The 457,268-nt window shown below is 70.8% G+C and carries 402 protein-coding genes, 3 tRNA genes, 6 pseudogenes and 2 riboswitches (2 of these 413 only partly in view); of the genes and pseudogenes, 180 read left to right on the plus strand and 231 right to left on the minus strand.

The window, feature by feature from the left end; translation table 11 throughout:
• Positions 1-1,394: the 5' end (the start) of a nitrate- and nitrite sensing domain-containing protein gene (locus ACTWQF_RS00745; RefSeq protein ID WP_443276045.1), read on the minus strand. It extends 2,698 nt beyond the left edge of the window; the window shows 1,394 of its 4,092 coding nt (coding positions 1-1,394); its start codon is at positions 1,392-1,394; its stop codon lies beyond the left edge, outside the window.
• Between the two features lie 561 nt (positions 1,395-1,955).
• On the opposite strand from ACTWQF_RS00745, the gene ACTWQF_RS00750 reads away from it, so the two are divergent.
• Positions 1,956-2,144, plus strand: coding sequence for a hypothetical protein (locus ACTWQF_RS00750; protein WP_443276047.1), 189 nt, complete (start codon positions 1,956-1,958; stop codon positions 2,142-2,144).
• A 232-nt stretch (positions 2,145-2,376) separates the two neighbouring features.
• Here ACTWQF_RS00750 and ACTWQF_RS00755 read toward each other — a convergent pair whose 3' ends face one another.
• The 3 genes from ACTWQF_RS00755 to ACTWQF_RS00765 form a co-directional block, all read right to left on the minus strand.
• Positions 2,377-2,634, minus strand: coding sequence for an acyl-CoA carboxylase epsilon subunit (locus tag ACTWQF_RS00755; protein ID WP_443276049.1), 258 nt, complete (start codon positions 2,632-2,634; stop codon positions 2,377-2,379).
• Positions 2,635-2,645: 11 nt separating this feature from the next.
• Positions 2,646-4,286: an acyl-CoA carboxylase subunit beta gene (locus ACTWQF_RS00760; protein ID WP_443276051.1), complete on the minus strand. Its 1,641-nt coding sequence runs from the start codon at positions 4,284-4,286 to the stop codon at positions 2,646-2,648.
• Positions 4,287-4,526: 240 nt separating this feature from the next.
• Positions 4,527-5,990: a cytosine permease gene (locus tag ACTWQF_RS00765; protein WP_443276053.1), complete on the minus strand. Its 1,464-nt coding sequence runs from the start codon at positions 5,988-5,990 to the stop codon at positions 4,527-4,529.
• 182 nt (positions 5,991-6,172) lie between these two features.
• Here ACTWQF_RS00765 and ureA point away from each other — a divergent pair, with 182 nt between their 5' ends.
• The 4 genes from ureA to ACTWQF_RS00785 all read left to right on the plus strand — a co-directional run bounded on the left by ureA (position 6,173) and on the right by ACTWQF_RS00785 (position 10,403).
• Positions 6,173-6,904: an urease subunit gamma gene (ureA, locus tag ACTWQF_RS00770; protein WP_443276055.1), complete on the plus strand. Its 732-nt coding sequence runs from the start codon at positions 6,173-6,175 to the stop codon at positions 6,902-6,904.
• Complete coding sequence (locus ACTWQF_RS00775; RefSeq protein WP_443276057.1) at positions 6,901-8,604, plus strand: urease subunit alpha; 1,704 nt, start codon at positions 6,901-6,903, stop codon at positions 8,602-8,604. Before ureA ends, ACTWQF_RS00775 begins: the two co-directional genes overlap by 4 nt.
• 67 nt (positions 8,605-8,671) lie before the next feature.
• On the plus strand, positions 8,672-9,709 hold the full coding sequence (locus tag ACTWQF_RS00780) for an agmatine deiminase family protein (protein ID WP_443276058.1): 1,038 nt from the start codon (positions 8,672-8,674) through the stop codon (positions 9,707-9,709).
• Positions 9,710-9,773: 64 nt separating this feature from the next.
• Positions 9,774-10,403 carry a TetR/AcrR family transcriptional regulator gene (locus tag ACTWQF_RS00785; protein WP_443276060.1) on the plus strand — a complete coding sequence of 210 codons (630 nt, stop codon included), beginning with the start codon at positions 9,774-9,776 and terminating at the stop codon, positions 10,401-10,403.
• A 109-nt stretch (positions 10,404-10,512) separates the two neighbouring features.
• Here the strand turns inward: ACTWQF_RS00785 and cimA are convergent, their stop codons facing one another.
• The 4 genes from cimA to ACTWQF_RS00805 form a co-directional block, all read right to left on the minus strand.
• A complete protein-coding gene (cimA, locus tag ACTWQF_RS00790; protein ID WP_443276062.1) occupies positions 10,513-12,117 on the minus strand; it encodes a citramalate synthase in 1,605 nt (534 codons plus the stop codon).
• A 331-nt stretch (positions 12,118-12,448) separates the two neighbouring features.
• Positions 12,449-14,095 carry an alkaline phosphatase D family protein gene (locus ACTWQF_RS00795; protein WP_443276064.1) on the minus strand — a complete coding sequence of 549 codons (1,647 nt, stop codon included), beginning with the start codon at positions 14,093-14,095 and terminating at the stop codon, positions 12,449-12,451.
• A gap of 168 nt (positions 14,096-14,263) precedes the next feature.
• Entirely contained in the window at positions 14,264-15,370 is a 1,107-nt protein-coding gene (locus ACTWQF_RS00800; RefSeq protein ID WP_443276065.1) for a branched-chain amino acid aminotransferase, read from the minus strand.
• 179 nt (positions 15,371-15,549) lie between these two features.
• Positions 15,550-16,614, minus strand: a complete 1,065-nt coding sequence (locus ACTWQF_RS00805; protein ID WP_443276067.1) for a 3-isopropylmalate dehydrogenase — start codon at positions 16,612-16,614, stop codon at positions 15,550-15,552.
• 129 nt (positions 16,615-16,743) lie between these two features.
• Here ACTWQF_RS00805 and ACTWQF_RS00810 point away from each other — a divergent pair, with 129 nt between their 5' ends.
• A complete protein-coding gene (locus ACTWQF_RS00810; RefSeq protein ID WP_443276069.1) occupies positions 16,744-18,387 on the plus strand; it encodes a purple acid phosphatase family protein in 1,644 nt (547 codons plus the stop codon).
• Positions 18,388-18,404: 17 nt separating this feature from the next.
• Here the strand turns inward: ACTWQF_RS00810 and ACTWQF_RS00815 are convergent, their stop codons facing one another.
• From ACTWQF_RS00815 to ACTWQF_RS00825, 3 genes are all read right to left on the minus strand, one after another.
• Positions 18,405-18,533 (minus strand): hypothetical protein, encoded by a 129-nt coding sequence (locus ACTWQF_RS00815; protein ID WP_019355765.1) that lies wholly within the window; start codon positions 18,531-18,533, stop codon positions 18,405-18,407.
• A gap of 341 nt (positions 18,534-18,874) precedes the next feature.
• Positions 18,875-20,506, minus strand: coding sequence for an L-glutamate gamma-semialdehyde dehydrogenase (gene pruA / locus ACTWQF_RS00820; protein WP_443276071.1), 1,632 nt, complete (start codon positions 20,504-20,506; stop codon positions 18,875-18,877).
• Between the two features lie 139 nt (positions 20,507-20,645).
• Complete coding sequence (locus ACTWQF_RS00825; RefSeq protein WP_443276073.1) at positions 20,646-21,572, minus strand: proline dehydrogenase family protein; 927 nt, start codon at positions 21,570-21,572, stop codon at positions 20,646-20,648.
• Between the two features lie 232 nt (positions 21,573-21,804).
• On the opposite strand from ACTWQF_RS00825, the gene ACTWQF_RS00830 reads away from it, so the two are divergent.
• Positions 21,805-23,019 carry a PucR family transcriptional regulator gene (locus tag ACTWQF_RS00830; RefSeq protein WP_443276075.1) on the plus strand — a complete coding sequence of 405 codons (1,215 nt, stop codon included), beginning with the start codon at positions 21,805-21,807 and terminating at the stop codon, positions 23,017-23,019.
• A gap of 167 nt (positions 23,020-23,186) precedes the next feature.
• On the opposite strand, the gene serA is transcribed toward ACTWQF_RS00830, so the two are convergent.
• The 6 genes from serA to ACTWQF_RS00860 all read right to left on the minus strand — a co-directional run bounded on the left by serA (position 23,187) and on the right by ACTWQF_RS00860 (position 33,440).
• Positions 23,187-24,776 (minus strand): phosphoglycerate dehydrogenase, encoded by a 1,590-nt coding sequence (gene serA / locus ACTWQF_RS00835; RefSeq protein ID WP_443276077.1) that lies wholly within the window; start codon positions 24,774-24,776, stop codon positions 23,187-23,189.
• A gap of 213 nt (positions 24,777-24,989) precedes the next feature.
• On the minus strand, positions 24,990-25,988 hold the full coding sequence (gene ilvC / locus ACTWQF_RS00840) for a ketol-acid reductoisomerase (RefSeq protein WP_443276078.1): 999 nt from the start codon (positions 25,986-25,988) through the stop codon (positions 24,990-24,992).
• Positions 25,989-26,121: 133 nt separating this feature from the next.
• The gene (ilvN, locus tag ACTWQF_RS00845) at positions 26,122-26,646 is read right to left on the minus strand and encodes an acetolactate synthase small subunit (protein ID WP_443276080.1); all 525 of its coding nucleotides are present in this window, start codon (positions 26,644-26,646) and stop codon (positions 26,122-26,124) included.
• A 29-nt stretch (positions 26,647-26,675) separates the two neighbouring features.
• Positions 26,676-28,538 (minus strand): acetolactate synthase large subunit, encoded by a 1,863-nt coding sequence (locus ACTWQF_RS00850; protein ID WP_443276082.1) that lies wholly within the window; start codon positions 28,536-28,538, stop codon positions 26,676-26,678.
• A gap of 282 nt (positions 28,539-28,820) precedes the next feature.
• Positions 28,821-32,123 carry a putative bifunctional diguanylate cyclase/phosphodiesterase gene (locus ACTWQF_RS00855; protein WP_443276084.1) on the minus strand — a complete coding sequence of 1,101 codons (3,303 nt, stop codon included), beginning with the start codon at positions 32,121-32,123 and terminating at the stop codon, positions 28,821-28,823.
• A 339-nt stretch (positions 32,124-32,462) separates the two neighbouring features.
• Positions 32,463-33,440 (minus strand): 2-hydroxyacid dehydrogenase, encoded by a 978-nt coding sequence (locus ACTWQF_RS00860; protein WP_443276086.1) that lies wholly within the window; start codon positions 33,438-33,440, stop codon positions 32,463-32,465.
• Between the two features lie 116 nt (positions 33,441-33,556).
• On the opposite strand from ACTWQF_RS00860, the gene ACTWQF_RS00865 reads away from it, so the two are divergent.
• The 3 genes from ACTWQF_RS00865 to ACTWQF_RS00875 all read left to right on the plus strand — a co-directional run bounded on the left by ACTWQF_RS00865 (position 33,557) and on the right by ACTWQF_RS00875 (position 36,105).
• The gene (locus tag ACTWQF_RS00865; RefSeq protein WP_443276088.1) at positions 33,557-34,552 is read left to right on the plus strand and encodes an aldo/keto reductase; all 996 of its coding nucleotides are present in this window, start codon (positions 33,557-33,559) and stop codon (positions 34,550-34,552) included.
• A 118-nt stretch (positions 34,553-34,670) separates the two neighbouring features.
• Positions 34,671-35,834, plus strand: coding sequence for a PQQ-dependent sugar dehydrogenase (locus tag ACTWQF_RS00870; RefSeq protein WP_443276090.1), 1,164 nt, complete (start codon positions 34,671-34,673; stop codon positions 35,832-35,834).
• A gap of 10 nt (positions 35,835-35,844) precedes the next feature.
• A complete protein-coding gene (locus tag ACTWQF_RS00875; protein ID WP_443276092.1) occupies positions 35,845-36,105 on the plus strand; it encodes a DUF6191 domain-containing protein in 261 nt (86 codons plus the stop codon).
• Here the strand turns inward: ACTWQF_RS00875 and ACTWQF_RS00880 are convergent.
• The 4 genes from ACTWQF_RS00880 to ACTWQF_RS00895 form a co-directional block, all read right to left on the minus strand.
• Positions 35,987-39,211 (minus strand): helix-turn-helix transcriptional regulator, encoded by a 3,225-nt coding sequence (locus tag ACTWQF_RS00880; protein WP_443277512.1) that lies wholly within the window; start codon positions 39,209-39,211, stop codon positions 35,987-35,989. The two genes, ACTWQF_RS00875 and ACTWQF_RS00880, sit on opposite strands and share 119 nt — an antisense overlap.
• A 63-nt stretch (positions 39,212-39,274) precedes the next feature.
• Complete coding sequence (locus ACTWQF_RS00885) at positions 39,275-39,475, minus strand: hypothetical protein (RefSeq protein WP_443276094.1); 201 nt, start codon at positions 39,473-39,475, stop codon at positions 39,275-39,277.
• Between the two features lie 173 nt (positions 39,476-39,648).
• Positions 39,649-40,317 carry a hypothetical protein gene (locus ACTWQF_RS00890; protein WP_443276096.1) on the minus strand — a complete coding sequence of 223 codons (669 nt, stop codon included), beginning with the start codon at positions 40,315-40,317 and terminating at the stop codon, positions 39,649-39,651.
• On the minus strand, positions 40,277-42,568 hold the full coding sequence (locus ACTWQF_RS00895) for an MMPL family transporter (protein ID WP_443276098.1): 2,292 nt from the start codon (positions 42,566-42,568) through the stop codon (positions 40,277-40,279). The genes ACTWQF_RS00890 and ACTWQF_RS00895 overlap by 41 nt, the downstream gene beginning before the upstream one ends.
• A 440-nt stretch (positions 42,569-43,008) precedes the next feature.
• On the opposite strand from ACTWQF_RS00895, the gene ACTWQF_RS00900 reads away from it, so the two are divergent.
• The 3 genes from ACTWQF_RS00900 to ACTWQF_RS00910 are packed head-to-tail and all read left to right on the plus strand — an operon-like array spanning position 43,009 to position 46,159.
• Entirely contained in the window at positions 43,009-44,688 is a 1,680-nt protein-coding gene (locus ACTWQF_RS00900; RefSeq protein ID WP_443276100.1) for a TerD family protein, read from the plus strand.
• A gap of 12 nt (positions 44,689-44,700) precedes the next feature.
• Complete coding sequence (locus ACTWQF_RS00905; protein ID WP_443276102.1) at positions 44,701-45,387, plus strand: AIM24 family protein; 687 nt, start codon at positions 44,701-44,703, stop codon at positions 45,385-45,387.
• 19 nt (positions 45,388-45,406) lie between these two features.
• The gene (locus tag ACTWQF_RS00910) at positions 45,407-46,159 is read left to right on the plus strand and encodes an AIM24 family protein (protein ID WP_443276104.1); all 753 of its coding nucleotides are present in this window, start codon (positions 45,407-45,409) and stop codon (positions 46,157-46,159) included.
• A 196-nt stretch (positions 46,160-46,355) separates the two neighbouring features.
• Here ACTWQF_RS00910 and ACTWQF_RS00915 read toward each other — a convergent pair whose 3' ends face one another.
• The gene (locus ACTWQF_RS00915) at positions 46,356-47,285 is read right to left on the minus strand and encodes a zinc-binding dehydrogenase (protein WP_443276105.1); all 930 of its coding nucleotides are present in this window, start codon (positions 47,283-47,285) and stop codon (positions 46,356-46,358) included.
• Between the two features lie 121 nt (positions 47,286-47,406).
• Between ACTWQF_RS00915 and ACTWQF_RS00920 the strand changes: the two genes are divergently transcribed.
• Positions 47,407-48,096 (plus strand): TetR/AcrR family transcriptional regulator, encoded by a 690-nt coding sequence (locus tag ACTWQF_RS00920; protein WP_443276106.1) that lies wholly within the window; start codon positions 47,407-47,409, stop codon positions 48,094-48,096.
• Between the two features lie 77 nt (positions 48,097-48,173).
• Here the strand turns inward: ACTWQF_RS00920 and gatB are convergent, their stop codons facing one another.
• From gatB to gatC, 4 genes are read right to left on the minus strand one after another with little or no spacing between them, the layout of a single operon-like run.
• Entirely contained in the window at positions 48,174-49,682 is a 1,509-nt protein-coding gene (gene gatB, locus ACTWQF_RS00925) for an Asp-tRNA(Asn)/Glu-tRNA(Gln) amidotransferase subunit GatB (RefSeq protein WP_443276108.1), read from the minus strand.
• A gap of 33 nt (positions 49,683-49,715) precedes the next feature.
• The gene (locus ACTWQF_RS00930; RefSeq protein ID WP_443276110.1) at positions 49,716-49,961 is read right to left on the minus strand and encodes a hypothetical protein; all 246 of its coding nucleotides are present in this window, start codon (positions 49,959-49,961) and stop codon (positions 49,716-49,718) included.
• Positions 49,958-51,454, minus strand: a complete 1,497-nt coding sequence (gatA, locus tag ACTWQF_RS00935) for an Asp-tRNA(Asn)/Glu-tRNA(Gln) amidotransferase subunit GatA (protein ID WP_443276111.1) — start codon at positions 51,452-51,454, stop codon at positions 49,958-49,960. The genes ACTWQF_RS00930 and gatA overlap by 4 nt, the downstream gene beginning before the upstream one ends.
• 5 nt (positions 51,455-51,459) lie before the next feature.
• Positions 51,460-51,756, minus strand: coding sequence for an Asp-tRNA(Asn)/Glu-tRNA(Gln) amidotransferase subunit GatC (gene gatC, locus ACTWQF_RS00940; RefSeq protein ID WP_443276113.1), 297 nt, complete (start codon positions 51,754-51,756; stop codon positions 51,460-51,462).
• A 242-nt stretch (positions 51,757-51,998) separates the two neighbouring features.
• Between gatC and ACTWQF_RS00945 the strand changes: the two genes are divergently transcribed.
• The 5 genes from ACTWQF_RS00945 to ACTWQF_RS00965 are packed head-to-tail and all read left to right on the plus strand — an operon-like array spanning position 51,999 to position 55,884.
• Positions 51,999-52,184: a hypothetical protein gene (locus ACTWQF_RS00945; protein WP_443276114.1), complete on the plus strand. Its 186-nt coding sequence runs from the start codon at positions 51,999-52,001 to the stop codon at positions 52,182-52,184.
• Positions 52,185-52,233: 49 nt separating this feature from the next.
• Positions 52,234-52,899 carry a hypothetical protein gene (locus ACTWQF_RS00950; RefSeq protein ID WP_443277514.1) on the plus strand — a complete coding sequence of 222 codons (666 nt, stop codon included), beginning with the start codon at positions 52,234-52,236 and terminating at the stop codon, positions 52,897-52,899.
• Positions 52,896-53,885, plus strand: a complete 990-nt coding sequence (locus tag ACTWQF_RS00955; RefSeq protein ID WP_443276116.1) for a DUF6895 family protein — start codon at positions 52,896-52,898, stop codon at positions 53,883-53,885. Before ACTWQF_RS00950 ends, ACTWQF_RS00955 begins: the two co-directional genes overlap by 4 nt.
• Positions 53,882-54,811, plus strand: a complete 930-nt coding sequence (locus ACTWQF_RS00960; RefSeq protein WP_443276118.1) for a DUF6895 family protein — start codon at positions 53,882-53,884, stop codon at positions 54,809-54,811. Before ACTWQF_RS00955 ends, ACTWQF_RS00960 begins: the two co-directional genes overlap by 4 nt.
• 11 nt (positions 54,812-54,822) lie before the next feature.
• Positions 54,823-55,884 carry a serine hydrolase domain-containing protein gene (locus ACTWQF_RS00965; protein WP_443276119.1) on the plus strand — a complete coding sequence of 354 codons (1,062 nt, stop codon included), beginning with the start codon at positions 54,823-54,825 and terminating at the stop codon, positions 55,882-55,884.
• A gap of 31 nt (positions 55,885-55,915) precedes the next feature.
• Here the strand turns inward: ACTWQF_RS00965 and ACTWQF_RS00970 are convergent, their stop codons facing one another.
• From ACTWQF_RS00970 to ACTWQF_RS00990, 5 genes are all read right to left on the minus strand, one after another.
• Positions 55,916-58,072, minus strand: a complete 2,157-nt coding sequence (locus tag ACTWQF_RS00970) for a putative bifunctional diguanylate cyclase/phosphodiesterase (protein ID WP_443276121.1) — start codon at positions 58,070-58,072, stop codon at positions 55,916-55,918.
• A gap of 294 nt (positions 58,073-58,366) precedes the next feature.
• Positions 58,367-60,574 (minus strand): NAD-dependent DNA ligase LigA, encoded by a 2,208-nt coding sequence (gene ligA, locus ACTWQF_RS00975; RefSeq protein WP_443276123.1) that lies wholly within the window; start codon positions 60,572-60,574, stop codon positions 58,367-58,369.
• Between the two features lie 14 nt (positions 60,575-60,588).
• Positions 60,589-61,635: a methionine synthase gene (locus tag ACTWQF_RS00980; protein WP_443276125.1), complete on the minus strand. Its 1,047-nt coding sequence runs from the start codon at positions 61,633-61,635 to the stop codon at positions 60,589-60,591.
• A gap of 4 nt (positions 61,636-61,639) precedes the next feature.
• Positions 61,640-62,329, minus strand: a complete 690-nt coding sequence (locus ACTWQF_RS00985) for an SDR family oxidoreductase (protein ID WP_443276126.1) — start codon at positions 62,327-62,329, stop codon at positions 61,640-61,642.
• Between the two features lie 76 nt (positions 62,330-62,405).
• Positions 62,406-63,437 carry a rod shape-determining protein gene (locus ACTWQF_RS00990; protein ID WP_443245018.1) on the minus strand — a complete coding sequence of 344 codons (1,032 nt, stop codon included), beginning with the start codon at positions 63,435-63,437 and terminating at the stop codon, positions 62,406-62,408.
• Between the two features lie 358 nt (positions 63,438-63,795).
• Between ACTWQF_RS00990 and ACTWQF_RS00995 the strand changes: the two genes are divergently transcribed.
• Positions 63,796-65,469, plus strand: a complete 1,674-nt coding sequence (locus tag ACTWQF_RS00995; RefSeq protein ID WP_443277516.1) for a glycine/sarcosine N-methyltransferase — start codon at positions 63,796-63,798, stop codon at positions 65,467-65,469.
• Between the two features lie 127 nt (positions 65,470-65,596).
• On the plus strand, positions 65,597-66,121 hold the full coding sequence (locus tag ACTWQF_RS01000) for a TIGR00730 family Rossman fold protein (protein WP_443245253.1): 525 nt from the start codon (positions 65,597-65,599) through the stop codon (positions 66,119-66,121).
• 19 nt (positions 66,122-66,140) lie between these two features.
• Here the strand turns inward: ACTWQF_RS01000 and mnmA are convergent, their stop codons facing one another.
• Positions 66,141-67,283 carry a tRNA 2-thiouridine(34) synthase MnmA gene (gene mnmA / locus ACTWQF_RS01005; protein WP_443276128.1) on the minus strand — a complete coding sequence of 381 codons (1,143 nt, stop codon included), beginning with the start codon at positions 67,281-67,283 and terminating at the stop codon, positions 66,141-66,143.
• A 55-nt stretch (positions 67,284-67,338) separates the two neighbouring features.
• Between mnmA and ACTWQF_RS01010 the strand changes: the two genes are divergently transcribed.
• Positions 67,339-68,106, plus strand: a complete 768-nt coding sequence (locus ACTWQF_RS01010; protein ID WP_443276130.1) for an N-acetylmuramoyl-L-alanine amidase — start codon at positions 67,339-67,341, stop codon at positions 68,104-68,106.
• A 42-nt stretch (positions 68,107-68,148) separates the two neighbouring features.
• Here ACTWQF_RS01010 and ACTWQF_RS01015 read toward each other — a convergent pair whose 3' ends face one another.
• The 11 genes from ACTWQF_RS01015 to ACTWQF_RS01065 form a co-directional block, all read right to left on the minus strand.
• Complete coding sequence (locus tag ACTWQF_RS01015) at positions 68,149-69,336, minus strand: cysteine desulfurase family protein (protein ID WP_443276132.1); 1,188 nt, start codon at positions 69,334-69,336, stop codon at positions 68,149-68,151.
• A 149-nt stretch (positions 69,337-69,485) separates the two neighbouring features.
• Positions 69,486-69,962, minus strand: a complete 477-nt coding sequence (locus tag ACTWQF_RS01020; protein ID WP_443276133.1) for a Dps family protein — start codon at positions 69,960-69,962, stop codon at positions 69,486-69,488.
• Positions 69,963-70,049: 87 nt separating this feature from the next.
• Positions 70,050-70,901, minus strand: a complete 852-nt coding sequence (locus ACTWQF_RS01025; RefSeq protein WP_443276135.1) for a thioesterase family protein — start codon at positions 70,899-70,901, stop codon at positions 70,050-70,052.
• A 24-nt stretch (positions 70,902-70,925) separates the two neighbouring features.
• Entirely contained in the window at positions 70,926-71,618 is a 693-nt protein-coding gene (locus ACTWQF_RS01030; protein WP_443276137.1) for a trimeric intracellular cation channel family protein, read from the minus strand.
• A 175-nt stretch (positions 71,619-71,793) separates the two neighbouring features.
• Positions 71,794-72,882 (minus strand): ABC transporter ATP-binding protein, encoded by a 1,089-nt coding sequence (locus tag ACTWQF_RS01035; RefSeq protein ID WP_443277518.1) that lies wholly within the window; start codon positions 72,880-72,882, stop codon positions 71,794-71,796.
• Between the two features lie 26 nt (positions 72,883-72,908).
• Positions 72,909-74,132 (minus strand): ABC transporter ATP-binding protein, encoded by a 1,224-nt coding sequence (locus ACTWQF_RS01040; RefSeq protein ID WP_443276139.1) that lies wholly within the window; start codon positions 74,130-74,132, stop codon positions 72,909-72,911.
• Positions 74,129-75,127 carry an ABC transporter permease gene (locus tag ACTWQF_RS01045; protein ID WP_443276141.1) on the minus strand — a complete coding sequence of 333 codons (999 nt, stop codon included), beginning with the start codon at positions 75,125-75,127 and terminating at the stop codon, positions 74,129-74,131. Before ACTWQF_RS01045 ends, ACTWQF_RS01040 begins: the two co-directional genes overlap by 4 nt.
• A gap of 152 nt (positions 75,128-75,279) precedes the next feature.
• Positions 75,280-77,031: an ABC transporter substrate-binding protein gene (locus ACTWQF_RS01050; protein WP_443276142.1), complete on the minus strand. Its 1,752-nt coding sequence runs from the start codon at positions 77,029-77,031 to the stop codon at positions 75,280-75,282.
• A gap of 68 nt (positions 77,032-77,099) precedes the next feature.
• Positions 77,100-78,098 carry an ABC transporter permease gene (locus tag ACTWQF_RS01055; protein WP_443276144.1) on the minus strand — a complete coding sequence of 333 codons (999 nt, stop codon included), beginning with the start codon at positions 78,096-78,098 and terminating at the stop codon, positions 77,100-77,102.
• Between the two features lie 318 nt (positions 78,099-78,416).
• A complete protein-coding gene (locus ACTWQF_RS01060; protein ID WP_443276145.1) occupies positions 78,417-79,208 on the minus strand; it encodes an enhanced serine sensitivity protein SseB C-terminal domain-containing protein in 792 nt (263 codons plus the stop codon).
• 123 nt (positions 79,209-79,331) lie between these two features.
• The gene (locus tag ACTWQF_RS01065) at positions 79,332-80,135 is read right to left on the minus strand and encodes an enhanced serine sensitivity protein SseB (RefSeq protein ID WP_443276146.1); all 804 of its coding nucleotides are present in this window, start codon (positions 80,133-80,135) and stop codon (positions 79,332-79,334) included.
• A gap of 155 nt (positions 80,136-80,290) precedes the next feature.
• On the opposite strand from ACTWQF_RS01065, the gene ACTWQF_RS01070 reads away from it, so the two are divergent.
• Positions 80,291-81,037: a hypothetical protein gene (locus ACTWQF_RS01070; RefSeq protein ID WP_443276147.1), complete on the plus strand. Its 747-nt coding sequence runs from the start codon at positions 80,291-80,293 to the stop codon at positions 81,035-81,037.
• A 217-nt stretch (positions 81,038-81,254) separates the two neighbouring features.
• Here the strand turns inward: ACTWQF_RS01070 and ACTWQF_RS01075 are convergent.
• Positions 81,255-81,863: pseudogene (locus ACTWQF_RS01075) on the minus strand (AAA family ATPase); the annotation flags it as partial.
• A 182-nt stretch (positions 81,864-82,045) separates the two neighbouring features.
• Positions 82,046-82,176: riboswitch (glycine riboswitch) on the plus strand.
• A gap of 182 nt (positions 82,177-82,358) precedes the next feature.
• Here ACTWQF_RS01075 and gcvT point away from each other — a divergent pair.
• From gcvT to ACTWQF_RS01095, 4 genes are all read left to right on the plus strand, one after another.
• The gene (gene gcvT, locus ACTWQF_RS01080; RefSeq protein WP_443276149.1) at positions 82,359-83,495 is read left to right on the plus strand and encodes a glycine cleavage system aminomethyltransferase GcvT; all 1,137 of its coding nucleotides are present in this window, start codon (positions 82,359-82,361) and stop codon (positions 83,493-83,495) included.
• 130 nt (positions 83,496-83,625) lie between these two features.
• Entirely contained in the window at positions 83,626-84,006 is a 381-nt protein-coding gene (gene gcvH / locus ACTWQF_RS01085) for a glycine cleavage system protein GcvH (RefSeq protein WP_443276151.1), read from the plus strand.
• 88 nt (positions 84,007-84,094) lie between these two features.
• The gene (glyA, locus tag ACTWQF_RS01090; RefSeq protein ID WP_443276152.1) at positions 84,095-85,369 is read left to right on the plus strand and encodes a serine hydroxymethyltransferase; all 1,275 of its coding nucleotides are present in this window, start codon (positions 84,095-84,097) and stop codon (positions 85,367-85,369) included.
• Between the two features lie 121 nt (positions 85,370-85,490).
• Positions 85,491-86,873: an L-serine ammonia-lyase gene (locus ACTWQF_RS01095; protein ID WP_443276154.1), complete on the plus strand. Its 1,383-nt coding sequence runs from the start codon at positions 85,491-85,493 to the stop codon at positions 86,871-86,873.
• A 95-nt stretch (positions 86,874-86,968) separates the two neighbouring features.
• On the opposite strand, the gene ACTWQF_RS01100 is transcribed toward ACTWQF_RS01095, so the two are convergent.
• Complete coding sequence (locus ACTWQF_RS01100; RefSeq protein ID WP_443276156.1) at positions 86,969-87,604, minus strand: TetR/AcrR family transcriptional regulator; 636 nt, start codon at positions 87,602-87,604, stop codon at positions 86,969-86,971.
• A gap of 64 nt (positions 87,605-87,668) precedes the next feature.
• Here ACTWQF_RS01100 and ACTWQF_RS01105 point away from each other — a divergent pair, with 64 nt between their 5' ends.
• Positions 87,669-88,535, plus strand: a complete 867-nt coding sequence (locus ACTWQF_RS01105; RefSeq protein WP_443276158.1) for a class I SAM-dependent methyltransferase — start codon at positions 87,669-87,671, stop codon at positions 88,533-88,535.
• Between the two features lie 330 nt (positions 88,536-88,865).
• Positions 88,866-90,155, plus strand: coding sequence for a hypothetical protein (locus tag ACTWQF_RS01110; protein WP_443276160.1), 1,290 nt, complete (start codon positions 88,866-88,868; stop codon positions 90,153-90,155).
• A gap of 64 nt (positions 90,156-90,219) precedes the next feature.
• On the opposite strand, the gene ACTWQF_RS01115 is transcribed toward ACTWQF_RS01110, so the two are convergent.
• From ACTWQF_RS01115 to ACTWQF_RS01135, 5 genes are all read right to left on the minus strand, one after another.
• Positions 90,220-91,968: a glycosyltransferase family 2 protein gene (locus tag ACTWQF_RS01115; RefSeq protein ID WP_443276162.1), complete on the minus strand. Its 1,749-nt coding sequence runs from the start codon at positions 91,966-91,968 to the stop codon at positions 90,220-90,222.
• 109 nt (positions 91,969-92,077) lie between these two features.
• Positions 92,078-94,159: a SpoIIE family protein phosphatase gene (locus ACTWQF_RS01120; protein ID WP_443276164.1), complete on the minus strand. Its 2,082-nt coding sequence runs from the start codon at positions 94,157-94,159 to the stop codon at positions 92,078-92,080.
• 257 nt (positions 94,160-94,416) lie between these two features.
• Entirely contained in the window at positions 94,417-94,953 is a 537-nt protein-coding gene (locus ACTWQF_RS01125; RefSeq protein ID WP_443276165.1) for a Dps family protein, read from the minus strand.
• A gap of 285 nt (positions 94,954-95,238) precedes the next feature.
• Positions 95,239-95,568 (minus strand): plasmid stabilization protein, encoded by a 330-nt coding sequence (locus ACTWQF_RS01130; RefSeq protein ID WP_443276167.1) that lies wholly within the window; start codon positions 95,566-95,568, stop codon positions 95,239-95,241.
• Positions 95,569-95,907: 339 nt separating this feature from the next.
• Positions 95,908-96,507, minus strand: a complete 600-nt coding sequence (locus ACTWQF_RS01135; RefSeq protein WP_443276169.1) for a helix-turn-helix domain-containing protein — start codon at positions 96,505-96,507, stop codon at positions 95,908-95,910.
• A gap of 46 nt (positions 96,508-96,553) precedes the next feature.
• Between ACTWQF_RS01135 and ACTWQF_RS01140 the strand changes: the two genes are divergently transcribed.
• Both ACTWQF_RS01140 and ACTWQF_RS01145 read left to right on the plus strand, forming a co-directional pair.
• Positions 96,554-97,294: an AzlC family ABC transporter permease gene (locus ACTWQF_RS01140; RefSeq protein WP_443276171.1), complete on the plus strand. Its 741-nt coding sequence runs from the start codon at positions 96,554-96,556 to the stop codon at positions 97,292-97,294.
• Positions 97,291-97,599, plus strand: a complete 309-nt coding sequence (locus ACTWQF_RS01145; RefSeq protein ID WP_443276173.1) for an AzlD domain-containing protein — start codon at positions 97,291-97,293, stop codon at positions 97,597-97,599. The genes ACTWQF_RS01140 and ACTWQF_RS01145 overlap by 4 nt, the downstream gene beginning before the upstream one ends.
• Before the next feature lie 15 nt (positions 97,600-97,614).
• On the opposite strand, the gene ACTWQF_RS01150 is transcribed toward ACTWQF_RS01145, so the two are convergent.
• The 4 genes from ACTWQF_RS01150 to ACTWQF_RS01165 all read right to left on the minus strand — a co-directional run bounded on the left by ACTWQF_RS01150 (position 97,615) and on the right by ACTWQF_RS01165 (position 102,225).
• Entirely contained in the window at positions 97,615-98,106 is a 492-nt protein-coding gene (locus tag ACTWQF_RS01150) for an ATP-binding protein (protein ID WP_443276175.1), read from the minus strand.
• Between the two features lie 406 nt (positions 98,107-98,512).
• Positions 98,513-99,301: an enoyl-CoA hydratase/isomerase family protein gene (locus ACTWQF_RS01155; RefSeq protein ID WP_443276177.1), complete on the minus strand. Its 789-nt coding sequence runs from the start codon at positions 99,299-99,301 to the stop codon at positions 98,513-98,515.
• Between the two features lie 86 nt (positions 99,302-99,387).
• Positions 99,388-100,662, minus strand: coding sequence for a L,D-transpeptidase (locus tag ACTWQF_RS01160; RefSeq protein ID WP_443276179.1), 1,275 nt, complete (start codon positions 100,660-100,662; stop codon positions 99,388-99,390).
• 264 nt (positions 100,663-100,926) lie between these two features.
• A complete protein-coding gene (locus ACTWQF_RS01165) occupies positions 100,927-102,225 on the minus strand; it encodes an Ig-like domain-containing protein (RefSeq protein WP_443276181.1) in 1,299 nt (432 codons plus the stop codon).
• Positions 102,226-102,468: 243 nt separating this feature from the next.
• Between ACTWQF_RS01165 and ACTWQF_RS01170 the strand changes: the two genes are divergently transcribed.
• Complete coding sequence (locus ACTWQF_RS01170) at positions 102,469-103,761, plus strand: MFS transporter (protein ID WP_443276182.1); 1,293 nt, start codon at positions 102,469-102,471, stop codon at positions 103,759-103,761.
• A 28-nt stretch (positions 103,762-103,789) separates the two neighbouring features.
• Here ACTWQF_RS01170 and ACTWQF_RS01175 read toward each other — a convergent pair whose 3' ends face one another.
• On the minus strand, positions 103,790-104,866 hold the full coding sequence (locus ACTWQF_RS01175; RefSeq protein WP_443276184.1) for an FAD-dependent oxidoreductase: 1,077 nt from the start codon (positions 104,864-104,866) through the stop codon (positions 103,790-103,792).
• Positions 104,867-105,020: 154 nt separating this feature from the next.
• On the opposite strand from ACTWQF_RS01175, the gene ACTWQF_RS01180 reads away from it, so the two are divergent.
• The 7 genes from ACTWQF_RS01180 to ACTWQF_RS01210 all read left to right on the plus strand — a co-directional run bounded on the left by ACTWQF_RS01180 (position 105,021) and on the right by ACTWQF_RS01210 (position 116,927).
• Positions 105,021-105,611 carry a TetR/AcrR family transcriptional regulator gene (locus ACTWQF_RS01180; protein ID WP_443276186.1) on the plus strand — a complete coding sequence of 197 codons (591 nt, stop codon included), beginning with the start codon at positions 105,021-105,023 and terminating at the stop codon, positions 105,609-105,611.
• Between the two features lie 285 nt (positions 105,612-105,896).
• Positions 105,897-107,498, plus strand: coding sequence for a M4 family metallopeptidase (locus tag ACTWQF_RS01185; RefSeq protein WP_443276187.1), 1,602 nt, complete (start codon positions 105,897-105,899; stop codon positions 107,496-107,498).
• Positions 107,499-107,851: 353 nt separating this feature from the next.
• Positions 107,852-109,897, plus strand: a complete 2,046-nt coding sequence (locus ACTWQF_RS01190) for a maltotransferase domain-containing protein (RefSeq protein ID WP_443276189.1) — start codon at positions 107,852-107,854, stop codon at positions 109,895-109,897.
• Positions 109,884-111,593, plus strand: a complete 1,710-nt coding sequence (treS, locus tag ACTWQF_RS01195; RefSeq protein ID WP_443276191.1) for a maltose alpha-D-glucosyltransferase — start codon at positions 109,884-109,886, stop codon at positions 111,591-111,593. Before ACTWQF_RS01190 ends, treS begins: the two co-directional genes overlap by 14 nt.
• A gap of 176 nt (positions 111,594-111,769) precedes the next feature.
• Complete coding sequence (locus tag ACTWQF_RS01200; RefSeq protein ID WP_443276192.1) at positions 111,770-113,221, plus strand: maltokinase N-terminal cap-like domain-containing protein; 1,452 nt, start codon at positions 111,770-111,772, stop codon at positions 113,219-113,221.
• Between the two features lie 42 nt (positions 113,222-113,263).
• On the plus strand, positions 113,264-115,507 hold the full coding sequence (glgB, locus tag ACTWQF_RS01205; RefSeq protein ID WP_443276194.1) for a 1,4-alpha-glucan branching enzyme: 2,244 nt from the start codon (positions 113,264-113,266) through the stop codon (positions 115,505-115,507).
• Between the two features lie 64 nt (positions 115,508-115,571).
• Positions 115,572-116,927 carry a hypothetical protein gene (locus ACTWQF_RS01210; RefSeq protein ID WP_443276196.1) on the plus strand — a complete coding sequence of 452 codons (1,356 nt, stop codon included), beginning with the start codon at positions 115,572-115,574 and terminating at the stop codon, positions 116,925-116,927.
• Between the two features lie 204 nt (positions 116,928-117,131).
• On the opposite strand, the gene ACTWQF_RS01215 is transcribed toward ACTWQF_RS01210, so the two are convergent.
• Entirely contained in the window at positions 117,132-118,544 is a 1,413-nt protein-coding gene (locus ACTWQF_RS01215; protein WP_443276198.1) for a cation:dicarboxylate symporter family transporter, read from the minus strand.
• Between the two features lie 174 nt (positions 118,545-118,718).
• Between ACTWQF_RS01215 and ACTWQF_RS01220 the strand changes: the two genes are divergently transcribed.
• The 4 genes from ACTWQF_RS01220 to ACTWQF_RS01235 all read left to right on the plus strand — a co-directional run bounded on the left by ACTWQF_RS01220 (position 118,719) and on the right by ACTWQF_RS01235 (position 123,646).
• Entirely contained in the window at positions 118,719-120,380 is a 1,662-nt protein-coding gene (locus ACTWQF_RS01220) for an ATP-binding protein (protein ID WP_443276199.1), read from the plus strand.
• Positions 120,377-121,078 (plus strand): response regulator, encoded by a 702-nt coding sequence (locus tag ACTWQF_RS01225; protein WP_443276201.1) that lies wholly within the window; start codon positions 120,377-120,379, stop codon positions 121,076-121,078. The genes ACTWQF_RS01220 and ACTWQF_RS01225 overlap by 4 nt, the downstream gene beginning before the upstream one ends.
• A gap of 283 nt (positions 121,079-121,361) precedes the next feature.
• A complete protein-coding gene (locus ACTWQF_RS01230) occupies positions 121,362-122,720 on the plus strand; it encodes an ABC transporter substrate-binding protein (RefSeq protein WP_443276203.1) in 1,359 nt (452 codons plus the stop codon).
• On the plus strand, positions 122,717-123,646 hold the full coding sequence (locus tag ACTWQF_RS01235) for a carbohydrate ABC transporter permease (protein ID WP_443276205.1): 930 nt from the start codon (positions 122,717-122,719) through the stop codon (positions 123,644-123,646). Before ACTWQF_RS01230 ends, ACTWQF_RS01235 begins: the two co-directional genes overlap by 4 nt.
• 179 nt (positions 123,647-123,825) lie before the next feature.
• Here the strand turns inward: ACTWQF_RS01235 and ACTWQF_RS01240 are convergent, their stop codons facing one another.
• A complete protein-coding gene (locus tag ACTWQF_RS01240) occupies positions 123,826-124,461 on the minus strand; it encodes an LAETG motif-containing sortase-dependent surface protein (RefSeq protein ID WP_443276207.1) in 636 nt (211 codons plus the stop codon).
• Positions 124,462-124,673: 212 nt separating this feature from the next.
• On the opposite strand from ACTWQF_RS01240, the gene ACTWQF_RS01245 reads away from it, so the two are divergent.
• On the plus strand, positions 124,674-125,498 hold the full coding sequence (locus tag ACTWQF_RS01245; protein WP_443277520.1) for a carbohydrate ABC transporter permease: 825 nt from the start codon (positions 124,674-124,676) through the stop codon (positions 125,496-125,498).
• On the opposite strand, the gene ACTWQF_RS01250 is transcribed toward ACTWQF_RS01245, so the two are convergent.
• Positions 125,411-126,430, minus strand: coding sequence for a LysR family transcriptional regulator (locus ACTWQF_RS01250; RefSeq protein ID WP_443276209.1), 1,020 nt, complete (start codon positions 126,428-126,430; stop codon positions 125,411-125,413). The two genes, ACTWQF_RS01245 and ACTWQF_RS01250, sit on opposite strands and share 88 nt — an antisense overlap.
• Before the next feature lie 74 nt (positions 126,431-126,504).
• Here ACTWQF_RS01250 and ACTWQF_RS01255 point away from each other — a divergent pair, with 74 nt between their 5' ends.
• The gene (locus tag ACTWQF_RS01255; RefSeq protein ID WP_443276210.1) at positions 126,505-127,713 is read left to right on the plus strand and encodes an MFS transporter; all 1,209 of its coding nucleotides are present in this window, start codon (positions 126,505-126,507) and stop codon (positions 127,711-127,713) included.
• A 204-nt stretch (positions 127,714-127,917) separates the two neighbouring features.
• The gene (locus ACTWQF_RS01260) at positions 127,918-129,072 is read left to right on the plus strand and encodes a protein kinase domain-containing protein (protein ID WP_443276212.1); all 1,155 of its coding nucleotides are present in this window, start codon (positions 127,918-127,920) and stop codon (positions 129,070-129,072) included.
• Between the two features lie 121 nt (positions 129,073-129,193).
• Here ACTWQF_RS01260 and ACTWQF_RS01265 read toward each other — a convergent pair whose 3' ends face one another.
• On the minus strand, positions 129,194-130,219 hold the full coding sequence (locus ACTWQF_RS01265) for an ATP-dependent 6-phosphofructokinase (protein WP_443276214.1): 1,026 nt from the start codon (positions 130,217-130,219) through the stop codon (positions 129,194-129,196).
• 410 nt (positions 130,220-130,629) lie between these two features.
• On the opposite strand from ACTWQF_RS01265, the gene pta reads away from it, so the two are divergent.
• The 3 genes from pta to pyk all read left to right on the plus strand — a co-directional run bounded on the left by pta (position 130,630) and on the right by pyk (position 135,547).
• A complete protein-coding gene (gene pta, locus ACTWQF_RS01270; protein WP_443276216.1) occupies positions 130,630-132,777 on the plus strand; it encodes a phosphate acetyltransferase in 2,148 nt (715 codons plus the stop codon).
• A 69-nt stretch (positions 132,778-132,846) separates the two neighbouring features.
• Positions 132,847-134,055: an acetate kinase gene (locus tag ACTWQF_RS01275; protein WP_443276218.1), complete on the plus strand. Its 1,209-nt coding sequence runs from the start codon at positions 132,847-132,849 to the stop codon at positions 134,053-134,055.
• Positions 134,056-134,125: 70 nt separating this feature from the next.
• Positions 134,126-135,547: a pyruvate kinase gene (pyk, locus tag ACTWQF_RS01280; RefSeq protein ID WP_443276220.1), complete on the plus strand. Its 1,422-nt coding sequence runs from the start codon at positions 134,126-134,128 to the stop codon at positions 135,545-135,547.
• Between the two features lie 99 nt (positions 135,548-135,646).
• On the opposite strand, the gene ACTWQF_RS01285 is transcribed toward pyk, so the two are convergent.
• The 4 genes from ACTWQF_RS01285 to ACTWQF_RS01300 form a co-directional block, all read right to left on the minus strand.
• Complete coding sequence (locus ACTWQF_RS01285; RefSeq protein WP_443276222.1) at positions 135,647-137,068, minus strand: hypothetical protein; 1,422 nt, start codon at positions 137,066-137,068, stop codon at positions 135,647-135,649.
• Entirely contained in the window at positions 137,058-137,636 is a 579-nt protein-coding gene (locus ACTWQF_RS01290) for a DUF6114 domain-containing protein (RefSeq protein ID WP_443276223.1), read from the minus strand. Before ACTWQF_RS01290 ends, ACTWQF_RS01285 begins: the two co-directional genes overlap by 11 nt.
• Before the next feature lie 115 nt (positions 137,637-137,751).
• Complete coding sequence (locus ACTWQF_RS01295; protein ID WP_443276225.1) at positions 137,752-138,369, minus strand: DUF6230 family protein; 618 nt, start codon at positions 138,367-138,369, stop codon at positions 137,752-137,754.
• Between the two features lie 688 nt (positions 138,370-139,057).
• Positions 139,058-140,017, minus strand: a complete 960-nt coding sequence (locus ACTWQF_RS01300; RefSeq protein ID WP_443276227.1) for a tetratricopeptide repeat protein — start codon at positions 140,015-140,017, stop codon at positions 139,058-139,060.
• A gap of 204 nt (positions 140,018-140,221) precedes the next feature.
• On the opposite strand from ACTWQF_RS01300, the gene ACTWQF_RS01305 reads away from it, so the two are divergent.
• Complete coding sequence (locus ACTWQF_RS01305; protein ID WP_443276228.1) at positions 140,222-140,884, plus strand: TetR/AcrR family transcriptional regulator; 663 nt, start codon at positions 140,222-140,224, stop codon at positions 140,882-140,884.
• Positions 140,885-140,926: 42 nt separating this feature from the next.
• Positions 140,927-141,409 (plus strand): cupin domain-containing protein, encoded by a 483-nt coding sequence (locus ACTWQF_RS01310; protein WP_443276230.1) that lies wholly within the window; start codon positions 140,927-140,929, stop codon positions 141,407-141,409.
• A gap of 61 nt (positions 141,410-141,470) precedes the next feature.
• Here ACTWQF_RS01310 and ACTWQF_RS01315 read toward each other — a convergent pair whose 3' ends face one another.
• The 5 genes from ACTWQF_RS01315 to ACTWQF_RS01335 form a co-directional block, all read right to left on the minus strand.
• On the minus strand, positions 141,471-143,171 hold the full coding sequence (locus tag ACTWQF_RS01315; RefSeq protein ID WP_443276232.1) for an acyl-CoA mutase large subunit family protein: 1,701 nt from the start codon (positions 143,169-143,171) through the stop codon (positions 141,471-141,473).
• A 71-nt stretch (positions 143,172-143,242) separates the two neighbouring features.
• Entirely contained in the window at positions 143,243-143,581 is a 339-nt protein-coding gene (locus ACTWQF_RS01320) for a DUF3817 domain-containing protein (RefSeq protein ID WP_443276234.1), read from the minus strand.
• Between the two features lie 94 nt (positions 143,582-143,675).
• On the minus strand, positions 143,676-144,194 hold the full coding sequence (locus ACTWQF_RS01325) for a MarR family winged helix-turn-helix transcriptional regulator (RefSeq protein ID WP_443276235.1): 519 nt from the start codon (positions 144,192-144,194) through the stop codon (positions 143,676-143,678).
• 80 nt (positions 144,195-144,274) lie between these two features.
• Positions 144,275-144,571 carry an MTH1187 family thiamine-binding protein gene (locus ACTWQF_RS01330; protein ID WP_443276237.1) on the minus strand — a complete coding sequence of 99 codons (297 nt, stop codon included), beginning with the start codon at positions 144,569-144,571 and terminating at the stop codon, positions 144,275-144,277.
• Positions 144,568-144,981, minus strand: a complete 414-nt coding sequence (locus ACTWQF_RS01335; RefSeq protein WP_443276239.1) for a DUF3817 domain-containing protein — start codon at positions 144,979-144,981, stop codon at positions 144,568-144,570. Before ACTWQF_RS01335 ends, ACTWQF_RS01330 begins: the two co-directional genes overlap by 4 nt.
• Before the next feature lie 94 nt (positions 144,982-145,075).
• On the opposite strand from ACTWQF_RS01335, the gene ACTWQF_RS01340 reads away from it, so the two are divergent.
• From ACTWQF_RS01340 to ACTWQF_RS01355, 4 genes are all read left to right on the plus strand, one after another.
• Positions 145,076-145,720: an AIM24 family protein gene (locus ACTWQF_RS01340; RefSeq protein ID WP_443276240.1), complete on the plus strand. Its 645-nt coding sequence runs from the start codon at positions 145,076-145,078 to the stop codon at positions 145,718-145,720.
• Positions 145,720-146,370, plus strand: a complete 651-nt coding sequence (locus ACTWQF_RS01345; protein WP_443276242.1) for an AIM24 family protein — start codon at positions 145,720-145,722, stop codon at positions 146,368-146,370. The genes ACTWQF_RS01340 and ACTWQF_RS01345 overlap by 1 nt, the downstream gene beginning before the upstream one ends.
• Positions 146,370-147,155: an AIM24 family protein gene (locus ACTWQF_RS01350; protein WP_443276244.1), complete on the plus strand. Its 786-nt coding sequence runs from the start codon at positions 146,370-146,372 to the stop codon at positions 147,153-147,155. Before ACTWQF_RS01345 ends, ACTWQF_RS01350 begins: the two co-directional genes overlap by 1 nt.
• Before the next feature lie 124 nt (positions 147,156-147,279).
• On the plus strand, positions 147,280-147,756 hold the full coding sequence (locus tag ACTWQF_RS01355; RefSeq protein ID WP_443276246.1) for a MarR family winged helix-turn-helix transcriptional regulator: 477 nt from the start codon (positions 147,280-147,282) through the stop codon (positions 147,754-147,756).
• 6 nt (positions 147,757-147,762) lie between these two features.
• On the opposite strand, the gene ACTWQF_RS01360 is transcribed toward ACTWQF_RS01355, so the two are convergent.
• Together ACTWQF_RS01360 and ACTWQF_RS01365 are read right to left on the minus strand one after the other, a co-directional pair.
• On the minus strand, positions 147,763-149,244 hold the full coding sequence (locus ACTWQF_RS01360) for an ATP-binding protein (protein WP_443276248.1): 1,482 nt from the start codon (positions 149,242-149,244) through the stop codon (positions 147,763-147,765).
• Entirely contained in the window at positions 149,237-149,917 is a 681-nt protein-coding gene (locus ACTWQF_RS01365) for a response regulator transcription factor (RefSeq protein ID WP_443276250.1), read from the minus strand. Before ACTWQF_RS01365 ends, ACTWQF_RS01360 begins: the two co-directional genes overlap by 8 nt.
• A gap of 125 nt (positions 149,918-150,042) precedes the next feature.
• On the opposite strand from ACTWQF_RS01365, the gene ACTWQF_RS01370 reads away from it, so the two are divergent.
• Complete coding sequence (locus ACTWQF_RS01370) at positions 150,043-150,738, plus strand: PepSY domain-containing protein (protein ID WP_443276251.1); 696 nt, start codon at positions 150,043-150,045, stop codon at positions 150,736-150,738.
• Between the two features lie 35 nt (positions 150,739-150,773).
• Here the strand turns inward: ACTWQF_RS01370 and meaB are convergent, their stop codons facing one another.
• Both meaB and ACTWQF_RS01380 read right to left on the minus strand, forming a co-directional pair.
• Positions 150,774-151,730: a methylmalonyl Co-A mutase-associated GTPase MeaB gene (meaB, locus tag ACTWQF_RS01375; RefSeq protein WP_443276253.1), complete on the minus strand. Its 957-nt coding sequence runs from the start codon at positions 151,728-151,730 to the stop codon at positions 150,774-150,776.
• A gap of 45 nt (positions 151,731-151,775) precedes the next feature.
• Complete coding sequence (locus ACTWQF_RS01380) at positions 151,776-152,975, minus strand: acetyl-CoA C-acetyltransferase (RefSeq protein ID WP_443276255.1); 1,200 nt, start codon at positions 152,973-152,975, stop codon at positions 151,776-151,778.
• A gap of 136 nt (positions 152,976-153,111) precedes the next feature.
• On the opposite strand from ACTWQF_RS01380, the gene mce reads away from it, so the two are divergent.
• From mce to ACTWQF_RS01415, 7 genes are all read left to right on the plus strand, one after another.
• Positions 153,112-153,555 (plus strand): methylmalonyl-CoA epimerase, encoded by a 444-nt coding sequence (gene mce, locus ACTWQF_RS01385; RefSeq protein WP_443276257.1) that lies wholly within the window; start codon positions 153,112-153,114, stop codon positions 153,553-153,555.
• A gap of 436 nt (positions 153,556-153,991) precedes the next feature.
• Positions 153,992-157,768: a polarized growth protein Scy gene (scy, locus tag ACTWQF_RS01390; protein ID WP_443276259.1), complete on the plus strand. Its 3,777-nt coding sequence runs from the start codon at positions 153,992-153,994 to the stop codon at positions 157,766-157,768.
• Positions 157,769-157,893: 125 nt separating this feature from the next.
• Complete coding sequence (locus ACTWQF_RS01395; RefSeq protein WP_443276261.1) at positions 157,894-158,844, plus strand: cellulose-binding protein; 951 nt, start codon at positions 157,894-157,896, stop codon at positions 158,842-158,844.
• A 194-nt stretch (positions 158,845-159,038) separates the two neighbouring features.
• Positions 159,039-160,124, plus strand: a complete 1,086-nt coding sequence (locus ACTWQF_RS01400; protein WP_443276263.1) for an ATP-binding cassette domain-containing protein — start codon at positions 159,039-159,041, stop codon at positions 160,122-160,124.
• Positions 160,121-160,891 carry an ABC transporter permease subunit gene (locus tag ACTWQF_RS01405; protein WP_443276265.1) on the plus strand — a complete coding sequence of 257 codons (771 nt, stop codon included), beginning with the start codon at positions 160,121-160,123 and terminating at the stop codon, positions 160,889-160,891. Before ACTWQF_RS01400 ends, ACTWQF_RS01405 begins: the two co-directional genes overlap by 4 nt.
• Before the next feature lie 115 nt (positions 160,892-161,006).
• The gene (locus tag ACTWQF_RS01410; protein WP_443276267.1) at positions 161,007-162,344 is read left to right on the plus strand and encodes an ABC transporter ATP-binding protein; all 1,338 of its coding nucleotides are present in this window, start codon (positions 161,007-161,009) and stop codon (positions 162,342-162,344) included.
• Positions 162,344-163,252: an ABC transporter permease subunit gene (locus ACTWQF_RS01415; protein WP_443276269.1), complete on the plus strand. Its 909-nt coding sequence runs from the start codon at positions 162,344-162,346 to the stop codon at positions 163,250-163,252. Before ACTWQF_RS01410 ends, ACTWQF_RS01415 begins: the two co-directional genes overlap by 1 nt.
• A 39-nt stretch (positions 163,253-163,291) precedes the next feature.
• Here ACTWQF_RS01415 and ACTWQF_RS01420 read toward each other — a convergent pair whose 3' ends face one another.
• The gene (locus tag ACTWQF_RS01420; protein ID WP_443276271.1) at positions 163,292-163,654 is read right to left on the minus strand and encodes an ATP/GTP-binding protein; all 363 of its coding nucleotides are present in this window, start codon (positions 163,652-163,654) and stop codon (positions 163,292-163,294) included.
• Positions 163,655-163,958: 304 nt separating this feature from the next.
• Here ACTWQF_RS01420 and ACTWQF_RS01425 point away from each other — a divergent pair, with 304 nt between their 5' ends.
• Positions 163,959-165,002, plus strand: a complete 1,044-nt coding sequence (locus ACTWQF_RS01425; RefSeq protein ID WP_443276273.1) for an LLM class flavin-dependent oxidoreductase — start codon at positions 163,959-163,961, stop codon at positions 165,000-165,002.
• 180 nt (positions 165,003-165,182) lie between these two features.
• Here the strand turns inward: ACTWQF_RS01425 and ACTWQF_RS01430 are convergent, their stop codons facing one another.
• Complete coding sequence (locus ACTWQF_RS01430; RefSeq protein ID WP_443276275.1) at positions 165,183-165,575, minus strand: SCO5389 family protein; 393 nt, start codon at positions 165,573-165,575, stop codon at positions 165,183-165,185.
• Between the two features lie 245 nt (positions 165,576-165,820).
• Here ACTWQF_RS01430 and nucS point away from each other — a divergent pair, with 245 nt between their 5' ends.
• Entirely contained in the window at positions 165,821-166,483 is a 663-nt protein-coding gene (gene nucS, locus ACTWQF_RS01435) for an endonuclease NucS (protein WP_443276277.1), read from the plus strand.
• Between the two features lie 67 nt (positions 166,484-166,550).
• On the opposite strand, the gene ACTWQF_RS01440 is transcribed toward nucS, so the two are convergent.
• The 4 genes from ACTWQF_RS01440 to ACTWQF_RS01455 form a co-directional block, all read right to left on the minus strand.
• Positions 166,551-169,037 carry an ATP-binding protein gene (locus ACTWQF_RS01440; protein ID WP_443276278.1) on the minus strand — a complete coding sequence of 829 codons (2,487 nt, stop codon included), beginning with the start codon at positions 169,035-169,037 and terminating at the stop codon, positions 166,551-166,553.
• Positions 169,038-169,146: 109 nt separating this feature from the next.
• The gene (locus tag ACTWQF_RS01445) at positions 169,147-169,506 is read right to left on the minus strand and encodes an STAS domain-containing protein (protein WP_443276280.1); all 360 of its coding nucleotides are present in this window, start codon (positions 169,504-169,506) and stop codon (positions 169,147-169,149) included.
• 295 nt (positions 169,507-169,801) lie between these two features.
• On the minus strand, positions 169,802-170,650 hold the full coding sequence (locus tag ACTWQF_RS01450; protein ID WP_443276282.1) for a 3-hydroxyacyl-CoA dehydrogenase family protein: 849 nt from the start codon (positions 170,648-170,650) through the stop codon (positions 169,802-169,804).
• A gap of 190 nt (positions 170,651-170,840) precedes the next feature.
• Complete coding sequence (locus ACTWQF_RS01455; protein WP_443276285.1) at positions 170,841-171,494, minus strand: TetR/AcrR family transcriptional regulator; 654 nt, start codon at positions 171,492-171,494, stop codon at positions 170,841-170,843.
• 80 nt (positions 171,495-171,574) lie between these two features.
• Between ACTWQF_RS01455 and ACTWQF_RS01460 the strand changes: the two genes are divergently transcribed.
• From ACTWQF_RS01460 to ACTWQF_RS01480, 5 genes are all read left to right on the plus strand, one after another.
• Entirely contained in the window at positions 171,575-172,363 is a 789-nt protein-coding gene (locus tag ACTWQF_RS01460) for an ABC transporter ATP-binding protein (RefSeq protein WP_443276287.1), read from the plus strand.
• Between the two features lie 38 nt (positions 172,364-172,401).
• Positions 172,402-173,157, plus strand: a complete 756-nt coding sequence (locus ACTWQF_RS01465; RefSeq protein ID WP_443276289.1) for an ABC transporter permease — start codon at positions 172,402-172,404, stop codon at positions 173,155-173,157.
• Positions 173,158-173,308: 151 nt separating this feature from the next.
• The gene (locus ACTWQF_RS01470) at positions 173,309-173,881 is read left to right on the plus strand and encodes a cob(I)yrinic acid a,c-diamide adenosyltransferase (RefSeq protein WP_443276291.1); all 573 of its coding nucleotides are present in this window, start codon (positions 173,309-173,311) and stop codon (positions 173,879-173,881) included.
• Positions 173,878-174,516 (plus strand): HAD family hydrolase, encoded by a 639-nt coding sequence (locus ACTWQF_RS01475; protein WP_443276293.1) that lies wholly within the window; start codon positions 173,878-173,880, stop codon positions 174,514-174,516. Before ACTWQF_RS01470 ends, ACTWQF_RS01475 begins: the two co-directional genes overlap by 4 nt.
• Before the next feature lie 28 nt (positions 174,517-174,544).
• Positions 174,545-175,396 carry a hypothetical protein gene (locus tag ACTWQF_RS01480; RefSeq protein WP_443276295.1) on the plus strand — a complete coding sequence of 284 codons (852 nt, stop codon included), beginning with the start codon at positions 174,545-174,547 and terminating at the stop codon, positions 175,394-175,396.
• 18 nt (positions 175,397-175,414) lie between these two features.
• On the opposite strand, the gene aac(3) is transcribed toward ACTWQF_RS01480, so the two are convergent.
• Positions 175,415-176,263 (minus strand): aminoglycoside 3-N-acetyltransferase, encoded by an 849-nt coding sequence (gene aac(3), locus ACTWQF_RS01485; protein ID WP_443276297.1) that lies wholly within the window; start codon positions 176,261-176,263, stop codon positions 175,415-175,417.
• A gap of 89 nt (positions 176,264-176,352) precedes the next feature.
• Entirely contained in the window at positions 176,353-176,967 is a 615-nt protein-coding gene (locus tag ACTWQF_RS01490) for a hypothetical protein (protein ID WP_443276300.1), read from the minus strand.
• A gap of 252 nt (positions 176,968-177,219) precedes the next feature.
• Here ACTWQF_RS01490 and ACTWQF_RS01495 point away from each other — a divergent pair, with 252 nt between their 5' ends.
• Together ACTWQF_RS01495 and ACTWQF_RS01500 are read left to right on the plus strand one after the other, a co-directional pair.
• Positions 177,220-178,554, plus strand: a complete 1,335-nt coding sequence (locus ACTWQF_RS01495; RefSeq protein ID WP_443276302.1) for a sensor histidine kinase — start codon at positions 177,220-177,222, stop codon at positions 178,552-178,554.
• Complete coding sequence (locus ACTWQF_RS01500; protein WP_443276304.1) at positions 178,544-179,209, plus strand: response regulator; 666 nt, start codon at positions 178,544-178,546, stop codon at positions 179,207-179,209. The genes ACTWQF_RS01495 and ACTWQF_RS01500 overlap by 11 nt, the downstream gene beginning before the upstream one ends.
• A gap of 25 nt (positions 179,210-179,234) precedes the next feature.
• Here ACTWQF_RS01500 and ACTWQF_RS01505 read toward each other — a convergent pair whose 3' ends face one another.
• The 24 genes from ACTWQF_RS01505 to ACTWQF_RS01620 form a co-directional block, all read right to left on the minus strand.
• The gene (locus ACTWQF_RS01505; protein ID WP_443276305.1) at positions 179,235-179,693 is read right to left on the minus strand and encodes a DUF2550 domain-containing protein; all 459 of its coding nucleotides are present in this window, start codon (positions 179,691-179,693) and stop codon (positions 179,235-179,237) included.
• Positions 179,694-179,842: 149 nt separating this feature from the next.
• Positions 179,843-180,226, minus strand: a complete 384-nt coding sequence (locus ACTWQF_RS01510; protein WP_443276307.1) for a F0F1 ATP synthase subunit epsilon — start codon at positions 180,224-180,226, stop codon at positions 179,843-179,845.
• A gap of 89 nt (positions 180,227-180,315) precedes the next feature.
• Positions 180,316-181,758, minus strand: a complete 1,443-nt coding sequence (gene atpD, locus ACTWQF_RS01515) for a F0F1 ATP synthase subunit beta (protein ID WP_443276308.1) — start codon at positions 181,756-181,758, stop codon at positions 180,316-180,318.
• A gap of 2 nt (positions 181,759-181,760) precedes the next feature.
• Entirely contained in the window at positions 181,761-182,684 is a 924-nt protein-coding gene (locus tag ACTWQF_RS01520; protein ID WP_443276310.1) for a F0F1 ATP synthase subunit gamma, read from the minus strand.
• Between the two features lie 2 nt (positions 182,685-182,686).
• Complete coding sequence (gene atpA, locus ACTWQF_RS01525; protein ID WP_443276312.1) at positions 182,687-184,258, minus strand: F0F1 ATP synthase subunit alpha; 1,572 nt, start codon at positions 184,256-184,258, stop codon at positions 182,687-182,689.
• A gap of 143 nt (positions 184,259-184,401) precedes the next feature.
• Positions 184,402-185,217 (minus strand): F0F1 ATP synthase subunit delta, encoded by an 816-nt coding sequence (locus ACTWQF_RS01530; RefSeq protein WP_443276314.1) that lies wholly within the window; start codon positions 185,215-185,217, stop codon positions 184,402-184,404.
• Positions 185,214-185,759 carry a F0F1 ATP synthase subunit B gene (locus tag ACTWQF_RS01535; protein WP_443277522.1) on the minus strand — a complete coding sequence of 182 codons (546 nt, stop codon included), beginning with the start codon at positions 185,757-185,759 and terminating at the stop codon, positions 185,214-185,216. Before ACTWQF_RS01535 ends, ACTWQF_RS01530 begins: the two co-directional genes overlap by 4 nt.
• 60 nt (positions 185,760-185,819) lie before the next feature.
• The gene (gene atpE / locus ACTWQF_RS01540) at positions 185,820-186,077 is read right to left on the minus strand and encodes an ATP synthase F0 subunit C (RefSeq protein WP_016469811.1); all 258 of its coding nucleotides are present in this window, start codon (positions 186,075-186,077) and stop codon (positions 185,820-185,822) included.
• A gap of 77 nt (positions 186,078-186,154) precedes the next feature.
• Positions 186,155-186,985 carry a F0F1 ATP synthase subunit A gene (gene atpB, locus ACTWQF_RS01545; protein WP_443276316.1) on the minus strand — a complete coding sequence of 277 codons (831 nt, stop codon included), beginning with the start codon at positions 186,983-186,985 and terminating at the stop codon, positions 186,155-186,157.
• Positions 186,986-187,206: 221 nt separating this feature from the next.
• Positions 187,207-187,632, minus strand: a complete 426-nt coding sequence (locus tag ACTWQF_RS01550; protein WP_443245123.1) for a hypothetical protein — start codon at positions 187,630-187,632, stop codon at positions 187,207-187,209.
• Between the two features lie 265 nt (positions 187,633-187,897).
• On the minus strand, positions 187,898-189,250 hold the full coding sequence (locus tag ACTWQF_RS01555; RefSeq protein WP_443276318.1) for an MraY family glycosyltransferase: 1,353 nt from the start codon (positions 189,248-189,250) through the stop codon (positions 187,898-187,900).
• 257 nt (positions 189,251-189,507) lie between these two features.
• Positions 189,508-190,170, minus strand: a complete 663-nt coding sequence (locus ACTWQF_RS01560) for an arsenate reductase/protein-tyrosine-phosphatase family protein (RefSeq protein WP_443276319.1) — start codon at positions 190,168-190,170, stop codon at positions 189,508-189,510.
• Complete coding sequence (locus tag ACTWQF_RS01565) at positions 190,170-190,817, minus strand: L-threonylcarbamoyladenylate synthase (protein WP_433099491.1); 648 nt, start codon at positions 190,815-190,817, stop codon at positions 190,170-190,172. The genes ACTWQF_RS01560 and ACTWQF_RS01565 overlap by 1 nt, the downstream gene beginning before the upstream one ends.
• Positions 190,817-191,662 (minus strand): peptide chain release factor N(5)-glutamine methyltransferase, encoded by an 846-nt coding sequence (prmC, locus tag ACTWQF_RS01570; RefSeq protein ID WP_443276321.1) that lies wholly within the window; start codon positions 191,660-191,662, stop codon positions 190,817-190,819. The genes ACTWQF_RS01565 and prmC overlap by 1 nt, the downstream gene beginning before the upstream one ends.
• Positions 191,663-191,681: 19 nt before the next feature.
• Positions 191,682-192,752: a peptide chain release factor 1 gene (prfA, locus tag ACTWQF_RS01575; RefSeq protein ID WP_443277524.1), complete on the minus strand. Its 1,071-nt coding sequence runs from the start codon at positions 192,750-192,752 to the stop codon at positions 191,682-191,684.
• Between the two features lie 137 nt (positions 192,753-192,889).
• Positions 192,890-193,114, minus strand: a complete 225-nt coding sequence (rpmE, locus tag ACTWQF_RS01580; RefSeq protein ID WP_443245127.1) for a 50S ribosomal protein L31 — start codon at positions 193,112-193,114, stop codon at positions 192,890-192,892.
• A gap of 166 nt (positions 193,115-193,280) precedes the next feature.
• The gene (locus tag ACTWQF_RS01585) at positions 193,281-194,456 is read right to left on the minus strand and encodes an LCP family protein (protein ID WP_443276323.1); all 1,176 of its coding nucleotides are present in this window, start codon (positions 194,454-194,456) and stop codon (positions 193,281-193,283) included.
• Positions 194,457-194,810: 354 nt separating this feature from the next.
• Positions 194,811-196,895 carry a transcription termination factor Rho gene (gene rho, locus ACTWQF_RS01590; RefSeq protein WP_443276325.1) on the minus strand — a complete coding sequence of 695 codons (2,085 nt, stop codon included), beginning with the start codon at positions 196,893-196,895 and terminating at the stop codon, positions 194,811-194,813.
• A 403-nt stretch (positions 196,896-197,298) separates the two neighbouring features.
• Positions 197,299-198,315: a homoserine kinase gene (thrB, locus tag ACTWQF_RS01595; RefSeq protein ID WP_443276327.1), complete on the minus strand. Its 1,017-nt coding sequence runs from the start codon at positions 198,313-198,315 to the stop codon at positions 197,299-197,301.
• 476 nt (positions 198,316-198,791) lie between these two features.
• Positions 198,792-199,871 carry a threonine synthase gene (gene thrC / locus ACTWQF_RS01600; protein WP_443276329.1) on the minus strand — a complete coding sequence of 360 codons (1,080 nt, stop codon included), beginning with the start codon at positions 199,869-199,871 and terminating at the stop codon, positions 198,792-198,794.
• A 118-nt stretch (positions 199,872-199,989) separates the two neighbouring features.
• Positions 199,990-201,288 carry a homoserine dehydrogenase gene (locus tag ACTWQF_RS01605; protein ID WP_443277525.1) on the minus strand — a complete coding sequence of 433 codons (1,299 nt, stop codon included), beginning with the start codon at positions 201,286-201,288 and terminating at the stop codon, positions 199,990-199,992.
• Between the two features lie 137 nt (positions 201,289-201,425).
• Positions 201,426-202,817, minus strand: coding sequence for a diaminopimelate decarboxylase (gene lysA, locus ACTWQF_RS01610; protein ID WP_443276331.1), 1,392 nt, complete (start codon positions 202,815-202,817; stop codon positions 201,426-201,428).
• Between the two features lie 55 nt (positions 202,818-202,872).
• Positions 202,873-203,769: a DALR anticodon-binding domain-containing protein gene (locus ACTWQF_RS01615; protein ID WP_443276332.1), complete on the minus strand. Its 897-nt coding sequence runs from the start codon at positions 203,767-203,769 to the stop codon at positions 202,873-202,875.
• 206 nt (positions 203,770-203,975) lie between these two features.
• Positions 203,976-204,404: a response regulator gene (locus ACTWQF_RS01620; RefSeq protein WP_443245262.1), complete on the minus strand. Its 429-nt coding sequence runs from the start codon at positions 204,402-204,404 to the stop codon at positions 203,976-203,978.
• A gap of 151 nt (positions 204,405-204,555) precedes the next feature.
• Here ACTWQF_RS01620 and ACTWQF_RS01625 point away from each other — a divergent pair.
• A tRNA-Arg gene (locus ACTWQF_RS01625) sits at positions 204,556-204,627 on the plus strand.
• Between the two features lie 163 nt (positions 204,628-204,790).
• Here ACTWQF_RS01625 and ACTWQF_RS01630 read toward each other — a convergent pair.
• A pseudogene (locus tag ACTWQF_RS01630) lies at positions 204,791-205,133 on the minus strand (tyrosine-type recombinase/integrase); the annotation flags it as partial.
• Between the two features lie 800 nt (positions 205,134-205,933).
• Between ACTWQF_RS01630 and ACTWQF_RS01635 the strand changes: the two are divergent.
• The 3 genes and pseudogenes from ACTWQF_RS01635 (at position 205,934) to ACTWQF_RS01645 (ending at position 207,073) form a co-directional block, all read left to right on the plus strand.
• Positions 205,934-206,332: a DUF3592 domain-containing protein gene (locus ACTWQF_RS01635; RefSeq protein ID WP_443276334.1), complete on the plus strand. Its 399-nt coding sequence runs from the start codon at positions 205,934-205,936 to the stop codon at positions 206,330-206,332.
• 144 nt (positions 206,333-206,476) lie between these two features.
• Positions 206,477-206,581, plus strand: a pseudogene (locus ACTWQF_RS01640) (IS5/IS1182 family transposase); the annotation flags it as partial.
• 171 nt (positions 206,582-206,752) lie between these two features.
• Positions 206,753-207,073, plus strand: a complete 321-nt coding sequence (locus ACTWQF_RS01645; protein ID WP_443276336.1) for a GYD domain-containing protein — start codon at positions 206,753-206,755, stop codon at positions 207,071-207,073.
• Positions 207,074-207,446: 373 nt separating this feature from the next.
• Here the strand turns inward: ACTWQF_RS01645 and ACTWQF_RS01650 are convergent, their stop codons facing one another.
• Entirely contained in the window at positions 207,447-209,120 is a 1,674-nt protein-coding gene (locus ACTWQF_RS01650) for an SWIM zinc finger family protein (RefSeq protein WP_443276337.1), read from the minus strand.
• Between the two features lie 230 nt (positions 209,121-209,350).
• Here ACTWQF_RS01650 and ACTWQF_RS01655 point away from each other — a divergent pair, with 230 nt between their 5' ends.
• The 3 genes from ACTWQF_RS01655 to ACTWQF_RS01665 all read left to right on the plus strand — a co-directional run bounded on the left by ACTWQF_RS01655 (position 209,351) and on the right by ACTWQF_RS01665 (position 212,059).
• Positions 209,351-210,142: a hypothetical protein gene (locus ACTWQF_RS01655; RefSeq protein WP_443276338.1), complete on the plus strand. Its 792-nt coding sequence runs from the start codon at positions 209,351-209,353 to the stop codon at positions 210,140-210,142.
• Between the two features lie 266 nt (positions 210,143-210,408).
• On the plus strand, positions 210,409-210,720 hold the full coding sequence (locus ACTWQF_RS01660; protein ID WP_443276340.1) for a hypothetical protein: 312 nt from the start codon (positions 210,409-210,411) through the stop codon (positions 210,718-210,720).
• Positions 210,721-210,958: 238 nt separating this feature from the next.
• Positions 210,959-212,059 (plus strand): branched-chain amino acid aminotransferase, encoded by a 1,101-nt coding sequence (locus tag ACTWQF_RS01665; RefSeq protein WP_443276341.1) that lies wholly within the window; start codon positions 210,959-210,961, stop codon positions 212,057-212,059.
• Between the two features lie 112 nt (positions 212,060-212,171).
• Here ACTWQF_RS01665 and ACTWQF_RS01670 read toward each other — a convergent pair whose 3' ends face one another.
• Both ACTWQF_RS01670 and ACTWQF_RS01675 read right to left on the minus strand, forming a co-directional pair.
• Positions 212,172-213,197, minus strand: coding sequence for a hypothetical protein (locus ACTWQF_RS01670; protein WP_443276343.1), 1,026 nt, complete (start codon positions 213,195-213,197; stop codon positions 212,172-212,174).
• A 338-nt stretch (positions 213,198-213,535) separates the two neighbouring features.
• A complete protein-coding gene (locus ACTWQF_RS01675) occupies positions 213,536-214,501 on the minus strand; it encodes a universal stress protein (RefSeq protein WP_443276344.1) in 966 nt (321 codons plus the stop codon).
• 314 nt (positions 214,502-214,815) lie between these two features.
• Here ACTWQF_RS01675 and ACTWQF_RS01680 point away from each other — a divergent pair, with 314 nt between their 5' ends.
• From ACTWQF_RS01680 to ACTWQF_RS01700, 5 genes are all read left to right on the plus strand, one after another.
• Positions 214,816-215,217 carry a rodlin gene (locus ACTWQF_RS01680; RefSeq protein WP_443276346.1) on the plus strand — a complete coding sequence of 134 codons (402 nt, stop codon included), beginning with the start codon at positions 214,816-214,818 and terminating at the stop codon, positions 215,215-215,217.
• Between the two features lie 434 nt (positions 215,218-215,651).
• Positions 215,652-215,888 carry a chaplin gene (locus ACTWQF_RS01685; protein ID WP_443276348.1) on the plus strand — a complete coding sequence of 79 codons (237 nt, stop codon included), beginning with the start codon at positions 215,652-215,654 and terminating at the stop codon, positions 215,886-215,888.
• 154 nt (positions 215,889-216,042) lie between these two features.
• Positions 216,043-216,696, plus strand: coding sequence for a chaplin (locus tag ACTWQF_RS01690; protein WP_443276350.1), 654 nt, complete (start codon positions 216,043-216,045; stop codon positions 216,694-216,696).
• Positions 216,697-216,886: 190 nt separating this feature from the next.
• On the plus strand, positions 216,887-217,168 hold the full coding sequence (locus ACTWQF_RS01695; RefSeq protein ID WP_443276352.1) for a hypothetical protein: 282 nt from the start codon (positions 216,887-216,889) through the stop codon (positions 217,166-217,168).
• 139 nt (positions 217,169-217,307) lie between these two features.
• A complete protein-coding gene (locus ACTWQF_RS01700) occupies positions 217,308-217,715 on the plus strand; it encodes a rodlin (protein WP_443277527.1) in 408 nt (135 codons plus the stop codon).
• A gap of 168 nt (positions 217,716-217,883) precedes the next feature.
• On the opposite strand, the gene ACTWQF_RS01705 is transcribed toward ACTWQF_RS01700, so the two are convergent.
• The gene (locus ACTWQF_RS01705) at positions 217,884-218,330 is read right to left on the minus strand and encodes a hypothetical protein (protein ID WP_443276354.1); all 447 of its coding nucleotides are present in this window, start codon (positions 218,328-218,330) and stop codon (positions 217,884-217,886) included.
• 276 nt (positions 218,331-218,606) lie between these two features.
• Here ACTWQF_RS01705 and ACTWQF_RS01710 point away from each other — a divergent pair, with 276 nt between their 5' ends.
• Positions 218,607-219,104 carry a DUF5949 family protein gene (locus ACTWQF_RS01710; RefSeq protein ID WP_443276356.1) on the plus strand — a complete coding sequence of 166 codons (498 nt, stop codon included), beginning with the start codon at positions 218,607-218,609 and terminating at the stop codon, positions 219,102-219,104.
• Between the two features lie 19 nt (positions 219,105-219,123).
• Here ACTWQF_RS01710 and ACTWQF_RS01715 read toward each other — a convergent pair whose 3' ends face one another.
• Positions 219,124-219,669: a carboxymuconolactone decarboxylase family protein gene (locus ACTWQF_RS01715; protein ID WP_443276358.1), complete on the minus strand. Its 546-nt coding sequence runs from the start codon at positions 219,667-219,669 to the stop codon at positions 219,124-219,126.
• A 28-nt stretch (positions 219,670-219,697) separates the two neighbouring features.
• On the opposite strand from ACTWQF_RS01715, the pseudogene ACTWQF_RS01720 reads away from it, so the two are divergent.
• A pseudogene (locus ACTWQF_RS01720) lies at positions 219,698-220,220 on the plus strand (MarR family winged helix-turn-helix transcriptional regulator).
• A gap of 17 nt (positions 220,221-220,237) precedes the next feature.
• Here ACTWQF_RS01720 and dnaK read toward each other — a convergent pair.
• Together dnaK and ACTWQF_RS01730 are read right to left on the minus strand one after the other, a co-directional pair.
• Positions 220,238-222,214 (minus strand): molecular chaperone DnaK, encoded by a 1,977-nt coding sequence (dnaK, locus tag ACTWQF_RS01725; protein WP_443276360.1) that lies wholly within the window; start codon positions 222,212-222,214, stop codon positions 220,238-220,240.
• A gap of 53 nt (positions 222,215-222,267) precedes the next feature.
• Positions 222,268-223,377: a ferritin-like domain-containing protein gene (locus ACTWQF_RS01730; RefSeq protein WP_443276361.1), complete on the minus strand. Its 1,110-nt coding sequence runs from the start codon at positions 223,375-223,377 to the stop codon at positions 222,268-222,270.
• 234 nt (positions 223,378-223,611) lie between these two features.
• Between ACTWQF_RS01730 and ACTWQF_RS01735 the strand changes: the two genes are divergently transcribed.
• The 6 genes from ACTWQF_RS01735 (at position 223,612) to ACTWQF_RS01760 (ending at position 229,385) form a co-directional block, all read left to right on the plus strand.
• Positions 223,612-224,559 (plus strand): AurF N-oxygenase family protein, encoded by a 948-nt coding sequence (locus ACTWQF_RS01735; RefSeq protein ID WP_443276363.1) that lies wholly within the window; start codon positions 223,612-223,614, stop codon positions 224,557-224,559.
• Positions 224,560-224,661: 102 nt separating this feature from the next.
• Entirely contained in the window at positions 224,662-225,402 is a 741-nt protein-coding gene (locus ACTWQF_RS01740; protein WP_443276365.1) for a TetR/AcrR family transcriptional regulator, read from the plus strand.
• A 117-nt stretch (positions 225,403-225,519) separates the two neighbouring features.
• A complete protein-coding gene (soxR, locus tag ACTWQF_RS01745) occupies positions 225,520-226,146 on the plus strand; it encodes a redox-sensitive transcriptional activator SoxR (RefSeq protein WP_443276367.1) in 627 nt (208 codons plus the stop codon).
• Positions 226,147-226,150: 4 nt separating this feature from the next.
• A complete protein-coding gene (locus ACTWQF_RS01750) occupies positions 226,151-226,432 on the plus strand; it encodes a hypothetical protein (protein ID WP_443276369.1) in 282 nt (93 codons plus the stop codon).
• A gap of 347 nt (positions 226,433-226,779) precedes the next feature.
• Positions 226,780-227,664: a protein kinase domain-containing protein gene (locus ACTWQF_RS01755; RefSeq protein WP_443276371.1), complete on the plus strand. Its 885-nt coding sequence runs from the start codon at positions 226,780-226,782 to the stop codon at positions 227,662-227,664.
• A gap of 740 nt (positions 227,665-228,404) precedes the next feature.
• Positions 228,405-229,385, plus strand: coding sequence for a C40 family peptidase (locus ACTWQF_RS01760; protein WP_443276373.1), 981 nt, complete (start codon positions 228,405-228,407; stop codon positions 229,383-229,385).
• Positions 229,386-229,738: 353 nt separating this feature from the next.
• On the opposite strand, the gene ACTWQF_RS01765 is transcribed toward ACTWQF_RS01760, so the two are convergent.
• Positions 229,739-230,566, minus strand: a complete 828-nt coding sequence (locus tag ACTWQF_RS01765) for a protein phosphatase 2C domain-containing protein (RefSeq protein ID WP_443276374.1) — start codon at positions 230,564-230,566, stop codon at positions 229,739-229,741.
• Between the two features lie 633 nt (positions 230,567-231,199).
• On the opposite strand from ACTWQF_RS01765, the gene ACTWQF_RS01770 reads away from it, so the two are divergent.
• Positions 231,200-233,884 (plus strand): sensor histidine kinase, encoded by a 2,685-nt coding sequence (locus ACTWQF_RS01770; protein ID WP_443276375.1) that lies wholly within the window; start codon positions 231,200-231,202, stop codon positions 233,882-233,884.
• Positions 233,885-234,517, plus strand: coding sequence for a roadblock/LC7 domain-containing protein (locus tag ACTWQF_RS01775; RefSeq protein WP_443276377.1), 633 nt, complete (start codon positions 233,885-233,887; stop codon positions 234,515-234,517).
• Positions 234,518-234,538: 21 nt separating this feature from the next.
• Here the strand turns inward: ACTWQF_RS01775 and ACTWQF_RS01780 are convergent, their stop codons facing one another.
• Positions 234,539-235,108, minus strand: a complete 570-nt coding sequence (locus ACTWQF_RS01780; RefSeq protein ID WP_443276379.1) for a MarR family winged helix-turn-helix transcriptional regulator — start codon at positions 235,106-235,108, stop codon at positions 234,539-234,541.
• Positions 235,109-235,345: 237 nt separating this feature from the next.
• Between ACTWQF_RS01780 and ACTWQF_RS01785 the strand changes: the two genes are divergently transcribed.
• Positions 235,346-236,299, plus strand: a complete 954-nt coding sequence (locus ACTWQF_RS01785) for a lysozyme (RefSeq protein ID WP_443276381.1) — start codon at positions 235,346-235,348, stop codon at positions 236,297-236,299.
• Between the two features lie 195 nt (positions 236,300-236,494).
• Here ACTWQF_RS01785 and lon read toward each other — a convergent pair whose 3' ends face one another.
• Positions 236,495-238,954, minus strand: coding sequence for an endopeptidase La (gene lon, locus ACTWQF_RS01790; RefSeq protein ID WP_443276382.1), 2,460 nt, complete (start codon positions 238,952-238,954; stop codon positions 236,495-236,497).
• 133 nt (positions 238,955-239,087) lie between these two features.
• On the opposite strand from lon, the gene ACTWQF_RS01795 reads away from it, so the two are divergent.
• The 4 genes from ACTWQF_RS01795 to ACTWQF_RS01810 all read left to right on the plus strand — a co-directional run bounded on the left by ACTWQF_RS01795 (position 239,088) and on the right by ACTWQF_RS01810 (position 246,019).
• The gene (locus ACTWQF_RS01795; RefSeq protein WP_443276384.1) at positions 239,088-239,801 is read left to right on the plus strand and encodes a spermidine synthase; all 714 of its coding nucleotides are present in this window, start codon (positions 239,088-239,090) and stop codon (positions 239,799-239,801) included.
• A 69-nt stretch (positions 239,802-239,870) separates the two neighbouring features.
• Positions 239,871-240,668 carry a response regulator transcription factor gene (locus tag ACTWQF_RS01800; protein ID WP_443245169.1) on the plus strand — a complete coding sequence of 266 codons (798 nt, stop codon included), beginning with the start codon at positions 239,871-239,873 and terminating at the stop codon, positions 240,666-240,668.
• A 21-nt stretch (positions 240,669-240,689) separates the two neighbouring features.
• Positions 240,690-241,919 carry an ATP-binding protein gene (locus tag ACTWQF_RS01805; protein WP_443276386.1) on the plus strand — a complete coding sequence of 410 codons (1,230 nt, stop codon included), beginning with the start codon at positions 240,690-240,692 and terminating at the stop codon, positions 241,917-241,919.
• Positions 241,920-242,143: 224 nt separating this feature from the next.
• On the plus strand, positions 242,144-246,019 hold the full coding sequence (locus ACTWQF_RS01810; protein ID WP_443276388.1) for a multifunctional oxoglutarate decarboxylase/oxoglutarate dehydrogenase thiamine pyrophosphate-binding subunit/dihydrolipoyllysine-residue succinyltransferase subunit: 3,876 nt from the start codon (positions 242,144-242,146) through the stop codon (positions 246,017-246,019).
• Positions 246,020-246,111: 92 nt separating this feature from the next.
• On the opposite strand, the gene fxsT is transcribed toward ACTWQF_RS01810, so the two are convergent.
• From fxsT to ACTWQF_RS01865, 11 genes are all read right to left on the minus strand, one after another.
• Entirely contained in the window at positions 246,112-249,132 is a 3,021-nt protein-coding gene (gene fxsT, locus ACTWQF_RS01815; RefSeq protein ID WP_443276390.1) for an FxSxx-COOH system tetratricopeptide repeat protein, read from the minus strand.
• Between the two features lie 59 nt (positions 249,133-249,191).
• Positions 249,192-250,565 carry an aKG-HExxH-type peptide beta-hydroxylase gene (locus ACTWQF_RS01820; protein ID WP_443276391.1) on the minus strand — a complete coding sequence of 458 codons (1,374 nt, stop codon included), beginning with the start codon at positions 250,563-250,565 and terminating at the stop codon, positions 249,192-249,194.
• On the minus strand, positions 250,552-250,914 hold the full coding sequence (locus tag ACTWQF_RS01825; protein WP_443276392.1) for a hypothetical protein: 363 nt from the start codon (positions 250,912-250,914) through the stop codon (positions 250,552-250,554). The genes ACTWQF_RS01820 and ACTWQF_RS01825 overlap by 14 nt, the downstream gene beginning before the upstream one ends.
• A gap of 255 nt (positions 250,915-251,169) precedes the next feature.
• Positions 251,170-254,373, minus strand: coding sequence for an SAV_2336 N-terminal domain-related protein (locus tag ACTWQF_RS01830; RefSeq protein WP_443276394.1), 3,204 nt, complete (start codon positions 254,371-254,373; stop codon positions 251,170-251,172).
• A gap of 7 nt (positions 254,374-254,380) precedes the next feature.
• Entirely contained in the window at positions 254,381-255,445 is a 1,065-nt protein-coding gene (locus ACTWQF_RS01835) for an AAA family ATPase (protein ID WP_443276395.1), read from the minus strand.
• Positions 255,446-255,456: 11 nt separating this feature from the next.
• Positions 255,457-257,811 (minus strand): VMAP-C domain-containing protein, encoded by a 2,355-nt coding sequence (locus ACTWQF_RS01840; RefSeq protein ID WP_443276397.1) that lies wholly within the window; start codon positions 257,809-257,811, stop codon positions 255,457-255,459.
• A 335-nt stretch (positions 257,812-258,146) separates the two neighbouring features.
• A complete protein-coding gene (locus tag ACTWQF_RS01845) occupies positions 258,147-258,635 on the minus strand; it encodes a CU044_2847 family protein (RefSeq protein WP_443276399.1) in 489 nt (162 codons plus the stop codon).
• Positions 258,636-258,846: 211 nt separating this feature from the next.
• Positions 258,847-259,953 (minus strand): helix-turn-helix transcriptional regulator, encoded by a 1,107-nt coding sequence (locus tag ACTWQF_RS01850; RefSeq protein WP_443276400.1) that lies wholly within the window; start codon positions 259,951-259,953, stop codon positions 258,847-258,849.
• A 1-nt stretch (position 259,954) separates the two neighbouring features.
• A complete protein-coding gene (locus ACTWQF_RS01855; RefSeq protein ID WP_443276402.1) occupies positions 259,955-260,983 on the minus strand; it encodes a DUF4097 family beta strand repeat-containing protein in 1,029 nt (342 codons plus the stop codon).
• Between the two features lie 187 nt (positions 260,984-261,170).
• Positions 261,171-261,350: a DUF6104 family protein gene (locus ACTWQF_RS01860; RefSeq protein ID WP_433099658.1), complete on the minus strand. Its 180-nt coding sequence runs from the start codon at positions 261,348-261,350 to the stop codon at positions 261,171-261,173.
• Positions 261,351-261,505: 155 nt separating this feature from the next.
• Positions 261,506-261,718, minus strand: coding sequence for a hypothetical protein (locus ACTWQF_RS01865; protein ID WP_443276404.1), 213 nt, complete (start codon positions 261,716-261,718; stop codon positions 261,506-261,508).
• Positions 261,719-262,041: 323 nt separating this feature from the next.
• On the opposite strand from ACTWQF_RS01865, the gene ACTWQF_RS01870 reads away from it, so the two are divergent.
• Positions 262,042-263,187 carry a sensor histidine kinase gene (locus ACTWQF_RS01870; RefSeq protein ID WP_443276406.1) on the plus strand — a complete coding sequence of 382 codons (1,146 nt, stop codon included), beginning with the start codon at positions 262,042-262,044 and terminating at the stop codon, positions 263,185-263,187.
• Between the two features lie 377 nt (positions 263,188-263,564).
• A complete protein-coding gene (locus ACTWQF_RS01875; RefSeq protein ID WP_443276407.1) occupies positions 263,565-264,134 on the plus strand; it encodes a transglycosylase SLT domain-containing protein in 570 nt (189 codons plus the stop codon).
• A gap of 131 nt (positions 264,135-264,265) precedes the next feature.
• Here the strand turns inward: ACTWQF_RS01875 and ACTWQF_RS01880 are convergent, their stop codons facing one another.
• On the minus strand, positions 264,266-264,850 hold the full coding sequence (locus tag ACTWQF_RS01880) for a TetR/AcrR family transcriptional regulator (protein WP_443276409.1): 585 nt from the start codon (positions 264,848-264,850) through the stop codon (positions 264,266-264,268).
• 303 nt (positions 264,851-265,153) lie between these two features.
• Here ACTWQF_RS01880 and ACTWQF_RS01885 point away from each other — a divergent pair, with 303 nt between their 5' ends.
• Positions 265,154-265,732, plus strand: coding sequence for a dihydrofolate reductase family protein (locus tag ACTWQF_RS01885; protein WP_443276411.1), 579 nt, complete (start codon positions 265,154-265,156; stop codon positions 265,730-265,732).
• A gap of 13 nt (positions 265,733-265,745) precedes the next feature.
• On the opposite strand, the gene ACTWQF_RS01890 is transcribed toward ACTWQF_RS01885, so the two are convergent.
• Positions 265,746-266,246: a DUF2269 family protein gene (locus ACTWQF_RS01890; protein WP_443276412.1), complete on the minus strand. Its 501-nt coding sequence runs from the start codon at positions 266,244-266,246 to the stop codon at positions 265,746-265,748.
• A 102-nt stretch (positions 266,247-266,348) separates the two neighbouring features.
• On the opposite strand from ACTWQF_RS01890, the gene ACTWQF_RS01895 reads away from it, so the two are divergent.
• Positions 266,349-266,735, plus strand: a complete 387-nt coding sequence (locus ACTWQF_RS01895) for a PadR family transcriptional regulator (protein ID WP_443276413.1) — start codon at positions 266,349-266,351, stop codon at positions 266,733-266,735.
• A 41-nt stretch (positions 266,736-266,776) separates the two neighbouring features.
• Positions 266,777-267,430 carry a permease prefix domain 1-containing protein gene (locus ACTWQF_RS01900; RefSeq protein ID WP_443277529.1) on the plus strand — a complete coding sequence of 218 codons (654 nt, stop codon included), beginning with the start codon at positions 266,777-266,779 and terminating at the stop codon, positions 267,428-267,430.
• Positions 267,431-267,461: 31 nt separating this feature from the next.
• On the opposite strand, the gene ACTWQF_RS01905 is transcribed toward ACTWQF_RS01900, so the two are convergent.
• Genes ACTWQF_RS01905 through ACTWQF_RS01915 form a run of 3 tightly spaced genes read right to left on the minus strand, consistent with a single transcriptional unit; the run spans position 267,462 to position 270,607 of the window.
• Positions 267,462-268,424 (minus strand): acyl-CoA dehydrogenase family protein, encoded by a 963-nt coding sequence (locus tag ACTWQF_RS01905; RefSeq protein ID WP_443276414.1) that lies wholly within the window; start codon positions 268,422-268,424, stop codon positions 267,462-267,464.
• 6 nt (positions 268,425-268,430) lie between these two features.
• The gene (locus ACTWQF_RS01910) at positions 268,431-269,624 is read right to left on the minus strand and encodes an acyl-CoA dehydrogenase family protein (protein ID WP_443276416.1); all 1,194 of its coding nucleotides are present in this window, start codon (positions 269,622-269,624) and stop codon (positions 268,431-268,433) included.
• 2 nt (positions 269,625-269,626) lie between these two features.
• On the minus strand, positions 269,627-270,607 hold the full coding sequence (locus ACTWQF_RS01915; RefSeq protein WP_443276417.1) for an enoyl-CoA hydratase: 981 nt from the start codon (positions 270,605-270,607) through the stop codon (positions 269,627-269,629).
• Between the two features lie 115 nt (positions 270,608-270,722).
• On the opposite strand from ACTWQF_RS01915, the gene ACTWQF_RS01920 reads away from it, so the two are divergent.
• From ACTWQF_RS01920 to ACTWQF_RS01935, 4 genes are all read left to right on the plus strand, one after another.
• Positions 270,723-271,517, plus strand: coding sequence for an SDR family oxidoreductase (locus ACTWQF_RS01920; RefSeq protein WP_443276418.1), 795 nt, complete (start codon positions 270,723-270,725; stop codon positions 271,515-271,517).
• 49 nt (positions 271,518-271,566) lie between these two features.
• Entirely contained in the window at positions 271,567-272,181 is a 615-nt protein-coding gene (locus ACTWQF_RS01925) for a TetR family transcriptional regulator (RefSeq protein WP_443276420.1), read from the plus strand.
• Between the two features lie 18 nt (positions 272,182-272,199).
• Positions 272,200-273,363 (plus strand): acetyl-CoA C-acetyltransferase, encoded by a 1,164-nt coding sequence (locus ACTWQF_RS01930; RefSeq protein WP_443276421.1) that lies wholly within the window; start codon positions 272,200-272,202, stop codon positions 273,361-273,363.
• Between the two features lie 61 nt (positions 273,364-273,424).
• The gene (locus ACTWQF_RS01935; protein ID WP_443276423.1) at positions 273,425-274,249 is read left to right on the plus strand and encodes a hypothetical protein; all 825 of its coding nucleotides are present in this window, start codon (positions 273,425-273,427) and stop codon (positions 274,247-274,249) included.
• A 167-nt stretch (positions 274,250-274,416) separates the two neighbouring features.
• On the opposite strand, the gene ACTWQF_RS01940 is transcribed toward ACTWQF_RS01935, so the two are convergent.
• Complete coding sequence (locus ACTWQF_RS01940) at positions 274,417-275,367, minus strand: SDR family oxidoreductase (protein ID WP_443276424.1); 951 nt, start codon at positions 275,365-275,367, stop codon at positions 274,417-274,419.
• Between the two features lie 21 nt (positions 275,368-275,388).
• On the minus strand, positions 275,389-276,147 hold the full coding sequence (locus tag ACTWQF_RS01945; protein ID WP_443276426.1) for an SDR family oxidoreductase: 759 nt from the start codon (positions 276,145-276,147) through the stop codon (positions 275,389-275,391).
• A gap of 86 nt (positions 276,148-276,233) precedes the next feature.
• On the opposite strand from ACTWQF_RS01945, the gene ACTWQF_RS01950 reads away from it, so the two are divergent.
• Genes ACTWQF_RS01950 through ACTWQF_RS01965 form a run of 4 tightly spaced genes read left to right on the plus strand, consistent with a single transcriptional unit; the run spans position 276,234 to position 279,766 of the window.
• Positions 276,234-276,995: an enoyl-CoA hydratase family protein gene (locus tag ACTWQF_RS01950; RefSeq protein ID WP_443276428.1), complete on the plus strand. Its 762-nt coding sequence runs from the start codon at positions 276,234-276,236 to the stop codon at positions 276,993-276,995.
• Between the two features lie 4 nt (positions 276,996-276,999).
• Positions 277,000-277,866 carry a CoA transferase subunit A gene (locus ACTWQF_RS01955; protein WP_443276430.1) on the plus strand — a complete coding sequence of 289 codons (867 nt, stop codon included), beginning with the start codon at positions 277,000-277,002 and terminating at the stop codon, positions 277,864-277,866.
• Positions 277,863-278,642, plus strand: a complete 780-nt coding sequence (locus ACTWQF_RS01960; protein WP_443276431.1) for a CoA-transferase subunit beta — start codon at positions 277,863-277,865, stop codon at positions 278,640-278,642. Before ACTWQF_RS01955 ends, ACTWQF_RS01960 begins: the two co-directional genes overlap by 4 nt.
• Positions 278,639-279,766 carry an NAD(P)H-dependent flavin oxidoreductase gene (locus ACTWQF_RS01965; protein WP_443276433.1) on the plus strand — a complete coding sequence of 376 codons (1,128 nt, stop codon included), beginning with the start codon at positions 278,639-278,641 and terminating at the stop codon, positions 279,764-279,766. Before ACTWQF_RS01960 ends, ACTWQF_RS01965 begins: the two co-directional genes overlap by 4 nt.
• Here the strand turns inward: ACTWQF_RS01965 and ACTWQF_RS01970 are convergent.
• Positions 279,741-280,337 (minus strand): NADAR family protein, encoded by a 597-nt coding sequence (locus ACTWQF_RS01970; protein ID WP_443276435.1) that lies wholly within the window; start codon positions 280,335-280,337, stop codon positions 279,741-279,743. The two genes, ACTWQF_RS01965 and ACTWQF_RS01970, sit on opposite strands and share 26 nt — an antisense overlap.
• 239 nt (positions 280,338-280,576) lie before the next feature.
• On the opposite strand from ACTWQF_RS01970, the gene ACTWQF_RS01975 reads away from it, so the two are divergent.
• Both ACTWQF_RS01975 and ACTWQF_RS01980 read left to right on the plus strand, forming a co-directional pair.
• Positions 280,577-281,383: a class I SAM-dependent methyltransferase gene (locus tag ACTWQF_RS01975; protein WP_443276437.1), complete on the plus strand. Its 807-nt coding sequence runs from the start codon at positions 280,577-280,579 to the stop codon at positions 281,381-281,383.
• Between the two features lie 73 nt (positions 281,384-281,456).
• Positions 281,457-281,987 (plus strand): DUF6624 domain-containing protein, encoded by a 531-nt coding sequence (locus tag ACTWQF_RS01980; RefSeq protein WP_443276439.1) that lies wholly within the window; start codon positions 281,457-281,459, stop codon positions 281,985-281,987.
• Between the two features lie 22 nt (positions 281,988-282,009).
• On the opposite strand, the gene ACTWQF_RS01985 is transcribed toward ACTWQF_RS01980, so the two are convergent.
• The 5 genes from ACTWQF_RS01985 to ACTWQF_RS02005 all read right to left on the minus strand — a co-directional run bounded on the left by ACTWQF_RS01985 (position 282,010) and on the right by ACTWQF_RS02005 (position 286,827).
• Complete coding sequence (locus ACTWQF_RS01985) at positions 282,010-282,972, minus strand: zinc-binding dehydrogenase (RefSeq protein WP_443276440.1); 963 nt, start codon at positions 282,970-282,972, stop codon at positions 282,010-282,012.
• A gap of 111 nt (positions 282,973-283,083) precedes the next feature.
• Positions 283,084-283,989, minus strand: coding sequence for a TIGR03620 family F420-dependent LLM class oxidoreductase (locus tag ACTWQF_RS01990; protein ID WP_443276441.1), 906 nt, complete (start codon positions 283,987-283,989; stop codon positions 283,084-283,086).
• A gap of 85 nt (positions 283,990-284,074) precedes the next feature.
• Entirely contained in the window at positions 284,075-284,836 is a 762-nt protein-coding gene (locus ACTWQF_RS01995; protein WP_443276443.1) for an amino acid ABC transporter ATP-binding protein, read from the minus strand.
• Positions 284,833-285,792: an amino acid ABC transporter permease gene (locus ACTWQF_RS02000; RefSeq protein ID WP_443277531.1), complete on the minus strand. Its 960-nt coding sequence runs from the start codon at positions 285,790-285,792 to the stop codon at positions 284,833-284,835. The genes ACTWQF_RS01995 and ACTWQF_RS02000 overlap by 4 nt, the downstream gene beginning before the upstream one ends.
• A 78-nt stretch (positions 285,793-285,870) precedes the next feature.
• On the minus strand, positions 285,871-286,827 hold the full coding sequence (locus ACTWQF_RS02005) for an ABC transporter substrate-binding protein (RefSeq protein WP_443276445.1): 957 nt from the start codon (positions 286,825-286,827) through the stop codon (positions 285,871-285,873).
• Between the two features lie 542 nt (positions 286,828-287,369).
• Between ACTWQF_RS02005 and ACTWQF_RS02010 the strand changes: the two genes are divergently transcribed.
• The gene (locus ACTWQF_RS02010) at positions 287,370-288,566 is read left to right on the plus strand and encodes an NAD(P)-dependent malic enzyme (RefSeq protein ID WP_443276447.1); all 1,197 of its coding nucleotides are present in this window, start codon (positions 287,370-287,372) and stop codon (positions 288,564-288,566) included.
• Positions 288,567-288,721: 155 nt separating this feature from the next.
• Here the strand turns inward: ACTWQF_RS02010 and ACTWQF_RS02015 are convergent, their stop codons facing one another.
• A complete protein-coding gene (locus ACTWQF_RS02015; protein ID WP_443276449.1) occupies positions 288,722-289,507 on the minus strand; it encodes a class I SAM-dependent methyltransferase in 786 nt (261 codons plus the stop codon).
• Positions 289,508-289,584: 77 nt separating this feature from the next.
• Between ACTWQF_RS02015 and ACTWQF_RS02020 the strand changes: the two genes are divergently transcribed.
• A complete protein-coding gene (locus ACTWQF_RS02020) occupies positions 289,585-290,265 on the plus strand; it encodes a CGNR zinc finger domain-containing protein (protein WP_443276451.1) in 681 nt (226 codons plus the stop codon).
• Between the two features lie 92 nt (positions 290,266-290,357).
• On the opposite strand, the pseudogene ACTWQF_RS02025 reads toward ACTWQF_RS02020, so the two are convergent.
• Positions 290,358-290,639 (minus strand): annotated as a pseudogene (locus ACTWQF_RS02025) (S24 family peptidase); the annotation flags it as partial.
• A 162-nt stretch (positions 290,640-290,801) separates the two neighbouring features.
• Here ACTWQF_RS02025 and sodN point away from each other — a divergent pair.
• A complete protein-coding gene (sodN, locus tag ACTWQF_RS02030) occupies positions 290,802-291,197 on the plus strand; it encodes a superoxide dismutase, Ni (RefSeq protein WP_443276453.1) in 396 nt (131 codons plus the stop codon).
• 135 nt (positions 291,198-291,332) lie between these two features.
• On the opposite strand, the gene ACTWQF_RS02035 is transcribed toward sodN, so the two are convergent.
• Complete coding sequence (locus tag ACTWQF_RS02035) at positions 291,333-291,896, minus strand: cupin domain-containing protein (protein ID WP_443276455.1); 564 nt, start codon at positions 291,894-291,896, stop codon at positions 291,333-291,335.
• The gene (locus ACTWQF_RS02040; RefSeq protein ID WP_443276456.1) at positions 291,893-292,990 is read right to left on the minus strand and encodes a type III polyketide synthase; all 1,098 of its coding nucleotides are present in this window, start codon (positions 292,988-292,990) and stop codon (positions 291,893-291,895) included. The genes ACTWQF_RS02035 and ACTWQF_RS02040 overlap by 4 nt, the downstream gene beginning before the upstream one ends.
• 246 nt (positions 292,991-293,236) lie before the next feature.
• Here ACTWQF_RS02040 and ACTWQF_RS02045 point away from each other — a divergent pair, with 246 nt between their 5' ends.
• The 11 genes from ACTWQF_RS02045 to ACTWQF_RS02095 all read left to right on the plus strand — a co-directional run bounded on the left by ACTWQF_RS02045 (position 293,237) and on the right by ACTWQF_RS02095 (position 300,658).
• Positions 293,237-294,910, plus strand: a complete 1,674-nt coding sequence (locus tag ACTWQF_RS02045) for a serine/threonine-protein kinase (RefSeq protein ID WP_443276458.1) — start codon at positions 293,237-293,239, stop codon at positions 294,908-294,910.
• A gap of 75 nt (positions 294,911-294,985) precedes the next feature.
• The gene (locus ACTWQF_RS02050) at positions 294,986-295,315 is read left to right on the plus strand and encodes a gas vesicle protein GvpO (RefSeq protein ID WP_443245214.1); all 330 of its coding nucleotides are present in this window, start codon (positions 294,986-294,988) and stop codon (positions 295,313-295,315) included.
• Positions 295,316-295,366: 51 nt separating this feature from the next.
• Positions 295,367-295,900: a gas vesicle protein GvpJ gene (gene gvpJ, locus ACTWQF_RS02055; RefSeq protein ID WP_443276460.1), complete on the plus strand. Its 534-nt coding sequence runs from the start codon at positions 295,367-295,369 to the stop codon at positions 295,898-295,900.
• A 3-nt stretch (positions 295,901-295,903) separates the two neighbouring features.
• The gene (locus tag ACTWQF_RS02060; protein ID WP_443276462.1) at positions 295,904-296,683 is read left to right on the plus strand and encodes a GvpL/GvpF family gas vesicle protein; all 780 of its coding nucleotides are present in this window, start codon (positions 295,904-295,906) and stop codon (positions 296,681-296,683) included.
• Position 296,684: 1 nt separating this feature from the next.
• Positions 296,685-297,041, plus strand: coding sequence for a gas vesicle protein GvpG (locus ACTWQF_RS02065; protein ID WP_443276464.1), 357 nt, complete (start codon positions 296,685-296,687; stop codon positions 297,039-297,041).
• The gene (locus tag ACTWQF_RS02070) at positions 297,038-297,700 is read left to right on the plus strand and encodes a hypothetical protein (RefSeq protein ID WP_443276466.1); all 663 of its coding nucleotides are present in this window, start codon (positions 297,038-297,040) and stop codon (positions 297,698-297,700) included. The genes ACTWQF_RS02065 and ACTWQF_RS02070 overlap by 4 nt, the downstream gene beginning before the upstream one ends.
• Positions 297,693-298,736, plus strand: coding sequence for an SRPBCC family protein (locus ACTWQF_RS02075; RefSeq protein ID WP_443276467.1), 1,044 nt, complete (start codon positions 297,693-297,695; stop codon positions 298,734-298,736). The genes ACTWQF_RS02070 and ACTWQF_RS02075 overlap by 8 nt, the downstream gene beginning before the upstream one ends.
• A 12-nt stretch (positions 298,737-298,748) precedes the next feature.
• The gene (locus tag ACTWQF_RS02080) at positions 298,749-299,156 is read left to right on the plus strand and encodes a gas vesicle protein (RefSeq protein WP_443276469.1); all 408 of its coding nucleotides are present in this window, start codon (positions 298,749-298,751) and stop codon (positions 299,154-299,156) included.
• Positions 299,153-300,085, plus strand: a complete 933-nt coding sequence (locus ACTWQF_RS02085) for a GvpL/GvpF family gas vesicle protein (RefSeq protein WP_443276471.1) — start codon at positions 299,153-299,155, stop codon at positions 300,083-300,085. Before ACTWQF_RS02080 ends, ACTWQF_RS02085 begins: the two co-directional genes overlap by 4 nt.
• A complete protein-coding gene (locus ACTWQF_RS02090) occupies positions 300,072-300,311 on the plus strand; it encodes a gas vesicle protein (RefSeq protein WP_180289756.1) in 240 nt (79 codons plus the stop codon). The genes ACTWQF_RS02085 and ACTWQF_RS02090 overlap by 14 nt, the downstream gene beginning before the upstream one ends.
• Before the next feature lie 92 nt (positions 300,312-300,403).
• Positions 300,404-300,658, plus strand: coding sequence for a gas vesicle protein K (locus tag ACTWQF_RS02095; RefSeq protein WP_443277533.1), 255 nt, complete (start codon positions 300,404-300,406; stop codon positions 300,656-300,658).
• Positions 300,659-300,931: 273 nt separating this feature from the next.
• Here the strand turns inward: ACTWQF_RS02095 and ACTWQF_RS02100 are convergent, their stop codons facing one another.
• Complete coding sequence (locus ACTWQF_RS02100; RefSeq protein WP_443276473.1) at positions 300,932-301,765, minus strand: ANTAR domain-containing protein; 834 nt, start codon at positions 301,763-301,765, stop codon at positions 300,932-300,934.
• A 280-nt stretch (positions 301,766-302,045) separates the two neighbouring features.
• Between ACTWQF_RS02100 and ACTWQF_RS02105 the strand changes: the two genes are divergently transcribed.
• Entirely contained in the window at positions 302,046-303,008 is a 963-nt protein-coding gene (locus ACTWQF_RS02105; RefSeq protein WP_443276475.1) for an AraC family transcriptional regulator, read from the plus strand.
• A gap of 34 nt (positions 303,009-303,042) precedes the next feature.
• Here ACTWQF_RS02105 and ACTWQF_RS02110 read toward each other — a convergent pair whose 3' ends face one another.
• Complete coding sequence (locus ACTWQF_RS02110; protein ID WP_443276476.1) at positions 303,043-304,233, minus strand: methyltransferase; 1,191 nt, start codon at positions 304,231-304,233, stop codon at positions 303,043-303,045.
• 279 nt (positions 304,234-304,512) lie between these two features.
• The gene (locus ACTWQF_RS02115; protein WP_443276477.1) at positions 304,513-305,448 is read right to left on the minus strand and encodes an EamA family transporter; all 936 of its coding nucleotides are present in this window, start codon (positions 305,446-305,448) and stop codon (positions 304,513-304,515) included.
• Between the two features lie 159 nt (positions 305,449-305,607).
• Between ACTWQF_RS02115 and ACTWQF_RS02120 the strand changes: the two genes are divergently transcribed.
• Positions 305,608-305,841 carry a hypothetical protein gene (locus ACTWQF_RS02120; protein ID WP_443276479.1) on the plus strand — a complete coding sequence of 78 codons (234 nt, stop codon included), beginning with the start codon at positions 305,608-305,610 and terminating at the stop codon, positions 305,839-305,841.
• A gap of 38 nt (positions 305,842-305,879) precedes the next feature.
• On the opposite strand, the gene ACTWQF_RS02125 is transcribed toward ACTWQF_RS02120, so the two are convergent.
• A complete protein-coding gene (locus ACTWQF_RS02125; RefSeq protein ID WP_443276481.1) occupies positions 305,880-306,410 on the minus strand; it encodes an NUDIX hydrolase in 531 nt (176 codons plus the stop codon).
• An 85-nt stretch (positions 306,411-306,495) separates the two neighbouring features.
• Positions 306,496-307,851, minus strand: coding sequence for a transcriptional regulator (locus tag ACTWQF_RS02130; RefSeq protein WP_443276483.1), 1,356 nt, complete (start codon positions 307,849-307,851; stop codon positions 306,496-306,498).
• Between the two features lie 250 nt (positions 307,852-308,101).
• Here ACTWQF_RS02130 and ACTWQF_RS02135 point away from each other — a divergent pair, with 250 nt between their 5' ends.
• The 5 genes from ACTWQF_RS02135 (at position 308,102) to ACTWQF_RS02155 (ending at position 313,397) form a co-directional block, all read left to right on the plus strand.
• A complete protein-coding gene (locus tag ACTWQF_RS02135; RefSeq protein ID WP_443276485.1) occupies positions 308,102-309,880 on the plus strand; it encodes a hypothetical protein in 1,779 nt (592 codons plus the stop codon).
• A 79-nt stretch (positions 309,881-309,959) separates the two neighbouring features.
• Positions 309,960-310,550, plus strand: a complete 591-nt coding sequence (locus ACTWQF_RS02140) for an N-acetylmuramoyl-L-alanine amidase (RefSeq protein ID WP_443276487.1) — start codon at positions 309,960-309,962, stop codon at positions 310,548-310,550.
• Between the two features lie 42 nt (positions 310,551-310,592).
• Positions 310,593-311,513, plus strand: a complete 921-nt coding sequence (locus ACTWQF_RS02145; protein ID WP_443276489.1) for a 1-aminocyclopropane-1-carboxylate deaminase/D-cysteine desulfhydrase — start codon at positions 310,593-310,595, stop codon at positions 311,511-311,513.
• 520 nt (positions 311,514-312,033) lie between these two features.
• Entirely contained in the window at positions 312,034-312,447 is a 414-nt protein-coding gene (locus ACTWQF_RS02150; protein WP_019354516.1) for an anti-sigma regulatory factor, read from the plus strand.
• 20 nt (positions 312,448-312,467) lie between these two features.
• Positions 312,468-313,397: an RNA polymerase sigma factor SigF gene (locus ACTWQF_RS02155; protein WP_443277535.1), complete on the plus strand. Its 930-nt coding sequence runs from the start codon at positions 312,468-312,470 to the stop codon at positions 313,395-313,397.
• A gap of 97 nt (positions 313,398-313,494) precedes the next feature.
• Here ACTWQF_RS02155 and ACTWQF_RS02160 read toward each other — a convergent pair whose 3' ends face one another.
• Complete coding sequence (locus ACTWQF_RS02160) at positions 313,495-313,938, minus strand: hypothetical protein (protein ID WP_443276491.1); 444 nt, start codon at positions 313,936-313,938, stop codon at positions 313,495-313,497.
• Between the two features lie 56 nt (positions 313,939-313,994).
• On the opposite strand from ACTWQF_RS02160, the gene ACTWQF_RS02165 reads away from it, so the two are divergent.
• Positions 313,995-314,963: a diacylglycerol/lipid kinase family protein gene (locus tag ACTWQF_RS02165; RefSeq protein ID WP_443276493.1), complete on the plus strand. Its 969-nt coding sequence runs from the start codon at positions 313,995-313,997 to the stop codon at positions 314,961-314,963.
• A gap of 313 nt (positions 314,964-315,276) precedes the next feature.
• Entirely contained in the window at positions 315,277-315,540 is a 264-nt protein-coding gene (locus tag ACTWQF_RS02170) for a WhiB family transcriptional regulator (protein WP_016469673.1), read from the plus strand.
• 193 nt (positions 315,541-315,733) lie between these two features.
• Here the strand turns inward: ACTWQF_RS02170 and ACTWQF_RS02175 are convergent, their stop codons facing one another.
• From ACTWQF_RS02175 to ACTWQF_RS02205, 7 genes are all read right to left on the minus strand, one after another.
• Positions 315,734-317,209 carry a histidine kinase N-terminal domain-containing protein gene (locus ACTWQF_RS02175; protein ID WP_443277537.1) on the minus strand — a complete coding sequence of 492 codons (1,476 nt, stop codon included), beginning with the start codon at positions 317,207-317,209 and terminating at the stop codon, positions 315,734-315,736.
• 306 nt (positions 317,210-317,515) lie between these two features.
• On the minus strand, positions 317,516-318,166 hold the full coding sequence (locus ACTWQF_RS02180) for a class II aldolase/adducin family protein (RefSeq protein WP_443276495.1): 651 nt from the start codon (positions 318,164-318,166) through the stop codon (positions 317,516-317,518).
• A gap of 14 nt (positions 318,167-318,180) precedes the next feature.
• Positions 318,181-319,242 carry an SIS domain-containing protein gene (locus tag ACTWQF_RS02185; RefSeq protein WP_443276497.1) on the minus strand — a complete coding sequence of 354 codons (1,062 nt, stop codon included), beginning with the start codon at positions 319,240-319,242 and terminating at the stop codon, positions 318,181-318,183.
• A gap of 91 nt (positions 319,243-319,333) precedes the next feature.
• On the minus strand, positions 319,334-320,875 hold the full coding sequence (locus ACTWQF_RS02190) for a glycoside hydrolase family 3 protein (protein WP_443276498.1): 1,542 nt from the start codon (positions 320,873-320,875) through the stop codon (positions 319,334-319,336).
• 91 nt (positions 320,876-320,966) lie between these two features.
• Positions 320,967-321,797, minus strand: a complete 831-nt coding sequence (locus tag ACTWQF_RS02195; protein ID WP_443276499.1) for a carbohydrate ABC transporter permease — start codon at positions 321,795-321,797, stop codon at positions 320,967-320,969.
• Entirely contained in the window at positions 321,797-322,816 is a 1,020-nt protein-coding gene (locus tag ACTWQF_RS02200; protein ID WP_443276501.1) for a carbohydrate ABC transporter permease, read from the minus strand. The genes ACTWQF_RS02195 and ACTWQF_RS02200 overlap by 1 nt, the downstream gene beginning before the upstream one ends.
• A gap of 109 nt (positions 322,817-322,925) precedes the next feature.
• Positions 322,926-324,203, minus strand: coding sequence for an extracellular solute-binding protein (locus ACTWQF_RS02205; protein WP_443276503.1), 1,278 nt, complete (start codon positions 324,201-324,203; stop codon positions 322,926-322,928).
• Between the two features lie 289 nt (positions 324,204-324,492).
• Here ACTWQF_RS02205 and ACTWQF_RS02210 point away from each other — a divergent pair, with 289 nt between their 5' ends.
• The 6 genes from ACTWQF_RS02210 (at position 324,493) to ACTWQF_RS02235 (ending at position 332,245) form a co-directional block, all read left to right on the plus strand.
• Positions 324,493-325,287 carry a GntR family transcriptional regulator gene (locus ACTWQF_RS02210; RefSeq protein ID WP_443276505.1) on the plus strand — a complete coding sequence of 265 codons (795 nt, stop codon included), beginning with the start codon at positions 324,493-324,495 and terminating at the stop codon, positions 325,285-325,287.
• Positions 325,288-325,494: 207 nt separating this feature from the next.
• Complete coding sequence (locus tag ACTWQF_RS02215) at positions 325,495-327,693, plus strand: carbon starvation CstA family protein (RefSeq protein ID WP_443276506.1); 2,199 nt, start codon at positions 325,495-325,497, stop codon at positions 327,691-327,693.
• A gap of 5 nt (positions 327,694-327,698) precedes the next feature.
• Positions 327,699-327,917: a YbdD/YjiX family protein gene (locus tag ACTWQF_RS02220; protein WP_443276508.1), complete on the plus strand. Its 219-nt coding sequence runs from the start codon at positions 327,699-327,701 to the stop codon at positions 327,915-327,917.
• Between the two features lie 61 nt (positions 327,918-327,978).
• Positions 327,979-328,476 carry a GNAT family N-acetyltransferase gene (locus ACTWQF_RS02225; RefSeq protein WP_443276509.1) on the plus strand — a complete coding sequence of 166 codons (498 nt, stop codon included), beginning with the start codon at positions 327,979-327,981 and terminating at the stop codon, positions 328,474-328,476.
• A gap of 67 nt (positions 328,477-328,543) precedes the next feature.
• A riboswitch (cobalamin riboswitch) is annotated at positions 328,544-328,680 on the plus strand.
• 62 nt (positions 328,681-328,742) lie between these two features.
• Positions 328,743-331,214: a ribonucleoside-diphosphate reductase subunit alpha gene (locus tag ACTWQF_RS02230; protein WP_443276511.1), complete on the plus strand. Its 2,472-nt coding sequence runs from the start codon at positions 328,743-328,745 to the stop codon at positions 331,212-331,214.
• Positions 331,214-332,245 carry a ribonucleotide-diphosphate reductase subunit beta gene (locus ACTWQF_RS02235; protein WP_443276513.1) on the plus strand — a complete coding sequence of 344 codons (1,032 nt, stop codon included), beginning with the start codon at positions 331,214-331,216 and terminating at the stop codon, positions 332,243-332,245. Before ACTWQF_RS02230 ends, ACTWQF_RS02235 begins: the two co-directional genes overlap by 1 nt.
• A gap of 26 nt (positions 332,246-332,271) precedes the next feature.
• On the opposite strand, the gene def is transcribed toward ACTWQF_RS02235, so the two are convergent.
• From def to ACTWQF_RS02275, 8 genes and pseudogenes are all read right to left on the minus strand, one after another.
• Entirely contained in the window at positions 332,272-332,916 is a 645-nt protein-coding gene (gene def, locus ACTWQF_RS02240; protein WP_443276515.1) for a peptide deformylase, read from the minus strand.
• Between the two features lie 126 nt (positions 332,917-333,042).
• A complete protein-coding gene (locus ACTWQF_RS02245; protein WP_443243815.1) occupies positions 333,043-334,044 on the minus strand; it encodes a tetratricopeptide repeat protein in 1,002 nt (333 codons plus the stop codon).
• Positions 334,045-334,242: 198 nt separating this feature from the next.
• Positions 334,243-335,559, minus strand: coding sequence for an HD-GYP domain-containing protein (locus ACTWQF_RS02250; protein WP_443276516.1), 1,317 nt, complete (start codon positions 335,557-335,559; stop codon positions 334,243-334,245).
• Positions 335,556-336,353: pseudogene (locus ACTWQF_RS02255) on the minus strand (HD-GYP domain-containing protein); the annotation flags it as partial. The pseudogene ACTWQF_RS02255 and the gene ACTWQF_RS02250, both read right to left, overlap by 4 nt.
• A gap of 319 nt (positions 336,354-336,672) precedes the next feature.
• Positions 336,673-337,059: a mycothiol system anti-sigma-R factor gene (gene rsrA / locus ACTWQF_RS02260; RefSeq protein ID WP_443276518.1), complete on the minus strand. Its 387-nt coding sequence runs from the start codon at positions 337,057-337,059 to the stop codon at positions 336,673-336,675.
• A complete protein-coding gene (locus ACTWQF_RS02265; RefSeq protein WP_443243818.1) occupies positions 337,056-337,727 on the minus strand; it encodes a sigma-70 family RNA polymerase sigma factor in 672 nt (223 codons plus the stop codon). The genes rsrA and ACTWQF_RS02265 overlap by 4 nt, the downstream gene beginning before the upstream one ends.
• 326 nt (positions 337,728-338,053) lie before the next feature.
• On the minus strand, positions 338,054-338,710 hold the full coding sequence (locus tag ACTWQF_RS02270) for an alpha/beta hydrolase family protein (protein ID WP_443276520.1): 657 nt from the start codon (positions 338,708-338,710) through the stop codon (positions 338,054-338,056).
• A gap of 25 nt (positions 338,711-338,735) precedes the next feature.
• A complete protein-coding gene (locus ACTWQF_RS02275; RefSeq protein ID WP_443276522.1) occupies positions 338,736-339,581 on the minus strand; it encodes an SOS response-associated peptidase in 846 nt (281 codons plus the stop codon).
• Between the two features lie 141 nt (positions 339,582-339,722).
• On the opposite strand from ACTWQF_RS02275, the gene ACTWQF_RS02280 reads away from it, so the two are divergent.
• The 4 genes from ACTWQF_RS02280 to ACTWQF_RS02295 all read left to right on the plus strand — a co-directional run bounded on the left by ACTWQF_RS02280 (position 339,723) and on the right by ACTWQF_RS02295 (position 343,460).
• A complete protein-coding gene (locus ACTWQF_RS02280) occupies positions 339,723-340,481 on the plus strand; it encodes a M50 family metallopeptidase (protein ID WP_443243821.1) in 759 nt (252 codons plus the stop codon).
• Positions 340,482-340,581: 100 nt separating this feature from the next.
• Entirely contained in the window at positions 340,582-341,994 is a 1,413-nt protein-coding gene (gene aroA, locus ACTWQF_RS02285) for a 3-phosphoshikimate 1-carboxyvinyltransferase (RefSeq protein ID WP_443276524.1), read from the plus strand.
• A 13-nt stretch (positions 341,995-342,007) separates the two neighbouring features.
• Positions 342,008-343,027 (plus strand): ribosome small subunit-dependent GTPase A, encoded by a 1,020-nt coding sequence (gene rsgA / locus ACTWQF_RS02290; protein WP_443276526.1) that lies wholly within the window; start codon positions 342,008-342,010, stop codon positions 343,025-343,027.
• Positions 343,028-343,136: 109 nt separating this feature from the next.
• Positions 343,137-343,460, plus strand: a complete 324-nt coding sequence (locus ACTWQF_RS02295; RefSeq protein WP_099883994.1) for a DMT family transporter — start codon at positions 343,137-343,139, stop codon at positions 343,458-343,460.
• A 208-nt stretch (positions 343,461-343,668) separates the two neighbouring features.
• Here ACTWQF_RS02295 and ACTWQF_RS02300 read toward each other — a convergent pair whose 3' ends face one another.
• The gene (locus ACTWQF_RS02300; protein WP_443276528.1) at positions 343,669-344,298 is read right to left on the minus strand and encodes a TetR/AcrR family transcriptional regulator; all 630 of its coding nucleotides are present in this window, start codon (positions 344,296-344,298) and stop codon (positions 343,669-343,671) included.
• A gap of 125 nt (positions 344,299-344,423) precedes the next feature.
• On the opposite strand from ACTWQF_RS02300, the gene hisN reads away from it, so the two are divergent.
• Together hisN and ACTWQF_RS02310 are read left to right on the plus strand one after the other, a co-directional pair.
• Positions 344,424-345,218 (plus strand): histidinol-phosphatase, encoded by a 795-nt coding sequence (gene hisN, locus ACTWQF_RS02305; protein WP_443276530.1) that lies wholly within the window; start codon positions 344,424-344,426, stop codon positions 345,216-345,218.
• 167 nt (positions 345,219-345,385) lie between these two features.
• A complete protein-coding gene (locus ACTWQF_RS02310) occupies positions 345,386-345,808 on the plus strand; it encodes a CBS domain-containing protein (protein WP_443276531.1) in 423 nt (140 codons plus the stop codon).
• Between the two features lie 110 nt (positions 345,809-345,918).
• On the opposite strand, the gene ACTWQF_RS02315 is transcribed toward ACTWQF_RS02310, so the two are convergent.
• Complete coding sequence (locus ACTWQF_RS02315) at positions 345,919-347,355, minus strand: catalase (protein WP_443277539.1); 1,437 nt, start codon at positions 347,353-347,355, stop codon at positions 345,919-345,921.
• A gap of 164 nt (positions 347,356-347,519) precedes the next feature.
• On the opposite strand from ACTWQF_RS02315, the gene ACTWQF_RS02320 reads away from it, so the two are divergent.
• Entirely contained in the window at positions 347,520-347,936 is a 417-nt protein-coding gene (locus ACTWQF_RS02320) for a Fur family transcriptional regulator (protein WP_443276533.1), read from the plus strand.
• 108 nt (positions 347,937-348,044) lie between these two features.
• On the opposite strand, the gene ACTWQF_RS02325 is transcribed toward ACTWQF_RS02320, so the two are convergent.
• The 4 genes from ACTWQF_RS02325 to ACTWQF_RS02340 all read right to left on the minus strand — a co-directional run bounded on the left by ACTWQF_RS02325 (position 348,045) and on the right by ACTWQF_RS02340 (position 353,319).
• Positions 348,045-348,118 (minus strand) — tRNA-Met (locus ACTWQF_RS02325).
• Positions 348,119-348,199: 81 nt separating this feature from the next.
• Positions 348,200-350,086: a tetratricopeptide repeat protein gene (locus ACTWQF_RS02330; protein ID WP_443276535.1), complete on the minus strand. Its 1,887-nt coding sequence runs from the start codon at positions 350,084-350,086 to the stop codon at positions 348,200-348,202.
• 175 nt (positions 350,087-350,261) lie between these two features.
• Positions 350,262-350,338: transfer RNA gene (locus tag ACTWQF_RS02335), tRNA-Met, on the minus strand.
• A 47-nt stretch (positions 350,339-350,385) separates the two neighbouring features.
• Positions 350,386-353,319, minus strand: a complete 2,934-nt coding sequence (locus ACTWQF_RS02340) for a UPF0182 family membrane protein (RefSeq protein WP_443277541.1) — start codon at positions 353,317-353,319, stop codon at positions 350,386-350,388.
• 162 nt (positions 353,320-353,481) lie between these two features.
• Here ACTWQF_RS02340 and ACTWQF_RS02345 point away from each other — a divergent pair, with 162 nt between their 5' ends.
• Positions 353,482-354,048: a PPA1309 family protein gene (locus ACTWQF_RS02345; RefSeq protein WP_443276536.1), complete on the plus strand. Its 567-nt coding sequence runs from the start codon at positions 353,482-353,484 to the stop codon at positions 354,046-354,048.
• 58 nt (positions 354,049-354,106) lie between these two features.
• On the opposite strand, the gene ACTWQF_RS02350 is transcribed toward ACTWQF_RS02345, so the two are convergent.
• The 4 genes from ACTWQF_RS02350 to ACTWQF_RS02365 form a co-directional block, all read right to left on the minus strand.
• Positions 354,107-355,222: a YlbL family protein gene (locus tag ACTWQF_RS02350; RefSeq protein WP_443276537.1), complete on the minus strand. Its 1,116-nt coding sequence runs from the start codon at positions 355,220-355,222 to the stop codon at positions 354,107-354,109.
• 25 nt (positions 355,223-355,247) lie between these two features.
• On the minus strand, positions 355,248-355,661 hold the full coding sequence (locus ACTWQF_RS02355) for a hypothetical protein (RefSeq protein WP_443276539.1): 414 nt from the start codon (positions 355,659-355,661) through the stop codon (positions 355,248-355,250).
• A gap of 183 nt (positions 355,662-355,844) precedes the next feature.
• Positions 355,845-356,348 (minus strand): molybdenum cofactor biosynthesis protein MoaE, encoded by a 504-nt coding sequence (locus tag ACTWQF_RS02360; RefSeq protein WP_443276541.1) that lies wholly within the window; start codon positions 356,346-356,348, stop codon positions 355,845-355,847.
• A gap of 121 nt (positions 356,349-356,469) precedes the next feature.
• Positions 356,470-357,570, minus strand: coding sequence for an SDR family oxidoreductase (locus ACTWQF_RS02365; protein ID WP_443276543.1), 1,101 nt, complete (start codon positions 357,568-357,570; stop codon positions 356,470-356,472).
• Between the two features lie 189 nt (positions 357,571-357,759).
• On the opposite strand from ACTWQF_RS02365, the gene ACTWQF_RS02370 reads away from it, so the two are divergent.
• Together ACTWQF_RS02370 and ACTWQF_RS02375 are read left to right on the plus strand one after the other, a co-directional pair.
• Positions 357,760-359,286, plus strand: a complete 1,527-nt coding sequence (locus tag ACTWQF_RS02370) for a zinc-dependent metalloprotease (protein WP_443276545.1) — start codon at positions 357,760-357,762, stop codon at positions 359,284-359,286.
• Positions 359,283-359,861 carry an NUDIX hydrolase gene (locus ACTWQF_RS02375; RefSeq protein WP_443276547.1) on the plus strand — a complete coding sequence of 193 codons (579 nt, stop codon included), beginning with the start codon at positions 359,283-359,285 and terminating at the stop codon, positions 359,859-359,861. The genes ACTWQF_RS02370 and ACTWQF_RS02375 overlap by 4 nt, the downstream gene beginning before the upstream one ends.
• Here the strand turns inward: ACTWQF_RS02375 and ACTWQF_RS02380 are convergent.
• Positions 359,833-360,396: a M48 metallopeptidase family protein gene (locus ACTWQF_RS02380; protein ID WP_443276549.1), complete on the minus strand. Its 564-nt coding sequence runs from the start codon at positions 360,394-360,396 to the stop codon at positions 359,833-359,835. The two genes, ACTWQF_RS02375 and ACTWQF_RS02380, sit on opposite strands and share 29 nt — an antisense overlap.
• Before the next feature lie 231 nt (positions 360,397-360,627).
• Between ACTWQF_RS02380 and ACTWQF_RS02385 the strand changes: the two genes are divergently transcribed.
• From ACTWQF_RS02385 to ACTWQF_RS02395, 3 genes are all read left to right on the plus strand, one after another.
• The gene (locus tag ACTWQF_RS02385; RefSeq protein ID WP_443276551.1) at positions 360,628-361,710 is read left to right on the plus strand and encodes a ThiF family adenylyltransferase; all 1,083 of its coding nucleotides are present in this window, start codon (positions 360,628-360,630) and stop codon (positions 361,708-361,710) included.
• 60 nt (positions 361,711-361,770) lie between these two features.
• Entirely contained in the window at positions 361,771-363,192 is a 1,422-nt protein-coding gene (locus ACTWQF_RS02390) for an ABC1 kinase family protein (RefSeq protein WP_443276553.1), read from the plus strand.
• Between the two features lie 343 nt (positions 363,193-363,535).
• Positions 363,536-364,090 (plus strand): hypothetical protein, encoded by a 555-nt coding sequence (locus ACTWQF_RS02395; protein WP_443276555.1) that lies wholly within the window; start codon positions 363,536-363,538, stop codon positions 364,088-364,090.
• Between the two features lie 39 nt (positions 364,091-364,129).
• On the opposite strand, the gene ACTWQF_RS02400 is transcribed toward ACTWQF_RS02395, so the two are convergent.
• The 6 genes from ACTWQF_RS02400 to ACTWQF_RS02425 all read right to left on the minus strand — a co-directional run bounded on the left by ACTWQF_RS02400 (position 364,130) and on the right by ACTWQF_RS02425 (position 368,985).
• Complete coding sequence (locus tag ACTWQF_RS02400; RefSeq protein ID WP_443276556.1) at positions 364,130-364,492, minus strand: transposase; 363 nt, start codon at positions 364,490-364,492, stop codon at positions 364,130-364,132.
• A 73-nt stretch (positions 364,493-364,565) separates the two neighbouring features.
• Positions 364,566-365,324 (minus strand): IS110 family transposase, encoded by a 759-nt coding sequence (locus tag ACTWQF_RS02405; protein ID WP_443276557.1) that lies wholly within the window; start codon positions 365,322-365,324, stop codon positions 364,566-364,568.
• A gap of 45 nt (positions 365,325-365,369) precedes the next feature.
• Positions 365,370-365,729 (minus strand): hypothetical protein, encoded by a 360-nt coding sequence (locus tag ACTWQF_RS02410; RefSeq protein WP_443276558.1) that lies wholly within the window; start codon positions 365,727-365,729, stop codon positions 365,370-365,372.
• Complete coding sequence (locus ACTWQF_RS02415) at positions 365,726-366,094, minus strand: WhiB family transcriptional regulator (RefSeq protein WP_443276560.1); 369 nt, start codon at positions 366,092-366,094, stop codon at positions 365,726-365,728. Before ACTWQF_RS02415 ends, ACTWQF_RS02410 begins: the two co-directional genes overlap by 4 nt.
• A 132-nt stretch (positions 366,095-366,226) precedes the next feature.
• A complete protein-coding gene (locus ACTWQF_RS02420; RefSeq protein WP_443276561.1) occupies positions 366,227-366,499 on the minus strand; it encodes a hypothetical protein in 273 nt (90 codons plus the stop codon).
• Positions 366,500-366,711: 212 nt separating this feature from the next.
• A complete protein-coding gene (locus tag ACTWQF_RS02425; RefSeq protein ID WP_443276563.1) occupies positions 366,712-368,985 on the minus strand; it encodes an ATP-dependent DNA helicase UvrD2 in 2,274 nt (757 codons plus the stop codon).
• Positions 368,986-369,200: 215 nt separating this feature from the next.
• Between ACTWQF_RS02425 and ACTWQF_RS02430 the strand changes: the two genes are divergently transcribed.
• On the plus strand, positions 369,201-369,443 hold the full coding sequence (locus ACTWQF_RS02430; protein ID WP_443276565.1) for a mycoredoxin: 243 nt from the start codon (positions 369,201-369,203) through the stop codon (positions 369,441-369,443).
• Positions 369,444-369,491: 48 nt separating this feature from the next.
• On the opposite strand, the gene nudC is transcribed toward ACTWQF_RS02430, so the two are convergent.
• From nudC to ACTWQF_RS02455, 5 genes are all read right to left on the minus strand, one after another.
• Positions 369,492-370,454, minus strand: coding sequence for an NAD(+) diphosphatase (gene nudC, locus ACTWQF_RS02435; protein ID WP_443277543.1), 963 nt, complete (start codon positions 370,452-370,454; stop codon positions 369,492-369,494).
• A gap of 241 nt (positions 370,455-370,695) precedes the next feature.
• Complete coding sequence (locus ACTWQF_RS02440) at positions 370,696-372,120, minus strand: dipeptidase (protein WP_443276567.1); 1,425 nt, start codon at positions 372,118-372,120, stop codon at positions 370,696-370,698.
• 28 nt (positions 372,121-372,148) lie between these two features.
• Positions 372,149-375,535: an ATP-dependent helicase gene (locus ACTWQF_RS02445; RefSeq protein WP_443276569.1), complete on the minus strand. Its 3,387-nt coding sequence runs from the start codon at positions 375,533-375,535 to the stop codon at positions 372,149-372,151.
• Positions 375,536-375,663: 128 nt separating this feature from the next.
• Entirely contained in the window at positions 375,664-379,110 is a 3,447-nt protein-coding gene (locus ACTWQF_RS02450; RefSeq protein ID WP_443276571.1) for an ATP-dependent helicase, read from the minus strand.
• A gap of 179 nt (positions 379,111-379,289) precedes the next feature.
• Entirely contained in the window at positions 379,290-379,715 is a 426-nt protein-coding gene (locus ACTWQF_RS02455) for an MGMT family protein (RefSeq protein WP_443276573.1), read from the minus strand.
• Positions 379,716-379,891: 176 nt separating this feature from the next.
• Here ACTWQF_RS02455 and ACTWQF_RS02460 point away from each other — a divergent pair, with 176 nt between their 5' ends.
• Together ACTWQF_RS02460 and ACTWQF_RS02465 are read left to right on the plus strand one after the other, a co-directional pair.
• Entirely contained in the window at positions 379,892-382,861 is a 2,970-nt protein-coding gene (locus ACTWQF_RS02460; protein WP_443276575.1) for a flippase-like domain-containing protein, read from the plus strand.
• A 156-nt stretch (positions 382,862-383,017) separates the two neighbouring features.
• Entirely contained in the window at positions 383,018-384,706 is a 1,689-nt protein-coding gene (locus tag ACTWQF_RS02465) for an alpha/beta hydrolase (RefSeq protein WP_443276577.1), read from the plus strand.
• A 61-nt stretch (positions 384,707-384,767) separates the two neighbouring features.
• On the opposite strand, the gene moeZ is transcribed toward ACTWQF_RS02465, so the two are convergent.
• The 7 genes from moeZ to ACTWQF_RS02500 all read right to left on the minus strand — a co-directional run bounded on the left by moeZ (position 384,768) and on the right by ACTWQF_RS02500 (position 394,067).
• A complete protein-coding gene (gene moeZ / locus ACTWQF_RS02470; protein WP_443276578.1) occupies positions 384,768-385,946 on the minus strand; it encodes an adenylyltransferase/sulfurtransferase MoeZ in 1,179 nt (392 codons plus the stop codon).
• An 85-nt stretch (positions 385,947-386,031) separates the two neighbouring features.
• Positions 386,032-386,886 carry a spherulation-specific family 4 protein gene (locus tag ACTWQF_RS02475; RefSeq protein WP_443276580.1) on the minus strand — a complete coding sequence of 285 codons (855 nt, stop codon included), beginning with the start codon at positions 386,884-386,886 and terminating at the stop codon, positions 386,032-386,034.
• Positions 386,874-387,917, minus strand: coding sequence for an NAD-dependent epimerase/dehydratase family protein (locus ACTWQF_RS02480; RefSeq protein ID WP_443276582.1), 1,044 nt, complete (start codon positions 387,915-387,917; stop codon positions 386,874-386,876). Before ACTWQF_RS02480 ends, ACTWQF_RS02475 begins: the two co-directional genes overlap by 13 nt.
• A 181-nt stretch (positions 387,918-388,098) precedes the next feature.
• A complete protein-coding gene (locus ACTWQF_RS02485; protein WP_443276584.1) occupies positions 388,099-389,340 on the minus strand; it encodes a hypothetical protein in 1,242 nt (413 codons plus the stop codon).
• Positions 389,337-391,337 carry a DUF3492 domain-containing protein gene (locus ACTWQF_RS02490; RefSeq protein ID WP_443276585.1) on the minus strand — a complete coding sequence of 667 codons (2,001 nt, stop codon included), beginning with the start codon at positions 391,335-391,337 and terminating at the stop codon, positions 389,337-389,339. The genes ACTWQF_RS02485 and ACTWQF_RS02490 overlap by 4 nt, the downstream gene beginning before the upstream one ends.
• A gap of 223 nt (positions 391,338-391,560) precedes the next feature.
• Entirely contained in the window at positions 391,561-392,760 is a 1,200-nt protein-coding gene (locus tag ACTWQF_RS02495) for a DUF3152 domain-containing protein (RefSeq protein ID WP_443276587.1), read from the minus strand.
• 254 nt (positions 392,761-393,014) lie between these two features.
• Entirely contained in the window at positions 393,015-394,067 is a 1,053-nt protein-coding gene (locus ACTWQF_RS02500; protein WP_443276589.1) for an alpha/beta fold hydrolase, read from the minus strand.
• A 232-nt stretch (positions 394,068-394,299) separates the two neighbouring features.
• Here ACTWQF_RS02500 and ACTWQF_RS02505 point away from each other — a divergent pair, with 232 nt between their 5' ends.
• The 4 genes from ACTWQF_RS02505 (at position 394,300) to ACTWQF_RS02520 (ending at position 396,416) form a co-directional block, all read left to right on the plus strand.
• Entirely contained in the window at positions 394,300-394,551 is a 252-nt protein-coding gene (locus ACTWQF_RS02505; protein WP_443276590.1) for a hypothetical protein, read from the plus strand.
• A gap of 228 nt (positions 394,552-394,779) precedes the next feature.
• Positions 394,780-395,403: a TetR/AcrR family transcriptional regulator gene (locus tag ACTWQF_RS02510; RefSeq protein ID WP_443243858.1), complete on the plus strand. Its 624-nt coding sequence runs from the start codon at positions 394,780-394,782 to the stop codon at positions 395,401-395,403.
• Between the two features lie 166 nt (positions 395,404-395,569).
• A complete protein-coding gene (locus tag ACTWQF_RS02515; protein ID WP_443277544.1) occupies positions 395,570-395,797 on the plus strand; it encodes a DUF3107 domain-containing protein in 228 nt (75 codons plus the stop codon).
• 253 nt (positions 395,798-396,050) lie between these two features.
• Positions 396,051-396,416: a hypothetical protein gene (locus ACTWQF_RS02520; RefSeq protein ID WP_443276592.1), complete on the plus strand. Its 366-nt coding sequence runs from the start codon at positions 396,051-396,053 to the stop codon at positions 396,414-396,416.
• On the opposite strand, the gene ACTWQF_RS02525 is transcribed toward ACTWQF_RS02520, so the two are convergent.
• Positions 396,413-397,180 (minus strand): ferritin-like fold-containing protein, encoded by a 768-nt coding sequence (locus ACTWQF_RS02525; protein WP_443276594.1) that lies wholly within the window; start codon positions 397,178-397,180, stop codon positions 396,413-396,415. The two genes, ACTWQF_RS02520 and ACTWQF_RS02525, sit on opposite strands and share 4 nt — an antisense overlap.
• A gap of 531 nt (positions 397,181-397,711) precedes the next feature.
• On the opposite strand from ACTWQF_RS02525, the gene ACTWQF_RS02530 reads away from it, so the two are divergent.
• Both ACTWQF_RS02530 and ACTWQF_RS02535 read left to right on the plus strand, forming a co-directional pair.
• On the plus strand, positions 397,712-399,325 hold the full coding sequence (locus ACTWQF_RS02530; RefSeq protein ID WP_443276596.1) for a DEAD/DEAH box helicase: 1,614 nt from the start codon (positions 397,712-397,714) through the stop codon (positions 399,323-399,325).
• A gap of 165 nt (positions 399,326-399,490) precedes the next feature.
• Positions 399,491-400,393 carry an alpha/beta fold hydrolase gene (locus ACTWQF_RS02535; RefSeq protein WP_443276598.1) on the plus strand — a complete coding sequence of 301 codons (903 nt, stop codon included), beginning with the start codon at positions 399,491-399,493 and terminating at the stop codon, positions 400,391-400,393.
• Here the strand turns inward: ACTWQF_RS02535 and ACTWQF_RS02540 are convergent.
• From ACTWQF_RS02540 to ACTWQF_RS02550, 3 genes are all read right to left on the minus strand, one after another.
• Positions 400,374-400,982 carry a MarC family protein gene (locus ACTWQF_RS02540; protein WP_443276599.1) on the minus strand — a complete coding sequence of 203 codons (609 nt, stop codon included), beginning with the start codon at positions 400,980-400,982 and terminating at the stop codon, positions 400,374-400,376. The genes ACTWQF_RS02535 and ACTWQF_RS02540 overlap by 20 nt on opposite strands.
• Positions 400,983-401,178: 196 nt before the next feature.
• Positions 401,179-402,024 carry a PHP domain-containing protein gene (locus ACTWQF_RS02545; protein WP_443276601.1) on the minus strand — a complete coding sequence of 282 codons (846 nt, stop codon included), beginning with the start codon at positions 402,022-402,024 and terminating at the stop codon, positions 401,179-401,181.
• A 128-nt stretch (positions 402,025-402,152) separates the two neighbouring features.
• Entirely contained in the window at positions 402,153-402,791 is a 639-nt protein-coding gene (locus ACTWQF_RS02550) for a DUF6758 family protein (protein WP_443276602.1), read from the minus strand.
• Positions 402,792-402,999: 208 nt separating this feature from the next.
• Here ACTWQF_RS02550 and ACTWQF_RS02555 point away from each other — a divergent pair, with 208 nt between their 5' ends.
• A complete protein-coding gene (locus ACTWQF_RS02555) occupies positions 403,000-404,211 on the plus strand; it encodes an MFS transporter (protein WP_443276603.1) in 1,212 nt (403 codons plus the stop codon).
• A 28-nt stretch (positions 404,212-404,239) separates the two neighbouring features.
• Here ACTWQF_RS02555 and ACTWQF_RS02560 read toward each other — a convergent pair whose 3' ends face one another.
• A complete protein-coding gene (locus ACTWQF_RS02560) occupies positions 404,240-404,833 on the minus strand; it encodes a suppressor of fused domain protein (RefSeq protein WP_443276604.1) in 594 nt (197 codons plus the stop codon).
• Positions 404,834-405,372: 539 nt separating this feature from the next.
• On the opposite strand from ACTWQF_RS02560, the gene ACTWQF_RS02565 reads away from it, so the two are divergent.
• Both ACTWQF_RS02565 and ACTWQF_RS02570 read left to right on the plus strand, forming a co-directional pair.
• Entirely contained in the window at positions 405,373-406,503 is a 1,131-nt protein-coding gene (locus ACTWQF_RS02565) for a magnesium and cobalt transport protein CorA (RefSeq protein ID WP_443276605.1), read from the plus strand.
• 9 nt (positions 406,504-406,512) lie between these two features.
• On the plus strand, positions 406,513-407,070 hold the full coding sequence (locus ACTWQF_RS02570; RefSeq protein ID WP_443276607.1) for a hypothetical protein: 558 nt from the start codon (positions 406,513-406,515) through the stop codon (positions 407,068-407,070).
• An 11-nt stretch (positions 407,071-407,081) separates the two neighbouring features.
• Here ACTWQF_RS02570 and ACTWQF_RS02575 read toward each other — a convergent pair whose 3' ends face one another.
• Complete coding sequence (locus ACTWQF_RS02575; RefSeq protein WP_443276609.1) at positions 407,082-407,852, minus strand: hypothetical protein; 771 nt, start codon at positions 407,850-407,852, stop codon at positions 407,082-407,084.
• Positions 407,853-408,076: 224 nt separating this feature from the next.
• Between ACTWQF_RS02575 and ACTWQF_RS02580 the strand changes: the two genes are divergently transcribed.
• From ACTWQF_RS02580 to ACTWQF_RS02590, 3 genes are all read left to right on the plus strand, one after another.
• Positions 408,077-409,414, plus strand: coding sequence for a magnesium transporter MgtE N-terminal domain-containing protein (locus tag ACTWQF_RS02580; protein WP_443276611.1), 1,338 nt, complete (start codon positions 408,077-408,079; stop codon positions 409,412-409,414).
• Positions 409,407-409,922, plus strand: a complete 516-nt coding sequence (locus ACTWQF_RS02585) for a DUF1003 domain-containing protein (protein WP_443276613.1) — start codon at positions 409,407-409,409, stop codon at positions 409,920-409,922. The genes ACTWQF_RS02580 and ACTWQF_RS02585 overlap by 8 nt, the downstream gene beginning before the upstream one ends.
• Before the next feature lie 101 nt (positions 409,923-410,023).
• A complete protein-coding gene (locus ACTWQF_RS02590) occupies positions 410,024-411,181 on the plus strand; it encodes an Mrp/NBP35 family ATP-binding protein (protein ID WP_443276615.1) in 1,158 nt (385 codons plus the stop codon).
• A gap of 124 nt (positions 411,182-411,305) precedes the next feature.
• On the opposite strand, the gene ACTWQF_RS02595 is transcribed toward ACTWQF_RS02590, so the two are convergent.
• From ACTWQF_RS02595 to sigE, 5 genes are all read right to left on the minus strand, one after another.
• On the minus strand, positions 411,306-411,962 hold the full coding sequence (locus ACTWQF_RS02595; protein ID WP_443276617.1) for a hypothetical protein: 657 nt from the start codon (positions 411,960-411,962) through the stop codon (positions 411,306-411,308).
• A 223-nt stretch (positions 411,963-412,185) separates the two neighbouring features.
• Positions 412,186-412,704, minus strand: coding sequence for a sec-independent translocase (locus tag ACTWQF_RS02600; protein ID WP_443276619.1), 519 nt, complete (start codon positions 412,702-412,704; stop codon positions 412,186-412,188).
• A gap of 96 nt (positions 412,705-412,800) precedes the next feature.
• On the minus strand, positions 412,801-414,753 hold the full coding sequence (locus tag ACTWQF_RS02605) for a trypsin-like peptidase domain-containing protein (protein WP_443276620.1): 1,953 nt from the start codon (positions 414,751-414,753) through the stop codon (positions 412,801-412,803).
• A 189-nt stretch (positions 414,754-414,942) separates the two neighbouring features.
• Positions 414,943-416,058, minus strand: a complete 1,116-nt coding sequence (locus ACTWQF_RS02610; RefSeq protein WP_443276622.1) for an anti-sigma factor family protein — start codon at positions 416,056-416,058, stop codon at positions 414,943-414,945.
• A complete protein-coding gene (gene sigE / locus ACTWQF_RS02615; RefSeq protein WP_433099911.1) occupies positions 416,055-416,828 on the minus strand; it encodes an RNA polymerase sigma factor SigE in 774 nt (257 codons plus the stop codon). The genes ACTWQF_RS02610 and sigE overlap by 4 nt, the downstream gene beginning before the upstream one ends.
• A gap of 127 nt (positions 416,829-416,955) precedes the next feature.
• Here sigE and ACTWQF_RS02620 point away from each other — a divergent pair, with 127 nt between their 5' ends.
• Positions 416,956-417,651 carry an O-methyltransferase gene (locus tag ACTWQF_RS02620; RefSeq protein ID WP_443276624.1) on the plus strand — a complete coding sequence of 232 codons (696 nt, stop codon included), beginning with the start codon at positions 416,956-416,958 and terminating at the stop codon, positions 417,649-417,651.
• A 127-nt stretch (positions 417,652-417,778) separates the two neighbouring features.
• Here the strand turns inward: ACTWQF_RS02620 and ACTWQF_RS02625 are convergent, their stop codons facing one another.
• Positions 417,779-417,946, minus strand: a complete 168-nt coding sequence (locus ACTWQF_RS02625; protein WP_016469583.1) for a DUF3117 domain-containing protein — start codon at positions 417,944-417,946, stop codon at positions 417,779-417,781.
• Between the two features lie 308 nt (positions 417,947-418,254).
• Between ACTWQF_RS02625 and ACTWQF_RS02630 the strand changes: the two genes are divergently transcribed.
• The gene (locus ACTWQF_RS02630) at positions 418,255-419,043 is read left to right on the plus strand and encodes an enoyl-CoA hydratase-related protein (protein ID WP_443276626.1); all 789 of its coding nucleotides are present in this window, start codon (positions 418,255-418,257) and stop codon (positions 419,041-419,043) included.
• Positions 419,044-419,077: 34 nt separating this feature from the next.
• Here ACTWQF_RS02630 and ACTWQF_RS02635 read toward each other — a convergent pair whose 3' ends face one another.
• Both ACTWQF_RS02635 and ACTWQF_RS02640 read right to left on the minus strand, forming a co-directional pair.
• On the minus strand, positions 419,078-419,683 hold the full coding sequence (locus tag ACTWQF_RS02635) for a DNA-3-methyladenine glycosylase I (RefSeq protein WP_443276628.1): 606 nt from the start codon (positions 419,681-419,683) through the stop codon (positions 419,078-419,080).
• Entirely contained in the window at positions 419,680-420,144 is a 465-nt protein-coding gene (locus ACTWQF_RS02640) for a DivIVA domain-containing protein (protein WP_443276630.1), read from the minus strand. Before ACTWQF_RS02640 ends, ACTWQF_RS02635 begins: the two co-directional genes overlap by 4 nt.
• A gap of 147 nt (positions 420,145-420,291) precedes the next feature.
• Between ACTWQF_RS02640 and folP the strand changes: the two genes are divergently transcribed.
• On the plus strand, positions 420,292-421,188 hold the full coding sequence (gene folP / locus ACTWQF_RS02645; RefSeq protein ID WP_443276632.1) for a dihydropteroate synthase: 897 nt from the start codon (positions 420,292-420,294) through the stop codon (positions 421,186-421,188).
• A gap of 54 nt (positions 421,189-421,242) precedes the next feature.
• Here folP and ACTWQF_RS02650 read toward each other — a convergent pair whose 3' ends face one another.
• Together ACTWQF_RS02650 and dapE are read right to left on the minus strand one after the other, a co-directional pair.
• Positions 421,243-421,989, minus strand: a complete 747-nt coding sequence (locus ACTWQF_RS02650; protein ID WP_443276634.1) for a TIGR00730 family Rossman fold protein — start codon at positions 421,987-421,989, stop codon at positions 421,243-421,245.
• Between the two features lie 159 nt (positions 421,990-422,148).
• Positions 422,149-423,228 (minus strand): succinyl-diaminopimelate desuccinylase, encoded by a 1,080-nt coding sequence (gene dapE / locus ACTWQF_RS02655; RefSeq protein ID WP_443276636.1) that lies wholly within the window; start codon positions 423,226-423,228, stop codon positions 422,149-422,151.
• Between the two features lie 119 nt (positions 423,229-423,347).
• Here dapE and ACTWQF_RS02660 point away from each other — a divergent pair, with 119 nt between their 5' ends.
• On the plus strand, positions 423,348-424,454 hold the full coding sequence (locus tag ACTWQF_RS02660) for a heavy metal transporter (protein WP_443277546.1): 1,107 nt from the start codon (positions 423,348-423,350) through the stop codon (positions 424,452-424,454).
• Positions 424,455-424,761: 307 nt separating this feature from the next.
• Positions 424,762-425,169 carry an ATP-binding protein gene (locus tag ACTWQF_RS02665; protein ID WP_443276638.1) on the plus strand — a complete coding sequence of 136 codons (408 nt, stop codon included), beginning with the start codon at positions 424,762-424,764 and terminating at the stop codon, positions 425,167-425,169.
• A 144-nt stretch (positions 425,170-425,313) separates the two neighbouring features.
• On the opposite strand, the gene dapC is transcribed toward ACTWQF_RS02665, so the two are convergent.
• Together dapC and fdxA are read right to left on the minus strand one after the other, a co-directional pair.
• Complete coding sequence (gene dapC, locus ACTWQF_RS02670) at positions 425,314-426,411, minus strand: succinyldiaminopimelate transaminase (protein WP_443276640.1); 1,098 nt, start codon at positions 426,409-426,411, stop codon at positions 425,314-425,316.
• 181 nt (positions 426,412-426,592) lie between these two features.
• On the minus strand, positions 426,593-426,919 hold the full coding sequence (fdxA, locus tag ACTWQF_RS02675; RefSeq protein WP_016469573.1) for a ferredoxin: 327 nt from the start codon (positions 426,917-426,919) through the stop codon (positions 426,593-426,595).
• A 150-nt stretch (positions 426,920-427,069) separates the two neighbouring features.
• Here fdxA and ACTWQF_RS02680 point away from each other — a divergent pair, with 150 nt between their 5' ends.
• On the plus strand, positions 427,070-428,068 hold the full coding sequence (locus ACTWQF_RS02680) for a GNAT family N-acetyltransferase (protein WP_443276642.1): 999 nt from the start codon (positions 427,070-427,072) through the stop codon (positions 428,066-428,068).
• A 1-nt stretch (position 428,069) separates the two neighbouring features.
• On the plus strand, positions 428,070-428,999 hold the full coding sequence (locus tag ACTWQF_RS02685; protein ID WP_443276643.1) for a transglutaminase-like domain-containing protein: 930 nt from the start codon (positions 428,070-428,072) through the stop codon (positions 428,997-428,999).
• Between the two features lie 41 nt (positions 429,000-429,040).
• On the opposite strand, the gene ACTWQF_RS02690 is transcribed toward ACTWQF_RS02685, so the two are convergent.
• The 8 genes from ACTWQF_RS02690 to ACTWQF_RS02725 all read right to left on the minus strand — a co-directional run bounded on the left by ACTWQF_RS02690 (position 429,041) and on the right by ACTWQF_RS02725 (position 437,059).
• Positions 429,041-429,646, minus strand: coding sequence for a response regulator transcription factor (locus ACTWQF_RS02690; protein WP_443243888.1), 606 nt, complete (start codon positions 429,644-429,646; stop codon positions 429,041-429,043).
• A 4-nt stretch (positions 429,647-429,650) separates the two neighbouring features.
• The gene (locus tag ACTWQF_RS02695; protein WP_443276644.1) at positions 429,651-430,904 is read right to left on the minus strand and encodes a sensor histidine kinase; all 1,254 of its coding nucleotides are present in this window, start codon (positions 430,902-430,904) and stop codon (positions 429,651-429,653) included.
• Between the two features lie 72 nt (positions 430,905-430,976).
• Complete coding sequence (locus ACTWQF_RS02700; RefSeq protein ID WP_443276645.1) at positions 430,977-431,714, minus strand: ABC transporter permease; 738 nt, start codon at positions 431,712-431,714, stop codon at positions 430,977-430,979.
• Positions 431,711-432,694, minus strand: a complete 984-nt coding sequence (locus ACTWQF_RS02705) for an ABC transporter ATP-binding protein (protein WP_443276646.1) — start codon at positions 432,692-432,694, stop codon at positions 431,711-431,713. Before ACTWQF_RS02705 ends, ACTWQF_RS02700 begins: the two co-directional genes overlap by 4 nt.
• Before the next feature lie 172 nt (positions 432,695-432,866).
• The gene (locus ACTWQF_RS02710) at positions 432,867-435,284 is read right to left on the minus strand and encodes a hypothetical protein (RefSeq protein WP_443276648.1); all 2,418 of its coding nucleotides are present in this window, start codon (positions 435,282-435,284) and stop codon (positions 432,867-432,869) included.
• Between the two features lie 128 nt (positions 435,285-435,412).
• A complete protein-coding gene (locus ACTWQF_RS02715) occupies positions 435,413-435,844 on the minus strand; it encodes a DUF6113 family protein (RefSeq protein ID WP_443276650.1) in 432 nt (143 codons plus the stop codon).
• Positions 435,841-436,803 (minus strand): N-acetyl-1-D-myo-inositol-2-amino-2-deoxy-alpha-D-glucopyranoside deacetylase, encoded by a 963-nt coding sequence (mshB, locus tag ACTWQF_RS02720; protein ID WP_443276652.1) that lies wholly within the window; start codon positions 436,801-436,803, stop codon positions 435,841-435,843. The genes ACTWQF_RS02715 and mshB overlap by 4 nt, the downstream gene beginning before the upstream one ends.
• Before the next feature lie 61 nt (positions 436,804-436,864).
• Entirely contained in the window at positions 436,865-437,059 is a 195-nt protein-coding gene (locus ACTWQF_RS02725; protein WP_433099953.1) for a hypothetical protein, read from the minus strand.
• 275 nt (positions 437,060-437,334) lie between these two features.
• Here ACTWQF_RS02725 and ACTWQF_RS02730 point away from each other — a divergent pair, with 275 nt between their 5' ends.
• Positions 437,335-439,500, plus strand: coding sequence for a prolyl oligopeptidase family serine peptidase (locus tag ACTWQF_RS02730; RefSeq protein WP_443276654.1), 2,166 nt, complete (start codon positions 437,335-437,337; stop codon positions 439,498-439,500).
• A gap of 35 nt (positions 439,501-439,535) precedes the next feature.
• Here the strand turns inward: ACTWQF_RS02730 and ACTWQF_RS02735 are convergent, their stop codons facing one another.
• The 5 genes from ACTWQF_RS02735 to ACTWQF_RS02755 form a co-directional block, all read right to left on the minus strand.
• Positions 439,536-440,681 carry an ABC transporter ATP-binding protein gene (locus tag ACTWQF_RS02735; protein WP_443276656.1) on the minus strand — a complete coding sequence of 382 codons (1,146 nt, stop codon included), beginning with the start codon at positions 440,679-440,681 and terminating at the stop codon, positions 439,536-439,538.
• A gap of 24 nt (positions 440,682-440,705) precedes the next feature.
• Positions 440,706-441,776 carry an ABC transporter ATP-binding protein gene (locus ACTWQF_RS02740; protein ID WP_443276658.1) on the minus strand — a complete coding sequence of 357 codons (1,071 nt, stop codon included), beginning with the start codon at positions 441,774-441,776 and terminating at the stop codon, positions 440,706-440,708.
• Positions 441,777-441,788: 12 nt separating this feature from the next.
• Complete coding sequence (locus ACTWQF_RS02745) at positions 441,789-442,766, minus strand: ABC transporter permease (RefSeq protein ID WP_443276660.1); 978 nt, start codon at positions 442,764-442,766, stop codon at positions 441,789-441,791.
• A 117-nt stretch (positions 442,767-442,883) separates the two neighbouring features.
• Entirely contained in the window at positions 442,884-444,677 is a 1,794-nt protein-coding gene (locus ACTWQF_RS02750; protein ID WP_443276662.1) for an ABC transporter substrate-binding protein, read from the minus strand.
• Positions 444,678-444,772: 95 nt separating this feature from the next.
• Positions 444,773-445,807, minus strand: coding sequence for an ABC transporter permease (locus ACTWQF_RS02755; RefSeq protein ID WP_443276664.1), 1,035 nt, complete (start codon positions 445,805-445,807; stop codon positions 444,773-444,775).
• 488 nt (positions 445,808-446,295) lie between these two features.
• On the opposite strand from ACTWQF_RS02755, the gene ACTWQF_RS02760 reads away from it, so the two are divergent.
• A complete protein-coding gene (locus tag ACTWQF_RS02760) occupies positions 446,296-447,318 on the plus strand; it encodes a hypothetical protein (RefSeq protein WP_443276666.1) in 1,023 nt (340 codons plus the stop codon).
• Positions 447,319-447,336: 18 nt separating this feature from the next.
• On the opposite strand, the gene ACTWQF_RS02765 is transcribed toward ACTWQF_RS02760, so the two are convergent.
• The 7 genes from ACTWQF_RS02765 to ACTWQF_RS02795 form a co-directional block, all read right to left on the minus strand.
• The gene (locus tag ACTWQF_RS02765) at positions 447,337-448,476 is read right to left on the minus strand and encodes an ABC transporter ATP-binding protein (RefSeq protein ID WP_443276668.1); all 1,140 of its coding nucleotides are present in this window, start codon (positions 448,474-448,476) and stop codon (positions 447,337-447,339) included.
• Positions 448,466-449,446: an ABC transporter ATP-binding protein gene (locus ACTWQF_RS02770; protein WP_443276670.1), complete on the minus strand. Its 981-nt coding sequence runs from the start codon at positions 449,444-449,446 to the stop codon at positions 448,466-448,468. Before ACTWQF_RS02770 ends, ACTWQF_RS02765 begins: the two co-directional genes overlap by 11 nt.
• Before the next feature lie 5 nt (positions 449,447-449,451).
• Positions 449,452-450,390 carry an ABC transporter permease gene (locus ACTWQF_RS02775; protein WP_443276672.1) on the minus strand — a complete coding sequence of 313 codons (939 nt, stop codon included), beginning with the start codon at positions 450,388-450,390 and terminating at the stop codon, positions 449,452-449,454.
• Positions 450,391-450,462: 72 nt separating this feature from the next.
• Entirely contained in the window at positions 450,463-451,386 is a 924-nt protein-coding gene (locus tag ACTWQF_RS02780) for an ABC transporter permease (RefSeq protein WP_443276674.1), read from the minus strand.
• A gap of 6 nt (positions 451,387-451,392) precedes the next feature.
• Complete coding sequence (locus ACTWQF_RS02785) at positions 451,393-453,042, minus strand: peptide ABC transporter substrate-binding protein (RefSeq protein WP_443276676.1); 1,650 nt, start codon at positions 453,040-453,042, stop codon at positions 451,393-451,395.
• Between the two features lie 250 nt (positions 453,043-453,292).
• Positions 453,293-455,164, minus strand: a complete 1,872-nt coding sequence (gene typA, locus ACTWQF_RS02790; protein WP_443276678.1) for a translational GTPase TypA — start codon at positions 455,162-455,164, stop codon at positions 453,293-453,295.
• A gap of 184 nt (positions 455,165-455,348) precedes the next feature.
• Positions 455,349-457,268, minus strand: partial view of an ABC transporter family substrate-binding protein gene (locus tag ACTWQF_RS02795; protein WP_443276680.1) — the 3' portion only. The gene runs 453 nt beyond the window's last position; 1,920 of the gene's 2,373 nt are visible here — the last part of the coding sequence; its start codon lies beyond the right edge, outside the window; it ends in the stop codon at positions 455,349-455,351.

Genomic DNA, 457,268 nt, shown 5'->3' on the forward strand with positions numbered 1-457,268 from the left:
GAGGTGTCCACGTCCTGCGGCTCGGCCTCGGACATCTGCTTGACCAGCTCGGGCAGCCGCTTGCGGGCGACTTCCTGCGCCGTGTCCTGGAGGCGGCGCAGCGAGCGGACCATGGAGCGCGCCACGACGAACGCGCCGACCAGCGAGATACCGAGGACGAGCAGGATGAGCGCACCGCTGATCAGCGCCTCGCGCTGGGCTTCGGAGCGCAGCTCGCGCGCCTGCTGCTCCATCTTCTCCAGCAGCGTGCGCTCGATCTTCTCCATGCTGTCGATCTTGGACGCGTCCTGGTCCATCCAGTCGACGAAGGTGCGCTTCTGCTTCCTGATCGCGTCCGGGCTGTGCAGCATCCGCTCGCGGTAGTTGTCGGCCAGCTGGACGTTGACGTCGCCGCCGCTGATCGGCTTGAGGAGCGTATTAGCTGCCTTGTCCCCGTAGATCTGGCTGAAGCTGTCGAGCTCGGCGCCCTCACTGTCGGTGGCCGTCCGGGCGTAGAGCCGGTCGTTCTCGGAGAGCTTGGGGTTGGGCTCGTGGGCCAGGCCCGCGGAGATGATCGCGCGCTGCATGGAGGCGTACTCCTTGGCGCTGGAGAACGCGGCCAGCGCGCGGGTGCTGCGGATCATCTCCGAGTTGCTGGTCGCCTGCGCCATGTCCTGCGAGAGGGAGAGCAGCGACTCGATGAGCTGGTTGTAGGCGTTGACAGTCTGGGAGACGTTGTCGGGGTTCTCGTAGGCGCGCTCGCGGATCGTGTTGATCGCGCCGAGCTGACGGACGATGTCCAGGACGGTGGACTGGACGCCCGCCATCGTCTTGTCGCTGCCGTCGATGTCGCCGGTGGCCTTCTGGAAGGACTTGAAGGCCTGGTCGGTCCGCTCCCGGGGCGCGACGACGAGGTCGTCCTTCTCGTTGCCCGTGCTCACCAGCGGGCCGGCCGACTTGTCCCGCTCGTCCTGAAGTGCCGCTGCCAGGTTGGTGGCCTGCTCCGTCATCTCGGTCAGGCGCTTCATGTAGTCGAGCTGGTCGACGTTCTGCAGCGAGCCGGAGATCCGCATACCACCGAGCGTGGTAGCGGCGATCACCGGGAGAGCCAGGAGGGAGACGAGGCGCGTGCTGATGCGCCAGTTGCGCAGGGCTACGCGGGGCCCGAGGTCGGGGCCCTCGGACGAGCCCTTGCCCTTGGCCGCGGCGTCACCCTTGCCGGACTTGCCCTGCTTGCCGCCCTTGCCCTTTCCGGCGCCGTTCCCGGTGCTCACCTGCTTGCCCGAGGGCGTGCCCTGCTCACCACCCGCGGGCCCGTCGTCCTGGGCACGCTGGGGCTGGGAACCGCGGTCGGCCGAGCCTTGCGCCTCCGGGGCTCCCTCAGCGCTGCCATCCCTCTTGAAACGTCCCTGCACTAGCGTCGCAACCTCTGGACCAGGCGTCCCCCCGCTCGCGACGGCGGGACGGTATCGAGTCGTGGGGGTCCAAGGCCCCCATGGCGGTCGTGATGACCGGCGCGTCCCCTCATCACCGTCGCGCGGCGCCGCTCGCGTGCGCCGACGCGCTCCGGTCTGTTTCGTCCTGCGGCGGTCCGTGGAATTCCAGCACAGTGCCGGATCTCCAACAAGGGCTGTGGATAACCCTTGAGTGTCGATAACCGAGCGCACACGAATGCTTACTCAGAGTGGAAAGAGCAAAGCGGAATGCCGGATTTTTACTGATCGGACACCCCGGGGCGGACAGCTGCGCGCCACGCCCAAGTACCCGGCAGAGCGCACGTATTACCCCCTTGGCCCGCTGTGTCCGATTACGGTGCCGGATTCAACGATTACTTATGTCTGGTTTTGGTAACGGGCTCGTGAGCAAACTCACATGCCAGTCGTTGCCTAGATCACGTTGCTACGGGGAATAGCGCGCCTACTCTCGGCATTTACATAGCACATTGAAATGACAAGCCGAGCGAGGTAAGGGCACCAGTGAACTCCACGCTGACCATGCGGAACATAGCCAACCCGCAGCGCACCACCCTGGCACATCTGACGGACGCCGACGAGCTTACGACCGCAACGGTTGCCGCTCACGAAGCGACGGAGATGGAAGGCGCCCTGCCGGAGCGGACCGCAAACCCCCGCCGGACCGTACTGGTGGACGCCCCCGCGAGCTGAGTTCTCGCCCTTCGCGCCCTGCTCCCCCGAGGCTTCTCACCCTTCGGCCTGCTCTCCCGAAGGACAGCGGCTCTCCGGCCTGAAGGACAGCAACTCTCCGAAGCAAGCGACTCTCCGAAGCGCAGCGGCGCGAAACGTACAGAGGCGCGTGTGGGAACCCTCCCCCAGGGTTCCCACACGCGCCTCTGCCGTCTCTCCTGCCTCCAGCCGTCCCTGACCCGGCCGTTGGGCCTCAGCCCTGCCAGCTGTGCGGGGCGCGGAAGCCGTGCTGGCGCTCCAGCCGGCGCCATCCCGCCTTGGTCGGGCGCCCACGGCGCACGGACGTCCGGGAGTGCCCGGCGCGGGTGGAGGCGGCGGCGCGGGCGAGGAGCAGCGCGGTGACCGCGGCCAGCTCCTCCGCGTTCGCCCGGCCCTTCTCCACGCGCACCACGCTGTTCGCCTCGGCGCTCAGCGGGGCCGTACTGCCGGGCTCCTCAGGGGTCTTGTTCATCTGTGCTCCCATCACTGCGGGGGGTTGCCGTGCTTGCGCGACGGCAGGTCGGCGTGCTTGCTGCGCAGCATCGCGAGGGACCGGATGAGGACCTCGCGGGTCTCGACCGGGTCGATGACGTCGTCCACCAGGCCGCGCTCGGCGGCGTAGTAGGGGTGCATCAGCTCGGCCTTGTACTCCTTGACCATGCGGACACGCATGGCCTCGGGGTCGTCGGCCGCCGCGATCTGCTTGCGGAAGATGACGTTGGCGGCGCCCTCGGCGCCCATCACCGCGATCTCGTTGGTGGGCCAGGCGAAGGTCAGGTCGGCGCCGATGGACTGGCTGTCCATGACGATGTACGCGCCGCCGTACGCCTTGCGCAGGACGACGGAGATCCGCGGCACGGTGGCGTTGCAGTAGGCGTACAGCAGCTTGGCGCCGTGCCGGATGATGCCGCCGTGCTCCTGGTCGACGCCCGGGAGGAAGCCCGGCACGTCCAGCAGGGTGAGGATCGGGATGTTGAAGGCGTCACACATCTGCACGAAGCGCGCCGCCTTCTCGCTGGCCTCGATGTCCAGCACTCCGGCGAGCGACTGCGGCTGGTTGGCGACGATGCCGACGACCTCACCGTCCATCCGCGCCAGCGCGCAGATGATGTTGGTCGCCCAGCGCTCGTGCACCTCCAGGAAGTCGCCGTCGTCGACGAGTTCCTCGATGACCTTGCGCATGTCGTACGGGCGGTTGCCGTCGGCTGGCACCAGGTCGAGCAGGGCTTCCCCGCGTCGGTCGGCGGGGTCGGCGGTGGGCTCGGTGGGCGGGTTCTCGCGGTTGTTCTGCGGCAGCAGGGAGAGGAGGTAGCGGACCTCCTCCAGGCAGGTCTCCTCGTCGTCGTAGGCGAAGTGCGCCACGCCGGAGGTCGCCGCGTGCACATCGGCGCCGCCCAGGCCGTCCTGGCTCACCTCGGCACCGGTCACCGCCTGCACCACGTCGGGGCCGGTGATGAACATCTGCGAGGTGTCGCGGACCATGAAGACGAAGTCGGTCAGCGCCGGGCTGTAGGCAGCGCCGCCGGCGCAGGGGCCGAGCATCACGCTGATCTGCGGGATGACACCGGACGCCTTGGTGTTGCGCTGGAAGATGCCGCCGTAACCGGCCAGCGCCGCGACACCTTCCTGGATACGGGCGCCCGCGCCGTCGTTGAGGGAGACCAGCGGCGCACCCGCCGCGATCGCCTTGTCCATCAGCTTATGGATCTTGGTGGCGTGAGCCTCGCCCAGTGCTCCGCCGAAGATCCGGAAGTCGTGCGCGTAGACGAAGACCGTCCGGCCGTGCACGGTGCCCCAGCCGGTGATCACACCGTCGGTGTACGGCTTCTTCTCCTCCAGCCCGAAGCCGGTGGCGCGGTGCCGGCGCAGCGGCTCGATCTCGCGGAAGCTGCCCTCGTCCAGGAGCAGGTCGATCCGCTCCCGGGCTGTCAGCTTGCCCTTGGCGTGCTGTGCCTCGGTCGCCCGCTCGCTGGGGCCCTGGTACGCCTGTGCACGGATCGCGTGCAGCTCGGCGACGCGCCCACGGGTGTCCTGCGCCGGTACGGAGCCGGGTGAGCCGGGCGACTCGGGCTCGGCCTGGTCGGCCTGCTCGGTCTGGGACGACGGCTGGGGCAGATCGGTCATGTATAGACCCTACGAAACTGCGGCGCCGATCACCGTCGTCAGATTCGTACAGTCTCCGCGGCCGATTCATGGCAGCGCTGGACAGAACCATGGGGGGCCGTGACAGGACGAAGGGGAAACCCTCTCACGCACAGCGGAGGGGGCTGTGGGATTTCCACAGCCCCCTCCCGCCCAAGGCTTTGCGTTCGGCGGGCGCCGGTCTGCCCACCGTACGGGGTGCCCTCTCCTGTGGCGCGTCGTTCAAGGCTGTCGCACAGCAGCCGGACCCTCCACGTCGTGACCGTCCACGTGACGGCTCGGCACCCCCACGGCGGAGAAGAGCGCGCTCCGTTCGCCCGCCGTCACAAGGAGGAAGGCGACAGCCGTCACCGCGGACGAGAGCAGGAAGCTGAGGTCGAAGCCGCCCAGGCGGGGGACGAGGGGGCCGGTGTAGAGCGGGGTGTCGACGGCCAGCAGCCCCACGCAGGAGCCGATGGCCCAGGCCACCGTGGCGCGGATGTTCCAGCCTGCGGTGTACCAGTAACGGCCCCCGATCGAGCGGCGGTTGAGGACCTGGAGCGCCTCCGCGTCGTAGACGCCCCGGCAGCGCGCGTGCCCGATCAGCACGATCACGGCCCAGGGGGCGCCCACGGCGGTCAGCAGCAGCACGAAGGCCGTCATCGCGTCCTGCGCGTCCCACACGAAGTGGCCGAGGTAGACGAGCGCTGTCGCGAGGGCCCCCACGGTGTAGGTGGCCTTGGTCCGGGTGGTACGCGGAACGATGGCGTCCAGGTCGAGCCCCATCGAGTAGAGCATCAGCCCCGCGTTGCCGATCGAGCCGAACGAGGCGGCCAGCAGCAGCGGCACCAGGAACCAGAACGGCGCCTGCTCGACCAGCGGCCCCGCGTAGTCGGTGGCCGCGTCGACGGCGACCGCGGTGAAGGTGCCGAAGAGCTGGGGGATCAGCAGTCCGGCGACCAGCCCGACACAGGTGGTGAGGTAGACGCGGCGGGAGGAGTGCCGGGCGGGCGACATGTAGCGGGTGTAGTCGCCCAGCAAGGTGATGAAGGCGATCGGGCCACTGAGCCCGGCCGCCACCACGGACAGCAGCCAGGTCGTCCAGAAGTCGCCGAGCAGGTACTCGGTCCCGGCGGGCGCCTGGGTGGTGAAGTGCGGCGCGTACGCGAACAGGCCGACGACCAGCAGCGCGGTCATGCCGACGGCGAGGACCCGGCTCAGCCGGAGCAGCAGCTTGTAGCCGTACACGGCGCACACGGCGGTGCACACCGCGAGCACGGCGTAGACGATCGCGTACCCCGCGGCCGAGTCGGGCATCCCGCAGAGCCGGGAGAGTGAGCCGACCATCGCATCCCCGCCGACCCACAGCGTGAGCGCGGTGTAGCCGAGCGAGAGCAGCAGCCCGATCGACGAGCCCAGCAATCTGCCGCGTACGCCGAACTGGGCACCGCTGCTGGTCGAGAGGTTGGTCGCGGTACGCAGCGACACCAGCGCGAGCGGGGCGACCAGCACCGTGCCGATCAGGGTGCCTACCAGGAGTGAGGAGACGGCGGGCCAGAAGCCCAGCCCGAAGGAGACCGGCAGCCAGCCGAAGATGACGACGCCGAGTGCCAGGTTCGATCCGATGAGAAAGCTGACGATGTCGCGTGGGCGGCCAGTGCGCTCCGCTTCGGGTATCACATCGACGCCGTGCTGCTCGATCTGCATGGTGCTCCCTGTCGGGGTGGGGCCGGCATTTGGTTTGAGCAGCGCTCAATCTGAGGCATCAATAGCGGCAGGGTCAATGGTGCGATGCAAAGACTTGACTATTTGAGCGTTGCTCTAAATGCTGGCCGGACACACAGCAACACACAACGGGACACTTACATCGCTACCGGAAGGTGGAAGACGTGCGGCTGGGTCCGACCGAGCGGGACCGCCTGCTGATCTTCGGCACGGCCGAGCTGGCGCGAGCCAGACGGGCCAGAGGGCTGCGGCTCAACGTGCCGGAGGCCACGGCGCTGATCGCCGACACCGTCTGTGAGGCGGCCCGCGACGGGCTCCGGCTCGCCGAGGCGATCGAGGCGGGACGCGCGGTGCTGGGCCCCGACGACGTACTGCCCGGCGTGGCCGAGGTGCTGACCGAGATCCAGGTGGAGGCCGTCTTCGACGACGGCTCCCGGCTCGCGGTGATCCCCTCCCCCATCCCGGCGGCCAGTCCGCCCGAGCAGGCTCCCGGCGCCGTGCTGCCGGCCGCGCCCGGGGACGGCACGGAGCAGGCGCACGCGCCGCAGCCGCCCGCGCTGTCGCTGACCGTCCGCAACACCGCCGAGGTACCGGTCAGCGTCACCTCGCACTTCCATTTCTTCGAGGCCAATCCCCGGCTGGACTTCAACCGGGCCTCCGCCTACGGGATGCGGCTGGCCGTACCCGCGGGCTCCTCGGTGCGCTTCGACCCCGGCGGCACCGCCGAGGTGGGTCTCGTCCCGCTGGGCGGCGAGAGGGTGGCCATCGGCTTCGCCGGTCTGGTGGACGGTCCGCTGGACGCGCCCGGAGCCCGCGCGGAGGCGCTGCGACGTGCTGCGGCCTGCGGATATCTGGGCGCCGAGCCCGCCGTCACCGAGGAGGAGGGCCAGTCATGAGCGTGGACGCACACGAGTACGCGGCCGTGCACGGACCGCGTGCCGGTGACCGGGTGCGGCTGGGCGACACCGGGCTCGTCGTCCGCGTCGAGTCCGACTCCCAGCAGCCGGGGAACGAGTTCCTGGCCGGGTTCGGCAAGACGGCCCGCGACGGGCTGCATCTGAAGGCGGCGGCCGTCCGCGAGACCTGCGACGTGGTGATCAGCAATGTGCTGGTCATCGACGCCGTGCAGGGCATCCGCAAGGTGTCCATCGGTATCCGCGAGGGCCGGATCCATGCGATCGGCCGCGCCGGCAACCCCGACACCGTCGACGGCGTGGACGTCGTCGTGGGCACCGGCACCTCGATCGTCTCCGGCGAGGGGCTGATCGCCACCGCGGGCGCCGTGGACACCCATGTCCATCTGCTGTCCCCGCGCATCATGGAGGCGTCGCTCTCCTCCGGAGTCACCACCATCATCGGCCAGGAGTTCGGGCCGGTATGGGGTGTGGGCGTCAACTCGCCCTGGGCGCTGGGGCACGCGTTCTCCGCGTTCGACGCCTGGCCGGTCAACATCGGCTTCCTGGGCCGGGGTTCCTCCTCGCACGCAGCGCCGCTGGTGGAGGCACTCGCCGAGGGCGGCGCCTGCGGTTTCAAGGTGCACGAGGACATGGGGGCGCACCACCGGGCGCTGGACACCGCGCTGCGGGTGGCCGAGGAGTACGACGTACAGGTCGCGCTGCACAGCGACGGGCTGAACGAGGCGCTGGCCGTGGAGGACACCCTCGCGGTGCTGGAAGGCCGCACCATCCATGCCTTCCACATCGAGGGCTGCGGCGGCGGCCACGTACCCAATGTGCTGCGGATGGCGGGCGTGCCCAATGTCATCGGCTCCTCGACCAACCCCACGCTGCCGTTCGGCCGGGACGCCGTCGCCGAGCACTACGGGATGATCGTCTCGGTGCACGACCTCAAGACGGACCTGCCCGGGGACGCGGCCATGGCCCGCGACCGGATCCGCGCGGGCACCATGGGCGCCGAGGACGTACTGCACGACCTGGGTGCCATCGGCATCACCTCCTCCGACGCGCAGGGCATGGGCCGCGCGGGCGAGACCGTGCGGCGTACGTTCCAGATGGCGGCCAAGCTCAAGGCGGAGCGGGGCGAGCTGGAGGACGCGGCGCAGATCCCGAACGCCGGCGCGGACGACAACGCGCGCGTGCTGCGCTACATCGCCAAGCTCACCCTCAACCCGGCCCTCGCGCACGGGCTCTCGCACGAGATCGGCTCGCTGGAGCCGGGCAAGCTGGCCGACATCGTGCTGTGGCACCCCACCTACTTCGGCGCCAAGCCGCAGCTGGTCCTCAAGTCCGGTTTCCCCGCCTGGGGCGTCACCGGCGACCCGAACGCCGCGACCGACAGCAGCGAACCCCTGGTGCTGGGCCCCCTGTTCGGCGCCCACGGCGGGGCGCCCGCCGAGCTGTCCGTCGCCTTCGTGTCGCAGGCCGCCGTCGAGCGGGGCGGCGACACGCTGCCGACGCGGCGCCGCCGGGTCGCCGTCCGCGGCACCCGCGGAATCGGCCCGGCCGACCTGGTGCACAACGCGCGGCTGGGCGCCGTGGAGGTCGACCAGCGCACCGGTCTGGTGACGCTGGACGGCGAACCGTTGCGCTCCGACCCGGCCGAGAGCGTCTCGCTCAACCGCCTCTACTTCCTCTGAGAAGCCACGGCAGACCTCCGCCGAGAAGACCACCTCCGAGCCCCCGAACCACAAGGAATCGCCCCCCATGAGCAACCGCACGCCCGACGCCGCCCCGCACATGCCGCCCGAGTGGGCACCGCACCAGCGCACCTGGATGGCGTGGCCCGGCGCCAACCCGACGTTCGAGGACGCGGAGGTGCTGGCCGAGGCGCGTACCGCATGGGCGTCGGTCGCCCGCGCCGTACGCCGCTTCGAGCCGGTCACCGTGGTGGCCGACCCGGAAGACGTGCTGGAGGCGCGCAGGGCGCTCGGGTCCGAGATCGAGGTGGTCGGGCAGCCGCTGGACGACGCGTGGATGCGCGACATCGGCCCCACCTTCGTCACCGAGGGCGGCCGGCTGGCCGCGGTGGACTGGACGTTCAACGGCTGGGGTGCCCAGCCCTGGGCGCGCTGGGAGCGGGACAAGCTGATCGGCGCGTATGTCGCCGGACAGGCGGGGGCTCCCGTGCGCTCCTCGCGGCTGGTCAACGAGGGCGGCGGCATCCATGTCGACGGCGAGGGCACGGTGCTGCTCACCGAAACCGTGCAGCTGGGCCAGGAGCGCAACCCCGGCTGGACGCACGAGGAGGTCGAGGCCGAGATCCACGCGCGGCTCGGCACCCGCAAGGCGATCTGGCTGCCGTGCGGACTGACCGCCGACTACGGCACGTACGGCACCCGCGGCCATGTCGACCTGGTGGCCGCGTTCGCAGCGCCCGGCGTGGTCGTCGCGCACACCCAGCCCGATCCCGCACACCCCGACCACGATCTGTGCAAGGAGACGGTGAAGCTGCTGCGCGCGGCCACCGACGCGCGGGGCAGGGAGCTTGAGGTGGTCGAGCTGCCCGCGCCGACGGTGACGAACACCGCGGACGGCGAACCGGTCGACTACTCCTACGTCAACCACTATCTGTGCAACGGCGGTGTGGTGCTGTGCGGCTTCGGCGACCCGCGCGACGAGCACGCCGCGGGCATCTTCCGCCGCCTCTTCCCCCGCCGCACGGTCACGCTCGTGGACGCGCGTACGGTGTTCGCGGCCGGCGGCGGCATCCACTGCATCACGCAGCAGCAGCCCCGGGTTTGAGCGGCCCCGGTTAAGGTGAACGGTCGGCGGCCGGAGGGCGCACGGGTTTCGGAAGGACACGGCGGTGGTCACAGAGGCTGAAGACAAGCGCCGGCGGAATCGTCGGCGCGCGGCGCAGCCCAGGGAGCGGCTGCTGGCCACCGCCATGGAGATGATCGCCGACCGCGGTCTCGACCGGCTGACGATGGCCGCGCTCGGCCGCGAGGTCGGCATGAGCAGCGGCCATCTCGTCTACTACTTCAAGACCAAGGACGAGCTGCTGCTGCAGACCCTCCAGTGGAGCGAGGAGCAGCTGGGCGCCGAGCGGCGCGCTGCGCTGGCCCGCCGGATACCGGCCCGCGAGCGGCTGGACGCGCTGGTGGAGCTCTATCTGCCGGTCGGACACCGGGACCCGCACTGGGCGCTGTGGCTGGAGGTGTGGAACCGCTCGCAGTCCGGCGACGACGAGGTGCGGGCTCGCCAGCTCGAACTGGAGCTGAGCTGGCACCGGGATCTGGTGGCGCTGCTGGTGGAGGGCATGGCCCGGGGGGAGTTCGCGGCGGTCGACGCCGACCGGTTCGCCACCCGCACCCGCGCTCTGCTCGACGGCTTCGGCACCCACCTGGTGGTGGGCCTGCCGGGGGTGGACAGGGAGCTGGTCCTGGGCCACGTCCGCGACCATTTCGACGAGTCCCTCACGCGGGGCAGCGGCTAGCCCCGCCCCTCCCCCAGCCTCCGGCCGGGAGGTGCCCCCACAAGCCACAACGAAAGCCGCAGCCTGCGGACGGCAGACAGGGGCACCCCTCACCAGCAGCGACGAGCCCTCAATCGTGGGCCTCGACCCCGGCGCGCAGCAGTCCATAGGTGTAGCCGTCGTCCAGCGCCTGCCACGACGCGGCGATCACGTTGTCACCCACCCCGACCGTCGTCCACTCCCCACTGCCGTCACTCATCGACAGCAGCACCCGCGTCGTGGACGAGGTGCCGTGTGCGCCCTCCAGAATGCGGACCTTGTAGTCCACCAGGTTCAGCTTCGCCAGCTCGGGGTGGATGCGCTCCAGTCCGGCCCGCAGCGCCCGGTCCAGCGCATCGACGGGGCCGTTGCCCTCGCCGGTGACGACGATGCGTTCGCCCTTGGCCCACAGCTTGACCGTCGCCTCGTTGACCTGCATCCCGTCGGGCCGCTGCTCGACGATGGCGCGCCAGGACTCCGCGCGGAAGAACCGGGGTGCGGCCCCTGCCGCTCCGCCGTGCACCTCGTCGCGGAGCAGCAGCTCGAAGGAGGCGTCGGCGGCCTCGTACGTGTAGCCCTTGAGCTCCTGCTCCTTGACGCGCTCGACGACCCGGCCGACCAGTTCGCGGTCGCCGCTCAGGTCGTAGCCCAGCTCCTTGCCCTTGAGCTCGACGGAGGCACGCCCTGCCATGTCGGAGACGAGCATCCGCATGGTGTTGCCGACGAGTTCGGGGTCGATGTGCTGGTAGAGGTCCGGGTCGATCTTGATCGCGGAGGCATGCAGCCCGCCCTTGTGGGCGAACGCCGAGGTGCCGACGTAGGGCTGGTGGGTGGAGGGGGTCAGATTGACGACCTCGGCGACGGCGTGCGAGATCCGGGTCGTCTCTGCCAGCGCGCCCTCGGGCAGTACGTGCTTGCCGTACTTGAGCTCCAGCGCGGCGACGACGGGGAAGAGGTTGGCGTTGCCGACGCGCTCCCCGTAGCCGTTGGCGGTGCACTGCACATGGGTGGCCCCGCCGTCCACGGCGGCCAGCGTGTTGGCGACGGCGCAGCCGGTGTCGTCCTGCGCGTGGATACCGAGCCGGGCGCCGGTGTCGGCGGCGACGGTACGGACAACCGCCTGGATCTGCGCGGGGATCATGCCGCCGTTGGTGTCGCAGAGCACCACCACGTCGGCGCCCGCCTCGTGCGCGGTGCGGACGACCTGCTTGGCGTAGTCGGGATTGGCCTGGTAGCCGTCGAAGAAGTGCTCGCAGTCGACGAAGACGCGGCGGCCGTGCTCACGCAGATAGCCGACCGTCTCGGAGATCATCGACAGGTTTTCCTCCAGCGTGGTGCGCAGGGCCAGCTCCACATGACGGTCGTGTGCCTTGGCGACGAGCGTGACAACCGGTGCCTTGGAGTCGAGCAGCGCCTTGACCTGCGGGTCGATCTGCGCGGGGACGCCTGCCCTGCGGGTGGAGCCGAACGCGACGAGCTGGGCGTGCTGGAAGTCGATCTCTTTCGGGGCGCGGGCGAAGAACTCGGTGTCACGCGGGTTGGCGCCGGGCCAGCCGCCCTCGATGAAACCGACGCCGTACTCGTCCAGGTGCCGCGCGATGGTCAGCTTGTCGGCAACGGTCAGGTTGATGCCCTCGCGCTGTGCGCCGTCACGCAGGGTGGTGTCGAAGACATGAAAACTGTCGTCGGGGGTCATGGCTGATGGCTCCTGCTGGGTTCAGTGGTTGCGGAAGGAAGCGCTCCACTTGCCCCCATCATCCCTCGCGCCTCCGTTTTCGGGCCGGGTGGGCCGGAAAACGAAAAAACCCCTCGCGGGTGCGAGAGGTCTGCGCGCGGGTCTGGGGCACGGTGTCCGCTGCCGTACGGGATTTTCCACGGCAGTCGGTCACTGCGGACCGGCGCGCCTGCTGCCAATAATCATGACGAACGAGGGCACGGGGGGAGTCTTGCACACAACAACCCCCGTGCCCCCTCCTGTCTCACGATGCGAAAACGCCCCGTTCAGGCAGTCCTACGGGCGGGCCCGCTCACGCCTCGTGCAGCCCCTGGTTGCCCACCTCGGTGACGAAGGACGCGGCGGTGCCGATGGACGACCCGGGCTTGGTGACGACGGCGACCGTACGGAAGTCCGCGCGGCCCTGCTGCTTGTCGAGCCGCACGGTCACATAGCCGCGGTGGCCGTTGTAGAACTTCAGATGCGGGTTGGCGCCCATATAGCTGTTCCAGTTCGCGGCCCTGTCCGTACCGTCCTTGCCGCTGGTGATGGAGGTGGCCACGATCTCGGTGCCCATGGTGCGGGACTGCTGATCGCCGAAGTCGCGCTTGATGTCGTACGCGTACGCCCGGTGCACATCTCCGGTGAGCACCATCAGGTTTGCGATCCCGGCGGCCTCGGCGCCCGCCAGCAGCCGCTCGCGGGAGGCCGGTGCGCCGTCCCAGGCGTCCATGCTGACCTTGTAGGCGTCGGTGCTGTCGCTGCGCCGCTCGGAGAAGGTGACCTGCTGCGGAACGACGTTCCACACGGCGTCCGAGGCCCGCCAGCCGTCGAGCAGCCAGCGCTCCTGCGCCGCGCCGATCATGGTGCGGGAGGAGTCCGTGGACTCGGGGCCCGGCCGCTGCCAGCCGTCGCCGTACGCCTGGTCGGAGCGGTACTGGCGGGTGTCGAGGATGTCGAACTGGGCGAGCTTGCCGAACTTCACCCGGCGGTAGAGCTGCATATCGGGGCCCTTGGGCTGCTGGGGCTTGCGCAGCGGCAGGTTTTCCCAGTACGCGCGGTAGGCGGCGGCCCGGCGCACCAGGAAGTCCTGCGAGGAGCCGCCGTCCTCCGGGACGTCGTCCGCGTAGTTGTTCTCCGTCTCATGGTCGTCCCAGGTGACGAGGAACGGGTGCGCGGCGTGTGCGGCCATCAGGTCGGGGTCCGACTTGTAGAGCGCGTACCGCAGCCGGTAGTCCTCCAGCGAGAGGGTCTCCCGGTTGAAGGCGGCCGGCAGCGTGCGGTCGGTGTAGGCGCGGGCGCCGCCGTGCGCGTCGACGGCGTACTCGTACAGATAGTCGCCGAGGTGGAAGACCAGGTCCACATCCTCCTCGGCCAGGTGGCGGTGCGCCGTGTAGTAGCCGTCGTGGTACGCCTGGCAGGAGACGGCGGCCAGCCGCAGCTCGTTGAGGTCGGCACCGAACGCGGGCGCCGTACGGGTACGGCCCACCGGGCTGAGCCACTTGCCCACCCGGAAGCGGTAGTAGTACACGCGGTCGGCGCCCAGGCCCTGGGCCTCCACATGCACCGCGTGGTTCAGCTCGGGGTGCGCGGTGGTGGTGCCCTTGCGCGCGATGCGGCGGAAGCGCTGGTCGTGGGCCAGCTCCCACTGCACCTCGACCCGCGCCTTGGGCATGCCGCTGCCGGGCTCGTACGGCTTGGGTGCGAGCCGGGTCCACAGCACGACAGAGTCGGGCAGCGGGTCACCGGAGGCGACGCCCAGCGTGAACGGATCAGCGCTGACGGCTGTTCGCGCGTCCGCCTCCGCCGCCTGGGCGCTGCCCGGGAGATTGGTGGTGAAGGCGAGCACCGCTGCGGCGCCCGTGACGGTCAGCAGGCGGCGACGGCCCAATGCCGCCGCCGCCCGTCTGATCTCCTGCTGACTCTCCTGATCCTGCTGTGTCGTCTCATGACGAGGCATCGTGGATCTCGGCCCTCCCGCGAGGCAGTCGATGACATCGTCATGACAGCGCTGCCGAAAGGCCCTTCAGCTACGGAAGTTGGACCGCTACATGTCAGGTACATGTACGTCGAGTCGGTTCCGGCCTTACCGTGATACGCCCCACGATGTCCGTGAGGGCGTACCCGCTCAGGAGCCGAGCGTGTGCATCCAGCCGTGCTTGTCCTCCGCCTGGCCGGTCTGGATCGCCAGCAGCGCCTCCCGGAGCTTCATGGTGATCTCCCCCGCGCCGCCGTCGCCGACCTTCCACTCGCCGCGCGCCGACTTCACCTCGCCGACCGGCGTGATCACGGCAGCCGTCCCGCAGGCGAAGACCTCGCTGATCGAACCGTCGGCATTGCCGGCCCGCCACTCGTCGGTGGTGATCCGCGCCTCGCCCGTCTCGTACCCCATGTCGGCGGCTATCCGCAGCAGCGAGTCACGGGTGATGCCCGGCAGCAGCGTGCCGGTCAGCTCCGGGGTGAGGATCCGCGCGTCGGCGCCGCTGCCGTGGACGAAGTAGAGGTTCATACCGCCCATCTCCTCGATGTAGCGGCGCTCCACGGCGTCCAGCCAGACGACCTGGTCACAGCCCTGCTCGGCGGCCTGGGCCTGGGCGACGAGCGAGGCGGCGTAGTTCCCCGCGCACTTGGCCTCACCGGTCCCGCCCGGGGCCGCCCGCACATATTCCTCGGACAGCCACACCGAGACCGGCTTGACGCCGCCGGGGAAGTACGAGGCCGCCGGGGACGCGATCACCATGAACGTGTACTGGTTCGCCGGCCGGACCCCCAGCCCGACCTCGGTGGCGAACATGAACGGCCGCACATACAGCGACGCCTCGCCCTCGCTGGGCACCCACGCCTTGTCCTGTGTGACCAGCAGGTCGCACGCCTCGATGAACGTCTCCACCGGCAGCTCGGGCATCGCCAGCCGCTGGGCGCTGCGCTGGAAACGGCGGGCGTTGGCGTCGGGCCGGAAGACCTTCACCGAGCCGTCGGGCTGCCGGTACGCCTTCAGCCCCTCGAAGATCGACTGCGCGTAGTGCAGCGTCATGTTCGCCGGGTCCAGCTGGAGCGGTGCGTACGGCTGCAGCTGCGCGTCGTGCCAGCCGCGGCCCTCGGTCCACTGGATGGTGACCATGTGATCGGTGAAGTACCGCCCGAAACCGGGGTCCGCCAGTACCGCTTCGCGCTCGGCGGCACCGAGGGATTGAGCGGCGGGCTTCAGGTCGAATGCGATACGGGGCGTCGTCATGTCCGCGGTCCTTAGCTCTTTCGGGGCCACCACGCTCAGGGCGGCACACCCCGATTATCGCGCGGGGGTCAACCACTCCCGGCCGCGGGTACGAGGACCCCTCCTCGCCGCGCCACCTCTTCTCGCCGCAACGGCGGCGCGCAACGTACGCGCCGCCGTTGCGGCGGATAAGGAAAGGGTCAGCCGGAGACGCGGGCCGCCAAGGCGTCGCCGATCTCTTCCGTGGTGCGGGTCCTGCCCTCGCGGTCGGCGAGATCCGTGGTGACGGCCTCGTCGATGCGGGCGGCCTCTGCCTCGTAGCCGAGGTGCCGCAGCAGCAGGGCGACGGACAGCACGGTGGCCGTCGGGTCGGCCTTGCCGGTGCCCGCGATGTCGGGCGCCGAGCCGTGCACGGGCTCGAACATCGACGGGAACTCCCGCGTGGGGTTGATGTTCCCGGAGGCGGCGAGCCCGATCCCGCCACTGACCGCGGCGGCCAGGTCGGTGATGATGTCGCCGAAGAGGTTGTCGGTGACGATCACGTCGAACCGCGCGGGATCGGTCACGAGGAAGATGGTGGCCGCGTCCACGTGCAGATAGTCGGTGGTCACCTCGGGGTACTCGCGCCCGACCCGGTCAAAGGTGTCCTTCCACAGGTGCCCCGCGTGCACCAGCACATTGTTCTTGTGCACCAGCGTCAGCTTCTTGCGCGGCCGCGCCTGCGCCCGCGCGTACGCGTCGCGTACGACCCGCTCCACACCGAACGCGGTGTTGACGCTCACCTCGTTGGCGACTTCCTGCGGGGTGCCCTTGCGGATGGTGCCGCCGTTGCCGACGTACGGCCCCTCGGTGCCCTCGCGAACGACGACGAAGTCGATCTCCGGGCGGCCTGCCAGCGGCGACTCGACGTTCGGGAAGAGCGTGGAGGGGCGCAGATTGACGAAGTGGTCGAAGGCGAAGCGGAGCTTCAGCAGCAGGCCGCGCTCCAGCACGCCGGACGGGACGCCCGGGTCGCCGATGGCACCGAGCAGGATGGCGTCGTGCGCCTTGAGCCGCTCCAGCTCGTCGTCTGTGAGCGTCTCCCCCGTGGCGTGCCAGCGTTTGGCGCCGAGATCGTACTCGTGCGTCTCCAGCTTGACGTCCTGCGGGAGGACGGCGGTGAGGACCTTGAGGCCCTGGGAGACGACCTCCGGGCCGATTCCGTCACCGGGAATCACTGCCAGGTCGATGGTGCGATCCGTGCGGGATGCCGTTCCTGAAGACATACGGCAGACACTACTCCCCGTCCCAGGCTGTGACATAAAGCTGTCCGTATGACGGACGACGCATGTCGTTCACGGCGTGTATCCGCAGGTGTCTTCCGCCAGTTGACGCCCGTTGAGACCTTGGTGTCCATGGCCGCGAACGATCTGCCCGATCTCGGGATCCCCGCCCGGCTCGCCGCGCGCATGAGCATGGCCGAGCAACACGCCTATCTGCGCGAAAAGCTGACCCGCAGAGCCGGCACCGCCGCCCGGACCGGCGGCCCCACCCGGCGCGGCGTACTGCGCGGCGGCGGGCTGATGGCGGCGGGCGCAGCCGGTGCGGCGGGGCTGGTCGTCGGCTCGGACGCCGCGCTGGACCAAGGCCCCGGCAGTGCCGACGGTGACACCGGCCCCACGCCGGTGCTGTCCCGCGCCACGGTGGACGGCAAGCTCGTCGCGCCGTTCGGCCGCCATCTGGCGTTCGGTGCTGATCCGAAGACCGAGATGCGGGTCTCCTGGCAGGTCCCGTTCGCCGTCCGGCACCCGTATCTGCGGATCGGGCTCAAGCCGTGGGAGCTGGACCGGAAGCTGGCCGCGGAGGTCCGCCCGCTGCACACCCCCTCGCTCGGCCGCCATCTGCCCGCCGTCGAGCAGCTCTATCTGCACGTCGGCCTGGACGGGCTGCGGCCCGGTACGACGTACTACTACGGCGTCGGCCACGACGGCTTCGACCCGACCTCGGCCGAACGCCTGGGTTCCGTAGGGTCGTTCACCACCGCACCCGCCGGCGGCGGGCAGCCGTTCGTCTTCACCGCCTTCGGCGACCAGGGCGTCAGCCCGGACGCGCTCGCCAACGACCAGCTGCTGCTCGGCCAGAACCCGGCCTTCCATCTGCATGCGGGCGACATCTGCTACGCCGACGACACCGGGCACGGCAAGAAGTCCGACACCTACGACGCCCGCGTATGGGACCAGTTCCTCGCCCAGACCGAGCCAGTCGCCTCCCGCGTGCCGTGGATGGTGACCACCGGCAACCACGACATGGAAGCCTGGTACTCCCCCGACGGCTACGGCGGCCAGGCCGCCCGCTGGTCCCTCCCCGACAACGGCCCGGACCCGGGCAAAGCACCCGGCGTCTACGCGTTCGAGTACGGGAACGTCGGGGTGATCGCCCTCGACGCCAACGACGTCTCCTACGAGATCCCGGCCAACCGCGGCTACACCGACGGGGCGCAGACCCGATGGCTGGAGCGGACGTTGAAGCGGATGCGCGCCGCGCGGGGCATCGATTTCGTCGTCGTCTTCTTCCATCACTGCGCGTACTCGACCGCCACGCACGGCTCGGACGGCGGGGTACGGGACGAGTGGGTGGCGCTGTTCGAGCAGCATCACGTCGATCTCGTGATCAACGGGCACAACCATGTGTACGAGCGCACGGACCCGGTGCGGGGCGGTTCGCCCACGCGGGCGGTGCGGGTGGGGGACGCGACCGATCCCGTACGGGACGGCACGGTGTACGTCACCGCCGGGGGCGGCGGGAGGGAGCTGTACGACTTCTCGGCGCCGGACAGCTATGCGGGGCACATCGAGGAGAGGGACAGCGTGCCTGGCATTCGCTGGACCAAGGAGCGGACCTCGGAGCGGAGCCGGGTGGACTGGTCCCGGATCCGCTACACGGGCTTCTCGTTCCTGGCGGTGGAGTCCCGGCCCGGGCACCGGCCCTCGCTCTCGGTGACGGCTCTGGCCCGGTCCGGCCACCGCATCGACCACTTCGTGGTGCAGCCCCGCCGCTGAGGGCGGGGCCTCAGCGGTCAGCGGCGGTCGAAGGCGCGCTGCAGGGCTTCGGCAGCCTTGCGGCGGTCCTCCTCACGGAGGCGGGCCGCAGCGCGGGAGCGGCGGACGCGAGAGGCGGGGACATGGGTGGCTGTGGGCGTGGCCATAGGAATACAACTCCTTCTGCACGGCGCAGGGCGCAACGGACGCGAGTCGCAAGAAGAGAGGAGGAAGCTGCCGGACAGCCAACGGCGCGGGGACAACCGGTGCGGCAGGGATCACCTGCCTGAGACGCACGGGCGTCGCATCCACGAAACGCTCGGTCGAGCGAGACGATCGGCTTCCTACAAAGATAGAAGCCGACGGCCGTGATGTCGCGCCAAATAGTTGGGCTTCCTACTATCTGAGACGAGACCCACACCGGAGCCGTACACAAGGACGGGCCCGGCCCTCTCCGAACAGGCGGAGAAGGGGCCGGGCCCTCATCGCACAGGGGCCACGGGGGACATCAGCCCATGTGCGGGTACCTGTGGTCGGTCGGTGCGACCTGGGTCTCCTTGATCGCGCGCGGCGAGGACCAGCGGATCAGGTTGAATTTCGAGCCGGCCTTGTCGTTGGTACCCGAGGCCCGCGCACCGCCGAACGGCTGCTGGCCGACGATCGAACCGGTGGGCCGGTCGTTCAGGTAGAAGTTGCCGGCGGCGAACCGCAGCTTCTCCGAGGCCGAGGCCAGCACTGCACGGTCCTTGGCGAGGACGGCGCCGGTCAGCGCATACGCCGAGGCCGACTCCATCTGGTCCAGCATCGCGTCCCAGTTCTCGTCCTCGTAGACGTGGATCGCGATGATCGGGCCGAAGTACTCGGTCTTGAAGACCTCGTTCTCCGGGTCGGAGCAGACGATCACGGTCGGCGAGACGAAGTAGCCGACGCTGTCGTCGTACGTACCGCCCACCAGGATCTCGCAGGACGGGTCGGCCTTGGCGCGGTCGATGGCGGCCTTGTTCTTGGCGAAGGCACGGTCGTCGATCACGGCGCCGATGAAGTTGGACAGGTCGGTCACATCGCCCATGGCCAGCCCCTGGACATCGGTGGCCAGCGCCTCCTTGAAGCCGCCCGCCCAGATGGAGCGGGGCAGGTAGGCGCGGGAGGCGGCCGAGCACTTCTGGCCCTGGTACTCGAAGGCGCCGCGGGTGATGGCGGTCTTGAGCACGGCCTGGTCGGCCGTGGAGTGGGCGACGATGAAGTCCTTGCCGCCGGTCTCACCGACGATGCGCGGGTAGGACTTGTAGGTGGAGATGTTCTCGCCGACGCTCTTCCACAGGTGCTGGAAGGTGGCGGTCGAGCCGGTGAAGTGGATGCCGGCCAGGTCCGGGTGCGGGATGGCGACCTCGGAGACCTCCTTGCCATCACCGGTCACCAGGTTGATCACGCCCTTGGGCAGCCCGGCCTCCTCCAGCAGCTCCATGAGCAGCACGGCGGAGTGCGTCTGGGTGGGAGACGGCTTCCAGACGACCACGTTGCCCATCAGGGCCGGGGCTGTGGGCAGGTTGCCGGCGATGGCGGTGAAGTTGAACGGTGTGATCGCGTAGACGAAGCCCTCCAGCGGGCGGTGGTCCATGCGGTTCCAGACCCCGTTCGGCTGGATCAGCGGCTGCTCGGTCATCAGCTCACGGGCGAAGTGCACGTTGAAGCGCCAGAAGTCGATCAGCTCACAGGGCGCGTCGATCTCGGCCTGCTGGGCCGTCTTGGACTGGCCGAGCATGGTGGAGGCGGCAATCGTCTCCCGCCAGGGGCCGGACAGCAGCTCGGCGGCCTTGAGAATGATCGCGGCGCGGTCGTCGAAGGAGAGCGCACGCCAGGCCGGGGCCGCGGCGAGCGCCGCGTCGATGGCGTCCTGCGCGTCCTGCCGGGTGGCGTTCGCGTAGGTGCCCAGGACCTTCTGGTGGTTGTGCGGCTGTACGACGTCGACGCGCTCGCCGCCGCCCATGCGCTTGACGCCGTTGATGGTCATCGGCAGCTCACGAGGGTTGTCGGCCAGCTCCTTGAGCTTGGCCTCCAGGCGCGCACGCTCGGGGCTGCCGGGTGCGTAGGTGTGCACCGGCTCGTTGTACGGGGCGGGGACCTGGGTCACAGCGTCCACAGTTGCTCCTTGTGTCGTGGGTCGGGCGGTCTGTCTGGGCCGGCGTCTCAACTACGGGTGACGAGGGACCTCAGGCTGTGTCTCTCCGGGGGACAATCCCCGGACCCCCAGCCGGAGGCTCAGCCCGCAGGTGCCATATTCAGCTACGGGTGACGAGGGACCTCAGGAAAAAGGCCATGTTCGCCGGTCGCTCCGCGAGGCGTCGCATGAAGTAGCCGTACCAGTCGGTGCCGTACGGAACGTAGACCCGCATGCGGTGACCCTGCGCGACCAGTCGCTCCTGCTCGGCTCCGCGGATGCCGTAGAGCATCTGGAATTCGTACTCGTCCCGCTTTCGACCGTAACGCTCGGCCAGGTCCTGGGCGATGGCCACCATGCGGGGATCGTGGGAGCCCACCATCGGGTAGCCCTTGCCGGCCATCAGGATCTTCAGGCAGCGCACATACGCCCGGTCGACCTCGCGTTTGTCCTGGTGGGCGACCTCGGGCGGCTCGTTGTAGGCGCCCTTGACCAGCCGGACCCGGGAGCCTTCGCCGGCCAGCGCGTGACAGTCCTCCTCGGTACGGAAGAGGTACGACTGGAGCACGGCACCGGTGCCGGGGAAGCGCTCACGCAGCTGCCCGAGTATGGCGAGCGTGGAGTCGACCGTGGTGTGGTCCTCCATGTCGAGGGTCACCGTCGTACCGGCGGCGGTGGCGGCCTCGACGACCGGGAGCACGTTCTCGTAGGCCAGGTCGTGCCCGCCGGGGAGCGCCTGCCCGAAGGCGGAGAGCTTGACCGACATCTCGGCGTTCGCCGCGAGCCCGGCACCGGCCAGCGCGTCGGCCAGCGCAAGGTAGGCGTCACGGTTGCGGAGGGCTTCCGACCGGTCGGTGATGTCCTCGCCGAGATGGTCGACGGTGACCTGCATTCCGCGCTCGGAGAGCGTCGTCACAGAGGCCAGACACTGATCGAGCTGCTCGCCCGCCACGAACCGGTCCACCATGGGGCGGGTCACCGGAGCGGCCGAGACGAGGCGGCGAATGCTGTCGCTGCGCGCAGCGGCGAGGAGCACGGGTCCCAGCACGGGGCACCTCCACGGATTGTTCTTGTGGGCGGCTCGCGGAAGAGCGCGGGGAGGCGCAACACGGGAGCCACTCAGAACGTAAGGATCCCGCCGACGCCGGACCATCGACAGGTGTCACGCATCCGTGGCCCGGCTCTCAGACAGATGTATGAGAGATGTACGAGAATGGGCCGGCGGACGCACGAGACCCCTCGGCGTCGGAGCGGAAGACGGACCACAGGAGGCCCACGGCATGCGCGAGAGCTACCAGGCGCTGATCGACGAGGTCTCCCAGCTGCTGGGGACCCCGGCAACGCTGGAGGGCCGGGACTTCTCGCTGATCGCCTTCGGCGCGCACGAGGGCGGCGCCGCCGGTGACGACGGGGAGCAGGCCGCCGGTCCTGCGCTGGACTCGGTGCGTACCCGCACCATCCTCCAGCGCCGGTCAGCGCCCGACGTGCGGGCCTTCTTCGAGAGCTTCGGCATCGCGCGGGCGAGCGGCCCCGTACGCATCCCGCCCGACCCGGCCGCCGGCGTGGTGCACGGCAGGATCTGTCTGCCGGTGCGGGACCGCGGGGTGGTCTACGGCTACATCTGGCTGCTGGACGACGGCACGCTGGAGCTGACCGATGCCCGGCTGGCCGCCGCGATGGCGGTCGCCGACCGTACCGGCGCCCAGCTGGCGGCGGATTCCCGCGCCGAGGAGCGGACGGGGGAACTGCTGCACGCCGCCCTGGCCGAGCGCGGCGGGGACGCACGGGACGAGGCGGTCGCGGGATTGCGCGCGGCGCTGGGCGAGGCGGCGTCCGGACCGCTGGTGCTGGTGGCGGTGGCGCCGTGGCCGGAGGAGGAAGCGCCGGGCGCCGGACTCGGCCCGCTCCCCGCCGCCCTCCCCCGGCTGGTGGCGCAGTGCGTACGGGACGGAGCGCTGGCGGCGCTGGTACGGCTGCGTACGCCGCACGGCGTGGACGCCGCCCGCACGGCGGCCGACCGTCTGCTGCGCGCACCCGGCCGGGCCGCGACGGCGGAGTCCGCCGCCGGAACTGCGGGCCCCACGGCGGGACTGAGCAGCCCGCGCTCCGACCTGGCGGAACTGCCCGCCGCCTGGCGCGAGGCCCGCGCCGCTGCCCGGGCCGCGGCTGCCGAGTCCCTGCCGAGCGCCCTCGCCGAGTGGGACGCCATCGGCCCCTACCGGTTGCTCACCGCTATCCCCCGCACCCCCGGCTCCGCGCCGGACCCCGCCGTACGGGAGTTGCTACGCCCCGCCCATCGCGAACTGGCCCGCACAGCAGAGGTCTTCCTCGACTGCGCGGGCCAGGCAGGCCGTGCGGCCGCCGTCCTCGGCATCCACCGCCAGACCCTCTACTACCGCCTCTCCCGCGTCGAACGCCTCACCGGACTCGACCTGGACGAGGGCGAGGACCGCCTGTTGCTGCACATGGCGTTGAAGACGCAGCGCCTGGGCTGACGACGCGCCCCGAAGGGGCGCGGGGAACTGCTCCCCTGGGGGCACCTCCCGGCCGGAGGCTGGGGGACTCCGGCCGGGAGGTCCCCCCACAAGCCACAACTCACCCGCAGCCTGCGGACATCAGGCAGGGGCAGCCCCTACCCAGAACAGGCGATGGCCGCGCTCACTCACTCCGTGAGATTGACCGCCCGGGCGTGCGTAGCACCAATCTCCTCGGCGATCTCGGTCAGGACCGAGGCGCCGATCGTGTCGTCCACCGTCAGCGCGACCAGCGCCTCGCCGCCCGCCGCGGCGCGGGAGACCTGCATACCGGCGATGTTGATGCCCGCCTCGCCCAGAATGCGGCCGAGGGTGCCGACGACGCCGGGCCGGTCGCTGTAGCGCATGAACGCCATGTGGTCGGCGACGGCCAGATCCACCCCGTGCTCGTTGATGGCGACAATCTTCTGGAGGTGCTTGGGCCCGGACAGCGTGCCGGAAGCGGAGACTTCCTCACCGTTGGCGAGAGTGCCGCGCACGGTCACCACGTTGCGGTGCTCGGCAGACTCGCTGGAGGTGGTCAGCCGCACCTCGACCCCACGCTCCTGCGCGAACAGCGGCGCGTTGACGTAGCTGACCGTCTCGTCCACCACGTCCTCGAACACGCCCTTGAGCGCGGAGAGTTCGAGCACCTTGACGTCGTGCTGGGTGATCTCGCCGTACACCTCGACGTCCAGCCGGACGGCGACCTCACCGGCCAGCGCGGTGAAGATCCGGCCCAGCTTCTCGGCGAGCGGCAGCGCCGGGCGTACGTCCTCGGCGATGACCCCGCCCTGCACGTTGACCGCGTCGGGCACCAGCTCGCCCGCCAGCGCCAGCCGCACCGACCTGGCGACCGCGATGCCCGCCTTCTCCTGCGCCTCCCCGGTGGAGGCGCCCAGATGCGGGGTGCACACGACCTGGTCGAAGGCGAAGAGCGGGGAGTCGGTGCACGGCTCGGAGGCGTACACATCCAGCCCTGCGCCCGCGACGCGGCCCTCCTTGAGCGCCGCCGCCAGCGCCTCCTCGTCCACGATGCCGCCGCGCGCCGCGTTGACGAGGCGCACGTTCGGCTTGACCTTGTGCAGCGCCTCGTCGCCGATGAGACCGAGCGTCTCGGGGGTCTTGGGCAGGTGGACGGTGATGAAGTCCGCGACCTCCAGCAACTCGTCCAGCGAGAGCAGCTTGACGCCCATCTGCGCGGCCCGCGCGGGCTGTACGAACGGGTCGTAGGCGACGACCTTCATCCCGAACGCCGACATGCGCTGGGCCACCAGCACCCCGATCCGGCCGAGGCCCACGACACCGAGCGTCTTCTCGCTCAGCTCGACACCGGTGTACTTGCTGCGCTTCCACTCGCCGTTCTTGAGCGCGGCGTTGGCCTGCGGGATGTTGCGGGCCGTCGCGATGAGCAGCCCACAGGCCAGCTCGGCGGCGGTGACGATGTTGGAGGTCGGCGCATTGACCACCATCACGCCCGCCTTGGTGGCGGCGGGCACATCCACGTTGTCGAGCCCGACGCCGGCGCGGGCGACCACCTTGAGCTTGTGCGCCGCGGCCACGGCCTCGGCGTCGATCTTGGTGGCAGAACGGACGAGGACGGCGTCCACATCGGCGAGAGCGGGGAGGAGTTCGCCGCGGTCGGCGCCGTCACAGTGCCGGATCTCGAAATCCGGCCCCAGCGCATCGACGGTCGCGGGCGACAGCTCTTCGGCGATGAGTACTACGGGCTTGCTCACGTGGTCTCCAAATTCTTGGGACGGCGCGTTTTCCCTGCGGGTTCCCTGCGGGGGCGGGATCCCTCCCGGAGGGAGTCTGGGGGGAGGGGCGGGAGGGGCAGACGCACGACGCTGTGAGCCTGTGGCTCAGCAGTCTATCGGCGGGAGCTCACGGGTGTGGGCAATCGTTCCGCGCCTCGGGCGGACCGATTGCCCACAACCAGGGGTGAGGGATTACTTCTCCTCGTCGACCCAGCTCATCAGGGAGCGCAGCTTCTTGCCCGTGTTGGCCAGCAGGCTGTCCTCGTCGGCCTTCTTGTACTCGTTGTACTTGGGCAGACCCGCGTTGTACTCGGCCATCCAGTTGTTGGCGAACGAGCCGTCCTGGATCTCGCCGAGGATCTTCTTCATCTCGGCCCGCGTCTGCTCGTTGATCACCCGCGGGCCCGAGACGTAGTCGCCCCACTCGGCGGTCTCGGAGACGGACCAGCGCATCTTCTCCAGGCCGCCCTCGTACATGAGGTCCACGATCAGCTTGAGCTCGTGGAGGCACTCGAAGTAGGCGATCTCCGGCTGGTAACCGGCCTCGACCAGAGTGTCGAAGCCCGCCTTGACCAGCGCGGCCGTACCACCGCACAGCACGGCCTGCTCACCGAACAGGTCGGTCTCGGTCTCCTCGGTGAAGGTGGTCTTGATGACGCCGGCCCGGGTGCCGCCGATGGCCTTGGCGTACGACAGCGCCAGCGCGAACGCGTTGCCGCTGGCGTCCTGCTCGACGGCCGCGATACACGGCACGCCGCGCCCCTCCTCGTACTGGCGGCGGACCAGGTGGCCCGGGCCCTTGGGGGCGACCATGCAGACGTCGACGGAGGCCGGGGGCTTGATGAACTCGTAGCGGATGTTCAGGCCGTGGCCGAAGAAGAGCGCGTCGCCGTCCTCGAGGTGGGGGGCGATGGACTCCTCGTAGACCTTGGCCTGGAGCGGGTCCGGAACCAGAACCATGATCACGTCCGCTTCCTGGACCGCCTCGGCGGGCGTGGTCACGCGCAGGCCCTGCTCCTCGGCCTTGGCACGGGACTTCGAGCCCTCGTGCAGGCCGACCCGGACGTCGACGCCCGAGTCGCGCAGCGACAGCGCGTGGGCGTGGCCCTGGCTGCCGTATCCGAGAACCGCGACCTTGCGGCCCTGGATGATGGACAGATCGGCGTCGTCGTCGTAGAACAGCTCGGCCACTTGGGGTTTCTCCTTGTGCGATGAAAGGGGCGACGGGGACATGGTCCCCGTTCTTGTTCCGCCGTCACGGCGACCAGCCACGACGGCGAGGGTCCGGCAGGATGCAATTAGACAGGTACCAGTACGTTCGCCGTCACGCGGAGCGCTCCAGCGCGCGCAGGCTCCGGTCGGTGATGGAGCGGGCGCCGCGCCCTATGGCGATGGTGCCGGACTGCACCAGTTCCTTGATGCCGTACGGCTCCAGCATCCTCAGCATCGCCTCCAGCTTGTCGGCGCTGCCGGTGGCCTCGATGGTGACGGCCTCCGGGGAGACATCGACCGTCTTGGCGCGGAAGAGCTGGACGATCTCCACGATCTGGGAGCGGGTCTCGCCCTCGGCGCGGACCTTGACGAGGACGAGTTCGCGCTGAACCGCGGCGGAGGGCTCCAGCTCAACGATCTTGAGGACGTTGACCAGCTTGTTGAGCTGCTTGGTGACCTGCTCCAGCGGCAGGTCCTCGACGTTCACCACGATGGTGATACGCGAGATGTCGGGGTGCTCGGTCACGCCGACGGCGAGCGAGTCGATGTTGAAGCCGCGACGGGAGAAGAGCGAGGCGATCCTGGCCAGGATGCCGGGGGTGTTCTCCACCAGCACGGAGAGCGTGTGCTTGGACATCTGTCTGTCTTCCGTTCTGCGCAGTCGTCTCAGTCGTCGCTGTCGCCGAAGTCGGGGCGGACGCCGCGGGCCGCCATGACCTCGTCGTTGGAGGTGCCTGCCGCCACCATCGGCCAGACCATGGCGTCCTCGTGGACGATGAAGTCGACGACGACGGGCCGGTCGTTGATGGAGTTGGCCTTCTCGATGACCGCGTCGAGCTGCGCCGGGTCCTCGCAGCGGATGCCGACACAGCCCATGGCCTCGGCGAGCTTCACGAAGTCGGGGACGCGGGTGCCCCGGTTCGGCTCGCCCTCCTCACCGTTGTGCAGAACGGTGTTGGAGTAGCGCTGGTTGTAGAAGAGGGTCTGCCACTGGCGGACCATGCCCAGCGCGCCGTTGTTGATGATGGCCACCTTGATGGGTGCGCCGTTGAGGGCCGCGGTGACCAGCTCCTGGTTGGTCATCTGGAAGCAGCCGTCACCGTCGATGGCCCACACCGCGCGGTCGGGCATGCCGACCTTGGCGCCGAGGGCGGCCGGGACGGCGTAGCCCATGGTGCCCAGGCCGCCGGAGTTGAGCCAGGTGGCCGGCTGGTCGTACGTGACGTAGTGCGCGGCCCACATCTGGTGCTGGCCGACGCCCGCGGCGAAGATCGTGCCCTCCGGGGCCAGCTCGCCGATGCGCTGGATGACCTGCTGCGGGGCCAGCGAGCCGTCCTCGGGCAGGTCGTAGCCAAGCGGGTAGGTCTCCCGCCAGCGGTTCAGCATCGCCCACCACTCGGCGTAGCGGTCGCCCGGCTCACCGGGGTGCTCGACCGTCTCGCTCTGCAGGGCGACGACGAGGTCGGCCAGCACCTCGCGGGCGTCGCCGACGATCGGCACGTCGGCCGCGCGGTTCTTGCCGATCTCGGCGGGGTCGATGTCGGCGTGCACGATCTTGGCGTGCGGCGCGAAGGAGTCGAGCCTGCCGGTGACGCGGTCGTCGAAGCGGGCGCCGAGGGCGACGATCAGGTCGGCCTTCTGCAGCGCGGTGACCGCGGCGACGGTGCCGTGCATACCGGGCATGCCCAGATGCTGCGGATGGCTGTCGGGGAAGGCGCCGATGCCCATCAGCGTGGTGGTCACCGGGGCGCCGGTCAGCTCGGCGAGCACCTTCAGCTCGGCCGTGGCGCCTGCCTTCAGGACGCCGCCGCCGACGTAGAGCACCGGGCGGTGGGCCTCGGCGAGCAGCTTGGCGGCCTCACGGATCTGCTTGCCGTGCGGCTTGGTCACCGGACGGTAGCCGGGCAGCTCGGTGCTGGACGGCCACTCGAAGGTGGTCTCGCCCTGGAGCGCGTCCTTGGCGATGTCGACCAGCACCGGTCCCGGGCGCCCGGTGGCGGCGATGTGGAACGCCTCGGCGATGGTCCTGGGGATCTCGTCGGGATCTCTGACCAGGAAGTTGTGCTTGGTGACCGGCATCGAGATGCCGCAGATGTCGGCCTCCTGGAAGGCGTCCGTGCCGATCGAGCCGGAGGCGACCTGACCGGTGATGGCGACCAGCGGCACGGAGTCCATGTGAGCGTCGGCGAGCGGGGTGACCAGGTTGGTGGCGCCGGGGCCCGAGGTGGCCATGCAGACCCCCACCTTGCCGGTGGCCTGCGCGTAGCCGGTGGCCGCGTGCCCCGCGCCCTGCTCGTGACGGACCAGGACGTGCTTGACCCGGGAGGAGTCCATCATCGGGTCGTAGGCGGGCAGGATGGCGCCACCGGGAATGCCGAATACGGTGTCGGCGCCGACTTCCTCGAGAGCACGGATGAGGGACTGGGCGCCCGTGATGCGGAGGGCGGCCTGGGCCGGAACGGAGTTGGGCTGTCCGCTGTTGCGGGCCCGCGGCTGCGGTTTCGGGGCCCCGGTGGCCTGTTCGGTCATCGGCTTATCTCTTCTCGGAGAGTGAGGGTTGACGCTCGTGGTGGGGATGGACGCTCGTTTTGGGCGGGTTTTTCGGGCTACCGCTGGTTCGTGCCCAGGTGCTGGTGCAACAAAAAACCCCCCGTGCCATAAGGCAAGCGAGGGGAGCGCGCCGCTGGTGGTCGCGGGATGAGTGGGTCCCGCGGTCAGCCGACGCGCTGTCCAAGTACGAGAATTCGGGTGCGCATGGCACTGACCTTCTCCCCGTCAAGCCCCAAGTGTCAAGTGTGTGGGACAGCCGTCTCAGCATTTGGGCGACGCTGACGAGTGCGTCAGCGGATCCACACCCTCCTGCCGTACGGCCGGCGCACCCGCGCCCCGCGCGGCGGGTACCCCCGCCGCGACGGCCACGGCCGCGTCCCGACCCTCCGGGTGCTCCTCGCCGTACCCGGAGGCCCCGCCGCTGCGGGAGGATTCGGGCACCGCGTAGACCCCGCGGGCGAGCGCCGTACGCAGCCGGTGCTCGTCCAGCGGTCCGGAGAAGACCGCACCCTGACCGTGCGTACACCCCATCTCGCGCAGCAGCGTGGCCTGCTCCGGCAGGTCGACGCCCTCCGCGACGGTGGTCAGCCCCAGGTCCCCCGCGATCCGCAGCAGTCCGGCGGTGATCTTGCGCTGCCGGATGGATTCCAGGATCCCGTCCGTCAGCCCCCGGTCCAGCCGCAGGATGTCGACCGGCAGCCTGCGCAGCGCCGAGATCGCCGCGTAGCCACTGCCGAAGCCGTCCAGCGAGATCAGCACCCCGAGCCGACGCAGCGCCGTCAGCCGCCGCTCCAGCTCGTCCAGCGGGATCCGCGGGTCGCTGTCCGACAGCTCCAGGATCAGTGCGCCCGGAGCGCCCGGCACCCCGGCGTTGGCCGCGGGGGCACCCAGCGCGGTGCCGCCGGTGGGTCCCGGCGCCGCAGCCAGCCCGTGCCGGGCCAGCAGTGCGCCGATGGAGCGCGGCTCCATCCCCGGCTCGGTCAGCCGCCGCGCGGGCAGCCGTACGGTCACCGGTGCGCCGTATCCGGCACGCTGCCGCGCTGCCGCTTGCTGCACCGCTTCCTCCAGCAGCCAGCGGCTCACCTCGGCGGCCCGCTCACCGCCTGCCCCGCGAGCCTCCCGCGCCGAGGCGCCCTCGGTGCGCAGGAACTCCGCGGGGGTGAACAGGATGCCCTGGGCCGAGCGCCAGCGTGCCTCGGCCGCAATGGCGGTGATCTTGCCGCTGGCCAGCTCGACGATCGGCTGGTGCAGCAGCGCGAATTCGCCGTCGTGCAGCGCGCTGCGCAGCCGCGCCGCCAGCTCGGCGCGCTTGACCACCTCGGCCTGCATCTGTGGCGCGTACAGCTCGACGCGGGCCTTTCCGGCCTGCTTGGCGCGGTACATCGCCAGGTCGGCGTTGCGCATCAGTGCGCTGGGCGTGATGCCGGGCTCGGCGAAGGCGATACCGATGGAGGCGGCGACCCGCACCTCCGTGCCCTCGACCCGGTACGGATCGGAGAGGGTGATCCGCAGCCGGTCGGCGATGTCGTGTATGCGCAGCTCGCGCTCGGCGTCCGGCATCCGCCCCGGCTCGCCGTCGCCCCGGATGAGTACGGCGAACTCGTCGCCGCCCAGCCGCGCCGCGGTGTCGCCGGAGCGTACGGAGTCGTGCAGCCTCCGCGCGGCCTGCACCAGCAGTTCGTCGCCCGCCTGGTGGCCGACGGTGTCGTTGACCGCCTTGAAGCCGTCCAGGTCGATGAAGAGCACAGCCGTGCCGCAGTCGCCGCCGCGGCGGCCGCCGATGGCCTGCCGGACTCGCTCGGTGAACAGCGCGCGGTTGGGCAGGTCGGTGAGCGCGTCGTGCGAGGCGTTGTGCTGCAACTGCGCCTGCAGTCTCACTCGTTCGGTGACGTCCCGGCTGTTGAAGATCAGCCCGCCCTGGTAGCGGTTGACCGTGGACTCGACGTTGAGCCAGTGGCCGTCGCCGTGCCGGAAGCGGCACTCGATGCGGGTACTGGCCTCCTGGTCCGCCGAGCCGGCCAGGAAGCGGCGCAGCTCGTGGTTGACCTGGCCCAGGTCCTCCGGGTGCACGAGGGAGGAGAGTTCGCAGCCCACCATGTCCTCGGCGTTCCGCCCGTAGACCCCGGCCGCCGCCGGTGAGACGTAGCGGAGCATGCCGGTGGCGGCGGTGATCATGATCACGTCGCTGGAGCCTTGGACCAGGGAGCGGAAGTGGTTCTCCTTCTGCGCCAGCTCCCGGGTCAGTGTGATGTTGTCCAGCAGCATGATGCCCTGCCGCAGCACCAGTGCGAGCACGACCGTGCAGCCGGTGTAGAGGACGACGGGGTCGATGTCGTGACCGTCCACCGAGTTGTAGAGGATGCCCAGTGTGCACACGGCGGCCGCGAGGTAGGGCGTCAGCGCGCTCAGCGAGCCGGAGATGGGGCGGCTGGGGTGGGTGGCCCGCGCCTCGGCCTGCCGGTCCGTGGCGGCCAGCGGCTGCGGCGGAACCGGGTCGGCCTTGCCCCTCTTGTCGTCGCCGTCCTTGTTGTTCTTGCCGCTCCTGCCGACCCAGGGCGCGTACGCGAGGAGCAGCGAACCGGCGAACCATCCGGCGTCCAGCAGCTGCCCTGACGCGTAGTGCTCGCGCAGCATCGGCGAGGTGAACAGTGCGTCGCACAGCACCGTGAGGGCGAGCGCCCCGATCGCGGTGTTGATCGCGCTGCGGTGTGCCGAGGAGCGCCTGAAGTGCAGCGCCAGCACCATGCTGACGAGCACGATGTCCAGCAGCGGATACGCCAGGTTGAGCGCCGCCCTGGCCACCGAGTCACCCGCCCAGTAGGCCGTGTGCGCGAGCGCGAGCGACCAGGAGAGGGTCAGCAGCGAGCCGCCGATGAGCCAGGCGTCGAGGCCGAGGCAGACCCAGCCGGCCCGGGTCACCGGGCGCTTGGCCAGCACCAGCAGTCCCACGATGGCGGGCGGCGCGAACAGCAGGAAGCAGAAGTCGGCGAGGGAGGGCTGCGGCACCTGCTGGCCGAGCACCAGTTCGTACCAGCCCCAGACCGCGTTGCCGAACCCCGCCATCAGCGAGGAGACCCCGAAGAGCACCCAGGCCGGGCGGCTGGCCTCCAGCCGGGCGTGCCCCGATGCGGGCTCGTACGCGGCGGCCTGCGCCGCCTCCCGCCGCTGGGTGCGCGCGTACCACAGGCACGAGCTGCCTGCCAGCAGTGCCGCGGCACTGAGTCCGAAGTCGCCCATGAACACGGAGACGGTCTCCGAGCCCCAGCCGAAGGCGGCGCCCACGGCGTAGGCCGCGCAGACCACCATGAGCGTCATCTGCCGCAGCAGACCGACGCGTCCGCCGGCGCCGGAGCCTCCTCCGCACGGCTCCGACGGTGTCGACCGTGCCGGCCGGGTCGGCTGGATCGGCCGGGCCGACCGGGTTGACGCCGTCGGCCAGGTGTGCCGTGCTTGCCGCGGGTGCGGTGCGTGCGTCGCCTCGTCGCGGACCGCGCCGCTGCGGCGCGTGCCGGTTGCGTTGCTCCAGTACGGGCCCCGCCTGGGGGCCGCTTCGTGGGTAGTCATCGCGCCACCCGTGGAGACGGGGGCCATTTGACGGAGCCGGCCCGGCCGTTACGGGACGCGTGCGGCGATACGCCGCAACGCGGGGGTTGTGCTTGGCAGTTGGGATGTCCGCGGGCGCTGTCCTTGCGTCCCGCGCGGAAGTTCGTCCGTTGATCGTGCATTCGCCCGTCGCCCCCCTCGTGTCCGGGTTTCGCCCCCCGCTCGGGACGATACACCAGGTTCGTCACTCAGGGACATAGTCCCAATACAGACCGTAACCATAAGAGGGAAGCTCGGTACAGGGTGCAGTCGTACGGATCCGTAGCGTGGCCTCTCGCGGCCTCGGGGTGTTTACGGGGACTACGCCACGGCCACCGTGTTCTCCAGCTCCTCACCGGCCGCCCAGCGCCTCAGTTGCGCGCCGAGCAGTCTTCTGGCACGGGGATAGAACGCGGAAGTGGGCCCTCCGACGTGCGGAGTGATCAGAACGCCGGGCGTTCGCCACAACGGATGGGCCTTGGGCAGGGGTTCCGGATCGGTCACATCCAGTGCCGCCCGCAGCCGCCCCGGAACGCCGTCCTCCGCACCCGGGGCCGAGGCGGGGGTGCCCGTCTCGGCGATCAGCGCTTCGGTGTCGACCACGGCCCCCCGCGCGACGTTGACCAGCAGCGCCCCATCCTTCATCCGGGCGAGGAAGTCAGCGTCCACCAAGCCGCGGGTCCCCTCGGTCAGCGGGGTCGCCAATATCACGACATCCGCCTGCGGCAGGAGTTCCCCGATCTCGCTCATCGGCCGGACCTGTCCCAGCGGAGCGTTCCGCGCGGAGCGGGCGACGCGGTGCACGGCGGCCACCTCGAACGGCAGCAGCCGCTTCTCTATCGCCTCGCCCACCGCGCCGTATCCGACAATCAGCACCGTGCGGTCCGCGAGCGCCGGGCGGAAGTCCGGCAGCCACTCGCCGCGGTCCTGCGCACGGACGGATCCGGGCAGGTCACGCAGGGAGGCGAGGGTGAGCGCGACGGCGAGTTCGGCGGTGCTCGCGTCGTGCACGCCGCGGGCGTTGCACACCCGCGTACCGGTGGGGAGGCGGGGAATGGCGGAAGCGATGTGGTCGATCCCCGCGGTGAGGGTCTGGACGACCCGGACCCCCGTCATCCGCGTGAGCGGCCGTACGGCGACCTCGGCACCCACGTAATAGGGGACGACGTAGAAGGCGCAGTCGGCGGGGTCCGCGGGGAACTCCTCCTCCCCGGCCCAGTAGCGGTACGTCAGGGTGTCCGGCAGGCCCTCGACGCTCTCGGGCGGGAGCGCGAGCCAGATCTCCGTCGCATCAGCCATGGGGAGAGACTAGTCGGGGGCTGCGCCAGCCAGAGTGGCTGGTGGGTCGGAACAAACGTGTGTGGCACCGGGGGCAACCGTTACGTTGGGGGCCGTCCGGAGGGAGCGGGAGCCAGGTGGAGCGCAGGACTATTGGTGCGGCAGCTCTCGGCGTGGGCGCCGTGGGCCTCGGCTGTATGCCGATGAGCTGGGCCTATTCCACCTCCGAGCAGCACGGTGAGAGTTCCCTGCGCGCGGTGCACACCGCGCTGGACGCGGGGATGTCGCTGCTGGACACCGCCGACATGTACGGCCCCTTCACCAATGAGCTGCTGATCGGACGCGCGATGAAGGAGCGGCGCTCCGAGGCGTTCGTCTCCACCAAGTGCGGGCTGCTGGTGGGCGAGCAGCACATCGTCGCCAACGGCCGCCCCAGTTACGTCAGACGCGCCTGCGACGCCTCGTTGCGCAGGTTGCAGACCGATGTGATCGATCTCTACCAGCTGCACCGAGCCGACCCCGAAGTACCGATCGAAGAGACTTGGGGTGCGATGGCCGAGCTCGTGACGGCGGGCAAGGTGCGCGCCCTGGGCTTCTGCGCCGTCGGCGCCCGCGCGGACCGGCGAGCGGGCGCCGGTATCCACGACGGGACCATACGACAGCTCGAACGCGTCCAGCAGGTGTTTCCGGTCAGCGGTGTGCAGGCCGAGCTGTCGGTCTGGTCGCGGGAGGCGCTGGAGACCCTGCTGCCGTGGTGCGAGGAGCGCGGCATCGGGTTCCTCGCCGCGATGCCGCTGGGCAACGGCTATTTGACCGGCGCGCTCACCACCGGCGGCGGCTTCGAGCCCGACGACGTACGCGCCCGGCACCCCCGCTTCACCGCCGAGATGATGGCCGCCAACCAGCCGATCGTCGCCGGCCTGCGACGGGTGGCCCGCCGCCATGGCAACGCCACCCCCGCGCAGATCGCCCTCGCCTGGGTGCTCGCCCAAGGCCGCCATGTGGTCCCGGTCCCCGGCGCGAAGAAGGTCCACTGGGTCGCGGAGAACGCCCGCGCGGCCAGCCTGGTGCTCACCGCGGAAGACCTCGCGGAGATCGGCGCGCTCCCCGCGGCCCGGGGCTCGTGGGACTGAGCGGCCGGAGAGCCGGCGGAATCGCCGGGTCGGCGCAACCCGCGTCTCCTGCGCGGGAGGAGGGGACGATGTGGTCCCCTGTGAGGGAGCCGGTTGTCGAGGACGAGGGAGCCGCAGCGTGCGACGTAGGACGGGTGTGAGCGTCGGGGTGGTCTGCGCGCTGGCGCTGGGCGCGGGATGTTCCGGCGGGGGCGGGGACGGCCCGGGGGACGGGCCCTCGCGCAAGGGCGGCAGTTCACCTGCGACCTCGTCGGCGAGGGCGGCACCGGCCAAGGGTTCCGTGAAGGTGGTCAAGTCCCTCACGACCGGCCTCAAGAGCCCCTGGGGGCTGGCTCCGCTGCCCGGCGGCGATCTGCTGGTCTCCTCGCGGGACACGGGGAAGATCCTGCGTATCGACGCCGACAGCGGCAAGAAGACGGAGGTCGGCTCCGTGCCGGGGGTGGAACCCGGCGGCGAGGGCGGGCTGATGGGGCTGGCCGTCCCGCCGGACGGGGCACAGGCGGGGAAGATGGTGTACGCGTACTTCACCTCCGCCTCCGACAACCGCATCGTGCGGATGGTCTACGACGCCAAGAAGGAACCCGGCGACCAGCTGGGCGCGCCGGACACCATCCTCAAGGGCATCCCCAAGGGCCTGCTCCACAACGGCGGGCGGATCGCGTTCGGCCCGGACAAGATGCTCTACGCCGGGACCGGCGAGTCCGGCGACGGCGACCTCGCCCAGGACAGGAAGTCGCTGGGCGGCAAGATCCTGCGGATGACGCCCGAGGGCGAGCCGGCCGGGCACGGCAACCCCGAGCCGGACTCGGTCGTCTACAGCTGGGGGCACCGCAATGTGCAGGGCCTGGACTGGGACCGCGAGAACCGGCTGTGGGCCTCCGAGTTCGGGCAGGACACCTGGGACGAGCTCAATCTGATCGAACCGGGCAAGAACTACGGCTGGCCGGACGCCGAGGGCAAGAGCGACGACAAGCGCTTCCGCAACCCGGTCGAGCAGTGGCGCACCGCCGAGGCGTCCCCCAGCGGGCTGGCCGTCGTCAAGGGTTCGGTGTGGATGGCCGGGCTGCGCGGCGAGCGGCTGTGGCGTATCCCGCTCAAGGGCGCGGAACCCGCAGCCACCCCCCAAGCGTTCCTGAAGGGAAAATACGGACGGCTCCGAACGGTCGTCGCCGACCACGGCACCGGTGGCGGCGACGGGCTCTGGCTGGTCACGAGCGAGACGGACGGACGTGGCTCGCCGGAGAAGGGGGACGACCGCATCCTGCGACTCAAGGTGCGCTGAGGATGGTCAGATGTTCAACCTGATAGAGGAGCTGTTCTCGCCGAGCCGCAAACACACGGACGACGAGCAGCGGCGGCTGGAGCACACCCGGGTCCAGGAGGGCAGCAACGACCCCGGCAAGGGGCCGATCGACCTGGCTTCGGGTCAGGTGGTCATCCGTCCACCCGGGCAACGGAGCGTCCCGGAGGCGGAGCCGGGGAAGGAGCCGGAGCCGGCCGCGGAGCTGTCGTCGTCCCCGGTGCCGTCGCCGTCCCCGGCACCGCGGAGCTGAGCCCGTTCGGGCTGACCAGCCGCAGCCGGAACGCCATCGCCGCCGCCTCGCCGCGCGTCGCGACGCCCAGCTTGGCGAGGATGTTGGAGACGTGCACGCTCGCCGTCTTCGGGGCTATGTAGAGCCGCTCGGCTATCTGCCGGTTGCTGCGGCCTTCGGCGACGAGTTCCAGTACGTCGCGCTCGCGCCGGGTGAGCCCGAACGACTCGGCCGGGTCGGCGGGCGGTGCCGACGCCGCCTGTGCCGGGGCGGGCTCCGCCGCTCCCCGGCCGTCGCCGGGCCCGTCGTCCAGTGCGATCCGCGCCCGCAGCGCGAGCTGTTCGGCCTCGGCCCGCAGCGGCGCAGCGCCCAGGCGCACGGCCGTGGAGTGGGCCTGCCGCAGCAGTTCCTCCGGGGACCGCGAGCAGCCCCGTACGCCTGCGCCCTCCAGCAGCGCCTCGGCCCAGCGCAGCCGGGCGCGGGCCAGCGGACAGGGCCGTCCCACCGGTTCCAGGGCCAGCGCCGCCGCCTCCCACAGCTGCGGCTCGCTCTGCCCCGCCGCCCGCGCCAACTCGGCCTCCAGCAGCAGCCCGTATCCCTCCCACACCGGCGCGGGCCGGGGCAGCAGGCGGGCCGCGTGGCGCAGTTCGGACAGCACCTGGCCCCGGCCCTGCTCGGCGTCCGGCAGGCCGCGGAGCTCCGCCTCGTAGGACGCGGCGGCGTGCAGCAGCGCCCAGGCGTACGGGTGGGCGCCCGGCGGGAAGCCTTCCGAGAGAGCGGCGGCCAGCTCGGCGCGTGCCTTCGCCGTCTCGCCGCGCTCGGCGGCCAGCGCCATGGTGAAGTACCGCAGCGCCACCACCTTCTGCGGCTCGTTGGCCGGGGACGAGCCCATGGTGGCCGCCGCCTCCTCGACGGCGGCCTCCAGCCCGGTCAGGTCGCCTCGTTCGCGGGCCAGCCGGGCACGGAGCAGCGCGACCCAGACGCGTACGTCCGTGACGCGCGCCGCGCCTCTGGCCCGGTCCAGGAGCTCGGCCGCGCGCTCCCACTCCCCCGTCGACAGCAGCGCCTCGGCCTGCCCCGCGAGGGCGCCCGCATAGGAGTTGGGGCGGTTGCGCCTGTGGGCGACGCGGGCCGCGCGGGCGGCCTCCTCGGCGGCCTGCGCCGAGCGGCCCACCGCCTCCAGCTCGACGGCGATGTTGATGGCGGCGCAGGTCATCACGGACGTGACCCCCGCCTGGTCCGCCTCGTCCCGGGCCCGGGCCAGCTCGGCGAGCCCCTCCTCCAGATCGCCCGATTCGGCGAGCAGGGTGCCCAGGGTGACCCTGGCATCCAGCTCGATGGCGGTGGCGCCCACCACCCGGGCCAGCTCGACCGCGCGGACGGCCGTCGCCAGCGCCTCCCGCCCGGGACGGTGCACCATGCCCCAGCTCGCGGCGCTGGAGAGCACCTCCGCATGAACGGCGGAGGGCGGCAGCCCGCGGACCAGCTCCTGCGCCTTGGCGATCTGCGTCCAGCCGTCGCCCTTGCCGGTGTCCTCCAGCAGCATCCCCATGCGCAGCTGGAACCAGGCGCTGGTGAGCGGGTCCTCAGCTTCGTCCAGCCGGGCCAGCGCGCGGCGCGTGAGGACCTTGGCGCGTGCCACGTCACCGCTGATCCGGGCGGCGACGACGGCCTCGGCAAGTACCTCGATGAAGTGCGGCGGCTGGGACAGACAGTGCGCGCGGGCACCGCCCGGAGCGTCCACGGCGGGGAACGTACGCGGGATGCGCAGCGCGGGCAGCTCGGCCCGGGCTTCCTCGGGCACCTCGTCCCACAACTCGATGACGCGTTCGAGCAGTTGGTGCTCCTCCGCGTACGCGTGCCGGTATCGGGCCTCGACCGAGGCGGAGAGCGCCGCAGGCAGCGCCCTGGCGGCGTCCCGGCTGCGGTGCCAGTAGTGCGCCAGGCGGGCCAGCCGCTCCTCGGCCCGCACCAGCGACGGGTCCGCCTCCAGCGCCTCGGCGTAGCGGCGGCTGATCCGCGCCAGCTCGCCGGGGAGCAGATCCTCGCGGACCGCCTCGCGCAGCAGGGCGTGCCGGAAGTGATAGCCCGAGCCGTCCTCGGTGGGCCGCAGCACATTGGCGCCGACGGCCGAGCGCAGGGCTTCCAGCAGCGCGTCCTCGCCCAGCCCGGCGACGGCGGCCAGCAGTGCGTGTTCCACGGCGGAGCCTCCGCCCGCGGCGAGCCGCACCACATGCTGCGCCGACTCGGGCAGCGCTTCGACCCGGACGAGCAGCAGATCGCGGAGCGAGTCGCTGATGGCGCAGGCGGCCTCGGTGGCGGTCAGCTCCTCGACGAAGAAGGGGATGCCCTCCGAGCGGCGGAAGATCTCCTCGGCCAGCTCGCTCGCGGGCTCGGTGCCGTTGATACCGGTGATCTGGTCGCGTACCTCGGCGCGGGTCAGGCGCGGCAGCTCCAGATGGAGGACGGTACGCAGCCGGTCCTGCTCGGCGAGGAAGGGGCGCAGCGGGTGGCGGCGGTGGATGTCGTCGGTGCGGTAGGTGGCCAGCAGCACCAGCCGGCAGCCGCGTACGGACCGGAAGAGGTAGCCGAGCAGTTCGCGGGTGGAGCGGTCGGCCCACTGGAGGTCTTCGAGGGCGACGACGAGGGTACGGTCGGCGGCCAGCCGCTCCAGCAGTTGCGCCGTCGCCTCGAAGAGCCGGGCACGTCCGCCGTCGGCGCCGTCGTCGTACTCCTCGCGCTGCGGCGCCACCGGTCCTGGCACCGCCAGGTCCGGGAGCAGCCGAGCCAGTTCGGCTTCGCGGCCCTCGGCGGCGACTGCCAGGGCCGTGGGCGGCACGGCGCTGCGCAGGCCGCGCAGCGCCGTGGTGAAGGGCGCGAAGGGGAGGCCGTCGGCGCCCAGTTCGAGACAGCCGCCGAGGGTGGTTATGCCGCCCGCAGCGCGAGCCCGCTCCAGGAACTCCTCCAGGAGCCGGGTCTTGCCCACACCCGCCTCGCCGCCGAGGAGCAGCGCCTGGGGCGCACCCGTACCGGCGGATGCGAGGGCCTCGGTGAGGGCGGCCAGTTCGGCGGTGCGGCCGACGAACACGGGGCTGACAGTGGTTTGCAGGGGCACGTCGCTCAGCATCGCATCCGGCACCGGCCTAGGGCACCTGCCTTATAGCGGCTTTCCGGCCGACGGTACGGACAGTCATGCGGCCGGTACCCACACCGGCTCGTCGTCGTCCCGGTTCCGGCGTGCGCGGCCGAACCAGGAGCGTGCGCTGCGATCGGTGCCCGCCTGCTCGCGGCGGGCCGCCTTGGCGGCGCGTACCAGCCGTTGGTGCTCGGCCTCGCGGCGCAGATCGTCCATGCGGAGCTGGTGTTGGCCGTGGCTGAGGTCGTACAGCATGACGGTGGCCCCCTCGGGGAGTGGTGCGGAATGCGTGCTCCCACACTGCTTCCTGAGAGGGCCCCGCCACATCGGGCAACTGCCCAGTCCTGGGGGCCTGAGGGCCTTAGTGCGACGTGCAGCGGGCCCTAGGCCACCGGACCGAGTGCGTAGGTACCGTCACGGGGTACCGGTTACTGGCCGGGTGCCGAAGGCGTAGGCACCTCGGGCTGCGCTGCGAACAGGTCGAAGTACATACCGCCGGCGACGACGAGGCCGATCACACCGAGCAGCGCCCCGCCCAGCGAGACGGCCTTGACCCAGCCACGGACCTCGGGCCGGCCGCTGAGCGTCGCCAGGAGCAGACCGCCCACCGCGACGGCGAGCAGGGCGAAGATCCCGTTGACGACGGCAGCCGCGTGCCAGGGGGCGCCGTAGACGGAGTTGACCTGGTCGGCGGCCGAGCCGCCGGAGCCGCCCTGGGCGCCGCTCTCGATCTGGCCGATGAGGCTCTTGCGCTCGCGGAGCATCTCGCTGAAGGAGGTGCCGGTCAGCGAGGCGAGGCCGAGACCGGCGCTGACGACGGCGACGGCGCCGCCCGCCCAGTCGCTGCGCCGGTCCTTCGGGGACTCCAGGGTGTCGAGGTCGGCGTCGTCGTACTCGTCGTCGACGGCGTCCTCGGGCTCCTTGCCGACGTTCACCGCGGGCGCGTCGCGGGCCGTCTTCTCCTCGGCCTTCCCGTCGGGCTTCCCCTCGGCCTTCCCGTCGGGCTTCTCCTTCGTCGTGGCCGCCTCTTCGGCCGACTCGTCGGCGAGGGGCTTCTCAGTCGCGGTCTGCGTGGTCTTCGTGCTTTCGGTAGCCATGGGCGGCCACCGTAGGGGCGGTTTCTGAGAGACCGATGAGAGACCCGGTGCGCTGATTGACCAGTGGTACGTCGACGAGCTCCTCGGCGCCGTCCTCATCGCTCATGTCCGGCTCGATGCTCAGCCGCGGCAGCCGTCGGTCCAGCCACTTCGGGAGCCACCAGTTGGCGCCGCCGAGCATATGCATCAGCGCCGGCACCAGCAGCGTACGCAGGACGAACGCGTCCAGCGCGACCGCGGCCGCCAGCGCGATGCCGAACATGGCGATGAGCCGGTCGCCGCTGAGCACGAAACCGCCGAAGACGGAGATCATGATCACGGCAGCGGAGTTGATCACCTTGCTGGTCTCCGAGAGCCCCACCCGCACCGCGCGTCTGTTGTCGCCGGTCAGCCGCCATTCCTCGTACATCCGGCTGACGAGGAAGACCTGGTAGTCCATGGACAGCCCGAAGAGCACCGAGATCATGATCACGGGCAGGAACGGCTCGATGGGCCCCGCGCTGCCCAGGCCGAGCAGTTCGCTCCCCCAGCCCCACTGGAAGACGGCGACCACGATGCCGAAGGCGGCGGCGACGGCCGCGATGTTCATGACGGCGGCCTTGAGCGGGATGCCGATGCTGCGGAAAGCCAGCAGGAGCAGCAGACAGCCGAGCCCGATGACCACGCCGCCGAAGAGCGGCAGCTTGCCGACGATGATGTCGGCGAAGTCATCGTGTCCCGCGGTGGTGCCGCCGACCAGGACATCCATGGTCGAGCCGTCCTCGGCCTGCGGCAGCACGTCACCGCGCAGCCGGTCCACCAGTTCGGAGGTCGACTCGGACTGCGGGGAGCTGTCGGGCACCACTGTGATCACGCCGGTGTCGCCGCTGCCGTTGAACTGAGGGCCGCTGACCTCGGCGACGCCCGGGGTGTTGCGGATGTCGTCCCGCAGGTGGTCGAAGGCGAGCTTGTCGCCCGCGCCGTCCAGCTCGCCGACCAGCGTGAGCGGCCCGTTGGTGCCCGGGCCGAAACCGTCCGCGAGCATGTCGTACGCCTTGCGGGTGGTGCTGGCGGACGGATCGTTGCCCTGGTCCGAGGTGCCCAGGTGCAGCCCGAGCGCGGGCAGCGCGAGCACGGCCATCAGCACCGCGGCGACCACGCCCAGCAGCCTGGGGTGCCGCTCGACGAAGGCCGACCAGCGCATGGCGAAGCCCGTGGGACGGTCGGGGCGCGGCCCGTGCTCGGTGAGCTGCCGTCGCTCACGGCGGCTGAGGGCACGCATCCCGATGAAGCCGAGCAGGGCAGGCAGCAGCGTGACGGAGGCTGCCACGCTGAGCAGGACGGTCAGGCTGGCGGCTATCGCCACTCCGTTGAGGAAGCCGAGTCGCAGGATGAACATGCCCAGCAGCGCGATGCAGACCGTGGCCCCCGCGAAGACCACCGCGCGCCCGGAGACCGCCACCGCACGGCGGGCGGCCTCGGCCACCGGCAGCCCGGCACGCAGCCCCCTTCTGTGCCGGGTGACGATGAACAGCGCGTAGTCGATACCTACGCCCAGTCCGATGAGCATGCCCAGCATGGGCGCGAAGTCCGCGACGGTCATCACCTGGCTGAGCAGCCCGATACCGGCCGCGGCTGTGCCGACGGCGACGACGGCGTTGATCAGTGGCAGTGCCGTGGCGGCGAGTGAGCCGAAGGCGAGGAAGAGCACGACGGCGGCTGCCGCCAGCCCGATGGCCTCGGCGAGGTGCGCCTTCGGCGCCTCGGCGACCGCCACCCCCGAACCGCCCGCCTCGACCTGGAGGCCGAGACCTTGATCGGAAGCGCCCTGGACGGTGTCGACGACGCGCTTCACCTTCTGCTCGCCGAGCTCGTCGGCGGGCGCCTTGAAGGTGAGATCGGCGTAGGCGGTCCGGCCGTCCTCGCTGATCTGTCCTGCGCCCTGTGGCACATAGGGGGACTTCACGGAGGCGATGCCCGGCAGGTGCGCGACCTCCTCCAGCGTCTCGGTCATCCGCTCCTGGACGGCGGTCGCGCGCACACTCCCCGTGTCCGTACGCCACACGATCGTGTCGCTGTCGCCGCCCCGGTCGGGGAAGGCGCTCTCCAGGCGCTGCGCGGCCCGGCCGGATTCGGTGCTCTGGGCACCGTAATCGTCGGAGTAGGAGCTGCCGATGAGTGACGAGGCGGTCACGGCACCGACGAGCGTGACGAGCCACAGCAGCAGCACGAGGAGGCGGCGCTTCAGGCACCAGCGGGCAAGAGCGGTCACGGGCGTCGCCTGCTCCCGGGGGTCGTACGGGCATGGAGGGGGCGCGGCGTCCCCTGTCCGCCGCAGCTGGGGGCCTCCCGGCCGGAGGCGGGGAGGAGGGGGTCCGAGGCAATCGAGAACCTCGCCTCAAGGACCGCGCTCTTCGCAGAGTGCCATCCCGAAAAGATCGATTGCGGCCTTTGTGGCGATACCCACAATGCCCATGGCCTCGCGTATCACCCTGTAGTCGGGCCCTCACGGCGTAACCGGTCTCTTACCCCCGCAACCGGACGCGGAGGGCTGTCGCGGACGGATGTCGGGGAACGCGCCTGGTACCGGCGTCGTAGGTACCCATAGGCTGTGGGAGCGGTCCGACGGACGCACGGCGTCCGGTCGGGCAGCCGAACGCAGGCCGGATGGCTGGAAGACGCACCACACGGGATGGGGGACGGTCGTTACGTATGCCCAGGGAATTGCAACGCGGCCACAAGGCCAAGATCAGTGATCTGACGGCGGGCACGGATCTGTACGTGGGTGTGCAGATCGCCGGAGCGGGACTCTCTTTCGACATCAGCTGTTTCGGGCTGGACGGGCAGGAACAGCTCTCCGACGACCGCTACTTCATCTTCTTCAACCAGCCCAAGTCGCCGGAGGAATCCCTCCAGCTCCTCGGGGCGCAGGCCGGGGACACCGAATCCTTCCGGGTGACGCTGGACCGGATTCCCCCGCAGGTCCAGCGGCTGTCGTTCACGGCGACGCTGGACGGCGCCGGGCAGATGTCGCAGGTCGGCCCCGGTTACATCCGGATCGTGGCGGGCGGCGAGGAGGTCGCCCGCTACCCCTTCGACGGCTCGGAGTTCAGCACCGAGCGCGCCGTGATGCTGGGCGACATCTACCGGAAGAACGACATCTGGCGGTTCGCCGCGATCGGCCAGGGCTTCGACGGCGGCCTGGACGCGCTGCTGAAGAACTTCGGCGGCGAGGTCCTGGAGGACGAGGAGCCCGAGCCGCAGCAGGCCGCGCCTGCGGGTGGCGCAGTACCGGGCTTCGCACCGCCGGGAGGGGGCGCGGCGCCGCAGCAGCCCGCGCCCGGGTTCGCCCCTCCGACCGCGCCCGCGCCGCAGCAACAGGCGCCGCAGGCCCCGGCCCCGGCTCCCGCTCCGGCCCCCACCCCGCAGCCGCAGGTGCCGCAGCCGACGACGCCGGACGTCCACGGTGCGCCCACCATGGCCGCCCCCATCCAGCCGCAGCACGGCGGCCAAGTTCCCCCGCCGCAGCCGGCTCCGCAGGCCCCGCCGGCTCCGCAAGCACCCCAGGCTCCGCAGCCGCCCCAGCAATTCCAGCAGCAGCACCAGCCGCCGCAGCCCCAGCAGCCGGGCCCGCCCGGGCCTCCCGGCCAGCAGCTCTCCAACCCGTTCGCCCAGCAGCAGCCCGGCGGCTACGGCGCCCCGCAGGCACCGCAGATCCCGCAGGGCCCGGCGGCAGGCATCGGGGCGGTGCTCCAGAAGTTCCACGAGGTGCCGACCGGTCAGCGCTGGACCTTGCAGAACCCCTCCCTCGTCCGCGCGGACATCGGCATCGACGGCCAGCCTGTGCTCGCCAAGCAGGGCAGCATGGTGCTCTACCAGGGCAAGGTGGACTTCTCCTACAAGGGCGCCGGCTTCACCGGGCGCGTGGTCGGCAACGCGACCGGCCAGGAGATGCAGCTGATGCGGTGCAGCGGCCGCGGTCAGGTCTTCTTCGCCGAGAACGCCGCGCATGTCCACCCGGTGGAGCTGCAAGGAGACGCGATCTGCGTCTCGGCCGAGAACGTGCTCGCGTTCGACGAGTCCCTGCAGCACGAGGTACGCCGGATCGAGGGCCACGGCATCCCCGGTGGCGCGCTGTTCACCATGCAGTTCACCGGCACCGGCACGGTCATCGTCAAGACGCAGGGAACCCCTGTCGTCCTCCCGGTCACCCCCACGACGTTCGCCGACGCGCAAGCCGTGGTGGCCTGGTCGGCGGCGGCCCAGGTCGTCGTCTCCAGTCAGGTCCGGCTGCACCGCAACGCCTATCCGGGGCACAGCGGGGAGACCGTGAACCTCCAGTTCCGGGGCGCGCCCGGCAACTTCATCGTCGTCCAGCCGTACGAGGTCTAGGGGGAGCCCGTCATGAACCAGCCAGCAGCTTTCGCGGGCTTCGCGCCCGCTCCCGTGTCGGCACGTATGGAGAACCACGGGACCCACATGGTCAAGGTGGCCATGCAGTCGGGCCAGGACCTGTTCGCACGGCCCGGCTCGATGGTCGCCTACGAGGGCTTCGTGCAGTACGAGGCCAATCCGCCGGCCGTCCGCCAGATGGCTTCGCAGTGGCTGACCGGCGAGAAGAACCCGCTGATGCTCTGCCGCGGCGACGGCCTGCTCTATCTGGCCGACTACGGCGCCGACGTGGTGTGCGTCAACCTCGCCGAGGAGTCGCTGTCGGTCAACGGCACCAACCTGCTCGCCTTCGACGCGCACCTCCAGTGGGGCGTCGAGCGGGTCAAGGGGCTCGCCAAGTTCGCGGGCCAGGGGCTGTTCAACGTCGGTGTACGCGGCACCGGCTGGGTCGCGCTCACCTCGCGTGGTGCCCCCGTGGTCGTGGACTGCGGGCGCGGCGAGGACGAGACGTATGTGGACCCGGACGCACTGGTGGCCTGGTCCAGCGGCCTGAAGATGAAAAGCAAGCGGAGCATGAAGGCCGGTGCGCTGATCGGCCGGGGCAGCGGCGAGGCGTATCAGATCGCCTTCTCCGGGCAGGGCTTCGTGGTCGTCCAGCCGAGCGAGGACAGCACGGACCGCATCCGGGTCCGGGGCTGACGGGGGAAGGAGAACAGCCGTGCAGAGTTCGCTCTTCGGATACACCGAGGTCGCCACGGAGGACCGCTACGCGGTGCAGAACCCGCAGCTGCTGCGGGTGCAGTTGACCGGGCACGACGATGTACTGGCCCGCAAGGGCGCCATGGTCGCCTACCAGGGACTGCTGGAGTTCGACGCCGAGTACCAGGGGCAGAGCCGGCGCCGCGGCCCCGCCCGCGAGCAACTGCCGCTGATGCGCTGCTCGGGCCAGGGGACGGTGTTCCTCGCCAACCTGGCACAGTACGTGCATGTGGTGGACGTCGACCGTGACGGCCTGACGGTCGACGCCTCCTACGTCCTGGCCATGGACTCCACCCTGCACCACGAGATCATCTCCGTGGACAGCCAGTTCGGGATCTCCGGCACCGGTGCCTACAACCTCAACATCACAGGGCAGGGCAGGGTCGCGCTGATGACCTCGGGCCAGCCGCTGCTGATGAACGTCACCCCGGACACCTACGTCAACGCCGACTCCGACGCCGTCGTCGCCTGGTCCAGCGGACTGCGTGTGCAGATGCAGGCCCAGACCTCCTCCCAGGGTGTCTGGCGTCGCCGCGGCAACACCGGCGAGGGCTGGGAGCTCTCCTTCATGGGCCAGGGCTACGCCCTCGTCCAACCCAGCGAGCTGCTCCCGCCGCAGAACGCTCAGATCGGCGGCGGCGTACGCGCCCAGTACGGCATGGGCCCCCAGGGCTCCCGCGGCCAGAACCAGGGCAACGTCTTCAGCAACTGACGGCTGACGGCCTGGAAGGGCGCGAGTCGGCGCACAGGAGCGGGCGGGAGGGATCTTCCGCCCGCTCCTGGAGTTCCCCACGTCCCGAAGGGGCGCGGGGAACTGCGCGACAAGCCACAACCCGGGCCACAGCCCGCATGCTTCGGGCAGGGGCACCCCCTTACCGGAGCCCATTCCGGGGCTCCCCGGCAACGGATCAGCCGACGTCCAGCACCGCCTTGCCATGCAGTCGGCGTCCCAGGAGAAGTTCGACGGCTTCGGCGGCCTTGTCCAGCGGGCCGCGCCAGGTCGTCCCTGCGTCGAGGGTGCCGCTTGCGACCTGTTCCGCGAGCCAGGTCAGGTCCCTGGCGAGCTCGCGGCACTGCAGCAGATGGAAGGTGACGATGGAACGGTCGTGACGGCCGTTGTCCCCGTACAAGGCGCCGTGCGGGAAGTGCTCGTCGTCGCCGCCCGCGTGACCGACCACGACCAGGGCGCCGCCCGCGGCCAGCCGTTCGTACGCCGCGACCAGTTGCCGGCCGCCGACCATGTCCACGATGCCGTCCACCGGCTCACCGACGTCGGCGGGGGCGGCCACCACCTCGTCCGCGCCGAGTGCGCGCAGCGCCTCCGCGTGCTTCGCGGGGTTGCCGGTGACGGCCACGACGCGGGCTCCGCCCATGTGCGCCAACTGCACCGCATACCGTCCAACTCCGCCCGTCGCGCCGGTGATCATGATGCGCCTGCCGAGCAGCGGGCCGGTGCGGAGCAGGGCGTTCAGGGCGCTGGCGCCCGCGACGGGGACGGTGCTGATGGCGCCCAGGTCCGCGCCCTCGGGGACGGCGCCGATCAGGGCGGTGTCCACGGCACGGAGCTCCGCCCAGCCGCCGTCTCCCCCGAGGGTCACCACACGGGTACCGGCCGCCGGTCCTGAGCCGTCGTCGGCGGCGCGTTCGACGACACCTGCGGCATCCCAGCCCAGAACTGTGCCCTGCTCGGCGGCGCTCGGGCCGAACTTCACCTCTCCATGGTTGAGGGAGGTCGCCGTCACCCGGACCAGCGCCTGGTGCGGGCCCGGCGTGGGGTCGGGCGCCTCACCGAGGCGGAGACCAGCGGGTGCGGAAGGGTCGACAAGCAGGGCTCGCATGGCAGTGGTACCTCCGATCGGGCGCGGTCGCGCACAGCACGCGGCCGCTTCACCGGTTAATAGTGCCACTGAGAGGCACAAGCCATCAAGAGGCATTCGCGGCTGGGGCTACACTTCTGCCATGACGGCCACCGAGAAGGGACCCGAGGCGGACGAGAAGCCCCTGACCCTGCGCGAGCGCAAGAAGCTCCGTACACGGCAGGCGCTCATCGACACCGCGCTGGAACAGTTCACCGAGCACGGCTTCGACCGCATCACGCTCGACGCGCTCTGCGATGCCGTGGAGGTCTCCAAGCGCACCTTCTTCCGCACCTTCGACAGCAAGGAAGACGTGGCCCTGGCGCCGACCCATGACATGTGGACGGCCTTCCTGAGGGAGCTGGAGACCGCCGACCCGGCCGCATCCGCCGACCGCTCGGCCTTCGCGCTGCTCCGCGACACCCTGCTGGCCACCATCGAGCGGATGGCGGCGGCGGACGGCGACTGGGCGCAACGCGTGCGCCGCAGCCGTCGGCTGGCCGCTCAGGCGCCCTCCATCGACGCCCACGGGCTCGCGTTCTGCGACCGCACCAGCGCCGCCGCCGTGGATCTGATGAAGCGCAGATTCGAGCTGGACGACGGCGGCCGGGCCGCGCGGGAGGGGCTGTTGCTCCGGCTGGCCGTCGACATCCTCGTGGCCGCCTTCCACCAGGCCCTGGACCAGTGGGTCGCCGACCCCGCCGAGCCGGGCGCGGCAGGACTGGTCGATGCTGTCCAGGACGCCTGCGCCGCCGTACCGGAGAGCCTCACCCTCAGCATCGTCCCGCGCTGAGCCCCGTACAACACGGCGAGGGGCGGGGCACCAGCTACGGTGCCCCGCCCCTCGTCGGCTGCGTCAAAAAGGGAGCGTCAGCCCTCCACGCCCAGCTTCTCCAGGATCATCTGGCGGGCGCGGGCCGCGTCCGCCTGGCCCCGGGTGGCCTTCATGACGGCGCCGACCAGGGCGCCGGCGGCCTGGACCTTGCCGCCGCGTACCTTCTCGGCGATGTCCGGGTTGCCGGCGATGGCCTCGTCGACGGCCGTGCCGAGCGCGCCCTCATCGGAGACGATCTTGAGGCCGCGCTTCTCGACGACCTCGTCCGGGCCGCCCTCACCGGCCAGTACGCCCTCGATGGTCTGCCGGGCGAGCTTGTCGTTCAGCGAACCCTCGGCGACCAGCGCGCAGATCCGGGCGATCTGCTCGGGGGTGATGGGCAGCACCGTCAGCTCGACGCCGTCCTCGTTGGCGCGCCGGGCCAGCTCGCCCATCCACCACTTGCGGGCCTGGTCCGCGGGGGCGCCCGCGTCCACCGTGGCGACGATCGGATCGACGGCGCCCGCGTTCAGCGCCGACTGCATCTCGTGCTCGGAGATGCCCCACTCCTCCTGGAGCCGCTTGCGCCGCAGCCGGGGCAGCTCCGGCAGTGTGCCGCGCAGCTCCTCGACCCACTCGCGCGAGGGCGCGACGGGCACCAGGTCGGGCTCGGGGAAGTAGCGGTAGTCCTCCGCCTCCTCCTTGACCCGGCCCGAGGTGGTGGACCCGTCGTCCTCGTGGAAGTGCCGGGTCTCCTGGATAATCGTGCCGCCGGACGAGAGCACGGCAGCGTGCCGCTGGATCTCGAACCGCGCCGCACGCTCGACGCTGCGCAGCGAGTTGACGTTCTTCGTCTCACTGCGGGTGCCGAACTTCTCGGTGCCCTTGGGGCGCAGCGAGAGGTTGACGTCGCAGCGCATCTGGCCCATCTCCATCCGGGCCTCGGAGACGCCGAGCGCCTTGATGAGCTCGCGCAGTTCGGCGACGTACGCCTTGGCGACCTCGGGGGCCCGCTCGCCCGCGCCCACGATGGGCTTGGTGACGATCTCGATGAGCGGGATGCCCGCGCGGTTGTAGTCGAGCAGCGAGTGGGAGGCGCCGTGGATACGGCCGGTCGCCCCGCCCACGTGGGTGGACTTGCCGGTGTCCTCCTCCATGTGGGCGCGCTCGATCTCGACGCGGAAGACCTCGCCGTCCTCCAGCTGGACGTCCAGATAGCCGTCGAAGGCGATCGGCTCGTCGTACTGGGAGGTCTGGAAGTTCTTCGGCATGTCCGGATAGAAGTAGTTCTTCCGGGCGAAGCGGCACCAGTCGGCGATCTTGCAGTTCAGCGCGAGGCCGATACGGATGGCGGACTCCACGCCCACCTTGTTGACGACGGGCAGCGCGCCGGGCAGGCCCAGACAGGTCGGGCAGACCTGGCTGTTGGGCTCGGCGCCCAGCTCCGTCGAGCAGCCGCAGAACATCTTGGTCCTGGTGCCGAGCTCGACGTGGACCTCGAGGCCCATCACGGGGTCGTAGGAGGCCAGCGCCTCGTCGTACGACACCAGTTCGGTGACGGTCACGGAAAACTTACCTTTCTGCCCCTCAGGCCCGCGTCAGTCGTCGGCGAGGATGTCGTCGCTGTCCAGGCGGCGCAGCTCGCGCACGAGCAGTACCACGCCCGTGACGATGCCCGCCGCGGAGACCGCCACATCGATCAGCTGCAGCGTGTCCCCTTCCTTCCTGGCTTCCTTGGCGCGCTTGACGGTGCCGGGGACGCTGATGAGCGAGCCGACGATCGAGAAGTAGAGCCCGGTCCTGGACTTCTTGAATCCCTTGGCCTTTTGCAGCTTCGAACTCACAGCGACGGTGCCTCCTCTAGCAGCGGGTGACCCCAACGTGCCTGGAAGGCGGCTTCCAGAGCCGCACCGACACGGTAGAGCCTGTCATCGGCCATGGCGGGGGCGATGATCTGCAGCCCCACCGGGAGCCCGTCCTCCGGCGCGAGCCCGCACGGGATCGACATGGCGGAGTTGCCCGCCAGGTTGGACGGGATGGTGCACAGGTCGGCGAGGTACATCGCCATCGGGTCGTCGACGCGCTCCCCGATCGGGAAGGCGGTGGTGGGCGTGGTCGGCGAGATCACCACATCCACCTGCTCGAATGCCTTCTCGAATTCCCGGGTGATCAGCGTACGGACCTTCTGCGCCGAGCCGTAGTAGGCGTCGTAGTAGCCGGAGCTGAGCGCGTAGGTGCCCAGCATGACGCGGCGCTTGACCTCGGGGCCGAAGCCGGCCTCGCGGGTGAGCGCCGTGACCTCCTCGGCCGAGTGGGTGCCGTCGTCCCCGGTCCGCAGCCCGTAGCGCATGGCGTCGAAGCGGGCCAGGTTCGAGGAGCACTCCGAGGGGGCGATCAGGTAGTAGGCCGCCAGCCCCTTGCTGAACGAGGGGCAGGACAGCTCCACGATCTCGGCGCCCAGTTCGCGCAGCAGCTCGACCGACTCGTCGAAGCGCTGCATCACCCCGGCCTGGAAGCCCTCACCGCGGAACTGCTGGACGACGCCGACGCGCATTCCCTCGGCCGTGCCGTTGCGGGCGGCGGCCACGATGTCGGGGACCGGCTGCGCGACGGAGGTCGAGTCCTTCTCGTCGTGGCCCGCGATGACGCTGTGCAGCAGCGCCGTGTCCAGCACCGTACGGGCACACGGCCCGCCCTGGTCCAGCGAGGAGGAGAACGCGATCATGCCGTACCGGGACACCCCGCCGTAGGTGGGCTTCACCCCGACGGTGCCGGTCACGGCGGCGGGCTGGCGGATCGAGCCGCCGGTGTCCGTACCGATCGCCAGCGGCGCCATGTGCGCGGCGAGCGAGGCCGCGGAGCCACCGCCGGAACCGCCCGGAATCCGGGTGAGATCCCAGGGGTTGGCCGTCGGGCCGTACGCGCTGTTCTCGGTGGAGGACCCCATGGCGAACTCGTCCATGTTGGTCTTGCCGAGGATGACGACGTCCGCGTCCTTGAGGCGCTTGGTGACCGTCGCGTCGTACGGCGGGATCCAGCCCTCCAGGATCTTCGACCCCGCGGTGGTGGGCACGCCCTCGGTGGTGAACAGGTCCTTCAGCGCCAGCGGGACGCCCGCCAGCGGGCCCAGCTTCTCGCCGCGCTCCCGCTTGGCGTCGACCTCGCGGGCCTGTGCGAGGGCGCCCTCGCGGTCCACGTGGAGGAAGGCGTTGATTTTCTCGTCCACGGCCTCGATGCGGGCCAGATGCGCCTCGGTCGCCTCGACGGCGGTGACCTCACCACTCGCGATCTTCGCCGCCAGCTCGGCGGCGGTCAGCTTGATCAGTTCGCCGGCCATCCCGGTCACTCCTCCCCCAGGATCTGCGGAACCTTGAAACGCTGCTGCTCCTGCGACGGGGCGCCGGACAGCGCCTGCTGCGAGGTCAGCGACGGACGGACCTCGTCGGGTCGCATGACGTTGGTGAGCGGGAGCGGGTGGGAGGTCGGTGGTACGTCCTCGTCGGCGACATCGGAGACGGCGGCTACCGCGCCGATGATGTCGTCGAGCTGTCCGGCGAAGTGGTCGAGCTCTTCGTCCTTCAGCTCCAGGCGCGCCAGCTTCGCGAGGTGGGCGACCTCCTCGCGCGAGATGCCAGGCATGCAGCGGTCCTCTGGGGTGAGTGTCGAATGGTCCGCCCCAATCCTATGGGGCACCCCCGGCTACCCGGGACCGGCTTTCGCGCCCGGCTCCCCCGACTCGGTCGGACACCGCTGTTTGCGCCGGGGCAGGGGCGTCGCCCCTGGTCAGAGACTCGGAACCATGTCCGGATTTTCCCGAATTGCGCACTTATCGGTAGAGCCTCACGATGGAGGCTGTCCCCGACAGGAAAAGGAGTGATCTTATGCCTATGGATCGCACCACTCAGCCCGACACCGCAGCGCTGGCCACCGAGGTGGAAGACCTGATGAGCGCCCCCGAGCCCGACGGCGTCTTCCGCGACTCCCGCGAGTGCGCGGGTGCGCTTCTGCTTGCGGCTCTGCTGCTCATCTCGCCCCCGACCCCCCGTCCCAAGACGGACACCAAGTAAGGGGGCCGTCTTGACGGAACAGGCACAGGGAGCAGCCGCCTTGAGTGCGGTGATCGCTGATGCCGCATCCGAGATCGCCCTCGCCCTCCGCGGCGAGGGCGATCCCTATGCGCTCTCCCGGACCCTGCGGCAGGAGGACGCACTCTCCCCCGCCGCGGTCCGGGTACTCGGGGCCGACGCCCTGGCCCCGTACGCGCTGGACGGTCATCCCGGGGCCGACGGTGCGGGGAGTGCGGATGCGGCGATGGTGCGGGAGGCGCTGACCGCGTTCCCGCCCACCGACGGCGGCTCGGCCGTCTCGTCCTGGAGTTACCGCGGGCTGGTGGAAGCCTCACGTGCATTCCTGCCGACCCACGCGGCGTACCTGCCGTCGCCGCCCGAGCCGGGAGACGACTGGCTCGACGCCGAACCCTGGCCCCGGCTGTCCCATCGGGTGTCCCAGCTGGCGTCGCTGGCGCTGCCCGGGCTCGCCCCGGACCTCACCGACCGGCTGGCCGGCCGCGCCGAGGACCTGGCCCGCGGCTTCGTCCGCGCGGTGCGACGCCGCGACTGGCAGCAGTCGGCGGGACTGGGCCGCTGGCTGGCCCGGCTGCCGCAGACGCCGCCCACCCTCGGGCTGGACAACGGGCTGCGCTTCGTACAGCAGATGAGCGACGACTCCCGGGTCGCCGTCCACGTCATCGCCGCCCAGCGGTTCTTCGGGCGGGGCCGGTGACCGCCGCGCGCGCGGCGGCCCCGGGACGGCGCCAAGGACCCGAGGAGCTTCAGGGAGGGGCGGCGGAGCTCCTCGACATCCTGGTGGGCGAGAGCCTGGAGTGGGCCGAGCGCAACCGTGACCGCTTCCACCTGCCGCCCGACGTCACCACCACCGCCGACCCGAACACCACCCTCAAACCGCTCGGTGAACTCGCCGAGCTGACGGCAGTGATCGCGGCCTGCCACCCGCTGTCCGCCCTGCGCACCCAGGCGGGCAGGCTGCTCGCCCTCGCCTGGCAGGAGACCGGCGAGGGCGATCTGTTCGCCGAACTCGTCCGGCGGGAGCCGCAGGCCACGTACCCGGTGGAGCTGTACGGCTCCTTCGCCCGGGCCGGGCTACGCAACGCCGCTGTGGACGAACTGGTACGGACCACGACCGGGCTGCGCGGCTGGCGGGTGGCGCGCGACGACCACACCCGGACGCTTGCCGTGCTCAACGCCGAGGCACGGATCGGGCTGCCGCGCCACGCCGACTTCGACGTGGTGCTGGCCCACACCGGTCTGGGCCACCTGCCGGAGCCCTGGCTGCTGGAGTGCAGAACGGCCTACGGGCTCACCCACGACGTCTTCCACCTCACCGACTGGGGCCGCGACCGGGCCCGGCTCTCCCCCGCGTCGGCGGCGTATCTGCGGCTGTGGCTGCCCGCGTGGGTGGAGAGCTGGCTGGAGGAGCAGCTGTGGGACCTGGTGGGCGAGTTGCTGGCCGTGACGGCCTGCCTGCCCGCCGCGCCGTTCGACCCGGTGGCCTGGCAGCGGCTGGCGGACGCCAGGACAGCCGACGGCGCCCTCCCGGAACAGGGGCCCGCGCCGCTGCCTGGCACCGGCACCGGCACCGCCGATGTCTTCCTCGCCTGCTACCACTCCACGCTCGTGCTGGCGTTCGCCGGCACCCTGGCCCGGACCGCGACCGCAACCCCGATCCTGGACAGCGAGGCCACCGGATGACCATGACTGCTTCCGCTCCCCCCGCCGTGCTGCACACCGTCGGCGACCGCGCGCTGACCTGGCTCGACGCCCACCGTGACTACTTCCGGCTGACCGAGACGGACCTGGCGCGGGGGGATGCGCTGGTGGAACGTCTCAAGCCGATCGGTGAACTGGCGATCAACATGCGGATGCTCTTCCGCGAGGGGGTGGCAGGCAGTCGGCAGCGTGCGCGTGCCGGGTCGCTGCTGGACTTCGCCTGGCGGGAGTTGCTGGACGGCGGAAACGTGCTGGCCACGCACCAGCGCAACGAGCCGTTCTCCCCGGTGTCCCTGGAGATCTACGCGGTCTTCCACGAACTGGACTACCGGCACCCCGGCCTTGAGGCCGCACTGGAGGTCCCCCGGCGCAGCGCCACCTGGCGGGCGCTGGAAATGCCCCAGAGCCGCCGGCTGGGCGTCCTCAACGCGGAGCGGAGGATGGGGCTGTCACCCAGCAGCGACTTCTCCGAGGCGATTGCGGCCACATGGCTCGGTCAACGTCCGGAGCCATGGACGGTCGACCTGCACATCGCCTACGACATCACCCACACCGTCTTCCACATCACCAACTGGGGCGAGCAGCCCGAGCATCTCCCGGATCAGCTCGCCGCCTATCTGGAGCTGTATCTGCCGGCCTGGGCGCAGGACTGGGCCGAGCTCGAGCACTGGGACCTGCTGGGCGAACTCCTCATCGTCGACGCCTGCCTGCCGCGCCCCACGTTGGACGGGCAGCTGTGGGAGCGGTACGCGGCGGCGCAGTCCGGGACGGGAGCGATGCCGGTGTGCGGCCGGATGCCGGAGGGCGACCCGTCCGACGTCTTCGACATCGTGCACCACCCCACCCTTGTCTCCGCGTTCGCGTCGGCCATGGCCACCTCTCGCTCGCTGTCGGCGGGCGGCGTATGAAGGCGTGGCGGGTGAGGACGCACGGTTCCGAGGGGGCGCTGCGCGACCGGCTCACCCGGGAAGTCGCCGACCTCGACGCGCCCGATGTGGTGCTCGCCGTCACCCGGGGCGGGAGGCGAACCGTGGTGACCGGCGGCCGGGCACACGAATCCGAGACCCCCCGTGAGGCGTTGCGTTACGAACTCGGCTCGCTGTCCAAGACGTTCGCCGTACTGCTCCTGACCACGCTGGCCACCGAGGGACTACTGACCCAGGACGACCGGCTGGCCGCTCACCTGCCGCCCACCCTGCGGCTGCCGCACAGTGCCTCCCGCAGCATCACGCTGCGCCATCTGGCCACCCACACCTCCGGACTGCCCCGCATCCCCTACGACCTGATCCCGGGGGCGCTCCTGCACCCCCACGTGAGCGGCTACGCCCGCTACGACACCGGCCGGCTGCTGCACACCTTCGCCGCCACCCGGCCCCGGCACCCGGCGGGAAGCCGCTGGATCTACTCCAACTTCGGCGCCGCGCTGCTGGGCCCGGCACTGGCCGGGGCGGCCGGGGCCGCGTACCCGGCGCTGCTGGGCACCCGGGTGCTGCGCCCCCTCGGGCTGACCAGCACCACGCTGGCGCCCGGGCCCGCCGGTGCGGACGCCGTGGGATTCCGCACCGACGGCCGCACCCCCGTCCCCAGCACCGACATGGGCGCGTTCTGCGCCGCGGGAGCCGTGCGGGCCGCTCCGCACGACATGCTCAGCTATCTGGAAGCTCATCTGCACCCCGCCGGCACCCCGCTGAGCGGGCCGCTGAAGGAGGTGCAGGTGCCGCAGCTGCACCGGGGCGGCCGGCGCGGTGAGACACACACCCTCACCTGGTTCCAGCACCCCGCGCCGGGCGGGCCGATGCTCTTCCACGCCGGTGCGACCTTCGGCCAGCAGGCGTTCCTCGGCTACCACCCGGCGTCCGGCACCGGCCTCGCGGCCGCGGCCACCCGCAGCAGCCGCAGGATCCGCAGATCACGCGGCTGCCGGCTGGTACTTGCCGCCTACGAGCTGCTGTACGGGCTCGCCGAGCAGTCAGCGGGTTGAGCGGACCGGCCCCCGGCCGCGGGACCTCGCGTCACGGGGTCCGGGCAGGCGGCCCTGACGATACGGAGTGCGACGCCGGGACCTCCCGGGCCCGCAGCCACGCGGTGGTCTCGCCGGGTGGCATGGCGGCGGCCACCAACCACCCCTGGACCGCGTCGCATCCGAGATCCCGCAGCCGCTCCCACGTCTCGTCGTCCTCGACGCCCTCCGCGACGACCAGCAGCCCCAGCGAGTGCGCCAGATCGACGGTGCACCGCACGATCTCCGCGTCCTCGGTGTCCACCGCCAGCCGCGCCACGAACGACCGGTCGATCTTCAGCTCGCTCACCGGCAGCCGCCGCAGATGGACCAGCGAGGAGTAGCCCGTCCCGAAGTCGTCCAGCGACATCTTCACTCCGTGCCCCGTCAGCCCCGCCAGCGTGTCGGCGGCCTGTTGCGGGTCCTCCAGCAGCACATGCTCGGTGATCTCCAGCTGGAGCGCGCCCGGCGGCACCCCGTGCCGGGCCAGCCGTGCGGCAACCGCGCCCGCGAAACCCGGCGAATGGACGTCGCGCGGCGAGACGTTGACGGCGACCGGCACCGTCAGGCCGCCCGAGCGCCAGGTCGCCACCTGGGCGAGCGCGGTCTCCAGCACGTACTCCGTCAGCCGTGGCATCAGCCCGGAGGTCTCGGCGATGGCGATGAACTCGTCCGGGGGCACCCGGCCCCGCTCGGGGTGCGCCCACCGCACCAGCGCTTCGAGCCCCGAGACCGTGCCGTCGAAGCCGACCTTGGGCTGGTAGTGCAGTTCCACCTCGCCGGCGTCCAGCGCGCGCCGCAGGTCGGCGAGCAGGCCGAGCCGGTCGGGGGTGTTGCCGTCCCGGGTGGCCTCGTAGACCTCGACGGCGGTGCGGTCGCGCTTGGCCTCGTACATCGCCACATCGGCGCGGCGCAGCAGACCTTCGGCCTCGGTGGCGTGGTCGGGGAAGACGGCGACACCGGCACTGGCCTCCAGCACCAGCGTCAGCCCGTCCAGATCGAGAGGGGAGCTGAGCGCGGAGACCAGGCCGCGCGCGATGCGCTGCGCGCTGGTGGTCGAGTCGGCGACCGGCAGCAGCACGGCGAACTCGTCCCCGCCGAGCCGGGCCGCCTCGGCGCCGCGCGGCAGCGCTGCCCGCAGCCGTTCGGCAATCTGCAACAGCAGCCGGTCGCCCGCGAGATGGCCGAGGGTGTCGTTGACGGAGCGGAAGCGGTCGAGGTCGATGAGGACGAGCGCGGAGCGCGTCGAGTTGCGTTCGGCCTCGTCCAGCGCGGCCCAGGCACGCTCCAGCAGCCACAGCCGGTTGGGCAGTCCGGTCAGCGGGTCGCGCAGCTGCTCCTCGGCGCGGGCGCGGGCGATCCGCAGCGTGGAGTCGAGCGCGATCAGCGGAACGGCGAACAGCGGGAGCAGCGGCGGCTTGTGGACGGCGACCACCACGATAAGCGGCGCGATGCCCAGCAGCGCGACGGCGACCAGGCCCTGCCGTACCAGTGCGGTACGCAGTGCCGAGGGCAGTCCGCGAGTGCGCGGCGCGAAGCAGAACCACTGGAGCGCGCGGGTGACCAGCAGATACACGGCGGCCACCAGCGGGATCCCCACCACGGCCCACACCGGCCACGCGGCAGGCCGCCACGGGTGCTCCACCGAGGGGTGCACCCCGCACAGGGCGAGGGCGAGGCCGGCGGAGCCGATGCCGAGGATGTCGATGGCGCCGTGCACGAGCGCCTGCCGCCACTTGGTCCGGCGCGCCGCACCGACCAGGACGACGACGGCGAGGCTGACGAGCAGCGCCGGCACCCAGCCGTGCAGCACCAGGATCGCGAGGGTCAGCGCCGGGCCTGAACCCGTGCCGCCCCACCAGCGGTCCCGGCTCATGGTGACCAGATGCGCCACCACGCAGCCGGTGAGCACCGCGAACGGCCAGCCGGCCGCTCCGCCGGGGAAGAGCGCATGGCCCTGCCACACCGCCCGGCCGATCCCACAGGCCAGCGCCAACGCGGCAACGGCCACGACCAGTAGGGGCAGCAGCGGTGGTCGCACCGCGAGGAGCCGCTGGAGCCACGGCACTTCCTCGCCGCCGGCCCCGGTGTCTCGTCCCGCCCCGCCCCGGGTGCCGTCCGAGGGCAGGCGGGAGAACGGGGGCCTGGATCCCCCGGAGAAATCCAGCATCCTGGTCCCTCTCGCAGCCGTCCACGCCTGCCCCTCGCCACGACAGGCGTCTATGTCAACAGTAGGCCGCTGCCTGGGGAGAGGGGCAGCGATCGGCCGCTGTTGCCCTGAATGCGTCTATGCCGATCGTGCCCAACTCCGGTGTGTCGTAAGGCTGCTGGTCACCGACGGCCGTGGTCCGGGCGCGTGAGGGGCGGGGCGCGGGTGGCTGGATGTGGCCTGTGCGTGAACGTCAGTACGAGGCAGGTGCGTTGGGGATTGTCCCGGACTTACCCCTGGTGGCCCAGTCCGCCGTCAGGCGTCCGCTTCCTCCCCTTCCTCAGTGGCCAGCGCCACCCCCCGGGCGGCCTCGGGCCCCTCGGCCAACAGGACGGCGAGCCCGTCGTCGTCCAGAATCGGCACCTTCGCCTGCACCGCCTTGTCGTATTTCGAGCCAGGGTTCTCCCCCACGATGACGAAGTCGGTCTTCTTCGACACCGATCCGGTGACCTTGGCACCCTGCTCCTGGAGCGCGGCCTTGGCGCCGTCCCGGGTGTAGGAGGCGAGGGTGCCGGTGACGACCGTGGTCAGTCCCGCCAGCGGGCGCGGCCCCTGCTCGCCGGTGGACTCCTCCTCCATCCGGACTCCGGCGGCTCTCCACCGCTCCACGATGTCGCGGTGCCAGTCCTCGGCGAACCATGCCTTGAGGGAGGCGGCGATGGTCGGCCCCACGCCCTCGGTCGCGGCCAGCTCTTCCTCTTCGGCCTCGGCGATCCGCTGCAGCGAGCGGAACTCGCGGGCCAGCGCCTCGGCGGCGACCGGGCCGACGTGCCGGATGGACAGCCCGGTGATGATCCGGGCGAGCGGGCGGTTCTTGGCGGCTTCGATGTTCTCCAGCATCGCCAGCGTGTTCTTCCGCGGCTCGCCCTTCTGGTTGGCGAAGAGGGTGACGGTCTTCTCCTCGCCGGTCTTGGGGTCGCGCTTGGGCAGTCCGGAGTCCGGATCGACGACGTACGCCACGATCGGCAGCAGGTCCTCGACGGTCAGGTCGAACAGCCCGGCCTCGTCGCGCAGCGGCGGATTCTTGGGCTCCAGCGGCTGGGTCAGCGCGCTGGCCACGACGTAGCCGAAGTGCTCGATGTCCAGCGCCTTGCGGCCCGCCAGATAGAACAGCCGCTCGCGCAACTGGGCCGGGCAGGAGCGGGCGTTGGGGCAGCGCAGATCGATATCGCCCTCCTTCATGGGCTGGAGCGGCGATCCGCACTCGGGGCACTCGGCGGGCATCACGAACTCCCGCTCGCTGCCGTCCCGCAGATCGGCGACCGGGCCCAGGATCTCGGGGATGACATCGCCCGCCTTGCGCAGCACGACCGTGTCCCCGATGAGCACGCCCTTGGCCTTGACGACGTCCTGGTTGTGCAGGGTGGCGAACTCGACCTCGGAGCCGGCCACCGTGATCGGCTCCACCACCGCGTACGGCGTCACCCGGCCGGTGCGGCCCACACCGACGCGGATGTCGACCAGCTTGGTGTTGACCTCTTCCGGCGCGTACTTCCACGCGATGGCCCAGCGGGGCGCCCGCGAGGTGGCGCCGAGCCGGCCCTGGAGGCGGATCTCGTCCAGCTTGACGACGACGCCGTCGATCTCGTGCTCCACCGAGTGCCGGTGTTCGCCGTAGTGGGCGATGAATTCGCGTACGCCCTCCAGCCCGTCCACCACAGCGGCGTGCGCCGAGGTCGGCAGGCCCCATTCACGCAGCAGGTGGTAGACGTTCGAGAGGCGGGCGAAGTCCTCCTTGGCGAAGCCCTTCAGCGCGCCGATGCCGTGCACCACCATGTGCAGCGGGCGCGTGGCCGTCACCCGCGGGTCCTTCTGGCGCAGCGAGCCGGCCGCGGCGTTGCGCGGATTGGCGAACGGTTTCTCGCCCGCCTCGACCAGCCGGGCGTTCAGCTCCTGGAAGCGCTCCATGGGGAAGAACACCTCGCCACGCACCTCGACCAGCTCCGGCAGCCCGTCGCCGGTCAGCCGCTCGGGGACGTCGGCGATGGTACGGATGTTGGGCGTGATGTCCTCACCGGTACGGCCGTCGCCACGGGTCGCCGCGCGGGTCAGCCGCCCGTGCTCGTAGGTGAGGTTCACGGCGAGGCCGTCGACCTTGAGCTCGCACAGGAAGTGGTAGTCCACCCCTTCCAGCTCGCGTGCCACCCGGTCCGCCCACTCGCCCAGCTCCGCGTCGTCGAAGGCGTTGTCCAGCGAGAGCATCCGCTCCCGGTGGGCGACCTCCGTGAACTCCGTCTCGTACTGCCCGGCGACCTTCTGGGTCGGCGAGTCCGGGGTGCGCAGGGAGGGGTGTTCCTCTTCCAGGGCCTCCAGCTCGCGCAGCAGCCGGTCGAACTCGGCGTCGCTGACGACCGGGGCGTCCTTGACGTAGTACCGGAAGCGGTGTTCCTCGATCTGCTCCGCGAGGCGCTGGTGCTCATCGCGCGTCTCAGCGGAGACCGTCACGTCTTGTTCGCCGGCCACCGTAGGTCCTCCCGTCACTGAGGGTTGTCAGCGAGTGCTCGTGCCGCCCGGGCGCAGTGGACGAGCGCCCCTCGCGCGTACGCGGGCGAGGCTCCCGCGAGCCCGCAGGTGGGGGTGACCACGACGGACTCGGTCAGCAGACCCGGAGACAGCCCGAGCCTGCGCCACAACGACCTGACACCCCCGACGCTACCGGCAGGGTCTGACAATGCCCCGCTCGCCGGCTCGGTGGCCGGTACGACACCCGCGAAGAGCGTCACGCCGCCCTCCACGGCCTCACCGACCGCCTCGTCATCACGCTCGGTGAGCAGCGAGAGGTCCAGGGAGATACCGTCGGCCCCGGCCCGGCGCAGCAGCCCGAGGGGCACGTCCGGGGCGCACGAGTGCACGACGGTGGGCCCGTCGTGGACCGCCAGCAGTTCGCGGAGCGTCGATTCGACCACCGCCCGGTCCACGGCCGGATGGGTGCGGTAACCGCTGGCCGTACGCACACTGCCGCGCAGCACGGCGGTGAGGGACGGCTCGTCCAGTTGCAGCACGGGGACGGCGCCCGGCACTCTGCGGCGTACCTCCGCCAAGTGCCCGGCCAGCCCTTCGGCGAGCGAGGCGGCCAGATCGCGGACAGCACCGTGGTCGCCCAGCATGGCCTCGCCGTTGCGCCGCTCGAGGCCGGCGGCCAGCGTCCAGGGGCCGACGACCGACACCTTGATCCCCCGCGGGCGGTCCCCCTCGCCGTACCCCTGGGTGAACTCCTCCAGGGCGTCCAGGTCTTCGCCCAGCCAGGCACGCGCCCGGCGGGTGTCGCGGCCCGGCCGGTCGCTGATCCGCCATCCGCTGGGTTCCAGATGGACGTACAGCTCGGCCAGCAGCCCCGTGGTGCGACCCAGCATGTCCGCGCCGGGTCCCCTGGCGGGGAGCTCCGGGAGGTACGGCAGGTGCTCCGGCGCCTCGAATGCGCCGGTGACCGTCCTGGCCGCCTCTCGGGCGTCCGTGCCGGGCATCGACCCGATTCCGGTTGCCGCCGCGGGGCCCCAAGGGAGGGGCGCGTTGTTGTCACTCACCGGGTCAGCCTCCGGGCCGCACGCTCAGGTCCGTGACCTCCGCGCCCCTGGGCAGATCCAGGGCCGTCAGAACGGTGGTCGCCACCGCCTCGACGGGGATCCACTTGCCGGGGTCGTACTCCTTGCCCTCCTGGCGGTGCACCTTCTCCTGCATCGGGGTGGCGGTGCGGCCCGGGTAGACGGAGGTGACGCGGACGCCGTTGCCGCTCTCCTCGCCGCGCAGCGCGTCGGCCAGCGCCTTGAGGCCGTGCTTGCTGGCCGCGTACGCGCCCCACTCGGGGTTGGCGCGCAGCCCCGCGCCCGAGTTGACGAAGACGACATGGCCGCGGGAGCGGCGCAGCTGCGGCAGCAGCAGCCGGGTCAGTTCGGCGGGTGCCACCAGGTTGGCGGCGAGAGTGGCCTGCCACAGCTTGGGGGTGCTCTCGCCCACCGACCCCAGCTCGACGACGCCTGCGATGTGCAGCAGCGAGTCGACGTCCTGGGGGAGCTGCTGATGCCCGAACGCCCAGGAGAGCCGCCCCGGTTCGGCCAGGTCGCCGACCAGCGTGTGTGCGCCGTCGAACCGGTCGGCGAGCTCCTTGGCGCGGCCCGCGTCGCGGGCCAGCAGGTAGAGGGTGTCGCCGCGGTCCTGGAGGCGGCGCGCCACCTCGGCCCCGATTCCGGAGCCCGCGCCTGTGATCACGTGTGTTGCCATGCCCCCATGATCCCGCACCGGGCCGGTCCGCCCACCGAGCGGCCCGCGCCCCGAGCCCGCACCCGCGGCGCGCCGGCTATGCCGCGAAGATCGACTCCAGCTTGTCGTACTCCTCCAGGCAGCGGCCGGTGCCCAGGGCCACACAGCCCAGCGGCTCGTCGGCCACCGTCACCGGCATGCCCGTCTCCTTCATCAGCCGCTCGTCCAGACCGTGCAGCAGCGCGCCGCCGCCGGTCAGCACGATGCCGCGCTCCATGATGTCGCCGTACAGCTCCGGTGGGCACTCCTCGAAGGCCGCCTGCACGGCCGCCACGATGGAGCGCACCGGGCGTTCCACGGCCTCGACGATCTCCTCGGGCGCCAGCTGGACGACCTTGGGCATACCGGTGTGCTTGTCCCGGCCGCGTACGGGTACGAACTCGCCGCTGCCGAGGGACATCTTGATCTCCTCGGAGGTCCGCTCGCCCACGGCGATGGCGTACTCCCGCTCGATCCAGGAGGCGATGGCCGCGTCCAGCGCGTCGCCCGCCACCCGCGCCGACCGGGCGACGACCATGCCGCCCAGCGAGATGATGGCGATCTCCGTACTGCCGCCGCCGATGTCCACGACCATCGAGCCGCGTGCCTCGTGCACCGGCAGCCCGGCGCCGATCGCGGCCGCTATGGGCTCCTCGATCAGCCGCACCGAGCGGGCGCCGGCCCGGCTGGCGGTCTGCAGCACAGCGCGCCGTTCGACACCGGTGACGCCGCTGGGTACGCACACCACCACGCGGGGCGACCGGCCGCGGCCCTTGCCGTCGCGGGCCGCGCGGATGAAGTACCGCAGCATGCCCTCCGTCGCCTCGAAGTCCGTGATCACGCCGCCCTTGAGGGGGCGGGTGGCGGTGATGGAGCCCGGGGTGCGGCCCACGGCCTGACGGGCCTGGGCGCCGACGGCGAGCACCTTCCCGGTGTTCGTGTCGATCGCGACGACGGAGGGTTCGTTCAGGACGACGCCGCGTCCGCGCTCGTACACCAGCGTGTTGGCCGTGCCGAGGTCTATGCCGATGTCGCGGCCGCGGAACGGAGAGGAGGCGCCGGTGAGGGCGGAGTGGGTGCGCTTAGCCATGTGTACTCACCATGTTCGGTGCGGTGTTGTACGAAGTTGTACGTGGTTGTAACGAGGTTGTGAGGGCTGGCACGAGTCGTGCCGAATTGTGGTGCTGCCAGCCGCAGCATACCCAACTGTCCTGTTTGCTGCGGCAGGTGGCCCGCACCGGCCCGCCGGGAATCTGGAATCGGAAAGGCGCTGGTCGGAGCGCGTTTTCCGGACAATCGCACGCGTGCTCCCGAGAGTTGGTGGCATAGATCTGCGGGGGGTGGATAGCTATGCACCGGAGACCACGCGCGGTTCACCGAGCCCAAAGCCTGGTGCGTCCTCGGAGACCGCGCCATGGGCCACCGTCTCTACCACTGGAGGTTTCGTCATTTCCGCGCGACCGGCTCAGGAATTCGGAGACAACCCCGTCGAGGTTCGGGAAACCGGACACTACACAGAGGAATACGTCCCCAGCTTCGTGGAGAAGTGGGATTCTCTCATAGATTGGGAGAAGCGAGCGGAGAGCGAGGGAAATTTCTTCATCGACCTGCTGCGAAAGCGGGGCGTAAGGAGCGTCCTCGACGTCGCGACAGGGACCGGGTTCCATTCCGTACGGCTGTTGGAAGCCGGCTTCGAAACCGTGAGCGCGGACGGCAGCGCCGATATGCTCGCGATGGCGTTCGAGAACGGAATGAAGAACGGCGACCACATCCTGCGGGTCGTCCAGGCCGACTGGCGGTGGCTCAACCGGGACGTTCACGGTGAGTACGACGCCATCGTGTGCCTCGGCAACTCCTTCACGCATCTGTTCTCGGAACGCGACCGGCGCAAGGCGCTGGCCGAGTTCTACGCGATGCTGAAGCACGACGGAATCCTCATCCTGGATCAGCGCAACTACGACGCGATTCTCGATCGCGGCTACTCCAGCAAGCACACGTACTACTACTGCGGCGAAGACGTCGCGGTCGAGCCGGAATACATGGACGAGGGGCTGTGCCGCATGCGGTACCGCTTCCCGGACAGTTCGGTCTACCACCTCAACATGTTCCCGCTCCGCAAGGACTACACGCGGCGCCTCATGTCCGAGGTCGGGTTCCAGCGCATCGAGACGTACGGCGACTTCCAGCACACCTACCGGGACGAGCAGCCCGACTTCTTCGTGCATGTCGCGGAGAAGGAATACCGGATGGAGGATCAGGAAGAAGGCCCTTACGGCGGTGCTGTGAATACGGCGCGGAGTTATTACAACTCCCCGGACGCCGACGCCTTCTATGCATCCGTGTGGGGCGGCGAGGATATTCACGTCGGCATCTACTCCGATGCGAAGGAGCCCATCGCCGACGCCAGCCGCCGCACCGTCGAGCGGATGGCCTCCGGGCTCGGCCTCGCCAAGGAGTCCCGCGTCCTCGACCTCGGCTCCGGCTTCGGCGGCTCGGCCCGCTACCTCGCCGAAACGTTCGGCTGCGCGGTCCAGGCCCTCAACCTCAGCGAGGTGGAGAACCAGCGCCACAAGGAACTCAACGCGGCCCGCGGTCTCACCGACCGGATCGAGGTCGTGGACGGCTCCTTCGAGAGCGTGCCGTTCCCCGACTCCAGCGTGGATGTGGTCTGGTCGCAGGACGCGTTCCTGCACAGCGGGGACCGGCTCCGCGTACTGGAGGAGATCCGGCGGGTCCTCAAACCGGGCGGTCGGCTGGTCTTCACCGACCCGATGGCCGCCGACGGCACCGATCTCGGCGCCATCCAGCCCATCCTGGACCGCATCCACCTCGACGACATGGGCTCCCCCGGTTTCTACCGGCGTGAGCTCATCCGCCTCGGCTTCGTCCCGAGCGAGCACGAGGACTCCCACGAAGGGTTCGAGGATCTGCGGGAGCAACTCGTCACGCACTACGGGCGGGTGCTGGAGGAGACCGAGCGGCAGGAGGCCGAAGGGCTCGCCTCGAAGGTCAGCAGCGACTATCTGAGCCAGATGAAGAAGGGCCTCGCCCACTGGGTCGACGGCGGTCAGAAGCACCGTCTCACCTGGGGCATCTTCCGCTTCACCCTGACGAAGGGCTGACACCCCGCGCCGGACACCTGTCCGTCCTCCCCGGCCCGGGCCGGGGAGGACGGACAGCCCGGTGCAGGGCGGCTTCCACCGCGCGGAGCCCGGTCATAGGCTGTGCGTCATGGTCTCCTCCGCACCCATGAACATCTGCGTCTTCTGCTCGGCCGCCGAGCTCGACAGCGTCTACACCGACGCGGCCCGCGAGTTCGCCGAACTCATCGGCAAGCGGGGCCACAGCCTGGTGTGGGGCGGTTCGGACTCCGGACTGATGAAGGTCGTGGCCGACGGCGTGCAGGACGCAGGCGGGCGACTGATCGGTATCTCGGTGGAGTTCCTGCGCGACGTCGCCCGGCCGAACGCCGACGAGATGGTCGTCGCCGCCGACCTCGCCGAGCGCAAGGCACTCATGCTGGACCGCGCGGACGCCATCGTGGTCCTGGTGGGCGGCACCGGCACGCTGGACGAGGCGACCGAGATCCTGGAGCTGCGCAAGCACGGTATGCACGCCAAGCCGGTGGTGCTGCTCAACACCGCGGGCTTCTACGACGGCCTCAAGCAGCAGATGGCCCGGATGGAGGCCGAGGGCTTCCTGCCCATCCCCCTCTCGGACCTGGTCACCTTCGCGGACGACGCCCCGCAGGCGCTGGAGCTGCTGGGGGCCTGAACCCCTCCGGCCGTCCGGCTCAGGCCGCCGGGACCGCGCGCTCCGTCCGGTCGATCGTCGCGGAGCCGACCACCCGGGTGCCGTCGTACAGCACGATCGCCTGCCCCGGGGCCACCCCGCGCTCCGGCTCGGCGAACCGTACCCGCAGCTCGCCGCCGATCAGCTCCGCCTGCACCGGCGTCTCCGCGCCGTGCGCGCGCAGCTGTGCCGTGTACGGGCGGGGGCCGTCCGCGGGAGGCTCACCGCACCAGCGGGGGCGTACGGCGGTGAGCGCGGCGACGTCCAGCGAGGCCGCGGGCCCGACGGTGACTGTGTTGTCGACCGGGGAGATGTCCAGCACATAGCGCGGCTTGCCGTCCGGGGCCGGGCGGCCCAGCCGCAGCCCCTTGCGCTGGCCGATGGTGAAGCCGTACGCGCCGTCGTGGGTGCCCACCTTGGCGCCGGACTCGTCGACGACGTCGCCCTCGGCCCGGCCCAGCCGGGAGGAGAGGAAGCCCTGGGTGTCGCCGTCGGCGATGAAGCAGATGTCGTGGCTGTCGGGCTTCTTTGCGACGGCAAGGCCACGCCGCTCGGCCTCGGTGCGGATCTCCTCCTTGGTGGTGAGCGTGTCGCCCAGCGGGAACATCGCGTGGGCCAACTGCCGCTCGTCCAGCACGCCGAGGACATAGCTCTGGTCCTTGGCCGCGTCACTCGCCCGGTGCAATTCCCGGCGCCCGTTCTCACGGGTCACCACAGTGGCGTAGTGGCCGGTGCACACCGCGTCGAAGCCCAGCGCGAGGGCCTTGTCCAGCAGCGCGGCGAACTTGATCTTCTCGTTGCAGCGCAGGCAGGGATTGGGCGTACGACCTGCCTCGTATTCCGCGACGAAGTCCTCCACGACGTCCTCGCGGAAGCGCTCAGCCAGGTCCCACACGTAGAAGGGGATGCCGATGACGTCGGCGGCGCGGCGTGCGTCGTTCGAGTCCTCGATGGTGCAGCAGCCGCGCGCACCTGTACGGAACGACTTAGGGTTGGCGGACAGAGCCAGATGCACGCCCGTCACGTCGTGTCCGGCCTCGGCGGCGCGGGCCGCCGCGACGGCGGAGTCGACACCGCCGGACATGGCGGCCAGCACACGCAGCGGGCGCGCGGAGGCTGTCCCCCGCGAGGATGCAGTAGTCATAGCGCCCTCCAGGGTAGACGGAACGACCCGATGACCCGAACGCGTTAGGGAGCGTATGGGACAGGCGGCGGACGAAGAACGGACGAACGGCTCCGGCGAGCCCGGACCCGGCGAAGGCAGCCGGGGCTCCGGCGACGGCGAGGGCCGGAACGAGGGCGGTCGGCGCGAGCGCGGCGTCGCCCGGCGCAGGCTGCTGATCGCGGGCAGCACAGCCCTGGGCCTCGGCGTGCTCGGGGTGGCCACCCAGCAGGAGCTCAAGCGCTGGTGGTGGCGGATGCCGGGGAACGACAAACCCCGGATGGAGGGCGAGGTGGACGACGACCGCGCCCGGTGGGTGGCCGCCGCGGACGGCAACCTGCGCCGCGGGGACCGGCCCGCCGACTTCGGCATCGACCGGGTGATCATCCACGTCACCCAGGGCAGCGCCGCAGCCGCCGTGAAGGTCTTCCGCAACCCGGCTCACCAGGCCGCGGCGCACTACATCGTCTGCCACGACGGAGAGATCATCCAGATGATCCGTGAGCTGGATGTGGCCTTCCACGCGTCGAACAAGGAGTACAACGAGCGCAGCGTCGGCATCGAGCACGAGGGCTGGATAGACCGTCCGCAGGACTTCACGGACGCCATGTACCGCTCCTCCGCCAAGCTGACGGCCGGGATCTGCTCCCGCTACGGCTTCCCGGCCGACCGCCGGCACATCCTCGGCCACAACGAGGTCCCCGGCGCCGACCACACGGACCCGGGCCGGCATTGGGACTGGGACAAATATCTGCGGCTGGTGCGTACGGAGATGAAGGTCGAGAGCACGCTGCGGAACAAGTGATCCCCGCGGCCGGCCCCGGTCGGTGGCCCGCTCGGCCGGTGCCTAGCTGAGCCCCGCGGTACGGGCGCGCTCCACGACCGGGCCGATCGCCTTGGCCAGTGCGTCCACGTCCGCTTCGGTGCTGGTGTGGCCCAGCGAGAAGCGGAGCGTGCCCCGGGCCAGGTCGGGTTCCGTGCCGGTGGCCAGCAGTACGTGGCTGGGCTGGGCGACGCCTGCCGTGCACGCCGACCCGGTCGAACACTCGATCCCCTGCGCGTCCAGGAGCAGCAGCAGCGAGTCGCCCTCGCAGCCGGGGAAGGAGAAGTGCGCGTTGGCCGGGAGCCGTCCGGCCGGGTCGGGGTCGCCGTTGAGCACCGCGTCGGGCACGGCGTCGCGTACGGCCGCCACCAGGGCGTCCCGCAGCGCGCCCACCTCGCGGACGAAGTCGGCCCGCCGCTCGACGGACACCCGCCCGGCCGTGGCGAACGCGGCGACGGCGGGGGTGTCCAGGGTGCCGGAGCGTACGTGCCGCTCCTGGCCGCCGCCGTGCAGCAGCGGTACGGGCGCGTACTCGCGCCGCAGCAGCAGCGCACCGACGCCGTAGGGGCCGCCAATCTTGTGCCCGGTGACGGCCATCGAGGCCAGCCCCGACTCCTCGAAGGAGAGGTCGAGCTGGCCGAACGCCTGCACCGCGTCGGAGTGCAGCGGTACGTCGAACTCGGCGGCCACCTGGGCGAGTTCCGGCACCCGGTTGACGGTACCGATCTCGTTGTTCGCCCACATCACCGTGGCCAGCGCGATGTCGGAGGGGTCCCGCTCGATGGCCTCGCGCAGCGCCTCGGGATGCACCCGGCCGTACCCGTCCACCGGCAGCCACTCCAGGCGCGCGCCCTCGTGCTCGGCCAGCCACTCGACGGCGTCCAGGACTGCGTGGTGCTCCACCGGGCCGGCCAGCACCCGGGTCCGCCGCGGGTCCTGGTCCCGGCGCGCCCAGTACAGCCCCTTCACGGCGAGGTTGTCCGCCTCGGTGCCGCCCGCGGTGAACACCACCTCGCCGGGCCGCGCCCCGAGCGAGGCCGCGAGCGACTCCCGGGACTCCTCGACCGTACGCCGCGCACGCCGCCCCGCGCCGTGCAGCGAGGAGGGGTTGCCGACGACCGCGAGTTGTTCGGTCATCGTCCGCACCGCTTCGGGCCACATGGGCGTGGTGGCGGCGTGGTCGAGATAGGCGGGGTGGGCGGAGTCAGCCATGGTTCCCCAATCCTACGGTTCCCCACGGGGCGCACGACCGGCGCGTAGCAGCGCAGAGCCCGGTCCGGGCGGCAGAAGCCTGAGCGGGCTCGGCGGCGGCCCCGACGGAAATCGGCCGGGGCCGCCGCCGGGGAGAGGGCGACGGGGCCTCAGCCGCGGTTCTCCGCCTGGAACATCCAGTGCTCCTTCTCCAGGACGCCGGTGAGCTGGATGAAGACGTCCTCGGTGACCGGGTCGACGGGGCCGACGGCCTTCATACGTTCGCGGGCCTTGGTGATGACGGCGCCGAGGGCCTCCACCATGAGGCGGACGGCATCGTTGTCGGGGAGCCAGCCCTCCTTGACGGTGGCGATCGCGCTGCCCCCTGCGACGCTGGTCGAGCGGCCGTCGGGGCTGATGCCGAGCGCCGAGGCACGCTCGGCGACGGTGTCGGAGTACTGGCGGGCGGTGTCGACGACCTCGTCGAGCTGGAGGTGGATGGACCGGAAGCGCGGCCCGACCACGTTCCAGTGGATCTGCTTGGCGACGAGGGAGAGGTCGATCAGGTCCAACAGCGTGCCTTGCAGCGCCTCGGCGACGGTCTTGAGATCCGACTCGGGAAGCGTGCTCTTCACTGTGTAGGTCACGTGCGTCGCTTTCTCTCGGACAGTCTCTTTCTCCCCCAAAGTAAGCACATACGGAGAAAGCGGACCTCGGCCACGCCCGTGTCCGTGCTACGCCCGGGCCAGCTGCCGGGACTGCGCGACCAGGCGGTCGGCGGTGTCCCACACCTCGGCGTCCTCCTCCAGGAAGCCGCCGGCCAGGTTGCGGGTGGTGATGGCGACGCGGAGCGGGCCGGGCGCGGGGCGGGCCCGCACATGCACGGTGAGCTCGACGGTGGGCACCCAGCCCGTGAGGCCCAGGTCGAAACCGGTGGGCGGCAGCGCGTCCACCGCCATCAGCAGCGAGAGCGGATCGTGGTCACGGCCGTCCGCGAGATCGAGCCAGGCCCGGATCTCGCCCCGCATGCTGGGCGCCCCGAGGGCCCAGCCGCAGGTCTCCGGGTCGAGCCGCAGATCGAGCCGGCGCCCCATCTCCGGTACGGCCGCGTCACCGCCGGGGTGGTCGGTGGCGCGGAAGCACTGCTCACGCGGCGGCATGGCAGGGGGCTTGGCGCTGGTCCGCACGTCGTCGGTGAGCGCGTCCAGATCGCCGTAGGTGGCCAGGACGCGGATACGTTCGACCTCCGTACCGCGGCTGTCCGTCTGGAAGAGCCCGGCAGAGGCGGTGGAGACGGTGCGCCCGGCGCGGGCCACCGAGGTGCGGACGGTGGCGGGGCCGGCCACCGTGGCGGTCAGATAGTGGGCCGTGATGGTGAACGGGTCCGGGTGCGGGAGCGCTTGGCGCAGTGCGCGGCCCAGAACGGCCAGCAGGTAGCCGCCATTGAGGGCCTTGCCTATCGCCCAGCCCGGGGAGAGCAGCGCCTCGTGTACGCCGGGCTCGCGGGTGCGGACCATGGTGTCGCGGTCGAACTCGCTGCTGCCGGTGGGGGCGGGCGGAGTGACCTGGGATGGTGCCTCGGACATGGGAGGAACCGTACACCGGCTTTGTTACCCGTGGGTAGGCGCATCGGATGTGCCGTTCGCCGCTTCGGCGTCCACCATCGCGCTGCTGCGCTTCCACGCCCGGGGCGCACGCCAGTTGTAGCGCAGGGCCAGCAGCCGCAGGACGAACGCCAGCAGGGCCGCGCCCAGCGTGCTGCCGGGGCTCACCGCGTCGAGGTGGATCAGCAGCGCCACGGCGCTGGAGCCGACGATCGCCGGGACCGCGTAGATCTCCCGGTCCCAGCGCAGCAGGGAGGGCACCTCGTTGGCCAGTACGTCGCGCAGCACACCACCCCCGGCGGCCGTGGCCAGGCCCATCACGACCGACGACGTCAGACCCAGGCCGTACTCGTTGGCCTTGAGCGTGCCTGTCACACAGAACAGTCCCAGCCCCGCCGCGTCGAAGACGTTCACCGCCTTGTTGATCCGTTCGACCTCCGGGTGGAGGAAGAAGACCAGGACGGTGGAGACGAGCGGCGTCAGGAAATAGCCGAGATCGGTGAAGGCGGCCGGGGGCACGGCGCCGATGACGACATCGCGGAAGAGACCGCCGCCGAGGCCGGTGACCTCGGCGAGGACGGCGATGCCGAAGACATCGAAGTTACGGCGGACGGCCAGCAGGGCGCCGGAGATGGCGAAGACGAAGATGCCGGCGATGTCCAGCCAGTGCTGCAGCGGAGGGCTGAAAAGGGTTTCCACCGCACCTTTGTATCCGGACCGGCACGTGCCCCGAAGGGGCGCGGGGAACTGCGCGCTCGACCACCACGAACCCGCACCCCGCCGACGGCGGGCAGGGGCACCCCCTCACCGGAAAAACCGGAGAGGGCCGGAGGGCTGGGCCGGGCTCGCAAACTCGGCCCACCCCCCGGAGGGATCAGCTCTTGCTGACCCCGACCTCGCGCAGCAGCTTGGTGTCCCCCGGCTCCTGGTCCGGAGCGTTCTCCGGGTGGTGGCAGGCGACGTTGTGGTCCGCTGCCAACTGAACCAGCGGAGGCTCCTTCGTGCGGCAGACCTCGGTGGCCTTCCAGCAGCGGGTGTGGAAGCGGCATCCGGACGGCGGGTTCATGGGCGAGGGCACATCGCCCTGCAGCAGGATCCGCTCCCGGCTGTCCGCCGCCTTGCGGCGTGGGTCGGGCACCGGCACCGCCGACAGCAGCGCCCGGGTGTACGGGTGCATGGGCGTGTCGTACAGCGACTGCCGGTCGGTCAGTTCCACGATCTTGCCCAGGTACATCACCGCGATCCGGTCCGAGACGTGGCGGATGACCGACAGGTCGTGCGCGATGATCACGTAGGTCAGGCCGAGCTCTTCCTGGAGGTCGTCCAAGAGGTTGACGACCTGCGCCTGGATGGAGACGTCCAGCGCGGAGACCGGCTCGTCGGCCACCACCAGCTTCGGGCTGAGTGCCAGCGCGCGGGCGATGCCGATGCGCTGACGCTGACCGCCGGAGAACTCGTGCGGGTAGCGGTTGTAGTGCTCGGGGCTGAGCCCGACCACCTCCAGCAGCCGCTGGACCTCCTTCTTGACGCCGCCCTCCGGCTGCACCCCCTGCAGCTTGAACGGCGCGCTGACGATGGCGCCGACCGTGTGCCGGGGGTTCAGCGAGGAGTACGGGTCCTGGAAGATCATCTGGACGTCGCGTCGCATCGGGCGCATCCCCCTGACGCCCAGGTGGGTGATGTCCTTGCCCTCGAACTCGATGTGGCCGCCGGTCGGTTCGAGCAGCCGGGTGATCAGCCGGCCCATCGTGGACTTGCCGCAGCCGGACTCGCCCACGACGCCGAGGGTCTCGCCGGCGCGGACCTCGAAGTCGAGGCCGTCGACCGCCAGCACCGCACCCACCTGCCGCTTGAAGAGGCCCTTGGTGACGGGGAAGTGCTTCTTGAGGCCGCTGACCTTCAGCAGCGCCTCGCCCTCGCGCGGCTCGGCGAGGGTGGCCTGGCCGGCGGTCTGTTTCGTCATCGGCTCGTCGTCCTCACTCACGGCGCTCACAGCTTCGGGGCAATCTCTTCGTTCCAGATCCGCTCCCTGTCCTCCTGCGCCATGTGACAGGCGGCCAGGTGCCCGGGCTTCACCTCGCGCAGCTCGGGCCGCGTGGTGCGGGTAATGTCGCCCCCGGGGACGTCCGCGTACTGGCAGCGCGGGTTGAAGGCGCAGCCGGACGGGACGTTGATGAGGCTGGGCGGCGAGCCCTTGACCGGGATCAGGCGGTCGGACCGGTCCCGGTCGATCCGCGGCATGGAGCCCAGCAGCCCCCAGGTGTAGGGGTGCTGCGGCTCGTAGAAGACCTGCTCGGCGGTGCCGTACTCGACGCAGCGCCCGCCGTACATCACCAGGATGTCGTCGGAGAGTTCGGCGACGACGCCCAGGTCGTGGGTGATGATGATGACGGCCGAGCCGAACTCCTTCTGCAGATCCCGGATCAGGTCGAGGATCTGCGCCTGGACAGTCACGTCCAGCGCCGTGGTGGGCTCGTCGGCGATCAGCAGCTCGGGGTTGTTGACCAGCGCCATCGCGATCATCGCGCGCTGGCGCATACCGCCGGAGAACTCGTGCGGATAGCTGTCCACCCGCTTGCCCGGCTCGGGGATGCCGACCCGGTCGAGGAGTTCGACGGCGCGTTTGCGTGCCGTCTTCTTGTCGACGTTGTTGTGGACGCGGTACGCCTCCACTATCTGGTGGCCGACGGTGAAGAAGGGGTGCAGCGCGGAGAGCGGGTCCTGGAAGATCATGGAGATCTCGCGGCCCCGCAGCTTGCGCACCGACTCCGGATCGGCCCCGAGCAGCTCCTGGCCGTTCAGCCAGATCTCGCCCGAGAGCTGCGGGCGCTGCCGGCCGTACTGCCCGACGGTGTGCAGGCCCATGATGCCGAGCGAGGTGACGGACTTGCCGGAGCCGGACTCGCCGACGATGCCGAGGGTCTTGCCCTTCTCCAGGGTGAAGGAGAGGCCGTCGACGGACTTGACGAGGCCGTCCTGGGTGGGGAAGTGCACCCGCAGGTCACGTACTTCGAGGAAGGCCGTGGGCGGCTGCTTGTCCAGCTCGGGCTCGCCGGTCGCGGTACCGGAGCCGGTCAGGTCCGATCCCTTGCCCAGGTCGGCTGCCGCAGCCGCGGGCACGGCGCCCTGCGGGGTGTCCTCGACGGTCTTCGGCCCGGCGTCGGGGGCGGTCTCCGGCTTGTCCTTGTGGGACTTGTGCTCGTGGTCTGTCATCCCAGCCTCACTCGTGGGTCGATCACGCCGTACAGCAGGTCCACGATGAGATTCGCGATGACGACGGCGGTTGCGGTGATGAGGGTGACGCCCAGGATCAGCGGGAGGTCGCGGTCGGTGATCGCCTTGAGCACGGCCTGCCCGAGTCCGGGGATGCTGAAGGTGGTCTCGGTGAGGATCGCGCCGCCCATCAGGGCGCCGATGTCGATGCCGAGGAGCGTGAGGACGGGCGTCATGGTGGAGCGCATGGCGTGCTTGCCGATGACGACCGGTTCCTTGAGCCCCTTGGCGCGGGCGGTCCGGATGTAGTCCTCGCCCATCACCTCCAGCATGGTGGCCCGGGTCAGCCGGGCGTACATCGCGCCGAAGAGGAAGGCGAGGGTGATCCAGGGCAGGATCATGCCGCTGAACCACTTGCCCGCGTTCTCGCCGAACGGGGTGAAGGAGTTGCTCACCAGGTCGAGCTGGTAGGCGAAGACGGCCAGCGAGAGCAGGCCGGTGAAGTAGACGGGCAGCGAGACGCCGGCCAGCGCGCCGGTCATGGCCAGCCGGTCCCACAGGCTGCCCCGCTTGAGCGCGGAGAGCACACCGACGGTCAGCCCGATGAGCAGCCAGATCACGGCCGCACCCAGCGCGAGCGAGAGCGTGACCGGGAGCCGGTCGGTCAGCACCGGCCAGATCTCCTGCTCGGTACGGAAGGAGTAGCCGAAGCAGGGGGCCGAGCAGTGCGTGGTCTCGCCACCGGCGGAGTAGTCCCGGCCGACCAGGAGGCCCTTGAAGAACTCGAAGAGCTGTACCAGGACGGGATCGTCCAGCTGGAGCTTCTGGCGGACGGCTTCGAGGCTGTCCTTGTCGGCCTGCTTGCCGACGAACATGGTTGCCGGGTCGATCCCCGTCCACTTGGGGATCAGGAAGAAGATGCAGAAGACCGCCAGGATGATGACGACCAGCATCACTGCGACGGCGAACAGCCGCCTGATGAGGTATGTGAGCACTGCTCTCCGGCCGCCCGTCGGCGGCCCGGGCCCGCTCCCGGTCAGGGAGCGGGCGGCCGGGCCGCCGTAGCGGCCTTCACCTGCCCTTCGTGCCAGCGGCGGGTGGCGCCGTCAGATGGTGATGTCGGTGGCGGACACAGTGACCTTGGGGGTCACTTGACGCCGAGGGACGCGAAGTCGTACCAGCCGCTGTAGGAGTCGGCCGCGTAGACGTTGGTGAGCCGGTCGGAGCGCCACTGCACGATCTTCATGTAGGTCAGCGGCAGGTAGTAACCGCCTGCCATGACGTCCTTGTTGACCTTGGCGTACTTCTCGGCGGCCTTGTCCGGGTCCATCTCGGCGATCGCGTCGTCGAGACCCTTGTCGATCTTCTTGTCGTCGATCAGCGCGTAGTTGTTGTTGCCGTTGTCGCGGATCTTCGAGCTGTGCCACAGCTCGATGCCGTAGCCCTGGCCACTGGGGAAGTCCGGGCCCCAGCCGTAGAGAACCATGCCGTAGTTCTTCTTCTTGACCGTGGACTGGTTACCGACGATCGAGGAGCCCTGGGCGCCGTCGTACGGGTCGATCTCGACCTTGATGCCGACCTTCTTCAGCGACGCCTGGATGGAGTCGGCGGACTTCACATCGGACTTGTCGGTGTTGCGCACGGCGAGCGTGGTGCTGAAGCCGTTCGGCTTACCGCACTTCTTGAGCTCTTCCTTGGCCTTGGCGATGTTGGCCTTGCCACCGTTCTTGCGGATGCCGTACTGGTCGTCGCTGGCCTTGTGGCCGGGGACCACGGGCGGCAGCATGTTGACGGCCAGCTCACCGCCGGCGGTCGGGCCACCGCGCGCGGTCTGCACCGACTTGTGGTCGGTGCCGTAGATGGCGGCCTTGCGGCAGTGGATGTTGTCGAACGGCTTCACGCTCTGCGGGAAGGCCACGTACGAGATGAACCCGGTGTCCGGGTTGTCGACGTTGCCCTTGTGCTGCTTGAGCGCGGTCTGCCGGCCCTGGACCTCCATACCGCGCTGGTTGAGGTCGAGGTCGGCGTCACCGCTGATCAGGCGCTTGTCGCGCTCGTCCGGGTTGGTGAGCAGCGTGACCTGGACCTTGTCCGGCAGCGCCTTGCGCAGCGGGTCGCTGCTGCTGTTCCAGTGCTTGTTGCGCTCCAGGAGCAGCGACTTGTTCGGGGTGTACGACTTGAACTTGTACGGGCCCGAGGAGAAGGGGTGCAGCGTGTACTTGGACTTGGTGTCCTTGTCCTTGCGCACCGGCGAGTTGGTGGGCATCGCCAGCATCTGCTCGAAGTCACCGTTGGGCTTCGCCAGATGGAACTCGATGGTCTTCTTGTCCGGCGTCTTGATGCCGTCGAAGCCACCCTTGTCGTCGTAGGGGCCCTTCCACTTGCCGTCCGGGTCGAGGACGTCCTTGAGGTAGGTGGGACCGCCGGAGAGGGTCTTCTGCGCCCACTGGCGCTCGATGCCGTACTTGACGTCCTGGGCGGTGATCGGCTTGCCGTCCTCCCACTTCAGGCCGTCTTTGAGGGTGTACTTGTAGGTCTTGCCGTCGTCGGATATCTGGGCGTGGTCGGTGGCCAGGTCCGGCTTGAGTTCGACGCTCTTCTTGCCCGGCTTGGGGTTGTAACTGACCAGCTGGCGGCTGTAGTAGCGCGCGAAGTCGAAGGCGAAGGCGTAGTACATCCGGGTGGTGTCCCAGGAGTCCGCGTCCTGGACACCGACGAACTTCAGCGTCCCGCCCTTTTTGTTCGAGGCGTTGGCGACCTTGTTGACACCCGCGTTGTATTCGCCGCCGCCCCCGCCGTCGCCGTCGCCCCCGCCGCAGGCCGTGGTGGCCAGCAGCGTGGCGGCGGTGACGGCCGACAGCGCGGCCAATCGGCGCGTCGATGCGCGTAGAGATGTCACGTCTCGCAACCTCCGTGGTAGGTCACGGCCCGCACGGGCTGGGCGGGGCCGGGGTCTGGGTTGGGGGATCAACGGGTGCCCTTCGGGTCCAGTGCGTCGCGTACGCCGTCACCGAAGAGGTTGAAGGCGAGCACCGTGATGAAGATGGCGACGCCGGGGATGATCATGTACATCGGGTCGGACTCGTAGTACGTCACGGCGTCCGAGAGCATCGAGCCCCAGGAGGCGGTCGGCGGCTTGACGCCCACGCCGAGGAAGCTGAGCGCGGCCTCGGTGAGGATGTTGGTCGGAATCATCAGCGTCATGTAGACGGTGATCGGCGCGACCAGGTTGGGCAGCAGCTCCTTGCCGATGATGTAGCCGCGCCCCGCGCCCAGGCTGCGGGCCGCCTCGATGTACTCCCGCTCGCGCAGCGAGAGCACCTGGCCGCGCACGATACGGCCGATGTACGGCCAGCCGAAGAAGCCGATGACCAGGATCATCACCAGCAGCCGCACGCCCGTGCCGGTCAGGCCGAGCAGGTCGTTCGGCATGACGGAGATCAGCGAGATGATGAACAGCAGCTGCGGGAAGGCCAGCAGCATGTCCATCACGCGGCTGATGAGCGCGTCCAGCCAGCCGCCGAAGTACCCGGCGAGCGTGCCGAGGATGGTGCCGAAGATGACGGCGACGAAGGCCGAGAGGAAGCCGACGAGGATCGAGACGCGCGCCCCGTAGACGATGCGGGCGAGGATGTCGCGCCCACTGACCGGCTCCACACCCAGCAGGTGATCCCCGGACATACCGCCCAGTGCGCCCTTGGGCGTACTGAAGAGCGGGTCGATCAGGTCCTCGTGACGCTCGTTCGGTGACTGCCCGGTCAGCGCTGCGATCGCCGGCGCGAAGACCGCGACCAGGACCAGCAGCAGCACGATCGTGCCGCCGATCAGCGCCACCTTGTCACGCTTGAGCCGCTCCCAGGCGATCCGGCCGAGTGAGCGGCCCTCGATCGCCTTCTCGGCCTTGTTGAGGGCCGGCTCCACGACCGCGGTTCCCGCGGCCGTTTCCTCGTGCAGTGGTGCCGTCATCGTGTTGGGGACCCCTTCTCGACCGGCAGTTGACCAGTCCACGCACACCGCTGTAGCGGTCAAAATTCTGAAGACGTTCGCAAGCCGTTACGGCGGAAGGCCGGACATCGGCCCCCTGGCGGCTTATTACCGCGGAGTCTTCATCGGGCTCTCGATCAGTCGCCAGACCTCTTCGGGAAAGGATGCTCAACTGTGATGTGACGCACCATGTTCCGTTATGCGGACGCATGTTGACGTTGAGCGGTGTAAGACCTGGGAGTTTGTCCGGATCTGGGACAGCCGGCGACGCCGAAAACGTGCCCGAATTTCGACCCCGGCTCAGAAGGGGCGAGGGTAGCCGTAACCGAAGCCGGGAGCGGGCGGGCGGGACGCGTCGTAGCCTGCGGGAGCATGCGGGTCCCGGTCGAAGAAGGGCCGGCACTGACTGCGCATCCACATCGCCACAGGGTCGTAGTCGTCCGCCATGCCGACGCTGGAGACGGGCAGTCCGTCCGGCACCGCGGTGACCGACTGGGCCATCATCCGCCGCGCGGCCTCCACGGACGCCGGGCTGTTGTCGTAGAGGTCCAGCCCGACGGCCAGATACGGAACGCCCATCGCGGGACGCACCCAGGCGCGGCGCAGCGAGCGGACGACGGGCGTGTGGTGCGCGTTCTGCGTCAGCAGCGCGAAGAACTGCGGGATCTCCAGGGTCGGTTCGGTGATCCGCAGTGGCCCGGCCGGGAGCTGGTCGAGGCCCACCGCGATCCGTCGCAGATCGAGCCACGGGATGCCCACACCGCCGCCGGGAGCGTGCGGATTCAGCCAGATTCCCCAGCGGTCGGGAAAGAGGGCCGCGGCGATGTCCCGGCCGCCGACGACCTCGTGTGCGCGGTTCCAGCCGGAGGCCGCCAGTTCCTGGGCCGAGGTCACACAGGGCGCGTAACCGTACCCGGCCACCTCCATGTTGCCGTACTGCGCGTCGGGGGAACCGGCCTGGCCGTTCCACAGCAGCATCCACACCTGGCTGCCCGCGAGCGCCTGGAGCAGGGCCTCATAGGTCTCGTAGGTGTCCAGCGCGCCGGGCGAAACCCGTCGCAGGAGCTGTTCGACGCTTCCACCCGCGCTCACCTGGGCCGCCCTTCCACCACTGCCGCCGTTCCTGCCCGACTCGTCGCCCCTCACCGCTATCCAACCAGCTTAAGAGCGGGCCGGGACATCAGTACTCGTACTCAGCTCGGCTCCGTACGGCGCTCAGGCGTGCGTTTCGCGGTTGTAGAAGGGGCGTACGCACTGCCGCATCCACTCCACCACCGGGTCGTCGGCCGCATCCAGCAGCACCATCTGCACCGGCCAGGGCACCTGGGCCACGTGCAGCGCCCTGCCGAGCGCCTCGTGCGCCGCCTGCCGGTACTCCGGCTCCAGCAGGTCGAGTTCTATCCCGATGAACAGCGCGGGCGGATCACCCTCCATGCTGGCGAGCCCCCGGCGGGCTGTCCTTACGGCCGGCAGCGCGGCGAACTCGGCCGAGGCGGCGGTGAGGAAGGAGAGCGGGTCGTCCTGCCAGTCCGGCTCGAACAGCCGCACCCGGGCCCCTCGCACCACACCCCCGGCGGCCTGCTCGGCCGGGGTGTTCGCGCACAGCTCCGCAACGGCCTCGGCGGGCAGCGGCACCCCCACCGTCCCCTCCGGGTTCACCGCGATACCCACCCCCGGGGGAAGGCCGCGCGCGAACTGACGGGCCGGGGCAATGGTGAAGGACATATGCGAGCCGACGACGTTCAAGAACTGCTCCTCGGAGCTGAAGACCGGCACATAGACCGCGCCGTCCAACTCGACGGTCGGCAGGTCCAGTTCGCGGCTCTCCCGGCTTCCGCCCTCCGGGAGCGGGACCCATACGCTGCTGCGGCCCAGCACCTCCAGCAGCCGGGCGCCCGCGTGCGGCACCTGCACCGAGGCGGCCAGGGCTTCCTCCAGCTCGTTGCCGGGCCAGCCGCCCCCGTGCCCGGGCCCGAAGTGCTGCGGCTGCTGCGGCTGGGGCTGCGAGGGAACTGTCATACGGGCAAGCCTATCCATGATCTCCGCGCGCGGTCCCGGGAGGGATGGCGGAGGGACACGTCCGGCGACGCTCCGGTTGCGTCTCCCACTCATCGCCCGAAAAGTGGATTTCGTCCCACTACGTGCCATCCGGCACGCTTATTGGAGGAGTGCACATGCGCGTGAACAGACTCACCGCCACCGCCGTCACCGTTTCCCTGGCCGGCTCGCTCGCCATCGGCGCGGCGGGCGCGGCCTCCTCCGCGGCGTCCTCGCTGCCCGCGGACCACATCCCGGGACACCGGCCCGGCGTCCATCAACCCGCCGACAACGACACCGGCACGGAGCAGGGCAAGCCGGAGCCGTCGGGTGACCACGGCGCCAAGCAGCAGAAGCCCGCCCAGCAGCAGAAGCCCGCCCAGGGCCAGCCGGCGAAGCCTGCCGCCCCGCACGACACCCCGCTGGAGGAGCAGAAGCCCACGACTGAGCACAAGCCTGCTCAGCCGCAGGAGCCGAAGCAGCAGCATGCCAAGCCGAAGCCTGCCGAGCCCAAGCCCGGCGAACACGGCCAGCCCGCCAAGCCCGGCCAGCACAGCCAGCCCGCCAAGCCCGGCGAACACGGCCAGCCCGCCAAGCCCGGCCAGCACAGCCAGCCCGCCAAGCCCGGCGAACACGGCCAGCCCGCCAAGCCCGGTCAGCACGGTCAGCCCGCGGAGCCCGGTGAACACAGCCAGCCCGCCAAGCCCGGTCAGCACGGCAAGCCCGCGGAGCCCGGTGAACACAGCCACCCCGCGAAACCGGCGAAGCCCGCCGAGCCCGCGGAGGGGCAGGCGCCCGAGCAGCCGGCGCTCGGACTGGTGCCGCCGGCGGCGCCCTCCGAGCCGCAGATCGAGAAGCCGGTCATCCCGGACGCGGGCCGCTGACCCCGGTCACATCCGGGGCCCGGTCACAGGTGTCCCCGTCCGCGGTCCCGTCGTCCCTCCCGGGCGGCGGGACCGTCGGCGTCCGCGGCCCGGCCCGCGCGGGCGGCACGGGCGGCGCCGGATCACGCGGCACCCGCGCGTGCGGCACCGGAGCGGGTGCGGGCACCAGCCGCACATGCGTGGAGACCGCCATCGGCACCGGCTCGGGCAGCGGTTCGAAGAGCACGGAGCGCAGCGCCTGGGCCGCGCCCCGGTCCAGCAGCACCGAGGAGACGATGCCCGTCGGCAGCCGCCCCGCCTCGGCGGCCGACCGCAGTCGGCGTACGGCACGAAGGTGACGGTGGAAGGCGTACCCGGACACCCTCCTGCCCCGCGCGGTCTGCCCGGCAAGCGCGTCCTCGGGCGAGACGTCGAGCAGCAGCAGGTGCAGCGACCGGCCCCGCCGTACCGCGTCCCGGGCCAGCCAGCGGCGCACCCAGCTCTGCGTGCCGCAGTCGTGCACCACGACCGCGGCCCCCGAGCCGAGCGCCGCGCGCAGCCCCGCGTAGTGCGCGAGCCGCACCAGCGGCCGGTAGACGCCGTACGGCAGCCAGCGCGGCATGCGCCTCTCCCAGCGCTCCCGGGTGTCCTGGGAGTCGATACGGATGACGTCGCCGCGCGCGGGGACAGCGGATCTGATCAGGGTGGACTTGCCGCCGCCCGGCAGACCGGAGACGACCACCACATCCCCGGCGCGGTAGCGAAGCGTCCGCACCGCAGCGGTGCGGCGCAGATCGTGGCGGACCACGGAGCGGGCGGCGGGACCCGCCCGCGCGCCCCTCGGCATCGCGTCCGCACTGCACAGGCTGCCCAATGGATCTCCCTCCCTGGGCGACGGCTCGGCCGCCGTCTCCCCCAAGTATGTAAAGAAAAGGTAATGCGATTCAAGGTGAACGGCTTGCGCTCAGGGGCAGTCACGACCCGCTCACCCGTGCGATGATGTGCGCACTCAACTCCATACCGGCCGTTCGAACCCGCGCGGGAGAGTCTCCGGCAGGCACAGCAGTATTCGCACGTCAGCAACCGCAACAGCACGCCGGGGCGCCGAAGGAGCAAGATCCTCCCTTGAATCTCTCAGGCCCCGTTACCGCGCAGGCTAGGCAGATCTGAAAAGCGGACCGTCGCGCTCCCGCCCCGGCGCGGGCCGGTGGTCCCACCCAAGGTGCAAGCCGCGCTCCAGCCGTTCGGGAGCTGTCGGCGAACCTCTCAGGTTCCGATGACAGATGGGGAGGACATCCGCGTCATACCCCTTGTGGGGACTCATTGGGACTCTGGAGCCTGCATGACTGAGCCACCGGCCACCCGTAAGACCGCGCTGGACGCCACACACCGGGCGCTGGGCGCCACCATGACCGACTTCGCGGGCTGGGACATGCCGCTGCGCTACGGCAGCGAGCGCGAGGAGCATCTGGCCGTGCGCTCGGCCGCCGGACTCTTCGACCTCTCCCATATGGGTGAGATCACTCTCACCGGACCGCAGGCGGGCGAGCTGCTGGACTACGCGCTGGTGGGCAACCTGTCCAAGCTGGCCGTCGGCCGCGCCCGCTACACCATGATCTGCGACGAGAACGGCGGCATTCTCGACGACCTGATCGTCTACCGGCTGGGCGAGCAGGACGAGCTGGAGTATCTGGTCGTCGCCAACGCGGCCAACGCCCAGACCGTCCTCGACGCGCTGGTCGAGCGGCAGGACGGGTACGGCGCCGAGGTGCGGGACGACCGCGACAAATACGCGCTGATCGCCGTCCAGGGGCCGACCGCCGCGGGCATCCTCAAGAAGCTGACCGGCTTCGACGTGGAGGGGCTGCGTTACTACGCGGGCGAGCGCGACATCGTCGCCGGCAAGCCAGCACTCATCGCCCGTACGGGTTACACCGGCGAGGACGGCTTCGAGCTGTTCGTCGCCCCCGACGACGCCGTCGAGGTCTGGGAAGCGCTGACGGAGGCTGGCGGGGACGCCGGCCTGGTGCCCTGCGGGCTCAGCTGCCGCGACACGCTGCGCCTGGAGGCGGGCATGCCGCTGTACGGGCACGAACTGTCCACCTCGCTGACCCCGTTCGACGCGGGTCTGGGCAGGGTCGTCAAGTTCGAGAAGAAGACCAACGAGGGCCGCTTCGTGGGCCGCGACGCGCTGGCCGCCGCTGCCGAGAAGGCCAGGTCGGCGCCGCCGCGCAAGCTGGTCGGGCTGGTCGCCGAGGGGCGCCGGGTTCCGCGGGCCGGTTACCCCGTGGTCGCCGATGGCGCCGTTGTGGGCGAAATCACCTCCGGCGCGCCCTCCCCGACGCTGGGCAAGCCGATCGCCATGGCGTACGTGGACGCGGCGTACGCGGAACCCGGCACGAAGGGGGTCGCCGTGGACATCCGGGGCTCCCACGAGCCGTACGAGGTTGTGGCGTTGCCCTTCTACAAGAGGGACTGAGCCCTGGGAGGGTTGAGTCCTCGGAAGGGCCGAGCTCTTTCCGCCGGTGGCCCGTGCCGAGTTCGGGCCCCCGGTTCCACCTGCCAAGACCGTGTTCACTGCACCTTTCGTATCCGGGAGAATCAGACTCATGAGCAACCCCCAGCAGCTCCGCTACAGCAAGGAGCACGAGTGGCTGTCGGACGTCGAGGACGGCGTCGCGACGGTCGGCATCACCGAGCACGCCGCCAACGCGCTCGGTGACGTGGTTTTCGTCCAGCTTCCCGAGGTCGGCGACACCGTCACCGCGGGCGAGACCTGTGGCGAGCTGGAGTCCACCAAGTCCGTCAGCGACCTCTACTCCCCCGCCTCCGGTGAGATCACCGAGGTCAACCAGGACGTGGTGGACGACCCGGCGCTGGTGAACTCCGCCCCCTTCGAGGGCGGCTGGCTGTTCAAGGTGAGGATCTCCGAGGTGCCGGACGACCTGCTCTCGGCCGACGAGTACGCCGCTTTCGCCTCAGGCAGCTGAGGCGCCCGCCTCGGGTGACCGAGGTCCGCCTCGGATCACCCGAGGCCGCTTGCCCACCCCGCCGCCACTTCCCAGGGACGGTTCTTCCATGTCGCTTCTGAACGGTTCTCTCCACGAGGTCGACCCCGACGTCGCCGCCGCTGTCGACGCCGAACTCCACCGCCAGCAGTCCACCCTCGAGATGATCGCCTCGGAGAACTTCGCTCCGGTCGCCTCCATGGAGGCCCAGGGCTCGGTCCTCACCAACAAGTACGCCGAGGGCTACCCCGGCCGCCGGTACTACGGCGGCTGCGAGTACGTCGACGTGATCGAGAGCCTGGCCAGGGACCGCATCAAGGCGCTGTTCGGCGCCGAGGCCGCCAACGTACAGCCGCACTCCGGCGCGCAGGCGAACGCCGCCGCGATGTTCGCGCTGCTCAAGCCGGGCGACACCATCCTGGGGCTGGACCTGGCGCACGGTGGGCACCTCACCCACGGTATGAAGATCAACTTCTCCGGCAAGCTCTACAACGTCGTCGCCTACAAGGTCGACGACCAGACCAGCCGGATCGACATGGACGAGGTCGAGCGGCTGGCCAAGGAGCACCGCCCGCAGCTGATCATCGCGGGCTGGTCCGCCTACCCGCGCCAGCTCGACTTCGCCGCCTTCCGCCGGATCGCCGACGAGGTCGGCGCGTACCTGATGGTGGACATGGCACACTTCGCCGGCCTCGTGGCCGCGGGGCTGCACCCCAGCCCGGTGCCGTACGCGGACGTCGTCACGACCACCACGCACAAGACCCTGGGCGGCCCGCGCGGTGGGGTGATCCTGTCCAAGAAGGAGCTCGCCAAGAAGATCAACTCCGCGGTCTTCCCCGGCCAGCAGGGCGGTCCGCTGGAGCATGTGATCGCCGCGAAGGCCGTCGCCTTCAAGGTCGCCGCCAGCGACGACTTCAAGGACCGGCAGCGGCGTACGCTCTCCGGCGCGCACCTCCTCGCCGAGCGCCTGCTGCGCCCGGACACGGTGGAGGCCGGCGTCTCCGTACTGTCCGGCGGTACGGACGTCCACCTGGTCCTGGTCGACCTGCGCAACAGCGAGCTGGACGGGCAGCAGGCCGAGGACCGGCTGCACGACATCGGCATCACCGTCAACCGCAACGCCGTCCCCAACGACCCGCGGCCGCCGATGGTGACCTCCGGGCTGCGCATCGGGACGCCCGCGCTGGCAACCCGCGGTTTCCAGGACGAGGACTTCGCCGAGGTCGCCGACATCATCGCCGAGGCGCTGCTGCCGGGCTTCGACGACGCCAAGGGGAAGACCCTCGCCGCGCGCGTTGCCGCGCTTGCGGAGAAGCACCCGCTGTACCCCACCCTGGGTAAGTAGGACCCTCGCTGCCGGAGGGGCTGCTCCAGCCCCTCCGGCTTCCCGCACCACCGCCCGCACGACCCCTTCTGCGCCGCACCAAGAGACAACCCACTGGCCCCGCCAGGGCAGGAGCCGCACCATGGCAATCTCGGTCTTCGACCTGTTCTCGATCGGCATCGGCCCGTCGAGCTCCCACACCGTGGGCCCGATGCGCGCCGCCCGGATGTTCGCGCGGCGACTGAAGAACGAGGGCGCGCTGGCACACACGGCCTCCGTACGCGCCGAACTGTTCGGCTCCCTCGGCGCGACCGGCCACGGCCACGGCACCCCCAAGGCCGTACTGCTGGGCCTGGAGGGCGAGTCGCCGCGCACGGTCGACGTCGAGACGGCGGACGACCGCGTCGCACGTATCCGCGAGGAGGGCCGGCTCCGCCTCCTCGCCGTCGAAATAGGAGATGCCCACGAGATCCCGTTCGACGAGCGCACCCAGCTGATACTGCACCGGCGCCGCTCCCTGCCGTACCACGCCAACGGCATGACCCTCTTCGCCTACGACGGGGCCGGCACACCGCTGCTGGAGAAGACCTACTACTCGGTGGGCGGCGGCTTCGTCGTGGACGAGGACGCGGTCGGCGAGGACCGCATCAAACTGGACGACACCGTCCTGCGTCATCCTTTCCGCACCGGCGACGAACTGCTGCGCCTGACCCGGGAAACCGGGCTGTCGGTCTCCCGCTTGATGCTGGAGAACGAGAAGGCATGGCGCACCGAGGAAGAGATCCGTGCCGGGCTGCTGGAGATCTGGCAGGTCATGAGGGACTGCGTCGCCCGCGGCCTCTCCCAGGAGGGCATCCTGCCCGGCGGCCTGAAGGTCCGCCGCCGCGCCGCGACTTCGGCCCGCCAGCTGCGGGCCGAGGGCCAGGTCGAGGCGCACGCCATGGAGTGGACGACGCTGTACGCCATGGCCGTCAACGAGGAGAACGCGGCGGGCGGCCGCGTGGTGACCGCGCCGACCAACGGCGCGGCGGGCATCATCCCCGCCGTCCTGCACTACGCCCACCACTTCGTGCCCGGCGCCGACGACGACGCCGTCGTCCGCTTCCTGCTGGCCGCGGGCGCCATCGGCATGCTCTTCAAGCAGAACGCCTCCATCTCCGGTGCCGAGGTCGGCTGTCAGGGCGAGGTCGGCTCCGCCTGCTCGATGGCCGCGGGCGGCCTCGCCGAAATCCTCGGCGGCACCCCCGAACAGGTCGAGAACGCCGCCGAGATCGGCATCGAGCACAACCTCGGGCTGACCTGCGACCCGGTCGGCGGCCTGGTCCAGATCCCCTGCATCGAGCGCAACGGCATGGCCGCCGTCAAGGCGGTCACCGCGGCCCGCATGTCCCTGCGCGGCGACGGCCGCCACCATGTCTCCCTCGACAAGGCCATCAAGACCATGCGCGACACCGGTGCCGACATGAAGGTCAAGTACAAGGAGACCGCGCGGGGCGGGCTCGCGGTGAACGTCATCGAGTGCTGACGGGACCACCGCTGCGCAGGTGATGCGGAACGGGGCACCGAGCTGTGGCGCCGTAGGTCATGTGAGCGGCGTGCCATCGCCGCGGCTGGAGTTGGTCAATGCCTGTCCCCGGCCAGCAGTTGAGAGCAGAGGGTGTCGTACACCCATTGCTCCCACTTGGCCGGTGGCCATGCGCGGTCGCGGGTCAGGACCAGGAAGAGCTCGGGGCTGAGAACGGCGTAGATGATGTCCGCCGCCTCGTCGGTGGAGAGGGCGGGACGGGCGCCCGGCTTCGCTGTCAGGGACTTCGCCGCTGTTGAGATCACCGTGTACCGGGGGTCTGCCTTGTCCGGCCACAACTCCCGGATCTCCGGGTTGGTCGCTGCCGCGGCGCGGACCATCTCGGTGATGGCCGCGACGCGTTCGAGTGTCCTGCGGGTGCCGGCGACCAGGGCAGTCAGTGCGGACTCGGCGGTGGGCGCGGACGTGACCTCCGCGAACCACGGCCGGTCCATCGTCGGCACGGGTTCGTCGTCGCCTGCGATCGCGACATCGACGAGTTCCTTGAGCAGCGAGGGCTTGTTCCGGAAGACGAAGTAGATCGTTTGCACGGCCACGCCCGCCCGGCCTGCGATCTCCTGAAGCTTGGTCGCCCCGTAGCCCTGCTCGACGAAAAGCGCACCGGCCGCCTCGATGATCCGCCGACGTGTCTCCAGGGCCTTGCCGCCTCGTTTCCCCTTGCCCTCGCGCATGGTTGGAGTCTATATCTAGAGTTGAGCTCTAGAGGTGAGCTCTAATCCTTGGGGAGGCTGAGCCGTGCACGCCATCGCGAACCGTCAGCAGGCAGAGGCATGGAACGACTGGGAGGGCATCCACTGGGCCGAACATCCGGGGCGTTACAACGCGATGCTGGACGCGTTCAACGCACCCCTGTTCGCCGCCGCGGGCATCGCGGCCCGCGACCGGGTCCTCGACGTCGGCTGCGGCACCGGCCGAACGACGCGCATCGCCGCGCAGCAGGCGTATGACGGAAACGCCGTGGGCATCGACCTGTCCGTGCCGATGCTGGAACGGGCCCGCCGGGACGCCGTCCGTGAAGGTCTCGACAACGTCACCTTCGAGCGGGGTGACGCCCAGGTGCATCCGTTCCCTGACCGTGGGTTCGACGTCGTCCTCAGCCGCGGCGGTGTGATGTTCTTCGCCGACCCCGTCGCGGCCTTCACGCATCTCAGGAACGCGCTGGTGCCGGCCGGCCGACTTGCCTTCCTCGGCCCTCAGCCCGGGGGCCCGGACAGCGCCTATGCCCGTGCGACCGCCGCGCTTTCGCCGTACCTGCGGGAGCCGTCCCCCGCCGCCCGGGGTATGGGGTCGCTCGTCGACCCGGCGCGCATCCGCCAGGTGCTCGGCGCCGCCGGTTTCGCCGACATCGATGTGACCTCCGCCGAGGCTCCCATGAGCTTCGGTACCGACGCGGACGACGCCGCCGACTTCCTCTTCGCCATGGGCCCGACGCGCTACAACCTGCGCGATGTCGACCCGGCGACCATCGCCGGTATCCGTACCGAAGTACGCGAGGCGCTCAGGGAGTTCGAGACCACCGACGGTGTCCGCATCCCCGGGTCCGTCTGGATCGTCACTGCGTCGCCGGAGCGCATCTCTACGGTCGACCGCGCGGCATGGTGAGACGGCTCGGTCATCCGCGATGACGTGGTGACCTGGTCGATGGGCTCGCGCCGGGCGCTGTTCCTGGGGCACCCGGAGCGGCTCGCCAAAGGAGACGGCTGCCCAGAACAGGCCGAAAGAGCCGTGAACTTTCGGGTCGGGTGCCGCATCACACCTTGAGGGGGGCCGGCGCGGCTCGGGTACCGCAGAGACGGGCGTCGCCCCCGTGTTCAGGCAACCGATGCGCTGGCCGCCCTCGACCTCGTCGCCGGCGTCGTGCGATCGTCCCTACGCTCCCGGAAAGCTGCCGGTGGAGGGGCGGACGTGCACCGAGCGAGCACCAGGAGAGCTATGCAGTGCGATGCCTTCCCGGACATAGCGCCGACAGAGGCGAAGAAGAAGTCCTCGACGAAGAAGCCTGTTTCCCGGCGGGGCGTACTGGGCGTGTCCGGTGCTGCCCTGCTCGCTGCGGGGTGCTCAACCGGGCCGGACGACCATGGCGGTCGGCCCTCGGAGGGCGGAGACCTCGCCGAAGGGCCCGTCGGCGCGCTGGGGGCGAACTTCAACGAGGACGCCGCCAGCGTGACGTTCAGCGAGCTGCGGAACCTTGCCACCGGCTGGCTGCGCGGCTTCGTCCCTTTGCGGAAGCTCCCCGGCGACGCCGCTGAGCAGCCCGCCGTCAAAAAGCTGCTGACGGCTCATCACGACGGCTACGGCACGGTGCTCTCACTGAAGTTCCCGTTCAACCACCGGTCGTTACCAGAACCGGGCAGCGCCGCCATGGCGGTGCAGCTCTCCCGGGTCGACAAGGTGCTGGACACCGTCCTGGACACCGTCGACATCCTGGCCATAGGCAACGAGCCGTTCATCGAGAGCCTTCCCGAGGACCGCCGCTCGGGCGCGCTGAACAAGTTCTACGAGGAGGTCGCGGCGCATGTCATCGCGTACCGCAAGAAGCACTTCCCCAGGGGCTGCCGGACCCGGCTCTACATGGGGGCGCTCAACCACCTCGACAATCCGGAGAAGCGGACGGAGGCCACCGAGCGCTGGCTGTCCTTCACCCGCAGCACCCCGCAGATCGACGGCGTGGACATCCACCCGCATGTGTCCTCGCCGCAGGGGGTGCAGGCGTATCTCGACTACGTGCTTCCGCGGCTGCGCGAGGACCAGAAGTTCCTGGTGACCGAGTTCTCGCTGGTGCAGCTGTGGAAGCAGCACCTCGACGACCCCGTTCCCGCGCGGTTCGCGCGGAAGTACCGCCTGCCGCAGGACACCCCGGTGTGGAAGCTGATCAGGGATGCTCTCGAGGACCCCGTGCCGGAGGAGAAGTGGCGCGACTTCCTCTCCATGAGCCCCTGGTTCGAGAGTCACAAGCACTTCCTCCGCAACCAGGTGCGTAAGTTCCGGCACACAGGGCGCCTCGCCGTGGCCACCTACGGTGTCACCCAGGCCGCCGCCATGGCCCGGGACTTCGGGCCCCACAAGCAGCCGTGGCTGCTGAACAGCCTCTTCTCCAACCGCACCGTCGAACAGTCCCGCGACGGCCTGCCGGCCCGCACCTACGGGTTCTTCGACGACTTCCGCGCCCTCCAACGCGAGCAGGACCGCCGCCCGGTGCGGTTGCAGAAGGTCGCCACGTGAGGCGGGCGGTTGCGGCAGCGCCCGCAACCGCCCGCCGCAGCAACGGTGACCGGCCGCCCGCCCGTCAGGTGCGGGCGGCCGTGCTGGGCGCCCGGCGCTGCCGCGGGGGAGGCACCTGGTGGGATGCCGGCTCCGCGGTAAGCCCCGTCGCCTCCGGTACGTCGATCGAGTGGCCGCGCAGCCGCCGCGAGGTACGCCAGCCGCCGCAGCCCAGCTGGAAGTGCAGGTCCCAGATGCCGGGCGCCAGCGGACGGCCGTGGTCGGCCGTTGCGGGGTCGACGGTGAACTCCGCCTCGTACCGCAGCGTGCAGACGTCCTCCCCGTGACGACCCGCACCCGACAGCCGCCCTCCCGGCCGACCGGTCAGCCGTGCGGCCAGGCGCGCGGTCAGCCGCACGGCCAGGCGCGCCGACTTCCGGCAGGCCGCCCTGATTCGGGCGGTCCGCCCTCCCGGCCGGGAGTCCTCTCCCCCCGCGACCGGGACCTCCGCCACGCGCCAAGTGGTAGCCAGATTCAGCACGGTGCCGCCCTCGCGGTGCCGGAGCTGGCCGCGGATGTTGCTGCGCCGTACGGCCTTGGCGAAGTCGGCCCGTGCGGCGACCGCGTCCACGGCGGCCACTCGCGGGGGCAGCCGCAGCACACGGCGGTCGCCGTGGCGGGTGAAAGCGAGGGGAGCAGAGCCCCGCCCCCTCCCCCGGCCGCTGTCACGTCGTACCAGGTAGGTCGAACAGCGGACCGTGAGCTGCCCCTCCCGCCACCACGCCGACTCCACGCGCGGCCGGTGCCCGACTCCGGCTTCGAACCGCGCCTGCTCCTCCAGGAGCGTGCGGTCGCCGTGCCGGGCGAGGGCTGCGACGATCCGCAGCCGGGTGGGCAGTGCGGTGTCCGTTTCCGGGGGCAGTTCGGCGGCCAGCGCCCCGACGGCTTCGATCCACTCGGCCCTGCGCTCCTCGGGCTGGTCCAGCAGCCGCTGCCCGGCGATACGGTCGAGCGCCTTCTTGCCGTACCACTTGGCCACCAGCCGGTTCCGGTGCCGGCCCGGCGGCACGTAGGTGTCGGGCGCTTCGAGGACGGCGAGGACCCGGCGGATGCTCTCGACGTACGGGCGGGGCTCGATGGTCCGGTAGCTGACGTTGTGCTTGCCGTCGGAGTGCCGCACCCAGTGGTAGCAGGTGTAGTCGTGCACCGTGGCCACCCGGTCGGTGAGGAGGAAGGCGCGCAGGGTGAACATGTGGTCCTCCAGGCGCACCTTGCCCTCCGGGAAACGCAGCCGGTGTTCACGCAGGAAGGCGCGGCGGAAGAGCTTGTGCACGGTCATCGAGGCCAGCAGTGCGGTGTCGGTACGCAGGTCGCCGGAGGTCATCGGCTGCTCGAACAGGGTCCGCGGCGCGCGCCGGCCGTGCCCGGCCATCCGGCCGATGACGATGTCGGCGCCGGTCTCCCGCGCCCGCGCGTACATCCGCTCCAGGGCCTCGGGCGCGAGCCGGTCGTCGTCGTCCACGTAGTGCACGAACTCGCCCCGGGCCAGATCCGTCCCGATGTTGCGGGGGCGTCCGGGCCAGCCGGAGTGCTCGGTACGCACCACGCGCGCCGTCGCCTCGGCGCCCTGCTCGGCTATCTCGGCCTCCAGCAGTGCGACGGTGCCGTCGCTCGACTCGTCGTCCACGTAGATGATCTCGAACTGGGCACGGGGCATGGTCTGCGCGAGGAAGGAGCGCAACCCGGTCAGCACCGTCTCCCCGGTGTTGTACGTGGGGACGACGATGCTGACCTTGACGGACTCCTGACTGGCTGCGGGTGTTGCGGTATGCACTGCGGCGGTCTTCCTCCGGTCGTCTGCGGCGTCCCGCCCGGGTGTCCCGTCCCCCGCGGTCTCAATCCCCCAAGACGGGAAGCGCCCCGAAGAAGCGCGGGGACGGCAGTCAGTGCGGCTTCAACGGGATTTCGCACCACACCCGTTTACCGTTGCCGCGCGGTTCGACTCCCCAGTCGGTGGCGAGCTCCTCGATGAGCATCAGGCCGCGCCCCGAGGTGGACTGCTCCGTGGCGGCCCGGCGTTGCGGGGAGGTCGGTGAGGTGTCGGTGACGGTGATACGGAGGGCACGGCCGCCGTTGCGGACCGGCCGGGCGGTCAGGGTGGCGTCGCCTTCGGTGTGCAGCAGCGCGTTGGTTGCCATCTCGCTGGCGAGCAGCTCGGCGGTGTCGGCGAGGGAGCCGAGGGACCAGCGGTGCAGCGCCGTACGCAGGGCGTGCCGTGCCGCATGCAGGGATCCCGGGTCGCTGGGGGAGATGGTGACGGCCATCTGCGGTGCGGCGGCCCGTCTGCCGGAGGCGCGCCGCAGCAGCAGGAGGGCGACATCGTCCTCCTCTCCGGTGAAGTCCCCCATGGTGCGCAGCAGATGGTCGGCGAGGTTGTCGGGGCGTACCGGGCCGGCCCGTACCGCGTCCAGGAGCTTCGCCCGCCCCTCGTCGATGTCCTGGGTACGGGACTCGATGAGGCCGTCGGTGAACAGCAGCAGCGTGGAGCCGGGCTCCACCACCGTCTCGGACATCCTGTACGGGGGCTGGGCACCCGGCGCCGTCAGTCCGAGGGGCAGCCCGCCGGGGACGTCGACCCATACGCAGCTGCCGTCCGGGCGGCGCAGCACAGGCTCCAGGTGACCGGCGCGGACGCTGACGGCGACACCGGTGCGGGGGTCGAACAGGACGAGGAGGCAGGTGGCGAACCGGTCGGTGTCCAGTTCGGCGAGGAAGGACGAGGCGCGGGCCATGACCGTGAGCGGCGGGTGCCCCTCGGCGGCGTAGGCGCGCAGCGCGATCCGCAGCTGCCCCATCACGGCGGCGGCGGTCACGTCGTGCCCCTGAACGTCGCCGACGATCGCGGCGATCCGGCCGTCCGGCAGCGTGACGGCGTCGTACCAGTCGCCGCCGATGCCGCCGCGGGCCCGCGCGGGCCGGTAGCGGGTCGCCATGCCCAGCCCTGCCACATGCGGGATGTGCCCGGGGAGCATCGCCGTCTGAAGACCGGCGGCCAGCTCGTGCTCCTGGTCGAAGAGCAGGGCCCGCTGGAGGGACTGGGCGATGGTGCTGCTGAGCGCGGTCAGCAGGGTGCGCTCGTCGTGGGTGAAGCGGGTCTTGCCCTCGTAGGTGAGGCCCACGGCGCCGATGGCGGTGTCGTGCGCGATCAGCGGGAGGTAGACGGCGGCGGTGGCTTCGGGCACCAGCTTCAGATATCGGCGCAGTCCCGGGTAGCGCTGGGCGAACTGCTCGCGGTCCGTCACAAAGACCGGCTCCCGGGTGCGGACCGCCTCGGTGAGCGGCAGCGGGGCGCCGATGCGGGCCAGGTGGAAGTCGCGGATGACCTCGTCCGGGACGCCGTTGGAGCCCACCAGCCCTATCCGTCCGCTGTCGGCCAGGCCCAGGATGATGCTGGCCGCGCCGAGCCGCTGCACCAGCCGGGTGGCGGTGAGCGCCTCGGCGACGTCGTCCACCGTGACGGTGGGGGCGAGGGCGTCGTTGACGTGGCCCACGAGGTCGGCCTGCCGGCGCCGGTCGCTCTTGGCCTGCCGCAGCTCCCGCGTCTGATCGATGGCCTGGAGTTCCTGGCTGGCGTCCCGGATGATCCCGATGACCTGCGCAGGTGTGCCCTTCTCGTCGCTGATGACGGTGGCCTGGGAGTGCGTCCAGCGCAGCGATCCGTCAGGGTGGCGGACCCGGAAGTAGAGGCTGTAGCCGGTCCGCGTCTTCAGGGCGCGGCCGACGTGCGCCTGGATCTCGGGCAGTTCCTGGGGCAGCATGCGCTCGGCGATGGTGCCGGGGCGGTTGTCGTACTCCCCCGGCTTGAACCCGAGGACGGTCAGACCGGCATCGTCGTACCGCATCTCACCGGTGTTCAGGTCCCAGCAGAAGCTGCCCATCCCGTTGACGGCCAGCGCGACGTGGGCGGCAACCGGTGGATCGCCGCGCTGCGTGGGCCCCGTGCTCGGTTGGCGGAAGCGGTGCATCGCTGTCTCCCGATCGCGTGGCCCCGGTGCCTGGGTCCCCGCTCAGCGACAGCCGCGGCGGCGCGCTGGGCGGGACCACCTCCCCATGATGCGGGCAGCCGACCACCGTCGCCCGTCGAGTGGTGCGCCTGGGGCAAAGCGCTCCCACGTCTCGGCAGCCAGAGGCCCCCGCGCTGCTGGTGGCGGGGGTCCGGCTCGCCGTCCCCGGCGGCCGGGATCAGGGCTCGCGGACCGGTGTCGGGGCTCGCGGGCCGGGATCAGGGCTTGCCGCGGGCCTGGCTGGCGGCCTTCTCTGCGGCGGCCGACTCCGAGTCGTGCGGGCCCGTCGACAGCTTGCCGCCGGAGCTTTCGATATGGGCGCGGACGAACCACTGGAAGAGCTCCAGCTTCCGCAGGTGCTCGATGAGCAGGTCCTGGGTGACCAGGTCCGAGGTGTCGGTGGCCTCGACCGCCTTGCGATGGTCCTCGATCACACCGGTGTAGACGACGTCGAGGGCACCGAGGTGTTCGATGGCCTCGGCCCGGCCGAGCGAGTAGTCGCCCCAGGTCCGCTCGGCGACCAGCACCCCCGGGGTGCCCCAGGGCGAGCCGCCCAGCGTCGAGATGCGCTCGGCCGTGTTGTCGATCATCTCGCGGACCGCCTCGACCTGTGGATCGAGCATCTCGTGAACGGCGATGAAGTGTGGTCCGATCACGTTCCAGTGCACGTGCTTCAGCGTCAGCGCCAGGTCGTTGAGAGCGTGCAGCCGCATCCGCAGAAGCTGGATGACGCTGCCACCGTCGGCCGTGGACATTCCCGGGACGGTGTAGGACGGCTTCGAACCGTTGGTGGATGCGTGGTGGGGTGCCACGGTGCGCTCCAATCTCGGGGGGAATACGTAGGGAGAGCGGGGCCGGCCTGTCGGCTGGCGTTCGCGCGGCGGTCAGTCGCTCGGCGAGTGCCGCTCCTGCGCGGCCGCGTACGCGTACTGGAGGAAGTCCGAGCCCGCGACGGCCGCCAGACCGGTCATGCAGCATGCGGAGGCCGCCGCACGACGCGGGCAGGCCCGGCGTGCGGCGGGCGCTCCTCAGCGGGACGGTCAGCGGCCGAGGGCGCGCCGGAGCTCGTCCTTGTTCATGTTGGAGCGGCCCTCGACGCCGCGCTGCCTGGCCTCGTTGTAGAGCTGGTCACGGGTGGGACCGGCGGGGCCGGTGCGGTTGCCGGAGCGCTGGCCGCCGCGCTTGGGCGCCGGCTTGTCCTGCACGGAGGTGCGGCTGGCCCTCTTGGACTCGCCTTTCTGGGCACGCTCCTTGTTCACCGTGCGGGCCGCGATCTCCTTGGCCCGGCCCGTGGAGGTGCCCCGACGCTGGGCGCCCTCCTTGATGTGCTCGTACTGGCGCTCACGCTTGCGGCTGGACCCTGCAGGCATGGTTCCTCCGTAATCTCTGCGGTCTGGGGCTTTCGCGGTCGGTGCCATCGATCACTTGTCCACTATCGGCACTTTCGACCGTTTCCATCCTCCGCCTTCGCGGTCCGGACGGCGACCGCACCGACGCGGCTTCCACCCCCGGGTTCCACGCACGTAAGGCACCACACGTGCCACCCGGCATGGTGGGCAAGCTTCGCAGTCCAGCGGGGGACGCGCCCCGTAAGGGGCGTGGGGAACTGCGCGATCAGCCACAACGCGCCCGCAGTCCGCGTCCTTCGGGCAGGGGCAGCCCTTCACCGGACCAACGGAGGGGCCCGCAAGATCCGCCGGGCCAGCCCTCTAGCGGTGTTCCATCAGCAGCACCAGGCACGTCCCCGGCGCCAACGCCTCACACAGGTGCGGTACGTCGCCCGGATAGCTGACGCAGTCGCCGGGCCCGAGCTCCACCGGGTCGTCCGCGGCACCGATGCGCGCCCGGCCCGAGGCGACGACGGCGTGCTCGTACGTGCCGGGTGAGTGCGGTTCGGAGGTGCGGGGCGCACCCGGCTCGACGTACACGGTGTACAGATCCCTGCGCGCGCCCGGCGGGCAGGCGGACAACAGGGTTGCCACGTACTGCGCCTGCTCGGACGGGACGGCGATGCCCTCCCCCTTGCGCAGCACCCGGGAGCGCGGGCGGGGCGGATCGACGAGCCTGCTGAACGGCACGTCCAGCGCGACGCCGAGCGCCCACAGCGTCTCCACGCTGGGGTTCCCGGTGCCGGCCTCCAGCTGCGAGAGCGTCGACTTGGCGATTCCGGCCCGCTTGGCGAGCTCGGTGAGGGAGAGCCCGGCGCCGGTGCGCTCCGCGCGGATGGCGGCGGCGATACGGGCGAGGGGCGGCCGGGCTGCGTCCCCGGGCGCTGGGCGGGGCGAGGGCGGTTCGGCGTTTCGGTCCACCGGTTCTCCTTGACGAACATTCATCGGGCTGTTCACTATATCGCCCATGCGTTCGCCACAGAGAACACCCGGGACGAGCCCCGGCCGGCTCCCGCTGCGGGAGATCACCGTGCTCGCGATCGCCATCGGCCTGGTCGGGCTCTCCTTCGGCGCCGTCGCGGTCTCCCGGGGCGAGCCGCCATGGGTGCCGCTGTCGATGTCGCTGACCGTCTTCGCCGCCGGGGCCCAGTTCGCCTCCCTCGACCTGGCGCTCGGCGGCGCCGGGACAGCTGCTGCCGTCACCGCCGGACTGGTGCTCAACGCCCGGCTGGCGCTCTTCGGCTTCGCGCTGCCCGACGTGCACGGCGAGCGCAGGGGCGCGCGGTTGTGGGGCAGCCAGCTGCTGGTCGACCAGTCGGCCGCGCTCGCCCTGGCGGAACGCGATCCGGCGCGCCGCCGCGCCGTCTTCCTCGCCTGCGGCGGTGCGCTCTACCTCGCCTGGAACCTCGGCACCCTGCTCGGCGTACTGGCAGGCCGCACCCTGAGCGACCCGGGTGCGCTGGGACTGGACGCCGCCGAACCCATCGTGCTGCTCGCCCTGGTGCTGCCCGCACTCCGGCGCGGCCGGAGCGGGAGCGCGGAGGAGAACGGCGCCGCCACCCGGCGGGCCGCACTCGCCGGGGCGGTACTGGCACTCGTGGCGACTCCGTTCCTGCCGCCGGGCACGCCAGTGCTGCTGGCCTTGCTGGGCCTGCTGGCGCGAGGTGCGCGCAAGGCGTCACCCCGCCCGGAAGGAGGTTCGGTATGACGCTCGTCGCCATATCCCTGCTGGCGGCCGGCACCTACGGGCTGCGGCTGTGCGGCCCCGTGCTGCGCGCTCGTACGGAAATCCCGGCCCGGGCCCAGCAGTTGCTGACGGATGCGGCGACCGTGCTGCTCTGCGCCCTGATCGCCACCTCGGCGCTGATGGAGGGGCAGGGTTTCGCCGGCTGGTCGCGTCCGGCCGGCGTGCTGGCGGGCGCCACCCTGGCGTGGTTCCGGGCGCCGTTCCTGGGCACCGTGCTGGGTGCCGCGGCGGTCACCGCGGGGCTGCGCTGGGCGGGGGTGACATAGCGGCCTGACGGGGGCTCAGTCCGCGGACCGCATCTCGAACCAGGTGGTCTTGCCGCGGGGCAGCAGGTCCACGCCCCAGCGTTCGGCCAGGGTGTCCACCAGGAAGAGCCCGCGGCCGCTGGTGTCCAGCTCGCCGACCGGCAGCAGGCAGGGCAGCCCGCGCGAGGGGTCGCGGACCTCGACACGGAGCCGGCCCGAGCGGAGCAGCATCCGGATGCCGATGGTGTGTGCGCCGGTGTGCCGCACCGCATTGCCGACCAGCTCGGAGACCAGCAGCACGGTGTACTCGGTGCGCTGCGCCGAGAGGGCCCAGCGCTGCCGGAGGACCGCCTCGGCGAGCCGACGGGCCAGACGCGCGGATTCCGGGAGGTTCGGCAGCGGCACCTCCCGTACGGTCGGATCGCCCACCCGGTCGAGAACGGTACTCACCGGCTCGGCGCACCACGTCCGTGCCGGGTCTTCCGGAACCCGCTCGGTCACACTCGCCACATCTCCCTGACCCGCCATGCCCCCATCATGGCGGCAGGTGAGAGCCCCTGGGGGCGGTTCGGCGGTTTCCGAAAAGGCGGACCTGCGCCGTCCACAGCGCACGCCCGCGGCCCCACGCCACCGCTGCCCCGCGCATATGCCCTCTGACCAGTAATGACACCCTGCATACAAGTGATCACCACCCGCCACAAGCCAGCCCCGACCCGCCCCGGCCAATTCCCTCACACGGTGGCGCCCGCCACCCCCGACCACCCCACCCGGAGCGCGCCCCGTAAGGGGCGCGGGGAACTGCTCCCCTGGGGGTACCTCCTGGCCGGAGGCTGGGGGACTCCGGCCAGGAGGTGCCCCCACAAGCCACGACAAACCCGCAGCCCGCCCGCCAGGGCAAGGGGCACCCCCTCCCCGGAACAACGGGGGCCCAGCGCTAGCGGAACCGCGCCTTGCCGGGCCCCTCCTCAACAAAGCTGCGCATACCGATCTCCCGATCCTCCGTCGCGAACAGCCCAGCAAACCAGTTCCGTTCGATCGCGAGGCCCGTTTCGATGTCCGTCTCAAGACCGAAGTCGACCGACTCCTTGGCCGCCCGCAGGGCCAGCGCCGGGCCGCGCGCGAGCCGCGCGGCCCAGGCGTGCGCCTGCTCGTAGACCTCGGCGTCCGGCACCACATGGTCGACCAGTCCGATCCGAGCGGCCTCGTCCGCCGCGACCGTCCGCCCGGTGAAAATCAGATCCTTCGCCTTGGCCGGGCCCACCAGCCGGGACAGCCGCTGGGTACCGCCGGCGCCGGGGATCAGCCCCAGCATGATCTCCGGCTGGCCCAACTTGGCGCTCTCCCCCGCGAACCGGACGTCCGCGCACAGCGCCAGCTCGCAGCCGCCGCCGAGCGCATAGCCGGTGACGGCCGCGGCGACGGGCTTGGGGATGCGCGCGACGGCGGTGAACGCCTCCTGGAGCCCGCGGGAGCGCACAACCATCGCGGCGTGGTCCATCTCGCGCATCTCTTTGATGTCCGCGCCGGCCGCGAAGACCTTCGCGCCGCCGTAGAGCACCACGGCACGTACGTCCTCGCGGCGTGCCGCCTCCTCGGCGAGTTCGCGCAGCAGGTCCTGGGTGGCGATGTCGAGGGCGTTCATCTTCGGCCGGTCGAGCCGGATGGTGCCGACGCCGTCGGCGACCTCGAGGCGCGCGGTGGCGCCGGGTTCGTTGTCCGTCATGCAGGGAAGGTTAACGGCCGTTACGCGCCGCGGCCCCGGTGCCGTTCCTCACAGCACCGGGGCCCGTACGGCAGGGGTTTCCCGGCCTACTGCGCCGCCGTCCACTTCGCCCAGGACATGTTCCAGCCGTTGAGGCCGTTGTCCGGCTTGATCGTCTCGTCCTGGGAGTTCTTGACCTCGACCACGTCACCGACCAACGAGTTCTGGAAGAACCAGGCCCCCGGTGAACCGTTGGCGCCGCCGCCGCGCATGTCGAACAGGCCCACACAGCCGTGGCTGCCGTTGACCTTGCCGAACTGGTACTTGGGCAGCCAGTAGTTGCCGTGGATGAAGGTGCCCGAGGTGCTCAGCCGCATCGCGTGCGGCACGTCCTTGATGTCGTACTCGCCGCCGAAGCCCACGGTTTCCCCGTTCATCCGGGTGACCTCGTGCTTCTCGCTGATGACCATCTTGCCGTTGTAGGTGGGGTTGGCCGGGCGGCCGGAGGTGATCGGGATGGTCTTGATCTTCTTGCCGTCCCGGGTCACGGTCATCGTCTTCTTCTTGGCGTCCACGACGCTGACCTGCTGCCTGTCGACGGTGAACTTGACCGTCTTGCGCTGCGTTCCGTACACGCCGTCGGAGCCCTCGACACCGCTCAGGTTCAGATCGACGGTGACCTTTGTACCGGACTTCCAGTACTGCTGGGGACGGAAGTCGAGGCGCTGGTTGCCGAACCAGTGGCCCTCCACCTCGACCTCGGGGTCGGCCTTCACGGATATCGCCTTCTCGACGGCTTCGCGGTTGGCGACCGGACGGTTGAAGTTGACCGAGAACGGCATGCCGGCGCCGACCTTGTCGCCGTTCTCCGGCGTGAAGTAGCCGACGAAGGTGTTCTGCGGCACGAACGTGGTGAACGCGGCGTGCTTGGCCGAGGCCCGGCCCTCGGAGTCCTTGGCAACGGCGTCCACCGTGTACTTCGTCCCGGCCGACAGATGGGTGGCGGGCCGCCACACCGTGCCGCCCTTGGCGAGGGCACCCTTGATCTTCTTGCCCTTGCTGTCCTGGACGGTCACCTTGGTGAGCTTGCCCTTGGCCGCCGCGACCTTGAGCGCGCCGGAGGTCCGTACGCCGTCGGCGCCGTCCTTGGGTGCGACGGTCACCACGGCCTCGGAGGGGCCCTTGGCCGGCTTGTCGTCGTCGTTCTTGCCGTTCGCGCGGGCGCCGGAACCGCCGCCCCCGCCGCAGGTGGTCAGTGTGAGCAGCAGTACGACCAGCAGCACGACGAGGCCGACGGCGGAGCCGCCAATGACCTGGGCGCGGCTGTCCCCCCGGATCGTCTCCCACTTGAGCTTGTCCCTGGCCACGGTCTTCAGATCCAAGACGGCCCCATCCTTCGTCCTCACACGGTTTCGCGCACCCGTGTGCGCCCCCGAAAACACAGCGCGGCGCCGCCCGGTCATGTGGCGTCTGCCGGCCGAAGGCCGGGGCACATGAACGGCGGCGCACATCCGCCTAGTTAGATAACCACACCACAACGACACCGAACGGCACCTGGTGGTCACCGTTCGGTCGCGGTTTTGGGGAGGACAGAAGGAGACCGCGGCCCTCGACGCGGAAGCCGGGTAGGTCGTCGCTGCCGGAGCTCACTGGAGGGCCGAGCCCGCCACCCACTTCTCCCAGGGCATGTTCCAACCGCCGAGCCCGTTGTCCGCAGCCACGGTCCGGTCGTGCGAGCCGCGGACGGTCACCAGGTCGCCGACCAGCGACCGGCGGAAGAACCGCCCGGCGGGTGACCTGTCGTCACCGCCGCGCTTGTCCTCCAGACCGATGCAGCCGTGACTGGTGTTCTTCTCGCCGAACGTGCGCCGGGGCGCCCAGTAGTTGCCGTGCAGGAAGGTGCCGCTGCGGGTCAGCCGCATCGCGTGGGGGACGTCTTTGATGTCGTACTCGCCGCCGAAGCCCACGGTGTCCCCGTTCATCCGGGTCTCCTCGAACTTCTCGCTGAGCACCATGAGGCCGTTGTACGTGGGGTTCTTCTTCGTCCCCGCCGTGATCCTGAGCCGGTCGACGGTGCGCCCGCCGCGCTGGACGGTCAGGGTGCGGTGGCCCACGTCGACGACGCTGCGCTGGTCACGGCCGATGGTGAAGTGCACCTTCTTCTGCTGGGTGCCGTAGACACCGGGCGCCCCGCGTACATCGCGCAGCCGCAGATCGAGGGTGACCTCGGTGCCGGGCCGCCAGAACGTACGCGGCCGGAAGTCGAGCCTGTTGCGGCCGAACCAGTGTGCGGCGACGGGGACGCGGGGGCGGGAGGTGACGCTGATGGCGCGTTCCACGGCCGCCCGGTCGGCGATGGGACGGCTGAACTCGAGGGAGACGATCATCGCGGTGCCCACCGTCTGCCGGTCCTCGGGCCGGAAGTAGCCCAGGAAACGGTGCGGGGGGACGCGGGTGGAGAAGGTGGCGTGCCGGATCACCCGGTCCCCGTCGCCGTCGACCGCCACCACGTCCACCGCATAAGTGCTCGCGAGCTCCAGCACGGTGCCCTCGCGCCGGCCGGCGCCGCTGCCCCCGGGGGCGTTGGCGCGGTCGGCGGGCAGCGGGCGCCAGTTGCGCCGGTCGGCGGAGAAGCGGCCCGCGATGGCCCGCCCGGCGTCCTTCCCCTTGCGCTGCATACGGACGCTGCGCAGCTTTCCCTCGGGTACGGAGACCTCCACCTGGGCGTTCGTGGAAACACTGCGGGAACCGTCGCGTGGTGTCACGCGGATGGCGTCGCCGGGTGGCTTGCTGTCGTCCATCACGCCGCAGCCGGCAGGCGTGGCACACAGCAACGCGAGCCCCACCGCGGCCACCAGGGCGCGCAGCGTCCGCCGCACACTCCGCGCGCAGTGGTGCGGTACCCCGCCTTCTCGTGCCGTCGTGGCCTGTGCGCCCCGTCCCATACCGTCCCCGCTCCTGTGCGTACGTACTGTCCGGTGCGTTTCCGCTGCCGTGCCCACCTGGACGAACGGACCAACGAAGCGCGTGCGACAGGGACACCGCGATCACACGAGTGAGCGAGGTTTCCCCGCCGGGAAGGATCGGAGGAGGGAGACGAGACGGCGCCGCCCGGACCCCCGGGGGCGCCACCGGTTCGGCGGAAAAGAGTTCGCCCCCGTGCTCCGCCGCGCCCAGACTGGTTGGACGTGACCCCTCCCGGTGCCCCAGCGGCCACCCTTCGTTCCCGTAACTTCGTCCTCTTCTTCACCGGCCGGGCCGTGGCCAAGCTGGGCGATGCCATGCTGCCCATCGCGCTGTCGGCCGGGCTGATCCAGCACGGGCACGGGCCGGGCGCCATCGGCGCCGCACTCGCCTCGCTGACGGTGTTCCTGGCGGGCTTCGTCATCTTCGGCGGTGTCTTCTGCGACCGGTTCAACACCCGGACGCTGATGATCGGTTCCGACCTGGTGCGGGTGGTCACCCAGGCGGGAATGTCCGCGCTGTTCCTGAGCGGACATGTGGTGCTGTGGCAGGTGTGCGCGATCGGCGCCGTGAACGGCATCTGTGCGGGCCTGTTCCAGCCGGGTGTGGCCAGCACCATCCCCCGGGTGGCCGCCGATGTGCAGGGTGCCAACGGGCTGATCCGTACGGCCGAGTCACTGGCGATGTTGCTGGGCCCCGCGCTGGCCGGTGCGCTGGTGGGTGCTTTCTCGCCCGGCGGGGTGTTCGCCGCGCACGCCGCCACGTACTTGCTCAGCGCGCTCTGTCTGGCGCTGCTCAGGCTGCCCCCGGCGGCCGAGCGCCGGCCGGCGGAGCGCCCGGGTTACCGGGCCGATCTGGTCGAGGGGTGGCGGGAGTTCCGGGCGCGCACCTGGATGTGGAGCGTCATCCTCATCTGGATGGTCTACATGGTCACCGTTTCGGGCCCGCTGGTGCCGCTGACCGCGTCCGAGATCATTCCGGCCGACGGTCCCGGCGTGTACGGCCTGGTCAACTCGGCGCTGGGCGGCGGCACCGCGCTGGGCGGGCTGCTGGCGCTGCGTTTCAGACCGGTGCTGCAACTGCGCGCCGGTTCGATCGCGCTGGTCAGCTGCTGCTTCTACCCCGCCGCTGTCGGGCTGGGCCTGCCGCCCGCCGCCATGATGGCGGCGGCAGCTGCGTGGGGCGTGGGCGGTGGCATCTGGAGCGTGATGTGGGCGACCAGCGTGCAGACCCAGGTGCCGGGCGAGATCCTGAACCGTATCCACGCCTACGAGGTGGCGGGCTCCCTCGCCATGATGCCGGCGGGCCAGGCGCTGGCGGGCCCGGCCGCCCAGCTGCTCGGCGGCCGTACGGTGCTGCTCGCCGGCGGCGTCATCATGGTCGGCATCAGCGCAGCACTGCTGTCGGTACCCGCCATCCGCAATCTGCGCGCGGTGACGCCCCGGGCGGGAACCTCCTCCTGCGCCGAAGCGCCCCCGGCGCACCGCAACGACCCCGCACCGGACGTCAGCGCCTGAGCCGCCCGGCCGGGCGGTCGGGTGCCGGTCACGGCAGGAGGCGCAGCAGGGTGTCGCGGGCGCGGGTGTGCCGGGTGGTCATGAGGCGGTGCAGGGTACGGGAGGCCAGTGCGGTGCGCTGAGCGCTGCGGCGGCGTTCCGTGTCGTAGGCGCGCAGTGCCGCGGGCAGCCCGCCCGCATCGCCGTGCCGGGCGAGGGCGCGGGTGAGAGCTTCGGCGTCCAGGAGCGCCGTGCAGGCGCCCTGACCGAGGTTGGGGGTCATGGCGTGTGCCGCGTCGCCGACGAGGGCGATGTGGCCGCCGTGCACGAAGGAGGGCAGCGCCGGGTAGAGGTGGCGCATCTCGTACCGGAGCCGGTCGGCCGGGTCGGTCTCGGCGAGGAGGCGGGGGATCGGGTCGTGCCAGCCGGTGAACAGTCCGCACAGTTCGTCGGCTGTGGTGGCCTCGGGCGCTACGGCGTACCAGTTGGTGCGGCCGGGCTCGACGGGGGTCATTCCGAAGAACCGGCCCTGGCCCCAGGTCTCGCCGTACACGGGGCTGGTGAACTCGGCGGTGCCGATCCAGGCGACGGTGCCGATGTGCCGGGGGCGGCTGCGGGTGCCGAAGAAGGCCGTGCGGACCGCGCTGTTGATGCCGTCGGCGCCGACCACCAAGTCGTACTCGCGGGCGAGCGCGGCGGGGTCGTCGACCCGCTCGCCCAGCTTGAGCGTCACGTCGCCGTAGCCGTCCAGCGCTTCGACCAGTGCATCGATCAGATACGGCCGGAAGATGAGCAGTTCAGGCCGACCGGCCTTCTTCTCGATGCGCTCCAGTGGAAGGCGGGCCAGCTCGCTGCCGTCCGGCCTGCGGGCGTGCGCGGTGCGGTAGGGCACGCCGCGACGGTTCAGCATGGCGGCCACGCTCTCTCCGAGCCGGCCGAGCGCTGCCTGCGCTGTGGGGTGGATACCGAGTGCGGTGCCGTAGCGCTCCAGTTCGTTACGCCGTTCCAGCACTGTCACCTGCCAGCCTGCACGCCGCAGCCCGAGCGCCGTCGCCAGTCCTCCGACACCCGCCCCTACGACCACGGCCCCGCGTGCCGATCCACTCGGTACGGACGTGCTGTGCATGACGTGTCCCCCCTTGGCATCAGGTCGACCGGATTGCCGACCACCACACCTGTGGTACCACGCCTGGGGTAATCTCGCAAAAGCCCGTACTCACAAGCCGCCAAGCCGCGAAGCCGCGAAGCCGCGAAGTCACCAAACCGCAAGGAGAGCAGCGATGAACCCCGACCGCCGCGACCGACTGCGGGACGCCGCCATCGAGGTGCTGGCCGAGGAGGGCGGGCGCGGGCTGACGCACCGTGCCGTCGACGCCGCGGCCGAGGTGCCCTCCGGTACGGCGAAGAACTACTTCCCGACCCGCGACGCGCTGCTGCGCGCCGTGGCGGAGCGGTGCGTCGAGCAGTACCGCGCCATCGCCGAAGAGCTCGCCGCGGCGGGACCACCGCCGTCCGAACGGGCGGGGCTGGAGGCGCTGTTGAGCGGGCTGCTGGAGAACGTGAAGGGACCCGGAAGATCCCGGCTGCTCGCCTGCCTGGAGCTCCAGGCGGAGGCGGCGCGCAAGCCGTGGCTGTCCGCCGTGATCGATCCGATGGCCGCCTCGGACTTCACCACCCTCAGGGCCGCACAGCGGGCCGCGGGACTCCCCGTCACCCCGGAGCGCGCGGCCGTCGTCACCCTCGTCATGCACGCCGCACTCCCGCATCTGCTGGCGAGGGGCGAGCACACGCTGGCGGCAGCCGGGCTGGATGATCCCGTCCGGTACGTCCGCACGCTGCTGGAGGTCGTCTACCCGGTCGACCAGGGCTGACGCGGAGTCAATTCCCAGGTGGGGCGGAGGCACCCTCTTCCACTTGTCCGCTATGCGGGCGCGGGTTTCGTATCAACGAACAGAATCTGGCCAACCTCTGGTCAGAGACCGACGCGCCAGTGACATGCCCATGCTCATGGTGGCAGGCTCGCCTGCACGCGATGCGGGACTCGTACAGCAGCACGACCGTCAGCCGTACTTCCGCGTGGCGTACCGCACTTCAGTTCTGCCCGGACGGTTGATCTCCCATGCCGCCCGGTCCCCATGGCAGAAGGAGCCACCGACGTGAGACCCCTCACCTCCAAGCAGCGGATATCAGCGCTGGCCGCCACCGCGGCCCTGGTAGCGGCAGGCATCACCGCGGGAACCGCAGGCGCGGCCCCCGGCGGGAAGACCTCCGCGAACGGCGCGCTGCCCGCGCAGTTGACCGCGGCCCAGCACACCAAGCTGGTCAAGGCGGCGGACACCGAGGCGGCGAAGTCCGCCGACGCCCGCGCACTGGGCCTCGGAGCCAAGGAGAAGCTCCACGTCAAGGACGTCATCAAGAACAAGGACGGGGCCACGCACGTCCGTTACGAGCGCACCTACGACGGGCTGCCCGTCCTCGGCGGCGACCTCGTCGTGCACAAGAACGCCAGCGGCAAGCGCACCGGCACCTCCAAGGCCACCAACGCGAAGATCGCGGTGAACACCTCGGTCTCCGGCGCGCACAAGCCCACCACCGCCAAGGCCAAGGGCAGCGAGGCACCCCGGAAAGTCGTCTGGGCCGCCGAGGGCAAGCCCGTACTCGCCTGGGAAACCGTCATCGGCGGCTTCCAGAAGTCCGGCGCACCCAACGAGCTCCACGTGATCACGGACGCGAAGACCGGCAAGAAGCTCTTCGAGTTCCAGGGGATCAAGGAGGGCACCGGCAACAGCCAGTACAGCGGCAAGGTCGAGATCGGCACCTCGGGCTCTGACGGCAAGTTCACGATGACCGACGAGAAGCGGGGCGGCAACAAGACCACCAACCTCAAGAACGGCGAAAGCGGCGACGGCGAGCCGTTCACCGACGAGGACGACACCTGGGGCGACGGCTCCGCCAAGGACCCGGCGACCGCGGGCGTGGACGCGCACTACGGCGCGGGAAAGACCTGGGACTACTTCAAGGACACGCACGGCCGTGAGGGCATCAAGGGCGACGGCAAGGGAGCGGCCAGCCGCGTCCACTACGGCGACAACTACGTCAACGCCTTCTGGGACGACTCCTGCTTCTGCATGACCTACGGCGACGGCGAGGGCAACAAGAAGCCGCTCACCTCGCTGGACGTCGCGGCGCACGAGATGTCGCACGGCGTCACCTCGGCCACGGCCAACCTGGAGTACGCCGGCGAGTCGGGCGGCCTCAACGAGGCCACCTCCGACATCTTCGCCGCCGCGGTCGAGTTCCACGCCAACAGCCCGGAGGACGTGCCCGACTACCTCGTCGGCGAGAAGATCGACATCAACGGCGACGGCAGCCCGCTGCGCTACATGGACAAGCCCAGCAAGGACGGCAACTCGCTGGACTACTGGGACACCAACGCCGGTGACGTGGACGTCCACTACTCCTCCGGCATCGCCAACCACTTCTTCTTCCTGCTGTCCGTGGGCAGCGGGAAGCAGGAGGTGAACGGCGTGAAGTACGACTCGCCCACCAAGGACGGCTCGAAGCTGAAGGGCATCGGCATCAAGAAGGCCGAGCAGATCTGGTTCAAGGCGCTGACCGAGCAGATGACCTCGACGACGGACTACGCGGGCGCGCGCAACGCGACCATCAAGTCCGCCACCGACCTGTACGGCAAGGACAGCGCGGAGGTGAAGGCCGTCAAGGCGGCCTGGACCGGGGTGAACGTCACCGGCAGCTGATCGGTGGCCTCCGGCTGCTGAGCGCCTTGAGCCCCGCTGCCGCTGGGCTCACGGCTCCGGCCGGGAACGCGACAGGTGGGCCCCGTCCCCTTCGGGGGGCGGGGCCCGTTCGCATGTTTGGGGGCCGGGGGATTGCCGGGGCAATATGCCTGGTCAACTCGGCGGATTTCAGGACGACTTGATCACGCGAGTGGCCTTGCGGTCACGGATGTATCACGTAGTGTCGGGAACGCGGCTCTTGGCGACGATACGTACTCGAAGCCCGCATCCGGCAAGGACCTCCACCCGAGTGACGCGGGCAGGAGCCGTCATGCCCGCGCCCGTTATATACCCCTATGCCCATAGGTGAGCCCATGATCGGTCGCATTCCCGTGCTCGATGTCCGCCCCCTCGTGGAGTGCGGAAACCGTCCCGCGAAAGCCGGGGTGGGTGAGAGCGTCCCGATCTCGGCAACGGTCTTCCGCGAGGGCCATGAGGCGGTCGGCGCCAACGTGGTGCTGCGCGGCCCGGCCGGGCGGACGGGGGCATGGACACCGATGCGCGAACTGGCGCCCGGCACCGACCGATGGGCAGCCCGTGTCACCCCGGATACGGAAGGCCGCTGGAGCTACGCGGTGGAGGCGTGGAGCGACCCGGTCACCACCTGGCGGCAGCATGCGCAGCTCAAGGTCCCGGCGGGGATCGACACCGAACTCGTCCTGGCCGAAGGCGCCGCGCTGCACGAGCGCGCCGCAGCGCAGGTGCCCCGGCGCGCGGGCCGCTCCGTGGTACTGGAGGCCGCCGAAGCGCTGCGCGACACCGACAGGCCCGCGGCGGCCCGGCTCGCCGCGGCACTCTCGCCGGAGGTCACCGCCGTTCTCGGCCGCCATCCGCTGCGCGAACTGGTCTCCTCCTCACCGCCCCTCCCCCTCCAGGTGGAGCGCCGGCGGGCGCTGTTCGGCTCCTGGTACGAGCTGTTCCCGCGCTCCGAGGGCGCGGTCGTACGGGAGGGCGAGCCGCCGGTCAGCGGCACGCTGCGGACGGCCGCCGAACGGCTCGACGCGGTGGCCGCGATGGGCTTCGACGTGGTCTATCTGCCGCCCGTCCATCCCATCGGCGACGCCTACCGCAAGGGTCCGGACAACACCCTTGCCGCCTCGGCGCACGATGTGGGCTCCCCCTGGGCGGTGGGCTCGGCGGCCGGCGGGCACGTCGCCGTCCACCCGGATCTGGGCACCATGGCGGACTTCGACCACTTCGTCTCACGCGCCCGCGGGCTGGGGATGGAGGTGGCCCTGGACTTCGCCCTCCAGTGCTCGCCCGACCATCCATGGGTCAAGGAGCACCCCGAGTGGTTCCGCAAGCGCCCGGACGGCACGATCGCCTACGCAGAGAACCCGCCGAAGAAGTACCAGGACATCTACCCGCTGTGCTTCGACGACGACCCGACGGCCGCCGAGGGCATCCTGCGCGAGACGCTGCGGGTGCTGCGGCTGTGGATGGACCACGGGGTGCGCATCTTCCGCGTCGACAATCCGCACACCAAGCCGGTGGTGTTCTGGGAGAAGGTCATCGCCGACATCAACCGCACCGACCCCGATGTCCTCTTCCTCGCCGAGGCGTTCACCCGCCCCGCGATGCTGCACACCCTGGCGCGGACCGGCTTCCAGCAGTCGTACACCTACTTCACCTGGCGCAACACCAAGCAGGAGCTGACGGAGTATCTGACGGAGCTGACGGGCGAGTCCGCGGCGTATCTGCGGCCCAACTTCTTTGTGAACACCCCGGACATCCTGCACGCCTACCTCCAGCACGGGGGCCGTCCCGCCTTTGAGATCCGCGCCGTGCTGGCGGCGACGCTCTCGCCGACATGGGGGATGTACGCCGGGTACGAGCTGTGCGAGAACACGCCGGTGCGGCCCGGCAGCGAGGAGTATCTGTCCTCGGAGAAGTACGAGCTGCGCCCGCGCGACTGGGCCGCCGCCGACCGCGAGGGCCGCTCGATCACCCCGCTGATCACCACCCTCAACCGGCTGCGCCGCCGCCACCCGGCGCTCCAGCAACTTCGTGACCTGCACTTCCACCGTGCGGACAACGAGAACATCCTCGTCTACTCCAAGCACGCCGACCGGCCCCGGATCGACACCGTGCTCGTCGTTGTCAACCTCGACCCGCACCACACCCACGAGGCGACGGTGTCGTTGGACATGGCGCAATTCGCATCCGGACTGAGTGCCGCTCAGTTGAGCGGTGCCGAGTCCTTCCCGGTGCGCGACGAGCTCACCGGAGAGACCTATCACTGGGGCAGGGACAACTATGTGCGGCTCACGCCGGGAGGTGAGTCTCCCGCCGCGGCCCACATCCTCACCCTGCGACCGTCCTCACCGACCGGAGGGTCACCCACTCATGACCGTCAATGAGCCCGTCCCCGACACCTTCGAGGACACACCCGTCAAGGACCGCGACCCTGACTGGTTCAAGCGCGCCGTCTTCTACGAAGTGCTCGTCCGGTCCTTCCAGGACAGCGACGGGGACGGCATCGGCGACCTCAAAGGGCTCACGGCGAAACTGGACTATCTCCAGTGGCTGGGCGTCGACTGCCTGTGGCTGCCGCCGTTCTTCAAGTCACCTCTGAAGGACGGTGGTTACGACGTCTCCGACTACACCTCCGTGCTCCCCGAGTTCGGTGACATCGCGGACTTCGTGGAGTTCGTGGACGCCGCCCACCAGCGCGGGATGCGCGTCATCATCGACTTCGTCATGAACCACACCAGCGATCAGCATCCGTGGTTCCAGGAGTCCAGGCGCGATCCCGAGGGGCCGTACGGCGACTACTACGTCTGGGCCGACAACGACAAGCAGTACCAGGACGCGCGCATCATCTTCATCGACACCGAGGTGTCCAACTGGACCTTCGACCCGGTGCGCAAGCAGTACTACTGGCACCGCTTCTTCGCGCACCAGCCGGACCTCAACTACGAGAACCCGCTCGTCCAGGACGAGATGATCTCCGCGCTGCGGTTCTGGCTGGACCTGGGCATCGACGGCTTCCGGCTGGATGCCGTCCCCTACCTCTACGCCCAGGAGGGCACCAACTGCGAGAACCTGCCGCAGTCCCACGCCTTCCTGAAGCGCGTGCGCAGGATGGTGGACGAGAACTATCCGGACACCGTGCTGCTCGCCGAGGCCAACCAGTGGCCTGAGGACGTCGTCGACTACTTCGGCGATTACGCCAAGGGCGGCGACGAGTGCCATATGGCGTTCCACTTCCCCGTGATGCCGCGCATCTTCATGGCCGTACGCCGCGAGTCCCGCTACCCGGTCTCGGAAATCCTCGCCAAGACGCCGCCCATCCCCTCCGGCTGTCAGTGGGGCGTCTTCCTGCGCAACCACGACGAGCTGACCCTGGAGATGGTCACCGACGAGGAACGCGACTACATGTACGCGGAGTACGCCAAGGATCCGCGAATGCGCGCCAACATCGGCATCCGGCGCCGGCTCGCACCGCTGCTGGACAACGACCGCAAGCAGATCGAGCTGTTCACCGCGCTGCTGCTGTCGCTGCCCGGCTCGCCGATCCTCTACTACGGCGACGAGATCGGCATGGGCGACAACATCTGGCTCGGCGACCGCGACGCCGTACGCACCCCCATGCAGTGGACGCCCGACCGCAACGCGGGGTTCTCCTCCTGCGACCCGGGGCGGCTGTTCCTGCCGACCATCATGGACCCGGTACACGGATACCAGGTCACCAACGTCGAGGCCGCCATGAGCTCGCCCAGCTCGTTGCTGCACTGGACCCGGCGGGTGATCGAGGTCCGCAAGCAGAACCCCGCCTTCGGGCTGGGCTCCTACGAGGAGCTGTCCTCGTCCAACCCCGCCGTCCTCGCCTTCCTGAGGGAACTCAGACTTCCCGACGGCGGTGACGACCTGGTGATGTGCGTCCACAACTTCTCGCGGTTCCCGCAGCCCACGGAGCTGGACCTGCGGACCTGGAAGGGGCGGGTTCCTGTGGAACTGATCGGCGGAGTGCGTTTCCCTGCCATCGGTGACCTGCCCTATCTGCTCACTCTCGCGGGGCACGGGTTTTATTGGTTCCGCCTGCGCAAGTCTTAGTCCCCGCTGTGCTGATGAGGGGGTGCCCCTGGCCGTCGTCCGCAGGCTGCGGGCTCTCCCCCAAGCTCTTCGAGCAGGGAGGTGCCCCCAGGCTTGTCGCGCAGTTCCCCGCCTCCCTTCGGGGCGCCCCCCTCTGTGCTTGGGATCCCACGCCCGAAAGAAACGGAAAGGACGCCATGTCGGACAGCTCCTTATCCCTCATACGGAACACAGGGGGCGAGGCCGTACTGCGATCGCTGGGCCCGCAACTGAGGGAGTGGCTGCCGCGGCAGCGGTGGTTCGCGGGGAAGGGTTGCCCCCTCGCGGGTCTCTCCCTCGTGGCGGCCACCGAGCTGCTGCCGTACGGCACCGGGTCGGGGAAGCCCGGCCTGCTCCACCTCCTCGTCCGCGCCGAGCCGCCAGAGGACGGAGACTGCTACCAACTGCTGCTCGGGGTCCGCGCCGCGCTTCCGCCCGAGCTGGCCCCCGCCCTCGTCGGGCGGCCGGCGTCCGGGCCACTGCGCGGCACCGCGGTCTACGAGGCGTTACGGGACCCGCGGCTGACCGCCCTGCTGCTGGAGCGGCTCCGCACCCCGGGCAACCTGGGGCGGCTCCGCTTCTCGGGGGAGCGGAACGCCACACTCCGGCGAGAAGCGCAGCCGACCCCGCGCCCCCTCGATGCCGAGCAGTCCAACTCCTCGGTGATATACGGCAGCACGGCGATACTGAAGCTGTTCCGCCGGGTGGAGCCCGGCCTCAACCCGGACCTGGAACTGACCCTCGCCCTCGCCCGGCACGGCTGCCCGCACGTGCCGCCGCCGCTGGCATGGTTCGAGGCGAGCAGCGACGAGGGCGCAACCGGTGGCTCCCGCACCCTGGGCATCCTCCAGCCCTATCTCCCCGGCACCCGCGACGGCTGGCAGCTGGCGCTGCGGGCGCTCGCGGCGGGCGCCGATTTCACTCCCGCGGCCCGCGCGCTGGGCCGTACGACGGCACACGTCCACACCGGGCTGGCCGAGGCACTGCCCACCTCCATGCTGACCGGCAGGGAGCTGGAGCGGACAGCGGACCGCATGGCACGGCGGCTGGAGACGGCAAGCGCGGCGGTGCCCGCACTGCGGCCGTACGAGTCGGCGCTGCTGGACACCTTCGGCGCGCTGGCCGCGCTCGGCAGCCACAGCAGCCGCAGGCGGTCGGTGCCCACCCAGCGCATACACGGCGATCTGCACCTCGGCCAGGCGCTGGGGAGGGAGGGCAGCAACGCGCCGGACGTCCCGGGCAGCTGGACCCTCATCGACTTCGAGGGGGAACCCGCCCGCCCGCTCGCCGAGCGCCGCGCGCCACAGCCGGTGGAGCGGGACATCGCGGGCATGCTGCGCTCTTTCGACTACGCGGCGTGCCAAAGTCCGGCGGCCAAGCCCGACACCGCGTTCTCCCGTAAGTGGGCGGCGGCCAACCGGGCGGCGTACTGCGCGGGTTACGCGGAGGCCTGCGGGCGCGACCCGCGCGACGACGCCGTACTGCTGCGCGCGTACGAGGCGGACAAGGCCGTCTACGAGGTGCTGTACGAGGCGCGCAACCGCCCCTCGTGGCTGGGTGTCCCGCTGTCCGCGATCCGGCGACTGGCGGCTCCGCCGTCCGCGCCCTGAGCAGGAACGGTCCTTCGCCGCCGCCCCGTCTGGAGGAAACACGTGCCCCGAAAGCCGCCGCCCGAGCCCCGCAGGGCAACGGCCCCCGCTCCGCTGACCGGCCATGAGCGGGCCCGGCTGCTGGCCGGTACGCACCACGACCCGCACGCACTGCTCGGCGCCCACCCGGGACCCGGCGGGGTCGCGATCCGTACGCTGCGGCCGTACGCGAAGGCCGTCACCGTGGTCGCCAAGGGGCTGCGGACCGAACTGCTCGACGAGGGGGACGGGCTGTTCGGCGGGGTGCTGCCGTCGGCGCAGGCCGCCGTATCCGCGTACGAGTTGGTGATCCGGTACGGCGCGGAGCCGGGCGAGGACGAGGTCACCACGGCCGACCCGTACCGGTTCCTGCCCACGCTCGGGGAGCTGGATCTGCACCTGATCGGGGAGGGGCGGCACGAGGAGCTGTGGCGGGCGCTGGGGGCGCGCCCGATGACCGTCGACGGGGTGGACGGCACCCGGTTCACCGTGTGGGCGCCCAACGCGCAGGGCGTACGGGTCGCCGGGGACTTCAACTACTGGGACCCGACCGCCGCGCCGATGCGCTCGCTGGGTTCGTCCGGTGTGTGGGAGCTGTTTCTGCCGGGCGTCGGCGAGGGGGCGCTCTACAAGTTCGACATCGCGCGGCCCGACGGCTCGCACACGCTGCGGGCCGACCCGATGGCACGGCGCACCGAGTGCCCGCCCGCCACGGCGTCGGTGGTGGAGGCTTCGGCGTACGAGTGGCAGGACGCCAGGTGGCTGGCCGCGCGGACCGAGTCGGCGCCGCACCGGGAGCCGCTGTCGGTGTACGAGGTGCATCTGCCCTCCTGGCGGCCGGGGCTGGGCTACCGGGAGCTGGCCGAGCAACTGCCGAAGTACGTACAGGACCTGGGCTTCACCCACGTCGAGCTGATGCCTCCGGCCGAGCACCCGTTCGGCGGCTCGTGGGGCTACCAGGTGACGGGGTTCTATGCGCCGACGGCCCGGCTGGGCACCCCGGACGACTTCCGGTATCTGATCGACGCACTGCACCGGGCCGGTATCGGTGTGCTGATGGACTGGGTGCCGGCGCACTTCCCCAAGGACGAGTGGGCCCTGGCCGCGTTCGACGGGACACCGCTGTACGAGCACCCCGATCCGGCGCGGGCCGAGCATCCGGACTGGGGGACGCTGGAGTTCGACCTCGGGCGGCGCGAGGTACGCAACTTCCTGGTGGCGAACGCCGTGTACTGGTGCGAGGAGTTCCACATCGACGGGCTGCGGGTGGACGCGGTCGCCTCGATGCTCTACCTGGACTACTCGCGCGGCGAGGGGCAGTGGACCCCCAACGTGTACGGCGGCCGGGAGAATCTTCAGGCGGTGGCCTTCCTCCAGGAGATGAACGCCACGGTCCACCGGCGCTGCCCCGGGGTGATCACGGTGGCCGAGGAGTCCACCGCATGGCCGGGGGTGACCCGCGCGACCCACCACGTCGGCGAGGACGGCTTCGGCGGGCTCGGCTTCGGCTTCAAATGGAACATGGGCTGGATGCACGATTCGCTGGAGTACATGTCCAAGGAGCCGGTGCACCGCAAGTACCACCACGGCGAGATGACGTTCTCGATGGTGTATGCCTACGCGGAGAACTACGTCTTGCCGATCTCGCACGACGAGGTGGTGCACGGCAAGCGGTCGCTGGTGGGGAAGATGCCCGGCGACTGGTGGCAGCAGCGCGCCAACCACCGCGCCTATCTGGCCTTCATGTGGGCCCACCCCGGCAAGCAGCTCCTCTTCATGGGACAGGAGTTCGCCCAGGGCGCCGAATGGTCCGAGGGGCACGGTCCCGACTGGTGGCTGCTGGACCCCTCCTACCCCGCCGAGCCGGACCACCGCGGGGTGCGGGACCTGGTGCGCGCGCTGAACACGGAGTACGCGGCGACGCCTGCCCTGTGGGAGCAGGACACCGAGCCCGCGGGGTTCTCATGGGTGCTGGCCGACGCCGCGGAGGACAACGTCCTCGCCTTTCTGCGGTTCGCCACCGACGGGAGCCCGCTGCTGTCGGTCAGCAACTTCTCCCCCGTCGTCCGCGAGGGCTACCGCCTGGGCGTCCCGGACCGGTGGGAGGGCTGGCGCGAGGTCCTCAACACCGATGCGGCGCGATACGGCGGAAGCGGCGTCGGCAATGCGGAGCCCCTGCCCGGGGAGGGCCACTCCGCGCATGGGCGGCCCGCCTCGGTCACGCCGGTGCTGCCTCCGTTGGCAACGGTGTGGCTGCGGCCCTGCTGAAGGGCGCTGCATCCTGCCGAACGTCTGGATGCGGGTTGCCTGGGCAGGCTGAAACACTGCGATCATGCACGGAGAAGAACCGCACGACCAGCACGCCGAACTGTCCGCCGCGGTCCAGCTGACGCGTGCGCTGCATGACGCCGACTGGGGTGACTGGTCGCTGGAGGCGATCCGGTCCCTCGTCGCCGACCGGCCCGGCTGGGAGCTGGCAGCTCGCGGTGAGACGTTCGTGGTGCTGCGGCCGGGAGACGGGCTGGAGCAGGTCGTGTTGTGGACGCAGAAGTACGGACCCGACGCGACGCGGTACCAGAAGGCGGAGGCCCAACTACCCGCAGTCCTCCGGGAGGACGAGGCGGCCTTCGATGCGCTCGTGGAAGCGCTCGGTGAGATCGGCACTCCCGTCATCCACCGGGGGACGGCAGGCCGCCCCACCCTGCGCTGGCGCAACGCCGACCGAGTGCTGATACTCCAGCGCAACAGCCGCCGCGTATGGCTGGCGGCCCACCCGAGAGCCACCGCCGGGCGGAGCGTGCCCTCCAGCGTGCTGGAATCCGCAGCGGATGCGGCGGCCGAACTGCATGACGCCGCGTCGGGACAGGGAAGCGGCAAGGACCTCGAACGCATCCGGCTGCTGTACAGCCACGCTCCCGACGCCTCCCTGGTGGAGCGCCGAGCGGCCTTCGGTGAACTCTTCGACGCGGTGGTCGGCGGCATCGGCCAGCCGACGGTCCACGGGGGTGCGGCCGACGGCCCGGACGTCCGCTGGCGCACCACCGAGCGTCTGCTGCTCCTGCGGGGGAACAGCCGTCATATATGGCTGGAGAGACACAACACCCAGGAACAGGAGGACATCGAGCACCGCACCTTCAAGTGGGGCGGCGCCTGGACGGCGGACGAAACGCCGGACTTCGCCCAGCTGCCGTACCTGTGGCAGCTGGACCGCCAGGGTCCCGGGGACAACCCGCAGACCTGGCCTGGATGGCGGCTGGCCATGAGCGTGGAGCGGCTGAGGGAATCTCTGGAATCGCTGCTCGCCGCCTGGATCGAGCAGCTCCCCGCCCAGGTGGGGCCGGACTGGGCCGGGTTCCAGATCGTCAACCGCCGCGCCAGCGGCAGAGAGCTGTCGGTGGGCTTCGAGGTGGACTGCGGCCTGTGGCTGTACACCGAGGCCGATCAGCCGGAGTCCGAGGAGTCGGCCACGGCCATGCGGGAACGTGGCTGGCAGGAGCGTGAGGGCTTCCGCTGGCGCGCCGATTTCCCGGAGCCCACCCGGCAGGCCGCCGCCGACGCCGCCCGGCTGATCGCCGCCGAACTCACCGCCCAGGGCGCCAAGATCCCCGAGAACGACCTTTCCGTACGGGACGTCAGCTGCTTCGACTCCGGCATGTTCGACCTCTTCGGCCTCGGAATAGGCCGCTGAGCGCGGAACTGTGGACGCCGGACGCGGTGGCTTAGGCCGTTTCCTCTTCCGCCGGCCCCTGTGAGTGGGGGTTGCGCTCCCCCAGCCTCCGGCCGGGCGGTACCCCCAGTCGCGGCGGCAAGGGGACCAACCACGAGCGACCAGGAACCAAAAGGGTCCGGCGGCTGGAGGCACAGCCTCAGCCACCGGACCCTCGGCGAGGGGTCAAGCCTTCGTGACCACCTTGGGCTGGACCTCCGTGGCGACGGGCTCGGCGACGGGGTCGTGGGCCGGGGCCGGGCCGTACTCGGTGGACAGCGTCTGCTCGTCGAACGGGAGATCGCCGCTGAGGACCTCGCGGACGCGTCCGCGGTCGATCTCCTTGGTCCAGGTACCGATCAGCACCGTGGCCACCGCGTTGCCGGCGAAGTTGGTCAGGGCGCGGGCCTCGCTCATGAAGCGGTCGATGCCGACGATCAGGCCGACGCCGTCCACCAGCTCGGGGCGGTGGGACTGGAGGCCGCCGGCGAGGGTGGCCAGTCCGGCGCCGGTGACTCCGGCAGCGCCCTTGGAGGCGACGAGCATGAAGAGGAGCAGCGAGATCTGCTGGCCGATGCTGAGCGGGTTGCCCATGGCCTCGGCGACGAAGATCGAGGCCATCGTCAGATAGATCATCGTGCCGTCGAGGTTGAAGGAGTAGCCCGTCGGCACAGTGATCCCGACGACGGGCCTGCTGACGCCCAGGTGCTCCATCTTCGCGATCAGCCGCGGCAGCGCCGACTCGGACGAGGAGGTGGAGAGGATCAGCAGGAACTCCCGGCCCAGGTACTTCAGCAACTTGAAGATGTTGATGCCGGTGAACACGCGCAGGACCAGTCCGAGCACCACGAAGACGAACAGGAAACAGGTGGTGTAGAAGCCGATCATGATGATGGCGAGCGACTTCAGCGCGTCCACGCCGGTCTCGCCGACCACGGCCGCCATCGCGCCGAACGCGCCGACCGGTGCTGCCCACATCACCATCGCGAGCACCCGGAAGACCAGCTTCTGGATGTGCCCGATACCGCGCAGCACCGGCTCCCCGGCCTTGCCCATGGCCTGGAGCGCGAAGCCGACCAGCAGGGCGACCAGCAGCGTCTGCAGCACCTGTTCCTGGGTGAAGGCGGAGACCATGGTGGTGGGGATGATGCCGAGCAGGAATTCGGTGGTGCTCTGGCTCTCCCCGGCCTGCGAGGCGCCCGCCTCCCGTGCGGCGTCGGTCAGGTGCAGTCCCTGGCCCGGGTCCAGGATGTTGCCGACGGCCAGCCCGATCGCCAGCGCGACCAGCGACATCGCCAGGAAGTAGCCGAGCGCCAGTCCACCGACGGCGCCGACCTTGGCGGCTTTGCGCACCGAGCCGATGCCCAGCACGATCGTGCAGAAGATGATCGGGGAGATCATCATCTTGATCAGGTTGACGAAGCCCTCACCGAGCGGCTTGAGCTCGGTGGCCACGCCCGGTGCCGTCAGTCCCAGGATCACGCCGAGCACCACCGCGCCGATCACCGCGATGTAGAGGTAGTGGGTACGGTCCCGCTTCGCCCGTGGTGCGTCCGGCGCAGCGCCTGCTGCGGCCTGCTGCGGTGTCTTCTTCGACACGTCGTCGGCTCCTCGTCCATGGGTCACTTCACGATGTCTCCGCGGGAACGCCCTGGTGGACGCTCGATTGCGAATCCGGATCGTGCTGAGTCCCGGCGACTATGCAACACGGTGCGACGTGCGTCACCCTTACGTGCATTACGTGCACGAAACAAGCCACGGCAGACTGAGAGAATGCGCGTTCCCCACCCCCGCTCACCTGTGCGGTCCCGCCCGCGCAGCCTGGCGGGCCAGCTTTTCGCCATGCAGGTGGTGCTGGTTGCGGTGGTGGTCGCCGGGTGCGCGCTGTTCGCTTACGTTTCCGGAAAGTCACAGGCCAGGGACGCGGCAACGCACCGTGCCCGGGCCACCACGCAGGCGGTGGCTGATTCTCCGTCCGTCCGGGAGGCCATCCGCTCCGGCGACCCCAGCAAGCGGCTCCAGCCGTACGCGGAGCGGGTGCGCCGCGACACCGGCGTCACCTTTGTGACGATCATGGACACGGACGGCAGGCGGTGGACACACCCCGATCCCGACAAGATCGGCAAGCGGTTCGTCGGCCACATCGGACCCGCCCTGAAGGGCCGCACCTTCGACGAGACCTACACCGGCACGCTGGGGCCCTCGGTGCGCGTGGTGACGCCCGTACGAGAGGCGGGCAGCGGCGGGCCGGACGGGCAGGGCCGGATCATCGGCCTGGTCAGTGCCGGTATCGCCGTCGACGCCATCGGCCGGCAGGTCAGCAGCCAGCTCACCGCGATACTGGCCGTCGCGGGCGGGGCGCTGGCCCTGGGCGCCGTCGGTACGTACGTGATCAACGCCCGGCTCCGCCGCCATACGCACGGTATGAACGCGGCCGAGCTCAGCAGCCTGTACGAGTACCACCAGGCGACGCTGCACGCGGTCCGCGAGGGACTGCTGCTGCTCGACGGGCAGGGCCGGGTCTCGCTGATCAACGACGGTGCGCGCCTGCTGCTCGGGCGGGACGGGAAGGAGCCGCTGGTGGGTCGCCGCGTCGCCAACCTCGGTCTGCCGCCGGCCCTGACCGAGGCGCTGCTGGGCACCGAGTCGCGGGTGGACGAGGTGCATCTGACCGGCGAGCGGGTTGTCGTCGTCAACACCGCGCCCGTGGACGACGGGGAGGAGCAGCACGGCATGGTGGTGACCCTGCGCGACCACACCGAACTGCGCGCCCTGGCGGGAGAACTCGACTCGGTACGCGGCTTCGCCGAGGCGTTGCGGTCCCAGGCCCACGAAGCCGCGAACCGGCTGCACACCGTCGTCTCCCTCATCGAACTGGGGCGGGTGGCGGAAGCCGTGCGGTTCGCGACGGAAGAGCTGGAGCTGGCCCAGGCACTCACCGACCGGGTGGTGAGCGCCGTACGCGAGCCGGTGCTCGCAGCGCTGCTGCTGGGGAAGGCAGCCCAGGCGAAGGAACGCGGCGTCGAGCTGACCCTCAGCCCCGACTCGGCCGTCGATGACATGGCCGGGCTGCCGGGCCGGGACCTGGTCACAGTGCTGGGCAACCTGATCGACAACGCGGTGGAAGCCGTCTCCCCCGCCGGGCAGGTCACCGTCACCGTTCGGCGCACCCACTCGCCCGCCCCCGGCCAACTCGTCCTCCGCGTGACGGACAACGGCCCCGGCCTCCCACGCGACGCCGGTGCCCGCCTCTTCGAGCGGAACTGGACCACGAAGCCGGGCCAGGGACACGGCATCGGCCTCGCCCTCGTACGGCAGACCGCCGGCCGGCACGGTGGCGAGGTCGAAGCCCGCGATCTCCCCGGCGGAGGCGCCGAGTTCGAGGTGCGGCTGCCGCTGCACCAGGAGGCACACTCCGGGGAGGTGCTGCGATGACGCTCCGCGTCCTCGTCGTCGAAGACGACCCCGTGGCGGCCGATGCGCACGCCCTCTACGTCAGCCGGGTACCGGGCTTCGAGGTGGCGGCGACGGCGCACTCCCGCGCGGAGGCGCTCCGCGCCCTGGAGGAGGAGGCGGCGGGGACGGCGGGCGGCGTCGATCTGATTCTGCTCGACCTCTACCTGCCCGACGGCACCGGCCTGGACCTTCTGCGCTCCCTGCGGGCCGCGGGCCATACGGAGGACGTGTTCGCCGTGACCTCGGCGCGCGATCTGACGATGATCCGCGAGGGCGTCTCGCTCGGCGTCGTCCAGCATGTGCTGAAGCCGTTCACGTTCCGTACGCTCAGCGACCGGCTGCTGCGGTACGCGGACTTCCGTGCCACGGCCGAGGCCCACGACGAGGCGGTCAGCCAGGACGAGGTGGACCGGACCCTGTCGGTGCTGCGTGCCGCGCCCTCCGCCTCGACGCTGCCGAAGGGGCTGAGCGCCCCGACGCTCGCCCGGGTGACGGCCCAGCTGCGGGACGCGGCGGGCGCCGGGCTGACGGCGAGCGAGGCGGCCTCGGCACTCGGCGTCAACCGGATCACCGCACGCCGCTATCTCGAACATCTCGTCACCGTCGGACGTGCGGACCGCCGGCAGCGCTACGGACAGGTGGGCCGTCCCGAGCACCACTATGTGTGGCGGTCGTAGCCCACGTACCCAGCGTGGTGGGCTGCGCTTGCCAGCCCTGCTCCCCCAAGCTCTTCGAGCAGGGGGTACCCCCAGGCGCAGACCTCCCAAGCACAGAGGGGACCGCGCCCCGTCAGGGGCGCGGGGAACTGCGCGAGCAACCACAACGCACCCGCAGCCTGCTGACGTCGTACAGGGGCACCCCCTCCGCAACAACAACTGCTCACCCTCGCACGGATATTGACCTCAAGCAGGCGGCGGAGCCACCGTACGGGGGACCCGCCTGGTCCGAGGAGGCATGCCCGTGCGTCCCACCGCTCCGCAGATCCTCGCTCTCGCCACGGTCCTGGCCGCCGGAACGCTCACCGCATGCGGCGGTGGCGGCGCCGGGGACAAGAACACCGTGCGTATCGCTTTTTACCAGGAAACCGACAACAAGATCACTTTCCGCAGCGACTACCTCAAGCTCGTCGCCAAGAAGTTCGAGAAGCGCTATCCCGGCAAGAAGGTCGACCTGGTCCCCATCCAGGCGACGCAGCAGGACTACTACACCAAGATCCAGCAGATGATGCGCTCGCCGAAGACGGCGCCGGATCTGGTGTACGAGGACACCTTCCTGATCAACTCCGACATCAAGAGCGGCTATCTGCGCCCGCTGGACAACTACCTGGCCGACTGGGACGACTGGAACCAGTTCGAGCCCGCCGCCAAGCGCGCTGCCGGTGCTGCCGACGGACAGACCTACGGCGTCCCGGACGGCACCGACACCCGCGGCCTGTGGTTCAACAAGAAGCTGTTCAAGAAGGCCGGACTGCCGCAGGACTGGCGCCCGAGGACGTGGAACGACGTGCTCAAGGCCGCCCGCACACTCAAGAAGAAGCTGCCCGGCGTCGTCCCGCTCAACGTCTTCGCGGGCAAGGGCGCCGGCGAGGCAACGGCCATGCAGGGCTTCGAGATGCTGCTGTACGGCACCGGCAAGGACCCGTTGTACGACCCGAAGGCCAAGAAGTGGGTCAAGGGCGGCCAAGGTTTCCGGGAGAGCCTGAAGTTCCTCGACACCGTCTACGGCGAAAAGCTCGGCCCCGACGAGGACCAGGTGGTCGATCCGAACGTCACCACCGATGTCGTCACCCAACTCCTCCCCGAGGGCAAGCTGGCCATCGCGCTGGACGGTTCGTGGCTGAGCCAGAACTGGATCAAGACGGGCGGCAAGCCGTGGCCGGAGTGGAAGGAGACGATGGGGCTCGCCCCGATGCCCACCCAGCACGGCGAGGCGCCCGGCGAGGTGAGCATGTCCGGCGGCTGGACCTGGTCGATCCCCCGGCACTCCGACAACCCGGACCTGGCCTGGAAGATGATCCGCACCATGCAGACGAAACAGAACGCCGTCGAGTGGTGCATCCGCGGGTCCCAGGTCGCGGTACGGCAGGACGTGGCCAACGACGCGCGCTACCAGAAGTCCATGCCGGGCATAAAGTTCTTCACCGAGCGGGTGCAGCACACCCACTACCGCCCCGCACTGCCGGTCTATCCGCAGGTTTCGGCTGCCATCGCGGAGGCCACAGAGTCCGTGGCGACCGGTGACTCCTCGCCGCAGGCCGCAGCGAAGGCGTACGACGAGCAGCTGGACGGCATCACCGACGGCGCGACCGTCGCCAAATGACCGCCGTCCAGGCCGGGTCGGCGCGGCGTCCCGCCGCAGGTGGCAAAGGGAGCCCCGGCACGCGCGGCAGGGGTGTCCTGCGCTGGCTGCCGCTGGCGCCCGCCACGACCGTGCTGCTGCTGTTCCTTGCCGGGCCCATCGGCTACTGCGTCGTGCTGGCCTTCACCGACATGCGGCTGACCGGGCAGGAGTCGGCGTCGTTCGTAGGACTGGAGAACTTCACCCGCGCCTTCGGGGACGCGCACTTCCGCAACGCGGTCGTCCTCACGCTCGTCTTCACCCTCATCTCCTCGCTCCTGGGCCAGAACACCCTGGGCCTGGCGCTCGCCTCCCTGATGCGGCGGGCCTCCCGGACCGTGCGGACGGTCACCGGTGCGGTGGTGATCAGCGCCTGGGTGCTGCCGGAGATCGTGGCGGGATTCCTGCTGTACACGTTCTTCCACCGGGAGGGCCAGCTCAACGCCGTTCTGCACTGGCTCCAACTGCCCGCCCAGAACTGGCTGGTGACACTGCCGATCCTGGCGGTCTCCTTCGCCAACGTATGGCGCGGCACCGCGTTCTCGATGCTCGTCTACTCGGCGGCGCTCGCCGAGATCCCGCGGGAGGTCACCGAGTCGGCCGAGGTGGACGGGGCGAGCGGCCGGCAGCGGCTGTGGTACATCACGCTGCCGATGATCCGCCGCTCCATCGGCACCAATCTGATGCTGAACACCCTCCAGACGCTGTCGGTCTTCGGGCTGATCTGGGCGATGACCAAGGGCGGTCCGGCACACCGGAGCGAGACGCTGCCGGTTTTCATGTACGACCAGGCGTTCACCAAGTCGCTCATCGGCTACGGGACGGCGGTGGCACTGCTGCTGCTCGTCGTCGGCGCACTGTTCTCCACCGTGTATCTGCGGCTGATGCGCGACGAGGTCGCGGCATGACGCGGATCGGCGGGCCCGGCATCGCGCCGCTCGTTGTGCCCGGCATGACGTCGGTGGCAGGGGTGCCCGGCGGCCGAGTGGGGCGGGCCGCCGGGCGGTGGTACGTGCTGTCCGTCAGTCGACCGACTGGACGGTACGGGGCTGCACGGGGGACAGCCCCGGCGCGGTCAGCGCCAACGTCAGCTCTGCGACGAGCGGCGCTTGCGCGCGAAGGCCACCAGACCCCCACCGGCGACGACCACGGCGGCCGCGATACCGGCGATCACCGGGGTGTTGCTGGAGGAACCGGTCTCGGCCAGGTCGTCGCCGCCGCCCTGCGGCTTGTCGGCCGGAGCGCTGGTGCTGGTCTCGGGCGCGCTCGGCTCAGGCTTCTCGCTGGCGCTCTGCGAAGGGCTGGCGCTGGGCGAGGGCGGGGTGGACTCCGACTCGCTGGGCGTAGGAGTCGGCGTGGGGGTGGGCTTCTCGCAGACCGGGGACTGCTTGGTCTCCGGGCCCCAGTTGAACTTGTCACCGTCCGAGGCCACGACCTGAGCCGTGACATCCAGCGGCTTGCTGTGCTCGGGGAGATCCACCTTCTTGTGGTAGCTCTTGCCGAAGGTGTCGCTGATCAGCGTCTTGTCACCCGCCTTGACGGTGACCTTGTTGCCGTTCTCCGCGTAGTTCGTCAGATCGATCGAGACCGAGTCGCAGGTCACCGACCACTGGGGGGTGTGTGCCTGGGCGGGGGCGGCCGCTATCGCAGTGCCGACGAACGCCGCGGCACCGGTCGCCGCGATGGCGACCGACCGCTGCCATCTGAGGCGCAGTGCTGTCATCGTTTTCCTTCCGGTAGGACCGCATCGCACGAGATGCACGTACGACGGGTGACAGCACGGTACTCGCATCCTCAACCCAGGACACACGGACCCCGCAATATCCAACTGTTCCCGGCCAAGGGGCAGTTCGCGCCCCCGGCGACGATCCCACAAGCCCGCAGGTCGCGGGCGCACCGCCGCGGTGACTCGAAGGAGGTTGCGATTCAGTGAAGTTGAGCACGCGCACGCGCAGGCGGCTCGCCGCGGATGTCGGGCTGCTGGTGGTCGCGGCTGCGTTCGTCACGCCGCTCGCCTGGCTCGTTCTCGCCTCCCTGGACGCGGAGGCCACCCTGCGGGTGCGGTCACCGGACTCCCCCACACTGGACAATTTCTCGGCGGTGCTGACCGACGAGATCACCTTCACCCCGATGCGCAACAGCCTCGTGCTGTGTGGTGGTGCGACGGCTCTCACAGTGGTGTGCGCGGCGCTCGCGGCCTATCCGCTCTCGCGCTTCCGGTCCCGGTTCAGCCGCCCGTATCTGCTGGCCATCCTGTTTTCCACCTGTCTGCCGGTCACGGCCGTCATGGTGCCGGTGTACGGGCTGTTCGTGCAGATCAACCTGATCGACACGGTGTACGGCACCGCGCTGTTCCTGGCCGCCTCCCAGCTTCCCTTCGCCGTCTGGCTGATGAAGAACTTCATGGACGGCGTACCGCTGGTGCTGGAGGAGGCGGCCTGGACGGACGGTGCCTCGTGGCGGCAGTCGCTGCTGCGGGTCGTACTGCCGCTGATGGGTCCCGGTCTCTCGGTGGTGGCGATCTACAGCTTCGTGATGATGTGGGGCAACTTCTTCGTGCCGTTCATGCTGCTGCTGAGCCCCGAGCAGATGCCCGCCTCGGTCAGTGTCTTCACGTTCTTCGGCAACTACGGAGCCGTCGTCTACGGCCAGTTGGCCGCCTTCTCCATCCTCTACTCGACGCCTGTGATCCTGCTGTACGTGCTCATCGCCCGCCGGGTGGGCGGCGGCTTCGCGCTGGGAGCGGCGGTCAAGGGGTGAGCCGAGTCGACCACGGTCTCGGCGAAGGCGCGCAGCAGAGCGCTGTGGCTGCCGCGTACCGTCACCAACGCCAGCTCGGACAGCGGCAACCCCTCGACCGGGACGAAAACGATGTCCGCGCGGGCGTGCGCCTCGGCGGTGGGGCGGCACAGCAGCATGCCCCCGCGTCCCGCTGCGGCGTTGGCAAGCCCCTCCTGGAGCGTGGCCACGGCCGGACCGCGCGCAATGGTGCGGCCTCCCGGCGTACGGGGCGGTGCCTGGTGGTCGCGCCAGTAGCCGGGGGCCGGCGGCGCGGCGGCGATGAGGGGGCAGTCGGCGAGGTCCTCGGCGTCCAGCGTGCCGCGCCGGGCGAGCGGATGGTGCGCGGAGACGGCCAGCGTCCAGGGCTGCTCCTCGAAGCCGGGGCCCACCACCAGGTCGGCCTCGGCGACGGGCAGCAGCACGACAGCCGCGTCCACCTCGCCGCGCCGCAGCGGCCCGAACGGGTCCGCCATGGTGATCTCCACGATGTCGGTCTCCACCTGGGGGTGGCGGGCGTGGAAGAGGCCGAGCGCCGCCGTCATCCGGTGGTTGGCGCTGCCCAGGAACCCGAGCCGCAGTCGCCCGGCGACGCACCGCGCTGCCGCGCGCGCCTCGTCGACGGCATCGCCCAGCAGCCCGTACGCGGGCCGCAGCTGTTCGAGGAAGCGGGAGCCGAGCGGGGTCAGCGCCACGCGGCGGCTTGTGCGCTCCACCAGCCGCGCCCCGATCCGGGTCTCCAGGGAGCGCAGCAGCTGGCTGACCCTGCTCTGCGACACATACAGCCGCTCACCGGTGCGCCCGAAGTGCAGCTCCTCGGCGAGGACGAGAAAGCACTCCAGCTCTCTCATCTCCAGCGAACGGATTCGGGTACCGCTGTCCAACTCGGTCTCCTTCTGTTCGGCCCACCGCATCGATAAGCCCTGCTCATTGAAGGATGAGAAGTCCGCCGTTGTTCCCGGACCGGCGCCCGCGAAGGCTGGAGGGCATGACAGACACCCTCACTTCCGCCCCCTCCCAGGGGCGGCAACGCACGCCGCTGCGGGCCTGGCTCGGCGTCGCCTCGCTCACCGCCGCCACGTTCGCGGTCACCGCGGCAGAGATGCTGCCCGTCGGGCTGCTCACCCCCGTCAGCGACAGCCTGCACGTCTCGGAGGGCTCCGCGGGGCTGACCGTCACCCTCACCGGGGTCGTCGCCGCCCTCGCCGCACCACTCGTCCCGCTGGTCGCGGGCAGGCTCGACCGCCGCGCCTCGCTTGCCGGGCTGGCGCTGCTGCTGGCCGCCGCGAACGCGCTGTCGGCCGTCGCGCCCTCCCTCACCGTGCTGCTGATCGCCCGCGTACTGGTGGGCGTCGCGCTGGGCGGCGTGTGGGCGCTGGCGGCCAGCCTCCCGGTGCGGCTGGTGCCGCAGCGCTCGCTGAGCACGGCGCTGGCGGCCGTCTTCGGCGGTATCGGCATCGCCAGTGTGCTGGCCGTGCCCGCGGGCACCATGCTGGGCGAAGTGGCCGGCTGGCGGGCCGCGTTCGGTGCCGCTGCGGGGCTCTCGGCATCGGTGGCGCTTGCCCTCGCGCTGCTGCTGCCCGCGCTGCCCGCCGAGCGACCGGTGCGCCCCGGCACCCTGCTGCGGCTGCTGCGCAACGCCCGGCTGCGCACCGGTTTCGTCTTCCTCGCCCTCCTGGTGACCGGTCACTTCGCCGCCTACACCTATGTGCGGCCGGTGCTGGAGCAGATCTCGGGCGTCGCGCCCGCGCTGATCGGGGTGCTGCTGCTGGCCTACGGCGCGGCGGGCATCGTCGGCAACTTCGCCGCGGGCGCCCGCGCAGCCCGCAGCCTGCGGGGCACGCTGCTGACGCTGGGAGGGGGCATCGCCGTGACGACGGTGCTGCTGGCGGCGGCCGGTTCGGCCACCGGGCCCGCCGTGGCGGTGCTGCTCCTGTGGGGCCTGGCCTACGGCGGGGTCTCGGTCAGCAGCCAGGCATGGGTACTGGCCGCGGCGCCCTCCGCCTCACGCGAACCGGCCGGTGCCCTGTTCGCCTCCGTCTTCAACGCCGCCATCGCACTCGGCGCCTTCGTCGGCGGCCGAGTGGTGGACGCCGCCCCGCTGCATACGGTGCTCCTGCTGGGCGGCGCACTCGCCACCTGCGCACTGGCGGTCCTCGCCTTCGCCAAGAGCCCGGCCCCCGGCGGAGCGGACTGAACCAATCTGGCGCAGACTGCCCAAGCTTCGCAGTAGGGGGACGCGCCCCGAAGGGGCGCGGGGCTGTGTTCATATGCGGCTCCGCCGCGTGGGCGCGACCATCCACAACGCACCCGCAGCCTGCGGAGATCGGGCAGGGGCACCCCCCGACCCAGCACACGTGCGGGAGGGGGCAAGATCAACGCGACGGCCTAACATGAGCGCATGCGAGGGCGTCGGCTGAACGACCGGTACGAACTGCTCGGACTCCTCGGCGCGGGTGGGATGGGAGAGGTTTGGCGGGCCCGCGACCTCCGGCTGCACCGCGAGGTCGCCGTCAAGGTCCTCGTGCCGCAGCCCGGCGCGGCCGAGGACACCGACCGCGAGGAACTGCTGGGCCGCTTCCAGCGGGAGGCCCGCGCGGCCGCGGCCCTGGAGAGCCCGCACATCGTGGCCGTACACGACCACGGCACCGATGACGGCACGCCCTTCCTCGTCATGGCCCTGGTGCACGGCAGCTCACTGCACGAGGTCCTCCGCGACACCGGCCGCGTCCCGCTCGGCGACGCGCTGCGCTGGACCGCCGATGTGTGCCGCGCGCTGGAGACGGCACACACGGCGGGCGTCGTCCACCGCGACATCAAGCCGGCCAACATCATGGTCGAGCGGGCCGGGAGCGAGGAGGGCGACAGCCGCGCGAAGGTCGTGGACTTCGGCATCGCCAAGTTCATCGAGGCCGGCTCCACCGACCCCCGGCTGACGACGACCGGCCGGATGCCCTTCGGCAGCGTCCCGTACATGGCCCCCGAACAGTTCCGGCAGGAGCCCGTGGACGGGCGCACCGACCTGTACGCACTCGGCTGTGTCCTGTACGAACTTCTCGTCGGCCGCCCGCCCTACACCGGCTCGGCGGCCGGCGTCATGTTCAACCACCTGCACGACACTCCGCTGCGACCGAGCCGCGCCCGCCCCCGACTGCCGCCGTCCGCCGACCGGTTGGTCCTCGCCCTGATGGCCCGGGACCCGGCGGACCGCCCGGCGAACGCGGCGGAGGCACTGTCACTTGTGAGGGAGCTGGCGGACGCGAGGGAGCGTGCCCCGATGCCGCAGCCCGCCGCGGATGAGCCGCCGCTCTCGGACTCCCGGCCCGCCCCGTCCGGCCCCGGCACCGCCTACCGCCGCCCCGCGCTTCCGGTGCCTCGCCCCAACTCCCGGCCGGAGCCCCCGGCTTCGACGGCACGGCGCGTCTGGCGCGACAGCGAGTGGACCGCGATCAGCTCCCGGCTCCGCGAACTCCCCACCGGTCGCCGACACACCGGCCTGATCGCCTTCACCCTCTTCTGCCTGCTGATCGCCGGGACCATCGCCCTCCGCGGCTGACGCTTGCCCGGCACAGGGAGACGCGCCCCGTCAGGGGCGCGGGGAACTGCGCGCCAAGCCACAACGGACCCGCACCCCGCAATCGACGGGCAGGGGCACCCCCTCACCGGAACAGGGCAGGTCAGAACACCGCTTCCGTCTCGTCCATCCGGTCCTGCGGCACACGCTTGAGCTCGGAAACCGCATCGGCCAGCGGCGCCATGACGATCTCCGTACCGCGCAACGCGGTCATATTGCCGAAGTCGCCCCGGTGGGCGGCTTCGACGGCATGCCAGCCGAACCGGGTGGCGAGCACCCGGTCGTACGCCGTGGGGGTACCCCCGCGCTGGATGTGGCCGAGAATCACCGGGCGGGCCTCCTTGCCGAGCCGGTGCTCCAGCTCGACCGCGAGCCGGTTGCCGATACCGGCGAAGCGCTCGTGGCCGTACTGGTCGATCATGCCCTTCTCGTACGGCATGGAGCCCTCGGCCGGGTGGGCACCCTCGGCGACGCAGACGATGGCGAACTTCTTGTCGCGGGCGAACCGCTCCTCGACCATCTTGACCAGGTCGTCGACCTCGAAGTTGCGCTCGGGGATGCAGATGGCGTGCGCACCGGCCGCCATGCCCGCCTCCAGGGCGATCCACCCCGCGTGCCGACCCATGACCTCCACGACCATGACGCGCTGGTGGGACTCGGCGGTGGTCTTGAGCCGGTCCATGGCTTCGGTGGCGACGCCCACGGCGGTGTCGAAGCCGAAGGTGCGGTCGGTGGCGGAGATGTCGTTGTCGATGGTCTTGGGGACGCCGACGACCGGCAGCCCGATCTCGGCGAGCATCCGCGCGGCGGTCAGCGTGCCCTCGCCGCCGATGGGGATGAGGGCGTCGAGGCCGAGGCTGTCGATCAGCTCCTCGGAGTTGTTGCACGCCTCACGCAGCCGGTCCCGCTCCAGCCGGGCCGAGCCGAGGATGGTGCCGCCGCGGGCGAGGATGCCGCTGACCGAATTTATGTCCAGGGGGCGGTAGCGGCCTTCGAGCAGCCCCTTGAATCCGTCTTCGAAGCCGATGACCTCGTCGCCGCGGTCGTGCACGGCGCGGTGCACGACGGATCGGATCACGGCGTTGAGACCGGGACAGTCTCCGCCTGCGGTGAGGACTCCGATGCGCATGGGGTTCGCTTCTCCTGCTCCGTAGATGCCCGCCGGGGGACGGGCCGCTTGGGGCACGGTCGGACCTCACTGTCCGGGGTGCCGCTGGTCCGTGTGAGCCGGTGCGATTGTTTCACGTCTTGAAAGCGAGGGCATGGGGCCCTGCCCAGCATCCGGACCCCTCGCTCCGGCCCTGCTCCGGTCCTCTGCCGGTCTCGCTCACGCCTCACTCACGCTTCATTTACGTGTCACCGCCTGGGGCCAACCGTTCACACGCCTGACGAGCGGCCTAGCCACAAGCGCAGGTATTGTCAAGGGTATAGCCGTATCTTTACGGGTGCTTTTTAGGTGAAACCGCTCAAGAAATCCCCCAAAGCGATCTCGACCGCCCAGAACGCACCTGGCAGCCCGCGACTCGGAGGAGACAGCGCGTGACGCGCAGCGTGTACGTGACCGGCATCGGACGCAGCGACGGCCGTCAGGTCGTCGAGCTGGGGGTCATGGAGCTTCTGACCCGTCAGGTGGACCGCGTGGGGGTGTTCCGGCCCTTGGTGCACGACCAGCCCGACGAGCTGTACGACCTGCTGCGCAGCCGCTACCGGCTCAGCCAGCCCGCGTCCTCCGTCTTCGGCATGAGCTACGAGGAGGCGGCGGCGCTCCAGGCCGAGCGGGGCACGGACGAGCTGATATCCCGCCTGGTGGACCGCTACCACCAGGTGTCCGACGCGTACGAGGCCGTCCTCGTCCTCGGCACCGACTTCGCCGACACCGGACTGCCCGCCGAGCTGGCCCTCAACGCGCGGCTCGCGAACGAGTTCGGCGCCGCCGTGCTGCCCGTCGTCGCGGCCCGCGACCAGTCCCCGGAGGCGGTGGTCGCCGAGGTGCGCAACGCCCACCACGCCTACGCCTCGCTGGGCGCCGACCTGATCGCGACGATCGCCAACCGGGTGGCCGACCCCGAGGCCGCGGAGGCGGTGCGGGGACTGGCCGAGCTGCTGCCGGAGCCGGTGTTCGTGCTGCCGGAGGAGCCCGCGCTGGCCGCGCCGACGGTGGCCCAGGTCAAGGAGACGACGGGCGCGAAGGTGCTGCTCGGCGACCATGCCGGGCTCTCCCGCGATGTCCGCAACCTGGTCTTCGGCGGCGCCCATCTGCCCGTCTTCCTGCCCGCACTGACCGAGGGCTGCCTGGTGGTCACGCCGGGCGACCGCTCGGACCTGATCATCGGCGCGCTGGCCGCCCACTCCGCGGGCTCCCCCGCCATCGCCGGTGTCCTGCTCACCCTGGACGAGCACCCCGGCGACCAGACCCTGGCGCTGGCCTCCCGGCTGGCGCCGGGCACACCGGTGCTCGTCGTACCGGAGGGTTCGATGCCGACCGCGGACGCGCTGCTGTCGCTGGAGGGCAAGCTGACGGCCGCCACCCCGCGCAAGGCGGAGATCGCGCTGGGGCTGTTCGAGACGCATGTGGACACCGCCCAGCTGTCCGAGCGGCTGTCGGTGCAGCGCAGCGAGCGGGTCACGCCGATGATGTTCGAGCACGAGCTGGTGGAGCGCTCGCGTGCGGCACGGCGCCGCATCGTGCTCCCGGAGGCGACCGAGGAGCGCGTACTGCGCGCCGCCGAAGTGCTACTGCGCCGCAACATCTGCGACTTGACGCTGCTGGGCGATCCGGTGGCGGTCCGTAAGCGCGCCGCCGAGCTGAGCATCGGCCTCGATCTGCCGGGCGAGGACGAGGTTCCCGCGGAGGCCCCCACGGGCGCCGGCGGTGCCACCGCGCGCATCGTCGACCCGCTGACCTCTCCGCTGCGGGAGCGCTTCGCCGAGTCGTACGCCAAGCTGCGTGCCCACAAGGGCGTCACCTACGAGCTGGCCCACGACGTGGTCTCCGACGTGTCCTACTTCGGCACGATGATGGTCCACGAGGGCCTGGCCGACGGCATGGTCTCCGGCGCGGTGCACTCGACCGCGGCCACGGTCCGCCCCGCCTTCGAGATCATCCGTACCAAGCCGGACGCCTCGATCGTCTCCTCCGTCTTCTTCATGTGCCTGGCCGACCGGGTGCTCGTCTACGGAGACTGCGCCGTGGTACCCGACCCGGACGCCGAACAGCTCGCCGACATCGCGATCCAGTCGGCCACCACCGCGGCACGGTTCGGCGTGGAGCCGCGGATCGCGATGCTGTCGTACTCGACGGGCACCTCGGGCTCCGGCGCCGACGTGGACAAGGTGCGGCAGGCCACCGAACTGGTCCGCGAGCGCCGCCCCGACCTGCTGACGGAGGGACCGATCCAGTACGACGCGGCCGTGGAGCCCTCGGTCGCCGCCACCAAGCTGCCCGGCTCCCGGGTGGCGGGGCAGGCGACCGTGCTGATCTTCCCCGACCTGAACACCGGCAACAACACCTACAAGGCCGTGCAGCGCTCGGCCGGCGCCGTCGCCGTCGGCCCCGTGCTCCAGGGCCTGCGCAAACCCGTCAACGACCTGAGCCGTGGCGCCTTGGTGCAGGACATCGTCAACACCGTCGCGATCACAGCCGTCCAGGCGCAGCGCGAGTCGGCGCCCGGCACCTCCGGCAGCTGAACCCTGTTCCCGAACCAGGTTTTTTGAACCCCTCCCCCAACCCCGTCCCCGTAGAAGAAAGCCCCCGCCGTGACTCCCACCCGGATCCTCGTCCTCAACTCCGGCTCGTCGTCGGTCAAGTACCAGCTGATCGACATGGCCGACCGCACCCGGCTGGCCGCGGGGCTCGCCGAGCGGATCGGCGAGGAGACCTCGGCCGTTTCCCACCAGCCGCTGGCCACCGGCGGCGAGCCGCGCACGCGCGAGGGCCGGCTTGCCGACCACGACGCGGCGCTGAAGGCCATCGCGGACGAGCTGGCCGCCGACGGGCTCGGCCTGGACTCCCCCGACCTCGCCGCGATCGGCCACCGGGTGGTGCACGGCGGGCTGAAGCTCACCGAGCCGACGGTCGTGGACGACGCCGTACTCAAGGAGATCGAGCGCCTGGTCCCGGTGGCACCGCTGCACAACCCGGCGAACATCACCGGTATCCGTACGGCACAGCGGCTGCGGCCAGACCTGCCGCAGGTCGCCGTCTTCGACACCGCGTTCCACTCCACGATGCCGGAGCACGCGGCCCGCTACGCCATCGACGTGGAGACCGCGGACGCGCACCGGGTACGCCGCTACGGCTTCCACGGCACCTCGCACGCCTACGTCTCGCGCAAGGCGGCCGAGCTGCTGGGCAAGGACCCCGCCGAGGTCAATCTGATCGTGCTGCATCTGGGCAACGGCGCCTCGGCCTCCGCAGTGCGCGGCGGGCGGTGCGAGGACACCTCCATGGGGCTGACCCCCTTGGAGGGCCTGGTGATGGGCACCCGCTCCGGTGACATCGACCCGGCGGTGGTCTTCCATCTGGGCCGGGTCGCCGGGATGGACGTGGACGAGGTGGACGGGCTGCTGAACAAGCGCAGCGGTCTGCTGGGACTGTGCGGCGCCAACGACATGCGGGAGATCCGCCGCCGGGTCGACGCGGGCGACGCCGCGGCCACACTGGCCTTCGACATCTACATCCACCGGTTGAAGAAGTACATCGGTGCCTACTACGCAGTACTGGGCAGGGTCGATGCCGTGGTCTTCACCGCCGGCGTCGGGGAGAACGCGGCGCCCGTGCGCGAGGCCGCCGTCGCGGGCCTGGAGGAACTGGGCCTGGCCGTGGACGGCGACCGCAACGCGGCGGGCGGGAAGGAGGCCCGGCTCATCTCGCCCGAGCACGCGAGGGTGAAGGTGGCCGTCGTACCGACCGACGAGGAACTGGAGATCGCTGAGCAGACATACGCGCTGGTCGCCCAGAGCTGAGCGGCCCTTACTCCTGGGGGAGCCGCCCCCGAATCGTTCAGTACCTAAACAAAACGATAGGATCGCCACCATGCGCCGTTCCAAAATCGTCTGCACCCTGGGCCCCGCCGTCGACTCCTACGAACAGCTCAAGACGCTGCTCGAGGCGGGCATGAACGTGGCCCGCTTCAACATGAGCCACGGCTCCCACGCCGAGCACGAGGAGCGGTACCACCGCGTCCGCAAGGCCGCCGACGAGACGTGCCGCCGCGTCGGCGTGCTCGCCGACCTCCAGGGCCCCAAGATCCGGCTGGAGACGTTCGCCGAGGGTCCCGTCGAGCTGGTCCGCGGTGAGGAGTTCACCATCACGACCGAGGACGTGGCGGGCGACAAGACCATCTGCGGCACCACCTACAAGGGGCTGCCGGGCGACGTCTCCAAGGGCGACCCGGTGCTGATCAACGACGGCAATGTCGCGCTGCAGGTCGTCGAGGTCGAGGGCCCCCGGGTGCGCACCATCGTCATCGAGGGCGGCGTCATCTCCGACCACAAGGGCATCAACCTGCCCGGCGCGGCGGTGAACGTCCCGGCGCTGTCCGAGAAGGACGTCGAGGACCTGAAGTTCGCGCTGAAGATGGGCGCCGACATGATCGCCCTCTCCTTCGTGCGCAACGCCTCCGACGTGCGCGACGTGCACCGGGTGATGGACGAGGTCGGCCGCCGGGTGCCGGTCATCGCCAAGGTCGAGAAGCCGCAGGCCGTCTCCAACATGGAGGAGGTCGTGCTCGCCTTCGACGGCGTGATGGTGGCCCGCGGTGACCTGGCGGTCGAGTATCCGCTGGAGCAGGTCCCGATGGTGCAGAAGCGGCTCATCGAGCTGTGCCGCCGCAACGCCAAGCCGGTGATCGTGGCGACCCAGATGATGGAGTCGATGATCACCAACTCACGGCCCACCCGCGCGGAGGCCAGCGACGTCGCCAACGCGGTGCTGGACGGCGCGGACGCGGTGATGCTCTCGGCGGAGTCCTCGGTGGGCCAGTACCCCGTCGAGACCGTGAAGACGATGTCGAAGATCGTGGAGGCCGCGGAGCAGGAGCTGCTCAGCCGTGGCCTCCAGCCGCTGGTGCCCGGCAAGAAGCCGCGCACACAGGGCGGTTCGGTCGCCCGCGCGGCCTGCGAGATGGCCGACTTCCTCGACGCCAAGGCCCTCGTCGCCTTCACCAAGTCCGGTGACACCGCCCGGCGGCTGTCCCGCTACCGGGTCGGCCAGCCCATCCTCGCCTTCACCACGGAGGCGTCCACCGCACACCAGCTGACCCTGAGCTGGGGCGTGGAGACGTTCGTGGTCAAGCACGTCGACCACACCGACGAGATGGTCGAACTCGTCGACGCCGAGTTGCTGCGACTCCAGCGGTTCGAGGTGGGCGACACCATGCTGATCACGGCGGGCTCCCCGCCCGGTGTCCCCGGCACCACCAACATGGTCCGCGTCCACCACCTGGGCACAGCCTGACCCGGCCCCGGGAGGCTGACCCGGTCTGAGCTCGGCAAGACGAAAAGGCCCGCACCCTCGAAGGGTGCGGGTCTTTTCGTGAGGGGGTTACTTGCGGGGTTACTTGCTGATGTGCTGGTGCAGCCCCGGCACCGTGAGGGTGCCTCCGAACTGCCCGGCCTGCTTCACCGACACATCGGTGAAGTAGGCGTACGGCACATTGAGCGGTGGCGGCGTCTCCGGGGTGAAGGTGATCGGGATCAGCCCGAAGAGATTGCCCTTCAGCTCCTCGGTGTACATCGTCACCTTGCCACCACGGATGGTGGACGTCGACCCCTTGGCCGCCTCCACGTGGTAGGTGAGACCGCGGTCCTTCACCAGCTGGTGCAGGTCGCCGATGTCCACCGCGTCGGCGGTGAACTTGAGGGCCTGCTTGGTCTTGCCGTTGGGGGTGCGGATGTTGACGACGCCCTCGTAGTCGAGGCCCTTGAGGGTGAGGGAGGAAGCCTCCAGGTACCAGGGGTCGTTGGGGACCTGAGCCGGGGTCTGCTCGTCCTTGCCCTCGACGTGCGTCTTCTCGGGGCAGGGGAACGGCTTGCCCGCGTCCTTGGCCGGGTCGTAGTCGCGTGTGGTGCCGTCCTTCTTGTCGACACCTGAGCTGTCGGAGTCCTTGTCGCCCTTGCTGTCCTTGTCCTTGCCGGCCTTCTTCTTCAGGTCCGGCTTCGCGTCCGAGGACGAGTCCGAGCCGGACTTGCCGGCCTTCGACCCGTCGCCGCTGCCGCTCTTACGGCTGTCGCTGTCCGAACCGCTGTCCGGCGCCGGGGACTTGTCGCTGTCCCCCGAGTCGGAACCCCCGGAGCCCGTCGAGGGGCTGGGTGTGGGGCTGGGCGAGGAGGGCTCGTCGGAAGGTTCGCCCTTGTCCTTGTCGGGGCTGAGGACACCGTCGAGCTTGTCGCCGACTCCCAGCGGGTCGTACCAGGGGTTCTCCGCGTCCTGCGAGCCGGACGAGGAGCCGTCACCGGAGCCGGTGGACGGCGTCGGCGAAGGGCTGGGAACCGTGGTGTCGGGGGTGTCGCCGGAGGGCTTCTCGGACGGCTTGGCGGGCTCGTCGCCACCCGAGCCGCCGTCGGCCTTCTCCTTGGCTCCGTCGGCGCCTTCCTTGGCCTTCTCGGCGGCCTCCTTGGCCGCCTTCTCACGCTTGGCCTGCGCGCGGGCGAGGTCCTCCTTGAGCTTCTCGGCCCGCTCCTTGCGCTCCTGCTTCTCCTTCTCGGTCTCCTTCTGTTCCGAGATGGAGACGCAGGAGTCACCCTTGAACGGGTTCTTCGGCAGCGGCTTGGCGTTGGCGAGCTGCGGGGTGAGCCCCACGCCCATCAGGACGGCCGACGGCATCGCCGCCAGGGCTATCGCCTTCCCCGCGGGCAGGTGGAACCGGGTCAGCAGCGGTTTCCTGGGGGCCGCGTGCCGGGGCCCGGTTCTTCCCCGGGCGCCGGGCGCGGCGTCGTCGCGCACGCCCTCCCCCTCGTGGACCTCGTCACCCGGCACGGTGCCTCCCGTTCCCGTCAAATGCGTCGACCCCGTCGGCGGGGGACGCTCCAGAGACTGCTGTGTTGTCCCGGGAGCCCTCCTCCGGGGCGGCCGGGCTCGTCGCGTCCTCTTCCGTGAACTCCGCCTGGGCGGCGCTCTCGCCGTGCCCGACCCGCTCGGCCTTGACCGGCTTGCCCGGCGCCCAGGAGACGCCCAGCGCGCCACCGATCAGTCCGAGCAGGAAGCCGATCAGGAAGGCTCCGATGTTGGACACGACGAGGGAGACCAGCGAGAGCAGGATTGCGGCTACGCCGGCGAACACCCGCGAATGGGGCTGGAACCACATCGTCAGCCCGAGGACGACCAGCAGCACACCGATGATCAGCGAGCCCGCGCCCGCCGTCGTCGACATCCGGATGGTCAAGGACCCCAGGGTGAGGTTCTGGTAAGGGACGTACATGATCGGGATGCCCGCAAGCAGCGTCAGCATCCCGCCCCAGAACGGGCGCTGGCCGCGCCAGTGCCGGAAGGACTGCCTCTTCTGGCCGAATCCGGTCGTCAGACTCTGTCGCGTGTCGGCGCTCATGGGTACGGGGCTCCTCGGAACTGGCACAGAACTTGCTGGTGTGCAGCGGACCCCACGGGTGCGGAGGGCGGACGGAGCGGTCGCCCTCGCCCTCCGCGCCCGTGGAAGGGTCACGTCAGTAGCACTCGGTCTTGCCCTTCTTGACGCTCATGTGCAGACCACTGAGCTTGAAGGTGCCGGCGGTGGTTGCCCACGCGCGCTGCTTGACGTCGGTGAAGTGGACGCTCTCCGCCTGCTGGGCGAAGGAACCCTTGGCATAGGCATCGCCCTTGCTCGGACCCGGACCCTTGGTGGTCTTGTCCACGCTGACGCCGATGTCGATGTTCTTGAACGTCGCGTTGGTGTACAGGTCGTCGGCGTCGATGTAGAGCTTCTTGGCCTCGACGCGGGGGCCGCCCCCGCCACCGGCGCTGAGCTTCATCGACACGTCGCCGAAGACCGGGACCGGCACGACGACGGACTGGCAAAGGTTACGTATCTTCGCCGAGTTCATGCCGACGACGGCGACGGCCTTCTTGCCCTTCTGGGTGCTGTCGAGCGCGCCGTACTGAACGAAGCCGGTGCCGTCCAGCTCATCCGCTGTGACCTTGAACTGCTGGCCGGAGACGCTGAACGACGCCGCCAGCGCACCCTGCGAGAGGGCGACGCCGATCGCTGCCGTAGCGGCCACGCTCGGCACCATGACGACGGCGAACCGCTTCCATCTGGTCCCGCCACGAGCCAGGGACTCCATGACTTTCCTCCTTCTCGGACGTACATCTCCGGCTCGGAGAGCCGTGCCGCCTGTGCTCAGCGGGCCGCTCCTGCCGTGGGGGTACCTCCCGGCCACCAGGCTGGGTAGGGAGACGAGCTACGTCCTCGGAACGGAGAGCGCCGACGTCGTACGTTCCGTCCTACACACGTCACGTCCGAGCCACCGGCGATCACCCCCGAGCGACAACCACGGGCCACGCTCTCGCGCAACCTTGCTTTGTGTAAGGACAGGCCCTGCCGTGGAGCAGGGACCCCCCTGTCCTGAGGACCGGCGGCTGAGGGGGAGTTGTGGTGCGGGTCTTGCGGTGCCGGTCCGCTCGGCGGGGACCCATCGTCCGTTGCGAGCGCCGAATGGATGCCGGGCTACGGGGCGATGGACCGAGCGTGGCCGATCGTGGTGCATCTGAGCCCGCCGCACAAGGGGGTTCGTTACTTACGAGTAACGGCTGGATAACCTCAGGGCCGCCGGGGGGTATCCGACAGCGACGGAGGGTGGCGGAGGGGGCGGGGCGCCAAGGAGCAGCAACCGGGCATGCCGGGAGTTTTCCGGGAGTTTTCGTAACCGTAAGTAACGGCGGCCGCGATTACCAAGTTTTGGTAAAGCGCGGCCGCCGTTGTCGCTAAATCAATGAGTGGTGACGCGGTGCGTGACCGTCGGTACGAGCAGGTCAGAACAGCGCGCGAGCAAGTGCTGCACGCGCGGTGACCACGCGCGGATCCTCCGGCCCGATCACCTCGAAAAGCTCCAGGAGCCGCACCCGCGCCGCGTCCCGGTCCTCACCCGCCGTGCGCCGCACCGTGTCCACCAGCCGGCCGAAGGCGTCCTCGACGTGGCCCCCCGCCATGTCCAGGTCCGCGACCTGCAGCTGCGCGGCCACGTCGGACGGCCGGTCGGCAGCGTCCTTGCGGACCTGCCGGGCATCCATGTCCTGCACCCGGGAGAGAAGTTCGGCCATCGCCAGACCGACCTTCGCCTCCACGTTCGCCGGATCGTCCGACAGCTTGTTGCGGTACGCCTGGATCGCGCCGGGCAGATCGCCCGAGTCGAGCGCCTGCTGGGCCGCGGCCAGCACCGGGTCCTCCGGCGCCTGCGGCTCGGCGGGCTGCTCACCGGCCTCCTCCTGCGGGACGCCCTGCAGACCCGTGATGCCGAAGCGCTGCTCGGCGACCTGGACGAGCTGGTCCAGCGTGGCGCGGATCTGCTGCTCGGGCGCCGCGCCCTGGAACAGCGGCAGTGCCTGTCCGGCCACCACGGCGAAGACCGCCGGGATGCCCTGGACGCCGAACTGCTGCATCAGCATCTGGTTCTGGTCGACGTCGATCTTGGCCAGCAGCAGCCGGCCCGCGTACTCCTGGGTGAGCCGCTCCAGCACCGGTGAGAGCTGCTTGCACGGCTCGCACCACTCCGCCCAGAAGTCGATGACGACCGGCACCTCTGCGGAGCGCTGGAGCACCTCCGCCTCGAAGTCGGCCTCACTGACGTCGATCACCAGACCGGCCGGTCCGGGGGCACCGTTCCCCTCGGCGGCCCGGGAGCGCTCCTGCTCCGCCTTCTGCTTGGCCTCACCGGCCGCCTTCACCGCGGCGAGGTCGACCACTCCGCTCATGGACATGTTGCGTGGCTGCATGAGACCAGTCTCCCCCCTTCCCGCGGCCGCGTGTGCAGTGGTCGCCAGGTCCCCACCTGGCGTGTGATTGTCGCGGGGGTCATTCCGCTACGGGTCGTAGCGTAACTTGAGCGGCCCACGCCCCCGCAAGGTGTTCTCGCCGAGGCACGCAGTGATCCACCTCACTCTTCCTGCGCGACCCATACCGGCCGGTAAGGTCTGCGCATGTCCGCCCCCGACCCTCAGTCGCCCCAACGCCGTGGCCGTCCGCGCAGTGCCGCGGCCGACCGGGCGATCCTCGCCGCGACCCGAGCCGCGCTGGTCGAGGTCGGCTGGAGCAGGCTGACGATGGGCGAGATCGCCCTCCGTGCCGGGGTCGCCAAGACGACCCTCTACCGGCGCTGGGCCGCCAAGAGCGAACTCGTCGTCGACGCGGTCGCCGTCCTCTTCGACGAACTGGAGCTGCCCGACCGGGGCTGTCTGCGGGCCGACGTGGAAGGCGTCGTGCTCTCCTTCGCCGCCCTGCTGCGCCGGCCCGAGACCAAGACCGCCCTGATGGCCGTCCTCGCCGAGTCCACCACCGACGAGGCGCTGCGGGCACGGATCCGCGAGGCGATCGTGGACCGCCAGAAGCGGCTGGTGCTCGACGGACGGGCCCGGGCGCAGCAGCGCGGAGAGCTCCCGCCCGACCCGCCCGACCCGGCGGAGACCGCCCGGGTGGTCGACCTCATCTTCGATGTGATCGCGGGCGCGGTGGTGCACCGGTCGCTGGTGAGCGACTGTCCCGTCGACGAAGCCTGGGCCCGGCAGTTCGCGACACTGCTGCTGGAAGGGCTGGGCGCCGCCTCGTCCGCTCCACCGGGCCGGAGTCCTCAGCCGGGGAGCTGACGGAAGCCGGGGAGCTGACGGACGCTCTGCCAGAATGTGGCGATGACAGCACAGGACCCACCAAAGCCGCTTGCGTCTCCGCTGTTCCGTGGCCCCGAAGAGGGGGAGCTGATCGATGTGGCGGGCGTCGAGCACTTCTTCCGGCTGACCGCCGAGCACACCGAAGGCCGCTTCGCCTTCGAGGAGTTCACCCTCGCTCCGGGCATCGTCGGTGCCCGTCCGCATGTCCACCACGGACATGACGAGTACTTCTACGTCGTGGAGGGCGAGCTGACCCTCCACAACGGCGAGGGAGAGGTGACCGCGGGCCCCGGCGCGCTGCTGGCGGCCGTACGCGGCACCCCGCACGGCTTCCGCAACGCGGGCAGCCGGACAGCACGCGCGCTGTGCCTCTACACACCCGCGGGGTACGAGGGCTACTTCCGCGAGGTGCACCAGGCAGTGGCCGCGGGCGCCGAGGTGACCGACGCGCTGCTGGCCGAGTTCCGCAGCCGCTACCGCACGACCTCGGCGGACGTCGACTGAGTCGTCGCGGCCCGCCGGAACCCCGCCACCCTCCCAGGCCCCGCCCGGGAGGGGTCGAGGGTCAGAACACCGGCGGCTCGGTGTAGGTGCCCCACTCGTCCCGCAGGGCTCCGCAGATCTCCCCCAGCGTGGCCTCGGCCCGCACCGCCTCCAGCATGGGCTCGATCATGTTGCCCTCGCCCCGCGCGGCCTCGACCAGCGCGGCGAGCTTCTGCCGTACGGCGGCGTCGTCCCGCGCGGTCCGCCGGTCGGCGAGGGCCCGCACCTGCTCGCGCTCCACCTCGTGGCTGACCCGCAGGATCTCCAGGTCGCCGGTGACCGATCCGGTGTGGCAGTTGACGCCGACGACCTTCTTGTCGTTCTTCTCCAGCGCCTGCTGATAGCGGAAGGCGGACTCGGCGATCTCGCCGGTGAACCAGCCGTCCTCGATGCCGCGCAGGATGCCGGAGGTGATCGGGCCGATGGGGTGTTGCCCGTCGGGCACGGCACGCCGGCCGCGTTCCTTTATCTGCTCGAAGATCTTCTCGGCGTCGGCCTCGATGCGGTCGGTCAGCGCCTCGACGTACCAGGAACCGCCCAGCGGGTCGGCGACATTGGTGACGCCGGTCTCCTCCATCAGCACCTGCTGGGTGCGCAGCGCGATCTCGGCGGCCTGTTCGCTGGGGAGCGCCAGCGTCTCGTCCAGTGCGTTGGTGTGCAGCGAGTTGGTGCCGCCCAGCACCGCGGAAAGCGCCTCTATGGCGGTGCGGACGACGTTGTTGTAAGGCTGCTGTGCGGTGAGCGAGACGCCCGCGGTCTGGGTGTGGAAGCGCAGCCACTGCGCCTTCTCGCTGGTGGCGCCGTACACGTCGCGCAGCCAGCGGGCCCAGATCCGGCGCGCCGCACGGAACTTGGCGATCTCCTCGAAGAAGTCCAGGTGTGCGTCGAAGAAGAAGGACAGGCCGGGTGCGAAGGTGTTGACGTCCAGGCCCCGGCTGAGCCCCAGTTCGACGTAGCCGAAGCCGTCGGCCAGCGTGTAGGCGAGCTCCTGCGCCGCGGTCGCCCCGGCCTCACGGATGTGGTAGCCGGAGACCGACAGCGGCTTGTAATCGGGGATGCCGTGCGCGCAGTGCTCCATCAGGTCGCCGATGAGCCGCAGGTGGGGCTCGGGCTGGAAGAGCCACTCCTTCTGCGCGATGTACTCCTTGAAGATGTCCGTCTGGAGCGTGCCGTTGAGGACGGCCGGGTCCACTCCCTGCCGCTCGGCGGCGACCAGGTACATGCAGAAGACGGGTACGGCCGGGCCGGAGATGGTCATGGAGGTGGTGACATCGCCGAGCGGGATGTCCTGGAAGAGCACCTCCATGTCGGCGGCGGAGTCGATGGCGACGCCGCAGTGGCCGACCTCGCCCAGCGAGCGCGGGTCGTCCGAGTCACGCCCCATGAGCGTCGGCATGTCGAAGGCGACGGACAGCCCGCCGCCGCCCGCCTCCAGGATCATCTTGTACCGCTCGTTCGTCTGCTCGGCGTTGCCGAACCCGGCGAACTGGCGGATGGTCCAGGTCCTGCCCCGGTAGCCGGTCGGGTAGAGGCCGCGGGTGAAGGGGAACTCACCCGGCCACCCGATGCGCTCGAACCCCGTTACGGTGTCGCCTTCCCGGGGCCCGTAAACCGGCTCCACGGGGTCGCCGCTGAGCGTGGTGAAGTCCGCGTCCCGCTTGCACGCGGAGTCGTAGCGCTCCTGCCAGCGGCGGCGGCCTTGTGCGATGGCGTCAGCATCCATGCCACCGAATTTACTAGGACGTCCAAGTAAAAGCGATGACCCACGGGCCAGTGTGACCCGTGAAGCATTGATCAGGCGCTGACCGGGGCGGCCGTCTCGTCCTTGACCAGTGGCGCGACCTCGCGGGTGACCTTGCGCTCGACGAAGAACGCCGCGGTCGGCACGGTCCCCGCCAGCAGCACCCAGATCTGCTTGCCGAGCGGCCACTTCGCCTTCTGGCCGAGATCGAAGGCGAAGATCAGGTAGAGGATGTAGAGCCAGCCGTGCGCGATACCGACCACGCTGGTGAAGCTCTCGGCGCCGTCCATGCTCAGCACATACTTGCCGATCATGCCGAGCGTCAGCAGGACGAGGAGCACGGCGGTGACATACGCCATGACGCGGTAGCGGGTCAGCACGCTTCGTTTCATGGAAACGAGCGTAACTGTCGCATTGGTGCGATCTTTCACCACCCTGGCACCGCTGCACCGCCGCACCGGCCGCCCTCCGCGGCCCACGCCGCGGTCAGTGCCCGGGCCCCTCGGCGAAGTCCCCGGCGGCCACCCGCAGCGGGCGCAGCAGGGCGAAGATCTCGCCGAGCTGTTCGGTGTCGTAGGCGCCGAGCCCGAAGTCCATGGCCATCAGGTCCTCGGTGGCCGCGTCGCACACCTCGCGGCCCTTGTCGGTGATCGCCGCCAGGGTGCCGCGGCCGTCGTTGGGGTTGGGCCGCTTCTCCACGAAGCCTGCCGCCTGGAGCCGGTCGACGGTGTTGGTCACCGACGTGGGGTGCACCATCAGCCGCTCGCCGATCTTCGACATCGGCAGCTCGCCCTTCTGCGAGAAGGTGAGCAGCACCAGCGCCTCGTACCGCGCGAACGTCAGCCCGTACGGCTTGACGACCGCGTCGACCTCGGACAGCAGAATCTGGTGGGCGCGCATGATCGAGGTGATCGCGGCCATGGACGGCACCGAGCCCCATCGCTGCTTCCAGTGCTCATCGGCACGGGCGATCGGGTCGAACGACAGACTGAGCGGCTTGGGCACCCTAAGACCCTACCGGCCGGTCAGGTACGGATTGAAGCCGTCTCACGCTCCGGGCGCTCCGCCCCCCGGGCGAGAGGCGCTCAGCCCTCGCCGAGGTACCGGTCGACCGTGCCGACCTTCGAGGTGAGGCCGTCGGTCACGCCGGGACGGATGTCGGCCTTGAGGACGAGCGAGACCCGGGGCGCCCGCGCCTCGACCGCGGCGACGGCCCGCCGTACGACGTCCATGCACGCGTCCCACTCGCCCTCCACCGAGGTGAACATGGCGTCGGTGCGGTGCGGCAGCCCCGACTCGCGGACCACGCGCACGGCGTCGGCGACGTACTCCCCCACGTCCTCGCCGACGCCGAGCGGGGTGACCGAGAAGGCGACGATCACGACTTGACCGCGCTTCCGCCGCTGCTGCTCACCGAGCCCGTCTGCTCCTTGCGGGCCCGCGCCGCGATCACGCCCGCCTCCTCTTCCTTGCGCAGCATCTTGTCCGCGAAGAAGCCGCCGGTCGGCACGATCGAGAGCGCGAAGTAGAGGGCGGCGCGGCCCTTCTCCCACTTGTTCCGGTTCCAGGCGTCGAGCCAGAAGATCACGTAGAGGATGAACAGGACGCCGTGGACGGGCCCCATCACCTTCACGGAACCCGGTCCCCAGCTCGCCTCGGTGAAGTTCTTCGCCAGCGAGCAGACGATCAGGATGAGCCAGGAGACCGCTTCGGGAACGGAGCTCAGACGCAGACGGCGCAGCGCGGAGACGGCCTTGGGCGGCAGGCCGCTAGGGGTTTCCAGTATGGCCACGGCAGGGTCCTCAGATCTTTGTGAAGGAACGCACAAACTTCTCCCATTGTGGCAGCCCTGCAAGCGCCCCCGGCCCGCAGGGTAGGTTCGACGCGTGGCTCAGTTCCGGCTCGAAGGCAGCAGAGTGCTGGCCGTCACGCTCGGCGGTGGCGGCGACGCGGTGAAAGCGAAGAACGGCTCGATGGTCGCCTACGACGGCGAGATGGCGTTCAAGAAGATGAGCGGCGGCGGCGAGGGCATGCGCGGCATGGTCACGCGCCGGCTCACCGGCGAGCAGCTGACGGTCATGGAGGTGAAGGGGCAGGGCACCTGCTACTTCGCCGACCGGGCCAGCGACATCAGCCTCGTCCAGCTGAACGGCGAGAAGCTGCACGTCGAGGCGAGCAATCTGCTGTGCACGGACGGTGGCCTGCGCACCGGCACCAGTTTCACCGGGCTGCGCGGCGCCTCCCAGGGCAACGGCCTGTTCACCACCTCCGTGGAGGGCACAGGCCAGGCGGCGCTGATGTCGGACGGCCCCGCGGTGCTGCTGCGGGTCACACCGCAGACGCCGCTCCAGGTCGACCCGGGCGCCTATGTCGCGCACCAGGGCGACCTGCGGCAGAGCTTCCAGTCCGGGGTGAACTTCCGCACGCTGCTGGGCGAGGGCTCCGGCGAGGCGTTCCAGATCCGCTTCGAGGGCCAGGGCGTGGTCTACGTACAGCCGAGCGAGCGCAACACGCTGGGAGGGGACGTCTGATGCCGTTCCGGGAACTGTCCGGCAAGCTCGTCGAGGCCCGGGTGGTGCCGGGACAGCGGATGTTCAGCCAGCGCGGCGCGATGGTCGGCTACAAGGGCGAGGTGACGTTCACGCCCAACATGCAGGGCGGCCAGGGCGGTGTGATGTCGATGATCGGCCGCCGCGTCGCAGGCGAGGCCACTCCGCTGATGACCGTGGAGGGCGACGGCACCGTGATGTTCGGCCACGGCGGCCACCACATCCAGGTGATCGACCTCGACGGGGACACCCTGTGCGTGGAGGCCGACCGGCTCCTCGCCTTCGACGGCACCCTCCAGCAGGGCACCCTCTTCCTCGGCAGGGACGGCGGGGTGATGGGCATGGTGCGCGGCCAGGTCTCCGGGCAGGGCCTGTTCACCACCACGCTGTCCGGCAAGGGCTCGGCGGCCGTGATGGCGCACGGCGGCATCATCCAGCTCCCCATCACCGCCGGCCGCCCCATCCACGTCGACCCCCAGGCGTACGTCGCGCACTTCGGCGACGTACGCAACAAACTGTCCTCGGCGCTGGGCTGGCGCGACATGGTGGGCCGGGGCTCGGGCGAGGCGTTCCAGCTGGAACTGTCCGGCAACGGGACCGTGTTCGTGCAGGCCAGTGAGGAGAAGCTGTGATGTCCCAGCCGCAGGGAGCCGTCCCGCAGGGCTATCAGGTGTACGAAGCGGCGACGCTGCCCGCGAACGACAACGTCAATCCGTACGCCTTCTCCGTCGACCTGGACGGCCAGTGGTTCCTCCAGAAAGGGAAGATGATCGCCTACTACGGGCAGATCGACTTCCACGGCATCGGACACGGCCCGCTGGACCGGCTCGTGGCGAGCAGTTTCCACTCGCCGCTGCACGCCTCCGACTGGGTCGTCGCCCAGGGGCGGGGCAAGCTGCTGCTGGCCGACCGGGCCTTCAACGTCAACTCCTACGACCTTCAGGACGGCAACCTGACCGTGCGGTCCGGCAATCTGCTCGCCTTCGAACCCTCCCTCTCGCTGAAGCAGTCGATCATCCCCGGCTTCCTCACCCTGATCGGTACGGGCTCCTTCGTCGCCGCCTCCAACGGGGAGGTCCACTTCGTTGAGCCGCCGGTGCGGGTCGACCCGCAGGCGCTGGTCGGCTGGGCGGACTGCCCCTCGCCCTGTCACCACTACGACCATCAGTACCTCAAGGGGTTCATGGGCGGCCTCCGCGCCATGACGGGGCTGGGCGGAGCCTCCGGCGAGGAGCACCAGTTCGAGTTCGTCGGCGCGGGGACGGTACTGATCCAGTCGTCCGAGGTGCTGATGGCGGAGCTCGAGACAGGCGCCGTTCCGCAGCAGGCGGGGGTGCCGGGCGGCGGCCAGGGCGGCCAGCGGGCTCCGCAGTTGCCGGGCCAGCTCGGCAGCCTGCAACGCCGGTTCGGTCTCTGAGGCTCCTGCCGCAGGGATGCGCGCCCTCTGCGGCCGGTGCCTCCCCCTCGGTTGACGACGCTGCGGCATCTTGACGCCACGCCGAGTAAGCACGCGTGTGCGAAGCTCGGTAGAGTCTCGCGGTATGGACACCGACGACGGCACCCGTTGGCTCACCGAGGACGAGCAGCGTGCATGGCGCACCCATCTGGACGTCGGCAGGCTGCTCAGCTACCAACTTGAGCGTGACCTGCAACCCTTCGGGCTGACCCTCAACGACTACGAGATACTCGTCAACCTCTCGGAGTCGCCGGAGCACCGCATGCGGATGACCGACCTGGCCTCGGCCACCCTCCAGTCCAAGAGCCGGCTGTCCCACCAGATCACCCGGATGGAGAAGGCCGGACTGGTACGGCGCGAGTCCTGCGAGTCGGACAAACGGGGACTGTTCGCCGTGCTGACGGAGCACGGCTGGGACACGATGCGTACGGTGGCACCGCACCATGTCGCCTCTGTGCGGCGTCATTTCATCGATGGCATCGCGCCGTCGGACCTCGCCCACCTGGAGCGCATCCTGCGCCCCCTCGCGGAGAAGCTGCGCGCCGAGAGGGGCCGCGCGTAAGGGCTCCTAGTCGCCGGCGAGCGGCAGCCGCAGTACGAAGGTGGCCCCTCCCCGGGAGGGGCCCGCCACCCGGAGCGTGCCGCCGTGCCGCTCCGCGACGTCGCGGGCGATGGCGAGGCCCAGCCCGGCTCCGCCCTCGTCCCGGGAGCGCGCCGCGTCCAGCCGGACGAACCGCTCGAAGATCCGCTCCCGCTCCTCCTCTGGCACCCCCTCCCCGTCGTCGGAGACGGAGAGAGCGAGCTCGTCGCCCTCCCGCCGCACAGCGACGGAAACCCCGGAACGCCCGTGCCGCTGGGCGTTGTCCAGCAGATTTGCCAGCACCCGCGACAACTGACCCGCCGAGCCCCGCACTTCTCCCCCGTCGAGCGCCTCCACCCGCACCGGATGCGGGTCAGCCACCCGCTGCGCCACGTGCTCACGTACCAGCGCGTCCAGGGCCACCCGCCCCTCGGCGGGCCGCTCCCCCGCATCCAGCCGGGCCAGTAGCAACAGATCGGCGGCCAGCGTCTGGAGCCGTACGGTGTCCTCCACCGCCTCGTCCAGATCGAGCAGTTCGGGGTGGGCCGCGGCCACCTCCAGCTGGGTGCGCAGCGAGGCGATGGGGCTGCGCAACTCGTGCGAGGCGTCGGCGACGAACCGCCGCTGCCGATCCACGGACATCTCCAGCGCGGCGAGCGTCTCGTTCGTCGTACGGGCCAGCCGTGCCACCTCGTCCCGCGCGTCCGGCTCGGGGACCCGGCGGGAGAGGTCGGTGCTGGCGGTGATCGCGCTCATCTCCTGCCGGATGCCTTCGACGGGCCGCAGGGCGCGCCGCGTGACCAGCCAGGTCACTCCCGCGACGACCAGCAGCAGCACAGGGAGCCCGAACAGCATGGAGCGGGTCACCGTGGAGACGGCTTCCTGCTGGGCGCCGAGGGAGGCACCGGAGTAGACGGTGACGGGTGTGCCGTCCCGGGTGCGGCCCTGGACGGCGGCGACGTCGAACTCCTGGGAGCGGACGATGTCTTCCTTGTCGTAGGTGACCTCGCCGTCGTCGTCCACCGGGAAGGTGAGGATCTTGTTCTCGCTGTCCGCGTCGACCTCAGCCCCGCCGCTGCCGCTGTCGCCGTCGTCGGCATCCTCGCTGTCGGAGTCCTCCGGGTCCTTCCCGGTCCCGGTGTCGTCGTCGGACCGTTCGGGGCGCGCGAAATCGGCCATCGGACCGCGCCCCTGCACCGGGTCGCTCGCGCCGAGCACCTTGCCGTTCGCGTCCACGACCTGTGCGGGGTCGTCGCCGTCGAGCCCGTCCAGCTGCCTGACCTCCGTGCGGGACACGTCGGCCAGCCGGGCCGCCGTGCCGCGCGCCGCGTTCTCCGCGTTGAGCCGTGCCGTGTCCGCCAGGCCGTCACGGAGCGTGGCCACCACGAAGAAGCCTGCGGCGACCAGCGCGAGCGCCACCACGAGGGTGGCGCCGAGTGCGGCACGTACCCGTACGGACGCCCTACGCACGGCGCGCTCCCCCGGCGCCGTCGCCGAGCCGGTACCCGGCCCCGCGCACGGTGCCGATCCAGCCGGATCCCAGCTTCCGCCGCAGGGCGCTCACATAGACCTCGACGATGTTCACGTCGCCCTCGTAGGCGAAGTCCCAGACATGTTCGAGGATCTCCGTCTTGGCGACGACCTCTCCGGCGCGGGTGGCCAGATACTCGAGGACGGCGAATTCCTTGGCCGTCAGCTCCACTTCCCGCTCGCCCACCATGACGCGCTGCGCGGCGGGGTCGACGGTCAGCTCGCCGACCCGCAGGGACGCCTTGGCGCCTCGGGTACGGCGGCGCAGCAGTGCGCGGACGCGGGCGAGGAGCACGACGTAGGAGAACGGTTTGGTGAGGTAGTCGTCGGCGCCGGTGTCCAGCCCCTCGGCCTCGTCGTACTCGCCGTCCTTGGCGGTCAGCATCAGTACGGGTGTCTCGTCGCCGGCGGCGCGCAGCGCACCGCAGACGCGGTATCCGTTCATCCCCGGAAGCATGATGTCGAGAACGATCAAGTCGTATTCGTTCTCGACCGCCATATGCAGTCCTTCCGCGCCGTCGTGCACGACGTCCACGGCGAAGCCCTCGGCCATCAGACCCCTGGCGAGCGACCGGGCCAGTCGCCGCTCGTCCTCCACTATCAGCAGACGCACAGGGCTACCTTGCCAAATCGCGGCTGAAGAGGGCTTCAGGTAGCTTCAGCTTACGTTCAGCAACAGTCGGCCACCGTGGAGTCATCGAAAGCGAGAGCAGCGAACGACCCGAGGAGTCGAACGTCATGAAGCGCAAGGTCATCATCGCCACCGTCGCCGCAGCCGCCCTGGTCGGAGGGGGTACGGCGACCGCGTTCGGGGTCGCCGGGCAGGACAGCGGAACGGGCGGCAAGGCGGCCGCCGCGCACCAGTCGAAGTCGGACGTGCGCATGGTCGAGCACGACGACCACGACGACGACCACAGCGACAGCGACGACAGGTGCGACCGCGGCGACGGCCAGGACGGTAGCCGCGCCGACAAGGCCGAGAACGCCGGCTCCGCGGACGTCTCCTACAGCCGTGCGGCCCACTCCGCGCTCAAGGAGGTTCCCGGCAGCATCACCGAGCTGGAGCTGGACACCGACGGTAACCAGCTGGTGTGGGATGCCGATGTCCTCGGCAAGGACAACAAGTGGCACGACGTGAAGATCGACGCCACCAAGGGCCACGTCGTCAAGAACCGGGTGGACGCCCGCAAGGACGAGGACCGCTCGGTCGTCCGCGCCGCCAAGCTGGACGCGGACGCGGTCGGCAAGAAGGCCGCCCAGGAGACCAAGGGCGCCGTCACCTCCGTCAGCCTGGACGACGACGGCCGGGACAAGGGCAAGTGGGAGGCCGACGCGGTCGACAAGAAGGGCAAGGAGCACGAGCTCGTCCTCGACGGGGCCTCCGGCAAGGTCCTCCACCACGAGAGCGAGCAGAGCGAGGGCGACGACGACTGAGGCAGTCGTCCCCGTTTCCGCTCCCGGTCAGGGCGTCACCCCTCGGTGACGCCCTCGACCAGTTCATCGGCCGCCGTGTACGGGTCCAGCGCCCCGCCCACCACGCGCGCGGCCAGCGCGTCGAGCCGCTTGCCGCCCCGCAGCTCGCCGATGCGCCGGCGCAGCGCGGTCACCGCGATGGTCTCGATCTCCTTGGCGGCACGTGCCGCGCGGCGCTCGGCGAGCACCCCGCGCTCCTCCATCCAGCCGTGGTGCTTGTCCAGCGCCGCGACCATTTCGTCCACGCCCTCCGACCGGGCGGCCACCGTCTTGACCACCGGTGGCCGCCAGTCGCCCGGCTGCCGGGCCTCGCCGAGGCCGAGCATGTGGTTGAGCTCGCGGACGGTGGCGTCGGCCCCGTCCCGGTCGGCCTTGTTGACGACGTAGACGTCGCCGATCTCCAGGATTCCGGCCTTCGCGGCCTGGATGCCGTCACCCATGCCGGGTGCGAGCAGCACCACGCTGGTGTCGGCCTGCGCCGCGATCTCGACCTCGGACTGTCCGACGCCGACCGTCTCCACCAGGACCACGTCGCATCCCGCGGCATCCAGCACCCGGATCGCCTGCGGAGCGGCCCAGGCCAGGCCACCCAGGTGGCCGCGGGTTGCCATCGAACGGATGTAGACCCCCGGATCGGAGGCGTGCTCACCCATCCGCACCCGGTCGCCGAGGAGCGCGCCGCCCGAGAACGGCGAGGACGGGTCCACTGCCAGCACCCCGACCCGCTTGCCCTGCGCGCGGTACGCGCTGACCAGCACCGAGGTGGTGGTCGACTTGCCGACGCCGGGCGAGCCGGTGAGGCCGACCACATAGGCGTTGCCGCAGTACGGGGCTATGGCCGCCATGGCCTCGCGAAGCTGCGGGGAGGCGCCCTCGACGAGGGAGATCAGCCGCGCCACCGCCCGCGGCGCTCCCTCCCGGGCCCCCGCCACCAGCGCTGCGACATCCACCATTGAAACCGCTCCGTTCCGGGCTGTGACCGACTGTCCGGTTCCCTCTTACGGGACGCGGATGATCAGGGCGTCGCCCTGGCCGCCGCCTCCGCACAGGGCGGCTGCGCCGAGACCGCCCCCGCGCCGCTTCAGCTCCAGCGCGAGGTGGAGAACGATGCGGGCTCCGGACATTCCGATGGGGTGCCCCAGGGCAATGGCGCCACCGTTCACATTCACCTTTTCGGGGCCGACTTCGAGGTCCTTCATTGACTGGTGGGCGACGGCGGCAAACGCCTCGTTGATCTCGATCAGATCAAGATCCTCGACTGCGCGCCCCTCCTTCTTCAGCGCGTGCTGAATGGCGTTAGAGGGCTGCGACTGAAGGGAGTTGTCGGGTCCGGCGACATTCCCGTGGGCGCCGATCTCGGCGATCCATTCCACCCCGAGCTCCTCGGCCTTCGCCTTGCTCATCACGACGACCGCGGCGGCGCCGTCGGAGATCTGCGAGGACGAACCGGCGGTGATCGTCCCGTCCTTGGCGAACGCGGGCCGCAACTTGCCCAGCGACTCGGCGGTCGAGTCACCCCGGATGCCCTCGTCCTCGGAGCAGAGCACCGGATCCCCCTTGCGCTGCGGGATCTCGACCGGGGTGATCTCTGCGGCGAAGAGCCCGTCGCGCTGGGCTGCCGCGGCGCGCTGGTGGGAGCGGGCCGCGATCTCGTCCTGCACATCGCGCGGGATGCCCAGGCGGGTGTTGTGCTTCTCGGTGGAGGCACCCATGGCGATGCCCTCGAAGGAGTCGGTGAGCCCGTCGTGCGCCATGGAGTCGAGCACTTCGAGAGCGCCGTACTTGTAGCCCTCACGGGACTTGGGCAGCAGGTGCGGGGCATTCGTCATGGACTCCTGGCCGCCTGCGACGACGATGTCGAACTCGCCCGCGCGCACCAGCTGGTCGGCGAGCGCGATGGCGTCGAGCCCGGAGAGGCACACCTTGTTCACGGTCAGTGCCGGAACGTTCATCGGGATGCCCGCCTTGACCGCGGCCTGGCGCGCCGGGATCTGCCCTGCCCCGGCCTGGAGCACCTGGCCCATGATCACGTACTCGACCTGGTCCCCGCCGATAGCGGCCCGCTCCAGTGCCGCCTTGATGGCGAACCCGCCCAAGTCCGCCCCGGAGAAGGACTTCAGCGAGCCGAGCAGCCGTCCCATGGGCGTTCGGGCGCCTGCGACGATCACGGATGTGGTGCTGCTGGAGGTGGGAGTCATGAGGGGTTCCCTTCCGGGGGGAAGTTAACGAGGGTTACCGCTCAAGATACTGAGCAGTACCAGCCCGGGTCACCCGTCGGTGAGTGTGACCGTGCGCACGTTGCGTAACCGCGCGGAGAGCGCTGCACTGTTCCCCATGCTGACGCGTATCGACCACATCGGAATCGCCTGCCGGGACCTCGAGGCCACCGTCGATTTCTACTCTCGCACCTACGGCTTCCAGGTGTTCCACACCGAGGTCAACCAGGAGCAGGGCGTCCGCGAAGCCATGCTGCGGATCAACGGCACGGACGACGGCGGCGCGTCCTACCTCCAGCTGCTGGAGCCCATCCGGGAGGACTCCACGGTCGCCAAGTGGCTGGCCAAGAACGGCGAGGGCGTCCACCACATCGCGTTCGGCACCGCGGACGTGGACGGCGATTCCGAAGCCATCCGCGACAAGGGCGTCCGCGTTCTCTACGACGAGCCCCGCAAGGGCACCATGGACTCCCGGATCACCTTCCTGCACCCGAAGGACTGCCACGGGGTGCTCACGGAGTTGGTCACCTCCGCAACGCCGAGCGACCAAACCCCGCACTGACTCGACGCCCGGGTGGGGGGTCCGGGGGTTGTCCCCCGGGAAAACACAGCCTGCACCCCAAGGACTGCCACGGGGTGCTCACGGAGTTGGTCACCTCCGCAACGCCGGGCGACCGAACCCCGCACTGAGGGCGGCCCCCACGGGGTGCTCACTGAACTGGTGACATCAGCAACGCCCCGCGAGGAAGACGCGCACTGAGCCTGCGTCCCTTCGGTCACAGCCGCACCAACGGACCACTGGCGTCGGCATCCACGCCCGGTAGAGTGGGCCTCCGGCCGGGGCGGGCCCTCCCCACCCGTACGGAGATCTCCGGGCTGGGGGCTCGGTCCACGTTCCGCCGATGATCTGACACCATTTCCGGAAGACGTGTCTAATCAAGTCCGGGGAGAGGGCCGGATCATCTCCACGACTACCAGGGGACGGATGGGACCGCGCAGTGCGGGGCTACGACCGCTACGAGGCTGACGATCACCTCTCGCAGTTCGAGGCCGAGATGGAGCGGCTGAAGAAGGAGCGGGAGAAGGCCGTCGAGCATGCCGACGACCTCGGCTACCAGGTCGAAGTGCTGCGCGCCAAGCTGCACGAGGCGCGCCGCGCCCTCGCCACGCGCCCGGCAGGGTACGACAACCTCTCCCACCAGGCCGAGCAGTTGCTCCGCAACGCCCAGCTCCAGGCCGACCAGATGCGCGCTGACGCCGAACGGGAGCTGCGCGAGGCCCGCGCCCAGACACAGCGGCTGCTCCAGGAGCAGGCCGAGCAGCAGTCGCGGCTGGAGGCGGAGCTGCACTCCGAGGCGGTACGCCGCCGTCAGCAGCTCGACCAGGAGCTGGCCGAGCGCCGCGCCACGGTGGAGAACCACGTCAACGAGAACGTGGCCTGGGCCGAGCAGCTGCGGACCCGTACCGAACAGCAGGCCCGCCGGCTCATGGAGGAGACCCGGGCGGAGTCCGAGCAGTCCCTGGCCCGGGCGCGGGCCGAGGCACAGCGGCTGACGGAGGAGTCCAGGCAGCGGCTGACCACGGAGGCCGAGCAGGCCCGCAGCGAGGCCGAGTCGATTCTGCGGCGGGCCCGCGCGGACGCCGAGCGGCTGCTGAACGCCGCCTCCACGCAGGCGCAGGAGGCCACCGACCACGCCGAGCAGCTGCGGACCTCCACCACGAGCGAGGTGGAGACCAGCAGGCGTGAGTCCGCCGATCTGGTGCGCCGCGCCGAGGAGCGGATGCGGGAGGCCGAGGCGGCCCTGCGCGAGGCCCGCGAGAAGGCCACCGAGAAGCTCCAGGAGGCCGAGGAGGAGGCGGGCAAGCGGCTCGCCGACACCGAGTCGGAGAACGAGCAGCGCACCCGTACGGCCAAGGCCGAGGTGGCACGGCTGGTCGGGCAGGCCACCAAGGACGCCGAGGCGATCAAGGCCGAGGCGGAGCAGCTGCGCGAGGACGCCAGGGCCGAGGGCGAGCGGATGATCGCCGAGGCCAAGGAGAAGGCCCGTACCACCACGGCCGAGGAGTCCGCGAACCAGCTCGCGGAGGCGGCCCGTACCGCCGAGGACGTGCTCAACCGCGCCTCCGAGGAGGCGAAGGCCACCACGAAGTCGGCCTCGGAAGAGGCCGAGCGGCTGCGCAGGGAGGCCGAGGAGGAGGCCGACCGGCTGCGCGCCGAGGCGCATGACGTCGCCGAACAGCTCAAGGGCGCCGCCAAGGACGACACCAAGGAGTACCGGGCCAAGACGGTCGAGCTCCAGGAGGAGGCGCGCAGGCTGCGCGGCGAGGCCGAGCAGCTGCGGGCCGAGGCGGTCGAAGAGGGCGAGAAGATCCGCGGCGAGGCCCGCCGCGACGCCGTCCAGCAGATCGAGGAGGCCGCCAACCGGGCCGAGGAGCTGCTGGGCAAGGCGAAGGCCGACGCCGAGGAGACCCGTACCGAGGCGACGACGGAGAGCGAGCGCGTCCGTACGGAGGCGATCGAGCGGGCCACCACGCTGCGCAAGCAGGCCGAGGAGGCGCTGGAGCGGGCCCGTACGGAGGCCGAGGAGCTGCGCTCGCAGGCCGAGGAGCAGGCCGAGCAGACGCGTACCGAGGCGGACGAGGCCGCGCGGCGCACCCGCGAGGAGGCCGAGCAGGCGGCCCGCGACCGCAAGGCCGAGACCGAGGCGGAGCTGACGCGGCTGCATGAGGAGGCCGAGGCCAAGCTGGCGGAGGCCGAGTCCGGCCTGACCGAGGCCCGCACGGAGGCCGAGCGGCTGCGGGACGAGGCGAGGACCGAGACCGAACGGCTGCGCTCCGAGACGGCGGAGCGGGTACGCACGCTGCGCGAGCAGGCCGAGGAGGAGGCCGAACGGCTGCGCACGGAGGCCGCATCGGACGCCTCCCAGGCCCGTGCGGAGGGCGAGTCGGTCGCCGTCCAGCTGCGCAGCGAGGCGGCGGCGGAGGCCGAGCGGCTGCGCGAGGAGGCCAAGGCGACGGCCGACCGGGTGCGCGCCGAGGCGGACGCGGCGGCCGAGCGGACGAACGCGGAGGCCGCCGAGGCGCTCAGCGCGGCCCAGGAGGAGGCGGCCCGCCGCCGGCGCGAGGCCGAGGAGCTGCTGACCTCGGCCCGCGAGGAGGCCCACCAGGAGCGTACGGAGGCCCGCGAGCAGAGCGATGAGCTGCTGGCGGCGGCCCGCAAGCGGGTGGCCGAGGCCCACGAGGAGGCCGAGCGGCTGACCGAGGAGGCCGAGCGGCGCGCGGCCGAACTGGTGGCGTCCGCCGAGGAGACGGCCCAGCAGGTACGGGACTCCGTCGCGGGGCTGCGCGCGGAGGCCGAGGAGGAGATCGCCGGGCTGCGGTCGGCCGCCGAGCTCGCGGCTCAGACGCTGCGCCGCGAGGCCCAGGAGGAGACCGAGGCCGCCAAGTCGCTGGCGGAACGGACCGTTTCGGACGCGATGGCCGAGGCCGAACGCACCCGCGCCGACTCGCAGCGGGTCAGCGACGAGGCCCGCGCCGAGGCCGACCGGCTGCTGGACGAGGCACGCGAGCAGGCCGCCAAGAAACGCGGCGAGGCCGCCGAACAGGCCGACCAACTCCTCGCCAAGGCCCAGGAGGAGGCCGACCGCACCCGCACCGAGGCCGAGCAGTTCAGCAGCGAGACCCGGGCCGGGGCCAAGCAGTTCGACCGGGACACCCGCGCTGCGGCCGAGCAGTTCAGCCTGGAGACCCGCACCGAGGCCGAGCGGGTCGGCAACGATCTGCGGGCGAAGGCCGAGCGGTTCAGCGACCAGACCCGCGCCGAGGCCGAACGGATCGGCGAGGAGGCCCGCGCCGAGGCCCAGCGGCTGCTGGACGAGGCACGCGAGCAGGCCGCCAAGAAACGCGGCGAGGCCGCCGAACAGGCCGACCAACTCCTCGCCAAGGCCCAGGAGGAGGCGCTGCGCACGCAGGCCGCCGCAGAGGAGCAGGCGGACTCCATGGTCGGTGCCGCTCGCGCCGAGTCGGAGCGGCTGGTGACCGAGGGGCAGGCCGAGGGCCGGGAACTGGTCGAGAAGGCCCGCGCCGACGCGGACACCATGCTGGAGGAGGCGCGCAGCGACTCCAGCGCGATCCGCGAGCGCGCCGAGGAGCTGCGTACCCGCGTCGAGGCGGAGGTCGAGGAGCTGCACGAGCGGGCCCGCCGGGAGGCCGCCGAGGCGATGCAGTCGGCGGGCGAGCGCTGCGACAAGCTCGTACAGGCCGCGGAGGAGCAGCTGGCCGAGGCACGGGCGAAGGCGGAGGAGCTGCGTGCGGACGCCGACTCCGAGGCGGGCAAGGTGCGGATCGCCGCCGTCAAGAAGGCCGAGGGCCTGCTGAAGGAGGCCGAGCAGAAGAAGGCCGCCATGCTGCGGGAGGCGCAGCAGGCGCGGGACGAGGCCACCGAGGAGGCCCGGCGTACGGTCGAGGCCGGGCAGCACGAGCTGGATGTGCTGATGCGCCGCCAGGAGGACATCAACGCGGAGATCTCCCGCGTGCAAGATGTGCTGGAGGCGCTGGAGTCGTTCGAGACGCCGGGCGCCGCGTCAGCGGCCGGGTCGGATTCCGGTTCTGATTCCGCTTCGGGCCCGGGCAACGGAACCGGTTCCGGCGGCGGGTCGGGACGCGGATCGGGATCCGGCAAAAAGGGCGGACGTGACACAGGCGCAAACGGTGGTGTGACAGCGGGCGTTGGCGCTGGTACAACTCGTTCGAGTGGCAAGGGTTCGGAGAGTTAGCCACCCGAATGAGGGCACATTCTCCAGATCAAACCCGCATAAGCTCGATGACACGCCGCTTCGGCCCCTAGGATTCCCTCTATCACTCCCCCGTCTGATAACCCGTCTGACTCGACAGGAACCCCATGAGCGACACTTCCTCCCCCTTCGGCTTCGAGCTCGTGCGGCGTGGCTACGACCGCGGGCAGGTGGACGACCGCATCACAAAGCTCGTCGCCGACCGTGACAGCGCCCTGGCCCGTATCACCTCTCTGGAAAAGCGCATCGAGGAACTGCACCTCGAAACGCAGAACGCCCAGGCTCAGGTCAACGACGCGGAGCCGTCGTACGCCGGGTTGGGCGCCCGTGTCGAGAAGATCCTCCGCCTCGCGGAGGAGGAGGCCAAGGACCTGCGCGAGGAGGCCCGTCGCGCCGCCGAACAGCACCGCGAGCTGGCCGAGGGTGCGGCGCAGCAGGTGCGTAACGACGCCGAGGCGTTCGCCGCCGAGCGCAAGGCGAAGGCCGAGGAAGAGGGCTCGCGCATCGTCGACAAGGCGAAGAGCGAGGCCGCTTCGCTGCGCAGCGAGGCGGAGAAGGACGCCCAGTCCAAGCGCGAGGAGGCCGACACCCTCTTCGAGGACACCCGCGCCAAGGCCGCGCAGGCCGCCGCCGACTTCGAGACCAACCTGGCCAAGCGGCGCGAGCAGTCCGAGCGCGACCTGGCCTCCCGTCAGGCCAAGGCCGAGAAGCGGCTCGCCGAGATCGAGCACCGCGCCGAGCAGCTGCGCCTGGAGGCCGAGAAGCTGCGCACGGACGCGGAGCGCCGCGCCCGGCAGACCGTCGAGACCGCACAGCGCCAGGCCGAGGACATCGTGGCCGACGCCAATGCGAAGGCCGACCGGGTGCGCAGCGAGTCCGAGCGCGAGCTGGCCGCGCTCACCAACCGCCGCGACAGCATCAACGCGCAGCTCACCAACGTGCGCGAGATGCTGGCCACGCTCACCGGCGCGGCTGTGGCGGCGGCCGGGCAGCCCGGCGAGGAGGCCACGGACGAGGAGACCGCGGGCCGCTCGGTCCCGGCCCAACAGTCCCGCTGACCGCCTGCGCGGGGCTGTTAGCAGGCTCCGAGCGGCACGTTTTCCGGCGCACCAGCTTTTCCCGCCGCAACGGCGGGACGCTCCGGACATGCGGCGGGCCGCACCGCACGGTGCGGCCCGTTTCGCATGTGCGGGTGATGTGCGGATAATGCGCACAACTGGCGAGCGCAGTGGCTGCCCTTTAGCGTCGAAGAATGATCGAGCTGCAGGACCTCACCAAGCGGTACGGCGACAAGCTCGCCGTCGACGGCCTCAGCTTCACCGTACGTCCTGGTACGGTCACCGGCTTTCTGGGGCCGAACGGAGCGGGCAAGTCGACGACGATGCGGATGGTGCTCGGCCTGGACGCCCCCACCAGGGGCGACGTTCGTATCGAGGGCAAGCACTACGGCGAGCTGCGCGAACCGCTCAACAGCATCGGTGCGCTCCTGGAGGCCAAGGGGGTGCACGGCGGGCGCAGAGCCCATGACCACCTGCTGTGTATGGCGCAGTCGAACGGCATCCCCGAGCGCCGGGTCGGCGAGGTGCTGGAAATGGTCGGCCTCCACGATGTGGCACGCAAGCGGCCCAAGGGTTTCTCCCTCGGCATGGGGCAGCGGCTGGGTATCGCCGCCGCTCTGCTGGGCGACCCGCGCATCCTGATGTTCGACGAGCCGGTCAACGGGCTCGACCCGGAGGGCATCCACTGGATCCGCACCCTGATGCAGCAGTTGGCCCGGGAGGGCCGGACGGTGTTCGTCTCCAGCCATCTGATGAGCGAGATGGCGCAGACCGCCGAGCATCTGGTCGTCATCGGCCAGGGCAAGCTGCTGGCGGACACCTCGATGTCGCAGTTCATCGCGGAGAACTCCCGTACCCACGTGCGGGTCCGCACTCCCGAGCCGGAGCGGCTGCTGGACATCCTCGTCGGGGCCGGACTGCGGCCGGCGACCGGCGAGGACGGCGCACTGGAGGTGGACGGCGGGGACGCACCCCGGATCGGGGAGCTCGCCGCCGCGAACCGGGTGGTGCTGCACGAGCTGAGCACCCAGCGGGCCTCCCTGGAGGAGGCGTTCATGCGGCTGACGGCACAGAGCGTCGAGTACCACGCCTACGCGCCCGGCGCGGACGGTACGCAACTGCCGCAGGGCGGTGCCCCACAGGTCCCGCCGGGCGGCACGGCTCCACCGCCGCAGGGCGGGACGGTCCCACCGCCGCAAGGTGGGACGGCTCCACCGCCGCAAGGGGTGCAGGCGCCTCCCGCGTGGGGCGAGAACTGGAAGAAGGGGCGCCGAGGATGAGCCACACCACGCGGGTACTGAAGTCGGAGTGGACGAAGGTCCGTTCCGTCCGCTCCACCGTCTGGACCCTCGCCACGGCGCTGGTCGTCTCCGTCGGCCTCGGCGCGTTGATCTGCGGGGTGACCGCATCCACCTTCGGCGACATGTCCGCCCGGGACCGGCTGACGTTCGACGCCACCTACACCAGCTTCGCCGGGATGGGCCTCGGCCAGCTCGCGATGATCGCGTTCGGGGTGCTCATCGTCTCGGCGGAGTACAGCACCGGCATGATCCGCAACTCGCTGGCCGCCGTGCCGCAGCGGGGTACGTTCCTGTGGTGCAAGGTGCTGATCGCGGGGACGTTGGTCCTGGTCGTCGGCATGATCACCAGCTTCTGCGCGTTCTTCCTCGGCCAGGCGCTGCTGGGCTCCCACGGGGTGGGCATCGGCGACGAGGGAGTGCTGCGTGCCGTGGTCGGCGGTGGCCTCTACATGGCGCTGATCGCCATGTTCGCCGTCGGCATCACCTTCGTACTGCGCAGCCCGCTGCTGGCGTTCGCGATCCTGATGCCGTTCTTCTTCCTCATCTCCAACATCCTCGGCAACGTCGAGGCGACCAAGAAGATCGGCCAGTACCTCCCCGACCAGGCGGGCACGACGGTGATGGCTGTGGTGCCGGAGACGCTGGACCGGCCGTACGGGCCGTGGGAGGGGTTGCTGATCATGGTGGCCTGGACGGCCGCCGCGCTGGTGGCGGGCTTCGTGGTCCTCAAGAAGCGCGACGCGTGAGCCACCCGCCCCCGGGCCCCCGGGGGGCCGCTGCATGGAACCAATTGCGGGCCCCGTAACCTCCTAGGCCATGTCCGGGGGCGAGTGAGCCCCGACCTGCGTCCAGGGGCAAAGGATGATCGAGGCGTACGGCCTGACGAAGCGCTACGGCGTCAAGACGGCCGTGTACAACCTGTCCTTCCAGGTGCGGCCGGGGGCCGTAACCGGGTTCCTGGGGCCCAACGGCTCCGGGAAATCGACCACGATGCGCATGATCCTGGGGTTGGACACACCGACGTCCGGTCGGGTCACCGTGGGCGGCCACGCCTTCCGCGGGCTGCCCAACGCACCCCGCCAGGTCGGTGCCCTCCTCGACGCGAAGGCCGTGCACGGCGGCCGCAGTGCGCGCAACCATCTGCTCTCCCTGGCCCAGCTGTCCGGCATCCCGGCCCGCAGGGTCGATGAGGTGCTCGGCGTGGTGGGGCTCCAGGACGTCGGCAAGAAGCGCTCCAAGGGCTTCTCCCTCGGTATGGGCCAGCGCCTCGGCATCGCGGCCGCGCTGCTCGGCGACCCACAGGTGCTGCTCTTCGACGAGCCGGTCAACGGACTGGACCCGGAGGGCATCCTGTGGGTCCGGAACCTGATGCGGCGACTGGCGAGCGAGGGCCGTACGGTCTTCGTCTCCAGCCATCTGATGAGCGAGATGGCGCAGACCGCCGACCATCTCATCGTCATCGGGCGCGGACAGCTGATGGCCGACATGTCCGTGCAGGAGTTCATCGAGCGCAACTCCATCGGGTTCGCCCGGGTACGCACCCCGGACGGCGCGCCGGAGCAGCGCGAGAAGCTGGTCACGGCCTTGCAGGAGGCGGGCGGCCAGGCGCAGCCCGAGGAGGACGGCGCGCTGCGCGTCACCGGGCTGCCGCTGCCGCGCATCAGCGACCTGGCACACGGCGCGGATGTCCGGCTGTGGGAACTCTCGCCGCACCAGGCGTCGCTGGAAGAGGCGTACATGCGGCTCACCCAGGGCTCGGTGGACTACCGCTCGACGGCCGATATGCGCGCGGGGCTGCAACAGCCGGCACCAGGCACGGCACCAGGCACGGCACCAGGGGTGATGCCACCGCAGCCGGCTGCCGTACCGGGGATGGCCCCCGCACCGCAGATGCCGCCGCCCCCGCATGCCACCCCGGCACAGGGGGGCCTGTACGGCGGCACACCGCAGCTGGACCCCGTACCGCCGCCGCAGGACGTCGTACCGCAGCGGGGCGCCCCCGAGGGCGGCACGCTCCAGATGCGGGCGCCGCAGGCCCCCGCGGGCGGAGCGGGCGCCCCCAACCCGTACGCCACCGGCACCCCGGCGCCACCTTCCGCCGGCCCCGCGCCTTCGGCCGACCCGCTGGCCAAGGGCATCCCCGGCAACGCCGGTGACCACGCAAGCAGCGCCGCCAAGAACGAAGGCGAGGACGCCTGATGAGCACCCAGCAGCACGAGGCCCAGGCGGCTCCGCAGGCCGAGTGGCCGCAGGGGATCGCCCCGTACAGCTCGCCCATCCCGATGGCGCGGACCCACCTCGGTCACGCGCTGGTCGCGGAGTGGACGAAGATCCGCACCGTGCGCTCCACCGTCTGGACCTTGAGCGTGATGTTCGCGCTCGTCGTCGGCATCGGCCTGCTGACGGCCTTGGGGCTGAGCGGTGAGAGCTACACCGGGATGCCGCTGCTCTCCAGCGGTTTGTTCGGGCTGATGCTGGGCCAGATCTGCGTGATAACGCTCGGCGTGCTGGTCATCACCTCCGAGTACGGCACCGGAATGATCCGCACCACCCTCACCGCCTGCCCGCAGCGCGGCCGGGTGCTGCTGGCCAAGGCGCTGGTCTTCTTCGTGCTGGCCTTCGTGATGACGACGCTGGCCTGCACCCTCACCGCGCTCATCAACTCCGCGATGCTGAGCGACCAGACGCGTCCCTCGTACGTGGGCGACAGCGACTTCGGTGGGTCCTTCGAAGGGGGGAAGCTGGTCGCCTCCAGCGGCGAGTGGCTGGGTGCCACGGTCGGCGCGGGGCTGTATGTGGCGCTGCTGGGGCTGCTGTCACTGGCGGTGGGCGCGCTGCTGCGGCACTCGGCGGGCGCGATCACCACGATGATGGGCGTGGTCCTGCTGCCGCTGGTGATGGCGCTGTTCATGGCGGGCGAGGCCCTCCAGGACATCCGCGAGAAGCTGATGGAGTACTCCCCGCTGAACGGACTGGCCTCCCTCTACCGCATCCCCATGAGCGAGGACCAGGACGCCACCGGCTGGCCGCTGCTCGGCGGCCTGGCGGTCGTCACCCTGGTCGTCTTCGTCGTGGCCTACGCGCTGCTGAACAAGCGCGACGTGTAGCGGAATACGAGGGCTGCCCGCTCGACAACGCGGGTTGCCTCAATAGCGCGGAGCGTTACGGGACCGCTGGAGTCTGGCACTCCGGCGGTCCCGCGCGTTCCAGCAGGCGCGGTGCCAGTGCCTGCGGTCGGCCACATCGCCCTGCAGCGGCCAGGCGACGACGTGCGGGACGCCCGGCGGGATCTCCTGGTCGCAGCCGGGGCACCGGTAGTGCTTTACCGCCGCGCCTCCGCTTATCTGCCGGACCGCCCACTCCTCGCCCAGCCAGTCCTCGGTGCGCTCCAGGCCGTAGCGCTCCCGCTCGCTCCGCTCCTCGCCACCGCGCCGCACCCCGGAGCCGGTGCGGGCGGCCTTGGCTGACTTGACGGCGCCGCTGCGGGAGCGGTTACGACGCGGGGACACGTGGGCACCTCGGGGGGTCGACGGCGATGGGCGGCTGACGGCCGCTCGCGGCACCGCATGGGTCCGCGCATGAGGCGTACGGTGCGTGCGGCGCGGCGGCCGTGTGCATTCAAGCGTACGCAGGTGGGTGGCGACCGTCGGCGGCTGTCCACAGGCAGGGGCCGATTGGCGTTCATCTGATGAATGGCATCTCAGCCCGTGCCCTCGGCACCCGTGTGCCGTTATTGCTGGTTGGGGTGTCCGATCTTCCGGAGCGCCCGGTCCGGGCCGGGGAGGCCGCGGGCAGTCACGAGGGCGGTGAGAAATGCGAGTTGGAGCTTTTGTCCTGGGCGCACAGTTTCCGGGTCAGGTGCAGGACGAGGTGCTGGACCGTGCGGTGCGCATCGCCGAGGCCGCGGAGGAGGCGGGGCTGGCCGATGTCTGGCTCGCCGAGCACCATTTCGTGTCGTACGGCGTCTGCCCCTCAGCGGTGACGCTCGCGGCACTGCTGCTGGGGCGTACCCGGCGGATCGGCGTCGGCACCGCCGTCAGCGTGCTGCCCAACGCGCATCCGGTCGCCCTCGGCGAGCAGACCGCGCTGCTGCATCTGCTCTCCGAGGGCCGCTTCACGCTCGGCGTCGGACGCGGCGGGCCCTGGGTGGACCTGGAGGTCTTCGGCGGCGGCCTGCGCGCGTACGAGGAAGGTTTCCCGGAGGCGCTGGACCTGCTGCTGCGCTGGCTGCGCGAGCCGAGGGTGGGCGCGGACGGCGAGCGCTACCGCTTCCGCGAGGTATCGGTGGTGCCGCGCCCGGACACCGCGAGCCTCTCCGGAGGGGCGGCGGCCGTCCCCGGCGTGGTCGTGGCATGCACCTCTCCCGGGACCGTACGGCTGGCGGCCGAGCGGCTGCTGCCCATGCTGCTGGGCATGCACTGCGGCGACGAGGACAAGGCCGACATGACCCGCCTTTGGCGGCGTACGGCGCTGGAGGCGGGGCACACTCCGGACGCGGTCGAGGCGGTCGCCGCGCGGCATGTGTCGGCCGGTGTGGCGCAGGTCGCCGACTCCCGTGACGAGGCCCGGCAACTGCTCACCAAGGCCATGCCCGGCTGGCTGCGCGAAGGGCTGGGCCAGCATGTGACCGTCGACGGCCGGCCCCGCCCGATGCGGGACCCGCTCGGCTATACGGAGCTGCTGTGCGAGCTGCACGCGGTGGGAACGCCCCGGCTGTGCGCCGACCGGCTCGAGGCGACGGCCGAGCGCACCGGTATCGGCCGCTTCGCGCTGCTGGTCGAGGGCTGCGGAGACCGGGACGGCACGGTACGGAACGTCCACCGGCTGGCTGACGAGGTGTTGCCGCTGCTCGGCTGAGCCGGGCAGCAGCCGGGCTGCGGGCTGCTCCCCTGCAAAGGCCGAAAAACGCCGCAGACGGCACCCGGTTGCGACCCGGCGGGGCCGCAACCGGAGCTTGAACAGCTAGCGGTGACTCCTCCACCGCCACCGCCGCAACAGACGCGGGCCCTCCACCTTCCGGGCCCGCTCAGCAGGTGCTCAACAGTCGCGCAACTCCGGGGACTGGTTGAGGAGCTGCCCGCGTATCGAAGTGAACCGGGAGTGCCGGTCGTCCGCCGACGCGTCCAGCGGGAAGACGGCGACCCGGTGACAGTTCTGGAACGCGAGCCGCACACCGAAGTGGCGCTCCAGTGCACCCCGGATCGCATCGCTGGCCATTGCGCGGAGCAATTGCCCTCGGTGCTGCTCATCCGGTGGCGGCGTCTGGTTGTCGGCGAACTCCCCGCCGTCCACCTTCAACTGCGCGACGAGCGAACTGACCATCTCCCAGGCGTACGGGAGGGAGGTACGGACGCAGTCGACGAACGCCGCCTCATCCACCTCGCCACGCTCTGCCTGTTCCAAGAGCGCAGGTGGGACGTCGAGCGACATGGGTTTCTCCTCTCGCGACCCGGGCCGGGAAGCCGGGTCTCTTGGGGGTGAAGGGCAATCACCGTGTAGTCGCTCCCCCAGCCTCCGGCCGGGAGGGGCCCCCACCTCGGACGGCGACGCCCAGCTTTACCGTACGGCCACCGGGGTGAGAGGAGCACGAGAATGGGAATACTCGCGCCACAGTCGAACACCCCATCCGGGGGCGAATCGCGCACTGCGCGGGTGGTCAAGTAGCGTGACCGACCATGCGTCTCGTCATCGCCCGCTGCTCCGTGGACTATGCCGGCAGGCTCACCGCACACCTGCCCTCCGCGCCCAGACTCATCCTGGTCAAGGCCGACGGATCGGTGTCCGTCCATGCCGACGACCGTGCGTACAAGCCCCTCAACTGGATGTCTCCTCCGTGCACTCTCAAAGAGGGAGACGACCAGCGCTGGACGGTGGAGAACAAGACAGGCGAGAAATTGATCATCACGATGGAGGAGATACTGCACGACTCCTCCCATGAACTGGGCGCCGACCCGGGGCTGATCAAGGATGGCGTGGAAGCGCACCTGCAGGAGCTCCTCGCCGACCGCATGGAGACGCTGGGCGACGGCTGGTCCCTGATCCGCCGCGAGTTCCCCACCGCGATCGGCCCCGTCGACATCCTGTGCCGCGACGGCGACGGGACGACCGTCGCCATCGAGATCAAGCGCCGCGGCGAGATCGACGGCGTCGAACAGCTCACCCGCTATCTGGAACTCCTCAACCGCGACCCTCATCTCGCCCCGGTCAAGGGCGTCTTCGCGGCCCAGGAGATCAAGCCCCAGGCCCGCGTCCTGGCCACCGACCGCGGCATCGACTGCGTCACCCTCGACTACGACGCACTGCGCGGCATCGAGGACGACAAACTCCGCCTCTTCTGACGCCGACGGCCCCGTCCCGCCGACAGGCCAGACGGGGCCCGCTGAGCCCGTGAACCGGATTCGGGAGCTATGACGCCGACGGGTCGGCCGACGCCGAGGACGGATCGTCGCTCGGGGAGCGGTCGGTCGACGTGCTCGTATCCGTGCTGCCCGAGGGGGACTTCGGGGGCTCCTCCGACGTCGGGTCGTCGCTGGGCGTGGGCGACGGGTCGTGGGACGAGGGCGGGTCGTCCGGCGAGGAGGACGGGGGACGGCTCGGCGAGGAGGGCGGGTCGTCCGGCGAGGACGATGGCTTCTCCGGGCTGCTGGGGTCGTCCGGAGCGCTGGAGGAGCCGTTGGAGGAGCTCGGCTCGTCCGCGGGTGTCCCGGGGTTCTGCGAGGGGGCCGGAAGGTCCGCGCCGGGCGCCGGCTTGCCCGCTGCCGGCCGCTGCTGTTCCGGCTTTCCGCTCGGGCTGTCCTCGCCGGGCGACTCGTCGCCGGGGGCGTTGTCCTGGTCGTCCTGCGAGGTGGAGGAGTCCGGCCGTACGGAGTCCGGGGGGCCGTCGTCGGTGGCGGAGCCGAGGGTGACGACGGTGCCGACCACGGCGGCGAGCAGCGCGCCCGCGCCGGCCACCGCCATGTTCCGCTTGCTGCTGGTGAAGGCCCGCCAGCCGCGCGGTGCGCCGTGCCGGCCGCCGCCCGCGCCGGACGACGCGAGGCCGCCCGGGTCCGCCGCACCGCCCGTCGCCGAGACCAGCGTCTCCCCCGGCGGCTGTGCGGCGGCGGCCGACATGACGGATGTGGTGGCGGCATCGGCGTCCGTGGACGCTGCGCCGACGGCCCGGGCGCCCAGGGCCGGCGTATCGGTGAACGTATGCGCTGACGGTTCGGGGAAGGCCGCCATGGGCGTGGTGACTGGGCTGTCTCCCTCCGGTGCGGAGACGCCGGGGGCCGGGTGGGCGGCCGGGCCGGGGGGCGGTCCCGGGGTGCCGGTCGCGGCGAGCCGGTCGGTCACCAGCGCCAGCGCCCTGCGGCCCGCGACCATGCCGCGCTGCTCGGCCAGGGTGCCGCGCAGTCCGAGCGCCGTCTCCAGCTCGGAGCGGGCCCGCTCGGGGTTGTCGGCGGAGAGGGCGAGGATGCCCAGTTCGTGGTGGAAATAGGCTTCCTCGGCGAGCTCGCCGGAGGCCCGTGCCGCCTCCTGGCCGCAGCGCAGCACCCGCTCCCAGGCGCTCCAGCGCATCCCCGCCGCAAGCACGGGCGCTGCCGTACGGGCCAGCAGCACCGCTGCGCTGGAGTTGCCGCCGCGCTGGGCGCCCCGTACGGCGGCGAGCAGCGCGTCGGCCTCCAGCGCGACGCTGTCGGGGGCGACCGAGGGCTGACCGGCCCACCAGCTGTAGTGCTGTGCGGCGGCGAGGGCGTAGGCGGTGCCGCCCTCCGCGTATCCGGCCTCGGTGAGTTGGGCTGCGACGCCTGCGGCGAGCTTGAAATGGCCGCCTGCCGGACTGATCAGCCCGGAGGCCAGCAGTTCGGCGAGGCTGTCGTCGGCCTGCGGGTCGCCGACGAGGGCGGGCAGGTGGTCGGGGTGCGGGAGCTGTCCGTCGAGCGCGAGAGCCAGCCGCAGGGCGCCCCGTCCGGCCTCGGGGAGCGCCGCGGCCAGCAGCGGTGCCAGCGCCACGTCGTCCGACAGACCGGGGACGACGCCGCCGCTGCCCTGGAGCCGCAGCAGCGCGCCGGCTTGGACGAAGCGCAGCGGCAGCCCTTCCGAGTCGAACCACAGATCGGCCGCCCAGTCGGCCTCGTCGTCGGTGAGCTGCCGGTGTACCGCACGCTCCAGCAGTTCTATGCAGGCGGTGCGGCTCAGCCCCGGCAGGAACACCTCTTCCACGTGCGAGCGGGAGGCGGGCGCGGTCACATCGGGGTTGGCGGTGAACAGGAAGGCGCACTCGGGCGTGGCCTGCAGCAGCTCGTCGAGGGCCGCGCCGCCGAACTCCAGGTCGTCGACGAGGACGACGGCGCCGATCCCGCTCAGCGCGCTGACCAGCTCGGCCTTCCCCGGGCGGTGCAGGGGGGCACTGTGCACGGTGGCGAACAGGTCGTACATCAGGTCGCTCGGGGTGCGGTGGTAGCCACTGAGGCGGACCACCCCGTCGGGCGCGAGGGAGGCGACGTCGGCGGCTACGGCGTCGAGGAGGACGCTGCGGCCTGATCCGGCGGGTCCGGTGAGCCGGACCGAGCGACCGCGGGAGAGCAGCCGGGAGAGCCGCTCGCGCTCCTCGTCACGCTCCAGCAGGCTGCCGGGCGGCAGTGCCGCCGCCGCGGTGGCCGTTTCCGGGACGGGGCGGTCCCGGGGGGCGAGCTTGGGCGGGGCGTCGCGCTGCTCCCCCGGCGGGCAGGGTTCGATCTCGCTGCCGTCAACCGGGTTGATCGTCACGAGGTACTGATCGGCGACCAGCCGGACAGCCCGGGCCGGTTCGCCGCCGGTCCCGCTGTCCGGTTCGCTGCTGGTCACGTCGCCGGTGGGCTCGTGCTCGTCCCCGTGGGCGTAGCGGTCGCTGCCGTGCCGTTCCATCGTCATGTCTCCCAAGAGCAGGTGGCGCGGCCGGCTGACCGGGAGGGGCCGGGCCGGTGCGCGGCCTCCATTGTCCAGGAAGCGGCGGCGCGCGGTGACGGTACCGGCCCAGTTGTCATGGCTTCGCCAGAATGCCGGGCTGTCCGGACCTGGACCTGGCGGCCGGTGAGCCGCCCGGCGCGGGGGTCTCGATGGCGAGGATCCGATGCAGCCGGGTGGCCACCAGCAGGCGCTGCATCTGCGGGGGCACCTCACGCAGGACGAGTCTGCGGCCACACCGTCCCGCGCGGCGATGTGCGCCCATGATGACGCCGAGACCCGTGGCGTCCCACGAGTCGAGCTCGGCGAGGTCCAGCACGAGGTCGCCGTCACCCGAGTCGACGGCTGCGTGCAGGACCGTACGGGCGTCCGCCGCGCTGCGGACGTCAAGACGACCTCCGACGACCAGCTCGGCGTGGTCGCCCCTGATGTGCATATACGCTCCTATATTCGCGGAGTGCTGTCCCTGGCGTGCTTCCTTGCGGCGTGCTCTCTTATGGCCGTTACGGCCCATCGGTTGTGCCGTTGCGGCCCCACGGTGCCCCCACCACAGATGACTGGCACCGCAACGGTGGAGTTGCCGTCCGTGTCCTGACTGATACCGAGTTTCACTCCTGCGAGGGAGCCGAACGCGGTCGTCGCGTGGACCGGCTCACCCTCCCCCAGCCTTCGGCCGAGGGAGGACGGAGCGGTCTGCGCAGCCAGGACGTTCGGGCACCCCGCGGAGCGGATCAGTGGGGGTAGAAGCCCTGACCGGTCTTGCGGCCCAGGTCACCGGCGTCGACCATGCGCCGCATCAGCTCCGGCGGGGCGAACTTGGCGTCCTGGGATTCGGTGTGGATGTTCTCGGTGGCGTGCAGCAGGATGTCGACGCCGGTCAGGTCGGCGGTGGCGAGCGGGCCCATGGCATGGCCGAAGCCCAGCCGGCAGGCGGTGTCGATGTCCTCGGCGGAGGCGACGCCGGACTCGTAGAGCTTGGTGGCCTCCACCACGAGCGCCGAGATGAGACGGGTGGTGACGAAGCCGGCGACGTCCCGGTTGACGACGACGCAGGTCTTGCCGACCGATTCGGCGAACTCCCGTGCGGTGGCGACGGTTTCGTCGCTGGTCTTCAGGCCCCGCACCAGCTCGCACAGGGCCATCATGGGCACCGGCGAGAAGAAGTGCGTGCCGACGACCCGCTCGGGCCGGCCGGTGGCCGCCGCGATCTTGGTGATGGGGATGGCCGAGGTGTTGGAGGCGAGGACGGTCCGGTCGCCGACCAGCTTGTCGAGGGCGGCGAAGATCTCCCGCTTGACCTCGATCTTCTCGAAGACGGCCTCGACGACGATGTCCGCCTCGGCCGCCGCGTCCAGATCCGTGGTGGTGGTGATACGGCCGAGAGCGGCCTCCGCTTCGGCGGCGTCGAGCTTGCCCTTGGAGACGAACTTGTCGTACGACGCCTTGATGCCGTCCCTACCGCGGGCGAGTGCCTCGTCCGTCACATCGCGGAGCGTCACGTCCCAGCCCGCCTGAGCGGAGACCTGTGCGATTCCGGAGCCCATGAGTCCGGCTCCGATGACGGCGAGCCTCTTCGCCACGTTCTTCACCCTCACTTCGTCGCGCCGGGCCGCGCGCCCGCTGCTGCGGCGTGCCTCAGCGCCTTGTGAATGACCGTCCGTTGGGCGGACATTAGCGTCTATCGGCAAGGCGTGGGAGACGAAGAGACACGTATCACGTCTCACATGGCGGACGTCACACCGTGCGGCCGGCACCTCGGCGCCGGGGCCATCAGCCGGGCTTCACCGCGTACTTGAGGAAGCATTCCGAGACGAGCTTCTCGTAGGTGTTGAGCTTCCGGAGCGCGTCGATCGCCGTCCGTTCGGGTGACATCCCCGCGCCGATGGCACGGGTGGCTCCCCGGAAGAGCTGGTTGCTGATGTGCACCAGTTCCCCGGCGACCAGCTGGGGCATCGGGTCGTCGGGCTCCGCGCCGGTCTCCTCGGCAAGCGTCGCGGTGAGCCGTTCTGCGGTCTGGTACTGCATGAGCATCATGCGGGCCAGCAGCGAGGGCGCCTCGTGGATGCAGCGCACGAACTTGTCGTAGCCCTCCGTCACCCCGGCGTAGACGCTGCGGTCCTCGATCTCTTCGCGCAGCCTGCCCAGTACGGCCTCGGCCGCCGACTGGCCCGGCAGCCGCTCCCGCACGAAGCGGGAGGGGCGGTCGATCACCTCCTCCGCGCGGTCGAAGAAGAGGTCCTCCTTGGTCGGAAAGTAGTTGTAGACCGTGTTCACCGAGACGTCGGCGGCCTCCGCGATCTCGGCGATGGTGACCGCGTCGAAGCCGCGGTCGAGGAAGAGACCCGTGGCGATGTCGGAGATCCGCAGCCGGGTCTCCCGCTTCTTCCGCTCCCTGCGGCCTTCCTGAGGGGCAGTGCTGGTCATGGCTCCATCGTAGGCCAGGGTGGGGTTCGCCAAATATTGGAGTGGTTGCAAGTTTTGAGTCACTCTGTTTTTCTGGGGTCATGCCAGCAGCCATCCACACCACCGGGCTGACCCGGACCTTCCGCACCAAATCCCGCACCGTCGAGGCCGTACGCGGCATCGATCTGACCGTCGAGCAGGGCGAGATACTTGGCTTTCTCGGCCCCAACGGAGCGGGCAAGACGACGACGCTCCGGATGCTCACGACCCTGCTGCCCCCCACCTCGGGCACCGCGACCGTCGCCGGGCACGACCTGATCGCGGACCCCAGGGGCGTACGGGAGCGGATCGGCTACGTCGCACAGTCCGGCGGCGTCGACCCCACCGTGAGCGTCCGCGAGGAGCTGACGACCCAGGGCAGGCTCTACCGGCTCAGCAAGTCCGGTGCCGCCCAGCGCACCGAGGAGCTGGCCCGGGAGCTCGATCTGAGCGCGCTGCTCGACCGCCCCTGCGGCTCCCTCTCCGGGGGACAGCGGCGGCGGCTGGACATCGCCATGGCGCTCACCCACAGTCCGGCGCTGCTCTTCCTCGACGAGCCGACGACCGGCCTCGATCCCGGCAGCCGCGCCGACCTGTGGCAGCTGGTCCGGCGGCTGCGCGACGAGCGCGGCATGACGGTCTTCCTGACCACGCACTATCTGGACGAGGCCGACGCACTCGCCGACCGGCTGGTGATCGTGGACGACGGCCGGGTCGTCGCGCACGGCACCTCGGCCGAGCTCAAGCAGACCTACGCGGGTGCGGCCGACGCTGGCCTCCAGGACGCCTTCATCGCCATCACCGGACGCCGCACCCAGCGCGAGGAGGAACCGGCACCCGTCGCCGTCTGACCGCCTCACCGACCGCAGAGAGAACGGACAACCTTCCTGTGTCCCACCTGTTGACCGACACCGGCATCATCGCCGGGCGCTACATCCGGCAGACGGCGTCCTCCAAGATCGGGCTGCTGTTCGGGGCGCTTCAGCCGCTGCTCTTTCTCGTCCTCTTCGGCCCCCTCCTGGAAGACCTCCACCTGGGCGGGCGCGGTGACTCCTGGCAGACGCTGGTGCCGGGGCTCCTCGTCCAGCTCACCCTGTTCTCCTCCGCCTTCGCCGGGTTCACGATCCTGATGGAGAAACACAACGGCGTGGTCGAGCGGATGCGGGTGACCCCCGTCAGCCGGCTTGCGCTGCTGCTGGGGCGCCTGCTGCGCGACGCGCTCCAGCTGTTCGCACAGTCGCTGTTGCTCATGCTGGTCGGCGTCGCGATGGGGCTGCGCGCCCCGGTGGCGGGAGTGCTGATCGGCTTCGTCCTGGTCGGTCTGCTCGCCGCGTCGCTCGCCTCGCTGTCGTACACGCTGGCCATGCGCGTCAACTCGCCGCAGGAGTTCGCTCCTGTCATCAGCTCTCTCAACATGCCCGCCGTGCTGCTGTCCGGCATCCTGCTGCCGATGAGTTTGGCGCCCGGCTGGCTGGACGCCCTCTCTCACTTCGTGCCCTTCCGGTACGTCGTCGACGCCGTACGGGACGCTTTCGCCGGGAACTACGCGGACGGCTCCGTCCTTCTCGGCGCTGCGGTGGCTGCCGCTTTGGCTGTCGCGTCACTGAGCTTGGGCGCGGGGGTGTTCCGCAAGGTGAGTGCCTAGCGCCTTGCTGGTGTCCTGGCAACGGGGTGCCCCTGCCGGAGGCTCGCAGGCTTTGCGGGTGCGTTGTGGCCGATGGGGGCACCTCCCGGCCGGAGGCTGGGGGAGCAGGTCCCCGCGCCCCTTCGGGGGCGCCCCCCGATACGCTCGGCGCATGGTTAACCTCACGCGGATCTACACCCGGACCGGCGACAAGGGCACCACATCGCTCGGCGACATGAGCCGCACGGCCAAGACCGACTCCCGTATCGCGGCGTACGCCGACGCCAACGAGGCGAACGCCGCGATCGGGGTGGCGCTGGCCATGGGCGAGCTGGACGAGGAAATCCGCGCCGTGCTGCTGCGGGTGCAGAACGACCTGTTCGACGTAGGGGCCGACCTCTCGACGCCGGTCGTGGAGAGCCCCGAGTTCCCGCCGCTGCGGGTCGAACAGACCTACATCGACAAGCTGGAGGCCGACTGCGACCGCTTCCTGGAGGGCCTGGAGAAGCTGCGCTCCTTCATCCTTCCGGGCGGTACGCCGGGCGCGGCGCTGCTACACCAGGCGTGCACCGTGGTGCGCCGGGCCGAGCGCTCCACATGGGCGGCGCTGGAGGAGCACGGCGAGACGATGAATCCGCTGACCGCGACCTACCTCAACCGCCTCTCCGACCTGCTGTTCATCCTCGCCCGTACGGCCAACAAGGCGGTCGGCGACGTGCTGTGGGTGCCCGGGGGCGAGCGGTGAGCATCGCGGCGCGGGGGCGGGGCCGCCGGCCCGCGCTGCTGATGGACCTGGGCGGGGTGCTGGTCGAGGACATACTTCCGGCCGCCGCAGCCAAGTGGTCGGCGCGACTGGGCATCACGGAGCGGGACTTCGTCACGGCGGTCTACGCGGGCAACGACACCGAGGTGCTCGTCGGCCGGATGAGCGGCCCCGCGTGGTGGTCCGTCGTCCGCGAACGGCTCGCGCTGGACGAGGACGGCGTCGCCGAACTGCGCGAGGATCTGGCGGGCAACCCGGCGTGGGACCAGGCGCTGCTCGACGCGGTGGCCGGGTTGCGCGGCCGGGCGCGTACGGCGTTCGTCAGCAACGCCTGGCCGGACGCCCGCCCCAACCTCGCCCCGTTGCTGTCGGTCGCCGACGAGGCCGTGCTCTCCTGCGAGGTGGGCTTCGCCAAGCCTGACCCTCGCATCTACACGCACACGCTTCAGCTGCTGGGCGCCGCCGCCGAGGACTCGTTGTTCGTGGACGACGTCCCGGAGAACGTCGAGGCCGCCCGCGCCCTGGGCATGGCGGGACATCTCCATACGGACTCCGCCGGCACCCGCACCGTGCTCGAGACGTTCGCCGCCCGGCTGCCTCAGGTCGAGGAAGACTGACCGAAAACATGCGAGTACTGTGCCCCGCATGTCGATACCGGGGGCACAACCGCAACAGCCACAGCAGCCGTACTCACAGCAACCCACATCCACCGCGACGCCCGCATACCAGTTCAATCCATACGCACAACCGCAGACTCCGCCGCCCGGTCCGCCCGGGCAGCCGCCGGGCGGGCCGGGGCGCGGCGGCGGTCCGCGCTGGCTGTGGGCGCTGGGCGGCGTGGTGATCGCGTCCGTCACCTGGGCCGCGACACTGATGGCTACCGGCGCGCTGGACAAGGACGCCTCCGACTCGGCCACGGCCGACTTCCAGGGCTACCGCTTCCACCACGACATGTGCGAGACGGCGAAGCTCGCGTCGTTCCGGCAGGAGTACAAGATCGAGAAGTCCGCCTCGGACGATCCCGACGGCTACTCCTCCCGGCAGAAGGGCCTCGACGTCAGCAACTGCAGCCGCACGATGGTCGAGCACGGCGAGACGTCGAAGACGCCCCCGACCACCTATGTGTCCACCACCGTGAAGTGGCACAAGAAGACCGATCCCGCAGGCGAGTTCGCCTCCGAGCAGCGGACGTGGAAGGACCAGAAGTCCGGTACGTACCAGTACTCGGTCTCCCGCGTCGACGGCTTCGGTGACGAGGCGTACATGATCAAGGAGAAGCGCGGCGACAGCCTGGGCAGTCTCAAGCTGGAGGTGCGAGCCGGGTGGATGACGTACGAGATGAGCTGGAGCTGGTTCGGCGGCGGCATTGACGAGGATTTCGAGCCACCGTCCGAGTCAGCCGTGACCGGCTGGATGAAGAAGGACACCCGCGCCACCCTGAAGGGGCTCGAGCAGCCGGACTCCAAAGAGGCCCCCGGCCGCGACCCGGGCGCGTAGCAGGGCCCTCCTCTCCCCTTACGCGGTGATGTTCCGCTCGATCCACTCCACTCCGAAGCGCACCAGCTCCGCCGCCTCGAACAGATGGCTTTCAGCCGCCCCGACCCGGCCACGAACGCCGATGCCTGCAGCCAGCGCCTCCTGCGCGATGGCGGTGAACGGCCAGACGCCCTCCGGTACGGTCTGCCCGTAGTCGAACGCCTCGTCCTCGGTGTCGATGTCCCAGTAGCGCTGCCAGACGCGCCTGCCGTCGGAGTCCAGGACCGGGACCTCGTAGTTGAGATGACGCTTGCCGGGCGCCTGGGCCAGCGCCTCGGCGTGATGCAGGATCGTGAGCGTGTCGAGCGGGGCGCCCAGCAGCAGCACACGGCCCCCGGCGTCGACGAGCCTGCCGAGCGGTCCCCGCGCGCCGTACGGGTCGTCCCAGGGCACGTCCAGTACCAGCGCCTCGGCCTGCGCGCCGAGCGCGGCGAAGCTGTCGGGATGCCGGGTGCGCAGGGCCCCGGGCAGGCGGCGCAGGGCCTCGGGAAGGCGGCCGTTGTCGTGCGTGCCCTCGCTCAGCTCGGGGTCGTACACGGGGTGTTCGGCCCGCACGGCGTCCTGCCACGGTGCGGGCCAGTCGGTGAAGTCGTGCGGCGGCGCATCGTTCCAGCCGCTGTAGACGAGCAACGTGCCCTTCTCCCCGAGCACTTCGCGCAGTGCCGCGATGACGGTGAGGGGGCCACCAGGCACATAGCCGAGCGCGGAGAGCGCGGTGTGGAACATGACGGTGTCACCGGGCCGCAGGCCCAGCTCGGTAAGCTCCCGGACCAGTCTGCTGCGGGTGACGGGTCCGTCGGAGCGAGCCAGCAATGTGCGTTCGTCCATCCGGCGAGCGTACGAGGATCAAGGGCAGCTCGGCGTCCGGTTTTTTTCCGGACACCGGCTGCCAGTTGTTCTTGTACCCCGGCGGCCGACTACTTCCGGGCACCGGTGTCCACCGGGTCGCGCTGCACCGCGGGGCGCTCCTCCTGTCCCGGTGCCGACGAATCCGCGCCGTTCTTGGGCCGCTTGGGCCATATCGTGTAGCTCAGCGCGATGATCAGGCTGATCCCGACCACGAAGCCCATCCGGCTCTGCCACTGGCGCAGCGACTCGGTCTGCTCGGCTCCGCCGACGTACCAGATCGCGATCTGGAGCAGCCCGGCGGCGATGGCGGCGGCACCGATGGAACGGGCCGCCATCTTCCACTCGTGCACCGTGCGCGCCCTCCCGTAGCGGGGCGGCTTTGCCGGGCGCGGGCCCCTGCCGAGCAGGTGCGCGGCATGACCGTCCGCCCACTTGACCATGTAGTGCCCGTAGGTCACGGTGAAGCCGATGTACACGGCGGCCAGTCCGTGCATCCAGTCGGGCTCCGCACCGTTCCGCAGATCGATCGCGGTGACGACCAGCAGCACCACCTCCAGCAGCGGCTCGCACAGCAGCACCGCCGCGCTCGTACGGGGCATCCGCGCGAGGTAGCGCAGCGCGAGGCCCGCTGCGAGCATCACCCAGAAGCCGACCTCGCAGACGACGATCAGCGTCACGATCATGAATGAACGCCCTCCTGGCGTATGTCCCCGGCGGGGATGATGGCGAACTGCTCCCGGTCGCCCTGCCCTCCCCCATGGCGGACGCGGCGTCCGGACGCGCCCCTCCACCTTCGCGTTCCGGGACGACCCGGCGCGTCGTCGTCCGTGACGATTCAGGGCGCTGCGAACTGCATCGAAAGATGCAGTGGCGCTCCACGGACGCTCGCCCCGGCGGTGGACCCCCGGCGCTTGCCGGCCCGCGAGAATGGGGCCATGACCACCGTCCCGGCCACGACCTGGCCCCGTACGCTGCGTGGCCTGCGCCCGCACCAGGACGATGTGCTGATCGCGCTCACCGGACTCGCCTGCGGGCTGCTGCTGTGGGGGCTCGACCTCGGCAGTGATCCGCTGTGGGCCTCCGGCTCGCGCTGGCTGATGCTGATGCCGCTCGGTGTGATGTGTGTGGTCGCGCTGCTGCGGCGTTCCGGCCAGCCGTACGTGCTGTGGTTGGGCATCGCCGCCGAGGTGGCCGACGTGCTGATGGGCTCGCTGCTGGCGACGCTGGTGCTGTTCACGGACCTGCTCTACGCCGCCGTGCTGTACGGCTCCCCCCGTCTTGCCCGGGTGACGCTGCGGGCCTCGGCGGTGGTCACCGTGGTCGTCACGGTGGGGCTGCTGATCGCCTTCCAGCGGGCCGACATGCTGCTGATGGGCGCAGCCTGCGCCGGTGTGCTGCTCGTCCCCACCACCACGGGCGAGATGATCCGCAACCACCGTGACAAGGCGGCAGCCGAGCGGCTGCGGGCCGAGCAGACCGCAAGGCTCGCGGAGTTGGACCGCAAGCATGCGGTCGACGCCGAGCGTGCCCGGATGGCGCGCGAGCTGCACGACGTCGTCGCCAACCACCTCTCGGCCATCGCCATCCACTCCTCGGCCGCGCTCTCCTTCCCCGCCTCCCGCGACAGTGGCGAGGCCACCCGCGAAGCCCTGGGCGTCATCCGCGAGAACAGCGTGCAGGGACTGGCCGAAATGCGCCGCCTCATCGGGCTGCTGCGCAATGCGGGTGGCTCCGAGGCACCCGCGGCGACGCCCTCCCTCGACGGACTCGATGCTCTGCTGACCCGCGCCCAGGCGATGGCGGGCGACGGTCGTACATTCACGCTGGCGGACCACAGGCCCCGGGGCGAACCGCTGCCCACCCCCGTGGAGTTGACCGCCTACCGCATCGTCCAGGAGGCCGTCACCAACGCGCTCAAGCACGCGGGGCCCGGTAACGTCACCGTGGAACTCGACCGGGACGGCGCCCGCCCGGACACGCTCGGCATACGCGTCAGCAGTCCGCTGGACGGCGCTCCGGCCGACGACGGTGCCCCGCGCGCGCCCGGCGCCGGCGCGGGGCTCGTCGGGATGCGGGAGCGGGTGGAGCTGCTGGAGGGCGAGCTGGCGGCGGGGCCTGCGACCGGTACGGGTGGCGAGCCGGTCTGGCTGATTCACGCGGTGCTGCCCGCACCGCACGAGACGGACGCGGTCATCGCCGGGAACGGTGCGCCGCGCCGATCGGTGCCGAGCGCCGATCCGAGCCAAGGGAGACAGAGCCGTGACAGCTGACCGGACCGTCCGGGTGCTGGTCGCCGAGGATCAGCAGGCCGTACGCGCGGGGCTGGTACTCATCCTCCGCAACGCCCCGGGCATCACCGTGGCCGGCGAGGCGGGAGACGGTGAGGAGGCGGTACGGCTCGCCCGCGAACTCGCCCCCGACGTGGTGCTGATGGACATCCAGATGCCCCGCCTGGACGGCGTCACCGCCACCCGCCGCATCACCGCGGAACGCCTCGCCGACGTGCTCGTGCTGACGACGTTCGACCACGACGAGTACGTCTTCGGCGCGCTCCGCGCGGGCGCCGCCGGCTTTCTACTCAAGGACAGCGAGGCGGCGGCGGTGGTGGACGCGGTACGTACGGTCGCACGCGGCGAGGGCATGATCGCGCCCGGCGTGACGCGGCGGCTGATCGCCGAGTTCGCGGGCGCGCGCCCGGTCCCGGTCGGGGACCCGCCACCCGGGCTGGACGCACTGACGCGGCGCGAGCGGGAGGTGCTGGGGTGCCTCGGTGAGGGGCTCTCCAACGCGGACATCGCCCGCCGCCTCACCATGGCGGAGGCCACCGTCAAGACCCACGTCAGCCGACTGCTCGCCAAACTGGACCTGCGCAGCCGCACCCAGGCCGCCGTACTCGCCCAGGAGTTGGGGATCACCGCACCGTAATCCCCTCGCGCCCCTTCGGAGTCCCTCAGGCCACGTTGACGCGCTGCCCGGGTGGTGCCGCCTCCAGCCAGGCGAGGAAGCCCGTGAGGGCGTCCTCGCTCAGGGCGAGCTCGACGCGTGTGTGTTCCGGGCCCACCGCACACGCCAGCACCACAGCGTCGGAGAGCAGCGCCTGCTCCTCCTCGCCGAGCGGGGAGCGCCGCTCCAGAACGTCAATGGCCCCGCGCACCAGATGGCGGCGGGGCCTGGGGGCATAGGAGAAGACGCGGAACCATTCGATGCGGTCACCGTTGTAGCGGGCGATGCCGTACGCCCAGCCTTTCCCTTTGGGGTCGGTGGCCTCGGAGTCGGTGACCGCCCACCGCAGATTGCAGTCGAACGTTCCGCCTGACCGCTGGATGAGCCGTCGGCGTACCCCGAAGGCGAAAAGCCCCGCCATCACCAGCAGGACGACCACGCCGCACAGCAGCAGAGCGAGGACCATCTTCACCGACCTCCTCGCTCTCTCCGGGACCTGCCGCGGGGCAAGTCTCTCAAACCCTGCTGTATGGCTTCAGCCGCGGACGGACCCGGATAATTCCGGGACCACCCGCGGCTGAGGGTCGTCGTGCGCCAGGCGTGACGCGACAAACGTCAGCGTGCGGCTGTCACCGCTCGCAGCCGGACGTCGGCGCGCTTCTCGGCGTCCTCGTCGGCCTTGGACTTTGCCTCCTCCAGCGCGCGCTCCGCCCGCTCGACATCGATCTCGTCGGTCAGCTCCGCGATCTCGGCGAGCAGCGAGAGCTGGTTGTCGGCGAAGGAGATGAACCCGCCGTGCACCGCGGCGACGACGGTGCCGCCGCCGCTCTCGCCGGTCGTACGGATGGTGACCGGGCCGGACTCCAGCACGCCGAGCAGCGGCTGGTGGCCGGGCATGACACCGATATCACCCGAGGAGGTGCGCGCGACGACCAGGCTGGCCTCGCCGGACCAGACCTTGCGGTCGGCGGCGACCAACTCGACGTGCAGCTCAGCCACTGTGGCTCCTCAGACTGGGATGGGGAAAGGATAAGGGGTGCGGCGGGGGCGCGTGCACTCGCACCCTGCCCCCGCCACGAAGTCCGGTGTCAGGAGACGCCGAGCTCCTTCGCCTTGGCCTTGAGGTCGTCAAGGCCACCGCACATGAAGAACGCCTGCTCGGGGAAGTGGTCGTACTCGCCGTCGGCGATCGCGTTGAAGGCCGCGATCGACTCGTCCAGCGGCACGTCCGATCCGTCGAGACCGGTGAACTGCTTCGCCGCGTGGGTGTTCTGCGACAGGAAGCGCTCGATGCGGCGGGCGCGGGACACCGTGAGCTTGTCCTCCTCGGACAGCTCGTCGATGCCGAGGATGGAGATGATGTCCTGGAGGTCCTTGTACTTCTGCAGGATCCCCTTGACGCGCTCGGCGCAGTCGTAGTGCTCCTGCGAGACGAACCGCGGGTCCAGGATCCGGGACGTCGAGTCCAGCGGGTCCACCGCCGGGTAGATGCCCTTCTCCGAGATCGGACGCGAGAGCACCGTGGTGGCGTCCAGGTGCGCGAAGGTCGTCGCCGGGGCCGGGTCGGTGAGGTCGTCCGCGGGCACGTAGATCGCCTGCATCGAGGTGATGGAGTGACCGCGGGTCGAGGTGATGCGCTCCTGGAGCACACCCATCTCGTCCGCCAGGTTCGGCTGGTAGCCCACAGCGGAGGGCATCCGGCCCAGCAGGGTGGAGACCTCGGAACCGGCCTGGGTGAAGCGGAAGATGTTGTCGATGAAGAACAGCACGTCCTGCTTCTGCACATCGCGGAAGTACTCCGCCATGGTCAGACCGGCCAGCGCGACCCGGAGACGCGTCCCCGGGGGCTCGTCCATCTGGCCGTAGACCAGCGCGGTCTGCGGGAGCACGCCCGACTCTTCCATCTCCGCGATGAGGTCGTTGCCCTCACGCGTACGCTCGCCGACGCCGGCGAACACGGAAACGCCCTCGTGCAGCTTGGCCACACGCATGATCATTTCCTGGATGAGCACGGTCTTGCCGACGCCCGCGCCGCCGAACAGGCCGATCTTGCCGCCCTTGACGTACGGGGTCAGCAGGTCGACGACCTTCAGACCGGTCTCGAACATCTCGGTCTTGGACTCGAGCTGGTCGAAGGCGGGGGCCTTGCGGTGGATGGACCACCGCTCGGTCACCTCGGACTCGGCCTCCGGCTCGTTCAGGATCTTGCCGAGGGTGTTGAAGACCCGGCCCTTGGTGACGTCACCGACGGGCACGGTGATGCCCGCACCGGTGTCGGTCACCGGGGCCTGGCGGACCAGGCCGTCGGTGGGCTGCATGGAGATGGCGCGGACCAGCCCCTCGCCGAGGTGCTGGGCGACCTCCAGGGTCAGCGTCTTCTTCTTGCCCTCTTCGGCCGGGTCGAGGACCTCGACCGTCAGGGCCTGGTAAATGTCCGGCATGGCGTCGACGGGGAACTCCACGTCGACGACCGGGCCGATGACCCGGGCGACGCGGCCCGTCGCAGCGGCCGTCTCAACTGTGGTGGTCATGGTTAGCGGTCACTCCCCGCGTTAGCGTCAGCCAGCGCGCTCGCCCCACCGACGATCTCGCTGATTTCCTGGGTGATGTCGGCCTGGCGGGCCGCGTTGGCAAGCCGCGTCAGCGACTTGATGAGGTCTTCGGCGTTGTCGGTCGCGGACTTCATCGCCCGGCGGGTGGCGGCGTGCTTGGAGGCCGCCGCCTGGAGCAGGGCGTTGTAGACGCGCGACTCGACGTACCGCGGCAGCAGCGCGTCCAGTACGTCCTCGGCCGAGGGCTCGAAGTCGTACAGCGGCAGGACTCCTTTGCCGCCGCCCGCCTCCGGAGCCTTGCCGCCCTCGTCGAGGGCGAGCGGCAGCATCCGGGCGTCCACCGCGGTCTGCGTCATCATCGAGATGAACTCGGTGTAGACGATGTGCAGTTCGTCCACGCCGCCCTCGGCGGTCTCCGCCTGCACCGCCTCGATCAGCGGGGCGGCCACGGCCTTCGCGTCGGCGTAGGTCGGGCTGTCGGTGAAGCCGGTGAACGACTCCTTGACGGGACGGTTGCGGAAGCCGTAGTAGGCCACACCCTTGGAGCCGACGATGTAGCTGACGATCTCCTTGCCCTCGGCGGCCAGCCGTGCGTTCAGCACCTCGGCCGCCTTGATGGCGTTGGAGTTGTAGCCGCCCGCCAGCCCGCGGTCGCTCGTGATGAGCAGCACCGCGGCCCGCTTCGGCTGCTCCGCCTCGGTCAGCAGCGGGTGCCTGGCGTCGGAGCCCTGCGCGACGGCGGTGACCGCGCGGGTCAGCTCCTTCGCGTACGGCTCGGAGGCGGCCACCCTGCGCTGCGCCTTGATGATGCGCGAGGCGGCGATCATCTCCATCGCCCGGGTGATCTTCTTGGTCGCGGAGACGGACTTGATCCGCCTCTTGTAGACCCTGAGCTGGGCACCCATGCTCAGCCCTCGCCCAGCAGCTTGCCGTCCGAGGTCTCGAACTGCGTCTTGAACTTGTCGACCGCGTCGCTCAGCGCCTGGACCGTGTCGTCCGACATCTTGCCGCCCTCGCGGATGCCGGTCATCAGGGCCTGCTCATCGCGGTGCATGTAGTCCAGCAGCTCGCGCTCGAAGCGCCGGATGTCCTCGACGGGTACGTCGTCCATCTTGCCGTTGGTGCCGGACCAGATGGAGACGACCTGGTCCTCGGTGGCGAACGGCTGGTACTGCGGCTGCTTGAGCAGCTCGACCATGCGCTTACCGCGCTCCAGCGCCCCCTTGGAGGCGTCGTCCAGGTCGGAACCGAAGGCGGCGAACGCCTCCAGCTCGCGGTACTGGGCCAAGTCGACCCGGAGCGAACCGGTGACCTGACGGATGGCACGGTGCTGGGCCGAGCCACCGACACGGGAGACCGAGATACCGACGTTCAGCGCCGGGCGCTGGCCCGCGTTGAACAGGTCGGACTCCAGGAAGCACTGCCCGTCGGTGATGGAGATGACGTTGGTCGGAATGAACGCCGAGACGTCGTTGGCCTTCGTCTCGACGATCGGCAGACCGGTCATCGAGCCCTTGCCCATGTCGTCGGAGAGCTTGGCGCAGCGCTCCAGCAGCCGGGAGTGCAGGTAGAAGACGTCGCCCGGGTACGCCTCACGGCCCGGCGGGCGGCGCAGCAGCAGGGAGACGGCACGGTAGGCGTCGGCCTGCTTGGACAGGTCGTCGAAGACGACCAGCACGTGCTTGCCCTGGTACATCCAGTGCTGGCCGATGGCCGAGCCGGTGTAGGGGGCGATGTACTTGAAGCCCGCCGGGTCGGAGGCCGGGGCCGCGACGATCGTCGTGTACTCCAGCGCACCGGCCTCTTCCAGCGCGCCGCGCACGGACGCGATGGTGGAGCCCTTCTGGCCGATGGCGACGTAGATGCAGCGGACCTGCTTGTCCGGGTCGCCCGAGCGCCAGTTGTCACGCTGGTTGATGATCGTGTCGACGCACAGCGCGGTCTTGCCGGTCTGGCGGTCACCGATGACGAGCTGGCGCTGGCCGCGGCCGATCGGGGTCATGGTGTCGACGGCCTTGTAGCCGGTCTCCATGGGCTCGTGCACGGACTTGCGCTGCATGACCGTGGGAGCCTGGAGCTCCAGGGCGCGGCGGCCCTCCGCCTCGATCTCGCCGAGACCGTCAACCGGGGCACCCAGCGGGTCGACGACGCGGCCGAGGTAGCCGTCGCCGACCGCGACCGACAGGACCTCGCCGGTCCGCTGCACCGACTGGCCCTCTTCGATGCCGCTGAACTCACCGAGGACGACCGCACCGATCTCGCGCTCCTCGAGGTTGAGGGCGAGGCCGAGGGTGCCGTCCTCGAACTTCAGCAGCTCGTTCGCCATGGCCGAGGGCAGCCCCTCGACCTTCGCGATGCCATCGCTGGCAGCGCTGACCGTACCGACCTCTTCGCGCGAGGCCGCGTCCGGCGTGTACGACTGGACAAAGGTCTCCAGCGCGTCCCGGATCTCATCCGGCCGGATCGTGAGCTCCGCCATCTGGGTTCCCTGCTCTCCTTGTTGGGCCCGTAAGTTCCTTCGGGCTCCGGGGGGTGTGAAATTCCCCCGACTCCCTTGTACGGCCCAACTCGGGCCGCTTTCGTGCTTGTTGAGTTGGTTGGCGCTCGGCGCCGGGTACTGCGTCAGCCGGCCATCCGCCGCTGGGCCTCGTCCAGCCGGTCGGCGATCGAGCCGTTGATGACCTCGTCGCCCACCCGCACCGTGATCCCGCCGAGGACCTCCGGGTCCACGTCCAGGTTCAGGTGCACCTTGCGGCCGTACAGCTTGGCCAGCGCCGCGCCCAGGCGACGCTTCTGCTCGTCGCTCAGCGGCACCGCGGAGGTCACGACGGCGACCGAGCGGTTACGGCGCTCGGCAGCCAGCCGGGACAGGGCTTCGAGCCCACTGTCCAGGCTACGTCCTCGCGGCTGAGTGACCAGCCGCGTCACCAGACGCTCGGTGGCCGGCCTGACCCGGCCCCCCAGCAGCTGGCGCACCAGGGCGCGCTTCGCCTCGGACCCGGCCGTACGGCTGGCGAGCGCCGCACGCAGGTCCGGCGCCGAGGCCGCGGTCCGGCCGAAGCGGAACAGTTCGTCCTCGACGTCGTCCAGCGAGCCGTCCCGCTCGGCGGCCACCAGGTCGGCGAGGTCCGCCAGCACCTCGATGGCGTCGACCAGGTCACGCGGCGCGGACCAGCGGGAGCGGACCATGCCGGAGACCAGGTCGGTGGCCGGGCCGCTGAGCTGACCGCCGAGCACCCGCTGTACCAGCGATGCCTTGGCCTCGCCGTCCTGCGCCGGGTCGGTGAGGACCCGGCGCAGCGAGACCTCGCGCTCCAGCAGCGCGGTGACGGCGGCGAGCTCGTCGGCGAGGCTCGCCGCGTCGACCGACGTGGAGTCGCTCAGCGCGGTCAGGCTCTCGCGCGCGGCGGCAAGCGCCTGGCGGCTCGCACCGTTCATCGGGCGGCTCCGCTGGCGTCGGCCTCGGCAGCCTCTTCGAGCCCGTCGAGGAAGCGGTCGATGACGCGGCTCTGCCGGGCGTGGTCATCGAGGGACTCGCCGACGAGCTTGCCGGCCAGGTCGGTGGCGAGCTTGCCCACGTCCTGGCGGAGCGTGTGCGCGGCCTGCTTGCGATCGGCCTCGATCTGGGCGTGGCCGGCGGCGATGATCTCCTCACGCTGCCGCTGGCCCTCGGCGCGCATCTCGGCGATGAGCGCGGCGCCCTGTTCCTGGGCCTCGGCACGCAGCCGGGCGGCCTCGTGGCGGGCCTCGGAGAGCTGCTCCTTGTACTGCTGGAGTACCTCGGCGGCCTCCTGCTGGAGCTCATCAGCCTTCTCGATGCCGCCCTCAATGGCTTCACGACGCTCATCCAGCACCTTGTTGATGCTCGGAAGGAGCTTCTTCCAGAGGAAGAAGAAGACGATGGCGAATGCGATCAGGCCGATGACCAGCTCTGGGATCGGCGGAACGAGCGGGTTCTGCGGAACCTCGGTCTCCGCCATGTTTACCAGGGCGTTCACGTCAGTGCCTTCCGTCGGAAATGGGTTCGTTCGCTCGGCACGTCAGGAGCGGAAGATGAAGCCCATGACGATGCCGATGAGGGCCAGCGCCTCACAGAAGGCGAAGCCGAGGATCTGGTTCTGGCGGATCAGACCGGCGGCCTCGGGCTGGCGGGCCAGCGCCTGGGTGCCGTTACCGAAAACGATGCCGACGCCGATGCCGGGGCCGATGGCCGCGAGGCCGTAGCCGACGGAACCGAGGTTGCCGGTAACACCCTTGGCCTCAGCCGCGAGGTTGACCATTTCAAGGGCAGCGGACATGCCGTTACTTCCTTCTCTGTACGGACCGGCGGGGGTTGGCCGCCGGACAGCTGGGGGTGTGCGGTGGAGGGGCTTGCTCAGTGTTCCTCGGCGAGCGCGCCCTGGATGTAGGTGCAGGTCAGAAGGACGAAGACGTACGCCTGGATGACCTGGATGAACAGCTCGAAGGCGACCATCACGACCGCCATCACGAAGGAGACGGCCGAGTAGGCGATCCCGATGCCGTTGAGCATGTACCAGGTCGCGATGGTGAAGAGCACCAGCAGCATGTGCCCGGCGAACATGTTCGCGAAGAGCCGGACGGCGTGCGTGAAGGGGCGCACCAGCACGTTCGAGAAGAACTCGATGACCATGACCAGCAGCCGAACCGCACCGGGGAGCGACGGGTCGTAGCCCGTGAAGTTCTTGAACGCGCCGACGAAGCCGTGCCGCTTGAAGGTCAGCGGGACCCAGATGAGATAGACGAGCACCGCGAGGCCGAGCGGGATCGCGAAGATCGAGGTCACCGGGAACTGTGCGAGCGGGATGACCGACCACAGGTTCATCACCCACACGAAGAAGAAGAGCGCCACCACCAGGGGGACGTACTTCTCGCCTTCCTTCTTGCCGATCGTCTCGTAGACCACGCCGCGGCGGATGAAGTCGTAGCCGGCCTCACCGATCATCTGGAGTTTTCCGGGAACGACCTTGGGCTTGGCGAAGGCGGCCCAGAAGAACCCCACGATGGCGATCGTGCCCACGAGGGCGAGCAGGATCGGCTTGTTGAAGTCGAATCCGCCGACGCTGAACATCGGCTCGAAGACGAACGAGTGGAGCCCTGGAGCCTCGAAGCCGCAGCCACTGAAAAGGTGGCAGTCGGTCTCAAAGGCGAGCATCTGGTCAGCACTCACCGCGGGCTCCTTCTGCATGGCGCATGAAAACGGCTACCTCGTTGTGTCGGCGCGGCGTGCGGCCACGGAACGGCACTGGTCTTGGTCTTACGAATCGGGGGCGGCGGCGGATCAGGGGGCGAGAGTGTCCGTTCCGTCCCGTGGAATCCGGAAGTGGAGGGAACTCCGCCGACCCCGTCTGCTGCGCCGCAGTTGGCAACGGACGATAGCAGTTGCTCGAACGAGCGCTTATCCCGCCCCTACGTGGCACTGGCCTTCTCGCCGGAGCCGGAGGAGGGTTCGACGTACATGATCTTCGCCTTCAGGTGCGCCCTGCCCTGTGCCGCGACCCACACGATGGTGCCGCCGAGCAGTGTGAACGCGAAGGTCTTGGTGTCGAAAAGGGTCGTATCCCGGAAGACCACCAGCACAACGAACAGCAACAGAATCTGTGTCGTATACAGCAGTAGGCCCATCGCCTGAAAGAGGTGCGGAAAGGAGCGCGCTGTCCGCTGGAGGACGTAAAGGCCGAGACCCATGAAAAGGATCACGACGAGGGCTCCGGCCGCGGCTCCGACCGCGCCCTTACCTCCTGCGAACACGGCGCTGATCACTGCGGCCACGACACCGGCTACGGCGGTCGGGACGGCGCAGTGCAGGAGCATGCGTGCGTCGTTCGACTGCATGTGGTGGCTCCGGGGAAATCGGGGAACGTGGGTCGTCGATGACGAGCGTAGCCCGGCGTGGAGGACGGACCTCCTGACAGAAGGGCCCGCGAGAGTGCGGTACTTCGGCTGGCCACCGGGTTTCGTGAACGGTATCACAAACTATTTGATGAGGTCTTTACCTACTTGGTGTGCCCCCTGTCACACGCAGGTGTGACAGTACGCGCCTCCTGGTGACGGCAGCCGCTATGTCTGCTATTGGGCCTTTGCCGGGGTATCGGGCCGCTCAGTCATGGGTGTTGATCTTCTTCGGCCGGGTGAACTGCCGACGTTCCCCGATGGCTGTTGCACCGTTCAGTCCGGCCATCACAGGCTCGCGCTCCGCCTCTTCGACCGTCTCCCCCGCGAGAGCCGGGTCCTCGCCGGGCCCCGGCGGAGTCGGGGCGACCTCGGCGACCGCCGGCTCTTCCGCGGAGCGCCGGTACCGCGGCGGCAGCGCGCGCTGCGCCCAGGCGGGCACCCGCGGCGTGTAGCGCGGCATCAGCAGCACCACCAGGCCCACGGCGCTCAGCAGCACGATCGCCAGCACGATGGCCAGGCTGGAGGAGCGCACCGAGAAGGCCACGGCGCCGAAAGCGATCAACGCGGCCCAGAAGTACATGATCAGCACCGCGCGGCTGTGCGAGTGCCCGATCTCCAGCAGCCGGTGGTGCAGATGACCCCGGTCGGCCGCGAACGGCGAGCGCCCGTTCCAGGTGCGCCGCACGATCGCCATGACGAGGTCGGCGACCGGGATGGCGATGATGCTCAGCGGCAGCAGGAGCGGCATGTACAGGGGAACCATCGTGTGGACCGCAGACTTCACCGAACCGGTGTGCTCGACCATCAAGTCCGGGTCGACCTGGCCGGTGACGGAGACCGCGCCCGCCGCCAGCACGAGCCCGATCAGCATGGAGCCCGAGTCACCCATGAAGATCCGCGCCGGGTGCATGTTGTGCGGCAGGAAGCCCAGGCACATGCCCATCAGCACAGCGGCGAAGAGCGTGGCCGGAGCCGCGGCCTCGATGCCGTAGCCGTACCAGATGCGGTAGGCGTGCATGAAGAACGCCACCCCGGCGATGCACACCATGCCCGCCGCGAGGCCGTCCAGCCCGTCCACGAAGTTCACCGCGTTGATGGTGATGACCACCAGCGCGACGGTCAGCAGCGTGCCCTGGAACGGGGTGAGCGCGACATTTCCCACACCTGGCACCGGAAGCCAGAGGATCGTCAGTCCCTGGAGCACCATCACACCGGCGGCGATCATCTGGCCGCCCAGCTTCACCAGCGCGTCGACGCCCCACTTGTCGTCCAGCACGCCGATCAGCCAGATCAGACCGGCGCCCGAGAGCAGCGCGCGGGGTTCGTCGGAAAGGGTGAACAGCTCGCCGATGTTGGTCAGTTGCGAGGCCACCAGCAGCCCGGCGCACAGCCCGCCGAACATCGCGATGCCGCCGAGCCGCGGCGTCGGCTCCCGGTGCACGTCGCGCGCCCGCACGGGCGGCATCGCGCCCGCCGCGATGGCGAACTTCCGCACCGGCCCGGTCAGCAGATAGGTGACCGCAGCCGTGACGCACAGCGTCAGCAGATATTCACGCACGGGCTCCCCAAAAGTCTCGCGGGCTGCTCAGGCCCACACCATAGGACAACGCCACCCGACGGACCCCCGGACGGGACGCGCTCTCAGCCCCGCCACCCCGTGCACCCCCGGGGTACGGGGGGTGGCCTCCCGGAAGACAGCAGTACGCACGGGCTCCCCAAAAGTCTCGCGGGCTGCTCACAGACCTCGCATGCGGGCTGCTCAGGCCCACACCATAAGACACGCTCACTCCTGCCTGCCGGTTCTCGGTGGTGCTTCTACGTGTGCGCGGGAACACCCGTCAAGGCGGTGACCACCGGGTCCAGCGCTCTGCTGATCTCCTCGCCGACACTGCGGAAGTACGGGATCGGTGCCCCGTACGGGTCGTAGATCTCGTCCGCCTCCGGGCTGGGCGCCAGCAGCCAGCCGCGCAGTGCGGCTGCCGCCTGGACCAGTGCGTGCGCGCGCTCCACCACGCCCTCGGGGCTGCCTGCGGCCGGCAGGGTCGCGGGGTCTATGGCCCGCACCAGCCGGGTGAACTCCTTGAGCGTGAAGGTGCGCAGACCCGCGGAGTGGCCCATGGAGATCACCTGGGCCCGGTGGTCGCGGGTGGCCGTCAGCACCAGATCGGCCCGGATCACATGCTCGTCGAGCAGCTCCCGGCCGGTGAACCCCGAGGCGTCCGCGCCGTGTTCGAGCAGCACGGCCAACGCGTTCTCCTCCATGGGCGCGCCCTCGTGGCCCCATGTCCCCGCGCTCTCGACCACGAGGCCGCCCATGCGGCGCTCCCCCAGCCGTTCGGCCAGGGCATGCCGGGTGAGCCGCTCGGTGATCGGTGAGCGGCACACGTTGCCTGTGGAGACGTGGAGGATACGGAACGCGCCGTCGGCGCCGCTTATGCCGCCGGCCTCGGCCGGCCCACGCCCGGGTGGGGCGGTCACTACGGGGCCACCTCCAGGCCCGGTACGACCTTGCGGAGCTCGTCGGCGTCGATGGCACCCGCGCGCAGCAGGACGGGCACCGAGCCGGTGACGTCCACGATGGACGAGGGCACGTTATCCTGCGTGGGTCCGCCGTCCAGATAGACGGCGACCGACTCACCCAGCATCTCCTGGGCCGCGTCACAGTCCATCGGCGCCGGGTGCCCGGTCAGGTTCGCCGAGGAGACGGCCATCGGGCCGAACTCGTTCAGCAGCTCGATGGCGACCGGGTGCAGCGGCATCCGAACCGCCACCGTGCCATGCGTCTCCCCCAGGTCCCAGGTCAGCGACGGCTGGTGCCGCGCCACCAGAGTGAGCGCTCCGGGCCAGAAGGCGTCGACCAGCTCCCAGGCGGTCTCGGAGAAGTCCGTGACCAGGCCGTGCAGCGTGTTCGGGGAGCCCACCAGCACCGGCGAGGGCATACCGCGCCCGCGGCCCTTGGCCTCCAGCAGATCACCGACCGCATCGGCGCTGAAGGCGTCGGCGCCGACGCCGTAGACGGTGTCCGTCGGCAGCACGACGAGTTCTCCGCGCCTGACGGCCGAGGCGGCCTCGCGCAGACCCGTCGCCCGGTCGGTCGCGTCGGAGCAGTCGTATCGCCGTGCCATTACGGCACCTCCCTGCGTGCGGTGGCAAAACGGGGCCGGTTGTTGAGGTCGGGGTGGTCCGCGGCGTCAGCCCAGCCACGGTCCTCGGTGAAGATCCAGGGCACCTGCCCGCCCTGGGTGTCGGCGTGCTCGATGACCACGACGCCGCCCGGACGCAGCAGCCGGTGGGCGGTGCGCTCCAGGCCGCGGATGACGTCCAGGCCGTCCTCGCCGGAGAACAGCGCGATCTGCGGATCGTGATCGCGGGCCTCCGGCGCCACATGCTCCCACTCGGTGAGCGGAATGTAGGGCGGATTGGAGATCACGAGGTCCACCTGGCCGTCGAGCTCGCTCAGCGCGGTACGCGCGTCCCCCTGGTGCAGCGTCACCCGGGAGCCCTCGACGTTCTTGCGCGCCCACACCAGGGCCGACTCGTCCAGCTCCACGGCGTGCACCCGGGAGCGGGGCACCTCCTGGGCGAGGGCCAGCGCGATGGCCCCGGAACCGGTGCACAGGTCCACGATCAGCGGCTCGGCCACGTCCATGGCCCGTACCGCGTCTATCGCCCAGCCGACCACGGACTCGGTCTCCGGCCGGGGTACGAAGACCCCCGCTCCGACGTGCAGCTCCAGATAGCGGAAGAAGGCGCGCCCGGTGATGTGCTGAAGCGGTTCACGGGCCTCGCGGCGGGCCACCGCCTCCCAGTAGCGCGCGTCGAAGTCGGCGTCGGCGACGCGGTGCAGCTCCCCCCGTCCGACGCCGTGCACCCAGGCGGCCAGCTCCTCGGCGTCGAAGCGCGGCGAGGGCACGCCGGCGTCGGCCAGCCGTTGTGTGGCCTGCGCCACCTCGGCGAGCAGCACGTTCACTCCGTCCCCCTCCCGGGTGTCACTGAGCGGCGGCCAGCTTGGCCGCGGAATCCGCGTCCACGCACGCCTGGATCACGGGGTCGAGCTCGCCGTCCAGTACCTGGTCCAGGTTGTAGGCCTTGAAGCCGACACGGTGGTCCGAGATGCGGTTCTCCGGGAAGTTGTAGGTGCGCACCCGCTCCGACCTGTCGACCGTACGGACCTGGCTGCGGCGGGCGTCCGACGCCTCCTTCTCGGCCTCCTCCTGCGCCGCGGCCAGCAGCCGGGCACGCAGGATGCGCAGGGCCTGCTCCTTGTTCTGGAGCTGGCTCTTCTCGTTCTGGCAGGAGACGACGATGCCGGTCGGCTCGTGGGTGATGCGCACGGCCGAGTCGGTGGTGTTCACCGACTGCCCGCCGGGCCCGGAGGAGCGGTAGACATCGATACGCAGATCGTTCGGGTTGACCTCCACATCCACGTCCTCGGCCTCCGGCAGCACCAGGACACCGGCGGCCGAGGTGTGGATACGGCCCTGCGACTCGGTGGCGGGCACCCGCTGTACGCGGTGCACCCCGCCCTCGTACTTCAGGCGCGCCCACACGCCCTGTCCCGGCTCGGTCGAGCCCTTGGACTTCACCGCGACCTGGACGTCCTTGTAGCCGCCCAGATCGGACTCGTTGGACTCGATCAGCTCGGTCTTCCAGCCGTTGCGCTCGGCGTAGCGCAGATACATCCGCAGCAGATCGCCGGCGAACAGTGCGGACTCGTCGCCGCCCTCGCCCGCCTTGATCTCCAGGATGACGTCCTTGTCGTCGCTGGGGTCGCGCGGGACCAGCAGCAGTCGCAGCCGCTCGGTCAGCTCCTCGCGGCGCCGCTCCAGCTCCTTGACCTCGTCGGCGAAGTCCGGGTCCTCCGTGGCCAGTTCCCGCGCGGTGCCGATGTCGTCCCCGGTCCGCTTCCAGTCGCTGTAGGCGGTGATGATCGGGGTGAGTTCGGCGTAGCGCTTGTTGAGCCGGCGGGCACCCGCCTGGTCGGCATGGATCGCCGGATCGGCGAGCCGCCGCTCCAGGTCGGCGTGCTCGCCGACGAGTTCCTCGACCGCCTCGAACATCGTGGCCATCCCTTACTGATGAGTGGGGGCGCCGCCACGCCGGGAGGGGCGGGCGGGTACCGGGGCGCTGAGCACCAAAAGAGCGCCGGGCCGCGCTGCCCGGCAGGGGGCAGCCGCGGACCGGCGCTGTGGTGTCGCTACTTCTTGGCGCTGCCGGCGCTCTTGCCGAAGCGAGCCTCGAAGCGGGCCACGCGGCCACCGGTGTCGAGGATCTTCTGCTTGCCGGTGTAGAACGGGTGGCAGGCCGAGCAGATGTCGGCGCGGATCATGCCTTCCGGCATGGTGCTACGCGTGGTGAACGAGTTGCCACAGGTGCAGCTCACCTGGGTCTCGCGGTACTCGGGGTGGATGTCGCGCTTCAAGGTCACTCCTAGGTTCGGGAGGGCACCGGGTCGGGATACGGGTTGTTTCCCGTGAACCGGGGCCGACGGTCCAGTTTGCCACTGGTTCCCGCACCCCCCAAAACCGGGGGGACGCGCCCGGTATTCCCCACGGCCGGTGTCCGCCCCGTACCGCCTGCGAGCGCCGTCAGCGACCGGCCTGCTTCTCCGCCCGGGGCGCCGCCTGGGCCTTGTCGCGCACCACATCGCCTATGTCGGTCTTGTCCCCCGCCGAGCCCTTGGTGGCGGACTTCGGCACCGGCTTGTCGTGCTTGATCGCAGACCAGACCTTCTCGGTCTTGGAGTCGATCTGCACGACGCGGTTCGGGTCCTGGGGGTCGTACTGGACCGGCAGCGTCGTCATCTGGATGTCGTCGGACTTGATGCCCTTGAGCATCTTCGCCATGCCGGTCAGCTTGCCGACCGAGTCCAGGTCGGAGTCGGTGGTGATCGCCGAGGTCGCGGTGTCGGCGAGGTCGTAGAGCTTCTTGGGGCTGCTGAAGACGCCGACGCTGTTGACCTGGTCGATGAGCGCCTTGAGGAACGCCTGCTGGAGCTGGATACGGCCCAGGTCGCTGCCGTCGCCCACGCCGTGCCGGGTACGGACCAGGCCCAGGGACTGCTCGCCGTTCAGGCGGTGGGTGCCCGCCTTGAGGTTCAGGTGGCTGTCCTTGTCCTTGATCGCCTTGTGGGTGGTCATCTCGACGCCACCGAGAGTGTTGATCAGCCGCTGGAAGCCCGCGAAGTCGACCTCGAGGTAGTGGTCCATCCGGACCCCGGAGAGGGATTCCACGGTCTTGACGGCGCATGCGGGGCCGCCGACCTTGTAGGCGGAGTTGAACATCGCCTGCTGGGCCGGCACGGTCCTGCCGTCCGCCGACCCGTCGCCCTCGCAGCTCGGCCGCTGCACGATGGTGTCCCGGGGTATCGAGACGACGCTGGCCTTGTCGTGCTTCTCGTTGATGTGCAGCACCATCGCGGTGTCCGAGCGGGCGCCGCCCTCGTCCTTGCCGTACTTCGCGTTCGCCCCGGCGCGGCTGTCCGAGCCGAGCACGAGTATGTCCATCGAGCCGTTCGGTACGTCCTGCGGCCGGTCGGTGCCCAGCGCCGCGTTGATGTCGACGCCGGATATGTTGCCGTCCAGCTTGAAGTAGACGAAGCCGAGACTTGTCCCGCCGAGCACGACCGCCCCCGCGACGGTCCAGGCTGCGGCCCGCACGGCACGCCGGCGTCCGCTGAGCGGCTTGCGACGACGGCCGGAGGCACGTATGCCCCCGGAGCGGCGTGCTGCCGCCGTGTCGCCCTCGTAGCTGTCGCCCGCCATGGTCACTTCCCTCAGTCCTGCCTCGTGGCGCCGTTGTCCTGCCTGGACGTCGTCCGATGGAGACGTTGTCCTGTGTGGACGCTGCGTCTCGCCCGAAGGGTTGCACAACAGGTCACCGCACGCGCCAGGAGCGCGTTACGTGACAGCGACGCACGGACCGGGCCGCAACGCGGCACTGCTCCCGTTTTACCTGCGACGACGTACCCTCGCCTGCCGAGCCCACACCGGTTACCGGCGGGGAGGGGTTGTGGGCAAGCTCTCAGCAGCCAAAACAGACCGCGAGGGCCGCCCCACCGTGTGTGGTGGAGCGGCCCTCGCGTCATCCGTCCGGGCGAAGGCCCGGGCCCGCGGGCCTCAGTCCCCGTTGCCGGGCGTCGGGGTGTTCTTCTGGATCTGGAGCAGGAACTCCGCGTTGGACTTCGTCTGCTTCATCTTGTCCAGCAGCAGCTCGATGGCCTGCTGCTGGTCCAGGGCGTGCAGCACGCGCCGCAGCTTCCAGACGATCTGGAGCTCCTCGGGCGCCATGAGGATCTCTTCCTTACGGGTGCCGGACGCGTCCACGTCCACCGCGGGGAAGATCCGCTTCTCGGCGAGCTTCCGGTCGAGCTTGAGCTCCATGTTGCCGGTGCCCTTGAACTCCTCGAAGATGACCTCCTCCATCCGGGAGCCGGTCTCCACCAGCGCCGCGGCGAGGATCGTCAGGGAACCGCCGTCCTCGATGTTCCGCGCGGCACCGAAGAACTTCTTCGGCGGGTACAGCGCCGTCGAGTCGACACCACCGGAGAGGATGCGGCCCGAGGCCGGCGCCGCCAGGTTGTAGGCGCGGGCGAGCCGGGTGATGTTGTCCAGCAGGATCACCACGTCGTGCCCCAGCTCCACCAGCCGCTTCGCCCGCTCGATGGCCAGCTCGGCGATGGTGGTGTGGTCCTCGGCAGGGCGGTCGAAGGTCGAGGAGATGACCTCGCCCTTCACCGACCGCTGCATGTCGGTGACCTCTTCCGGACGCTCGTCGACGAGGACGACCATCAGGTGGCACTCGGGGTTGTTCCGCGTGATCGAGTTCGCGATCGACTGGAGCACCGTGGTCTTGCCCGCCTTCGGCGGGGCCACGATCAGACCGCGCTGTCCCTTGCCGACCGGCGAGACCAGGTCGATGATCCGCGAGGTCAGCTGGTTCGGCTCGGTCTCCAGCCGCAGTCGGTCCTGCGGGTAGAGCGGGGTGAGCTTGTTGAACTCGGAACGGCCCTTGCCGTCGTCGGGCGTCATGCCGTTGACCGAGTCCAGGCGGACCAGCGCGTTGAACTTCTCGCGCCGCTCGCCCTCCCGCGGCTGGCGCACCGCGCCGGTGACGTGGTCTCCCTTGCGCAGGCCGTTCTTGCGGACCTGGGCCAGCGAGACGTACACGTCGTTCGGCCCCGGCAGGTAGCCGGAGGTGCGTACGAACGCGTAGTTGTCGAGGATGTCGAGGATGCCCGCGACGGGGATCAGGACGTCGTCCTCGGAGATCTGCGGCTCGAATTCCTCCCGGCCGCCGCGCCGGCCCCGGCGGTCGCGGTAGCGGCCACGCCGCCCGCGACGGCCGCCGCCCTCGTCGTCGAAGCCTTCGTCCCGGCGACCGCCGCCGCCGGCCTGGCTCTGCTGCTGGCCGCCACCGCCGCCGCCGTCGCTCTTGCCACGGCTGCGGTCGCGGTCACGGTCACGGTCACGGTCGCGCTGGCGCTCGCGCTTCGAGGGACGGTCCTGCTGCTGCTTGCCCTCGCCGGAGGGGCCGCCGCCCTTGCCGTCCTTCTCGGCGCGCTCGGACTTGCCCTCCTGCGCGGCCTGCTTGCCGCCCTCGGCACCGGACTTGGCGTCCGTACGGCCCTCGGCGGTGTCTGCTGCGGCCTCGGCCTTGGTACGGCGGGCACGGCCGCCGCCCTCCTGGGCCGCCTTGGCGTCACCCTCGGTCTGGCCGGGGATGTCGATCTGCTGCTGGCTGCCCTGCGCCTCCTGCTGCGCGGCCTCGGACTCGCCGGTCCGGGCCCGGGAGGTGGCGCGGCGCTTCGGCTTCGCCTCCTCGGCGCCCTCGCCGCCGGACTTGGCGTCCTCGGCGGCCTTGGCGCTCTTGCTCTGCTTGGTCTCGGCTGCCTTGGTCTCGGCTGCCTTGGCGCCCTTGCCCGAAGTGGCGGACGCGGGCTGTGAACTGCCGCCCGCCTGGCGCTCCTTGATGACCTCGATCAGCTGGCTCTTGCGCATCCGAGCGGTGCCCCTGATGCCGAGGCTGGAGGCGACCTGCTGGAGCTCGGCCAGAACCATGCCCTCGAGCCCCGTGCCGGAGCGCCGACGCCTGGGTGCGGCACCGGAGGCAGGCGTGGCGGATGCGTCCGTAGCGGCGGGCGCCGCGGCACCGTCGGCTGCGGTATCGGCGTTCACGCCCATCAGATCGGTGGTGTCGCTCACGAAGGGTCCTTCCCTGGAGCGGACGTCGGCCTGTCTGGCTCGGCGACCGGTTGTGCTGTCCGGCTGGGGTCCTGTGTTCGCGGACCTGGCCGGGGCGGTGGTCCCGCCTGGATGTACGGCGGGGAGATCAGTACGTGGGTTCGGCGTGAAGCCTCGACATGGATGTCCTTCACGTCGGCTCCGGAGCGTGTTCGCCCCTACCCGGCAACAGTCCGAGCAGTGTGGGAGGCTCCTGGGAGAAGAGGTGGTCCCTGCTGGCGCTGCCAGGGGAACACACAAGCACCGCACTCTTCGAACCATCGCACTTTCCTGCGCGGGGCCCAAGTGACTGCGAGTGCAGACTTGAGGTTAACACTACCGGATCCAACAAACATTCCCCCTCTCAAAGATCCGCAACCCGCTGTCACCGGGGCCCGCTGGCCGTGCCTCCCGGTGCGTTTCCGGTCCCGTTCCCGGTTCCGTCTCCGGCCTCGATACCTGCGTTTTGGCTGGTCCGGGCGGGTGCGGAGAGCGGCAGGACGCTGGCTCCCGCCAGGTCCGGGGCCAGCCGGTTCGCCGTCCAGCCCTCCCCCGCCAGCCGGGAGACCTTGTCGGCCTCGCCCTCGTCCGCGGCCAGCGCCAGCACCGTCGGTCCGGCCCCCGAGATGACGGCGGGGACGCCCTCGGCGCGCAGCCTGCCGACCAGGTCGGCGCTCTCCGTCATCGCCGGGGCCCGGTACTCCTGGTGCAGCCGGTCCTCGGTGGCGGCCAGCAGCAGCTCGGGGCGGCGCGTCAGAGCCTCGACGAGCAGCGCGGCGCGCCCCGCGTTGAACGCCGCGTCCACGTGCGGCACGGTACGCGGGAGCAGCCCTCTCGCGGTCTGTGTGAGCAGGGGTTTCGCCGGAACGAAGACCACCGGGACGAGGGATGCCGCGGGCTCCATCCGCAGCGCGCGGGCCGCTCCGCCGTCGGTCCAGGCCAGGGTGAAGCCGCCGAGCAGGCAGGCGGCGACGTTGTCGGGATGGCCCTCGATCTCGGTGGCGAGCTCCAGCAGCGCGGTGTCGTCCAGCCGCGCCTCACCGCCGGTGGTCACGGCGCGGGCCGCCATCACACCGGCGCAGATCGCGGCGGAGGAGGACCCGAGGCCACGGCCGTGCGGAATACGGTTGGCGCACACGACCTCCAGGCCGCGGGGCTGCCCGCCCAGCAGGTCGAAGGTGGTGCGCAGGGAGCGGACGAGCAGGTGGCTCTCGTCGCGGGGCAGGGTCTCGGCGCCCTCGCCCGCGATATCGATGTGCAGACCGGAGTCGGCGACGCGGACCACCACGTCGTCGTAGAGCCCCAGGGCGAGGCCCAGGGCGTCGAAGCCGGGGCCGAGGTTGGCGCTGGTGGCGGGGACGCGCACCCGGACGGCGGCGGCGCGGAACGCGGGACCGGCCATCTCTCGATGACTCTCCTTGGTTTGGGTTTGCGGAGCATCCCCTCGACCGCGGCTGCGCCGGACCGGTCACGGCTCCGCGCTCACCCGCGGTGGGGACGTACGGGAGTCGGGGTGAAACTCAGCCTATCGAAGGTGGGTTCACTGGCGACATAGGGCGCACAGGAGGCGCACGATGCGTGTCGTGAGCCTCACCGTGCTTCCGCGCAGTACGCGAGCGTACAGCGCGCCGAGCCGAACCGTTCCCGCCCCCGGAAGCGGAACCGGAATCGAAGCCGGAATCGGAACCAGGCGCGGAACCGGAATCGGCCCGGATGAGGCCCACAGAGGATCTGCCCAGGGGACGGGCCCGGGGAAACCAACTCGGTCGGAACCGGTTCAGACCAGTGGCGGCCAACCAGGTCGGACCAATGGCGGAACCGAACCGGAGCGGGGCCGGGTCGGTTCCGCGGCCGGGCGGGCCCGGCCGCGGAGTCGGCTCAGGCCAGACCGAGGCGCTCGGCGGCGGCGTCCGCGTCGACGGGGACGACGATGGGCTGCGGCGCGCCCGCCACGGCCCAGTCCGGGTCCTTGAGGCCGTTACCGGTGACGGTACAGACGATGCGCTGTCCCGGCTCGACCTTGCCCTGCTCGGTCGCCTGGATCAGACCCGCGACCGACGCGGCCGAGGCCGGCTCGACGAAGACGCCCTCCTGTGCGGCCAACAGCCGGTAGGCCCGCAGGATCTGACGGTCTGTCACCGCGTCGATGAAGCCGCCCGACTCGTCACGCGCCTGCTCGGCCAGCGTCCAGGACGCGGGGTTGCCGATCCGGATGGCGGTGGCGATGGTGCTCGGCTCCTTGACGGCCTCACCGCGCACGATCGGCGCGGCACCGGACGCCTGGTAGCCCCACATCCGCGGCGTGCGGGTGGCCGGGCCGTCCGCGTGATACTCGCGGTAGCCCTTCCAGTAGGCCGTGATGTTGCCCGCGTTACCCACCGGGAGGACGTGGATGTCGGGCGCTTCCCCGAGCATGTCGACGATCTCGAAGGCCGCGGTCTTCTGCCCCTCGATCCGCACCGGGTTGACCGAATTGACCAGCGCCACCGGGTACTTGTCCGACAGCCCGCGGGCCAGCTCCAGGCAGTCGTCGAAGTTGCCGTCGACCTGGAGGATCTTGGCGCCGTGCACCAGCGCCTGCCCCATCTTGCCCAGCGCGATCTTGCCCTGCGGTACCAGCACGGCACAGACCATTCCGGCCCGTACGGCGTACGCGGCGGCCGACGCCGAGGTGTTCCCGGTGGAGGCGCAGATGACGGCCTGGGCCCCCTCCTCCTTGGCGCGGGTGATGGCCATCGTCATCCCGCGGTCCTTGAAGGAGCCGGTGGGGTTGGCGCCCTCGACCTTGAGGTGGACGTCGCAGCCGGTCAGCTCGGAGAGCTTCTGGGCGGGCACCAGCGGAGTGCCGCCTTCACGAAGCGTGACGGGGCTGGTCCCGGGGGCGACCGGGAGGCGGTCGCGGTACTCCTCGATGATGCCGCGCCACTGCGGGCGCCCCGCGGCGCGCATCTGTGACATCGGAGGCTCCATGACGGTCACTGTTCCTTGGCTCCCTTACTGACCATTGTCCGGCGCTGCCCATCGCGCCGTACTGCTCGCGCTGCGCACCGCTCACCGGGGTCGGCGCTCGGCACGTTCACTCCCCCTCGACCCGCATGATGCTGGCCACCCCGCGCACCGTGTCGAGGCCGCGTAGTGCCTCGACCGTCGCGCTGAGCGCCGCGTCCGGGGCCCGGTGGGTGACGACGACGAGCCAGGCTCCGTCGTGTGCGCCTTCCTTGCCCTTCTGGCGCACCGTGTCGATGGAGACGCCGTGCTCGGCGAAGACCGTGGCCACCTGCGCCAGCACGCCGGGTTTGTCGGCCACGTCCAGGCTGATGTGGTAGCGGGTGACCACCTCGCCCATGGGCGAGACGGGCAGCTGCGCGTACGCCGACTCGCCCGGGCCCTTGCCGCCGCTGAGCTTGTTGCGGCAGGCGGCCACCAGGTCGCCGAGCACGGCGGAGGCGGTGGGCGAGCCGCCGGCGCCGGGGCCGTAGAACATCAGCTGCCCGGCCGCCTCGGACTCGACGAACACCGCGTTGTACGCCTCGCGCACCGAGGCCAGCGGGTGGCTGAGCGGGATCATCGCGGGGTGCACGCGGGCGGTCACCGAGCGGCCGTCCTCGGCGCGCTCGCAGATGGCCAGCAGCTTGACGGTGCACCCCATGCGTTTCGCGGAGGCGATGTCGGCCGCCGTCACATCGGTAAGGCCCTCGCGGTGCACGTCGTCCAGCCGGACGCGGGTGTGGAAGGCGATGCCCGCCAGGATGGCCGCCTTCGCCGCCGCGTCGAAGCCCTCCACGTCCGCTGTCGGGTCGGCCTCGGCATAGCCGAGCGCGGTGGCCTCGTCCAGCGCCTCGCTGTAGCCGGCGCCGGTGGACTCCATCCGGTCGAGGATGAAGTTGGTGGTGCCGTTGACGATGCCCAGCACCCGGTTGACCTTGTCACCCGCCAGGGACTCGCGCAGCGGCCGCACCAGCGGGATGGCGGCGGCCACGGCCGCCTCGTAGAAGAGGTCGACACCGTGCTTCTCGGCGGCCTCGTGGAGGGTGGAGCCGTCCTCGGCCAGCAGCGCCTTGTTCGCGGTCACGACGCTGGCACCGTGCTCGAACGCCGAGGTGATCAGGGCCCGCGCCGGCTCCAGGCCGCCGATGACCTCCACCGCCACGTCGATGTCCTCGCGCGCGGCGAGCGCTGCCGCGTCGGTGGTGATCAGCGCGGGGTCGATACCCGCACGGACCCGGTCGGGTCGGCGTACGGCGACTCCGGCCAGCTCGACCGGGGCACCGATGCGCTGGGCGAGGTCCTCCGCGTGCGTCGTCATGATGCGTGCCACCTCTGAGCCGACGACCCCACAGCCCAGCAGCGCCACCTTCAGCGGACGCGTACGCATCATCTGACCTCTTTTTCTCGACTTCTTCTCTTCCGAGCCGACGTCCGGCCCGTCGGACCCGGCGCTCCGTCGCGTCAAGTCTCACTTACCGAAACGGAGATTCCACGCCTGGTCCAGTATGTGGGATCTATATCTCGCTAACCGACATCGAGTCGCAGGAGATCTTCCTCCGTCTCGCGCCGCAGGATCGTCCGCGCCTCCCCGTCCCGCACGGCGATGACCGGCGGACGCAGCGCGTGGTTGTAGTTGCTCGCCATCGACCGGCAGTACGCGCCTGTCGCGGGCACGGCCAGCAGATCGCCGGGCGCCAGGTCCGCGGGCAGGAACGCGTCCCGCACGACGATGTCACCGCTCTCGCAGTGCTTGCCGACGACCCGGCTGAGCATCGGCTCCGCGGCGGAGGCCCGGGAGACCAGCGCCACGCTGTACTCGGCGTCGTACAGCGCCGTGCGGATGTTGTCCGACATTCCGCCGTCCACGCTCACATACGTACGCAGCCCCTCCAGCTCCTTGAGCGTGCCGACCTCGTAGAGCGTGAAGGCCGTCGGCCCGACGATGGCCCGCCCCGGCTCCACCGACAGCCGCGGCACCGCCAGCCCCGCCACCTCGCACTCGCGCGTGACGATGTCACCCAGCGACTTGGCGATCTCGTGCGGCTCCCGGGGGTCGTCCTCGGGCGTGTAGGCGATCCCCAGTCCACCGCCCAGGTCGATCTCGGGCAGCTCGATCCCGTGCTCGTCCCGGATCTGGGTCAGCAGCCCCACCACGCGGCGGGCCGAGACCTCGAAGCCGGCCATGTCGAAGATCTGCGAGCCGATGTGCGAGTGGATGCCGATGAGCTCCAGGCTGTCCAGCCTCAGCACCCGGCGCACGGCCTCGGCGGCCTGGCCCTCGGCCAGCGCCAGCCCGAACTTCTGGTCCTCGTGCGCGGTCGCGATGAACTCGTGTGTGTGCGCCTCGACACCCACCGTGACCCGGATCTGTACCGGCTGCCGCCGCCCGAGCCGCTCCGCGGCGTGCGCGACCCGGGCGATCTCCTGGAAGGAGTCCAGCACGATCCGGCCCACGCCCGCCTCGACGGCCCGGTGGATCTCCTCGTTCGACTTGTTGTTGCCGTGCAGCGCGATCCGTTCGGCGGGCATCCCGGCGGCCAGCGCGGTCGCCAGCTCGCCGCCGGAGCACACGTCGAGGTTCAGCCCCTCCTCGTACAGCCAGCGCACAACGGCGCGGGAGAGGAACGCCTTCCCGGCGTAGAACACATCGGCGTCCTGACCGAAGGCGTCCCGCCATGCGCGGCACCGGGCGCGGAAATCCGTCTCGTCCATCACATACGCCGGAGTACCGAACTCCTCGGCGATCTTCCGTACGTCCAGCCCGCCGACGGCGACGGCTCCGTCCTGCGTGCGCTCGACGGTCTGCGACCACACGCGCGAGTCGAGCGAGTTGAGGTCCGCCGGGGGCGCCGTGTAGTGGCCCTCGGGGAGAACGTCGGCGTACCGGGGTCCTGCCGGGTGTGCGGAACGGCTCATGATCGTGTCCCTGTGTCCCTGTTACTGAGTTTCGAAGTCTGTGGGTTCACAGCCGCTAGAGCTGTGCGGGTGCGGTGACGCCGAGCTGGGACAGGCCGCCTGCCAGCACCGCTCCGGTGGCCTCGGCGAGGGCCAGCCGGCCGCGGTGGGCGGCCCCGGGTTTTTCCTCACCCCGGGGCAGCGGCGGACATGCGTCATGGAATACGGCGAACGCCCCCGCGACGGCATCCAGGTGCCGGGCCAGCGCGCCGGGCTCGGTGATCCGCGCCCGGTCGGCGAGCAGAGCCAGCAACCGGGCACCGGCAGCGCAGAGCGGCACGGCACTCTCCGGCTCCGGCCGTAGCCCGAGCCGCCGGCCATTACGCAGCAGCGAGCAGACCCGCGCGTGCGCGTACTGCACCCGGAAGAGCGAACTGGAGCGCTCGGTACGGACCGCGAGCGCCGCGGGGTCCTCGCCGGTCGACGCCGCCCAGCGTGGGATGTCCTGAGCCGGGATGTCGGTCGGCGGGCCAGGGAGCACGGTGGTACCGGACTCGTCCGCCAGCAGGCCAGGGAGCACGGTGCTATCCGACCCGTCCGTCGGTCCGCTCCCCTCACTGCTTCCGCTCTCCGCGCCGCTCCCGCTCTCCGCGAGGGTGCGCACCAGCGCTGTCCGGCCAGCGGGCCCCAGCGTGACGTTCACGAACCCTCCGGCGACAACGATGGCTTCCGCCACCACGTCCTCGTCCCGTACGAGCCGCGCGCACAGCTCCTCCGCGACCTCCTGTGCGGGACGCCCGCAGGCCGCGGCGGCCTGGAACGCGACCCCCGTCGCGTAATCCCCGCCACCCCGCCGCGGCGGGGACTCCACGACGACACGTACACCGGCCAAGCGTTCCTCCGCGCCCCCATCGTCCGAGAGCACACGGGGCAGCGTGTGCCTGATGGTGCGCGAGAGCTGGGCGGGGGTCACAGAGCAAGCGTATGGGAGGCAGGGTGGGTCCGCGCGAGCCGGTTTCGGCAGCTGGGACGACGATGTGCTCGAAGAGGGCCGCGCTGGTCACGCACTGCGGCGGGACGACGACACAGGGCAGATACCCCGAAGGCCTACCCTCTCCCTCTCTGCTCGCCCTCCCCTCTCGGCCCCTCAGGCGCTCAGGCCCTCAGGCGCTCAGGCCCTCAGGGTTCGACGACCTCGGAGACGACGGGACCGCCCCCCTCCGCCCCGGCCGTTCCAGGTCTCCCATGCATCAGACGGCGCACCATCCGCACCAGGTCAACGGGCTCGAACGGCTTCCCGAGAAACGCGTCCACACCTCTCTCCCCGACCACACCCCCGCCCTCCAGCTCGGTGCACGCACTCACGAGCGCGAGCGGCAGGTGCCGCGTACGGGGATCGGCCCGCAGCCGCTCCGCCGTACGCACCCCGTCCAGACGCGGCATCACCGCATCGAGCGTCACGACGTCGGGCCGCACGCGATGCACCACGTCCAGGCACTCGGCACCGTCGACGGCGGTCACCACCTCGAAGCCCTCAAGCTCGAGGTTGACCCTGATCAACTGCCGGATGACGCTGCTGTCGTCCACAACAAGCACCCGGCCGGACATACCTGGCACATCCAGAAGCGTAGGCGCGCCCCTCCACCTGCGTCCGGGTTTTGCCCATTTCCACCCCACACCCCGCCCTCCCCCCGAAACCCGTTCCAGCCCACCCCCAGTGACCTGGTAGTGTTCTACCTGTCGCCGCCCAAACGGCCACGCCCCCGTAGCTCAGGGGATAGAGCAACGGCCTCCGGAGCCGTGTGCGCAGGTTCGAATCCTGCCGGGGGTACTTCCAGTGAAGACCTGAAACGCCCTGTGACCAGCTTGGATGTTGGTGCGGGGCGTTCGTCGTGTGTGCGGCGGGAGGCCGCTCTGAGCCGCCGTTTGTCGGTAGTCGCGGCGTATTTGCGGGATGGGATTGGGCCCGTTTTCTGTAATTGATCACTCAGTTGTCAGTCGGTGCCGCTCTCCTCGTCGTCGCTTGCGTCCTCGTCCCTGTCATCAGAAGAAGCGTCGTCCCAGAGGGCGTCGATCTGTTGGTTGGTTACGTGCTGCCGATCGTCGAGGCACTTCGCGTAGCGGGTCAGCCATACGTCCACGCTGTTGCCCGCGCACTCCCGCCACCTCGGCCGGATCCAATCCGGCGTTCAGCCAGGGGGACAGGGCAGCGTGCCGCAGGTCGTACGGCGTACCGGCCAGTGGCGAGGCAACCTGTTCCGGCGTGAGGGCCAAGGCGCGCGCTTCCTCCCATGTACGGGAGTACGACGACGAGCCGATGACGCCGCCGCGCTCGTCGGGATACGGAGGCCGACTGCTTCTGCCGGACGAACGACTTGGAGCTGACGCAGCCCCTCTGGAGGGCGATGGCTCAGACTTTCTCTACGTCTTCAGGCGGCCCGTGGCCGCCGCCCGCTCCTGTCTCCGCCCCTGCTCGCGCCACCCCCGGACCGCTCAGCGCGCAGGTCGACACAGCAACTCGCCTGCCCGGTCAGGAAGCCTGGTCGCTTCGCCCAACGCGACTCGTCACACCAGCGGACGCACGCCAGCATGAGCGCGGCCCGGCCCATGGGACGACCAGTTCCACACCGCCGGGTATGGCACGCCGACAAGGCCCGTGGCGCGGCGCTCGGGTCTCGTCGCGGTCTGTGGGCCGGTCCCGCCATCGCCAGGTGGGGACTGGGGCAGAGCGGAGGCGTCTGCGGGACACGGTCAAAAGCCCAGGAGCTGGCTGATGCCCGAGGGTGGCTGAGGGGCACACGTGCAGGTGCTCGGACGCTTTCCCGCCATCGTGGCTGACTTTCCCCGCTTGATGTATCAGTGGACTTCTTCGAGGAAGCGTCGACTTACAGCGTGTCCTATGTGGTGAGGTGACGGTGGCGTTTGTAGCCGCACAGGGCGGCGGCGAGGTCACGAAACGTCAGGTAGTTCAGGGGATCGTTGTTCGTAGCGGGCATTGAGCCCCGGCGGTAGCCGGCCAGCCACAAGTGCGCTCGATGACCCAGCGTTCGCGCCAGGAACCGCATCAACTCGGCACATCGTCCCTTCCTACGACGGGAGATGCAGGAAGAGCCGTGCAATGCGGAGGGAAGTCGACCATGTGGTTGCTGTGGCTGTTTCTACTGGCAGGTCCCGTCATCATCGGGATCGGCATCCGCGAGGCCGCGCTCCAACGCCGCCTCCTACGCGAAGGGATCCGCACCGATGGCCTGGTCGTCCGCCACCGCATCAAGCAGAGCCTGGGAAAAAAGCCCGCCTACTTCGCGGTGGTCAACTTCGTTGATGCACAGGGCAATCAGCACGAGTTCGAGTGCAATGTTTCCGGGGTCAAGGGCCTGCCCGTGAGCAGTCGGGCCCCGGTGCTCTACCTCTCCGGCGCCCCGAAGAGCGCACGACTCGACCTCTCCTCGAAACGGATTGGGGGCACCGTGCTTGTTTTCACGATTGGCATCGTGTGGACGGCCCTCCCGATCTGGTTGCTCTCCAACGGCCATTGAGCTTGGTGCTTGTGACCGTGCCCGATGCGTGCCCGACACGTCGATAAGCCGCGGTCAATAGCGGGTGGCAGCGCGAGGATCCGAGGTTCCCTTTAGAACCCGTTGCCGCTGGTCAGATCGTCGATGATGCCGGTCGAATGAAGCGTCGCGAGACTGAAGTCCTGGCGAATCTTCCACCGGGCCCGATACAGCCCGAACGGCCTGCCGTCAGTCTCCGCCGCCGTCCTTACCCTGGAGCGGCAACGCTGAAAAGGCTCACTGATACCCAAGGCTCAGTGGGCGGGTTCGGCGCAACGTTTTCGGCGCCCTGCCTCGGCCGGCGCGTAAGCCGGATGGCGTCGGTGCGCACGGCATGGGTCGCGGAGCAGGGGGATGATTCGGATAGAGGGCTGCCGAGACGAACGCGAGAGGCGGATACACATGCCGAAATACCTCTTCAGGGCCAAGTTGACCCCGGATGGACTGAAGGGCTTGCTCAAAGAGGGCGGCGCTGCGCGCCGCGAAGTGGTCGAACGCATGGTCCAGAGCCTGGGAGGCCGACTCGAATCAATGTACTGGGCATTTGGTGAGGAGGACGTCTACGTCACGGTTGACCTGCCGAGCAACGCCTCCGCCGCGGCCATCGGCCTGGTCACGTCGGCGGCCGGTGCCATTCGTACGAGCACGGTTGTGCTGCTGACGTCCGAGGAGATCGACGAGGCCGTCCGCCAGAAGGTGGAGTACCGAGCACCCGGCGCCTGAGCGCCAACCCCATGGCGTGGCTGTTAAGCGTGGTCCCGTACAGCAGCGGAGTACAGCAATCACCTTGGCCGCAGTGGATCCTCAACGCACCTGAGGAGCCGAACGGCCGGCCAGACAGACCCCGCCAACCGCCCCGCCCGTAGCGCCCGTAGTTTGCTTGCCGACGCCGGGTTGTACGGCCACACGTACGCGATCGACGCCCGCTCCGCGCCCTGCTCTGGCCGCTGAGGGCCCGTCCCCGTTCTGACCTCGGGTCCAGAGGACCTCGCAGCGCTGTGCTGCGGACGCGTCACCGTCGTCAAGGTCTGACCCAGCGCTCGTCCGTGCGCGGACGGCAGTCCGAAGTAGGACGGAACAGCGCCTGAGCCCTGTCTCAGAGACCGTGTTGGTCCATCAGTCGCATCAGGTTCCGCTTGCGTCTCTGAGCGGTGCGCAGGGCGGTGATGTACGTCGTGAACTCGTCCAGTGTGCCCCGGCGGCGGTGGCAGTCGCGGATGCTCAGCAGCAAGCTGACGAGCTGCTCGTAGGCCGTGTTGCCGGTCTGCCGGGTAAGCGGCTCGGCCAGGCGCAGGTAGATGCCGAGCGCGTCGGCGGGACGGTGGCCACGGGCTTGGTCGGCGAGGGTGAGCCACTGCTGCTCGTCGGCGCCGGTTTCGGTGGCTGCTCGCCAGGCGGCGTCCACATCCTTCTCGTCGAGCAGGGCATCGATCAGGACGGGGCCGCTGCCCCAGCCCTCCTGCCGTTGCTCAGCGTCGGCGCGCAGCAGGGCCAGCGCCCGCTCCCGCTCGTCCTGCCAGCAGTCGGCCGCGAGTGCGGCGGCGCGCAGTTGCCTGTAGGTGAGCAGGGTGCGGCGGGCACCGAAGTGGTGGCGGCGCAGGGCAACGGCGTCGGGGAGCCGGCCCACCCGTGTGTAGCGGTCGGAGAGGTGGTCGACGAGGGCGATGTCGACGGCGGCGAGGTCCCGGGCATCCCGGATACCGCGCTCCGCCCATTCCAGGGCCTGACCGGGCCGCCCGGCGAGGTCCAGTTCCCGGGCGATGACCAGGTGGGTGCGGCCGTCTGGTGCGAGGTCTGCCGCGTGCACGGCGACCAGCGTGTCGACGGCGCCTCCCGCCTTGGCCAGGCGCTCCATCAGGTACTTCTCGGCCCAGCCGGTGCGGTTGCGCCGCCACGCCCCGACGGCCAGCTCTCGCAGGACGGTCATTCCCCGGTCGCCGAGCACGTCCTCGTAGTCGAGCGGATCGATGTCGGTGAGGTCGTCGGCGTCACCGAGCACATGGCCGACCAGCCAGCGCGCGAGCTCTTCCGGGTCGGGGCGAGCCGCACGGCATGCTTCGTGGTGGGCGTCGGCGAGGGCGGCGCCGGCCTGCCCGAGCCCTCCGTCGGAGTCGTCGATGCTCTCCACCGCTTCGGCCAGCAGTTGCATCGCCTCCCGCGCCAGGGCGATCGCATCGTCGGCCCGGCCCGAAGCGGTCAGCGCCGTGATCGCGGATACCGCCTGCCCGGCCTGGTCGGAGTAGGCACGGGCATCGGCGTACTCGACGTACCCGTACTGTGCGAACGGGCCGATGTCGAGCAGCTCACGGACGCGGGCCCGGACTCCGGCCAGGTCTCCTCTGGCGCTCGCGGCCCGCAATTCCAGGCGCCGGCGCAACTGCCGGTCCTCGGCAACCTGATCCCGTACGAGGGCGAGCAGTTCCTCGCCGGACAGGCCGGACAGCCAAGCATCGAGGTCCTGTGCGCGGTTCTGAGCCGCCCTCCGCTGCCGCGGCAGGCTCTCCCGACGGGCGAGCAGGGTCAGGCCGAGCGCGACCAGGTGTTTGCAGAAGTTTCCCTCCAGACCGTACGGGCAGTCGCACTCGCTGACGAGCCCTCCGGGCTCGTCCAGGGCCAGCTCCACCTTGTACCGCTGGGTGCCGTGGACGGTCGCGGTGACCCAGGCATCGCCGACCTCGACCCCGGTCACCGCGTCGAGGTATCCGAGCCCGCGGTCGAAGGAGCGGGCGCCGGCAAGCGCCCTGAGCTTCGCCTCGGTTAGGCCGTCCATGACTCTTCCCACCCTGACTCTGGCCCTGCTCGTGACGAGCGCCACCCTACGAGCACCGGTCAGCCCCGTCCGGCGATCCGCACGGCAGGTGGGCCCTGTTGCGCGGTTATGACTTGGGCGGGGTTGCTCTTCGATGTCGGGGACCTAGAGTGCCAGGGCGTGAGCACGAACTGAGGTTCGCCCGGCGTGGAGGGAGCGCGGTGGGGCGGACCTGGGCCGATGGGGGAGAAATGATCAAGCATTCACGAATTCTGCTCGGTGCGGTGGCGGCAGGCGCCCTGGCCACGGCGGGGACCGTCACAGCGATGGGGGCCGAGGGCAGCGAGACGGGCAAGGCCGAGGCCAAGGCCGCTTCGGCGGGGGCCGGGGTCTCCACCAAGGCCGGGCCGGCGGCGGTCGGTACGTACAACGAGTTCTCGCGGCTCGATCAGCGCTCGGCGGGGCAGTTCGGGTCGGGGGACTCCGTTGCGGGGCAGTGGTCCTGGCGTACGGAGCCGTCCGGGGAGTACACGATCAACTGGGAGCAGAAGGAGCCGGAGAACCGGGAGCGGTTCCGCCGTTCCAAGGACGGCGAGTGGCTGCTGCTGGACGGCTGGGGGAAGAAGGGCCACACCTATTACGAGCAGCACGTCACCTCGGAGAAGATCGGTGACGCCGACTGCACGAACATGAAGGCCCTCCCGTCCGAAGGCGACCGCCAGCACTATGTGCGCTGGAACATTCCCGCCGAGGGCTACTGCCTGGACGCCAAGGGCACCATCCAGGAGGAGAAGGGCGGGAAGACCATCAACTTCCGCCACCGGCAGGTGTGGTCGCCGCCGGCCCCCTGCTCCAACGCCACCTTCAAGGACCGCTCGTGCATCACCCAGCACGAGATCTGGTGGGACGACAACAACCACCCTTACGAGAAGACCCTGGACCGCAAGGTGCAGCTCGCGAAGGGGCTGGGCATGGCCTTCCGTATCGACCAGAGCTTCCCGAAGCAGTGGTCGGCGGAGATGACGAAGCAGTGGGACTACTGACCCCCTGGTCCGCCGGCCCCTGACCCCTGCCGATCGCCCGGCCCCGCAGGCCAACTGATGCTTCTGCGGGGCCGGTTGGCGTCCAGAGGGGCACTGGTTACGGGCTTGCGGTGGAGTGGGACGTGGGTCAGGATCTGGCTCAGGTGGTCGAGACCAGCCGTAGGAGAGTTACGCGGTGGGCGTCGGCCGTCTGTCAGGGCACGTCCGGGGGGTGCGGGTCGGGCGGTGACGCCTGTTTTCCGTACCTCCGACGGGGAGGACCGTTCGTGTTCCGACTTCCGCGTTTTCTGGGTGTGCTGGCGGCCGGTGCCGCATTGGTTGTCGTACCCGCTCATGGAGCCGGCGCTGTCGAGCGTGACGCGGCTGCGCCGAACGTTCTGGGGGCCTGTGCCGAGCTGACCGATCAGGGGCCGGGCTGGGCCTCGCTGCGCAACGACTGCGGTGTGGAGATCAGCGGCTCCGTGGAGCTGAGTTCCGGGCAGAACCCTGAGTGCGTGACCATCGCCGCGCACGGCACGGGCACCGTGCGCTGGGAGGGAAGCGGGACGGCCGAGCACGCGTACGACTGCCTGACGTAGGGGGACATCGCGAGACGCAGGGAAGCGGGTGTCGGGGCCGGGGCGCTCGTGCGCTCGCGGCCCCGCCCATGACCCCGGCCCGTGACGTCGCGTCACGACCAGGTGCCCGTGGCCCCACCGCCGGTGACCGCGCATCCGGCCGCCTCGCCGTATCGCTGTCGACCCGTGTCCTGGTGGGGTCCGGCGACTTACGATGCCCGGGCGGTCCTGGCGGTGACGGGTGGCGGGAGGAGTCGGTGTGAGCGCTGAGTTTGCCGTGGTGCGGAGTGGGCGGCCCGTGGGTGCGGAGGAGCGGGCAGCAATCCTGGCGGCGCCGGGTTTCGGGCGGTACTTCACCGATCACATGGTCTCGGCCACGTGGACGGCCGACGGCGGCTGGGCGGGGCACAAGGTGGGGCCGCTGGAGCCGTTCCAGCTGCATCCCAGCGCCGCGGTGCTGCATTACGCACAGGAGATCTTCGAGGGCCTGAAGGCGTACCGGCACGGGGACGGCAGCGTGTGGCTGTTCCGGCCGGACGCCAACGCCCGGCGCTTCGCGCGGTCCGCGCACCGGCTGGCGCTGCCGGTACTGCCGGAGGAGGACTTCGTCGCCGGTGTGGCCACGCTGGTGGAGGTCGACGAGCCGTGGGTTCCGGCACCTGCCGGGGAGGAGAGTCTGTATCTGCGGCCGTTCATGTTCGCTTCCGAGGCGTTCCTCGGGGTACGGCCCGCCGCCCGGGTCGAGTACGCCGTGATCGCGAGCCCCGCGGGGCCGTACTTCGAGTCCGGCGTCACCGGGGTCACGCTGTGGGTGAGCGGCACGTACACCCGTGCGGCCGAGGGCGGTACGGGCGCGGCCAAGTGCGGGGGCAACTACGCGGGGAGCCTGGCCGCGCAGCGCGAGGCGGCGGAGCACGGCTGCGACCAGGTGCTGTACCTCGACAGTGCCGGCAAGGGCAACCTCGAGGAGTCCGGCACGATGAACCTGCTCCTGATCACCTCGGACGGCCACCTCGTCACGCCGGAGCTGGGCACCATTCTGGAGGGCGTCACCCGCGACACCCTGCTGGCGCTGGCCGGAGAGCACGGGCTGACGCCGGTGGAGCGCTCGGTCAGCATCCAGGAGCTGCGCTCGGGGATCACCGACGGCACCATCGTCGAGACGTTCGCCGCGGGAACGGCAGCTGTGGTCACGCCGATCACCGGGTTCAAGGGTGTGGGCCACGACGGCGAGGGCTACGAGGTCACCGTCGGTGACGGTTCACCGGGCCGAAAGACGGTCGCGCTGCGCGAGCATGTACTGGACATCCAGTACGGCCGCGCCAAGGACACCCACGGCTGGCTGCACCGCGTCTGCTAGCGGCTGCGGAAGCAGGTGCAGCCCGGTGCAGCCCGGTACTGGGCCGCGCGGGCCGGGCCGGTGCACGGACGGGTGCCGTTCCGCCTCTGCCCGCCCACAGGGCCGAGCGCTCTCACCGCGAGTCCACCAGGGCGTATTTCGCCGAGAGCACCGTCGGCCGCCCCTGGCGCGGCAGGTGGGCGAGGGCTTGGCCGTGGAAGGTGCTGATGACGGTGGAGCGGGGTGCGGGGTCGTAGACGGCCTCTTCGTCGGACGGGGTGAGCTGGAAGCCGGGGCGGGCGACGTGGAGCCGCTGTTCGTGCGCCAGCGGAACGACGGCCAGCACTCCCCCGTCGGCGGTGCGCAGCGCGTAGCTGTCGCGGTGGCGCGGCTGTGCCGGTACGAAACGTCTGCGGGCACCCTCCGCGCCGAGTGCGTCGTTGCGGTGGCGGTAGGTGGAACGTGCCTCCTTCGTCACGGCGTTGGGCGCGAGCGCCGCCGCCTCGTCGGTGCCGCCCGTCTGCCACAGATCCTCGTACGTCCCGGGAACGTCGTCCGGACGTAGCACGCCGCTCTTGGTGGCCGCGGTGACCGCCGTCGCGAGGCCCGCCCGACTCGTGGCGACGCGCGGCAGCCGCCCGGCCTGGAGCGGGAGCGCGGCGTGGAGACGCCAGGGGGTCGCAGGTTTCCCGTTCCGTGCGCCGGCTCGGTGTTCCCTGGCGAAGACCAGCACGGTGCGCTGCGGGGAGGGCGTCGTGCGAGTGGCGGTCACCATGAACCAGGAGGCGCCCGCGGGGATATGGAATTCGGGCTTCCGGTACCGGATGGGCTGGGCGAACGGGGCGCGGTCGTGCCGTGGGAGGGCGTCGTACTGCTCGTAGCCCGCCTTGGACCGTTCCAGCACGTTGCCCGCCGCGACCCCGGCGAGAAGGGCGGCATCCCGGGTCCGGTCGGCCCTGGTGGCGACCTTCTCGTAGCGGTGGAGGATGCGGCGCGCCTGGACGACTGTCACCGCACCGTGCGGGCCCGGCGGCGCACTGGTACGTCCGTCACCGTCGCGAGCACCACGAGCGTCACCGGCTCCACCGACGCCGCCGCTACCGCTGCCCAGTACGTGCCCGCCGCAGCCCGTCGTCGTACCGGCGACAAGGACAGCCACGACCGCGAGCGCGACTCCGACGGCAATCCGGGCACGGCCGGCCCAGGCGCGGAGAGACGGGCCGCGGAAGGGCGGGCGACAGCAAGCACTCATGGTGGGGGCTCCTGGGTGCAAGGCCGGAAGGGTGGTCGCGGCCAGGTGCCACCGGGCGACGAACGCTGCTCGGGGCCCCGGACCTTCCTACCGGTCCACATCCAGGCAGGATGCCTCAACTCCCCCGAATGATCAGCAGATCGAGCAGAATTCGACCGAGCAGAATTCGACCTTGGACAGCGGCCTTTCCGGCTGCATCACGTCGTCACTGCGGCAGTGCGTCACCGCACCAGTGCGGCACTGCGTCACCCCTGCGCAGCCCCGTCCCCTTGACCGTCCCCTGGACCGTGCTCGTGCCGATGCCAGGGCCGGTGCTCGTGGCCGTGCCGGTGTCCGCGATCGGCCCGTACGACCGCCACCGGACACTCCGCGTGGTGGAGCACCGCCTGGCTGACCGACCCGAGCAGCAGCCCGGTGAACCCGCCCCGGCCGCGGGCGCCGACGACGAGCAGCTGGGACTCCTCGCTGGCCGCGATGAGTGCCTGCCTGGTGTACTCCTGGACGAGCCGGGGCGTCACGTTCACGTCCGGGTACTTCTCACGCCATCCGGCGATCGCCGTCGTCAGTACGCGCTCCTCCTCCGCCCGGTAGAGGTCCACGTCGTAGTACGTGGGCACCTGGATGCTCGGGCCCGCCGCGATGGGGCCTGTCCAGGCGTTCCAGTTGTGCAGTGCGACGAGTTCGGCACCGCGCAGCGACGCCTCCTTGAAGGCCCAGCCGACAGCCGCGTCACCCACTTCGGAACCGTCCACCCCGAGCAGCACCGGGCCGGTGGGGTGCTTCCTGCCGCGGGTGACCAGCACCGGGCACTCGGCGTGTGCGGTGAGGTAGACGGCGACGGAGCCGACGAGCAGGCCGGTGAAGCCGCCGAGCCCGCGGGTCCCGACGACGACGAGATCGGCGCTCTGCGACTCGATGGTGAGGACGGAGAGCGGCTCCCCCGGGATGACCGCGTGGGTGACCTCGACGGTCGGCTGGGAGCTCTTCGCACGGGCGGCAGCCTCCTCGGCCGTACGCTGCGCGAGGCTGCGCAGACCGCCCTCGGGCGGCCCCATGGCGGACGGGCCGAGCGGGACCTTCATCATCGGCCAGACGAACGCGTGCACGACGCGCAGCGAGCCGCCGCGGAGCTTCGCCTCCCGGGCGGCGACGTCCACGGCCTCCAGGCTCGACGCGGAACCGTCGACACCCACCACAACCGTCCCACTCACGACGGCGCTCCCTTCCGGGACCCGCCTGCCGCCGCGCCCTCTGCTTCCGCACGTCGCTCTTCCATCCCTCCAGACATACCGTCCGCCGGCCGGGACGGCAGTGAGGGATGGCCCGAACGGGCGGGCCCGTCCGAAGCCGGTGCGGCGCATCGCAGGGCCGCGTGTGAGGCGAGCGAGGAGACCGAGCCGATGAGCCGAGGATCACATCACCCCTGGTGAGAGCGTTGTCGTCCGGGTGAACCTGCGCAACCAACCCCGTGCGGCCCAGTTGTCCAGTGCGCTCCGCGTCCGAGCTCCACATCAGGAGGACAAGAATGATCAAGAACGCGCTGGCCACTGCCGCCGCTGCCTCAGCGGTCGTCGGTGTGGCCACTCCCCAGGCCGCGGCCATCGGCAACGACCATGGCACCACCACGGTGAACGGCAACGGAGCGGCCCAGATGTACGGCAACTCCGCCACCTATGGGAACTGGAGCCCGCAATTCGCGCTGATCCAGGGTTCGTTGAACAAGCCCTGCATCGCGATTCCGGACAAGATCAACGTGGGCTCGCTCATCGGGCTCATTCCGATCACTGTCCAGGACATCAACATCCTGTCCAGCCCGCAGACCCAGAAGTGTGTCGAGAACTCCTCCCAGGTCAAGGGAGATGAGCCGCTCTCGCACATTCTTCAGGACATCCCCCTCCTCTCCGGAAACGGCACCGGAAACCGCTGAGGCGACTCCGGCCGCGACCAAAGCGGAACGCGGGCATTGGGCCCGGGGCACGTACGCCCCGGGCCTTTCGCTGTTCCAACTCACCCGGTTTCACCCGGGATTTCACTCTTTCCACTCCGAGTGCCTTCCGCTGTTTCGCAAACGGTTCTTGAGCGCCTTCCTGTTGCGGTTGACGACCGCGCTTTCCTGTTTCGGTTGGCGATCGTCACCCGAGTGGCGGATTGCCCAGCTACCCCGACATCACATCGAGTGACGTAACCGGTCTGACCCATTACGCCACCAGGGGGACGAGGCAGGTAATTCGGCATAACTCGTGTCGTACGGAACTCGACATCGTTACGAATGGCGACAGCGGAGTTGCGGGCGATCAGCCAGCACTCGTGGACATACGAAATCCGTGGTCCAGGGAAACCCGCTTGAGAAAGGACTCCCACGTGAAGTACACGAAGGTCGCGACCGTCGCCGCAGGCACGCTGATGGCCCTGGGCACCGCCGCCGCTCCGGCCCTCGCAGACTCGGGTGCCCAGGGCGGCGCCGCCAACTCCCCTGGTGTCATCTCGGGCAACGTCGTCCAGATTCCGGTGCACATCCCGATCCAGCTCTGCGGCAACACCGTGGACATCATCGGCCTGCTCAACCCGGCGTTCGGCAACACCTGCGTCGCCGACTGACACCCCCGCCCTCGTGAGCGGGAACCAGCTCGGACCGGCTCCGGTGCGTGGGGCGTGGAGCTCACGCACCGGAGCCGTCCGGTCTCCTGAGACGCGGATATGGAATTGCGAGAATTCCGCGCCTTCCGCACCAGACTGAGAGCAGGAAGAGACCATGCGAAAGGTCTTGAGCAAGAGCCTCCTGACGGCTGCCGCCACAACGGGCGCGCTCGCGGGCGCTGCCGGGTACGCACAGGCCGACGCGGGAGCCGGTGGTGGCGCCGCCGGCTCCCCCGGCTTCGGGTCGGGCAACGTGGTCAAGGCTCCGGTGCACGTGCCGGCCAACGTCTGCGGGAACACGATCGACGTTGTCGGCGCGCTGAACCCGTCCTTCGGCAACAACTGCGGCGCCGAGCACGGCAGGAAGACGCCTCCGCACCACAAGCCGCCGGGGCCGGGGCCGAAGAAGCCGCCGCAGCGGGCCGAGGAGCAGCCGTCGGAAAAGGCCGAGCAGCACCCGCCGGCCCGCGCCCCGCAGCAGCCCGCCGGCCTGAGGAAGCCCGCCGACCAGGTAAAGAGCCACAGCGAGAAGCCCGCGGACCGGCCCGTCGAACACCGGGCTCCGGAGGCCGGGAAGGCGGCGACGCCCGCAGGTCCGGCCCACGAAGCCGCTCCGCGCGCTCCGCGAGCGGCCGAGCACCAGGTGGCGGCTTCCGAGTCGCTGGCGCAGTCCGGTGCGGGCGGCGCCTGGGGCACGGCGGCGCTCGGTGCGGGCATGCTGCTCAGCGGCGTGGTGCTCTACCGGCGCGCCACCCCGCGTCGCAGCTGACCCGTACTCGCCACATCTGACCGGCACTCAAGGCACCCGCGCATCGCGGAACTGCTTCGCACCTGTTCCGCGATGCGCTCGTGACGCGAAACGGCGAAACGGCGAAATGGCGCGGTTTCCAGCCTGCCGCGAGCCGTCACCGGGAAGCGCCGTCGGAAAATCGCACAGTTTCCGGGAGAAGAAGCACCCTATGAAGTACAGGAAGACCGCCGCCGTCATCGCAGGATCGGTGATGGCTCTGGGCGCCGCGCCGCCCGCCCTCGCGAGCGAAGCCCCTGTCGGTCCGCGCGCGAGTCTGAACGGCGGTCTCGACTATGCCCTCGGAAGCGGTGAACTGCTTTCCTCCTCTCCCCCGGTGGGCGTGGACGGTCCGCAGTTCGATGCCTTGGTGAATGCGGTGAAGCGTCCTTTGAAGAGCGGGAAACTGATCGGCAATCAGAATCTGCTTGGCGGACTTCCGCCGGCCGAGTGACGCCCGCGCACCGGTAGGGGATTTACGGGTCACGGCGTACACACCATTCAGGTGAAAAGGAAAAACTCACGAAGCGGAAGACAGTTAGACCCGGCGTCCCAGACTTCCGCACCATTCCAGGAAGAACGGTAGAACCATGATGAAGAAGGCCCTGTCCACCGCTACGGTGGCCCTTTCGCTCGTCGGCATCTCGGCGATGGCCGCCCCCCAGGCGCTGGCCACCGGAAACGACACCGGCACCACCACGGTGAACGGCAACGGCGCCGACCACAACGAAGGCAACGCCGCCACCTACGGCAACCTGAGCCCGCAGAACCAGCTCATCCAGGGCTCCCTGAACAGGATCTGCGCCCTGCCCTTCGAGAAGATCAACGTCGGCTCGCTCATCGGCCTGATCCCGATCACCGTTCAGGACGTCAACATCCTGTCCGCCTACCAGTCGCAGAAGTGCTCGGACAACTCGTCCCAGGCCAAGGGCGACGAGCCGCTGTCGCACATCCTGGACGACATCCAGGCCCTCTCCGCCAACGGCGAGCGCAACCGCTGAGCAACCGGACCCCAGGTCGAAGCGGGGACTTCATAGAAGAGGCCACCGGCATCCAGCCGGTGGCCTCTTCGTGCGCTTCGTTTCTTCGCGTGTTCCGCTTCGACGAGTAGCGCGGGTGTTCCGCTTCGACAAGTGGCGCTCGCGCCGCGCCGGCTCGTGCTCCCGCCCTCAGCCGCGCAGCGTGTCGGTCGCCTTGGTGGCCAGCGGGCCGACGAGAGGGAGGTCACCGAGGGAGGCACCGCGGGCGAGCGGGCCGGTGACGGCTGCGGTGCTCAGCGGGCGGAAGTCGGCGATCTGGGTGCCGATGGAATTGTCCAGCGGATCCGTACCGGTGTTGGCCAGCGGATCGAGCTGGAGATCGTTGACCGTCTTCAGCGCGCTGCCGAGCGCGACACCGGTGCCCCGTACCGTCCCCCGGGCAGGCGCCGTGAGGCCATCCACCAGCCCCTCCATCGCGACGTCACCGCCGGTTTTCCCCGCGCCGCCCTGCTCGGCCGCCACAGCTGTCGGAACGGCCGAACCGAGGGCCGCGCCGACGGCCGCGGCGAGTACCCCGGCCCGGGCGAAAACGCGTGGGGCAGGTGCTTTGTGACGGGCGGTTCCGGACTTGAGCATGTTCACCACCGAGTACGAGTTGCTCGGACCATGAGCAACGATTTGTAACCAATCAGCTCCATAGCGTAGTCGCCTGGTCGGGGTGACGCTTCAACCTCCCGGAGCCCGGCGGGGGTTCCCGGTTGCACACGCAGTTCGTGAGTGACAGTCGTCAGCCAACGGACCACGCACAGCTGAACGACCGTACCCTCGGTGGCGTGCTCGGGCACCAAACGTGGTCATTCAGGGTGATTCTGGTATCAGGTACGGCCCTCTGCGCGACTAAGGTGCCCCTCCATGACCTCCCTCCAGGCCGCCCAGGGCGGCATTCAGCAACAGCTCGGCACCCTCAGCGTGGTCGGCTGGGCCGGTGAGTACGGAGACGGACGGGACATGGCCTTCCTGCTCGTCTTCTCGCTCGGCGACGGCGCCGGCACCCGGGAGGAGCCTGTCGCCGCAATGCGGCAGCTCGCCGAGTCGACGGGACTGACGATCGGCGGCGACATCCTGGACGCCACCTCGGCCGGGCGGCAGTTTCCGGTGACCGCGCTCGTCGAGGGCGGTCAAGTGGCGCTGACGATGCCGAAGATGTCGGTGCAGTACTCGACACCGCCCGAGTGGATTGCCGCGGCGCATGACCGCGGACACGTCTACTTCCTGCTCGCGACCCAGCCCTGGCCGCAGGTGCGCCTCGGCAACGAGATCCAGCAGGACGCGCTCCGGGAGTTCCTGAGCGAGGAGGTGCTCTCCACATCGGCGCACTGCCTGCTCCCTGTGCGACGGCTCGCACGCTGAGCCGCGAGGCGCGGGAGCATCAGGCGTACGGCTCCAGTTCGGCGTCGACAGGCGCACCGGTGAGCCTGTTTGCCAGGGTGGAGAGGGTGTACGCACCGATGCCGAGGACGACTTCGAGGGCCTGCTCCGGGGTATAGCCGTGGGCCACGAAGGCGTCGAGCGACCCGGCGCTCACCCCGCCCGCCCGGTCGAGCACTTCCGCGGTGAAGACGCGGACGGCCTCCAGGCGTTCGTCGGGGAGCGGACGGGCCTCGCGCAGGGCTGTGATCAGTTCCTCGTCGGCTTCAAGTGCACGCAGCTTGCGGGTATGCATGGCGACGCACAGATGGCATCCGTTGCGGGTCGCGACAGTGAGGATGACGGTCTCGCGTGCCAGCACGTCGAGGCTGGTGGCTTCGAAGGCGGCGCTCATCCTGGTGAACGCCTCGAGAGTGTGCGGCGAGATGGCAAGCCGGGCCATCGCCGAGGGGAGAAAACCGAGGCGCTGCCGGGTGGCCTCCATGATGCGCCGGGAGGCGGCGGGAGCGGACTGCGGGGTGAGTTCGGCAAAGGTTGTTCCGGGCACAGTCGGCCCCTCTCGTACAGTGGTCAACGTGGTTGTCGAAAAGAAGGTAAACCAGGTTGTCGAACTTGTCGAGGGCTGTCATGGCTGAGCGGGAGAGGTGGGGGTTCGAGCTGCCTTTGCTGCTGTTCGCCGGGTTCCGTTCGCTGATCGACCAGCTGCACACGGAACTGGCCGACCACGGCCATCCGGAGATGCGCCCGGCACACGGCTTCGCGATGCAGGCCATCGGGCGGGACGGCGTGACCGCGAGCGAGCTGGGACGGCAGCTGGGCGTCTCCAAGCAGGCGGCGGGCAAGACCGTCGACCGGCTCGCCGCACTGGGCTACGCGGAACGGGTCGCCGACCCCGCCGACGCGCGGCGCAAGCTCGTCCGGCTCACCCCGCGCGGTCAGGACGCGCTGGTGCTCTCCGGTGCGGTCTTCGAGGAGCTCCGCGGCAGATGGGCCGACCAGTTGGGCCGGAAGCGGCTGACGGAGCTTGAGGACGCGCTGGAGACCATGGTGGGTCCGGCGCGGTTCCGGCTGGATGCCGCGGGGTGGTTCGGGGACTGACGAGCGGCCCCGCCCGGCTAGCTCTCCCCTTCCCGGTCCCCTCGGCCCCCGGTCCCAGGGGAGCCGCCAGGAGTCCCCGGGCCGGAGGGGCCGTCGGATTGCTCGTCGTCGACGATCTCCGCGTCGACCACGTCCTCGTCCGGCGGCGCGGTGCCGCCCTGCTCCGCGCCCTCGCCGGTCGGCTGTGTCCCCTCCTTGCCGGCCTGCTGCCCCTCCCTGGCCTGCGCGTACATGGCTGTGCCGATCTTCTGGGCCGCGGCTGTCGTACGGTCGACCGCCTCGCGCAGGGTCACGGTGTGTTCGGCGGCCCGGGCCGGATCGTCGGGAGTCTCGGCCAGCCGCGCCTTGAGGTCGGCGAGCGCCGCTTCGACCTCGGCGCGGGTTTCGGCGGGCACCGCGCCCTCGGCGGTGTCGGCCAGCAGGCGTTCGGTCTGGTAGGCGAGCTGCTCGGCCTGGTTGTGGGTCTCGGCCGACTCGCGGCGCCGCGCGTCCTCCTCGGCGTACTGCTCCGCCTCGCGCACCATGCGCTCGATGTCGTCCTTGGGCAGGCTGGAGCCGCCGGTGACCTGCATCTTCTGTTCCTTGCCCGTCCCCAGGTCCTTGGCGGAGACGTGCATGATGCCGTTGGCGTCGATGTCGAAGGTGACCTCGATCTGCGGCACATTGCGCGGAGCCGGCGGCAGACCCGTCAGCTCGAACATGCCCAGCTTCTTGTTGTACGCCGCGATCTCCCGCTCACCCTGGAAGACCTGGATCTGCACGGAGGACTGGTTGTCCTCGGCCGTGGTGAAGGTCTCCGAACGCTTCGTCGGAATCGTGGTGTTGCGCTCGATCAGCTTGGTCATGATGCCGCCCTTGGTCTCGATACCGAGGGACAGCGGGGTGACATCCAGCAGCAGGACGTCCTTGACCTCACCCTTGAGCACACCCGCCTGAAGGCTGGCACCGATGGCGACGACCTCGTCCGGGTTCACGCCCTTGTGCGGGTCCCGGCCGGTGAGCTCCTTGACCAGCTCCGTCACCGCGGGCATCCGGGTCGAGCCGCCGACCAGGATCACGTGGTGAACGTCCGACAGTTGCACGTTCGCGTCGTTCACCGCCTGGTGGAACGGCGTCTTGCAGCGCTCCAGCAGGTCTTCCGTCAGCTGTTGGAACTGGGTGCGGCTCAGCTGCTCGTCCAGGTGGAGCGGGCCCTCGGCCGTCGCGGTGATGTAGGGCAGATTGATCGTCGTCTCGGTGGACGAGGACAGCTCGATCTTCGCCTTCTCGGCCGCCTCACGCAGCCGCTGCACCGCCATCCTGTCCTTGGCCAGATCGATGCCGTGGCCGTCCCTGAACCGTTTGACCAGGTGGTCGACCAGCCGCTGGTCCCAGTCGTCACCACCCAGATGAGTGTCGCCCGCGGTGGCCTTCACCTCCAGTACGCCCTCGCCGATCTCCAGCAGCGAGACGTCGAACGTACCGCCGCCCAGGTCGAAGACGAGGACCGTCTGCTCCTCCTCCTTGTCGAGGCCGTAGGCCAGTGCGGCTGCCGTTGGCTCGTTGATGATGCGCAGCACGCTCAGGCCCGCGATCTCGCCGGCCTCCTTGGTGGCCTGGCGCTGCGCGTCGTTGAAGTACGCCGGCACGGTGATGACCGCGTCGGTGACGTCCTGCCCGAGATAGCTCTCCGCGTCCCGCTTGAGCTTCTGCAGGACGCGGGCCGAGATCTCCTGGGCGGTGAAGGACTTGCCGTCGATACTGCCGGACTCCGGGAAGCGCCAGTTGGCCTCGCCCATATGGCGCTTGACGGAGCGGACGGTGCGGTCGACGTTGGTGACCGCCTGCCGCTTGGCGATCTCGCCCGTCAGCACCTCACCGCCCTTGGCGAACGCCACCACGGACGGCGTCGTCCGGGCGCCCTCGGCGTTGACGACGACCGTGGGGTCACCGCCCTCCAGGACACTGACCACCGAGTTGGTGGTGCCGAGGTCGATTCCGACAGCGCGTGCCATGGCCGTCCTCCTCAGGAGTGCCGGCCTCCGCGGGCGCGGGAGTGCCGGACGGGCTACACCTGAGTCTTGCCCTCCTCGATGGCTTCGGCCACCTCAGCCGTCCGTTCGGCTTCCTCGGCGGCGAAGCGTCCGGCGTCCAGCTTCTCGGCGATCTCCTCGTCCTGGGCCATCAGGAGGTCGAGGTTCTGGTTGCCCATCTCGAAGACGCCCATGTCGACATAGGCGCGCTGGAGGCGTTCGCCCCACAGGCCGATGTCCCGCACGCAGGGGACTATGCGGCTGAAGAGGAGCTTTCGGAAGAGCTGAAGGTTCTCGGACTGCTCGCTGAAGGTGTCCGCCTCGGCCCGCGGGATACCGAAGTTCTCCAGCACCTCGGCGCCCTTGAGCCGGTCGCGCATCAGATAGCAGCCCTCGATGACGAACTCCTCGCGCTCGCGCAGTTCGGCGTCGGACAGCTGCTTGTAGTAGTCCCGCAGCGCCATCCGGCCGAACGCCACATGACGGGCCTCGTCCTGCATGACGTACGCGAGGATCTGCTTGGGCAGCGGCTTGTCGGTGGTGTCCCGGATCAGGCCGAAGGCGGCCAGCGCCAGGCCCTCGATCAGCACCTGCATACCCAGGTACGGCATGTCCCAGCGGGAGTCGCGGAGGGTGTCGCCGAGGAGTGACTGGAGGCTGTCGTTGATCGGGTAGAGCATGCCGACCTTCTCGTGGAGAAAGCGGCCGTAGATCTCGGCGTGCCGGGCCTCGTCCATGGTCTGTGTCGCGGAGTAGAACTTCGCGTCCATGTCGGGCACCGACTCCACGATCCGGGCGGCGCACACCATGGCGCCCTGCTCGCCGTGCAGGAACTGGCTGAACTGCCAGGAGGCGTAGTACCGGCGCAGCTCGCCGCGCTCGGCCTCGTTCATCTTGTCCCAGTAGGGCGTCCCGTAGAGCGCCATGGCTTCGTCAGGGGTCCCCAGCGGGTCGTACGGGTCGACCTCCAGGTCCCAGTCGATGCGGCGCTGCCCGTCCCACTGCTTGTCCTTGCCCTTCTGGTACAGCGCCAGCAGGCGGTCGCGCCCGTCGTCGTACTCCCAGGAGAAGCGGGCGCTGCCGGAGGCGGGGATCTGCCAGAGGGAGGCGTCGGTTGCGTGCGCGTAGAGATCGTGTGTGGACACTGACATCTCCTTCAGTCACGGACGGCCCCGCATGGGGTGGGGGTTGGTTCGGGACTGCCCGTTACGGGTGGGTAGTTGGCAGGCTCACACGCGTGTTACCGCTCGGTCAACAAGTTGCGCAGGGGGGATTGACGTCCTTACTGACAAGCAGTCTCATAAGAATCGACAGCAGACGTGACCGCCGGTAACACTCGAACGAGATCGCCGGCACCCCCAACGAAGAGGTGCCTCAGCATGACGACAGCGCCTGACATCGCCGACATGGAACGCGAGGTGCTCAGGGACGCCCTCGGTCTGCTCAAGGATCGCGAGCAGGTCGCCGAGCGCCTCCTCGAGTCCTCCAGGAAGCACTCCTTCGACCCTGACACCGAACTGGACTGGGAGGCACCGTTCGAGGACGGCAAGTGGTTCTGGCCACCGGAGCTGGTGTCGCTCTACGACACCCCGCTGTGGAAGCGGATGCCCGAGGAGCAGCGGATGGACCTGGCCCGGCACGAGGCGGCCTCGCTCGCCTCGCTGGGCATCTGGTTCGAGGTGATCCTGATGCAGTTGCTGGTGCGGCACATCTACGACAAGCCGCTGACCAGTAACCATGTCCGCTACGCGCTGACCGAGATCGCCGACGAGTGCCGGCACTCGATGATGTTCGCACGCATGATCAAGCGGGCCGGGGCGCCCGCGTATCCCGTATCCAAGCTGCACCACAACCTGGCACGGCTGCTCAAGACTGTCTCCACGACCCCTGGTTCGTTCACCGCGACGCTGCTGGGCGAGGAGATCCTGGACTGGATGCAGCGGCTGACCTTCCCGGACGAGCGCATTCAGCCACTGGTACGCGGCGTGACGCGGATCCACGTCATCGAAGAGGCCCGGCATGTGCGCTACGCACGCGAGGAGCTGCGCCGCCAGATGGTCAAGTGCCCGCGCTGGGAGGCCGAACTGACCCGGATCAGCTCGGGCGAGGCCGCCCGCGTCTTCTCCATCTCCTTCGTCAACCCGCAGGTCTACGAGGACGTCGGGCTCGACAAGAAGGAGGCCGTCGCCCAGGTGAAGGCCAGCGGCCACCGCCGCGAGGTCATGCAGGCCGGCGCCAAGCGGCTGACCGACTTCCTGGACGACATCGGCGTACTACGGGGCGTAGGCCGCAAACTGTGGGTGAGCTCGGGCCTGCTGCCGAAATGAGCTGACGGTGAGAGCCCGTGCGAGCCCGGTGAAGCACGTGTGAGGAACTCCGGGGATACGCAGGGAACGCCGTCGCCGGCCGGGGCAGTTACGCTGCACTGCATGAGCAGCAGCGGCACCGCCCCGGCGTATCGCAGGCTGAGCGTGGACGAGCGGCGCAGTCAATTGCTCGGGCACGCGCTGGGTCTGTTCGCACACCGGCCGCCCGAGGATGTGTCGCTGGACGACGTCGCGGCCTCCGCCGGAGTATCACGCCCGCTCGTCTACCGCTACTTCCCCGGCGGCAAACAGCAGTTGTACGAGGCCGCACTGCGCAGCGCGGCCGACCAGCTCGAGCAGTGCTTCGCCGAGCCGCCCACCGGCCCGCTCACCACCCGGCTGGCCCGCGCAATCGACCGCTACCTGGCGTTCGTCGACGAGCACGACGCGGGTTTCATGGCACTGATGCAGGGCGGCAGCGTGGTGGAGACCTCGCGCACCAACGCCATAGTCGACGAGGTGCGCAGGGACGCGGCCGAGCAGATCCTCGCCCATCTGGCAGCGGACCAGGGCAGCAAGGGCCGCGGGTCGCCCCGCCTGCGGATGGCCGTACGGACGTGGATCTCGGCCGTGGAGGCTGCATCCCTGATCTGGCTGGACGAAGGCAAGCAGCCGCCGCTGCCTCAGCTGCGGGACTGGCTGGTGGACCACTTCGTCGCTCTGCTGACCGCCACGGCAGCCGGTGACGCGGAGACCGCCACCGTGGTCCGGCGGGCGCTGGCACTGGAGGAGTCCGACGGTGCCGTCGCAGAACTGGTGCGCAGGGTGCTGCCGGTGGTCGCGGACTCCGGGCACCTGCTGTGAGACTGAGTGCGGCTGTCTGCTGCGGGTACGGAGGCCGGGCGCTTGCTGTGCGGGTCGGCCTGGTGAGCAGCGGTTTTGGACTTAAAGATTACTTGAAGACTGGGCTAAGCTAAGTCCATGCCGTCTCAGCTGTCATGGAAGGCCAAGGAAGCCACCGTCGGAGAGCTGGCGGAGCGCGCCGGTGTCGCCACCTCCACGCTGCGCTTCTACGAGCGCGAAGGGCTCATCCAGAGCCGTCGTACCTCAGGCAACCAGCGCCGCTACAGCCGCGACACACTGCGCCGCGTCGCCTTCATCCGGGCCTCCCAGCGGCTCGGCCTGCCGCTCGCCGCCATCCGGGAAGCACTCGCCCTGTTGCCGGAGGGCCGTACGCCCACCCGGGACGACTGGGCAGCCGTCTCGGAGTGCTGGCGGGAAGACCTCAACCAGCGGATCGCGCTGATGGAGCAGCTCCGCGACCACCTCACCGACTGCATCGGCTGCGGCTGTCTGTCCCTGACGGCGTGCGCGCTGGTCAATCCGCAGGACCGACTCGGCGAGCAGGGCCCCGGAGCCCGCCAGCTCGCCCAGCCCTGCGGCCCGGACCCGGCGCACGGCGACCGGTCCGGTGCTTGCGGCGGTGAAGCCGCCGCTGACGAGGGCGCTTGTGGGGGCCCGGACGACGGGGGCTCTTGTGGGGGCTCCGACAGTGCGGGCTCCGACAGTAGGGCGGTCGCTGCCGTGGCCGACGGCGAAGCGGGCTGAGGCGGTGCGCAGCGAGGAGACCGCCTTCCGCGGCGGACCGCTGGACGGGCGGACACTGTCCGTCCCGCTGGGCCCGACCGGAAGGCCGCCGCGCAGTTACGAGGTTCCGGTACCCGATCCGGACGGCGGCCCGCCAGTGGTCCATGTCTACCGACTGGAGCCGGCCGCCGTGAACCGGCTGGGACTGCCACGGGGCTGGGCGTACGTCTACGAACCTGAGGGGCAGCCCGCAAAGGGCCCGCTGGAACGACTGCCGTGGCGCAGGAGACGCGGCAGCGGCGGCTGACGGGGTCGATCGCGCGCAGCGGTGGCTGACGTCGGTGGATCGCGGCAGGCGGCGGCTGACATCGGTGGACCGCGGCAGGCGGCGGCTGACGCTGGTGGATCGCCGCAGGCGGAGGCTGACGTCGGTGGATCGCGGCAGCCGTGGCTGACGTCGGCGGACGCGGCAGTGACGGCTGACCCGGTGGTTCGCTGTGGCGGGAGCTGCCGCAATGGTTCGCGGCGGCAGTAGCTGACGCCAGTGGTCTGGACCGGCTGGCCCGGTGGGGCGCTCTCCGCGGGAGCGGCGGGCCGGTCCCGGATGGTCCGCACAGCCTGGACAGCGCCGTGGAGAGACGGTTTTCTGCTGACGTGATCGAAGGCATCGCGCGGCTGCGCGAGACGGACCCCCAGCGGCTCGGCCCGTTCCGGCTCTTCGGAGTACTCGGGCACGGCGGGGCGGGCACTGTCTACCTGGGCAGGGGCTCCCCGCGGCGGGGTGCGCGCAAACGGGCGGCCGCGGTGCGCGCCGTACGGCCCGAACTGCTGCGTGACCGGCAGCTGCGGGCACGGCTGCGGCAGGAGACCGCGCGGGTCGCGGACGCGGTCGACAGCCCCTTCGTCGCCGACTTCCTCGGCTGCGAACTCGACAGCGAGCAGCCCTGGACCGCCGAGGCGTTCGTGCCGGGCGTGCCGCTGTCCGCGCTGGTGACCATGTACGGGCCACTGCCGGAGATGTCCGTCCGCGCGTTGGGGGGTGCACTTGCCCGTGCGCTGATGGAACTGCATGCGGCGGGAACCGCGCACGGGGACCTGCGGGCCGCGAACGTGCTGCTGGCGGCCGACGGGCCACGCGTGGTCGATTACGGCATCGCGCTGGGCAGGCGTTCCGCGGCGGTCGGCGGCGCGGGCTTCGGGCCGTCGGTGCTGAGGGCCGAGGACGTCTTCGCGCTGGGTGCCGTACTGGTGGTGGCAGCGAGCGCGCGGCATCCGTTCGCGGGGAGCCCGCTGCCCTCGGCGCGCGAGGGCCCGGACCTGACGGGGGTGCCCGACGCCCTGTGCGTGCCGCTGCTGTCGTGCCTGCACAAGACGCCGGAGACCCGCCCACAACCGGAATCTCTGGCGCACACCCTGGACCTCTCCGGCACGGCAACCCGCCCGGCGCGTGAGTGGCTTCCGGAGCCGTTCCTCCACGAGATCGGCGAGCGCGCGGATGCCGCGCGGGCGCTGATCGGGCGGAGGGGATGGGGTCGCTGATCGGCCGGAGGGGCTTGGGTCGCTGATCGGGCGGAGGGGATAGGGCGTCGATCGGGGTGGAGGGGATGGGGCGGCGATCGGGGCGGTGGGGATGGGGTCGCTGACCGGGCGGTCTGGTCCGGGGGCGGGGTGCTGAGGGGCCTGGATACGGGAGCGGGCATGGTTCCTCACACGTACGGGTGACGAGGGGCGGGCCGAGGGAGCTGGACACGGCGGTGGAGTGGCGGTAGGGACAGGCGATTCCGGCTCGCCGGCTTCCCGCACTGCGCCTGAATTGCCCTGGGACCAGCAAGGCGGCGTGCCCTCGTCGTCGTTGCTCGGCGCGTTCCCGCCCGCGCCGGATGGCGCCGGTTCGGTACGCCGACGCCGGGAGCGGGCCCTCGGGATTCTCGATCGGGTGAGAGACGTGCGCCCAGCCGCTTCGCTCGCCCTGAGCCGGTGGCCTTGCCCGTGCCACGATCGCGGCAGAGCGGTCGACGACGGGGAGACGCCGCTCGGGAGCGAGGTGTGCAGTGTTTCGGGTGTTGCGGGTGTTGTGTGAGGCGAGGGCGCGAACGGCGCGTGGAGGAGGGCCGGCCGCTGTGGCCAGGCCTGGCGTCGGTGCGGTGCTGCTCGGGATCGTACTCGCGGCCGTGACCGCGCTGGGACCTGCGGCCTCGGCGGGTTCGGGTGCACCGGCGGGTATGAGGGGGACGCCGACAGCAGAGGTGGGGGCACCCGGTAGGCCTGATCCCGGGCCTGTGGCGGAGCCACCTGGTACGGGGTCCAAGTCTGTCGGTGAGCTGCTTGGCGAGCTGAGTCTGCTGTACGAGCGCACTGAGCAGGCGTCAGAGGCGTACAACGGCACGGCGGAGAAGCTGAAGGCCCAGCGAGCGGCGGCCCGCCGGGCGCAAACCAAGCTCTCACGGGCCCGCGCCGCGCTTGCGACCGGGCGGACGCAGGCGGGCGAGCTGGCCCGGCAGCAGTACCGGGGCGAGGGAACCGGCATCCCGCCAACGGTGCAGATGCTGCTCGCGCGCGACCCCTACCAGCTGCTGGAGCGCGGACATCTGTTGCAGCGAGCGGCGGGCGACCAGGCGGCCACGGTACGGAAGCTGACCGACGGAAAGCAGCGGCACGCCTCGGCGGCCAAGCGGGCGCGTGCCGCGGTGGCACGGCAGGAGCGGCTGGCGAAGCGCAAGAAGAAGCAGCGGAACGAGGTGCACAAGCGGCTGAAGAAGGTGGAGATGCTGCTCTCGTCGCTGAACGGGGATCAGCTCGCCCGGCTGCACGAGCTGGAGCGGGACCGTACGGACGCTGCGCAGCGGCAGCTGGTGGACTCCGGAGCGCTGGACCCGAGCGGCGCAACGGGCTCACCTTCCGCGGCGGGACGGAAGGCTCTCGACTGGGCGCTGAAGCAGGTCGGCAAGCCGTATGTGTGGGGCGCCGAGGGCCCGCGGGCGTTCGACTGCTCGGGGCTCACCTCGCAGGCGTGGCGCCATGCGGGCCGGGAGATCCCACGCACCAGCCAGGAGCAGTGGCGGCAGTTGACGAGGGTTCCGTTGGACGCGCTGCGCCCCGGCGACCTGGTCATCTACCGCGAGGGGGCGACACATGTGGGCATGTACGCGGGAGATGGCCGGGTGGTGCAGGCCCCTCGGCCGGGGAGCGCGGTGCGGCTGACCCCGCTCGCCGCCGACCCGCCGATCGGCGCGGTCCGCCCGGACGGACGGCGGGCATGAGGCCGATGCGGTGGAGGGGTGGGGTGCGCTTCAGAGGTCATCGGCGAGGTGCCAGGGCGTGTCCGGCGGTTCTTGCCCCGCCCCTCGGTCGGTCTGATAAGAGGGTGCCCCTGCCCGAAGCGTGCAAGCTGCGGGTGCTCCCCCAAGCTCTTCGAGCAGGGAGGTACCCCCATGGCTGGTGGGGGTACCTCCCGGCCGGAGTCCCCCAGCCTCCGGCCGAGAGGTACCCCCAGGGGTGCAGTTCCCCGCGCCCCTTCGGGGCGGCGTCCCCCTTGCCGGGTACGCAGGACCGCCGGAAGGCCAAGACGGTGCCTCTCACCGGGGCGACCGTGGCGGCAGTGCGGGTTGCGGCCTCAGTCCAGTTCGGCCAGGAGCACCGTGGCATCGTCGTGCCGCTTGCCACGGCGGGGCGACGACTCCGACTCGGCCGTGCGGACACGGTGGATGAGGGCACGTGGCCCCTCTTTGCGGACGAGGGCGAAGAGGCCCGCCCAGTCGCCGAGGCGGAAGGTCTCCGTCCAGCGGGTGGCGCCGTCGGTGAGGGCGAGCAGGGCACGGACGTCGGACCTCGGGTGACTTCCCGTCACCGCCTGTGCCGCGACGCCCGGGTCGGCGGCAGCCGTGTAGAAACCGCTGCCGTCCGGCGCGTTGCGCAGCCCTTCGACGGCGCGCGCGTAGGCCGCGCGGTCCGACTCCTCGCCCGTCAGCCGTACGCGGTCGCGCAGTGCCTGCACGGCGGGCGGCAGTTCGGCCAGGCGTCGGTCGAGAACGGGACGCACGGTGCCATCGGCGGCCTCCATGAGGAGCGCGGAGTCGGACAGCACCAGGTGTTCGACCCGCTCCTCGTCCCACCGGGCCGCGACGACGGTTGCCTGGGGAGTACGGGGGTGAAAAAGATCACATGTCTCACGGTGGGCGTCGGCCGTGCGGGCCACTGCGACGGCGAGGCATTCGGCCAGCGTCATGTCCCGGCGTGTGCCCGAAAGTTCGAGCAGCGCACCACCGAGCCGCGCCACGAACCACGGCACTCCGTGACGGCAGCCGTCGGCTCCCTCCGGCGGAGTGACACCGTCCAGCACCACGAGCGCTCCGCCCGAGCCGGAGGCAGGCAGGGCGGCCGACACATAATCCTCGTTGGGCCGTTGAGGATTACCAGGCTCGGTGACCATGTCGATGCGCATGACGGCAGTCTGCCGGACGGTCGATTTCGAGTGGCCGGTGACCGCCATGGCGGGCACGCCCCGGTTGGCCGGAGACCGGTACTCGATGCCGCCGCGCCCTCCTGCTGCTGTGGTAGCGCGCGCTCGGGCGCGCGGGGCATGGTCGGCCGGAAAACGACCGGGAACAGAGCGGAACCTATCCTTCCGCAAAGTCCGGCAGGCATCCTGCCAGGACCTCGGACGGATTTCCAACCAGTGCCCGGGAAGCGGACAGCGCCCGGCTCAGGCCGAGTTGTTCCGTTGCCGAGGAGTGATGTTCACTCCTTCGGGTGGCCCAGCAGGGGATCCTCACCCGCCTCAGGAGCGCACTGCCAAGGTCGGTCGTCGAGTGTGGGGACACCGCTGCGGAGCACCGCGCGGCCCGAGGCCCGGAGAGGTAGCTGGGAACCGAAGGTCGCAGAGGGTGCCGGCGCGGGGGCGGGGCCACCCTCTCGCCACACACGTTGGACTGTGCCGCCCGGGCCCTCCGGGAGAGGCGGGACGAGATTGCGAGTGCGGGTGCGGAAGAAGCAACGTCACAGAGCGGACGTTCCCCAGGCCACGGCGACCGGCCCCGGCGCCACTGCCTCCACGGACGCGGAGCCGGCCACCCCTGTGGGACGTAGGCGTGCGCGGGTACGCAACAGGCTGCTGCTGTCCGTCGCGGTGTGTGCCGTGGCGGTTGTGGCGGCGGGAGCACCCACCCTTGTCGCGGGCTCCCGGGATGCCGCCGACGCGCAGGATCTCGTCGACCTCGCCCGGCTCGACCAGCAGGCCATCGCACTGTCCCACTCCGTCGCGGACGAGCGCGACAGCATGGTCGAGTACATCGCTGCGGGCCGCAGCGGCAAGCGCGGGACGGGCGTCAGCGAAGCCCAGCGCAACCGGGTCGACCGGCAGGCCCGCGAGCTGCGCGAGGCCGCGTCCTCGGCGCCGTCCGGGTCCGGGGCTGCCGCTCCGTCCGCCTCCCCCGACGCCGTCGCCAAGGCCGTCAAGAAGCTGCCCGCCGTCCGGCAGCGCGCCATGAACGGCAAGGCCGGCCCGCTGGACTCCTACGAGTCCTACTCCGAGGTCATCCAGACGCTCCGTCAGCTCACCCGTGGCATCGCCGACGGCCTGCCCGCGCGGGCGGAGAACCGCACCGCGGCGGCGCTCCCCGACCTGTCACGCGCCGTCGATCAGGCATCGGCCACCCGCGGCCTGCTGGAGGCGGCGCTGGCGGGACAGGGTTCCCAGCGGCCGCTGGTCACCGCGGCGGGGCAGGCTCGCCTACGGGAGCAGGCAGCGCTCGCGGACTTCGAGGAGACGGCCGACGCCAAGGCCCGGGAGAGCTACAGCACGACCGTCAACGGCACGGACGTCAACGTCGCCGAGCGCTATCTGACGGCCGTCACCTCGCGCAACCACCTCACGGGCGGCGCCCGGGCTCTGGACCGTGAGCGGTTCGACAGCTCCGTCTCGGCGCGGCTGGCCCATATGCGCGGGGTGCAGTCGTCGTTCGCGGTGGCGGAAGTCAAGCGGCTCGAGAGGCTGCGGGACGACGATGTGACGGCGCTGCAACTGCGGGCCGGGCTGGTGGGCGGCTCTCTGCTGATCGCCGTCGCCGTCAGCGTCGCCATGGCGCGGTCGCTCACCCGTCCGCTGTCGGTGCTCAAACGCGGTTCGCAGCGGCTCGCCAAGGACCCGGCGGGCGAGGAGCCGATCACCTTCCGCGGCAGGAACGACGAGTTCGCCGATGTGGTGAGAGCGCTCAACACGCTGTGTGCCACCGCCGCCGAGCTGCGGCGCCGGTCCTCCTGTGCGGAGCGGGAGCAGGACCAGCTGGCGGTCGAGAAGGCACAGCTGACCGAGAAGCACCTACTGCTGAGCGAGGACTTCGCGGCACTGCAGTCCGAGCTCGAGGCGGCGCGCGAGCAGTTGACGTCGCCGACGCCGCAGGGCAGTGGTGCGGATGCGTACGCGGGCCTGAGTGCGGGTGCGGGCGGGAGTGCGGGCGGGAGCGCCGGTGCGCACGTCGGCGAGGCCACCGCGACGGCGGACCACAGCGCCTTCGCTGATCTGGGCAGCCGCACGCTCACGCTGGTCGAGCGGCAGCTCGGCATCATCGAGGGGCTGGAGGAGAAGGAGGCCGACCCCGACCGGCTCGACACTCTCTTCAAGCTGGATCATCTGGCGACCCGGATGCGGCGGCACAGCGAAAACCTGCTGCTGCTGGCGGGCACGGAGCGCCCCGAGCGCAGTGTGCCGTCCGCAACCGCCGCCCCGGCACCGCTGCTGGACGTACTGCGTGCCGCCGTCAGCGAGATAGCCCAGTACGAACGCGTCGAGTTGGGGACGCTGCCGCCGGAGGTGCGGGTCGACGGTTCCGCCGCCGACGATCTGAGCCACTTGGTCGCCGAACTTCTCGACAACGCCGCCGCCTTCTCCCCCGCCGAGACCGGGGTACGCCTGAGCGCGCGGCTGCTGGAGAGCGGCGAGGCCCTGGTGTCCGTGGAGGACGATGGCGAGGGCATGCCCGGTCCGCAGCTCGCCGAGCTCAATTCGCGCCTGGGCGAGCCGCAGGTGACGGAGGGCGCGAGTGGTCCCTGGGGGCTGGGCACAAACGTGGTCGCCCGGCTCTCGGCACGGCACGGCATACGGGTGCGGCTGCGCGAGCGGGAGGGCGGCGGCACCGTGGCCGACGTGACCGTCCCGCACGTGCTGGTGCTCGACGGGGTCGCCCACGCAGGGCTGTCCGACGGAGCCGGGAGCGCACAGCCGTCCGACGGGGTCGACGAGAGCAGTCTCCCTCCGGATGGGAGCGACCACTCCCGTGCCGAGGACGAGCACTCCCGGACCGATGACCAGGCCCCCACCCGGGCAGAGGAGCCCGAGGGGGCGGCGGGAGCGGACCGGTCGGCGGAGCAGGGGGACCCGGCGGAGCCACCAGGGTCCGTCACGCATCCGGGTCTGCCTCAGCGGATCCGCAGGGAGACGCCGCGTGAGCCGACCGCACCGCGTCCCCGCAAGGGCGGCGCCACCCCGGAGGAACTGCGGCGCAGGCTCGACGGATTCCAGCAGGGCACCCGGGAGGGCCTGCGGGACTCCATGGCGTACACCGCGGTGGGTGAACCCGGCCACACGGCCACCGAGACCGAACAGAACCACCAGAACCACCAGGACAAGCAGGACCAACAGGATCAGCAGGACCAGCAGCCCGGGCAGCCATCACGGGCTGAGCAGCAGACCGAGGACACCGACCATACGGAAGAGCGAGCGGGGGCGCAGGTTGACGGTGGTACTGCCACAGGAGGCTCGTAAGTGAACCCGCTCACCACAGGTACGTCCGGCACTCCGGAGGCACGTAATCTCCGGTGGCTTCTCGACAAACTGGTCGAAGAGGTGCCGGGCATCCGGTCCGTGGCCGTCGTCTCGTCCGACGGTCTGATGCTGCTCGCGTCCGATCCCGCGCTGGGGGCCGAGCACGGGTCTTCCGCACTGGCCGCTGCGGGGGCAGTTGCGACGCCGCCGCGGATCGAGGAAGCCGCGGTTCCCGAGACTTCGGGCGCCGTACGGGGCGGAATGCCCGTACGGCGGCGGCGCGGCGGTCACTGGGGGCGCGGCCCCAAGGGGCCCAGGGGTTCCAGTGGCGACCTGGCCACGCTCGTCTCCGGGGTGGCCGCGCTGACGGTCGCCGCCGCCGGCCTGATGGAGGGCGGCGCGGTGAAGCAGACCATGGTGTCCATGGACGAGGGTGCGCTGCTCGTCATGGCCATCGGGGACGGCTCACTGCTGGGAGTGCACGCCGCGGCCGATTGCGACATGGGGGCGGTCGGCTATCAGATGGGCCTCTTCGTGGGGCGGGCGGGCCATGTGCTGACGCCCGAGCTGCGGAACGAACTACGCGGGGCGGTGGGCGTGAAGGTCGGTGCGGAGGCGGTCGTCGGCCGGTAGGAGAGGGGCCGACTGCCCGGCTCACTCGTCCTGGTCGGCCAGCGAGTTGAGGCGGTGGAGGAGGCGGGCCAGCTCGGCGATCTCCCGGCGGTCCCAGGCGGCCAATTTGCGCGCGTACGACAGACGGCGCGCGTCCCGTACCCGCGTGAACCGTTCGCGGCCCTCCGCTGTGAGGCGTACCAGCGAGGCACGGCGGTCCGCGGGATCGGGCCGCCGGTCCACCAGGCCGAGCTGGACCAGTGCGTGCAGCTGACGGCTTATCGTCGCCTTGCCGACGCCGAAGTAGGCGGCCAGTTCGGTCGCCCGCTGCTCGCCCGCGTCCTCCAGGCGCACCAGCAGCCCGTAGGCCGCGGGTTCCAGATCGGGGTGGACCTGCCGGGCCATCTCGCCGGACGAGGCGCGGGCACGGCGCAGGAAGACGGCCAACTCGCGTTCCACGTCAAGGCATTCGGGGCCGAAGGGCTCGGCGGGGTCCGCAGCGTCCACAACATCAGGGGATTCCGCGGCGTTCGGGGAGCCCGCGGCGTTCGCAGCGTCCGTGGAGTCCGTGGAGTTCTTGTGCACGTCAGTGGTGTCTCCGGCGTTTTCCATGAAGAAACTTATCCCCAGCCCAGCCCGATAGTCCCAGCTCCGTCAGTATTTCGCAGGAGTAGACCAACGGCAGACGGCAGGGCATCTTCCGCGTGGCCGGTCTACGCGCGTACGTTCGCCCTGACATGGGCACACCATTGGCGTGTAGCCACTCCGCGCGTCGCAGAGCAAAACCCCCCACACCAGTAAATACTACGCACGTACCAGACCCCCACCATCGAGGCTCCGGAGGCAGAGATGCCCAGCTTCAGATCCGGTACGGCCCGGCACAGACGCGGAATCGCGGCTGTCGTCGGGATGTTCGTCTCTCTTCTCGCGCTCGTCCTGGCACTTCCGGGCGCGGCATCGGCAGTTCCCGACAACGGGGACAGCCGTACAAAGTCGGCCACGTCCGCCGCGTCCGGTAAGTCCACGGATTCGGCCAAGGGCACGGAGGGCCTGCGCGGCAACCCCAAGGAACCCGGCAAGCCAGGGGAAGCGTGGATGGGCGCTGGTGTCCGGATGCACGAAGCGGACTCGACCGACGGTACCCCGCCCGACAAGAAGCGGGCGGGCCTGCTCGCAACCGTCCACGGCGTGGACGTCAGCAGCCACCAGGGCAACGTGGCGTGGTCGACCCTCTGGAACAGCGGGGTCCGCTTCGCCTACTCCAAGGCGACCGAGGGGACCAGCTACAAGAACCCCTACTTCGCCCAGCAGTACAACGGCTCCTACAACGTCGGCATGATCAGGGGCGCCTACCACTTCGCGCTGCCCAACTCCTCCAGCGGGGCCACCCAGGCCAACTACTTCGTCAACAACGGCGGTGGCTGGAGCAAGGACGGCAAGACCCTGCCGGGCGTGCTCGACATCGAGTACAACCCCTACGGTGCGACCTGCTACGGCCTGAGCAAGAGCGCGATGGTGAACTGGATCAAGGACTTCACCAGCACCTACAAGGCGAAGACCGGACGCGACGCGGTCATCTACACCACCACGAGCTGGTGGACCCAGTGCACCGGCAACAGCGGTGCTTTCGGGAACTCGAACCCGCTCTGGATCGCGCGCTACGCCTCCTCGCCGGGCACCCTCCCGGCCGGCTGGGGCTTCTGGACCTTCTGGCAGTACACCTCCACCGGCCCGACCGTGGGCGACCACAACTACTTCAACGGCGCGATGGACCGGCTGAAGGTTCTGGCCAACGGCGGCTGACCCCGCAACCACCCCCGGCCGGGGGCGTGGGGGTTGCCCCCACACAACACAGCAACGGCGCGATGGACCGGCTGAAGGTTCTGGCCAACGGCGGCTGAGCCCGCATCTCCTGGTCGGTGAGCACGGCTGCGAACCCCTCACATGTGAGTGGCCCCCACCCTGCGGTGGGGGCCACTCTGTTGCCGGTCGCGTCCGTCACGCCGCGACCGGCGTCTCCCGGGCCGGGGTCTGCGCGGGCGTCAGGGCCAGCTCCAGGACCTGGCGGACGTCGGAGACGGGGTGGACGTCGAGGTCGTCCAGCACCTCCGCGGGGACATCGTCCAGGTCGGGCTCGTTCCGCTTCGGGATGATCACCGTGGTCACCCCGGCGCGGTGCGCCGCCAGGAGCTTCTGCTTGACGCCGCCGATGGGCAGCACCCGCCCTGTCAGTGAGACCTCACCGGTCATCGCCACCTCGGGCCGCACCTGACGGCCGCTGAGCAGCGAGGCCAGGGCCGTCGTCATGGTGATGCCGGCGCTGGGTCCGTCCTTGGGCACGGCACCCGCGGGTACGTGCAGATGGATGCCGCGCTCCTTCAGATCGCCGACCGGCAGTTCCAGTTCCGCGCCGCGCGAGCGCAGGTAGGAGAGGGCGATGTGCGCGGACTCCTTCATCACGTCGCCGAGCTGGCCGGTCAGGGTGAGCCCGGAGGCGCCCGTCTCGGGGTCGGCGAGCGACGCCTCCACGAAGAGAACGTCACCCCCCGAACCGGTGACGGCGAGACCAGTAGCCACGCCCGGCACCGCCGTACGCCGCTCCGCCGGATCCTGTGTGGCCTCCGGGGTGTGCCGCGGACGGCCGATCAGCTCACGCAGCACGTCCACCCCGACGGTGTAGGGCAACTCGGCCTCGCCCAGCTGGTGCTTGGCGGCGACCTTGCGCAACACCCGCTGGACCGACCGCTCCAGGGAACGGACGCCCGCCTCGCGGGTGTACTCGGCGGCGAGCTTGCGCAGTGCCGCCTCCTCGAAGGTGACCTCGCCGCTCTCCAGGCCGGCCCGCTCCAGCTGACGGGGCAGCAGGTGGTCCCGGGCGATGGTGATCTTCTCGTGCTCGGTGTACCCGTCGAGCTCGACGACCTCCATCCGGTCGAGCAGCGGCTGCGGGATTGCCTCCAGGACGTTGGCGGTGGCCAGGAAGACGACGTCCGACAGGTCGAGCTCGACCTCCAGGTAGTGGTCCCGGAAGGTGTGGTTCTGCGCCGGGTCCAGCACCTCCAGCAACGCCGCTGCCGGGTCGCCGCGGAAGTCGGAGCCGACCTTGTCGACCTCGTCCAGCAGCACGACCGGGTTCATCGAACCGGCTTCCTTGATGGCACGGACGATACGGCCGGGCTGGGCGCCGACGTAGGTACGCCGGTGGCCGCGGATCTCCGCCTCGTCCCGGACGCCGCCGAGCGCGACCCGGACGAACTTACGGCCCATCGCGCGGGCGACGCTTTCGCCGAGCGAGGTCTTCCCCACCCCGGGGGGCCCGGTCAGCGCCAGCACCGCCCCTCCGCGCCGCCCGCCGACGACGCCGAGGCCGCGCTCGGCGCGCCGCTTGCGGACAGCCAGGTACTCGGTGATGCGCGCCTTGACGTCCTGCAGCCCGGCATGGTCGGCGTCCAGGACGGCCTGCGCGCCGGAGATGTCGTAGGCGTCCTCGGTGCGCTCGTTCCAGGGCATCTCCAGGACGGTGTCGAGCCAGGTGCGGATCCAGCTGCCCTCCGGCGACTGGTCGCTGGAGCGTTCCAGCTTGTCGACCTCCTTGAGGGCGGCCTTCTTGACCTCCTCGGGCAGGTCGGCGGCCTCGACGCGGGCCCGGTAGTCCTCGCTCTCGTCCTCGGGGTCGCCGTTCAGCTCGGCCAGTTCCTTGCGGACCGCGTCGAGCTGGCGGCGCAGCAGGAACTCGCGCTGCTGCTTGTCGACGCCCTCCTGGACGTCCTTGGCGATGGACTCGGCCACGTCCTGCTCGGCCAGGTGCTCGCGCAGTGCGGCCGTGGCGATCCTCAGCCGCTCGACGGGTTCGGTGGTCTCCAGCAGCTTCAGCTTCTGCTCGGTGGACAGGAACGGGGAGTAGCCGGCGTTGTCGGCGAGCTGGCCGACGTCGTCGATCTGCTGCACCCGGTCCACGACCTGCCAGGCGCCGCGCTTGCGCAGCCAGTCGGTGATGAGGGCCTTGTACTCCCTCATGAGCTCGGCGACCTGGCCGGGCTTGGGGGCGCCTCCTGGGCCGGAGGACGGGGAAGGGTCGGGCACGGTTTCGGTGACCGGCGTGCCTTCCACCCACAGTGCGGCTCCGGGCCCTGTCGTCCCGGTGCCGACGCGGATCCGGCGCAGACCTCGGATGAGTGCGCCGGGGTCGCCGTCGGCGAGGCGTCCGATCTGCTCCACCCGGCCCTCGACGCCGATCTCGGCGTAGTTGCCCTCAACCCGCGGGACCAGCAGGACCCGGGGCTTCGCACCGTCCGGCGCGTCCGAGGCCGCGGACTTCGCGGCATCGACGGCGGCCCTCACGTCGCTGTCCGAGAGATCCAGCGGCACCACCATTCCCGGCAGCACCACGCCGTCCTCGGCGTCGATGGGCAGCACAGGCAGGGTGAGCGGTGTGGACTCCGGGGACTCAGCAGCCATGATCTCTCCCTAGGCAGGCAAGTTGAGTAATACCCACTCAATGCTTTTGAGGCTGCGTATGTTCCCCTGCTTCCGGGAGATCTGTTCGCTGTCAGCGATCGAGGATCGACGGCGATCGTCCTACCCTTCCCCCATGTCGAAGTCAGCCAGTGCTGCGATCTCAGCGGCCCAGGAGTCGGCGCCGGTCACCGTGGAGCGGCGGGACGGTCCGTACGGCGAGGTGGTGCTGCGGCAGCGGGGAGCGCACTACGAGATCATCGCCAACGGGTGCTTCCTGATGGACACCTCCGACGGACGCTCGGAGCGGCTGCTGGTGCGTGCGGCGCTGGACGAGCTCGCCGGGAGGGCCGGACCGCGGTTGCTCATCGGCGGACTGGGGGTCGGTTTCTCGCTGGCCGAGGCGGCGGGCGAGCCGCGCTGGGGCCGGATCAGCGTCGTCGAGCGGGAACCCGCGATCCTCGACTGGCACCGCACGGGGCCGCTCTCCGCGATCTCCGGCCAGGCCCTGGCCGACGCCCGTACGAAGCTGGTGGAGGCCGACCTGGTGGCGTACGTGCACGAGTCGGCAGCCGCGGGGCGACGCTTCGACGCCATGTGTCTGGACATCGACAACGGCCCGGACTGGACGGTCACCGACGACAACGCCTCCCTCTACTCCCCCGCCGGGCTGACCGCCTGCCGGGCGGCCCTCGCGCCGGGCGGAGTACTGGCCGTGTGGTCGGCGCAACCGTCACCGACATTCGAGGGATGTCTGCGTAATGCGGGATTCTGCCGCGTTAGGACCGATGAGATCCCGGTCGCCCGAGGCGTCCCCGACGTGGTCCACTTCGCAGCACGACCGGCGTAGCCGAAGCCGTCAGCAGGCCCTTACGCTGCTGTCCCAGGAAAGCCGGAAGAGCCACAGGGGCGGGGTCGTATGGACCAGAAGAACACCACTCAGACACCTGGCGGCGCTGCTGCCGCGACCACCCCGGGCGCCCAGCGTCGCATCCTCGTCGTGGAGGACGACCCCACCATCGTCGACGCCATCGCGCGACGGCTGCGGGCCGAGGGCTTCCAGGTGCAGACGGCGGGCGACGGGCCCGCTGCAGTGGACACCGCCGAGGCGTGGCAGCCGGACCTGCTGGTGCTGGATGTGATGCTGCCCGGCTTCGACGGCCTGGAGGTCTGCCGCCGGGTACAGGCCCAGCGCCCGGTGCCGGTGCTGATGCTGACGGCGCGGGACGACGAGACGGACATGCTGGTCGGCCTCGGTGTGGGCGCCGACGACTACATGACCAAGCCGTTCTCCATGCGGGAAGTCGCGGCGCGGGTGCATGTACTGCTGCGCAGGGTGGAGCGCGCGACGCTGGCCGCGCACACGCCGCGCAGCGGCATACTCCGGCTCGGGGAGCTGGAGATCGATCACGCGCAGCGGCGGGTGCGGGTCACGGGTGAGGATGTGCATCTGACCCCCACCGAGTTCGATCTGCTGGTGTGCCTGGCGCACTCGCCCCGCGCGGTGCTCTCGCGCGAGCAGCTGCTGGCCGAGGTGTGGGACTGGGCCGACGCGTCCGGAACCCGCACCGTCGACAGCCACATCAAGGCCCTACGACGCAAGATCGGCGCGGAGCGCATCCGCACCGTGCACGGTGTCGGATACGCCCTCGAGACCCCGGGCCCGGACGGTGGCGCTGCGGCGCCCGTGACGGGCGCCGCGACGGAGAGCTCCTGACGGCGGAGGGGACGGAGCGAGATGTCCGTTTCCGTGTCCTTCTTCCTGACGGCCCGTACGCGCTCTCTCGCGCGCTCCCTGGCCCGCCTCCTGAACCGTGCGCCGGCCCGCTGCAAGCGGGCCGCCGTCCGGCACGGCGCCCAGGCGTGGGAGCGGCTGTGGGAGGGTCTGCGGCCGGTCGACCCCTACCGGTCGGTCAAGGCGGCGCTGGGCGCGCTGGTGATCGTCTCCGTGGTGATCACTACGCTGCTGGCGCTGTTCGCCATGCAGTCGGCGACCGAACTGCGCGTCATCACGATCATCTCCATCGTCGCCTCGCTGCTGATCACCCAGTTCGTGGCGCAGTCGCTGACGGCGCCGCTGGACGAGATGACCGACGCGGCCAAGGCGATGGCCAACGGCGACTACTCCCGACGGGTGCGCGGTGAGCGGCGGGACGAGTTCGGCGAGCTGGCCGCGAACTTCAACCGGATGGCGGCCGATCTGGAGGCCGTCGACCAGCACCGCAAGGAGCTGGTGGCAAACGTCTCGCACGAGCTGCGCACCCCCATCGCGGCGCTGCGTGCGGTGCTGGAGAACGTCGTGGACGGCGTCTCGGAGGCCGACCCGGAGACGATGCGCACGGCCCTGTCGCAGACCGAGCGGCTGGGCCGGCTCGTGGACCATCTGCTGGACCTCTCCCGGCTGGACAACGGTGTGGTCCCGCTGCGCTCGCGGAGCTTCGAGGTGTGGCCGTATCTGGCGGGCGTGCTGAAGGAGGCCAACATGAGCAAGGGCTCGGGCCACTCCCGCAAGGACGTCCACCTCCACCTGGATGTCTCACCACCCGAGCTGATGGCCTACGCGGACCCCGAGCGGCTGCACCAGGTGGTGGCCAACCTGATAGACAACGCCGTCAAGCACAGCCCGCAGCACGGCCGCGTCACGGTCAAGGCCAGGCCGGGCCCGGGGGCTGCCGCCGGCGCCGGCGCCGGCGACGACGGCAGCCTGGAGGTCGAGGTGCTGGACGAGGGCCCCGGCATCCCCGAGTCGGAGCGGGAGCGGGTCTTCGACCGGTTCAGCGGCACGCACAGCACCGAGTCGGTCACGGGCCGCAGGGGCGGGATCAGCCCGGGCGGCGGCACCGGTCTGGGGCTGGCCATAGCCCGGTGGGCGGTGGAGCTGCACGGGGGCCGGATCAGGGTGGCCGAATCACCTCGCGGCTGTCGCATACAGCTCACTCTTCCGGGCACGGGTGACGCCCAGGGTTGACGTACCCTCGCAGGTGAGAGCCCGCGGACGCGAAATGAGGGCTGCCCGGTTCCGGCATCGGGGCAAAACCGTCAGTGATTCCCGCCAAATAATGCCCCGAAACCGCTGCTGCGATGTGATGTACGTGACCAAGAGCGGCCCGGACTCCACCAATCGTCCGGAGAGGCGTAGCCTTTATTTCCGCTGTCCACCACCTAAGGAAGCGGAAGAGGGCGGTTGCCGCCGTGTCGTCACAGTCCCCCAACAGCTCATCGAGCACCACTACGGAACCGAAGGACGGGCAGGGCAAGGACCCTGGCCATTCGTTCGGGCCGAACGAGTGGCTCGTCGACGAGATCTACCAGCAGTACCTCCAGGATCCGAACTCGGTAGACCGAGCCTGGTGGGACTTCTTCGCTGACTATCAGCCGGAGTCCACCGACGGAAGCACGGCGCCGGACGGCGCGGGCACGCCACGGGACAACGCCCCGGCGCCCGCGAAGGCCGCACCGGCCCAAGCCCCGGCCGCGCCCGCCGCCGGGCAGGCTGCCCCGCAGCAGCCCGCCCAGCCGAGCGCTCCGGCCCCGGCGAAGGCGGAGCCCGCCGGACCGGGGCAGCCGCAGCAGGCCCAGCCGAAGCAGGCAGCGCCCGCCAAGCCCGCGGCGCAGCAGCCCGCTCAGGCCGGCGGTGCCAAGGCTCCGGCAGCCAAGGCGGCGCCCGCCGCCGAGGCCGCCGAGGGCCCGGAGTACGTGGCGCTGCGCGGTCCCTCAGCGGCCGTGGCGAAGAACATGAACGCCTCGCTGGAGCTGCCCACGGCCACGTCCGTGCGCGCGGTCCCGGTGAAGCTGCTGTTCGACAACCGCATCGTCATCAACAACCACCTCAAGCGCGCCCGCGGCGGCAAGGTCTCCTTCACGCACCTGATCGGCTACGCCATGGTGCAGGCGCTGAAGGCCATGCCGTCGATGAACCACTCCTTCACGGAGAAGGACGGCAAGCCCACCCTGGTCAAGCCGGACCATGTGAACCTGGGCCTGGCGATCGACCTGGTGAAGCCCAACGGCGAGCGCCAGCTGGTCGTCGCGGGCATCAAGAAGGCCGAGACGCTGACCTTCTTCGAGTTCTGGCAGGCGTACGAGGACATCGTCCGCCGGGCCCGGAACAACAAGCTGACGATGGAGGACTTCTCCGGCGTCACCTGCTCGCTGACCAACCCCGGCGGTATCGGCACCGTCCACTCCGTGCCGCGGCTGATGCCGGGCCAGGGCCTGATCATGGGCGTCGGCGCGATGGAGTACCCGGCGGAGTTCCAGGGCACCTCCCAGGACACTCTCAACCGGCTCGGCGTCTCCAAGGTGATGACGCTGACCAGCACCTACGACCACCGCGTGATCCAGGGCGCGGCGTCGGGCGAGTTCCTGCGGCTGGTGGCCAACCTGCTGCTGGGCGAGAACAACTTCTACGACGAGATCTTCAAGGCGCTGCGCATCCCGTACGAGCCGGTGCGCTGGATGCAGGACATCGACGCCTCGCACGACGACGACGTCACCAAGGCGGCGCGCGTCTTCGACCTGATCCACTCCTACCGGGTGCGCGGCCACATCATGGCCGACACCGACCCGCTGGAGTACAAGCAGCGCAAGCACCCCGACCTGGACATCACCGAGCACGGGCTCACCCTGTGGGACCTGGAGCGGGAGTTCGCGGTCGGCGGCTTCGCCGGCAAGTCCATGATGAAGCTGCGCGACATCCTGGGCGTGCTGCGTGACTCGTACTGCCGCACCACCGGCATCGAGTACATGCACATCCAGGACCCCAAGCAGCGCAAGTGGATCCAGGACCGGGTCGAGCTCCAGCACGTCAAGCCGGAGCGCGAGGAGCAGCTGCGCATCCTGCGCCGGCTCAACGCCGCCGAGGCGTTCGAGACGTTCCTGCAGACCAAGTACGTCGGCCAGAAGCGGTTCTCGCTGGAGGGCGGCGAGTCCGTCATCCCGCTGCTGGACGCGGTCATCGACGCGGCTGCCGAGTCGCGGCTGGACGAGGCCGTCATCGGCATGGCACACCGCGGCCGGCTGAACGTGCTGGCGAACATCGTGGGCAAGCCGTACGCGCAGATCTTCCGGGAGTTCGAGGGCAACCTCGACCCGAAGTCGATGCACGGCTCCGGCGACGTGAAGTACCACCTGGGTGCCGAGGGCGTCTTCACAGGGCTGGACGGCGAGCAGATCAAGGTCTCGCTCACCGCCAACCCCTCCCACCTGGAGGCCGTCGACCCGGTCCTGGAGGGCGTGGCACGCGCCAAGCAGGACATCATCGGCAAGGGCGGCACGGACTTCACGGTGCTGCCGATCGCGCTGCACGGTGACGCGGCCTTCGCGGGCCAGGGCGTGGTGGCCGAGACGCTCAACATGTCGCAGCTGCGCGGCTACCGCACCGGCGGCACCATCCACGTCGTCATCAACAACCAGGTCGGCTTCACCGCGGCCCCTGAGTCGGCGCGCTCGTCGATGTACTCGACGGACGTGGCCCGGATGGTCGAGGCGCCGATCTTCCATGTGAACGGCGACGACCCGGAGGCCGTGGTCCGGGTGGCGCGGCTGGCCTTCGAGTACCGGCAGGCGTTCAACAAGGACGTGGTCATCGACCTGATCTGCTACCGGCGCCGCGGTCACAACGAGACCGACAACCCGAAGTTCACCCAGCCGCTGATGTACGAGCTGATCGACCGCAAGCGCTCGGTGCGCAAGCTCTACACCGAGTCGCTGATCGGCAGGGGCGACATCACGCTGGAGGAGGCCGAGCAGGCGCTCCAGGACTTCCAGGGGCAGCTGGAGAAGGTCTTCACCGAGGTGCGGGACGCCACGTCGGCACCGGCCCCGGCCGAGGTCCCCGCGCCGCAGGCCGAATTCCCGGTGCATGTGGCGACGGCCATCAGCCAGGAGGTCGTCAAGCGGATCGCCGAGTCGCAGGTCAACATCCCCGAGCGGATCTCCGTCCACCCCCGTCTGACGCCGCAGCTCCAGCGCCGAGCGCAGATGGTCGAGGACGACACGATCGACTGGGGCATGGGCGAGACGCTGGCCATCGGCTCGCTGCTGATGGAGGGCACCCCGGTCCGGCTGGCGGGCCAGGACTCGCGGCGCGGCACGTTCGGCCAGCGGCACGCGGTGCTGCTCGACCAGAACACCGGTGACGACTACACGCCGCTGCTGTACCTCTCCGACGACCAGGCCCGCTACAACGTCTACGACTCGCTGCTGAGCGAGTACGCGGCGATGGGCTTCGAGTACGGCTACTCGCTGGCCCGGCCCGAGGCGCTGGTGATGTGGGAGGCGCAGTTCGGTGACTTCATGAACGGCGCGCAGACGGTCATCGACGAGTTCATCTCCTCGGCCGAGCAGAAGTGGAACCAGACCTCTGGTGTCACCCTGCTGCTGCCGCACGGCTACGAGGGCCAGGGCCCGGACCACTCCTCGGCCCGCATCGAGCGGTTCCTCCAGCTGTGCGCGCAGAACAGCATGACGGTCGCCATGCCGTCGCTGCCCTCCAGCTACTTCCATCTGCTGCGCTGGCAGGTGCACAACCCGCACCACAAGCCGCTGGTCGTCTTCACCCCGAAGTCGATGCTGCGGATGAAGGCGGCGGCCTCCAAGACGGAGGAGTTCACCAGCGGCGGCTTCCGTCCGGTGATCGGTGACACGCTGGTGGACAGCGGCCAGATCGACCCGGCCAACGTCCGCAAGGTCGTCTTCTGCTCCGGCAAGGTCTACTACGACCTGGACGCCGAGCGGGCCAAGCGCGGGCTGACCGACACGGCGATCATCCGGCTGGAGCGGCTCTACCCGCTGCCCGGCAAGGAGATCCAGACCGAGATGGCGCGCTTCGCCAACGCCGAGAAGTACGTGTGGGCGCAGGAGGAGCCGGCCAACCAGGGTGCATGGCCGTTCATCGCCCTGAACCTGGTCGACCACCTCGACCTGATCATCGGCTCGGAGCCCGTCCCGAACACGGACCGGCTGCGTCGCGTCTCCCGGCCGTCCTCGTCCTCGCCCGCCGTGGGCTCGGGCAAGCGGCACGCGGAGGAGCAGGCGCAGCTCGTCAAGGAGGTCTTCGAGATCTGAGCGGTCCTGCCGTACGAAGCTGAGGGCCCCCGCCGCGCGATGCGGCGGGGGCCCTCGGCCGTGGGCGGAGCCTCGGCCGTGTGCGCGGGGGCTCAGCCCAAGTACGGCTCGTAGTCCCAGTACGGGCGGGTGCGCTGGCGGGCCGAGAGGGTGTGGTGGTGCTGGGCGCCCAGCGAGCGGGTGAACCGCTCCAGGGCCTCGCTCTCCAGCGCGCGGGCCTCCTCGCGGCGCCGCAGGGAGCGCAGATCGCCGGAGTGGGCCACCATGCACGACAGGGTGAGGGGATGGTCCTCGCCCAGCACCCGCCGACAGCGTTCCAGGGTGTCGCGGCTCAGCTCGTAGGCGTCCTCCAGGGCCTCGCTGAAGTTGCGGCCGCCGCTGGTGTTCAGGGCGCAGCCGAGCGTGGCGGGGTGGTCGGCGCCCAGCAGTGTGGTGAGACCGGCCAGCGCCTGCTCGAACATGTTGAGCGCGCCGTCGCGTTCGCCCTCCGCCTGGAGCACCAGTCCGGCGTTGGACTGCATCGCGGTGGGCACCGGGTGTGCCGGGCCCAGCAGTGCGCGGAAGGCGTCCTCCGCCTCGGTCAGCAGCTCGCGGGACTGCGCCAGATCGCCGTGCTCGCGCAGGAAGTTGCCGTAGTCGGTCAGCAGCGACAGCGTGGAGTAGTGGGTACGGCTGTGCACCTGCTCGTGCTGTTCCAGCAGGATGGCCATGGCAGTGGCGAGGTCCTGCCGCGGGGTGCCCGCCCTGCGCTGGCACAGCAACAGATTGTGCCGGGCCATGAGGGTCTGCGGATGCTGGGAGCCGAGCACTTGCAGATGCAGCCGCATGCCGAGTTCCTGGCGGGCCAGCGCCTCCTGATAGCGGCCCATCAGCCGTAGGTCGCGGGCGCAGGCGTTGCCGGAGGCCAGGGTGTTGGGGTGCCGGGCGCGCAGCACCTGTTCGCGTTTGCGGAGGGTGTCCAGATCCGTTTCGTAGGCGTCCTCGTAGCGGCCCAGCAGCCGCAGGCCGACGGCGAGATTGTGCTGGGCCAGCAGGCTCGTCCACTCCTCCGGGCCGTACAGCCGACGGGAGACCTCCACAACCTGCTTCTGCAGCTGCAGCGCCTCGTCGTACTGGCCGAGCAGCCGCAGGTCGGAGGCGAGGCAGCTGGTGGCATCCATGACGTGTTCCTCATGGGCACCGTCGGCCGGCGGCAGGTCACGCAGCCGCCCCAGCCTGGCGCTGTCCAGGGCCTGCGCCTCGCGGAAGCGTCCGCCGCCCCGCAGCAGGTTGCCCTGAAGGGTGGTGAGGACCAGCAGCTGGTCCGCGGTGGCGTCCAGGAAGGTCTCCCAGCCGGCGCGGACGCTCTCGGCGAGCTCGGCGCCGAGGGAGTACTCACCGCTGGCGTAGCAGTAGCGCAGGCAGTTGAGCAGCATCTCCTGGACGCGGCGCTCCTTGCTGGCGGGCGCCGCCGAGGCGAGCAGATGGGGCAGCATCTCGGCGTACCGGCCCCACTGGCGGCTGTCGTTCGGAGTGCCCGGGTCGGCCTCGACCAGCAGCCGGTGCACCGTGTCGCGGTAGACGTCGTTCTGCCGGCCCTGGGTGAGCTCGCTGATGACGCTGTGGACGACCTGGTGCATGTGCACCGAGTCGCTCTGGTCGCCGTCGCCCGTCGAGGGGGTGCGGGCCTCGCGGGTGAGCACCGAGTAGTTGACGAGGGAGTCGAGCGCGCGGGTCCAGCCGGAGCGGTCGCTGCTGAGCCAGCGCAGATTGTCGGGCAGCTCGACGGCGGGGATTCCCCGGGCGAGGCCCAGCGGGATCCGGCCGGGCGCGAAGACCGCGCACAGGGAGAGCAGTTCCACGGCACGCGGCTCGGACTTGCGCAGCTTGTTGAGCAGCATCGACCAGGAGGTCAGCGAAGAGTACGGGTAGTCGTCCGGCATGGTGTTGGACTCCAGCCGGGTGAGGCCCACTCCGCGCACCATGCGCAGATACTCGGGGACCTCCATGCCTTCCTCGCCCAGCCAGGACGCGGCCTGCGCCAGCTGGAGCGGCAGGTCCTGGAACTCGCCGGCCACCTGGTCGGCCTGCTCGACGGTGATGTGCGGGGCACGGCGCATCAGATAGCCGGTGGACTCGGGGCGGCGGAAGGCGCTGATCTGCCTGATGTCGGTGATGGAGCGCCAGCTCTTGTTGCGCGAGGTGATCAGCACATGCCCGCTGCCGCCCTGCGGAAGGTAGGCGGCGGCGTCCTCAGGCTCCTCCCAGCCGTCGAAGATCAACAGCCACCGCCCGGAGGGCTCGTTCCTGCGCAGCGCCTCTCGTACGGCACGCACCCGCTCGCCGACCTCGCCGGAGCTGTCGAGACCGATCTCGGCCGCGAGCGAGCTGAAGGTGTCGCGCTGGGTGTTGCGCTGGTCGCAGTTGACCCACCAGACCACGTCGTAGTCGGGTGCGAAGCGGTGCGCGTACTCCGACGCGATCTGGGTCTTGCCGATGCCCGCCGTGCCGACCAGGGTGCAGACGGCGGCGCCGTGCTCGGCGTCCATCAGCCGCTGCTGGAGGTCGCCGAGAATGACGTCGCGGCCGGTGAAGCGGGCGTTGCGGCGGGGCACCTCGCCCCAGACGGCGGGCGGGTCGTTGGGGTAGCGGCTGGCGTGGCCGGGCTGCGGTACGGGGACGCGGCGGGGCCGCAGTCCGAGCCGGTTCAGCAGCCGCCGCTCGGCCTCCTCCTCGCCGACGCCCCACAGGTTGACGGGCTCCAGCACCGCGGTTGCGGGGAGCAGTTCGCGGTTGGTGAGGTTGACGGCTGCGAACCGCTCGGCGTGCTCGGCGACGTAGCCGCGCAGCACGGCGTTCCAGTCGGCCTCGGTGCGCGGACCGAGCTGGAGGAACACATCGCTGATGACCAGCAGAACGCGTCCCGAAGCGAGCTGGAGGTCACCGAGCGCCTCCTCCAGCGGCTGCTCGCGGTCCGGATCCCAGCGCTGGAGCGTGGTGCGATGCCCATGGCTCTCCAGCCGGTGTGCGATCCAGTTGCCCCAGCTCCGGTGATAGCCGGGAAAGACCACTACGAAGTGCTCGGACTCCCCTCCGGGCGCCCCGCCCTGAGCCGGTTCCCGCTGAGCGACCATGCTTGCGTTCTCCCTCGTCCAGCAGCCGTCGCCGCCCGCGGGCGACGTGTACGGCGAGATTACCCAAAGTGACCGTTTGTGAGCCTGTCGGCTGCGTTCTCCGTGTTCCCTGCGTCGGCTGTGTCGGCTGCGTTGTCCGCGTTGTCCGCGTACCCGGCAACGGCCCGCCCGCCCGGGGAGCTCAGCCGCTCGTAACGGTGGCGCATGCCCTCCACGAACTCTGTGCCCTCCCGGGTCAGTTGGCCAGAGCCCAGAAGGAGGAAAAGAGCGTGGTCGACCTGGGCCCCGTAGTCGGCGGCACGGCGCCGGGCGGCAGCACGCTCCGCGGGCGTTGCGGAGGCCCGGCGGGCGAACCTGCCCCACAGATCGGCGAGGGCCAGATGCGCGTACGTGCCCTGCACCACGGCGCCCAACGGCCTGGGGTCGCTGCGCCAGCCGACGCGGTAGACGGCCTCCGCGGACTCGTGGTTGAGCTGTACGACGCCGCCGAGCACCGCGAGCTTGCTGTGCTGCACCTCGTGGACGAGGACCTCGGCCATCTCCTCCGGCGTCTCCGGAAGGGTCGTCAGCACTGCCCAGGGCGCCGCCAGCCGGGTGGCGCTGGCACGCCCGTCGGGCTTCCACAGGACCGGCACGACGGCACGGACGAGCGTCGCCACCTCGGCGGCCCGCTCGGGGTCGGCTTCGTGCAGCAGGTCCAGTGCGCGTGCCCACAGCTCCCGCCACTCGCACGCCTCGTCCGGGGCCGTCACGCCGGCGGGCAGCAGCCCCGCCAGCCCTGCGCGGCCCGTCTCCTGGGCGAGGTGCGGGTCCTGGTCGTCGAGGACGGCGGGGGCGCCGGGGAGCGGGCTGAGAGGGCGCCAGGGCGTTGGCGGCGGTGCCGGCGCCGGTGCCTGCGGGCCGCGTAAAGCGTCGCGCAGGAGGGAGGTCGGCCGTCCGCCCTGCGGGAGGAAAGTGACCGTGTCCCCCGTCGCCACCATGCGCACCCGCTGCGCGCCGGTCCGGTACGAGCCCAGGCCCGGGAGCGTGAGGCGTTGGTCCTGTGCCGTCAGGTCGAGGCGGAAGTCGCAGCCGGCGGCGGTGGCGACGGTGGCGGCGAGCGGGCCGAGCCCCGCCAGCGCCGCCACGAAGCCGTCGCCGGACGGCGCGGCGAGCGCGTGCGCCAGCCAGTTGCCCGCTGCCGGGTAGCCGAGGGCGCCGCGCGCAGCGGCGGGGTCGTGGAGTTCGGCGTCCTCCAGCAACGCCCAGTGCTCACGCAGCGCGCGGGCCGCCGCAGCGGGCAGTTGGGCGCGCTCGGCTCGGGTCAGCAGCGTCTTGAGCAGGACGAGGCGTCTGCTGTGCAGCCAGCCGTGCAGCGCGGCGACCTCTCCCGGTACCGGCCGCGTCTCCCCCATCCGGCGCAGCTGGGGACCCGGTATCTCAAAGGGGTTCATGGCGGCCCACGCTGTCTCCCGTGCCCGGAGGCGGGCCGGAGGTGCCGTGGACCGAGCCGAAGGTTGACCGGATCACGCCCCGTTTCCCGGCTGCCCGGGCGCTGTTCGCCTGCGCGACGCCGGAGCGCCGCAGCTTGCCTCCACCGCCGTTGGTGCCGGACGAGCGCCACACCCGGGACAGCTCCTCGGGAGCGCGCAGCGCACTCTCCACAGCGGCGGTTACGGCGGGATCATCGCAGGTCCGGAGCGCGCGCAGGGTCACACCCGTCAGATCGGGCAGGGGCGTCGGCGGTGCGGCGTCGGGCCCACGGCCCGGGCTGCGGGACGCGCCCTCGGTCCGCTTCGGCACGCTCTTCTCCTCCCTAGGACCCCACCCGGGGGGCGGTAACACGGATGATGTCTCTTTCCCGGGGCAGGTATCCGGAAACACGCTCGAATCGCCATGCCACCGCATTCGGCCGGTCCTCGCCTTCCCCTGCACGCGGCATCGGTCCCTCCCCCCGTTCACCGCGTCCCTTCTCCCCCGTTCACCGCGTCCGTTCGACCCCGCTGACCGCGCCGGTCCGTTTTCGCGCACCGTGCCGGTCCATCCCCTCGTCCCTGCTCAGCCCGCCAGTTCGGCCACCCGGTCCCTGGTGTCGCGTACCTCGGCCCAGGGGATATCGGCCAGCTGGCCGGCCAGCAACTGCCACTCGGCGTCCGCCGCACGGTAGTCGGCCAGCGCCTCCTCCGTACGCCCCTGGGAGCGGTGGAATTCGGCCCGGCCGTGCAGTGCGCGGGCAGCGGTGACGGAGCCGCGCTCGCGCGATTCGGCAAGCTCCTCCAGCGCCTTGGAGAATTCGGCTGCCGCCTGCTGGGACTCCGGTGCAGCCGCTGGGAAGAGCCCACGGGCCCTTCCCAGCCGCAGCCACGCCTGCGCACGCGCCTCCGCATCGGCACCCTGGCGTGCGGCCTGCTCCAGCAGATGGCATCCCTCGTACAGGTCGGGAAGGAAGCTCTCGCGTTCGTAGCGCAGCAGCAGGACGCGGCCGAGCAGCAGGGCGGCCCTGGCCACAGCCGGACTGCCGGACGGCGCGCGGGTGAGGGCCTCGCGCAGCAGCCCCTCGGCGCGCCCCAGGTCGCCCGCTTCGGTGAGCAGCATCTCGCCCCATTCGATGAGCAGTTCGCCGCGCTGGGCGCTGTCGCGTTCCGACAGCCGTTCGGCCTCCGTGTACGCCTCGGCCGCCGCTTCCCAGTCGCGGGTCTCGCGCAGCACGCGGGCGCGCTCCCTCGCACAGCGCAGCCGCAGTCCGGACCGCTCGCCCGCGAGGGCCCCGGCCTCCTCCAGCACATCGAGACGCTCCTGCGGCGGGGCGCCGCTCAACCGCAGTGCGGACGCCAGGTCGAGGAGGGCGCCGCAGCGCTGCGCCCGGGTCTCGTCACGGGCGCGGGAGTCCGATGTCTGCCCGGCCGGCGGTGCGCTCCCGGCCGGTGCGGGCCCGGCCTGGGAGGTCGCGGAAGCGCTGGAGGGCTCGGGAGACCCTGGCGCGCGGTCTGCCAGCATGTCGCTCGCTTCACGGAGTTCGCCGGCGGCCTCGGGGGCCGCCCTGTGGCGGTGTTCGGGTGCGGCCTGGGCCAGTGCGAGCAGCACCCGGCCCAGCCGGAGTTTACGGGTGCGCTCGGCGTCCGGCGGCAGTGACGGGTCCGCCGTGTCTCCCGCGGCCGTGGTGCGGCCCGCCAGCGAACGCAGCAGTCCTTCGGCGCGCAGCAGATGCCGGGTGCCGCCGCGCACCTGCCACAGCGAGTGCTCGACACCGGCGCGCTCCAGCAGCGAGCCGGGATCGTTGTCCGTCAGCAGTTCCGCAGCGTCCCGCAGCAGCGGCTCGGGTCCCTGCGGGCTGCGCCGTACGGCCGCCGTACCGGCGAGTGCGTGCAGCACCCGGCCCAGCACCAGCCGGGCCCGAGTGCTGTCGCGGTCCGCGGCGCGGGCCGCCTCACCGACCGAGCGGGCCCGGTGCAGCAGTTGGATGTCCCCCTGGGCGCGCCACTGGCGCAGTAGCCGCTCGGTCTCGGCCACTTGGTCGGCCGCGGTCTGCTCGGGCAGGTAGAAGCGAACGACTTCGGCGGGGATGGTGGCGAACAGCTCGTCGCCGTCCTCGGCCTCGTCCGGTTCCGCGCCGTCCCCGACGGTGCCGTCCGGGTCGCGGCCCGCGCGCTCCGCCTCGGCGCGGCCGGTGAGCTGGGCGACGGCCATGGCGGCGAAGTTGCGGGTGCCCCTGCCGAAGCGCTGTGCCACGTACGCGGACAGGTGCTTGAGGATGAGCACGGCGGCGCCCTGGTCCAGGGATTGCAGCAGCAGCTCGCGGACGCCGGGTGCGAACGTGTAGCGGGGGCCGTGCAGCCGGGTCCTGCGGCAGCCCTCCGCGTCCGGCTCGTCCTCCTCCTCCGGCAGCCGGGTCAGCAGCCCGGACAGCAGCACCTCGGCCAGCTCCATCGGGCCGGTGTCGGGGAGCATCGCCTCCTGCACCAGATGGATCACCGGCAGCAGCAGCGGCACCACGGCCAGGTGCACGGCCAGATCGAGGGCGCCCGGCGATGCGGTGTTACGGAACTCGCGCAGCAGGGTGCGCGCCGGTACGCCGCCCGCGGGGGTGCGCGGCGGGGGCATCGCCGGGTGCCGGGGCAGCACCCAGGCGGCGGCACCGGCCACGGCACGCTCGCTGTCGGTGCCCAGCAGCCGCGCCCAGTTGCCCAGCGCCTCGGGTGTGGGCAGCAGCACCGGCACCGGCACCGCGTCCGCCGGCGGGAGCGGGCCGTAGCTGTCCGGCTCGAAGGTGATGCGTCCTCCGGTACGGCGTTCGCGCAGCAGCTGCCCGGGTTCGGCGGGGAGCGCGGTACGCGGCCACAGCCGGGGCGGCAGCGGCTGGACGACGGCCAGCGGCGAGCGGCCGGACCAGTGGTGCAGCAGGCGCTGGGCGCGGCCGTCCTGCCATAGCGCACCCACGCAGTCGCTGACCACGAGGGTGAGGCGGCGTCCTGTGGTGTCGCGGTACTCGTCGGCGGGGCGCAGCCGTGCCGGCCCCTCGGCGGGTCCGGTGCCGATGAGCGGGGCGCCGTCCCGGGCGCGGTGCAGATAGCGCACCTGGACGTCGCGGAAGGCGCCGAGCTGTTCGAAGGTCTGCCGCAGCCGCTCCAGGGTGGGCTGCCATACCGAGGCGGTGGGCGAGGCGTCCATGATGAGCTGGATCTCGCTGTAGCGGCGGACCTCGGTGCCGAAGACGGGTCGTACCGCGGTGGAGCGGGCGCTCAGGTCCGCGGTGGCATCCTCGTCAAGCGCTCCGGTGGCGGGTGGCAGCGGCGGCCGGTAGCCGTGCAACGGGCGCAGCGCGTGCTGGAGTCCGAGCAGTCCGGACAGTGCTCCCGCCGCAGGTGCCCGCACCGGGAAGCCCGCAGGGGGCGCCCCGCCGTGTCTGCGCGGTGCGAACAGGGAGACCGGGGCCGTGCGCTCCGAGGTCGTGGGAGTCTCCCCCGGCTCGGTGGCGTGGTGGTCCTCGGCTGGTGGCATGGGAGGCTCCGGCTGCGGCGTCCGGTTCCCTTGATAGCCCGGCCCGGTGGAGTCCGCGTCGGGTCCTCCTCCAGTCCCCCCCACCCCGAAGCGGGCCAGCCACAGTGCCTCGGCGATCTCTTCGGACTCCGGGTCCCAGCCGGCGGCCCGCAGCCGTGCCACCAGCTCCGCCACGTCCCGCACGGACCGCTGCGGGGGCCACGAGCCGGCCGTGGACCGCGCAGGGTCCCAAGGTTGCCGCGGCGGGGTCGACGCCGCACTCATGTGTCGGTCACCTCGGGCGGTCGAGAGGGCGTAGCAGCATCTCGGCGAGCCGGTCGCGGGTGACCCGCTCGACGCCCGAGGCGCGCTGTGTCAGGAACAGGGCGTTGAGCAGTTGGTCGGTGGCGATGACCTGTCCCGGCTCGCGCCGCAGGAACCGCTGGACCAGTTCGGCGCCCTCCTCCAGCGCCTCCTCCCCCAGATGTGCGGAGACCATCGCGGCGAGCTGTTCGTCGCCCGGCGGTTTGAGGTCGAGCTGGATGCAGCGGCGCAGCAGCGCGGCCGGGAAGTCGCGCTCCCCGTTGGAGGTGAGCACTATGAACGGGAAGACCGTGCAGCGCACCCGGCCGCCCTCGATCCGGACCTTGTCGCCGTCCGCCGTCAGCACCTCGGTGACCGGCTCGCGGTCGGCGATGCGCTCCAGCTCGGGGATGGTGAACTCGCCGTCCTCCAGGACGTTCAGCAGGTCGCTGGGCAGGTCTATGTCGCTCTTGTCCAGCTCGTCGACGAGCAGCACCCGCGGCAGCGGCACTCCGTCCGGCTCGGTGGGCCGCGCGGGCAGCAGCGCCGTACCGAGCGGGCCGAGTCGCAGATACGACCCGATCGGCGGACGGGCCGACGGGGTACTGCCGTCTCCGGCCACGGCACGGTCCAGCTGGACGTCCTGGAGCCGGCCGATGGCGTCGTAGTGGTAGAGCCCGTCGTGCAGCGTCGTACGGCTGACGATGGGCCAGCGAAGCACCCGGCCCAGGCCCAGCTCGTGCGCGACCGCGTGCGCGAGGGTGGACTTGCCGGTGCCCGGGTTGCCGGTGACCAGCAGCGGACGGCGCAGATACAGCGCCGCGTTGACGGCCTCGACCTCCTCGGGGCGCGGATGGAGACTCTCCACAAGGCGGCGCTGGGCGCCCAGCCGCCGGGCGGTGTCGGCGCCCTCAGGGTCGTCACCGCTCGCCCCGCCGGGGGAGTCGGGCCCGGTGCCGGCGCCGGTGAAGTCACGCCACGGCGGCGGCTCGGGCAGCTCGCGCACACCCTCGTGCGGTACGCCCGCGCCGCGGTAGATGCGCCAATCGCTCACGGTGTGCTCCTCTACGCTGTCGGCGGTCTGGGCATGAGCGGTGGTTCGCGCAGCGGTCCGTCCCCCGAGGTTCTGTGGGGCGGATCGTAAAGCAGGACGATATGCCGTGCCCAGGCCGACGAGGGATCAATTAACGCCTCGTTCACGCCAGTTGTTCCGGTCGTGTCGTCGGTCACGTCGGCGTTCCTGTTGCGCAGTGTCCGGATGTGCAGCGGCAGCCGCCGCGCCGAGTGTGCCTCGCGCAGCAGTTCGGCGGCCCGTTCGTGGAACTCGGCGCAGTCGTCGTGGTCGTGCTCGTCGCTGTAGGAGTGCCGCCACAGCGCCACGGCGTGGCCCGCGCCGAGCGCCGCCGCCATGGCGCGGGCTCCCGGGCCGCTGGCGGTCCGCGCGCAGTACACCGGTACGGCACCGGGAGGCGCCGTCAGCAGCCGCCCGTAGGCGGCCTGCCCGCCCTCGGGGACAGCCGCGGCGTGCCCCGAAACCGGCACCTCCCGGCGCAGCGGCACGGCCTCCATGGGGCCGTCGAGAACGGCGGCGGCGCGGCTGCGGCACTCGGGGGTGAAGCCCTGGTCCTTACGGGTCCTGTCGCGCACCACCACGAGCCTGCGCTGGCCCAGCGGCAGGGTGTGCGGGTTGAACGGGTCGGACGGGTCGTAGGGCCGGGCCCGCCACGCGTCCACCCGCTCGTCGAACAGCGCGCGCGGCAGCAGGAACTCCACCGCCGCCAGATGGTCGTCCACATCGCACTGGTCCAGCGCCTGCGACAGCGCCCCGCGCACGGCCTCCTCCAGCCGCGAGCGCGGCACGTCCTCCCGGCTCTGCTCGACGGTGACCTCCTCGCGCTCGCCGTCCTCGGCCTGGGCTCCGCTCCCGGTGTCCCCGAGGGCTGCACCTCCAACGTCCCCGATGTCGGTGGCTTCCCCGCCCAGGAGGTCGTCACGGTCGGCCGAACGGACCAGTGCCACCCGCCAGCCGTGCCGTCCCGACCCGTAGATGTCCGGCTCGATCTCCACCAGTACGTCGGCACGCGCCGCCGACGCCGGGCGGTGGCCGTCCAGCACACCGGGGACGCGGGCGCGGATGACGTCGTTGAGCAGTGTCCGCGCCGTCCGCTCCACCCACTCGCGCAGGTCGGCCAGCGCGCGGGCCGCCCGTGGCGTACGCGCCCTGCCCGAACGGGTGAGCGCGGCGGTCACCTTCGCGGCGTACAGCACCACCGCCTCCAGCGCGAGGTCGGGGGACGGCTCCTCCTCCGTCGTGCTGTCATCCCGCGGGTCGTAGAGCAGGCCGGCACCCTCCCGCCAGGAGCGGGGGTCGTGGTCCCGCAGCGTGTAGGGCCAGCGGAGCACCATGTTGCGGGCTTCGTTGGCCAGTTGCAGCACCTGGCCTGCGCCGGTGGGCGGCTCCACCTCGGCGAACAGCGCGTACAGCTCGGCGCGCCGGTCCACCGTGAAACCGTAGGCGGGCTCCCCGCCGGACGGGCCCAGCCGCGTGTGCTGCCGGTGCCAGCTGTGGCCGAAGCCGTTGTAGCGCTGCAGATGGTGCCTGTCGTGTGCGGACAGCACCTCGTGCAGCACGCGGGCGCCGCGCGGCCCCGCGTCGCACAGCTTGCGGAGCGCGGTGACGGGTGTGGCCAGGCCCGAGCCCGGCCTGCGGCCCGCGCCCTTGCTGACGCCGAGCACCGTGCCACGCCGCTGGTCGAGCACGGGCCCGCCCGAGCAGCCCTCGGTCAGCTGGTCGCCGCTGAGCATGAGCGGGCGACCGACGACCCCGGTGGCCTTCCCCAGACCGGTGAAGAACATCTGCTCGCCCCTCACCTCCGCAGGCGCCCAGCCGTACAGCCCGATGTCCGCAGGCGTCAGCACCGAACGGTCGCTCAACCACAGGCAGTCCGCGTCCTCGGCGCCCGGCACACGTACCAGCGCCAGGTCGGGGAAGGGCCAGGGGGACGGGGGCGCCAGGGGGTCGTCGGGGAGTGGCAGCACGAACGCCAGCTCACCGAGGAGGACGGTGCTGCCGGAGGGGCGCTCGACGCTGTCCGGCCGGCCCGCGCTGCTCAGGTCTGCTGCGCCGGCGGCATCGGCCGCACCGGCAGCTGCCGCTGTGTCCGCGGTGTCCCCGATCGTGATGCCGATGGCGCGCTCCCCCCTCCATACGGGTGCGGCACCCTTGCCGACGACATGGGCGCACGTGAGGACCCATCCGGGCGCGACGAAGAAACCGCTCCCCCAGAACGCTCGCCGGTTCCTGTCGCTGCGACGACTGTCGTCGCTTGTCCCGCTGCTTCCGTCGTACCCGTCGGGGGGTGCCCCGATGCGCACGACAGATGCGCGAACGGAGTCGGCGAGGTTCGCGGGGGCGTTCATACGGCACAGAGCGCGCACAGCAGCACGCCGAATCGTGGCCCCCCGCGTCGCGCGGCTCGCACTCCTGTCACAGCGCTCCCCCTCTACGCCCCGTTCCCCCGTGGCTTCCCTGTGTGAGGTGTATGAGGTAGCAGGCTAGTCGCCGGGTGTGACACCCGGGAGAGGTGGGTCCCTCAACCCGTTTCAACGGGAGGGCACTTGGCGTCGGCGATGCCGCTTCCCCGGGTACGCAGCCGGGGGCCGGGCAGGGCCAGGAGTCGTCCGCGCGTACCCCCGGGAGGGTCGTAGAGGACGGCAAGGCCGCGGCCCCGGTTTGCGCACTCGCCCGCCGGTGCTCATCGGCCGTGCGGGGCCGTGGTGTTGCTGCCGGTGCCCGGATCGGTGTTCGGTTCATCCGTTGCCGGGTCGTCGGTCATCGGGTCGTCCGGCGTCACATCGTCCGTTGCCGGGTCGTCGGTCGTCGGGTCGTCCGTCGTCGCCTCGGGCTTGTGCCAGGTGAGGGTGACGGAGACCGAGCCCTTGGCCTCCCCTTCGGCGAGGACGGCGGCGAGCGCCTTGCCGGACTTGACGGCCAGCTCGACGCCGAACGTGACGCTGACCTCGTCCGGCCTTGCGTGCCGGGCGGCGCCGAGGACGGCGGAGCCCACGCCGCCGATCACCTCGTTGAGCTGCTGGGCCCGCGCTATGAGCTGGTCACGGATGCCGACGTCGTCGTACTCGAACTCCTCGGCACCGAGGGGGACTTCCTCCTCGTCCAGGACATGCACCCGGGCCAGCACCGTCTCCCCGCCCGGCAACATGATCTCCCGGATCTCCCGCTCCATGTGCGCCCCCTCGCTTCCCCACTCGACCCAGTCGTGCCCACGCGTGCCCACGCGTGCCCACTCGCGTCAACGTGCCCTGCGCGAGGCCACATTGAACCCCGCGCGAGCCCATGGCGCGACCGTGCCGGACGAAGCGCACGGGAAGTCCGGAGGGGCTGTCACCGAGCCGAGGCGGGAGAGTACGCTGCCAGGGTCGGCGGGCGGGCGGTAGTCAGCTGTCGTCCGAGCCGGTGCCCTCGGCCCCCTCTCTGCCGGGCCACTTCTTGCCGGTGTGCGGGCCGCGCAGCACGGCGCCGATATGGGCCGCCGCGGTGGACAGATGGCGGCGCACCTCGCGCAGTTGGGCATCGCTGACACCGTAGTCACGGGCCGCGTCCCGCACATCGTCACGGAAACGGTCCAGAAGGCGTTCGAGGTCACGCACCGGATCACCCGTGGACTCGGCGAGCGGCACTTCGGACTCGGCGTAGGGCTCCGCACCGGACGGCTCCGCACCGGACGGCTGTGGGCCGTCCTGCGGGGGCCAGGGCGGTGTCTGGCCGGTCAGGCGGCCCAGATCGCCCATCTCGCGGGCCAGTTCGGACATGCCGTCGCGGACCGCGCCGGGCCAGTCCCCCGCGCGCATCCGGGTCTGCACCTGCTCCTGCACCTGGCGGGCGATACGCCGCACCTCGGCCAGCGCCTCGGTGTGCGCCTCGCGCTCCTTCTTCGCCTGGCGCCTGGCCTGCTGGGCCTCCTCCTTGGCCTTGCGGGCCTGCTCCTTCCACTCGTCCTTGGCGTGGCGCATCTCTTCCTTGGCCCGCCGCCACGCCTCCTTGTCCCCCCAGACGCCGTCCCAGCCGCCCTCCCAGCCGTCGTCCCAGCCGGGGGGCTCGCCGGTGCGGGAGGCGGCATCCGTGCCGGCTCGGGCGCGGCCGACCTTGGCCCCGCCGCGCGCGTTCCGCGCCTGTTCCCGCATCTCGCGGCGCAGGTCGCTGGCGGTACCGCTGACGTCCTCGCGGATGTCCGCGGCGAGCGCGGCGACGGAGTCGCGGATCTCGACCTCCAGCTCGGCGAGTTCGGCCTGCCGGTCGGCCAGTTCGGCACGGCCGGCCTCGGTGATCGAGTAGACCTTGCGGCCGCCCTCGGTGGTGTGGCTGACCAGGCCCTCGGCCTCCAGTTTGGCCAGCCGTGGGTAGACGGTGCCGGCGGACGGCGCGTACAGCCCCTGGAAGCGCTCTTCGAGAAGACGCATCACTTCGTAGCCGTGGCGCGGTGCCTCGTCGAGCAGCATCAGCAGGTACAGGCGCAGGCGGCCGTGTGCGAAGACAGGAGGCATGTCACAGGTCCTTCGCCGGAGAGGGGTTGCCGAGGGTGCCGGGGTGCTCGGGGGGATGCGGGCCGCTCGCTGCGGCGGCGTCCTGGCCTCCGTCGCCGAGGTCCTCCGCGGACGGCGAGCCGTTACCCGGACCGTCCAGGTCGTCCATGTCGTCCCAGGGTCCGAGGTCGTCCACGCGGTCCACGTCTTCCACCGGGTCGTCGCCCGGTGGCCGGCGCAGGACGGCGAGGCCGCCGGAGACGTTGACGGCGTGCAGGGCGCCGCGGCCCGCGCCAAGAGTGCCGGTCACGTGGTGGGCGCCCCAGTCGCCGCCGGTCGACAGTTCGTCGAAGGCGCTGGAGACGGCGCCGCCCGCGGTGGAGGCGTCCACCGTCAGATCCGCGTCGTCGGGGAGCCGGAGCGCGAGCTCGCCCGAGACGCTGGAGAGCCGGATGTCGGCGCGCTCGCCCACCCGGGGCGACCGCAGATCGAGGATCATCGCACCGCTGACGGAGTCGGCCTTGATCTTGGAGGCCGAGGCGTCGATGCACGTCAGATCGCCGGAGACGGTGGAGAAGTGCAGTGATCCGGAGAGCCGTTGGGTCTCCACGCTGCCTGAGACGGTTTCGGCTCTTACGGGGCCGGCCAGTCCGACCAGCGTGGTGCCGCCCGAGACTCCGGCCACCCGGGCGCGACCGCGTACTCCGGAGACGACGGCGCTGGCCCCCACCACGCCGACGGTCAGCGCGGCGGCCGCCGGAACCCGCACCGACACCTCCACCTCGCGCCGCCAGCCCTTGCGGTCCAGCCACTTGAGGAATCCGCGCCAGGGAAGGTCCTCGTAGGCGACGACGAGTCTGCCGCCCTCACGCCGCACCAGCAGCGGCGGGCCCTCGACCTTGCCGATCTCGACGCGGGTGGTCGTATCGGCGGTGCCGACGACATTGACGGTCCCGTTCACCACCCGGACGTCCAGTTCGGTCACCGGATCGTCGAACTCGATCCGCCGCGGCTCGGTGATCTGCCACGAGCGGCTTTCGGGTGCGGGCACTGCGGCCTCCCCAGGCTCGGGCGCTGCGGCGTACGGGCACACGGCACCTACCCACGCGCAACGACATATCGCGTCTCGATGCAGACACGATATGTCGCGTATCGCGTTACGCGCAAGCCTCGCGGGGAGGGGCGGCAGGCGGGACGGGGCGCTCCGCCGCACGGACTTCAGCGCGTACGGCCTGCCCTCACTCCTCGTCCTCGTCGTCCAGCCGCGCCAGCCAGGTCGCCAGCCGTTCCACCGGCACCTCGAAGTCCGGGTTCAGATCGACGAATGTCCGCAGCTGCTCGGACAGCCACGCGAAACTGACCTCTTCCTCGCCGCGCCGCTGCTCCAGCTCTTCAATGCCACGGTCGGTGAAGTACACGGTTCTGCTCCTGGTCGGATACATGCGGTCGGATACGTACATCGGATACGTACATCGGACACGTACAGGGGTGAGAGCGCGGCCGGACGCCTCCGCCCCAGAGTATGCCGGGCCGTCCGCACCCCGAGCCGGGCCCGGCCGTGCTCCCGCCCACGTCAGCCGGGCCGCTTCACCGCGTCCGAGGCCGCGCCGACCGCTATGCCGAGGACTATCGACAGGACGCAGGCGTAGATCTCGTAGCCGTCGAGGAAGCCGATGCGGTGGACCAGCGTCCACAGGCGGAACCAGCCACCGGTCAGTTCGTGTATGAGGCCGCCCGCGCCCTGGGCGATGAGGAGGAACGAGACGAAACCCAGAAAGTTCTTCATGGCAGCAGGCTGACCCGTGCGGAACGGCCCAGGGATCCGGCTTCGGGGTCGGCGGGGGCGACGGAAGTCTGCGATCGGGGCGCAGGTGTCATACCGAAGTCGATACCTCCGGGCAGCCGGCCCCCACAGCCGGCGGCGAACCGTAGATTCGCCCTATGGGGCTGCTTGGGATTGGCCGTAATACGAGGCGAGGGAGCACCCGCACGGGGTGGCCGGTTCGCCGCGCGGAGGGGCCGGTTCGCCGCGCGGTGCGGTGGGTTCGCCGTACGGCGCTGTGGAGTCGCCGTAAGGGAGGGCTCGCAGGGGGCGGGGCGGAGGGACGGGTGAGCCGCCGCGGAGTGCGGGAGTGGGCCGTCGACATAGGCGCGTTCCTGTTCGCCGGGTGCTTCCTGGTGCTCAGCGCCGACTCGGTGGCGATCGCCCCCGGCACTTCGGAAACCGCGCTGCTCATGGACCAGTTGGCCGGTGGTCTGGCGTGTGCGGCGCTCTTCGTGCGGCGACGGCTGCCGGTGCCGCTCGCCGTCGTGCTGCTGCTCGCCGAACCCTTCTCACACTTCATCACGGGCCCGATCCTTGTCGCGCTGTTCACCGTCGCGGTGAACAGGCCGCCGCGAGTGACGGCGTACCTGTCGGTCCTGGCCTTCGCACCGGTGCCGATCTTCCTGGCGAGCGAACCGGCGGCCGACGACCCGCGCACGGCGTCGTCCCTCACCTATTTCGCGCTCCTCGCCGGGGCCATCGGCTGGGGCCTGTACGTACGTTCCCGGCGTCAGCTCGTCGTCTCGCTGCGCGAGCGGGCCGCACGTGCCGCGACCGAGGCACGGCGCGAGGCCCGGGAGGACATCGCGCGCGAGATGCACGACGTACTGGCGCACCGGCTCTCGCTGCTGAGCGTCCACGCGGGCGCCCTGGAGTTCAACCCGGGCGCCGCCCCGGAGCAGGTCGGGCGGGCAGCGGCCGTCATCCGGGACAGCGCGCACCAGGCACTGGAGGATCTGCGGGACGTCATCGGAGTACTGCGCGCACCCGAGGACGGCGATCGTCCGCAGCCGGTGCTCGCCGACGTCGAACGGCTCGCGGACGAGTCCCGGCAGGCCGGAGCCCGCGTCACCCTCGACGTGGACGTGGCAGGCGGTCCGGAGAGGGCGCCCGCGATCACCGGCCGTACGGCGTACCGCATCGTGCAGGAGGGCCTGACGAACGCCCGCAAGCATGGAGCAGGCCCCGACCTCCCGGTCTCCGTGACCGTACGGGGCGCCTCGGGCAAGGGCCTGACGGTCGAGATCCGCAACCCCGCCAAGCGCGAGGGCGCACCGCGTGACGGTGCGGACACCGGCCCTGGGATCCCCGGCGCCGGGCAGGGCCTCATCGGGCTGACGGAGCGCACCCTGCTCGCGGGCGGCACCCTGGAACACGGCTGGGACGGCCCCGACTACCGGCTGTACGCCGCCCTCCCCTGGCCGAGCTGACTCGGCCCCGCCGGGGCCCGCCGCCTCGCCAGCCGTACGCGCCTCAAAGCGAGCCCGAATCCGCCTACAGCGCGTACAAACGATCTCGCTGCGGGTGCGGAACTTGGGACATCGACGGGGGTGGATTGTGAGGGCGCCCATAGGACCCAGATCACTTACGAAGCAGCTTCGTATGTCTGCGTTGCTCTGACCTGGGGCGGGCGGGGAGTGATCGACCCTCTGTCCGGATTGTTCCGATTCTGGATCGTACGTCACATATTTGCCGGGTGGGGGAGCCGGTTCCCAGGGTGGGTGCCAGGCCGCGACAAGACCGGGACAACGCACCACTCCCGGGACGCGCGGCCGGAACGTCCCCCCACGAAAGGCTCCCCGCTCGCATGCGTAACGCCCTGCGTACCCTCAAGCCCGCCCGTATCGCCACCACCGGCCTGACCGCGCTGGGCGCGGCCGGTATCGCCGCCACCACGCTGGCCGGAACCGCCCACGCCACCCAGGCCCCCGCCAAGCCCGCCGCCAAGCCCGCAGCGATCGAAAGCGCCGCCTCGACCGCGCAGCACGTGAGCACGCAGGCCGCACACGCAAAGAAGGCGCAGAAGGCGGACGACCAGCAGGCCGACGGCAAGTACGCGGACAACCTGGACGGCTGGATCCGCGAGGCACGCGCCATCATGGCCAAGCACGACATCCCCGGCTCCTACGACGGCATCAAGCGCAACATCATCCGCGAGTCGGCCGGCGACCCCAACGCGATCAACGACTGGGACATCAACGCCAAGAAGGGCACCCCCTCCAAGGGCCTGCTCCAGGTGATCCAGCCCACCTTCGACCGCTACCACGTCGAAGGCACCCCCGACAAACTCACCGACCCCGTAGCCAACATCGTCGCCGCCTGCAACTACGCCGCCGACCGCTACGGCACCATGGACAACGTCGACTCCGCCTACTGAGCCACGACACAAACACAAACCCCCGCGCATGCGAACAGGAGCGGGTGGGAGGAACACCTCCCACCCGCTCCTTCGCTATGCCCTCACGTTTGAATACGGCCATCTGAATACGGCCGTCGAGGCACCGTCCCTCAGTCGGCGGTCGCGCCGAAGACGCGGGGGATCATTGCCTGGATCAGACTGTCGACGTCGTAGGGCTCACGCAGGATGTCCGGGATCGTCATGTCGTCGATCAGCAGGCCCGTCATCGCGAGGTAGAGAAGGACGACACCCAGGTCGTCGCCTGGCATTCCGACTTCGCGGTGGTAGGCGATGAGGCCGTCGAACTCGTCACGCAAGAACCCGGACAGTTCCTCGTACAGCTCCGGCCGTCGGGTGGCTTCCAACCGCAACTCCAGCATGGCCAGATAGCTACTGCGGTCGGCGCGCATCCGGCCCACCAGATCGCGCATCAGCTCGACTTCGAGCTCAAGTGTGCGCGGGGCGCTCATGCGCTCCGTCATTGCCGCTTCATCAGGCGTGAGCCGTTCACGGGTGCGCCGCATGAGCTGGGTGATCATGTCGCCGCGGTGGGCGAAGTAGTTGGAGGCGGTGCCCGTGGGTACGCCCGCCTCCTTGTCGACGGCGCGCAACGTCAGCCCGCGTGAGCCCTCGCGTGCCAGCACCTCGATGGCCGCGTCGAGCAGCGCGGTGCGCCGCTCGGTGTTCTGCCGCATGACGGCTTCCCTGCCTCTCTCGGAGATTCTTCGGGGATCTCCCCGAACCCTCTTGCACCACTTCACTTGAAGTACTATGTTCAAACCACTGCAAGCAGAGTAGTACAAGTGAAGCACTTCAAGGGAGTCAGTATGCGAGGTCAGTTCACCGGCGCAGCGGGCCGCCCGGAGTTCCGCAGTGAGTCGCGCCACCAGCCCTGGCGAAAGCCCCTCAAGCCGCACTCCGTCCCGCGTCCCCGCCCCCTCCCCAAGCCGGGCACCCGGCGCTGAGCCCGAACCGGAATCCACAGCCAGGAGGCCCTCATGCGCAAGCTCGTCTACTACGTCGGCGTCACGCTCGACGGTTTCATCTCAGGCCCGCAGGGCGAGTTCGACTTCTTCCCAGTCCCTGACGACCTCAGCGCGGCGATAGCGAAGGAACTGCCCGAGACGGTTCCCACCCACGTGCGGTCCGCCCTCGGCCTGCCGGACCGTCCGAACCAGCGCTTCGACACCGCGCTGATGGGCCGCGGAACCTACGAACCGGGCCTCCGCGAGGGCGTCACCAGTCCCTACGCGCACCTCCGGCAGTTCGTCTTCTCCAGCACGCTGCCCCCCGACCGGGACCCGGCGGTGGAGATCGTGCGGGACCGGGACCCGGCCGAGGTCGTACGGGAGCTCAAGAAACAGGAGGGGAGTGACATCTGGCTCGTGGGCGGCGGCAAGCTGGCGGCGACGCTGCTCCACGAGATCGACGAACTGATCATCAAGCGCAGCCCGCGCGTGGCCTGCGCCGGAATCCCGCTCTTCGACGGCAGGTTCACGCCCACCGCGTTCGCGCCGGTCACCACGCGTGAGTTCGCTTCAGGCATCAGCATGTCCACGTACGAGCGGCAGCGGTGACCGTGGGCAGGCGTCAGGCTCCCGTCGTCGAGCCGGGGCGGACGATCATCAGGACGGTCACCACCGCCCACAGCAGGTTGAAGATGCCGGTCACCATGGCCAGGCGGGCAGCGGCGGCGTGCGGATCGGGGATCTCGGGCGCCGCTTCGCCCTCGTCCAGACCGATGCCCGCCGCACCCAGCATCCGCGCCTGACGCGGCAGGACGACGGCGCCGAGGAGAACCGCGGCGAGGGTGGTCAGGATGATGGAGGCGACCAGCCACACGTCCGTCAGTACGCCGAGTTGCGCGCCGGTGGCCATACCGAAGACCGGTACGGCCACGCCGAAGACGGCGTATCCCTTGCAGATGCGGTGCAGCAGCGCGGCTGCTCCCGCGCCGCGCCCCTTGCGGGCACCTTCTCCAGCGGCCAGCAACTCTCTGGCAGCCCGCGGAAATATCGACGCGGCGACCGAGATGGGCCCCACGGCCAGGATCGCCGCGAGTACATGGAGGGAGAGCAGCAGCTTGGTCACCTAGGACCCCCGATTCGAGCGGGTGGATGTGTGGGCAGCCAACGCAATACGTTGGCTGCCAATAGGTAGCACAGCAATATGTTCTGTGCCTACACTGGCCCCATGAAGACGGAGGCGGTGCGAGGGCATCTCGACGGACTGCTGCTGGCCGTGCTGGAACCCGGCCCGCTGCACGGGTACGCGATCATCACGGCGGTGCAGGAGCGCAGTAGCGGCGCGCTGGAGCTACGGACAGGCACCGTCTACCCGGCGCTCAACCGGCTGGAGCGGCTGGGGCTGCTGGCGAGCGACTGGCAGTCCGTCGGCGAACGGCGCCGACGCTGCTACACGCTGACCGACGCCGGCCGCCGCACACTCGCGGAGGAACGGACCGCATGGCAGGAGTTCACGGCGGCGATCGGCGCGGTCCTCGACGCCCCTGCGGGAACCCGGACTTCGTCCCCCACCGCACCCGCCCGGCCCCGGCCCCGGCCCCGGCCCGCAACATGAACGACAAGAGCGAAAAGAGCAACGTGAGCCGCGTGCGCGACATGAGCGGGCAGCAACAGCATCCCGACCCGCTGGCGGCCTACACCGCGGCGCTGAGCACCGCTCTGGTCGGCCCCGCGCGGGTCAAGTCGCGCATGGTCGCGGAGATTCATGACGGCCTGCTCGATGCGACCGACGCGTACGTCCACGAGGGCATGCCCCGCGCTGAGGCAGCGCGCCGGGCGGTACGGGACTTCGGGCCGGTGGCCGAACTGGTGCCGGAGTGCCAGCGTGAGCTGACGGTCGTACAGACCCGCCACACCGCACGCGCGGCAGCGCTCTGCGTCCCCTTCCTGCTGGTGTGCTGGGCGCTGACGCGGACCGCCGTCGGCCCGCCGGCCGCTCCCCTGGCGCTGCTCGCGGCCGTCAGTACGCTGCTGGCCGCCGTTGCCCTCGCTGCCACCGGTGGGGTGCTGGCGCGCCGGTTTCCCAGCCCTCACGCGCTGCCCCGCGTGGTCGCCTGGACGGGGACGGGGGCGAGCGTCGGTATGGCGGTGGCCACCCTGGCGCTGGCCTGCACGGCGTTCGTGACCGCGCAGTGGCCGCTGCTCGTGCTGGCGGGCGCACTGTCCGCCGCCTCGCACGCCGTGCTGAGCACCTCGGTCCGCGTCTGCCGCCGCTGCCTCGTACCAGCTGCCGACGCCCTGGAGGGGTGAGCGCCTGCCGGGAGGGAGCTCCCGGAAACGGTCAGCCCGGGAGCGGCTCACCGTCGAGTACGGCCGCGTGGCAGGCGGCCCGGGTGCCCCAGGCGGTGTACAGGACGCGGACCTTGCGCAGCAGGAGGGTCGGGTCGTACTCGTCCGTGTAGCCCAGGGCGCCATGTACCTGGAGCGCGGTGCGTGCCGCCTGGTAGGCCGCACGCGAGCAGGCGGCCTTTGCCGCGGGCAGATCGCGGGGATCGGCCGCGGCGTCGCCCCGTACGGCCAGCGCCGCGCCGTACAGCAGAGGCCGTGCGAACTCCAGCTCCACGGCAACGCTCGCCAACTGGTGTTTGACGGCCTGGAACGATCCCACCGGCTGCCCGAACTGCCGCCGCTCCCCCACGTACGACACGCTTGCCTCCAGCAGCGCCTGCCCCGCGCCGAGCAGTTGGGCGGCGGTCAGCAGGGTGGCCAGCGCCCGGATCCGCGGCACCTGGGCGGGTACGACGTCAGCGGGCACACAGCGCACCAGATGACGGCTGGGATCGACGGAAGGCAACGGCATCCCCTGGGGCCTGGCGATGGCCAAGCCCCCGTCGACGAGCACGAACGCCACCTCCGCAACGTGGGCATCCACCGCGTACCCGGCTCCCGGGTCTGCGACGGTCGCCAGTTGGTCCCCTGTCAGGAGACCGGCGAGCCATGGGGAGGAGGGGCTCAGCCCTCCAGCCAGGGCGACCGTTTCCACCAGGGGGCCCGGGGCGCCGGCGCGGCCGATCTCCACGAACGCGGAGGCGAGTTCGGGCGGGTACCAGCCCAGGCCGCCGCGCTTCTCGGGGACGGCGAGAGCGGGCAGGCCGGTGTCCGCGAGGGAGCGCCACAGGGCGCGGCCCGGGACGTGGTCGCCCGCGGCCCAGGCGCGGGCGGTCTTGTGGGCACCCGCGTCGGCGAGCAGGCGGCGGACCGTCGCGGCGTAGCTGCGGTGGTCCCGGTCCGGCAGAAAGCGCATGGCGGTTCAGCGTCCCCTCGGCAGGCCGAGTTCGCGCTCGGCGACGATGTCGCGCTGGATCTCGTTGGTCCCGGCGTAGACCGGACCGGCGAGCGCGAAGATCCAGCCGTCCAGCCAGCCGGACTCCGCCCGCCCCTCGGCGATCTCGGCCGCGCCGGGGCCGAGCAGGTCGAGCGCGGTCTCGTGCAGGTCGATGTCGAGCTCGGACCAGAAGATCTTGTTCATGGAGGGCGGAGCCGCCGCCTGCTCCCCCGCCCCCGGAACACCGAAGCTGCCGGAAGCCCCCGACACTGCCGCGTACCCCGCGAGTTGGTACGCGCGGGCCCGTATCCACGCGTCGGCCACCCGCTCGGCGAGCGCGGTGTCACCGGGCTCGGCCCGCTCCCGCCACAGCTGCCGCAGCCGCTCGGCGGTGGCGGTGAAGCGGCCCGGCGAACGCAGCGTGAGCCCCCGCTCGTTGCCCGCGGTGGACATGGCGGCACGCCACCCCTGACCGGGCTCGCCGATGACGTCCGCGTCCGGCACGAAGACGCCGTCCAGGAAGATCTCAGCGAACGCCGGTTTGCCGTCCAGCCGGCCGATGGGCCGTACGGTGACGCCCGGAGCGTCGAGCGGGAACATCAGATAGCTCAGTCCCCGGTGCCGTTCCGCTTCCGGGTCGGTGCGGAAGAGGCCGAAGGCGCGGTCGGCGAACGCGGCGCGCGAGGACCAGGTTTTGTGGCCACTCAGCAGCCAGCCGCCGCCGTCCTGTGCGGTGCGTTCGACGCGTTCGGCACGGGAGCGCAGCGCGGCGAGGTCGGAGCCGGCCTCCGGTTCGGACCACGCCTGCGCCCAGATCGTCTCCCCGGCGGCCATCGGGGGGAGGATGCGCGCCAGCTGCTCCTCGGTGCCGTGTGCGAAGAGGGTGGGGGCGAGGAGGTTGACGCCGTTCTGGCTGACGCGGCCGGGCGCACCGGCCGCGTAGTACTCCTCCTCGAAGACCAGCCACTCGGTGAGGCTCGCCGCGCGACCACCGTACTCGCGCGGCCAGGCGACGACCGACCAGCCGCCTTCGTACAGTTCGCGCTCCCAGGCGCGGTGCGCGGCGAAGCCCTCGGCCGTCTCCAGCGAGGGCAGCGGCTCGGCGGGTACGTGCGCCGTCAGCCAGGCGCGGGCCTCGGCGCGGAAGTCCTCCTCCGCAGCGCTGAATTCCAGGTCCATGCTCAGGCCCCGCTCCCGCTCCCGGAACCGCTCCCGGAACCGGAACCAGGGCCGGAGCCGTCCGCGGCCCCCGTCCGGGAACCGGCCCCGTCCCCCGGGTCGGCGTCCCGCGCGGGGCGCCCGGCGCCGCGGTCCGCAGCGCGCATCGCGCGTGCGTCCATCCCGCCGAGCGAGTCGGTGCCCGTCTCGGCGTTGTGCGCGTGCGCCAGATGGTGCAGGCCGAACACCGAGTCCAGGCCATGGTGCAGGCCCATCAGGTCCTCGGCCTGGTTGACGGCACGCTTGGTCAGGGCGAGGCCGAAGCGCGGCATCTCGGCGATGCGGGCCGCCAGCGCCTCGGCCTCGGCGGCGAGTCGGGCGCGCGGGACGACGCGGTTGACCATGCCGATCTCGTACGCGCGCCGGGCGGTCATCCGGTCCCCCGTGTACAGGAACTCCTTGGCGACGCGCGGCCCCATCACCCACGGGTGGGCGAAGTACTCGACGCCGGGGATGCCCATCCGTACCACCGGGTCGGCGAAGAAGGCGTCCTCGCCGGCCACGATCAGGTCGCACACCCAGGCGAGCATCAGTCCGCCCGCGACGCAGGCGCCCTGCACGGCGCAGACGACAGGTTTGGGCAGCTCGCGCCAGCGGCGGCACATCCCCAGATAGACCTCGGACTCACGGGCGTAGCGCGCCTCGCCGCCCTCCTTGCCGACGTGGTCCCACCACAGTCCGGCCTTGCGCGGGAAGGACAGATGCGCGTCACGCGCCGGCGTACCGATGTCGTGCCCGGCGCTGAAGTGCTTGCCCGCGCCGGCGAGGACGACAGCGCGGACCGCGTCGTCGTCGGCGGCCCGCCGGAACGCCGCGTCGAGGGCGTAGGTCATCGCGGAGTTCTGGGCGTTGCGGTACTCGGGCCGGTTGAGGGTGATACGGGCGACGGCGCCGGCACGCTCGTACGTCACCACTTCCGGGGCCGCTGGGCGGTCGTCGGGCATGCGGGCTCTCCTCGCACGGGGCTGCATCACGTGGGGCTGCGCACTCTTCCCTAACAAGTGTTTGGTAGATTAACGTGGCTCCGCCATCACGTCGAGAGCCGCGAGGGGCCGCCGTATGAGCAGCGCCGCACCCGCCTGCCCGGCACCGCACGGTCTGCTGGCCGGTCGCTCCGTGGTCGTCACGGCGGCGGCCGGGAGCGGGATCGGCGGGGCGACGGCTCGCCGCGTACTGGAGGAAGGTGCCGCCGGCGTCGTCCTCGGCGATGTGCACGAGCGCCGCCTGGGCGAGACGGAGCAGACGCTGGCCCGGGAGTTCGGCCCGGGCCGGGTGCGGGCCGTGCGCTGCGACGTCACCGACGAGGGCGAGGTCGGCGCGCTGCTGGACGCCTGCACAGCGCGCCACGGCCGCATCGACGTGCTCGTCAACAACGCGGGCCTGGGCGGTACGGCCGAGTTGGTGGAGATGACCGACGAGCAGTGGTCCCGGGTGCTGGACACCACGTTGAACGGCACCTTCCGCTGCACCCGCGCGGGGCTGCGTGCCATGCGCGACCAGCCGGGCGACGGCGGCGTGATCGTCAACAACGCCTCGGTCGTCGGCTGGCGGGCCCAGCGCGGCCAGGCGCACTACGCGGCGGCCAAGGCGGGCGTGATGGCGCTGACCCGCTGCGCCGCGCTGGAGGCGGCGGAATTCGGCGTACGGGTCAACGCCGTCGCGCCCTCCCTGGCGATGCATCCGAACCTGGTGAAGGTCACCACCCCGGAGCTGCTGGCGGAGCTCACAGCGCGGGAGGCGTTCGGACGGTACGCGGAACCGTGGGAGGTCGCCAACGTGATCGTCTTTCTGGCCGGCGACTACTCCTCGTACATGACCGGCGAGACGGTCGCCGTCAGCAGCCAGCACCCATGAGCACCACGGCAGCCGAAAAACCTGACGAGCTCCGGCGGACAATGGACTCATGGTGACGCCGAAGAAGACCGCCCCCGGTGCCGGGCGCCGTGCCGAGCTGCTGGCGACAGCGGCCGAGGTGTTCGCGGAGCTGGGCTACAACGCGACCACCGTCCGCACGATCGCGGACCGCGCCGGGATGCTGGCGGGCAGCCTCTACTACCACTTCGACTCCAAGGAGTCGATGGCCGACGAGATCCTCAGCGCCTTCCTGACCGACCTGTGGGCAGGGTACCAGCGGATCGAGGAGGCCGGGCTGGAGCCGCGCGAGACGTTCGAGGGGCTGGTCGCCGAGTCGTTCCGGCAGATGGAGCGGCACCGTCCGGCAGTCGTCATCTACCAGAAGGAGGCCCGCAGGCTGGCCTCCCAGGAGCGGTTCCGGTACCTGGCCGACTCCCAGGAGCGCTTCCAGAAGCTGTGGACGCGGACGCTGGAGCGCGGGGTGGCCGACGGCAGCTTCCGCAGCGAGCTGGACGTTCCCGTCGCCTACCGGTTCGTCCGCGACACCGTGTGGGTGGCGGCGGTCTGGTTCCGGCCCTGGGGGCGCAAGAGCGCGGCGGACGTTGCAGAGCAGTACACCTCGATGGTGCTCGACGGAATCGCCACCCACCCGGTGGCCCGATGATCCAAGGAGCGTGACCCGATGTCCCGCGGTGAGGCGTACATAGTCCAGGCAGTCAGGTCACCCGTCGGCAAGCGCGGCGGGGCGCTGGCCGGAGTGCACCCCGCGGACCTGGGCGCGCACGCGCTGCGCGCGCTGGTGGAGCGGGCCGGAGTGGACCCGGAGGCGGTCGAGGACGTCATCTTCGGCTGCCTGGACACCGTGGGCCCGCAAGCCGGTGACATCGCGCGCACGGCGTGGCTGGCGGCAGGGCTGCCCGAGTCGGTGCCCGGGGTCACCGTCGACCGGCAGTGCGGCTCCTCGCAGCAGGCCGTGCACTTCGCGGCGCAGGCGGTCATGTCGGGCACGGCCGACCTGGTGGTCGCGGGCGGGGTGCAGAACATGTCGCAGGTCCCCATCGGCTACGCCTCCCGCCAGGCGGGCGCCCCGCTCGGCCTCACCGCAGGGCCCTTCCAGGGCTCCGAGGGCTGGCGGGCCCGCTACGGTGACGCGCCCGTCGACCAGTTCCACGGCGCGGAGCTGATCGCCGAGCAGTGGGGCATCAGCCGTACGGAGATGGAGCATTGGGCGCTGCGCTCGCACCAGCGGGCGCTGCGCGCCATCGACGAGGGCCGTTTCGAGCGCGAGATCGCCCCCTACGCGGACCACGCGGTGGACGAAGGGCCGCGGCGCGGCACCAGCCTGGGGAAGATGGCGGCCCTCGATCCGCTGGTGCCGGGCGGACGGCTGACGGCGGCCGTCTCCTCCCAGATCTCGGACGCCTCCTCGGCCGTCCTGCTCGCCTCCGAGGAGGCCGTACGCACCCACGGCCTCGTCCCGCGCGCCCGAGTGCACCATCTCTCCGTACGCGGCGAGGACCCGATCCGCATGCTGACGGCCCCGATCCCGGCGACCGCACACGCACTGAAGCGGGCCGGGATGACGCCGGCCGACATCGACCTGGTCGAGATCAACGAGGCGTTCGCCTCCGTCGTCCTGGCCTGGCTGCGGGAGACCGGCTGCGACCCGGACAAGGTCAACGTCAACGGCGGCGCCATCGCCCTGGGCCACCCCCTCGGCGCCACCGGCGCCCGACTGCTGACGACCCTCCTCCACGAACTGGAGCGCACCGGCGGGCGGTACGGGCTCCAGACCATGTGCGAGGGCGGCGGCCAGGCGAACGTCACGATCATCGAACGGCTCTGAACGGCTCCTGGTCGAGCGCCCCTGATACGGGCCCCGCGAGGCGGTTTGAGATCGTGAACCCATGTGTGTCTCCATGGGCCCGGCCGAGTTCTCCGGCACCACGCTGTACATGGGGCGGCTGCACCATCCCGAGCACGGTCTGGTGCACGTCCTCGGCTACCAGAACACCGCCGTCAACCGCGCCGACGGCCCCAACGCCATGCTGCTGCATCTGCCCGCACGGGGAATGACTCAGGACAACTTCCTGGATGTGGGGCGCAGTTCGGATGTGCTGGAGCGGATGGTGGAGGCCGTTCGCCCCATGCCCGTGGCGGGACGCGGCATGGCCTGGATGGGGTGGGAGCAGCCGGCGTACGAGGTACAGGTCTTCGAGCACGATATCTACACGGTGCTGCTCGCCTCCGACCCCACCGCGCTGCCCGCCGCGCTGCACCGGGTGCCCGCGCACAAGCGGCCGGTCCTCGACCCGGAGCTGATGCGGTTCTACGCCGAGCGCTATCCCGGGTACGCGATGGCCGTGTGCTGCTTCGACAACACCGAGGCGGCACAGGCCAAGCCGCTGCTGATGTGGTATCCGCCGATCGACCCGGACGTACTGACGGCACCCGCGCTGGATGCCCACACCGGCCGGCCGCCCGGCATGGTGGGGAAGGTTCCGGTCGACCACTGGGTGCTGTTCGGCAGCGACGAGGCGCCATCCGGCTGGGGCGAGCCGGTGGACTACAACCGCCGCATGCGCCGTCGGCTGCGCTCCTTCCTGCCCGGCGAGGTGCGCGGCGAGCACTTTTCCGGGTTGCTCCCCAATGGTGACTTCGCCCTCACCCACGCGGATCTGCTGGCCGGGGGCCAGGGTCGAGTCAGCAGGGTGGCCGGCCCAGTGGGGTGATGAGGGGGTGCCCCTGACCGTTGTCCGCAGGCTGCGGGTTGCGTTGTAGCTTGTCGCGCAGTTCCCCGCGCCCCTTCGGGGCGCGTCCCCCTGCGCTGTGCTGAGCTTGGGAGGTCTGCGCCAGAGGCGCAGGGCTGGCAAGCGCAGCCCCCATTGCGGGGCACGGCTCACCCCGCGCCGTACACCGGCTCCGGATCGGGTGACTCCGCAAGCAAATCGCGGACCGGAGCATCCAGTTCGGCCGGGTCCCATTGGGCGCCCTTGTCAGCGCAAGCGGCGCGGCGCCAGCCGTCCATGACGGTGATCCGGCCGCCCTCCGTCTCGAAGAGGCGCCCGGTGATGCCGTCACAGGCATCGGAGCCGAGGTAGACGACGAGCGGGGAGACGTTCTCGGGGGCCATCGCGTCGAACCCCCCGTCGGCGGGCGCAGCCATGTCCGCAGCGAAGGTCCCCTCCGTCATCCGGGTGCGGGCCGCCGGCGCGACCGCGTTGACCTGGACTCCGTAACGGCCGAACTCGGCAGCGGCAACGAGGGTGAGCGCCGCGATACCTGCCTTCGCCGCCGCGTAGTTGCCCTGTCCCACGGCACCCAGCAGGCCGGCACCCGACGAGGTGTTGACGATCCGGGCCCGCACCGTACGCCCCGCTTTCGACTCGGCGCGCCAGTACCCGGCCGCGTGCTTCATCGGCAGAAAGTGCCCCTTGAGGTGCACCCGTACGACCGCGTCCCAGTCGTCTTCGGCGAGGTTCACCAGCATCCGGTCGCGCAGGAACCCCGCGTTGTTGACCAGCGTGTCCAGCCGGCCGAACCGGTCCAGCGCCGTACGGACCAGCCGCGCCGCTCCCTCGCCGTCGGCCACGTCGTCCGTGCTGACGGCCACCTCGCCGCCCATCGCCCTTATCTCGGCGGCCACTTGCCCGGCGGGGGAAGCGGCAGCGGCTTCCGCGCCGCCCGCGCCGTCGAGGGTGACGCCCAGATCGTTGACAACGACCCGGGCGCCCGCGCGGGCGAAGGCGAGGGCGTGCGCGCGGCCCAGCCCGCGGCCCGCGCCGGTGACGATGACGACGCGGCCCTCGGCGGGGTGGTCGTGGGTGGGGGTGGCTCGCTGTTGGGGCATGACGACCTCCTGGCTCAGGGCTCAGGGTTTGTTGACGTTCGCGGCGTCCAGGAACGCGGGCCGCTCGCCGCCGCCGTGCACCGCGAGGGAAGCGCCGGTGATGTAGCGCGCGGCGTCGGAGGCCAGGAACACGCAGGCGGCCCCCACCTCCTCGGGCTCCGCCAGCCGCCCCATCGGTACGGTCGCGCTGACGGCCGCGACGCCTGCCTCGTCGCCGTAGTGCAACTCGGTGAGTTGGGTGCGGGCCATCCCCAGGACGACGGTGTTGACCCGCACCCCGTCCGCGGCCCACTCCATGGCCATCGACCGCGCCAGGTTCTCCAGCCCTGCCTTCGCGGCGCCGTACGCCGCCGTCCCCGGCGACGGACGGCCGCCGCTGACGCTGCCCACCATCACGACGGCGCCGCCGCCCGGCTGCGCGCGCATGACGGGGTACGCGGCGCGGGAGAGGTGCAGCGGTGCCAGGAGATTGAGCTCGACGACGCGGGCGTGCCGGCGGGGAGCGCCCTCGGACAGCGGGCGGTACGGGGTGCCGCCCGCGTTGTTGACCAGCACGTCGAGGGAGCCGTGGTCGCGGGCGACGCGGTGGCAGAACTCCGCCGCCGCCTCCGGGTCCCGGACGTCGAGAGGGAGATAGCGGGCCCGGCGGCCCTCGGCCGTGAGGGGGTGCGGGGGTGGGTTACGGGCGCAGACGACGACCTCCGCGCCGTCGCGGAGGAACGCGCGGGCGATGCCCGCACCGACCCCGCGGGTTCCGCCGGTGACGACAGCAACGCTCATGAGTGGGCCCTTTCTTCGGGACGACCGCGCTGCTAGCTTGCACCAAACAAACGTTAGGTGGAAAGGGAAAGGTAGCTGATCCCGCGATGTCTGTCTCCACCTCCACCCCGCGCGACGGCGTCGCAGTGGTGACCGTCGACCACCCACCCGTCAACGCCCTCCCGGTGCAAGCCTGGTACGACCTCGCGGAAGCCCTCACGGCCGCGGGCCGCGACCACGCGCACCGCGTCGTCGTACTGACCGGCACCGGCCGCGGCTTCAACGCAGGCGTCGACATCAAGGAGATGCAGCGCACCGCGGGCCATGAAGCGCTCATCGGCGCCAACCGCGGCTGCGCGGCGGCGTTCGCGGCGGTGTACGAGTGCGAGGTGCCCGTCATCGCAGCCGTGCACGGCCACTGCCTGGGCGGCGGAATCGGCCTGGTCGGCAACGCGGACGCCGTCGTGGCGGCCGAGGACGCCACCTTCGGCCTCCCCGAACTCGACCGCGGAGCCCTGGGCGCGGCCACCCATCTGTCCCGCATGCTGCCACCGCACCTGGTGCGCCCCCTCTACTACACGGGCCGCACCGTCACAGCGCGCGAACTGCACCAGCACGGCGCGGTGTGGGCCCTCGCAGCGAGCCGGCACACCTTGCTGGAGACGGCCCTGGAGCTGGCCGGCCGGATCGCCGTCAAGGACGGGTATCTGCTCCGGCTGGCGAAGGAGGCACTCAACGGGATCGACCCGGTCGATGTGCGCCGCAGCTACCGCTACGAGCAGGGCTTCACCTTCGAGGCCAATCTCGCGGGCGTCTCCGACCGGCACCGGGACGCCTTCGTCGAAGCGCGTGCCGCCGAAGGGAGCTGAGCAGGTGACCGACCTCGACAAACGGCTCTCGCTCACCGAGTTCGCCGGACGGATCGAATCCGGTATGACCGTCGGCATCGGCGGCTGGGGCGCGCGGCGCAAGCCGATGGCACTCGTACGGGCTCTGCTGCGCACCGGCGTCAGGGAGCTGACCGTCGTCTCGTGCGGCGGACCCGACGTGGGACTGCTCGCCGCGGCCGGGCGGATCCGCAAGCTGATCGCGCCGTTCGTGACGCTCGACTCGGTGCCGCTGGAACCGCACTTCCGCACCGCCCGCGAAACGGGGGCCCTGGAGTTCGAGGAGTGGGACGAGTCGATGTTCCTGTGGGGGCTGACGGCGGCCGCGCACCGGCTGCCGTTCATGCCCGTACGCGGCGGACTCGGCTCCGACATCCCGCGCCGCAACCCCCGGCTGCGTACGGTCACCTCGCCGTACGCGGACGGCGAGGAGCTGCTGGCGGCACCCGCGCTGACGATGGACGTGGCGCTGGTGCACGTGAACCGCGCCGATGTACGCGGCAACGGACAGTCGCTGGGCCCCGACCCCTTCTTCGACGACCTGTTCACGGAGGCGGCCGAGCGCACCTACCTCTCGTGCGAACACGTCGTCGACCGCTTCACCGGGCCGCCGCAGTCGCTGCTGGTGCAGCGGCAGAACGTCACCGGTGTGCTGCACACCCCACGCGGCGCGCACTTCACCAGCTGCGCCCCCGACTACGGGCGCGACGAGGCGTTCCAGCGCACATACGTGCAGGCCGCCGGGGACCCGGACACCTGGCGGGAGTTCGAGGCGCGCTTCCTGTCCTCGGACGAAGACGCCTACCAGCAGGCGGTGGACGCGCAGCCCGCGCGGGAGGGGGCACCCGGATGACGGCCGAAACCCAAGGCACCGAAGTGACGACACCTGCCACCGCCACCCGTGCCGAGGTCTGTGTCGTCGCCTGCGCCGAGGCGTGGCGGGGCGACGGCGAGGTGCTGGCCGCGACGGCGGGCACCGTCCCCACCCTGGGCGCCCGGCTGGCACGGCTGACGTTCGGCCCGCAACTGCTGCTGACCGACGGCGAGGCGATGCTGCTGAGCACGCCGGAGGACCCCGCACTGGTCGAGGGCTGGCTGCCGTACCGCAAGCACCTCTCCCTCGCCGCGCGCGGCAAGCGGCACATGATGATGGGCGCAAGCCAGCTCGACCGGTACGGCAACCAGAACATCTCCTGCATCGGCGACTGGGCGCGCCCGAAGCGGCAGCTGCTCGGCGCGCGCGGCGCCCCCTCCAACACCGTCAACCACCCCGTCTCCTACTGGGTGCCCCGGCACTCGCCGCGGGTCTTCGTCCCCCGCGTGGACATGGTCAGCGGTTTGGGCTTCGACCGGGCGGCCGAGGCGGGCCCGGTCGCAGCGCGGTTCCACGGGCTGCGGCGGGTCGTCACCGATCTGGCGGTGCTCGACTTCGCGACACCCGACCGCCGGATGCGGCTGGCGAGCGTCCACCCGGGCGTCACCGTCGCACAGGTCCGCGATCAGACGGGGTTCGAACTGGCGATTCCCGGCCGGGTGCCCGTCACCCGCGAGCCGACCGCCGACGAACTGCGGCTGCTGCGCGACGTGCTGGACCCGCACGGCACCCGCGACCGCGAGGTCCGCACATGACCCCCCGCCCGGAACCGGAACCGGCCGATCCGCCGCATCCCCCGCACCCCCCGCTCCGCACCGCGCTCACCTCCCTCGTCGGCGTACGCCACCCCCTCGTACAGACCGGCATGGGCTGGGTGGCCGGCCCCCGGCTGGTCTCCGCCACGGCCGAGGCGGGCGCGCTGGGCATCCTGGCGTCGGCGACCATGACGCTGCCGCAACTGCGCGACGCCGTACGGGAGGTGAAGTCGCGCACGGCTGCCCCGTTCGGCGTCAACCTGCGAGCCGACGCAGGGGACGCGGCCGACCGGGTGCGGCTCCTCATCGACGAGGGCGTACGGGTCGCCTCGTTCGCGCTGGCTCCCTCCCGGGAGCTGATCGGGCAGCTCAAGGACGCGGGGGTCGTCGTCATCCCGTCCGTAGGTGCCGTACGGCACGCGCGGAAGGTCGCCGAGTGGGGCGCGGACGCGGTCCTGGTGCAGGGCAGCGAGGGCGGCGGACACACCGGGCAGGTCGCCACCTCGGTGCTGCTTCCGCAGGTGGTGGATGCGGTCACCGTCCCTGTCATCGGCGCGGGCGGCTTCCACGACGGGCGCGGGCTGGCCGCCGCGCTCTGCTACGGCGCGGCGGGCGCCGCCATGGGCACCCGGTTTCTGCTGACCCGCGAGTCGACGGTGCCCGAGGCGGTGAAGGCCCGCTATCTGGCGGCCCAGGTCACCGACATCACCGTCACCACGAAGGTCGACGGGCTGCCGCACCGGATGCTGCGCAGCGAGATGGTCGCGGCCCTGGAGTCCGCCGGCAGAGTCGCCGCCCTGCTGCGCGCGCTGCGCCATGCCGCCGCGTTCAAGAAGTACTCGGGCATGTCATGGGCGGCGATGCTGTGCGACGGCCGGGCGCTGCGGCACGGCAAGGACCTGTCCCTCGGCCCGCTGCTGCTCGCCGCCAACACCCCGATGCTGCTCAAGGCCGCCATGGTGGACGGCCGGACGGATGCCGGAGTGATGGCGGCGGGCCAGGTCGCGGGGGTGATCGACGATCTGCCGAGCGTCGCCGAGGTGGTGGAGCGGACGGTCCGGCAGGCGGCGGCCCTGCTGAGGGGGCTGGGTGCGCGGGTCAGCGATCCGCCCCCGGCTGCGTGAGGGCCAGCTCCTCCCGGGCCTCCATCAGCGCGAAGCCCAGCAGATTGGACCCCCGCCAGCGCTCCGGGTCGGCAGCACGCTCGTCGTCGGCCGCCAGCCCGATGCCCCAGACGCGGTCCAGCGGGCTGGCCTCCACCAGCACCCGCCCGGCCGTCCCCAGCAGATACTCCCGCAGCCGGGCGTCCTGCCCGAACTTGGCGATGTTGGCCCGTACGACGATGCCGTACCGCTCCCGGGCCCAGGTCTCCTCGTCGAAGCCGCGCACCTGACGGCCCAGCGCCTTGGCCGCGCCCGGATGCGGCGCCGCCAGCACGCGCTGCTCCGTCTCCGCGTCACCGAACAGCCGCGCCTTGCCGGCCATCATGAAGTGCTCGGCGCCGGCGTACTCCACCCCGTCCACCGTGAACCGCGCCGGCCACCACTGGCTGAGGCAGCCGGGACCGACGCCCCCGCCCCTGGGCGGCCTGTGACCCCAGAAGAACAGGTACTTCACCCGGTGGCCCCTCCGCACCATCTCGCACAGCTCGTCCCTGTCCCGCGCGGCGGCTCCGTTCGCGGCCGTCCCGCTCATCGCTCCCCCTCCCGTCGGCGCTCCCTCTCCCCGCACCCTTGCAGGAGGTCACCCGCACGGACCAGCGGTTTTCGCGGGTCACCCCTCCGGGTGGCAGTCAGGTCCGTACGGCGCAGCCCGACGGCGCGGCTACCGGAAATCGATGCCAAGACTGGCAGCAGAGCGTTCGTCGTACGAGCGCGCCGGACCCTTCGTCGGGCGGCCCCGCCCGCGCCTGACGCCTCGCAGCCGGAGGACGTATGGCCAGCAGGAAGAACCTCGTCGTCAACCGGACAGCCCTCGCCCACAAGGCCCGGTACGCCCTGGCCCACCCGCAGCGCGTTCCCGGCCACCTCCGGCGTGCGGGCCGGGACCGGTGGCTGGCCTTCAAGCACCGTGACCACATCAGCTATTACCGCGCGGTGATGGCCTCGGACACCCGACGCAGCCCGGACGCCGCGGTCGGCAGCCCGACCCGGGAGGAGTGGCTGAGGCTGGGCCTGCTCCAGTTCGACTATCTGCGCAAACACGGACTGGCGCCCACCGCGCGGATGCTGGACATCGGCTGCGGCAACCTCCGCGCGGGCTGGCGCTTCATCGACTATCTGGAGCCGGGCAACTACTACGGCATCGACATCTCTCCCGACGTGCTGATCGCCGCGAAGCAGACGCTCACCGACCGGGGCCTCCAGACCAAGCTGCCGCATCTGACGCTCACCCACGATCTGACGCTGGACTTCCTGCCCGACGCGCACTTCGACGTCGTCCACGCGCACAGCGTCTTCTCGCACTCGCCGCTCGACGTCATCGAGGAGTGTCTGGCCCACGTGGGCCGCGTGCTCGCCCCCGGCGGCTACTTCGACTTCACGTTCGACCGCACGGTCGGTACCGAACACCACGTGCTGCGCGAGGACTTCTACTACCGCACCGAGACGCTGACGGGGCTTGCGGAGCGGCACGGCCTGAGCGCCCGCTTCATGAACGACTGGGAGCTCCTGGGCCACGGCCAGTCCAAGATTCGCGTGACGGCGGAGCCCGTCCCGGCCTCGCCGTCTGTTCAAGTATGACTGCTCGCAGGGGCCCTCGTCACCGTCTTCCAGGACGATATCCGGCGCGGAAATCGCTCCTAGAGTCGCTGCCATGACCGCACGCGAACAGCACTCCGAGCTCAGCCACGAACTGATCACCATGAAGGCCGCGGACCAGGCCGCCGCGCCCAAGGCCAACAGCGACGACCCGGCTCAGCAGCTCGCCTGGCGGCGGCTGACCGCGCAGCACGGCGACCGGCTGCGCACCCTGCTGGAGCAGCACGGGCACTGGCCGACCGCCGAAGAGGTCGGCGAGGAAGCGGCCCTGGGCTCCTGGCTGGTGGCCCAGCACGCGGACCGGCAACTGGACGTGCAGCGGCTGGCCCTGCACCTGCTGGAGCAGGCCGTCGAGGACGGCACCGCGGGGCCGGAGGGCTGCTCCCGGCTGGCCTTCCTCCGCGACCGGCTGCACGTCAACGCGGGTCTGCCGCAGCGCTACGGCACCCAGATCCAGGGCGTCGCCGCCGACGGAGCGCCGATTCCGTGGCCGGTCGAGGACGCGGAGAAGCTGGATGCCCACCGCGCCGAGGCAGGCATCCCGCCGTTCGCGGAGTACACAGCGCAGCACGCGCCGAAGGGGTGACCCAGGCCGCGCTGTACCAGGCTCAGACGGTGAGCACGACCTTGCCGAACAGGTCGCCGCCCGCCATCTTCTCGAAGCCCTCGCGGGCCCGGTCCAGCGGCAGTACGGAGTCGATGACGGGCCGCACGCCCTTGGCGGCGCAGAAGCTCAGCAGCCCGGCCAGCTCCTCCTTGGTGCCCATGGTGGAGCCGACCACCTTCAGCTCCAGGAAGAAGATCCGGTTCAGCTCGGCGGCGGGCGGGTTCGGGCCGCTGGTGGCACCGGAGATGACGAGAGTGCCGCCGGGGCGCAGCGACTTGACCGAGTGCGACCAGGTGGCGGCGCCCACCGTCTCCAGTACGGCGTCCACCTTGTGCGGCAGCCGGGCGCCCGCCTCCACGGCGGCCTCGGCGCCGAGCTCCAGCGCCCGCTTCCGCTTGGACTCCTCACGGCTGGTGGCGAACACCCGCAGCCCCGCGGCGGCTCCCAGCACGATGGCGGCGGTGGCCACACCGCCGCCCGCACCCTGCACCAGCACGGAGTCGCCGGGCCGGACCGCGGCGTTGGTGAAGAGCATCCGGTACGCGGTCAGCCAGGCCGTCGGCAGACAGGCCGCTTCCTCGAAGGAGAGTGCCTTCGGCTTCGGCAGTACGTTCCACTGCGGTACGGCCACCCGCTCGGCGAACGTGCCCTGGTAGCGCTCGGTGAGGATCGACCGGGGCTCACGCGGACCCACCCCGTGTCCGGTCTGCCCGATGACGGAGTGCAGCACGACCTCGTTGCCGTCGTCGTCGATCCCGGCCGCGTCGCAGCCGAGGATCATCGGCAGCGACTCCTCGCCGAGCCCCACACCGCGCAGCGACCACAGGTCGTGATGGTTGAGCGACGCCGCCTTCACCGCCACGGTCATCCACCCGGGCGGCACCTTGGGCTCCGGCCTCTGACCCAGCTCCAGGCCGTTGAGCGGCTCTTCCTTGTCGATACGAGCGGCGTAAGCAGCAAACATGCCCCGACGCTACGCCGCTCCCGCACTCCCCCGACAGACCAACCGGCCTGCGAGCGACCCATCTCACGCCGTCAGCGCACCGCCCGGGGGCGCGCCCGCCCCCGGGTGGGCTCAGTCGCTCAGTGGCAGCGTTTCGGCCAGGGTGCGCCACTCCTCGCGGGGGAGGTCGGTGCCGATGCCGGGGGTGACCACCTGGAGGGCCACATGGTCGGCGCCGGCGGTGAAGAACTCGTCCACGCGGGCGCGGATGGCCTCCGCGTCGCCGATGGCGACGACCGCGTCGATGAGGCGGTCACTGCCGCCGTCGGCGAAGTCGGACTCGGTGAAGCCGAGGCGCAGCAGGCTGTTCCGGTAGTTGGCCAGGGCCAGATAGAAGGAGAGGTAGTCGCGCGCTGTGGCGTAGGCCGCGGCGCGGTCGGCGCCGGGGCGCTGGAGGATGACCTTCAGTTCGGGGGCGAGCAGCGGGTCGGCGCCGAGGATGTCGCGGGCCTCGGCGGTGTGCGCGGCCGTGACGAGATAGGGCAGGGCGCCCAGCGAGCGTTCGGCCGCCAGCTGGAGCATCTTCGGGCCGAGCGCCGCCAGCGCGCGTCCCGCGGCGGGCACCGGGCGCGGCGCGTTGTCGAGTACGTCGAGGTAGGAGCGCATGGCCGAGTAGGGCCGGTCGGCCAGCGGATGGTCGAGCGTGTGGCCGCTCTGCGCCTCCGCGTGGCTGACGCCGAGGCCGAGCAGGAAGCGACCGCCGTACTCCTCCGTCAACTGGGCGTGCCGCGCGGCGACCTCGGGGGCCGCGTGCTGCCAGATGCTGAGGATGCTGGTGCCGACCGTCGCCCGCGAGGTGGCGGCCAGCAGCTGGTGCGCCATGTCGGGCGAGGGGCTGCCGCCGATCCAGAGGGTGCGGTATCCCAGCTCCTCCAGTTCGGCGGCGGCCTCCTCGACCTGGGGCCGCCGTGCCGTGTCTTCCGTACGCAGCGCGGCGGCCCAGATGCCGACCCTGCCGAGGTGTGCGTTGTATGCCATGGCCGACACAGCATCACATCGCAGCCGGCTATTCCAGGAACGACAGCTGGCGGCGCAGAACGGATCGCCGCGGCCCGGCCGTCGGCTACAGCACCTTCGACAGGAACGACTTGGTGCGCTCGTGCTGTGGGTTGCCCAGCACTTCCTTTGGGTCGCCGGACTCGACGACGACGCCGCCGTCCATGAACACCAGCGAGTCGCCGACCTCCCGCGCGAAGCCCATCTCGTGGGTGACGACGACCATCGTCATGCCGTCCCGGGCCAGCGCCTTCATCACGTCGAGCACCTCGCCCACCAGCTCGGGGTCGAGCGCGGAGGTGGGCTCGTCGAAGAGCATCAGCTTGGGATCCATGGCCAGTGCCCGTGCGATGGCGACGCGCTGCTGCTGGCCGCCGGAGAGCTGCGCGGGGTAGCTGCCGACCTTGTCGGCCAGCCCCACCCGGTCCAGCAGCTCGGTGGCCCGCTTGCGCGCCTCGGCCCTCGGGGTCCGCTTGACCTGGACGGGCGCCTCCATCACGTTCTCCACCGCCGTCATGTGCGGGAAGAGGTTGAAGCGCTGGAAGACCATGCCGATGTCGCGCCGCTGGGCCGAGACCTCGCGGTCCCGCAGTTCGTAGAGCTTGCCGCCCTTCTCGCGGTAGCCGACGAGCGTGCCGTCGACGTACAGCCGGCCGGCGTTGATCTTCTCCAGGTGGTTGATGCACCGCAGGAAGGTCGACTTGCCGGACCCGGAGGGGCCGACGATGCAGAAGACCTCGCCGGTCTTCACCTCCAGGTCGATGCCCTTGAGGACCTCGACGTGCCCGAACGACTTGCAGACGCGTTCGGCCTTGACCATCGTGCTCATGCGCTGACCCCTCCGGCTCCCTGTGCCCCCGAGCCGGTGCCACGGCTCATGGTGAAGACGTTCTTGCGTATGCGCTGCCACGGGGTGTCGGGCAGCTGGCGGAGGGAGCCGCGTGCGTAGCGCCGCTCCAGGTAGTACTGGCCCACGCTGAAGACGCTGGTGACGACGAGGTACCAGATGGTGGCCACCAGCAGCATCTCCACGACCGCGCTGGAGTTGTTGCCGATGTTCTGCGCCTTGCGCAGCAGTTCCTCGTACATCACGACGGAACACAGCGAGGAGGTCTTCAGCAGGTTGATGAACTCGTTGCCGGTGGGCGGCACGATCACCCGCATCGCCTGGGGCAGCACGATGCGCCGCATGTTCTGTCCCTGGGTCATACCGAGCGCCTGCGACGCCTCGGTCTGGCCCTCGTCCACCGACTGGATGCCGGCCCGGCAGATCTCCGCCATGTACGCGGCCTCGTTGAGGCCGAGGCCGAGGAGCGCCGCCATGAACGGGGTCATGACGTCGGTCATCTCGTCCTTGTAGATGGGCATGATGTTGAAGACCGGGAAGATCAGGGCGAGGTTGAACCACAGCAGCAGCTGCACATAGACAGGCGTGCCGCGGAAGAACCAGATGTAGCCCCAGGCGACGGACGAGGTCACCGGGTTCTTCGACATCCGCATGACCGCGAGGACGATTCCGAGCACCAGCCCGATGAGCATCGACAGCACGCTGACGACCAGCGTGTTCCTGACGCCTTCGAGGATCTGGTCGTTGAAGAAGAAGTCGCCCACCGCCTGCCAGCGCAGCCCCTCGGCTGTGGCGAAGGCGCGTACGAGCAGCGCCAGCAGCCCGAGGACCACGACGGCGGACACATACCGGCCGTAGTGCCGTACGGGTATGGCCTTGATGGCCTCCGGCGCTTCCTTCGACGGGGGCTCCCCGCCGGCGGGGATCTTGTCGGTGATGGGTGGTGTCACGGGGGCTTGCCTCTCAGCGTCCTCGGCGTCCTGCGGGGTGTCTCTCGTGGGCTTGTGCCGGATGGCTCAGGTACCGGCGTTGATCGTTACCTTCTTCACGGCGCCGTCCTGAACGCCCCACTTCTCCAGCGCCTTCTTGTACGAGCCGTCCTTGATGATCGCCTTCATGGCGGCCTCGAGGGCGTCGCGGAGCTTCTTGTTGTCCTTGCTGACGGCCATGCCGTAGGGGGCCGACTGCATCTGCTCGCCCACGACCTCGAAGTCGGCGCCGGACTTGGCGGCGTTGGCGGCGACGGGGAAGTCGGAGATGTCGGCGACGACACCGCCGGCCTTCAGCCGCACCCGGGCCTCGTCGTCGGTGTTGTACGGCTCGATGTCGATCTTCTTCTTGCCCTCCTTGACGCACTTCTTCGTCTGCGCCTTGAGGATCTCGTGCGAGGTGGTGCCGCGCTGGGTGGCCACCTTCCTGCCGCACATCTGGTCGACCGAGTCGAGCTTCTCCGGGTTGCCCTTCTTGACCAGGATCGAGGAGCCGGCGGAGAGGTAGTCGACGAAGTCGACGCCCTTGCCCGCCTTCTTGCCCTTGTCGTCCAGGCCCTCCTGACGGTCCTTGGTGTCCGTCATCGAGGACATGATCATGTCGAAGCGGCCGGTCTGCATGGAGGTGATCAGACCGTCGAAGGTGCCGTTGGTGAACTGGAAGCGGACACCGAGCTTCTTGCCCATCGCGTCGGCGAGGTCCGGGTCGAGGCCGACGATGTCGGCCCCCTCCTTGTACTCCATGGGCTTGTACGCGGCATCGGTGCCGACCTTGATGACGCCCGCGCTGCGGATCTTCTCCGGCAGCATGGCGTTCAGCTTGCCGCTCCCGCCGCCCGAGCCGCCGCTCGCGCCTTCGGTCTGGTCGCCGCAGCCGGCCAGCAGCAGGGTGCCGCTGACGGCGAGGGCCACCGGCACGATCCCGGCACGTCGCGCGGCCACACGTGCGGCCCGGCCGGCGGTCATGAGCCTGCTTTCGGTCATGGGCGGGTCCTCCTGGGGTGAGGGGGAAGCCGTGGGGTCGGGCACACACCTTCGGATGTCGCGACCGTGTCCGACGGATGAACAGATGAACGATGGGGGGCATCTTGCCATCCGGACAAGCGGCAGCAGGGCGCCTCCGAGGTCAAAATCGGATAACGGATATTCGACTCCGGATACAGGGCACGTCGGAAGGTCGTAAAGGGGGCGAACAGCGGGAGTGCCGTCTCTCACACCGCTCTCACACCGCCGGGCTGTCTCACTGTGCGGACTTCGAGCCGGAGTCGAGGCACTTTGTCCCGCATTCCGCCAGCTTGGATATCGGGGCGGCCGGAAGTAGGTCGTCCACGGCGGCCGGTGTCGGGTAGAAAGGTCGATTACACCCCTCACCCGGGGACCAGGGCGCGTGTGCGGCGCGCCCGGCGTCCGTACCTCCCTCCGGGCCGCGGCCATCCGCCGGCCCGGGAAGCGGACGCGGTGCCCGCCCGTTCCTCACCGCAGGGAGCGGTCACCCTCACACAGATTCGACAAAGGGGTTCAACACAGTGGCAGCGGAGATCGTCAATCAGAAGGACGGGCTGGAGCCGGACGTCATCGATCCGGCGTTCGCCCTGCACCGGGGCGGCAAAATGGCCGTCCAGGCGACCGTGCCGGTGCGGGACGCCGACGACCTGTCCCTCGCCTACACGCCTGGCGTCGCAAAAGTCTGCAGCGCCATCGCCGAGCAGCCCGGACTCGTCGACGACTACACCTGGAAGTCCCAGGTCGTCGCGGTGGTGACCGACGGCAGCGCGGTGCTCGGGCTGGGCGACATCGGCCCCGGGGCCTCGCTCCCGGTCATGGAGGGCAAGGCCATCCTCTTCAAGCAGTTCGGCGGCGTCGACGCGGTGCCGCTCGCGCTGGACACCCAGGACACCGACGAGATCGTGGCGACGGTGGCCCGGCTCGCCCCCTCGTTCGGCGGGATCAACCTCGAAGACATCTCGGCACCGCGGTGCTTCGAGATCGAGGCCCGCCTCAAGGAGAAGCTGGACATCCCGGTCTTCCACGACGACCAGCACGGAACGGCCATCGTCACGCTGGCCGCGCTGCGCAACGCGGCGAAGCTGAGCGACCGCGCGCTGGGCTCGCTGCGCGCCGTCATCTCCGGCGCGGGTGCCGCCGGTGTCGCCATCGCGAAGATCCTCGTGGAGGCGGGCATCGGGGACGTGGCGGTCTGCGACCGCAAGGGCGTCGTCTCCCGCGACCGCGGCGACCTCACCGAGGTCAAGAAGGAGCTGGCAGGCTTCACCAACAAGGCCAACGTCACCGGCTCCCTGGAGGCCGCCCTGGAGGGCGCCGATGTGTTCATCGGTGTCAGCGGCGGCACGGTGCCGGAGGAGGCCGTCGCGACGATGGCCAAGGGCGCGTTCATCTTCGCCATGGCCAACCCGAACCCGGAGATCCACCCCGACGTCGCCCGCAAGTACGCGTCCGTGGTGGCCACCGGGCGCAGCGACTACCCGAACCAGATCAACAACGTGCTGGCGTTCCCCGGCGTCTTCGCCGGTGCGCTCCAGGTCCGTGCCACGGACATCACGGAGGGCATGAAGCTGGCCGCCGCCGAAGCGCTTGCCGCTGTGGTGGCCGACGAGCTCAGCCCCGAGCGGGTGATCCCCTCCCCCTTCGACGAGCGCGTCGCCCCCGCCGTCACCTCGGCGGTGGCCGCCGCCGCCCGCGCGGAGGGCGTTGCACGCCGGTAGACCGAACGTTGGGCCTCCCCCTCTCCGGCGCCCGGTGAGGGGGTGCCCCTGTCCGATGCTTGCGGACTGCGGGTGTTCCCCCAAGCTCTTCGAGCAGGGGGTACCCCCATGGCTGGTCGCGCAGTTCCCCGCGCCCCTGACGGCGACGGCCCCTCTCAGCGCAGGGCGAGGACCATGCCGTCCGTGGGTGAGGCCCACACAACGCGGGCCTCGCCGAAGCCGACCTCCCGCAGGGTGGCCGCGTGCCACTCCGCGTCCTGGAACTCCTCGTTGTTGTGGTCGTGCCGCACCTCGGCGGGGTTCCCGAACAACGCGAACCGCTCCTTGGCGACCGCCGCCAGCGCGGGGTCCTCGGAGAGCGCCCGCCACCATCCGCCCCAGTCGAGCGCGCCCTCGTCCCGCTGGCGCTTACTCCGGTCCTCGTCGAAGACGTGCACCGCGGCGTTGATCCGCGGCGTCGACTCGTCCGGCATGTGGTCGGCGTTCATGAAGACCCCGCCTTCCCGTACCAGCCCCGCGATCTGTGCGTAGAGCCCGCGCAGCGGCTCGGTGCGCATCCAGTGCAGTGCCGTGGCGGTCAGTACGGCGTCGTAGGGACCCTCCGGCAGCGCGGTCGGCCAGTCGGGGTCGCTCAGGTCGGCCGTCACGAACCGGGCCCTCTCGTCCTCCGCGAAGGTGCCGCGCGCGAGGGCCAGCAGCGCGGGATCACGGTCGACGCCGACGGTCCTCGCGTTCGGCATCCGCTTCAGGACGCGGTCGGTGATACTGCCCGTACCGCAGGCGAGGTCGAGCACCCGGGGTTCGGGGCCCACCAGGGCCTCGGTCATGTCGAGCATGACCCGGAACCGCTCCTCGCGGTCGGGCAGGTACGTCTCCTGCTGCCGGTCCCAACTCTCCTGCCAGCCTCGCCAGTCGGCCTCGTGCTGCGCGTGGGTCGCCATTCCCGTCCTCCGCCGTAATACGCTCGTAGTGCCTTCAACTATTACCGACGATAGAACGCCCGCCGTAAGGATCACAAGTGGAACTGAACTATTACTCAGATCTGGCAGTGCGACTGGTGAACAGCGAGCAGCCCGAGCGCGGGGACGACACCCTCACCTCCGTCGAGGCCGTCCGCGAACTCTTCGGCGCACACGGGACCATGGCGCGCCGGGCGACCGAGGCCGACGTCAACCGGCTCCGCGCCGTCCGCACCCGGCTGCGCGCCGTCTTCACCGCGGCCTCCGAGGGCGACGAGGTAAGAGCCGTCGACTTGCTCAACGCACTGCTGATGGAGTTCCCCACCAGTCCGCAGATCTCCGGGCACGGCGATCTGGACGACGAGGGGCGGCCCCGCTGGCACATGCATCTGGCCGAGCAGCCCGCCAACGCCACCGCCGCCTACGCGGCGACGGCCTGCATGGGGCTCGCCTTCCACCTCACCGACCTGGGCGTGGACCGGCTGGGCATCTGCCAGGCTTCGCCCTGCCGCAACGCCTATCTGGACACCTCGACCAACCGCTCGCGCCGCTACTGCTCGGACCGCTGCGCGACCCGCGCCAACGTGGCGGCCTACCGCGCCCGCAAGCGCCTGGAGAGCAGCCCGGCCGACCCCGAGGAGGCGCCGGACCCGTCCGCCGGCGGACGCGGCCGCATCGGCCCGACCAACGGGCGCACGGCGGAGGCCGACCAGCGCAGCACCGAGCCCGGCGAGCGCTGAAGGCCGCGCGGCGGGCGCAGCCGCAGCCATGCCCGGGCCATGACGAGGTCGTCGGGCACCACGCCGAACTCCCGGCTGTCGTTCTCCACTCGCGGGTTGTCGCCGCGCACCCACCAGCCGCCGGGTCGCCGTTCGATCGCGCGTTTGACGATGAGCAGATCGTGCTGGAAGGGATGACGCAGCACGACGATGTCGCCTGGCCGTACGGCGGCGCCGTAGGTGACGACCAGCTGGTCCCCGGGGAACAGCGTCGGTTCCATCGAGGGGTTGTAGACCTCGGCCAGACCGATCCGCTTCAGGGGCCCACCGTGCCCGTCCTGTTCCCGGCCCTGAGCACCGTGGGTCGGACCGCCCTGTGGCGTACGCTCCGGCATCTTTTGCGCCTCCGGTCCAAGGCCGCCTCCGGCCCGATTACTCCAGCAGATCCAGCCCGTCACCGGACTTTTGTCCTAAGCCCGTGGGGGCACACGCGAAAAGACTTCCCACACGGAGTAATCTCGCACGTGAGAAGACGATCACGAGGAAGGATGGCTTTTATGCTCTCCCGACTGTTCGCCCCCAAGGTGCAGGTCAGCGCCCATTGTGACCTGCCGTGCGGTGTCTACGACCCGGCACAGGCCCGGATCGAAGCCGAGTCCGTGAAGGCCATTCAGGAGAAGTACCAGGCCAACGACGACCCGCACTTCCGGGCCCGGGCCACCACTATCAAGGAAGAGCGTGCGGAGCTCGCGAAGCACCACGTCTCGGTGCTGTGGAGCGACTACTTCAAGCCGCCGCACTTCGAGAAGTACCCGGATCTGCACCAGCTGGTGAACGACACCCTCAAGGCGCTCAGCACGGCCAAGGGATCCACCGACCCGGCCACCGGGCAGAAGGCGCTGGACTACATCGCCCAGATCGACAAGATCTTCTGGGAGACGAAGAAGGGCTGAATCACCTTCAGGCCCTACGATCAGCGGCTTTCCACCGCGAGGTCATCCGGTCCGCGCCCGGTCCGCATGCCGCCGACAGCCTCGGCCATGACGGGCCGGGCGCGGTCGTTCCCGGGCCGGGACACACCGCCCGGCTCACCGGGCCGGGCCGTGCCGGAGCGGGGTGAGCTGCTCGATGTCGTAGCGGGTACGCAGCTCGGCGACGACCTCCTCGTTTGGAGGGCCGCCCGCCGCCAGGATGTCGAGCAACTCCTCGAAGTACCGCTCGTGATCCGGCGGCGGCGCCGACTGGAACAGCATCCGGGCGGGAGCCCCGGTCGGGTTGGCGAACGCGTGCGGACAGCCCGGCGGCACCAGTACGACGGTGCCGGGCGTGGCTCGGACGACGCCGTCGCCCGCGGCCGACCGCCACTCCCGCCAGCCGTCGGCGGTACGGATCAGCGGCTCGAAGGCGAAGAGGTCGAGCTCGCCCTCCAGTACGTAGAAGAACTCCTCGCTGCGGGCGTGGACATGGGCGCCGACGTCGAAGCCCGGCGGCACCACCACCTCGAAGCTGGACGCGGTCCGGCTGTGCTGCCCCGTCACCTTGAAGGTCACCTGCTGGGCCGCGGTCCGTACGGTGCGGCCCCGGCCCGGTGGTACGACCAGGCCCTTGTTCCGCGGCTGCGGGGCCGGTTCCGTACCGGGTTGTCCGGTCATGAGGGGGTGAGGACTCCTTCCGGACGGCTTTCGCTGCGGCTGCCGAGGGCGCTCCGCCAACGGCCCAGCGCCATCTCCGCGGTGATGCCTGGACCGAACCCGGCCAGCAGCCCCGCCGCCCCGTCGCCGGGTCCGCCCTCCTCGAACAGCCTGCGCAGCGCGTCCAGGACCACGACGCTGGCCGTGTTGCCGTACTCCGTCAGCGTGGCCCGGCTGAACCGGAAGGCGTGCTGCGGCACCTGAAGGAACTCCCCCAGGTCGAGCAGGATGCGGGGGCCGCCGGCGTGCACGATGTAGAAGTCCAGCCGCCGTACGTCCCAGCCGTGCAGCGCCGCCAGGTCGCCGAGGGCCGGCGCGAGCGGGCCCATGGTGGAGGGCACCCGCTTGTCCAGCACGAAGTGGAAGCCCGTGGACCGCACGTCGTAGGAGATCCACGCCTCGGTGTCCGGGATCAGATACGAGCCGTTGCGCTCCAGCCGGATGCCCGTCCCGCCCGAACCCCGGACCACGGCAGCAGCCACACCGTCCCCGAACAGGCCGTTGGACAGCAGCGAACCGACACCGTCGTCGGTCGGCTGGTAGCACAGCGAGCAGAACTCGCAGGCGACGATGAGCACGTTCGCTTCGGGATGTGCGGTGCAGAAGTCGTGTGCCCGGTTGATCGCCGCGCCACCGCCCGCGCATCCCAGCTGCGCGATGGGCAGTTGGCGCGTCGTGGAGCGGAACCCCTGCGTATTGATCAGCCACGCCGTGAGCGAGGGCATCATGAAGCCGGTGCAGGACACATAGACGATGAGGTCGATGTCCTCGGCGGTCAGCTCGGCGGCCTGCAGCGCCCGGGAGACCACCTGCGGCACCCGGGCCTTCGCCTCGGACTCGTACACCGTGTTCCGCGCCTCGAAGCCCGGATGCCTCAGCGTCCGGTCCAGGGGCTGCACAAGATGTCTCGTCCGGACGCCGGTGCTCTCGATCAGCCGCAGCACGAGCGGGAGCTGAGGATGCTCCGAGTGCCGGGAACGCGCCAGTGCGAGAGTGTCCGCCATCGTGATCACATGTGGCGGGACCTGCACAGCAGGTCTGCACAATGTCGCCATACAGGGGTCAACGACGTTCTGGTATCAGCGGATACCCCACCTGTCGGGGCAATTGACCCGAAAGACCGGCAATTTTCCCTCTGCTGGTCAATTTCCCATAAGCGGAAAGAACTTCGAGCCCTCGAAGTCCGGGGCCGCGGGGCCCTCTTGCCTGGTGGCGTGCGCGCGGCGATGCTCAACTTCCGGCAGTTGCCCGGCACAAGAGGTGTCCGGGCCCGCAAGCTCATGCGCTCATTCGGGGGAACAGTGACACAGGGGGCCCAGCAGGGCGATGTGATAGGAGCTCGCTATCGACTGCTCCGCACGCTCGGCAGTGGCGGTATGGGCCGGGTCTGGGAGGCCCACGACGGGCGGCTGGAGACCCGGGTGGCGCTCAAGGAGCTGTGGCTGCCGCATGTGATGGCACCCGAGGAGCGGGCCGAGCGTCTGAAGCGGGCCGAGCTGGAAGCGCTCAACGCCGCCAGACTGCGCGACCACCCGAACATCGTCACCGTCCATGACGTCCTCGTCGAGGACGGCTGCCCCTGGATCGTGATGCAGCTCGTCTCCGGCGGCACGCTCCAGGAGCGCCTGACCAAGGGACCGGTGTCCGTCTCCGCCGCCAAGAAGCTCGCCAAGTCCCTGCTCGGCGCGCTCGACGCCGCGCACCGGCAGAACATCGTGCACCGCGACGTCAAACCGGCCAACGTCATGGTGACCGAGGAACGGCAGATCCTGCTCACCGACTTCGGGATCGCCTCCTCCGAGGCCGGCACGGGCCTGACCGCGACCGGGGTGGTCGTCGGCTCGGCCCCGTATCTGGCACCGGAGCGGGCCAAGGGCGAGAAGTACGGGGCCGCCAGCGATCTGTTCTCGCTCGGGGTGACGCTGTTCGAGGCGCTGGAGGGCGTCTCGCCGTTCCGGCGGGACTCCAGTCCGGCCTCCCTGCACGCGGTGGCGTACGAGGAAGCCCCCGCGATGCGGCGGGCCGGCCCCCTCGAACCGCTGGTCACCGCGCTGCTGGCGAAGACTCCCGCGGACCGGCCGTCGGTCGCCGAGGCGACGGCCATGCTCAAGGGCAAGGACCTGCCGAAGAAGCCGGCGGGGGGTACGACGGGGGAGGGCAGCGGGAGCACGGCCGAGTTGCCGACGAAGACCGCGACCAAGAAGCTCCCTCCGCCGAAGAAGCCGGTCGCGCCTTCCGCCCAGAAGGTGAAACTGAAGATCGTCAACGAGACCGGGGTGCCGCTCCGGGTCCGGGCGGACGATGTGACCGTGGGCTGGGTCGCAAGTCGGAGGACGGACACCTTCCAGGTCAAGGCAGTGGCACGCACTGTCGAGGTGACGAGCTCCGGCCTCAACCGCGGAGTGAGCCCCATGAAGGCCAAGCCCGGTGAGACCGTACGGCTCACTGCCCGTAAGCGAGGCAAGGACCTGCTGCTGAGCAGCGCCGGGACATCGGCACCGGCCTCCAGGGCACCGTCGTCCGCGGGGTCGTCATCCGCGAGGTCGTCGTCGGCGGGGTCGTCGCCCGCGGGGTCGTCGGCCGGCTCGGGATCGAGGACCTCCGGAGCGACGAGCACCTCCTCCGACAACTCCGGGGCGGGCTGTTTCCTCCTCGTGCTGGCCGCCGTGGGCCTGGCACTGCTGCTGTACGGGCAGAACGAGGGCTTCTCCCAGTGGGTCAGCCACGAGCTGCACGACTCCGCCGCGTCGGCCAAGGTCGGCGACTGCCTCTACTACGACACCGGGCAGGAGGGCGAGGGCGAGCAGGCCAGGCTGCAGGGCGAGTGGGTGAAGGTGCCCTGCTGGTCCGCGGCCGCCGCGTACGAGGTACGCAGCCTGTATCCCCCGCTTTCCGTCAACGGCACCCGGACCTGTGTCGGCGGCACCGTGCCGGTCATGACCGGCGGCCGCACCTTGTGCGCGGTGCAAAAGTGACCCCAGTCCGGGGGTAGCGCTCGTTCGGATCAACTCCGTGTGCGAAAAGTGCTCGCATGAAAACAGACTGTGTTCATGCCTGAGCAACGTGAACGGCACACGCGGACGGCGACGAAGTCCACGGCTGCCTCGAAACGGTCCGCATCCCGTACGAAGGGCCCGGAGGAGGCGGCGCGGCGGGCCTGTCGTGGCCTGAGCCGGCTGATCGGCCACCGGGCCGAAGGGGTGTCGGCAGTACGCCGCGCCGAGGAGGGCTGGCGCGTGCACGTCGACGTGCTGGAGGTGCCGCGCATCCCGGACACCACGAGCCTCCTGGCCACCTACGAGGTGGAGCTCGACGGCAAGGGAGAGCTCACCCAGTACCGAAGGATCCGACGTTACCGGCGTGGCGCTAGCGACGACTGACGGTCCGTCCCGCCAGAGGTGCCCGTCACCGTCCGAGAGGAAGAGCCACCCATGACGACGACCACCACCTACAACGAGGCTGCGGTGTGTGTCCCGCGTGCCGGAACCCTCTACGACGTCCTCGAGCTGATTCTCGATCGCGGCATGGTGATCGACATCTTCGTACGGGTCTCCCTCGTCGGTATCGAGATCCTCAAGATCGACGCCCGGATCGTGGTTGCCAGCGTCGACACGTATCTGCGCTTCGCCGAGGTCTGCAACCGGCTCGACCTCAACCAGGACGCGGCCAGCAGGACGGTGCCCGAGCTCTTCTCCAACATGGCGAGCGGCGTGACCACGACGGGCGCGAAGAGGGCCGTCAAGTCGGCCGGCGGCAAGGTCGGCGGCAAGGTCAAGGAAGCCATCGGGGTGGCGGGCGAGGACGACGAGGACGAGGAGCACGAGGCCGGCGAGGACCGGGGTGAGGAGGAGGCAGAGCACGCCGAGAAGCCCCGCAAGCGCCGTACCGCCGACAGCTCCGCCGCCTCCCGCGGCTCGGGCAGCGGCCGGACGGCGCGCGGCACCCGTCGCGATCAGGAGGCATGAGGCATGGACAGCTCCCGGGTGTACGTCTACGGCATCGTCCACGCGGCGCTGAGTCTCCCGCCGGACGTCCGTGGCGTGGGCCGTCCCGCGGCAGCGGTCCGGCTGCTGCCGGTGGGTGAGCTGGCGGCGGTGGTCAGCGAGGTACCGGACGACCTCCGCGCACGCCGCCGGGACCTGATGGCACATCAGGACCTGCTGACGCGGCTCGGGGACGATGCGCCGGTGCTGCCGATGCGGTTCGGCATGGTGGCCGAGGACGCGGCGACGGTGGAACAGGCCGTCGAGGCCGCCGCGGCAGCACATCTGGCAGCCCTCGAACGCCTGCGGGACCGCACCGAGATGAACCTCAAGGCCACCCCGGCGCAGTCCGAGGTCGAGGCCCTGGTCCGGGCCGACGCGGGCGTACGAAGGCTGCTGGCGGACGTGCGGCGCAGGCCCTCGTACGAGGGGAACGTGCGGCTCGGCCAGGCGATCGCAGAAGGGCTGGCACGCCGCGCGAGGGAGGCGGTCGAGGAGGCGCTGCCCGGACTGACCGCACTCGCGGACGGGTTCGTACGCGGCCCGGACGTGCCCGGCTGCGTGCTGAACGGGTCGTTCCTGGTGCCGAAGGCGGCGGGCGAACGCTTCCGTGCGGAGGTGGAGCGCTGCGCCGCCGTGCACGCGGAGCGCGTCGAGCTGCGGCTGACGGGTCCGCTGCCCTGCTACAGCTTCGTGCCCCAGGAGGGCGCCGAACCGGTGTCGGCCGGCCGTTCGAGCGCCGAGCACGCCGTGGTGGGGAGCTGACATGGGGCTCTTCAGCGGAGTGCTGCTGCTGCCGCTGGCTCCGGTGCGGGGCGTCGAATGGGTGGCCGACCGACTGTTGGAGGCCGCGGAGCAGGAGGTGTGCGACCCGGCAACGCTGCGGGCCCGCCTCGGTGAGCTCAACCGTGCGTACGAGGCGGGAGAGCTCACCGAGGAGGAGTTCGAGCAGGAGGAGGAGCGCCTGCTCGACCAGCTGGAACAGCGCGGGCCCGTCGTCGCTCCCAACGTGGTGACGACCCGCACCCGCGTCCGGACCGTGATCGAGGACGAAGAATCCGGGGCGAACTCCCCCGACGACAGAACAGACCGGGACAGATCGAGCTCAAGGGACCAGTCATGACTGACAGTTGCAAGACGGCCGTCCTCGCCGCTGTCGCGGGCGGCTACCTCCTCGGCCGCACCAGGAAGGCCAAGCTGGCCCTGACCCTCGGTTCGGTGGTGGCGGGCCGGAAGCTCGGCCTCGATCCGCAGGAGCTGCTCAGAGCAGGTGTCCGGAAGATCGCCGCGACGCCGCAGTTCGAAGAGCTGACCGACCAGGTCAAGCACCAGCTGATGGCGGCCGCACGCACCGCGGTCAGCTCGGCGGCCAACCGCCGCCTGGAGTCCCTGGCCGACTCGCTCCGCGACCGTACGACCCGGCTCGGCGAAGGCGGGGAGGGCGGGTCGCCGGACGACGGTGACGGCGAGGAAGGCAAGAACCGCGAGGGCGGAGAGGACCGCGAGGACCGCGAGGGCCCGGAAGGCGGCCGGCGCGAGGAGAGCGAGCAGGACGAGGGTGAACGGGGCGAGGGCGAGCGGAAAGCGCCATCCGGGGCGGATTCGTCCGCGGACCGGCGCAGCAGGAAGCCACCGTCGGACCGCCCCAGAAGCTCCTCGCAGTCCGACCGGCCCAAGAAGAAACCGTCGTCCGGCGGGACCGGCGGGAGGCCGTCCGCCGACGGCACGCGCCGGAAGCCCGCAGAACGGTCCGGGGCCGCAGGAGGTAGGCGCCATGGCTGAGCAGAAGAAGACGGACGACGGCGACTCGGCCCTGCACCGGGTGCGCGAGGAGCTGCTGGAGTATCTCGGCGCGGTCGGCCGGCAGGCCGTCGGCAAGGCCACCGACAAGCTGACGAATGTCGCCGACCCGAGCAAGCTGCTGCCCGGCGACGGGAAGGGCGACGGTGGCGGTGTCGCCGGGGTGGCAGCCCGCACGCTCCAGGGCGAGAGCCCGGGCAAGGCCGTCGCCAAGGAGAAGATCAAGGGCGCCAAGGACAAGGTCGTCGAGAAGACCAAGGAAGCCTTCGGTGGTGGCGGCAGCAAGCCCGGAGACCTCAAGGCCATCAACATCATCGAGCACATCGACATCGGCCGTCCGCTGCGCCCGGTCTACAACCAGTTCACGCAGTACTGGGACTTCGGCAGCTTCATGAACGGCGTCAGCAGCGCGCAGCGGGACGAGGACGACGAGACCAAGTCCATCTGGAAGGTCCGCGTGTGGCCCTCGACGCGGAGCTACGACGCCACCGTGCTGGAGCAGATCCCGGACAAGCGGATCGTCTGGACCTCCGAGGGCTCGAAGGGCACCACGAAGGGCGCCGTCAGCTTCCATCGTCTCGACGAGAACCTCACCCGCATCACCGCGGTCGTCGAGTACTACCCCTCGGGCTTCTTCGAGAAGACCGGCAACATCTGGCGCGCCCAGGGCAGGCGGCTCCGCCTCGACCTCAAGCACTTCCAGCGCTACGTCACGCTCAAGGCCGAGGAAGTGGACGGCTGGCGCGGCGAGATCCGGGACGGGGAGGTCGTCCGCAGCCACGAGGATGTGGTCCAGCAGGAGGAAGAGGAGGAACGGGAGGGCCGGGAGCCCGACGAGGAAGAGCGTCCCGAGGGCGAGGAGGACGAGGACTACGGCGAGGCGGAGGAAGAGAGCGACGAGAACGAGGACGAAGACCAGGGCGAGGACGAAGAAGGGAACGAGGACGAGGACGAAGACGAGGACTACACGGACGAGGACGCCGAGGGCGAGGAGGAGGCCGAGGATGACCAACGGTGAGGCAGGCCGGCCATGACCGAAAGCACCGCCGAACGTCCCATCAGCCACGCGCCTTCCACCCCGTCCGGCCCGGCCAACCTCGCCGACATCCTCGAACGGGTGCTGGACAAGGGCATCGTGATCGCGGGAGACATCAAGATCGACCTGCTCGACATCGAGTTGCTCACCATCCGGCTGCGGCTGTTCGTCTCCTCCGTCGAGACGGCGAAGAAGGCCGGCATCAACTGGTGGGAGACCGATCCGGCGCTCTCCACCCGCGCCCACCGGGACGCCGTCGACGAGGAGAACCAGCGGCTGCGGGAGCGGGTCGCCGAACTGGAGGCGGGCGCGGGCGAGGGCCGGGACGAGCGGCGGGACGCGGGCTGGGACAACGAGCGCCGACGCCACTGGCACCACGTGAAGGAGGCAGGCGGCAGATGACACAGACGGTGGATGAACCCGGACCGCGGACGCCGCCGGATACGGATGCCGCGGCGGCCACCGCCACATATGTCTTCGCCGTCTGCCGCGGCGGCGATCCGGCCGCCGTCGCCGGGCTGCCGGGCCAGGCCCCGGGGTCCCCGGTACGTCTGCTGCGGTTCGGCTCGCTGAAGGCGGTGGTCCAGGACGTCCCCGCAGCGGAGTTCGGCGAGGAGTCGCTGCGGGAGCGGCTGACCGACCGCACGGAGCTGGAACGCTGCGCCCGCGCCCACCACGCGGTGATCGCCGCCGTGGCCGGCAGCGCTCCGACTGTGCCGCTGCCGCTGGCGACCCTGTATCTGGGCGACGAACGGGCCCGGGTGGCGCTGCGCGAGGACGAGCGCCGCTTCCATACGGTGCTGGAACGCATCGCGGACCGGGTCGAGTGGGGCGTCAAGGTGTACGCGCGACGGGAGACCACCGTCCGGCCGGATCGGTCCGCGACGGTGACCCCGGCGCGGACCCCGACAGGGCCACCGGCCCGGACTCCGGCGGGGCCCGGCGCTGCGGGAGCGGACGCCGCGGGCTCCGCAAGCTCCGGCGGGCGCTCCGGGCGCGCGTATCTGGAGCGGGTACGCGGCGCACGCCAGGAGCGCGAGCGGCGCCAGCAAGCCGGGCTCGATGCGGCGGAGGCTGTGGACCGGGCGCTGCGTGGCATCGCGGTGGCGAGCCGGCGACTCCGCACGCACGAGGCGGCACTCACCGGCGAACGCGGCGCCCAGTTGCTGAACGCCGCATATCTGGTGGCCGAGGGGCGCGAGCGCGAGGTCGCCGAAGCGGTGGAAGACGTGCGGCGCGCCCCCAGGTGCCGGGGCGTCGAGGTGGAGGTCACCGGGCCGTGGGTGCCGTACTCGTTCGTGGACGGGGGTGAGCTGGATGCCCGTGGGTGAACATGTCGGCGAGGTCGTGCCGTGGGAGGGGCCGGAGAGCGGGGCACCGATCGGGGTGCCGCTGGTGGACCTGCTGGACCGGGTGCTGGCGACCGGTGTCGTGGTCAGCGGTGATCTGGTGCTGGCGATCGCGGAGGTGCCGTTGGTGCGGCTCTCCTTGAACGCGCTGCTGTCCTCGGTCAACGAACGCGTGGCCGCGCCGTGGGGCGACGGGGGCCCGCTGTGACGGAAGCAGGACCGGAGATGGAAGGGGCGGTACCGGGACCGGGGCGCGAACCGGTCGGCGGAACTGTCCGCGGTGCGAACGGCCGGCTGGAGATGGACCCCGACCGGGTGGGCCGGGACCTGGTCTGCCTCGTCCTCACGGTCGTGGAGCTGCTGCGCCAGCTCATGGAACGCCAGGCTCTGCACCGCTGCGACCAGGGTGATGTGACCGACGACCAGATCGAGCGGATCGGTACGACGCTGATGCTGCTGGACGAACGCATGGACGAGCTGTGCGCACAGCACGGGCTCACGCGGGACGAGCTGAACCTCGACCTCGGGCCGCTGGGGACGCTGCTTGAGCGCTGAGGTTGTCAACTCGCGTTCTTTTGACCGAAGTCGAGCGGAACGCGGTCCGGAAAGAGGATGATGGGAGACCTCGGCGGCTCGTCCGCCGGGGTACACCTCGGGGGCTTGGACGGCGAGCCCCCGCCGGTGTGGGGCCCGCCGCCGCGCCTATCGGCGGCGGGCCCGAACGGCCCGGGGCGGCCCTGCAACCCCCTCACGCCCCGGGCCGTGTCGTGCGCCCGGCTCCGCTCACCGGTTCCTCCCCCAGCCTCCGGCCGGGAGGTGCCCCCGGACTCACGGCGGCGGGTCCGTGAGCCGCTCGAAAGGCGGGTCCGCCAGTCGCGCCTCGACCACATCGCGGGCCACATGGTGCAGCGGGCGCTGCCGGGAGCGGGCGTAGGCCCGCAGCGTACGGAAGGCGTCGTCGACGGAGCCGCGCCGGCGCTCCGCGAGCACTCCCTTGGCCTGCTCGATCACCACCCTGCTGCCGAGGGCTTCTTGGAGCTCGTCGCCGCGGCGCAGCGCGGTCTGATGCGCCAAGCCCAGTGCGCACGCCCGGGCAAGCGCGGTCAGGGCTCCAGCGGCGGCGGCGCCGAGCGGACCGTCGTCGAGCAGATGGACGACGAGCACGCCCGCGCCTGGCACGTCCTTCGGCCGCGGGCCGCCCGGCAGCGGAACGGTGCGCACGGCACGTACGCCCGCCTCCAGCGCCGCCGGGACGTACCGGGGCCATCGGGGGGCAGCGGCGTCCAGGGACAGTTCGGGGAGAGCCCGGCCGGTGCGGAGGGTGTCCGTTGCAGGGCCCTCACGCTGCTCGTGCTCCACCAGCCGTAGCCGCGCGGCACGTGGGCCGCTCTCACCGTACGGCGCCGGGTCAGCGCCCGTGGGGGCACCGAGGTGTGCGGCTGCCTCGCAGTGCCGGCCCTCGTGGGCGAGGCGGCGGCAGGCGTGGACCGCCAGCGCGGTCAGCTTCGGATGGCTGCCGTCCGCTGTGCCGGTACCCGGCGCGGCGTTGTCGGCGGCTCCGCCTGCGAGGTCCAACAGCGCCTCGGCCAGCTCCCGTTCGCGTACGTCCGCGTCGACGAACGGCCCGGGTACGGCCGCCGCACGGGAGCTTGGCACAGACATCGTCACTCCGGCACTCCGGTCCTGTTCTGCTCGTCGCCGCCGCCGAATCCGTCAAGTCGGGGCCGTCCCGTACGGTTCGGGACGAGAAGGGCGCGCGACAGGGCAGGGGTCAGAACAGCGCGCGTCTCGTCCACGGCGCAAGCGGCGCTCTGCCCCCGTGTCGTTTTCCGGCTGTCGGCTTCGCGATGTGGGCTGCGCCCGGCCGTCGCGCGGGCCTAGCATCGCCGATTGAGAAGGAAAGCGTCGGCGGCCCGCGGCCCGAGCGAGGAGGTACGGGGCCATGGACGACCCTGTACGCCGTATCCGGATGAGGACCTCCGATCCGCAGGAGGCGGAGGACTTCCTGCGGCGGACCTACGCAGACCACACCCCGCAACTCTTCGGCGACCGCGAGCGGTTCAGGTTCGATGCCGCGCTCACCCAGGCGGGATCGATCGGTGTGGAGCGCTTCGCGCACTCGATGCGGGTACGCGCTGAGGCCGAACCCCACCACTGCGTCTACGTGGTACAGGTGCTCGGCGGCACGCTGGAGGTCACCGCCGGACGCAACGAGCTCCGCTCCGGCCCCGGCGACCTGCACCTGTGCGATCCGTACGCGCCGACGCTGGTGAGGTGGGAAAACCTGCGGCTGGGTGTCGTGCGTATCGGACTGCGCGAAGTGGAGCAGGTCGCGGCGGACCTGGCGGGCACGGAGTCGGCGACCGCGCGGCTCTCCTTCGCGCGCCCGCTCTCGCCGGAGCGGGCGCGCTACTGGCAGGCCGTCGTCCGGCACGTCAGCCATGACGTGCTGGGCAACCCGCAGGCCGCGGCCAGCCCGCTGATCCTGGACGAGGCGGCGCGGCTGCTGGCCACCGCCGCGCTGGCGACCTTCCCCCACGACTCCGCGGAGCGGTCCCGGCTGCCGTCCCCCGGCTGGCTGGCGCCGGCGGCGCTGCGCCGGGCCATGGCGTACATCGACGCCAACGCGGCACGTCCCCTCTCCCTGCACGACATTGCGCAGGCGGCCCGTACCAGTCCGCGCGCCCTCCAGCACGCCTTCGCTCGGTACTGCGAGACCACGCCGACCGCATATCTGCGCCGGGTCAGGCTGGAGGGGGCGCACCGTGATCTGCAGGCCGCCGACCCGTCGGATGTGACGGTCGCCGCGGTGGCCGCGCGCTGGGGCTTCGCCAAGGCGGGGCGTTTCGCGGGTCAGTACCGCGAGCGGTACGGGGTGTCTCCCAGCCACACGCTCCGCGCGTGACCGGATCTCCGGCGGCCGTCCGGGACCGGCCGGCTCAGCCCGCCGCGTGGCGCAGCCGCCACAGCCGCGTCGTCTCGGCCGCTCTCGCCGCGTGCAAGGGGGCTTCCGGGTCGCCGGCCCTGCCGTGCCGGGGACGGGCATCGAGATGACCGGCGACCTGAAGACCGGCGCCCTCGATCCACTCCAGCAACTGCTCGCGGGGCCGCAGCCCCAGGTGCTCGGCGAGGTCGGAGAGGATCAGCCAGCCCTCGCCGCCGGGCGCCAGCCGTCCGGCCAGTGAGCCGAGAAAGCCCCGCAGCATCCGGCTGTCGGGGTCGTAGACGGCCTGCTCCAGTACGGAGGTCGGTTTGGCGGGCAGCCACGGCGGGTTGCAGACGGCGAGGTCGGCCTGCCCGGCGGACTCGGGCGGGAACAGGTCGCACCGTATGACCTCCACCGTCCCCGCCACGCCGAGCCGCGTCACGTTCTCCCGCGCACAGGCCAGCGCCCGCTCCCCCACATCGGTGGCGATCACCCTGCCTACCCCACGCCGGGCCAGCACGGCGGCGAGGACGCCGGTACCGGTGCCGACGTCGAACGCCACGAGCTCCCCGGCCTCCTGGCGGGGCAGCGGGGCCTGCGCCACCAGGTCGACGTATTCGCCGCGCACCGGTGAGAAGACCCCGTGATACGGGTGGATCGTCTCGCCGCCCAGCGCCTCGACGGCCACGCCCTTGCGCCACCACTCGTACGCGCCGAGCACGCCCTGCAACTCGCGCAGCGAGACCAGCGCCAGATCGCCGACAGTGCCGCCCGCGGGGCCGTACGCCGCCACGCAAGCCGGGCCCACGTCGGGCGCGCGGCGCAGCGGCACGGCATACGAACCGCCGGGCGCCGTCTCCAGCGGGACCAGCAGCATGCCGAGCACCCGGGCGCGGCGGGAGCGTGCCTGCCGGTAGAGGTGGAAGCTCTCGCGGGGGGTCGCGCCCTGCTTGGGCGGCTTACGGTCCACCCGGCGCCCGAGCGCCGCCAGCAGTTGCCGGGCGCCGTGGTAGTCGCCGCGCCACAGCAGCGCGGTGCCCTCGCAGACGAGCTTGTAGGCGATGTCGGCAGCCATCCGGTCGTCGGCGACGGCGATCCGCCGCGGCGGTCGCGCCCCGCTCTCGGACCGCCACGCGGCAGTACGCTCCCGGCCCCCCTCTTCCCAGCTGACGGTCCCGGCCTCGTCCTCAGGCTGTGCGCTCACCGGACAACGGTAACCGCGCGCACCGACAGGGCTGACCGCGCGAGCTGTGTACCCGGCACGGGGGCTGCGCTTGCCCACCCTGCGCCCCTGCCGCAGGGTGGGCAAGCTTCACCGCGCAGGGGGACGCGCCCCGTCAGGGGCGCGGGGAACTGCGCGCCAAGCCATGGGGGCACCTCCCTGCTCGAAGAGCTTGGGGGAGCACCCGCACCCCGCGGGATCGGGCAAGGGGCGCCCCCCTCACCGGCACAACGGAGCGGGGCAAGTCCGCCCGACAAGGGCTTAGCGCGAGCTGCGCACCGCACCCATGCTGGCCGCCACCACCAGCGCGATGGCCACCAGTTGCGCCGGGCCCAGGTTCTGGTGCAGCACCACGAAGCCCGCCGTCGTCGCCGCGACCGGCATCAGGCTCATCAGCACGGCGAAGGTCGCGGCCGGCATCCTGCGCAGGGCGAGCATCTCCAGGGTGTAGGGCAGCCCCGAGGAGAGCACGGCCACGGCGGCGCCGAGCCCCAGCGTGACTGGGTCCAGCAGCGCCGTACCGGCGCTGACCACCCCGAGCGGCGCACTCACCAGCGCCCCGATGCCCATGGCCAGCGCCAGCCCGTCGACCTTGGGGAAGCGCGCACCGGCGCGGGCGTTGAAGAGGATGTACGCCACCCACATCGCCCCCGCCGCCAGCGCGAAGGCCACCCCGGCGACATTGAGCCGCCCGAAGTCGCCGGCTGCCAGCAGATAGACGCCGACTCCCGCCAGCACAGCCCAGACCAGGCTGATGACCCGCCGCGAGGCGATGACGGACAGCGTGAGCGGGCCGAGGAGTTCGAGGGTGACGGCCGCGCCGAGCGGGATTCGGTCGATGGCCTGGTAGAAGAGGCTGTTCATGGTGCCGAGGGCGACCCCGAGCCCGGCGACCGCCAGCCAGTCCGCACGCGTGTACCCCCGCAGCCTGGGCCGGAAGAGGGCCAGCAGCAGCACCGCGGAGAAGATCAGCCGCAGCGCCACCACACCCAGCGCCCCGGCACGCGGGAAGAGCAGCGCCGCGACGGCGGAACCGAACTGGAGCGAGAAGGCGCTGCCGAGCACCAGCCCGACGGCACCCGGCCGGGCCCGCGGACCGCCCACCCCGGACGTCCCCGGCGCCTCCCCGGTGCCGCCCCCTGGAGAGGGAGCGGCGAGGTCGGCGGCAGGTGCGGCAAAGCGGTCGGCGGCGGTCATGAACGACACGCTAAAGGCCCTCGGGCGATCGCGTGAAATGCTCCGGCCTGCCTTTTCGGTACCGCCGTGAACGGCGGGGAACCAGCTGATCACGGCATACGTTGAGCCAAGTACCGGAGCCGACCCGGCCGGTACAGCCGACACGACGGAGGCAGGACCATGGCAGGCTTTCTCGACCGCGCCAAGGAGCAGGCTCAGCGGGGCATCGCGCAGGGCAAGGGCAAGATGGAGGAGGTCCAGGCCCAGCGCGCGGGCAGCGACCTGCTGCGCCGCCTCGGCGCCGCCTACTACGCGGAGAAGAACGGCACCGGCTCGGCCCAGGAGGTCCAGCGCGCCCTGGCCGCCGTCCAGGAGCACGTGGCCCAGAACGGCGACGGCTTCCTCAAGAGCTGAGCCCCTCCCTCACAAGAGCCGGCGGGCCACGGGCCGGCTCAACCGAAGCGGACGCGATACAGCATCAGCAGCGCTGCGGCCATGTTCGCCGCGGGTACCTCGCCCGCGGCGATGAGGTCGGGCACCTCCTTGAGCGGGACCCACTCCCGCTTCTCGGACTCGAAGTCGTCCTCGGGCGGGCCGACGTACTCGGCGTTCGGTGACCAGTAGATGTGGTGCCGTGCGTCGGTCAGCCCGTTGGACGGCTCGACCGTCATCAGGTGGCGGAGCGGTCCGGGACGCCAGCCGGTCTCCTCCACCATCTCCCGCGCCGCGGCCTCGACGAGGTCCTCGCCCTCCTCGACGACGCCCGCCGCCAGTTCCCACCCCCAGCTGTCCGTGATGAAGCGGTGCCGCCACAGCAGCAGCACCTCGTTGCGCTCGTTGACCGCGGTCGCTATGGCGACGGGCCGCAGCCGGATCAGATAGTGATCCAGATGCCGCCCGTCCGGCAGTTCCACGTCCGCCAGATTCACCCGAAGCCACTGGTTCTCGTACACAGTGTGTTCACCCAGGTTCTTCCATCGCACGTATGTGCCCCCTTCCCGACGGAGGTTGGGCACATCCCAGCATGTCGTGCGCTCCCACTGACAGAGGCGCTCCGCGCGCCCCGGCTCAGAACGGCACGCTCAGCGAGTCCTCGATGAGCTTCGCCGCCTCGACCGCTGAAGTCCCGGGGTGCTGCTCCAGCTGCTTCCTGACCCTGCGCATGCGCCCGCGCAGCCGCTGTGACTCGATGCCCTGCGCGGTGTCCACCATCTCCGCCGCGCTGGCCGCCGCGCGCTCCGGTTCCCCGGCGTGCAGCGCCACGTCGGTGAGGGTGGCGAGCCGGTTGACGCGGCCACGGACGTGCGCGGGCGCACGCGCCGCCTCCTGGGCGTACTTGGCAGCCGCGGACAGCTCTCCCAGGAGGATCAGCGCCTCGGCCAACCGCACCTCGACCAGGCCGGGTTGGACGTAGCTGGTCTCCTCGGGCTCTTCCTCGGGACGGATGCGCTCGGAGTACTCCTCGGCCCGGCGCATGCAGTCGTGCGCGTTGCGCCGGTCGCCCAGCCGTGCGTACGCGCTGGCCTGCATCGCGTACACATCCGTGGCGAGCGCGGGGCTGATGTGCGGCCCGGTGGTGCGCAGCACGGCCTGGGCGCAGGCGAGCGCATGGCGGGTGTCGCCGAGGAACAGCGCCTGGTTGACGAGGAGGGCGACCACATAGCCGCCGAAGAGCAGATCACCGGACGCCTTGCCCAGCCGGAGTGCCTGGTGGAAGTAGCGCTGGGCCAGCCCTTGCGCGTCGGCGTCGTAGGCGCAGATACCGCTGATGGCCGCCAGCGTGCCTGCGGCGCGGCACAGTTCGCGGCCGGTGGTGTCGTTGTAGCTGCCGCGCAGCAGCGGGGCGACCTCGCCATTGAGGAAGCCGACGACGCGGGCCCGGGTGGCGACCCCGCCGGCGTTGCGGTAGAGGTGCTCGTAGTGGCCCCGCGCGGCGTGCAGCACGCTCACATCGGCGCCGGTGACCTCGGGTCCGCCCGCGTGCGAGACATCCCGGTCCTCGGGAGGGTTCTCCCACTCCCATACGGGGGCGACTGCCGCGGCGCCGGTCAGCAGGGAGGGGCCGGGCCAGTCGCTGTGCACCTGATCGGAGCGCCACAGCGAGGCGGCGCGCTCCACGAACCGGCCGAGTCCCGCCTCTTCGGGGTCGGGCGGGGGGCCGGGGAGCCGTCCTGCCGCCGTGACATCCATCCCGATGTCACTGAGGGTGAGGGTCCTGCCAAGCTGGCGGCCGAGGATCTCGCAGATCAACTCGGGGACCCTGCCGCGCGGACGCTGTCCCTTGAGCCAGCGCGCCACGGCCGTGTGGTCGTAACGCAGGGTTATCCCTGCTTGGTTGCCTAATCGATTGATTCTCGCCGCAAGACCAGCCCGGGACATTCCTGACTGGTCAAGCAGCGCGTCCAGTTGACTGTTGGGCTCCATGCCGCCCTCCGTCGGGTCCAACGTGTTGTTTCGCAGAGTAACGGACCTGCGTTCACACGGGGTGTGAAAGCACCACGCAGTCGTGCGCCCGGCACATGCTCCCGAAGCCGCGAGCGATGCGCTTACCTGAAACCGTCCGCGTGCATGACAGCACATTCAGCACACGGAGAGCTACGGAAAGACATCACTCGATTCCGGAAGTGAGGCAGAACCGTGAACGACCCCATCAAATTCCACCTCGGGAACGACCATGTGTCCCGCTGACCCCGTACGTGCCACGGCGTACCCGAGCTCCCGGTCCCGCAGCCGCACCCCCAACCGTGCGCTGCGCGCCCTGCTGGAGGAGACCGAGTGGACGCAGGCCGCGTTCGCGCGCGCCCTGGCTCGTCTCGGCGCCGAGGTCGGCATCCACCTTCGGTACGACAGAACTTCAGTCGCCCACTGGCTGCGCGGCAGCCGCCCCGACCCCCGGGTCCAGCACCTCATGGCGGAGGCGCTCTCCCGCCGCCTCGGCCGCCGGGTCACGGTGGCGGACCTGGGCATGCACGGCGCACGGGGCGGACGCACGGGCGCGGCGGCGCGCCCAGGCGGCTGCAGGTCCCCCCGGACGGAGTCCGGGTCCGGTGACGGGGAGGACGACGCCTCCGATCCAGGAGAAGGACCGCAACCCGCCGCGGAGCCCGGGCACTTCGCGTACGGGGAGCCTGCACCGGCCACCGGCACCGTGGAGGTGCACGCCCCGGCCGACGCCGAGACGGGAACAGCGGCGCGTGCGCACCCAGTTGACGTACGGCTCTTCGGGCTGGGCAGGCCGTCCCGCCCCGCCGACCAGCTCACCGCCCTCACCGCCCCGGTGGTCCCGCCACCCCGCGCCGACGCCCCTCCCCCGGCCCCGTACACCCTGAGGCTGCTGGCCGAGACGGTACGGCGATCCGGTGCCGACCACCGGGTCGGCGCGGCCGATGCGGCCTCCGCAGCGCCCGCCGGCGCCCACCCCGCAGCGGAGCCGGGTGCCCCCACTCCTGCTCCGCTGCCCGGCGCGCGCAACACCTGTACGGCGCGCGGCTCCCGCCCCACCAGCAGTCCGGGTCCCGGCGAGGTGGCCTCGGTCCACGAGCACGCCCGGTTCTTCGCGCTCCAGGCGGACCGGCACGGCGGCGGTCACATCCGCACCTCGCTCGCCGCCTACCTCTCCGGGCTCGTCCGCACCCTGCGCTGCGGGGAGGAGGGCGTGCACCAGCGCGGAATGCAGGCGGGCGCCGCCCGGCTCAGCTATCTGCTGGCCCGGGTCTACGCCGACGAGCAGCGGCACGGCCTCGCCCAGCGTGCCTTCCTCACCGCCGCCGAACTCGCCGAGGAGGCGGCGGACCCGGAGGGGGTGGCACTGGCCCGCCGCGCGCTCAGCTCGCAGGCACACCAACTGGGACACCCCCGCGCGAGCCTGGCCCTCGCCGAGGCGGCCCTGGCGGCAGCGCCCGCGGACACCGACCCCTCGGCCCGCGCCTTCCTGTACGCAGGGCTGGCCGTCGCCGACGCGGCATGCGGCGAGCGGGACCGGGCGCTGGACGCGCTGGGCCGCGCCGAGCGCCAGCTGGCCCGCGCGCCGGTCGATCTGACGACGGGCCCGGAGAGCCCGAGCGGCGAACCGGTCGGCACGTATCAGAGCGCGGCGCTGCTCTACCAGTCCAGCCAGGTACGGGTGGCGCTGGGCGACCGCGAGGGCGCCATCCGCGATCTGCGGGCCTCGCTGTCCTCGCGCCCCACCGAAGAGCGCCGCACGCGTGCCCTGTGCCAGGCGGAGCTGGCCGAACTGCTGCTCTCCCGTGGACGGCTGGAGGAGGCATGCGCGACCTGGAGCGGCTTCCTGGAGGTGTCGGCGCAGGTCCGCTCGGGCCGGGTGCTGGCGGCCCGCTCCCGGATACCGGGGCTGTTGCGCCCGTACGCACGCGACCGCCGGGTGCGTTCGCTCCTCGTACGGGCGAGCCCACCGGCAGGTGTTGGGGCAGGTCGGCTAGAAGGAGCCCGATAACGGGTATGAAGCTGGGGCACGTTCCGGCAGCAGCACAGCGGCATCGGCGACCGGACACACCCAGCAGACGGGGGCGAGCATGGCCACACCCATCACCGCGACCGCTTTCGTCCAGGCCCTCAAGAAGGAGGGCGTACAGGTCGAGGAGGTCCGCGACTGGCGCAACCACAACCGCAACCAGCATGGGCCGTGGGGCCCGGTGCACGGCATCATGATCCACCACACCGTCACCAGCGGCTCGGCCGAGACCGTCGACCTGATCTACGACGGCCATCCGGAGCTGCCGGGCCCCCTCTCGCACGGCTGCATCACCAAGGACGGCACCGTGCACCTGACGGGGCACGGCCGGGCCAACCACGCGGGCTCGGGCGATGACGACGTGCTGCGCGCCGTCATCGCCGAGCGCGCCACCCCGCGGCCGAACCAGCAGAACACCGACGGGAACAGGTACTTCTACGGCTTCGAGTGCGAGAACCTCGGGGACGGCAAGGACCCGTGGCCCGACGAGCAGCTGGACGCGATCGAGCGGGCCGCCGCCGCGCTGTGCCGGCACCACGGGTGGGGCGCCCGCTCGGTCATCGGCCATCTGGAGTGGACGGACCAGAAGAGCGACCCGCGCGGCTTCACCATGGACGACATGCGCGAGCGGATCGCCGAGCGACTGAAGTGAGGGACCGGGCGGCACCCCCTGCCCCTGGACCACAATGGGAGGGTGCCGCCCCAGCTCGACTCCCTCGCCCCGCTCACCCCACGGCTGCCGTCCCCGCTCCAGGAGGTCGAGGACGAGCGGTTCACGCGCCGGGGGTTGCGGCTCCTCCTGAAGCGCGACGACCTCATACACCCCGCACTCCCCGGTAACAAGTGGCGGAAACTCGCCCCTAACCTGCGGTCCGTGGCCGAGACCGGTCACCGTCGGCTGCTGACCTTCGGCGGGGCCTACTCCAACCATCTTCGAGCCACCGCGGCAGCGGGCCGGCTGCTCGGGCTGCGCACGGTCGGGGTGGTCCGCGGGGACGAGCTCGCCGGCCGGCCGCTGAATCCGTCCCTGGCGCGCTGCGCCCAGGACGGCATGCTGCTGCACTTCGTCTCGCGTGCCGAATACCGCCGCCGGGCCGATCCGGACTTCCACGCCGAGCTGCGCGCCCGCTTCGGCGCATGCGCCGTCGTCCCCGAGGGCGGCAGCAACACGGCGGCCGTACGCGGGTGCGCCCTGCTGGGCGAAGAACTGCGCGGGCGTACCGATGTGGCGGCCGTCGCATGCGGCACCGGCGGCACCCTCGCAGGCATGGCGGCGGGTCTTTCCCCAGGTCAGCGCGCTCTTGGCGTGCCCGTGCTGAAGGGCGGGTTCCTCGCCGGGGAGGTGGCGCGGCTCCAGCGGGAGTCCTTCGGCGGGCCGCGCGGCGACTGGTGGCTGGAGGAACGTTTTCATGGCGGCGGCTACGCGAAGGTGAGCCCTCGGCTGTCCGACTTCGCGGCCGACTTCGCCGAGCGCCACGCGCTGCCCGCACTGGATGAGATCTATGTCGCCAAGCTGCTGTTCGCCCTCACAAGGCTGGCGGCGGAGGGCGCCTTCCCTCGGGGCAGCACGGTGACGGCGGTCGTGACGGGGCAATCGTTCCCCATAAAGCCATGACTCAGAGTGACAAAATTCGTCACTCTCCGCACCCATTGCTTCACCGCATCTCCCTTCGCCTTTACGCACGGTAGTCATCCATCGCACCCCTCAGGCAACTCGGGTCGCCCTGGGGTCGCCCACAGGGGCAGGTTTCGGCCCTTGTCGGAGGGTGTGCCTTGAGGGGCCATGAACGCATCAGGTGACGGGTATTGACATGACAGGCCCTTCCAGCGACACCTCGGCGCCCGACGACCGGACACACAGGGTGGCCGCCGGAGTCCGAGGAACCGTCCCTGGAAGCGGCCCAGGGTAGCCCCGTAAAACCAACGCAGCGTAATCGCGGAGGATTTGGGGCCTCCACCCCCTAGCCACAGACAGTACCCATATGTTTACTATGGGTGACGCTCGCGAATGAGGCGGCAGTGATCGATGCGTGCGGCATCGTGACACGGATCGCGATAGCGTCACTGACGAAAGCGAACCAACAGCCGCTTCGGCCCGCGAGGCCCAACCGGCTCGTGTCACCTTGGAGGTGAGGGTGTCCCAGATCGCAGGCGAGCCCGCGTCGCAGGACTTCGTCGAGGTCCGGCTGCCGGCGGCGGGTGCCTATCTGTCGGTGCTGCGGACGGCCACCGCCGGGCTCGCGGCCCGCTTGGACTTCACCCTCGACGAGATCGAGGATCTGCGGATCGCCGTGGACGAGGCGTGCGCGATCCTGCTCCAGCAGGCCGTCCCCGGCTCCGTACTCAGTTGTGTCTTCCAGCTCGTCGGCGACTCGCTGCACGTCACCGTCTCGGCGCCGACGACCGATGGCCGTGCTCCCGAGCGCGACACCTTCGCGTGGACGGTGCTCTCGGCCCTGGCCGGTGAGGTGGGTTCAGCAGTGTCGGATGACCGTACGGTCAGCATCAGCCTGCACAAGAAGCGCGGTGCGGGGCCCGGAGCGTCGTGACCGAGCACGAGGCAAGTCAGATGTGGTCAGGCCGCCCGGGGGCGGTCTCCCGGGGCATTCCTGAGCAACAGCCCCGGCCGCACCCGGCCGACCCCAGCATGCAGCGACCCAAGCAGGCAGAGCGGGCGGACGCTATGGACCAGCAGCAGCACGAGCGGCGTGAGCGGGCCGCAGGCGGCGACTCGCGCCGATTCGATCCGCAGGAGCGCGGCGGTGCGCGTGCGCTCTTCGTCGAACTGCGCAAGCTGCCCGACGGCCCCGAGCGGTCCGAGCTGCGCAACCATCTGGTGCGTATGCATCTGCCCCTGGTCGAGCATCTGGCCCGCCGCTTCCGCAACCGCGGCGAGCCGCTGGACGACCTGACGCAGGTCGCGACGATCGGTCTGATCAAGTCGGTCGACCGTTTCGACCCCGAGCGCGGCGTCGAGTTCTCGACGTACGCGACACCCACGGTTGTCGGCGAGATCAAGCGCCACTTCCGCGACAAGGGCTGGGCCGTGCGCGTGCCCCGCCGTCTCCAGGAGCTGAGGCTCTCCCTCACCTCCGCGACCGCCGAGCTCTCCCAGCAGCACGGCCGGGCGCCGACCGTGCACGAGCTCGCCCAGCGGCTGTCGATCTCCGAGGAAGAGGTCCTGGAGGGCCTGGAATCGGCGAACGCCTACAGCACCCTGTCGCTGGACGTGCCCGACACCGACGACGAGTCCCCGGCCGTCGCCGACACCCTCGGCGCCGAGGACGACGCCCTGGAGGGCGTCGAATACCGGGAGTCCCTCAAGCCGCTGCTGGAGGAGCTGCCGCCGCGGGAGAAGAAGATCCTGCTGCTGCGGTTCTTCGGCAACATGACCCAGTCGCAGATCGCCCAGGAGGTCGGCATCTCCCAGATGCACGTCTCCAGGCTCCTCGCCAGGACCCTGGCCCAGCTACGGGACCGGCTGCTGGTCGAGGAGTGAGCCTCGCGCCGGAGCGGTCTTCGGAGTGATCTTCCCCCCTGCCCCCTGCGGGCAGGGGGCTCTCTCATCCCGGGCTCATTCCCGGCTCATCCCGGGCTCATCTCGGGCCGATGCCGAGGGCTTCGGTGGCCGTGGGGTTCACCAGGCACCCCAGAGCGGCGACGGCGGCCAGCGCCAGCACGACGGCGGCAGCCAGCAGCGCACCCCCGTTCTGCGCCATCTGCCAGGCCACCGGCAGCGCGATCAGCTGGACGATCATCGAGGGCCCCCGGCTCCAGCGACGCCGGAGCCAGAGTCCGCGCGCCGCGGCGAGCGGCAGCACGGACAGCGCGAGAACGGTCACCGCCAGGGTGGCGGCCTGCATCATGTCGTCCGGCCGACCGGTGACCAGCATCACGAGTGAGACGATCCCGAACGCGGCGACGACCAGCCCTTCGGCACCGGTCACCACGGCGGCGGCCACGATTCTGCGCGGCCCCTGCACCTTCGGCTGCGTCTCCATCGAATCTTCCGTATCCGTCTCGGTCCGGCTCCCACTCACGCCCGCAGCCTAGCTCTGGGCTGGGCCGTGTACCACGCGGTAGGTACGCTCACTCCATGCGCGCACTACTCGTGGTCAACCCGGCAGCCACCACCACCAGCGCACGGACCCGTGATGTGCTGGCGCATGCGCTCGCCAGCGACCTCAAGCTGGAGGTCGCGACCACCCGGTACCGGGGCCACGCCCGCGACCTCGCCCGGCAGGCGGCACAGGGCGGCACCGCCGAGCTGGTCATCGCGCTCGGCGGGGACGGCACGGTCAACGAGGTGGTCAACGGCCTGCTGCACGACGGCCCCGACCCGGAGCAGCTGCCGCGGCTGGCCGTGGTGCCGGGCGGCTCCACCAATGTCTTCGCGCGCGCGCTGGGGATGCCCAACGACGTCGTGGAGGCGACCGGACATCTGCTGGACGCGCTGGAGGCGCGCTCGGAGAGAACCATCGGTCTGGGCATCGCCGGCGGCGTACCGGGGACGGACGACGCCGAGATCCCCGGGCGCTGGTTCACGTTCACGGCGGGTCTGGGGTTCGACGCCGGGGTGATCGGCAGGGTCGAACAGCAGCGGGAGCGCGGCAAGCGCTCCACACATCCGCTCTATGTGCGCCAGGTCGTACGGCAGTTCCTGAACGAGCCGCACCGCCGTAAGGGCACGATCACGCTGGAGCGGGAGGGCGCCGAGCCCGCGACGGAGCTGGCGCTCTCGATCGTGTGCAACACGGCACCGTGGTCGTACCTGGGGAACAAGCCGCTCTACGCGGCGCCGGAGGCGTCCTTCGACACCGGCCTCGACGTGCTGGGACTGCGCAGACTGACGCCGCTGGCGGTGAGCCGTTACGGCACTCAACTGCTGACCTCCAGCCCGGAGCGGGGCCCCCGCGGCAAGCACGCGGTGACGCTGCACGACCTCACCCGGTTCACCTTGCATTCGCAGGTGCCGCTGCCGTTTCAGATGGACGGTGACCACCTGGGACTGCGTACGAGCGTGAGCTTCACAGGCGTACGGCGTGCACTGCGTGTGATTGTGTAAGTGGAAGGGGCCAAAGTCCTTCTACTCGAACGTTTAGGCCAGGATCCACCCCCTCGAATGAGGGCTGTGAGCTAGTCGACACCAAGGATTCAAAAAAAACTTTCCGGAAGGGGTTGTATCCGCCGCCGAGGTTTGCGAGTCTCTTCATGGCGATCGGGACGGCCCCGCCATCAGGGCCCCCTTGAGAGCCGGAATCCCTTCCTTTGACTCCAGTGGGACCCGCATCACATCTGTGAGGCCCCACTTCCCCCGTCGAGGGATTCGTGAAAGCGTTCACATTCACAAGCACCACACACGAGGAGAGGTAGCAGCCATGGACTGGCGTCACCACGCCGTTTGCCGCGAGGAAGACCCCGAGCTGTTCTTCCCCATCGGCAACACCGGTCCTGCGCTGCTGCAGATCGAGGAAGCCAAGGCCGTCTGCCGCCGCTGCCCCGTCATGGAGCAGTGCCTGCAGTGGGCTCTGGAGTCAGGTCAGGACTCCGGTGTCTGGGGTGGTCTCAGCGAGGACGAGCGCCGCGCGATGAAGCGCCGTGCCGCCCGCAACCGGGCGCGGAACAACGCCGCGACCGCCTGACGCCCAGCCCTGCACCAGCTGCACCCCGAGACGCAGCGCGCAGTGCACTCGGAGCGCCTAGCAGCACGCAGAGCGCCCGCACAACTTAAACGCAGAGCTTGAAAGTGCCGAGCCCCCGTCCTGGCCCAAGGACCGGGGGCTCGGCGCTTTTTGCTGTGCGGGCAACGCGAACGTCGGGGTTGCGGCGGAACAATTAACGTTTCTCCGTCGCCACCGGGAGGTCGAAGAGGACTCGGGTGCCGCCTGTGGGGCCGGGGAGCATGTCGAAGGTGCCGCCCAACTCGCCCTCCACCAGGGTGCGGACGATCTGGAGACCCAGATTGCCGCCGTTCTTGGCGTCGAAGCCGGCCGGCAGCCCGCGGCCGTTGTCCTGGACCGTGACCAGCAGCCGTGCCTCGTCATGGCCCGCGGCCGCCCCGCGGACGGCGTGCACCTCGACGGAGCCCTGCTGTCCGGGGCCGAAGCCGTGCTCGATGGCGTTCTGGAGGACTTCGGTGAGCACCATGGACAGCGGTGTGGCGACTTCGGCACCGAGGATGCCGAAGCGCCCCGTACGGCGTCCGGCGATCCGGCCGGGGGAGATCTCGGCCACCATCGCGAGCACCCGGTCGGCGATCTCGTCGAAGTCCACGCGCTCGTCCAGGTTCTGGGAGAGCGTCTCGTGCACGATGGCGATGGAACCGACCCGGCGCACCGCCTCGTTGAGCGCCTCTTTGCCACGGTCGGAGTCCATCCTGCGGGCCTGGAGGCGCAGCAGCGCGGCCACCGTCTGGAGGTTGTTCTTCACCCGGTGGTGGATTTCCCGGATGGTGGCGTCCTTGGTGATCAACTCGCGCTCGCGGCGGCGCACTTCTGTGATGTCACGCAGCAGGATGAGCGAACCGATGCGGGTGCCCTTGGGTTTGAGCGGGATGGCTCGCAGCTGCACGATGCAGTCGTTGGCCTCCACCTCCGCACCGCGCGGAGCCCAGCCGCTGGCGAGCTTGACCATCGCTTCGTCGACCGGGCCGCGGGAGGGGGCCAGTTCGGCGGTGGCCTCCCCCAGGTGCAGGCCGACCAGGTCGGTGGCCAGGCCCAGCCGGTGGTAGGCGGACAGCGCGTTCGGGCTGGCGTACTGCACATGCCCGTCGGCGTCCAGCCGGATCAGTCCGTCACCGACCCGCGGCACGTGGTCCATGTCCACCTCGTGCCCCGGGAAGGGGAAGCTGCCCGCCGCGATCATCTGGGCGAGGTCGGAGGCGCTCTGGAGATAGGTCAGCTCCAGCCTGCTGGGGGTGCGGACGGTCAGCAGGTTGGTGTTGCGCGCGATGACGCCCAGCACCCGGCCCTCGCGCCGGACGGGGATGGACTCGACCCGTACCGGCACCTCCTCGCGCCACTCCGGGTCGCCCTCCCGGACGATCCTGCCCTCGTCCAGCGCGGCGTCCAGCAGCGGCCGGCGGCCCCGGGGCACCAGGTGGCCGACCATGTCGTCCTGGTGCGAGGTCGGGCCGGTGTTCGGGCGCATCTGGGCGACCGAGACATAGCGGGTGCCGTCCAGCGTGGGCACCCACAGCACGAGATCGGCGAAGGAGAGGTCGGCGAGCAGCTGCCACTCGGACACCAGCAGGTGCAGCCACTCCAGCTCCACGTCGGAGAGAGCGGTGTGCTGGCGTACGAGGTCGTTCATGGAGGGCACGGGGCCGAGGGTACGACAGGGCGGGGGGCCGGCGGACGCCGGTCGGGGCGCGGTGGAGAATCGACGACCAGAACCGCGCGATCCGTAGACAGACGGCCGTGGTCTAGTCCAGAATCCTCCCGAAAGAACTTCTGCCCTCCCCGCACAGGAGGGCAGATCGAGGCCCGCGGCGCTCTCTGCCCTGACAGCGTCCGGGTCTTGTAGCTCCGGGCTGCGGTGCCGGGCGGGTTGAGGGTCCCGCACCGGCACCGCGGCCCGAAGTGCGTTCCGGGCCTTCCGCGGCCCCGGCCGCGGCTGTCAGGCGTGCTGGATGGCCTCGTCCGCGCTCACCGGGAAGCACGTCGTACGGTCGCCCAGCAGCAGGGCGCGGTAGGTGGCCGTGGCGGCCTCCTCCAGGTTCATCGCCCGCCGGAAGGCCATTCCCACGTCCTCCCCCAGGGCCGAGCAGCCGTGGTGGGCCAGCAGCACGCAGTTGTGCTCCTTGGCCTGCTCGGCGGCGGTGTCGGCCAGCTCGTCCGACCCGTTCGGGTAGAAGTCGGTACGGCCGATGGACCGTACGTACACCGCGTGGTCCAGCGTCAGCAGCCGGATCGGGTGGCCGAGCGCGTCGACCAGCACGGCGTGCTGCGGGTGCATATGGACGATCGCGTTGGCGTCGCCCCGAACCTGGTAGGTGCGCTGGTGCAGCTTCCACTCGCTGGAGGGCTTCTGATTGCCGCCGACGACCTGGCCCGCCAGGTTCATGACGGAGAAGTCCTCCGGCGTCAGCCGGTCCAGCCAGGTCCCCTGGCCCGTGACGACGAACTCCTCGGAGCCCGGTAGCCGGGCCGACAGATTGCCGCCGCTGGCCAGCACGAAGCCCTGTCGTACGGCGGTCGCCCCGACGTCGATGAGCTGCTCGATCAGGCCGTCGACGGTGGACGCCTGCTTCATGGCCGGCTGTGTCATCCGCCGTCCCTCCCTCAGCGGGTCTTGGTGACCTTGGCCAGCGAACGCGGCGCGTCCGGGTCCTGGCCGCGCGCCATGGTGACCTCGTAGGCGAGCATCTGCAGCGGCAGGATCTGCACGATGGGCTGCAGCTCCTCCGGCAGCCCGTCGGTGGGCAGCGCGAACCCGGCCGAGGCCCGGTCCACCTCCTCCTGGCGGCCGATGACCACCAGATCGGCGCCCCGGTCCCGGAGCCGCTCCAGCACCGGCTGCAGCGCCTCGCCGCCCTTGCCGTCGGCGACGACGGCGATCACCGGCGAGATGTTGTCCACCATGGCCAGCGGTCCGTGCAGCAGGTCGGCACCGGAGTAGGAGAGCGCGGGGATGTAGCTGGTCTCCATCAGCTTCAGCGCGGCTTCCTTCGCCGTCGGGTAGCCGTAGCCGCGCGAGGTGAGCACCATGCGCTCCGCGAACCGGTAGCGCGCCGCCAGCGCCTTGACCTCGCTCTTGCGGGCCAGCACCGCCTCGGCGAGCTCGGGCAGCGCCTTGGCGGCCTCGGCCCTGCTGCCCGAGCGCAGACCGTCCACGAACAGATACAGCGCCAGCAGCTCGGCGGTGTAGGTCTTGGTGGCGGGCAGCGCCTTTTCCGGGCCCGCCAGTACGTCGATGTGGAACTCGCTGACCTGCGCGAGCGGCGAGTCGGCGTTGTTGGTGACCGCGAGGGTGATCGCGCCCGCCTCGCGGGCCGCCTCGGTGGAGGCCACCAGGTCCGGGCTGCCACCGGACTGGCTGATGGTGATGACCAGACAGTCGGTGAGGTCCGGCTGCGCGCCGTACGCGGTCGTCGTCGACATGGAGGTCAGCCCGCACGGCTTGCCCAGCTGGATCTCCAGCAGGTACTTCGCGTACAGCGCGGCGTTGTCGGAGGTGCCGCGCGCCGTCAGCAGTACGAAGCGGGGGTTCTTCGCGGCGATCCGTTCGGCCACCTCGCGGATGGCCGGGGCGCCCTCGTCCAGGATGCGGCGCAGCACGGCTGGCTGCTCGGCCATCTCGCCGGCCATGACGGTGCCCGGCTCGGACGGGGCGTTCGAGGACATGCGGGTCCCTCCGGGGGTGCGCTGAATGGATGTGCGTCGCGGTTCGATCCTACGGCGTGGCCGAAACGGTGCGGTTTGCCCATGCCCGCTCTCACCCCCGGGCGATCACCTCGGCGGCGGCCCTTCCGCACACGCGGGCCGCGCCACGGGTGGCGACGTGCAGGGCGCCCTGCGGAGGGGCCTGGGGGACCCCCATCTCGACCACCACCGTCTGAGGCCGGGCGGCGACGAGTTGCTCCACCGCGTCGGCCATCCACGGGTGCCGGTGCAGATCGCGGACGACCACGACGACGGGCCGCTCCCCCGCATCGGCGAGCACCGCTGCGCCCACATCCCCGTCCGTGCTCCCGTACGTACCGGTCCTGGTGCCCGGAACCATGCGTTCCAGTTCGGCCGCCGGCCCCCAGGGGGTCTCATCGCCGACGGCGATGTTGGCGACGGTGGTGAGCGCCGCGACGAACAGCGGCCCGGCGGGGCGGCGGTAGTTCTCCAGCCCGGTCACGACCAGCGCGCGCCGCGCGGCCTCCAGTCCGATGCCCGCACCGGTGGCGGCCGGGTCCGCGCGGAGGGCAGGGTCGGCCAGACTCCCCGTGGCCGACCGCCGCGCCTCCTGCGCCCACGCGGCGAGACCGCGTACGCGTGCTGCGGCGTCGGCGAGCCGCTCCTCCGTCAGCTCGCCGTCGCGTACGGCCCTCACCAGCGCGTCGCGCAGCCGCAGCACGGTGTCCTCGCCGGACAGCCCGCCGCCCACGCAGATCGCGTCGGCCCCGGCGGCGAGCGCGAGGACGCTGCCGCGTTCGAGGCCGTAGGTGGCGGAGATGGCCCGCATCTCCATGCCGTCGGTGACGATGAGCCCCTGGTGGCCCAGGCCGCCCTCGCTGCGCGGGGCCCGCAGCAGGCCGGTCAGCGCCGCCGGGCTGAGGGTGCCGGGGTGTGCGTCGTCGAGGGCCGGCAGCAGGATGTGGGCGCTCATCACGCACTTGCTGCCCGCGTCGACGGCCGCGGCGAAGGGTACGAGCTCGCGGGCCCTGAGGGTTTCCAGGTCCGCGTCGATGCGGGGCATGGCGTGGTGCGAGTCGACAGCGGTGTCGCCGTGCCCCGGGAAGTGCTTGACGCAGGCGGCGACGCCCGCTGCTTGGAGGCCCTCGACGTAGGCGACGGTGTGCCGGGCGACCAGCTCGGGATCGCCGCCGAAGGACCGTACGCCGATGACGGGGTTGTCCGGGTTGGAGTTGACGTCGGCGGAGGGCGCCCAGTTGAGGTTCACTCCGGCCGCGGCGAGCCTGCTGCCGAGTTCGTGCGCCACGGCCCGGGTGAGGTCGGGGTCGTCGATATGGCCGAGGGCGAGGTTGCCGGGGTAGGAGGAGCCGGTCCTGGCCTCCAGCCGGGTGACGTCGCCGCCCTCCTCGTCGATGGCGACCAGCAGCTCCGCGCGCACGTCGCGCAGCTGCTCGGTGAGCAGGGCGAGTTGCTCGGGAGAGTCGATATTGCGCCCGAACAGACCGACCGACGCGAGCCCTTCGTCCAGCTGCCGCAGCAGCCAGGTGGGTGCCGAGGTCCCGGTGAAGCCGGGCTGGAGGACGGCGAGGGCGTCGCGGGTGAGGGTGTCGGACGCTCGTACGGAAGTGGTCATGCGGAGCGGTGTCCCTTCACTTCACTGGTGAGCCATGGGGGTTGCGGCGGCGGTGCTGCACAGCTTTCCCTTCGGTTCCGTCGGCCATCGGCTACCCCTTCACCGCGCCGGAGGTGAGGCCGGCGACTGCCCTGCGCTGGAGGTAGAGGAAGAGCAGCAGGATCGGGACGGCGAACAGGGAGGCTGCTGCCATCGTGGCACCCCAGTCGTCGCCGAAGGCGGTCTGGAACTGCGACAGCCACAGCGGCAGTGTCTGGGCCTCGGCGTCCTTGTTGAGGATGAGGACCATGGGGAACTCGTTCCACGCCGTGATGAAGCCGAACAGCGAGGTCGCCATCAGACCGGGGGCCAGCAGCGGGAAGATGACCCGGCGGAACGCCTGGAGCCGGGTGCAGCCGTCCACCATGGCCGACTCCTCCAGGTCCTTGGGCACGGCCGCGACGTATCCGCGCAGGGTGATGACCGTCAGCGGCAGCACCATAACGGTGTAGAAGAGCGTCAGCGGCACCAGGCTGTTCAGCATGTCGGCATCCCGCACGATCATGTAGATCGCGATGACCATGACCTCCCAGGGCGCCATCTGGGCGATCATGAAGGTGAGGACGATCCCCTTGCGCCCCTTGAACCGCATCCGGGCCAGGGCGAACGAGGCGAAGAGCGCCACCAGGAGCGAGATTCCGACGGCCAGCACCGTGACGGTGACGGAATTGCGCACCAGTGTCCAGAAGTGCTCGGCGTTGACCGCCGTGTGGAAGTGATCGAGGGTCGGCGAGGTGGGGAACCAGACCGGGTCCTCGCTGATGATCTGCCCGTTCGGCTTGAATGCCGTGTTGAACATCCAGTACACGGGAAAGGCGAACGCCACGAACAGCACCAGCGCGGTGGCGTTCGGCCATATCCGGCCCAGCAGTGACCGTCGCATCAGACCTTGGCCCCCTTGCTCTCTTGCGAACCTTCGGCGTCGTCGGCGTCCTCCTGCCGCAGCACCAGGCGCAGGTAGTACGACATCAGGGCCAGCAGGATCAGGATGGTGAGGACGGAGATCGCCGCGCCGGTGCCGTAGTGCTGGTTGCCGACGCCCTCGACGAACGCGTAGACGGGCAGCGTCTCGGTCAGCCGGTCGGGGCCGCCCTCGTTGATGGCGAAGACATGCGGAAACGCCTTGAAGATCCAGATGACTTCGAGGAACGTCGCGACCATCAGGAACGGTCTGAGGAACGGGAAGGTGACGCTCGTGAAGCTCTGCCACGCCCCCGCGCCGTCCAGCGCCGCCGCCTCGTACAGCTCCTTGGCGATCGTGGTCGTCGCGGCGTAGAGGTTGATCGCGACGAACGGGACGGAGGTCCACACGATCAGCAGCGAGATGACGAAGAAGGTGGACAGCTGGCTTCCCGTCCAGTTGTAGTCCGCCATCGAGTCGAAGCCGAGCTTTGCCAGCACCCAGTTGACGACGCCGAACCGCTGGGCGAACAGCCACTGGTAGACGGTGGTCGCGGCGATGACCGGCATCGCCCAGGCGAGCACCAGTCCGACCGACAACAGCAGCCGCATCCTGGGCCCCAGCCGTGCCAGCAGCAGTCCGACGAGGGTGCCGACGACGATGATCACGACGACGTTGACCGCCGTGAAGATCACCGACCGCAGGGTGACCCGCCAGAACGTCTCGCTGCCCAGCGTGTCGGTGTAGTTGGTGGCCCCGTTCCACTCGGTGAGGTGCTGGATCAGCTGCGTCATATTGAGGTTCTGGAACGACAACATGCCGTTGGTGACCAGCGGATACCCGAGGAAGACGGCGGTCAGCGCGAGGGCGGGCAACAGCAGGAGATAGGGCAGCGTGCCCTTCCTGGCGACCCGCGCCTGCCGCGGCGGCGGCCCGGAAGCCCCGGTCGCCTTGACGGGCACCTTGGCGCGCGACGGCGCTTCCTGCGTTCTCACAGACATTGGAGCTCCATGGGTTGTGGGCACTCGGTCCGCCCGAGGGGCGGAACGGGTGGGCACAACCCCGCCCGCATCCGCCCACTCGCAGAACCCCCACCGGCAGAAGGCGCCCTCACTGCTTCTGGGACAGCCGCTTGTTCATCTCGGGCTCAACACCCTTGGCCGCCGCCTCATGCGACTTTCCGTTCAGCACCGACGTCATATACGTCTTGATCGGGTTGGGCGGGTTCTCCACGGCCCCCCACTCGGGGATGAGCGGCGTGAGCCCACCGCCCTCGACGGCCGGCGCGGCCGCCTCCGCGGCGGGGTTGCCCTTCAGGTTGTTCTGCAGCGCCGACTTGTTCGGGATGACCCCGGTCTCCTTGGAGAGCGCGCCCTCGTACTTGTCGGACAGCGCGATCTTCAGGAACTCCTTGGCAAGTTCCTGCTTCTCGCTGCCCGCGGCGATCGCGAGGTTGGAGCCGCCGAGGAAGACCCCCTCGGGCTTGCCGGCGGTCTCACCCGGAATGGTGAAGTAGTCGATGTCCTTCTTGAGCTTCTTGTTGGCTTCGATCGCGGTCGCCGCCTCCCAGCTCAGCCCGATGAACGCACCGGTCCTGCCCTTGGCGAAGACCTCGGCCTGCTGCGGGGTGGCCTCGTCCTTGTTCTTGGGGGCCTTGGAGTAGGAGGCGTACTTCTTGTAGATCTCCATGGCCTTGCCGACCTTGGGGTCGGAGAGGTTGGAGACCCACTTGCCGCCCTTCTTCTTCACCAGGTCGGCGTCCTGACCGATGAGCAGGCCGTCCAGGAAGTACCAGTTCTGGCCGGGCATGTAGAGCGGCTCGGCGTCGGTCTTCTTGTCGATCTTCTGGAGCGCGTCGAAGAATTCCTCACGGGTCTTGGGCGTGCCCTTGATGCCTGCTTCGGCCCAGATCTTCTTGTTGTAGATCACCGTGCGGTTGACGGCGAACCACGGCGCTGCGTGCTGCTTGCCGTCGTAGACCGCGGACTTGTTGAGGGAGGGCGTCCAGTCCTTGCCCAGCCCCTTCTTCAGGTCGCTGAGATCGGCCAGTCCACCGGTGCGGGCGTAGGCGGGGGTCTGGGTGTTGCCGACCTCGATCACGTCCGGCGGGTCGGACTCGGAGAGGGCGGTGGTGATCTTCTGCTGGATGCCGTTCCACTGCTGGACTTCGAGCTTGAGCTTGGCCCCGGTCTTCTTCTCGAAGGCCGCCTTGACGTCCTTGGTCCACTTCTTGGGCGTGGAGCCGTCCATCGCCCAGAGGGTCAGGGTCTGGCCCTTGAAGCTGTCGGGCCCGTCCTTGTTGTCGCCGTCGGACCCACAGGCCGCGACGTTCACCACCAGCACCGCGACACCTGCCGCGGCTATGAGCCCTCTTTGTCTGCGTACCACAGCATTCTCCCCTGCACACTGGAACGCTCGTCCGCCCAGCAAACCCGGGGTGGATTCCCGGAGTTTCCCGACGTATCCCGGATTTGGTTTAGACCAATAAGATCCATGCGCAGCTTGGCCTAGACCTTTAGGGGTGTCAACGGTGTATAAAGCTCGCTGTCGGTTCCGTTATCGGAACGACATCTGAGCTGGGACGCCCGCCCACGCCGGGGCCGTGCCACGATGTGAGCCGCTACATACACGGAGGAAGCCGGTGACGGCAGCACGACATGGGTTGGGAAGGCGGGCCATGAGCACGGACGGGGGCGGCGCGGTCGCGCCGGCCGCGGCGGACACCGAAGCCGCCGGCGGCAACGGATCGGCGGCCCGCACCGCACGCGTGCCCAAGTACTACCGGCTGAAGCGGCACTTGCTGGAGATGACCGAGACCCTGCCGCCCGGCACCCCCGTACCGCCCGAGCGGACGCTGGCCAGCGAGTTCGACACCTCGCGCACCACCGTGCGGCAGGCCCTCCAGGAACTCGTCGTCGAGGGACGGCTGGAGCGCATCCAGGGCAAGGGCACCTTCGTCGCCAAGCCCAAGGTCTCCCAGGCGCTGCAACTGACCTCCTACACGGAGGACATGCGGGCACAGGGCCTCGAACCCACCTCCCAGCTGCTGGACATCGGCTACGTCACCGCCGACGACCGGCTCGCCGCACTGCTGGACATCCCCACCGGCGGACGCGTCCTGCGCATCGAACGGCTGCGGCTGGCCAGCGGTGAGCCGATGGCGATCGAGACCACCCACCTGTCCCAAAAACGGTTCCCCGCGCTGCGCCGCAGCCTGGTCAAATACGCCTCCCTCTACACCGCGCTCGCCGAGGTGTACGACATCCATCTCGCCGAGGCCGAAGAGACGATCGAGACCTCGCTGGCCACCCCGCGCGAGGCCGGGCTGCTCGGCACCGATGTCGGACTGCCGATGCTGATGCTCTCCCGGCACTCCCGTGACACCGCCGGGGAGCCGGTGGAGTGGGTGCGCTCGGTCTACCGCGGCGACCGCTACAAATTCGTGGCCACCCTCCAGCGCCCGGCGGACTGACGGCGCCGGCTGCCCCGGAGGGCGCCCGCCGCGGCAGCCGGCCGAGGGTGGAGCCGCAGATCACGGTTTGCCCACGCCCGTCTCTCGGATCGGGGTTCATCGGTCCTCGGGTATGGCGCTGATCAGGCGGTTGTTCTACCGTCGGCCTGCCGTCGTGGTATTGCCCGCCGCCCGGAACGGTCGGCGGGTGAGGTCGAGGAGGAACGCGTGCGCAGCACTGCACAGCCGGCAAGAAAGCTCAGCCCACGGTCCATAGCCGTCTGGACCGCTGTCGCGCTGATCGGCGCCGCGGGCTGGACCATGCTGGCGCTCGCCCGCGGCGAGGAGATCTCGGCCGCCTGGATGGTGGCGGCCGCCCTCGGCTCGTACGCCATCGGCTACCGCTTCTACTCGCGCTTCATCGCCACGCGGGTGCTCCGCGTCGACAAGACGCGGGCCACACCTGCCGAGCGGCTCAACAACGGCATCGACTTCCACCCCACCGACCGGCGCGTACTGCTCGGCCACCACTTCGCGGCCATCGCGGGTGCCGGACCGCTGGTCGGCCCGGTGCTGGCGGCCCAGATGGGGTATCTGCCGGGCACCATCTGGATCATCGTCGGCGTGATCTTCGCGGGCGCCGTGCAGGACATGGTGACGCTGTTCTTCTCCATGCGGCGGGACGGCAAATCGCTGGGGCAGATGGCGCGTGAGGAGATCGGCCCGATCGGCGGGGCCGCCGCGCTGCTCGCGGTACTCGCCATCATGATCATCCTGCTCGCCGTGCTGGCGCTCGTCGTCGTCAACGCGCTGGCCGAGTCGCCCTGGGGCACCTTCTCGATCGGCATGACGATCCCGATCGCCCTGTTCATGGGCTTCTACCTGCGGGTGCTGCGGCCCGGGCGGGTCACCGAGGTCTCCCTCATCGGCATCGCGCTGCTGCTGTTCGCGCTGGTCGCCGGGCGGTGGGTCGCCGAGTCGTCCTGGGCCGACACCTTCACCCTGGAGCCCAGCACGCTGGTCATCTGGATCCTGGTCTACAGCTTCGTGGCCTCCATCCTCCCGGTGTGGATGCTGCTGGCGCCCCGCGACTACCTGTCGACGTTCATGAAGATCGGCACCATCGGGCTGCTGGCCGTCGGTGTCGTGGTGACGCTGCCGACGATGAAGATGGACGGCATCACCGACTTCGCGGGCGGCGGCGACGGGCCGGTCTTCGCGGGCTCACTCTTCCCGTTCGTCTTCATCACCATCGCCTGCGGCGCCCTGTCCGGCTTCCACGCGCTGATCTCCTCGGGCACCACGCCGAAGATGATCCAGAAGGAGACCCAGATCCGGATGATCGGCTACGGCTCCATGCTGATGGAGTCGTTCGTCGCCATCATGGCGATGGTCGCGGCCAGCATCATCGACCCGGGGCTCTTCTTCGCGATGAACGCACCCGCCGGGGTCATCGGCGACAACGTGCAGGCCGCCTCGGAGGCCGTACGGCACTTCGGCTACAGCATCTCCCCGGATCAGCTGGCGGCAGCTGCCAAGGCCGTCGAGGAGCAGTCGCTGCTCTCCCGTACGGGCGGCGCGCCCACCCTGGCCATCGGCGTCTCCAACATCTTCTCGGAGGTCATCGGCGGCGCCGGGATGAAGGCGTTCTGGTACCACTTCGCCATCATGTTCGAGGCGCTGTTCATCCTGACGGCACTGGACGCCGGTACCCGCGTGGGCCGCTTCATGCTCCAGGACATGCTCGGCAACGTCTACAAGCCCTTCCGCCGGGTGAGCTGGTGGCCCGGACTGCTGTTCTCCAGCGCCGCCATCGTCGCGTTGTGGGGCTACTTCCTGTGGGTCGGCGTCCACGAGCCGCTGGGCGGGATCAACCAGCTCTTCCCGCTCTTCGGCATCGCCAACCAGCTGCTGGCCGCCGTCGCCCTCGCCGTCTGTACGACACTGCTGGTCAAGTCCGGGCGGCTGAAGTGGGCCTGGGTCACGGCCGTACCGCTGGTCTGGGACGCGGTGGTCACGCTGACGGCGAGCTGGCAGAAGGTCTTCTCCAGCGACCCCAGGGTCGGCTTCTTCCAGCAGCGCGCCAATTACCAGGACGCCATCGACCAGGGCAAGGTCATCGCCCCCGCCAAGAGCATGGACGACATGCACACCATCGTCACCAACTCGACGGTGGACGGCGTCCTTTCGGCGCTCTTCGCCATCCTCGTCATCGTCGTCCTCGCGGACGCCGCCCGCACCTGCGTACGCGCCGTACGCAACCCCGAGGGCACCCGCATGCACGAGGCGCCCTACGAGAAGTCGAAGCTGGTCGAGCCCGCCGGGCTGATCGCCACGAAGGAGGAGAAGGCCGAGAAGGCCGAGCACGAGGCCGCACTTGTCGCCGCCGGGCAGCAGAGCAGCGAAGCGGGAGGCGAATCGCGGTGAGTTCGGTGAGTACGGCGAAACCGGCCAACCCGGTGGTACGGGCCGGGCGCTGGCTGCGCTGGTACGTGCGCGAGTTCACCGACGAGAGCGCGTACGAGCGGTACGTGGCGCACGTACGGCAGCACCAGGGCCCGGACGCGGAGATCCCCAGCCGGCGGGAGTTCGAACGCCGCCGCACGGACGCCCGTGAGAGCGACCCCCGCGAAGGCTTCCGCTGCTGCTGAGTGCGCTGCCCGTGCCTTGCCGCCGCGAGCCTTGTCAGTGGCCAGGCGCATCATGACGGTTATGGACATCACCGTGAGAACCGCCAGGCCCGACGAGTTCGCGGAGGCCGGCGAATTGGTGGCCCGCGCGTATCTTGACGGCGGGCTGCTGGAGTTCGGCGACTCCGATCCGTATCTGAAGACCCTCCGCGACGCGGCAGGCCGCGCGGCTCACGCGGAGCTGCTCGTCGCCGAGGACCACCAGGGCGTACTGCTGGGCACCGTCACCTTCGTCGGCGAGGGAGGCCCCTACGCCGAGCTGGCGCGCGAGGGGGAGGGCGAGTTCCGGATGCTCGGCGTACGGGAGTCGGCACGGGGGCGCGGGGTCGGCGAGGCGCTGGTGAGGGCGTGCATGACGAGGGCACAGGCCCTTGGTCTGACGGGGCTGGTGCTGTCCACCCTGCATTCCATGCAGCCGGCCCACCGGCTCTACGAGCGGCTCGGGTTCGTCCGCACACCCGACCGCGACTGGAGCCCGTTGGAGGGCTTGGTGCTGTGGGCGTACGCCCTGCGGCTGTAGCCGTGCCGCGGCTCCACCCAACTGAGGGGACGACACAAGATGTGGGGGTTCCAATTCCGCGGGGCACAACATGTATGCTCGCACACGGCCGTCGCCCCCAACGCAGGGGAATCCGGTGGGAGTCCGGAACTGTCCCGCAACGGTGAGGGGGCATGCGTAAGCGTGCCCGCGAGTCCGAGTACCTGCCGGCGGCGGCATCGACGAACGTCCGGGTCTCGTGGGTTGGACCGGCGGGCGGAGTGCGCCATGCCCTGAAGAGGCGCGGCATGCGCACCCTCGCTCCGTGCTGCCCACGGACAGTCAGCAGCGAGGGAGAGCACCGCGTGACCGTCACCACCGCCCCCACCCTTCCGGCACCCGCCCCCACCGGGCCCGCCACCGGCTCCACCTCCCCGGGGCACGACACCCGCGAAGACCCACCGGCAACCGCGCTCCGCGAAACCCTCGACGCGCTCACGACGGATCTCCCGGACGCGGACCCGGCACCGGTGCTGGCGGCGGCACTCCGCGGTCGGCAACCGGGCGCGGACGGCGCCGAGTTGCGCGCCCTAGCCATCGAGTCCGCGGCGGGTCTGATCAGCGAGGAGCCGTCCTACTCCCGGCTGGCGGCACGGCTGCTCACCCGCGCGATCCGGGACGAGGCGGCGGCGGAGGGCGTCACTTCGTTCTCCGCGTCGGTGGCGCTGGGCTACGCCCAGGGGCTGATCGCGGACCGCACCCACGCGTTCGTACGCGAGCACGCCGACCGGCTGGAAGCCCTGGTGGAGGAAGCCGTCACCGGCGGCGCCGACGACCGGTTCGAGTACTTCGGGCTGCGTACCGTCCACTCCCGCTACCTGCTGCGGCACCCGACCACCCGGCGCCCCGTCGAGACGCCGCAGCACTTCCTGCTCCGCGTCGCCTGCGGGCTGGCAGCGGACCAGTCGTCCGACGCGCTCGAAGAGGTGGCCGCGTTCTACCGGCTCACCAGCTCCCTCGCCTACCTCCCTTCCTCCCCCACCCTGTTCAACTCCGGCACACGCCACCCGCAGATGTCGTCCTGCTATCTGCTGGATTCGCCGAGGGACGAGCTGGACTCGATCTACGAGCGGTACCAGCAGATCGCACGGCTCTCCAAGCACGCGGGCGGCATCGGTCTCTCGTACTCCCGGATCCGCTCCCGTGGGGCGCTGATCCGGGGGACGAACGGCCACTCGAACGGCATCGTGCCGTTCCTGCGGACGCTGGACGCATCCGTCGCGGCGGTCAACCAGGGCGGCCGGCGCAAGGGTGCGGCCTGCGTCTACCTGGAGACGTGGCACGCGGACATCGAGGAGTTCCTGGAGCTGCGCGACAACACGGGCGAGGACGCACGCCGTACGCACAACCTCAACCTGGCGCACTGGGTGCCCGACGAGTTCATGCGCCGCGTCGAGGCGGACGGGCAGTGGTCGCTCTTCTCCCCGTCCGAGGTACCGGAGCTGGTCGACCTGTGGGGCGAGGAGTTCGACGCCGCGTACCGCCGCGCCGAGACCGAGGGACGCGCCGTCAAGCAGCTGCCCGCACGGCAGTTGTACGGCGCGATGATGCGCACCCTCGCGCAGACCGGCAACGGCTGGATGACGTTCAAGGACACCTCCAACCGCACGTCGAACCAGACCGCCGACCCCGGCCGCATCGTGCACTCCTCGAACCTGTGCACGGAGATCCTGGAGGTCACGGACGACGGCGAGACCGCTGTCTGCAATCTGGGCTCCGTCAATCTGGCCGCGCACCTCGGAGCGGACGGACAGCTGGACTGGGAGCGGCTGGACGCCACCGTCCGTACGGCGGTGACGTTCCTGGACCGTGTGGTGGACATCAACTACTACCCGACCGAGCAGGCCGCGGCCTCCAACTCCCGCTGGCGGCCGGTGGGCCTGGGGGTGATGGGCCTGCAGGACGTCTTCTTCCGGCTCGGGCTGCCCTTCGGCTCGGATGCGGCGCGCGAGCTGTCCGCCAGGATCGCCGAGCGCATCATGCTCGCCGCGTACGAGACCTCCGCGGAGCTGGCCCAGCGGCACAGCCCGCTGCCGGCCTGGGAGTCGACCCGCACCGCACGCGGCGTACTGCACCCGGACCACTATCCGCAGGCGGTCGCATCTCACGCCTGGCCGCAGCGTTGGGAAGCCCTGCGGCTGCGGATCGCCCGGACCGGAATGCGTAACTCCCTCCTGCTGGCAATCGCTCCGACGGCGACCATCGCCTCCATCGCGGGCGTCTACGAGTGCATCGAGCCGCAGGTCTCCAACCTCTTCAAGCGCGAGACCCTCAGTGGCGAGTTCCTCCAGGTGAACACCTATCTGGTCGCGGAGTTGAAGCGGCTGGGCCTGTGGGACGCGCGCGCCCGCGAGGCGCTGCGCCAGGCCAATGGCTCCGTGCAGGAACTCGAGTGGGTGCCCGCACACGTACGGGAGCTGTACCGCACGGCCTGGGAGATCCCGCAGCGCGCCCTGATCGACATGGCCGCTGCCCGCACCCCGTATCTGGACCAGAGCCAGTCGCTCAACCTGTTCCTGTCCTCCCCCACCATCGGGAAGCTCAGCTCGATGTACGCGTACGCCTGGAAGCGCGGCATCAAGACCACGTACTACCTGCGGTCGCGCCCCGCGACCCGTATCGCCCAGGCGGCGAAGACCGCCACCGTCCCCCAGCAGGCGGCCGACGAAGCGATCGCCTGCTCCCTGGAGAACCCCGAGTCCTGCGAGGCCTGCCAGTGATGCCGAACGACAACAAGAACCTGCTCGACCCGGGCTTCGAACTGACCCTGCGCCCCATGCGCTACCCGCACTTCTACGACCGCTACCGGGACGCCATCAAGAACACCTGGACCGTGGAGGAGGTCGACCTCCACTCGGACGTCGCCGACCTGGCCAAACTCACCCCGGGCGAGCAGCACATGATCAGCCGCCTGGTCGCGTTCTTCGCCACCGGCGACTCGATCGTGGCGAACAACCTGGTCCTCACCCTCTACAAGCACATCAACTCCCCCGAAGCGCGGCTGTATCTGTCCCGGCAGCTGTTCGAGGAAGCCGTACACGTCCAGTTCTATCTGACGCTGCTGGACACCTATCTGCCCGACCACGACGAGCGTGCGGCGGCGTTCGCAGCGGTGGAGAACATTCCCTCCATCCGGGAGAAGGCACAGTTCTGCTTCCGCTGGATGGCTGCATTTGATGGAGGAGAGGGTGTCGAGACCATCGACAAGCTGGAGTCGAAGGCCGACCGCCGCCGCTTCCTGCTCAACCTGATCTGCTTCGCCGCCTGTATCGAAGGGCTGTTCTTCTACGGCGCGTTCGCCTACGTCTACTGGTTCCGCTCACGCAGTCTGCTGCATGGGCTGGCGACGGGCACCAACTGGGTGTTCCGCGACGAGTCGATGCACATGTCGTTCGCCTTCGACGTGGTGGACACCGTGCGGGAGGAGGAGCCCGAACTCTTCGACGCAGAGCTGGAGAAGCAGGTCACGGCGATGCTGGAGGAAGCCGTCGAGGCGGAGCTGCAGTTCGCCCGCGACCTGTGCGGGGACGGCCTGTCCGGCATGAACACCGAGTCCATGCGCCAGTACCTCCAGGCCGTCGCCGACCAGCGGCTCCGCCGCCTCGGTTTCCCCGAGCGCTACGGCTCCAGCAACCCGTTCTCCTTCATGGAGCTGCAGAACGTGCAGGAGCTGACCAACTTCTTCGAGCGCCGCCCCTCGGCCTACCAGGTGGCGGTGGAGGGCTCGGTGTCGCTGGACGACGACTTCTGAGCGGTACCGCGCATGGTGGTGCCCGGTTACTCGTTGGGCACCGTTTCGTAGCGGGGCGTGCTCTCGGCCATCTGCCGGAGCACGTCCTTGCGCTCCCGCTTCGAGAGCCGGTCGATGTACAGATACCCGTGAAGGTGATCGGTCTCGTGCTGGAGGCAGCGCGCGAAATACCCGGTGCCCCGCACCGCGATCGGCTTGCCCTGGGCGTCCTGCCCGCGCACCACGGCGTAGTCGGGCCGTGCCAGCGGGTGGTAGGCACCGGGCACCGACAGGCAGCCCTCGCTGCCGTCGTCCAGGACGCGCTGCTCGGCGGGGAGCTGTTCGAGCACCGGGTTGCAGACGACACCCACGTGCCGTACGCCGTCGTCGTCGTAGCAGTCGTAGACAAAGACCTTCAGATCGACGCCGATCTGGTTGGCGGCGATGCCGACCCCCTCGGCCGCGCGCTGGCTGGCGAACATGTCGTCGATCAGCTTGGCCAGCTCGTCGTCGAACTCCGTCACGTCCTTGCACTCCCGGTGCAGCACCGGGTTGCCGACGACGGTGACGGGCCGGGCCGTGCCACGCGCGGTGTGCGCCTCCTCGCGGGCTGCCGCGTCCGTCACGTCGTCGACGAACTCGCCCTCGGCGGTAGCGGCCGACTCGGCCGTTGTTTCCTGCTGCTGCGCCATGCCGTCGTACGCCTTCCTGCGACCCGTAACCGTGAGAGCTGAGATCCGCCGTCGAACCGGGGGAGCACCGTACGGCTGCGTACCGTAAGGACTCGCCCTACAGGGTACGGGGCCGCCGCCGGAGGCTCAGCAGACCTCCTCCAGATCCCGCCACTCACGGGTGTCGGGGCTGTCCGCGACCCAGCCGTCCAGCAGCCCGCGCACCAGCGCGGCCGGCGCCGCCAGCCCGCACTCGCGCTCGGGCACCCACAGCTCGCCGGGGCCGCCCTGCGTCATATGGCCCAGCGGCCCGGGGTGGCCGGGCGAACTGTGGTCGTGCGGGTCCAGATGCACGGTGCCGTCGCCCTCGTCGGCGGGCATCGCGCTCTCCGAACAGGCGCGGCACAGCAGCCGCACCGAGGAGGACCAGTCCTCGGCGGCGAACCCGGCGTCGGCCGCCAGCCGCTCCAGCGCGTCCCGGTCGCTCTCCGTGGCGGCCTCCAGCAGAACCACCCAGGTGGGTACGGGCGAGGGGGCCCACAGTTCGATCTCGTCGAAGACCGGATAGGAGGGCCCGGCCGCCGTGGTGCGCTCGCCGTGCGGAACGCCGTCGTGCAGGACGACCTCGCCCCAGCGGCGCCCAGAAGAGGGCAGCGGGATGCTCTGGATCTCCATCCGGGCCGGGTCGATACGGCGGCCCCACACGACCTCCGCCTCGCCCTCCGGGGAGAGCCGCACAGCGGCGCTGCCCAGCTGCATGCCGCTGGGTTCCTCGGCCGCCGCCGCACCGTGCGACTGCCCGGGCACATGCAGTCCGTACGCCTGCCAGGCACGGCGCGCCAGTGGCCAGTCCTGGAGCGCGGTGGCCGCGATGCCCACGTTCCACCAGTCGGGCGCCCCCGTCTCGCGGTCCAGCAGCGCCACGGCACGCAGACCCGCTGTGCGCGCCTGCTCCCAGTCGTGCCGGAACTTGTGCAGCAGCGCGAGGTTGAACCAGGACTCCGAAAGCCACGGCTCCAGATCGGCGGCACGGGTGAGCAGAGCGCCCGCGTCCTCGTAGCGCCCGTCGCCGATAAGCGTGAACGCACGGTCCGTCGCCTGCCGCCACGAGGCGGAGGGACGGTGCCGCACCTTGCCGAAGATCCTCACTGTGCTCCCGCCGATCCCGCCGTTCCACCTGTCCTTGAGGCCCGGCTTCCGCCCGGCCTGTTGTCTGCCGATGGGGTTCTGTGCGCCGGGCGTCGCGCCCTCTCCCAGCCTCCCGCCGGGAGGTGTCTCCATGCCTGTCGCGGTTCCCCCCTTCGCATCCAACCATGCCCGCTCGGGTGCTCGCTCATTACCCGTGCGTCAGACGTCCGCGACCCGTGCGCGACTGTCCGCGGCCCGTGCAACCACACGTGAGAGGGCCTCCACCACGCGTGGTTCGTGGTCACGCCCGGTGGCTGTGCGCAGTTGGTGCAGTGCCCGCTCACTGGCCGCCTCGCCCGTTGCCCGGCCCGTCGTGTGGCTGCCCGTGACGAGGTCCTCGTATGCGTTGACCGTACGGACGACACGTGCCGTGACCGACTGTTCGCGGTACGGGTCCGCCTGGGCCTCCACCGCGGACGCCACTCGCCACCGGGCGCCGGCCTGCCGGAGCACCACGCCGCCGAGCAGCGCGATACGGCGCTGTCTGCCCGGTGCCAGCGCTGTCGTGGCCCCGCCGGGCACCGGATCGGCCAGCGAGAGCTGCCCCACATCATGAGTGAGGGCCGCGTACTCCAGCGCGGTGAGTTCCCCTCCCGTCAGGCCCAGCTCGCGCCCCACCGCCCGGCTGAGCTCCGCCACTCGGCGCGCATGCCCGTACGGGGTGTAACCGGCCACCTCGGGGGCCCGCGCCAGGGAGGCGAGGGTGCGCCGGTGAGCCGCCCGTACGGACGCGCGGCGGCGGAGGGCGAACTGGATGACGAGCAGCGGCGCGCAGCACAGCAGCAGCGCCCACAGCCCGGCGACCGCGACGGCCAGCGCGAGGAGCACGGCGGTGGCGGCGAGGGCGGGCACGGTGCCGAGCCGGATACGCAACTCCTCCCGCACCGCACGCGCGTAGCTCCCGGCGGAGTCCGCTGCCGGCTCCGTGCCCGCGGCGAGCGCGGCGGTGACGGCGGCCAGTAGTGCGTCGAGGCATCCGACGAGCAGTGCGAGGGCCAGCAGACTCAGGGTGAACAGCCCGCCCGGCTCGACGGTGCCGCCCAACCAGCCCCCGGCGTACAGCGGTTGGCAGCAGACCGCGGCGAAGCCCACGCCGAGCGCCAGCCGCGCGAGTGCCTGGGGCGGCGGAGCCTGGCCGAGCGCGACATGCGGGGCCAGCCCGACGAGGGAGGCGACCAGAGCCACCGCGACGGCCTGCGCCACACCGTGCCCGGCCGGTGTGCCGCCGACCTGGCCGCAGAGTGCGTAGCCGAGCGCCCCGGCGCCGGACAGCAGTCCTGTGGTGCGTACACCGGGGCGTGCCTCGGGCAGCCGTACGCGGGCCAACTCGCCCACCGCGACGACCAGTCCGAACGCCAGCGCAACACCGGGCCGGGTCACCCCGCGCCACAGTGTGATGCCCAGTGCGGCGCCCGCCACCAGAGCGGAAGCCCCGTAGACGGCCGCGACCAGCCGTGCGGCCGTCCGCCGCGTCATACCGCGACGCTTCCGCCGGACCGCGCCCCGGCCGCCAGGTCGGCACCGGCCAACGCCGGTGCTTCCGCTGCGGGTTGTCGGAGCCCGACGTTGTCCGCGGTCGCCTGCTGAGGGGCGGGCGGGTCGGCGAACGGCCAGCCGTGGCGGCGCAGCGCACGGGTGAGGGCCGCGACCATCCGGGGGTCGAACTGCGTTCCCGCGCACCGCTCCAGCTCCTCCAGCGCCGCGGCGACGGGCCGGCCCGGACGGTAGCAGCGGGTGGAGGTCATCGCGTCGAACGCGTCGGCGACGGACACGATCCGCGCGGCCTCGGGGATCTCCTCGCCGGCCAGCCCCTGCGGATAGCCGGTGCCGTCCATCCGCTCGTGGTGGTGCAGCACCGCGGCACGGGCCTCGCCCAGGAAGTCGAGCCCGCGCACGATCTCGGCCCCGTGTTCGGGGTGCTGTTCCATGACACGGCGCTCGGCGGGGGTGAGCGGGCCCGCTTTGCGCAACAGCCGGGCGGGGACACCGAGTTTGCCGACGTCGTGCAGGATGCCCGCGCAGCGCAGCGTCTCGGTCCGCTCCTCGTCCAGACCCAGCTCGCGGGCGATCAGTACGGCGGCGAGACCGACCCGTTCGCCGTGGCCGCGGGTGTAACGGTCCTTGATGTGCACGGCCTGGGCGAGCGCCTGCACGGCGGCCTGCCGCGCCTCGCGTTCGGGGTGGCACCGCCGCAGCCCCCACCAGGCGAGCCAGACCGGCCCCAGCGCGGGCAGCGCCGCGAGCGGCCCGTACACACTGCGCCACAGGACGACCGCCACGGGCACGGTCAGCGCACATGCCAGTGCGAGGGCCACGCGGCCGTCTTCCGCCGTTCCAGGTCCCGCCACTCGTGCGGATCCCGTTGCCGCCACCGTTCCTGCCGGTCCGGCTGTCCCCGCTGTACGCATCGTGAGCCGCATCGCGAGCCTCCTCCCCACCTCTTACATGGCGGGGAGAATAGGAGCGGCGTAAGGACCGGCCGGTGGCCTTCGGGTGCGTTCCCCCGTACGAGACGGCAGGAGCTCACCCGAAGGAGGGAGAAAAGGCGGAACCACTGGCGCGCGCGTGCGCCGGATGCGAACTCCCGGTTCAGGCGGGGTTCTTGTCGTCCTCGGAGCCGATGGCGTCCACGGTCTCCATCCCGGGTGCATCGACGCTCCCGGACCCCGCGGCGGAACGTACGTCCTCGCCCGGGGCGGCGGCGCCGACCTCCTGGTCCTCGCCCTGCCGGATCACCTCGATCCGGCCCATGACCTTGGCCCGCAGGTCCGACGGGACGTCGTCCTGCCCGCAGCAGCGCTTGACGAGCTTCTTCACCTCGCGCTCGAGCCCGTACTTCTCGAAGCAGGGCGAGCACTCGTCGAAATGCTCCTGGAACTTGGCACAGTCGCCCTCGGGCATCTCCCGGTCGAGATACTCGTAGAGGTGGTCGAGGACCTCAGAGCAGTCCGTCTCGTGCGGCTCTCCGCAACTCATGAGCCCGAGCCTTTCCGGTCTTGCGGCCCTTCCGCCGCGGCACCTGCCGGGACCAGGCCGCGCTCTTGCGCGTAGCCCTCCAGCATCTCGCGAAGCTGGCGCCGTCCACGGTGCAGACGGGACATCACCGTACCGATGGGTGTCCCCATGATGTCGGCGATCTCCTTGTACGCAAAGCCCTCGACATCGGCGAGGTAGACGGCGATGCGGAATTCCTCGGGGATGGCCTGGAGTGCTTCCTTCACGTCCGAGTCCGGCAGGTGGTCGAGCGCCTGTGCCTCGGCCGAGCGCAGCCCGGTGGACATGTGCGACTCGGCCCGTGCCAGCTGCCAGTCCTCGATCTCCTCCGCGGCGCTGCGCTGGGGCTCGCGCTGCTTCTTGCGGTAGGAGTTGATGAAGGTGTTCGTCAAGATGCGGTACAGCCACGCCTTGAGGTTGGTGCCCTCCCGGAACTGGTGGAAGGACGCGTACGCCTTCGCATAGGTCTCCTGCACCAGGTCCTCTGCGTCGGCCGGGTTCCGCGTCATGCGCAGCGCGGCGGAATACATCTGGTCGAGGAAAGCAAGCGCGTCCCGCTCGAAGCGCGCGCTGCGCTGCTCCACGGTCTCCGACGCCTGTGTCTCCTGCTGTGCGCTTGAGCCGCCTTCGGTCCCGGTGACCGGACCCACCTCCTCCAACGTCGCGGCGAGCCCGAACGAGGACCCGCTGGAATCGGAGAATAGACGACGATCGCCACTACCCGCCGCTTGAATGTTCGCGCCTGAGGACAGCGCCATCGTGGCCCAGTCCAGGTCAGCGGCCCGCGGACGCTGGGGGCAAGCGACAGAACCCATCTGGGCGGCTCCCTTTCCTTCGCATGGAGAGGTACGGCTGCATCACGTTCGGCTCCGGTCACGGTTCATTTCCGTAGCCGGATACCCGGTGCAACCACGGGAGCCCTCCGGTCATTCCCGGCCCGGCCGATCATTTCCGGTTCCGGGCCGGGAACCGCAGCTCACGCACCGGATCCGCCGGCCAGCCACCGGCTGACGGCGCCGGTGATCACCCCCATCGCCTCCTGCTCGGTCACCTCGGCGGACTTCGGCAGCGCGAAGCCGTGGTCGGCGTAGGGCACCTCCACCAGGTCCGTGCCGGCCGGGAACTCCGCGGGTCGCCCGAACGGGTCGCGCCCGCCCTGCACCACCAGTACCGGCAGCTCCACGCCGGTCAGCTCGTCGGCGCGGGACTTCTCGGGCTTGCCCGGCGGATGCAGCGGGAACGAGAGGGCGAGCACCGCCTGTGCGCCCAGCTCCCCCGCGGTACGGCAGGCGACGCGGGCGCCCGCGCTGCGTCCTCCCGCGACCACCGGCAGCCCCGGGACCGTGAGCGCCGGCCACAGGGCGCTCCAGGCGGCGTCCAGGGTCCGCGGCGCCGGAGCCACCTTCTTGCCCGCCACCCGCCATGGCTGCTCCACCAGCGCCACGCTCACGCCCTCGCCGGGCAGCGCGGCGGCAAGCGCCCGCAGGTCCCGGGCCTCGATCCCGCCGCCCGCGCCATGGCCGAGCGCCAGTACGGTGTGCGCCTTCTTCGCGGGATGCCAGGTGATCCGGGCCTCTCCCGCCGGCGTCGCGATCTTCTCGACCCGCTCTTCGGCTTCCTTGTGAGCGTTCATACACGCATCGTGCCAGTGCTGCCCCTCAGAAGAGCGTCTCCTCCTCGGGAGCAGGCAGCTCCTTCAGCAGCTGGGGGCCGTTGTTGCGGACGTTGCTGACGTCCGTGGAGACGGGGTGGGCCCGCATCGTCCCGGGCGGCGGCGGTGTGAGCAGTTCGCGCAGCGCCTCGGGGTCGGTGTGCGAAGGGTCCAGCCATGCGTCCCAGCGGTCCCGGGTGAGCATCAGCGGCATCCGGGGGTGGATGTCGGCCAGCGAGCGGGGGCCGCCCTCGGCGAGCTGATCCGCGTTGGCCAGCGGCGTGCTCTCCGCGGCTGTGGTGAGGACGGTGCACGTCGCCCACCAGGCTTGCGGATGGTCGTCCGGCAGCGTCTTGTCCCGCCAGAACTCGTACAGCCCGGCCATCGCCATCACCGGCTGCTCCTCCGCGGAGCCGTCGGGGGTGGTCGGCGCGATGAAGTACGGCTGCTTGCGGGGCCGCTTCCGCTTGCCCTCCTGTTCCAGCTTCAGCTCACCCTGTGCGGTGACCCACTCGTAGTAGCCGTCGGCGGGCAGCAGGCAGCGGCGCGCGACGAAGGGGCGGCGGTAGGCGGGCTTCTCGTGCACCGTCTCGGCCCTGGCGTTGATCATCTTGACGCCCATGTCCGGTGATTTGGCCCACCCCGGCACCAGGCCCCATTTGAGCGGCCGCAGCTGCCGTACCGGCTTCGGGTCGTCGCTGCCCCTGAGAGGGCGGTCGAGCACCGCGTACACCTGCTTGGTGGGTGCGACGTTCCAGTCCTGGGCCAGCGCCTCCGCGGGCTCCCACTTCTCCACCTCGAAGAGCCGGACCAGATCCTCGGCCCCCCGGCTCGCTGCATACCGTCCGCACATGCCTGCAAGACTGCCACGGCACGCCGGGCCGTCGCCGTGCGTTGACAGGACACGTCGGCGGATGCCGACAGGACACAGCCGTACGCCGACGGGACACAGCGGGGAGACAGCCCCGGAGCACACGAGGAGAGCACCCCGAACATGGACAACGCGAGCATCACGGACGTCTGGGACCGGGTCGTGGGCAGTCAGCCGGACCCCGAGCAGTGGCTGGTGCTCGTCACCGGCCTCGTCGCGCTGCTCGCGGTGGCTCCGCACGGGGTGTGGCGTATCTCGCGCAACGCGGTCACCATCGCGCACGAGGGCGGGCACGGCCTCATAGCCCTGGTCACCGGGCGCCGGCTGGACGGCATACGGCTGCACTCGGACACCTCGGGCCTGACGGTCTCGCGCGGCAAGCCGCACGGGATCGGCATGGTGCTGACCGCCGCCGCGGGCTACACCGCTCCCCCGCTGCTCGGCCTGGGCGGCGCCTGGCTGCTGGCCGCCAACCACATCACCGCGCTGCTGTGGGGCGCCACGGCGCTGCTGGTGGCGATGCTGGTGATGATCCGCAACGCCTACGGGGTGCTGACCGTCTTCGTGGCGGGTGGCGCGTTCCTGCTGGTCTCCTGGCTGACGGATCCCGAGGTGCAGGCCGCGTTCGCCTACGTGGTGGTGTGGTTCCTGCTGCTGGGCGGAGTGCGGCCGGTCTTCGAGCTCCAGGGCAAGCGGCGACGGCAGGGGATCCGGCGCGGAGCGTTCCGCTCCGGCGGTACGGCCGGGCCGGGCATGCCGGACTCGGACGCCGACCAGCTGGCGCGGCTCACCCATCTCCCGGCCGCCGCGTGGCTGTTCCTCTTCCACACGGTCGCCCTGTGCTCCCTCCTCGGCGGCGGGCGCTGGCTGCTCGGACTGTGAACCACGACCCCTCCCGCGGGCCGTGAACGGGGCGCCGGTGTGCCCGGAACCGGGCGCCGGTCAGGGAGGCGGCCGAGCCCCAGCCATTACAGTGGGCCCCATGACCGACCAGCGCATCAGCCCCGCAGACTCCGCACTCTGGCACGCGCCCACGGCGCCGGGCCGTATCGAGGCGACCGTCACCGTGCCGGGGTCCAAGTCGGTCACCAACCGCGCCCTGGTGCTCGCCGCGCTCTCCGCCGAGCCGGGCTGGCTGCGCCGTCCGCTGCGCTCCCGGGACACCCTGCTGATGGCCGGCGCGCTGCGCACCATGGGCGTCCAGATCGAGGAGACGGTCTCCTCCGCCTCCGCCACCCCCGCGGCCGACGGCGAGCGCCCCGCCGGTGAGCGTCCCGGCGGCGAGGCGTGGCGGGTGATCCCGACCGCGCTGCAGGGCCCGGCGACGGTCGACGTCGGCAACGCGGGCACGGTGATGCGCTTCCTGCCACCGCTGGCTGCGCTGGCCGAGGGCCCGATCCGGTTCGACGGCGACCCGCGCTCCTACGAGCGTCCGCTGCACGGTGTCATCGACGCACTGCGCGCCCTGGGTGCGCGCGTGGAGGACGAGGGCCGCGGCGCGCTGCCGATGACGGTGCACGGCAACGGCTCGCTGGCGGGCGGCCCGGTGGAGATCGACGCCTCCTCCTCCAGCCAGTTCGTCAGCGCACTGCTGCTGTCGGGTCCGGGCTTCAACCAGGGCGTCGAGGTCCGGCACACGGGACGCACCCTGCCGTCCATGCCGCACATCCGGATGACGGTCGACATGCTGCGTGCCGCGGGCGCCCAGGTCGACGCCCCCGAGGACGGCGGGGCGCCGAACGTGTGGCGGGTGACGCCCGGCGCGCTGCTGGGCCGCGATCTGACGATCGAGCCGGACCTGTCCAACGCGCAGCCCTTCCTCGCCGCGGCACTGGTCACCGGCGGCCGGGTCACCGTCCCCGACTGGCCCGAGCGCACCACGCAGCCCGGTGACGCGCTGCGGGAGATCTTCACGGCCATGGGCGGCTCCTGCGTACTGGACGAGCGCGGCCTCACCTTCACCGGCAGCGGCCGCATCCACGGCATCGACATCGACCTGGGCGAGGTGGGCGAGCTGACGCCGGGCATCGCCGCCGTGGCCGCGCTGGCGGAGGGCGAGTCGGTGCTGCGTGGCGTCGGCCATCTGCGGCTGCACGAGACGGACCGGCTGGCGGCGCTGGTGAAGGAGATCAACGGCCTGGGCGGCGATGTCACCGAGACCGAGGACGGTCTGCGGATCCGGCCCCGACCGCTGCACGGCGGCGTCTTCCACACCTACGACGACCACCGGCTGGCCACGGCGGGCGCAGTGCTCGGCCTGGCTGTCGAGGGCGTCGAGGTGGAGAACGTCGCGACGACGTACAAGACCCTGCCGGACTTCCCGCGGATGTGGGGCGACATGCTCGGCGTTCCGGCAGGAGCCGGTTCCGGAGCCGGAGCCGGAGAGAGAGCCTGAGAGGGCGCCCGCGATGCGCCGCTACGGCAAGCACACCGATGAGGACGACATCCGCGTCCGCCCCTCCCGCCGCGGCACCCGCCCGCGCACGCACACGCGGCCCAAGCACGAGGACGCGGCCGAGGGACTGGTGCTGACCGTCGACCGCGGCCGGCTGACCTGCCTGGTGGAGGGCCGCACGGTCACCGCGATGAAGGCCCGCGAACTGGGCCGCAAGGCCGTGGTGGTGGGTGACCGGGTGGCCGTCGTCGGCGATCTGTCGGGCGCCAAGGACACCCTCGCGCGCATCGTCCGCGTCCAGGAGCGCACCTCGGTACTGCGCAGGACTGCGGACGACAACGACCCGTACGAACGCGTCATCGTGGCCAACGCCGACCAGCTCGCCATCGTCACGGCGCTGGCCGACCCCGAGCCGCGCCCCCGGCTGATCGACCGCTGCCTGGTCGCGGCGTTCGACGCGGGGCTGGAGCCGCTGCTGGTGCTGACCAAGTCCGATCTGGCGCCGGCCGGACCGCTGCTGGAGACGTACGCGCCGCTGGGGGTGCGTTACGTCGTCACCAGCAGGGACGAGTGGGCCGACGGCTCGGGCGTCGAGGCCGTCCGCGAACTGATGCGCGGTCAGGCCACGGTGTGCGTGGGACACAGCGGCGTCGGCAAGACGACGCTGGTCAACGCGCTGGTGCCGGAGCGGCAGCGGGCTACAGGCGTGGTGAACGCGGTCACCGGACGCGGCAGGCACACCACGACCTCGGCCCTGGCGCTCCCGCTGCCGCCCTCCGCCGTCGGCGAGGACGGCTGGGTGATCGACACCCCTGGGGTGCGCTCCTTCGGCCTGAACCACATTCAGCTCTCGCGCGTCATCCACGCGTTCCCCGACCTGGAGGCGGGCGCCGCCGAGTGTCCGCGGGCGTGCAGCCACAACGAGCCGGGCTGTGCGCTGGACCAGTGGGTGGCCGACGGGCACGCCGACCCGGCCCGACTGCACTCGCTTCGCCGCCTGCTGGCGACTCGGGAGAGGCGCGAAGGGGACTGATCGCTTCCATCCAGCCGCCGCTGCATACTGGTTTGCCTGCGCTTGACCTTGTCCCCACTGCGCTTGTCCCCATGGGGATCCCCGACGGGAGCAACGAGAGGAAGAGCACATGGCGTGGCTGCTGGTGATAGTCGCGGGGTTGCTGGAAACCGGCTTCGCTGTGTGCCTGAAGCTCTCCCACGGTTTCACCCGGCTGTGGCCCACCGTCGCGTTCTGTGCCTTCGCACTCGGCAGCTTCGGCCTGCTGACCCTCTCGCTGAAGCGGCTGGACGTCGGCCCTGCGTACGCGGTGTGGACGGGCATCGGCGCCGCGGGTACGGCGATCTACGGCATGGTCTTCATGGGCGATGTGGTCTCCGCGCTCAAGCTGGTCTCCATCACACTGGTGATCGTCGGCGTGATAGGGCTCCAGCTCTCCGGCAGCGCGCACTGAGGGGGTTGCCCCTGCCCGCCGCCGGCACTCTGCGGGTAAGTCGTGGCTGGTCGCGCAGTTCCCCGCGCCCCTTGCGGGGCGCGTCCCCCGTGCTGCGAAGCTTGGGCAGTCTGCTCCCCCAAGCTCTTCGAGCAGGGGGTACCCCCAGGGCGCAGGGTGGGCAAGCGCAGCCCCCATGCCGGGCACGCAAGAGGCGCCGGACGAGCCCCTAGTGGGCCAGTAGCGCGCGGACAACCTCGTCCACGCGCCCGCACGGCCCCTCGTCGTCGGACTCCTGCACCGGTGCGACGACGTACGAGAGGGCAATCCGTAACCCCACCTCGTACGCCCGCTCCAACTCCCGCCGATCGAAGCCCTCCCGCAGGGCGGCGCCGCTGGGCGGTCCGCCCACCGGCACACGTCGGGCCCCGTCCAGCCCGGACACCACCCGGCTGCGCAGCGCGGCAGCGAGTTCCCCGGGCTCCCCCGGGGGCACCGTGCGGCCGGAAGCCGGCAGCGGCATCCGCGTCCCCCAGCAGCCGGTGAGCGCCGCGCGCACGATGGGCTCCGCGCGCGCCGTACGCAGGATCCAGTGCGCGGCGGCAGCGCAGCAGGCAGCCGGGTCGGCCCCGCTGCGGGACGCCTCGGCCACCGCGCGGCCCGCACCGTCCACGAAGTCCTCCAACAGCCGGTCGACCAGTGCGGCGCCCAGCCCCTCCTTGCTGCCGAATTCGTTGTAGAGCGTCTGGCGTGACACCCCGGCGGCCGCGGCGACGTCGACCATCCGCACCACCGCCCAGGGCTGTGCCCGCACCGCCACATGAGCGGCGTCCAGCAGGGTCTCGCGTGCAGTAGGCATCGTCGCCTCCCAGACCGACAGCCCGGACGTGCGGCACAGAATTGACGCACCGCCAAGAGGTGTCAATACGCGGCGCACGCGCATGCCCTGTGGCCGGGGGTTTCGCCGCTCGATACTGTTCGGACATGCTGGACTATCACGATGATCTGCGTCTCGCCCATGTGCTGGCCGACGCCGCCGACGCCGCGACCATGGAGCGGTTCAAGGCTCTCGACCTGAAGGTCGAGACCAAACCGGACATGACGCCGGTGAGCGAGGCCGACAAGGCGGCCGAGGAGCTGATCCGCACCTCGCTCCAGCGCACCCGGCCGCGGGACGCGGTGCTCGGCGAGGAGTTCGGCACCGAAGGGCACGGTCCGCGCCGCTGGGTGATCGACCCGATCGACGGTACGAAGAACTATGTGCGCGGCGTCCCGGTGTGGGCGACGCTCATCGCGCTGATGGAATTGGGCGAGGGCGGCGACCGGCCGGTCGTCGGCGTCGTCTCGGCGCCCGCGCTCAGCCGCCGCTGGTGGGCGGCGAAGGGCGCCGGTGCGTACAGCGGCCGCAGCCTGACCAAAGCCACCCGCCTCGAGGTCTCCAAGGTCGCCGAGGTACGGGACGCGTCGTTCGCCTACTCCTCGCTGCACGGCTGGGAGGAGCGGGGCATGCTGGGCGGCTTCATGGATCTGACCCGTGACTGCTGGCGGACCCGCGGCTACGGCGACTTCTGGCCGTACATGATGGTCGCCGAGGGCTCGGTGGACATGTGCGCCGAGCCGGAGCTGTCGCTGTGGGACATGGCGGCCAGCGCGGTCATCGTGGAGGAGGCGGGCGGCACCTTCACCGGGCTGGACGGGAACCCGGGACCGCAGAGCGGCAACGCGGCGGCCTCGAACGGATTGCTGCACGAGACATTGCTGAGCTATCTGACGGCTTGATCCGGTCCCTCGTCCGGGTGCTCTGTACACGCGTCCTTGTTGCGACCTCCGTCACATGTGAACATGAGAATCCGCTCGCTTGTGCCCTTGTGAACCACTTCTCGAGCGGCGTTCCGCCATGGGCCGCCGCGCACGGGAAGCCGTTCCGCCAAGGAGGTAGCCCCCTCATGCCCGGTCACGTACACCACGCCATGAGCAAAGTGATCCTCACCATCGGCCCCGCGCACACCCTCCGTCAGGCAGCACGGCTGATGTCGGCCCGCCGCGTCGGCGCCGCCGTCGTCCTCGACCCCGACACCAGCGGACTCGGCATCCTCACCGAACGCGACATCCTCGACTCCCTCGGCGCGGGCGAGGACCCGGACCGGGAGCGGGCGCACGACCACACCACGACCGACGTCGTCTTCGCCACCCCCCAATGGACGCTGGACGCGGCTGCGCAGGCCATGACACGCGGCGGCTTCCGCCATCTGATCGTGCTCGACGAGCGGGAGCCGGTGGGCATCCTCTCGGTACGCGACATCGTCCGTAACTGGTCGGAAAGCCGCGTCCCGGTGGCACCGGAGCCCGCGGCGGAGGTGTCGGTCTAGCACACCCGACCATCCCGCCGGCGGCGCGCCCGGCGGGATGGCCGGACGCACCGGAGGGACCGGAGCCCCATGGCGTCCGGTCCCTCCGGTCTCGTACGGCGAGCGGTCGGTCAGCCGCGCAGGGCCTGGACCGCGGCTTCCAGCCGCTTGCCGTAGTCGGGGTCCGCCTTGCGGAAGTTCTCGATCGCGCGCTGGGCGATGTCATCACGGGAGACCCCCGCGATGGCGTTCGCCAGGTTGTCGATCAGCCGCTCCTTCTCGTCCTCCGACATCAGGCGGTAGAGGTTCCCGGCCTGGACGAAGTCGTCGTCCTCGGCGTGCGAGGGCGCCGGGTGGTCGTCGGCCGTGCCGCTGAGCGGCAGCGGCTGCCACAGCGGACGGCCGGTCTCGGCCGGAGTGCCGAAGCTGTTCGGCTCGTAGTTCTTCGCCCCGCCGTGCCGGCCGTCGTACATCACACCGTCCCGGCCGTAGGTGCGCGCCTGGGCCGCCTTGGGCTCGTTCACCGGCAGCAGATCGGCGTTGATGCCGACGCGGTAGCGGTGCGCGTCGCCGTAGGCGAAGAGACGGCCCTGGAGCATCTTGTCCGGAGAGGGGCCGATGCCCGGCACGAAGTGGTGCGGGGAGAAGATCGACTGCTCGACCTCGGCGAAGATGTTCCTAGGGTTGCGGTTGAGCTCCAGCTTGCCGATCTCGATCGGCGGGTAGTCCGCGTGCGGCCAGACCTTGGTCAGGTCGAACGGGTTGAAGCGGTAGTTCGCCGCCTCCGCCGCGGGCATGATCTGGACCTGCACCGTCCAGGTCGGGTACTCGCCCCGCTCGATGGACTCACGCAGATCACGCTGGTGGCTGTCGGGGTCCTTGCCCGCCAGGACCTCCGCCTCCTGGGCCGTGAGGTTCTTGATGCCCTGGTCGGTCTTGAAGTGGTACTTGACCCAGAAGACCTCACCGGCCTCGTTGGTCCACTGGAAGGTGTGCGAACCGTAGCCGTTCATGTGGCGGTAGGAGGCAGGGATGCCGCGGTCGCCGAACAGCCAGGTCACCTGGTGGGTCGACTCGGGCGACAGGCCCCAGAAGTCGAAGACGTTGTCCGCCTCCTGCGAGCCGGTGTAGGGGTCGCGCTTCTGGGTGTGGATGAAGTCGGGGAACTTGATGGCGTCCTTGATGAAGAACACCGGGGTGTTGTTCCCGACGAGGTCGTAGTTGCCCTCTTCGGTGTAGAACTTCAGCGCGAAGCCGCGGGGGTCACGCACCGCGTCCGCGGCGCCGAGGTTGCCGGCCACCGTGGAGAACCGCAGGAAGACCTCGGTCTCCTTGCCGATCTCGGAGAGGAACTTCGCCCGGGTGTACCTGGTCACATCGGCGGTGACGGTGAACTTGCCGTACGCGCCGGCGCCCCGGGCGTGCACGATGCGCTCCGGGATGCGCTCGCGGTTGAAGTGGGCCAGCTTCTCGAGCAGGTGCTGGTCCTGAACGAGCACCGGGCCGCCCGCGCCGGCAGTCTGGCTGTTCTGGTTGTCCGCGACCGGAGCACCAGCTTCCGTCGTCATAGGTCCGGCCGTCTCGTCCTGCACGGTCACGTGCGCCTCCTGTGCATCACATCTGTCCTGTGGGCCAACCACTCGCAACACTACATTGGACTTTGTCTAAGTCAAGATGAAGCCGAAACCCGTACGGGTTCTGCTCATGGACATGCCGCTGCTAGGCTGGACCCATGAGTGACCTGCTGGAACGGCTCCGCGATCGCGGTTGGCGGCTCACCGCGCAGCGGAGAGTCGTCGCCGAGGTACTCGACGGCGACCATGTGCACTACACGGCGGACGAGGTCCATGCCCGCGCGGCGGACCGCCTGCCGGAGATCGCCCGTGCGACCGTCTACAACACGCTGAGTGAGCTGGTCGCCCTCGGCGAAGTGCTCGAGGTGAGCACCGACGGCCGCGCCAAGCGCTACGACCCGAATGCCCGCCACACCCATCAGCACCTGGTCTGCTCCCGCTGCGGAACGATCCGGGACGTCCATCCGACGGGTGACCCGCTGGCGGCCCTCCCGGATCACGAGCGGTACGGCTTCACGATCGCCGATGCCACCGTCACCTACCGGGGCGTCTGCCCACACTGCAACGGCTCCTGAGCGGGCCCGCGCACTGCGGTACGCCGGACTGCGCGGGTACCACTCCTTGGGCGTCGGCCAGAACATGACGAAGGCCCGGATCCTAGGACCCGGGCCTTCGTCTTTCAGTAGCGGGGACAGGATTTGAACCTGCGACCTCTGGGTTATGAGCCCAGCGAGCTACCGAGCTGCTCCACCCCGCGCCGTTGTGTGCACAACTTTAACGCGGGTCGACGACCAGTGCAAATCGAGGTCCCAGGGGCGGGTGGGGCCGGGCAGCACGCCTACGCCGTGAGTTCCGAGCGAAGCGCCTCGCGCAGCCTGTCGGCGCGTTCGGCCACCTCGACGGGGCCCAGCTCGACCGCACGCGCGCACCAGAACTGTCCCTCGTCCAGCTCGCCCCGGCGGGCACTGATCAGCGCCAGCCGGAGCGCCGCTCTGCCGTGCCCGGCCTCGGCGGCCCGGGTCCACCACAGCGCGGCCTCGGGCTCGCTGCCCTCGCGGGCCAGCAGCAGCCCCAGGTTGAACGCGCCGTTCGGGCTGCCCGCCTCGGCCGCGGCGCGGTACCAGCGTGCGGCGTCCACGACTTCGCCCCGCGCTGCCGCGCACATGCCCAGCCGTACCTGGGCACGGCGGTGGCCGTGCTCGGCAGCACGCTCGTACCACTCCTCGTACTCGGGTCTGGCGCCGTCCGGGCGGCCGAGCTCATGTTCCGAGCCCAGCTCGCCGGTGCCGCGCCGGGTGACCCGCTCCAGCAGCGCGCCCAGCCGGAAGGCGCCCTCGACGCTTCCGCCGCCCGCGGCGCAGCGCAGGTGCCGCTCCGCCGTGTGCAGCTCGCCCTCGCGCAGCAGCGCGATACCGACCTGGAGCGCGGCCTCCGCATGGCCGGACGCCGCCGCGCGCTCGTACCACGCGCGCGCGGTGCGCTCGTTGCCGCGCCCCGCGTGCAGGATGCCGAGGTTGAAGGCGGCGTCCACGCTGCCGGCCTCGGCCGCCTTGGAGAACCATGGTTCGGCGCCCTCGGTGTCTCCGCGCTGAAGCAGCAGCACGGCAAGCGCGTTGGCGGCCTCACGGTGCCCGGCGTAGGCGGCACGGCGGTACCACTGCTCCGCCTGCGCTGTGCGGCCCTGCGCAGCACACAGCAGCCCGAGGTTGAAAGCACCGTTGTCGCTGCCCGCCTCGAGCGCGACGCGGTACCACCGCTCGGCGGCCTGCCGCTCGCCGCGGTCGGCGTGCAGCGCGCCCAGCGCGTTGGCCGCGTTGCCGTCACCGTTCTCGGCCGCACGGCGCCACCAGACGGCCGCGCTCTCTTCGTCGCCCGCGTCCCGCAGCAGGAAGCCCAGCGCGCAAGCGGCCCGCGCCTCACCGTCCTTGGCGGAGGTCAGGTACCACCGTCCGGCCTCTTTCAGCTCGCCGCGGCGCTCCAGGATGGCGCCCAGGCGCAGCGCCGCCCTGCGGTGCCCGCGAGCGGCCGCCTGCCGGAACCAGCGCTCGGCCTCCTCCTCGGCCTCGCGTACGGCAGCGGCGCCGGACTCGCTCTCGGCGGCCAGCTCTTCGGCTCGCGCGCTCACCAACTGCGCGACGCGGTAGGCCGCTTCCCTGTGCCCCCGTTCGGCCGCGGCCCGGAACCACTCCTCGGCACCGTCCTGGCCGTGGTGCTCCAGCAGGTCCGCGAGCGCGTAGGCGCCCAGCGCGTGGCCGGACTCGGCGGACTGCCGCAGCCAGTAGTGCGCCGCGGGCTCGTCGCCACGCTCCCGGTGGTACCGCCCGAGCGCGTGCGCAGCCGCGGCGGAGCCTGCGACAGCAGCGGTACGCCACCATCCTGCGGCCTCTTCGGGGTATCCCCTCTGGTGCAGCAGGACGCCAAGATTGTTGGCGGCTGCGCGGTCCCCCGCGGCTGTTGCGGCGCGCAGATGCGGCTCGGCGCCGTCCAAGTCCCCCCGGCGCAGCAGTTGGGCGCCCAGCACACTGTCGGCCGCGGTGCTGTCCGTCGGCGCAGCCGTCGGCGCGGTCCCGTCCGCTGCCGTCGTCCCGGCTGCCGCCGTCCTTTCGACTGCCGCGGTCTGCGTGGCTGCTGCGGTCTTCTCGGCTGCGGTCTGCTCGGTGTACTCCTCCACACTCAGGCCCGGACCGGGACGTACCGGGTCCGTCAGCCTTGCTTTCTCCCCCATAAGGTCCATCGTCGCACCACCTGCAACCCGCGTACACCTGGTATACCGCAGCCAGTGAGGTCACTTCAGAGGTTTGTCGACTTCCCGACGTAGAGATACTCCAAACCCCTTGGCCCAGCTGTCCCTCGCACAAGCGAAGAGGCCCGGAGTCAGTTGACTCCGGGCCTCTTCCCTGTGGTAGCGGGGACAGGATTTGAACCTGCGACCTCTGGGTTATGAGCCCAGCGAGCTACCGAGCTGCTCCACCCCGCGTCGTTGTGTACATAACTCTACACCACTCCACGGGGTGGTCTCACCCGCTACCCGTCGCCGCCGGACTCCCTCTTGTCTGCGGACCCGCTGTCTCCGCCGGCCCCGTTCTTCCCGTCGGATTTGCTCTTGCCCGCGTCCTTCTGCTCCGCCTCGGAGGCGTCGCGCAGCGCTTCCTCCAGCGCCTTCTGCTGCTTGCCGTACTCTTCCCAGTCGCCCTTCTCGCGGGCCTTCTCGCTTTTGTCCCACGCGGTCTGGGCGTCCTTGAGGGCTTCCTCGACCGTGGCGCTGGGCGGGTTCTCCTCCCCGCCTGGGTCGCCCGGGCCGGTTCTCTCGTCGCTGTCCTGGCCCTTGGTCTCGAACACCTTGTTCAGCGCCTGGTCGAGACTGTCCTCGAAGGCGATGCGCTCGTTGTAGGCGACGAGCACCTTGCGCATCCTTGGGTAGTTGGTGCCGGCACCGCGGACGTACACCGGCTCCACATAGAGCAGTCCGCCCTCCAGTGGCACGGTCAACAAGTTGCCGTACTCGACCTCGGAGTCACCCTTCTTCAGGATGTTGATCTTGTCCGCGATGACGGGGTCGGAGTTGAACTTGCTCTGCACCTGGGAGGGTCCTGCCACGCCCGTGTTGGGTGGCAGTCTCAGGAGTCTGAGCTTGCCGTAGTCGCTGCTCCGCGCATCCGCGTCGACGGCCATGAACGCACCGAGCGTCTCGCGCTTGTTCGGATTGAACGTCGTCGTGAGCTGGAACTGCTGGGCCTTCTGTCCCGGCATCTTCATGCTCAGGTAGTACGGCGGGACGGCGTTGCCCTTGTGCGTCGGGTCGTCCGGTACCTGCCAGCGCTCACTGCCGCTGTAGAACTGCGACGGCGAGGTCACGTGGTAGGTCTGGAGCAGGTCCCGCTGCACCTTGAAGAGGTCCTGCGGATAGCGCAGGTGATCCATCAGGTCGTTGCTGATGGCGCTCTTGGGCTTCACCGTGTCGGGGAACGCCTTCATCCACGTCTTCAGTACCGGGTCCTTCTTGTCCCACTGGTACATGTCGACCTTGCCGGTGTAGGCGTCCACCGTCGCCTTGACCGAGTTGCGGATGTAGTTGACGCGGTTCTGCTGGGCGACCACCGCGCGCTGCCCGTCCGTCAGCGAGTCCGCCGTGGTGTCACCCAGGGTCGTACGCGACGAGTAGGGGTAGCCGTTGGAGGTGGTGTAGGCGTCGACGATCCACTTGATGCGGCCGTCGACCACCGCCGGGTACGGGTCGCCGTCGATGGTCAGCCAGGGGGCGACCGCCTCGACACGCTCCTTGGGAGTGCGGTTGTACAGGATCCGCGAGCCCTTGCCGATCGCCCCTGAGTAGAGGATCTGCGGCTCGTTGAAGTTGACCGCGTAGGCGGCACGGTTGATCGGGTTGGAGAGGTTGACGCCGCTCTTGGCCTTGTAGGTGTAGGTCTGCTCGCCGTTGTCGTCGGCGTAGTCGAGCTCCTTCTGCGGCCCGCCGACGATGGAGTACTGCGTCGTCTTCTCGCCGTAGTAGACCCGGCCCTGGTACTTGCCGAGGTTCCCCTTGGGCGGCAGATCCCTCTCGGTGAAGTCCGGGGCACCGTCCTTGTCCACGGATGTGCCCTTGGCGGCGACCATGCCGTAGCCGTGCGTGTACTTGAAGTGCTCGTTGATCCAGTTCTTCTCCGGGATACCGCTGGTGTTGATCTCCCGGAGGCCGACGACGGTGTCCTGCTCCTTGCCGTTCTTCTTGTAGCGGTCCACGTCCAGCGTCGCCGGGAACTGGTAGTACCCGCGCACCTGCTGCTTCTGCTGGAAGGTCGGGGAGACGACGTTCGGGTCCAGCAGGCGCATGCTCGCCGTGGTGTCGGCCGCGTTCCTGAGCTTCTCGTTGCCGGCCTTGCTGGCGCCCGTGTAGTCGCGCACCTCGGAGTCGTCGATGTCGTACGCCTTGCGCGTCGCCTCGATGTTCTTCTCGATGTAAGGCGTCTCCTTGGCCTGCTCGTTCGGAGCGACCTGGAACTTCTGCACCAGCGCCGGGTAGAGACCGCCGATCAGGATGGCCGAGAGCACCATCAGCCCGAAGCCGATCACCGGCAGCTGCCAGGTACGGCGCCAGATCGTGGCGAAGAAGAGCAGCGCGCAGATGATGGCGATGATGAACAGGATCGTCTTCGCCGGCAGATACGCGTTGGCGTCCACGTACTTGAGGCCTGTCCAGCTGTCGGTCGACTTGAAGTCGCCGGATTTGACCGCCAGCCCGTACCTGTCCAGCCAGTAGGCCACCGCCTTCAGCCCGACGAAGATGCCCAGGAGCACCGAGAGGTGCCCGGTCGCCTGCGCCGTCGCGCGTGCGCCCGGGGTGGTCACCCGCAGTCCACCGTAGAGGTAGTGCACCAGCGCGGCCGCCACCAGCGAGAGGATCGCGGCGGCGAACCCGAAGCTCAGCAGGAAGCGGTAGAAGGGAAGATCGAAAGCGTAGAACGAGATGTCCTTGTGGAACTGCGGATCCTTCTCACCGAACGAGACGCCGTTCACCCACATCAGCCAGGTGCGCCACTGGCCTGCCGCGGAGGCGCCGGAGATCAGTCCGACCAGGGCCGTGATGCCCAGCAGCACCCACTTCTTGTAGGGCGCCAGCCCCATGCGGTAGCGGTCGAGGCTCTGCTGCTCCAGCGACATCGCGCTCAGCGGTGGACGCAGCCGGTGCGCCAGCCAGATGTTGAAGCCCACGGCCACGGCCATCAGCAGCCCGAAGACCGCGAACAGGCCGATCTTGGTCCACAGGGTCTTGGTGAAGACCGAGCTGTAGGCGACCGAGCGATACCACAGCCAGTCCGTCCAGAACCCGGCGAACATGACGAAGAGCATCGCAAGGACGACCAGCACGCCCACTGTCATCAACAGCGTCCGGGCACGCCGGGATGGCCGGCCCACTCTGATCCGTGGTCCGGAGGGGCCCCCTGAGCCCCGGTCCGGCATCTGGAAAGCCAAGGTGCGCACCTCAAAGATTCGCAGTTTATGAAGCGATGATGCTGGGCCCGCATCGTAAGGCCCATCTAGGCAACTTAACGAAGCTTTACCCAGTTCCCGTTTCCGGGGTCCGAGTCATGTTTTTCGTAGCGGAGGCGGCACGATATGGGCATGGACAACCTCTCTCCCGAGGGCACGCCCCTCGCCTCCGGACCCCTGACCCGCGCGGTGCTGGAGATCGACGAGTACGCATCCGGGCTCGGCTGGGACCAGCCCGCGCGGCTCTTCGCCCTGGTGAACACCGAGCGACTGCGGGCCGAGGAGCCCGGCCTGGCGGGTCAGCTGGGGCTGGACCAGCAGAAGAACGACGCCCAGGGAACCGCCTTCACTCCTGTCGAGCAGGACGAGATCCCCGCGGACGCACCGCTGGACGAGTTCCTGGGAACCATCGCGTGGCCGGAGACGGTCGACGGCTGCGCGGTCACCGTGGAGCGGCTGATGCTGCCGCCGTCCGCCGAGGCGACCGTGCCGGAGGACCTGGACAGGGAACAGCTCGCCCGGTGGGTCGCCGAGCATCCGGAGCGCAGTGAGGTGCGGATGACGGTGGCGGTCCTGCGCGAAGGTGAGCGGGAGTCGGCGCTGCGGCTGCGGGAGAAGGACTCTCCCACCGAGGTGCTCACCGGCGCCGACCTGGTGCCCGGTCTCGCGGAGGCGCTGGCCGCGACGTTCGAGGACTAGTGCCCGTGCCGCGGTAGCACCCCGGGAAGCAGCACAGCGGCGGCGGGAGGACGGCGGCTCAGTGCGCCCTGCACTGGGTCAGCTCGTCCGTCTTGCCGCTGCGGATCTTCTTCAGCGAGCTGAGCGCGTCGTCTATGGAGGAGGTCTTCACCAGGGTGAGGCCGTCGGGCTTGTCCTGGGCGGCGGTGGCGCAGTTGCCCGCCGGGGTCAGGAAGTACTGCGCGCCCTTCTTACGCGCTCCGACAGTCTTCATCTGGATGCCGCCGATCTCGCCCACCTTGCCGTCGTCGTCGATCGTGCCCGTTCCGGCGACGAACTTCCCGCCGGTCAGGTTGGTGGGGGTGAGCTTGTCGACGATGCCGAGCGCGAACATCAGCCCGGCGCTGGGGCCGCCGATGTCGGCGAGCTTGATGTCGATCTCGAACGGGAAAGTGTGCCCCACCGCGGGCTGGATGCCGACGACCGCACGGCCGTCGTCGCGGGCTTTCTCGGTGCCCACCGTGACCTTCCTGGCGTCCTTGGCGGACGGCTTCTTGCCCTGCTTCTGGGCGGCCTTCGCCTTGCCTGCCGGGATCACCGTGAAGGTGACCTTCTCCCCCGGCTTGTGCTGGGTGACCAGTTTGCCGACGCTCTCCGCCTTGCCGACCGGGGTTCCGTCCACCGCCGTGATGACGTCTCCCGCGTGCAGCCGGTTGTGGGCCGGGGCGCCCTTCTCGACGGAGCCGACGAGGACGTGGGTGCTGACGGGGAGGTGGAGTTCCTTGAGTGCCGCGGCCTTGGCGCTCTCCTGGGAGGCGCTGAACTCCTCGGCGTTCTCCCGGTCGACCTCCTTGGCCGACTTGTCGTCCGGGTAGAGCGTCTCGTACGGGACGACGAGGCTGTCGTGGCGCAGCCAGCCGGACAGCGCGCCGAAGAGGGTCATCCTGTACTCGGAGCCGGTGACGCGGACGGTCGTCATGTTCAGGTGGCCGGAGTTTCGGTACTTCTTCGGCTTGTCCGCCTGGCCCGGCTGGTCCTTGACGTTGAGCACCGGATCGCCGCCGTGCCCGCCCAGGGTGTTCACTGTGGGGCCCGGCGACATCTCGGCATAGGGCACGTTGAGGAGTGCTCCGACGCAGAACATCGTTATGAGCAGCAGCGCAGAGGTAAGCAGGGTCGCGGTGCGGCGAGGCATGGCACGACAGTACGGGAAGGGTCTGTCAGCCTGCTTCCCGGGCCGGTCCGTCCGGGTTCGCGTGCGCCGGCGCTCCCGCGGAGGCGAACTCCGCGTCCTTCTTCCGCCTCCGCCACCGGGCACTCCGTCGCGCTTCCGCGGCGTCCACGACATCGGCGGTCGGGGCGTCGGTGTGCGCTGCGTCGGCGCTTGCCGCGTCGCTGTTCGCAGCTTCGGCGTTCACGGCGTCGGCATGCGCGGCGGGAACGTCGGAGCTTTCCGTACCGAGGTGGGTGGGTGCGTCGGTGCCGGAGCGCTCCATGGCGGCCCGGAAACGTTCGTACCCTGCGACGCCCGCGGCGTCGGGTGTCCTGGCTCGGCGCCGCCCGACCCAGCTTCCCCACAGGCTCGCGGCTACAGCGGCGACCAACGGAATCAGCAACCAGGCGAGAGCCGCCATCTGGAACCTCCCGACCCCTCGTAAGGTGCCTCCCGGGCACACGGCCCGGCGACCGGCAGACCGGCCGATGAGCAGATTAACCGTCGGTTTTCCAACGGTCGGTTCCACGGCCCGGTTACGCAACCGGAGGGAACCGCACTCGCGTGCGCGGCGGGGTCGGTCGAACGGTCTCGGCAGCGGGCGTCAGACGCCCACCCACTCCTCGCTGCCGTCGGAGAACGTCTGGTGCTTCCAGATCGGGACCTCGTGCTTGAGGTCGTCGATGAGCTTGCGGCAGGCGTCGAACGCCTCGGCACGGTGCGGGCAGGAGACGGCCACCACGACGGCCAGGTCACCCACCTCCAGGTCGCCGACGCGGTGCACTGCCGCCAGGGCGCGCACCGGATGGTCGGCGACGACCTTCTCGGCGACGCGGCGCAGCTCGGCCTGCGCGCTGGGGTGCGAGGAGTAGCCCAGACGAGCGACGTCGGTGCCGCTGTCGTGATTGCGGACGGTACCGACGAACAGCGCCGTCCCGCCGGCGGCGTCGTCACCGACCGCGCTGAAGACCTCGTCCACGGACAGCGGTGCCTCGCGGATCTCCAGCAGGCGGATGGGGTCCTCGGCCCCCTGCTCCCCCGGGTGGTCGGAGGACCTGCCCCGGCCGGGTCCGTCGGCGTCGTCGTACATCTGTGCCATGCCGGTCATGCTGCCCTACCCGTCGCGAATCCGGAACACCTGGCTGCTGCGCTGCGGCACCGGCTGCCGTACTGCGACGACGCCCGGCTGCCGCACTGCCCGGGAGTCCCAGGGGTGCCAGGGCTGCTGCTCACAGTCCGCGCCGCTTGCGGGCCCTGCGTACCAGTGCGGCGGTGCCCAGCAGCGCGACAGTCGCACCCGCGGCTCCGGCCGCTGTCGCCGCTTCCGTACGGCCCAGCCGCCGCCCGGCGACCGTATGCCTGCCGGAGACCTCTTCCAGGAGTGCGGCCAGGACCTCCTCGTTCGTCCAGCGGGGCCGCCAGCCCGCGTCGTGCAGCCTGCTGCCGCTGACGACCCACGGGTACATGGTGTAGGCCAGATCCGCAGCAGGAGACGGAGTCAGGCCGAGACGGTGCAGCCGGGAGGCGGCGCCCAGCGCGACGCTGGAGGGCAGCTCCATGCGCCGCATGCCGGTCAGCTGCTCGACCTCCTCCTGCTCCAGCCAGCCGTCGCAGCCGACCACCATCTCCCCCTCGACCCTCTCCAGCGCGGCGTACTCCAGCGCCGTGACGAGGTCCTCGACGTGGCAGAACTGCCAGCAGGGCCGCGATCCTGCGACCACCAGGAGCCGCGGTGACTCGAAATGGCGGGTGAGCGTGGTGTCCGTACCCGCGCCGACCAGCACGGTGGGTCGCAGGACGGTCACATTGAGGCCGGGGTGGGCGCGGGGCGCACGGCGGGCCAGGCGTTCGATCTCCAGGAGGTCGCCCACCCCTGTCGCGTCCGCGGTGGCCCGCAGTTCGGCCTCCTCGGACAGCGGTACGTCGTTGTCCTGGAGCGCTCCGTAGACCATCGCCGAGGTGCACAGCACCACCCTGTGCACGCCCGCCGCTGCCGCCGCGGTCAGCACCGTCTGGGTGCCGCGCACGTTGTAGGCGGTGCGGGCCGCCGGGTCGGTCTCCAAGTCCAGGTCGAGTGCCAGGTGGACGACGACATCCACCGGGTCGCCGTCGCCGCGCAGCCGGTCGGCGATGGCCGGGTCGCGTACGTCCAGCGTGTGCCACTGGGCCTCGGTCACCTCGCCCCGGCGCTCGTCCAGGGCAATGACCTGCTTGATCTCCTCGGAGGCCGCCAGCCGCTCGGTGAGCAGCGCGCCGACCCCTGCGGCGGCACCGGTGACGGCGACGGTCGGGGTTCGCGCTGCGCGAACGTGGGACTCGGAGGAACTCACCGGGCGTCTCCAGTGGTTGTTTCTGGTACGAGGTGCGCAGGCTCCATCCTGCCTGACTGGTGTCTAGGCTGGGGGCAGAGCTCGCAGATCCCACCCAGGACATACCGACGCAGACCCAGACCGCACCCGGGACACGCAGACCGTCCGGGAACGACCAGACCGTCCTACGAGACAGAGCCGAGGAAACCCGTGAGTGACACCCCATTCGGATTCGGCGTACCTCCTGAGGAGCCCGAGGACGGGGACGACGGCAAGAAGAAGCCGGGCGGCGGCCAGCCGAACCCGTTCGGTTTCGGCGGCGGCCCGGGCTCCGGCGGCGCCGACAACCCGTTGGCCGCGATGTTCGGCTCGCTGGGCGGCGGGCAGGGCCAGATCGACCCCAGCGACCTGGGCGCCGCATTCCAGAAGCTCGGCCAGATGCTCTCCTACGAGGGCGGCCCGGTGAACTGGGACATGGCCAAGGACATCGCGCGGCAGACCGTTGCCGCGGGCGCACAGGACGGCTCCAAGGACGCCTCTGTGGGACCGCACGACCGCGCGGCCGTCGAGGAAGCCGTACGCCTGGCCGACCTGTGGCTGGACGGCGTGACATCGCTGCCGTCCGGGTCCGGCACGGCAGTGGCCTGGAGCCGCGCGGAGTGGGTCGAGGCCACCCTGCCGGTGTGGAAGGACCTGGTCGACCCGGTCGCCGAGCGCGTCGGCGCGGCCATGGGCGATGTACTGCCCGAGGAGATGCAGGCAATGGCCGGCCCGCTGCTCGGCATGATGCGCTCCATGGGGGGCGCCATGTTCGGCACGCAGATCGGGCAGGCGCTCGGAGTGCTCGCCGGCGAGGTCGTCGGCTCCACGGACATCGGGCTCCCGCTGGGACCGGCCAACAAGGCGGCACTGCTGCCGGTCAACATCGAGGCACTGGGCAAGGGCCTGGGCATCCCGCAGGAGGAGGTCCGCCTCTACCTGGCACTGCGGGAGGCCGCACACCAGCGGCTGTTCGCGCACGTCCCCTGGCTGCGCTCGCACCTCTTCGGCGCCGTCGAAGGGTATGCGCGCGGCATCAAGGTGGACACCGCCAAGCTCGAGGACGTGGTCGGCCAGATCGACCCGCAGCGCCCCGAGGAGCTGCAGGAGGCCCTCCAGCAGGGCATGTTCCAGCCCGAGGACACCCCGGAGCAGAAGGCGGCGCTCGCCCGGCTGGAGACGGCGCTGGCGCTGGTCGAGGGCTGGGTGGACGCGGTGGTCCACGCGGCGGCCGAGCCGCACCTGCCGTCCGCCTCGGCGCTGCGGGAGACGCTGCGCAGGCGGCGCGCTTCCGGCGGTCCCGCGGAGCAGACCTTCGCGACTCTGATCGGCCTGCAGCTGCGCCCCCGCCGGCTGCGCGACGCGTCCCGGCTGTGGGCGTCGCTGGCGGACGCCCGGGGCGCCGAGGGACGTGACGCCCTGTGGGAGCACCCGGACATGCTGCCCACGGCAACCGATCTGGACGACCCGGACGCCTTCGTCCACCACGAGCAGCCGGACTTCTCCGAGCTCGACCGGATGCTGGGCGACGCGGCTGCAGGCTCGGCGGACGGACGTTCCGACGCCGAGCGCTCCCAGGAGGCTCGTACCGAGGACGAGCACCCCGGTGACGGTCGTTCCGAGGGAGGGCGCTCCGAAGGACGGTCCGACGGCGGCAAGGGCGACGCCGAGGGCGGCGAGGGCGAAGGCAAGCAGTGAGCGCGCCGCTGGACGGACTCCGCGCGGACGCGGAGCGCGTACTGGAGCAGTGGCGCAGCCGGGACCGCGACCTCTCGCAGGAGCAGCTGCGGCAGGAGTATCTGCGCCACATCGCCGACCAGCCGGACGGCATGTGGAAGGCGTGTGCCACCGGGCACATCACCGCCAGTGCGCTGGTCGTCGATCCGCTCAGCGACCGGGTGCTGCTGACGCTGCACCGGAAGCTGGGCCAGTGGCTCCAGATGGGCGGCCATTGCGAGCCAGAGGACACCACCCTGGCCGAGGCCGCGCTGCGGGAGGCCACGGAGGAGTCGGGCATCACCGGGCTGACGCTGCTGCCCGGTGGCCCGCTCCGGCTCGACAAGCACCGCACGCCCTGCGCCTGGCATCTGGACGTCCAGTACGCGGCTCTCGCCCCGGAGGGAGCCGTCGAGACGATCAGCGAGGAGTCGCTGGATCTGCGCTGGTTCGGCTTCGACGAGGTGGCCGCGGTGGCGGACGAGTCGGTGGTGCGGCTGGCCCGGCTCTCCGCCGAGGCCGTCGCGGTCAGCCCTCGTCCGGACCCTCTCCCCTGACGGGCTGGTGCGGCAGCCGCTCGGCTGCCGCGACGCCCTCCAGATAGCCCCGAGCCCGCTCGGTGCGGGGATATGCCTGCAACAGCCGCCAGAACCGGGGGCCATGGCCGGGCACGAGCAGATGCGACAGCTCGTGCAGCAGCACATAGTCGATGACGTACTCGGGCATGCCCTGCAGCCGGTGGGAGAGACGGATGCTGCCCTCGGCGGGGGTGCAGGAGCCCCAACGTGTGTTCTGGTTGGTCACCCAGCGGACCGACGCAGGCCGGGCATGCCCGTCGAGATACTGCTCGGACAGCTGCGCCGCGCGCCGGGCGAGGTCGCTGTCGTCGAGCATCCGCCTGCTCTCCTGCGCGGCGAGCTTGTCGAGCATCACGCCGACCCAGCGCGCCTCCTCGTCCGCTGTCATCCGTGCCGGAAGCAGCACGACAGTGCGGTCCCCCTCCCGGTACGCGGAGACCGTGCGGCGTCGGCGCGTGCTGCGGCGCACCTCGATTGCGCTCTGGCTGGTGCTGTTCAGCGGGTCGGCGGGCACGCCAAGACGTTACCCGCTGCCGACAGCGGAAGTCCCGCCTCCAGCCTCGTTCGAGAGCGAAAGGCAACAGGAGCCGTGGCACGGCCAAGACGAGCAGCTCCCGGTTGTATGACTAATACCGGTGCCTGTGGATAACTCACTCCGCCCGCTCCGCCCGTCACGGCATGCTGTCACCAGTGATCGACGGCCGAGCCGGGGCGACCCGGCGAGTCAGGGGGGAACGTGCACCCGATGATCAAGCCTGCGCTGCGGCGGGGCTGGCGGGACAGGCAGACGGTGCAGTGCGGCATGGCACCCGCACACGCAGTGCTGCTCGGACCGGTGAGCGACGCGACGGCGGCGTTCCTTGAGCTGATGGACGGCACTCGCAGCATGGAGCGGCTGAAGCAGGAGGCCCACCGCCTCGGATTGGCAGCCCAGACACCGGCGAAGCTCACCGAGCGGCTTGCCGCAGCCGGCGTGCTGGACGACGCGACGGCCGACCGCGACGCCGCGTCGACCGTCACCGACCGGCTGCGGCCCGACCTGGCGTCGCTGTCCGTGGTGCACCGCGAACCCGGCGGCGGAGTCCGCAGGATCGCCGCACGGCGAGCCGCGCGGGTCCAGGTGCGCGGGCTCGGACGGGTGGGCGCCGCGGTGGCCGCGACACTGTCGGCTGCAGGAGTGGGCCAGGTGGATGTGGTGGACGGGGGCGTGGTGGAGGAGTGGGACACCGCACCCGGCGGGCTGCCGCCGGAACAAGTGGGCACCCGCCGCGACGTCGCAGCACGCGGAGTGGTGCGCAAGTCCCGGCCCTGGCGGAGCCGATCCCGGTCTGAGGTCAGCCTGATCGTCGTGACGCCACGCGACGGACTGGACGCCTACGCACCGGACCCGGAGACCACCGAGCGGTTCATGGGCGCAGGCACTCCACATCTGTACGGCGGGGTGGTCGAGGCCACCGGTGTGGTGGGACCGCTGGTGCTGCCCGGCTCCTCACCGTGCGCCGAGTGCCTGGCGCGTACCCGGGCCCAGCGGGAGCCGAGCTGGCCGATGCTGGTGGGGCAGTGGCGGACGGCGAGCAGGCGGCGCACGGGGGTCCCCGCCTGCGACACCGCGCTGGCCACGATGGTGGCCGGTGCCGTCTCCTCCTACGCGCTGAGCTACCTGGACGGCGACGGCGCCTGTGCGGTGGGCTACCGGTTGCGGTTCGCACTGCCCCACCTGCTGCCCGACACCGAACAGTTCACCGCGCACCCGGAGTGTCCATGCGGTGCCGCTTCGGTGACCTCCCCACCCGCGGACTCACCAATGACCGAAGGCACGCGACAATGACCAAGTGGCCGACGTCCTCGGTGCTGTCTCGGTTGAGCTGTCAGGGAGTTGGAGGGACGCATGTCTGATCTTCCCCGCAAGGCGGTGACGCGCACGGCCAAGCTGGCTGCCCTGCCGCTGGGCTTCGCGGGCCGCTCCGCCTTGGGGCTTGGCAAGCGCCTCGGGGGCATCTCCGCGGATCTCGTCGGGCAGGAGCTGCAGCAGCGGACCGCCCAGCAGCTCTTCAAGGTGCTGGGCGAGTTGAAGGGGGGCGCCATGAAGTTCGGGCAGGCCCTCTCGGTCTTCGAATCCGCCCTCCCCGACGAGTTGGCAGGCCCCTACCGCGCCACCCTCACCCGCCTTCAGGAAGCCGCTCCCCCGATGCCCGCCGGCACCGTGCACGGTGTGCTGGCGGAGCAGCTGGGCGAGGGATGGCAGGAGTACTTCACGGAGTTCGACGACAGACCGGCAGCGGCGGCCTCCATAGGCCAGGTTCACCGCGCTGTCTGGCACGACGGCCGGGATGTCGCGGTGAAGGTGCAGTATCCGGGCGCGGGCGAGGCGCTCGTGTCCGACCTCACCCAACTGGGCCGGTTTGCCCGCCTGCTGGGACCGCTGATCCCGGGCATGGACATCAAGCCGCTCATCGCCGAGCTGCACGACAGAATCACCGAGGAGCTGGACTACAGCCTGGAGGCGGACGCCCAGCACACCTACGCGGAGGAGTACGAAGCAGACGAGGACGTCGTCGTTCCCCGAGTGGTGCATCAGGCCGACCAGGTGCTGGTGTCGGAGTGGCTGGAGGGCATACCGCTCTCGGAGGTGATAGCCGAGGGCAGCCAGCAGGAACGGGACCGGGCTGGACAGTTGCTGAGCCGCTTCCTGTTCTCCGGCACCGTCCGCACCGGGCTGCTGCACGCCGACCCGCACCCGGGCAACTTCCGGCTGGTGACCGGGGACAGCGCCGACCCGGAGGAGTGGCGCCTGGGCGTGCTGGACTTCGGCACCGTGGACCGGCTGCCCGACGGACTGCCGCCGACCATCGGTGAGGTGCTGCGGATGACGCTGGACGGCGATGCGGAAACCGCCTACGAGCTGCTGCGCGACGAGGGCTTCGTCAAAGAACGGATAGAGCTGGAGCCAGAGGCGGTCCGGGAGTATCTGCTGCCGATCGTCGAACCCGCCTGCGTCGAGGAGTTCACCTTCAGCCGGGAGTGGATGCGCGGACAGGCGGCCAGGGTCGCCGACCCCCGCTCCCCGGCACACCAGCTGGGCCGGCAGCTCAATCTGCCGCCGTCGTATCTGCTGATCCACCGGGTGACGCTGAGCACGATCGGTGTCCTGTGCCAGCTCGGTGCGACGGTGCGGATGCGGGACGACATGGAGACCTGGGTCCCCGGCTTCGCCCCCGCCGCGGCGCAGCAAGAGACGCCCGGCGAGGAGGGGACGCCAGACCCCGAGCCGGAGAGCGAGGCTGGGGAGCCGTCAGAAGCGGTGCTCTGACGCACGCCTGGCGTGGCACAGGTGCCGAGCGGCCCGTGGTGGCAACGGCCGAGCGGCCTGTGACCGCGGGCGCCGAGCGGCCGACAGCGGGGGCAGACGGGGGTGCCCCTATGGGTTTCGTCAAGGCGTGGAGTGGATCGGGGTTCGTAGAAGGTGCCGTCGCGGAGAGCCGTGCGCTCCGAAGGCGGAGAGCCGTGCGCTCTGAAGGCGGAGAGCCGTGCGCTCTGAAGGCGGAGAGCCGTGCGCTCTGAAGATCGTGCCGTCGGTCTCCTGAAGGCGCGATGTCAGACCCTGGGGATAGTGTCCCCCGCTACTTGGTCGCCTCCCCGTCGAAGGAGTCCTCTTGAGGGACGCGTACTCTCCCATCCCCGAACTCAACTTGCTCAAGGAGTTCGAGAACAGCCTCGGAGGGCAGTTCTTCGCGCCCGGATTTGAGCTGATCGAGTACAACGACGACCTGGACTGGTTCTGCGGCGACGCACCCGACGCATACCTGGACCGGCTGATCCCCTTCGCGTACGCGACGTCCTCTGGCTCGTTCTACGCTTTGTGGCGCTGTGACGATCGCACCGACCTCGCCACCCTGCCCGTGATCTTCTTCGGTGACGAGGGCGATCTGTGGGTCGAAGCCTGCAACCTGCGCGAACTCTTCAAGCTGCTCGCCACTGAGCCGGACGACTCCGAGGACCGCGCTCGCCTCGCCTCCGCACGCCAGAGGTATCTCATGTGGCTGCAGCACAACTTCGGGCTCACGCCGCTCGACAACCCGGACGACGTCGACGGGGAGGTCCTGGCCGAGTACACCCGGCGGTTCGCCGTGTGGGTCTCGGAGTTCGCCTCTGGAGACCTCCTCGATCACGTACTCAGCGCGCTCGACCTGGACATAGCCACATCCTGACTCAACGAGGCCCCCTCGGTCGCGGGGCCCCGGGTTCCGTCAACCTGTGGGGCGGATTGGGGGCCGTAGAAGGTGCCGCCGCAGACATCGCGAAGAGCACGTCGGCTCGTCGTCTCGCGAGGCAGAGGAGCGCTTGGGTGCGGTGCTTTCCTCGAGCGATCTTCTTGTCGTCGTGGCCCGCGAGACCGGGTCGGCCAGGGCCGCGAACGCGGACAGGAGGAAGGCGCGTTTGAGCTGCTTGTTTCCCCGGCGGGAGGACTGTTCTGCGCGGATCGAGGAGCCCGAACTGCGGGTCGCCGGGGCGAGCCCGGCGCAGGTAGCGAGGTGGGCTACGGTGGGGGAACTGCCGTGGCCGACGTCGATGAGGATCCTGGCTCCGGTCCTGACGCCGATGCCGGGCATGGACGTCAGGACCTTGGAAAGAGGGTGCTCCTCCAGCCGTTGCTCGATCCTGGTGGCGAGGAGTTTGCGCTGGTCAAGGACGGCTTGGAGCGAGCTGGCGAGACCGGAGACGATCAGGGCGGCCGCGTCCGTGCCGGGGACGGCGACGGTCTGTTCGTCGAGCGCGGAGAAGACCGACCAGTCGGTCGGCCATGTGCGGGGCCTTCGGGCCTATCAGGTTGACCAGTCGGCGTCGTCCGGCCGTACGGATCAGGGCCGGGGAGCCGAACTGGTTCAGCAGTCTGAGGACGGCCGGGTGATGGATGCGCGGTCCCAGAACGCGTTCGAAGTGCGGGTGGATCTGGGTGAGCATGCCGCGCAGCCGGGTGCTGATGCGGGTGGCCTCGCCGGCCAGGTCGTCGTCGAAGCCGACGATCACCTCCAGCTCGGCGACAGTCTCGTCCTCCAGTTCGATGGAGCGGAGTGTGTAGGCATGGACCGGGCGGCATCGGCGATGACGAAGGCGTCGCGGGCGTCGGTCTTGCCCTCGCCGGCCGCCGGGACAGAGGTCGGCGATCCGGCGCGTCGTGAGCCCGGGCAGGTAGGCGACCTGGAAGCCCAGGTGGCGTGCCACCGCGATGGGCAGGGCGCCGATGGAGGCCGACTGGTCGACGAACATTAGGACGGTGCCGTGTTTTGCCTGCAACTTCGCGAAGACCTCGCGGAGTTCGGGCTTGCTGTTGGGCAGCCGCTTGTCAAAGGCTGGCCTACTTCCCCGTCGGGGTGACGGCGGTGGCAGGAGGGGGGACCTCCAGCGCAGCAGCAGGCAGACAGCACCAAAAAGCAGTGCCAACAGCAGAGAGCCGGGGCGGTTGCCCCGGCTCTCCGGTTGGTCAGATCACTGCATCACGGCCATTGCGAGGGCACGCCGCGCGCGGAGGGTGGCGCGTTCGGCCCGGCGCTGGAGGCGGCGCGCGGACATCAGCCGCAGCGCCCTCCGTTCTGATTCGGCCTCGTGCAGCCTGTTCTGTATTTGCGCTCTCGCCAGGCTTTCTGGCATGAGTTGCATGTCGCGGGTCCTGTTCTGACGGACGACTGTCGCGTCGGAGTGGGTGCGTGCGGTGGTCTCGTGGATGGGTGTCATCGTCGGGTCCTGCTTCGTGAGGTGGCGCGTGCGGGGGTCCAGCGCCGACGGGCTGTCGATCGTTCCGGCAACCGCCTTGCGGCGGGCGGGCGATCCATGACGACGGGAGCTCATGCCGTCACCGGGTTCTTACGCGGACGGCCCCGCGGACGCTTCCGCGGAACGACGACGCCCTGGACGAACAGCTCGCCGCCCCAGACACCCCAGGGCTCACGGCGGTCCTTGGCGCCGGCGAGGCATGCCTCACGCAGCGGGCAGGTCTGGCAGAGGGACTTCGCGTACTCGACGTCCGCGGGGGACTCGGCGAAGAAGACCTCCGGGTCGTAGGAGCGGCAGGGCACATCGACGCCGAGCCGCTCGATGGCGTCGTCGAGCTCGGTGAGGGTGATCTGCGGGGCAGTCAAGGGGTCCTCCGTGGTGAGATCAGGCGGGAGAGAAGGCGCGGGGCGCAGCGTGTCGGGGTGCGTCTCGGTGTGCACTGCGGTTCTTCCTGTCTGTTGGGTGTCTGTTGTCGTGTCGGGCCGGCTGGTGGCCGGTCGGGGCAAACAGAAGGGCCGCGGATCCCGATGTGGGTTCCGCGGCCCTGGAAGGTGCCGACCTGATCTTGCCGATCAGGCTGGATCTCTCCAGGGTCGGAGGCCACGGAAGGCCCACATCGTGTAGCGCTGCTTCTTCTGGCGTCCTTCGCCGGCACCGTTGGCCGCGGAGCCGCTGGCAAAGGCTGCTGCCTGTGCAAGTGCTGCTACCTCGGGTGCCTTGGTCGGTCGCTCATTGCCGACCGGCGTGACGCCGGACAGACCGGTGCCGTGGAGGCGGGAGCCGAGCAGGCAGGCGGAAATGACCGAGTGATCGGTCATTTTGAGCTGGGAAATGATCGTGGCCACTGGTCTCGCCTCCTCTCGGCGTCTCGGGGACCTGCCGCCAGGCCGGTCCGGAAATGTTCAGGACTAAGTACAGCATGGAAGAGGCGGAGCGAAAAGGCCCGCCCTCTCCATGTCCGGAAGGCTATGAGGCTCCATGCGGCGCGCGCAAACTATTTTTCGCGGCTTTCTGTCACAGCTTCTGTGACAGAGACCGAACGACCCTCGGCCGCAGGTCACTCGCGCTGCTCAGCGTCCTGTTCGGAGCCTGCCGGAAGCTCCTCGCCCGCGCACAGGGCGAGCACGTCGGCACCGAACTGCTGGAGCTTGCGGGTGCGGACGCCAGAGATCCGGGAGAGCGCCGCCTCGTCGCCGGGGACGGTCTCGGCGATGGCGAGGAGGGTCTTGTCGGTGAAGACGCAGTAGTCCGGCTGTCCCAGCAACGCGGCCTGCTGCGTGCGCCATTGCTGCAGCCGTTCGTACAGCACCTCGTCGAGCTCCGATGGGCAGTCCTCGCAGCGCATCAGCTTGACCTCGCCGGGGTCGGTCAGCGAGCGCCCGCACACCCTGCAGCGCGCCGGGGCTCGGCGAATCCGCTCGCGGCTCCCGGCCGGTCCGCGCCCGGCCCCGCCGCCGCCGGTGACGCTGCCGCTGACGGCTCCGGCCGGGGTGGCGCCCGCGCTGGTGCCGGGGCGCAGGCCCTTGAGGAAGCGGCTGGGCTGTCGGCTGGGGCGGCCGCCAGGGGAGCGGGCGAGGGCCCAGGAGAGAGTCAGGATGCGGCGGGCGCGGGTGATGCCGACGTAGAGCAGTCTGCGCTCTTCCTCTATCTGCTCGTCGGTCTTGGCGTAGGTGATCGGCAGCATGCCGTCGGTGAGACCCACGACGAAGACGGCGTCCCATTCCAGGCCCTTGGCGGCGTGGAGCGAGGCGAGGGTGACGCCCTCGACGGTGGGGGCATGCTGGGCTCTGGCCCGTTCGTCCAGCTCCGCGACCAGGTCGGAGAGGGTCGCCCCGGGATGCGCTGCGGCGAAGTCCACGGACAGCCGCACCAGGGCTGCCAGGGATTCCCAGCGGTCCCGGACGGCTCCCGATCCGGCGGGGGCCTGCGAGGTCCAGCCCTTGGTGCCGAGGACGGCACGGACCTGGGAGGGGAGGTCGACGGCGTCGTCGAGCAGCGCGTCGTTCCCGCCGGCGCGGGCTGCTCCGCGCAGCACCACGAACGCCTCGCGCACTTCGGGCCGTTCGAAGAAGCGCTCCGCGCCGCGGAGTCGGCAGGGGACTCCTAGGTCGGCGAGGGCCTGTTCGTAGATCTCGGACTGGGCGTTGATGCGGTAGAGCACGGCGATCTCGCTGGCGGGGACGCCGGAGCCGATGAGGTCCCTGACGCGGCGTGCGACGCCCTCGGCTTCGCCCGGTTCGTCGGCGAACTCGGCGCAGACCGGGTCGGGGCCGGGCTCGCGCTGGGAGACGAGCTCCAGGCGGTGTTCGGCGGCGCGGCCGCGGGCCTGGGCGAGGAGTCCGTTGGCGAAGTGGACCACCTGGGGGGTGGAGCGGTAGTCGCGGACGAGTTTCACGACCGTGGCGCTTGGGTGTCTGGTGCGGAAGTCGAGGAGGTGGTCGGGGGTGGCGCCGGTGAAGGAGTAGATGGTCTGGCTGGCGTCGCCGACGACGCACAGGCTCTCTCGCTCGCCTACCCAGAGCTCCAGCAGCCGCTGCTGGAGGGGGCTGACGTCCTGGTATTCGTCCACCACGAAGTGCTGGTACTGGCCGCGGACTGTTTCGGCGATGTCCTGGCGGTCCTGGAGGATGCCAACGGTCAGCAGCAGCACGTCCTCGAAGTCGATCATTGAGCGCTCGCGTTTGAGCTGCTCGTAGAGGGCGTAGATGCGGGCGATCTCGGCCGGATCGCGGGGGGCTTGGCGGCCTGTCTTCGCAGCGGCGGCCGAGTAGTCCTCGGGCACGGTCTGGGTGACCTTGGACCACTCGATCTCGCTGGTGACGTCCCGCAGCTCGCTGCGGTCGAGCCGGATCCGGCAGCGGGTGGCGGCCTCGCCGACCAGCGGGGCTTTGCGCTCCACCAGCAGGGGCAGTTCGCCGCCGACCGCGCGGGGCCAGAAGAACTGGAGCTGGCGCAGCGCAGCGGAGTGGAAGGTGCGGGCCTGGACGCCTTGGACGCCGAGCTGGCGCAGTCGGCCACGCATCTCACCGGCGGCGCGCTGGGTGAAGGTGACGGCCAGCACCCCGGCGGGGGGCAGGATGCCGGCGCGGACGCCGTAGGCGATGCGGTGGGTGATGGCTCTGGTCTTGCCGGTGCCCGCACCGGCCAGCACGCATACCGGACCGTGCAGGGCCGTCGCCACCTCGCGCTGCTCGGGGTCGAGCCCTTCGAGCACCGCATCGGGAGAGTCGGGCACCTGCGGGAAGAGGGTGGAGTCCGTTGCTGCTGTCACCCCGCCATGCTGCCAGCCCTGCCGGGAGCTGTGGCGCGGCTGTCCACAGCCCGGCCCCATTAGTCATACAACTTTGTCCTCGGGCTTCCCTCTCCGGTTCTTCCTCCGGCTGCCCTCTCCGGTTCCTCCTCGGGCTTCCCTCTCCGGTTCCTCCGGCTTCCTTCCTGCCTCTCCCTCCGGCTTCTTCTCGGGCGAGGGTGCCCCCGGGGGGAATGCCGCAGGGCTGTCGTGCGTTCACTGGACGCACCGGACGAGACGAAGGAGCAATGGAGAAAATGGCGGGCACTGTGACGATGTACAGCACCACCTGGTGCGGCTACTGCCGTCGGCTGAAGGGCCAGATGGAGCGCGAGGGCATCGCGTACACCGAGATCAACATCGAGCAGGACCCGGAGTCGGCGGTCTTCGTCGAGAAGGCGAACGGCGGCAACCAGACGGTGCCTACCGTCCTGTTCCCCGACGGCTCGACGCTGACGAACCCCTCCCTGGCGCAGGTCAAGGCGAAGATCGGCGCCTGAGCCCTGTCGGGGCCGCCGCACACGGCCCCGCGGGCCGGGCTCGCCGTCTCAGTCGTGGCGGCGCGGCTGCGGCAGCGGCTTTCCGTACCAGCGTTCGACCAGGCGGGCCGCGATGGAGATCCCCGAGGGCGGAAGCACCTCGCCGGACTCGATCGCGGCCCGCAGGTCGTCGCGGGAGAACCAGCGGGCTTCTTCGATCTCGTCCCCGTCGACCTCGATGCGGGGCGAGGTGGCGCGCGCCATGAAGCCCAGCATCAGGCTGGAGGGGAACGGCCAGGGCTGGCTCGCGATGTAGGTGACGGGGCCGACGGCCACGCCTGCCTCCTCGGCGACCTCGCGGCGCACCGCAGCCTCCAGGGATTCGCCCGGCTCGACGAAGCCCGCGAGCGTCGAGAACCTGCCCTCCGGCCAGTGCACCTGGCGGCCCAGCAGTGCGCGGTCCTGGTCGTCGGTGACCAGCATGATCACCGCGGGGTCGGTGCGCGGGTAGTGCTCGGCACCGCAGGCAGGGCAGCGGCGGATATGTCCTGCCGCCGCGATGAGGGTGCGCTCGCCGCAGCGGGAGCAGAAGCGGTGGGTGCGCTGCCAGTTCTCCAGGCCGATGGCGTGCACCATCAGTTCGCTGTCGCGGTCGGAGAGCAGGACGCCGGCCTCTCGCAGTCCGGCTGGGCGGGCGATGTCGTCCATCCTGCCAGGCAGTGAGTCCTTCTGGAGCGCGAAATAGCGCACGCCTTCCTCGTCGATGCCCAGGAAGTAGCGGTGGGCTTCGGTGAAGGGCGCATCGAAGGACGGCATCATGACGAGTTCTGTTGTGCCGTCCCCCTTGTCCTCGATCAGTGCCTGTCCGCCGGAGACCACGAACACGCGGGTGCTGGGGTGGCTCCACGCGGCTGCCAGCCATGCCTCGTCCAGCCGGTGGTGGGAGGCGCGGTCGATGCCTCCGGTGCTGGTGAGGCTGAGGGGCCGGGTGGTGGCGGACGCTGCCGCGGCGGTCTCGTCGGCGGAGCCCACAGTGCCGGCGGAGCCCGCAGTGTCGAGGCTTCCGGCAGTGTCGGGGGTTCCAGCAGCCCCGGCGGGGCCGGCGGTCTCGTCGTCGGTGCGGTCGGTCGAGGTCGGGATGGTCACTTCTGCTTCCTACTCCCCCTGGGTCGGGGCTCCCCGCCCGGCGGCCGGGTCAGGGGGCGGTTGGCGAGCGTTGGTGAGTCGGTCGACGGGCGGCTCCGGGGACCGGCCTGGCGGGCGCGATGCGGGGTCAGTTCGCGCTCCAGGATGCAGGTCGGTTCGCGCTCCAGTGTGCCGCGAGGTCCTCCCACAGGTACGCGGCCGTCTCGGCGCCCTTGAACAGCAGATCGAGTTCGATCTTCTCGTTGGGGGCGTGCCAGCCGTCCGAAGGGACCGAGATTCCGAGGAACAGCACGGGCACGCCGAGGGCGTCCCGCAGGTCGGCGGCGGGGCCCGAGCCGCCCTCTCTGGTGAAGCGGATCCGTTTCCCGAAGGCGCGCTCCATGGCCCGGGTGAGCGAGCGCAGTGCGGGGTGGTCGAGCGGGGTGAGGCAGGGCCGGGTGGCGCCCCAGAAGGTGATCTCGTGCCGGATGCCTGCGGGGAGTCCGGCGGCGACCCATTCGCGGAGGGACTGCTGGATCTTTTCCTCGTTCTGTCCCGCGACGGTACGGAAGGACAGCTTCAGCTCGGCGTGGGCCGGCACGATCGTCTTGCCGCCGGGGCCCTGGTAGCCGCCGCTGATGCCGTTCACTTCGGCCGTGGGGCGGGCCCAGACGCGCTCCAGTGTGGTGTAACCGCGCTCGCCCAGCGTGGCCCGCGAGTGGGCGGTGCGCAGCCAGGCTTCCTCGTCGAAGGGCAGTTCGGCGAAGAGGGTGCGTTCCTCGTCCGTCAGCTCCACCACCCCGTCGTAGAAGCCCGGGAGGGTCACCCGGCGGTCCTCGTCGTGGAGTGCGGCGGCGAGCCGGGCCGCCTCGGTTGCCGGGTTGGGTACGGCGCCGCCGAAGGAGCCGGAGTGCACGTCCTGGCCGGGCCCGTACAGGTCGATCTGGCAGTCGGTGAGTCCGCGCATGCCGGTGCAGACAGTCGGGGTGTCCTCGTTCCACATGCCGGTGTCGGAGACGACGACGGCGTCGCAGGCGAGGCGCTGGGCGTACGTGCGCAGCAGTGCGGGGAAATGCGGGGAGCCGGACTCCTCCTCGCCTTCGATCAGCAGCTTGATACCGATGGCCGGTGCGGTGCGTCCGGTGGTGGCCAGGTGTGCGCGCAGGCCCAGGGTGTGGAAGAGCACCTGCCCCTTGTCGTCGGCGGCGCCGCGCGCATACAGGCGTCCGTCGCGCTCCTCGGGTTCGAACGGTTCGCTGTGCCAGCCGTCGGTGCGTACGGCGGGCTGGACGTCGTGGTGGCCGTAGACGAGGACGGTGGGCGCTGCCGGGTCGTCGGAGGGCCACTCGGCGAAGACGGCGGGCGCGCCTTCCGTCTCCCAGATCTCCGTGACGGGGAAGCCCGTTTTGCGCAGGGTGGCGGCGAGCCAGTCCGCGCTGCGCCGGACGTCGTCCGCGTGCCCCGGGTCGGCGGAGACGGAGGGTATGCGCAGCCAGTCGGCCAGGTCGACCAGGAAGGCGGAACTCTGGTCCTGGATGAAGGTCCGGACTGCGCTGTCCGGGGCAATACTCATGCCATCGAGCCTAACGGGCCCGGGGTGGTCAGCCGTCGGCCGGATGACTTGCCTGATCGTCCGGGGCAGCCTCGCCCAGCAGCAGCCGCTCCAGTCCTTCCCGGTCCGGCAGCTCCTGGGGCCGCACGAGTTCGCCGCTGCGTACGTACAGGAATGCCGCGCTGACCGCAGACAGCGGCACGCCTTCCTGTTCCGCCCAGGCGAGCCGGTAGACGGCGAGCTGGAGCGGGTCGGCGTCCTGGCCGCGGCCGGTCTTCCAGTCGACGATGTCGAACGTCACACTCCCGTCCGGGGCGCGGTCCCGGTAAACGGCGTCGATCCGGCCCCGGACGACCCGGCCGGCCAGGACGAGCTGGAAGGGTGCCTCGACGCGGTAGGGCGTGCGCTGCGCGTAGGGGGTACGTTCGAACGCCTCCTTGAGGGCGGCAAGATCACGCTCGTCCGCGATGTGTGGCGGCTCACCTCCGTAGGGGCCCTCGCCGTCCGCGCCGGGCAGTTCGTCGGGGCCGAGCAGGGGCAGCGGCAGCTCCTCGAAGCGGGACTCCACCCAGGCGTGGAACCGGGTGCCCCTGCGCGCTGCGGCAGGCTGCGGGGGGCGGGGCATGGGGCGGGCCAGCTCCCGCGCGAAGCCCTCCGGGTCGGCGGCCAGACGCAGCAGCTGGGAGGCGCTCAGCGAGCGCGGCAGTGGTACGTCCCGCACCGCCGTGCGGGAGCGGCGCAGCTCGTCGGTGAGTGCCTCCAGGTCGCGGTCCCAGGCGGCTGCCAGCCGGGCCTCCTCCGGGGTGAGCTCTTCCACGGCCGGGTCCGCCGCCGGGTCCGTCTCTTGGCCCCCTCCCCGGTCCGCCTCGTGCTCCCCCGCCAGATCCGTCCCTTGGCCCGCCGCCAGGTCCGGCTGCGCTTCGCCGGCCGCTGCTTCCAGGTACGACTGCACCCGTTCCGCCGCCGCACGACGCAGCGCCAGCGCGTTCTCGTCCAGGGGAAGCGGCCAGACGCGTTCCTCAGCGGGCTCCTCCAGTGCGGGGTTGGCCGCGCCCTCCTCCGGGGGCTCCGCCCAGTGTTCGACCTCGCCGTGCGCCGGGTCGGCCTCGCAGTGGGCGCGCAGGGCCTCCAGGAAGGCGGAGGGGCCGCGCGGGCGCTTCTGTGAGGGGCCCCACCAGTGGCCCGAGCCCAGCAGCAGGCTGCGCGGGCGGGTGAAGGTGACGTAACCGAGCCGGAGCTCCTCGGTCGCCTGATGGACACGCAGTGCGTTCTCGTGCTCCTTGAGGCCCTTGGCGTTCCACTCGGGCCGGGACGGCAGCGTGGCGGCGTCGCCGCGCAGCGCGTACGGCAGCACCTTGGGCTGGGTGAGCCAGGTCTCGCGCGCCTGCTCGCTGGGGAATTGCTTGGCGACCAGGCCCGGCACCGCGACCACGTCCCACTCCAGCCCCTTGGACTTGTGCGCGGTCAGTACCTTCACCGTGTTCTCTCCACCCGGCAGCGAACTGTCCAGCCCCTTCTCGTACTGCACAGCAGTACGCAGAAAAGCGAGGAAGGCCAGCAGCGTGGCCTCACCGTCCAGCGAGGCGAAACCCGCGGCGATGTCGAGGAACTGGCCGAGCGTCTCGCGCCGCCGGGCCGCCACCGCGTGCGGGGAGGCGGCCAGCTCGACCTCCAGCCCGGTGGCGGTCAGCACCCGGTGCAGTACGTCCATCAAGGGGTCGGCCAGCGAGCGCCGCAGGTCGCGCAGTTCGGCGGCGAGTCGTGCGAAGCGCACCCGTGCCTCCGCCGAGAAGGGCAGGCCGTCGTCGTAGCCGTCGGCATCGAGGAAGGTGTCCAGGGCGTCCGACAGGGAGCGCAGTTCGGTCGGGTCGGCGCCCTCGACGGCCGCGGCCAGCCGCTCGTCCGGGTCGTCACCGGCGCGGTCCCGCTGGTGTGCGACGAGCAGCGCGGCACGGCGTCCCAGCAGTGCCAGATCTCGGGGGCCGATCCGCCAGCGCGGTCCGGTCAGCAGTCGCACCAGTGCGGCGTTGGCTGTGGGGTCCTGAAGCACCTCGCAGACGGCGACCAGGTCGGCGATCTCCGGCAGGTGCAGCAGTCCGGACAGACCGACGACTTCGACCGGCAGTTCACGCTCCACCAGAGCGCCCTGGATCTCGGCGAAGTCGGTGGCACTGCGGCACAGCACGGCGATCTCGCCGGGCGGCGTGCCGGTGCGCACCAGATGTGCGAGGGAGTCGGCCAGCCAGGCGATCTCCTGGGACTGGGTCTCCAGGAGCGCGGCCCGCACCCGCCCCTCCCCCTCGGCGCCGGGTGCGGGACGCAGCGCCTCGACGCCCTCATGACGCTCGCGCAGTGGTGCGGCCAGCCCGTTGGCGAGGTACAGCAGTCGGCCGCCGCTGCGCCGGTTCTCGCTCAGCGACTGGCGGCGGGCCGGGCTGCCGTCGGCGTGCGGGAAGTGGTGCGGGAAGTCGTCCAGGTTGGCGACCGAGGCGCCGCGCCAGCCGTAGATCGCCTGGCAGGGGTCGCCGACCGCGGTGACGGGATGGCCGGTGCCCTGTCCGAAGAGTCCGGCGAGCAGCACGCGCTGTGCGACGGAGGTGTCCTGGTACTCGTCCAGCAGTACGACGGAGAACTGCTCGCGCAGCGCCCGGCCCACCTCCGGCATACCGGCGAGCCGTGCGGCCAGCGCGATCTGGTCGCCGAAGTCGATCCGCTCCTTGGCCTGTTTACGGGCGCGGTACTCCTCCACCAGGCCGAGCAGTTCGTCCCGGGCCCGCGTCGCCTGGGGCACCTTGCGCAGTTTTTCGTTCGTCAGCCGGGCGCCCTGCAGGCCGGCGAGGAGCTCCGCGTTGTGTTCGCGGAGCTGTTCAGGGGTGACGAGGTGTTCGGACAGCTCGGCGTCGAGCGCGAGCAGGTCCTCCACGAGCGCCGGAACGGACTTGGTGAGCGCTTCGAAGGGGCCCTGGGCCGCGCGCAGTACCCCGGCCGCGAGCTGGAAGCGGGTGGCGTCCGCCAGCAGCCGTACGGTCGGCTCGATGCCCAGGCGCAGCCCATGCTCGGTCAGCAGCCGTCCGGCGAAGGCGTGGTACGTGGAGATCTGCGGCTCTCCCGGCTCGTCACCGTCGAGGACGCCGCCGGGCGCCACCGGGTCGGGGTCGGTCACTCCCGCGCGCAGCAGCGCCTTGCGTACGCGTTCGGACAACTCGCCGGCTGCCTTGTTGGTGAACGTCAGCCCCAGGACGCGGTCGGGTGCGACCTGTCCTGTGCCCACCAGCCAGACCACGCGGGCTGCCATGACGGTGGTCTTCCCCGAGCCGGCACCGGCCACGATCACCTGCGGAGCGGGCGGCGCGGTGATGCAGGCCGTCTGTTCCGGGGTGAACGGGATACCCAGCAGCTCGGTGAGCTGTGCGGGGTCGGTGAGCTGTGCGGGCACTCGTAAGACGCTAGCGCTCGCGGCTGACAGATCACCCCCGGGCCGGAGGAAGCTGCCACCCGGCGCCCGCTCCCCCGCCCGAGGCCGCCCGACGCCCCGCGCGACGCCCAGCCCGACGCCCCGGGGGCCTACTCGACGATCTGGCGGCCCTCGGGGCGGGCGGAGCAGGCCGCACGGAAGGCGCAGTGCGTGCAGTGCTGGCCCGGCGAGGGGGTGAAGCGTTCGTCGAGGACCCGTGCCGCCGCGGTCGCCAGCAGCTCGCCCACCCAGTCGCTGCCCGGAGCGCCCTCGGACTCCGGCGTCCCGGAGCCAGGCGCCGTGGATTCCGGCACCGCCTCCTGGCGCTGGACGACCGGCAGTGTGTCCCCGCCGTCGCGTTGGGCGGCACCGAGCCGCAGCTGCACCAGCTCGGCCCCGCCCGGCTCCGGGCGGGACCCGTCGAAGAGGGCGTCGGCCGCGCCTTCCCGTACGGCGAGCTGGTAGACGGCGAGCTGGGGGTGGCGCTCGACCTCGGGCCCGGTGGGGCGGGTACGGCCTGTTTTGAAATCGACCACATACGCGCGCCCTTGGGCATCGCGTTCGACGCGGTCCATGCTGCCCCGGATGCGGACGGCGTTCTCCCCCGCGCGCAGCGTGACGTCGAATCCGTGTTCGCTGCCGACGAGCTCACGGCCCTCTCCGCGCTCCATGACGTGCCAGCGCAAGAAGCGCTCCAGGGCGGCGCGGGCGCTCTCCTTCTCCTGCTGCGACTTCCACGGCGCGTCGAAGGCCAGCCCGTCCCAGACCGCGTCCAGCCGCTCCATGAGGACCGACAGGTCCGCGGGGCTGCTGCCCGAGGCCACCTCGTCGGCCAGCACGTGCACCACGTTGCCGAAGCCCTGTGCGGCAGTGGCCGGCTCGTCCGCCTTGACCTCCCGGGCCAGGAACCACTGCAGGGAGCAGGTGCGCGCAAGCTGCTCCAGTGCGCTGCCGGACAGTGCGACAGGTGCGTCCCGTTCGCGCAGCGGCACGCTGGAGCGCGTCAGTTCGGCCAGCCCCCACCAGCGCTGCGGGTGTGCTGCGGGAACGAGCGGATAGCCCTCCTCGTCGCGCTCGGCAGCGAGCCGGGCCAGCCGCCGCGCGGCCGCGTCCCGAAGCGCGGGCGAGGCTGCCGGGTCGACGGTGGTGGCGCGCAGCTCCGCGACCAGTGCGGGCACCGACAGCGGGCGGCGGGGGCGGCTGCCGACCGGCTGCGGCTCGACACCCAGTTCGGTCAGGAACCGTGAGGGCTGGTCACCGTCCTCCGCCTGGGCGCGGACCGCGGTGACCACGAGGCGTTCCTTGGCGCGGGTCGCGGCGACGTAGAACAGCCTGCGCTCCTCCGCCAGCAACGCCCCTGGGGACAGCGGCTCGGCGATGCCGTCCCGGCCGATGCGGTCCGCCTCCAGAAGGGAGCCGCGCCGCCGCAGATCGGGCCACAGGCCCTCCTGTACCCCAGCGACGACGACCAGCCGCCACTCCCGGCCCTTGGCACGGTGCGCGGTCATCAGCCGTACGGCGGCGGGCCGCACCGCGCGCTGGACGAGGGTGTCGGCGGCGATGTCCTGGGCTTCGAGTTCGTCCAGGAAGTTGAGCGCTCCCCGGCCGCCACCGCGCTCCTCGGCGCGCGCCGCGACGGCGAACAGGGTGCAGACGGCGTCCAGGTCGCGGTCCGCGTTGCGGCCTGACGGACCGCCCCGGCGTGCGGCGCGCTCCAGCCGGACGGGCCAGCTGGTGCCGTTCCACAGCTCCCACAGGGCTTCCTCCGCCGTGCCGCCCCCGGCGAGCAGTTCGCGGGTCTTGCGCAGCAGCAGCCCGAGGCTGTGGGCGCCCTCGACGGACCTCCCGGCCGGTGCCGAAGCCGTGGCACCGGAGTGCGGGGTGTGGGCGACCAGCCGTTCGGGCTCGGCGAGGGCTTCGGCCAGCAGAACGTCGGAGGGGCGCGGCACCCTGGTCCCGGCCGCACGCTCCTCCTCACGCAGCGCCCGCCCGAGGCGGCGCAGGTCTGCGGCGTCCATGCCGCCGAGCGGCGAGGTCAGCAGCGTCAGTGCCGTCTCCGTGCCGAGCACCGTGTGCTCCTCCAGCGCACCGGTGGCCGCCACCCGCAGTGCCGTCAGCAGGGGTGCGACGGCAGGCTCGTGGCGCAGCGGCACATCGTCGCCGTCCACGTCCACCGGCACCCCGGCGGAGATGAGGGCACGCCGTACGACGGGCAGGGAGCGCCCGCCCGCGCGCACCAGTACCGCCATCTCGCCCCAGGGGAGGCCGTCTTCGAGGTGGGCGCGGCGGAGCAGGTCTGCGATGTTGTCCAGCTCGGCGCCTGCTGTCGGATAGGTGAAAACCTCGACCCGACCGCCTTGTGGGCCCGCGCTTTCCGTGCGGTCGGGCTGCGGTGCCGGCCGGAGAGCGCGGTGGGCGCGGACGGCCTCGGCGGGGAGGCGGGTGAGCGGCATCCGGGCCGTCAGCTCACGGGAGGCGGCCAGCAGCCGGGCACCGGAGCGCCGGGCCGTACGCAGCACGCGGACGGGCGCGGGGGCGCCGGAGCGCTGCCGGAACGTGTGCGGGAAGTCGAGGATGCCGTTCACGTCCGCGCCACGGAACGCGAAGATCGACTGGTCCGGGTCGCCGAACGCCACCAGGGTGCGTGCCCCGCCGCCCGCCAGCGCACGCAGCAGCCGTACTTGGGAGGGGTCGGTGTCCTGGAACTCGTCGACATAGATCGCGTCGTAGGCACCGTGCAGCCGGGCCGCGACCTCCTCGCGCCGGGTGAGCAGGACGGCGCGGTGCACCAGTTCGGCGTAGTCGAGCACCCCCTGCATATCCAGTACGTCCAGATACTCGGCGAAGAACCCGGCCGCGGCCCTCCAGTCGGGACGGCCCGCGCGCCGGGCGAAAGCGTCCAGGGCCGCAGGGCCAAGGCCCAGCTCCCGGCTGCGTGCGAGCACGGCCCTGACCTCGTCGGCGAAGCCCCTGGTCGTCAGACAGGCGCGCAGTTCGTCGGGCCAGCCCACCGGCGCCCGGCCCTGGCGCTCCAGGGCGAGCTGCCCTTCGAGCAGTTCTCGGATGTGCAGGTCCTGTTCGGGCCCGGTCAGCAGCCGCAGCGGCTCGGCGAACAGATCGGCGTCCTGGTGTGCGCGCACCAGCGCGTAGCAGTACGAGTGGAACGTCGTCGCCTGGGGAGCGCGTGGTACGCCGCCGACGGAGCCCGCGCGGGCCGCCTGGCGGGGCAGCCGGGCGGGGCGCGCCACCTGTGCGAGCCGGTCCGTCATCCGGTCGCGCAGGTCGACGGCGGCCTTGCGGCTGAAGGTCAGCACCAGGATGCGCTCCGGGTCCGTGCCCTCCCGCACGCGCGCCGCGACCGCCTCGACGAGGGTGGTCGTCTTGCCGGTGCCGGGGCCGGCCAGAACGAGCAGTGGGCCGTCACGGTGGTCAACCACAGCGCGCTGCGCCGCGTCAGAGGCAGGGAGATCGACCCGTTCGGCCAAGGAGCGCACCAGCCGGTACGCACCGGGCTCGCGGGACCGCTGGTGCGCTTCGGCAGTAAGGGAGGGACTCACGTGGATCGCCTAGGGGGAGGTCTGTGCGGAGTGGTGCAGACGCTACGCCAGCGCACACACGTGTCGCAGCGCATCGCTCCTGCACCCCGTACGGCTGCTGTACTCCGTACGGACTGTCCAGCGCATGGGGCCTGTGGGCATGGCGGAAGCTGGGAACTGTGAGGAGCCGCAGCGCGACGTCAACGGGCCTTCCCGTCCCAGCGGGCCCGGCGTATGTCGATGCGCGGGATGTGCCCCTGGCGGCGGGACGCGGCGGTGGGCTCGCGCAGCGGGGTGCCCTCCGCGTGATAGTGCCCCAGGGCCTCGCGCTCCTGCCCCGGCAGTGGTACGCCGTCCGCGCGCACCACACGCCACCACGGGACCGCGCCGCCGTACAGCGCCATCACCCGCCCCACCTGGCGAGGGCCGCCCTCCTCCAGCCACTCGGCGATGTCCCCGTAGGTCATCACCCGGCCGACCGGGATCAGCTCGGCCACCTCCAGTACGCGCTCCGCGTAATCGGGCAGGGGGTCCCCCTGGCCGAAGGCCGCTGGAGGGGGCACGTCCGTCGCACAGGGCGTGGCGGGGCCGTCGGGCAGCTCCTCGTCTCGGGGATCTCCAGGCATGCGGGCCATGGTGCCGCATGCCACCGACAGCGGGGGACCGTTGTCCACAGGCACCCCCGAACGGTCGTTCCCGGACGGTCCCGAACGGCTGCCGATTCGTCCCTCAGATCCCCGGAATGCACCCTCGTGGTCCCGGCGAGCCTTCCCACATGCCACCATCTTCCGGGCGGTGACGAGTGATACGGGACCAGGACGAGACGGCAGCAGAAGGACAGCGGCACGGTGACAAGCCCCACAAGGAGGGCGCACCCGCCGCCGACAGCGCTGCCCGCCCCGCCGGGGACGCCGAGCAGGACTCCGGACAGGAACACGGACAGGATTCCGGACAGGAACCCGAGCAGGAAGCCGGGCAGGACTCCGGACCGGAACCGGGTCAGGAACCCATGCGGGAATCCGGACAGGACTCAGGCCAGGAACCGGCCGGGAAGGCGTCCGACGGTGCCGCGGCCGGGGACGACCCGGCCGGGGAAAGCTCGGCCGGGGACGACCCGGGCGGGGAAAGCTCGGACAAGCCGGACGAGGAGCCGCCCCCCGGCGAGCAGCCGGAGGCCGGCGCGGAGGGGGACCGTATCGAGATCGAGAGCGATGAACCACTGCTCTCGGCGCGGGTGCACCGCCCCTCCGATCTGCTGCGGACGGTGCTCGGGCTGCTGGGCATCGCGCTGGTGCTCGTCATCGCCAACTTCGCGCACGGCACCACCGCCGGGCTCGAACAGGACATCGACAAGGGCACGGCGGAAGCGCCCGACCTGCTCATCAGCCTGACCGGGCTGGCGTCCAGCATCGCCGTGCTGCTCGTACCCGTCGCGTTCGCGATCGAACGGCTGATCAAACGGGACGGGCTGCGGATCGCCGACGGCGTGCTGGCCGCCGTACTCGCGCACGGCGCCTCTCTTGCCGTGGACCTGTGGGTCGCCCAGGCGGCGCCCGACTCGATCCGGGACGCGCTGACCAAGGCCATCACCCCGCAGGACGCCACCACCCCGGTGCACAGCTATCTGGCTCCCGTCATCGCCTATATGACCGCTGTCGGCATGGCGCGCCGCCCCCGCTGGCGGGTGGTGCTGTGGGGCGTGCTGCTGCTGAACGCGACCGCGGTGCTGGTGCCGGGCTACACAACGGCGTTCTCCATCGTCGTCACCATCCTGATCGGCTGGACCGTCGCTTACGGCACGCTGTACGCGGTCGGTACCCCGAACGTCCGACCGACCGGACAGACGCTGCTCGCGGGACTGCGCAGGGTCGGTTTCAAGCCGGTCAGCGCGCTGCGGGTGGAGGACGCCAGCGAGGCCGACCGGCGCGACCACAACGACCGGGGACGCCGCTACCGCGTGACCCTGGAGGACGGCCCGCCCCTCGATGTCACCGTCGTGGACCGCGAGCAGCAGGCGCAGGGTTTCTTCTACCGCGTCTGGCGCAGACTGGCGCTGCGCGGCATCACCCAGCGGCGCAGTCTCCAGTCGCTGCGGCAGGCACTGGAGCAGGAGGCGCTGCTCGCCTACGCGGCCATCTCCGCGGGCGCCAACGCGCCCCGGCTGATCGCCACCTCGGAGCTCGGCCCGGACGCCGTGATGCTGGTCTACGAGCACATCGGTGGCCGCAGCCTGGACGCGCTGCCGGACGAGGAGATCACCGACGAACTGATGCGCACGACCTGGCAGGAGGTCAAGGCGCTCCAGTCGCGCCGTATCGCACACCGCAGGCTGGTGGGGGACGCGCTGCTGGTGGATCGTTCCGGCGCCGTCTATCTGACGGATCTGCGCGGCGGTGAGATCGCAGCCGGTGATCTGATCCTGCGGATGGACATCGCGCAGCTGCTGACGACGCTGGGGCTGCGGGTGGGCGCCGAGCGCGCCGTGGCAACCGCCGTGGACGTGCTGGGCCCGGACGCCATAGCGGACAGCCTGCCGCTGCTCCAGCCCATCGCGCTCAGCCGCAGCACCCGTACGACCCTGCGGCGCCTCGCCAAGGAGCGCGCCCAGCGCGAACGCGAGGCCGTCATCGAGGCGTCCCGCGCCCGCAGGAGCGCCAGGCCCCGGGACGAAGCCGCGGAGCAGGCGGCCGGAGGGCGCGCACACCGCAAGTCGCTGCGGGCGGAGAAGAACGCCGAGAAGAAGGCGATAGACGAGGCGCTGGAGGAGGCCCGCGAGGAGGATCTGCTGGCCCAGATCCGGCAACAGGTGCTGCGGATCAGGCCGCAGGCGCCCATAGAGCCCGCACGGCTGGAGCGGATCAGGCCGCGCACCCTGGTCAGCTTTATCGCGGGCACGCTGGCCGCCTACTTCCTGCTCACCCAGCTCTCCCAGGTTCCGCTCGACAAGGTGCTCGGCGCGAACTGGGCCTGGGTCGGCGGCGCGGTGCTCTTCTCCGCTCTGACCTATGTCTTCGCGGCGATGGCGCTGCTGGGTTTCGTCCCGGAGAAGGTCTCCTGGTGGCGGACCGTGCAGGCACAGGTGGCGGGCTCCTTCGTGAAACTGGTCGCCCCTGCGGCGGTCGGCGGTGTCGCGCTGAACGCCCGTTTCCTCCAGCGCGCGGGGGTGCGGCCAGGACACGCGGTGGCGAGCGTGGGCGCCTCCCAGCTGTTCGGGCTCGGCAGTCACATCACCCTGCTGATGCTGTTCGGCTACATCACAGGTACCGAGCACACGCCCACCCTCTCGCCGTCCCGCGCGGTCATCGCCGGTCTGCTGACGGCTGCGGTGCTCGTGCTGATCGTCACAGCGGTGCCCGCGCTGCGCCGGTTCGTCTCTAACCGGGTGCGCTCGCTGTTCGCCGGTGTGGTGCCCCGGATGCTGGACGTGGTGCAGCGCCCGCAGAAGCTGCTCACCGGCCTGCTGGGGATGCTGCTGCTGACGCTGGCGTTCGTGATGTGCCTGGACGCGTGCGTACGGGCCTTCGGCCATGAGACGAGCTATGCGAACCTCGCCGTCGTCTTCCTGACGGCGAACGCGCTGGGTTCGGCAGCGCCCACCCCGGGCGGGCTGGGCGCCGTGGAGGCGGCACTGATCGCCGCGCTGATCGCCTTCGGGGTGCCGAAGGAGGTCGCGACGCCCGCGGTGCTGCTCTTCCGGCTGCTGACGCTGTGGATGCCGGTGCTCCCCGGCTGGCTGTCGTTCACCCAGCTGACCCGCAAGGGCGCGCTCTGACAGAGCCGCTCGAGGGCGCCTTCCAGCACGCACTCCCGCCTCCCAGCAGGCACGCCGACAGCCCGCCGCGAAACCACCCGTACGCACCACGCAGCGCGCCAAGGGGCGGCGCACGTCCGCACGATGAACGTCCCACCGTCTGTCGGGAGGACGTCCATGCGCCATTCCCGCTCCCTGCGGCCGGGTGCCGCCCTCGTAGCGGCGCTCACAGTGACCGCTGCCGTGACGAGTGGCTGCGGCGGCGACTCGGACAGCACCACAAAGGGCGAGGCCCGGCCGAGCGGCGAGACCAGCCCGGCCGCTTCGAAGAGCGCCTCCCGCTCCCCCTCGGCGCCGTCCACCAGCTCCTCCTCCGGCGGCACGTCCCAGGACCACGGCCCCGCCCTTCCCGGCTCCCTCACCGGGCAGAGGCCGCACTGGTCGCCCTGTCCGGCGCCGAACGCGGCACAGGGCACCGACGCCGGTTCTCCGTCCCCGCTGCCGGGAGGCGGGCGCTGGGAGTGCGCGAGGCTGCGGGTGCCGATGGACTACAGCAAGCCCAAGGGCCGGACCCTCGGGATCGAGATGATCCGCGCCCGCGAGCGCAAGGGCGGTGGCAAGCGCATCGGCTCGCTGCTGTTCAACTTCGGCGGCCCCGGCGGCTCGGGCGTCGCCACTCTCCCGTCCTTCGCCGAGGACTACGAGAAGCTGCGCGGCCGCTACGACCTCGTCAGCTTCGACCCGCGCGGGGTGGGCCGCAGCGAGGGCGTCAGCTGCCTGAGCAACAAGCGGCTGGACGCCTATTTCGCCGCCGACTGGACGCCGGACACCGACGCGGAGGAGCGTCGCCTCTTCACCCGCCAGGAGACCTTCGCGAAGGGCTGTGAGAAGCGGGCGGGCGCGCTGCTGCCGCACCTGACGACCGAGAACACGGCGCGCGACCTGGATCTGATGCGGCATGTGCTCGGCGACCGGAAGCTGCACTACTTCGGTATCTCCTACGGCACCGAACTGGGCGGCGTTTACGCACACCTGTACCCGCGGCATGTGGGCCGCGCCGTCTTCGACGCCGTGGTCGACCCCAGCTCGACACCGGCGCAGGGTTCGCTCAGTCAGAGCAGCGGATTCCAGCTGGCGCTCGACAACTTTCTCGAGCACTGCACAGCACGCGGCGAGGACTGCCCGGTCGGTGAGGACCCCGCGGAGGGCAAGGAGCTCATCACCGACCTGCTGGCCGATCTGGACGCCGAACCGATGCCCACCGACAGCGGCCGCAAGCTCACCGAGGCACTGGCCGAGGGCGGCATCGCCCAGGCGCTGTATGCCAGGGAGACCTGGGATCTGCTCACCCAGGGGCTGGAGGAGGCACTGGTGGACAGCAACGGCTCGACGCTGCTGCTGCTCGCCGACGCGCTCAACGGGCGCAACCAGGACGGCACCTACAGCACGCTCCAGTCCGCGCTGACGGCCATCAGCTGCGCCGACAACAAGGAGCGCTACGGCATGCGGCAGATCAAGGGCAAGCTGCCCGACTTCGCCGAGGCGTCCCCGGTCTTCGGCCCGATGTCCGCCTGGGGGCTGACCTCGTGCCACGACTGGCCGGTCCGCGGCAGGTGGACGACACCTCCGGTGCGGGCCTCGGGCTCCGACCCGATCCTGCTGGTCGGCACGACAGGCGATCCGGCCACCCCGTACGGAGGCACGCGGGCGATGAAGAAGGAGCTGGGCGACGACGTAGCGGTGGAGGTCACCTACAGGGGCGAAGGGCACGGCGCGTACGACAGCCGGAACGCCTGCGTGCGCAAGGTGGTCGACGGCTATCTGCTGCGCGGCCGGGTGCCGAAGGACGGCACCGGCTGCCGCTGACCGGACAGCGCGAGGGGTGGCACGGTCGGCCCCCGACCGTGCCACCCCTCGGCGTCGATGCTCAGTAGACCGGCTTGTCGGGCTCGATCTGGTGAACCCAGCCGATGACGCCGCCGCCGACGTGCACGGCGTCGGCGAACCCGGCGCTCTTCAGCACGGCGAGGACTTCCGCGGAGCGGACACCCGTCTTGCAGTGCAGGACGATCTTCTTGTCCTGCGGCAGGTCCTGGAGCGCGTTGCCCATCAGGAACTCGTTCTTGGGGACCAGCCGCGCGCCGGGGATCGAGACGATCTCGTACTCGTTCGGCTCCCGCACGTCGATGATGTCGACGCTCTCGCCGTCGTCGATCCACTCCTTGAGCTGCTTGGGAGTGATGGTGGAGCCCGCGGCGGCCTCCTGCGCCTCGTCGGAGACGACACCGCAGAACGCCTCGTAGTCGATGAGCTCGGTGACCGTGGCGTTCGGGCCGCAGACCGCGCACTCGGGGTCCTTGCGGACCTTGACCTGGCGGTAGTTCATCTCCAGGGCGTCGTAGATCATCAGGCGGCCGACCAGCGGGTCGCCGATGCCCGCCAGCAGCTTGATCGCCTCGTTGACCTGGATCGAGCCGATGGAGGCGCACAGCACACCCAGCACGCCGCCCTCTGCGCAGCTCGGCACCATGCCGGGCGGCGGGGGCTCCGGGTACAGGCAGCGGTAGCACGGCCCGTGCTCGCTCCAGAAGACGCTGGCCTGGCCGTCGAAGCGGTAGATCGAGCCCCATACGTACGGCTTGTTCAGCAGCACGCAGGCATCGTTGACCAGATAGCGGGTGGCGAAGTTGTCCGTGCCGTCCACGATCAGGTCGTACTGCGCGAACAGCTCCATCACATTGGAGGAGTCGAGCCGCTCCAGGTGCAGGTTGACCTGGGTGTACGGGTTGATCCCCAGCACCGTGTCCTTGGCCGACTCCGCCTTCGACCGGCCGATGTCCGACTGGCTGTGGATGATCTGCCGCTGCAGGTTGGACTCGTCGACCTCGTCGAACTCGACGATGCCCAGCGTCCCGACGCCGGCGGCCGCGAGATACATCAGGGCGGGCGAACCGAGGCCGCCCGCACCCACACACAGGACCTTCGCGTTCTTGAGCCGCTTCTGACCTTCCATCCCGACATCCGGGATGATCAGGTGACGTGAGTACCTGCGGACCTCGTCGACGGTGAGCTCGTCGGCTGGCTCGACCAGGGGTGGCAGTGACACGGAGACTCCGATGGTCGGTGGGACGTGCGGGAAGTCACCCGCCCGGGGGCGGGCTGTTCCTCTCGTAACACTGCCATGGGCTATCTCATTCCGAGACACCTGTTCCAAGACACGAGACGATCGCGTCCCAGTAGCCGGGCAGCGCCGCCCACGGGTCCTGGCCCCTGGCCCGGGTCCGGTCCGTGAAGCACACAGTGCCGGCGCCCTGCCAGCGGGCGATCCGCAGCGCCTCCTCCAAATGCGTACGCGGCAGCGAGTGCACCAGATGACAGAAGCGCTCGGCGGGGTATGCGGCCGTCCACTCCTCGGCCCGGGACCAGCGGTAGTCCGCCCAGCTTCCGGTGTAGGTGACGAGCTGGTCGGCGCACTGCAGATACTCGGGATGCGGGTGGCTGTCGTGAGCCAGCACCAGATGTCCACTGCGCACCTCTCCACAGTGGGCGCGGCCATTGTGCCCGGTTCCGCCGTCGGCACCGCCGCACAGGGCGCGCAGGGTGGCGGTGAGGCGCTGGACGTGCCCCAGCCGGCCAGGGTCGCCGGGACAGTGCGCCAGGCAGAAGCCGTCGACCCGGTACCAGTCGAGGAACCGGTGCGCCTCGGAGACCAGCTCACCGAACGTCCGCGTGCCGTCTCGCATGTCGAGACGGCCGAGCACGGCGACGCCCGCGGACCGCAGCGCGGCTGCGGCAGGGGCACAGAAGGGGTCGGGCCGAGCGCCCGGTCCGTCTGAAATATCCAGCACCACCCAGTGCAGCGGGCCCGCGTCACAGCCGGGCTCGGCGCCGGCGCCGAGCCCGGGACGGGAGAGCTCCGCCCACTCCATGGGCGCCAGCATCGGATGAGCACAGCCCGGCACCCCGAGCCCCAGCCGCTGCCGGACGGCCCCACTGCTGTCACCGGCCGGCCGGACCTGCCCCGGAGGTGTCGTCAGATACGGCATGCCGCCTCCATCCAGATGTCGGCCAGCGACTCCTCCAGGCCGATCCGGGGCCGCCAGCCGAGCCGGTCGCGCGCCGTGCGGACATCCGCCTGCTGCCAGGCTCCGCAGCCGTCGGGATACGGATACGACGCGGGCTGCGGAGGGTGCACCGGGGCGGCCTGACTGCCGTGGTTCTGCGCCGGGATGACAGGGGTGTTGCCGACCGGCCTGCCTGCCAAGCCGTCCGGGCCTGACGCGACACCTGCCGGATGGCCCTCTCCTGCCCCCTGCCCCGGCCCGCCACCCTGCTCGTGCACGGCCCCCGCGTACCCGGCGACGCGGGCCAGCAGCGAGGCGGCGTCCCGCAGCCGCACCGCCCTCCCGGTGCCGATGTTGACGATGCCCTGCGCCGCCGACAGGGAAGCTGCGTGCACGGCCCGCGCGACGTCCCGGACGTCCACGAAGTCGCGCTGCACGCTCAGCCCGCCCAGCTTCAGTTCGCTGTCGCCCTGCTGCATCGCCCGCCGCATCGCCTCCGCGACCCGCCCCAGGGGCGAGCCCGCAGGGGTGCCGGGGCCGATGGGCGAGAAGACCCGCAGCACGACGGCGTCCAGCCCGGAGGCGAGTACCAGTTCGGTGCCCGCCAGCTTGCTCACCCCGTACGGCCCTCCCGGGCGCGGTGCCGCGTCCTCGCCGGTGGAGGAGCCGATCTGGGAGGGCCCGTACTCGGCGGCGCACCCGACGTGCACCAGGCGCGCGCCACAGCCACTGCGGCGCAGCGACTCGCAGACGGCCGCCGTGGCGACCACGTTGTGCCGGATCAGTTCGCGCCCGTTGCCCCTGGTGGTCCCGGAGCAGTTGATGACGACGCCCGGGTGGACGGCATCCAGGAAGCGGGTGAGGGCGCCGGGGCTACCGGTGGACAGGTCGAAGCGGACGTCCGCCTCGTCGCTCCTGCCGAGCGCGGTCAGCTGCACGGCGGGGTCGGCCAGCAGCCGGTCGGCGATGAAACGGCCCAGGTATCCGCTGGCGCCCAGCAGCAGCACTCTCATCGTGCGACCTCCACGGACGAGAGGGGAACCCGGCGCTGCCGCACGCCGGCGTGCGGTTGTCGTCCGGTCGTGCCGCTGTGTGCCAACTGCGCGTGGATCATGGGGGCTTGCTCCTTGTCGGTGTCGCACGGGCGGGTTCGTAAGCCCGTGCCGGAACGTGGGGTCGAGAGGGGGCCTGCGCTCATGCGGGCACCGCCTCCCGGTGGTGTGCCGAGGCGCCGGCCAGCACAGTGGTCGCGTACGCCAGCAGAACGAGCGCCGCACAGCCGCAGGCGGCGAGGGGGACGGCTGCCGCGCCCTGGTGCGCCACCAGCGCCTCCACAGGGCGGCCCAGCACCGCGAGCCCGGGCAGCCGCGCGGCCGGTACGGAGAGCAGTGCCGCGGCCTCCAGCGCGCCGGCCGCGGCGAGCCCGGCCGAGGCCGCGTGCCGGAACCCGTGCGCGGCCAGCAGCAGGGCGACGAACAGCAGCATGCCGAGGGCACCCGCGCCCGCCGCCGCACCGGAGCGCACCGGGATCTGCGGACCCTGCCCGCCCATGGGGACGCCGCCGGCGCCGGGGGTGCCGGACAGGGCGAGGGGGCCATCGATGAGCAGGTGGGCCGCCCACTGGAGCGCCGGGAGACTCACCGCGACGGCGCATACGGCGAGCGCCAGCAGGGGCCGCACTCCGGAGGCGAACTCCCCCAGGCTGCGGCTGCCAGCCAGCCTGCGACGCGCCGCCAGGGCGAACCCTCGCGCACACCACACAGCGGGCGCGACAGCCAGCGCGAGCCCCAACGGGACGGCAGGCGAAGGGATGCGGGGTGCCCCGCCCGGGGACTCGGGCCCGCCGCCCAGCAGTTGCTCCAGCAGCCAGTCGCCGTACAGCGCGTATCCGGTCAGCCAGCAGGCACACAGGAAGAGCGCTGCGGGGAACGCGGACGTGCCGACAGCGCGCGGGACGCGAGGAACGGCGCGTACGGCCACGATCACGCCGACCAGCACGGCAGCCGCGCCCAGGGCACACAGACCGGCCCGCACAGCCACGGGTCCGCCGCTCAGCAGGACGAGCCAGGCGAGCGTGCCCGTACACAGCAGTCCGGGCAGCAGCGGGAGGGCGAACGGCGCCCACCTGGCGGGCAGCCGCCATCCGGCTGCCCTTCGCCACCGCCGCTTGCTCCCGGTGCCTTGGCAAACGCCATGTTCTGCGCGCGGGTCGCTGCCCGACAGGGCGCTGCCTCCCGGGTACGGGGCGCGCGCGTACAGCTCCTCCGCGAGGGAGAAGACATCACGGTGGCGGCACCGGGCGGCCGTCCGGTCGGTGATCCCGCTGGCTTCCAGGCCGGCGGCGATCTCCAGCGGGTCGACGGCGCACTCGCACAACGCCCGGTGCCGGCGCAGCAGTACGCGTACCGGGTCACCGGCCGCGGGATGTGTCGTCATGGCGCTGTCGCCTCCCCCGGCTCGGCACCGACGGCTGCCCGCTCCGACCGGGCCCAGCTCGGCACGTGCCCGCCGCCCGGCACCCGCGGCCCGCCCGGGCGCCGGCCGGGGCGGCTGCTCGTACGGCGCCCCTCGGCCCAGCGGCCCGGAAGATGGGATTCAGTCGGGCGCGCGAAAGGGCGCGCCGCTTCCTTCCCCATGGCGTCCTCGGCCGCGGTCTCCTCCCGGCCGACCGGATGGCGCGACATCAGTTCCAGGTAGATACCGCCGAACGCCTCGACGTTCTGCTGCACCGTGAACAGCTCCAGTGCCCGCGCACGCGCGGCGGCGCCCAGCCGGGCGGCGCGCGCCGGGTCCCGCAGCAGCGCCGTACAGGCGTCAGCCAGCGCACCCGGGTCACGCGGCGGGACGAGGAGGCCGGTTCCGCCGACGACTTCGAGAGCCGCCCCGACATCGGTGGAGACCGTGGCCCGGCCGCAGAACATCGCCTCCACCAGCGGCACCGGAAACCCCTCCACCACGCTGGAGAGCACCACGGCCCCGCCCAGCGCGTAGGCGTCCGCGAGGGTCGGCACGGCAGCGCTGCCCAACTCCTCGAAGGTGACCGGGCTCTCGGCGTCGGGCGCCGTCAGCGGGAAGAGCCGCGCGGCAAGCGCCCGGCAGTGCGCCGGATAGGCACCGTCCCGCTCCCCGGTCCCGTCCGCGTTACCGCACGCCCCACCCGTACGCCCGGCCGACACGCCATCCGGCACGTCCGTGCGCCCGTCCGCCCGGTCCGCGCCCTCAGCACGCCCGCCCGTCTCGACGATCCGCAGCCGCGCCTTCGGCAGCGCCTCGTGCACCCTGGCGAAGGCGTGCAGCAGGGTGCCCAGATCCTTGGCCGGGCTGCTCGCGCCCACCCACACCAGCGTGGGCGTTCCGGCGGACCGCGGACCGTCCGACGGCGGCAGATGTGCGGCCCGCTCGCCCACGGCGTCGAAGGGTGCGGCGTCCATCCCCGGGTAGACGGTGCGCAGCCGCTCGCTGTCGGCACCGCACCGCTCCTGCCAGCGCCGCGCATGGGCGTTCCCCGGGGTGATCAGCTGTGCCTGTGCGTACGCCTCGCGGGCGATCCGCCGCTGGAAGGAGGCGAGCAGCGCCCGTACGGGGGCGCCCGCGACCCCACGTGCGACGGCGCCGAGGGCGCTGGTCAGATAGTGCTCGCGCAGCCGTACGCCGTACTCGCTGATCAGCAGCGGCACCCCGAAAGCCCGCTTGGCCAACAGCCCCGGCAGCGCGGCGGGCCCGGCTCCGACTGCGTGGCACAGGTCGGCGACCGACAGCCCGGGGTCCTCGCCCCGCTGCCCGTACCAGTCCAGCGAGAGGGGGCGCAGGGCGCGCTCCAGTCGCTCGGTGACGGCGAGCAGGTCGGGCACCTGGGCCGCGTGCGCTGCAGGGAGTGCGCCGGGCGCGCGGCAGGCGGACTCCAGGATGCGCACGGCGCTCTCGGAGCGGAGCGCGGTGGCCAGTCCGCCGCGCTCGGCAGCCAGTTCGGCGAGCCCGTACAGACCTGCGGCGAAACGGTCCGCCTGACTCTCGGAGTGTGCGGAGCCGAGGCTGGACGCGGCCGCGGCCCCGCCGGCCGCTGCCGTCGGCCGCTCCACGGAGGCCCGGCCGGTGCCCGCCGGATCGGCGTCCGCGCCGGTTCCGCAGACGGCTTCGGCGAGCGCGGCGAAGTGCTCGCGGAAGCGCCGCTTCTCCCGCCGTCCGTAGGAGCCGCAGGCGAGCCCGCGTGTGCCTCCGGCAGTCGGCCCGGGGCCCCACAGCGGCGCGGTGCGCACCCTGGCGACGTTGGGGGGCAGGTCGCACCAGCCGCTCTCCTCCTGCCGGGCGCTGCGGCTGAGGGCATACACCGCGAACTCGTGGCCGTCCAAGCCGCGCAGCAGGCGGTCGCACCACAGCGCGGACTCACCCCTCACATAGGGGTAACCACCCTCCGTAAGCAGTGCGATGCGCACGTGCGCACCCCCGATCACTCTCGTGGCGTGCCGCGCACCGGACACGGCTCAGCGTGTGGCGCAGCGGCGGAACGTTGAAGACGCAGCAGACGCTATGCAAGCGCCCCCACCGCGTGCTGGACGGTTGTCCGTCACGCCACCAGAAGGGGTGAACACCCGTGACTTTCGTGCGAGTCGCGCGTTCGCACGCTCTTTACCCGGCAAACGGCCGGTGGCGTGAACGCTAACCGCGGGGGAACGGCCAGGCGTTGATGCGGCAGGTCCTGCCGTCCGTGGAGAGGTACTTGGTCTGCTGCATCATCACCGGCGCCGGCTTGCCGTCGGCCGGGCAGCCCACGTGGTCGTGGCCGAGCCGGTGACCGACCTCGTGGTTGACGAGCATCTGCCGGTAGGCGTGCATCTGACCGGGGCCGTACGTCTCGGCGCCGCGCGCCCACCGCCACGCGTTGATCATGACGCGCTCGGTGGCGGCCGAGTCGCAGGAGACTTTCTCCTCGCTGGTGTCCAGGCCGGATTTGGCGCACCACTCGTCGGTGGTGCCGGGGCTGGCCAGCGTGATGACGAAGTCGGCCTTGCCGGAGGAGACCCGCTCGAAGCTGCGCTTGTCGCCGTGCGCCCAACTGCGCTCGTCGTTCAGCGTCTTGTGCACCGCCTCGGCGAACAGCTTGCCGTCCAGCGGCAGTCCGCTCTCGATGTCGACGCGGTAGCGCACCACCTTGCCCTTGCCCGGGGCCTTCTCGTGGCCGGGCACGGGCGTGAACTTGCCGGAGCCCTTCAGGTCGTCGGCCAGCGGGTACTGCCGTGCCATCTTCGTCTCGTACGAAGCCGGCTCGCTGCCCGGGGTGGGGCGTGTGCCACGGTCGGCGCGCTCCGGTGCGGAGGGCACGTCGGCGACTTCCGGGGTGCGCTCGCCGGTCTTCAGCCCCCGGTCCGCCTCCCCGGCGCCGGGCTCGCCTCCGGTGACCTGGGCGGCAACGACGAAGGCCAGCACGGTCGTGATGGCTGCGGCGACGATCCCGGTGGTCGCCTTGGCACGGCTGCCCTGCTTCCGCGGCTCCGGCTCCGGCTCGGCGGACGTCTGCGGCGCAGCGGACGGAGGATCGCCGACGGCGCCGTCCTGACGCACTCCCGTCTCACCCGGAAAAACCGGCCGGGCCGGTGCGGCTGCAGCGGCGTGGGCGGCTTCCGCCGGGTTGCTGCCGGGCCGGACGGCACCGGGGGCACCCGCCGCGAAGACGTCGTCCTCGAAGGCGTCCAGATACTCCTGACGCGGCCCGCCGAACCGCCCCCGCTGACCGGGCACATGGCCGTCGCCGTAGCCCTGGCCATAGCCCTGCCCGTGGCCGTGGTACGGCGAGGGACCACCCTCCGGCTGCTGCGGGTGGCCGCCGCGGGCGGGCTGCTCGTCGGTGAACACCGGCATGCCATGTGCGGGGGTGCCCTGTGGTCCTGGGCGCCCCGGGTACCGACCCTGCCCGGGGGGCATGGCGGGGGACGGGGCGGCGCGGGTACCGGGCGCTGGGACGCCGTACTCCCGTACACCGGTGGCGCCGTGCTCGCCCGGGACGGTGCCGGGGCGGGCCCGGGCAGCTGCGACGGGACCGGGGCCTTGGGGTATCCGGGAGCGTTCCTCTCTGCGCCCGGTACCTGCCTTGCCCTTGCGGCTATGGCGTCCCACTAGTCACCTTCCGGAGTCGCCGGAGCCTGTATGACGGCACCGGCCGAGTTGTTCAGCCGCTGTATCGCCGTGGCCGAGTCGTCGATCAGCTCGCGAACGGCAGCCGCGACGATCTCCGGGTACTCCATCATGGCGACGTGTCCCGCCTCCGGCAGCGCAAGCAGCCGGGAGTCACGGAAAGCGGCAGAGGCACGCCGCGCCATACGGAAGGCGACCAGCTGGTCGCGCCCACCGTAGACCAGAAGCGTGGGTGCCAACACCCGCTCGGCCTGCCGCCACAGCGCGTGCTGCCCACCCAGGGTGTAGGCGTCGACGATGCCCCGCGTCGAGCGGACCATGGCGTCCCAGAAGTACGGCAGCTTTTCCCTGCGTGCGTACTCCTCGGCGGCGATCGCGAAGTCCTCGGGCGAGACCCGTGCCGGGTCGCCGTAACAGAGCCCGAGCACGCCGCCCGTGCGCCGTTCCGGGGGCCAGTCCCGGGTCAGTCTGGTGAACAGCGCGGCGATGCCGGGCACCGCCAGCATCGCCGTCGGCCAGGCGGTGCGCTGCGGCGGGATCTCCGGCAGCGCGGGCGAGACGAGCGTCAGCGTCCGGACGAGGTCGGGCCGCAACGCGGCCACCCGGGTCGTCACCGCGCCGCCCAGGGAGTTGCCCATCAGGTGCACGGGAGCGTGGCCGCAGGAGTCCAGATAGCGGATGACGGCGCGGGCGTGCCCGGAGACCGAATAGTCCCCGCTGTCGGGCGGCGGGGAGTCGCCGAAGCCGGGCAGATCGATCGCCTCACCGCGCACATGGGGGGCGAGCTCACGCATCAGCGCTGACCAGTTGAGGGAAGAGCCCCCGAGCCCGTGCACGTACAGGGCGGCCGGGCGGATGTCGCCGGCCCGGTTCACGCCGTCCTCACGCCGCCCCCGCAGAGCCAGCGTCAGGCCGGGCAACGAGACCGTCCGCAATGTCTCCTGCTCCCCGACGCGAGACCGCGTGAGCGAGGGCGACGGCGCAGCAGTGCGGGCCTTGGAGGTGGGGACTCCCGGCTGCTCGGTCGATGACATGGAGCAATGTTACGAGACGATCACATGCGCCCTCATGTGTTCACCGTCACAAGACGAAGCACACTGGTGTACAGGGGAGGCACGGGTCTTCGCCCGTCGCAGCCGCCGCCGGGAAGCATCCGGAGTATGCGGTGGAGAAGCGGGAGGCATGCGGCGTGCGCCCCCGGTGACCCGCTCGTAGTCTCGTAAGTAGGGCCCGCGTGGTCGGGCCCCGCCTGGAAAGGGGAACGGCATGTCTGTCGATCCGACCGATCCGGAAACCATCGATCCCTATGACGCCTACGACGCCTATGACTCCTACGAGGAGGAACCTGAAGGGAACGGGGCCCCGGAGGCCCCCGAGGCGGACGCGGCGGAACAGCAGGCCGACCTGCTGGCGCAGCGCGACGACCCGCTGACCGGGCGCAGCTACCACGAGGTGGATCCGGCCGACGCGGCGGAACAAGCGCGCGTGGTGGAGCTGAACGAGGACGAGTACCGATAGCGCGTACCGGGCGAATACCGAGGACGCGTACCGACAGAGCACACACGACAGAGCGCGTACCGATACCAGGACGAGTGCCGCCAAAGCGCCATCGCATCGGGACACCTGAGGGAACGGACCCGGACACCGGAGCGAAAATTCGCGGGCCGGGAAGCTACCACCCCCGTTACCGAAAAGTACGATGGCGGCGCAGCGCAGCTCGCGCTCAGGAACATTCAGGGAGGCGGCGTGACAGCCATCGAGCAGACCGAGGCGCGCCCGCGTGGCACGCGTCTGCCCCGCCGGGCACGGCGTAACCAACTGCTGGGCGCGGCTCAGGAGGTCTTCGTCGCGCAGGGCTACCACGCGGCGGCAATGGACGACATCGCCGACCGTGCCGGAGTCAGCAAGCCGGTGCTCTACCAGCACTTTCCGGGAAAGCTCGAGCTGTACCTCGCGCTCTTGGACCAGCACTGCGAGGCGCTGCTCCAGGCCGTGCGCGCGGCTCTGGAGTCCACCACGGACAACAAGCAGCGGGTGGCGGCGACCATGGACGCCTACTTCGCCTTCGTGGAGAACGAGGGCGGCGCCTTCCGGCTGGTCTTCGAGTCCGACCTGACCAACGAGCCCGCGGTCCGCGAGCGCGTGGACAAGGTCAGCCTGGACTGTGCACAGGCCGTCAGCGAGGTCATCTCCGAGGACACCAAGCTGCCCTCGGAGCAGTCGATGCTGCTGGCCGTGGGGCTGTGCGGAATGGCGCAGATCACCGCGCGCTACTGGCTGGGCGCGGGTCAGCAGATTCCGCGTGACGCAGCCGCCAAGCTGATCTCCTCGCTCTCCTGGCGCGGCATCGCCGGGTTCCCGTTGCAGTAGAGACGGTGCCGCGGTGCACCGGGGCGCGGTTGTTCGCTGCTGGCGTGCGACCGCGCCCCCTCTGCGTTGCTGCTGAGAGCTAGGGTTGCTCCGTACGGCGCGGCTGGCCGCGCATCGCATCCCGGGCATCGCCACGGGATACCAGGACCGTCGGAGGGACATAGCCGTGGAGGTCAAGATCGGCGTGCAGCACGCGCCTCGCGAGATCGTCATGGAGAGCAAGCAGACTCCTGACGAGGTCGAGAGCACGGTGGCGGCGGCACTGGAGAAGGGCTCCGGAATGCTCAGCCTCACGGACGAGCACGGCCGGAAGATCCTGGTCCCCTCGGACCGCATCGCCTACGTCGAGATCGGTGAGGCAACGGGCCGCAAGGTGGGCTTCGGCGCGATCTGACCGGGCGGCGCCACCCCGGCGCCCGCACGAGAAGCACGTCATGAGACGCACGCGCGTGAGTCTCCTTCATGAGACTCACGCACGAAAAACGCACAGATGTACGCAGCTGACAGCACAGGCGTACGCAGGAGACGGCGGCCGCGGGATTCCTCCCGCGGCCGCCGTTTCAGCCTCCGTACCCAAGGGGAGGACGGGAACGACCGCGGACCACCGGATCGCGGTCCCGCACCCGGCCCCATCCGAGGAGGTCCTCATGATCTGGGAGGCTCTCGGCTCCGCAGCCCTTGGACTCGCGCTCGCGCTCGCCGCGGCCAGGCGTTTCCCCGAGCGGCTTCCCGACCGGCGGCTGGTGCTGGCGACGGGCCCCGTCGCCGCTCTCACCGGCGGTCTCATCAGCCACACCGTGCTCGGCTCCGGCCATCCGCTGGCGAGCTGGTGCGTCGCACTGGGCTTCAGCACGGCCCTGCTCTCGCTGCTGCTGCGGGACGAGTCGCCGGGACGACGGCAGTGGCGTCAGGACGCACTGCCGACCGCCCCGGCACCGGTCGCCGCGAGCGCCGGCTACGGCCAGAACGCCGACTTCCGGCAGGACGTCGGCTTCCGGCAGCAGGCGGATTAGGCAGCAAGCCCCAGGGCGGCCATCCGCTTCGTATGGGCCTCGGTGATCCGGGAGAACATCTTGCCGACCTCGGCAAGGTCGAAGCCGTCGGCCACCCCGCCGACCAGCATGGTCGAGAGCGCATCCCGGTCCGCCACCACCCGCTGGGCCTGGGAGAGCGCCTCCCCCATCAGCCGCCGCGCCCACAGCGCCAGCCGCCCGCCCACCCGCGGGTCGGCCTCGATGGCGGCGCGGACCTTCTCCACGGCGAAGCTGGAGTGCCCGGTGTCGTCCAGCACGCTCAGCACCAGGGCGCGGGTGTCGGCGTCGAGCCTCGTTGCGACCTCGCGGTAGAAGTCGGAGGCGATGGAGTCCCCGACGTACGCCTTGATCAGCCCCTCCAGCCAGTCGGAGGGGGCGGTGAGGCGGTGGAACTCGTCCAGCGCGGCGGCGAACGGCTCCATGGCGGCCGTGGGCTCCTCGTCGATCCGGACCAGCTGTTCGCGCAGCTTCTCGAAGTGGTGGAACTCGGCGGAGGCCATCGAGGCCAGCTCGGCCTTGTCCGCGAGGGAGGGCGCCAGCTTGGCGTCCTCGGCGAGCCGCTCGAAGGCCGCCAGCTCTCCGTAGGCCAGGGCACCCAGCAGGTCGACGACCGCGGCACGGTAGGTCGGGTCCGCCGACGCCTGCTCCCAGCTCTGGGTGGCGATCGGGGTGGCGGGGGCGGACTCGGATCCGGCGGCCCCGCTGTCGGCGTCGGATGCGGCAGTCTTGTCAGGCGTCTCCATACCTCGCACGATAGCCCGCAACCGCAGGTCGGGAAGGACCTGTCCGGCCCTCATGCGCCCCATCAGGGCTCAGGTGACCTCGTACACAACGATTGCCCCGGTACAGATGCGCGGATCCGGGGTACAGTGATATTGGGTCCACCGAATGGCGTGGACCCGCTGCATGCATGAAATGCGGATGCCCGGTCGGTGGCCCGATCGGCTCCGACCCGACAGCCTTCCGCCGGTCCGTGCTCCCCGCGCGGACCGCGCTGTGAGGGACCGCTCGCGCAAGTGAGGCGCTTGAGCGGGAGACAGTGGTCCCGCGCCGCTTGGCGGGCCGCAACGACGGCCGCTTGGTCGCGGTAGATCCTCTCCTCGCTCCGTCGGCCCGCCCAGAAGCTGGGTCGGCCGGACGCCGTAGCCACATTCGCGCGTCACACAGAAGAGGCAAGCATCCTGTCCACAACGTTCAGAGATCTCGGGATTCTCCCCGAGACCGCCGAGGCCCTCGAAGCCGTCGGCATCACATCCCCCTTTCCGATCCAGGAGATGACGCTCCCCGTCGCCCTCGCCGGCACCGACGTCATCGGCCAGGCGAAGACCGGCACCGGCAAGACGCTGGGGTTCGGGCTGCCGCTGCTGGAGTCGGTCACCGTCCCCGCCGACGTCGAGCTGGGCCGCGCCAAGCCCGAGGAGCTCTCCGAGGCCCCGCAGGCGCTCGTCGTCGTCCCCACCCGTGAGCTGTGCCAGCAGGTGACGAACGACCTGCTCACCGCGGGCAAGGTGCGCAATGTCCGAGTCCTCTCGATCTACGGCGGCCGTGCCTACGAGCCCCAGGTCGAGGCTCTGAAGAAGGGCGTCGACGTGGTCGTCGGCACCCCCGGACGGCTGCTGGACCTGGCGGGCCAGAAGAAGCTGCGGCTCTCCGAGATCAGGACGCTCGTCCTGGACGAGGCCGACGAGATGCTCGACCTGGGCTTTCTCCCCGACGTCGAGAAGATCATCGAGATGCTGCCGACCCGGCGCCAGACGATGCTCTTCTCCGCGACCATGCCCGGCCAGGTCATCTCGCTCGCCCGCCGCTACATGAGCCAGCCCACGCACATCCGCGCCACCGCGCCGGACGACGAGGGCCAGACGGTGGCGAACACCACACAGCACGTCTTCCGCGCCCACTCGATGGACAAGCCCGAGATGGTCGCGCGCATGCTGCAGGCCGAGGGCCGCGGTCTGGCGATGGTCTTCTGCCGTACGAAGCGCACGGCGGCCGATGTCGCCGAGCAGCTGTCGCGGCGCGGCTTCGCGGCCGGCGCGGTCCACGGCGACCTGGGCCAGGGCGCGCGCGAGCAGGCGCTGCGCGCGTTCCGCAACGGCAAGGTCGATGTGCTGGTGTGCACGGACGTCGCCGCGCGCGGCATCGACGTGGACAACGTCACGCACGTGATCAACTACCAGACGCCCGAGGACGAGAAGACCTATCTGCACCGCATCGGCCGCACCGGCCGCGCGGGCAACTCCGGCATCGCCGTCACGCTCGTCGACTGGGACGACATCCCGCGCTGGCAGCTGATCAACAAGGCGCTGGAGCTGGACTTCAACGACCCGGAGGAGACCTACTCCACCTCGCCGCACCTGTACGAGGCGCTGAAGATCCCCAAGGAGGCCAAGGGCATCCTGCCGCGTGCCGAGCGCACCCGCGCCGGGCTCGCGGCCGAGGAGCTCGAGGACCTGGGCGAGCCCGGTAGCCGGTCGCACGGCAAGTCCGGCAAGCCTGCCGCGTCCGCCGAGCGCACCCGCCCGGCGCGCCAGCCGCGCCAGCGGCGACGCACGCGTGGAGCACTGCGCGGTGAGGCCGGCGATGCCGCAGCCCCGACCGCGGACGCCGCGGCGGACACGGCCGTCGCCACCGCCGAGGGCACCCCGGGCGCCGAGGCGGGCGAGGGCGGCGCCGCGCGCAAGCCGCGCCGCCGTCGGCGCACCCGCGCCGGAGCCGCCGCCTCCGAGGCCGGGGCCCAGGCCCCCGCCGCAAAGGAGAGCGGCGAGGCCGCCCAGGCAGCGGTCGCCACGGAGGAGGCTCCGCGCAAGCCCCGCCGCCGCAGGACCCGCTCCAGCGGCGCGAGCAGCCGCACGGCCGGCACGGCCCAGCAGGCCGTGGAGGGCTGACCCACCGGCCCACCACCGGCCTTCCGGCAACAGCGCACGGCCCGGCATCCCACTGCGGGATGCCGGGCCGTGCGCTGTTGCTGTGCCGGGCCGGAACGCCGCCGTTCGGTGCCCCGCGGACCGCGCCGTTGGTGCCCCGGGGACGGCTGCAGGTAGCGTCCTGGCATGAGCAAGCCCCCGTTTCTCGCGCTGCCTGCCGGAGTGCGCGCGTACCGAATGGCCACCGCGCGTGGGGAGTTCGCCGTCCATGACACGGGCGGCACGGGCCGCACCGGGCGGACCGTGCTGCTGCTGCCTGGGTTCACTGGCAGCAAGGAGGACTTCATCGGGCTGCTGGAGCCGCTGGCGCAGGCGGGGTTCCGGGCCGTGGCGGTGGACGGGCGGGGGCAGTTCGAGACGGGCGGGCCGCCCGAGGAGGCCGCGTACGCGCAGGCCGAACTGGCCCGGGATGTGCACGCGATCGCGACCGTGCTCGAACCGGAGCAGTCAGGAACGGTGCATCTGCTCGGCCACTCGCTGGGCGGCCTGGTCGCACGCGCAGCGGTGCTGCTGGATGCCGCGCCGTTCGCCTCGCTGACGCTGATGAGCAGCGGACCGGCGGCTGTCTCACCCTCCCAGCAGAAGCGCGTCAGGCTGCTGCTGAATGCGATGGAGACGATGAGCATGGCGGCGATCTGGGAGGTCATGCAAGAGCTCGACCAGTCGGTCGGCTCGGCCGGTGAGGCGCCGTACTCGCCCCTGGAAGTGGAGGAGGCGTCCACGGCTACGGAGGAGTTCCTGCGCCGCCGCTGGCTGGCCAATGTTCCCGAGCAACTGGCCGCGACGGGAGCGCAGTTGCTCGGCGAGCCGGACCGGGTGGGTGAACTGGCCTCGCTGGGGCTGCCGTTCCACGTCGTGTCCGGCACGGAGGACGACGCCTGGCCGGTGCCGCTGCTGGACGGGATGGCCCAACGGCTCGGCGCCCACCGTACGGTCGTCACCGACACGGGCCACTCCCCCAACGCCGAGCGGCCCGCGCAGACCGCGCGGGCCCTGGTGGACTTCTGGCTCAGCCTTTCCGCTGGATGAACTGGGTGATGCCGCCGGCGATCTGCTGGACGGCGATGGCCGAGAGCAGCATTCCCGAAAGCCGGGTGACGAGGACGACGCCGCCGTCCTTGATCACACGGATGATCAGCAGCGAGTAGCGCATCACCAGCCACAGCACCAGATGCATGGCCACGATGGCCGTCCAGACGGAGAACTGTCCGCCCCAGCCGTCCGCGCGCTGCACGGCCAGGATGACGGAGACGATCGCGCCGGGCCCGGCCAGCAGCGGCATGCCCAGCGGGACGAGCGCCACGTTGACGTCCTTCGTCTGGGTGGGCTCGTCGGACTTGCCGGTCAGCAGATCGAGCGCGACGAGCAGGAGCAGCAGCCCGCCCGCGACCATCAGCGCCGGGATGGAGACATGCACATAGTCGAGGATCTGCTTGCCGCAGATCCCGAACAGGGCGATCACCCCGAACGCGACAGTTGCCGCCTGCCATGCCATCCGGCGCCGGACCTTCACCGGCCGTCCGGAGGTGAGGCCGAGAAAGATGGGGGTGATGCCGGGCGGGTCCATGATGACGAAGAGGGTGAGGAAGACGGACCCGAAGAGCGCGAAATCGAACACGGTGGTGCCTGTGCCTTGCCGAGAAAGAGAAGGTGGGAAGGGTGGGGAAGAAAGCCGGGAACGCGGGCGCGTGGCAGCGCGGGCCGGGCGCATGCGCACCTCCGCGCAGCGCCTACGCGAGCGAGCCCGCGGTGACCCGCGGAATCGGCCCGCGGTCCCGCAGAGCTGCCTGAGCGCTGGGGGGTGCCGGTGCCGCTCAGCCCGAGATCGGCGTGGCGCCTGAGCCGCGTGCGGCGATCTCGGCGTACACGTCGGGTGCGGTGGTGAAGTCGCCGAGCGCGATGGGCTTGCGGCTGCCGTGGTAGTCGCTGGAGCCGGTGGCCAGCAGTCCGAGGTCGTCAGCGAGCGCGTGCAGTCGCTTACGGGTCTCGGGTTCGTGGTCGGCGTGGTCGGCCTCGATACCGTCGAGTCCGGCCTCCGCCAACTCGGCTATCGCGCTCTCGGGGACGCACTGGCCACGCTTGGCGGCCAGCGGATGCGCGAAGACGGCAACCCCGCCCGCGCCCTTGATCAGCCGCAGCGCGTCGAACGGGTCGAGTTCGTGCTTGCTGACGTAGGCCCGCCCGTCGTTCGCGAGCCACTCCTCGGTGAAGGCGTCGGAGACGGTCTCGACGACGCCCTGCTCCACCATGGCCGCCGCGATGTGCGGGCGACCCACCGAACCGTCGCCCGCGATACGCAGGACCTGCTCCCAGGTGACGGGCGCGCCCAGGTCACGCAGCTTGCCCACCATCGCCTTGGCACGCGGTACGCGGTCGTCCCGTACGAGCTCGCGTTCGCGGGCCAGTTCGGGCTCGGCGGGGTCGAAGAGGTAGGCGAGCATGTGCAGGCTGATGCCGTCCAGCCGGCAGGAGAGCTCGGCGCCGGTCACCAGGGTCAGCCCGGCGGGCAGCGCGGCGGCGGCCTCGGCGTGCCCCGCCACGGTGTCGTGGTCGGTGAGCGCCACCACGTCCAGCCCGGCAGCCGCGGCGTTGCGCACCAGCTCGGCGGGGGTGTCGGTGCCGTCCGATGCGGTGGAGTGGGTGTGCAGGTCGATGCGCACTTCGACGGACTCCGAACGGGTGGACGGCGGGGCGTGACGGGCTCATGGCGAGCGCTCCCCAGGATAGCCGTACCGTCCGGCATCCCTTCCGACGAGGAGAAACAGGAGAAGGGGGGCGACAGAGCCGGTCAGGAGATCAGGCGGGGAGAGAGTGCTCCGCAGGGCACCAGTTCCACCTCGGCCCCCGCGTCCCGCAGATCGGTCAGCACGAGTTCGTCGTAGAGCAGCAGCCCGGATTCCTGGGGCCAGACGATTGCCCACAGCCACAGCCCGCACGCCTCGCCCGCGAAGACGGCGCGGTCCTCGGGCGAACCGCTGACATGCCAGAGCGGGGTGGGGTGGCCCGCGGCATGGACCTTGGTCTGCGGCGGCTTGCCCGCACAGATGTCGGGCCCGGGGTCCAGGCCCTCGATACCGGCGTAGCGCGCGCCGAGGCCGACGCCCAGTTCCTCGGCGATCAGCAGCAGTTCACCGGGACCGCCGAGCGGTGCGGGGCCCGAGCAGGCGACGGCGGTGGCGCGGCCGCCGCTCCTGTCGTCGCCCGCGCAGGCGACGCCGGTGAACAGCCACCCCACGGGCAGCGGCCAGGGCATCCATACGGGCACCTGTGTGCGCCCCACCACGACGGCGAGCGCTTCGACGCTGGGCGGGAGGACCGGCTGGAGCGGGTGCACGGCGCCGTGGACGCCGCACTGCCAGGTGTCGGCGAAGAGACCGGGCGCCCTGACCCGGCCACCGCACTTCGGGCAACTGGGTTCGCCCCTCATGGGCCCTAACGGTCCTACCGGGCCGCCCTCCCGTCAAGGACGATCACCCACCCGGACCTGGGGCCTTGGCAGCACCGTGCGTAAGGAACCCGGAGAAAGAGGCGATGACCTGCCGATCATATAGCTGCAACTTGCACTAGTTAGCCTGCCTAATTTATCATGTGTACACACCAACTATTTCTCGGCAGAAGCGTAAGGAGCGGCAGGCATGAGTGGTGATCCGTTCGACGAAGGCGGGGGCAGTCTTCTACGTCAGCCGAAGGCCGTGTGGGCCACGGCAGGCGCGTCCGTCGTCGCCTTCATGGGCATCGGCCTGGTCGATCCGATCCTCCCCTCCATCGCGAAGGGCCTGGAGGCGACCCCCAGCCAGGTCTCCCTGCTGTTCACCTCGTACTTCCTGATCACCGCCGTGGCGATGCTGGTCACCGGCTTCGTCTCCAGCCGGATCGGCGGCCGCAAGACGCTGCTGCTCGGACTGGCGCTCGTGGTGATCTTCGCCGGGCTCTCCGGCACCTCGCACTCCGTCGGCGAACTGGTCGGCTTCCGCGCGGGCTGGGGCCTGGGCAACGCCCTCTTCGTCTCCACCGCGCTCGCGGTGATCGTCGGCGCCGCGGCGGGAGGAAGCAGCGCGGCCATTCTGCTGTACGAGTCCGCGCTGGGCCTCGGCATGGCCTGCGGGCCGCTACTGGGAGCCGTGCTCGGCGATGCCAGCTGGCGCTTCCCGTTCTTCGGTACGGCCGCGCTGATGGCGATCGGTTTCCTCGCCATCGCGGCGTTCCTCAAGGAACCGCCCAAGCCGGCGCGGAAGACCTCGCTGCTCGACCCTGTCAGGGTGCTCGGCCACGGCGGGCTCGCCTCCGCGGCCGTCTCGGCGTTCTTCTACAACTACGCCTTCTTCACGGTGCTGGCGTTCACGCCGTTCGTGCTCAACATGTCGCCCTACCGCTCCGGGGCGGTTTTCTTCGCCTGGGGCGTGCTGCTGGCGGTCTTCTCCGTACTGATCGCGCCGCGTCTCCAGGAGCGCTTCGGCTCGCTGCGGGTGCTGGTCGCCTCGCTGGTGCTCATGGCCGTCGACCTGCTGGTGCTGGGGTACGGCAACCACGCCGTGGCCGTCGCGTGCACCGTTGTCTCCGGGGCCTTCATCGGGGTCAACAACACCGTGTACACCGAGCTGGCGCTCGGGGTGTCGGACGCGCCCCGGCCCGTCGCCAGTGCCGGATACAACTTCGTACGCTGGTTCGCCGCCGCCGCGGCGCCCTTTCTGGCGCCGAAGATCGAAGAGTGGGCGAACATCCATGTCCCGTTCCTGGTCGCCGCCCTTGCCGCACTGGTGGGCGCCGGCATCGTGGCTGCCCGGCGCAGGGCTCTGACGACGGAGGCCGAGGAATTGCTCCCCGTCCCCGCCGAGGCTGCGGCCTGAACGTCTGTCGCCGCGGGAAAGGGAGGGGTCACTCCCCCAGCGGCACAGCCCCGCGCAGCGGATCGCGGAGGTCTGTCTCGTGGCGGAGCCACCGTTCATGGAGCGCCTCCGCGCCATGGACGCGCTTCCACGCGGCCTCCGTCGGCGTCATGGGCAGCAGCGGCAGGAAGCGGACCGGGTCACGGGGCCGGTCGAGCGCCAAGTCCTCGACCAGGCCGCCGGGTTCGGCGACCAGTACGGAGGTGAAGGGCGCTCCGGGCCACAGCGGTTCGCCGGTGTCCAGGGAGGCGCCCGGGGCGACGACGACGCCCTCGACCTGCGGCGAGGCCGCCAGTACGGCCAGCGGTCGCAGCACCTTGTCCGTGTCGGCGACTCCGGCCCGTACGGTCAGCAGCAGTTCGGCGCGCGGCCCCACCTCGGGGTCGGCCAGCGCCTGGGCCGGGTCGGTCATCGGTGCGGCCGACATACCGAGGGTGGCGTATCGCACAGTGCCCGCCTCGGCGTCCAGGAACCGCAGCACTTCGATGCGCTCCGTACCCAGAAAAGTGACCGAGGCACGGGCGTCGGGCTCGCCGAAGGCCCAGCGCAGCCGGGAGTCGACCAGAGTCAGGACGTCGTTCATCCGGCGAGCATAGAGCGCGGTACGACCGCGCTTCGGTGCGGCTTCGGTGCGGCTTCGGTAGGTAAGGAGGCGGCAAAGGGCTGCCAGGATCGGGCGCGACGGGCACGGGGACCGTTCTTGCAGTGCTACCGTTGGCTGCCGGTCAAGGCGTGTACACATCGTCCCCCACAGGGGCCCGGCCGGAGGAGGTGGGACTGACATGGATCCGAGTCGACCGTGCAGTACCAGCCGCTCTTCCTGCCGGCAATGACCGCGCCACTCAGACCCTGATCTTCTTTCAGACCTGATCTCCAGCGGCCAGGGGCGCACTCTCCCCCCAGGACCGAGAACCGGTTCCCACCGGGGTGCGCACGGCGGAAGAGCGTCCGCGTTTCGCAGTTTCGCATTGTTCCGTCTGTCAGCAACCGCCGTCGGCACAGCTTGCGTGTGGTGCCCGCTTTGCGGACCTCCGGGTGGTGGCCCGTAGGCCCCCGTTCCGGGCAGCACGACGCCTCGGCCGATGTCACGGCGGCATGGCACGGCACCGTTGGAGGGGCCTCATGTCGATGATCCGAGAGCTGCGCGCCGCAGTGCGCCCGGCCCTGCGCAGGGACAGCCGTTCGGGATACGGCGCCGGATACGAGCGCGTCAGCGCGGCGGGCACGAGCAGCGCCGTCGTGGACTGCGGCGTGTATCTGGACGGCCGCCGGGCACCCGAACACCTCACCCCGGCCCAGGCGCTGCGCAAGGTGCGCTCGCCGGAGGGCCAGAGCCGGAACGGGTTCGTCTGGATCGGTCTGCACGAGCCGACCGAGGAGGAGTTCTCCGACATCGCACAGGAGTACGGTCTGCACCCGCTGGCCGTCGAGGACGCGGTGCACGCGCACCAGCGCCCGAAGCTGGAGCGGTACGACGAGAGCCTGTTCACCGTCTTCAAGACGATCCACTACGTCGAGCACGCCGAACTGACCGCCACCAGCGAGGTGGTGGAGACCGGCGAGGTGATGTGCTTCACCGGCCGGGACTACATCATCACCGTCCGGCACGGCGGCCAGGGCTCCCTGCGGGCGCTGCGGCACCGGCTGGAGGACGACCCCGAGCTGCTGAGCAAGGGCTCTTCTGCCGTGCTGCACGCCATCGCCGACCAGACCGTGGACGGCTATATGGCGGTGGCCGACGCCGTGCAGGACGACATCGACGAGGTCGAGATCGAGGTCTTCTCCGACCGCTCGGGCAGCGGCAAGCGTGGCGGTGACGCCAGCCGGATCTACCAGCTCAAGCGCGAGGTGCTGGAGTTCAAGCGCGCCGTCTCCCCGCTGATGCGGCCGCTGCAGACGCTGAGCGAGCGGCCGGTACGGCTGATCGACCCGGACATCCAGAAGTACTTCCGCGACGTGGCCGACCACCTGACCCGCGTCAACGAGCAGGTGCTGGGCTTCGACGACCTGCTCAACTCGATCCTCCAGGCGAACCTCGCCCAGGCGACGGTCGCGCAGAACGAGGACATGCGCAAGATCACCGCCTGGGCCGCCATCTTCGCGGTGCCGACGATGATCGCCGGGATCTACGGCATGAACTTCGACTACATGCCGGAGCTGCGCTGGAAGTACGGCTACCCGATGGTGCTGCTGCTGATCGTCTCCATCTGTTACGGCATCCACCGGGGCTTCAAGCGCAACGGCTGGCTGTAGCCTGCGGCTATGAGCGTGACGCCGCAGCCGACCGACAACCATCTGGATCGCGCGCTGATCGAGGAGACGGCCAAGAAGTCCGGACTCGTCTGGGTGCGCGGTCCCCAGGGCCCGGCGCGCGGCCTCTGGCACGTATGGCACGAGGGAGCGGTGTGCCTGGTCGGCGACGGCTCGCTCGAACAGCCGCTCGCCGGTCTGGGCCTGACGGACGGCAGCAGTGCCACCGTCAGCGTGCGCGGCAAGGACAAGGGCGCCCGGCTCGTCGTCTGGCCGGCACGGGTCCGGGAACTCCCCCCGCACGGCGAGGAGTGGGAGGCGGCCGTCGGCGAGCTCAAGGGCAAGCGGCTCAACGCGCCGGACGCCGACACCATGACCGAGCGCTGGGCCCGCGAGAGCCGTGTTCTGCGGCTGGAGCCCGAGGGCGAAGCTGTGGAACGGCCCGGTGCGATGCCGCACGGCTCCCAGGCCGCGCCGCCACCGGCGACCCCCGTCACCACCCGTCGGTCCCAGCCCGCGGGGCTGCCGCGGCTGCTGTTCCGCCGCCGGAAGAACCGCGCCCGCAGCTGACCCTGGTCCGGTCAGCCGCCGTGCTGCTCGGGTGAGATCTTCTTGCCGTAGTCGACGGTGTCTGCCTTCTTGGGCGCGTGTAGCGCGAAGCCGTCGTTCCAGTCGCTCAGCTGCACCGTCCCCGCGCCCCCGGCGCGACGCAGCCGCAGCGGATACGGGGTTCCCTCCAGCGAGACGTCCACGGTGCCGCCGCGGCCCTTGCCGGCCGTGACCCGGATCGTTCTGGTGCCGGCCACTGTCGAGCGCTCCCCCGTCTCGCGCTTGCCCTCCATGGTCAGCAGCCCGTCCAGGAGGGTGCTCATCTCGGTGAAGACGGTCAACTGCTTGTATGCCGGGTCGCGTTCGGGGACTTTGACGTACTTGCCCTTGAGCTTGCCCGCCGCGGCGATGTCGCTCTTGCCGGGCTTCTTGCCGCCTTCCTGCCGGGCCCAGAAGCCGGTGCCGGCCTTGAGGAAGAGGTCCCGGCCCGTGCGCAGCAGCTGGAAGGTGGAGCCGCCCTCGGCGGAGACCTCGCCGACGCCGCCGTTGCTGGTCAGCCGCATCTTGAGGCGGTAGGTCTGCCCCTTGCTGACGACGTTGCCGGAGACTCGTACGGCCTTGGCCCGCTCGGCCGCCGTTTTCGCCTTCCGTTCGATCTTCGTCGCGGAGAGCTTGCCGACCCCGTTGGTGCCCTCGTCCGGGTCCTCGCCCCCTCCTCCGCACCCGCTCAGTGCCGTACTCGCTCCGACGCAGAAGAGAGCGAGCAGCGCTGCACTCCGGGGTGCGCGGGCGCGTCCAGTCACGAGGCGTTCCTCCTGTGGTCGGCGACGGCAGAGGGCACCTTACCCGGACGGACGCGGCTCCCCGGAAGGCCGCCGTCCGGAGCACCGGCTGCGACGGCTGTGGCGTCGGTCACGCTAGCCTGAAACCGGCATATACGGGCAAGAGTGATGTAAGCCGTGAAGGATCCCGACGGATCCCGACGTGGCAGCGAACGGTCGGCGCGGCCGAGGAGGGCAGGCAGCTCATGGCAGCGAGCGCTCCCCGGGTCTTCGTCTCCCACCTGGCCGGTGTCCCCGTCTTCGACCCCAACGGCGACCAGCTCGGCAGGGTCCGCGACGTGGTCGCCCTGCTGAGTGTCCGGCGGCGGCTGCCCAGCGTCCTCGGGCTGGTGGTGGAGGTCGTCAGCAGACGCCGGGTCTTCCTGCCCATGACCCGGGTGACGGGCGTGGAGTCCGGCCAGGTCATCACCACGGGGGTGCTCAACATCCGGCGCTTCGAGCGGCGCCCCAACGAACGGCTGGTCCTCGGTGAGCTGCTGGACCGCCAGGTGACCCTCAAGGAGACCGGCGAAGAGGTGACCGTACTCGACGTCGGCCTGCAGCGGCTGCCCGCCCGCCGCGACTGGGAGATCGACCGGCTGTTCGTCCGCAAGGGGCGCAAGGGCGGCGGGCTGCGCGGCAGGCGCGGCGAGACACTCACCGTGGAGTGGGACGCGGTGAGCGGCTTCGATCTGGAGGAGCCCGAGCAGGGCACCGCCAATCTGCTGGCCACCTTCGAACAGCTGCGCCCCGCGGACCTGGCCAACGTGCTGCACCATCTCTCCGCGAAGCGCCGGGCCGAGGTGGCCGCCGCGCTGCACGACGACCGGCTCGCCGACGTGCTGGAAGAGCTGCCGGACGACGACCAGGTGGAGATCATCGGCAAGCTCGCCGACGAGCGCGCCGCACTCGTCCTGGAGGCCATGGACCCCGACGACGCTGCCGACCTGCTCGGCGAACTGCCGGAGGCCGACAAGGAGCGCCTGCTGGACCTGATGCAGCCCCAGGAGGCAGCACCGGTGCGGCGGCTGCTCAGTTACGAGGAGGGCACGGCGGGCAGCCTGATGACGACCGAGCCGATCGTGCTGCGCCCGGACGCCAGCGTCGCGGAGGCGCTGGCCCGGGTGCGCAACGAGGACCTGTCCGCGCCGCTGGCCGCCCAGGTCTACGTATGCCGCCCGCCGGACGAGACGCCGACCGGCAAGTACCTGGGCATCGTGCACTTCCAACGGCTGCTGAGGGAACCGCCGTTCGCGCTCGTGGGTGCCCTTGTGGACGCCGATCTGCGACCGCTGCCGCCCACGGCCTCGGTGCCCGCGCTGACGAGCTATCTGGCGGCCTACAACATCGTCTCGGCGCCCGTGGTGGACGAGGGCGGCCATCTGCTGGGCGCCGTCACGGTCGACGACGTGCTGGACGACCTGCTGCCGGAGGACTGGCGGGAGGCCGCGGCCGTGGGCGGGCTGCCCGGCTTCGCGCCCGGCCGGCACGAGGAACGCGAGGAGCACACGGAGCAGCAGGCACGAGGGAGCGGCGATGGCTGAGCGGGAGGGACCGCGGCTGGATCTACCGCGTACGCCCCGGCGTACGCTGCTGCCGACCTACGACCCGGACACGTTCGGGCGGGCCTCGGAGCGGATCGCGCGCTTTTTGGGCACGGGCCGCTTCCTGCTGTGGATGACGATCGTGATCATCGTCTGGATGGGCTGGAACATCGTCGCTCCGGCCGGCTGGAAGTTCGACGAGTACCCGTTCATCTTCCTGACCCTGGCCCTCTCCCTCCAGGCGTCCTACGCGGCTCCGCTCATCCTGCTGGCGCAGAACCGTCAGGCCGACCGGGACCGGGTCAATCTGGAGCAGGACCGCAAGCAGAACGAGCGCAGCATCGCCGACACCGAGTTCCTCAGCCGCGAGATCGCCGCGCTGCGGATGGGGCTGGGCGAGGTCGCCACCCGCGACTGGATCCGCTCGGAGCTGGCCGAACTGCTCAAGGAGCTGGAGCAGGGCGAACGGGAACCGGCCGCCACCCGGGAGGGTGACCAAGACCGCTGACCGGCCGCTTAGCTAAGCCACCGTTTACGCCCTTACCGCCCACCCGTCACCCGACCCCCGCCCCTTATCCGTCGCGCTTCGCGCGGCCGTACCATTCAGTCATGGCTACCGAGACCCAGGAAACCACCCCCACCGAAGATGCGGTGCGTGCGGCACTCGCGACGGTGAACGACCCGGAGATCCACCGGCCGATCACCGACCTGGGGATGGTCAAATCCATCGAGATCGCGCCCGACGGTGCGGTCGACGTCGGGGTCTATCTGACGGTCTCCGGCTGTCCGCTGCGCGAGACCATCACCGCGAACGTGACCGAGGCCGTGCAGCGTGTGCCCGGTGTCACCTCGGTCGGCGTCGAGCTGGACGTGATGAGCGACGAGCAGCGCCGGGAGCTGGCCGCGTCCCTGCGCGGCGGCAAGGCCGAGCGTGAGATCCCCTTCGCCCAGCCGGGCTCACTGACCCGCGTCTACTGCGTGGCCTCCGGCAAGGGCGGCGTCGGCAAGTCCTCGGTGACCGTGAACCTGGCCGCGGCGCTGGCCGCCGACGGCTTGAAGGTCGGCGTTGTGGACGCCGACATCTACGGCCACTCCGTCCCGCGGATGCTGGGCACGGACGGCCGGCCCACCCAGGTCGAGGACATGATCATGCCGCCCTCCGCACACGGCGTGAAGGTCATCTCGATCGGCATGTTCACGCCGGGCAACGCCCCCGTGGTCTGGCGCGGGCCCATGCTGCACCGTGCGCTCCAGCAGTTCCTCGCCGACGTCTACTGGGGCGATCTGGACGTGCTGCTGCTGGATCTGCCGCCCGGCACCGGGGACATCGCCATCTCGGTCGCCCAGCTGGTCCCGAACGCGGAGATCCTGGTGGTGACGACCCCGCAGCAGGCGGCGGCCGAGGTCGCCGAGCGCGCGGGCTCCATCGCGGTGCAGACCCACCAGAAGATCGTCGGCGTGATCGAGAACATGTCCGGCATGCCGTGCCCGCACTGCGACGAGATGGTCGACGTCTTCGGCAACGGCGGCGGCAAGCAGGTCGCCGAGGGCCTGACCCGCACCACCGGCGCGGAGGTGCCGGTGCTGGGCGGCATCCCGATCGACATCCGGCTGCGCGAGGGCGGCGACGAGGGCAAGCCCGTGGTCCTCAGCGACCCGGACTCCCCCGCCGGCAAGGCGCTGCGCACCGTCGCCGACAAGCTCAGCTCCCGCCAGCGCGGCCTGTCGGGCATGTCACTGGGCCTCACCCCGAGCAACAAGTTCTGACGACCCGGCCGGACAACGCGGCCCGGCCACTCGGCCTCACCGGCGTCCCGCACAGCGCGCGGCCCCCGTACGGAGTCTTCCGTACGAGGGCCGCGCGCTTGTCCGTGAGACCGGGGCGGAGTGCTCAGCCCCGTTCGTACGCGGTGATGTCCTTCACCACGGCGAAGCCCAGGCCGTACGCGCTCATCCCGCGCCCGTAGGCCCCCAGGTGGACGCCCTCCTGGGCCGAGCCGGCGAGTACCCAGCCGTACTCGGACTCCCGGTAGTGGAAGTCGGTGGGGACGCCGTCCACCGGCAGCGAGAGCGTGCTCCAGCCGGAGCCGTCCAGATCGTCCGCGAGCTCCCAGGCGACGCCGGTCTGCTGGTCGAGCCAGTCCTGGCGCAGGCTGCGGTCCATCTCCATCGGGAAGCTGCACGAGAGCAGCCCCGAGCCCGCCAGCCAGGCGGCGGTGGACACGGAGGTGGCCTCCAGCGTCCCGGTGCCGTCGGCGCTGCGCCGCACCGGGCGGCTGGCGAGGGTCACGACGACGGCGAAGCTCTGGTCCTCAGGGGTCGTCTCGGCGCGGAGGGAGGGCTCCTCGCCATGGCCGGTCGAGCCGTGCTCGACGGTGCCGTCAGCCGCCGTACCGACCTGCATCAGCCAGCGTGGCCCGGTGAAGGCCGCGTCCAGGCCGTACCACGGAAAGGCAGCCATCAGATAGTCGTCCACCGCCCGCCGCGCGTTTGGTACCCCCGGCGCGGCGGGCCCGGATTCACCGGCTAGCCGACTCGTCGTCTCCATCTGTGCGACGCCTCCTCATTGCCCTGTTGCCTGGGCAGCCGAGCTCCTCGGACGGCGACCCCCGACACTGGGAGGATAGCCACACCGGTCCGCCGTGTCGGTCATGCCCGGTGGATCAGGACGCGGTACGGGTGGCGAGATGGACGGCAAACGCCGTAGATGTCCCAAGTGGTGCGAACGCCGAGGTGACGCGATCGTGGCCTGATGAGGCTTCAGGTGAGGGTCAGGTCGCGTCCGCGTCGAACGGCGGCGGGTCACTCTTGCGCAGCACGTCCCCTTGCACCGGTCGGCCGTTCACCCCGTCGGAGGTGTGCTTGGTGAGGTCAGGGGCCTGCTGACCCGCGCCCTGCACGCTCTTCTTGGCCGTGTCGACCTTGCCCGAGCCGCCGTTCCGGTCGGCGCCGTTGCTGCCGCTGTCGGTGCCGTTGACCGCGTCGGTGACTTCGGCCAGATCCTTGCGCAGGTCGAAGCTGTTGCTGATCTCCTTGATGCCCAGGTCGTCGTTGTCCAGCAGATGCTTGCGCGCGAACGTCTTCGGGTTCAGGTCCTCGAACTCGAAGTCCTTGAACTCCGGTCCCAGCTCGCTTCTGATGTCCTCCTTCGCGCTGTCGGAGAACTGGCGCACCTTGCGGATGAAAGAGGAGACGTCCTGGATCACCTTGGGGAGCTTCTCGGGGCCGAACACCAGCACGGCGAGCACGATGAGCGCGACCAGCTCCAGTGGTCCTATATCGAAGAACACCGCGCAGCTCCCTCACTCCGTCCACGGCTCCTGCAGCCAGATGTCACGGTACCCGCCCGCGGCCCGCAAGCGGGAGCCCGCCCTCTGTCCCGCCGGTCAACCCGTGGCGGAGCCGAGCGTCACGCGCACCGTCCGCTGCTCGCCGTCGGGGCCGCCACGCCGGACGGTCAGCTCCAGCTTCTCGCCGGGACGGTGGCTGCGGATGCGGACGATCAGCTCCTCACCGCTGGTCACCAGCTTGTCGCCGACCTTGGTGATCACATCGCCCGACTTCAGCCCCGCCTTGTGCGCCGGTCCGCCCCGTACGACAGCGCCGCCGTGGCCGCCCGCACCTCCGATCCGCGCGCCCTCTCCCTCGTACTCCGTATCGAGGGAGACGCCGATCACCGGATGGGTGGCCCGGCCCTCGTTGATCAGCTCCTCGGCCACCCGGCGGGCCTGGTTGACCGGGATGGCGAACCCCAGGCCGACACTGCCGCCCTCGCCGACCTCTCCGTCGGGCAGCCCCGAGTCGCTGCCCGCGCCCTTGATCGCGCTGTTCACCCCGACGACCCGGCCCCGGCTGTCCACCAGTGGACCGCCTGAATTGCCGGGGTTTATCGGGGCGTCCGTCTGCAGCGCGTCCACATAGCTCAGCTCGCTGCCCGGCGCCCGGCTGCCCGCGGTGATGGGCCGCTCCGTTGCGCTGACGATGCCGGTGGTGACCGTGCCGTCCAGATCGAAGGGTGCACCGAACGCGATGACGGGGTCACCGACGCGGACCGCGTCGGAATTGCCCAGCGGCAGCGGGGTGAGCCCGGAGACGCCGGAGACCTTGACGACAGCCAGGTCATAGCCGCTGTCGCTGCCGATGACCTCGCCGGCCGCGGTCTGGCCTCCGGTGAAGGTGACCCGCACTCCGTCGCTGCCCTTGGCGGACTCCACGACGTGGTTGTTGGTGAGGATGTGGCCACGCCGGTCCAGTACGAAACCGGTGCCGGTCGCCTCGGCACCGCCGCCGCGCGCGTGCAGCGTGACGACGCCGGGCAGGGTCTGCCGGGCGATCCCCGCGACGCTGCCCTTGGGCCGCTCGCCTCCCTCGCCCGCCGGGCCCGCGGCGATCTGGGGCAGCTTCACATCGCTCACATCGCCGTTCCGCTCCACGTACACCCCGATGACCCCGCCTGTACCACCCGCCACCAGCGCCAGCGCCAGGGCCCCGATCGCGATACGGGACCTACGGCGCGGACGGCCGGGAGAGGGCTGGAGAGGCGGCTGAGGCGACGGCACGGCGAGCTGCGGGACCGGCGGAGCCGGCTGAGGCTCGGAGGCAGCCGACGCCGTCTGGGGCTGCTGGTGTACGGCCGACTCCTGAGCCGGGGCCGGACCGAGTCCGGGAGCACCGGTGGGCACACCGTAGGGCGGCGTCGTGGTGCCGGGTGGCGGCGCCGCGGTGCCGAGTGGCCCTGTAGTGCCGGGCGACAGGGCGACGCCGTGCGGCGGAGTGACCGTCGGCGGTTGCGCCGAGGCGCCGGGCGACAGGGCCACCCCGTGCGGCGGAGTGACCGTCGGCGGTTGCGCCGAGGCGCCGGGCGACAGGGCCACCCCGTGCGGCGGAGTGACCGTCGGCCGCTGTACGGGCGGCGCGGGCGCCCATGGGCCCGGTCCCCCGTACGGGGGTGTGGAGTACGGGTCCACACCGTGCAGCGGCTCCGGACGGGCGGACGGTACGGGTACGGGGACAGGCACGGGCGCCGCGGTCTCCTCGGCCGCCGGTGCAGCGGAGGTGGCCGGTGCGTCCGGTGCGTTGTGCTCGGCCTGTGTCGCCGGTGTCGTCTGCGCCACGGATGCGGAGATGCCCGGCGCCCCGGAATCGCCTTGCGGGGTCTGGGCGGCCTGCGCCGAGGTGTCTGATGCCGCGGAGGCGTCCCGCGCGGGGGCGGGTTCGGTGACCGTCCGGGCAGCGGCCGCCCGGGAGGGCTCGGCCTCGGGCTCCGGGCGCCTGCCCGGGGTCCAGCGTGGGCGGCTCCACCACTTCGGCTCCTGCCTGGTGGCTCTCGGCTCGTCCATGCCCTCTCCAGCTGGTCACCCGCACTGCTCACCCGCCGCCGGCGCCTTCGGCCTTCGGCCCGAGGTACCACCCGGTCCGGGTCCGGGGGATGCCCCCGAAGGTCTGCCTCCAGCTGGGCGACAGGATTGTCGAGAGGATTCAACCAGGAACGCGGCGCACCGCACAGCGGGCGTCAACGTGGTACCGCGTCAGCGACCCGCCGGGCCCGTCGCGGCAGCCGAAACGGAGAGCGGCGAGCCCGTCGCCGCCGGAGCCCGGCCGGGGAAGGACCGCAGCACCATGGGGTCGGGCTGAGTGACCCCCATGGCGAGCCGTACCTCGGCGGACGGTTGCTGTGGGCCCCCGGGCAGCAGGGACGCCGACCCGCGCAGAGAGCTCATGGTCCCCGCAGCGCCGCTGTTCCCGTACCAGCCGGAGCTGTTGGTGGCAGGTGAGACCCGCGACGGCTTGAGCAGCGAGAGCGGTGAGGACCCCGAGCGCTGCAACAGGCTCACCGGCGCGGTCAGCCGCGTGGTGGGGGCAGCGATGCCGTGGGAGGCGACGGGGGCGAAGGTCGGGCCGGAGTCCGCGGCGCGGGTGCTCAGTGCTCCGCCGCGGTGGTCGCCGCCGCGGCGTCTGGCATCCCGGGAGGCACCGGAGCCGGAGGCGCTGCGCACCGAATTGGCGGACGGGTTGTCGGTGCTCCCTCCGCCGGAGCTGCTCGCCGCACCGGAGGCCAGGGTGCCGCCGAGGGCCAGGGCCGCGAGCGAGAACGCGCCCGCCGCTGCGAAGGCGAAGCGGCGCCCGCGGGAGGCGGAGCGCTCCCGTTCGGCACGGTCCGCGGCCCGTTCGGCGGCCCGCTCGGCGCGGTCCGGCCCCGGGATCTCATGTATCCGGAAGCCGCGCTGCGGGGTGAGCGGGCTGCGCCCGCCGCCCCGGCCGGCCGGGAGGTAGTCGAACGCCCACGGGGAGCCGCCGGGCAGCGCGGTCGCGGTGAACGCGCTGCCCGCTGCTGCTTCCCCGTCCGATTCCCCGTCCGAGGAGCCCCCCGGTGTGCCAGGGCCGCGGCCGGTGTCGTCGATGCGGCCCGCGCGCAACTCATCGTCCGCGGGCAGCCCTTGAAGCCGGGCGAGGAGCCCGGCGGAGGGCGGGGGCGGTGCCGTGTCCGCGAAGACGTTCTTGAGCCGACGCTGCGCATCGGCCTCGGCCTTGCAGCCCTGGCAGGTCGCCAGGTGCGCGAGGACCCGCTCGCGGGAGTCGTGCCCCAGCTCGCCGTCGACGAGGGCGGCGAGCCGGTCACCGAGGTGGTGTTCGGCGGAGGTCACCCGGCGCTCACCTCGCCCGTCCGGGCCGTCGGCACCACCGCGCTCAGGGTGCGCTGCTGCTCGGCCCTGGCGGCGGGCGAGCGGTGCTGGAGTGCCTTACGCAGGTGGGAGCGGCCACGGTGGATACGGCTACGGACGGTGCCCAGCTTCACCCCGAGGGTCGCGGCGATCTCCTCGTACGACAGCCCTTCGATGTCGCAGAGCACCACGGCGGCGCGGAACTCGGGCGCGAGGGTGTCCAGGGCCTGCTGGACGTCCGCGTCGAAGTGGGTGTCGTTGAAGTGCTGCTGCGGGGTGGGCTCGCGGCTGGGGAGCCGCTCGGCGGCGTCGTCGGCGAGCGCGTCGAAGCGGATGCGCTGCTTGCGCCGGACCATGTCCAGGAAGAGGTTCGTGGTGATGCGGTGCAGCCAGCCCTCGAAGGTGCCTGGCGTGTAGGTCGACAGCGACCGGAAGACGCGGACGAAGACCTCCTGGGTGAGATCCTCCGCGTCGTGCTGGTTACCGGTCAGGCGGTAGGCGAGCCGGTAGACCCGGGCGCTGTGGGTGCTGACGATCTCCTCCCAGGAGGGAGGGGTCCACGCCTGCGCGTCCGCATCGGTCGCGAAAGTCGCCGTGGTCGCGGAGTCGGCGGTGCGGGACTGGTCAGCGGTGTCGGTCACGGATTTCGGCTGTCCCGTCGACCTGCGGAATCTCGAGAAGACGCCGCGGTCTCGGCTCGCAGCCGCACCTCCCCTGTCGGCTCTGGTGGTGTCCACTGGAGCCCCTACCATAGCCACATCTCCCGTTAGCTCCGGATAAGAAAATTTGCCCGGCTTTGCCGACCGCCTTGCCGCGGTCCCTGCTTCCTCAACGCCCAGTCCCATCAGCAGGTTCCCGGGCCAACGGATACAGTCACGATTGCGTGGAGGACGGGGACAGGAGAGGGCCATTACCGGCAACCGGCAGACGAGCTGGGGGTTCGCCGACGCGTACGGCGCCGAGCTGGTCGAGAACGCCGAGAGCGAAGCACTGAACTGGGCCCGCGACCGGGCCCAGGAAGCCGGGCTGCGCACGGTCTCCCCTGCCACCGGAGCGGCGCTGCGGCTGCTGGCTGCGGCCGTCGCGGCCAAGGCGGTCGCGGAGATCGGCACCGGAACCGGGGTCTCCGGGCTGCATCTGCTGCACGGGATGCGGCCCGACGGGGTGCTCACGACGGTCGACATCGAACCGGAGCGCCAGCAGTTCGCCCGCGAGGCGTTCCGTGCCGCCGGGTTCGTGGGCAACGGGGGCAACAGGGTGCGCTTCATCCCCGGCCGGGCCCTGGATGTGCTGCCCCGGCTCGCGGACGGCGGATACGACCTGGTCTTCTGCGACGGCGACCGGACGGAGTGCCTGGACTATCTCGCCGAATCGTTGCGGCTGCTGCGCGACGGCGGACTCATCTGCTTCGCGGGGGTCTTCGCCGAGAGGCGCACGGGCGAGGCGTCAGGGCACTCCCCCGAAGTACTGCGGCTGCGTGAGCTGTTGCGCACGGTGCGGGAGAGCAAGGTGCTGGTGCCCTCGCTGCTGCCCGTCGGTGACGGTCTGCTGTGTGCGGTCAAACGCGGTGAGTGACAGGGCGGTTGCACTACGCACATCTATCGTCACTCTCGGCGGCTGACCCGCCCCTGCGCCGGGAGACGACGCCGCCCCGGGAGGTACGCGCTGCGCGTACCTCCCGGGGCGGCGGTCTGCTGACTGCTCAGCCGCAGACCTTCTTCAGTTCCTCGCCAAGCGCCGTCGCCTCATCCGGTGTCAGCTCGACGACGAGTCGCCCACCGCCTTCGAGCGGAACGCGCATGACGATGCCCCGCCCCTCTTTGGTCACCTCGAGCGGGCCGTCGCCCGTCCGCGGCTTCATGGCCGCCATGCTCGTTCCCCTTCCTGAAACCAGCCGATCGCGCCGGGGGTCCCGTAAGCGGGCACAGTTTCACCGGCATCGAACACATTGCTTCTCGGCCATTATCCCGCATGGCGGGACCCGATGACCAACATCGGTCCACATCTCTTCTTCCTCGACCGCACACAAAACCACCCAATGTGGCGATCAGCCTGCGGTACTGCCCATCTTCCGCCCTCTCGCCGGTGCCCTCCGGTTTGACGCAGGTCACATCCACCGGGCCCGGGAAGCGGGTGTGTGCCCTGTCCGGGCTCGATGATCTAGGTCATGCTGAGCGCATGTCCGACACCGTGCGCTACGAAGTGAACGAGGGACTCGCGACGGTCACCCTCAACCGCCCCGACGCGATGAACGCCCTCAACGACGAGATCAAGGTCGCCCTGCGCGACACCCTCCGGCGGGCCGTCGCCGACGAGGGGGTACGCGCTGTGCTGCTCACCGGCAGCGGCCGGGCTTTCTGTGTGGGCCAGGACCTCAAAGAGCACACCAGCTCCCTGGAGCAGAGCGGCGGGGACGCCCTGAACACGGTCGAGGAGCACTACAACCCGATCACGCTGGCGCTCGCGGGGATGCCCAAGCCGGTGGTGGCGGGCGTCAACGGGGTGGCGGCCGGGGCGGGCGCCGGCTTCGCGTTCGCCTGCGACTACCGGGTCGTGGCGGACACCGCGGCGTTCAACACCTCCTTCGCAGGGGTCGCGCTGACCGCGGACTCCGGCGTCTCCTGGACCCTGCCGCGGCTGGTGGGCCCGGGACGGGCCGCGGATCTGCTGCTCTTCCCGCGCAGCGTCAAGGCCGACGAGGCGCTGGAGCTGGGGCTGGCCAACCGCGTGGTGCCGGCCGCGGAGCTCGCCGCCGAGGCCGAGGCCGTCGCCCGCAAGCTCGCCCAGGGGCCGACCGCCGCCTACGCGGCACTCAAGGAGTCCCTCGCGTTCGGAGCCTCGCACTCACTCGCCGAGACTCTCGGCAAGGAGTCCGAGCTCCAGGTGCGGCTGGGGGCCTCCGCCGACCACCGCATCGCGGTGGAGGCGTTCGTGAAGAAAGAGCAACCGCGCTTCACGGGCCGCTGAACGCCCACCAACCCCACAACGGGCGTGGGCCGGGCTAACGGCACCAGCACTCCGCCAGATGGTCGTTGACCAGACCGCACGCCTGCATCAGCGCGTACACGGTGGTCGGACCGACGAAGCGGAAGCCGCGCTTCTTGAGCTCCTTGGCCAGCGCTGTGGACTCGGGGGTGCTGCCGGGTACCTCCGCCGTCGTACGGGGAGCGCGCCGGGCGGCCGGGTCGGGGGCGTACAACCACACCAGGCGGTCCAGCTCGCCCGGCCCCCACTCGGCGGCCACCCGTGCGTTGTTGAGCGCCGCGCTGATCTTGGCGCGGTTGCGGACGATGCCGCTGTCGGCGAGCAGCCGCCGTTCGTCGTCCTCGGTGAACCGCGCGACGGCGGGGATGTGGAAGTCCGCGAAGGCGGCGCGGAAGGCCGTGCGCTTGCGCAGGATCGTCAGCCAGGACAGACCGGACTGGAAGCCCTCCAGGCACAGCCGCTCGTAGAGCGCGTCGTCGCCGTGCACGGGTCGGCCCCACTCGGTGTCGTGGTACGCCGCGTAGTCCTCCGGTGCCGTGCCCCAGGGGCAGCGCAGCCGGCCGTCGGGCCCGGGCTGTGCCCCGCCTTCGGGCACGGTGGCCGTCACGGGTTCGGTGGTCATCGCGTGGTCCCCTCCGTGTCTTCGCCGGACTCCGGCCAGGAGGGGCCCCCGGCGTGCGGGCTGCGGTCCTGGGGACCGTCTTCCGGCGCAGCCGCTGCTTGTTGGCCGCCCGTCCCCGTTGCGCGGCCCATTGCGACGGCCTGGGCACCGGCCAGCGCGGACTCCAGCTCGGCGATGCGCGCGTCGCGCTCGGCGAGCTCGGCGCCGAGCCGGTCGAGAACGTCGTCGACCTGCTCCATCCGGTAACCGCGCACCCCGACGGCAAGGCGCAGCCCCGCCACGTCCGCGTGGGTGACGGGCCGCTCGGGCGGCAGCGGCTCGTCCAGCAGGTCGGGTGGCACGTCGGTGAGCCCGCCCGTCGCGCCGTGGCTCCCGCTGCCGGGCCGGTCGGCGCTCCCGACGACGGCGAGCGTCACCGCGGCGACGACCACGACAAGCGAGATCAGCAGGAACACGAACACGGATCGACTCCCGAGTGGTTGCCGGATGTGGGCCGACCCTGATCGTGCCACGGCCCGGTGACAGCTAGGGTCGGCGGCGGGGATCGGTGCGCGGGCCACGCAGGTGCGGGCAGCAGGCGGGCACCGCCGAGAGGAAGAGGAAGGCTGATGTTGCGCCTGGGTACGCGCGAGTTCGGTGAGCACGAGCCGGTGGTCATGGCGATCGTGAACCGGACGCCGGATTCCTTCTACGACCGAGGCGCCACCTTCCGCGACGAGCCCGCGCTCGACCGGGTCGAGCAGGCGGTGGCCGAGGGCGCCGCCATCATCGACATAGGCGGGGTGAAGGCGGGCCCGGGCGACGAGGTCACGGCCGAGGAGGAGGCGCGGCGCACGGTCGGCTTCGTCGCGGAGGTACGGCGGCGCTGGCGGGAGGTGGTGATCAGCGTCGACACCTGGCGGCACGAGGTGGGCGAGGCGGTGTGCGAGGCGGGCGCCGACCTGCTCAACGACGCCTGGGGCGGCGTCGACCCACGGCTGGCCGAGGTCGCCGCACGGTACGGCGCGGGCCTGGTGTGCACCCACGCGGGCGGCGTCGAGCCACGCACCCGTCCGCATCGGGTGTCGTACGAGCCGCCGGCGGACACGGAGGGCGCGGCGGGGCCCAGCGGGGTCGTCGACGACATCCTGCGGGTGACGCTCGGGCTGGCCGAGCGCGCGGTGGAACTCGGGGTGCGCCGGGACGGCATCCTCATCGACCCCGGGCACGACTTCGGCAAGTCCACCCGGCACTCGCTGGAGGCGACGCGGGAGCTGGGCCGGCTGACGGAGACGGGCTGGCCGGTGCTGGTCTCGCTGTCCAACAAGGACTTCGTGGGCGAGACCCTGGACCGCCCCGTCAAGGAGCGGCTGACCGGCACCCTGGCCACCACCGCGGTCTCCGCCTGGCTGGGGGCGCGGGTCTACCGCGTGCACGAGGTGGCCGAGACCAAGCAGGTGCTCGACATGGTGGCCTCCATCGCGGGCCACCGTGCACCTGCGGTGGCCCGTCGCGGGCTTGCCTAGCCCTCTCGCGGAGCTTGCCCCCTCCCCGCGCCCCTTCGGAGCGTCCGGCAAGCCCTAGCCGCCGACCTCCTTGGTCACCAGCGCGACGGCCTCCTCGATGTCGTCGGTGACGTGGAAGAGCTCCAGATCCCGCTCGGACGCCTTGCCACCGCCGACGACCGAGCCGCGCACCCAGTCGATGAGCCCCTTCCAGTACTCCGTGCCGTACAGCACGATCGGGAAGCGGGTGACCTTCTGGGTCTGCACCAGGGTCAGCGCCTCGAACAGCTCGTCCAGCGTGCCCAGGCCGCCCGGCAGGACGACGAAACCGCTGGCGTACTTCACGAACATCGTCTTGCGGACGAAGAAGTACCGGAAGTTGACGCCGATGTCGACGTACTTGTTCATGCCCTGCTCGAAGGGGAGCTCGATACCGAGCCCCACCGAGGTGCCGCCCGCCTCCAGCGCGCCCTTGTTGGCCGCCTCCATCGCCCCGGGACCGCCCCCCGTGATGACGGCGAAGCCCGCATCGGCCAGCGCCCGGCCGATGCGCACGCCACTGTCGTACTCCGGGGATTCCACCGGGGTGCGGGCAGAGCCGAAAACGCTGACGGCGGGGCCCAGTTCGGCCAGGGCACCGAAGCCCTCGACGAACTCGGACTGGATGCGCATCACCCGCCAGGGGTCCTGGTGGATGAAGTCGGAGGGGCCCGCGGTGTCCAGCAGCCGCTGGTCCGTGGTCCCGGGCTGCACCTTGTCGCGGCGGCGCACGACAGGGCCCAGCCGTTGTTCCTTCGGCTCCTTGCCGGGTCCGTCGGTCATCTACGACACTCCTTCCGCCTGCGATCTTTCCGCTTCAGGGTATGCGGACGGCGAAGAGGCCCGTCGGGAATTCGCGCGGCCGGCAGCTGTCGATCCTCTTACCGGCAGGTGGACCGGCTGTTCGCGGGCAGCCGGAGCAGGCGGTCCGGCCCGTGTGGATCAGGCGGTCAGCCAGCGCCGCAGCCGCTCCTCGCATCGGGTGATGAGCGCGGTCTCCACCCGTTCGTCCCTCTTGTGAGCGAGGTTGGGGTCACCGGGACCGTAGTTGACGGCAGGTACCCCCAGCGCGCTGAACCGGGAGACGTCGGTCCAGCCGTACTTGGGCAGCGGCTCGCCGCCCACCGCCTCCAGGAAGGCGCGTGCCGCCGGGTGCGAGAGGCCGGGCAGCGCGCCCGGCGAGCTGTCGTCCACCTCGAACTCCTCGACGCCGCAGTCGGCGAACACCTCCCGCACATGGTCGAGTGCTTGCTGCTCGTTGCGGTCGGGTGCGTAGCGGTAGTTGACGGTGACGGTGCACAGGTCCGGGATGACGTTGCCGGCGACCCCGCCCTCGATCCCGACGGCGTTGAGGCCCTCCCGGTACTCCAGCCCGTCGATCACCGGCCGCCGCGGCTGATAGCCGGCCAGCCGCTCCAATACCGGCCCGGCAGCGTGGATCGCGTTGGCACCCATCCAGCTGCGAGCCGAGTGCGAACGGGTTCCGCGGAGCCGCATCCGCACCCGCAGCGTGCCCTGGCAGCCGCCCTCGACCTGTCCCTCGGAGGGTTCCAGCAGTACGGCGAAATCGCCCGTCAACCAGTCGGGGTGGGCTGCCGCGACATGGCCGAGGCCGTTGAGGTGCGCTGCGACCTCCTCGTTGTCGTAGAAGACGAACGTCAGATCGCGGTTGGGCTCGGGCACGGTAGCCGCGATCCGCAGCTGCACGGCCACGCCCGCCTTCATGTCGCTGGTGCCGCAGCCCCACAGCAGGCCGTCCTCGTCCAGCCGGGAGGGCACGTTCTCGGCGATCGGCACGGTGTCGATGTGGCCCGCGAGAATGACGCGCTCGGTCCGGCCGAGGCGGGTGCGGGCCACCACGTTGTTGCCGTACCGGTCGACGGTCAGATGAGGCAGCTCGGAGAGGGCCTCCTCGACAGCGTCCGCCAGCGCCTTCTCGTTCCCGCTCTCGGAAGGGAAGTCCACCAGCCGCGCGGTGAGCCGGGCGGCGTCCTGTTGCAGGTCGAGTGCGCTGTGAGACATGGGCACAGCCTACGGCGACCGCTCCGGGCCGTGCTGTGTGCCCGGGGCTGAAGGCGCTGTCCCCACCAGCGGCTACCTTTGAGCGCGTGCCCCACTCACGACCGGACCGCTCGCCACGCATGCCCGAGCGCACGCCCGCACCCCGGGGCCGCGGCAGGCTGCCCAGGATCGCCGTGGCCTGCGCCGTGCTGCTCGCCGTCACCGCCTACGTCGCGATACGTGGGCTGGCGGGCCAGAACGACCCGATGTGCACCGTACGCGCCACCGGCGGCAAGGGCGCAGGCTTCGACGCGTCCGGCACCTCGCGCGACGCGGACGACTCGGAGGACTACGAACTCACGTCGGTACAGGCCGCCAACGCCGCGACCATAGCCGCCGTCGCCTCCCAACGCGGGCTGCCCGAACGGGCGGTGACCATAGCCCTGGCCACGGCCATGCAGGAGTCGCAGCTGCGCAACATCGCCCACGGGGACCGCGACTCCGTCGGGCTCTTCCAGCAGCGCCCCTCGCAGGGCTGGGGCACCGTCGGGCAGATCCAGGACCCCGTCTACTCGGCAGGGCGGTTCTACGACCACCTGGTGAAGGTTCCCGGCTACTCCAGGCTGCCGCTGACCGTCGCAGCGCAGCGGGTGCAGCGCAGCGGCTTCCCGCAGGCGTACGCCAAGCACGAGATGAACGCGACGCTGCTGACCGGCGCGCTCACCGGCCGCGAACCCGCCGCGCTCACCTGCACGACAGGCGCCCAGAACGCGGGCAGGCCCGGCAACCCGCAGCACGTACGCAAGCGGCTGGTACGGGAGTTCGGCCGGGACGTGCTGGCCGACGGCACCGGAACGCTCACCGCTCCGTCGGCGCGCGACACCGCGGCGCACACCACGACGCGCCCCGCGGCGCCTGGGGCTGCCCACGCCGCCGCCCCCGCCACCGCCCGGGGGGCAGTGCGCACCGCCGCGCATGTCCGGGCGCACACCGCAGCGCGCGCCGAGGCGGAGCCCACCGTCTCGGTGCCCGCGCACGGCCGGCGCCAGGGGTGGGAGCTGGCCCACTGGGCGGTCGCGAACGCCGCGGGGCTTCATATCGAGCGGATCTCCTTCGGCGGCCTGGAGTGGAGCGCCGAGCGCTCCGGGGACGGCTGGCGCGAGACGGGGACGGACGACGCGAAGAGCGGCGGCACCGGCAGCGCGGGGGCCGGCGCGGTCGAGCTGCGGCTGGCCACCGGTCACTAGTCCACCCCCTCCCCCGCAGGGGGGAAGCCGGTCTACAGGATGGACGTTTCTTCCCTCGCGCGACGGTCGCTGCGAGGAGTGAACGCGCTCGGCGAATCGTGCCTGGCAGCGGCCGGTTCGGCTCCTCCGGTACAGGTCAACCGGCTGCGAGGAATGCCCAGTTTGACGGCTCACGCGGCAAACCTGGATTGCCAATCCTTTACTCTCTTCCCCCGCAACCTTCCCGCCGTTCCGGCCGATAGGCACTGCGTCTGACCGGGGGACCCCGGCTGACACGCCAAGAACCCCTCTCCGTCAAAGGAGCACCATGTCCAACCCCCTCACGCGCCGGATCGCCCGCACCGCGCTGCTGACGGCAGCCGGCGCCGCCACCGTCGTCGGTGCCGCCGGAACTGCGAGCGCCGTGGAAACGCCCGCGAGCCCCGTGGGCGGGATCAGCAACCTGGACGGCGAGGGCGTCGGCAACGCGCTGGACAAGACGGCCCGTGACACCACCTCGGTCGCCGGCGAGACCGGCGGCGACGCCGTCAAGCAGGCCGTGCCGACCGTCGGCAGGACCGTGGGCAAGGCCGGCAGGACCGCGGCCCCCACCGCGCAGCACCTCGCGGGGAACGCCGCCGGTAAGGCCGGTGACGTACTGGGCGATGCCGCCTCCGCCGCCGCCGACACCAAGCTGCCCTCCACCGCCAACCTCGGGGGCCTTCCCCTCCGTTGAGGGCTTGCCTGCGGCCGGACGAAGCTCAAGAGCTCCGTCCCTGAACCCCCGGCACGCACCAGGGCCGCCCGGACCTCATGGTCCGGGCGGCCCTTCGCATGTGCGGAGCTCTCTTCGGGGGTTGGGGCGCGACGGCCCCGGCCGTTACTCCTTCAACCGGCCCACCGCGGCGGCGACGCGCTCATCGGTCGCCGTCAGCGCGACCCGGACGTGCCGCGCACCGGCGGGGCCGTAGAAGTCGCCCGGGGCGACAAGAACGCCCCGCTCGGCGAGGCCGGCGACGGTGTCCCAGCAGGACTCGTCCCGCGTTGCCCACAGGTACAGCGACGCCTCGCTGTGTTCGATCCGGAAGCCCGCGGCTTCCAGCGCCCCGCGCAGCGCGGTGCGCCGCGTGCGGTAGCGCTCCCGCTGCTCGGCCACGTGGGTGTCGTCGCCGAGTGCTGCGACGGCCGCCGCCTGCACCGGCGCGGGCGTCATCATCCCGCCGTGCTTGCGGATCCCCAGCAGCTCGCCCAGAACGTCGCTGTCCCCCGCGATGAACGCCGCGCGGTACCCGGCGAGGTTGGAGCGCTTGGAGAGGGAGTGCACGGCCACCAGACCCGCGTAGGAGCCGCCGCACACGTCCGAGTGCAGCACGGAGACCGGGTCGGTCTCCCAGCCGAGCTCCAGGTAGCACTCGTCGCTGAGGACCAGCACGCCGTGCTCGCGCGCCCAGGCGACGACGGCGCGCAGCTTCTCGGGCGGCAGCACCTGACCGGTGGGGTTGGAGGGCGAGTTGAGCCAGAGCAGCTTGAGCCCGGCCGGGTCCAGCTCCAGGGGGTCGTCGTAGGCGACGTAGTCGGCCCTGGCGAGCCGGGCGCCGACCTCGTAGGTGGGGTAGGCGAGCCGGGGGAAGGCCACCCGGTCGCCGGGGCCCAGGCCGAGCTGGGTCGGCAGCCAGGCCACCAGTTCCTTGGAGCCGACGACGGGCAGCACGTTCCGGTCGGTGATGCCGTCCGCGCCCAGCCGGCGCTCGCACCAGCCGGTGAGCGCGTCCCGCAGCGCCCGGGTCCCCCACACGGTGGGGTAGCCGGGGCTGTCGGCCGCCTCGGTCAGCGCACGCTGGACCAGCGCCGGGACCGGGTCGACGGGGGTGCCGACCGACAGGTCGACGATGCCGTCGGGGTGCCCGGCGGCGGTGGTCTTGTACGGCTCGAGCCGGTCCCACGGAAAGGTGGGGAGGCGGTCGGAGACGGAGGGCATGGTGCTCACTTTCTCAGGCAGCCGGCGGCGCCCGGTCCGGTGGTACGGCAGTCCGGCGCGCCGGCGGTACGACGCGGAAAACACCGCAGTCCCGTACGGCAGGACACTGAGGCCGCCGTACGGGACTGCGAAGGAGCCACCGGCCGTGCCGGTGGCTCACTCGTCGGGGGTCACCCGTGGCTCACTCGTCGTGTTCCTGCGGCGGGAGCGCGGCGATGAGCGGGTGGTCCTTCTCGATCAGGCCGAGCTTGCTGGCGCCGCCGGGCGAGCCCAGGTCGTCGAAGAACTCGACGTTGGCCTTGTAGTAGTCCTTCCACTCCTCGGGAGTGTCATCTTCGTAGAAGATGGCCTCGACCGGGCAGACGGGCTCGCACGCACCGCAGTCGACGCACTCGTCCGGGTGGATGTACAAGGACCGCTGGCCCTCGTAGATGCAGTCGACCGGGCACTCCTCGATGCAAGCCTTGTCCTTCAGGTCGACACAAGGCTCCGCGATGACGTAAGTCACGCTGTCGTTCCTCCTCGTTAGGGCTGGCGGGCCGGTGCCCGGCTCCGCCGCGGGCGCGCGGGAGCGCTCTTTCGCTTCGGACGGCGGCGATGCCCACACCTAGTATCTCCGTTCCCGGACACAAGACGAACAGGAGGGGCGGTCAGAACTGTGGAATTCACCACGGGCGGACGCTTGGAGGTCCGCATCACCCCTTCCGACGTGGGCAAACGTGTCTCGGTTCGGTCATTGACAGCCGCTGGAGAGCCGCACGGCCGGTTCACGGACACGCTCGGCATTCTCACATCGTGGACCGGTGGAGTGCTCAGGATCACCCGGCGCGATGGTGAGCAGATCGAGATCGAGGAGGCGTCGATGGTCGCTGGAAAGGTGGTCCCGCAGACGCCGGCGCGCCGCCGGGGGCTGCCTGCCGCCGACGTGACGGAACTCGTCACCGTCGCCGCCAGGGGCTGGCCGCCTGTCGAGTCCCGGCAGCTGGGCGGGTGGACGCTGCGCGCTGCCGGGGGGTTCACCGCGCGGGCGAACTCCGTGCTGCCGCTGGGCGACCCCGGGCTGCCGCTGCCCGAGGCGCTGGCCCGGGTCACCGGCTGGTACGCCGAGCGGGGACTGCCGGCCCGGATGCAGGTCACCGCGGAGGAGCACGCGCTGCTCGCCGACCAGCTGCGGGAGCGCGGCTGGACGGCGGAGCGGCACGGGCTGATACAGGTCGGCGCGCTCGCCCCGCTGGCCGACCGGGAGCCGGACGGGAGAGTGCTGCTGCACCGTACGCCGGACCAGCGGTGGCTCTCGCTCTACAACCGCGCCGACGGCGACCGGCCCGCGGACGACGCGCTGAAGGTGCTGGCCGGCGGACCCTCGGTCTGGTTCGCGACGGTGCTGGACGAGGCCGGCTCACCCGTTGCGATCGGGCGGTGCGTGGTGGACGGCCGCTGGGCCGGGTTCGCCGCCATAGAGGTCGCCCCCGAACGGCGCCGGCAGGGGCTCGCGCAGGCGGTGACGGGCGAGCTGGCCCGCACCGCGCTGGCGGAGGGCGCCTCGGCCGCCTACCTCCAGGTGGAGCGGGACAACACGGCGGCGCGAGCCCTCTACGAGCGGCTCGGGTTCGCCGACCATCACGCGTACTGCTACCTCCGCGCCCCGCAGGACTGAGATGGGCGGCGGAAACGGCGCAAGCGGCGGCAACGGCGTGGGCGACGAGGAGATGCCCGGCGCGGCCCGGCAGCGGTTCGCCGAGGCGGCCCGCCAGGAGCGCCCCGATCTCGCGCTGCTGTGCCTGCTGATCGGCGCGGAGGCCGCCCGCAGCGCACAGGACGGCACCAAGAGCGCGTCCGGCGAACAGGACGAGGCGGCGGCCGTCGACCGGATCGTGGACGAGGGTCAGGCGGAACTCGACCGGTTGGCCGGACTGTTGCCGTACGAGCGGGGCCGTACGCCCGCGCAGTGGGCACTGGCGCTGCGGCGGACGCTGGGTGAGGAGCAGGGGTTCGGCGGCTCCGCCTCGGACTACCAGCGGCTGGAGTCCTCGCTGCTGCCCGAGGTGCTGCGGCGGCGACGCGGGCTGCCGATCATGCTGTCGGTGGTCTGGATGGAGGTGGCCCGGCGCGCCGGTGCCCCGGTGTACGGGGTGGCGCTGCCGGGACATTTCGTGGTCGGGTTCGGCGATCCGGGGGACCTCCATGTTCTGGCCGACCCGTTCGGCGGCGGCAGGCAGCTCGACGAGGAGGAGCTGTCCTTGATGGTCGCCGGGGCCACCGGGGGGACGCCGCTGTCGGCGGCCTCGCTACGGCCGGCCGGGCCGCTGGAGACGGTGCTGCGCATCCTCAACAACATCAGGGCCTGGGCCGCCCCGCGGCCCGAGCAGTCCGGGGTGCGCCTGTGGGCGGTCGAGCTGTCACTGCTGCTGCCGCACCACCCGGGCAGGCTCCGCTTCGAGCGGGCTCAACTGCTCGTGGAGCGGGGCGACTTCATACGGGGTGCGCAGGAGATGGAGAGCTACGCCGACGTCGTCGCCGCGATGGAGCCGAACGCGGCGGAGAACATCCGGCGGGCGGCGCGGGCTGCGCGGGCGCGGCTGAACTGATCCGTCCGGCCGCTGAACTGCTCAGTCCGGCCGGAGACGGCCTACAGCCACCCTTTGTCGCGGGCAATACGGACGGCCTCGGTGCGGTTGCGGGCCCCGGTCTTCTGGATGGCCGTGGACAGGTAGTTGCGGACCGTGCCGTGCGACAGGTGCAGCGCGGTGGCGATCTCGGCGTTGCCCGCGCCCTCGCGGGCCGCGCTCAGTACGTCGCGCTCCCGGTCGGTGAGCGGGCTGGCGCCCTCGGCGAGCGCGGCCGCGGCCAGCCCCGGGTCGATGACGCGCTCACCCGCCCGTACCCGGCGTACGGCGTCGGCGAGTTGGGCGGCGGGGGCGTCCTTGACCAGGAACGCGTCGGCGCCCGACTCCATGGCCCGGCGCAGGTAGCCGGGCCGGCCGAACGTGGTGAGGATGACGACCTTCAGCGCCGGGTGCCGCGACCGCAGCCCCTCCAGCGCGTCGAGTCCGGACAGACCGGGCATCTCGATGTCCAGCAGCGCCACGTCCGGCTGGTGGGCCGTGACCGCGTCCAGTACCTCGTCGCCCCTGCCGACCTGGGCGGCGATCTCGATGTCCGGTTCCAGGCTCAGCAGCGCGGCGAGCGCCTCGCGGACCATCGCCTGGTCCTCGGCGAGCAGCAGTCTGATCACCGCCTCAGGGTACTGAGGGCACGGTGGCGCTCAGCGTGAAGCCCCCGTTCACACCCGCCGAGGTGGACAGCGTGCCGTCGGCCAGCGCCAGCCGCTCCCGCAGCCCGCTCAGCCCGTTGCCCTCCCGGGCGCCGGAGGGCCCCTTGCCGTCGTCGGCGACGGTGAGCCGCAGCAGTCCGTCACCGGCGCTCCCCCGGCCCCGGGCCTGGAGGGTCACCGTGCAGCGGGTGGCGCCGCTGTGCCGTACGACGTTGGTGACCGCTTCGCGCAGCGCCCACGCCAGGGCGCCCTCCTGCTCGGGTGCCAGCCGTACGGCCGGCGGCCGGTGCGGCAGCTCGGCGTCGATGCCGACCGTGTCCAGCGCGGTGCGGGCTCCGGCCAGTTCGACGGCGAGGGTGGGCCGGCGGTAGCCGCCGACCGCCTCACGGACGTCGACGAGTGCCTGCCGGCTGACCCGTTCGATGTCGGCGACCTGGGTGGCGGCCTCCTCGGGGCGTGCGGGCAGCATCCGGCCCGCCAGCTCGCTCTTGAGGGTGATGAGGGAGAGCGAGTGTCCCAGCAGGTCGTGCAGGTCCCGGGCGAGCCGCAGCCGCTCCTCGTTGGCCGCGAGCTCCGCCACCACCGCGCGGGCCTCCCGCAGCTCCCGCATCGTACGGATGGTCTTCCGCGCGGACATCAGCGCGAACCCGGCCAGTACGCAGGGGATGACGAGCGACGTCCACACGTCCCACCCGGCCCGTGCCCCGAAGTCCGTACCGACGGCCGCCAGCGCCAGCACGCACGCCGCCACAGCCACCACCGCACGCCGGACGGGCAGCACCGCGCCGGTCGCCACCGCGACGTAGACGAACAGCGCCAGCCACCGCTCGCTCGCCGCGAGGGAGAGGGTGAGGGCCAAGGCGTAGAGGAGGGTGACGAGCGGGTACACGACCCGCCCGGGGAGCGGCGACTTGGTGTGCCGGTAGACAAGCGTGACGTAGGCGACGAGGAAAGCCGCGAATCCGGTGACCGCCCCGGCGAGCGCCGGTCCACTGTGGTCGCCCGTCCACAGGTCGCTCACGGGGCCGGCGAGGAAGACCATCCAGACGGCGATCATGGCGATCCGGGCCCGCTTCTGCCGCGGGCTCTCGGCGGGGTTCCCGAAGGCCGGGATCCGGTCGTCGGCCTTCTCCGGCCACCAGGTGCCGAACGGCCCCCGGCGGCCTCCGCCGACGCGTAGACCCTCCTCGGCCGTGGCCGGCTGCCGGGTGTCTGCCATGACACGGCTCCTCATGTCGTACGCGTCCCTACACCTGATACGTGCGCGCTTCTCATGTCGTGCGCGGGTGCATCATGCCTTGCGGGTGTCCTTGCGGTAGAGCCAGGCGGCTGCTCCGGCGAAGAGCACGAGATAGCCCAGCAGCAGCCCCGCGTCGTCCAGATGCGGCGCCTCACCGACCTCCACCGCCTGGCCCAGCGCGGTGTAGGCGTGGGTGGGCATCCACTCACCGATGTTCTGCACCCAGTCGGGAAGGCTCGACATCGGCAGCCACAGCCCGCCCATGAAAGCCAGCCCGAAGTAGAACAGCATCGTGATCGGCCGCACCGCGTCGCCTGTCGCCAGATAGCCGATGGCCACCCCCAGCGCCGCGAAGACGAAGCTTCCCGCCCAAGAGCACAGTGCGACAGCACCCCACTGCCACGCGTCCAGCCGTACGCCCATGACCGTGGCGCCGGTCAGCAGGACGAGCAGGATGGACGGCAGGCTGACGGTGGCGGCCGAGGCGATCTTCGCGGTGACGTAGCCGCGTCCCGGCAGCGCTGTGAGCCGCAGCTGCCGGACCCAGCCGATCTCCCGCTCCTTGGCGATGCGTTCGCTGTTGCCCATCAGGACGGCGGTCATCGCACCGAAGGCGGCCATCGCGACCATGTAGTACAGCTTCAGATCCACCGGCAGCCCCGGCATGTTCCCCGGGGTGTCCCGGCCGGCGATCAGCACATAGAGCAGCGGCGGGTAGATCACCGAGAAGAACATGAACTTCTTGTTGCGCAGCGAGCGCGTGATCTCCAGCTTGACGAGGGTCTTCACTTGGCGGCCGCCTTCCGGTGCGTGTCGAGGCCGGGCTTCGGGGTTTCGGACGAGTGGGTCTGTTCCGCGCGGGAGGTGAGGGTGACGAACGCCTCCTCCAGGCCGAGCCCGGTGACCTCCAGGCCGTGCGGGTAGAGCCCCAGCGCGTAGAGGGCGTGCACGGTGGCGTCCGCGTCGGCGGAGCGCAGCCGTACGGCGGCTCCGGCCAGGTCCAGTTCGCTGACCCCCGGCAGGGCGCGCAGCTGCGCCTCCAGCACCCCGTCGGGCACCATCTCCAACGTGAAGCCGACCCGGCGGACGCCCGCCATGGCCTTGATCTCGGCCGCGCTGCCGTCGGCGAGCAGCCGCCCGCGGTGCAGCACCAGTACCCGGTCGGCCACCTCGTCCGCCTCCTCCAGGTAGTGGGTGGCGAACAGCACCGTGCGGCCCCCGGCGGCCTGGGCCCGTATGGCCGACCAGAAGGAGCGGCGCGCGGTGACATCCATGCCGGTGGTGGGCTCGTCCAGCACGATCAGGTCGCTGTCCCCCGCGGTCGCCAGCGCGAACCGCACGCGCTGCTCCTGGCCGCCGGACAGCTTGCCCACCATCCGGTCGGCCAGCTCGGTGATCCCGGCGTCGGCCAGCACCCGCTCGGTGGCGTACCCACGCGGATGCAGATCGCAGGCCAGCTCGACGAGTTCGCGGACCCGTACGCCCTCCATCAGCCCGCCGGACTGGAGCATGGCGCCCACCCGGCCGTCGGTGACCGCCTGCCGCGGCGTCGTACCGAACAGCCGCACCCGGCCGCCCGGATCGGGATTACGGAGCCCGAGCAGCAGGTCGAGCGTGGTGGACTTGCCGGCCCCGTTGGGGCCGAGGAGGGCGACGGTCTCGCCGGGGTGGAGGCTGACGGTCAGTCCGTCGAGCGCCCGGACGGAGCCGTAGGTCTTGCCGGCCGAGGTGAACTCCACGGCCGGTGCCGTGGCGTGGGTCGATGTCATGCCCCAAGACTCGCCGCACAGCGGGTGCCCAGGGCAGTGTCGGCGGTCGTGACCTGGCGCTGACAGATGTCATGCCCCGGGGATGACGGGAAGCGCCCGGGGCATCAGGCAGAGCGAGGGGCGCCCCACCATCTCGGCGGGGCGCCCCTCGTTTCCGTCTCGCGGAGCCGGGTCAGCGGGAACTGGACGCCGGAACCTCGGCGACGCGCTGTGCGGGCTCCGCCGGCGCCTTCTTCCGCAGGGCCTGGACCATGGCGGCAGCCGCGTGCTTCGGGGTCATCTTGACCGTGCCGGCGCCGCCCTCGACCACCACGTTGTCGAACGCCGAACCGTAGGTCGCCTTCAGCTTCGCGGTGTCGATGACCGGCTGGAGCGTTCCGCTGCCGACCGCCCGCATCGTGAGGAACTTCCCGATGGTCTTCTGGCTGAACGGCACCTTCACATCGCCCGCCTTGAGCCACACCCAGCCGGACATCGCGGTACGGCCGAATCCGTGCACCGCCTTGTCCAGTTGCGCGTCGGTCACCTTGGGCTTGCTGACCGTGCCGGGCAGTTCGACCGGCTCGTTCTTGCCGGAGACCGCGCGCTGCTTGAACGCCTTCTCCAGCGCGGCGGGCGCCTTGTCGACGTCGACGACCTTGTGCGGAGTGCCCTTGACGGCCACCGCCTTGCCGCCGGTGAACTTGACCATGCCTTCGGACGGGGACTTCGCCTCGGCCTTCTCGACGACGGGCTTGAGCGCGGCCCGCACCTTGGCCTCGTCCACCTTGACGGCGGGGTCCGCCTCGCGGGTGCCTCCCATGAGGGAACCGATGACGGAGACCGGGTTGTAGTCGCGGCCCGCGGCGGCGCGCACGGTGGCCTCGGTGTCGAGGGTCACCCCGGCGACGGTGGGCTTCAGCTCCGTACGGCCACCGCTCGTCTCGATCTTGAACGGTTCCTTCGCCCGGTCGCCCAGCTCGGCGTCCAGCTTGTTGACGGCCTCGTGCTTGGTCAGCCCGCCGATCTCCACGCCGAGCACCGTGGTGCCCTTGGGGACGTCCGCGTGATCGAGCAGCAGGCCCGTGCCGTAGGCGACGCCGGCCACGCCGACCACGGCGACTCCCGCGAGCACCAGCTTCGAACGGCCGCCCTTCTTGGCCGCCTTGGGGGGCTTCGTCCCACCCGGTGCCGACTGCGCACTCGCGGGACCGGTGCCGGGCGGGGGCGACGAGGGGCCGGGCGGCGGCACGGCGGGTCCGTCGGCCGCACCGCCTGCCTGCGGTACGCCGCTGATCATGGTGTCGCTCGACAGCCGGGCCTCGCCGCCGGGCCCGCCTTGCAAGCCGCCGGGGCCCGCGGGGCCGCCAGGACCCATGCCTGCGGCACCGGGGACGCCGGGAGCGCCGGGTGCACCGGGGACGCCGGGTGCGCCGGGTGCGCCGGGTGCGCCGGGTGCACCGGGGACGCCGGGAGCGCCGGGTGCGCCGAAAGGCTCCACGCCGCCGGGGGCGCCGGCGCCCGGAACCATGGGAGTTCCGGTCGGAGGCGTGCCGCTGGGACCGACACCGGGACCGCCGTGGCCGTCTCCCGGCCGGTGGTCGAACGCGTCCAGCCCGGAAGCACCCTGCCCCGCGCCGAAATCGGGACCCGCGCCGAAGTCCTGGCCCAACTGCGGGTCCTGGCCCCCGCCCGGCGCGGTCAAGGGGCCGGGGGCGACGCTGCCCGGGGCAACGCTGCCGGGGGCGGGCGGTACGGGCATATCGCCGGTCGCCGGACCCGTGGTGGGACCGGCGGGGCCGCCCGGCTGGTTCGGGCCGATGTGCGGTACGCCGTCGGGCGGCGTGTCCATCGGACCCGCCCCGCCCGGGAACGAGGGCCCCGCGCCCGGTCCCCCGGGCAGACCGTGCGTACCCGTCGTCTCGGGCATCCCGTGCGTACCGGTCGTCTCAGGTCCCGGCCCGGAGAAGTACGGCAGATCGCCCTGGTCACCGGCACCGGAGCCGATGCCCGCACCCGCGCCCGCGCCGGAAGCCGGCCCGGGACCGCCTGCCGGGCCGGACGGCGCCGACGTGTTCTTGGGCGGCTTGCGGGGCGCGAACCAGTCGCTGGTCTGCTGGGTGACCCCCGCCCCGGACGCGTCCTCGGCGCCAGGGCCCGTGCCGTTCCCGGAAGCCGGGGAGACCGCGGACGGCGACGCGTCCCGCACGGCACCCGGACCGCTGCCCGGCGGGGGCGGAGGCATGGCGGCGGCACCGGAGCCACCGCTGGTCGCACGCTTACCGGCACCGAGGTCCGGCGGGCTCTTCGCCTCCTGGCCGCCGCTCTTGTCCGCTCTCTCGGACTTGCCGTCGTCGCCGTCGTCAGCCACCGGTGTCCGCATCACCACGGGCGGAATCGGCCGCGAACCGGGGATGTTGATGCGGATGCGGGTGGTGAGCGTCGTCTCGGTCTTCGGCTCGTCCGACTTGGACCCGGCCGCCGGTTCGGCTCCCCGGTCGCCCTGGCCCCCGTCGGAGCCCGAGGTGCCGTACGGCTCCGTCCCCGAGGGGTACGACGAACCGCCGCGCCTCTTGGGCCCGGAGGACGAACTGTCAGTTTCACGACTCAAAGCAGGTACTCCCGGATGGATTCGCCGTCTTCCTGTCGGCCTGAAGGCGGCTCGCCGGCGCGCACCACTGTACTTGGGGTACGGGGCACCGGCCCCGCGACCACCGAATCGTCCCGGAGACGGCTCTCTCAGCGGTTTTTACCGACTGACACGGGGGGCGCGGGCAATGCAACGGTGGTACACATCACAGCCGCGAGCATGCCGCCGAACAGGTAGACATAGCTGGCGATTCCGGCAGCGAACAGGAAGTCTCCCTCCGACCGCGCGGGAGTCATCAGCAGCACCGCGAGCGCCCACCCGGCACCCGGAGCGGCGGCGCCCACCTTGGTACGGCACAGCTTGGCGCCGCCCCAGAAGAGCCCGACGGCGGCCGCCAGCGCGAGCAGCAGCCCGAACGGGAACCACCCGCCCTGGACAAGCGTTCCGGCAGTCCCGGTCAGCAGGCCGAGGACGACCAGCGCCGCATAGACGGCGACCCGCCCGCCATAGGCCCGCGGATACGCGCCCCAGTCGGCTCCGTTCCCGTCCCGGACCGCTCCGGTCCCGTCCGCCCCGCTCATACCCGTACCTCCGCGAACAGGTCGTCGGCGTCGCCCTGGGCCGCTCCTGTGCGGTCCGCGCGCTGGAAGAACTCCATGCCCGTCAGCGGCTGGGCCAGACCGTTGGAGAGCGCGAAAACGTGACCGCGTGAGGTGTGACGTACGGACACCTGGGTCTCGTGTGCCGCCATCGCCCTCGCCTTCGCCTCCACGTATGCGCCGGCGTCCACCGTGACATCCACCTCGGCTGCGCTCTCCACCACCCCCGGCACATCGTCCGGCTGCGCGAAGCCCGTTCTGCCCGAGAACCCTGGAAGGGGAAAGACCTCACCGTCGTCGGCGGCGGCGTGCAGCCGGGCGAAGCCCTCGTCCAGCACGGGACGCGGCACGACGTTCCAGTAGACGCGCTGCACCTGATGCGGCTCGCCGCCCGTACGGCCGTTCTCCTGCGCAGCGAGCTCGACGGCGCGCATGGCGACGCGGTGGGCCTTGATGTGGTCCGGATGACCGTAGCCCCCGTCGGGGCCGTAGGTGACGAGCACCTGGGGGCGTACCTCGCGCAGCACGGCGGCGAGCAGCCGGGCGGCCTCGTCCAGATCGGCCTGCCAGAAGCAGCCGGGGCGGTCGTTGGTGGTGGCACCCATCATGCCGGAGTCGCGGTAACGTCCGGGCCCGCCGAGAAAGCGGTGGTCGGTGACGCCCAACTCACACATGGCGGCGGCGAGTTCGCCGATGCGGTGCGGGCCCAGGGTGTCGTCCTGGTCGGGTGCCAGATGCGCCAGCCCGTCCGGGATGACCTCACCCTCCTCACCGAGGGTGCAGGTGACGAGGGTGACGTGAGTGCCCTCCGCCGCGTACTTGGCCATCGTGGCGCCGGTGGTGATCGACTCGTCGTCGGGGTGCGCGTGCACCAACAGCAGACGGCGCCTGGGGGCGGCCGGTGAGCCGGGGGCCACCCCCGGGGGAAACGCAGCGGTCATACCCCCGAGCCTACGACGGACGCCGTACCGGGAGCCGACGCGGACAGCGAGGAGAACCGGGTCAGAACTTGAGCTCTCCGATCATCCCGGCGACGTTGGTGGTCAGGTCGTTGATGGTGGGAGCCATCGACGAGCTGGCCAGATAGAAGCCCAACAGCACGCAGATCACCGCGTGTCCGGCCTTGAGCCCGGATTTCCTGACGAGCAGGACGACGATGATCGCCAGCAGCACCACCGCCGAAATCGAGAGTGCCACGGCGGTTCACCTCCAAGTACGCACGGTCGGTACGGGATCGATACGGGTCACACGGACACGGCAGCACGCCTCCGGCATGAGGAGCCACCGGCTTCATACCCAGCACCCACCATGCGCAACGGATCATAATTATCCGCACGACCGCACGGCTCGGTGCACAGGTGCAGAGGAGGGGCGCATATTCAGTTCCAGCCAACTGCACACCACCCGAACATCGTCCCGGCGGGCACCCGGAGCGGATCACAGCCCGGCTCAAGCGCAGTACGGTCGGCCGCATGGCTACGACTTTCCCGCGGCAGCACGCGCGTACCCACCGATTCACACTTGGCACCCCAAGGTCTTTCACTGTCGCCCCGGACGGCTCACGAGTGGTCTTCCTGCGCTCCCGCAGCGGCTCTGACCTGGCGAACCTGCTCTGGGTGCAGGAGGTGGCCAACGGGCAGGAGTGGATCGCGGCCGACCCGGAGGAGCTGCTGGGCGGAGCCGCCGAGGAGCTGTCCCCCGAGGAGCGCGCGCGGCGTGAGCGGAGCCGCGAGGGGACCGCGGGCGTGGTCGGATATGCCACTGACAGTTCCGTGAGGATGGCCGCCTTCGCCCTTTCAGGTCGGCTCTTCACCGCCGACCTGCTCTCCGGGCGGTCCCAGGAGCTTCCGACGCCCACCCCTGTGGTGGACCCGCGCCCCTCCCCGGATGGACAGCACGTGGCGTATGTGACGGGCGGCGCGCTGCGGGTGGTGACGGCCACGGGCAAGGACGACCGGGCGCTGGCCGAGCCCGAGGCGGAGACCGTCACCTGGGGGCTGGCCGAGTTCATCGCCGCCGAGGAGATGTCCCGGATCCGCGGCTACTGGTGGTCCCCGGACTCGGACCGGCTGCTGGTGGCGCGGGCCGACGACGCACCCGTACGCCGCTGGACCATCGCCGATCCGGCCAACCCGCAGGCGGAGCCGGCGCGGGTCGCCTATCCGGCAGCCGGGACGGAGAACGCCGAGGTCACACTGCATCTGCTCGGCCTCGACGGGTCACGGACCGAGGTTGTCTGGGACCGCGAGCGCTACCCGTATCTGGCCCGCGCGCACTGGTCGGACGCCGGCCCGCCGCTGCTGTTGGTGCAGACCAGGGACCAGCGCGAGGCCGTGTATCTGAGCGTGGACACCGCCACAGGTGCGACTTCCATCACACTCACCGAGAATGATCCAATCTGGCTGGAACTCTTCGGCGGTGTTCCGGCGTGGGCACCGGACGGCGAGCTGATCCGGATCACCGATCGAGCCGATACGGCCGAGGGCGGCGCACGGGTGCTCATGGCGGGCGCACGACCGCTCACCTCCCCGGCACTGCACGTACGGGCCGTTCTGGACATCGGCGACGACGACGTCTTGTTCTCCGCGTCGGAAGGCGACGGGAACGGTTCTGCGCGGCGCCGCGCCCCCGGCGACATCGGGGTGTACCGGGTGCCGCTCGCGGGTGGCGAGGTGGTGCGGATCGCCGACGAGGACGGACCGCATCTCGCCTCTGCCGCGCGGGGCGGCGGGACGCTGGTGCTGTCGACCGCGACCCTGTCGCGGCCCGGCGCGCGGGTGGTGCTGCTGCGGGAGAGCGACTCGGCGCGGATCGGCGCCGTCGAGTCGTACGCGGAGACTCCCGTGCTCGCCACCGCGCCGCGGCTGCTGCATGCCGGGAAGCGCCGGATCCCGGCCGCGGTGGTACTCCCCACCGGTTACCGGGAGTCGGACGGGCCGCTGCCGGTGCTGATGGACCCGTACGGCGGGCCGCACGGGCAGCGGGTCGTCGCGGCGCACAACGCGCATCTGACGGCCCAGTGGTTCGCCGACCAGGGCTTCGCGGTGGTCACGGCGGACGGGCGCGGAACGCCGGGGCACAGCCCCGGCTGGGAGAAGGCCGTCGCACGCCGGCTCGCCTCCGTCACGCTGGACGACCAGGTCGAGGCGCTGCGCGCGCTCGCCGAGGACTTTCCGCTCGACCTGTCCCGGGTCGGCATCCGCGGCTGGTCGTACGGCGGGTACCTCGCCGCGCTCGCGGTGCTGCGGCGGCCCGACGTCTTCCACGCCGCGGTGGCCGGTGCCCCGGTCACGGACTGGCGGCTGTACGACACCCACTACACGGAGCGGTACTGCGGTACCCCGCAGGACGACCCCGAGGTGTACGCGGAGTCGTCATTGCTCACCGATGAGGGGCTGTCCCTGGTGGACGCGGACAGCCCTCACCGGCCGATGATGATCATTCACGGGCTCGCCGATGACAACGTGGTGGTCGCGCACGCATTGCGGTTGTCCTCCGCGCTGTTGGCTGCCGGGCGCGCCCATGAGGTGCTCCCTCTCTCGGGAGTGACCCATATGGCCAGCGGCGCCGAGGTCGCGGAGAACCTGTTGCTGCTGCAGGTCGGCTTTCTGAAGCGGTCGTTGGGGATGGCGGGCTGAGTGCGCCCCATAAGGGGCAGACGAGAGGGACCGCCCTAACGCGTGCTGTCCTCCATCGCGCGGAGGGCCGAGTCCATGACGATGTCCTCCTCGCGGGCCGCGATGGTCGGCTCCTCGGGGAAGTGGCAGGCCGTCAGGTGGCCTGTCTCGTTCCCGGGGAGCTGGACCAGCGGGGGCTCCTCGGTGGCGCACTTGTCCTGGGCCTTCCAGCAGCGGGTGCGGAAGCGGCAGCCCGAGGGCGGGTTGATCGGCGAGGGCACGTCGCCGGCCAGCCGGATGCGCTCCTTGGCGTCTCCGGCGCCGGGCGACTCCTCCCCCTGGAGCACGGCCTCCGGCACCGCTGACAGCAGCGCGTGTGTGTAGGGGTGGCGAGGGCGGCTGTAGATCGCCTCGCGCTCCCCCACCTCGACGATCTTGCCGAGGTACATCACGGCGACCCGCTCGGAGAAGTGCCTCACGATCGCCAGGTCGTGGGCGATGAACACGAACGCGATGCCCAGCTCGCGCTGCACCTTCTGGAGCAGGTTGACCACCTGCGCCTGGATCGAGACGTCCAGCGCGGAGACCGGCTCGTCGGCGATGATCAGCTTCGGCTCCAGTGCGAGGGCACGGGCGACGCCGATGCGCTGGCGCTGGCCGCCGGAGAACTCGTGCGGGAACCGGTTGTAGTGCTCGGGGTTGAGGCCGACGGTCTCCAGCAGTTCACGGATGCGCTTCTCCCGCCCGCCGGACGGGTTGATGCCGTTGACCTCCATGGGGCCGCCGATGATGGCGCCGACCGTCTGCCGCGGGTTGAGCGACGAGTACGGGTCCTGGAAGATCATCTGGATCTCGGAGCGGATCGGCGCCATCTGCTTGCGCGTCGCATGGGTGATGTCCTGCCCGGCGTAGGTGAGAGAGCCGCCGGTGGGCTCCAGCAGTCGGGTCAGCAGCCGCCCCGTGGTGGACTTGCCGCAGCCCGACTCGCCGACGAGCCCGAAGCTCTCGCCCTCGTGCACGGCCAGGTCGACGCCGGAGACGGCCTGGACCTCGCCCACCTTCCGTTTGAAGGGGAAGCCCCCCATGATCGGGAAGTGTTTGGCCAGGTTCTCGGCCTGCAGCAGCGGCTCTCCCGTACGCGCCGGCCGGGCATCCTGTGGTTCGCCCTCGCCTGGCTTGGTCAGGGTGAGGTCATCGCTCATTGGTCTGTTCTCCCTCTGCCTGGCCTAGCTCAGCCTGGGCTTGATCTGCTCGACGAAGAACGTCCGCTTCTGCTCCGCCGTCAGATGGCAGGCGGCGCCCCGGGCGTCCGGCAGCGGCGGCCGGTCGGCGGTGCAGGACTTGCCGGCGACCTCGTCCACGTATCCGCAGCGCGGGTGGAACGGGCAGCCGGGCGGGGGCGCGAGCAGGCTGGGCGGGGAGCCGTGGATCGGTGAGAGCTCCTCGTTCACGTTTCCGGTCAGCCGGGGCATCGAGGTGAGCAGGCCCCAGGTGTAGGGGTGCTGGGGCGCGCGCAGCACCTCGGAGACCGCGCCCCGCTCGACGGCTCGTCCGCCGTACATCACCAGGATGTCGTCGGCGACGTTGGCGATGACGCCGAGGTCATGGGTGATGAAGATGATCGCGGAGCCGAACTCCTGCTGGAGGTCCTTGAGCAGGTCGAGAATCTGCGCCTGCACGGTGACGTCGAGCGCCGTGGTGGGCTCGTCCGCGATCAGCAGGTCGGGGTTGCACACCAGCGCCATGGCGATCATCGCGCGCTGCCGCATACCGCCGGAGAACTGGTGCGGGTAGTCGTTGACCCGCGTCTTCGCGTTCGGGATGCCCACCTTGTCCAGCATCTCGATGGCCCGCAGATGCGCCTCCCGCTTGGAGACGCCCATGTGCTTGCGGTACGGCTCGGCGATCTGCCGTCCGATCGTGTAGTACGGCGAGAGGGCGGTGAGCGCGTCCTGGAAGATCATCGCCATCTTGTTGCCGCGCAGCGACTCCAGCGTCTTCTCCCGCGCGCCCGTCAACTCCTGGCCGTCCAGCAGGATCTCGCCCGAGACCTCGGTGGTCCGCGGATTGTGCAGGCCCAGGATGGACAGGTTGGTGACCGACTTGCCGGAGCCGGACTCGCCGACGATGCCGAGGGTGCGCCCGCGCTCCACGTCGAAGGAGAGCCCGTCCACGGCCTTGACGGTGCCGTCCTCGGTGTCGAAGTGCACGTACAGGTCGCGCACCGAGAGGAAGGCGTCCCCGTCCCCCTCGCCACGCGGAGCCGGTACGTCCGCTTCCTTGGTCAGGGTGGTCATGTGCCGGTTCTCCTAGGACAGTCGCACGCGCGGGTCGATGAACGCGTAGGCGGCGTCCACGATGATGTTGAAGAGGATGATGAAAGTGGCCGCGAAGAGCATCACGCCCATCACCATGGGGATGTCGGTGTTCTGCACCGAGTGGACCGCGAGGGTGCCGAGCCCGGGCAGTGAGAACGTCCACTCGGTGATCATCGCGCCGCCGAACAGCGAGCCGAGGTCGACGCCGAAGATGGTGACGATGGGGATGAGCGAACCCCGCCAGGCGTAACGGAAGAAGACGTACTTCCCCGACATGCCCTTGGCCCGCGCCGTTCTGACGTGGTCCTCCTGAAGCTGTTCGATCATCGAGGACCGGGACAGCCGGGTGTAGTTCGCGGTGAAGATGATCTGTACGACCAGCCAGGGGATCAGCAGCCCCAGGAACCAGCCGGCCGGATCCTCCGTCAGCGGCACGTACTTGGGCTGGTCCAGCAGATTGAGGTTGTAGACCACCAACGCGAGCACGAGCGGCCCGATGAAGTAGATCTGCATCGAGGAGAGCACCAGCGACATCGAGCTGAAGACCTTGTCGACGATCGTGCCCTTCTTCCAGGCGGCGATCATGCCCGCACCCAGACCGATGGTCAGGAAGACCACGGCACCGCCGGCGGTCAGCGAGACGGTGGTCGGGAAGCGGTCCAGGATGGTCTCCCAGACGGGGTCCTGGTTGGCGAAGGAGTAACCGAAGCACGGTGCCGGGCAGTCACCGGCGGCGAACTGCCGCCCGGCGACGATGCCGACCATGAAGTGGAAGTACTGCACCGGGATCGGCTCGTCGATGCCCATGTTCTTGCGGATGATCGCGAGCGCTTCCGGCGTGCAGTTCTTGCCGCAGGCCAGCGTTGCCGGGTCCTTGGGAACGGCGTAGAAGAGGAAGAAGGTCACGGCGCTGATGATCAGCAGGATCACCACGGCGCCGAGCGACCGGCGGATGAGAAATCGCAGCATGACGGAACGCAGCTCTCGTGCGGCAGCGGGATCGAGACGTACGGGACAGGGTGGAACGGCCTGGGGGCTCCGCCGCCCGGCCCACGGGGACTGGGCGGCGGAGCCGGCGCCGTGGCGTTACTTCTTCACGTACAGCGTCGCCGGGTTGATGTCGTGCAGCTGCTCGTCGAAGTAGGAGCCGCCGACCTTCGATCCGGAGAGCTGGATCGTCTTGTAGTAGTGCATCGGCACGGCGGGGACGTCCTCGGTGAGGATCTTGTCCGCGAGCTTCTGCCATTCCTTGGCGGCCTCGTTCGGGTTGGACATGGCCCGGATGCGGTCCATCTCCTTCTCGAACTTCGGGTTCTTGTGGTGCGAGTAGTTCGCGGCACCGTCCTGGACCTGCCGCCCGTCGAACAGGTTCGGCACCACGGTCGAGGCGCTCGGCCAGTCGGCACCCCACGAGTTGTGGTAGATGTCGTAGTTGTTCTTGACCTTGCCGATCTGGTCGTAGTACGTGTCCGCGATGATGTCCTTCTTCTGGACGTCGAACCCGGCCTTCTCCAGGTTCTGGGTCGCGGCCACGGAGAACTGCTGCCATTCAGGCGCGTTCTGGTAGGCGAAGGTGAGCTTCATGCCCTTCTTGCCGGACTCCTTCAGGAGCTTGGCCGCCTTCTTGACGTCGCCCTGCGGCTTCTTGATCTTGCCGAAGGGGTCGGTCGGCTGCTGGCCCACCAGCGTCGGGCTGACGTAGTTGCCCGCGAGCTCGCCGCCGCCGGCACCGCCGAACGCGGAGACGATGGACTGGTTGGGCATCGCGTAGGCAATGGCCTGGCGGACCTTCTTGTTCTTGATCCGGTCCACGTTGATATTCATGTAGCTGACGTACGACTGGTAGCCGGACACCGAGCGCTTCTTGATGCTCTGGTCGCTGCGCACCTTCTGCATGCTGGAGGCGTCGACGCTGTTGGTGAAGCTGGTGGCGGTCTGGTTCTCACCCGCGTCGGACATCAGCCGCTTGGTGGAGTCCTCGAAGGAGACTCCGAACTGGATGTCGAAGGCGTCAGGGAACTGGTGCCGGCCCGGGTCCGTCTTGGGGTCCCACTCGGGGTTGCGGACGAGCTTCATGCTCTTGCCGGACTTGAAGGACTGGATCTTGTACGGGCCGCTGGCCAGCGGCTTCTTGTCGTACTTCTCCTTGGTGTCCTTCTTCTCGGAGACAACCGCGTACCCGGCCATCGCCAGCGCGTAGGGCAGCTCGGCCTGCGGCTTCTTGAAGTGGAAGACGACCGTCTTCTTGTCCGGCGTCTCCAGGACGCTGTCCGGCAGGTGCTTGCCCTTGTAGGGGCCGTCCTTGAGCAGCTTGCGGTAGTCGGTGCCGCCGGTGTCGGCCAGCCACTGCTGGACGAAGGTGGGGCCCTCGGTGATGAAGGGCGCGAACGTGCGCTCGATGGAGTGGCGGATGTCCTTCGAGGTGATGGCCGAGCCGTCCTCGAACTTAATGCCGTCCTTGAGCTTGTACGTCCAGGTCTTGCCGCCGTCCGACTTCTTGCCGCTGTCGGTGGCCAGATCGCCGACGACCTCGTACTTGTCGGAGCTGGAGCGCTTGTAGGTGGTCAGCCCGCGGTGGACAAGTCGGGCCATGGCCTGCTCGTCGCTGACGTAGATCTGGGCCGGGTCCAGATGCGCGAAGCTGTCGCGCTGCAGCACCTTGACGGTGCCGCCCTTGCGGCTGCCCTTGACGGCGGGGGCCGGGCCCTTGGAGGCGGCCTCGTCCGCGAAGGAGTAGGAGACGTCCTCGCCCTGCTTCTTGGCCTTCGTGTCCCCTTCGTCCCCGCCGCCTCCGCCGCTGCTGCAGCCGGTGAGGAACAGCGCGCCGGCGGCGACCGCCGCGAGGGACGCACGCGCCGTGCGTATGCTCACTCTGCTCATGGTGGTGTCTGCACCTGCCTGTCGGTTGTCCGTCGCTGCCTGACTGATGCCGTACGGGGTGGCAGCACCCCCCACCACTCGGTCGCGCCTGGCCCTCATCGGCCCGACTTCGGGTCGAACGCGTCCCTGACCGAGTCCCCGAGCAGGTTGAAGGCGAGGATGAAGATCACCATCGCGCCGCCCGGGAAGAACATGTAGGTGATGTCGCTCTGGTACACCTCGGCGCCCTTGGCGAACATCCGCCCCCAGTCGGGGGTGGGCTCCAGCAGGCCGACGCCGAGGAAGGAGAGCCCCGCGATGGCGGTGACGTTGTTCGGCAGCATGTAGGTGGACTGCACCAGGATCGGTGTCACCAGGTTCGGCAGCAGTTCCTTGCGGACGATGCGCCCCGGCGGCGTACCGGCGACCTTCGCGGCCTCGATGAACTCCCGCTCCCGCAGTGACAGCGTCTGGCCGCGCAGCAGGCGCGCCAGGGTCATCCAACCCAGCAGCCACATCACGTAGATGATCACGCAGGCGCGCAGCCAGGTCGGCATCTCGTCCTCTGTGGGAACCAGCAGGGCCCCGACGACCGGCGTGAACGCCACGAAGAACAGCTGGTTGGGGAAGGACATCATCAGGTCGGTGAACCGGCCGAGGAAGTAGTCGACCCTCCCCCCGAAGTAGCCGCCCGCGACGCCGATGACGATGGCGGTGATCACCGAGAGCAGGGTGACCACCAGGGCGAGCGAGAGCGAGGTGCGGATCCCGTAGATCAGCTGCGTGAACACGTCCCGGCCCAGCCCCGGCTCCAGCCCGAACCAGAACTCGCTGTCGATGCCTCCGTTGGGCTTCACCGGATAGGAGTTGTCGTTCAGCAGGGTCGGATCCAACTCGCCGTAGCGGGTGTAGGGGTCCTTGCCGTAGAGCTTGGAGATGACCGGGGCCAGCGCCGCGACCAGGAAGAAGGCGAGCACGATGCACGCCGAGATCACGCCTGTGCGGTCACGCTTGAAGCGCAGCCACATGAGCTGGCCGGGGGATCGGCCCGCGAGTTCACCCTCCTTGGCAACTCGCGTAGAACGCAGACCCGCGTCGTCGGGGCCAGGGGTGTCGGCCCCGGCTGTCGCAGCCTGGGAAGGACTTGTCATCGCGTGTGTGCTCCCGCGCTCAAATCTCGCCGGAACCCGAATCGTTGGGCGTGATGCGGGTGGGTTGAGCCGGACTTTCGCAAGTCAATTACGCACCAGTCAAGAGGGGTTGGCCCAGCTGAACACCGTCCACCGCTTTCTTGAGCGAACGTTGCGCAGATCGAGGTCGCAACGTGCTTGACATCACAGGCGCCCGACAGACATAACGGCATAAGTACCAAGGAAGCGCCTTAACAAACCCGCAACGTAGCCGTCGTCTCACCGATATCCGAATCAGCTGCCCTGAAGTGCGTACGGCTCCCAACTCCCCCGTCCGGCGGGTTTCGTGGCGTTCTCATGCGCGAGCGATGCGCACCGTGCGAACATTGGCGCGCGGTCGCAATGGCGTGCGTCGTGGCACAGGGGAAGCTTGTAGCCGGACGGCGATCACAGGTAGACACGGGTAGATCTGGGTACGTCGCGACACCGCACAAACGGGGGGCCGAGCCATGGGCCAGGACAGAACGCTGGTGCGCGGGGCGCGTGCCTTCGGATCATTGCTGACGGCCGCGCTTGCGCTGGTCAGTCTCGCGTGGATCATCCGGGACTTCACCAAGGCTCATGAGGTCATCGACGTCTGGTGGAACTGGGCCGGGCTGCCGGCCCGCGCCGCGGACGGTGTGTGGGTCACCTCGTTCCTCGAACCGATGCTCCTGCTGCTGTACTCGGTCGCCGCCGTGACGGCGTACCGCTCCTCCTCGTCCGCGGCGATACTGACGTGCACGGGGCTGCTGACGGTGGCGGTACGTACCCCCGGCCTGTGGAACCTCAACGCCGACTGGATGCAGGGCGTCCCGGACGGGCTGCTGAGCAAGGTGCTGTTCAGCAGCATCGCGGCGGTCGTCATCGGGGTCGTACTGATCATCACGGCCGTCGCGGGCCGCCGCCCCCACCTGCCCGCCGGGTACGGCTCCTCCTCCGACGGCTACGGCCTCGCGGCCACCTCCGACCCGGCCGACGAGGCCCCTGCCGGCCCCACCCGGGGCGGGGCCGTGGCCGCCTTCCTGCTGCTGGGTTCCGGTGGCGTGGTGCTCGCCGCGTGGGAGATTCGCGCGTGGCAGCAGAACGGCTGGGACCGCTACGAGCAGATGCTGACCGGCGAGCGGTACACCGTGCGGCTGCTGGACGCCCCCTCCAGCTGGGTGCTGTGGGCGGTGGTCCTCCTCTGCCTGGCGGCCGCGGTCGCGGCGCTGGCGGGTGCGCCTTTCTCCCGCCCGCTCGGACTGATCGTCGCCGCACCGCTGCTCGCCCTCGGCGTCTTCGCCGTGGCGTACGGCATCAAGATGGAGCTGTTCGAGCACTTCGGCGACCTCGGCTTCGAGGGGCAGCTACGTTTGCTCACCAGCCTGTTCGAGATCGCGGTCGGCTGCGGCGTACTGCTGGCGCTCGCTCGCGGCGAGCAGCGCGAGGGCCGTACCGTCTCGCCGTATCAGGGCGGTAGCGCCTCCTACGGACGCGCGCCGCAGACCTGACGACCGGCGGTCTGGGTCTCAGCCGACCGCCGGGGGGACCACCGCGGTGCGCTCGGCGGCGAAATGGCAGGCCGAGGGGTGGTGCACAGGCTGGTCCGGGAGGGTGTCGGCGAAGCTCTCCGGCACAGCCAGGGCCGGCTCCTCCTCGGCACAGCGCTGCTGGGCCTTCCAGCAGCGGGTGCGGAAGCGACAGCCCGAGGGCGGGTTCGCCGGCGAGGGCACGTCGCCTTCCAGCACGATGCGCTCCCGCCCCACCTCCGTCTGCGGGTCGGGTACGGGGACGGCCGACAGCAGCGCCTGGGTGTAGGGGTGCGTCGGGTGCTCGTAGATCTCGGTCTCGGTGCCGATCTCCACGATCTTGCCGAGATACATCACGGCGACACGGTCGGAGATGTGCCGGACGATGGACAGGTCGTGGGCGATGAACATGTAGGACAGCCCGAACTCGTCCTGCAACCGGTCCATCAGATTGACCACCTGCGCCTGCACCGACACATCCAGCGCGGAGACCGGCTCATCGGCCACGATGATCTCCGGACGCAGCGCCAGCCCCCGCGCGATCCCGATCCGCTGCCGCTGACCGCCGCTGAACTGATGCGGATACCGGTTGATGTACTCGGGATTGAGCCCGACCACGTCCAGCAGCTCCTGCACCTTCCGCCGCCGGTCCCCCTTCGGCGCCACCTCCGGATGGATGTCGAACGGCTCCCCCACGATGTCGCCCACCGTCATCCGCGGATTCAACGACGTGTACGGGTCCTGGAACACCATCTGAATGTTCCGCCGCAGCGCCTTCAGTCCCCGCCCGGACAGCTTGGTGATGTCGTCGCCCTTGTAGCGGATGGTGCCCGCGGTGGGCTGTTCGAGATGGGTGACCAGCTTGGCGACGGTCGACTTGCCGCAGCCGGACTCGCCCACGATGCCCAGCGTCTCCCCCTCGTGCAGGTCGAAGGAGATCCCGTCGACGGCCATGACAGCACCGATCTGCCGCTTGAGGAGGACGCCCTGCGTCAGCGGGAAGTGCTTGACCAGGTCCCGCACCTCCAGGAGGGTCTCCCGCCCCGCGCGCGCCTTCTGGGCCCGGGAGCTCGTCAGCAGCATCCGCGCCTCCCAGCCTTCCTCCCGGACCAGGCTGCGCCCCGAGCCGTCAGCGTGCATCGAACATCTCCTCCCAGAAGTGGCAGGCGCTGCGCCGCTGTCCGGAGACCTCGTACAACGGCGGCTCGTCCATCCGGCACATGGCGCGTGCCATGGGGCAGCGCGGGTTGTAGGCGCAGGCGGGCGGGATCTCCAGCAGGCTGGGCGGCATCCCCCGGATGACGTCGAGCTGCTGCCCCTTCTGGTCCAGGCGCGGGATCGAGTCGAGCAGGCCCTTGGTGTACGGGTGCGCGGGTGCCCGGTAGATCTCCCCGACCGGAGCCGTCTCGACGATGCGGCCCGCGTACATCACCGCGATCTTGTCGGCCACGTCCGCGACCACGCCCAGATCATGGGTGATGAGGATGAGCCCCATGGTGAATTCCCGCTGCAGCTCGGCCAGCAGCTCCATCACCTGCGCCTGCACGGTCACGTCCAGCGCCGTCGTCGGCTCGTCCGCGATGATCAGGTCCGGCTCCAGCGCCAGCGCCATCGCGATCATGATCCGCTGCCGCATGCCCCCGCTGAACTGGTGCGGAAAGTCCCCCACCCGCTGCCGCGCCGCAGGGATACGTACCCGCTCCATCAGCTCCACGGCCCGGGCCTTGGCCTCCTTGCGGCTCAGGCCCTGGTGGACGCGGAACATCTCGCCCAGCTGATAGCCCACCGTCAGCACCGGATTGAGCGCCGAGAGCGCGTCCTGGAAGATCATCGCCATCTTCGAGCCGCGGATCTTCCGCCGCTGCTCCTCGGGGAGCTCCAGCAGGTCCCGCCCCTGGAAGATGATCTCTCCGCCCGTGATCCGGCCCGGTGGCATGTCGAGGATGCCCATGATCGCCTGCGCGGTCACCGACTTGCCCGATCCCGACTCGCCCAGCACCGCCAGCGTCTCCCCCGCCTCGACGCTGTAGCTCACGCCGTTGACGGCCTGGGCCACACCGTCCCGGGTACGGAACTCGACATGCAGGTCACGCACTTCCAGCAGGCTCACCGCGCTCACCTCAGCTTCGGGTCGAGGGCGTCGCGCACCGCGTCGCCGAGCATGATGAACGCCAGCACGGTGAGGCTGAGCGCGGCGGCCGGATAGAGCAGGATGTGCGGCGCGTTGCGGAACTGCATGCCCTGGGAGGCCGCCGAGATGTCCGCACCCCAGGAGACGGTGGGCGGCTGGAGCCCGACGCCGAGATAACTGAGCGTGGCCTCCAGCGAGATGTAGGTGCCCAGCGCGATGGTCGCGGTCACGATCACCGGTGCGACGGCGTTCGGCAGAATGTGCCGCACCATCATCCGCACATTCCCGGCGCCCAGGGCCCGTGCCGCCTGTACGTAGTCGTTCTGCTTCACGGTGATGACGGAGCCACGCGCGATACGGGCCACCTGCGGCCAGCCCAGCAGCACGATGAAGGTGACCACCGTCCATACGGAACGGCTGCCGGTCATGGAGAGGAACACCAGACCGCCCAGCACGATCGGGATGCCGAAGAAGATGTCGGTGACGCGGGAGAGCAACGCGTCCCACATCCCGCCGAAGAACCCGGCGAGCCCGCCCAGCAGGCTGCCCAGCACCGCGACCCCCGCCGTGGCGCAGACGCCGACCGTCACCGACGTACGGGCCCCGTAGACGACCCGCGTATAGACGTCGCAGCCCTGCGTGTCGAAACCGAACCAGTGCCCCGCCGAGGACGGGTCGAGGGAGCGGCCGAGTCGGCAGGAGAGCGGGTCCCGCGAGGCGATGAGGCCCGGCCAGATCGAGATGAGCACCAGAAACGTGATGAGGAGCCCCGCAATCACGAACACCGGGTTGCGGCGCAGGTCGTACCACGCGTCGGACCACAGACTCCGTGCGCGGCCCGGCCCCGGTACGGGGGGCAGCGGCGCGCCCTCACCCCCTTCCCCCTCCTCCTCGGCCAGCTCGACAGCAGGCGTCCCTGTCACGGAGCCCCCTCTCTTTCCGCCTCTGCAAGAGCGGGAAAGCCGCCGTCGGCGAGGTAAGGGTGGGTGGGGGGATTACGCATAGCGGATCCTCGGGTCAAGCACCGCGTACAACAGATCGACAAGCAGGTTCGCGAGGAGAAAGACGATGACGAGGATGGTCACGAAACCGACGACGGTGGGCGAGTTCTGCCGGACGATGCCCTGCCACAGCTGAAAGCCCACGCCCTGGATGTTGAAGATCCGCTCGGTCACCAGCGCCCCGGCCATCAAGTTGCCGACGTCCGTACCCAGAAAGGTGACGACGGGGATCAACGAATTGCGCAGCAGATGCCGCACCGTCACCCGTCGCCGCGACAGCCCTTTTGCGATGGCGGTCCGCACATAGTCGGCACGGGCGTTCTCCGCGATCGACGTCCGGGTAAGCCGGGTGACGTAGGCGAGCGAGACCAGCGCGAGGACGAGGCCGGGCAGCAGCAACTCACCCACCGGCGCCGCAGGCGAGACCGCGGGGGAGATCAAGCCCCATTTCACACCGAGCAGATACTGCGCGAGGCTGCCGGTCACGAACGTCGGTACGGAGATGACGACGAGGGTCAGCATCAGTACCCCGGAGTCGACCGGCCGCCCGCGCCGCAGCCCGGTGACCACGCCCAGCACGATGCCGAAGATGATCTCGAAGACGATGGCCACGACAGCGAGCCGGATCGTGATGGGAAAGGCCGTGCCCATCAGCTCCGTCACCGGCTGCCCGGTGAACGCGTTCCCGAAGTCACCGGTGAAGATCTTGCCCATGTAGAGCCCGTACTGCTGCCAGATGGGCTTGTCCAGGTTGAATTCCTTGCGCAATTGCTGAGCGGTGGCCGGGTCGGGAGCCCGCTCCCCGAACATCGCGTTGACCGGGTCCCCGACGGCGTACACCATCACGAAGATGAGGAAGGTGGTCCCGGCGAAGACCGGGATCATCTGGAGCAGTCGTCTGGTGACGTAGCGCCCCACTGCGGCTCACTTGACCTTGATGTCGGTGAAGACCGGTACGGAAAAGGGGTTGAGTCTGACGTTGCTGACGCGGCTGGAGTATCCGGCGTTCCCGTTCTGGTACCACAGCGGAATCGAGGGGAAGGCGTCCATGATGCGCTTCTCCGCCTGCTGGAAGAGGCCGACGGCGGACTTCTCGGCGGTGGCCTCGTTCGCCTTGTCGATGAGCTGGTCGACCTTGGACTCGGAGAAGCCTGAGTCGTTGGAGGAGGCGTCCGTGTAGTAGATGGGCTGGATGAAGTTCTGGATGAGTGGATAGTCCATCTGCCAGCCGGTCCGGAACATGCCCTTCATCTTCTTGTCGGAGATGTCGGAGCGGAATTCGCTGAACGTCGGCACCGGGTTGACTGTGCAGGCGTTGTTCTTGCCGAGCGTTCGGTTGATGCTGTTGCAGACGGCCTCCATCCACTGCCGGTGTGAGCCGGTGTCGACGTTGGAGGTCAGGGTGATCTTTCCGCCGGGCAGCCCGCCGCCCTGTTTGATGAGCTTCTTCGCGCCCTTGGGGTCGTATTTGCACGCATCGCCGCAGAGTCCGGGCTTGTAGCCGCCGGTGGTCTTCAGCACGGGGGAGGTCAGATCGGTCGCGGGTTCGCGGGTGCCGTGGTAGATCTTGTCGGTCACCTCTCTCCGGTCGATCGCCTTGGAGAGTCCGCGGCGCACCATCGCGGCCTTCTTGCTCTGCCACTTCTTGTCGTACATGGGGAAGGAGATGGTCTGGGTGATGCCCGCGGGCTGGTTGATGTAGCGGCCGTTCAGGTCCCGCTTGGCGTTCTTGAGCTGCGCGGCGGGGAGTTCGTCGACGACGTCCAGATTTCCGGCCTGCAGATCCGTGTAGCCGGTGTTCTGGTCGGTGTAGACCTTCAGCTCGACGCCCTTGTTCCGGGGCTTGTCCTTCCCGGCGTAGTACTTGTTCCGGGAGAGCTGCATCGACTGGCCCTTGGTGTAGGAGTCCACCTTGTACGGGCCGTTTCCGACGGGCTTCTTCAGCCAGCCGCCGTGGTCGGTGAAGAACGACTTCGGCAGTGGTGCGTAGGCGCTGTATCCGAGGGTCTGCGGCCAGAGGGAGAACTTCTGGCTGAGCTTCACCGTGAAGGTGCGGTCGTCCTGCACTTTCAGCCCGGACAGCTTCTTCGCCTTGGGCTTCCCCTTCTCGGGGTGAACGTCCTCGTAGCCCTCGATGTACTGGAAGAAGTACGAGTTGATCTGCTTGTTGGTGACCAGTGCCCCGTAGTTCCAGGCGTCCACGAAGGACTTGGCCGTCACGGGTGTGCCGTCGGAGAACTTCCAGCCCTTCTTCAGCTTGACGGTGAAGTTCCGCTGGTCGTCGGACTCGATGGATTCGGCGACCGCGTTCTCGGCCTCGCCCGTGGTCGGGTTGTACTTCTTCAGCCCTCGGGAAATCATGTCGAGGACCTTGCCGCCCTGCACCTCATTGGTGTTGGCGGGCTCGACCGGATGCTGCGGATCGGTCCAGAACGCCCGTACGACCCCGCTCTGCGCGCCGCCCGCGGCACTCCCGGCGCTCGAGCCGCCGCCGCACGCCGTTGCCGTCAGAGCGACCGCCCCGGCGGCGGCGAGCGCCCGCCTGGTCATGGTGGTGCGGGTGGCTCCACACATGGGTGCCTCCTGGGTGCGCTGGGGGTCCGAGTACGCCTCCCACCCACATAACACCTTTTGACACCATATGCCTGGCTGCCTTGCCCACCACCCCACCCCCCGGCACCCATTCGGGGGCCGCCCCGGGATGCACGAAGGGGGCCCACCCGCCAGGGTGGGCCCCCTTCATGTTCAATCCGGCCGCTACGGCGCGCAACCAACGCGGCGAGGGTCCGGCCGCATCACAGCGCTCCGCAACCCCGACGTCCGGCTACCGCTTCGCGCGAGCGGCGGCGCGGGCCCGCTCCTTCATGTCCAGGTTGACCTTCCGGATGCGCACCGTCTCCGGCGTCACCTCGATGCACTCGTCCTCGCGGCAGAACTCCAGCGCCTGCTCCAGGGAGAGCTTCCGCGGCGGCACCAGGTTCTCCGTCGTATCGGCGGAGGCGGCCCGCATGTTGGTGAGCTTCTTCTCCTTGGTGATGTTGACGTCCATGTCGTCGGAGCGGGAGTTCTCCCCGACGATCATGCCCTCGTACACCTCGGTGCCAGGCTCGATGAAGATGGTCCCGCGCTCCTGGAGGTTCATCATCGCGAACGGCGTCGCGGTCCCGGAGCGGTCCGCCACCAGCGACCCGCTGCGCCGCGTCCGCAGCTCGCCGAACCACGGCTCGTGCCCCTCGAAGATCGAGTGCGCGATGCCGGTGCCGCGGGTCTCGGTCAGGAACTCCGTACGGAAGCCGATCAGCCCGCGGGAGGGGACGAGCCACTCCATGCGCACCCAGCCGGAGCCGTGGTTGGTCATGGTCTCCATCCGGCCCTTGCGGCTCGCCATGAGCTGGGTGATGGCGCCCAGGTGCTCCTCGGGGGCGTCGATCGTCATCCGCTCGACCGGCTCGTGCAGCTTGCCGTCTATCTCGCGGGTGACGACCTCCGGCTTGCCGACGGTCAGCTCGAAGCCCTCCCGGCGCATCGTCTCGACCAGGATGGCCAGCGCCAGCTCACCGCGGCCCTGCACCTCCCAGGCGTCGGGACGCTCGGTGGGCAGCACCCGCAGCGAGACGTTACCGATCAGCTCGCGGTCCAGCCGGTCCTTGACCAGCCGCGCGGTGACCTTGTGCCCCTTGCCGCCCTTGCCCACCAGCGGCGAGGTGTTGGTGCCGATGGTCATGGAGATGGCCGGCTCGTCCACGGTGATCAGCGGCAGCGCGACCGGGTTCTCGGCGTCCGCGAGCGTCTCGCCGATCATGATGTCCGGAATGCCGGCGACCGCGCAGATGTCGCCGGGACCGGCCTCGGCGGCGGGCTTGCGGGTCAGCGCCTCGGTCATCAGCAGCTCGGTGATCCGCACGTTGTGCACGGAGCCGTCCCGCTTCATCCAGGCCACGGTCTGGCCCTTCTTCAGCGAGCCCTCCTTGACGCGAAGCAGCGCAATCCGGCCCAGGAAGTTGTCGGCGTCCAGGTTGGTGACGTGTGCCTGGAGCGGCGCGTTCTCCTCGTAAGTGGGCGCGGGCACCGTCTCCAGCAGCGTGCTGAAGAACGGCTCCAGGCTGTCGCTGTCCGCGGGCACCGCGCCGTCGGCGGGCTGGGTCAGCGAGGCGATGCCGTCGCGGGCGCAGGCGTAGACGATGGGGAACTCGATCTGCTCCTCGTCCGCGTCCAGGTCGAGGAAGAGGTCGTAGGTCTCGTCCACCACCTCGGAGATCCGGGCGTCGGGCCGGTCCGTCTTGTTGACGCACAGGATGACCGGGAGCCGCGCCTGGAGCGCCTTGCGGAGCACGAAGCGGGTCTGCGGCAGGGGGCCCTCGGAGGCGTCCACCAGCAGCACGACCGCGTCCACCATCGACAGCCCGCGCTCGACCTCGCCACCGAAGTCGGCGTGGCCGGGGGTGTCGATGATGTTGATGGTGACCGGCTCGCCGCCGTCCTTGGGGTGGTACTTGACCGCGGTGTTCTTGGCGAGAATGGTGATGCCCTTCTCGCGCTCCAGGTCGTTGGAGTCCATCACCCGGTCGTCGACGGATTCGAGCTGGTGGGCCGCGAAGGCACCGGCCTGCTTGAGCATGGCGTCGACCAGGGTCGTCTTGCCGTGGTCGACGTGGGCGACGATAGCGACGTTTCGGATGTCGTGGCGCGTGGGCACTGGGGGGTGTCTCCCGGGTTGGCGGATCGGGCCGCGCGACCGCCTGTGCGGCCGGTCCGCGCTCCCTGACGCCGGGCATGGCTCGCCGCGGCCTCGTCAACCATGGTACGGGCCGTCGCGCGAAGCGCCGGACGGGGCCGCTGTGCGGTCCGTCCGGCGCTCGGTGGGGCGGGGCCAGGGTGGCTCAGCTCCTGCGGTAGCCCATGTCCTCGTAGACGGGGGTGGAGAAGCCGAAGGCACCCACGTTGACCAGGTTCCGCTTGGCCGCCACCAGCTGGGGTCGCTGGTAGAGCGGCAGTGAACCGGACACCGCCCAGATCCGCTGGTCGGCCTTCCGCATCAGCTCCTGGCGCTCTCCGTCGTCCAGCTCGCCCGCCGCCTGCTCGAAGAGCTGGTCGATCCGGTCGGTACCGACGCGGGCGTAGTTCTGCTCGACCTGCAGCGAGCCGTCGGATGCGGGCCTCGGCTTGGCGAAGATCGGCCGCGCCTCGGTGGCGGGGAACGCCGTCGCGGGCCACGAGTACAGCGCCAGGTCGTAGTCACCCGCCGCGATGTGGTCCTTGAAGTAGCTGTCGCCGGACACTTCCTTGATCTGCGTACGGATGCCGACCTCGTTCAGCATCCGTGCGATGCGCTTGCCGGTGTCCCTCAGCTCTGCGGAACCCTTGCCGCCCGGCAGGACGAACCGCAGTGCGAGGGGCTTGCCGTCCTTGCTGCGCACCGCGCTGGCCGGGTCGCCCGCCAGCAGCCGCAGTTCCCGGGCCGTCGCCTGCACCGTTTCGGCCGTCTCCAGCGCCGCCCTGGCGCGGCTCAGCTTGCGCTCGGAGCCGGCTTGTCTGGCGGAGGCGAGGCTGGAGTGCGCGGCCTGCGCGAGGATGGCGCCCCGCTGGGCCGTGGCCGAGACGGAGAGGCCCAGCGGTTTGTCGACGACCCGGGCGATCTGGGCGGCGGTCAGCCGGACGACCGACGACTCGGCCTCCGCGCGGTGGGGCGCGCCGCCCCCCGCGTCGGGGGAGCCGTCCGCGGCGGACGGCTCGGCGGGCCCGCCGTCAGCCCGCTTCTCCTTCTTCTCCCCCTTCTCCCCCTTGTCCTGTGCCTTCTCCCCCTTGGGCGCTGCGTGGGCGTTCTCGGCGGACTCGTCGGCGCCCGCCCCGCCAAGGCCGCCGGTCTTCCAGCCCGCGTCGGCCAGCAGGGACTGCGCGGAGTCGACGTCCGCGCTGCCGAAGTCGCCGCTGTTGTCCTGGTAGCCGTCCTGGTTGGTCATCCGCAGATGGCTGCCGAGGGGCTTGTCCGGCAGCCCCGTTCCGTCGAACGCCTTCCCGGCCAGCTCGTCCCGGTCGATGGCGCGGGCCACCGCGCGGCGTACCCGCTCGTCGGCGAGGGGGCCGCCCGCGCCGTTGAGGGTGAGCTGGGTGTAGGCGGGGTCCAGCGCCCGGCGTACCTCGTATCTGCCCAGGTGCCGTGCCGCCGAGGCGCCGAAGCGCTTGCGGGCCTCCCGCTTGCGCGCCTCGCGCCGCTCGGCCTCGCGCTTCTTGGCGTCCTGCGCGTTCTTGGCACCCTCGGCGCTGTCCGGGCTCCCCGGGCCGCCGAGCCCGTTCGCGGCGCCGACCCGCTTGGCCGCCGCGGCGCTGACATCGGCGACGTCCACCTCCCCCTTCGCCAGCGCCTTGGCCGCCTTGTCGCGGGGTACGGCCGTCAGCACGATGCGGTCCAGCTTGGCGCGCTCGCCCCACCACCGCGGGTTGCGTTGGAGGACCGTACGGTCACGGTCCTTGCCCGCCTTGACGACGCGGAACGGGCCGGCCGCCGCGGGCAGCGAGGTGCGGATGCCGTCGTTGAAGACCTTGGGCTTGCTCATGGCCTGCTTGGGGTAGAGCGGCGTGAACAGCGAGCGCCAGTCCGCGTAGGGCTTGCCGAAGACGACCTTGACCTCGTCGGCACCCTCACCCTTGGTGACCTTCCGGATACGGTCGTATCCGGCGTTCCGCGCCGTCCAGTAGGCGTTGTTCTTGCCGCGCAGCGCCTTCCACTGGGCACGGAAGTCCGCCGCGCCCAGCCGGCGGCCGTCGCTCCAGCGGGCCTTCGGGTTGAGCTTGTAGACGAC

Source organism: Streptomyces sp. 8N114 (assembly GCF_052245835.1).
GTDB lineage: Bacteria > Actinomycetota > Actinomycetes > Streptomycetales > Streptomycetaceae > Streptomyces.

Coding starts and splice junctions, on each gene's coding strand:
- gcvH (WP_443276151.1), top strand. CDS start 83,626: ATGAGCAACCCCCAGCAGCTCCGCTACAGCAAGGAGCACGAGTGGCTG.
- ACTWQF_RS01550 (WP_443245123.1), bottom strand. CDS start 187,632: ATGCAGTCGAACGACGCACGCATGCTCCTGCACTGCGCCGTCCCGACC.
- ACTWQF_RS00805 (WP_443276067.1), bottom strand. CDS start 16,614: ATGTCTTCAGGAACGGCATCCCGCACGGATCGCACCATCGACCTGGCA.
- ACTWQF_RS01455 (WP_443276285.1), bottom strand. CDS start 171,494: ATGACCAGCACTGCCCCTCAGGAAGGCCGCAGGGAGCGGAAGAAGCGG.
- ACTWQF_RS01445 (WP_443276280.1), bottom strand. CDS start 169,506: ATGCACATCAGGGGCGACCACGCCGAGCTGGTCGTCGGAGGTCGTCTT.
- ACTWQF_RS01000 (WP_443245253.1), top strand. CDS start 65,597: ATGAACATCTGCGTCTTCTGCTCGGCCGCCGAGCTCGACAGCGTCTAC.
- ACTWQF_RS02410 (WP_443276558.1), bottom strand. CDS start 365,729: ATGAGCTCCCGTCGTCATGGATCGCCCGCCCGCCGCAAGGCGGTTGCC.
- ACTWQF_RS01845 (WP_443276399.1), bottom strand. CDS start 258,635: ATGGAGCGGGAGATCCGGGAGATCATGTTGCCGGGCGGGGAGACGGTG.
- ACTWQF_RS01945 (WP_443276426.1), bottom strand. CDS start 276,147: ATGAGCGTTGCTGTCGTCACCGGCGGAACCCGCGGGGTCGGTGCGGGC.
- ACTWQF_RS02760 (WP_443276666.1), top strand. CDS start 446,296: ATGGGCCAGGACAGAACGCTGGTGCGCGGGGCGCGTGCCTTCGGATCA.
- ACTWQF_RS02060 (WP_443276462.1), top strand. CDS start 295,904: ATGGACAGCTCCCGGGTGTACGTCTACGGCATCGTCCACGCGGCGCTG.
- rsgA (WP_443276526.1), top strand. CDS start 342,008: ATGCGCCGCTACGGCAAGCACACCGATGAGGACGACATCCGCGTCCGC.
- ACTWQF_RS00755 (WP_443276049.1), bottom strand. CDS start 2,634: ATGAACAAGACCCCTGAGGAGCCCGGCAGTACGGCCCCGCTGAGCGCC.
- ACTWQF_RS01705 (WP_443276354.1), bottom strand. CDS start 218,330: ATGCTCAAGTCCGGAACCGCCCGTCACAAAGCACCTGCCCCACGCGTT.
- ACTWQF_RS01470 (WP_443276291.1), top strand. CDS start 173,309: ATGGTTAACCTCACGCGGATCTACACCCGGACCGGCGACAAGGGCACC.
- ACTWQF_RS01895 (WP_443276413.1), top strand. CDS start 266,349: ATGAAGACGGAGGCGGTGCGAGGGCATCTCGACGGACTGCTGCTGGCC.
- ACTWQF_RS02465 (WP_443276577.1), top strand. CDS start 383,018: ATGCGCCATTCCCGCTCCCTGCGGCCGGGTGCCGCCCTCGTAGCGGCG.
- ACTWQF_RS01040 (WP_443276139.1), bottom strand. CDS start 74,132: ATGACAGACCACGAGCACAAGTCCCACAAGGACAAGCCGGAGACCGCC.
- ACTWQF_RS02750 (WP_443276662.1), bottom strand. CDS start 444,677: ATGAGCAGAGTGAGCATACGCACGGCGCGTGCGTCCCTCGCGGCGGTC.
- ACTWQF_RS02360 (WP_443276541.1), bottom strand. CDS start 356,348: ATGACCGGCATGGCACAGATGTACGACGACGCCGACGGACCCGGCCGG.
- ACTWQF_RS02280 (WP_443243821.1), top strand. CDS start 339,723: ATGGACAACGCGAGCATCACGGACGTCTGGGACCGGGTCGTGGGCAGT.
- ACTWQF_RS01290 (WP_443276223.1), bottom strand. CDS start 137,636: ATGAGCGCCGACACGCGACAGAGTCTGACGACCGGATTCGGCCAGAAG.
- ACTWQF_RS00900 (WP_443276100.1), top strand. CDS start 43,009: ATGCCCAGGGAATTGCAACGCGGCCACAAGGCCAAGATCAGTGATCTG.
- gatA (WP_443276111.1), bottom strand. CDS start 51,454: ATGGCCGGCGAACTGATCAAGCTGACCGCCGCCGAGCTGGCGGCGAAG.
- sigE (WP_433099911.1), bottom strand. CDS start 416,828: ATGGTAGGGGCTCCAGTGGACACCACCAGAGCCGACAGGGGAGGTGCG.
- ACTWQF_RS01425 (WP_443276273.1), top strand. CDS start 163,959: ATGCGAGTTGGAGCTTTTGTCCTGGGCGCACAGTTTCCGGGTCAGGTG.
- ACTWQF_RS01710 (WP_443276356.1), top strand. CDS start 218,607: ATGACCTCCCTCCAGGCCGCCCAGGGCGGCATTCAGCAACAGCTCGGC.
- ACTWQF_RS00920 (WP_443276106.1), top strand. CDS start 47,407: ATGACGGCCACCGAGAAGGGACCCGAGGCGGACGAGAAGCCCCTGACC.
- ACTWQF_RS02560 (WP_443276604.1), bottom strand. CDS start 404,833: ATGAACGACGTCCTGACTCTGGTCGACTCCCGGCTGCGCTGGGCCTTC.
- ACTWQF_RS01350 (WP_443276244.1), top strand. CDS start 146,370: ATGTCCCAGCCGCAGGGAGCCGTCCCGCAGGGCTATCAGGTGTACGAA.
- ACTWQF_RS01950 (WP_443276428.1), top strand. CDS start 276,234: ATGTCTGTCTCCACCTCCACCCCGCGCGACGGCGTCGCAGTGGTGACC.
- ACTWQF_RS01910 (WP_443276416.1), bottom strand. CDS start 269,624: ATGGACCTGGAATTCAGCGCTGCGGAGGAGGACTTCCGCGCCGAGGCC.
- ACTWQF_RS02235 (WP_443276513.1), top strand. CDS start 331,214: ATGCCGAACGACAACAAGAACCTGCTCGACCCGGGCTTCGAACTGACC.
- ACTWQF_RS01780 (WP_443276379.1), bottom strand. CDS start 235,108: ATGGAAAACGCCGGAGACACCACTGACGTGCACAAGAACTCCACGGAC.
- ACTWQF_RS02170 (WP_016469673.1), top strand. CDS start 315,277: ATGGACTGGCGTCACCACGCCGTTTGCCGCGAGGAAGACCCCGAGCTG.
- ACTWQF_RS02270 (WP_443276520.1), bottom strand. CDS start 338,710: ATGAACGCTCACAAGGAAGCCGAAGAGCGGGTCGAGAAGATCGCGACG.
- ACTWQF_RS01800 (WP_443245169.1), top strand. CDS start 239,871: ATGGACCAGAAGAACACCACTCAGACACCTGGCGGCGCTGCTGCCGCG.
- ACTWQF_RS02765 (WP_443276668.1), bottom strand. CDS start 448,476: ATGCACGCTGACGGCTCGGGGCGCAGCCTGGTCCGGGAGGAAGGCTGG.
- ACTWQF_RS01220 (WP_443276199.1), top strand. CDS start 118,719: ATGCGCGTTCCCCACCCCCGCTCACCTGTGCGGTCCCGCCCGCGCAGC.
- ACTWQF_RS01265 (WP_443276214.1), bottom strand. CDS start 130,219: ATGCGCATCGGAGTCCTCACCGCAGGCGGAGACTGTCCCGGTCTCAAC.
- ACTWQF_RS02665 (WP_443276638.1), top strand. CDS start 424,762: ATGTCCAACCCCCTCACGCGCCGGATCGCCCGCACCGCGCTGCTGACG.
- dnaK (WP_443276360.1), bottom strand. CDS start 222,214: ATGGCACGCGCTGTCGGAATCGACCTCGGCACCACCAACTCGGTGGTC.
- ACTWQF_RS02535 (WP_443276598.1), top strand. CDS start 399,491: ATGAGCAAGCCCCCGTTTCTCGCGCTGCCTGCCGGAGTGCGCGCGTAC.
- ACTWQF_RS02120 (WP_443276479.1), top strand. CDS start 305,608: ATGGCAGGCTTTCTCGACCGCGCCAAGGAGCAGGCTCAGCGGGGCATC.
- meaB (WP_443276253.1), bottom strand. CDS start 151,730: ATGGTGGATGTCGCAGCGCTGGTGGCGGGGGCCCGGGAGGGAGCGCCG.
- ACTWQF_RS01495 (WP_443276302.1), top strand. CDS start 177,220: ATGACCACCGTCCCGGCCACGACCTGGCCCCGTACGCTGCGTGGCCTG.
- ACTWQF_RS00885 (WP_443276094.1), bottom strand. CDS start 39,475: ATGCTGTACGACCTCAGCCACGGCCAACACCAGCTCCGCATGGACGAT.
- ACTWQF_RS01200 (WP_443276192.1), top strand. CDS start 111,770: ATGTCGGACAGCTCCTTATCCCTCATACGGAACACAGGGGGCGAGGCC.
- ACTWQF_RS01480 (WP_443276295.1), top strand. CDS start 174,545: ATGTCGATACCGGGGGCACAACCGCAACAGCCACAGCAGCCGTACTCA.
- ACTWQF_RS00960 (WP_443276118.1), top strand. CDS start 53,882: ATGACCATGACTGCTTCCGCTCCCCCCGCCGTGCTGCACACCGTCGGC.
- ACTWQF_RS02340 (WP_443277541.1), bottom strand. CDS start 353,319: ATGCCGGACCGGGGCTCAGGGGGCCCCTCCGGACCACGGATCAGAGTG.
- ACTWQF_RS02525 (WP_443276594.1), bottom strand. CDS start 397,180: ATGGAGACGCCTGACAAGACTGCCGCATCCGACGCCGACAGCGGGGCC.
- ACTWQF_RS01070 (WP_443276147.1), top strand. CDS start 80,291: ATGCGCGTGAACAGACTCACCGCCACCGCCGTCACCGTTTCCCTGGCC.
- ACTWQF_RS01145 (WP_443276173.1), top strand. CDS start 97,291: ATGACGCTCGTCGCCATATCCCTGCTGGCGGCCGGCACCTACGGGCTG.
- ACTWQF_RS02485 (WP_443276584.1), bottom strand. CDS start 389,340: ATGACGACACATCCCGCGGCCGGTGACCCGGTACGCGTACTGCTGCGC.
- soxR (WP_443276367.1), top strand. CDS start 225,520: ATGCCGTCTCAGCTGTCATGGAAGGCCAAGGAAGCCACCGTCGGAGAG.
- ACTWQF_RS00855 (WP_443276084.1), bottom strand. CDS start 32,123: ATGACTACCCACGAAGCGGCCCCCAGGCGGGGCCCGTACTGGAGCAAC.
- ACTWQF_RS01355 (WP_443276246.1), top strand. CDS start 147,280: ATGGACACCGACGACGGCACCCGTTGGCTCACCGAGGACGAGCAGCGT.
- ACTWQF_RS02155 (WP_443277535.1), top strand. CDS start 312,468: ATGTGGTCAGGCCGCCCGGGGGCGGTCTCCCGGGGCATTCCTGAGCAA.
- ACTWQF_RS02785 (WP_443276676.1), bottom strand. CDS start 453,042: ATGTGTGGAGCCACCCGCACCACCATGACCAGGCGGGCGCTCGCCGCC.
- ACTWQF_RS01180 (WP_443276186.1), top strand. CDS start 105,021: ATGAACCCCGACCGCCGCGACCGACTGCGGGACGCCGCCATCGAGGTG.
- ACTWQF_RS01015 (WP_443276132.1), bottom strand. CDS start 69,336: ATGGCTGACTCCGCCCACCCCGCCTATCTCGACCACGCCGCCACCACG.
- ACTWQF_RS01190 (WP_443276189.1), top strand. CDS start 107,852: ATGATCGGTCGCATTCCCGTGCTCGATGTCCGCCCCCTCGTGGAGTGC.
- ACTWQF_RS01300 (WP_443276227.1), bottom strand. CDS start 140,017: ATGCAGCCACGCAACATGTCCATGAGCGGAGTGGTCGACCTCGCCGCG.
- ACTWQF_RS00880 (WP_443277512.1), bottom strand. CDS start 39,211: ATGCTGAGCGACGTGCCCCTGCAAACCACTGTCAGCCCCGTGTTCGTC.
- ACTWQF_RS01035 (WP_443277518.1), bottom strand. CDS start 72,882: ATGACGAAACAGACCGCCGGCCAGGCCACCCTCGCCGAGCCGCGCGAG.
- ACTWQF_RS01765 (WP_443276374.1), bottom strand. CDS start 230,566: ATGCGCATCGACATGGTCACCGAGCCTGGTAATCCTCAACGGCCCAAC.
- ACTWQF_RS01110 (WP_443276160.1), top strand. CDS start 88,866: ATGCAGTGCGATGCCTTCCCGGACATAGCGCCGACAGAGGCGAAGAAG.
- ACTWQF_RS01320 (WP_443276234.1), bottom strand. CDS start 143,581: ATGAAACGAAGCGTGCTGACCCGCTACCGCGTCATGGCGTATGTCACC.
- ACTWQF_RS02730 (WP_443276654.1), top strand. CDS start 437,335: ATGGCTACGACTTTCCCGCGGCAGCACGCGCGTACCCACCGATTCACA.
- def (WP_443276515.1), bottom strand. CDS start 332,916: ATGGCGCAGCAGCAGGAAACAACGGCCGAGTCGGCCGCTACCGCCGAG.
- ACTWQF_RS02165 (WP_443276493.1), top strand. CDS start 313,995: ATGCGCGCACTACTCGTGGTCAACCCGGCAGCCACCACCACCAGCGCA.
- ACTWQF_RS01405 (WP_443276265.1), top strand. CDS start 160,121: ATGAGCCACACCACGCGGGTACTGAAGTCGGAGTGGACGAAGGTCCGT.
- ACTWQF_RS02275 (WP_443276522.1), bottom strand. CDS start 339,581: ATGTGCGGACGGTATGCAGCGAGCCGGGGGGCCGAGGATCTGGTCCGG.
- ACTWQF_RS01785 (WP_443276381.1), top strand. CDS start 235,346: ATGCCCAGCTTCAGATCCGGTACGGCCCGGCACAGACGCGGAATCGCG.
- atpD (WP_443276308.1), bottom strand. CDS start 181,758: ATGACCACCACAGTTGAGACGGCCGCTGCGACGGGCCGCGTCGCCCGG.
- ACTWQF_RS01235 (WP_443276205.1), top strand. CDS start 122,717: ATGACCGCCGTCCAGGCCGGGTCGGCGCGGCGTCCCGCCGCAGGTGGC.
- ACTWQF_RS01460 (WP_443276287.1), top strand. CDS start 171,575: ATGCCAGCAGCCATCCACACCACCGGGCTGACCCGGACCTTCCGCACC.
- ACTWQF_RS01100 (WP_443276156.1), bottom strand. CDS start 87,604: ATGCGCGAGGGCAAGGGGAAACGAGGCGGCAAGGCCCTGGAGACACGT.
- ACTWQF_RS01925 (WP_443276420.1), top strand. CDS start 271,567: ATGGTGACGCCGAAGAAGACCGCCCCCGGTGCCGGGCGCCGTGCCGAG.
- ACTWQF_RS01130 (WP_443276167.1), bottom strand. CDS start 95,568: ATGCCTGCAGGGTCCAGCCGCAAGCGTGAGCGCCAGTACGAGCACATC.
- ACTWQF_RS02035 (WP_443276455.1), bottom strand. CDS start 291,896: ATGACCGGACAACCCGGTACGGAACCGGCCCCGCAGCCGCGGAACAAG.
- ACTWQF_RS01960 (WP_443276431.1), top strand. CDS start 277,863: ATGACGGCCGAAACCCAAGGCACCGAAGTGACGACACCTGCCACCGCC.
- ACTWQF_RS02440 (WP_443276567.1), bottom strand. CDS start 372,120: ATGAGTATTGCCCCGGACAGCGCAGTCCGGACCTTCATCCAGGACCAG.
- ACTWQF_RS02085 (WP_443276471.1), top strand. CDS start 299,153: ATGACACAGACGGTGGATGAACCCGGACCGCGGACGCCGCCGGATACG.
- ACTWQF_RS01840 (WP_443276397.1), bottom strand. CDS start 257,811: ATGAACGCCCCCGCGAACCTCGCCGACTCCGTTCGCGCATCTGTCGTG.
- ACTWQF_RS01940 (WP_443276424.1), bottom strand. CDS start 275,367: ATGCCCCAACAGCGAGCCACCCCCACCCACGACCACCCCGCCGAGGGC.
- dapC (WP_443276640.1), bottom strand. CDS start 426,411: ATGCCCTCCGTCTCCGACCGCCTCCCCACCTTTCCGTGGGACCGGCTC.
- ilvN (WP_443276080.1), bottom strand. CDS start 26,646: ATGTCCAAGCACACGCTCTCCGTGCTGGTGGAGAACACCCCCGGCATC.
- ACTWQF_RS02755 (WP_443276664.1), bottom strand. CDS start 445,807: ATGACAAGTCCTTCCCAGGCTGCGACAGCCGGGGCCGACACCCCTGGC.
- ACTWQF_RS02350 (WP_443276537.1), bottom strand. CDS start 355,222: ATGCCTCGCCGCACCGCGACCCTGCTTACCTCTGCGCTGCTGCTCATA.
- ACTWQF_RS02705 (WP_443276646.1), bottom strand. CDS start 432,694: ATGACATCGACCCACGCCACGGCACCGGCCGTGGAGTTCACCTCGGCC.
- ACTWQF_RS01970 (WP_443276435.1), bottom strand. CDS start 280,337: ATGAGCGGGACGGCCGCGAACGGAGCCGCCGCGCGGGACAGGGACGAG.
- ACTWQF_RS02480 (WP_443276582.1), bottom strand. CDS start 387,917: ATGAGAGTGCTGCTGCTGGGCGCCAGCGGATACCTGGGCCGTTTCATC.
- ACTWQF_RS01695 (WP_443276352.1), top strand. CDS start 216,887: ATGAAGTACAGGAAGACCGCCGCCGTCATCGCAGGATCGGTGATGGCT.
- ACTWQF_RS01875 (WP_443276407.1), top strand. CDS start 263,565: ATGCGTAACGCCCTGCGTACCCTCAAGCCCGCCCGTATCGCCACCACC.
- ACTWQF_RS01820 (WP_443276391.1), bottom strand. CDS start 250,565: ATGAACCCCTTTGAGATACCGGGTCCCCAGCTGCGCCGGATGGGGGAG.
- ACTWQF_RS02040 (WP_443276456.1), bottom strand. CDS start 292,990: ATGGCGACATTGTGCAGACCTGCTGTGCAGGTCCCGCCACATGTGATC.
- ACTWQF_RS01025 (WP_443276135.1), bottom strand. CDS start 70,901: ATGTCCGAGGCACCATCCCAGGTCACTCCGCCCGCCCCCACCGGCAGC.
- ACTWQF_RS02115 (WP_443276477.1), bottom strand. CDS start 305,448: ATGACCGCCGCCGACCGCTTTGCCGCACCTGCCGCCGACCTCGCCGCT.
- ACTWQF_RS01900 (WP_443277529.1), top strand. CDS start 266,777: ATGAGCGGGCAGCAACAGCATCCCGACCCGCTGGCGGCCTACACCGCG.
- gvpJ (WP_443276460.1), top strand. CDS start 295,367: ATGACGACGACCACCACCTACAACGAGGCTGCGGTGTGTGTCCCGCGT.
- ACTWQF_RS01915 (WP_443276417.1), bottom strand. CDS start 270,607: ATGCCCGACGACCGCCCAGCGGCCCCGGAAGTGGTGACGTACGAGCGT.
- atpE (WP_016469811.1), bottom strand. CDS start 186,077: ATGTCCGCTGCCCTTGAAATGGTCAACCTCGCGGCTGAGGCCAAGGGT.
- ACTWQF_RS01490 (WP_443276300.1), bottom strand. CDS start 176,967: ATGATCGTGACGCTGATCGTCGTCTGCGAGGTCGGCTTCTGGGTGATG.
- ACTWQF_RS02390 (WP_443276553.1), top strand. CDS start 361,771: ATGTCTGATCTTCCCCGCAAGGCGGTGACGCGCACGGCCAAGCTGGCT.
- ACTWQF_RS02495 (WP_443276587.1), bottom strand. CDS start 392,760: ATGCCGGTGTTCACCGACGAGCAGCCCGCCCGCGGCGGCCACCCGCAG.
- ACTWQF_RS00860 (WP_443276086.1), bottom strand. CDS start 33,440: ATGGCTGATGCGACGGAGATCTGGCTCGCGCTCCCGCCCGAGAGCGTC.
- ACTWQF_RS00780 (WP_443276058.1), top strand. CDS start 8,672: ATGAGCAACCGCACGCCCGACGCCGCCCCGCACATGCCGCCCGAGTGG.
- mnmA (WP_443276128.1), bottom strand. CDS start 67,283: ATGACTACTGCATCCTCGCGGGGGACAGCCTCCGCGCGCCCGCTGCGT.
- aroA (WP_443276524.1), top strand. CDS start 340,582: ATGACCGACCAGCGCATCAGCCCCGCAGACTCCGCACTCTGGCACGCG.
- ACTWQF_RS02190 (WP_443276498.1), bottom strand. CDS start 320,875: ATGACCACTTCCGTACGAGCGTCCGACACCCTCACCCGCGACGCCCTC.
- ACTWQF_RS02005 (WP_443276445.1), bottom strand. CDS start 286,827: ATGACCGAAAGCAGGCTCATGACCGCCGGCCGGGCCGCACGTGTGGCC.
- atpB (WP_443276316.1), bottom strand. CDS start 186,985: ATGCAGAAGGAGCCCGCGGTGAGTGCTGACCAGATGCTCGCCTTTGAG.
- treS (WP_443276191.1), top strand. CDS start 109,884: ATGACCGTCAATGAGCCCGTCCCCGACACCTTCGAGGACACACCCGTC.
- rsrA (WP_443276518.1), bottom strand. CDS start 337,059: ATGAGTTGCGGAGAGCCGCACGAGACGGACTGCTCTGAGGTCCTCGAC.
- ACTWQF_RS02105 (WP_443276475.1), top strand. CDS start 302,046: ATGGACGACCCTGTACGCCGTATCCGGATGAGGACCTCCGATCCGCAG.
- ACTWQF_RS01965 (WP_443276433.1), top strand. CDS start 278,639: ATGACCCCCCGCCCGGAACCGGAACCGGCCGATCCGCCGCATCCCCCG.
- ACTWQF_RS02475 (WP_443276580.1), bottom strand. CDS start 386,886: ATGCCGTATCTGACGACACCTCCGGGGCAGGTCCGGCCGGCCGGTGAC.
- ACTWQF_RS02175 (WP_443277537.1), bottom strand. CDS start 317,209: ATGAACGACCTCGTACGCCAGCACACCGCTCTCTCCGACGTGGAGCTG.
- ACTWQF_RS01880 (WP_443276409.1), bottom strand. CDS start 264,850: ATGCGGCAGAACACCGAGCGGCGCACCGCGCTGCTCGACGCGGCCATC.
- ACTWQF_RS01310 (WP_443276230.1), top strand. CDS start 140,927: ATGACAGCACAGGACCCACCAAAGCCGCTTGCGTCTCCGCTGTTCCGT.
- ACTWQF_RS02210 (WP_443276505.1), top strand. CDS start 324,493: ATGAGCACGGACGGGGGCGGCGCGGTCGCGCCGGCCGCGGCGGACACC.
- ACTWQF_RS01620 (WP_443245262.1), bottom strand. CDS start 204,404: ATGTCCGGCCGGGTGCTTGTTGTGGACGACAGCAGCGTCATCCGGCAG.
- ACTWQF_RS02530 (WP_443276596.1), top strand. CDS start 397,712: ATGACGCTCCCCGTCGCCCTCGCCGGCACCGACGTCATCGGCCAGGCG.
- ACTWQF_RS01905 (WP_443276414.1), bottom strand. CDS start 268,424: ATGCGCTTTCTGCCGGACCGGGACCACCGCAGCTACGCCGCGACGGTC.
- ACTWQF_RS02605 (WP_443276620.1), bottom strand. CDS start 414,753: ATGGACGAGCCGAGAGCCACCAGGCAGGAGCCGAAGTGGTGGAGCCGC.
- ACTWQF_RS01605 (WP_443277525.1), bottom strand. CDS start 201,288: ATGCGTACGCGTCCGCTGAAGGTGGCGCTGCTGGGCTGTGGGGTCGTC.
- ACTWQF_RS01395 (WP_443276261.1), top strand. CDS start 157,894: ATGAGCGACACTTCCTCCCCCTTCGGCTTCGAGCTCGTGCGGCGTGGC.
- ACTWQF_RS00795 (WP_443276064.1), bottom strand. CDS start 14,095: ATGCCTCGTCATGAGACGACACAGCAGGATCAGGAGAGTCAGCAGGAG.
- ACTWQF_RS02590 (WP_443276615.1), top strand. CDS start 410,024: ATGGCTACCGAGACCCAGGAAACCACCCCCACCGAAGATGCGGTGCGT.
- ACTWQF_RS02555 (WP_443276603.1), top strand. CDS start 403,000: ATGAGTGGTGATCCGTTCGACGAAGGCGGGGGCAGTCTTCTACGTCAG.
- ACTWQF_RS02250 (WP_443276516.1), bottom strand. CDS start 335,559: ATGACGCGGCGGACGGCCGCACGGCTGGTCGCGGCCGTCTACGGGGCT.
- ACTWQF_RS01255 (WP_443276210.1), top strand. CDS start 126,505: ATGACAGACACCCTCACTTCCGCCCCCTCCCAGGGGCGGCAACGCACG.
- ACTWQF_RS01585 (WP_443276323.1), bottom strand. CDS start 194,456: ATGGCGGGCGACAGCTACGAGGGCGACACGGCGGCAGCACGCCGCTCC.
- ACTWQF_RS02455 (WP_443276573.1), bottom strand. CDS start 379,715: ATGCCTGGAGATCCCCGAGACGAGGAGCTGCCCGACGGCCCCGCCACG.
- ACTWQF_RS02695 (WP_443276644.1), bottom strand. CDS start 430,904: ATGGCAGACACCCGGCAGCCGGCCACGGCCGAGGAGGGTCTACGCGTC.
- mshB (WP_443276652.1), bottom strand. CDS start 436,803: ATGACCGCTGCGTTTCCCCCGGGGGTGGCCCCCGGCTCACCGGCCGCC.
- ACTWQF_RS02135 (WP_443276485.1), top strand. CDS start 308,102: ATGTGTCCCGCTGACCCCGTACGTGCCACGGCGTACCCGAGCTCCCGG.
- ACTWQF_RS01430 (WP_443276275.1), bottom strand. CDS start 165,575: ATGTCGCTCGACGTCCCACCTGCGCTCTTGGAACAGGCAGAGCGTGGC.
- ACTWQF_RS01410 (WP_443276267.1), top strand. CDS start 161,007: ATGATCGAGGCGTACGGCCTGACGAAGCGCTACGGCGTCAAGACGGCC.
- ACTWQF_RS01155 (WP_443276177.1), bottom strand. CDS start 99,301: ATGACGGACAACGAACCCGGCGCCACCGCGCGCCTCGAGGTCGCCGAC.
- ACTWQF_RS01635 (WP_443276334.1), top strand. CDS start 205,934: ATGTGGTTGCTGTGGCTGTTTCTACTGGCAGGTCCCGTCATCATCGGG.
- ACTWQF_RS00915 (WP_443276105.1), bottom strand. CDS start 47,285: ATGCGAGCCCTGCTTGTCGACCCTTCCGCACCCGCTGGTCTCCGCCTC.
- ACTWQF_RS01295 (WP_443276225.1), bottom strand. CDS start 138,369: ATGGAGTCCCTGGCTCGTGGCGGGACCAGATGGAAGCGGTTCGCCGTC.
- ACTWQF_RS02090 (WP_180289756.1), top strand. CDS start 300,072: ATGCCCGTGGGTGAACATGTCGGCGAGGTCGTGCCGTGGGAGGGGCCG.
- ACTWQF_RS02735 (WP_443276656.1), bottom strand. CDS start 440,681: ATGAGCGATGACCTCACCCTGACCAAGCCAGGCGAGGGCGAACCACAG.
- ACTWQF_RS01125 (WP_443276165.1), bottom strand. CDS start 94,953: ATGTCCACGGCCGACGGTGGCAGCGTCATCCAGCTTCTGCGGATGCGG.
- ACTWQF_RS01415 (WP_443276269.1), top strand. CDS start 162,344: ATGAGCACCCAGCAGCACGAGGCCCAGGCGGCTCCGCAGGCCGAGTGG.
- ACTWQF_RS02095 (WP_443277533.1), top strand. CDS start 300,404: ATGGACCCCGACCGGGTGGGCCGGGACCTGGTCTGCCTCGTCCTCACG.
- ACTWQF_RS02355 (WP_443276539.1), bottom strand. CDS start 355,661: ATGGCGGCTCTCGCCTGGTTGCTGATTCCGTTGGTCGCCGCTGTAGCC.
- ACTWQF_RS01065 (WP_443276146.1), bottom strand. CDS start 80,135: ATGACAGTTCCCTCGCAGCCCCAGCCGCAGCAGCCGCAGCACTTCGGG.
- ACTWQF_RS01055 (WP_443276144.1), bottom strand. CDS start 78,098: ATGACGGCACCACTGCACGAGGAAACGGCCGCGGGAACCGCGGTCGTG.
- ACTWQF_RS02715 (WP_443276650.1), bottom strand. CDS start 435,844: ATGAGCGGGGCGGACGGGACCGGAGCGGTCCGGGACGGGAACGGAGCC.
- ACTWQF_RS02650 (WP_443276634.1), bottom strand. CDS start 421,989: ATGACCGACGGACCCGGCAAGGAGCCGAAGGAACAACGGCTGGGCCCT.
- dapE (WP_443276636.1), bottom strand. CDS start 423,228: ATGTCTCACAGCGCACTCGACCTGCAACAGGACGCCGCCCGGCTCACC.
- ACTWQF_RS01565 (WP_433099491.1), bottom strand. CDS start 190,817: ATGGCACGGCGATACGACTGCTCCGACGCGACCGACCGGGCGACGGGT.
- ACTWQF_RS01140 (WP_443276171.1), top strand. CDS start 96,554: ATGCGTTCGCCACAGAGAACACCCGGGACGAGCCCCGGCCGGCTCCCG.
- ACTWQF_RS01980 (WP_443276439.1), top strand. CDS start 281,457: ATGACCGCACGCGAACAGCACTCCGAGCTCAGCCACGAACTGATCACC.
- ACTWQF_RS01260 (WP_443276212.1), top strand. CDS start 127,918: ATGCGAGGGCGTCGGCTGAACGACCGGTACGAACTGCTCGGACTCCTC.
- folP (WP_443276632.1), top strand. CDS start 420,292: ATGTTGCGCCTGGGTACGCGCGAGTTCGGTGAGCACGAGCCGGTGGTC.
- ACTWQF_RS02140 (WP_443276487.1), top strand. CDS start 309,960: ATGGCCACACCCATCACCGCGACCGCTTTCGTCCAGGCCCTCAAGAAG.
- ACTWQF_RS02200 (WP_443276501.1), bottom strand. CDS start 322,816: ATGTCTGTGAGAACGCAGGAAGCGCCGTCGCGCGCCAAGGTGCCCGTC.
- thrB (WP_443276327.1), bottom strand. CDS start 198,315: ATGGCCGGTCCCGCGTTCCGCGCCGCCGCCGTCCGGGTGCGCGTCCCC.
- ACTWQF_RS01680 (WP_443276346.1), top strand. CDS start 214,816: ATGATCAAGAACGCGCTGGCCACTGCCGCCGCTGCCTCAGCGGTCGTC.
- ACTWQF_RS02430 (WP_443276565.1), top strand. CDS start 369,201: ATGGCGGGCACTGTGACGATGTACAGCACCACCTGGTGCGGCTACTGC.
- ACTWQF_RS01240 (WP_443276207.1), bottom strand. CDS start 124,461: ATGACAGCACTGCGCCTCAGATGGCAGCGGTCGGTCGCCATCGCGGCG.
- ACTWQF_RS01650 (WP_443276337.1), bottom strand. CDS start 209,120: ATGGACGGCCTAACCGAGGCGAAGCTCAGGGCGCTTGCCGGCGCCCGC.
- ACTWQF_RS01440 (WP_443276278.1), bottom strand. CDS start 169,037: ATGACGATGGAACGGCACGGCAGCGACCGCTACGCCCACGGGGACGAG.
- ACTWQF_RS02580 (WP_443276611.1), top strand. CDS start 408,077: ATGGCAGCGAGCGCTCCCCGGGTCTTCGTCTCCCACCTGGCCGGTGTC.
- ACTWQF_RS00815 (WP_019355765.1), bottom strand. CDS start 18,533: ATGGCCACGCCCACAGCCACCCATGTCCCCGCCTCTCGCGTCCGCCGC.
- ACTWQF_RS01975 (WP_443276437.1), top strand. CDS start 280,577: ATGGCCAGCAGGAAGAACCTCGTCGTCAACCGGACAGCCCTCGCCCAC.
- ACTWQF_RS01985 (WP_443276440.1), bottom strand. CDS start 282,972: ATGTTTGCTGCTTACGCCGCTCGTATCGACAAGGAAGAGCCGCTCAAC.
- hisN (WP_443276530.1), top strand. CDS start 344,424: ATGCTGGACTATCACGATGATCTGCGTCTCGCCCATGTGCTGGCCGAC.
- ACTWQF_RS00850 (WP_443276082.1), bottom strand. CDS start 28,538: ATGACCGAACAGGCCACCGGGGCCCCGAAACCGCAGCCGCGGGCCCGC.
- ACTWQF_RS02230 (WP_443276511.1), top strand. CDS start 328,743: ATGCGCACCCTCGCTCCGTGCTGCCCACGGACAGTCAGCAGCGAGGGA.
- ACTWQF_RS02180 (WP_443276495.1), bottom strand. CDS start 318,166: ATGACACAGCCGGCCATGAAGCAGGCGTCCACCGTCGACGGCCTGATC.
- ACTWQF_RS02300 (WP_443276528.1), bottom strand. CDS start 344,298: ATGCCTACTGCACGCGAGACCCTGCTGGACGCCGCTCATGTGGCGGTG.
- lon (WP_443276382.1), bottom strand. CDS start 238,954: ATGGCTGCTGAGTCCCCGGAGTCCACACCGCTCACCCTGCCTGTGCTG.
- ACTWQF_RS02080 (WP_443276469.1), top strand. CDS start 298,749: ATGACCGAAAGCACCGCCGAACGTCCCATCAGCCACGCGCCTTCCACC.
- ACTWQF_RS01380 (WP_443276255.1), bottom strand. CDS start 152,975: ATGACTCCCACCTCCAGCAGCACCACATCCGTGATCGTCGCAGGCGCC.
- ACTWQF_RS01225 (WP_443276201.1), top strand. CDS start 120,377: ATGACGCTCCGCGTCCTCGTCGTCGAAGACGACCCCGTGGCGGCCGAT.
- ACTWQF_RS01655 (WP_443276338.1), top strand. CDS start 209,351: ATGATCAAGCATTCACGAATTCTGCTCGGTGCGGTGGCGGCAGGCGCC.
- ACTWQF_RS01645 (WP_443276336.1), top strand. CDS start 206,753: ATGCCGAAATACCTCTTCAGGGCCAAGTTGACCCCGGATGGACTGAAG.
- ACTWQF_RS02745 (WP_443276660.1), bottom strand. CDS start 442,766: ATGCTGCGATTTCTCATCCGCCGGTCGCTCGGCGCCGTGGTGATCCTG.
- atpA (WP_443276312.1), bottom strand. CDS start 184,258: ATGGCGGAGCTCACGATCCGGCCGGATGAGATCCGGGACGCGCTGGAG.
- ACTWQF_RS00765 (WP_443276053.1), bottom strand. CDS start 5,990: ATGCAGATCGAGCAGCACGGCGTCGATGTGATACCCGAAGCGGAGCGC.
- ACTWQF_RS01315 (WP_443276232.1), bottom strand. CDS start 143,171: ATGGATGCTGACGCCATCGCACAAGGCCGCCGCCGCTGGCAGGAGCGC.
- cimA (WP_443276062.1), bottom strand. CDS start 12,117: ATGACCCCCGACGACAGTTTTCATGTCTTCGACACCACCCTGCGTGAC.
- ACTWQF_RS01370 (WP_443276251.1), top strand. CDS start 150,043: ATGAAGCGCAAGGTCATCATCGCCACCGTCGCCGCAGCCGCCCTGGTC.
- ACTWQF_RS01175 (WP_443276184.1), bottom strand. CDS start 104,866: ATGCACAGCACGTCCGTACCGAGTGGATCGGCACGCGGGGCCGTGGTC.
- ACTWQF_RS02310 (WP_443276531.1), top strand. CDS start 345,386: ATGCCCGGTCACGTACACCACGCCATGAGCAAAGTGATCCTCACCATC.
- ACTWQF_RS02295 (WP_099883994.1), top strand. CDS start 343,137: ATGGCGTGGCTGCTGGTGATAGTCGCGGGGTTGCTGGAAACCGGCTTC.
- ACTWQF_RS01530 (WP_443276314.1), bottom strand. CDS start 185,217: ATGAACGGTGCGAGCCGCCAGGCGCTTGCCGCCGCGCGCGAGAGCCTG.
- ACTWQF_RS02660 (WP_443277546.1), top strand. CDS start 423,348: ATGCCCGAGCGCACGCCCGCACCCCGGGGCCGCGGCAGGCTGCCCAGG.
- ACTWQF_RS01795 (WP_443276384.1), top strand. CDS start 239,088: ATGTCGAAGTCAGCCAGTGCTGCGATCTCAGCGGCCCAGGAGTCGGCG.
- ACTWQF_RS01865 (WP_443276404.1), bottom strand. CDS start 261,718: ATGAAGAACTTTCTGGGTTTCGTCTCGTTCCTCCTCATCGCCCAGGGC.
- ACTWQF_RS01805 (WP_443276386.1), top strand. CDS start 240,690: ATGTCCGTTTCCGTGTCCTTCTTCCTGACGGCCCGTACGCGCTCTCTC.
- ACTWQF_RS02740 (WP_443276658.1), bottom strand. CDS start 441,776: ATGACCACCCTGACCAAGGAAGCGGACGTACCGGCTCCGCGTGGCGAG.
- ACTWQF_RS02425 (WP_443276563.1), bottom strand. CDS start 368,985: ATGGGGCCGGGCTGTGGACAGCCGCGCCACAGCTCCCGGCAGGGCTGG.
- ACTWQF_RS02505 (WP_443276590.1), top strand. CDS start 394,300: ATGTCTGTCGATCCGACCGATCCGGAAACCATCGATCCCTATGACGCC.
- gcvT (WP_443276149.1), top strand. CDS start 82,359: ATGACTGAGCCACCGGCCACCCGTAAGACCGCGCTGGACGCCACACAC.
- ACTWQF_RS00830 (WP_443276075.1), top strand. CDS start 21,805: ATGCGCGAGAGCTACCAGGCGCTGATCGACGAGGTCTCCCAGCTGCTG.
- ACTWQF_RS01120 (WP_443276164.1), bottom strand. CDS start 94,159: ATGCACCGCTTCCGCCAACCGAGCACGGGGCCCACGCAGCGCGGCGAT.
- ACTWQF_RS00810 (WP_443276069.1), top strand. CDS start 16,744: ATGGCCGCGAACGATCTGCCCGATCTCGGGATCCCCGCCCGGCTCGCC.
- ACTWQF_RS01885 (WP_443276411.1), top strand. CDS start 265,154: ATGCGCAAGCTCGTCTACTACGTCGGCGTCACGCTCGACGGTTTCATC.
- glyA (WP_443276152.1), top strand. CDS start 84,095: ATGTCGCTTCTGAACGGTTCTCTCCACGAGGTCGACCCCGACGTCGCC.
- ACTWQF_RS02195 (WP_443276499.1), bottom strand. CDS start 321,797: ATGCGACGGTCACTGCTGGGCCGGATATGGCCGAACGCCACCGCGCTG.
- mce (WP_443276257.1), top strand. CDS start 153,112: ATGCTGACGCGTATCGACCACATCGGAATCGCCTGCCGGGACCTCGAG.
- ACTWQF_RS02100 (WP_443276473.1), bottom strand. CDS start 301,765: ATGTCTGTGCCAAGCTCCCGTGCGGCGGCCGTACCCGGGCCGTTCGTC.
- ACTWQF_RS01735 (WP_443276363.1), top strand. CDS start 223,612: ATGACGACAGCGCCTGACATCGCCGACATGGAACGCGAGGTGCTCAGG.
- ACTWQF_RS02625 (WP_016469583.1), bottom strand. CDS start 417,946: ATGGCGGCCATGAAGCCGCGGACGGGCGACGGCCCGCTCGAGGTGACC.
- ACTWQF_RS01995 (WP_443276443.1), bottom strand. CDS start 284,836: ATGAGCACGATGGTCAAGGCCGAACGCGTCTGCAAGTCGTTCGGGCAC.
- ACTWQF_RS00775 (WP_443276057.1), top strand. CDS start 6,901: ATGAGCGTGGACGCACACGAGTACGCGGCCGTGCACGGACCGCGTGCC.
- ACTWQF_RS00760 (WP_443276051.1), bottom strand. CDS start 4,286: ATGACCGATCTGCCCCAGCCGTCGTCCCAGACCGAGCAGGCCGACCAG.
- ACTWQF_RS01210 (WP_443276196.1), top strand. CDS start 115,572: ATGCACGGAGAAGAACCGCACGACCAGCACGCCGAACTGTCCGCCGCG.
- ACTWQF_RS02345 (WP_443276536.1), top strand. CDS start 353,482: ATGGACAACCTCTCTCCCGAGGGCACGCCCCTCGCCTCCGGACCCCTG.
- ACTWQF_RS01690 (WP_443276350.1), top strand. CDS start 216,043: ATGCGAAAGGTCTTGAGCAAGAGCCTCCTGACGGCTGCCGCCACAACG.
- ACTWQF_RS00945 (WP_443276114.1), top strand. CDS start 51,999: ATGCCTATGGATCGCACCACTCAGCCCGACACCGCAGCGCTGGCCACC.
- ACTWQF_RS02585 (WP_443276613.1), top strand. CDS start 409,407: ATGGCTGAGCGGGAGGGACCGCGGCTGGATCTACCGCGTACGCCCCGG.
- ACTWQF_RS01150 (WP_443276175.1), bottom strand. CDS start 98,106: ATGGCGGGTCAGGGAGATGTGGCGAGTGTGACCGAGCGGGTTCCGGAA.
- ACTWQF_RS01700 (WP_443277527.1), top strand. CDS start 217,308: ATGAAGAAGGCCCTGTCCACCGCTACGGTGGCCCTTTCGCTCGTCGGC.
- ACTWQF_RS02630 (WP_443276626.1), top strand. CDS start 418,255: ATGTCCGACACCGTGCGCTACGAAGTGAACGAGGGACTCGCGACGGTC.
- ACTWQF_RS00985 (WP_443276126.1), bottom strand. CDS start 62,329: ATGGCAACACACGTGATCACAGGCGCGGGCTCCGGAATCGGGGCCGAG.
- ACTWQF_RS02070 (WP_443276466.1), top strand. CDS start 297,038: ATGACTGACAGTTGCAAGACGGCCGTCCTCGCCGCTGTCGCGGGCGGC.
- ACTWQF_RS02315 (WP_443277539.1), bottom strand. CDS start 347,355: ATGACGACGGAAGCTGGTGCTCCGGTCGCGGACAACCAGAACAGCCAG.
- ACTWQF_RS02635 (WP_443276628.1), bottom strand. CDS start 419,683: ATGACCACCGAACCCGTGACGGCCACCGTGCCCGAAGGCGGGGCACAG.
- fxsT (WP_443276390.1), bottom strand. CDS start 249,132: ATGGTCGCTCAGCGGGAACCGGCTCAGGGCGGGGCGCCCGGAGGGGAG.
- ACTWQF_RS01305 (WP_443276228.1), top strand. CDS start 140,222: ATGTCCGCCCCCGACCCTCAGTCGCCCCAACGCCGTGGCCGTCCGCGC.
- ACTWQF_RS01930 (WP_443276421.1), top strand. CDS start 272,200: ATGTCCCGCGGTGAGGCGTACATAGTCCAGGCAGTCAGGTCACCCGTC.
- ACTWQF_RS00890 (WP_443276096.1), bottom strand. CDS start 40,317: ATGGCTACCGAAAGCACGAAGACCACGCAGACCGCGACTGAGAAGCCC.
- ACTWQF_RS01935 (WP_443276423.1), top strand. CDS start 273,425: ATGTGTGTCTCCATGGGCCCGGCCGAGTTCTCCGGCACCACGCTGTAC.
- ACTWQF_RS01165 (WP_443276181.1), bottom strand. CDS start 102,225: ATGGGACGGGGCGCACAGGCCACGACGGCACGAGAAGGCGGGGTACCG.
- sodN (WP_443276453.1), top strand. CDS start 290,802: ATGCTCTCCCGACTGTTCGCCCCCAAGGTGCAGGTCAGCGCCCATTGT.
- ACTWQF_RS01250 (WP_443276209.1), bottom strand. CDS start 126,430: ATGCGGTGGGCCGAACAGAAGGAGACCGAGTTGGACAGCGGTACCCGA.
- ACTWQF_RS01830 (WP_443276394.1), bottom strand. CDS start 254,373: ATGAGTGCGGCGTCGACCCCGCCGCGGCAACCTTGGGACCCTGCGCGG.
- nucS (WP_443276277.1), top strand. CDS start 165,821: ATGCGTCTCGTCATCGCCCGCTGCTCCGTGGACTATGCCGGCAGGCTC.
- ACTWQF_RS02320 (WP_443276533.1), top strand. CDS start 347,520: ATGAGTGACCTGCTGGAACGGCTCCGCGATCGCGGTTGGCGGCTCACC.
- ACTWQF_RS02685 (WP_443276643.1), top strand. CDS start 428,070: ATGGGCGGCGGAAACGGCGCAAGCGGCGGCAACGGCGTGGGCGACGAG.
- ACTWQF_RS02185 (WP_443276497.1), bottom strand. CDS start 319,242: ATGTCCTCGAACGCCCCGTCCGAGCCGGGCACCGTCATGGCCGGCGAG.
- ACTWQF_RS02400 (WP_443276556.1), bottom strand. CDS start 364,492: ATGCCCGGCATCGGCGTCAGGACCGGAGCCAGGATCCTCATCGACGTC.
- ACTWQF_RS02050 (WP_443245214.1), top strand. CDS start 294,986: ATGCCTGAGCAACGTGAACGGCACACGCGGACGGCGACGAAGTCCACG.
- ACTWQF_RS01345 (WP_443276242.1), top strand. CDS start 145,720: ATGCCGTTCCGGGAACTGTCCGGCAAGCTCGTCGAGGCCCGGGTGGTG.
- ACTWQF_RS02130 (WP_443276483.1), bottom strand. CDS start 307,851: ATGGAGCCCAACAGTCAACTGGACGCGCTGCTTGACCAGTCAGGAATG.
- ACTWQF_RS02550 (WP_443276602.1), bottom strand. CDS start 402,791: ATGAGGGGCGAACCCAGTTGCCCGAAGTGCGGTGGCCGGGTCAGGGCG.
- ACTWQF_RS02075 (WP_443276467.1), top strand. CDS start 297,693: ATGGCTGAGCAGAAGAAGACGGACGACGGCGACTCGGCCCTGCACCGG.
- ACTWQF_RS01740 (WP_443276365.1), top strand. CDS start 224,662: ATGAGCAGCAGCGGCACCGCCCCGGCGTATCGCAGGCTGAGCGTGGAC.
- ACTWQF_RS02565 (WP_443276605.1), top strand. CDS start 405,373: ATGTCGATGATCCGAGAGCTGCGCGCCGCAGTGCGCCCGGCCCTGCGC.
- ACTWQF_RS00970 (WP_443276121.1), bottom strand. CDS start 58,072: ATGCTGGATTTCTCCGGGGGATCCAGGCCCCCGTTCTCCCGCCTGCCC.
- ACTWQF_RS01920 (WP_443276418.1), top strand. CDS start 270,723: ATGAGCAGCGCCGCACCCGCCTGCCCGGCACCGCACGGTCTGCTGGCC.
- ACTWQF_RS02520 (WP_443276592.1), top strand. CDS start 396,051: ATGATCTGGGAGGCTCTCGGCTCCGCAGCCCTTGGACTCGCGCTCGCG.
- ACTWQF_RS01990 (WP_443276441.1), bottom strand. CDS start 283,989: ATGGCATACAACGCACACCTCGGCAGGGTCGGCATCTGGGCCGCCGCG.
- ACTWQF_RS02225 (WP_443276509.1), top strand. CDS start 327,979: ATGGACATCACCGTGAGAACCGCCAGGCCCGACGAGTTCGCGGAGGCC.
- gatC (WP_443276113.1), bottom strand. CDS start 51,756: ATGCCTGGCATCTCGCGCGAGGAGGTCGCCCACCTCGCGAAGCTGGCG.
- ACTWQF_RS02015 (WP_443276449.1), bottom strand. CDS start 289,507: ATGGCGACCCACGCGCAGCACGAGGCCGACTGGCGAGGCTGGCAGGAG.
- ACTWQF_RS01535 (WP_443277522.1), bottom strand. CDS start 185,759: ATGGCGGAGACCGAGGTTCCGCAGAACCCGCTCGTTCCGCCGATCCCA.
- ACTWQF_RS00905 (WP_443276102.1), top strand. CDS start 44,701: ATGAACCAGCCAGCAGCTTTCGCGGGCTTCGCGCCCGCTCCCGTGTCG.
- prfA (WP_443277524.1), bottom strand. CDS start 192,752: ATGTTCGAGGCGGTCGAGGAACTCGTCGGCGAGCACGCCGACCTGGAG.
- ACTWQF_RS01400 (WP_443276263.1), top strand. CDS start 159,039: ATGATCGAGCTGCAGGACCTCACCAAGCGGTACGGCGACAAGCTCGCC.
- ACTWQF_RS02570 (WP_443276607.1), top strand. CDS start 406,513: ATGAGCGTGACGCCGCAGCCGACCGACAACCATCTGGATCGCGCGCTG.
- ACTWQF_RS00875 (WP_443276092.1), top strand. CDS start 35,845: ATGTTCAACCTGATAGAGGAGCTGTTCTCGCCGAGCCGCAAACACACG.
- ACTWQF_RS01095 (WP_443276154.1), top strand. CDS start 85,491: ATGGCAATCTCGGTCTTCGACCTGTTCTCGATCGGCATCGGCCCGTCG.
- ACTWQF_RS02065 (WP_443276464.1), top strand. CDS start 296,685: ATGGGGCTCTTCAGCGGAGTGCTGCTGCTGCCGCTGGCTCCGGTGCGG.
- ACTWQF_RS00990 (WP_443245018.1), bottom strand. CDS start 63,437: ATGGCTAAGCGCACCCACTCCGCCCTCACCGGCGCCTCCTCTCCGTTC.
- ACTWQF_RS01505 (WP_443276305.1), bottom strand. CDS start 179,693: ATGGTCCTCGCTCTGCTGCTGTGCGGCGTGGTCGTCCTGCTGGTGATG.
- ACTWQF_RS02595 (WP_443276617.1), bottom strand. CDS start 411,962: ATGGAGACGACGAGTCGGCTAGCCGGTGAATCCGGGCCCGCCGCGCCG.
- ACTWQF_RS00800 (WP_443276065.1), bottom strand. CDS start 15,370: ATGACGACGCCCCGTATCGCATTCGACCTGAAGCCCGCCGCTCAATCC.
- ACTWQF_RS02330 (WP_443276535.1), bottom strand. CDS start 350,086: ATGGGGGAGAAAGCAAGGCTGACGGACCCGGTACGTCCCGGTCCGGGC.
- ACTWQF_RS02385 (WP_443276551.1), top strand. CDS start 360,628: ATGATCAAGCCTGCGCTGCGGCGGGGCTGGCGGGACAGGCAGACGGTG.
- thrC (WP_443276329.1), bottom strand. CDS start 199,871: ATGTCACAGATGCGCGCCGCGGGGCGCCCGCAGTGGCGCGGCATCATC.
- ACTWQF_RS02500 (WP_443276589.1), bottom strand. CDS start 394,067: ATGTCATCGACCGAGCAGCCGGGAGTCCCCACCTCCAAGGCCCGCACT.
- ACTWQF_RS01010 (WP_443276130.1), top strand. CDS start 67,339: ATGGGACAGGCGGCGGACGAAGAACGGACGAACGGCTCCGGCGAGCCC.
- lysA (WP_443276331.1), bottom strand. CDS start 202,817: ATGAGCCGTTCCGCACACCCGGCAGGACCCCGGTACGCCGACGTTCTC.
- ACTWQF_RS01850 (WP_443276400.1), bottom strand. CDS start 259,953: ATGCCTCCTGTCTTCGCACACGGCCGCCTGCGCCTGTACCTGCTGATG.
- pyk (WP_443276220.1), top strand. CDS start 134,126: ATGCGCCGTTCCAAAATCGTCTGCACCCTGGGCCCCGCCGTCGACTCC.
- ACTWQF_RS01520 (WP_443276310.1), bottom strand. CDS start 182,684: ATGGGTGCCCAGCTCAGGGTCTACAAGAGGCGGATCAAGTCCGTCTCC.